The following is a 330,474-nucleotide window of genomic DNA, read 5'->3' as shown; positions in this document are numbered from 1 at the left end:
TTATAAGATAGAAGCAAAAAACAGCGAGTTAAAACATAGACATGGTTATGACGTTGCGTCATCATCAGGTCTTATTGGCATGGAAATGCAGGGGGCGATGGCAATATTTGCAGTGAACCTCAAACGAATCATGAAAGTGATGGGGGAAAAATAAAGGAATCCCTAGTTCAGAAAAAGGAATCATCCATAGAAAATGTACAAAAATCCACCAGAAAAATTTGAGTCTGGTGGATTTTGTGTTTTATTAATAAGGAAGGATTTAAAAACATATGTTTTTCAGTGCCCTCGGTTTCTCAGCATGGTGGACCCCCGGGGTTGTGGCATGCCGGACGTTATTGGCATAGATCATATAAAATGCATAAAGCAGCTGATCTTCTCACTGCAGCTTGTTTCTTCATTCTACTACATATATTTTTGGTTACAGGAAATTTATGTTTTCTTCATCATCTTGCGGTAGTCTCCGGCGCTCATCCCACAGGCTTTTCGGAAACTCTGGGCAAAATAACTCTGAGAAGAAAAACCGGACAGCTGGGCAATTTCAGCAATGCTGTGATCGGTAGCGGTAAGCAGTTCTTTGCTGGCCTGTATCCGTTTTTCGCTCAGATAATTAATAGGTGAAAGTCCGTAGGAATCCGTAAAAGCGTGAGCAAAATAATATTTATTCAGATGAGCCATCTCCGCCAGGGTATCCAGTGTAATGTTATCGGAAATGTTGGAGTCGATATAACGCTTAATACGGCTGCATTCCCTGCTTGCTTTCTGGGCAGGAGCGATTTCAAATGCAAAATCTGCATGGCGGATCAGGTTAATAATTAAAACTTCAAGGAGATCCGCACAAACCAGTTCGTAATTTTTTTGCTTCTGTTCAATCTCCTGAAGCATAGAGGTAAAATAGAACATCATGTTATGTTTGTTGTTCTGACAGTTAAAAACCGTATATTCCTGATTATCGCCGAAAGAAAAACTAAGTCCTTCGACCCCCAAGATTACATATTCAAGAGGTGTGGTGTCGAGGGATTTTTCAGTATGTTCCAAATGCGGGTTGATTATTACCAGATCATCTTTTATAATGGGAAAGGATTTATCTTCAACAATAAAATTGCCGGCACCCTTTCGTACATAGAATAGTTCCGTGAAATAGTGAGAATGTTTAATGCTCGGCCAGTCTCCTTCATAGCGGGCAGAAGTTACATACAGCAGTTTTACCGGCATTTTTTCATGTCCTGATTCTGTCAGTTGATAGCGTGTATTTCCCATATTTTCTCCCTTCCAATTCATATAGTTATGGGGATTTTTCTGTCGTTTTCTGTCGAATGTTAAAAAAATTTTCCTATAATATTAGTTATATTGCGCTAATGAAAAAAATCCAATTTAGATATAATGATTATATCAGATGTCTTTTGTTATTACAATAAAATAATAAAACCAGATAAAACAGAAAAAAATTGTGCAATATATTGGGTGAATTGAAACTTTAGAGAGATAAAGTATAAAAAGTCTTGTGTAAAATGTATTTTATTTATTTAGAAGTAAAAAGCAATAAATATAAAATATGGAGCAATATATGTATTGATAAATCCCGTAATTTCGATTATTCTTAATGTACAAAGTAATGATGCGGCAACGTATCAAACATTTAAATTATTAGGAGGAAAATGTTATGAAGGCAAAAAAGGTAAAAAAAGTACTTTGTATGACTATGGCAGCAGCTATGACGCTTGGTCTTACAGCGTGTGGAAGTGGTAGTTCATCTGACACATCAGCAGCAAAAGATACAACCGCTGCAACAGAAGCAAAATCTGAGGCAGGAACAGATGCGGCAACAGAAGCTAAATCTGAAGCAGCTGATACCGAGCAGGCAGCTGATACAGCGGCAGCCGGAGAAGAGCAGACTCTGAAAGTAGCAGCAGTAGAAACAGCTTATGGACAAGATATGTGGAAAGAAGTTTGTGCAGCTTTCGAAAAAGCAAATCCTGGCGTTACAGTTGAATTAACCATTGACAAGAAATTAGAAGATATCATTACACCAGCAATGAAATCCGGTGATTATCCGGATGTTATCATGCGTCCTGTAGGCGGAGAATCTGCGTTGACAGAAACTTTTATTAAAGACAACAATATTGTTGACTTAACAGATGTTTTATCAATGACAGTTCCTGGCGAAGACAAAACAGTAGGTGATAAGATTCTTCCAGGTTTCGTTGACAACTCCATAACAAATCCTTATGGTGATGGCAAAACTTATCTTATGCCTATGTTCTATGGTCCTTGCGGATTATTCTATAATGAAGGGCTGTTAGAAGAAAAAGGCTGGACAGTTCCTACAACATGGGATGAAATGTGGGAATTAGGCGACAAAGCAAAAGCAGAAGGCATTGCATTATTTACATACCCTACAGCAGGATATTTTGATGCATTCTTCTATTCACTGATGCATGAAGCAATGGGCAACGACAATTTCCAGAAAGCACTTCGTTATGAAGAAGGTATCTGGGATACACCGGAAGCAAAAGAAGTATTTGATATTGTTGCTAAACTGGCTACATACACAGAAAGCACAACACCGGCAAATGCAAATGACAATGACTTCCGTAAGAATCAGCAGATGATTCTGGATAACAAAGCATTATTTATGCCAAATGGTAACTGGGTTATCGGTGAAATGGCAGATGCACCTCGTGCAGATGGCTTCAAATGGGGATTCACAGCTCTTCCGGCTGTAAAAGACGGTGGAGAACGCGCTTCTTACACATTCTTTGAGCAGGTTTGGATGCCTAAGGGAGCAGAAAACCAGGATCTTGGAAAACAGTTTATTGCTTATCTGTATACAGATGAAGCAGCTGGAATCTTCGCAGAAAAAGGCGGAGCAGTTCAGCCAATCCAGGGTATGGCAGACAAATTAGACGGCGATGCTAAACTTTACTACTCAATCTACGATACAGGTGCTGTTGCTGTTATGGACGCATTTGCAACTACAGATCCAGTAGAAGGTGTCACAGTTCGTACTACATTCTTCGATCCGATCAACTCACTGGTAAGTGGTGATAAGACCGTTGATGAATGGGTAGAGCAGGTGAAAAAAGACAGCGATGCGCTGCGTGCAGCTTTAAAGTAACATTTATAAACGAAAAAACAGTCGGTGAATGAATGTTCACCGTCTGTTTTTTATCAGGCAGTATTACAGCTGCAAATTTAGAATTGGAGATGAAGCCATGAAAAATAGAAGAGGGAGAGGGAGATTCATATTCTTTTGTTTAGCTCCCGCCGTAATCCTGTTTATAATATTTATGATTATACCTACAATTGACGTATTCCGCATGTCTATGTTTAAATGGGGTGGATATACAGATGATAAAACTTTTGTGGGACTCCAGAATTTTCAAAAGCTGTTTCAGAGCGATAAGTTCTATCAGGCATTTCAAAATTCAGTATTATTAATTGTTCTTGTAACAATCGTTACTTTTTCACTGTCATTGATTTTTGCGGCTATGTTATCCCGTGAAAAGATTAAAGGACAAAATTTTTACAGAGTAATTTTCTACATACCGAACATTTTATCCGTAGTTGTTATCAGTGCTATTTTCTCAGCGATTTATGATCCGAATCTTGGTTTGTTAAATTCCTTTTTGAATCTGTTCAGAGGACAGGCAGGCGTTGATAATCCAACATTGTGGCTGGGAAATCAAAAAATCGTAATTTACAGTATTGTGATTGCAATGGTATGGCAGGCAATTGGTTACTACATGGTTATGTATATGGCCAGTATGGCAAACATACCGGAGAGCTTATATGAATCTGCCAGCCTGGAAGGAGCAGGACGCATAACACAGTTTTTCTCCATTACACTTCCGCTGATCTGGACGAATATTCGTACAACGCTTACGTTCTTTATCATCAGTACCATCAATATGAGTTTCCTGTTCGTAAGAGCAATGACAAATGGCGGTCCTGATGGAGCATCCAGCGTATTTTTGAGTTACATGTACCAGGAGGCATATACAAATTCATCTTATGGATATGGTATGGCAATCGGCGTTATGGTATTCTTATTCTCATTTGCCCTGGCTGCAATTCTGAATGGGGTAACAAAACGTGAAGAACTGGAATTTTAAGGAGGTGGATTGGAATGAAAAATGATCAGAAATCAAGTGGTTCAAAAGTTTATAAAGCGGTCATCTATATTGTATTAACAATATTAGCAATCGTAATTATCGTTCCGGTTGCCTGGGTATTTATTGCTTCTATTAAGCAAAATTCTGAGTTTTATGGAAATCCATGGTCCATACCGGAAGGTATACATCTGCAAAACTTTGTGGATGCCTGGCAGAAAGCCAACATGGGGTCTTACATGTTAAATTCAGCAATCGTTACCGTAGTTGCAATTGTTCTTTTGGTTGTGATTGCACTTCCGGCTGCATATGTTCTTGCCAGATTTAAATTTAAATCCAGCGCATTCTGGAATATTATATTTATGGCCGGTTTGTTTATCAATGTTAACTATATCGTAGTGCCGATTTTCTTAATGCTGAATAATGGAGATAAGATAGCCCGCGGAATCTTAGGACATCCGTTTTTCCTGAATAATCTGTTTATTTTATCAATCGTTTATGCAGCTACAGCACTTCCTTTTACCATTTACCTTCTGTCTGGATATTTTAAATCACTGGCAAAGGATTATGAAGAAGCTGCTTATGTGGATGGCGCCGGCTACTGCCGCACCATGGTACAGGTTATCATGCCCATGGCAAAACCAAGTGTTGTAACCGTCATCTTATTTAACTTCCTTGCATTCTGGAATGAATATATTATTTCTATGACATTGCTTACTAAGCCGGAGATCAAGACTCTGCCTGTGGGCCTTATGAACCTTATGGCGGCTCAGAAATCAGCAGTTGAGTATGGCCAGATGTATGCCGGACTTGTAATTGTTATGATTCCGACACTGGTTCTCTATATGTGCGTCCAGAAGAAGCTGACCCAGGGAATGACACTTGGCGGCCTGAAAGGATAAGGGGGATAATATTATGAATGAAACAACAAAAAAAGTAATCACTGGCATAATAGTCTTCATTATATTTGTAGTCTGCGTATCACTGATTGTGATCGGGCAGAAAAATGTAGGCGCACCATGGTTGTGTATGATGCTGGTGGGTCTGGCAGGGCTGGTTTTCTTACTTTGGCTTTATAACAGAAAATATAAATAAACGGGGCGCAGGCTCCGGATAATTTAGGAGGACTTTTTATATGAACCAAAAGCAAGGTCGTGTTACGATACCAACCGACATAGATGTAATTCCGGAAACTCTAAAAGTCATGAAACGCTGGGGAGCAGATGCGATCCGGGATTGTGACGGTACAGATTTCCCGGCAGAACTTCGTGATGTGGATGCTAAAATTTACTCTACTTATTATACGACCCGTAAAGATAATAGCTGGGCGATGGCAAATCCGGAAGAGATACAGCAGATGTATCTGATGACACCGTTTTATACAGCAAAAGAAAATCAATTATCCATTCATCTGATGAAAGGATTATATCCGGATATGCTGACACCCAATTGCAGGGATGATATCAAACGCTGGTGGGAAGTAATTGACCGAACTACTGGCGAAGCAGTTGCGACAGATGCCTGGAGCTATGATGAAGCAACTGGAGATGTGACACTTAAGGCAGTTCCGTTCCATGATTATACGGTTAGTTTTCTGGCTTATATCATGTGGGATCCGGTACATATGTATAATGCAGTAACGAATGACTGGAAGGATGTAGAACATCAGATTACTTTTGATGTAAGACAGCCAAAGACTCATGCCTATACTTTAGACAGACTTAAAAAGTTTATCGAGGACCATCCTTACGTAAATGTACTTCGATTCACTACATTTTTTCATCAGTTCACCTTAGTATTTGATGAACTTGCCAGAGAAAAATATGTAGACTGGTATGGCTATTCCGCATCGGTGAGTCCATATATTCTGGAACAGTTTGAAAAGGAAATGGGATACCCGTTCCGCCCGGAATATATTATCGATCAGGGTTATTATAATAACCAATACCGCATTCCCACAAAGGAATTCCAGGATTTCCAGGCATTCCAGAGAAGGGAAGTTGCCAAAATTGTAAAAGAAATGGTAGAACTTACCCATGAATGCGGGAAAGAAGCAATGATGTTCTTAGGAGACCACTGGATTGGAACAGAACCATTTATGGAAGAATTCAAGTCTTTGGGACTGGATGCGGTGGTAGGAAGTGTTGGAAATGGTTCTACCCTTCGCCTGATCAGTGATATTGAGGGTGTAAAATATACAGAAGGCAGACTTTTGCCATACTTCTTCCCGGACACTTTTTGTGAAGGAAAAGATCCTGTAAAGGAAGCAAAAGAAGGCTGGGTAACTGCAAGACGTGCTATTTTAAGAAAGCCTGTTGACCGTATCGGTTATGGCGGATATCTGAAACTGGCGCTGGAATTTCCGGAATTTGTCGATTATGTAGAGGATGTCTGCGAAGAATTCAGGACACTTTATGAAAATATCAAAGGCACAGTTCCTTATTGTATTAAAAAAGTTGCAGTCTTAAACTGCTGGGGTAAAATGAGAGCCTGGGGATGTCATATGGTTCATCATGCACTTTACTACAAACAGAATTATTCGTATGCCGGTGTAATCGAGGCATTGGCTGGTGCACCATTTGACGTAAAGTTCATTAGTTTCCAGGATATCAAAGAAAATCCCGGGATTCTCAATGATATTGATGTGATTCTGAACGTAGGCGATGCAGATACAGCACATACCGGCGGTGAATGGTGGTGCGATCCGGAAATTGCTGCCAGTATTAAAAAGTTTGTACACAATGGCGGCGGTATTATCGGTGTTGGCGAACCTACTGCCCATCAGGAAAATGGACGTTTCATTCAATTGGCAAATGTGTTCGGTGTAGAAGAAGAACGGGGATTCACCCTTGGCTATGATAAATATAACTGGGAAAACCACAAACATTTTATTATGGAAGATTCCGGAGAAGTGATTGATTTTGGCGAAGGCAAGAAAAATATGTTCGCACTGGAAGGAACTCAGGTACTTGTTCAGCGGGAAAAAGAAGTGCAGCTGGCAGTCAATGAATTCGGAAAGGGACGTGCCGTTTATATCAGCGGACTTCCTTACAGCTTTGAAAACAGCCGTATGCTCTACCGCTCAATCTTATGGAGTACCCATGATGAAGAAAATATCCATAATTGGTTTAGTACGAATTATAATGTTGAGGTTCATGCTTACATAAAAAATGGTAAATACTGCGTGGTCAACAACACATATGAACCACAGGAAACCGTTGTTTACCGTGGAGACGGAAGCAGCTTCAACCTTAGTATGGAAGCGAACGAAATAAAATGGTATAAGATTTAAGCACATAAAAAGAGCCCATTCAGGCTCTTTTTATGTATTTTCCACGACTATTGGCATGAAAACTGTAACAGATTCAACTTACCCATTTTCGAAAAATAATATGTTTATAGTTATCCAGCACGTTAAGTACAATAAGTCCCAGGACTGCACACGAGAGAATTTCTCCGATTCCCACTGTAAGCATCATCAGTGGAATTGGTAAATTGATGCCGTATCCATAATAAAGGACAAAAGGCACAACCAAAGTATTGGCAATAATCGGTGGAAGCACAACCAGATATTTTCTGCGTCGGAGCAAATAAGAACAGTATGCTGCAATTAGTGTTGCAAAGCTGCCGCACACAATATCGATGGGAATTGCACCGCTGATCAGATTACCAAATATACATCCAATAAATAATCCCGGAATTGCAGCCGGAGTAAAAAAAGGCAGGATTGTCAGCGCCTCTGATATCCGGACCTGGATGCTGGCAAATCCGAATGGGGCAAACAGGACTGTCAACACTACATAGATCGCAGCAATTATGGACGCCTGTGCCATAAATAATACTTTTTTGTTTCTCATAATTTTCTCCTTTAGTTTTGTTTTAAATGAGGAAGGTTTCGAACTCATTATGGTAAGTAGTAACTGAAGATACACGCTCTAGTATTATAACTCTTTTGAAGGTAAAATAAAAGTTAATTTTATTATGGAAAACTTAAGAATAAACCAGATGATAGTAAAAATTCACAAAATATGGTACAATAATGGACATCTGTAAGCAGACAGACCAGTTCGTGTCTGAAGTGCTTTAACAAGATGCAGGGATTCTAAATCTCGGATTGGAGGAGAAACGTGAAGAAAAAATTATTGAAAATGACAGTGGCGGCATTTTGCCTGTCTTGTCTGGTATCGATCACTGCCTTTGCAGACAGCAGTAAGGTGGTGACTCTTGGAGCGAATCTGTCTCAGGAACAAAAAGATACGATGTTTAAATACTTTGGAGTAGAGAAAAATGCGGTTGAGGTAATCGAAGTAAATAATACAGAAGAGCGCCAGTATCTGGAAGGGATTGCTTCCGAAGAGGTAATTGGGACAAGGACTTACAGCTGTGCTTATATTGAACCGACAACTTCCGGCGGAATACAGGTAAAAACAGCAAATCTGACCTGGGTTACCAGTAATATGATTGCATCTACTCTGACAACAGCCGGCGTTACAAATTGTAATGTGGTTGCGGCATGCCCCATCGAAGTATCGGGTACGGGAGCATTGACTGGAATTTTAAAAGCGTATGAAAAAGCTTCCGATGGCACATTAAGCGAAGAAAAAAAGCAGCTTGCCACGGATGAACTGATTCAGACCGGAGAGCTTGGTGATACGATCGGAAAAGATAAAGCTATCCAGTTGATCAATGGTGTAAAAATGGAAGTGATCAAAGGTGAAGTAACCAGTCCGGAGGAAATAAAAGGGATTGTTGAAAAGGCAGCAAGTGAAGCTTCTGTTACACTTACCGGAGAACAGGTTGCATCTCTTACTTCCCTGATGGAAAAAATCGGTGCACAGGATTATGACTATGAATCCCTAAAAGATACTTTAAACCGGGTAGAAAATAATGTAAAAGATGCCCTGGATAATGCATCGGAGGAACAAAAGAACTTCTTTTCAAAGTTATGGGATTCTATAAAGAATTTCTTTTCAAATTTGTTTGATAAAGAAGAAAATAATCAGGAATCCGAGACGCTTGCACCGGATAATATTCTAAACAACACCAATGATTCTATACTTGGAGATGTTGTAGGAGATGCCACAAATGATCAGGCAAATCCAACAACTGAAGGAGAAAATGAAACGAAAAAAACTGAATCAGGAGCGGTCTTGGAAACAGACTCAGCATCACAAAGAGAGACGGTAAATGCATCAGAAATTCAGACAAATAGTATGGAATCAAACATGGAAACTACAGAGAATAGTACAATAGAAAATCCGGCAGATTCTGAAAGTATGGATAGCCAGACCGGTACTGAAATTACTCCGGAAGAAAATGAATCAGGCAGTATAAATGCTGCGGATCAGACGGAATCTTCATCAGAATCAGATACTGCTGCAAAGGCAGAAAACTTAATTGATAAATTTATCAATTGGATAAAAGGATTGTTTCAATAATAATTAAATTTTAGGATCAGGGGCGTTTATTTATGAAAAAAAGAATCCATTTAGCTGTTACATTTATGATTGTTTTCTCAGCAGGAATGTATCAAAATTCAATGACTGTCTGGGCAAGTGACCTTCCATTTAATCTCCGGTTTGGAACAGGAATAGAATCAAAAGCGAATCTAGATTTAATAATAAAAAATACGATCATTATACCTCATGCATCTGCAAAACCAGTGGAAATATCAGAAAAAAGTCCAGATACTGATGAAGGCAGTCCACTTCCTTTTGATCTCAGTACGGAACTTGGTATTCAGACAAAAGAAGAGTTGGATGAAGCCATAAAAGAGGAAGGTCCCCAGTTAGTACTGCGTCAGGAAGATGAGGAAGAAAGTAAACAGACCGGCGATGCTGAAAATGCTGAAAACACCGAAGGAACGGGGAAAAAAGAGACAGCAGAGTCGGAATTTTCAAGAGATCAGCTTCAGGTATACGATAAGGTTATCATGGTTGGAGATTCCAGATTTGTAGGTATGAGTTCGGCTGCGAATCATCCTTTATGTCAGTGGATCTGCGAGGTCAGCATGGGTTATGACTGGCTGGTATCGGAAGCTGCACCGGTGATAGATGCCAGCATTGTACCAAATTGTGCGATCGTCATAAATCTTGGTGTAAATGATGTTTACCGGCCGGGTGATTATGCTGGATATTTAAATAGTAAAATTGACGGTTGGGTTGGCGCAGGAGCAGATGTGTATTTTATGTCTGTTAATCCGGTTGTGGATGGTTATGGCGGCAGTGTGACAAATGCCGCAGTAGAACAATTTAATAGTACGATGACAGCAACACTTTCACAAAAAATAGGATATATTGATACTTATAATTATTTAATTGAGAATGGATATGGAACAGCGGATGGCCTTCATTATGACGCATCTACCTACGCTGCTATTTTAAATTATTGTTTAAGACAGCTGCGGGTTCCCTGAATAAAATAAGTCTGCAATCTTTCTAATTATGTATCTGAGTCTGAGAAAAACCGACAGCAAATTTCAGTAGTTAAACTGATTTTTGCTGCCGGTTTTTTTGCTCATATTTCGTATAATTTAGCTGCAGATAATGCAAATTTAAAATACAAAATGAATAGAAAGAATTCTTGGAGACAGGTACGGGAAAAAGACAGATAATGAAGGGATTTAGCACAAAATTAGAGTTGGTAAAAATGTGCAATTAGTGCAAAAAAAGGAAACGAATATACAAATAAATATATACTATAGAAATGTTATAATAGTTTCAATGATAAAAACAGCTATATAAAACGCGCAATATCATTAAAAAATTGGCAATATGTATAGCATAAGTTTCGGTCAATTGTGAAAGCCGGCTGCGATTGATCTGATGCTTTTTATGTTATAAATCCATCAAAGGAGAAAGAGTTTATGAAGAGAAAAAACTTAACTAAGTCACTAAGTTTTATGCTATCCATGTCTATGGTTTTGAGCTCTGCATTACCTGCTACGGCATACGCGGAAGGCAATGGAACAGAATCACAAGACGTAAATATGGAAGCGGAAGTGGTACCGGGTGGTGCCAAAAATGCGGCTGATAATGGTGTTGAAACTGAGCCGTCAGAGGGAGAAAATGAGACGGGAGAAACGAATTTAACAGAAGCAAATGATGAGTCTGATTCTTCAGAAAATGATTCAAAAGTACAAGAATCACAGTCTGAAACAGAGACAGAAATCGTTACTGAATCCGAATCTGAAGCACTGGCAGAAACAGAAATGCCTCTTGATGCAAAGCAGGAAACTACTGAGGAAAACAACAAAGGCGCTCTGGAGGATGGTATTCATGATAGCTGGGCACAGGATACTTCCACGCAAAAAGGTGGAGAAATCTGTGAAGTGGCAGATGGATACCTTCATTTAAAATCCGGATCAGCTAATGGAAATAACCCAAGTGCAACTAATCCTCCTGCTATTTTTACAAATGGGAAAGAATATAATTTTAATGAAGCGGGATACTTTGAAGCAAATTTCAAGACAGAACAGGCAGGGAGCCTGAATCGTACCGGTATTTACATAGGATACAATAACCAGAACCACGGTATGTTCTTTGGTTACAATGCATCCGGCTGGTATTGGCAGAAATACGGGGAAGCAACTGACCCATGGAGTCCCAATGTTGGCACCGTACCTGCTGCAGGTTCTACCGTGAAGGTTAAAGTGGAATGGACTGCAGATAAAAAGGCTAATTTCTATGTAGATGGAACTGCTTTATTCAGTGATGTTGATTTTAGCAAAATTGTAGAACAGGGAAATCAAATAGGTATTAAGGCAGGGACATTTGGAACTGAACTCACAGACGTCTATTTGAAAGACATTCATTATACTGGTCAGGCCGAAGCAGAAACATTTGCCGTATCCGGTAAAGTAATGGAAAATGTGGATGGGAAAACACAGGCGGTAGAAGGTGCAACGGTAAAATTAAACGGCAAGACTGTTCAAACCGATAAAGATGGTAATTATAATTTTGCTGATGTGGCAGCTGGAAAGTATAAAGTTACCGTCACAAAAGAAGGATATCTTGTTGCTGAAAAGGAAATTACGGTAACTGAAGGTGCTGTTGCGGTTGAAAATATTGTACTGGAAAAAGCACCGGAAGTAGCCTATCGAACAATCTCCTCCGATCAAATGGATGTTGATGTGGCAGAGAAATTCCCAAGTGTTGTAAAATACACCATGAAAGGTGATTTAAAGGGAAAAGTATTCTACGGTCAGACCGAAGCTATCGATGTAATTAAAATCAATGGGACCGAAATTAAGGTAACGGAAGATAATCTGGATGTGAAGTTTGATAAGGATAAAGCTACCTATACGATGACTTTAAAAGGACAGAATATTGATGCTGTTCTGACTGCCATAATCGCAGTAAAAGATAATGAACTGTCATTTGACATTACGAAGGTTTTGAATAACCTGGATAATGATGTATATCCGGTTCAGACGATTGAAATACCCCATCACAGCCTGATTTCTGTAAGAAGCACCCAAAAGGGCGCAAACTTAAAGGCAGCTAAGGTATCCAGCAATACCTCCATCTCCGGTGACAGCTATGTGGATGTGAAAGACGGCATGACATTTTCCAAGGAAGATTTCATGTATGGTTTTGTATCCAATGATGAATTAAGTGCCGGATTGTGGAGTAATTCAGAGTATAACGGTACACATAAAGCAGCTTATGTTGGTTCCGGCGGATCCAGCAATACCAGAGTCTGGGCGGAAACAACGAATCTGGCTGCCGGCAAATCACTGGGGCTTTCCAGCACCTTATGGTATTATGACCGCAAGGTAGAACCTTCAGTCAATGAAGTGAAAAAAGCGTATGTAGTAGAACATGATAAAGATGTTATGCCAAGCGCAAAAGTAGTCATTACCGGTGATGAGAATGCGGATGATCAGATTGACTGGCAGGATGGTGCAATTGCATATCGTGCAATCATGAACAATCCGTTTAAATCAGAGGAAGTGCCTGACTTAGTATCACAGCGTATCGCAATGAATTTTGGAAGTGAGGCAGCCAACCCATTCCTTACAACATTAGATGGTGTGAAACGTGTTTATCTGAATACTGATGGACTGGGACAGAGCATCATTTTAAAAGGTTACGGTTCCGAAGGACATGATTCCGGACATCCCGATTATGGTAATATCGGTGAAAGAATCGGCGGTGCCAAGGATATGAACGAATTAATGACCGAAGGCGGGGCATTAGGCGCACGGTTTGGTATCCACATCAATGCAAGTGAAATGTATCCGGAAGCAAAAGCTTTCGATGATGATTTATCCAGACACAATTTTGGCTGGAACTGGTTAGATCAGGGAATCGGTATCAATGGTATGTATGATCTTGCAAGCGACAGGCGTGAAGGCAGGTTAGATGAACTAAAGGCAAAAGTTGGAAATAATCTGGACTTTATCTACCTGGATGTGTGGGGAAATAATACCAGTGGAAATGAGGATGCATGGGAATCCAGAAAGATTGCAAAACAGATGAATGACCATGGCTGGCGCTTTACCACAGAATGGGGTCCCACACAGGAATATGATTCTACTTTGCAGCACTGGGCAGCAGATCTGGGGTATGGCGGATATGCAGCAAAGGGACAGAACAGTGAAGTAATGAGATTCTTACGTAACCACCAGAAGGATTCCTGGGTTGCTGATTACCCAAGCTATAACGGCGCTGCACAGTCACCTCTGCTGGGTGGATTAAACATGACCGACTTTGAGGGCTGGAGTGGAAGAACCGATTACAGCAACTATATCAATACCACATTTACCCATAACGTACTGACCAAATTCCTGCAACATTATAAGGTAATGAAGTGGGTAGACGGAGAGCCGGTAACTATGAAGAACGGCGGCGGAACCTTCCAGTGGACACCGGAAATGGAAATCACACTGCAGGATGACGCAAAAGAGAATACCGTTGTTGTATCCAGAGATTCCAATGATTACGCAGGAAATCTTAAGGCTTACCGTTCCAGAACAATCACATTAAATGGAAAAGTAGTTTCCAAAGGTGCACCTACCGGCGGTGACGGATCTAATCCGGGAGATGAGACTTATCTGCTTCCATGGTATTGGGATACAAACGGCGAGATTGCATCAGAGGAAAAACTGTATCACTGGAATACCAAAGGCGGCGATACTACCTGGGAACTTCCAGGCGGATGGGAAGGCCTTGCAAATGTTGTTGTATATGAACTGACCGATGAGGGCAAACAGAATAAAACCGTAGTTCCGGTAGCCAATGGTCATGTAACCTTAGCAAATATGAAAGCAGAGACACCTTACGTTGTATACCAGGGCGAACAAGGACAGCTTCCGGTAGACTGGCAGTCCACACCATATATTTATGATGTTGGATTCAACAGCGGCAGTCTGGATTCTTACTGGACAAAAGCAGGAACCGGTCTGGCTGAAATCTTCCGTAACTCCAGCGAAAACCCGATGTTAAAATTAAGCGGCGACGTATCCGTAACCAGTAAGGCTTTAACAAATCTGGAAGCAGGAAAGAAATATGCACTGTATGTAGGAGTTGATAACAGAAGCAATGCGAAAGCATATATGACCGTAAATGCAGATGGCAAGGAAATTGCTTCTAATTATACGGGACGCTCTATTGTACAGAATATCGTTTCATCAAATCAACATCATACGGGAAGCGGAGCTACAACAGGCGGAACCAGCTATGTTCAGAATATGTATGTATTCTTTGAAGCACCGGCAGGCGGTGAAGTTACTTTGACTCTGAAACGGGATCAAGGTGACGGAGACACGTATTTTGATGATCTGCGTGTTGTGGAAACCGGTATGGATCTTGTAAAAGAAACAGACAAGAACGGTATGGTTACCATGTTCCAGCAGGATTTTGAAAATAATGCCCAGGGTATTTTCCCATTTGTAATTGCAGGTCCGGGCTCAGGTGCCGGCGCAGTTACCGACAACCGTATCCATCTCTCTGAGCTTCATGCACCGTATACCCAGGCTGGATATAACGCGAATGAACAGGGACAGAAGAAATTAGACGATGTATTAAATGGCGACTGGTCTGTTAAAATCAATGGACTTACCTCCAACAATTCCATGATCTACCAGACAATTCCGCAGAACTTCCATTTTGAGCCGGGTGTTACCTATAACGTCAAGTTCAAATATCAGATGGGAAGCAGGGACACCTATAAAGTAACGGTAGGCGAAGGAGAATTTGCAGGCAATACTCAGTTATACACCATGCCGGAAGCAATTGGTCAGACAAAGGAATATAGCTTCTCCTTAATCGGAGGAGAATCCGGACAGTCCTGGTTTGGTATTTATTCAACCAGTACAGCACCGGATCTGAAAGAATATGCCAGTGCAGGTGATGGAGCGAAAAACTTCAGCGGTTACAAAGATTTTATTCTGGATGACCTGGTAATTGAAGTGAGCGATATCCAAAAAGGAGATCTGCAAAGAGCAATTAACACAGCAAACACAAAATTCCAGCAGGATTACACAAATGAAACCTGGGGTGTATTTGCGGAAGCTTTAGCAGAAGCAGAAGAAGTTTTAAACAACCAGAATGCGACAAAAGAACAGGTTGAAACAGCAACTGATAAACTGACATCTGCAACTGAAAAGCTGGTTGCAATTATTGGTTCCGTCAGCGGAACAGTCAAAGATGCAGATGGAAAACCAATTGCAGACACACAGATTACACTTTCCTCCAATAACCTGGCTCCAATTGAAATCCGCACGGATGACAAGGGCAGCTACAAGTTAGAGAATATCTTTATCCGTAATTATTCTGCAAAGGTTGTAAAAGATGGTTATGCATCCCTTTACGCACAGCAGGTAACACCGGTGGCAGATTTGATGACCACCTTTGATTTCACACTTCAGGTGAAAGAGATTCCGGAATACTTCAATTACTTCGAAAATGGAGTAGACAGTATTCAAAATCTGGCAGGCAATCCATCCCAGGTTGAAATCGAATCCGTGCAGTATAATGGCAGCGGCGCGCTGAAAGCCTCATTTGGCTCCGACCGCCCAAGTATTATTGACACAGCAGCACCGAAATTTAAAGACGGAATCTTTGAAGCAGATGTAACGCCTCAGGCAAGCCCGCTTCGTTTCGGCTTTGTATTAAGAGCAAATAACCATAACCAGAGACTTTATGTGGGATATGGTGATTCTGAAGGCAAATGGTTCTGGGAATACTGGAATGGTACAGATAACAACTATTCCGGAATGTTCAGCGGACCGAATATGGAAATCGGAAAGACAAGCCACATTAAGACACAGTTAGTTGGAAACAAACTTTCCCTCTGGGTAGACGGACAGAAAGTCATGAACGAGGCAGTTGTGAGCGGATTATTTAATGAAGCAGGATCCGTAGGATTTAACAAACGCAACGGCGGCAGCATGATCTTTGACAACCTGGAAGTAACAAGCTTAGATGCAGTAGAAAATTCAAATGCAATTGAAGGTTCTATTACAGATGAAAATGATACACCAATTTATCAGGTAAATGTAGCATTAACAGACGCAGACGGCAATGAAATTGCTTCTACGATTACCAATCTGAACGGTATCTATAACTTTAGCAAAATTCCTTACGGAACTTATAAGCTGGCATTTACAAAAGCTGGTTACGAGGCAGGAGCAGCTGAAGTAGAAGTTAAGGCAGAGAGTTCTTCTGTTGTTGGAAAAGTGCAGATGGTAAAAGTACAGGAAACAACAAAGACAGAATTAAATGCTAAAATTGCTGAAGCCAAGGCAATTAAAAAAGGCGACTATACCGATGCATCCTTTAATGCATTAACTGCAGCTATCGCAGCAGCAGAAAAAGTAGCAGCCGATCCAAAAGCAACCCAGGCAGCAATCGATGCCCAGGTAAAAGCACTGGATGCAGCAATTAAGAACCTGCAAGTTGTAACACCACAGCCGTCTAAGACTGCATTAAACGCTAAGATTGCTGAAGCAAAGGCAATTAAAAAAGGCAACTATACCGATGCATCCTTTAATGCATTAACTGCAGCTATTGCAGCAGCAGAAAAAGTAGCGGCAGATCCAAAAGCAACCCAGGCAGCAATCGATGCCCAGACTGCAGCGCTGACAAAAGCAATTCAGGGATTAAAAGCAGACCCAGACAAAGAAGCAGCAGCGAAGGTGCAGGCATCTACCGTAACTGTAAAAGCGGCAAATCAGGCTTCCAGATACATTAAATTAAGCTGGAATAAAGTTGCTGATGCTGACGGATACGTAGTAATGAACGAGACCAGCAAGGGATGGAAAACAGTTAAAACAATCAAGAAAAACAGCACTACATCCTATGTATACAAAAAAGCTGAGCTTGGTAAGAAATACAAATTTGCAGTAAAGGCATATAAGAAAGCAGATGGTAAAACAGTTTACAGCAAGTATAAAAAAGTTTCCATTAAAGCAGTTCCCCAGAGCCCGGCTATAAGAGCCAAGGCATCAAAAGGAAGCGTAAAAGTAACATGGAAAAAAGTATCTTCTGTTGTAACCGGATACCGAATTTACAGGAAAACAGGCAAAACCTGGAGCCGTATTGGAATTGTAGACCGTGATACCACCATTTTTAAAGATAAGAAAGTGAAAAAAGGAAAAACTTATACTTACAGAGTACGTGCTTACAGGAAATCAAAAGGTAAGAATGTTTATGGTAAGTACAGCAACGAGATCAAATTGCAAGCAAAATAATCATTCGAAACGATGATCTGGATATGCCCGAAATAAAAAAGTAAGATGATAAAATAGGTCCTCATCTATAAGTTTTTATAGAAGAGGATCTATTTTTTCACTGTTTTTGCTTAAGAAATTCTATATTTTTCCTAATAAATTTGTATGGAGTATTATGGCCAAAAAATATATAATAACAACGAAAGATGAATATAAAACATGTACAAAATGTACAAAGAAAAGGGAGGACATTCCATGAGAAAGACAAAAAGATTTTTAGCACTAGGTTTAGCGGCATGTACATCAGTAGCTTTATTGGCAGGTTGTGGTTCTTCAACCACAGAATCAAATTCAACAACGAAAACCACAGAAGCAGGTACAACTGCTGAAACAAAAGAAGCTCAGGGAGACACTGCAAAGACAGATGAAGGAAGCGGAGATACAGCCGGGGTAAAGGAAGTAGGAGTATTTCTTTATAAATTTGATGATACTTATATCTCTACCGTTAGACAGAATCTGGAAAAGATTCAAAAAGAAAATCCGGACAAGGTTAACTTTACCTTCTATGACGGTAAGGGTGACCAGCCTACACAGAATGACAGTATTGATACCATTCTTCAAAAAGATGTGGATCTTCTAATGGTTAATTTAAATGATACCGGAGCGGCTCAGACCGTAGTGGATAAAATCAAAGCAGCGGACAAGCCGGTTGTATTCTTTAACAGAGAGCCAGTTGACCAGGCAGCAATTAAATCTTATGACAAAGCATGTTTTGTAGGTACCAATGCAAAAGATGCGGGGATTATCCAGGGCAAGATGATTGCAGACCTTTGGAGCTCAGATACAGCTAAATATGATAAAAACGGCGATGGCGTTCTGCAGTATGTAATGTTAAAAGGTGAGCCGGATAACCCGGAAGCAGTTGCAAGAACAGAATATTCTGTTAAGACAGTAGAAGAAGCAGGGATTAAAACAGAGCAGCTGGAAATTCAGGTTTGTAACTGGGATCAGTCTCTGGCACAGAATGCAACCGAAGCATGGCTTTCTAAATTAGGTGATAAGATTGAAGTAGTTATTGCAAATAACGATGGAATGGCACAGGGGGCTATCGCAGCGTTACAGGCACAGGGATATAACAATGGCGATGCAGAAAAATTTATACCGGTATATGGCGTAGATGCAACAGAAGCAGCACAGGATTTAATCAAACAGGGCTTTATGTCTGGAACAGTTCTTCAGGATGCACCTGCAATGGCAGAAGCGTTATTTACAACAGGCATGAACCTGGCTGAAGGCAAAAGTGCTATTGATGGAACAGAATATCAGTTTGATGATACCGGATATGCAATCCGTATCCCTTATCAGGAATTTACAGGCAAATAAATATGGAATAGGTAACTGCACAGTGTAGGTAATCTTCATTGTGCAGTTGCTAAGTAAAGGAAAAGTGGTGAATGGAATATGGCAGAAAAATATGTTTTGGAAATGATAGATATTGAAAAGCAGTTTCCAGGTGTAAAAGCCCTTGATCATGCACAGTTAAAATTAAGGCCTGGCACCGTCCATGCACTGATGGGTGAAAACGGCGCCGGAAAGTCTACCTTAATGAAATGTTTATTTGGTGTCTATGATGAAGATGGCGGAGAGATAATCGTAGAGGGAAAGAAGACTAAATTTTCCAATCCCAAACAGGCAATGGAAAATGGAGTTGCAATGGTACATCAGGAATTGAATCAGGTATTGCAAAGAGATGTTATGGATAATATCTGGCTGGGAAGATATCCAAGCAAAGGTGGGATTATCAGTCAGCGTTCTATGTATGAGGAAACAAAAAAAGTATTTGATAAATTAGAAATCGATGTAGATCCCAAATCAAAAATGGCGAAGCTGTCTGTATCCCAAAGACAGATGGTAGAAATCGCCAAAGCGGTATCTTACAATGCGAAGATTCTGGTATTAGATGAGCCGACCTCTTCTCTTACTCAGGAAGAAGTAGATCATCTGTTTCGCATTATTAACCGTTTAAGAGACCAGGGATGTGCAATTGTATACATATCTCATAAAATGGAAGAGATCTTGGAAATATCAGACGAAGTTACCATCATGCGTGACGGACAGTGGGTAGATACCAAATCTGCGGCAGAACTGACCACGGATAAGATCATTAAGCTGATGGTTGGACGTGATCTGACTAACCGTTTTCCGCCTAAGACCAATAAAATGGGAGAAGTCATTCTGGAGGTAAAACATTTAACCGGGAAATACCAGCCCTCCGTTATTGATGCATCTTTTGAACTTCATAAGGGAGAAATTCTTGGAATTGCAGGTCTGGTAGGATCCAGGAGAACAGAGTTAATCGAAACCATTTTCGGCATTGCCCATAAGAGCGAGGGTGAGATCCTGCTCCACGGAAAACCTGTCGATAATAAAGATTCCAGAACAGCAATTAAAAATGGATTTGCCCTTCTGACAGAAGAGCGTCGTGCGACAGGTATTTTTGGCGGTCTGAATATTCTTTTTAATAGCATAATCGCTAATATAGACCGTTATAGTAAAATGGGACTGTTAGATAACAGAAAAATGATAGAAGATACTAAATGGGTAATTGACAGTATGAATGTTAAAACCCCATCCCAAAAGACAGCAATACGAAGTTTATCCGGTGGAAATCAACAAAAGGTAATTATAGGAAGATGGTTATTAACAGAGCCGGAGATCTTACTTTTAGATGAACCAACAAGAGGAATTGATGTTGGTGCGAAGTATGAAATTTATCAGTTGATTATTGACCTGGCTGCAAAAGGAAAAGGAGTAATCATGGTTTCTTCTGAGATGCCCGAGCTGCTAGGCATCTGTGACCGTATACTAGTTATGTCAAATGGACATGTGTCGGGAATTACAAATACTGAAGAGCTGGATCAGGAGCGGATTATGGCTCAGGCAGCGAAATATGTTTAAGAACGGAAGGTGCAGATATGGAAAAATTAAAAACAGAAGGAAAGAAATTTAACGTTGGAGAATTTCTCATAAAATACGCGTTATATATTGTATTGATACTAATGATCGTTTTCTTTATCATAAAAGAACCAAGCTTTTTATCACTTGGTAATTTTACGAATATACTCAGCCAGGCTTCTACAAGAGCTATTCTGGCGTTAGGGGTTGCAGGGTTGATCGTACTACAGGGAACGGACCTTTCTGCCGGCCGTATCTTAGGTCTTACAGCGATCATTTCAGCATCTTTGCTGCAGTCAACTACATATGCAGCAAGAATGTATCCAAACCTTCCGGCATTACCGCTGTTTGTTCCTCTGCTGGGTGCAATTGCGGTAGGAGTTATATTTGGATTAATCAATGGGTTTGGTGTTGCTAAGTTGAAGGTACATGCATTTATAATTACTTTGGGCACTCAGTTAATAGCATATGGTGTATCTTGTCTTTATATTGATCGCCCGCCGCTTGGGGCACAGCCGGTTGCTAATCTTGATCAGCGATATATTCATTTTGTAACGGGCGGTTTTCAAATTACCAGTGAATTTAAGATTCCATATCTGGTATGTTATCTGGCAGTAATTGCAGTAATTATGTATATCATCTGGAATAAGACAAAGCTTGGAAAAAACATGTTTGCAATTGGCGGTAATCCGGAGGCAGCTGAAGTGTCTGGAGTTAATGTTGTAAAAAATATTATGATTATCTTCATGATTTCTGGTGTGCTGTATGGAATTGCAGGTTTCTTAGAGGCTGCTAGATCAGGATCGACAACCAGCAACACCGGATTAAATTATGAGCTGGACGCAATTTCAGCATGTGTAATTGGTGGGGTTTCCTTTACAGGGGGTGTGGGAACCATTCCAGGTGTATTGATTGGAGCAACTCTATTACAGGTTATCAACTATGGACTAATTTTTATCAGCGTAAGTCCATACTGGCAATATATCATTCGTGGTTTAATTATTATCGTTGCCGTATCATTGGATGTACGTAAATATCTTGCTAAGAAATAACAAAATGATACATTGAGGAAAAGGATTAGAACTTATGGAGGAGTAAACATAAAGATATGGAAGAACAAATAAATGATTTATCATCAGCAGAGCAGCAGGATGATATAGAGCAAAAGAAAACCGTGCGGGACTGTCTCTATGGCAGAATAAATGTTTCGCTAAAAACTATGGACAGGATTATATTCAGCCTGGTTCTGGCAATTATAGCGGCACTAATCTGTGGGATTATATTTTAACATACAAAGGAATTTATATTAGCATTTTCAATTATTAATATGCACGCGAAAAAGATGCGTAATGGAAAGAAAAAATTCCTTTACGCATCTTTTTATGTTATAATAACAAAATAATTTCGCGTTAATTTTTAAATAAAAAAATATATTTTTTAGGAGTGTATATGGACTTATATAAGGTGATTATAGCGGACGATGAAGCAGAAATCAGGGAGGGGATTATCCGTAAAATTGATTGGGCAAAGTATGGTTTCCAGGTGATTGGAAGTGCGGAAAACGGCAAGGAGGCTCTGGATCTGGCTGAAAAGCTTCAGCCGGATGTGATGATGACAGACATTATGATGCCCTTTATGGATGGACTTGAACTGGGAAAAGCTTTGCGCAAGAAAAATCCGTCTACGAAGCTGATTGTATTTTCCGGTTCTGACGATCTGGAATATGCCCACAAAGCAATTTCTATTAATGTAGTAGAGTATGTACTTAAACCTGTGAATGCAGAGGATATGGGAAAAATATTGACAAAGCTCAGGCTTTCTCTGGATGAACGGTATGAAAGTATGAGAAATCTGGAGAATCTCAGGCAGCATTATATGGACAGTCTTCCGGTTATCCGGGAGCAGTTTTTAGTCAGCCTTCTGGAAGGGAGGGTTACCCAGGAGCAATTTAACCGCAGTGCAGCCATGGCGGGAATTAATGTAGATGCCACAGGATTTATCGTCTGCCTGATTCAGATTGAAAAGGGGGTTTTGGAAGAGTCGGTAGAAAATATCTTTAAAAATCATGATGATGCTCTTATTCCTATCACGATCAAACATCTCGTAGATGAGGAAATTAGAAAATACTGTGATTTTACAAGTTTTTTCTATGGAGATATTATTGCAATTATCGTCAATGCCAGATGCAGAGAAGAAATCTATGATCTGATTTCCGGAATTGATGAGGTATGCAGGGAGTCCCAGAAAATTTACGGGCTTGTGATATCCGGTGGTATCAGCCTTATGTGCCATGAGCCACAGACCTTACGCTACGCCAGAAAAGAAGCGCAGTCTGCTTTGGATTACAGACTGGTTCTGGGGTCCGGAAGAGCTATTTATATCGGTGATGTGGAGCCGGATACTTCTGTGCTGCTGCAGTTTAAAGGTCAGGATGAACATGCGATAGTCACTGCTATAAAAATGGGAAAAAGAGAAGACATTATAGAAAAAATTGAAGAGGTATTTGCCAAGTTCGGTGATACGGTTTTGGAAATAGAGCAGTACCGGATTTATTTTATGGAAATTAAGATTTCCCTGCTGCGTCTCTGCCAGACTTATGGCTTAGATCTGGAAGAGGCATTAGGTGAAAACTTTAATAACGACAATCAATTGGAAAAACTGGGTTCCATGGACAACCTGCAAAGATGGGTACAGGAAATCAGCCTGCGGATCAGCAGTATGATAAAAAGTGAGCGTGTTCATACGTCCAGTTATATGGTGGATACGGCAGTACAATATGTACGGGACAATTATGCAGACAGTGAGCTGACTGTAGAAAGGCTCAGCGAACTCCTTCATGTCAGTCCTACTTATTTTTCTACGATTTTCAAAAAGGAAACCGGAAGCAGTTTTATCGGGTATTTGACAGAAACCAGGCTGGAAAAAGCAGTGGAACTTTTGAATACAACCAACGACAAGAGCTATCAGATTGCAGAAAAGGTAGGATATCTGGAACCAAACTATTTCAGTTATGTGTTTAAGAAAAAGTTTGGTGTGTCCCCATCCAGATACCGTAATACCTAATAGAGGTTGCTATGATTCCAATAATTAAAAAGTACATATCTAAAGCAAAAAAATGGTACCAGAAAAAAAGCATTCAGAACATGCTTTCCATTTATTTTACACTGCTTTCCGTAGTTGGAATGGTATTGATTGCTGTGCCCCTCTATCTGAATTTTACCAATACGGCAGAGCATATGGTGGAACAGGAAAACAAGCATGTCATTGACCAGACGAATCAATTTCTGGATACTTATTTGAGAAATATTATGAATGTCTCCAATTCTGTTTATTATCAGGTAATTAAAAATGCGGATCTTGCCAAAGACACCATCGTAGAGCAGCTGGACCTGCTTTACAACACCAACCGGGAACAGCTGGTGAGTATCGCTATTTTTAATCTGTTCGGAAAGGTTGAAGCTGCAGCTCCCTTGTCTAATCTCAAAGAAAATATTGATCCTAGGGATGAGGAATGGTTCAGAAATGCGGAAGCTCAGATTGAAAATCTGCATTTTTCAAAACCCCATGTACAAAATCTGTTTAATGACCCGGATAACCGATACCGCTGGGTAGTATCGATGAGTAATGATGTTGAAATCACGAAGAATGGCAAAAGGGAAAATGGCGTCTTGCTGGTAGATATGAATTTCAGCGGAATTGAGCGGGTGTGCCAAAGTGCAAATATCAGTGATTCCGGATATGTCTATCTCATGGATGCAGATGGAGAGATTATTTATCATCCAAAGCAGCAGTTATTATATTCGAAATTAGAGAAAGAATCCAATGTGGAAGCAGCAGGGTTAGATGATGGAAACCATACGGAGATCTTTCAGGGCGAAAAGCGTCTGGTAACCATAAAAACCGTAGGCTATACCGGGTGGAAACTGGTGGCAGTTACGCCCCTTACAGAAGTTGTGGCAAAATATTCCCAGATCCGGATCTTTGTTCTGTTTATCTTTTGTTTTGGATTATTCGTATTAATATTTGTCAGCCTTTTGGTATCCGCCAGAATTGCAAACCCCATTAAGCGCCTGGAAAAATCTGTTAAGAAGCTGGAAAAAGGAGATTTGAATGTAGAAATTACAGCCAGTGGTCCCTACGAGATTATGCATCTGGGCAAGACGGTGCGTTCTATGGTAGAACAGATGAAGAAATTAATGGATGACATTGTAGTGGAGCAGGAACAGAAACGTAAAAGTGAACTGGATGCGCTGCAAACCCAGATTAATCCCCACTTTTTGTACAACACGCTGGATTCTGTCATCTGGATGATTGAAAATGAACGTTATGAAGGAGCAATTACCATGGTTACCTCCCTTGCGAGACTGTTTCGGATAAGTATCAGTAAAGGGAAATCTATTATCACGGTTAAAGACGAGTTAGAACATGCCCGCAACTATCTCACCATACAGAGCATCCGTTATAAAAATAAGTTTACTTATGAGATTCAGGCGGAGGAAGAGACTTTGCAGCTGGCTACTATGAAGCTGATTATTCAGCCTATGGTGGAAAATGCCATCTATCACGGAATGGAATACATGTTAGAAGATGATGGGGGCAAGATTGTCATTAAGTCTTATATCAGGGATGAGGATCTCTTCATAGAGGTATGTGATAATGGTATCGGAATGGCACCGGATGTACTGGCAAGCCTGCTATCAAGGGAACAGCGGGTAAGGAGCAGAGGCTCCGGTATCGGAATGAATAACGTGCATGAAAGAATCTGTCTGTATTTTGGCAGGGATTACGGCGTACACGTAGAAAGTGAAGCGGATGAAGGGACAAGGGTGACGATTCATTTGCCAAGGATTCCGATAGAAGAGATCGGTCAGGAGGGAGGAGCATTTTGAAAAAGAAATATTATTTTCCTGTCTTCATATTAGGAGCAATTTTATTTTTCAGCCTCTATATCTTATCCCGGGAGACAAATGTAAAAGAGATTCCGGTGAAAAATATCTCCGTTATTACAAGAGGAAAGCTGAGTGAGAGCTGGGAGAATTTTAAACAGGGGGCAGAGCAGGCAGGAACAGATCTGAATGCAAATATCCGCATGATCAGTCTGGGGAATGAGGAAGCGAATAAACTGGAAGAACAAATCGAATTACTGGAACGGGAAGTGAATTCCGATGCAGACGCCATTGTTATCGCTCCTGTAGATCATGAGCATATGGCAGAATCTCTGGCTAAAATGAAAAGAAATATCCCGGTGGTTCTTGTGGAATCGAATGTGGATTCCAAGCTGCCTTATGAAGTTATTGCCTGTGACAATAAGAAGATGGGAACTGCATTGGCAGAAGAAGTGATGCGACATGGAAATTTCCGTAAAAAAGTGCTTCTGATTAACGGAGACATTTCCTGCAGCAGCGTTTTAGACCGGGAGGCAGCATTTCGGGATACCATGAAGATCAGTTATAATGAGATACTGGAATGGGAGCAGGCGGACTACAGCAGTGAAACCATCTTAAACTATCTGCGAACAAACAATGTGGATGTGATTGTGGCGTTCGATACGGAAATACTGGAAAATGCCGCAAAGGCTTTAAAGGAATATGAAGATCAGTATCCGCCGCAGCTTACAGAGCTGTATGGTGTGGGAAGCAGCAGCAAGGTTATCCGTTATCTGGAAAATGATAACATTGTCAGCATTGTTGTCCAGGATGATTACAGCATGGGGTATCTGGGAGTGAGGGATGCCATCAATGCAATCAACGGCAGGGAAGAAAAAGAAAGAACAGAAATTGCATTTAAAATTGTGGATCACGAACACATGTATTCAGAAGAGAATCAGAGGTTACTATTCCCTTTTGTAAGGTAAATCAGGAGAGAGATTATGAAGGTGAAAAAATTATTAATGGAAGCAGCTATGGTCATTCTTTGTCTGGCTGGATGCAGTACGCTGGCAACAGAACAGAAAAAGGAGCAATTGCCGGAATTGAAAATAGGTGTATCGGTCTATTATCAGGATGATGTGTTTATTGAATCGATTATCAGCCGATTGAAAGAATCGGTAAAGAAGATGGAAAAGGAAGAGGGTTACAACATTACTCTGAATATCGTAGACGGTCAGAACAGCCAGACTTTGCAAAATGAACAGGCTGATAAATTCATCTCTCAGGGATATGATGTGATCTGCATGAATCTTGCTGACCGGACTGCAGCAGCTACGATAATTGACAAGGTTAAGAATGCGGATATACCGGTTATATTCTTTAACCGGGAGCCGGTTAGCGCGGATATGAAGCGATGGGATAAAGTTTATTATGTAGGTTCCAGACCGGAGGAAGCCGGAACCATGCAGGGTGAAATCGTTTTAGAACAATATCTAAAAGACCCAGGAAGCGTAGACCGCAACCATGACGGCAGGATTCAATATGTTATTCTGGAGGGAGAACAGGGACATCAGGACAGCCTGATCCGTACTGAATACTGTCTGAAGCCATTGTTAGACAATAATATCGTGCTGGAGAAGCTTGCCAATGCCACTGCAAACTGGCAAAAATCCCAGGGGGAAGAAAAAATGGGAGGTTGGCTGGAAGAATACAAAGATAGGATAGAAGTAGTCTTCAGTAATAATGATGAAATGGCTCTAGGCGCAATATCTGCAATTAAAAAGGCAGGATATGAAGGGAAAATCCAGGTTGTGGGGGTAGATGGAACAGAGTCTGCAATCAAAGCGGTAGAAAATAAAGAGATGCTGGGAACGGTTATCAATGACGCAAGAAAACAGGCTGACAGTATCCTGAAACTGGCTTTTAATTCCGGTTCCGGTCAGGGGGTAGGGATGGTTAAAGAACTACAGCCGGATAACTGTGTACGTATTGGACATAAAGTGTTTGCACAATGGTCAGTGCAGCAGGATACAGAAGGAGAGTCAGTGGAATAACGTAATAATGTTTGGTAAAAAGAGGGAGCTATACACCGATGATATAATTATTACTGACCTGTAAAGGTTCAGTTTATCATTCAGTGAAATAGCTCCTTTAAATATGTAAAAGTTAAGTTGTTCCTTATAAATAGAAACGAAAATGCATGATTTAATGAATGAAACGGAAAACTCCAATTACTTTTCCCTGTATACAAAGTCCGTCATTTTCAACGATTATTGGCTCCATTGTATCATTTTCCGGCTGCAGGCGATAGTACCCATCTTCTTTATAATATGTTTTTACTGTAGCAGAGTCATCTATTAAGGCAACCACGATATCACCATTTTGTGCGGTGTTCTGCTTTTGTACGAGAATCTGATCACCATCGAAGATGCCGGCATTAATCATACTTTCACCTTTAACGGTAAGCATAAAGGTCTGTGCATTCGGCATAAACTCGGATGGGATAGGAAAGTAGCTTTCTACATTCTCCACTGCAAGGATAGGCTGGCCGGCAGCGATTCTTCCAACAATTGGAACATTCACAACCTCACGTCTGACCATATTAAAATTGTCATCGAGTATTTCAATCGCCCTTGGCTTCGTAGGGTCACGTCGGATATAACCGTTTTTCTCTAATGTTTCCAAGTGGGAATGAACAGAAGAGGTCGACTTTAAATGTACTGCCTCACAGATCTCCCGAACTGCTGGTGGAAAACCACGGTTTAAAATTTCATTTTTTATATATTCTAATATTTCAGCTTGTTTTTTAGAAATTTTGCCATATGCCATATTACACATACCTCCTAATACATCTATTTTCCTTATACTATCATATTTTTGTGCAAAATGCAAACAAATGTTTAGAATACTTGTTCGTAATTTTGTCGAAACAGTGTTGACAAACGTCTGTTCTTGTAATATAATGTCAGTAAATCGAACACTCGTTCGTAACAAATGTTCGAACAAGTTTTTTGTATAAAATAATCAAAAATGAATACAATCAAGTGTAGAAGGGGGATTTAGTTATTATGGGAACGAGAGAGAATATGCATTCTATGAAAAATGAAATGGTGAAGTTATTATTTGACCGCAGAGTGATTTTAAGTCTGGCTTCGTTAGTAATAGCAGCAATGATCTTAATTGCCTGCAATAGCTTTATTGTCAGCGCAAGCAGCAAGACAAAACCACAGACATACAAATACTATACAGAAGTCCGTATAGGACATAATGATACATTATGGGGTATAGCAAATGAATATATTACCGATGATTATGATTCTGTAAATAGCTATATAAACGAAGTATTGAATATTAATTCTATGTTAACAGAAGATGTGCATTATGGACAAAGGATAGTCGTACCTTATTACTCAACAGAATTAAAACAATAGAGGAATCAGTTCTTCCTAATAGAGATATTAGAACATAAAAGCATTATAGTAACAACGTAAAAGAGCCCCAGTTGGCCGTCGAGTATTTTTTCTCGGCGGTTTTTTTAAAAATTAATGTACCATATTGTGGTATACTGGTAGGAAAATAGGTAAATATTCATAGGAGTAAAGAAAAATGAAAAATAATATGGAGAAATCTTGTAATGACAGCAAAAACAGAACATATGTTCAGGTGGGTGAAAATATCGAATACCATTTTGAAAAAGTAACGAAATCAAATTTACAGGATATACTGAATTTGCATCTGCCAGAAGAACAGAAGCATTTCATAGAAACCCCGTTGGAATGCCTAAAAGAGGCGGAAGAATTGAATGATTGGCAGCCACGGGGAATTTACTATAGAGACCAGCTAATCGGGTTTACCATGTATGGAAAGATTTTATCGGAAAAACGTGTATGGATGGACCGATTATTAATCGATCACAAATTTCAGGGGCAAGGTCACGGAAAAAAAGCTTTGTCTAGCCTTATTGCGTATTTGTTCCGGAAATACTCATGCAGCGAAATTTATCTGAGTCTTTATCCGGATAATCAGCGGGCATTCACTTTATATGAAAATTTAGGTTTTATGCTTAACGGAGAGTTGGATACGAAGGGTGAACAGATTATGGTTTTGGAAAAAAGAACATGGCTGTATAATTTAGAAAACGAAAATAGACATTATTTATAGATATTCGGTAATATAGGAATTAACCGGATATTTTAAAAGCAGATGGGAGTTAGAATAGTTAAGCGGACAAATACAGTTTTTTCCGACTAACTAACACGGAAACACTGTATAACCGGCTATTTATATTATTTTGCCTGATCACCGTGGTTTTTAGTTTAAGTTAATATTTTGGTCCTTATGTTCATACTCATTTTATAATCTATTTATGTTATTTCATTGTATCTGTTTATGCTTGTCTTATCATTATACTTTAAAATGATATCATTATAGGTTTACGCTGCTAAATCTTTTTAGATATACCATAATAATCAATATATTTGCCAACCTTATTATGGTATATCTTTGTAAAACGTGTACTTCGGTAAAATAATTGACCAGCCCGCAACATCACATTACACCGTCTTGCAGTGTGTAAAATATCCTGCGTCTAAATTGTGAATTCAAACTTTATGGACTACTTGTTTCATAATTAGTAAATATCCGATTACTCGTCAGGATCTTCCATAGATAAATTTCTTGTATGTACTCTTCTGTCAATTTATACCTCTCAGAACATGTGTTTGGAAAAGTTTGCGATTTTAATTATTTATTATTTATCTACAGAATTAAAATTCCATCAATTAAAGAGTAATTCTGTCTAATTACTTATATGGTTCTTTAATTAACAGTGCTATGTGTCTGGTTTTCCGCTGATGCAAACTTTTCCACTTCATATTTTAATACCCAGTTACACATTTCTAATAACATTGGAAGCAGATCGTATCCCTTTTTGCTTAATGAATATTCTACTTTAGTAAGAATCTTTGAATTTTCTGTTCGGATGATAAGTGCATCTTCTTCCAGTTCTTTTAACTGTTTGGTCAACTTGTTGTGTGGAACATTTCCCAGTGCATTTTTTAATTCATCATAGGATAAAATTTTGTTTAAGCCAAGTATATAAAGTACACGCATCTTCCATTTACCGCCGATCATATTGACTACCTTTTCAAAGTATTCATAGCCCAGTTTTTGAACCGGACAGTCTTCTCTATCCATGGTTTCTCTCTCCTTATTACAATTTTAATAATTTTATTACACAAAACGAATTAAATCTACGATTCTTAAAAGGGGGTATATACAACTTATTATTTAGTTTCTTATAACATATTAAAGTTTGCAATATATTGTTGGACAGGCAGGATACATAGAAAACAAAATAGAATTGCTCCAATAATAATTGCTAGCCGGATGATTGGAATCCTCTTCCACTGCCATATTATAGTCATTAGAAATACTGTGGTCAGCCAAATCATAAAGACACTTGTCAGTATCCGCTTTACCGTAAGGCCGTACACAGAAATATATAAGAACATTTTACTCATTGCTGTTGCAATCAAAAGCAGGGTCAGAACGGAAAGGATAACATTTATCCATCGTAAAATCCTGTTATCGCACTTTTGTGTTTTGCTGAAAGCGTTTGCTCCGAGGATAATCAGTACATTGATGACTGCAATAATGCATAACTCGAAGAATCCCTGACGGGCATATTGGGCATAGGTAAAATATTCGGGGCGTATCCCGGCAAATGCTGAAAATAAATAACTGCTTTGTAATCCGATAAATAACCCATAGGATATACAAACTAATAGGACCGCTGTATCAATGGCAGTATCTGCGATACAGTGAGTCTTTATCATTATTTTACTGATGGAATCCATATGAAAATGATCCGTATTGCGGTGATAAAGGCATCCATATATAAGTCCAAACATATAAGCTGATATAGGTAATGATAACACAAAACGAAGAATATTTGCAAATAAATGTCGGTAAAAATAATCTCTTGTTTCAACTAATAATTGTCGGAAACCACTATCTGCACTTGAGAGTAACGGAAGCACGACAGCCAGAACCGGAATGGCAATACAAAGCCCTAAAGCTGCCGAAATCACCTTATTTCCTGACCTGGATTTTCGGAGTGCTGATTTTAGTACGCGAAACTGGCAAGTGAAGTTATAGAAGGGGATAATAATGAATGCATTCCATAAGTCGAGCATTACCCATTCACTGGATTTATTGTCCTTAAGTAGTATTCCGGTTACGGAAAGTGTCCAATACGCGGCAATCACGATTAGTGCCAGTATCTGAATGACTCTCATAACGCTCCAAAAACCATAGGGAATTCCCACACCCAGCAGAATAGCCAGCCAAAAGAAACTTTCCTTCGCAGGTCTTTGTTTGCGGGCAAAGACGTATGCCAGAACTCCGATAACATATGCTATCGTGAACAGTGCTATATTGCGGTTAAAATTAAGAAATGACGAAAAAACATATACAAGGCCATAGCCGAGTATCAGATAGGTTAACGCAAATCCTTTGTCTTTACCATCGGAAATAAGGGGCTTTGATTCGTTTACCGTTGATATTTGATCTAAAATAGGCGCACTTTCACAAGGCAGGCCGCTTTGGCTTACCATTTCTTGATTTTCCATATAAAATAAACCTCCTCTGTACGATTACGTACGGTTATTCTTCTTCCAGGAACTCCAGAATATCACCAGGCTGACATTGTAATGCTTTACAAATGGCTTCCAATGTCGAAAAACGGACTGCTTTTGCTTTTCCATTTTTTAAGATTGACAGGTTAGCCGGTGTGATCCCAACTTTTTCAGCAAGATCTCCGGAACTGATTTTACGACGTGCCATCATCACGTCAAGATTTACTATAATAGCCATACCGGCACATCCCTTCTATATGGTATAGTCATTTTCTTCTTTAAGTTCGGCAGCCTGGGCAAATACATTTTTAATCACCCTTAGAATCAGGCTCATGAATAAAGCCATAACAGCCAGTACCCAAAATGGTGCAAAGTAAAATCCACTTAAGAGATAAATCATACCTGCTGCCAGACAGCACCAGGAAAGGTGACGCAGGCATTTTACATTGCATTTTTCGAATACAATGTCTTTACGGATATTGTTTAACAGACAATGTAAATTGTACAGTGCAACTGCTACAAATACCGCAGATGTGTATACCGTGATTAAAAATAAAGTCAGTTTATTGTCTAAGTACGGCCCCACTGTCTTTATAAATATCCCAAACAGCCATGGAGCGCCAATGCAGCCTGCAATCAGGCAGAGAGAAAATAACAGTACACAGATTCTGGACAGCGCCAGACTCTTGTCTTTGTTCCAGTTCATTTGATTGCCTCCTTTTACAATATAATTAGATAAAATGATTTTATAAGTCATTGCTTCTTAAGCTGTTTGTATTATAGCATGGAAAATATTGATATTCAAGTATAATTTATCGTTTTTCGATATATTTATATTGCTATACATAAAAATACGCACTTGATTGCAGTTTGATTACTCACCTGTAAGACGAGATGCCACTTTGTAAAGTGAAAGGCCATCTTTGTAACTGACAATTAAATATTTGTAAACGAAATGCCACTTTTGTAATTGAAATACATGATTTGTAAACCAAAAGCCGTTTTTGTAACTGAAATGCAGTTTGATTTTTTGCTTTTATTGTCGTATGATAATAAAAATAAGTATGCCAAAAAGAGGTCGACTCCCTCTCGATTTTTTTGTAATCGGAGAATCCACCCCTAACTTGTCCCTTTCGTCTGTACTCTTCATATCAATTCATGGTTTACTCCTATTGCTCCCTTTAGGTAAAACAGCTGATTACATTAAAGAAGAACGTTTGCTATTGTTGTTGTGTTTGGGAAGAATTGTTAAAATCCCGGAGTCGCTGAGTGTAGCCAGGGTTATTTTTTTAAGATCCTGGTATCCCTGCCTATCCAGTTCTTCCATCAACCATACCTGGTCTTTACCATAAGGCGCCAGATTGTGCTTCATGATCTTTCCATCAATAATGATATTTGCCCGGAGGGAATCATCCTTAGCCGGAAAGGAAAAATCAGAGGATTTCGGTGGACGTGCAAAGTCTTTTGGCATTACAGAGATACTGCCTTCCGGCTCAAGAATGGCATATTGAACTTCACTGATATCAAAATAACCCTGAGTGCGAAGCTGGCTTAACAGTAAATTGATGTCAAATTTGGCCTGCTTTAACCCATCGTATTGTATGAGTCCATTTGCAATAAGAAAAATTGGCTTACCAACTAAGATCCTCCTCAGCGTAATGCTCTTTCTGGAATAGAAAGAAAGCAATATGGAATGAAGAAAAAAAATAAGGATAGAAAGAATACCGTAATAAATAGGTACCGTATGATTGATTGTAAGCTCTCCAGCAAGTGTTCCGACTACGATTCCTGCAATATAATCATAAAAGGTCATCTGCGCAATCTGTTTGGCGCCGCTGATCTTTGTCATAACTGATAAAATGATAATTGTCAGGACGCTTCTGAAAAGTAATTCCCAAATATCCATGATATCGCATCCTTTCGTTAAGTAGGTTTATTTACTGCACAAAAGTATTGTAACCGTTATACGGTATCGTATCCATGAGATTTCCGTTATAAAAAAGAACTGTTTGAGGTTTTCAAACAGTCTGTTTTTTATGTGTTACATATGTTTAGCTGTCCAGGCTAATATCTCTGCAATAATTTCATCTTTGCATGGTTCATTTAAAATTTCATGGCAAAGATTTGCATAGATTTTAAGGGTTTTGTCCTTAGAAGCAATATCTCCGAAGAAGTCACGGGAATCTTTTTCGCTTACCAGTCCGTCACAGCATCCATGGAGTATAAGAACAGGATCTGTAAAGGATGTTCCGTTTTGGGAAAGCCAGGTGACACCTTCACCCAGGCTGTTAAACAGTGCAACAGAAATTTCCTTTTCTACCAAAGGATCCTTATCATATGCTTCGATAACTTCCGGATCACTGCATACGCCGTCCCCAAGGTTATTCGGCAGATAGGTATCTTCCGGTATCGTCATAGGAAGATCGCCCGCTAGTTTATGGTTATATCTTGTCAAAGCACCGGACAAAATGATTCCCCTTGCATTGCCGGGATATCTGGTGGCGAAGGATGCCGTGGCATAGCCGCCCATGCTGTGACCAATTACAAATAAAGGAAGTCCGGTATTTTCTTTGGCTGCCATCTCTGTTACGGCATTCACATCATCACTGATCTGTGTGTACTTATTGTAATAAACTCTTCTGCCTTCCGATCTGCCATGTCCCCGATGATCAAAGCGGTACACACAAAATCCATGATCATTCAGTTTCTGTGTGACGTAATCATATCTTCCAAGATGCTCACACAGCCCGTGTACGATGACAAAGACACCTATTGGATGTTCAACTTCGTTCTTTACCATAAATAATTTTGTTCCGTCAAAAGAGATAAATTCCATTTCTTTTTTCATGTAGTGCCCTCCTTAAGTGCGGTACACAGCCGGAGTTACACCTACATACTTTTTAAAGGATTTTATAAAATAACCGGCTTCGCTGTAGCCCAGTTCATCACTGATTTCGGAAATGGGCGCATCCGATGATTCCAGCAGAGCTTTTGCCCATTCAATTTTTAACCTGGCCGTAAAAGAAGAATAACTTTCTCCCACTTCTTTTGTGAAAAGCCTGCTCAGATAGCTGGAACTGACATTGCAGTATGCAGCCATGTTTTTCAAAGAAGGCGATTCTCCTTTGTGGTGGTAGATGTAATCAAATGCTTTTATGATAATGCTGTTTGTGGAGACAGGAACATCACATCCGGCATTTTCTATATTTGAATTCAAAATTACATTAGATAGAGCTGCTTTCATTTTACGGGCGGATTCCATCGTATAATGAGCGCCAGGAGGCTCCTCCAGGATTTCCTGGTGTCTGTTGACTACAGTTTCATACATTTCTATAATCTGTTCTTTGTGAATTGCTTCTTTGACCATATAATTACAGAGAAAATAAAGCATCATAGCAATCATCTGCATACGCTCATAGGATAAAAATGGGATTTCGTTATAGAGTTGTCGGAAATTTTCTTTTGCTTCCTCGATAATTCTGGGGTTGGCGGGACTGAATATCTTCTCCATAAAGCTGTCATCTTTATGAATGGGCAGACGTACCTGTCCAGCCATTACAGCACCCAGGTATTTGTCATTCACAATAATGGGGATAGCAATATCAACTATAGAGAAATGGCATTGGTATATATAGGGCTCATTTATCCGTACCGCTTCCAATCCGCCTCTGGAATCACACTTTTGACAGAATTTGCCCAGTGTCGGATCGTTCCGTACCTTTTTACAAAATTCATGGCAGCAGCTATGTTCTGTTACCGGTACACCTTTGTAATCCACGGTAAGGATTGCCATGTTTGTCACCTCAGCCAGGGAGCGCTGCAGGTTCGTCCATTGTTCCATATCGAAGATCTGATCAATGGCAAGTAATTTATTCATAATACACGGTCCTCCTTTAAAATCATCTACCTGCACTATTTATGGTTTTTTCCAACCGGAATTAATACCTGGGGTGTTTTTACTTCTTTCTCCTGATCCAGCCAGATGCCTGCTTCCAGCATTCGGGCTACGACGGGGAGATATTTTTTCGGAAGTCCTTCTCCGGCACGGAACATTTTCGAGAAGGATTTTTCATAGATATAATTGGAGTAATTCTGATACAGGCGTCGTCCATGATCCGTTACCCGGATAATAATATTTTTCCGGTTGCCCTCCAGATAAAACTTTTCCAACAGATCCTTTTGCGTTAATTTATTTACCAGTTTTGTGAAAGCACTGGGACTGATTCCCAGCCTTCCTGCAATTTCAGACATGTTCAGATTGAGTTCCTCATTTTCCAGTAAATATTCCAATACCTGGATTTGTGAAAATGAAATCGGAATACTTGTTCCATAATAATCCTCTTTGTTATAAATTGAAGCATATACATTTGCATACTTAATCAATTTCTCCACAAATGACCGGTATTCTCCCATCCATTCCAGTTTCATAAAACCACCTCCCCCAAAATTAATTTTCATTCATAAATAAAATAATTTCCAAAGGAAACTATAATCTTTACGTTAAGAATAATATAATTTGGGAAAGAAAACAATAGTTACTTATTCACAGAAATGAGTCTGTAGAATTAGCCATATTTACAGCCTGTTTCTTATGAGTATGCCGATTTCCATGTAAAAAAACCTTGTTAAGAATGGTCCGCCTATTGCAGGGGAGTCTTCTTCACAAGGTTTTTGTATGGGATCATTTCATTGGAGTTTCTGGTTCATGTATGGGATCATTTCTTTGGAGTTTCTGGTTCATGTATTGGAATCGGTACTTCTGTTTACTGTAATTTATCTTTTAACCGGTTAATCGCATCTTCTTTGGTAAGTGTAAAAAAGATATCATTTTCACAATTACCTTCATAAATGAAATATTTTAATGGTTTACTTGTATATCTAGTAATCGATTCCATGCACTTTCATTGCTTCTGCTATATCCCGGTATATGACACCCAGCCCATAGGCTCCGGCATCCGGATATCCAAGACTCCGCTCTCCCACTGTTCCGGCTCTGCCCATGCGGGCAACGATTTTTTCTGTGGCCTTGGCACCGTCTTCTGCTGCCTTAGCGGCCCTTATAAGAGTGGTGGAAATATCCTCCCCGGCTTTAGCACAAAGGCTCCAGGTATTTGCACAGGGAAGAAAGGCATCAATCAGTGTTTTATCGCCTATTTCTGCACCTCTTCCAAACGACCTCTCTCCGGTTGCCTGAATCCCTTTTACTGATGCCTGCAGCATTTGTGCAAATTCAGAAATGGTCAGCTCCGTTTTTGCTTGCGCGTATTTTCCTGCTGCACGGAAGGCAGATCCCCAGATGGGACCGGAAGCTCCTCCACAGTGTTCCATGATAACCAGAGAACAAGCATCCAGGAAATTCCCGATGGTGTCTGTATGATGGGTGATGATCTCGTTCCATTCCATTTTAAGCCGGCGGAATCCTTTGGCAATACTCATACCGAAATCGCCGTCTCCTGCATGGGAATCAAGCTCACAGAAGGGTACTTCATTTCTTATTACGGATGCACTCATACAATCGATCATGTAAACCATATTCTGCAGGCTGATACAGTTATGATGAATGATTGCGTAATCCGGGCTTGTTTCGATCTCATAGCTGGCTTTAACTCCGGTACCAGACATGTTCCCGGCTGGGGTATAAGGAATACTTTGCTTCCAATCCTGAATCGTAAAAACCGGAGCACTGCAGGGGGCGCTCAGCAGGCCCTTTAATTCCTCATCCAGTTTCAGAATAGACAAAGATGCGCCTGCCATATCGATACTGGTCATGTAACTTCCTACCAAGGTTCGGGAAACTATAACCGGATGCTTTGCCAGTTCCTTATTTACTGAATTATTCAACAGGTATAATTCCTGGGCAGGGGTTGCACCAAAGCCATTTACCAGAAGGGCAATTTCCTGGTCCGTATCCGGCTTAAGCTCTTCTAAAAGTGCATCCACCATTTTCATCGCCAGTTCATCGGCGGTAATGAGTTTTTCACGCTTAATCCCCGGCTCACCATGAATTCCCACGCCATATTCCATCTCATCGTCACCAAGAACAAAAGTAGGCGTCCCCTTGGCTGGAACCGTACAGGAGGTAAAGGCAAAGCCGATGCTTTTTACATTAGCTACGGTTTTTTCAGCCAGGCGCTTCACTTGTGCTAAATCCATACCCCTCTCCGCTGCGGCACCTGCAATTTTATGTACAAACACGGTACCTGCAACGCCTCTTCTACCAACGGTATACAGGCTGTCTTTTACGGCGATATCGTCATCAACTTTTATATAATCAACAGATATGCCATCTTCTTTTGCCAGATATGCTGCATTTTTAAAGTTCATTATGTCACCGCTGTAATTCTTAATAATCAGCAGGGTGCCTTTGTCCCCGGCTGTTTCCCGGATTGCCTGATATACCTGAATCTGTGAGGGAGAAGCAAATACATCGCCGCATACGGCGGCATCCAGAAGTCCATCGCCTACAAAGCCGGCATGTGCAGGTTCATGCCCGCTGCCGCCTCCGCTGATCAGGATTACCTTCTCCTTATTTACGTCTCGCTTTTTGATAATTTTATATTTCGGTATGAGTTCCAGATCAGGATGTGCAAGGACAATGCCATTGCACATTTCCATAACAACATTTTGAGGATTATTTATTATTTTTTTCATTTGCCGCACCTGCTTTCCTCTTTGAAGTTTTTTCCGATACGGTCTGCTGTAATGATTGCAGCGGCCACTGATTGAGGTGTTACCGGGAAAGGCATGGCATGGATGGATTCTTCCGGAATACAAGCTTTATTTGCAGCTTCCATCAGTTCTTCCGTCGTAAATTGATCCACCCCGATATCTTCCAGGCAAACCGGAAGTCCAATTTTAAGGCAGAAGTCCAAAACTTCTTCAATTTCCTTTGAAGGAGCATTTTCCAGGACTAACTGCGCCAGTGTACCAAAGGCTACTTTTTCACCGTGGAAATATTTGTGGGTACCTTCAAAAATGGTAAGTCCGTCATGAATGGCATGAGCACCTCCAAGTCCGGCACTTTCAAATCCAAGCCCCGATAATAGAATATTGGTTTCAATAATATTTTCCAGTGCCGGAGTGACCTGATTACAGTCACAGGCTGTTTTGGCTTTCTCCCCATCTTCCATCAGAGTCTGATAGCACAGAGATGCCAGCGCCATTGCGGTATTAGTACCTTTGGCAGGACCGCAGTATCCTTCCCGAAACCCGCAGGGAAGTCCGGCATTTACATTTGAATAGGAGGCAGCAGTTGCCCTTGCTTCAAAATAAGTAGACAGGGCATCTCCCATTCCGGAAACCAGAAAACGGGAAGGTGCCTGGGCAATTACCGTGGTGTCAATTAAGATAACACTGGGACTCTGTTTGAAATATGCATAGTCATCAAATGCACCTTCCGGTGTGTAGAGAACTGCTGAGTGGCTGGTTGGGGCATCGGTAGCTGCAATCGTGGGAACAATGATCAAAGCTTCGCCTGCTGCAACGCATTTTGCGGTATCAATCGCCTTTCCGCCGCCAAGTCCAATGGTACAGTGGCAGCCTTTTTCTTTTGCCAGTTCCTGCAGGCGTGCTACTTCCTGTCTGGAACATTCGCCTTTAAATCCGCTTTCGACAAAAGAGATCTGATACTCCTTTGCAGTTATCAGCAGCTTTTCCTTAACTCGGCTGACATCATCCGGGTGGGCAATCAGTAATGCGGATGATCCGAATGTTTTTACGAAGTAACCCAGGTTTCGGATTTCATCTTCTCCCTGTACGTATTTGGTTGGACATATAAAAGCTTTTCTCATTTTAATACCTCCTGCTGTATTTGATGGTTTTATTTTAGCAGGAATGCATAACGGATACAGTGAGGAATGATGACCGGAAATAATGATTCTATATCGTAATTTCTTGTCATCAGATTCCGGAATGGTAATTTCATGCAGTGCCAATAGTATTTTTCAAACACGCTCCAGGGAAAATTTGACGCAGGCGCAATTCTATATTATGATAATGGAAAGTGTTATAAACCAAGGATAAAGCGGAGGCATGGTGCGCCTATGACAGATCAGATCTCAGAAAAATTAGAACATCTTCCGGAAGCCCCGGGAGTCTATAAAATGCTGGATGAAAAAGGAAAAATAATATATATTGGGAAAAGTAAATGCCTGAAGAAACGGGTGAAATCTTATTTTGTGGAAACTCCAAAATGGGATAAGGTAAATCGAATGGCACCTTTTATAAAAGATATCGACTATGTGGTTACCGATACCCATCTGGAAGCTATGCTTTTGGAATGTGAACTTATTAAACAAGTCCGCCCTTATTTTAACGTAATGATGAAATACGATGACCGGTACGTTTACCTGAAGGTAGGACAGACATTTCCGGACAGACTGCTTTCCATTGCTAACCGCAGGGAAGAAAACTGCTTTGGGCCTTTTCGCAGCAGAAGCACACTGTTGCAGATTATGGACTTTATGAAAAATGTGTATCCGATTGAGAAAGTGAAAAGAACATACCAGCTTACCTATCATATCTTTCCCAAACCGCTTACCCGGGATAACTGGGAGGATACACAGCGGGCGCTGATGGAATTTTGTAAGAAAGCTTCTATACGGGAACAGTTTATAAGAGAGATGCAAAAGAAAATGAGCAAAGCTGCACAAGAAGAAAAATACGAAACAGCGGCATTCTATCGGGATGCTGTTGAAAACCTGAAATACTTGAAAAAGGGGATAGATTCTTATGACCATTGGATGAAGGGGCATGTACTTTTGAATCTGGAAACTGACAGTGGCAGGAAGCTTTTTTACATTGTTAAAGGACGCGTTATACATAAGAAGGCGTTTCAACAGATTGTGCCGCCCGTAAAGGAGAATTTCAGAAAGGAAAGTCTGGAAATATTATTACATATTACCGAAGAACTGGATAATAAGGGAAATATAGATTACTGCGATATAATATATAGTGAAATGAGAGGTCAGCCAACAGAAAAAATAGAAATAGAATTTTTGTAAAAATGGATGCAGTCAACAGTAATATTGACTGCATCCATACCATCCTGCAATTTAGTTATTTTCACTTTTCCGGCTCTTTCGGGGCGGTAAAAGCGAGAACAGACCATGATTGCTGCAGCAGATGTAGAATTTCCCACTCCTTATTTTAGGGATGCGAAGTTCTGCATTTTGTTCGGGATATAATTTGATTAGCTGTAACCGGTCGCAGGTAACATATGCTGCAAAGGTAAGGTAGTGTTCCCGTGTCATTTCGTGATTTATGGTAATATAGGCTTCATCATCGATGTCTTCTACCGTTATCTGATGATCTGCATCCGCTGGCTTTTCTTCCAGGGGTTCTAATTTTCTGCCGCAGCAGGAAAGTTCTGCTTTTGCCGTACTTGTCAGGACATTGCCGCAAGTCGGGCACAGATAAAATTTTACTCTTTTCATATTGCCTCCGTCTGTATGGTTGGGGTCTAAATCCCCCTGCAGTATTTTTTCTATATTTACTCCTAATATTTGGGATAGTTCACTAAGCAGTGATACATCGGGACAGCCAAGTCCTCTCTCCCACTTGGAAATAGCCTTGTCACTGATATTCATGGCATCTGCAATTTCTTTTTGTGTCATATTCTTTTCTTTACGCAATTCCAATATCAGCAATCCCACTTTATTACAATCCATTACGTTCACCTCCAATTATCAGCATAAACCACCCGGGGGAACTTTGCAATCAACGCTCCGTAGAGTAGGTGTACAAGTTTCCCTTCTTTCCCGTTCTTTGAACAACTTCTAAGTTATATAGCACATTTAATGCCAGCTGTGCTTTGGAAAGAGACAGCTTAGAAGCAGTTTTAAAGTCTCTGGATGTAAAATCAGGCTTTAGCCCCGGGGGAATCAGCTTATGGTAATCTTCCCGGCTGTCTATGAGGATTTCATCCGTTAGGGCTATCGGGATCCGTTCGCAGCGGGAGGATCCTTTTTTCTTGTCACGGCTCCATCCATCCAGATAGCGGTACTCTTCTATCTCAATCATGGCAATGCTTAACTTAATTCTGGGATTTTTAAGAAGCTCCTTAATTCTGTACAGCTCATGGAAAATATCATAAGAGTTACCACGTCTCGGACTTTTTCTGGGTGAAGATATCTCACCGGTAGTTTTATCTACCCAGAGCAGCCATTTGGTACTGGCTATAGGGTAAACGATTCGAACGTCACTGACTTCCGTAAATACTTCCAGCTTTTTTCTGAGTTTGTTAAAATTCTGGGTCTGTATTTCAATGATCTCCTGGTCTGTCATGATATCTGCTACGTAAGAAGCTACCCGTATTTCCTGATGGTCAGCCCGTGGCTCATAATATTCTTTTAATACTGCATGGAGCGTCTTTTCTGACAGGGTTCCGATGCCATTGAAGTTTTTTTTGCCATATCGTATTTTGTGACAGGCATTTTGAAATCGTAATTGTTTCTTTTCCAGGTTATCCATAAGCTTATTTATCTGTCCTTAAAGTTTCTATTTGTATATCGGCTATACGCTATAAGCATACAACGGTGCAACGGGTATTGTAAATAGAAAATTTTCTTAAAAAAGATGTCACAACCGCAAGCCACAGTTGTCTAATTAAGTGTAACGAATTAAAAGCGCATATATTATGCAATCATCAAGGAGGACAAAGATGAACAACAAGGTAATTTTAGAGTTTTTAACAATGCTGCAGGAAAACAATTCTTTGGAATGGATGCAGGAAAATAAGAAACTGTATCAGGAAGCAAAGGAAAAATTTGAAGGCCTAATCCAGGAAACGATTGTACGGATTTCAGCGTTTGACGATTCCATCGCATGGCTGAAAGCAAAAGATCTGGTGTTTCGATTAAATAGGGATACCCGTTTCAGCAAGGACAAATCCCCATATAATCCCTCTTTTCGTGCACATATTTCATCCGCAGGACGTCTCCCTATTCCGGCAGGATATTTTATCTGCGTGAAACCCGGGGAATCCATACTTGGCGGCGGTGTCTTTGCCACGCAATTCCCGGATGCCACCACTTTAGTACGGGACTACCTGACCGGACATGGTGTGGAATTTTTGGATATTATAAACAATCAGGATTTTCGGGAGAATTTCCAGGTATTTGGCGAAAAGCTGAAAAATGTTCCAAGAGGTTATGATAAGAACCATCCCCTTGCAGAATTTCTGAAACATAAATCATGGGCTTTGGAATATGCAATCAGTGATGCACAGTTTGCTGACGTAGATGGATTTTTGGATCTGTCTGTTGATATCTTCCGTAAAATGAAGCCTTTTAATGATTATCTGAATCGGGCATTAGCTTCATTTACCATGCCGCAAAGACCATAAGCTCTGCTAATTTAAAAAATGTCCCGAAAGTAATTTGACAATAGAAATATTTTACTTTAAAATATTTCTATTGCAATACAAAATGAAACTGGTGTAATGACACTGAGAAAGCGTGAGAATATGGGACATATTACTTCAAAAGAAGCTTATAAAAATTTGGAAGAACGAATTAATTGGTTTACCCAGGGTGCTCCTGCTTCGCAAACACTATACAAAATCCTTGAGGTTTTATATTCGGAAAAAGAAGCAAAATGGATATCGCTGCTGCCGATACGGCCTTTTACGGCTAAAAAAGCGGCACAGATCTGGGGTACGACAGAATTAAAAGCAGAAAAGGTGCTGGATCACCTATGTGAAAAAGCATTACTGGTTGATTCTTTTCATAATGGACAACGAAAATTTGTGATGCCGCCGCCTATGGCCGGATTCTTTGAATTTGCCCTGATGAGGACCAGAGGGGACATTGATCAGAAGTATTTAAGCGAACTGTATTATCAGTACATGAATGTGGAGGAGGATTTTGTAAAAGATCTCTTTTATGCAACAGAAACAAGACTGGGGCGCGTTTTTGTACAGGAACCGGTATTGTCTACAGAAAATACACTCCATATACTGGATCATGAGCGTGCCAGCCACATTGTGGAAGATGCGCAGTATATCGGACTTGGCACCTGTTACTGCAGGCACAAGATGTTTCATGCGGGACATCCCTGTGAAATTGATGCTCCCCTGGATGTCTGTCTGACCTTTGGAAATGTGGCACGTTCTCTTGCAGAACACGGAGGCCATGCCAGGCTTATCTCCAAAGAAGAAGCTTACGATGCGCTGGAACGCTCTTATGCGTCCAATTTGGTACAGATAGGTGAGAATGTAAGGGAAGATCCAATGTTTATCTGCAATTGCTGTGGATGCTGCTGTGAGGCCTTACAGGCAGCAAGGAAGTTCAGCCCCATGCAGCCGGTTGCAACCACAAATTATATACCGGAGGTATCGAAAGAAAAATGTATTTCCTGCGGCAAGTGTGCAAAAGTCTGCCCAATCCTGGCAATTAAAATGGAGGACAAGAATGCCGTTATTGATACGGATATCTGCCTTGGCTGCGGTGTGTGTGCTGGAAACTGTCCCACAAAAGCCATTGAGCTGAAACGCCGGGCGGTTCAGATTATTACTCCGGTAAACAGTACCCACCGGTTTGTACTGCAGGCAATCGAAAAGGGAACGCTTCAGAACCTGATTTTTGATAATCATGCCTTTGCCAACCACAGAGCGATGGCAGCTGTATTCGGAACTATTTTAAAACTTCCACCGGTGAAGCAGATGCTGGCAAGCAGGCAGATGAAATCAATTTATCTGGATAAACTGCTGTCCATGAAAAAGAAGAAAACTGATTAATGTTTTTGCGTTTAGGTGAGAAAGGTGACGCTTTGAAAAATGATGTAGTGCTCGGAAAGAGAAGGGGGCGGACCATGGCAGAGAACGTATAAAACCTATAAAGCAGCTGGATCTTTTCAGCGTAGGACGTTTTCTTCATTCTACTATGGGAGTGTGCTCTAACATAAAACAAGGAGCATTTCGCGTAATATCAAAGCGAAATGCTCCTTGTTTGTAAAAGCTTTTATTTATACTTCCATAATGATTGGCAGTATCATAGGCGATCTTTTAATTTTCTTCCACAGAAAATCTCCAAGATCATCCCGGAGTGCGGATTTAATTTTACCCCAATCCGTTATTTTCTTCTTATTACAGCGTTCCAGCGTATCAGCGGCAAGGCTGCGCAGCTGGGACATTAATTCCTCGGATTCCCGGACATAAACAAATCCTCTGGAGATAATATCCGGTCCAGCCAGAACCTGGTTTGTATCTTTCTCCAGGGTAACGGTAACAACCATGATACCATTTTCAGACAGGCTCTGTCTGTCATGCATGACGATATTCCCCACATCACCGATGCCTAGTCCATCTACCATGACGCCTCTTGCAGGAACCTGTCCGATAACACTGGCTTTATCTTCGGAAAGTGCCAGTACATTGCCGGATTCAATCAGAAATGTATTTTCTTTTGGGATACCAAGTGACTGTGCCAGGTTTGCCTGAGCAGCACGGAAACGGTATTCTCCATGCATTGGCACAGCATATTTCGGATGAACCAGGGAATAGATCAGTTTGATCTCTTCCTGGCATGCATGTCCGGATACATGGGTATCCTGGAAAATAACATTGGCGCCCTTCATGGATAATTCATTTATAATTTTGGAAACGGCTTTTTCGTTTCCGGGAATTGGCGTTGAGCTTAATATAATAGCATCCCCCGGTTTTACGGAGACTTTTTTATGGGTGGAATCAGCCATACGGGACAAAGCTGCCATGGATTCTCCCTGACTTCCGGTTGTGATTAAAACCAGTTTTTCGTCGGGATAATTCTTCATAAGATCAATATCGATCAGGGTGTTCTTAGGTATTTTAACATAGCCCAGATCCGATGCAATCCGAATTACATTCAGCATACTGCGCCCCTGCAGAATAACTTTACGTCCAAACTTATATGCAGTGTTAATAATCTGCTGTACCCTGTCTATATTAGAAGCAAAGGTGGCAACAAATATCCGGTGTGATTTGTTTTCTTCAAACAGTGTGTCGAATGTCTTTGCAACCTTGATCTCTGATGGAGTAAAGCCGGGACGCAAAGCGTTGGTACTGTCACACATAAGAGCAAGTACACCTTTTTTACCAAGTGCGCCCAGACGCTGCAAGTCGATTGCATCACCGAACAGCGGTGTATAGTCGATCTTAAAGTCACCGGTATGCACGATAATACCAGCGGGTGAATAGATTGCCAGTGCGCTGGCATCCGCAATACTGTGATTGGTTTTGATAAATTCAATACGGAAGGAGCCCAGGGTAATGATACCGCCATGCTTCACTACTTTACGGCGGGTATTTTTCATCAGATGGGCTTCTTCTAATTTATGCTCGATTAATCCCATAGTCAGCTGGGTTGCATAGATCGGAATATTGATCTGGGGCAGGATGTATGGCAGAGCCCCGATATGGTCTTCGTGGCCATGGGTAATGACAAATCCTTTAACCCTATCCTTATTCTCGATTAAATAAGTGACATCCGGAATAACTTTATCGATTCCAAGCATATCTTCGTCCGGAAATGAAATCCCGCAGTCTACGACGATAATACTGTCTTCGTATTCAAATGCGGTAATATTCATACCTATTTTATCAAAGCCTCCCAACGGGATTATTTTCACGCTGCCTATATTTGTGTTCTTTTTCAATTGAAACCTCCTAGTGTTTTTCTGTTAATATTGTTTACAACCATTTGTTTAGAATATTCATAATTTGCGGTATGTCAGGCGGGTTTGCCAGCTGATCATTCATACCGGATTGTAATGCCATGTCTATGTCTTCTGCAAAAGTATTTGCACTCATGGCGATGATGGGTATCTTTTTTAGTATCGTTTCTGCATCTATGTGTGTCAATGCGGTATTTATTGCCTGTAACTCGTAAAGATATGATCTATAAATTCAGGTTTCATTCCGATTCCATTGTCTTCAAAAATAAATTCACTACATCTGTCAGATCTTTTAATGCATCTATAACATATATTGTGTCCGGATTTTCTAAAATATAAAACAAAGCCCGAAGTTTACGTAATATTGTTATGTAAACTTCGGGCTATCCTACAGCTTTGAAGTCAGGATTCTAAGATGATCGTAAAAGGTCCATCATTACATAACTCTACTTTCATGTCGGCACCAAAACTGCCTCTCTGGACATTTGGCACCTGCTTTTTACATTCTGCAATAATGTATTCATACAACTCTTCTGCCATCTTTGGTTCACCGGCTTCTATGAAACTTGGGCGGTTGCCCTTCTTACAGTTTGCGTAAAGCGTGAATTGGGAAATCAGCAGCAGGCTGCCATCCACATCCTTTAAGGACAGATTGGTCTTACCATTTTCATCTTCAAAGATGCGAAGCCCGGTCATTTTCTTTACCAGGGAATCCGCTGTTTCACGGTTATCTGTCTGGCTGATGCCAATCAGTACCAGAAACCCTTTTTCGATAGTGCCAATAATTTCGGAATCAACTCTAACGCTGGCATGTGTTACTCTTTGAATTACAAATTTCATCTTCGGTGCTTCCCTTTCTGACTTATGATCTGCTTTCTTTGATCTTAATAAAACTTAACAGTTCTTCAACGGTGCCGTCAACACCAAGAAAACCACTGTCTACACAAAGATGATATCCGGTTGCTTCCCCCCACTTTTTACTGGAAAAGTAATTGTAATAGCTGGCACGTTTTTTATCTGTTTTAATAATCAGATCTTTTGCTTTTGCATTCGTCAGGTCATATTTAGCGGCAATTCTGTTAATTTTATTTTCCATACTTGCATGGATAAAGACATTGATACAATCCGGAAAATCTGCTAACGCATAGTCTGCACAACGGCCGACGATTACGCATGGACCTTCTTTTGCGATATCTTTAATAGCATTGAACTGAGCCAAAAATACTTTGTGATTAATTGGCATATCTGAGAATGCTGCTGATGAATATCCCATGGAATATGTATCCATAACCAGTGAATATAAGAAACTGTTTGTCGGTTTCTCATCATGATTTTCAAATAATTCCTGACAGATGCCGCTGTCTTTTGCTGCTCTGTCGAGAAGTTCCTTATCATAGCACTTGATGCCTAAGGAGTCTGCCAGCTTCATACCAATTTCTTTACCGCCACTACCAAATTCTCTTCCGATTGTTATAATTGATTTACAAGCCATACAAAACACATCCTTTCTACCTTTGCTTTATGTTACTATTATAAAACAATTTTGGTACAATGTATACTAATTTCACTTAATTATTATAATTTATTCAGTAAATTTATAAAATACTCTGGCAGAGGTGCCGTAAATTCCATATAGCATTTTTTTCTGGGATGTATAAATCCAAGGAGCATAGCATGCAGTGTCTGCCCCTGCAGGTGATAAGGACACTTTATGGGACCGTAGACATCATCCCCTAAAATGGGATGTCCGATACTTTTCATATGGACACGTATCTGGTGGGTACGACCGGTTTCCAACTGGCATTCAATATACGTGAAATTGGAAAAACGCTGGCAGACATGGTAATGAGTGACCGCAGGTTTTCCATTTTTATAGTTTACTGCCATCTTCTTTCGGTCTGTGTGATGTCTGCCGATGGGGGCGTCCACAATACCGTCATCTTCTTTCAGGACGCCGTGGACGATAGCCCGGTATTTTCTCTGAATAGTATGTTCCTTTAACTGTTCCGCAATATGATTGTGTGTAAAATCATTTTTGCATACCAGCAAAGAGCCGGTGGTATTCATATCTATCCGGTGAACGATTCCGGGGCGCATAACGCCGTTGATACCGGATAATTCTTCACGGCAGTGGAACATAAGGGCATTAACCAGGGTTTGGCTGAAATGACCGGCACTGGGATGTACGACCATGCCTTTTGGTTTATTTACCACAATAAGGTCTTCATCTTCATATAAAATATCCAGTGGAATGTCTTCCGGCTGGATATTTACTTCTTCCGGTTCTGGTACGGTAACGCTTATCACATCACCGGAAGCCACCTTATAATTTGCCTTAACGGTTTTATCATTTACCTTCACATCTTCTGACTTGAGCAGTTTTTGAAGATAAGATCTGGACATCTCGCCCATATTATCCGACAGATATTTATCAATCCGCAGACTGTTATCTTCTGCGGATACGGTAAAATGTATGGTTTCCATCTAGTTCTCCTCTTTTGATGCAGTTTTATGCCTGAGGGACAGACAGGCGAAGTCCTCTTCCTTGTAGTAGAAAAAGATTAGGATAATCAGTAAGATCAGGGAGACAACCACATAGCAGTCAGCTACATTAAAGATCGGGAAGTCGATGAGGGAAAAGTAGAAGAAGTCAACTACAAATCCATTTACAACGCGATCAATCATATTCCCAACCGCACCTGCGCCAAGGAGAACACAGGTAATGCGAAGCCAAAGATAATGCTTTGTAACCGGGAATTTCTGATAGCAGTAGCCGATAAAAGCTAAAATAATCACTGCCATAATTAGAAACAGCCATCGCTGGTTCTGAAACATACCAAAAGCTGCACCGCGGTTCTCCAGGTATTGCAGTTCAAAGACGCCCGGGATCAGTACAAATGGCTCCTGCCCTGCCAGATTGGATACAGCCAGATGCTTTGTGAACTGATCCAGTCCTAGTAATAAAGCGAAAGCAATAATGCCCATTACCCAGCATATTAATTTTTTGTTATTTTTATTCATTTTCATCCTCTATTTCCGCATTTAAAAAGTCGACAGCAGCAAGTATTTCCTCATCCGTTACCGTTTTGTCAATGTAAGCACGGCCGATTCCTTTTAGTAAGATAAATTTGATTTGCCCGGCTTCCATCTTTTTATCCAGTTTGGTAGCATCCAGGATGTCTTTAGAATCCAGCCCTGAAAAAGATACAGGAAGATCAAATCCCACATTCATATCCCGGATTTCAAAGAACTCTTCGGTACTGAGCAGTTCCCGTTTCCAGGAAATGTGCGCTGCGGCAACATATCCCAGAGCAACGCACTGTCCATGAAGCAATTCGAAATTTTTCAGTTTTTCAATGGCATGGCCGATGGTATGCCCGAAGTTTAACAGTGCCCGGTCTCCTTTTTCATATGGATCCTGTTCTACGACCCGGCGTTTGATTTTACAGCTGATCTCAACCATGTCCAGTAGTGTCTGACTGTCCCGTTCGGTAATTTCACTCATCCGTTCGATTACCCATTCATAGTAACCGGCATCTTTGATTAAGCCATGTTTTAAAATTTCACCCATACCGCAGTAAAATTGTTCATCCGGAAGTGTCTTCAGTGCCGACATATTCATATATACCATTTTGGGCTGATGAAAAGCACCTACCATATTTTTGTAACGATCGAAATCGACTCCGGTTTTACCGCCGATACTGCTGTCCACCTGGGCTAAAAGAGAAGTGGGAACCTGTATAAAGGAAATGCCCCGCAGGTAGGTAGCTGCAGCATATCCGGTGAGGTCACCGACAACGCCGCCGCCTAAAGCTACCAGCATATCTTTTCGGTCAAAATGTTCTAAAATGAGATGTTCATATAAATTCCTGACGGTATCCAATGTTTTATTTTCTTCTCCTGCAGGAAAAGTGAATACAGTGACTCTGGCGCACACTTTTTCCAATATCCCGGTAAGTGTACCGGCATAAAGTGCGCCTACATTTGAATCGGTTACGATACAAAGTTTCTTAGTTTTTACATCCAGTTCGCTTAAATAAGATTCTAATTTTTCAAAATCATTCTCAAAATGAATCTGATAAATTTCTTTTCCTTCTTTATGTACCGGAAGGCTTTTGTGTTCTGCTGTATACTTCATAAGGTGGTTTCTCCTATATATATTTTTCGATTTCAACAAAGGTTCGCCCTTTTTTTGACTGAGAGAGTGCTGTAACATAACGAAAACGCCCATAGCCACGGGCTGATATTATGTCTCCCTCTTTCAAGGCATAACCATTGGAAGTAATTAACTTCCCATTTACAAAGATTTTTCCGGTTTCGATCAGAGATACCAGGCTGCTTCTGGAAGTTTTAAAAGCAAGCGCCAAAAGGGAATCCAGACGAATAGAAGCTACTGTCCCCTTGATGAGCTCTGTTTTGGGCGTATAAGCGAGCTCAGAAAAAGGAACTGCTTTACAGGATATTACCGTATGTTTGATACGTGTCAGTTCCTTGCAGATAAACTCAGACATTCCTTTACAACAAAAAAGATAGGCAGACTGATCCATCACCAGGATGTCCCCTATTTTACTTCGTTCAATTCCCAGATTTAGAATGGCGCCTAAGTAATCCCTGTGATTCAGTACATCTGCAAATTTCTGGTTTAATGGTGCGATCTGTATGCACGCTATAGGGAAATTCTCTATTATTTCTACTTCCGAACGCAAAGAAAAAGCATCAGGAATAAAGGCTGCCATCTGACGCTCTGCGAGTTCATAACCACCAAAAGTTTTCCAGCTGATATAGGAAAACTTTTGGGTAGAGCTATGAAAAATATTCAGTTCATTCAGATTCATAAAATCACTGTACAGCGTGATACCTTTCGATAAAGCCCGGTCAGCCAGATCAGCCAGCCGCTTTTGAAACAATTCTTCGTCTTTATTCATAATGAAACCTAGTAACCTGTGTGAATAGAGGGTACGTCAAACGCTCCGCTCAATATTTCCTGGAAATCACCGGAGACATCTACACCCGATGGAGTTATAATGAAAATGTAATTACTGATCTTTTGCAGATTTCCATTGATAGCATAGCAGGAACCAGAAGCAAAGTCTATGATTCTCTGGGCAATATCCAGATCTAATCCTTCCATGTTTAATACCACTGTGCAGCTTGCAAGAAGTGTCTCCGTAATTTCTCTCGCATCTTCCATGCTCCTTGGTTTAATTACACATACTTCCATACCAATCCCTGACTTTCTGGGACGCATAGGTGATACTTTACTGCTAGTGCTTTGCTGCTGATGAACAGGTTTCACCTTCTGCTGCCCTTTATTTTGACTCTTCATTTTTGGAACCTGAGCGGACCTGTTATCATAATCGTCATAGTCATCATAGTCATCTTCTTCTATTTTATTAAAGAAACGCTTTTTCGGACGTTCTTCCTCATAATCGTCGATTTCATCATCTAAAAAATCATCATCGTCGTAATCGTCGTCATTCAACTTCATTGCATTCAAGAACTTATCCAAAACACTCATTATAAATCTCCTATCTTCCTATCGTTTTATCATTTCACGTAATTTCTTTCACCAAAGATGCCTGTCCCAACGCGTACCAGAGTTGCACCTTCCTCAATGGCAATTTCGTAGTCACCTGTCATGCCCATACTCAAATTGCACATATTAACATTATCAATGTTTTTGCTTTTGATGTCAACATATAATTTTCTTAAATTTTCGAAATATACCCTGTTTCGTTCAGCTTTTTCGACAAAAGGTGCAATTGTCATCAGCCCTTCCACTCTGAGATTAGGGAGTTTCGCCGTCTTGCGTACCAATTCTTCGGTATCTTCCAGGGATACGCCAAATTTCGACTCTTCTTTGGCAATATTTACCTCAATCAGCACAGGCATGACCAGCCCCTGTTTTTCTGCCTCCTGCTGGATGGTTTCCGCCAGACGTAAACTGTCTACGGAATGGATCATACAGGCTTTATCTATAATATACTTCACTTTATTCCTCTGTAGGTGGCCAATCATATGCCATTTTAAGTTTTTTGGAAGAATTTCGTATTTATCCTTTAATTCCTGTGGTTTATTTTCACCGAAATCAACGACTCCCTCAGCCATGATTTCTTCGATCATAGTTACGGGTTTTGTCTTACTGACTGCAATAAGGGTGACTTCTGAGCTGTCCCGTCCGGCCCTTTTACAAGCGGCTTCTACCCGCTTTTGTATATCATATAGATTTTCTTTTAACATCATTGAATCCTCCTGTTAATAGACTATAGCTTTAGCTTTAATTGACTATATCAATATCTTTAATTAACTATCTTATTTGCTTTATAGACAATATCCTCATTCTTAATAGACAATATCCTCATTCTTAATAGACAATATCCTCATTCTTAATAGACAATATCCTCAGCTTTAATAAACAATATCTTCATCATTTACCGTATTTGCATTCAGAACAATACGGTCATATTGAGACAGGCCGTATGAAGAACCCGCTGATACAATACAGTATTCCTCATTTTCATCTATGATAGTAATTTCCCGGAATACGGCATATCCTTTATTTATATTATAAACACCCTGCAGGCTTCCAGTTTCTGAAATCTGGTACTTTTTGGAAGAATCTTTCTTCAATATATAGTCACCCACCTTAAAAAGCGTCGTACCCACATAATAATCCGTATCCGTTTTTTCATAAACAGTTGCAGTTATGTATTTCGTTACAGTTTTTCCGTCTTTTCCCACGCTCTCTTTCAGAATGCTGACTTCATTGTCATTTTCTTTGTTCTCTGTAACAAATTCTTTAGGGATTTTGAAGAACTGCTTTTCCGCGATTGCACTTTTTGGTATTTTGAGTCCGGTCTCTCTGTTTAACACCAGCTCAATATCTACAAAACGCTCTCCGGCGTACCGAATGACAGAATTACTAATATCCAGTTTTCCATAAGAATTTTCTCCATTCTGAATAATGGAGAAATCTGCGTTAAATGCAGTGCCATCCTTCAGGAAACGAAAACGTACTGTTGTTTTATCGGTCAGTTCCGTTAACAGTTTTTTATCCAGAGGAATAATCAGTGACCAGTTTTCATCGGTGACCAGTTTATATACCGCATCTCCTGTTTTTACCGATTTATTCAGACGGAGATTCTGCTTATGGTAATTTTTCTGATCAAAAGATTCCGGTTTTATATCCTCTATGGTCAGATTCTCATACTCATCTACCGCATATACTACTATTCCTTCCTGTGGAGCCTGATAGAGGCTGCCCAGAACAGAAAGCTGACCGTCAGAGTTTTCCAGATCGGACAACGCTTTTTCATTTGCCAGTTCTAAGACAGTGCTTTCGGTATCTGCTTTAAAATTGTAGACATTCTGAAAAGACATTTCGTTAAAACCGGAAGCAAAGTTTGCCATATTACTTCTTACCTTGGATAAGCTTTTACTGTCCAGATAATCAACTGCAGCTTCAGTTTCGGCTGGTACCTGGGTAGTTTCTGACTCGGTTCCGGATGAGGACTCTGACTGTCCTTCAGCATTGGTTTCTGATTCTTTTTTTTGGGTATCAGTTGTTGTAGCCGGCGTCGTGGCAGGTGTCGTTGTCTGAAGCGCTCCGCCAATAGAATAAACGTTATTTCCGGCGCCTACTTTTGAGCCTTCCCGGGCATAATAATTAATATTGCCGGATTGTTCGGCTGTTACTATTTTTTCGGACTTTAATGCCAAAGCACTGAATCGGTAGTTTCCGGACAGCGGGCCGGCTGTGACTTCATAGGCTGTTACATGAGTACTTGTCAGATATATCACTATGCAGATTATCATATATACAAAAACGATTCCAAACATCAGAGTACCGATATTAAAAAGTGGAAAACGCTTCATTTTCGTTATTTTTTTGTTTTTTTTCTTAATAGGCAACATTGTAGCCTCCCTTCCCGAACATTTTACCACGTTCATTTCGATTGGACAACCTAGATTTTTGTATAAAATTTAGTAAATTGGAAAAAATAGAAAATAACCACTATAAGGAGGTAAAAAGCAAATGAATTCTAAATGGTTAGATTATACTTCATTGACACTTGTGGTCATTGGTGCGATCAATTGGGGATTAATCGGATTCTTCAAATTCGACCTCGTAGCCTTTTTATTCGGCAATATGAGCTGGATTTCAAGAATTGTTTATGCTCTGGTTGGGCTTGCGGGATTATATATGATTAGTATCTATGGCCGCATCGGCCAGATGGGCAGAGATTAATTGTTACATGCCGCAAAAAAGGCTGGGTATCCACAAAAGGACCCAGCCTTATATTCGTTCTATGTATTACAGGGATATGATTACCTTTGATTTTGCAATTTCCGGCAGTTCATCAGCATCCACAGATACACTCAACACAAACGTGATGTTGTACTTCTCACCGACAGATTCCAGTTTTTGAAGAGTCGCTGTAATATCATCATTTTCCAATTTTGCTATCTTTAAGAAACTATCTAAATACATTTGTTCCAAATCGTTATCCTGAGAAATTATCCCATAAATAAATCCTACGAACTCATCACAATTAGTGATTGAAAAATCCGATGTATCAATTAAACGAACCTTATTGTTTAATTCATACATATGCTTAGCGCTTTTGTCTAAGTAGACAATATTACCATGTACGGACTTAATTTCGGCATTCACCTTGTCAAGTAATAGCTTTGTTTTGCCTTTTCCTTTTTTGCCTGCGATTATCTGTATCATTGTAATCTCCTCCTTCAGTTTCTTCATGCACGATTTTATATGTACAATTATACTGCATAAGTTTTGAAATTACAACCTCTATTTGTTAATTTTAGACAATAAATCATTCATTTCAATATATAGCTGATCTTTGGTCTCAGCACCCATGATAATTGAAATAAATGGGTTTCCATACGGGTCTTTACTCATCAGTGCCAGACATGCTCCTGCTTCATCCGTAGTACCTGTTTTTCCACCAAATACAGTAACTCCTTCCGGCGCCTGTGCCAGCTTCATAAAGTAATGGTTGGTAGCATCCCACACACGTTCCACTTCGGTGTCGTCAGCCAGTTTAAACTTGGCAACGTAACTTTTCTGATTGATAATATCACAAAAATCATCGTATTTGAGTGCTTCCTGGAACATCAGGTATACATCATAAATGGTAGTATAATGTTCTTCGTCCTGCAATCCGTGAGGATTTGTAAAGTGTGTGTTTGTAGCGCCGATATCATAAGCTTCCTGATTCATCATCTGCACAAACTCTTCCACACTGCCCCCTACGTGTTCTGCGATTGCTACGCTGGCATCGTTTCCTGATGCAATTAAAAGGCCGTAAAGCAGTTGTCTTAAGGTGTATTTATCTCCTAACTGCAGATAACAGACAGAAGATTCCGGATCGATGTCAAGAGCACTTTCATCAACAGTAATTACATCATCCAGATTCCCGTATTTCAACGCTACAAGGGCTGTCATGATTTTGGTCAGACTGGCCGGATAGAGACGTTCATGAACATCTTTGGAATATAATACTTCATGTTTGGTCAGATCAAACAATCCTGCACCTTTAGAGGTTAAATTCAGACCATCCATTGGAACATCTGCACCTGCTACACAGAGATCCTGGGTAAATGGTACAGCGTAGTTTGTCGTCTGAGCCTCATCTCTCTGCAAGCCAAGGGTTACCTGATTGCGGTCAAAAGGCATCACCAGTTCAGCATCCTTCTGGCCCTTTATTAAAAAGAAATATGCTAAAAAGCCAAGTATTACAAGTAAAACAACCAGTAAAACACAAAATGTGATTACGGTTTTCATAGTTTGCCTGTTCTGCTGCTGATGCCGTAATTCTCTTGGAGTTAATCGTTTATTACTTGTACATTTCACGCCACTCTAAATCTCCTCTGTCTAATGATTTAATCAATAGTTCCGCAGTTGCAAGATTGGTTGCAAGAGGTATGTTATGGGTATCACATAAGCGGAAAATATTTTTCACATCCGGCTCATGTTTTTTAGGTGACAGCGGATCTCTTAAAAAGATTACTAAGTCAATCTGATTATTTTCGATCTGTGCTCCCATCTGCTGCTCTCCACCCAGATGACCGGCAAGGTATTTGTGGATATTTAAAGATGTTACTTCTTCAATAAGCCTTCCGGTAGTTCCTGTTGCGTATAAATCATTTTTTAATAAAATCCCCCGATAGGCGATACAAAAATTCTGCATAAGTTTTTTCTTGGAATCATGTGCAATTAAGCCAATATTCATTCTCTCTTTACCTCCGTTAATATTTTCGAACCTGAAGTCCTATATTCAGAACAATTCCGATACCTATAAAAAGCGTAACCAGCGATGTCAGACCTGCACTTACAAATGGCAGCGGCAGACCGGTATTTGGCAATATCCTCGTTGTAACACAGATATTGATGAATGTCTGCAGGAATATCAGTGCTCCCATACCACAGCATACCAATGTTCCGGCTAAATCTCTTGCTTTTTTCCCAATACGGATACATTCTACCGCAATCAAAAGTTCCAGAATGATAATGATACAACATCCCAGAAATCCTAATTCCTCACCTGCAACGGCAAAGATAAAGTCTGTCTGGGGCTCTGCGATAAAGTTACCGTTTTTCACGGATGAAACAAGATTGGTATCCAGACCTTTGCCATACAGCTGGCCGGAGCCAATAGCAATGACAGAATTCATCTGCTGATATGCCAGCTCGGGATACTCTTCCGGTTTTAACCATGCCAGAATACGGCCTGCCTGGTAACCTTGCAGCAGCGTCTGGTTTGGCTGTAATATAATGCTGAAAAATAACACCGCTGCCGGAACAGCTACTACTATAATACCACCAATGATTTTATAACTCAACCCCGCAACGAACATCATTGTAGAAAAAATTAAAACAACCAGAATACTCGTTGAAAGATTAGGCTGGCGGTATATCAGATACCATGGAATGGCAAGCAGTACCAATGCCGGTAATATAATCTTAGGGCTATTCAGTTTTTCTTCATATTTAGAAAGAAATTTGGCGAAAAATACGATTAATATAATTTTTACAATATCGGAAGGCTGGAATTGAAGACCTCCGATTACGATCCAACGCTGTGCTCCGTTTACCTCCCTGCCCAATACAGGAAGCAATGCCATTAATATAACACCACCCAGATAGGCGATCCAGTAAAAATTCATAATCCAGGTATAGTCAATCAAGGAAATGATGACCATACAGACAAGTCCAAGAATCAGACCGATGATCTGCTTGGACATTAAATCCTCCTGTGCGCTTCCAACAACCATTACGCCCAGTATGGACAGTGCCGTAACCCATATAACTAATCTAAATTTATAATCCTTTAATTTGTATTGTTTTAACATTCCCTGCACCCTGTTCTATCTCATTTATCACGTCAATATGTATATCCATGCTTTCTTCATCAATGTCCATGTACTTTTGTATTACCTTGATCAGGTCTTTTTTCATAAGTGCCATATTTTCAGCAGAGCAATCCAGGCGCTCACTGGTGAGCAAAAGCTTTAACCGGTCTCTGGCTACATCTTTAGAACATGTTTTTCGAAATCCATGGAAATTTATCATGCCGGCTCCTCTCAATTTTTCTTGAAAATGTTGGAAAATCTTGAAAAGAACGTGGTTGTCTTAGTTAGATCCGTCATAGGAACAGTTTCCCCAGTAATACGACGGCTGATACTTAAAAATTCCTGTCCGGCACGGGTATCGTTTCCAGCCAGCGGTTCACCCTGATTGGTGGCAATAACTATGCTTTCTTCGTCTAAAATGGCTCCGATCAGATTCACGGCAAGGATATCGATTACATCTTCTACCGACATCATATCTCCTCTTTTAATCATGTCCATTCTCAGACGGTTTATTAATAAATCAATGTCTCGGATATCAGCGGCTTCTAAAAGCCCGATAATGCGGTCAGCATCCCGAATGGCGGATACTTCCGGTGTAGTTACTACAACGGCTCTGTCAGCGCCTGCAATGGCATTACGAAAGCCCTGTTCGATTCCGGCGGGACAATCCAGCAGGATATAATCAAAATGTTCTTTTAAATCTTCTGTGAGTTTTACCATTTGTTCCGGAGTGACTGCGGATTTATCCCGGGTCTGTGCTGATGGCAGCAAATACAGATTGGGATACCGTTTATCTTTGATCAGTGCCTGTTTTAAACGGCAGTTTCCTTCTATAACATCCACAAGATTGTAGACAATCCGGTTCTCCAGTCCCATGACAACATCCAGATTACGAAGCCCGATATCTGTGTCAACCAAAACGACTTTTTTATTTAATTTCGCCAAACCGGTACCGATATTGGCTGTAGCGGTTGTTTTACCAACGCCGCCCTTTCCGGACGTTATTACAATTACTTCACTCATGCTCTATCCTCCAAAATAACACTTATTTATTTTCGTTATCTGGTGTGTTTTCATTCTTTAATGCCCCATCAGCCTGACGGGGATTAGATTTCAATTGGTTGTTAAAGGGAGATGTCATTTAACGCATCCTGAGATATGTTTTTAACAAAGATATGATCATCTTTTATGTAAGCAATCTTGGGATCAATGGCATATTCCCCGGTATCTGCCTTTTTTGTGATTGCGCTTCGCGCTATTTTATCGGCAATGCGAATCTGGTTAGGTTTCATTACCAGTGCGGCAACAAAGCATTCCCGGTTGCCGCTGGCACCTGCATATACATTTCCACGGCAGGAACCAAGTACTACTATATTGCCTTTGGAAGTCACGATCCCCCCTGGATTTACATCCCCGAGAATAATAATGCTGGTTTCAACCTCTAATACCTGCCCTGCACGCAGTGTACCTTTATAGAACTGTCCGTCACGCCTGTCCAACTCTTCCATAGCAGCAGTGACGGCATTTTTATAGTACTCTTCATCGTCTTTTCTTTCGTCTACCACACATAGGATATGGATTCTTGAATTATTTACAATGGCAGAAACCATGTCTTTCTCCTGCTGTTTCGTAAGTACTCTCCCCCGAAAGGTAATCGCCATTTTAGCATCCTGGAAAAAATTTGTAGATTCCAGGAATTTATCTGCGACTGCCTGAAGCAATTCATCAAAGGGAAGTTTATCATCCAGTATTACAATAAGTCCATACTTATTGCTTTTAATAATGACGGAACTTTGATTCATAGTGATACCCATCGCATGTTGCAGGCCTGCCTGCAATGCTGCCACAAATAAAATAGGTTGAAAGAAGCACAGCGTGGCGTCCTTTCATTTCTCAATTTTCTTTCAACCCTGACATCGTTCAGTACCGCAGTAATTTGGGGTACCGCCTGTATCAGACAGTGTAAAGGGATTCCTTTACACGCTGCCTGACAGATGGATGTTAGTCGAATCTCTGAGTGTTTGCGTCTACCTGAATAGCATGTCCAGGTATAATTTCATCTGCTTCCTTGTTTTTAAATATATAGTTCACCATATCCCCTGCAACAGAAGCTGCATTGGTAGAGGTATAACCATTAGTAATTCGAACGGCGATGGCGATTTCCGGGTTATCGTAAGGTGCATACCCAACGAAAAGAGCATGACTGGGTACGCCTGTTTCCTGTGCCGTACCGGTTTTACCTGCCATATCTGTTTTGATATTTTTTAGAATATTATTTGATTTTACCATTTCATTCATACCTGTATGAATAGCAGTCCAGAGTTCAGGATCCAATTCAACATTATTATGAACTTTTGGTTTTTTCTCTTCCAGTACACGGTTATCGGAATCCGAAATTTTATCAAGCAGTGTCAGGTCGTAACAGGTTCCTCCATTTGCTATCGTTGCTACATATCTGGAGAGCTGTGAGGTTGTGAATGCATTGGTACCCTGTCCCATTGCGGATGGTGCCATACCATTGTCGGAAATATGAGGATCTGTTTCACCGATTTCAATTCCGGTAGGAGCATCGAAACCGAACATCTCAGCATATTTAGCAAGCTTTTCGATACCTACTTCATCTACGGCTTTGCCATCTTCTGCACCTACGTCACCTAACGTATAACCAATCGTGTTGAAATAGAAGTTACAGGAGTCACGTAGTGCAGTAACTAACGACTCGGCACCGTGTCCGAATTTGTTCCAGCAATTGATTGGCGGATCAACTAAGTCAAAAGTACCGGTACAATTAATTGTATCATAAATTCCAATAACACCTTCGGTAACACCTGCGGCAGCCGTCACCATCTTATAGGTAGAACCGGGAGCCGTAATTTCCTGAGTTGCCTTATTATAAAACGGGCTGGACAAGTCAGTAGCCAATTTTGCATAATACTCGGAATCCATATCATTTGCCAGCCTGTTATTATCATAACTCGGATAAGTCACACAGGCAAGTACTTCTCCAGTATTCGGGTCATTTATTACCAAAGATCCGGAACATGGATCAAGCGCTAACTGCGCAGGGGTAAGTTCCAGGCTGTAAATTTTGGCATGTACAAAGTCAAATGCAGTCAGACTGCCGGAGGCAAGGGAATTATAATCTTCCTCGTTCATTTTAATAACACCCTGGTCAAAGAGCATCAGACATACATCAGTAGCACTTAACGTATCGGATTCTATCATATATCGATAGATTTTTTTACTGAAATGCGTGTCCGTAGATAAATATTTCGCAATATAGTCGGAAAGCGCGCTGTATACTTCTTTGGAATCCAGATATTCCGTATCTACCGGTATTTTGGAGATGTCAACCCAGTTTTTTGAAATTGCATAAGTTAAATACTCCTGAAGGCTGATACTCCCGTCATTCGTCCATGCCAGATATGTTTCATCAGATTTATCAATAGCATCTTTCTGCAGAATACCGGTTCCTTCCATCAGCATATTATTAACCACATAGGTCATATAGGCCTGCATATCTTTACCCAAGTCTTTATAAGCCGCCGGTGAATCCGAGGTCAGTTCCGATTTGATAGCAGCAAAAACATTGGACTGTTCACTTAAAAACTGTTGGTATACCCGCTTTTCCGTTGTACTGGCATCTGCTGATGAAATATGGTTTACATCCAGAACGTTGTTTTCAAAAAGTGCGTAATATACGTCGTATACCGGAATTTTGATATCATCTGTGGTAGCATAATCTTCTATATTCACTTCTTTCGTATCGATAAGCATGGTGTAAACAATACCGGCTATATACTGTTCCAGAATCCGGTATGCAGCTATCTGGTAATCGGTATCAAGTGTCAGCTGAATGTTATTTCCGGCCTGGGGTTCCACACGGTTATCTTTTTTAAGAATTTTTCCAAGGTTGTTTACATATACTCTTTCAGAACCTTTTAATCCCTGAAGCTGGTTTTCATAAACCTGTTCCAGACCGATTTTACCTACAATGTCGTTTTGGTTATACACTTCACTGTCTTTGTTCAGCTCATTTAATTCTTCGGAAGAGATCTGACCGGTATAGCCGATAATCGGCGCAAAATAGATGCTGTTATCATAGACCCGGATTGTGTCATCCACTACATCCACACCTGGATATTTATCTTTGCTTTCCATAATTGTGGACATGGATTTATCACTGATATTGGTAGCCAGAGTTGCCGCTAAATATTTTTGGAAACTGTTTGCGGCTATTTTGCTTCGCATTATTACAATACTGAGAGTTTCTTCTTTTGTCAACGTTTCCGGAAGACCATATTTAGCCAGTTCTTCTTTTGTATTTTCTTTGGAAAGTACACCGTACCCTTTCTCTGCGCAAAGGTCATCCATCATCTGGGAGGCGGATGCATTGGTCTGCGCCTCGGTCAGGTTTTCAATATAAGCCTGTCCATAGATATCTGCTTTAAATCGCAGCAAGTTTGTTCCGCTGTAGACAAATTGATACTCTCCGGCACTGTTCAGGGTAATTCCAAAATTATCGGTTACTTTATCTCCATTTTTTTCGAGAATCTTCAGTATGCCATACATGCTGCCATTCAGGGCAAGATTTTTTTCATGCATGGTAAGGTTATCGTAAGCTCCGGTATCTTCAAATGAAACAGAATGGGCAAGCTTATTATAAGCCAGTAACTTTCCGTTTCGGTCCGTGATGATTCCCCGGGTACTTTTTAGAGTTCTCTCTTTTTCAATCTGCATGGTAAAGTCGTTCAGGTAACTCTCACCTTCTACAATCTGCAGTGTGAATAAGCGGTATACCAGTATAAATGCAAGTATCAGGAATACGACTACAAGTATTACCATACGCGACTTTGCTGCTTTTGAAATGGTATCTTTTACATACTTAAACAAAACTATTTACACTCCTCTGTTCTGACTTCTCCAGTTTACGGTTGATAAATAATAGTATACGGTAGCACAGAAATGTCAATACAATGGTATAGATGACCTCCGGCATGATAATCCGCCTCAGATAGAAGAAGAAGTCAACCCTTCCACGAAGCAGGAACTGGAATCCATAAACAATGATTCCATATACCAGGTCACTGGCAGCGGTTAAAACAACCGGCATTTTAATATCGTCATCATAAAATATGTGGTAGCAGAATCCGTTTAAATAACCAATATACATATAGATGATGGCATGGAATCCCATGGTATCACCAAAGAGAAGATCTGCCATGAGTCCACAGACAAAGCCAATCCACAGTCCGGAACGTTTACCTCTCATCAGCCCAAAGGATACGGTCACAATGATCAGTAAATTTGGTGTAATAGAAGCGATAGAAAGTGCCGGCAGCAATGTGCATTGTAGAATAACACATATTAACAGCACAAAAAAAAGTATCACCTTGCTTTTCATATCTTATCTCCTATCTGTATGTTACTCAACGGACTTAGGTGCTTCCGTTGACTGTGATTCCGTCTCAGATGATGTTTCACTTTCGGTATCACCGGTTTCGTCCAGACCTTTGGCTTCCGTCTGCTTTGGTTCCGTCTCTTTAGTTTCGATCTGCTGTTTTAAAGATTTGATTACCAGTACTTCCTGGATATCTCTAAAATCAACAGCCGGAGAAATATATCCGGATTTTGTCAGGTGGTTAGAATCGTCATTTATCTCGCTGATGTAACCAATCAATATGCCAGGCAAAAATTTACTGCTGACATTGGAAGTAACTACTTTATCTCCAACACTTACTTTATTGTCAGTATCCGTTAATTTAATCAGGTTTACCTTATCTTCATCGATTAACCTGAGATCACCGGCAATAATACATTGTTCATTCGTTGGGGAAACCATAGCGCCTACATTGCTGTAATCGTCTATAATGGAACGGACTGTAGACCAGTTCGGCCCGACTTCAGTAATGATTCCGGCAAGGCCTCCGCCTGCCAGGACATTCATATCTACTGCAAATCCGTCATTGCTGCCCTTGTCGATAGTAAACATATGGAACCAGTTTCCGCTTTGTTTTGCGATTACTCTGGCGCCGACTTTTTCGTAGTCTTCATACTGATGATCCAGTTCGTAGAGATCTCTAAGACGGTTTAATTCTTCCTGATCCTGAATAAGACGGGTATTTTCAATCGTCAGATCATCCACTTTTTTCTGCAGGGATTTATTTTCAGTAACCAGATCTGCAGAATTCTGGAAATAATCCCCTTTTCCAGCGATCCAGGTTCCAACCTGGTTAATACCGCTTTGCAGGGGGGTAATTACAAATTCGCCAACCTGCTTCAGCGGTCCGCTGCTCATATCTACTGTGAAAGACAGTACAATCATAACACCGCATACAGCTGAAATGATCAGTAAAATTGCTTTGCTTTTTATCGAATTCTTTTTCTTCATAACGATTCCTCTTTATATGGTATTTCCTGTTAGATCTTTTAATGAATAAGTACACGTTTCTAATTCTTTATGATTCATGATAGCAAGAAGTCCGCGAAGTGTACTGGTAACAGGTTCTCTGACAAGATATACGGGAACTTCCAGTTCTCTTCTCATATATTCCGCCAGGTTCGGTATCCCGGAGACACCGCCGCTTAGATAAATGCCGTTTTTCCGGATATCTGCCAGAAACTGCGGTGGTATGCGGTTCAGTGTACTTTTTATGTTCTGGATAATGCTGTCGATGGTTTCCATGATACAGACACTTACAGAAAGAGACGGTATCACAGCGCTTTTAGGCAATCCGGACACCGTACTGATACCATATACTTCAAGGGAAGCAGCCGGCCCATCAATGATGTAAGCCAGGGCATTTTTCAGTTTATCTGCCGTCCGCATACCAATGTTCAGCTGAAACATACGCCGTACCATGGTACAGATATCTTCATCTAACTTCCGGCCTCCATACTGGAGCATTTTACTGAGCAGTATCTGCCCGCCGGTTAATACGGAGATATCAGTGGTACCGGCTCCGATATTTACTACCATGTTTCCAATTGGTACATCGATGGGAAGTCCAATGCCTATGGCATCAGCGACTCCTTTATCAACCAGACAGATTTTTTTCGCTTTAATATTACCGCTTAACACATTGTAATATGCCCGCTTTTCCACTGCGGAAATGTCACTTGGAACGGCAATATAAATCGTTGGATGAACTGGTAAAAGGGAAGAACACCGCCGCAGAAGTCCCACGAGAAGCAGTTCCATATTTTTGGCATCAGCAATTGCACCATGCATCATAGGACAGGCGGCCTGTACATTCACAGGCGTCTTTTCATACATTTCGTATGCTTCGTCTCCGATGCCGATAACCTGGAGCTCGTCCCGGATTGCAATCATATTTTTTTCTGCAATCATTATTTTATTATTTTTATCACATATTTTTATCGTGTCTGTGCCAAGGTCAATTCCTAATAACATGGCTTCTTCTCTCCCTCATAGTTACAAAAGTCCTCGTTCTTTGAAGCTTAAATACTTTTTATCACCAATAATAATATGATCCAGCAGTTCAATGCCAATCATAAGACCTGCATCCCGGATCCGCTTGGTTAAAAGGATATCCTCTCTGCTTGGAGAGGGATCACCGCTTGGGTGATTATGCACAAGGATAATAAATACCGCATGATGATGTAGCGCTTCCAGATAAATTTCCCGGGGCGTAATCAGTGCTCCGTTTACCGTACCCTTTGAAATTATATGGTCACACAGGAGCCTGCTTTTGGTATTCAGCATTAATAAAAGCATCTGTTCCTGGGTACAGTGACGGAAATCTTCCATATAATAGTCTGCAATTGTTTCCGGTTTTGTAAAACATAGGCTGCCCTTTGCAGAAGATTTTGCAATTCTTCTGGACAATTCCACAATGCACTTGATCTGTATGGCTTTTACTTTTCCGATTCCCTTCATTTTCATAAGGTCGGAAATACTTAAGTGATGGAGACCCAAAAGGTTATGTTCTACTTTTGAACATTGCAAAACCTCCTGTGCCAGTTCCAGTGCCTGAATCCCCTGGGATCCGGTCCTTAAGATAACAGCCAGAAGTTCAGCGTCTGACAGCACCTGTGCTCCCATCGCAAGGCATTTTTCATAAGGCCTGTCATCTGTAGGTAATTCTTTCATTGTAATTGCTTCATTCATAGTATTCCCTTTCAAGCTCTCCCGGCAGGAAGCCTTGAATCAGGATTTATCCTGTCAAAACAAGACTATAAATAATCATCATTTTATCATAGATTTATGACAAAGTACACACTTATTAATCTTAAAATTTTGTGATGTCTTAAAAAGAATGGAATTTTTTGATAATAGCTTCCGCTACTTTTAAGCCGTCCATTGCCGCACTGGTGATCCCTCCTGCATAGCCGGCACCCTCCCCGCAGGGATACAAACCGCCTATGGTACTTTCAAAGAAATCATCTCTTGTAATACGCAAAGGAGATGACGTCCTGCTCTCGATTCCGGAAAGAATGGCATCTTTTCTTGCAAAACCCCGGATCATATGGTCAAAGCCCAGAATACCCTGTTCGATTGAGTCGCCCAGGAATTTTGGCAGACATTCTCTTAAATTCCCAAAGTCATATGCACCTTTTATTGCGGGAGCAAAATCTCCAAGCCCGCTGCTGCTGCGATGTTTTACAAAATCCTCAAACAGCTGTACCGGAACTTTGCCATTACACAGCTGATAAGCTTTCTGTTCCAGACTCTGCTGAAATCTGGCACCGCTCAATGGATCTGTCGCACCGTAATCTTCCGGTGTGATCGTTACGACGATGGCGCTGTTGGCATTCTTACCGTCTCGTTTCTGATAACTCATACCGTTTACTGCAGTCATGTTGTTTTCAGAAGAGGCATTTACCACATAGCCACCCGGGCACATACAGAAGGAATATACACCTCTGCCGTTATCCAGTTTTTTCGTAAGCTTATAATCAGCCGCAGGCAGCGTTTTCAGTTCGGTTCTTGCATATTGGGATTCGTTTATCATACTCTGTGGATGTTCGATACGAAGCCCTACAGCAAAAGATTTTGGCGACATAGCAAGCGGTTTCCTTGAAAGCATGGTAAAAGTATCTCTGGCGCTGTGACCGGTTGCCAGAACCACAATTTCCGTTTTTAAGATTTCACTGTCATTGATACAGATACTTTCAAGTTTCCCGTCCCGGATCTGAAGATCTGTCATCTGGCTTTTAAATCGTACTTCTCCGCCCAGACGCTGTATTTCTGTTCGCATATTTTTTACTACGCTGCGAAGGACATCCGTACCGATATGGGGCTTATTCAGGTATAAAATAGAACTGTCCGCACCGGCGTCCACAAATGTTTCCAGTACATAACGGCCGCGGCCTTTGGGATCTTTTACCATGGTGTTTAGTTTTCCATCAGAAAAAGTTCCTGCTCCGCCCTCTCCGAACTGGACATTGGAGGATAGATTCAGGGGATTTCCTTTCCAGAAGCGTTCCACTGTCTCCTGGCGTGCATCTACGTCTTCGCCCCGTTCCAGTATCAATGGACGGTAACCGCATTTTGCGAGAAGCAGGCCGCAGAACAATCCGGCAGGTCCCATTCCTACAATAACCGGACGGTTTTTTAATGCTTCTTCTCCACAAGGCGGTATTTGATAAGAAACCGGCGTGGATTTTACGATTTGGCTGTTTTTGCATTTTTTTAATATCAAATGCTCTTTTTCAACCTCCGCATCGATGGTATAGCTGTATTTGATATCCGGCTTTTTGCGTGCATCTATGGAACGTTTTATAATATGGAAACTTTTTAGTTCTGTTTCCTTTATTTTCAGCTCTTTGCAGATTGCCCTTGTCAAGTCTTCACTGGAATGTTCCGGCTGTAATTTTATCTGGGGAATCCTAATCATTCATATCCTCCTCTTTTTTATCTCATTTTATTCTGTCTATTTTATATGGCACTGTGAAATCCGGCTGCATAACCGCTGGACCATGCCCATTGCAGATTATAGCCGCCGCAGGCTCCGTCAACATCCAGAATTTCTCCCGTAAGGAAAAGCCCTGGGGCGATTCTGGATTCCAGGGTTATATTTTGTACTTCCTTTGTAGGAACACCGCCGGAACACACCTGAGCCTGGGAAAAATCACGGAAACCGCTGATTTGCACCAAACTGTTTTTAATACAGTCAGTAAGTTCTTTTATTTCTTTGGGAGATACGGAAGATGCCGGCTTCGTATTTTTGATTTTGGCTTTTTTCAGTATTACCGTAATTATTTTCTTATTTAAAAGACCAGTCAGAATCTCTTCTGCCGACCGTTTGGGATAATGAAGGCATCGGTTCTGCATTATTTTTACCAGATCTTCTGTTTGAATATCAGGCATCAGATCCACACTTACCATGACATGTTTATTGTGCTGTAAAGCCCGGACTGCATAACGGCTAAGCTGGAATACCACAATTCCTGAAATGCCGTAATCTGTCCACTGTAATTCACCTGTCTCAGTCAAAATGCAGTTCTGATCTGCATAAAGTGTCAGCCGGGCATGACTGCGTACCCCGGCAAGGCTTTTAAACCAGTCTCCTTTTGCTTTTAATGGCACAAGTGCAGGAAGAGGTTGAATAATCCGGTGTCCCACGCTCTCAGCCAGTTCATAGCCGCTGCCATCTGATCCGGTAACGGGGGCAGCCTTTGACCCGGTGCTTAAGATCACAGCATCTGCCGTATATGTCCAGCTGGCTGTTTGGATCTGCCATTTTCCCTGTGCATGATAAAGCTGTTTTACTTTTTCCATACATTTCAGCTTTATGGAAAGCCTTTTTACTTCCATTAAAAGCAGGTCTAAAACAGCCGATGCCTGTTCCACGTAAGGATAAATATAGCCGCTGCGGTCTTTGAGCAGCAGTCCCAGGTCTTCAAAAAACGCCAGTGTATCCGATACGCCAAATTGCTCCAGAATCTGTTTTACAAATTCCGGGTCACTGGATCGGAAGACATTTGGATCGGACATGGCAGTATTGGTGATATTGCATTTACCGTTGCCGGTTGTAAGAAGCTTTTTACCTGGCTTTTCCATGCCTTCCAATATGGTGACGGCGGCCCCGTTTCTGGCGGCTGTAATTGCAGCGAGCAGACCGGAAGCACCTGCTCCGATGACGAAAACATTTTTCATAATACACTCCTTATCTTCCGGTTAAGGAAGCTGTACTAAGTCCTTTTCTATCAGCCGCTGCAGAGATTTTAAAATTCCCAGCTTCGCATGCTGCCAGGTAAGCCCTCCCTGAAAATAAACAGCGTAAGGCGGTTTAATAGGACCATCTGCGCTCAACTCAATGGAGGAACCCTGAATGAACGCACCGGCAGCCATGATGACATCGCTGTCATATCCCGGCATTGCCCAGGGTTCTGGTGTAACATAACTGTCCACCGGTGCGGCAGCCTGAATGCCTTCGCAAAAAGCAATGACGCCTTCAGGGAAACCAAATTCTACTGCCTGTATGATATCGTGCCGGCTTTCCTGCCCGTTTGGAACTACTTTAAATCCCAGTTTCTCATAGATATTTGCAGCAAAAACAGCGCCTTTCAGTGCTCCGCCCACTACGGTCGGGGCAAGGAAAAGACCCTGGTAAAAGGACTGCATGATGCCCAATGTCGCGCCGACTTCTCTTCCCAGTCCCGGAGAGGTCAGACGGTAAGAAGCGTTTTCGATGCATTTCTCGGTACCTGCAATATATCCGCCGATGGGAGCCAGTCCCCCGCCCGGATTTTTAATCAGGGAGCCGACTACCATATCTGCGCCTACATCAGAAGGCTCTATGCATTCTACAAATTCACCATAACAGTTATCTACCATACAGATGATATCCGGATTTATGGATTTCACAAATGCAATTGCCTCGCCAATGGCTGTAACAGACAGTGTTGGACGGGTCTGATAGCCTTTGGAACGCTGGATCTCAATCATTTTTGTCTTTGGACTTAGTGTTTCCCTTATTTTTTCATAGTCAAAACTTCCGTCTGCTAAAAGGTCTACCTGTTTATAGGATACCCCATATTCTGCAAGGGAACCGTTGGAAGGACGGATACCTATGACTTCTTCTAATGTGTCATAAGGTTTTCCGGAAATAGAAATAAGTTCATCACCTGGTCTTAAATTTCCGGAAAGTGCTACTGCCAGAGCATGTGTGCCACAGGTTATCTGCGGGCGAACAAGGGCAGCTTCCGTATGAAAAACACTGGCATAAACAGCTTCCAGCGTTTCTCTACCGGCATCGTTGTATCCATAACCGGTACTGGAGGTGAAATGTTCTGCACATACACGGTTTTGCTGCAATGCGCGGATGACTTTTAACTGATTGAATTCTACGGTTTCATCTATTTTTTCAAAACGGTCTTTGAGTCCGCTTTCGATCTCTTTTCCATATGCAAACACTTTTTTATTAATCCCAAGTGTCTCATACATCTCGTCTATTTTGTAATTATTCATAATATCCTTTCAAAAGCATATGTCAGAGCCTATAGCGTGTCAGAAAGCAATTTTCAGACACGCTATAGAACGTGTTACATTATTTTTTTGTCTTTCAAAATGCTCAGCATAGCTTGGAGTATCTCCGTATTATTATAAGCAAAATGGTCTTTATCCATCCAGATAACATCTTTTTCCCTCTTAAACCAGGTAATCTGGCGCTTAGCAAAATGCCGGGTATCCCGTTTTAAGATATAAACGGCTTCTTCCAGGGTGCAGTTTCCTTCCAGATAATCCAGGATTTCTTTATAGCCAAGTCCCTGCATGGACACCATTTCTTTGGTATAACCTTTTTCTTTTAACTGCGCAACTTCCTTTAAAAGTCCTTCTTCCAGCATACGGTCTATTCTGATATTGATTCGATCATACAGGTTTGACCGCAAATCATTTAAAACAAAATATGCAAAATTATAAGGGGATTCTTTCTGGCGCTCCTGCTCATTGTGTTCGGAGATGGGCTGACCGGTGTCGTGGTAAAATTCCAGTGCCCGAATTACCCGCTTCACATTGTTTGGATGAATTTCAAAAGCTGATTTGGGGTCTGCTATGCGCAGTTTTTCATGCAGATATTCACTTCCTTTTATGGATGCCAGTTCTTCCAGTTCCTGCCGGTAAGCAATGTTGCCTGTGGTTTCCGTAAAGTCAATATCATATAAAACAGCTTGTATATAGAAACCGGTGCCGCCTGTTAAAATCGGGATTTTTCCTTTGTTCCAGATTTTCTGCATATATTTTTTCGCATATTCCTGGAATTTCACTACATGGAATTCCTCGTCCGGATCAAATTCATCTATAAGATAGTGCGGTATCCCATCCATTTCCGGGGGCTTTATTTTTGCAGAGCCAATATCCATTCCACGGTATACCTGCATTGAATCAGCAGAGATAATTTCGCCGTTTACTGCTTTCGCCAGGGCGATGGATAGCTCGGTTTTTCCAACGGCTGTGGGACCGGTTAATATAATGAGTGGTTTTTTCATAGGAACCTTTCCCTTCTTCAAATTAAACAATACGCTTGAATTTCTTTTCCATTTCATACTTTGTCATAGAAATAATCGTAGGTCTTCCATGAGGACAGTTGTATGGATTCTCTAATGTGAGAAGTTCGGCAATCAGGTTTTCTGCTTCCATGGCAGTCATTTTATGGTTGCCTTTTACAGCGGCTTTACAGGACATGGACGCAATTTTTTCGTTAATTACTTCTGCTTTCATACGCCCGGTCTGTTCACCCAGACTGTCCAGCATCTCGATAAACAGATCCTGCTGGGTAATCCCGAATAAATTATCGGGTACAGCGCGAATGGAATATTCCTTGCCTCCAAATGGTTCGATTTCAAAACCGATTTGGGTGAAGTTATCCATGTAACGATTTAACAGATCTTCTTCCTGCATACTGAGTGTCAAAATAATGGGCGGGCTTAAATACTGGGAAGTATAAGTGCGGTCATTGAGATTCTTCATGGTTCTTTCATATAAAACTTTTTCATGTGCCGCATGCTGATCAATGATATAAAGCTTTTCCTGGAATTCAACCAGCCAGTAAGTACCGAATACCTGTCCGATAATCCGGTGCTCGGATACACTTTCCTTCGAAAGCAGTTTTCCTTCAAAGAGGTCCAGCTGCTGGGAAGATTTTATCAATGCCTGGTCCGCCTGATCTGCAGCAGCATCTGAATCTGCTGTTTTCTTCAGGTCTGATTCTACCAGCGATTCTGAAGTCTTCTTTAGGTCTGCGGCAACGTCTTTATGCAAAGCTTTATGCAAAGTTCCCGCTGCATCCGTTTGTACAGATGTATCAGCCTGAGCGTCCGGAAGCATATTCCGTTCTGAATGGCTGGCAGGTGTATTTGCCGACGCAGGGGTAACGAATGATGCAGAGGATACGGGCTTACGTGGCGGAACTGGTGCATTTTCTGCAAAAGATCGGGAAGTATCTGATTTCGGTGCAAAAGGTTTTGCCGGCGAGGCCTGATAATTGCTTTTCTCACGCATCTGTTCCAGTCTTTTCTTTTCAAAAGGCTCCGGAATGGATTGCAGAACTTTTGCTTCTATTATTTTTTCTGTTTTATCTTCTTTGACGGTAACTTCCGGGATCAGTTCTTTCTGAGTCAGCCCCTGCTTAACAGAGTCATAAACCAGCTGGTACATTTTTTCATTATCTGCAAATCGCAGCTCCATCTTTGTGGGATGTACATTGATATCCAGTAAGTCTCCATCCATGGTAAAATGAATGGCGGTAAAGGGATATTTATGCTGCATCATAAATGTTTTATAGGCATCTTCGATTGCCCGGGCTATAATGCTGCTCTTAATATAACGCCCGTTTATAAAATAATTTTCGTAATTGCGGTTTCCTCTGGAAATAATCGGTTTACCGATATAGCCTTTCAGAGATACCTGTTCATTGGCATTCTCCAGGGTGATGAGATGGTTTGCGATGTCACGCCCATAGACGTTGTAGATGATATCCTTCAGGTTATCATTCCCGGAGGTATGCATTTTCGTCTGGTTATTGCTAATGAATTTAAAGGAAACATTGGGATGGGATAATGCCAGACGCTCCATCAGGTCATTGATGTAACCTGCTTCTGTCATACTGGATTTTAAAAACTTTTTTCTGGCGGGAGTATTGAAGAAAATGTTGCGCACAAGGAAAGTCGTACCCTCAGGAGCACCGATTTCTTCTATGGATTTTTCGATCCCGCCTTCAATAATATAACGGGTACCGGTAAGACTGCCTGCGGTTTTCGTAATTAATTCCACCTGGCAGACGGCAGCAATGCTGGAAAGCGCTTCTCCGCGAAATCCAAGGGAAGTAACCCCCAGCAAGTCTTCTACCCGTTTGATTTTACTGGTAGCGTGGCGTAGAAACGCCAGGGGAACCTGACCTTGAACTATCCCTTCTCCGTTATCCGTAATGCGGATCAGAGAAGTACCGCCATCCCGGATTTCAACGGTTACTGCATTTGCGCCTGCATCAATGGCATTTTCCACTAACTCTTTTACCACGGAAGCAGGGCGTTCAATCACTTCTCCTGCCGCTATCTTATCGATTGTCTGCTGATCTAAAACTTCGATCGTCTTCATGCGTATACCTCCTGCATACCGCAGATTAGTCTGCGGTACTGCACTAATAGAAAGTTTGAAATGATTTTTGTTTTCAAACTTATACCTCCTGCATACCGCAGATTAGTCTGCGGTACTGCGCTAATAGAAAGTTTGAAATGATTTTTGTTTCACACTTGTATCACCACCGATTCTTTAACTTATTCTGAAGACGGTAAATTGTGTTAAGTGCATCAATTGGAGTCAGTGTACTGATATCCATCTCCTTTAGTTCCTGAAGAATATCCTGGTCGCTGACCGTATCAAAAAGAGACATCTGCTCTAAATCTACCTGATCATATTTCTTTGTTTTGACTTTTGTTTTGTTGCCGGTGTCAGCCTGGATTTCCCTTGCCTTTGCCGTAATATCCGCATCACTCAGTTCTTCTACCAGCTGTTTGGCACGTTCAATAACGCTTTCCGGCACCCCGGCTAATTTTGCAACCTGGATACCATAGCTCTTGTCTGCACCGCCTTTGACTATTTTACGAAGGAAGACAATATCATCTCCTTTTTCCTTTACGGCAATACAGTAGTTATTGACACTGCTTAATTTGCCTTCCAGTTCCGTAAGTTCATGGTAGTGGGTGGCAAAAAGGGTTTTGGCACCTAAAAGTCTTGGATTGCTAATGTGTTCTACCACTGCCCAGGCGATACTCAGACCGTCAAAGGTACTGGTACCCCGTCCGATTTCATCTAAGATCAGCAGGCTGTTGGAGGTGGCATTTCTCAGTATGTTGGCAACCTCAGTCATTTCCACCATAAAGGTACTTTGCCCGGATGCCAGATCGTCAGAAGCACCCACACGGGTAAAGATTCGGTCTACGATGCCGATTTTTGCGTTTGCCGCCGGTACAAAGCAGCCAATCTGTGCCATTAATACAATCAGGGCACTTTGGCGCATATAAGTGGATTTACCCGCCATATTAGGACCTGTGATAATGGAGATACGGTTACTGCCATTGTCCAGATATGTATCGTTGGAAATAAACATATCATTGGATATCATTTTTTCCACTACGGGATGGCGGCCTTCTTTTATATCAATGACCCCTTTTTCGTTGATTATAGGGCGTACAAAGTTATTGCGTTCCGCTATCAGGGAAAGAGAGGCAAATACATCAATTTTAGCCACGGCTTTTGCCGTCGTCTGAATTCGAACAACTTCTGCAGCTATCCGGTCCCGCACATCGTTGAAGAGGTCATATTCTAAAGCAAACAGCTTGTCTTCTGCTCCCAGAATAATATCTTCCAGCTCTTTTAATTCCGGTGTAATATATCGTTCTGCGTTTGCCAGAGTCTGTTTACGTGTATAATAATCAGGAACCATGTTTTTATTGGAGTTGGTAACTTCCAGATAGTAACCAAAAACTTTGTTAAACTTAATTTTTAAGTTTTTGATCCCGGTTTTATCCCTCTCTTTGGCTTCTAATTCAGCCAGCCATGTCTTTCCTTCGGTTTTTGCATGGCGCAGCTTATCGATCTCTTCATTACATCCTTCTTTGATAATTCCACCTTCTTTTATGGTAATTGGCGGTTCATCCATAATAGAGCTGTCGATGAGATCACACAGGTCTTTAAGCTCGTCCATCTGCTCAAAGATATCCATAAGCAGTTCCTTTTTAAAGTCACCCAGCAGGTATTTAATGTGGGGGAGCATGGAAAGGGAACTTTTAAAAGCAATTAAATCTCTGGGATTGGCTGATTTATAACTGATTTTACTGATCAGCCGTTCCAGGTCATATACCGGATTTAAGTATTCCCGAATTTCTTCCCTGGAAATCGCATTTTGATTTAATTCTTCAATGGCATCCAGACGGGAATTGATTTCAGATTTGTCAATGAGCGGCTGTTCAATGAAGCTTCTCAGCATCCTGGCGCCCATGGCGGTCTTGGTCTTATCCAGAACCCACAGAAGGGAGCCGCGTTTTTGTTTCTCACGCAGGGTTTCACACAGTTCCAGATTTCGTCTGGTGGAACTGTCGATAATCATATATTTTCCTGTTACATAGGGAGTAAGGCTGGTCAGATTGGCAAGGGATGTCTTCTGGGTTTCCGTCAGATACTGAAGGATTGCTCCAGCAGCAATGACGCCACAGTCGTAGTCAGCCAGTCCAAGTCCTTCCAGACTGTTTAGTTTGAAATGATCCATCAGGCACCGTTTACACAAATCATCGTCAAAGTACCAGGATTCCAGTGAATATACGGTGATGCCAAGCCTGTTTTTCAGATCATCGATATCCATACCGCTGACATAAAAGGAATGATTGCAAATAATTTCTTTTGGAGAAAATTTGGTGATCTCATCCATTAATTTCCGGGCAGAATCCAGTTCAGTTACAAAATAATCGCCGGTTGTAATGTCAGAAATGGATACGCCGTATTTGTCGGCCATATAGACGATACACATCAGATAATTATTCCGGGTCTCATCCAGAGCCTGGGTATTTAAATTGGTACCGGGCGTTACGATACGCAAAACTTCCCTTTTTACAATTCCTTTTGCCAGTTTCGGGTCTTCTACCTGTTCACAAATCGCCACCTTGTAGCCTTTTGCTACCAGCTTTGTTAAATAGCCTTCTACAGCATGATGAGGAACGCCGCACATTGGCGCCCGCTCCTCCTGTCCACAATTTTTCCCTGTTAATGTAATTTCCAGTTCTCTTGATGCAGTTATGGCATCATCAAAAAACATTTCGTAAAAGTCACCAAGGCGGTAAAATAAAATACAATCTTTATACTGTTCCTTGGTAGCCATATATTGTTTCATCATTGGTGTTAGTTGTTCCACGCTTTTTGTTCCTCTCTATATTACAATTTCGCCCATATAGTAAAAGCCTTTGCATTCCTGCAGGTGTACATTTACAATTTTGCCAAGCAGTTGCGGTGTACCCGGAAAATGTACCAGCAGGTTATTGCTTAAACGTCCTGTCATGTAATTGTTATTGTGGTCGTTTACCTCTTCTACCAGCACTGGAAGAACGGCGCCGGTATATCTGGCTGACATCTCTCTGGAAATTTCCTGCACTTCTTTTAAAAGCCGGTCAAAGCGGTTTTTCACCTGATCTTCCGGCACCTGATCGTCTTTGGCTGCTGCGGGAGTTCCGGTACGTTTGGAATAAATAAAGGTAAACGCACTGTCAAAGCGGACTTCTCTCACTACTTCCAGCGTTTCCAGAAAGTCTTCTTCCGTCTCACCCGGAAAACCTACTATAATATCTGTGGTCAGGGAAATATCAGGTACAGCCGAGCGAAGCCTGTCCACAAGATCCAGATACTGCTCTTTCGAATAATGACGGTTCATTTCTTTTAAAATTCTGGAACTGCCGGACTGCAGGGGAAGATGCATGTGTCTGCAAATCTTTGACGAGTTCTTCATAGTTTCAATCAGTTCCTCTGACAGATCCTTTGGATGGGAGGTCATAAACCGAATTCGTTCAAGTCCTTCAATCTTTTCGATTTCTTTCAAAAGTCCGGCAAAGCTCATAGGCGTTTCCAGGTTCTTTCCATAGGAATTTACGTTCTGTCCTAAAAGCATGACTTCCACCACGCCATCTGCCACTAAACGTTCAATTTCCCGGACGATATCCTTAGGATTCCGGCTTCGCTCTCTTCCACGCACATAAGGTACGATACAGTAACTACAGAAATTGTTACACCCAAACATGATATTAATGCCTGATTTGAACGGATATTTCCGTTCGCTTGGAAGATCTTCCACGATTTTGTCTGTGTCTTTCCAGATATCAATCACCATACGGCCGGAATCGTAACGTGTGGCAATTAATTCAGCAAACTTATAGATATTATGAGTACCGAAAATCAGGTCTACAAAACGGTAACTTTGTTTTAATTTTTCAACAACTTTTGGTTCCTGCATCATGCAGCCGCATAAAGCAATCAGCATGTGGGGATTTTTCTTCTTGATGCTGTTTAAAGCACCCAGTCTGCCGTATACTCGCTGATTTGCATTTTCCCTTACGGTGCAGGTATTATAAATTACAAAATCTGCATGTTCATCTTCTATGATCTCGTATCCGATCTGCTCCAGGATACCGGTTAATTTTTCGGAGTCCCTGGCATTCATCTGACAGCCAAAGGTAACGGTGGATGCAGTTAACCTCCGGCCCAGATGTTCGCTTTGCTGGCGAACCATTTCACGGCACTTTTTTATAAAATAGTATTGACGAGAAGGTTCCGTTGCCGGGGGTTCTTTATTTAAATCTATTTTGTCTAATGCTTCTTCAAATTCTTTTTCCAGATTCATGTATCTTACTCCTTATCATTTCGCAATGCTGTACTTGTCAGGTACCTGTAATTTTCAGACATGCTCAAGGCATATGAAAATATTATAACAAAAACTGACAAAAAAAGCGATCATTATTTTTTAGAATATTTCTCAAGGAAAGAAAAAGGAATCTTTTTGATTTCTTCATAAGTATGGATCTGATATTCGGTATCCAGGGGAAATACGGCTTCGTCTGCGACGGTTTCCACTGTCAGAGCCAGCTTTTTGAATATCTCTGAGTAATAGTTTACGGAGTTTCCACCACTGCTTACATCCCCGAATTCTTCTGCACTGCTGCCAAGGTCATAATGGGCAAGTGACTGAAGGTGTTTTGCCATTCGTTCACTTTCCTTATTATAAGACGCTGGCATTGCGTTACGGAAGTAATAAATGATCTGTCCTCTGGAGTGAAAATCTATGTACCCAACTGAATTTGGAAATTGCCTGAATACTCCGATTAAAGCCTGTGTTTCATTCTCGCTTCCGGGATAAAGCATCCTCCCCTGCACCCGGAATGATTTGCATGGAAAATTACGGTTAATATCCACTCCCCGGCCATTGAATTTCCATTCCTCGTAGGGGATACCATCCATTAAAATTGTATGGCGGTAGATTGGATTGCGGATGGACTGATATCCGCATAAAGCGATTTCATATCCGTCCGGATTCATAAGCGGCAGAAAACAAAGACTGTATTCTTCCAACAGTTTACTCCCGGATTCCGGACAAATGCAGTAATCCTCAATTATTTTTAACATTAAGATCGGATTAATGCTTTCTCTGCCATGTATCCCGGCACTGCAAATCAGGCATTTCTCAGACGTTCCCATCTGAAGCATTGGTATTTTTCGCTCATCGTGGCTGTATCCTATGACGGACAATTTCAAAAGATCGGAAAATCGGCATTCCAGTTCATAGATACACTGCATGATTTCATCATATGTATAAGTTTGATTTAATTTTACCACATCTGCACACCCCTTCCTCTTATCAGTATATGAATTAAAATGTGCAAATATGACAAAACTCCAGATCAGCAATCACGATCGCCAATCTGGAATTTAAATTTTATTTACGGATCTGACCATTCCCGTAAATGATATATTTTGTTGTCGTCAGTGCAAGGAGACCCATTGGTCCTCTGGCATGAAGTTTCTGCGTACTGATTCCGATCTCAGCACCAAATCCAAACTCAAATCCGTCCGTAAAGCGGGTAGAGGCATTTACATAGACAGCGGCAGCATCAATTTCTTCCAGGAATTTCTGGGAATGGGAATAATCATTCGTTATGATTGCTTCTGAATGTCCTGTATTATACCGGTTGATATGAGAAATGGCTTCTTCTATGGATGTAACGGTTTTTATAGACAGGATGTAATCCAGATATTCACTGCCCCAGTCCTCTTCTACAGCAGGCAGAATACCCGAAACAGCATCCATTGCAGGCTGGTCGCCCCGAAGCTCCACATTTTTTTCATCCAGACGGTTTTTTAGTGCCGGAAGCAGATTATTTATTACATTCTTATGTACAACAATGGATTCACATGCATTGCATACGCCGATTCTCTGGGTTTTTGCATTGAAAATGATATCAATTGCCATATTAAGGTCTGCCGTTTCATCTACATAGACATGGCAGTTTCCAGTTCCCGTTTCAATTACCGGAATGGTGCTGTTATTGACAACTGCCTGAATTAAGCCGGCGCCCCCTCTGGGAATCAGTACATCCACATACTGATTTAATTTCATAAATGCAGTAGTCGTTTCCCGGTTACTGTCTTCAATCAGCTGAATTGCATCCCTGGTAATATTTAAATCAGCTAATGCATTCTGTATTACGGAAACGATTGCTTTATTGGAATGAATTGCATCGCTTCCGCCTTTTAAAATGACTGCATTTCCCGTTTTAAAACAGAGTCCGAAGGCATCTGCCGTAACATTGGGGCGGGATTCATAGATGATGCCAACTACTCCAAGGGGAACTCTTTTTTGTCCGATCATCAGTCCGTTGGGACGCTTCTTCATAGAAAGAACTTCTCCAATCGGGTCTTCTAAAGTAACCAGCTGTGTCAGACCTTCTGCCATTCCTTCAATTCGTGCGCGGGTCAGAAGAAGGCGGTCAACCAGTCCTTCTTTCATCTGATTTGCACGGGCAGCTTCGATGTCTTTTTCATTTTCTTTTAATATGGTGTCGCTTTCCTCTAAAAGGGCATTTGCTACTGCTTCCAGTGCGGCATTTTTCTTCAGGGTTTCTAAAGTCTGTAATGATGGCTTTGCCTTTTGGGCTTTCTGCCCGATTTCCTGTAATGTTTGCATCTTAATCCTCCTCACAATCATTTTATGGGTATCAGTGTTTCCGGTTATGCAAAATAGCTTGCAGTAGGTGTAATCAGCATCTGAGGCAGGATATCATGTGCATCAGATGGGACGCTGCCTACTAACTGAAAATCAAAAGCAATCGCAATTGTTCTGTGTTTTTTATGTATATTCAGATAGCGGTCATAAAATCCTTTGCCATAACCGCATCGGTGGCACGCAGTATCGAAAGCCACGCCGGGTACGATTAACAGGGCATTTTCTTCCAGCGCCTGGTCTGTGGTAACCGGTTCCGGAATATGAAAATATCCGGGAGCTACATCATCATAAGAATGAATATAATAATAAACCATATCCGCACCTGTTACCTTTGGTGCCGCTACACGTTTCTTTTGCCGCCAGGCCTCATCGATAAGTTCTCTGGTAGAAACTTCACCATTATAATCCATATAGACGTAGATGCACTCTGCTTTTTGAAAATCTTCTGAATCTATAATTTTGCGGCAGATTGCATAACTGTCTGAGCGGATTAGCTCTTCTGTAAGGTGTGCACGTTTTTGAAATATCAGTGTTCTAATTTCCTTTTTTTCCATACTTTTCACCTAAATTAATGATGGTGCCGTCTTCTTCCTGCATATCAATATTATTTAACTGGCTTCTAAGATTGCTGCGGATGGATTCAATGTATTCTCTTCGAAGATCTGCCTGTTCTTTTTTCTCTGATTCGGTAAGTCCTTCGGCCTTAGATTTCCTTGCCAGTTCATTGATTCGATCTAATTTTTCCTGATTCATAATGATTCCCATTGCATATTGCAGGCAAGCCTGCAATACTGCCACAATTAAACAGGTTGAAAGAATCACATCGTGGCGTCCTTTCTATATCATAATTTTCTTTCAACCTTAAACTACTTACTGTATTATATTACTGCATTTCTTCCAGGTAATCAATCAGGAAGAAATCTGCATCGGATTTTGCCAGGAACAGAGTTCCATGGTTACGTCCCTGGACTATTTTATGTAGAACATGAAAATCTTCCCCGTTGGCAATTACCATATCGGTACCTGCGGAAGTAGCTATTTTGGCTGCAACCAGTTTGGTTGCCATTCCGCCTGTTCCAACGCTGCTTTTGCTGCTGTCTTTTCCCATGCCCATTAAATGATCATCCAGAGTTTCTACGATATCTATAAACTTTGCATTGGGATTCTGATTAGGGTCGTCGGTAAACAGTCCGTCAATATCAGAAAGCAGAATCAGAAGGTCTGCCCCAACCAGGGCGGCTACAATGGCTGAAAGAGTATCATTGTCACCAAAGCGCATTTCATAGGTAGATACTGTATCATTTTCATTAACGATAGGAATTGCGCCAAGCTTTAATAATTCCTGAAAGGTATTCAATGCATTTTTTCTGCTTAAATTATCTACCATTGTGTTCTTTGTCATTAAAATCTGGGCAGCCATTTGTCCGTATTCCGAAAACAGCTTCTGGTAAATCATCATAAGCTTAGCCTGTCCAATTGCGGCACATGCCTGTTTTCTGGCTATTTCATCCGGTTTGGATTCCATACCTACTGCTTTTGTTCCAACCGCAATTGCACCGGAAGATACTAAAATAACATCTTTCCCCATATTGCGAAGATCACTTAATTCACGTACCAGAATTTCAAGTTTTGTCAGGTTCAATGCACCTGTTTCCTCATGTGTCAAAGATGAGGAACCGATTTTTACAACGATTCTTTTTTTATCTATTAGTTTTTCACGAATGTTCACTTTGTGCCTCCTTCACTATTTCCAAACTATCTTACACCATTTTTATGGAATCGTCTAGTGGTAGTTGGAGATTACTGATTGAGGACGCTTTGTGTAATCAACAAGGCCTGCCATTACCCACATTATCGTACAACCTCCTAATACAAAGCGTCTTTACTCAGAAAAACCTAACTATTCTCTCAAGTTGAATAGTTTTCCAAAAAATCATACAACTCACTAAAATCTTTTAAATACTTACCCTCTTCGATCTCCTCCTGTACACTTTCCGGGAGGCGGTTCATATTGATGTTCGTATACTCATAGAGGATATCCCCGTTCGTACGGTATACGGTTATTTTTCCATTTTCTTCTTTTAGATAGAATTTTCCTTTATCAGAAACATCGGATGCGGATACTTTTTTATCTTTGCTAAAAGATACGTCTTTTGCCTGCATATTCAATATATTATCTTGTCCGGGCTGCAGATCATAGCTTTGTGTCCAGCGGTAGCTGGCATAATAGGCGAAACACAATAAGCAGACACTAAATAAAACGCCGACACTATATTTCCATTTCATAAGATCACTCCTTTGGAAATAGTATCGGCATTCTTTGATTACTTATTCACGAATTTTGTCACTATTCAGTCAAAAATCCGCATTACGCGGAATTTGTGACCCTCGCGGCAGTCGCCAAATGGTTCCGCAAGCGCATCCGCTTGGCTCATTGTTCACGGCAATAGATATTTAAGATTTGGCTCTAAGAGAACTCCTTCTTTTACAGGATATCCGTTCTGATCACTGGACTGTATACATTTGCAGACAAACTGATGTGCTTCTTTAGCAGCAGCAGCCAAAGATAAACCTTTCATAAGTTTCCCCAGCAGTACGCTGGCAAACAAATCACCGGTACCGTGATAAGATCTTCCGGTGCTGGCTTTTGAAAGAATTTCTACTGTTTCACCTTCACACAATGCGATGGATTGTGGAAAATCCTGTAATGGAACACTTGTAATTACAGAACAGCGACAGCCTTTTCGCCTTAACTTTTCTGCTATCCGTGCGATCTGTTCTTCATTGCTGTATTCCAGACAGGACTCTCCCGTAAGCAGGCAGCTTTCTGTATAATTGGGTGTCACCAGTGTACTATAGGGAAGCAATTCCCACATTGCCTGATTATAAGATTCGTCAAAATTCATATAGAAGCTTCCATGGTCTCCCATAATAGGGTCAAATAAAACATCTGCATCCGGAAAGTACTTTAAAAACTGCAAAACTTCACGGACAACCTGGATATTGCCCAGATACCCTATAAATATATAGTCAAAAGAAATTTGATTATTTTTAAAATGTTTGGCCGCTTCTGTCACAAAAGATGGAAGCGGCATCATTACCGGTTTTCCAAAACCGCCGGTATGAGTGGAAAGTATCATAGTCGGTACCGGACAGGGTTCGATTCCCATAATGGAAAATACCGGTAGTATATTAGTCATAGCAGCTTTTCCCACACTGCACATATCATGGATTACAGCTACTCTTTTTATCGGTTTCATCGGTTGCCTTTCTATAAAATGCGGAATTTTTTTAATATTATTACCATCAGCCGGCCTTTTGGAAGATCCAGTATTTCCCGCTCTTTGATGCCTTTAAGCTTAATCAGGCAGACACTGTAAACGATTACACCGATTAAAATTGCAATAACCGTGGAAACTGTATTGCCCATAAGTTTATTTAAAAGCCATTGTACCCCAAATACGACAAGACCCATAACTGCTGATGACAGAAGCGGAATTAAAAAAGTTTTTTTCAGCTCCTGACGGTAATGCAGATGTTTCCGGATGGAAAGGGCATTTAGTATACAGATTACAAAGGCAAAGAATATATTTGCGTAGACAACACTGTAAATATTCAGAGATGCTTTTGTTAATAAAAACATTAATACAAATATATGTAGTACCAGGGCAATTGCTGCGTGAATTAATGGAGCCCTCAACTGGTTAAGGCCCTGAAGTATTCCCGTCGTCAGCGTTGACAGCGCAAACAGAACGATCATTAATGCACCGGTCTGCATGATTCCGGAAGTAAGGGCACGTCCGTCATTAAACAGGAGTTTCATGATGGGAGTAGCCAGTGCTGCCATTCCAACAGCGCAAGGAATGGTAAGTACCATGGTATACCGTATGGTGTTGCGCACCTTTAAAGAGGCATCTTTAAAATCATGATCGACCATCGCCTTAGTCAGACTGGGAACCACAGACGGTGCCAGGCAGGAAGCAAGTGCCAGGGGTACATTCATTAATACCCGGAATTTTCCCACATAGACGCCCCAGATGGTGGTATACTGCTTTTCCGAGAATCCCTGACCGGATAAAACAGCATTAAAAATACCCTGGTCCAATACAGTAATAATGTTGTAAATTACCGTACTTAAAACAACCGGAATGATTGTCCAGAGGATTGCTTTGTAGATCAGTGCATCTGGTTCCAGCCTTTTGGTTGGATCCTGCCGCATCTGTTTTTTAAAATTTCGCTGATAGGAGCTGAATATGGCTACCAGGAAAATAAGTGCCACAGCAACACTGACAACCGTACCCAGTGTACCGCCGGCAGCACCAAATGCCGGGGCGAGGGAACTGTTGCCTTTTTCCTTGACGAGACTCGCTCCATAATTAAATAATATGCCTGCTGCGGCAACGGATACCACAGCATTTACAATCTGTTCAATGACCTGGGACACTGCCGTAGGCACCATAGAACCATGCCCCTGATAGAAACCACGGAATACTCCTGCGATCGCAAATATAAATACTGCCGGAGCTAACACACGCAGTCCATAGGAAGCCATTTCTGTCTTCATAATGTCTTTTGAAATCACACCTGCCAGCAGGAAGGTTAAAACAGAGACGATTCCTCCTGCGATTACCGCAAATTTCAGGGAACACTTAAAAACTTTATATGCATTTTTTTTCTGTCCTAAATGTAACCGTTCAGATACCAGCTTGGATACTGCCAAAGGGAGACTGAAGGAGGATACCATCAACAGAATGGTGTAAATTTCATTTGCTGTTGAATAATAGCTGTTTCCTTCATCACCCAGAATATTTGTCAGCGGAATGCGGTAAATCATGCCTATAATCTTGGCAAGAATAGAAGCTACCGCAAGAATCGTACCCTGCACTAAAAACGAATTACTCTTCTTCTTCTTTCCCACGTCATACCTCGTTCATCTCATGTTTTATTCCCGCGAGCAGCGAGCCAAACGGGCGCCGATTGCGAACCATTTGGCAACTGCCGAGGGTTGCTGAACGTCCAGTGGACGTTCGTCTGGCAACGACCGGAGCGAAGCGCAGACCAAATATCCTGCCGCGGACGGCAGCATTTAACTACTGAATTACTACATTACTTTCATAATTTTTAGGTACAATGCAGACCCAGGTTTTGCCCTGATTTAATACGATCTCTTTCCCGGAGGCGTCATAGTATTTTGCAGGACCCCATTCATCATCTTTCTTCCAGGTTCCTTTCTGGTAAGTACCGTCTGAAAATACAATTGCATTTCCACCTGATTTTGTGTCTATGTTCAAATAACCGTTGTCGTCATAATTCTCTATCTGGGAATACTGGAAAATTACATTTTTATATGCCAGCTGCTCATCGGTAAGCTGATCAATCTGCTCTTTCTTGTACTGGGAACGGTAGTAAAGCTTGTCCTCTGTGTTGTAATCAAACCAGGGTTTGTTGATCTGGTAAGCCGGCTCTATATGCTGGGCGGAACCATCTGTATAGGTAACTTCTTCGCCGTCCTTGGCAAATTTATAATGTCCGGTATAATCATCCGCTAATTCTGTGCTGTAGCCTTTCTTTTCAATTGCTTTTTCGATTCCCTCGGCACTGATATATACATTGTGTGGGGAAGGCCTGTCTGAGGAGCGGTAGAAAATATCTTCTCCTGCGTAGCCTTTTAGTTTGCCGGCTTTCTCCTGGTATTCCAGTCCGCTGATGTTATTAACCCGGTCAGAATTTAACAGATCAAAAGCATAAACAGCCTGTCCAAAGTGTGTATAGATTGCATCAAATTCTAAGGCATACCGTACATAATAGTCACGGCAGCTTCTTACGGAACCGATTTTCTCCATATCCGTATAATCCTCGAAGATGCCCATAAGACGTGTCAGGCCGCCTTCCACCGGTGCTTCGTATACAATGCCTGCACGGGCAATACCTGCCTGTGGGCAGGCGTCTATGATATTATTCAGCATAATCGCAATCGGACGCTTATATGCAAGATTGACATCGGTTAATGCTCCTGTCAGATAGCTGTGCACCTGCCCCTGGGCGTTTGGTGTCTCACGTGTGGGATTCTGGTCATCCGTGTTATTGACGGTAAATGAACCGGTCTCCAGTTCTGAATCTGTTTCCAGATCAGCTGTGGTATCATTCTGTGCTGTCTGTGTTGCAGGTTCGGTCTCTCCTTTTTTCTGGCAGGCGGTAAAAGTAACTGCTGTCAAAGTCAATAATGCAAGTACTGTTAATTTTTTCATAGTTTTCGTCCTTCTTATCTGTTTATTTTCAGCGCATTTAAAATTTCTTCCTGCTTGGTTTCCATAACTTTCGCTTCCTCCGGCTCCATATGGTCATAGCCCATTAAATGAAGCATACTGTGCGCTATCAAAAAAGCAAATTCCCTTTCTGCAGAATGCCCATAAGCTTCTGCCTGTTCCAAAACCTTTTCTACGGAAATTACAATATCGCCTAATAATAATTCCCCGGATTCCGGATTAAAGCATTCCGCCCATACATCTTCCAAATACTCAAAATCGGCAGGTTCGTCATATTGCAGCATAGGAAAAGACAACACATCGGTTGCCCTGTCGATTTCGCGGTATTCATAATTCATGACTCTGATCTCTTCATTCGAAGTTAAAGTAAGGTTTATTTCGGCTTCGTAGGGACACTTCTCGTAGTCCAGAGCTTCCCGGATTACTTTTTCAGCCATTGCCCGGTAATCAAAAGAAAAGGGTATCCGGCATTCTTCTTCATACTGTATTGTCATATTGTGATGTCCTTTCTGTTTTTACTATATTTTCCACTTAAGTTCTCGTACGCCGGACTTTACCTGTGGACTCCCGGGACTTAGATCTCTTTTCGAAATCATCATATGCCTGTACAATTTTCTGTACCAACGGATGCCTTACAACATCCTTGCTGGTTAACATACAAAATGCAATATCTTCTACTTTCTTCAGAACCTGAACGGCAACATCCAGACCTGATTTTGCAGCAGCGGGAAGATCTTTCTGTGTTAAGTCCCCGGTAACAATAACTTTTGATCCAAAACCGATTCTGGTCAGGAACATTTTCATCTGTGCAGGCGTAGTATTCTGTGCCTCGTCCAGAATGATATAGGCATTATCCAGGGTTCGTCCCCTCATATATGCCAGTGGTGCAACTTCGATCAATCCTTTTTCCATATTCTTCTGAAAACTGTCCGGCCCCATAATCTGATACAGGGCATCGTACAGCGGACGCAGATACGGATCAACCTTACTCTGCAGGTCACCGGGCAGAAAGCCCAGCTTCTCTCCCGCTTCAATGGCAGGCCGGGTCAGAATAATGCGGCTTACTTCATCATTTTTAAATGCATTAATTGCCATTGCCATCGCAAGATAAGTTTTACCCGTACCGGCAGGCCCGATTCCAAATACAATCATCTTTTCACGGATGGCATCCACATATTTTTTCTGACCCAGTGTCTTTGGCTTGATTTGTTTACCGCTGATGGTATTGCAGATACAGTCCCTGTCGATTTCAACAATTGCAGATTCTTTATCTTCAAAAGATAAGGCAATCGTATAATCTACATTCTGTTCGCTGATTATATTGCCTTTTTTTGATAATTCCACCAGCTGTAAAATAATGTTCTTCGCCTTCAGGGCGGCGGCTTCGCTTCCAAGAATTTTTAAGGCGCCCTCCCTGGAGATTATCGTTACGTTCAGTGTTTTTTCAATTTTCTTAATGTGCTGGTCAAACTGCCCGAACACATTCTTCTCATGTTCCATGGGAACAGAGGTTATGATTTCAACGATGCTCATTCACTCATAGTTCCTTCCTGCGGAGAAGTAATGACTTCAGTAGGGACTCTTTTGCCTGCTTTCCCAATCAAAATTAATTCTCCTTCTGCTTTACAGGTTTTCTCACCTACGTCTATTTTAACATTATTTTCAAATATTTGAACCCCTTTTTCCTGAATTTTTTCAAGAAATTTATTAAGAGTTTCTGTAGCTTTCTTTTTTGCCTCATCTTTACTGTATTTTTTGTCCACAATCTGGTATTCTTTTACTACTGATTTGCCGAAGCTTAAAGGCAGATAAAAGTCTTCTGTCAGCATTGCCTGGTATTCCTGCGTTACGGTATCGGACTGCTCAAAATTCGAAGAAGGACGATTTATTCCAATGATATCCTGAAATACTTTCAGATAAAAGCCTTCCTTTTCCAGTCCGGTATATTGCTTCTTTTTGTAGGCAAGTGGAAATTCGTTTACATAGGGATAAGTGGTTTTCACGTAGATATCTGCATCAGAGGGGACATATCGCACGTTACTTACCTCTCCGCTGTCATTTAAAATATCCAGTTTCCCAAGTACTAATAAATCGCCTTCTTTGATCTCATCCCCCACTTTCACCTGGGGAGTACCGGCTCTCGTAATCATTTTTACGATGGTTCCGTTTACATTGGAAATAATATCACTGTCATCGTATTCTTTTTCTTCTGCCAGTTCCAGATCGGTATTTTCCTGTACATCAATAAAAAGGCGGGTACCTTTAATTTTCACCGATACCCAGATAAAGTCTGAAAACTGGCGCCGCAGTGCAGCGGCAAGTTCTTTACAGTCAATGCTGGATTTTTTAGCACCGTGTCCGGCACCGTTTTCGTTCAGGTATTCCAATATCACTTCCCTTGTTTCTGAGTAATTTCCTTCAATACGGATATCCCAGATAAAACAGGAAAGCAAAAACAACATTGCCAGGCAGACCAGAAAGCCTGCCAGAAATAACTTCCTTTTTTTGTGGCGGTGCAGAAAAAAGGGAAGCCCATAACGTTTTTTAATTGCAATTTTTGTCCCTGTCTTACGGACCAGAGGCCGGATCTGGCGAAAATCCTTAATTGTCATATTCACTTCGTAACAGGTATCGGTAGGTAGTAAATTCCATAAGTAAATATAGTGGTTGGCACAGAGGTTTAAAAACCGTTCATAGGAATTTCCCTGTACCCGGACTCTAACATAGCCCTTTATGAACTGCAACAGCCTTTTTATCAAACAGAGCCCCTCCTGGTTTATAAATAGTTTATCTGTTCGATATGTCCTCTCACTTTCAGTTCATCGCTGGTATAATACATAATTACCAGATGTTTTCCCAGAATTTCCAATTTACAGGTTTTAGTGGCTAACATAAGCCTGCTGTCCGTATATTCGATAATACCTCTATAATTTTCGATAAAGGCTTCCTCTTGTCCTGTAAGTGATACCAGTACTGCACCAAGAGTCAGGTCGTCTGGTATTTCCATTGCCTGGGTCATCTTATAATACAACGGCTTTTTCTTCGAACTCATATACTATTTTTGCCTTTTATTACACAATATATGAGAGAATTATTTACTTATACCTGTCAAAAAAAATCATTCCAAACCAGGTCACGGTAGTGCTGTCATAAAAGAAATCGATCTGACATTTTTCGGCGGATTCGGTTACCAGGATGCCATAACTTTCAATACAGGGAAACATTTTATCCGGGTGGCGGCAGGGAGCATCCGGATAAGTGCATTGTTCACAGATATGGCAGGATTCACTGGAAAGAGCCATGCAATCTTCATACATGCTGTTTTTGATATCCAGAAGCAACCCTCTGGTGACCTCCTCATGATCTTTACGGGTAGCCAGGGTCTCTTCCAGTAAAGCGGTATCGCTGACCTCAGCCAAAGTGGTAAATAAAAGTGCTTTTCGATAGTTCAGGCATTTTCTGCTGCATTTGTCCACACTGCCTACTGCCGGCGGACAGGACCAGGTTGTACCGTAGCACTCACATTCCTGTTGGCATATCTGCCTGACGTGATCTGAAAAAACCAGTTCTCTGGTGTCCAGAAAGCCGTATTGGCAGATGGGATAGGAAGCGATCAGCGCTTCCATTTTTTCTAAGTTACTGTTATCTTTCATGTATCTGATCTCCTGATTTATATTGTATATTTACATAGGGGGTGTATGAAAATGCAATCCGTCATCGGCACGCTCCCCTATGCGTTAGTCATTTGATTTCCCGTCAGAGGGGAATTTAACTTCTACAAGCCGTACATACTGCTGCAGGGAAAATCTCCCGTCATGGGTCATGCCCAGTTGTTTTGCGGACATTTCATCCCGGGTGTCCCTATCAGCACGATGAACTGGAAGCAGATGCTGCGGCTGCACTGGCAGCGGCTGCGGAAGCACAAAGTGCCGCCTGCTGTGCGATCACAAGTGATACCACTCCATTAAGTGCTGCCGTCTTCATAGGCTGTAACTCCGGCATGTAGTCACACATGGTCAGAATGCCTGCATACATCAAACGCTGCCTTGCGCCAATACCAAATGCACCGAACCCTTTTTGGGAATGAAGATAATCATCCACTTCCATGATATCCTGCGCCAGGGTTTTCACATCCGTATCTAACAGTGCCAAAACTCCAAGGGAAGCCAATTCGTAGCTTGTGCCGTATTTATGGCCGTGGGATTTCAGATATTCAAATAGTTCTATTGCCTTTGTGCACTTCTGCTCTGGAGATCCTTCACCCAGTGCAAGGATATGGCTTAAGGACTGTACGGCATTACCGGAATAGAAGTATGGCTTCAGAAGTGAGTAGCACCGTTCCATTTCCTGCTCTATATAGATATCATCTAGTTCGGAAAGGGCTAGCAGGGCAGCAAATGAGCTGTCTTCTCCCGATGTAAGAAAAGGATGTGCTTCTTTCATTCGATTATAAATCATTCTGGTTCTCTGGGTAATCTGTTCGTATTGCCGGGGCTCTGCCATATCCGATATAACAGATGCAGCTACGGTCAGGTATTCAGATCCCCAGAACACTTCCTTTAGCCTCCCGTAAATATCCAGTAATTGGTTCATTTTATACTCCGCGTTGGGAGAAAGGGAAAGCATGGTAACCGTTGCCATTTTCGATATGCCTCTGAAATTAGAGAGAAAACCAGTCTTCTCCCTCAGGAGATCCCGGCAGTCCTTCATAACTCCGGCATCTGCATGTATTCCTTTTATTGTATATAAGCTTGCACACAGTGGATAAATATAGGCACTTTCCCAACCGAATGCGTATTTTACAATATCTCTGTTTTCTATAAAAAGCTGACAGCGTTTCTGTAATTCATCTCTCATATTGTTTGCCTCCTGTATCAAAAATTGAATTGTTTTACATTCTACAGCTATTATACATTACCGTGTCAAGGAAGCCAATCAAAAAAAGCAGAAGTCTATCGTATACTGATAAACTTCTGTTTTTTTATGAATCAGACTGTTTAAATTTACATTGTTCTATCTGGTTTACCGCATGTCTGTGAATTTCCTTTTTCTTCAAACCATTTCGTTTAATCCCCTGTCTCCAGCCCATTTCTGCTGCAAATTTATAAGCAAATCGGGGAAATCCAGGAGATATATAAATATTATTTCTTGTTTTTCCGTATAAAATCATATCGGTAAAATGATCAAGTGAATGAATGATATTCTTCATAGGTCCATTATCTGCTGAAGATTTGCCCAGCATAGGAAGCATGCCGCCGCCGCCCACTCCAATGCCATATCCCCAGTCGGCACCTGCCTTTAGACACCAGCATTTTAAAATATCCAAAGCAATTTTGTTCTGGTTCCCTTCATAAAAACCACAGTTAGCGATTGCATATACCATTCGTTTTTTCTTTGGTATGTATCGTTTCAATACACTTTCCAGCTGAACCAGGCATCCGGTCATATGGGAAGGGAGTGCATCTATATAGAGTGGAAAAATGAATAACAGAGTATCACATTCACAAATATGGGTGATGGAATCTTCATCAAGTTCTTTTTTCCGCAGATGCATTTCTAGCAACTCTGCCTTCCCCGCAAAAAGAGTCAGAAGCTTTTGGTACAGGAATTCTGAGTTGCTGTCTTTGGTCTTGGGGCTACAATTTATCAGTGCAATTTTCATATCTCAGAGCCTCCTTTTATTTGATAAGGACTTTTTGAAAAAGTAACAGAGTTTAAGCTACAGTACAAATTAATGGAATTTGCTTTTAACAGTTCTTTAGCAATTTCCTTTTCCTGATCAGTGATATCTTCTCCGTAAAAATGCACGTTCAGCTCTAACTCTTTTTGATAGCGCTGTCTGTGATGCATTTCACCATTTTTAATTACAAAATCAGGATGGAGGTAAGGCAGACTCCGATCTAATACATTTTTGACAAAACAGCTAAAGCCTCCATAACAACACTTACTGATGAGGGTTATTTTTTCACATTGTGAAATCAGATAACCCATGTCACCGTAGGCATCGCTGCGTATCATACAGGTGCCAGGTGTTTTTAACCAGCAGCCAAAGCAGCCAATGCATGGATGGATACTCTGGTCATCCCCAATAATCAGGGTATCTTTTTTTATATCCGGCATAAGTTTATGAAATTCTTCTTTCTGCAGATCATGAATTATGAGTTTCATATGTTTAAGTCTCCTTTCTGGACTGGTCTAAAAATGCTCTAAATGCCGCATCCGTTAAACTCTGTACATCCTCATAGGGAATATCCGCGGCTCCTGTAGCGATCATGGAAGCAATGCCGTGAGTATAGAGCATCATGTTCAGGTAAATTTTTTTTGATTCTTCCCTATTCAAATCAAGGGAATTCATAATGGATTCCGTAACATCATCTCTGGTACACTGTCGGATAATATCTTCAAAATTAGCAGCATTCATATATTCAGACAGATACAGAAAACGAAATAGAAACTTCTCATCTTTGGCAAATCCGATATGGCATTTGCCAATGGACGCAAAGTAGCATTCCTGTGATGCATTTTTTTCAATATACTGGCTTAAAAACTGCTGGGTATGGTCAAATAAATCAAGCATAAGCTCAGACATATTCTCATAATAACTGTAAATTGGCTGGACGGAACAGCCTGTCGCTTTCGCTACACTGCGTGCATTCACCGCTTCATGACCGCTATAACGCAGTAATTCAAAAGCGGAATCCAGAATTTTTTGTTTGGTTATTTTTTGTTTAGGCATAACACTCCTTATAAATAACAATAGTTATATAACTATTGTTATTATAATGGGTGGATCTGATATTGTCAATAGAAATGGAAATTGCATAATAAAAAAGCAAAAGTCTTTTCATTTCTGAAAATAACTTTTGCTTTCTGATCTTCTTTGAGTAAAAAATTTTCATAATTACTTCGTTGTTGTTCTTATCATGTAATCCTCTGCTATAGCATAATCTAAGATTTCATTTTATAAATGATTTATTTGTGATAGGGTTCATTTTGTATAATTCGATAGGAACGATAAATCTGCTCCAATAAAATTACCCGCATGAGTTGGTGGGGAAAGGTCATGTCAGAAAAACTGATCAGGCGGTCAGCTCTTTTTAATACCCGCTCATCCAGTCCCAGAGAACCGCCGATGATAAACATCAGATGGCTGTCACCGCCGATGCCAAGACGGTTGATTGTGTCTGCGAAGTCTTCGGAAGACATTTTCTTTCCCTGAATTGCCAGAGCAAATACATAAGTACCCTCTTTGATGGCTTTTAGGATACGTTCGCCTTCTTTTGCTTTAATCTGCATCTCTTCTGCTTCACTTGCCCCATCCGGTGTCTTTTCATCAGCCAGTTCCAGAATCTCAAGCTTACAGTACCGGCTGAGGCGTTTGGCATATTCCTTAATTGCTTCTGTAAAATATTTTTCTTTTATTTTGCCTACGGTAATTAATGTTATTTTCATTGAGAATTAAAAGTCCAGGCAGGCACGGTTGCAGGTTACGCTTCTGACAAATTTACCGGCTTCTACATGTGCAGGATGAACGGTATAATTATTCAGTGCTTCTACGCTCTCATATTCTGCAATCAGGGCGATGTCACGGTTGCTGCTGTCAAGTTCATTCAGAACTACTTTTAATGAAATGACGCCTGGTATTACGTCTTTCAGAGGTTCCAGGACAGATTTCATTTTCAGCCCCGCTTCTTTTTTTTCATCTGCTGACATAGTTTCTATAAAATTCCAAAGTACAATGTGTTTTACCATAGCGATTGCTCCTTATGCTTTTTTGTGATTTTATATTTTCTAAAACTTTTATATTAGAAATGAGGGGGAAGGTACCACTTCCGCCCTCATTCTATACATAATGATAATTGATTTTACCAACTATCTGTTTTTTAAAAATTCATCAATTCCCTTTGCTGCGGCTTTTCCGGCACCCATAGCAAGGATAACGGTAGCTGCGCCTGTAACGGCATCTCCGCCTGCGTAAACACCGTCTTTGCTGGTCTTACCGGTTTCTTCATCAGCGATAATACATTTACGTTTATTAATATCCAGACCGATGGTTGTGGAAGAAATCAATGGGTTTGGAGAAGTTCCAAGTGACATGATTACCGTATCCAGTTCTAATTCAAACTCAGATCCCGGAATCTCCACCGGACGTCTTCTGCCGGATGCATCCGGCTCCCCAAGTTCCATGCGGATACATTTCATGCCTTTCACAGCATCGTTTTCATCCACCAGAATCTCAATCGGATTGGTTAATAAATCAAAGATGATGCCTTCTTCTTTTGCATGATGTACTTCTTCTACTCTGGCTGGAAGTTCAGCTTCACTTCTGCGGTAAACAATATGTACTTCTGCACCCAGACGCAGAGCTGTTCTTGCTGCATCCATTGCAACGTTTCCTCCGCCGACTACTGCTACTTTTTTCCCACGTGCGATTGGTGTGTCATAATCTTCCCGGAATGCTTTCATCAGGTTATTTCTGGTCAGATATTCATTTGCGGAGAATACTCCGTTTGCATTTTCGCCAGGAATGCCCATAAACATTGGAAGACCTGCGCCGGATCCGATAAATACCGCTTCAAATCCTTCGTCATTCATCAACTCATCAATGGTTGTGGATTTACCTATAATAACGTTTGTTTCCAGCTTTACGCCAAGAGATTTTACGTTTTCTACTTCTTTAGCAACAACATCTGATTTCGGAAGACGGAATTCCGGAATACCATATACTAATACTCCGCCCGGCTCATGAAGGGCTTCAAATATAGTAACATCATATCCCATTTTTGCAAGATCACCGGCACAGGTAAGTCCTGCAGGACCGGAACCGATCACAGCTACCTTATGTCCATTGGAGGATGCCGGTGCAGGTGGTTTAACATCATTATCTCTTGCCCAGTCAGCTACGAAACGTTCCAGTTTACCGATGGAAACAGGTTCACCTTTGATTCCGCGGATACATTTTCCTTCACACTGGCTCTCCTGAGGGCATACACGTCCGCAGATAGCCGGGAGGGAACTGGATTCGGAAATAACGTTATAAGCTTCTTTTATATTTCCTTCTTTCACTGCACTGATAAATCCCGGGATATTGATGGAAACAGGACAGCCGGTAATACATTTTGCATTTTTACAGTTGATGCAGCGTACTGCTTCTTCCATGGCTTCGTCCTGATTGTATCCAAGACATACTTCTTCAAAATTGGCGGCTCTGACTTTCGGAGCCTGTTCTCTTACCGGAACCTTTTTTAATACGTCACCCATTATTTGTCACCTCCGCAATTTCCACATCCGCCATGATGTGTATCTCCTTCTTGCAATTTCAAGATTGCACGGCCTTCATCTGTTTTATACATCAGCTGTCTTTTCATGGCCTCATCGAAATTAATTAAGTGTCCGTCGAATTCAGGTCCGTCTACACATGCAAATTTTACTTCGTCGCCTACAGTTAAACGACAGGCGCCGCACATTCCGGTACCATCTACCATTATCGGATTCATGCTGACAACAGTAGGAAGACCCAGCTTCTTTGTGGTCAGACATGTAAATTTCATCATAATCATCGGACCGATTGCGATTACAACATCATATTCTTTTCCTTCGTTCTGAACGAGGTCTTCAATGACTTTTGTAACCATACCGCTTCTGCCGTATGAACCATCATCAGTTGTGACATAAAGATTGCCTGCAACTGCTTCCATTTCTTTTTCCAGAATTAATAAATCTTTCGTTTTTGAACCCATAATAACGTCTGCTGCAATTCCCTGTTCATGCAGCCATTTTACCTGGGGATATACCGGAGCTGTACCAACACCACCCGCTACAAATAAGATTTTTTTCTTTTTTACTTCTTCCAGGTCTTCTGTGCAAAGTTCAGAAGGCTGTCCTAAAGGTCCTACAAAATCTCTGAAATAATCTCCCGTCTGCATTTTTGAGAATTTTTCTGTGGAAGCACCTACGATCTGGAATACGATGGTAATTGTTCCTTCTTCTGCATCATAATCACAGATGGTAAGTGGAATTCTCTCCCCTTTTTCATCCTCTTTTGCGATGACAAATTGTCCTGGCAGACAATGTTTGGCAATTCTTGGTGCATCAACTACCATGAGAAAAATCTTGTCCGCAAGTTTTTCTGCTTTACGTATTTTGTACATAATCATCCTCCTATTTTTAACAGAGTCTTATAGGCTCTATTTTTTACCTCATTACTACTATAAAGCAAACCTATCAAAAATTCAATATTAAATGTACTCGTCAATGTAATTTTCAAATTCTTCCATTGACATGATAACTTTTCTGGGCTTCGTGCCTTCTTCTTCGCCAACAACCCCTGCTTCAGCAAGCTGATCCATAATACGGGCTGCCCTGTTGAAACCGATTTTGAATACGCGCTGCAGCATCCCGATAGAAGCCTTATCTTTTTCAATGATGAATTTTCCTGCATCTGTAAAATAAGCATCTACTTCGCTGCCGCCGGAAGAACTGTCGTTAACAGCCTGCTGGACTTTACTGATCTGCTCTTCTACCTCTTTGTTATAATCACCGCTCATATTCGTCTGAGCGAGGAATTCTACCACATCACCAACTTCGGAATCAGAAACAAAAGCACCCTGAACTCGTGCAGGTTTTTGATATCCCTGTGGATAAAAGAGCATGTCACCTTTACCCAGCAGCTTTTCAGCCCCGTTCATATCGATAATCGTTCTGGAATCCACACCGGATGAAACGGAAAATGCTATTCTGGACGGCATATTCGCTTTAATCAGACCGGTGATTACATTGACCGAAGGACGCTGGGTCGCTATGATCAGATGAATTCCGGCAGCACGCGCCAGCTGTGCCAGACGGCAGATGGAATCTTCTACTTCTCCCGGTGCCACCATCATAAGATCTGCAAGCTCGTCTACAATGATAACGACCTGAGGTAGTTTTTCCGGCTTATTTTCATCCTCTATATCTGCAACGGATTCAATTTTTGCATTATATCCCTTCAGATCCCTCACGTTTAGATCCGCAAACTTTTTATATCGTTCGGTCATTTCAGCTACGCCCCAGTTCAGGGCTCCCGCTGCTTTTTTAGGGTCGGTTACAACAGGAATCATAAGATGAGGAATTCCATTATAAACACTTAACTCCACGACTTTAGGATCGATCATAATGAGTTTCACATCTTCTGGCTTCGCTTTGTATAAAATACTCATGATAATGGTATTGATACAGACGGATTTACCGGACCCGGTAGCCCCTGCGATCAAAAGATGGGGCATCTTTGCAATATCCGTTACAACTACTTTTCCGGCAATGTCTTTACCGGCAGCAAATGCCAGATTGGAGGGATGATTCTTAAAATCATCTGATTCCAGAAGTTCTCTTAACATAACAGCACTGTTTTCATGGTTTGGAACTTCAATACCAACAGCAGATTTGCCAGGTATCGGTGCTTCAATTCGAATATCAGCTGCAGCCAGATTTAATTTAATATCATCTGCAAGATTTACGATACGGCTGACTTTTACACCCTGCTGGGGGGTTAGTTCATATCTTGTTACAGAAGGCCCGCAGCTAACGTTGGTTACTGTTACGTCAACACCAAAGCTGTGAAGAGTAGTCTGTAGTTTAATTGCTGTTTCACGCAATTCTTTGTCTGTATCTCCATTCTTTCCTCGTTTTGGTTTTTTCAGCAAATCGATGGATGGGAATACATATTGGGGTTTTACAACCTGTGCGGTTATTTCCATTTCCTGCTCTACCGTTTGGATTCCCGCCTGTACTTCTGCAGGAGAAGATTTGGAGCTCCTGTTCACTTTGGCCGGAGGAGCTGCATCTGGAAATTTAAGTTTCGGAACCGTGATATCCGGCATTTTTTCCTCTTCTATAGGATCCATTACCGGTGACGTTTCAAAAACAGGTTCCGGGGTAGGAGCAGGTTCGTCTTTCACATCAAAAATAGACTCGTCTATTACCGGTTCCGTATCTGTTATATCGTCCGAATTATTGTTTGTAATCACAAAATCAATATCAGAAGATTCTTTTTCGATTTCTGTCTCCGGGTTGCCCGGTTCGGAATCCATGATCGTAATACCATCGCTGCTGTCATTAGCAGGCGCTGCTGTCTCACTGTCATTACGCTGTATTGTAAAGTCAATCTGTGCCATGGCCGGAGACGGGGGAACAGACGGTATTACCTCATGTATTTCATCAAAGGTATTGTCGCCGTTCTGCAGTGCCGTATCCATACTCACTCCTGATATCTTCTTACCCAGCCGTTTACTGGCTTTAGTACTTCGCTTCCCGGCGGCTGCTTCTTCCCGTGGTTTTACCACTACGCCCGCAGTCTCAGCACGGATTTGATCCAGTACTTCTTTTAACTCCTGCTGTTTCTGCTGATCTCTTTGCATATCCCGCTGTTGTCTTTTTGCAGCGGAGATTTCTTTTCTTCTGGAAGCATCTTTTCTTGCGTTTTCATAAACTCTGCTGGTTTTGTTTTTCATACCCGCAAATAAAGAACGCTCAGTGATTAAAACAATACAGATCAGCATCAGAATGATGATAAGCACATAGGCGCCTACGATGCCGATAGTTGGGCAAAATGCCTTGCAGAGCAATCCGCCGGCAAGACCGCCACCGGTCTTATACTTAGAACTGAATTGGTAAAATTCGAGAATTTTTTTCTCCGGATCGTAACTGTTTACGATTAATTCAAAAATAGAACACAGAGCAATTAAAAATGCGTATACAGCTGCCGTTTTTCTCCATGCGGCTGAATTTTGTTTGTTAGAAATGATGAATGCTGTTGTAAAAAATAAAATAAATGGAACGATATATGCCATAAAACCAAACACACCAAAAAAAAGGGAACTGATTTTCTGGCCAAGAGAACCCCCGAGATTGAAATTACTGATTAAGATAATTACGGAAACTGCCAATATCGCCCACAATATAATTTCATCCCGAAGTATGGCACCTGGTTTGTTATAAGACTGTTTCCTGGAAGTCTGTCTTTTGTTTTTGGTCTGTGGTTTTCTTCCGTTTGTCTTCTTCGCCGTACTGGTTTTTCTGGCGGTGCTTCCTTTCTTCGTTCCGTTACTGGTTCTTTGCGAATTCGCAGTCATGAATCTGTCTCTCCTTACTTAAAATACAAAATGCGCAACAATTGCAAATATACCTACTGCAAAGCAATAGAATGCAAATCCTTTAAATTTCTTCTTACGTACTACTACAAGCATAGTTTTCATACATACATAACCTACTACACCGGCAACAATAGCTCCAATCAGGTAAATACCAAACTGGGAAAAAGTAATTGTTTCTTTTCCAATATCTTTTAGTTCCAGAACTGCTGCCCCTAAAATAGCAGGGATTGACATAATAAATGAATATTTTACAGCAAATTTCCGGTCAAACCCGCTTAAAAGACATGCCGCAATTGTGGTTCCGGAACGGGACAGACCAGGTAGAGTAGCTATTCCCTGGCAGATACCGATAATAAAACCATTGGAGTAGGAAACTGTTTTTGGAATTTTATGACCGTCTTCTGAAATATCAGATACCAGCAAAAGAACTCCGGTCAGCAACAGACAAACACCCGGAATTACCAGTGTCATACTTGCTGCGGCAACCAGACTTTTGGCGGCATAGCCAATAATTCCGGTAGGAATCGTAGATACGATTACAAGCAAAACAAATTTACGATAATTGTTATGTACTACTTTCTTGTAGCGAAGTGCATCATCGTGTTTCCGATTGTGCAGAAAGGTTTTCCCATTTTGAAAAGAATCCATGCACATGCAGATTGCTTCCACAATCATTCTCAGGATATCTTTTCGATATACGATGAAAACTGCGACTAACGTACCTACGTGAAGCAAAATATCAAACAACATTCCTCCATCTGTTTTGATGTGGAATACGTTTTGTAGAATAGCTAGATGTCCCGAACTGCTGACTGGCAGAAATTCCGTAATCCCCTGTACCAGTCCCAGCAGGATAGACTCTAATATTGACATAACCATTTCTCCTCTTCGTCCATTTCCCCGCTACTGCAAAGAAGAACTGTATCTTATATTTTTTATATAGTGTAAACATTTTTATTATAGCGCTTAATTATAGCATATATTGAGAGAATTTACAATGAAGAAAATTTAGGGAGTGGGTTGCTGATAATAGACGCTTTGTATTAGATGTAGTGTTCGAAAAGAGAAGGGGGCGGACCATGGCAGGCGTTTGGAAGGCTTACCGCAGAACTGGCATTTTCTAACCTTCCCGGAGCGCTTTTTGGCGGCACGCGGGCATTCGCTCCGAAATCCTGATGCATTTCGCAGCTCACTGCCCCCTTCTCTTGACCTGCACCACCCCCATCTACAAAGCGTCCTTTTATCAACCCTATTTCGCTTTAATCAACTCATAAACTTTCTTCAGTGCATCCTTAATCCCGCCAACTTCATTAATGATGCCCTCATCCACTGCCTGCTTACCCACAAGAATGGTTCCCAGATCCTTGGTCAGCATTCCGGTGTCTAACATGAGTTCTTCCAGGCGGTCCCTGTTAGCATCACAGTGTGAGGCTATAAATCCAAGGATACGGTCCTGCATCTGTTTAAAGTAATCGTATGTCTGAGGTGCTCCGATTACGGTACCGCTCATTCGTACAGGATGGATAACCATGGTTCCTGTCTCTACTATGAAGGAATAATCGGTGGATACGGCGATAGGAACGCCTATGGAGTGGCTTCCGCCCAGAACCAGAGATACGGTGGGTTTGCTTAAGGAAGCAAGCATTTCAGAAATTGCCAGTCCTGCTTCCACATCCCCGCCTACGGTATTTAACAGAACCAGAACGCCTTCAATATCATTGCTGTCTTCAATTGCTGCCAATTGGGGAAGGACATGTTCGTATTTCGTAGTTTTGCTGTTTGAAGGAAGGCATTCGTGACCTTCAATTTCTCCGATTACAGTCAAAAGGTGAATCTTATGATCCAGGGTTATTTGTCCCATTTCCTTGATTTCTTCCTGCTGCTGCTCTTTCTTTTCATCTTTGCCGGATTTATCATCATTGTTTCCATTAGCCATTTTATAATTCCTCCTGTTTTTTATTCAAATATGCTAATCGTAGCATTCCCACTTAAGCAGAATCTGATGCATAAAAAAACAGAACAAAACCCTTTTGGCTTCTGTTCTGTTCATAACAGTTATCTGTTATAAAAATATTCTGTCTGCAAGTCCCTGACCATTTGTATATAAAGTTCCTTGCACTCTTCATTTTTATTGTCTTCAATCATCTGAATGCAGGGATGAAGGTATTTATCCCAGACACCCTGGTAAATAGACGACTTTTCCGGATTTTTATTAATGTGTTTCACAATGGTTGGAGCTACATCATAATATTCTTTGATGATTTCTTCTCCTTCCGGTTGATCCATCAGATAACCGTCACGGTAATTACGTAGAATGGTTAATTCATAACAATCATCCGGCTTTCCGAAAGTTTCACAGACGGCAGTAGTAATATAACAGAATTTCCGGTGAAATCCATGTTCAATATGCTCATAAGTTGCTGCCTGTATATTGGTCTTCGGAAAATGCTCTTTCCACCCAGCCAGTAATTTTTCAGTTAAAGGTTTGGAGGATTCACCATGGAATTCCAATATGGCAGGTAGTACGTAAACAGCCATATACAAATTATAATCCATTAATAATTTTTCCTGATTATTCTTTTTACCCTGAGCCTGAATCTTTTCATCTGCAGTTTCTACAAGGGCATTAGCCATATTTGACAGAAACTGATCTTTGTCTACTACATCCTGGTAACCGTTTTCGATAGCCTGGAAAGTAACCATATTTTTTTCAAAGTAATTTTTAAATGCTGCCGGATATAATTTCTTTCGAAAATTACCCAGTGGATCTTCGATCTCCAACAGAAGTCTTGGCATACCTTCAATGCCTACAGTATAATAATTCATGATTCATATCCTCCTTACCAAAGCAAATCAGAATGCTCCAGCTTTTTGTCTCGCTGCATTAATTCATTTACTGCTTCGGCAGCATTCTTTCCTTCAAATAAAACTTTATTCACCTGTTCGATAATCGGCAGTTCTACATCGTACTTTTTCGCAAGCCCCATAGCGGCTTTTGCAGAATAGACTCCTTCGACTACCATTTTAACTTCATCCATGGCTTCCTGCATGGTATAACCTTTACCAATCAGGTAACCTGCTTTCCGGTTACGGCTGTGAACGCTGGCACAGGTAACGATCAGATCCCCAATTCCTGTCAGACCATAGAAAGTTTCCGGTTTTCCACCCATTTTCATGCCAAGGCGGGAAATTTCTGCAATTCCTCTGGTAATAAGAGCAGCTTTTGTATTGTCGCCATAGCCCAGTCCGTCCGCGGTACCTGCAGCCAGTGCAATTACATTTTTCAATGCCCCACCCAACTCTATACCAAGCATATCCGGGCTTGTATAAACTCGAAATACAGGACTAATGAAAATGTTCTGCAGATATTCTGCGGTCTTTTTCGAATGTGCACCAACAACGCAGGTGGTTGGAAGGCCTCTTCCAACTTCTTCTGCATGGCTTGGACCGGATAAAACAGCCGCATCAACGCCAGGCAGCTCTTCTTCCATAATATCGGTCAGGGTAAACAGTGAATTCTCTTCGATTCCCTTTGCTACATTCATAACAATCTGACCAGGTTTTAAAAATTCTTTCATCATCTTACAGGTGCTTCTCGTAAAAGGAGAAGGAACGGCAAGAACCAGAATATCCTTATCGGTCATAGACTCTTTCAAATCGTTTGTAATTGTTATGTCCTCTGGAATTACCACACCCGGAAGTTTGGATTCATGCTGTCTTTTTTCACGCAGCATATCCACTTCTTCTTTTATAATAGACCAGATCGTAACTTCATGTCCGTTTTTATGCAACAATACCGCCAGAGCCGTACCCCAGCTGCCGGCTCCAATAACGCCTATCTTAACCATATGATTACCCCCATTGTGTTTTATGTAATGACTTATTTCTTACTTAAAAAGGTTTTGTTTTCCGTACCGCTTAGTAAACGCCCGATGTTTGCCCGATGCTTCCAGAATGCAAGAATCGCTAGAAAAGCACCAATAGCATACAGCTCATACAAATGCGGCTGGGTCATTTCAAAAAATCCGGTCTGACCGAGTACAATCAATTCGATCATGATTCCCACATAGACCAGAAGGGAACCAAGTGATACAAAGTGAGTTGTAAAGAAAGTCGTAAAAAAAGTAACAATGCCAAGGATTGCCATAATCCAGTTAAATGATAACACAAGTCCTGCAGTTGCGGCAATCCCTTTTCCACCTTTAAAGCCTAAATAAAAAGGATAATTATGCCCTAAAATCGTGCCTGCCGCACCGTAGAATACCAGCAGGGGCAGGATATCCTGATGTGACCTGCCAAACACCAGGCGGATGATTACTACCGCCAGGATACATTTGAGGCAGTCCCCTGCAAAAGTAATCAGTCCTGCTTTTTTTCCAAGAGTCCGCAGCATATTTGTACTTCCGGCATTGCCGCTTCCATGTTCACGAATATCGATGCCATGCATCCTGCCGTAAATATAGCTGGTCTGAAAAAGACCAAATACATATCCGATAACTAAGCAGATGATACGTTCCATAACCAATTATTTCTCCTTTTCCTTACGTTCACGAATAATAAATTTAAGCGATGTTCCTCTGAATCCAAAAGTATCCCGGATTTTGTTTTCCAGATATCTGGTGTAGGAAAAATGCATCAGCTCTTTGTCATTCACAAAAATGACGAAGGTAGGCGGCTTCACAGCTACCTGGGTAATATAATACAATTTCAGACGTTTTCCTTTGTCCGATGGTGGCTGCTGCAGAGCAACTGCTTCCGTCATAATCTCATTTAAGACACCGGTTGCGATACGCATGGACTGGTTTTCAATTACCATATCGATATTTTCGAAAAGCTTATTCAGTCTCTGCCCTGTCATTGCGGAAACAAACATAATTTCGGCATATGGCATATAGGAAAGTGTATCTTTTACTTTGTTTGTATATTTATAGATTGTTTTATCATCTTTTTCAATAGCATCCCATTTATTTACTACGATAATGACTCCCTTACCGCGTTCATGGGCAATGCCGGCAATTTTAGCGTCCTGTTCCGTTACGCCTTCTACTGCATCGATAACTACGACCACTACATCTGCACGGTCTACTGCGGTAACGGTACGAATAATACTGTATCTCTCCAGCTCTTCTTTGATTTTACTCTTTCTTCGAAGTCCTGCAGTATCAATAAATACATATTCCTGTCCGTTAAACGTAATTGCAGTATCGATGGCATCTCTTGTGGTTCCTGCAACATTGGAAACGATCACACGGTTTTCACCCAGAAGTTTATTTATAATAGAAGATTTTCCAACATTTGGCTTGCCTACTACGGCTACACGCGGTCTGTCATCTTCTTCATCCTCGGTATCATTTAATTGAAAGTGCTTTGTAACTTCATCCAGCATATCGCCAATTCCAAGCTTTGAAATAGCTGATATGGGAACGGGATCTCCAATTCCTAAATTATAGAATTCATATACATCGGACATTAAACGGTCAAAATTATCTACTTTATTCACGACCAGAATAACCGGTTTCTGGGAACGGCGAAGCATGTCTGCTACTTTGGCATCGGAATCTACCAGTCCCTGACGTACATCTGTTATAAATATAATAACATCTGCAGTGTCAATAGCGATTTGAGCCTGTTCTCTCATCTGCGCTAATATGATATCTTTGCTGTCCGGTTCAATACCGCCGGTATCTATTAATGTAAAATTGATATTCAGCCATTCTACATCAGCATAGATACGGTCTCTTGTAACACCCGGCGTATCTTTTACTATAGAAATATTTTCTCCTGCCAGAGCATTGAACAATGTGGACTTTCCAACGTTTGGCCTTCCTACGATTGCAACGATTGGTTTACTCATATATTTTCACCTCTTGTGTCTTTTATTCTTCCTTTTGTATCAGGGCTTCGACAAAAGCCCGACCGCTTGATTTTACAATACTTACCTTCGTTTGTAAAGCAATTTCCATTTCAGATACCGTTACATCGTCTAAAAAGACGTCTTCCCCGCTTCGTAAGACATTGTCAGAAAGCAGGAGGCGCTGCCCCAGATCTTTCCCTTTTAACTGTGAAATAATGTCATTTCCCGTTAAGAGCCCGGCAACGGTAATCCGCTCTCCAAAGAAATTATTTTTAATTTCATATACGTAGGCCTGAATGCCGGGATATTTTTGGCAGACTTTTTCGCTTAAGCTTTTTATATAAGGATAAGCTAAGACACCGGTAGCAATAGAAAGCTCTTGTTTTCGGTTGTTACCGATTAGTTTCTGACACTCCTCTTCTACTTCGTTTAACAGAAGCCTTGTCATTCCCACACCATTTTCTAACTGCAGGTATCCATCATAGGTCTCTTCCGCAGGCATTTCTTCTCCGGCAAGTATATACCATTCATCCCCGGCATGAATAAAGTGCGTACCGAATTCGGCAAATAATTTCTTCTGCCAGCGGTGTATACAGTCCAGTACTTCTATTGCATCTTCTTTTGTAAAAGGTTTCAGGGAGAATAAATCATCCCGGTACTGTGTCATTCCCACAGGAACCACAGATACGCTTTTTAAATGAGGAATGTATTTTGTAAGTTCCCCAATGGTATATTCCAGTTCTTTTTTGTCGTTGATATCTTTACATAGAACAATCTGACCGTTCATTTCTATCCCTGCTTCATACAGTCTGTCCACTTTCTTCAGTGCTTCTCCGGCAAAACGGTTGTTCAGCATCTGACAGCGCAGGGCAGGGTTCATTGTATGAAAGGATATATTGATGGGTGCCAGCTTGTAGGTGATAATCCGTTCGATATCATGGTCACTCATATTTGTGAGTGTAACGTAGTTCCCCTGCAGGAAAGACAGCCTGGAATCGTCATCTTTAAAATAGAGGGTTTCACGCATGTTTTTCGGCATCTGGTCAATAAAGCAGAATATACATTTATTGCGGCAGGAACGGTATTCGTCCATCAAACCATTTTCAAATTCAATGCCCAGATCTTCTTCGAATTCCTTTTCAATCTCCAGTTCCCATTCTTCACCATTGCTTTTTTCAACCAGTAACTCCAGGTATTCTTCGTTGATGAGATAATGATAATCAAATACGTCTTCTATTATTTTACCATTTATAGATACCAGAACATCGCCAGGTTCGATTTCCATTTCCTCTGCAATGCTTCCGGCAAGAACACGGCCGATGATATGTTTTGTTTTTTTCATAATCTGATCTTTACTCCTTTGTTTCCTATATAATACTAAATTCAAATCTAAAATGCAACGTCTGATTTTTAGATTGGTACAGATCTCTCTTATTTTTGTACAAAAATCTCTTGTTTTTTCTTTTATACGACAATTATCTTGACGGAGACAACTCAAAATGATATAAATAGAGTGGTATTTATAAAGATTTAATATAAGTATATGTAATAATTTCAATTATACGTATTTTTTGGAGGTTAATTTATGCCAAATTTAGAACCATTATGTAAATCACTGCCTGTGGCACCACTGAAAATAATTCCGCTGGAAGGCTGCCGCGATTTTGCAAAAGTCGTTGATCAGTATCTGGTAGAATTCCGCCACACTTCCCCTACCCATCAAAAGGACAGCATCGCTTTCCAGGGATACTGCCAGGACACGTATCTGGTTGACTGCGAATGCCCGAGATTTGGTACCGGAGAAGCAAAAGGGATGATTAAATCTTCCATTCGTGGAACCGACTTATTTATTATGGTTGATGTATGTAATTACAGCCTGACCTATTCTGTATGCGGGTATGAAAACCATATGTCCCCGGATGACCATTTTCAGGATTTAAAACGTATCATTTCTGCTGCTACCGGAAAAGCAAGACGAATCAATGTTGTAATGCCGTTTTTATACGAAGGAAGACAGCATAAACGTTCCAATCGCGAATCCTTGGACTGCGCTCTTGCTTTACAGGAGTTAATCAATATGGGAGTTACCAATATTCTCACCTTTGACGCCCATGATCCAAGAGTACAAAACGCTGTCCCATTAAGCGGATTTGACAGCTTCATGCCAACTTACCAGTTCTTAAAAGCAATGATTAAGTCCACACCGGATTTAAAAATTGACAATGACCATTTAATGATTATCAGCCCGGATGAAGGTGCTATGAGCAGAGCCGTATACTTCTCTAATATCCTGGGTGTGGATATGGGTATGTTCTACAAACGCCGTGACTACTCTACGATTATCAATGGTAAGAACCCGATCGTTGCCCATGAATTCCTGGGAGATTCCGTAAAAGGAAAAGACGTGATCGTAATCGACGATATGATTTCTTCCGGCGGAAGTATGCTGGATGTGGCAAAACAATTGAAAGAACGTCAGGCGAAAAGAGTATTCGTATGTACAACATTCGGCCTTTTCACAGATGGTCTGCAGGAATTTGATGAGTATTATGAAAAGGGATATATTGAAAAAGTAATTACAACGAACCTGAATTACCGCATGCCGGAACTTCTGGATCGCCCGTATTATGAAGAAGCTGATATGACAAAGTTTTTGGCAAGTATCATTGATTCCCTGAATCATGATGTTTCCATCAGCCGTGTACAGTCTCCTACGGATAAGATTCATGAATTGCTGGAGAAGTACAACAAAAGAAAATAAAGATATAAAAATAAAAATGGCTGTGAAAGGCCATTTTTATTTTTGCGTTTATATAATTATGACAGCGATCTTGTCAATATAATGACAGATAATGATCCTATATTCATTTTTTCATTGTATGAATATAAGGTCTGGTTTTAATAATTCATATGTATCAGTTGTCATCGTACAATTTTTTGATCAATCAGGTATAGCAGGATATGCAGAGCTTTTGATGCTACCCATAAAAATCCGATAAATCCAAATGTTGCACTTAACGCAGTGAGAAGAAAACTTTTCATTATAACCCTCCTTCTTTCTGTAAAAGTTTACGTGTTTTCCATTTAAGTCTATTATAAAAGAAGAAGGCGGCTGTTGCTATGGATTTACCTTACATTTTGGTTTTTAACCTTACATTTTTGTAACAATCAATAGGTTCGGGCAGTGTATGCTGTGCTTAAGGCTTTTTTATAGCTGCTTGGGTACAGTCTTAAGAGCCAGGAAAGCGGCAAGGTTTCCCCTCTTTCCCTGAGAAGCACGGTGTGAATACAGGATTTCCGGGTTACAGCAGGTGCAGATATCGGTTATGCTGATGTGTTCTTTTATGATTCCGGCTTCCAGAAATACAGATTCATTTGCTTTCCAGAGGTTTAGCTGGTACTTGCCGTTTGCTTTTTTATAGAACAAGGAATCCCATAAGGCCGGATCATAATTTTCCCTGAATTGCAGGATAACATCTTCGCTGACTTCATAGCAGTCCTGGCAAATGGAAGGACCGATTGCTGCAAATATGTCTTTTGGATCCGAACCATATTCAGCCGTCATTTTTTCAACGGTTACCCTGCCGATTTTACCTACGGTTCCTTTCCAGCCGGAATGAGACAGTCCGATTGCCTTTTTAACCGGATCCACGAAGAAAAGGGGAACACAATCGGCATAAAAAGTGGACAGAACCAGCCCCGGTACATTGGTAATCATACCGTCTATATCGCTGTAATCTCTTTGCTTCACAAATCCCTTTCCCCGGTCCTCTTCTGTGATGACTCTTACGTTAGTGGTATGGGTCTGATCGGAAAATACCAGATTTTCACAGGAAAAGCCGATGGATTCCCCTATACGGCGGAAATTTTCACGAACGTTCTCTTCCTTATCACCTCTGGAGAAGCTGAGATTCATACTTGTGAGATGATCCCTGCTGACTCCCCCAAGGCGGGTAGAGAAGCCATGTACGGTAACACCCGTATCTTCCAGCATGGGAAAAGAAAGAAATGGTACAGTAGTTTCGTTTTTAACCGTACAAATCACGTGGCCTCCGGTTCTTTTGATATTCATAATGTGATATCCTCCTTTTTGAGATGGAATTTACTGACTTCTGGTTCTGAAGTACGAACTTAAGTAAGCTGGAAAGGAAATGCATTTTTAATCAGTGTGATCTTATGGTTGTCGATGCCAACTACATCAAAACGGCAGGGTGTATCTTCCGCCTTGTGGTGTATCATAAGATAATGGCGGGCAACCTTGCAGATTACAGCCTGTTTTCGGTAATTGACGGCTTCCAGAGATGTACCTCTCCCGCTGTCTTTTCGATATTTTACTTCTACAAAAACAAGATAGGAACCATCGGCTGCGATGATATCTATCTCTCCTATCCTGCATCTGTAATTGCGTTCTAATAAAACAAAGCCCTGCGCTTGTAAATAGGCAGCGGCTTTGTCTTCCTCTATGGTACCAATAACACGTTTATTCAATCAAAATCTCCTGTCAGATAAAATTTTTGATAAAGGTAGCTCTATGTATTGCAGATGGACCATACTGTTTTATTGCTGCGATATGGGTGGCTGAACCATATCCTTTATGGGATGCAAAACCATATTCCGGCATAACAGCATCATATTCCTTCATGAGCCGGTCCCTGGTTACTTTGGCGATTACGCTTGCCGCAGCGATGGATAAGCTTTTGGCATCTCCTTTGATGATGGGTACCTGTGGTATCGTAATGCCCGGAATGGTAACCGCATCGTTAAGAAGAATCTGGGGAACAATGGACAGCTTTGATACTGCGGTTCTCATGGCTTCGTAGGTGGCCTGCAGTATATTGATTTCATCAATCCTTGCAGGGCCTGCCATTCCCACGCCAACTGCAAGAGCTTTCTCCATAATCTCATCAAATAATTCCTCACGCCGCTTTTCACTCAGCTGCTTAGAGTCGTTGAGATACATGATTCTGCAGTCCTGCGGCAGGATAACGGCACCGGCAACTACGGGACCTGCCAGAGGTCCTCTTCCGGCTTCGTCGATGCCGCAGGCATATCCGATGTATTCATATTCTTTCTCATATTCCATCATTTTTTCAAGACGCTGCTTTTCGGCTTCCAGAGCATCCATTTTTTTCTGATAGCGTTTGATCAGACTGATCACACCGGTCCTTGTATCAGGAGCATAGGTTTCCATTAATTGCAAAAGCTGCTCCTTTGATCCGGCATGCTCAAATTCTTCTTTTATCTCTGATATTTTTTTATTCATAAATACCTCTGTTTTCTATTGATGCTTCAAGAATCCGAATTTACTGAATGGCCAGATTCTAAGCCATGCCCTGCCGATAATATCCTTTCTGTGGATAAGCCCTACATTGGGATCACGGCTGTCAGAGCTGTTATTGCGGTTATCACCCATTACAAAATACTCATCGTCGCCAAGAGTGATCGGTTCTGCAGCCGTTCCGGGATCATCGATAGTCTCTCTGCCATAATGTTCATTTAAATCTTCACCATTGATGTAAACTTTTCCGTCTATGACCTGCACGGTGTCTCCCGGAAGTCCGATAATTCGTTTGATATAGTAGGTATGGTCTGCGTGCTGATAAGGAAATACAATGATATCGAATCTCTCCGGATCTTTGAAACGGTATGTAATCTTATCGGTTATCAGATTGTCCCGGTTTTCCAGTGTGGGATACATAGAGGATCCGTCCACCTGTGTACGCTGTCCTACAAAATGAACAATTAAAAATGTTACTACTAATACAATGGCTATATACAGTAACATACTTAAAAGCTCCCTTAACATGCTTCTCTCCTTGTTTTCCTCAGTATTTTTCTGACTCATGCTGTCCACCGCTTCCTTTACTTATTAGTATATATTAAATGAAGCCGGCAATGGCAGACTTTTACACCTGCTCATTTCCGGCTTATTCCAAACATTATGATTTTATTGGTGTTTCAGTACACCAAATTTGCTGAAAGGCCAGATTCTTACCCATGCGCGTCCGATAATATCGGAACGCTTTATATTGCCTACATGGGGATCCCTGCTGTCTTTACTTTGATTGCGGTTGTCCCCCATTACGAAATACTCATCATTGCCAAGAACAATTGGATCTTCGGCGATTCCGCTGTCCTGCATCACTTCTTTTCCGTAACTTTCTTCCAGTACTTCGCCATTGATATAGATGGTTCCGTTGTTAATCTGTACCGTTTCTCCGGGAAGTCCGATAATCCGTTTGATATAATACGTTTCCTCTTCATAATAATAAGGGAAGACGATAATATCAAAACGATTTGGATCCTGAAAACGGTAACTTAATTTATCAACAATCAGATTATCTTTATCTTCCAGAGCCGGAATCATGGAAGGACCGCTAACCTGGGTACGTTGTCCTATAAAATGTATTACTACAAATGCCAGCACGAGAACGATCACTATGTACATCAACATGCTTAAAAGTTCACGCACTACGCTCCTGGACGGCTCTTCACCGCCCGGTTCTTTATTTTCCCCTTTTGACATTCCGTCACCACTTTCTTTATACTCTTGTCCCTTTAATCTTAAACTTTTCTTTCCGGAAATTCAATAGTGATTTTCCCCAATCTTCCACTCCTGAAATCTTCAACTACTGTGGAAGCTGCTTTTGCATAATCTAAATCATTTCCCTTTAAGCGGCAGCCTCTGTTTACCGCGATTTGTTCCAATACTTCTACATCAGTACCGGACTCATCACATTCATATCTTTCTGTAAGCACTCCCTTATAGTGCTCTTTCAAAAAGTGAATCAACTGTATGCCTAATTCATCTACATTTAAAATTTCATCTTTAATGGATCCGACCATTGCCAGATGAAGGCCCACTGTCTGGTCTTCAAACTTTGGCCATAGAATTCCAGGAGTGTCCAGAAGTTCTACGTTTTTATTTAAACGGATCCATTGTTTTCCCTTTGTTACACCAGGTTTATTACCTGTTTTGGTACAGGCTTTACCTGCAAAGGTATTAATAAAAGTGGACTTTCCTACATTGGGAATCCCCACCACCATTGCTCTGACCGGACGGTTTTTAATGCCTCTTCGGCGGTCACGTTCTATCTTTTCCTGGCAAGCTTCCTGTATAACGCCATTAATAGCCTTGATACCGGTACCGTTTTTGGAATTGACTTTGACGACAAAAAAACCCTTCTCTTTAAAATATGCCGACCACAATTCATTTTGCTTCTCATTTGCCAGATCTGCTTTGTTTAAAAGAATCAGTCTGGCTTTGTTTTTTCCAAGTTCATCGATATCCGGATTCCTGCTGCTTAGTGGAATCCGGGCATCTACAAGCTCAATAACCAGATCAATTAATTTTATATCTTCCTGCATCATACGTCTGGCTTTTGTCATATGACCCGGATACCATTGATAATTCATAAATTTCTGCCCTTTCTACTTCACGAAACCAAACTCACTGGCTGGTGAGACACGAAGCCAGACTTTGCCTTCGATATCGTCAATATTGACGTTGCCAATATCTGCGTAGCGGCTGTCTTCGCTGTTGTTGCGGTTATCTCCCAAAACAAAATATTCAGAAGAACCCAAAACGATGGGCTGATCAGCCAGACCGGTATTGCTGATCGATGGATAGTCCGCATCTTCCAGATATACCTTGTCATTAATATAAATCATGCCTTCTTTAATCTGGATAGTTTCTCCAGGAAGTCCGATTACGCGTTTGATATAAGCGTGGCTGGTCTTGCTGCCATTTGGCTTAAATGATATAATGTCATTTCTGGAAGGCCCACCCAGTTTATACGCTAGGGTATTAATCAGGACTTTGTCTCCCCCGGACAGGGTCGTATCCATAGACTGACCGATGTTTGTCCGTACTTGTCCAAAGAAAAATACCAGGATATATGCAAATAAAATAACTACAATGATTTCGAATGTCCATCCTAAGATAGATTTTAGTGTATTCGTTTCTTTCTTTTCCCCTTGGCGATCCCCTCTGCTCCTTGCACGTTCTTTTCGCATAATGCACCTCACAATTGCCTCTAGTAGAAAATAGGGACAATTACCTAAGTATTTGTCCCTGGTTCATTTCATTATTTTACTAACTCTTTTACCTTGGCTCTCTTACCAACACGGTTTCTTAAGTAATTCAGTTTTGCACGTCTTACTTTACCTCTTCTGATTACTTCGACTCTTTCCACGCTTGGGGAATGAAGCGGCCAGGTTTTTTCCACACCAATGCCGTTAGAATTTTTTCTAACAGTAAATGTAGCTCTATTGCTTCCGCCCTGTTTCTTTAAAACAGTTCCTTCGAAAACCTGAATTCTTTCGCGGCTTCCTTCTTTGATCTTTGCATATACCTTTACGGTATCACCAACATTAAATTCTGGTGCGTCAGCTCTTAACTGAGCTGCTTCGATGTTCTTAATAATATCGTTCATTGTGTGCCTCCTTATTTATATCGGATGTTCTTAATACTGTCTGTAACAGAGGACCATCTCTTTTCTCACAACGCTATTTATTTTATCATGTTTGTTGGATTATGTCAAATAAAATTCTTTAATAAATCCTTAAGAAAATTCTTTAATAAATCCTAAAGAATAGGGACAATATTTACGCTTCCGGCTCTGATATTCTGCTGATTAATTCCAGTTCAGAATTTGTGAGCTGAGCCTTGTCCAACAGATCAGGACGGCGCAGGGCTGTGCGTATGACAGACTGCTCTCTCCGCCACTTTTCTATATTGGCATGGTGGCCGGACAGTAAAACCGGCGGAACTATTTTGCCATTCCATTCCTCGGGACGGCTATACTGGGGATACTCCAGCAAATTGTCCTGAAAAGACTCAAACTGTGCAGATTCATCGTTGTTTAAAACGCCGGGTACCAGTCTGGAAATGGCATCTATCATGACCATTGCGGGCAGTTCTCCGCCGGTAAGGACATAGTCACCAATGGAGAGATAGTCTGTGACGACTTCTTCTAATACCCGCTCATCAATTCCTTCATAATGTCCGCAGAGAAAGACCAGATCCTTTTCTTTTGCCAGATCTTCTGCAATAGTCTGGTTAAATACGCTGCCCTGAGGGGTTAGATAGATCACTCTGGGGCGGTATCCTATTTTCTCTGAAACGGCTTTGCAGGCACCATATACAGGCTCTGCCTGCATTACCATTCCAGCACCGCCTCCATATGGATAATCATCTACTTTATGGTGTTTATTGGTGGAATAGTCCCTTATATCGGTGGTTTGCAGGGAAATCAGTCCTTTTTCCATTGCGCGCCCGATGATACTGGTATTTAAACCGTCCTGAATCATTTCAGGAAATAAGGTCAATACGTGGTAATTCATAGGTTACACCAATCCTTCCATTAAGTGTACTTCCATTTTCCGTTCCTGGATATCAACGTTTAAGATACATTCTTTAATGGCTGGAAGGAGAATTTCTTTCCGGTCCGGAGTTTCTACCACATAGACATCATTTGCTCCGGTTTCCAATACGTCGGTAAGGATACCCAGTTCTTTTCCGTCATCGGTACATACCTGCATTCCGATCATATCAGCAATGAAGTATTCGTTTGGTTTAAGCTTTACGGCATTTTCCCGGGTTACAAATAACCCTTTTCCTTTAAATTTTTCCACCTCATTGATATCGTTGTATTCTTTGAATTTCAGGATTACAAACTGCTTAAAGAATTTTACCTGTTCGATCTGCAGATCCATTGTTTCTCTTCCGGTATCCAGAATGACAGATTTTAATTTTTTGAACCGGTTCGGGTCATCGGTAGTTGGAAATACCTTTACCTCGCCCCGTAAGCCATGCATGGAGGAAATGATGCCAACCTGTAATAAATCTTCCATTTTCTCTTCCTTTCATTTGTTAAAATTGGAGGGTTCTTCTCTATTAAAAATAATCTGTGAAACCGTACTTTTTTATAAAGTAAGAAAAGCCCCGTTTTCACGAGGCCTGACCGTTATGAAATCTTATAGCAAAAGCTACAGGATGTCCACAATCACTTTCTTATCATCCTTAGAAGCAGCAGCTTTGACTACAGAACGGATTGCTTTCGCAATACGTCCCTGTTTGCCGATAACTTTACCCATATCGGATGGAGCAACCTTTAATTCTACAACAATAGATTTGCCGGTTTCTTTTTCAGTTACTTCTACTTCTTCCGGATGTTCAACGAGAGACTTTGCAATTACTTCTACTAATTCTTTCATCACGTTCACCTCTGTTCTACTTTTCGATACCAGCTATTTTGAAGAGTTTACCAACTACTTCTGTTGGCTGAGCACCGTTAGCAAGCCACTTTTTAGCTAATTCTTCATTAACTTTGAATTCGCTAGGCTCGATGTTTGGATTGTAAGTACCGAGTTCTTCGATACATTTTCCATCTCTTGGTGATCTGGAATCAGCTACTACGATTCTATAGAAAGGAGCTTTTTTCTGTCCCATTCTTCTTAATCTAATCTTTACTGCCATTTGTCTTTCACCTCCTTGGTTTATTCTCAATATATGTTAAAAAGGAAGTTTGAACTTACCTCTTTTACCACCTTTGCCTCCCATCATGCCAGGGAACTGTTTCATCATTTTTCTTGCCTGGTCAAACTGTTTTACCAGTTTATTTACCTCACTGATATCTACTCCGGCACCAGCGGCAATTCGTTTTTTGCGGGATGGATTCAGGATATCCGGATTGGAACGTTCCTTCGGTGTCATGGAAAGAATCATTGCTTCTTTTCTTGCCATATCCTTTTCATCGATCATTCCTTCAATATCTTTGGCTTTGCTGCCGAATCCAGGCATCATACTTAATACACTGGATATTCCACCCATGTTTTTCATCTGATTCATACTTTCTAAGTAATCGTCAAATCCAAACTGTGCTTTTTTCAGCTTCTGTTCCATATCCCGGGCTTTTTCCTCATCGATATTGGCCTGTGCCTTCTCGATCAGTGACATCACATCACCCATGCCCAATATTCTGGAAGCCATACGCTCCGGATAAAATTGTTCCAGATCCGAGAGCTTTTCACCCATGCCGACGTATAAGATCGGTTTACCACAGGTTGCTTTTATAGATAATGCGGCACCACCACGGGTGTCACCATCTAACTTGGTTACAATGACGCCGTCAATACCAATCTTCTCATTAAACATTTCGGATACATTTACGGCATCCTGACCGGTCATGGCATCTACAACCAGAATTGTCTGGTCAACATGAATTGCTTCTTTGATATGAATCAGTTCATTCATCATGTCTTCATCAATATGAAGACGTCCTGCCGTATCCAGGATTACAACATTTAATCCTTTGCTTTTCGCATGTTCAATAGCGGCTTTTGCAATATTTACAGGATTCTGTTTGTCTCCCATAGAGAAGACTTCCACACCCTGCTTTTCACCATTTATCTGTAACTGCTGGATTGCTGCCGGGCGATAGATATCGCAGGCTGCCAGCAATGGCTTTCGGCCTTTTGACTTTAATTTACCGGCAATCTTTGCCGTTGTTGTGGTTTTACCGGCACCCTGAAGTCCGGCCATCATAATGACTGTAATTTCATTACCGGGTTTTAGTGCGATCTCCGTAGTTTCGGAACCCATTAACTTAACCAGTTCCTCATTTACAATCTTAATAACCATCTGTCCCGGATTCAAGCCGTTCATAACATCCTGTCCGACTGCTCTTTCCTGAACAGCCTTGATGAACTGCTTAACAACCTTGAAGCTTACATCTGCTTCTAATAAAGCCATCTTTACTTCTCTTAATGCAGTCTTTACATCTGCTTCTGTCAGCCGTCCCTTACTTCGTAAATTGCGGAAGACATTCTGCAGTTTATCTGATAAGCTTTCAAATGCCATAGATTACAACTCCTCTAATATCTCATTGGATATTCTTTCAATCTCCTCATGCCCCTGCTGTCCTTTTGAAAGCGCATGAATCTGCTCTACTTTTTCCTTCACAGACAAAAACTTTTCAACCAGATGTAATTTGTTCTCATAATCATCCAGAATCTTATTACACCTTTTTATCAAATCATGTACACCCTGCCGGCTTATATTCTGCTCCTCCGCGACTTCCGTATAGGACAGATCATTTAAAACCACATCTTCATAGACATTTCTCTGATGTTCCGTCAGGAGCTCACCGTAAAAATCATATAATAAAGTTTGTTCCACAAATTTTTCCATTTGTAATCACCTTGATTATCATATACGATAAAGTTATTCTTGTCAAGTATTTTTTCTTGACAAAATTAAATTTTACCGATACACTCTCCCATCTTAATGAAAGTCTCATATCCGTTCTCTGTATTTTCAAAAAATTCTGGTGCTATTTTAACTTTATCCGGTTCTACAAGCAGTATAATTGTAGAACCGCCGTATTCAAACTTCCCTTTTTCGTGTCCTTTTTTCACAAAGCCTTCCTGCTGGTAATTTTTAATGCGTCCAACCAGGAGCGCACCTACCTCCATCTGGAGAAGTGTACCGAAACAGCGGGTTTTAATCAGCGTATATTCCCGCTGGTTTTCTTTATAAACCGGTACGGTTTCACAGGCTGCCGGCTGTACCGTATGAAGTACTCCGGGAATGTAATAATTGGAGGATTTCAAACCATCCGAGGGGTAACAATAACGGTGATAATCGTCAACGCTTAGCCGAATGATAATCGCTGCTCCGTTTTTATAACGTTTTGCCAGCTTTTGGTTTTGTAATAATGAGGATATGGTGTAACAGGTGTTCTTGACGAAGAATCGATTGGTATTGCCCAAATGATAAGCACTGATTTTACCGTCAGCAGGACTTACCAGATGCGTCTCGTCATAATCAATCATCCGTTCTTCCGGTTTGATTTCACGGGTAAAGAAATCATTAAAAGAATGATATTCTCTGGGTTCATATGGTGACATATCGATGTTATTCTTTTGTATGAAAGGCTTAATAATGCATCTGGATGCCCCGGTATCCAGAAATTTTCCGGCTAATTCGGAAAATCCGGGACGGATCAGAGGTTTTAACAATAATCTTCCCCATAGGGAAGCATAAAGTTTACGCAGGATTTTATCCTGCGTTTCCTCGTTTTCATATAGTTTTCCTTTTCGGTCGATGTATTTCATTTTTACACCCATCGCATATTGCAGGCGTACCTGCAATACTGCCACAAATAAAACAGGTTGAAAGAATCACAGCGTGGCTTCCTTCCTACTTCATCATTTTCTTTCAACCTTACCACCTATTGCATATCTTTCTTAAAATGTTGTTCGGCAAGAGCGTGTTTAATAGAAGTGTAACAGCTTGCCAAGTATTATGACTCCCGCTACAATGATAACGATCATCATTTTATTTCCTGGTTTATAAACTTTTATTTTACTGACAAACAGAAATGCTACAAGCAGCATTACCCAGATCAGTATCCGCAGATATGTCTGCTGTCCAAAACTTGGACGCAAGAGATAAACCACCGGAAAAATAATTGCGATAGATGTTACGGGAAGACCCTGATAGTGTTTGCGGGCTTCTGTGGTCTCCTGCTGTCTCTTTTCTTCCATAACATTGAAAAATCCAAGGCGGATTACAGCTGCCAATACATAGAGACACATGGCCGTTGTTCCCCAGAACCCCCGAAGTCCCAGCCCATATCCCAGAAATGCAGGAAATGCACCAAAACAAATCAAATCACAAAGGGAATCAATCTGAATTCCAAATCTTTTCTCATCGTCCGTCCGTTCTCTGGTACGGGCAACTTTACCATCCAGCATATCGCAGATACCGGATATTACAAGACAGGCAATTGCCGTCGTAAAACGGCCATCCAATGCTTCTGTCATTCCGTATACAGAACTGATCAGTCCTAAATATGTTAAAATAACCGTATAATTATAAAATCCTATCCACATGGTATATTATCCTTCTCCCTCTTTGCCGCTTCTCTTTTCACGGCTGCTCTAGTAATGCTGATATGGGCATAAATGGTTACAAGTGCACTGATTATCAGCAGTGCATAGTAACTGATACCTCTGCTTAACAGCATTCCCGATAAAATTAATGCCGGACCAAAAATTGGTTTAAATATAGACATAAATAACGCTTCGCTTGCTCCAATACCACCCGGCAGCGGAAGCATGTCTACAGAAATAGAAATAGTTGCCTGTAAGGTGACGATCTCAAAAGCGCTGAATTCGTGAAGCCCGAATGCCCGGTATACAAAATAAGTTGAAAAGAACAGACAAAACCGCTGGAAGATGGAAATCAGAATCACATTGAAAACAACCAGCTTATGATCTCTGAAATAATAGGCGGAATCCCGGTACTTATCCATAGCGCTTGAAAGACGTTCTGTTCTTTCCGGTTTGTGTTTCAAAATACGGACCTTTTCTAAAATATGCAGACCTAAATGCATTAGCTTTTTTGTGAAATTTGGCAGAAATATTAAGATAAACATCAGTGCCACGCATCCTACATTTAATATCAGTCCCAGATATAAGAAAAATACTGTATCTTTCATGTAGTTATCCACCAGCGGACGAAATCCGATGATCAGTACCAGCCCGACTAATACTAATACGAATTTATAAGTAACGGTGACAATCATCAGTACAAGTGATGCAACTGGGATTTCCACCTTATCTTTGCTCATATAATAGATCTGAGCCGGCTGTCCGCCTGAAGCGGAAGGGGTAATACAGCTGAAGAAAAATCCGATAAAACTGTATTTTACACAATTTCGTAAAGGGATCTTCTTATTCAGCGAGTTCATCATATAGTGGATGATTACCGATTCACTGCAGACAAATACGATTACCAGGGCAATACCAAACCAGATATATCCCTTTTTTGCCATTTTTATGGTTTCCCATATGGCACCCAGTTCCTGTCCTTTAAACAATTCATAAAATGTAAAGCCCAAAAGAGCAAAAAGAAACAGGATCTGAAGTATGTTTTTTTTGTTTTTCTTTAAAAATTCCACGCATTTCCCTCTTTTCTAAATTATCCTCTGGATAATTATAGAATAAATTTATCAATATTCTATCAATATTTTGCGTATCTTACAATTTATTTTTCCAAAAACTTTCTTAAGAAACTCATAATATTTATATTTGCTGCTTAAATAATAAGCAATTTCAGCAAGGGCAACTGCGCCGAATATATCAATAATATAATGCTGCTTCGTATATTGCGTGGAAATCATGACTGCAATTGCAAACAGACATGAAAAAATACGGTACCATTTGGGGACTTGCTTATTACCCCGGATACCAATATAACAGAACCAGCTTACCAGGCAGTGTATGGAAGGAAAGAGGTTCATTGGAAGATCCATTTTATACACCCAGCCCAGCAGTTGTACGCTTAAACTGTCTCCGATCAGCTCAGGCCGCACGTTTGTGGTTGGCAGCAATACGAAGAACAGCATGCAGACAATACGGGAGGACATATCAGCAGTTACAAATTTATATAACGAATCCCTGCCCAGATGTCCTATTATGATATAATTCACAATCCAGAATAAATAACAGATCACGTAAATCCAAACCCAGCCCGGTTTAAATGGAAGCATCCGGTCGATTGACAGAGTAAAATCATAGTGATACCAGTCTTTGCACAAATGCTGTGTTCCAAAGTAAATAACACTGTTTAGGACAAAACAGGATACCAAGGGTATGATAGAATAGAGTTTTGCCCAGGGATCTACATATTTTTTAAGCCACCTATACATGTAATTCAAGCTCCTACAGGTTTGGACGGATAAGCTTAGGCTTATAACCGTTCTTTTTCAGTGCGTCTACGATGTTGTTTTTATGTTCCGTACCAAAAGCTTCCAGCGTAATTTTCAATTCCACGGCTGCATTGCGATTCGTACTTACAAACTGATTATGCTCCAGTTTAATGACATTACCCTGCTCTTCTGCAATTACAGTAGCAACGCGTACCAGTTCTCCCGGTTTGTCCGGAAGCAGTACGGATACGGTGAAGATACGGTCTCTCTGGATTAATCCCAGCTGTACGACAGAAGACATGGTAATAACATCCATATTACCGCCGCTTAAAATGGATACGATTTTCTTGCCTTTCACATCCATATGTTTTAAAGCAGCTACAGTGAGAAGGCCGGAGTTTTCTACAATCATTTTATGGTTTTCGACCATATCAAGGAATGCTACCACTAATTCATCATCATCTACGGTAATGATTCCATCCAGGTTTTTCTGAATATATGAGAATAATTGTTCACCCGGTGTTTTAACGGCTGTACCGTCTGCTATGGTATTAACATTGGGCATGGTAGTAACTTTCCCGATATCCAGGGAAGCCTGCATACAATTGGCACCGGCTGGTTCAACTCCGATTACTTTGATATTGGGATTTAAAAGTTTGGCAAGGGCAGATACTCCCGTTGCCAGTCCGCCTCCCCCGATCGGAACCAGGATATAATCTACCAGAGGAAGTTCCTGTACGATTTCCATAGCAATGGTTCCCTGCCCTGTGGCTACAGCCAGGTCATCAAACGGGTGGATAAAGGTATAGCCGTGCTCGCTGGCAAGTTCATATGCATGGGCACATGCTTCATCATATACGTCTCCGTATAATACAACTTCAGCACCATAACTTTTGGTTCGGTTTACCTTAATGAGCGGTGTGGTGGTTGGCATTACGATTACTGCTTTAGCACCAAATGCTTTTGCAGCATATGCCACACCCTGTGCATGGTTGCCTGCAGAGGCAGTAATAAGCCCTTTATTTCTTTCTTCGTCGGTTAATGTGCTGATTTTATAGTAAGCGCCGCGGATTTTATATGCTCCTGTACGCTGCATATTTTCAGGCTTAAAAAATACTTTGTTGCCGGTCTGTTCTGAATAGTACTGGCTGTAAACCAGTTTTGTCTCCTGTGTAACCTGCTTCACTGCCTCGGAAGCTTCCTCAAACTTATCTAACGTTAACATTTTATCGCCTTTCTCTAATTTGCCGGGGTTTGTACGTTGAATAATGCATTTACAAATTCATCTGCATTAAACTTCTGAAGATCATCAATACTTTCTCCCACACCAATGTATTTCACGGGTATACCAAGTTCAGAGTGGATTGCAACTGCAATGCCGCCCTTGGCTGTCCCATCCAGTTTTGTTAAAATAATACCAGTAATGTCCGCAATTTCACTGAACTCCCTTGCCTGTGCCAATGCGTTTTGTCCGGTGGTGCCATCCAGTACAACCAGTGTTTCACGGTAAGCTTCCGGATATTCCCTCTCAAGCACACGGTTAATCTTACCCAATTCATTCATCAGGTTTTTCTTGTTGTGAAGCCTGCCTGCCGTATCGCATAACAGCACATCCGCATGCCTTGCTTTCGCTGATGCCACAGCATCATATACAACAGCAGCCGGATCAGAACCTTCCTGTCCGCCGATAATATCCACACCTGCCCGGTTTGCCCATTCGGTTAACTGCTCTCCTGCTGCGGCGCGGAATGTATCTGCTGCGGCCAGAATTACCTTTTTTCCCTGATCTTTTAATTTACCGGCCAATTTTCCTACACTGGTGGTTTTTCCAACGCCGTTTACACCGATAACCAGCACCACTGACTGTTTGTTTTCGAATTCATATGCTGTTTCACCTACATCCATCTGCTCTTTGATGCTGTCAATCAGCAGCTGCTTGCATTCGGAAGGTTCTTTGATTTTCTGCTCTTTCACTTTTGCTTTTAAATCTTCGATAATAGCGGTAGTGGCATTAATACCCAGGTCACCCATGACTAAGATTTCTTCTATCTCTTCATAAAAATCGTCATCGATACTGGAAAAGCCACTGAAAATGGAGTCAATTCCAGCAACAATATTAGCCCTGGTTTTTGACAGCCCTTCCACAAGCCGTTTAAAAAACCCTTTCTTTTCTTCCATAATTATTCCCATTGCATATTACAGGCTTGCCTGCAATATTGCCACAATAAAACAGGTTGAAAGAATCACCGTGGCATCCTTTCTATATCATAATTTTCTTTCAACCTTATTCCCATTGCATATTACAGGCTTGCCTGCAATACTGCCACTCTCCTACTTATCTAGCTCATCTTCAATTAAATTAACGGATACCAGTGCGGATACACCCTTTTCCTGCATAGTGATACCATACAGTCTGTCCGCAACTTCCATTGTACCACGTCTATGTGTAATAATAATAAATTGTGTATTCGTTGTCAACTTATTAAGGTATTTTGCATATCTGGTAACATTTGACTCATCAAGCGCTGCCTCAATTTCATCCAGAAGACAGAAAGGTGATGGCTTCAGTTTCTGAATGGCAAAGAGAAGGGCAATTGCTGTCAATGCTTTCTCACCGCCGGACAGCTGCATCATATTCTGCAGCTTCTTACCTGGCGGCTGGGAAATAATGCGGATGCCCGCCTCCAGAATATCTTCATCTTCCACCAGTTCCAGGCTGCCTTTGCCGCCTCCGAACAGCTGTTTAAATGCCTTGTCAAATTCTGCCTGGATAATGGCAAAATTTTCTTTAAACTGGGCGCGCATTCCGCTGTCCAGTTCTTCTATGATGCCAAGCAGTATTTCTTCTGCCTTAATCAGGTCATCATGTTGTGTGCTGAGGAATTCATGGCGCTCAGACAATTCTTTAAAATCTTCAATGGCATTGACATTAACGGAACCAAGACCTTTGATATCAGATTTGAGGATTTGAATCGCCTTTTTCAGCTGCCCCTGGTTTTCATAAGAAACGTCTTTAAATTCATGAGCGGTGCTTACCGTCAGTTCGTATTCTTCCCACATATAATTGATTTGGGTTTCCTTACTCTCTTCCAGCTTCTCAAGCTGGCTTGCCAGACGGAAATTTTCTTTATCCAGCATTGCCATGCGTTCAGACAGCTCTTCCCGTTTGGCAAAGAAAGACTTGTGACTGGTATAAAGGCTGTCTTTTTTCTCCATCCACTCTTTTACCTGTCCGTTCGATTCGCCTTCGTGTTCCGAAGCTTTTGCAATGGATATTTCTATCTCCCGTATATCATGGGCTTTCTTTTGAATATCCTTTTCATTTTCCAGAATATCATTTTTAATAGATTCCCGCTCTTCCTGTAAGGATTTCATCTCATGGTTAATACGTGATATATTTTGATGTATAAATTCTTCTTTTTGTTTTAAATTAGCCAGATCAAGATGGATTCCTTCTGATTTGCTGTTATGTGCATCCTGCTCCTGTTTCTTGACTTCCAGTTCCTTCTGAAGTCCCAGGATCAGAGATTCTGTTTTCTTCTCCAGGGATACAGATTCTTCCAGTTCTTTTTGGATCTCCGATTCTTCTATCCGTATGTCTGCGATCTGTGCTTCAATTTCGGAAGATTCCCGTTTTAACTGGGCGTATCCGGATTTTGTTTCCGTGTTGCGGCTCTGCATCTGCTTAATCTTCATTTTCGCCGTATTCTGGACGATATACTCTTTTTGCAGGCTGTCTTTCAGCTCTACAATTTTATTACGCAGGATGCGCCGTTTATCCCGGTTCACGTCAATGGATTTCTGGAGCTCTTCCATATCATTCTTTAAAAGTGCAACACTTTCCGTTAATTCTTCAATTTCTCTTCTTCGTCCGAGAAGATTGCTGGAATTTTTAAATGCACCACCGGTCATAGATCCTCCGGGACTTAGGGATTCTCCGTCCAGTGTAACAATACGAAGGGTATGCTGATATTTTTTTGCTATGATAATTGCATTGTCAATATGGTCAACCACAACGGTTCTGCCCAACAGGTATTTTGCAAGCCCTTCATAGCAGCTTTCTACATCTACCAGAGAACTTGCCAGTCCAATGACTCCGGGTTCTTTTAAAGCTTTCTCATTAGTGAATCCATTTCGGTTGCCAATGCTTGTCAGAGGAAGGAAGGTAGCCCGTCCGTATTTGCCCCGTTTTAGAAAATCAATCATACGTTTTGCTGTATGTTCATCTTGGGTAACAATATTCTGGATACTTCCGCCCAGAGCGGTTTCGATTGCGGTTTCATAAGATTTCTGCACTTTAATAATATCTGCAACAACGCCCATGATTCCCGTTTCCCGGTTTTTTTGTTCCATAACGCGCCGTATGCTGTTGCCATATCCATCATATCGCTCGGTAATATTTTTTAAGGACTCCAAACGGGATGCTTCCCTATGGTAAGCGGTCTGCCCGGTTTCCATTTGTTCATTCTGCTGGGAAAGGATCTGCTGCAGTTCGGTTACTTCATTATCATACTTTGTACTTTCTTCACTTAAAGCATCAATACGGGCGGAAACTTCCATGTAATCCTTCTGATATGCAGCAAGAGATTCTTCCTGCTCAGATTCTTCACTTTTTAATTTTAGGATTTTCTGGCTCAGTTCTGCTTTTCGGATCTGGATCTGTTCAATCATTGTAGAATAGCGCTGCAGCTTGGCTTTTGTAGATGCTCTCTTATTCAATAAATCAATAATCTGGTTCTTGCCCTCTTCAATATGGCTTTCCAGAATACCGGTATCTTCCTGGAGCTTTAAGCCGACCGCTTTGTTTTTTACTTCTACAGCCTGGAATTTATCCAGCTGTTCTTTTAGAAGACCAAGCTCTGTCTGCTGCGAGTCTTTTTGCTGTGTTTTTCCATCCAATTCTTTTTGTATGCTCAGGATACGGTTTTGTAAATGTTCACCATTTAGCTTTGCCGTATTAATCTGCTCTTTTAAGACATTAATCTGTCCGGCTAACTGCTGTTTTAACAACTGGTTTTTATTGGAGCGTTCTTTTTCTTCCTCGATCTTAGCACTTAACTCTTCCATTTCTTTTTCTATCCGCTCGTACTCCACTTTTGCACTTTCATAATTGGCTTTTGTGGACTGCAGATCCTGATTGGAAATGGAGATCTTTTCTTCTATTTCCCGAAGCTGGGCTTTGATGCGGTTCATCTCCATTAAAAACATATTGGCATCTACCGTCTTTAATTCTTCTTTTTTCTTCAGATAGATTTTCGCGGTTTCAGCCTGTCTCTGAAGGGGCCCTAATTGTTTCGTTAATTCGGATAGTATATCGTTAACACGAACCAGATTTTGCTTCTCATCTTCCAGCTTTTTCTGGGCGGCCAGTTTCCGGCGTTTATATTTTACAATACCTACTGCTTCGTCAAAAAGTTCTCTGCGCTCTTCCGGTTTTCCACTTAAAATTTTATCAATCTGTCCCTGTCCGATAATGGAATATCCTTCTTTACCAATACCGGTATCGTAAAAAAGCTCATTGACATCTTTCAGACGGCAGGTGGTACCGTTGATTAGATACTCACTTTCGCCGGAACGGTATACGCGTCTGGTTACGGTTACTTCGTTATAATCAATGGGCAGCTGATGGTCTTCATTATCCAGCGTAATGGCAACGGATGCAAACCCCATAGGTTTCCTGTTTTCCGTTCCTGAAAAGATAACATCCTGCATACTGGCACCACGCAGCTGTTTTGCACGCTGCTCACCCAATACCCAGCGGACAGCATCGCCAACATTGCTCTTACCACTGCCATTTGGTCCCACGATACCGGTAATACCATTGTGAAACTTAAAGACAATTTTGTTGGCAAAAGATTTGAAGCCGTGGATTTCTATGCTTTTTAAGTACATATCTCTTTTGTCTTTCCTTTCAAGTCGATGATGGCGCGATAGGCCGCTTCCTGCTCAGCAGCTTTCTTGGTACGTCCAATTCCCTGGCTTGCATTTTTTTCACCGATATGCAGTTCTACAATGAATTTCTTATCATGGTCAGGGCCTTCTTCCCCTGTCAGGGTATACACGATCTCATCACCTTTAAAATCTCTTTGTACTATTTCCTGCAGGATAGTCTTGCTATCATAAAAGAGCTGCTTATTTTCAATATCTTTCATTATATACTTTAAAATAAACTCTTTTGCATTAGCAAAACCACCATCTAAATAAATGGCACCTATGAGGGCTTCCATGGCATCAGACACAATAGAATCACGATGACGGCCTCCGGTATGCTCTTCACCTTTACCAAGCTGTAAATAACTGCCCAGCTCAATTTCTTTCGTACACAGGGCAAGAGTGGGCTCACAGACGATACTTGCACGAAGCTTTGTCAGATCCCCTTCCGGCAGATCCGGATAATTGTGGAATAAAAACTCACTGCTGGTAACTTCCAACACTGCGTCACCTAAAAATTCAAGGCGTTCATTATCTTTCATCCTGGCGGCTTTATGCTCATTTGCATAAGAACTGTGAGTCATGGCCTGTACCAGAAGATCGAAATTGTGGAACTTATATCCGATCCTGCTCTCCAGTTCTGCTAATTTTCTGGTTGATTTCATAGTTATCCTCCTGTGCCGCATTTGCTGCGGCTGTAATAAAGCACATGTGAAGCATACTTCACATTATCCTCCTATGCCGCATTTACTGCGGCTGTAATAAATAAAACGTATTTATACAACAAAGGGTGCTGCTTTGCAACACCCTCATAAAAACCGTTTTAGTTGATTGCACTTTTGATTTGTTCTACCGCATCGCCTACTGAAACAATTTTTTCTGCTTCTTCATTTGGAATTTCAATATCGAATTCTTCTTCAATTCCCATGATAATCTGAAATACATCTAAGGAGTCAGCTCCTAAATCATCTACAAATGTAGTCTCCATTGTGATCTCATCTGCATCAACATTCAGTACCTCGGCAATAATTTTCTGTAACTTTTCGAATTCCATAATCATCAATCCTCTCTTTTACTAATCTACTTTAATTTTTTCTTTAATTTTTTCATTGATCTGCTGCTGCTTAAACTGCACGCATTGAACAATGGAGTTGGTAATCTCCGACGCATTAGAACTGCCGTGAGATTTTACCACAAGGCCATTCAACCCAAGTAAAGGTGCACCGCCATATTGGCTTGCATCAAAAGATTTAAGTGTTTCTTTTAATGCCGGTTTTACCAGTAAGGCGCCAATCTTACTGCGAAGGCTTGTCATCATGCCGGCCTTGACTTTTGAAATCAGGGTGGCACCCACACCTTCATACAACTTTAAAATTACATTTCCGACAAATGCTTCACAAACGATGACATCGCATACGCCTGCCGGAATGTCTCTGGCCTCCACACTTCCGATAAAATTAATGTCTTTACATTCCTTCAAGAGTGGAAATGTCTCTTTTACCAGAGCGTTGCCCTTTTCCTCTTCTGCACCGATATTAACGATACCGACTTTAGGATTTTTAATACCTACTACATTTTCCATGTAAATAGAACCTATTTTTGCAAACTGCACTAAATGAGATGGTCTTGCATCTACATTTGCGCCACAGTCAACCAGCAATGAAACACCGGTCTTAGTGGGTATCAGTGGTGCCAGAGGCGGCCGCTCAATTCCTTTGATGCGCCCAACTAAGAGCTGTCCGCCGACTAATACGGCTCCGGTACTGCCAGCTGAAACAAAAGCATCTGCTTCGCCTTTTTTTACCAGATTCAGCCCTACTACAATGGAAGAACTTTTTTTCTTTCGAATAGCCATAACCGGCGGTTCTGCTGTTTCAATAATTTCTTCAGCATGAACAACTTCCACTAGCTCATTTGGATAGGTGTACTTTGATAATTCTCTCTGCACATCTTCCGAGCGCCCTACCAGGAATACTTTAATATCTTTTCTCGCATTCACTGCGGTTACGGCTCCCTTAACAATCTCTGCCGGGGCATTATCACCACCCATAGCGTCGACTGCGACCCGAACTAATTCCTGCATATTATTTCCTCCTCGTATTTCTATTAACTAATATACTAAACATCATACAGAAAATCAATAGATATTTTCAGAGAATCTTACGAAGTACATAAGTTCTTTGAGTTTTCTGCGTAAAAGGGGTAAAAAACAGGAGAAAAGCACGTAAAAAAAGCATCTCCATCGAGATGCTTTATCATATCTTAAGCTTCTGTAGATATGATTTCTTTTTTATTGTATGTTCCGCAGTTCTTACATACTCTGTGAGACATCATAAGTTCGCCGCATTTAGCACATTTCACTAAATTTGGAGCAGACATTTTCCAGTTTGCTCTTCTCTTGTCTCTTCTTCCTTTGGAAGATTTATTTTTTGGACAGATTGACATGGTTTACACCTCCTTAAATTTGCTAAAGATATCACGGATTTTGGCCATTCTTGGATCTAAATCTGTATGATCACAGTTGCAAGTCCCAAGATTTAAATTGGCGCCACATTGATTACAGATTCCCTTGCAGTTTTCACTGCATAAAACCTTCATCGGCCAATTCAATAACATCTCGCCATAGACAAGCTTATCCACATCCAGGTTATATCCATCAATATAATTGTGTTCATCAAGTGCTTTCTGATGTTCTGCTTCATCTATATTCATATCAATTTCTTTGTCAATATGAACTTTAATTTCAGTTTTCACGTCTTCCAGACACCTGTCACAGGGAATCAAAACAGTTATCATCCCGCTCCCTGTTATGTGCAGTTTCCTGTCTCCTTTGTTCTGAATCTGTAAAGAAACGGGGGTACTGCTAATGATAGGAAAACTGCCAAGCTTCGAAACAAAGGTTTCCAGCTCCAGTCCTGCATCAGTCTGCATTACTAATTCGTCGTTTTTTAAAACACCGTTTAAGTCAATCAGCATTATGACCCTCCTATCCACACCTAAATTATTATACATATTCAATTTGTTTTTGTCAACATAATTTTACAATAAAGTGGGCTTTTGTGATTAATGACGCTTTGCAGATATAGGCAGTGCACAAAGCATCCTTAATCAGCACCCGCCGAATTATATAAATAAGGCGAAGACTTTCGCAGTCTCCGCCTTATTCCGGTATAGTTTTAAACTAAATCAGAGCTACTGTTTCTCTGCAGATTGCAAGTTCTTCATCGGTAGGAAGGAGAACAACTTTCACCTTAGAATCCGGTGTGGAAAGCAGAGTCTTTTTGCCTCTTGCTTTGTTTGCCTCATCATCTAAAGTAATGCCCAGGTATCCAAGATATGCGATGATATCACGGCGTACCAGAGAGTCATTTTCACCAAGTCCTGCTGTAAAGGCAATTGCATCAACACCATTGAGAGCAGCTACGTAAGAACCGATATATTTTGCAGCGCGGTAATTGAATACAGCTCTGGCACGGATTGCAGCTTCATTTCCTTCTTCAGCAGCATTTTCCAGGTCACGGAAATCGCTTGAGATTCCGGATAAACCATAAACACCTGATTTTTTATTTAACATGTTCATTAAATCATCAATGTCCATATTTTCTTTCTTGGACAGGAACTCTAAGATAGCAGGATCAATATCACCGGAACGTGTTCCCATTACCAGTCCTTCAAGAGGAGTCAATCCCATGGAGGTATCTATGGATTTGCCGTTTAATACAGCAGTAATGGATGCACCGTTACCTAAATGGCAAACAATAATTTTAGAATTATTGATATCAAGTCCTAAGAATTTTGCTGTTTCTTTGGATACGAAGTTGTGGGAAGTTCCGTGGAAACCATATCTTCTTACTTTATATTTTTCATAATATTCGTAAGGCAGACCATACATATATGCTTTTTCAGGCATTGTCTGATGGAATGCAGTATCGAATACACCAACCATCGGTACATCAGGCATCAATTCCTGGCACGCACGAATACCAATTAAGTTTGCAGGGTTGTGAAGAGGTGCAAGATCGTTACATTCTTCAACAGCATTTAACATTTCTTCTGTAATTACTGCAGAAGAAGCAAATTTCTCGCCGCCGTGTACGATTCTGTGACCGACTGCATTAACTTCTTTCAGACTCTTAATTACACCGGTCTTTTCATTTACCAATGCATCCAGTACCATTTTGATGGCTTCTTTGTGAGTTGGCATTGGGCTTTCTGTAAATTCTTTCTCGCCGCCCTTTGGCTGATATACAAGTCTGCTTCCTTCGATTCCAATTCTTTCGCAAAGCCCCTTTGCCAATACATCTTCTGTATCAGAGTTAATTAACTGATACTTAAGAGATGAACTTCCACAGTTGATAACTAATACGTTCATTAAAAAATACCTCCGTTGGTTTTCTTTTCATTTTATTATATTCTTTTAGAACTTCCGTATAATTATGTAGGTAAATTTTTCCTATTGTGCCTGGCACTGAACTGCTGTAATCGCTACAACCCCAACGATATCTTCAGCGCTGCATCCACGGGATAAATCATTTACCGGTTTTGCAATACCCTGTGTTACAGGTCCGTAAGCTTCTGCTTTTGCTAATCTCTGAACTAATTTGTATCCGATATTTCCAGCATCCAGGTCTGGGAACAGTAATACGTTTGCTTTACCTGCTACCGGGCTGTTTGGAGCTTTGGAAGCGCCTACGCTTGGTACTATTGCAGCATCTAACTGGAATTCACCGTCTAATTTCAGATTCGGATTCTGCTCTTTTGCAATTCTGGTTGCTTCTACTACTTTGTCAACATCTGCATGCTTTGCGCTTCCCATGGTAGAATGGGAAAGCATTGCCACGATCGGTTCCTCTTCTACTAATAACTGGAAGGATTCTGCAGAAGAAGCTGCAATTGCTGCCAATTCTTCCGGATTTGGGTTCTGGTTTAATCCTGCATCTGCGAAAATAAATGTTCCGTTTGCACCATATTCGCAGTTTGGCACTGCCATCAGGAAGAATGCAGATACTAATTTTGTTCCCGGTTTTGTCTTTAAGATCTGAAGGCATGGTCTTAAAGTATCAGCGGTAGAATGACATGCTCCGGATACCATACCGTCTGCATCGCCCATTTTAACCATCATAACACCATAGTACAGGTACTGGTTTAATAAAATATCTTTTGCCTGTTCCGGTGTCATGCCTTTTTTCTGTCTTAACTCTACAAGCTTGTCTATGTAGCCTGCTGTCTTATCTGAAGTTGCAGGATCTACAATGATAGCTCCTGTAATGTCTAATCCTTCGCTGCCTTTTTTAACTGCCTCTTCGCTACCTACAAGTACTACATTAGCAACGCCTTCTTTTAAGATCTGGGCGGTTGCTTCATATGTTCTGCGGTCTTCTGTTTCCGGCAGTACGATCGTTTTTTTGTTTGATTTCGCTCTTTCTTTGATTACGTCAATAAATCCCATGATTTCTGACTCCTTTCGTGTTTTAGGTCCCCAAACCGTCATAAAAATATTATACATGATACCATATTGGCATACAAGTTAATTAATATTTTAACAATGTTTAACAACCTTTCATTCTTTTTAATTATAGCCCTATAAATGGCTAATTTCAACCGTTATGGTGTATCTTTTTCCATACACCGGGGGTAAAATTGTATTTTTGGATAAAATTTTGATATCAGGAGTGGATTTTTGGATCGTCAGGCGGTATTTTGAGATCAAACGTTTTGATTTTTGATTATATTTTTTAAAATCAGGTTTTGTATTTTGTTGTTTATTTTTTGATTGTTTTGGTTTGATCGATTTGCGGGATGAAAAAGAAAGGTACCGGAGAAATTTTATAGGCACATAAGAGGAATGTACGAAGGGGATGGAGTGTGGTATAATCGATAGATGATTATGGGATTTTTGGATTTACAGAATGGAGGATTTTAACATTATATGAAGGTTGTTGGACTGATTACGGAATATAATCCGTTTCATAATGGACATGGATATCATTTAGAACAGGCAAAATTAAAAACAGGCGCTGATTTTGTGGTGGTTGTAATGAGCGGGAACTTTCTGCAGCGGGGAGAACCTGCGATCATTGACAAGTTTTCCAGGGCAGAAATGGCATTGGCATGCGGAGCGGATCTTGTATTGGAGATTCCTGCATATTTTGCATGTGCAAGTGCGGAATATTTTGCACTGGGTGCAGTCTCGCTTTTAAATTCACTTGGGATTGTAGATGCCATTTGTTTTGGCAGTGAGTGTGGTGATATTCAGGTTCTGAATGAAATTGCAGAAGTTCTGACAACAGAACCTGCGCAATACAAAAGTACGTTAAAAACCCTCCTTGCAGAAGGAATATCTTTTCCGGCAGCCAGAGAAGGGGCGCTGCTCTCCTATCTCAGGGAAATGCATATGAAGGAACGAGACGGAAATATATCTAAGTGGGAAGAGGTGCTGGATTCACCGAATAACATCCTGGGTATAGAGTATCTGAAAGCTTTAAAAAAGATAAATAGCAGCATGGTTCCGGTAACGATTGACCGTATTACCAGTGGTTATCACGACCAGTCGCTTCATGCCGGAATCAGTTCAGCAACTGCCATACGGCGTGTGATACAGGAAGTTCAGGCAGGAGCCGGCTGTTCGTACAGAGATCCGGACGCAGATCCATTAAAAGATCAGGTTCCGGATGCGGTTTATACTATTTTAAAGCGGGAATCAGCACAGTCGTTTCCGGTAAAAAGTGCAGATTTTTCACAATTACTGCACTATCGTTTACTGTCGGCAGCTAATCCAGAAGAACTTGCAGAATTTTTTGATGTTACTGACGAATTGGCAAAAAGAATGTGGAATCTGAGATTTTCCTATCAGGGGCTGGAAGCATTTGTTTCGCTCTTAAAAACCCGCCAGTTTACGGAAACCAGAATCCGCAGGGCATTAATGCATATTTTACTGGGGATAAAAGGAGATGCAGTCCTTAAGTCTGTAAGATCAGACAATGCGGCCTGTTACATCCGCGTTTTGGGATTTCGTAAAAAAGCTTCGGTGTTGTTGTCAGAAATTAAGAAAAAAAGTGATTTGCCCATCCTTACAAAAATGGCGGTTGCGCATACACTTTTAGAGGGCACGCGGGCTTGTAATACTGCAAAAATGATGCTGGACTGTGATATCTATTGCGCACAGGTATATCATAGTGCAGTAACCAATTTATATCAGGATCACAGATATAATGAAATTACAAGGCAGATTCTGGTAGAGCCATAGCAGGTTTAGGTAAGAAAGGGACGCTTTGTAGATGGAGATGGTGTACGGAAAGATGGGAGTGGGAAACTTGTATGGACGGAGGAAGCGTAGAGCAGAGCTGAGTATTTACTTACCTTTGCGGAGTGTTTTTTGGCGGATAGTATTCGACTGGCTCCCATCGGATACTAAGCGGGCACTGAACCGGGAAATGCATCAGGATTTCCCGGTGAATGCCCGCGTGCCGCCAAAAAGCGCTTCGGAAAGGTTAGAAAATACCAGTTCTGCGGCCAGCTGACGGAGTCCATACAAGTTTCCCACTCCCATCTTTCCGTACATTACCCAACATATACAAAGCGTCCCCTTCTCAACTAAACCCAAATTTGTTCGCTCTAGCTGGTGCGAACTTTACCTGTTTCATATAAAAAGGCGTGATGCTTATACAAAAGCATCGCGCCTGATTTTTAATTTTTAAAGCTATGAATTGGAGCCGGAATTCTTCCTTTCCGGTTTACAAAGGCATCACAGCCATATTTGTTGACCGGCATAATCGGTGCATAACCTAACAGTCCGCCGAATTGTACGATCTCTCCTACGCCTTTTCCAATAACCGGAATCAGACGTACTGCGGTTGTTTTCTGGTTTACCATACCGATTGCCATTTCGTCAGCAATAATACCTGCTATGGTAGTAGATTTGGTATCTCCCGGTATAGCGATCATATCCAGGCCTACGGAACATACACAGGTCATTGCTTCTAATTTTTCAATGGTCAGTGCATTTGCCTGAACTGCGTCAATCATACCCTGGTCTTCGCTGACCGGAATGAAAGCACCGCTTAATCCCCCTACATAGGAAGAAGCCATAACACCGCCTTTTTTCACCTGATCGTTTAAAAGTGCAAGTGCTGCAGTTGTTCCGGGTGCACCTGCATATTCCAGACCGATTTCACATAAGATATCAGCTACACTATCTCCGATGGCAGGAGTTGGCGCCAGAGACAAGTCAATAATTCCAAAAGGAATATTCAGACGGTTAGATGCTTCCTGGGCTACCAGCTGTCCTACACGTGTAACTTTAAATGCCGTTTTCTTAATGGTTTCGCATAATACTTCAAAACTTTCTCCGCGCACCTGCTCCAAAGCTGTTTTCACAACACCCGGACCGCTGACACCTACATTAATGATTGCATCTGCTTCTGTCACACCGTGGAAAGCACCTGCCATGAAAGGATTATCATCCGGAGCATTACAGAAAACAACCAGTTTTGCACATCCAAGAGAATCGTTCTCTTTGGTGTACTCTGCTGTTTCCAGAATCATATCGCCCATCAGACGCACCGCATCCATATTGATACCGCATTTGGTAGAACCCAGATTGATGGAACTGCATACGCGCTCAGTGCATGCAAGAGCCTTTGGAATCGAACGAATCAGATATTCATCACTTTTTGTCATTCCTTTGCTGACCAGAGCGGAATATCCGCCTATAAAGTTAACGCCGACTTCTTTGGCAGCTTTATCCAGTGTTTTTGCAATGGTTACAAAATCATCAGAAGATTTACATGCGCTTCCGCCAACTAAAGCAATTGGGGTTATGGAAATACGCTTATTTACGATGGGAATTCCATATTCTCTTTCAATATCTTTACCGGTAGAAACCAGGTCTTTTGCCAGAGTCGTGATTTTATCGTAGATTTTCTGATTTAGTTTTCCCAGATCAGAATCAATACAGTCTAACAGGCTGATACCCAGAGTAATGGTTCTTACATCCAGATTCTCCTGGGTAATCATTTTATTTGTTTCGCTTACTTCAAATAAATTTATCATAACAGATTATTACCTTTCTTCATATAGTGACAGATTGGCGCCCGCAGACGCGCTCTAGATACGATGCATCATGTTGAAGATTTCTTCATGCTGGCAGCGGATGCTTACGCCGATTTCGTCGCCGAGTTTTTCCAGTGCTTTTGCCAATTCTTCTGCAGACTTTGTAGAATTGTTTGCATCGGTAACCATCATCATATTGAAGAATCCCTGTACGATTGTCTGAGAGATGTCCAGAATGTTAACGTTGTTTTCTGCAAGGAAAGTACAAACCTTAGCGATGATTCCCACGGTATCTTTTCCTACGACTGTGATAATTGTTTTTTTCATTTCTTCTCCTTTCGGGGACCGGAGTCCTCTTTCACATTAATCTATATATGTAAGTCAATTCCGCACCAGATCGGCCTTAGCAAAGATCCGGTACGTTATGGCTTTATATCGCAAATAATTCACTTGGTTCATCCCTGTGAGCCACGCGGATTGGAAAATCTTTGGCTTTATAAGGATTTTCACCTAAAGTCACTTCTGAGCAGACCGTTTCATATGCAAGCTCCTCATAATTATTTTCTCTGCTGAGATGTCCAAGCATAATTGTTTTTAATCCATCATGAAGAATCCGGCAGAGCAGCCGTCCTGCATTTTCGTTAGACAGATGTCCCCTGTTTCCAAGGATACGCTGTTTCAGATAATAAGGATAACTCCCTACCTGAAGCATATTAATATCGTGATTCGCTTCCAGAAGTACGCCGTCAAGTCCCTGAAGATGGTCTACTATGTAATCGTTATAATGTCCGAGGTCGGTAATCACACCAACGGATTTATTTTCATGGTTAATGCGGTACGCTACCGGATCGGCCGCATCGTGGGAAATAGAAAATGGTGCTACTTCCAGATCCTTAATACAAAATGGCTCATCCGGATAGATCTCACAAAAAAGAGAATCATCTACTTTGCCAAGTGGTGTATAGGCTTTCATTGCCTCAATGGTTGCGCCGGTTGCATAGATTGGTATCTGATATTTTCTGGCGAGAACTCCCAGGCCTTTAATATGGTCAGAATGTTCATGTGTAATTAAAATGCCGTCCATTTCGGCCGTTTTACGGTCAATGGAGTTTAATCCGGCTTCAATTCTTTTGCCGCTTAAGCCTACGTCTACAAGAAGACTGGCATGTTCTGATCCTACGTAAATGCAGTTTCCGCTGCTTCCGCTTGTTATACTACAAAAATTCATGTTCTATCAATCCCCTGTCAATTTGTTCATATGTATTTTCTACAATATTGCTGCTGTTGTCAACTACAAATTGACAATGCTGGCGAAATACGTTGTCGCGCATCTGGTTTTTTATGATTTGTTTTACTTTTTCATCGGAATATCCACGTGCCTGTTTCAGTCTTTTTCTGCGTACATCATCGGATGTGTAGACATACCAGAATTCATCACAGATTGTTTCATAATGATCTTCAATCAAAAGAGCCGCTTCGATCACAACAAAAGGAACTTTTTTGGCAGTGCGTTCTTTTTTGATTTCATTTACAATATATTCTTTTACCGCAGGATGGACAATCTGATTTAGTTTCTGCAATTTCTCGTGATCCTGGAAAACTATATCAGCAAGCTTGCTGCGGTTGATATTCTGGTCGGCCTTTAGAATTCCGCTTCCAAATGTTTCTGTAATGCGGTAGTAACATACCTGGCCCGGGGACATCAGAAGATGTCCTACCTGGTCAGCCTGAATGACTCTCGCATGATACATTTTTGCAATATAGTCTAAAACGGTGCTTTTACCGGCGCCAACTCCGCCGGTGATTCCTAATACTTTCATTAGTAATCATATCTCCTATCTATTTAGCCTCATACCAGTTATTACCGGTATGCATATCGATCTCCATTTTTACAGCCAGATCAGCAGCGCCTGTCATTTCAGCCTCTAAAATCTGTTCTACCTGAGCAAGTTCATCCTGAGCTGCTTCAATTAAAAGCTCATCATGTACCTGAAGGATCAATCTGGATTTCAGTCCTTTTTCTTTCAGACTGTTATTTACCCGAATCATAGCTATTTTAATAATATCTGCAGCAGTTCCCTGTATCGGAGAGTTCATCGCTACACGCTCTCCAAAAGAACGCTGCATAAAATTACTGGAATTTAATTCCGGAACAGGGCGTCTTCTGCCAAACATGGTCGTTACATATCCCTCTTTTTTAGCAGCTTCTACGGTTTCATCCAGGAACTGCTTGATTCTGGGATAGGTGATGAAGTATTGCTCAATATATTCCGATGCCTCTTTTCTGGTGATGCTCAGATCCTGACTGAGCCCAAAAGAGCTGATGCCATAGACAATACCAAAGTTTACTGCTTTTGCATTACGTCTCTGCAGATCGGTAACCTCATCAAATGGTATGTGAAATACCTGGGATGCAGTAATCCGGTGAATATCCTGAGCTTCTCTATAGGCATTTATTAAAGTTTCATCTCCTGAGATATGTGCAAGAACACGTAATTCAATCTGGGAATAATCGGCATCTACAAATACACAGCCTTCCTTTGGAACAAAAACTTTACGTATAAGTCTGCCGAGTTCCATACGGATGGGAATATTCTGCAGGTTTGGTTCTGTGCTGCTGATTCTTCCAGTTGCCGCAATGGTCTGATTAAAGGTGCTGTGTATTCTGCCGTCAGAAGAGATATAATTCGCAAGTCCGTCTGCATAAGTGGATTTTAATTTTGTAAGCTGGCGGTATTCCAGTATATTGGTTACGATTGGGAAATCCGGAGCCAGTTTTTCCAGAACATCCGCGGCAGTAGAATACCCGGTTTTTGTTTTTTTGCCATTAGGACATTTTAACTTTTCAAATAAAATAACACCCAGCTGCTTTGGAGAATTGATATTAAACTGCTCTCCTGCCTGCTCGTAAATAGATTTCTCAAGTTCCGTAATACGGATCTGAAGCTGTTCCCCATAGATCTTCAGTGCGTCCGATTCTACGAGAATCCCTTCCTGCTCCATATCAAAGAGTGTATAAACAAGGGGCATCTCAATTTCATCAAAAAGATGATCCATCTTCATTTCCACAAGGCGTTCCCGGATTTTAGGTGTGGAAGCAAAAGCAACATAAGCTGCGTAGCAGGCATAAGTTATCAGTTCTGCTTCCTTATCTTCCGCTGCCGCTGTCAGAGAAATTTTACCCAACAGTTCTGCTTTGGAAGGAACCATCATTTCCAGATACTCTTTGGCAATATCTTCGTATGTGTATGTGTCCTTTAGCGGATTCACCAGATAAGCACCAATGGCTGCGTCAGCAAATTTCGGCTGCTGTTCTCTGGTTACTGCAAGATACCCTAACTGCTCTTTCAGATTAATGGTACTAATGCCCGGGACTGCCCGAATCATTTCATGAATTTTCCCTGTCAGGTAATCTTCGGATATGAATCCCTGAACCGGTATAAAATAAATATCTGCAGTTCCAAAACAGAGTGAACACCCGAAAAGCAAGTTTTTCTCTATAAAAAGCTGTAAGCCTACATGCTCTTTCTTACAGGCATTTGTAAATATCTCTTCTACTTTACCCAAGTCATCAGCTTTCGCAAATGAATCGGTCACTGTATTAGCCGGTGCTTCGCAGTCAAATTTTGAAAGCAGGTTTTTAAACTCCAGACGCTTAAACATTTCAAAAGCCTTCTGGGTATAGAGGTTATGAATTCTTGCACTTTCCAGAGAGAATTCAAGAGGGCTTTCTATGTTAATCGTAGCCAGTTCCTTACTCAGTACAGCCAAATCATAATGATTTTTCAGAGATTCTTTGGCTTTATTCGGTTTCACCTCATCCACATGAGCATGGGCATTTTCAATAGATCCGTATTCAACAATTAATTTTGTTGCCGTCTTTTCACCAACCCCCGGGATTCCCGGTATGTTGTCAGAAGCATCCCCCATCAGTGCTTTTAATTCAATAATCTGAGGGGGTGTAACCTGATATTTTTCTATTACATCTTTGGTATTGTAATCTTCTATTTCCGTACCGGTACGTTTCGTTTTGGGAATGCGGATTTTGATCTGGTCTGTTGCAAGCTGCAGCATGTCCCTGTCTCCGGAAACGATAGAAACCACCAGACCTTCTTTTTCCATTTTTTTTGCAACGGTGCCCAAAAGATCATCTGCTTCATATCCTTCCAGCTGCATCAGCGGAATATCCATAGACTGGAGAACTTCTTTCATCACCGGCACCTGTTGGCGCAGTTCATCCGGCATAGGCTTTCTGGTGCCTTTGTAATCCGCATACATTGTATGACGGAATGTAGGGGCTTTCAAGTCAAATGCCACTGCCAGATAATCCGCGTTTTCTTCGGATAATATTTTAAACATGATATTCAAAAATCCGTAAATCGCATTGGTATGAAGTCCTTCCGAATTAGTCAGGTCGGGAATTCCGTAATATGCTCTGTTTAAAATACTATGTCCATCTATTAAAACAATTTTTTTACTCATAGATATCTCCAATTACTTTTTTGTAGTCTGAATTTCAGTACTCTTATTTTTTGCATTCTTTTTCTTTGTATTCTTCTTTTTTTTATTTGTGGATTTTTCGCTGGCAGAATTGGCAGAACTTTCCGTCTCGGGAGTTTTTTTCACACTGCTCTTTTCACTGCCGGAAGCTTTCTCAGAATCCATAGTTTCAATCTGGTAGATCTGAGGTATATCTTTTAAATTTTCATCGATCTCGGATTTTGGATTGCCATAGACAAATTCATAGATTGTTGTCTGCTGAATCGTTTTATTACTTCCCCACATCTGAAACTGGGTAAAAAGAACGATTAACAGAGCCAGTTCCGCCACAGCCATAAAGCAATGCCGGTAAAAACGCATGATCTTTCTGCGGTGGACACGATGCTCAGAAGAATGCAGGTCATCAACCAGCAGCTTCTGGATATTATAGTTTATATGGCTTTCATCATCCAGACGTTCCAATGCAAAATAGATCGTAAAATAAATCTCAAGTTCTTCATGGCATTCCGGACATTCTTTGATATGCTCAATGAATTTTTCGAGTTCTTTATCATTTAATTTTCGCTGTATATAAGGCAAAATCATCTGCTGGGCAGTTTTACAATCCATATGCTTTCCTCCGAAAGGCAAAATTTAAACTAACATGATTCTAACACACCTTATTCAAAATTGCCATTACAAAATAAAAATGGCCTCTGTAATATCCCAGATAAAGGCGTCTGGCATATTACAGAGGCGTATTATGAAGCCGATTTGATTCTGTTCGTTTATTAAAAAAATTTCCGTACGTTATTATCGCTCATATATATTTATATACACGCGTTCCCCACTTCACGCAGTACTCCCTCAAACGATAACAGTAATCAAATCAGACAGCTTCCGAAAAAGGATAATGAGTTAATAATTGTCTGAACACCAATATATTAACTCATTTTGAAAAAATTACAATAGCTTTTGACTAACTGGATTAGATTCTTGTCTAGTTGGTAATTTTTGAATCCTATTTGGTACTTTTACCATTAGATTTTTTTAAAGCTTCTGGTTTAGATGGCTGGTAAATTCCATACCATGATGGCCAGTCACCACCTTCTAATGCTACAGCATGTCCAGCAGCTGCAACAACTTTTAACAGGTTTTTTTTAATACAGGTTTTCATTTAATCGCCTCCTTTTCAATATTTCTATAATTATTAATATGATAACGGTAACAAGAACAAACAAAACTAAAACAGCGAGTTCATTGAAACCGAATACCCATCCGCAAATGCCCACTACTTCACAAATAAGTACTCTCAATAAAACTTTTCTTTTTATAAGAGGAATTTCAGTAGTGTCTAAAGGGGATTTCAAGTTTTCAATTGGTGAAAACTGCCACATAAAAAGTGGAACATATATGTATGCCAGTACAAAAAAGGCGAAATTAATATCTGTAATTTTAAAAAAACGAACAGATGTCATGATAAATCCAAATACAATAATTAATGAAAAGTTACATCTGAAATAAGAACTTGCGTGGTATCCTCCACTTTGGGTCCGAATCCATGCAAAAATTAAAAACCCGAATAAAGCTAAAAAAATTCTTTGGTAAACAATACCAATTAATAATACCCAGAATATATTGACTGCAGTTGATATTATTAATTCAAAACCATACTGGTATACTTCTTTTTCAGTGCCTTGAATGATCATCTTCCGGACACATAAATCAGTCACCACATTAGCACACTTAGAAATCATAACTTCACCTAAATCCCTATATAAACTTCATAGAATTTTACATTTCTATTGGATTTTACCAATTAATTCTAAAAGTTTCAATACGAATTGACTAATTGGTCTGATTTATCGTCTAACTGGTAATTTGTTTATATTTTCATCATAATATGTGCTATAAATGTATTGTCTTTTTCGTAATATTCTACAATACCTCCGTTCTTGTTTACAGCATCCTCTACATTGAGATGTCCCAGCCCGTGCTTTCCAGAAGAACCTTTTGTAGATATCAACTTTGGATTTTTCTTTAAAACTGATTCCTTAATTGGATTTTTTACAAAAATATTGAAATACCGTTTTTCCTGATACATCTCCAGTGAAATCCATTTATTCTCATTATGCATATTTGCGTCAATTGCATTGTCCAGGAGATTGAATAAAACTATACTGGTATCAACTCCATCCAGCATGCTTGTATCTCCCGCTACTTTGATATCTAAAGGAATACCATATTTTTGACAAACATCCGATTTAGCGTGAAGAACGGCATTGATGGTGTGATTATTGCAGATTTCAGAAGCTGTTGACTGCTGAAGATAAAAGTCTGATACTTTCTTGGCATAATCTTTTACGGTATCATATTTTTCTTCCACTAAAAGTGTTTGTATACAAGCAAGGTGATTTTTATAATCATGACGCATTTTTGTTTCTCTATTTTCAGCATCTTTTATCTGGAACAGCTGTCTCTCCAACTCTTTACATTTCAATTCTGTCAGTTCCATATGCAAAATATCCTGATTTTCCTGACTTAAAGATAAAATGGAATGATAGATATAAATATCAATGATAATAATGCCTATGAGAATGATGAGAGCCTTAAAGTTCATAGCTTCATCTGTCGGATTATTTCTAACCATTAAATATAAGGTTGTATCGGTTATAAAAGATACCAGGAAAACGATTAGAAAGGTAATCCACTCCCGCTTTCTTAGGTTTAGCCTACTACGTTTCATTACGCGTAATATGACTTGTATAAATACGTACAGCAAAACTCTGGTAATGATAAATATCCAGATCATCATATAAGAATCTGATGTTAACAAAGCATCAATACTAATATTAAAAGACATTGCAACTAATTGATATGTAAGTGTATTGATCAATGTAATCATAATAAATGGTGTAAAACAACACAGCATTTGAAGCATTGCCCCGCCGTTTAGAGCCCATCTGCAATATGTCCACAGAACAAAAATTGCAACAATGGGGAGTATCACGTCACTTCTGTAGAATGTTCCTGTAAATTGTGCAATAAGCGTAACAAATATGACGGCTAGCACACCGCCTACTTTACTTGAAGTTGAATCATTTTTATAGTCCAGATATTTAACCAGAAAATATAAAATCAGAAAGTTTTCGATCGGACTGGCTAAGTATTTAGTTACTGTATAAAGTATATTCATTTATCGCCCCCTCATATATGTAATAAACCGCTGTTTTACATCTTTCTTACGGCTTCTGCTCATTGGAAGTTCCATTTCATTTTCCATAATAACAGTGTCGTTTTCGATACTTGAAACATACTTCAGATTCACCATAATGCCATTATGTATTCTGCACAGGCCATTCTTAGCATAGGTTGTTTCAAAATCACGCAGTGATGCCCAGACCTGGAAGGTTTTATCATTGTTGCAAATAATAGCAATTTTTCTGTCTATCTTTTCCATAAATATGATCTGTTTAATTGGAATGAGATGTATGCCGTCAGCATCTGTAATCTCAAGTACCTGATTCTCATCTGTGTTCAGATCAAGAAAGCCATTCAAGACTTCCGGCAGTTCTGTGTCCATATACTCTTTTCTTATAAATTGAAACGGGTGATACTTAAAAGTATCGAAAACCAGATTTGCATGACTGGTTACAAAGACAATGCGGTTGCTGATTCCTGACTGATAAAGCTGTGATGCAATTTCCATGCCTGAGATGTCCGGCATATCAATATCCAGAAAAATTAGATCTGCCTGATTTTCAGATACAAATGCAAGCAGATCATTTCCGTTATATTTTGCAGTTAATTGATAATCTTCATTAGTATCAGCCATCTGACTAACTATGATATTTTTAATTTTCTCGGCAATAATGGGTTGATCATCACATATGACGATATGAAGCATAAAATTTCTCCTTTGTTCCTTCTATTAATTTATTCTTATGTATATAGTTGGTTGTCCTCTTTGGACTACCAGCGCATGTTTTAAAAATAAACATACTCTAGCTTATCATACCTATTATTTTAGGGTTTGTCCACAATTATTTCAAGGTACGGGCACGGTCCCGCTGTATAAAATTATAAACGCAAAAAATAAGAATGCCGATCTGATTATGTGCCGTCTATAGAACATTAATCAAATGACATTCTTATTTCTACTACTAATTGCATAAATATTCGGCAACATGGACTAACAATTCATTGCAATCATCGCCATGGATCTGCATCTCAATATTAGTGGAATTACTCAGCGTAAATGCACTGACCAGGGATTTCGCGTCCACCACGTAGTGTCCACACTTTAAATCCACATCATAATCATAACTGCTTACAATATTTACAAATTTAATGATGTCCTCAGGACTCTGAAAATTAACGGGCATCTTTGTCATCAGTTTACCTCCTTTCCATCTTTTGTATGTTATCATTATATTACTCTTTCTTTTGGTTCCACAAGAGTAATATTTTATGATTTTTAGTACTTTTTTTATCACATTTGCCCATAAAATATGGTAGGGTTAATGGTAAAAATTAACATGTAAACATTGTATGAACATTTCTGTTTTTTGTAGAAAAATTTGTCGAATTTTGCTAAAATGTAATTATTAGAATTTTTGTGATAGGTGGGCAAATTATGGGAGAAATTGGAGTAGATGACAACAAAAAACTGTTACAATTATTTGGAAGTATGTTATTATACGTTTTTAGCCTCTTTTTGCTATTTCTGGCAAAAGAATACAAAGGATTTGCAGAATGGTATTCGGCAACGATTTATCCGGTCCTGGTCAACTGTATCGGGCGATTGGAATCCATATTCCCGTTTTCTTTGGTAGAAATATTTCTCTATATCGCTATCATCGTCTGTGTCATTAGTATTTTCATATTTATTTTGCAAGTAGTCCGCAAAAAGAAAAAATTATCGCATATTTACATAGGCCTTTTATATCTGGTTCATGGAGCGGCTATTCTATTTTTTTTATATACCATTAACTGCGGCATTAATTATCAGAGAGTTTCCTTTTCACAGCATAATGGTTTTGAGGTTGTTTCCTACACTTCTTCGGATCTGGCTATCCTGTGTGAGGACTTAACCGTAGAAGTAAATCTGTGGGCAGGAATGGTGAAACGCAATACGGAAGGTATCTGTATTGTTGACACAACCGTACAGAATCAGGCAGTAGAGGCTATGAAGATGGTCAGTAAAGACTATATCGGATTGTCGGATTATTATCCAAGACCTAAAAAATTGTGGGCATCCGGTATTTTATCCGTTCAGAATTTAAGCGGCATCTACTCGCCTTTTACGATTGAGGCAAACTACAATGGAGATATGCTTCCTTATAATATCCCATTTACTGCGTGCCATGAACTCTCCCACTTAAAAGGATTTATGCAGGAGGATGAAGCAAATTTTATAGCATATCTGGCATGTGAAAAATCGGATGTACCGGAATTTCGTTACAGCGGCAGCCTTACCGCCTGGATATCCAGCATGAATGTTTTAAGCAAGTCGGATAAAGAAGCCTACAAAAGAATCCGCAGACAGATTAACCCCATTGTAGAAGCAGACCTTACTGCCAATAATAGCTTTTGGAAACGCTATGATACAAAAGTGGCAAAGGCAGCTGTAAAAATGAATGATACTTATTTAAAAGCGAATGGTCAGTCGGACGGTGTGAAAAGTTATAACAGAATGGTAGATTTGATGGTAGGATATAAAGTGTTTTTTAAGTAATTTACATTGACTCTGTTGATAAATCCTTGTATACTTAAAATATTTAACGGGTATAGTTAATAGGAACGTACCATACTGAATATAGAGAGTGCAAGGAGGACAAAACATTGGAGGATAAGAACAGAGATCATAAAAATTCTTATTGGAAAGGCATTATAACAGGCGCCGCAGCGATGGGGATCATCTGTATAATGTCTTTATTGATTTATACGAACAGCAAGGCCTGGGATTCCAGATCTGTCGCGGGTGAAACCAATGGGGCACAGCAAACTGCCGCTAAAAGTGAGAACGGGACAGAATCCGGAAAAAAAGAAGAACTGGATGTGTCCCGTATATCAAATAAGATCAGCACTATTCAGAATTTAATCGACAAGTATTATTATTTTGATGAGAATAATGAACAGGTTGAGGACTGGATATACAAGGGGATGCTGTATGGGCTGGACGATGTCTATTCTGCTTATTACAATAAAGAGGATTTTGAATCAATGAAAAAATCTTCTTCCGGAAATTACTGTGGAATTGGAGTACTGGTTAACCAGCACTATATAACAAAACAAGCCAGTATTGCTAAGGTCTATGAAAATAGTCCGGCAGAAGGCGCTGGAATATTAGTAGATGACATTATTATTGGTGTAGACGATATAAATGTTTCAGGAACCGAGTTAAACAAGATCGTTGAAATGATATCCGGGGAGGAAGGAACCGATGTTAAGATTACGGTTTACCGTAAATCGACAGATGAAACCCTGGAATTAACCATGAAGCGTCAAAAAATAAAAGTAGACACCATTACTTATAAAATGCTTCCGGATAAAGTCGGGTATATTGCGATCAGTGAATTTGATGAAGTAACGGTTGAACAGTTTAAGAATGCAATTGATGATTTAGAGAAACAGGGAATGGAAAAAATTGTTTATGACCTTAGAAACTGTCCCGGCGGACTTCTTGACAGCGTGGTTTCCATGCTGGATTATATTCTGCCGGATGGATTGATCGTATATACGGAAGATAAACATGGCAGCCGCCTTGATGAAATATCCGGTCAGGACGGGCATGAAGTAAAACTTCCAACGGTCGTGTTAATGAATGGAAATTCAGCCAGTGCGGCAGAAGTATTTTCAAGTGCAATCCGGGATTATGAATGGGGTACATTAGCAGGAACTACTTCCTTTGGCAAAGGAATTGTACAAAATGTTATTCCTCTGGAAGATGGCACAGCCGTGAAACTTACCATTTCCAGCTATTTCACAAAAAGCGGCTATTCCATCCAGGGTAACGGACTGGAACCGGATGTGGTGATAGAAGCAGATGAGGAACAGGCAAAAGAAGCGAATGTTCCATTGAAAAAGGATAAACAGCTTCAGGAAGCATTGAAGATATTTGATAAATAACAGATAAGAAGCAGATAAAGCATCGGAAAACCAAATGCAAAAGCAGGACTAAATGGCATAAAGCCGTTTTACTCCTGCTTTTTTTGTGTCAATAATATTTAGTGTCTGTTAAATGCATGAATACCGGGATACACTGCTTCATTACCAAGTTCTTCTTCAATACGGAGCAGCTGATTATACTTGGCAACTCTCTCGCTTCTGCTTGGAGCTCCGGTTTTGATCTGACCGGTAGAGAGGGCGACTGCAAGGTCAGCAATAGTAGTATCTTCCGTTTCTCCAGAGCGATGGGAAGCAATTGCCGTATAACCTGCCTGCTGTGCCATTTTGATGGCTTCCAGTGTTTCCGACACCGTTCCAATCTGGTTTAGTTTAATTAAGATGGAATTTCCGCAGCCCAATTCAATACCCTTTTTCAGACGCTTGGTATTCGTTACAAACAGATCATCTCCCACTAACTGAACCTGGCTTCCCAGTTCTTTTGTAAGGAGCTGCCAGCCCTGCCAGTCTTCCTCGTCCAGCGCATCCTCAATGGAATAAATGGGGTATTTATCACAGAGCATTTTCCAATGCGCAATCAGTTCCTGGGAGGTGAATTTCTTTTTACACTTAGGAAGCAGATAAATTCCGCTGGTTTCACCTTTCCATTCACTGGCTGCTGCATCGATCGCCAGCACAAAATCTCTTCCGGGTTGGTATCCTGCCTCTTCTATTGCCATTAGAATATACTGAATAGCTTCTTCATCGCTGGCAAGATCCGGTGCAAATCCACCTTCATCCCCGACAGAAGTAGCAAGGCCTCTGGATTTTAATATGGATGCCAGTGTATGAAAAACTTCAGTACACCAGCGAAGCCCTTCCTTAAAACTGGAAGCGCCAACCGGCATGATCATAAATTCCTGCACATCTACCGTATTGGAAGCGTGTGCACCTCCATTTAAAATGTTCATCATAGGCACCGGCAGTTTATTTCCGGAGATGCCGCCAAGAAACTGATATAGAGGCATTTTAAGTGATAAAGAAGCAGCGCGTACACATGCTATGGAAACGGCAAGGATCGCGTTGGCGCCCAGCTTTGATTTATCTTCTGTCTGGTCTGCTGCAATCATTGCGCTGTCTATTTTATAAATGTCACCGGCATTCATATTTGAGAGGACCTGATTTATGATTTCATTGATATTCTGAACTGCTTTTTGAACCCCTTTTCCTTTAAAACGGGTCTTATCATTATCTCTAAGTTCCAGTGCTTCAAAGATTCCGGTTGAGGCTCCGCTTGGAGAAGCACCTCTTCCTATGGTTCCGTCTTTGAGATGAACTTCCGCTTCTACTGTTGGGTTCCCCCTGGAATCAATGATTTCCCTACCGATTACTTTTTCTATTTCTAATTGATTCATACCGCACCTCTTTCTGACCATAACTGATACAGTAATAACCTGCCAGGCATTACTGTATCAGTATATTAACTGTTTTCATCTATAAGACCAAGAATTTCCTCGATGCTCTTTTTCCCAAAATAAGCATGCTCCTGATTGATTATCATACAAGGCACGCTCATGATCTGATAATCTTCTTTGAGCTTCGGAAAATGATTCAGATCAAAAATATCACACTGGACATTAGCATTCTCAATGGCGATTCTGCCTGCAGCCATAACTAAGTCCGGACACATTGTGCAGGATAAGGAGATGGCAATATCTATTTTAACCGGTTCGGATATAGCCCGTATCTTTCCCAATAGCTGCTCATCAATCATCTGTCCCGGCCCTGCTGCATTATATAAAGTTACAATAAAAGAATTGAATTCGTGTCCGCCCGGGACACCATGAAACCGGAATCCAAGAGATAATCCGGAACTTTCATATAAGTCTATGGACGGTGTCAGTGGTATGTTTGCATCCTGTATGATTTCAGTTTCGATCCAGGAAGTCAATTCCGCCATTTCCTGTACAAATCCTTCTGCTTCCCGTGATATAGGAGTTTGATCCAAAAATGCTTTTAATCGGATCTGTCTGGTAAACTTTTCAAATAAAGGTTTCAGCTGACTTCTCATGGTAGCAGGAATAAATGCTCCATCGGAATGGGATTCTTCCTGTTCCGGATGGTTATTTGCTTCCCTTGACGCGCTATCACTCGTGTGGGCTTTTAACGGTATCGGAATCGGTGGTATATTTTTTCGCTCATGGACTTCCGAAACATACTTTTCCAGAGAAGTAGCGGCTTTGGCGCCGTCTGCAACGGCTGTCACTACCTGGCGTAAATTTTTTACGCAGATATCTCCTGCGCCGTAAACACCGTCTATACTTGTTTTATGGTTCATATCGGTGATCAGATAACCATGCTCATCTATATCAACAATATCTTTGAACAGGCTGTTTGCGGGGGCATACCCTGCAAATACAAAGATACCAAAAGAACTGCCGTCCTCCGGTTCAAACCGTGTGGTTTCCCCGGTCTGGCTGTTGTATAGCAATGCATATTGAAGTTTGTCTGTTCCGCCTGCTTCTTTAATTTCTGTATGAAACAATACCTTTATCTTTTCGTAATTCGCTAATTCATCTGAAACTGATTTGGCACAGGAAAAAGATTCCCCCCGTACCAGAATAAGCACCTGCCTTGCATATTTGGTTAGAAACATTGCTTCTTCTACTGCAGCAAAGCCTCCGCCTGCCACCAGAACATCTTTTCCGGTAAAAAATTCTCCATCGCAGGTAGCACAGTAAGCGACCCCTCGGCCCTGAAACTCCTGTTCGCCTGGGAAACCGATTTTTCTGGGAGATGCGCCGGTTGCAAGTATAATACCCAGGGCCCGTTTCTCTCCCCGGTCAGTTTTAACCCTTTTGATATCTTCATTCAAATCTAATTGTTCCACATTTGCCAGAAGAAATTCTGCACCAAATGCTTCTGCTTGTTTTCGCATTCCTTCGGTCAATTCACTGCCGCTGATACTGGGTATGCCGGGATAGTTCACTACTTCTGAAGTAATGGTTATCTGTCCGCCAAATTTTTCTTTTTCTATTATCAGTGTCCGGTATCTAGCGCGGGCCATATAGATAGCGGCAGAGAGGCCTGCCGGCCCTCCGCCTACTATAATTACATCATATAACTCTTCCATATTAAATCAGTCCTACAAGCTCCAGGCTTGGTTTCAGTGTTTCTGCACCTGGCTGCCATTTTGCAGGGCACACCTGATCGCCATGTTCTGCAACGAACTGGGAGGCCTGAACCCGGCGGAATAACTCATCGGCATTACGTCCTACGTTTCCTGCGATTACTTCATATGCAACGATTTTTCCTTCCGGATTTACAATGAAGCTGCCGCGTTCAGCCAGTCCATCTTCTTCAATCATGACATCAAAATCTCTGGTTAAAGTCCCAGTGGGATCAGCCAGCATAGGATACTGGATTTTTTGAATTGTTTTTGAAGCATCATGCCATGCCTTATGAACAAAATGGGTGTCACAGGATACTGAGTAGATTTCACAGTTGATATTTTTAAAATCCTGGTATTTATTAGCAAGATCTTCTAACTCTGTGGGGCACACAAAGGTAAAATCTGCAGGATAGAAAAAGAATACCGACCATTTTCCCATAATATTACTTTTACTTACTTCCTTAAATTCTCCTCCTACGTATGCCTGTACTTTAAAATCACTTACTTCTCTTCCGATTAATGACATAATTTGTTTCCTCCTTAGATTTTCATATTTAAAATTATTGTCAGCTTGTAGTATTCCAAAAATTGCTGATCTTATTAATTGTTATAGTTAGTTATTGCTAACTTAATTGCATTCTATCACAAGTTTGTATCTTAGTCAATGTATATTTTAATAATGATAATTATTATTGATATATTGGTAAATTTATGTATAAAAAATGAGGCTGAATTATTCAGCCCCAAATCTTTACGCTAATACTTTTCGGGAAGATTCTTCCTGAAATTGTTTACTGTAAAGGTCATGATAATATCCCTTCTGTTTTAGCAGTTCCAAATGTTTTCCCTGTTCAATAATTTTACCGTCTTTTACTACCAGAATCACATCCGCTTTGCGAATTGTAGACAGCCTGTGGGCTATTAAAAAAGAAGTTCTTCCGTTAAGCAGCTGCATTGTAGCATTTTGAATCAATTGTTCTGTCTGGGTATCAATGGAAGAAGTTGCTTCGTCCAATACAAAGATTCTGGGATCCGCCAATACTGCCCGGGCGAAAGAGATCAGTTGTTTTTCGCCAGTGGACAGGCGGTCACCGCCTTCTCCTACATCGCTTTGATATCCATTTTCCAGCTTATCCACCACAAGATCGGCCGATACAGCCTTTGCGGCAGCAATTACCTGCTCATCAGTTGCTTCTAAATTGCCATAGCGGATATTTTCCATGACGGTACCTGAGAACAAGTGGGGATTTTGCAGGACATATCCGATGTTGCTGTGCAGCCATAACTGGCTGCGTTCCCGGTAATCTTTCCCGTCTATCAGTATTTTTCCTTCGGTTGGTTCAAAGAAGCGGCACGCCAGATTCACCAGGGTACTTTTACCGGCACCGGTCTCTCCCACTATGGCAACGGTGGTTCCTTCCGGAATCTTCAGGTTAAAATGGCTTAGTACTTCTTCGTTACCATCCGGATAATGAAAGGAAACATCTTTAAATTCAATTTCTCCATGAAGTGTTTCCCAGTTTTCTTTTTTAGGATAGAAGGAATCCCCATATTTGTCTGTGATTTCTTTCGAATCAACGATCTGAGGTTCCTGATCTAATAAACCGGTAACCCGTTCAATATTTGCCTGTACCGAGATAATATCTGCAATATTTCTGGCGAGCTGCTGTATCGGTTCGAAGATTCCTACCGCATAGGATGTAAATGCAGACAGGGTTCCGATCATCAAAAGGTTTTTTAATACCATATTACCGCCTTTAGCCAGTACCATAGCGGTTGCCAGAGAGCTGAACAGCATGACCAGGGGAATATAAACAGCGCTTAATCTGGCTGCACGCACCCCGGAGGTTTTCATTTCTTCTGTAATCCCCTGAAAATCATCATAATTCTTATCTTCGATTACCAGGGTTTTCGATGTTTTTGCACCCATGATTCCTTCGTTATAGGCCCCGGTAATTTTGGAATTGATCTTACGGACCTTCCGGTTCCAGTTTAGAATCTTATTCTGAAAATATACGGTCAGCAGGGCAATTACAGGAACAATCAGTATAACCAGCAGGGCAAGCTGCCAGTTCAGAATCAACATGGCTATAAATACTCCGAATACATATGTGGATGCCCATAGAACATCAATCAGGTTCCAGGCTACCAGTCCGGCGATACGGTTAGTATCACTCATGACTCTTGCCAGAATATATCCAACCGGCGTTACGTTGTAATAAGAAAAAGATAATGTCTGCAGATGTACGAAGCAAGCCTTTTTTAAGTCTCTGCCCACTTTCATTTCTACTTTCATATTACCTCTGGTAAAGAATATAACACTCAGGGTCTGAAGCAGGATTACGATTGCGTAAACTACACCAAATCCTATAATACCGTCAACGGTTTTTTCTTCAATGAAATGATCAATGGCATAGCGCTGAAATAATGGCAGTGCAATATCTACCAGTGAGCAGAATACATTCAGTGCGATGATCATGATAAAAATCTTTTTATATGGTTTTAGAAACGGCAGGATCTTTTTCCAGATCTTTATATCAAATGATTTTGTAAATTCCTGCTCTTCGTAGCTCATATTGCCCCTCCTTCCAGTAACAGACGATCATCATTGTTCATCTGTATATCATAAATGTTTTTGTAAATACCTTCTTGTGCAATCAATTCCTCATGAGTTCCCATTTGTGCCACACTGCCGTCATCCAGTACCAGAATGCAGTCTGCCTGCATCAGTGTTGTTATACGATGTGATATTAAGATAACGGTAGCTTTTCCCATCTGGTCCTGTAATGCCTCCCGGATTTTGGCATCTGTCTCGGCATCGACGGCTGAAAGAGAGTCATCAAATACCATGATTGGTGCGTTCTGCATCAGCATACGAGCAATTGCAACCCTTTGTTTCTGTCCTCCGGACAACGTAACACCGCGCTCGCCTACAATGGTGTCATATCCTTTGTGAAAATGCTGGATTGCTTCATCTACACATGCAATCCGCGCTGCTTCCCGGATGGACTCATGACAGACATCTTCGTTGGCAATTGCGATATTCTCATGAATTGCCCTGGAGAATAAAAATGGTTCCTGCAAAACCATACCGATATTTTTGCGCAGGTACTCCCGGCTCATCTTGGCAATGTCCTTGCCCCCAATGGTAATCTTGCCGGATTCTTCCGGCAGGTCATAAAGCCTGTTCAACAGATGCATCAGAGTAGATTTGCCGCTTCCGGTTCCGCCCAGAATGGCAAAGGTAGTGCCTGCCGGTATAGTAAAATCAACATTTTTTAAAATAGGATAACCTGTACCGTAGGAAAAGTTAATCTGTTCAAAATGAATGTCTCTGTCCATAGGCCCGTTTTCTACGCTTGGGCTGTCCTGCTCCTCTTTGGCATCCAGTATATAAGCTACTCGCTCTATGGATACACCGGCTTTACTCATTTCGGATAGAATTCGTCCAAGTCCCCTTACCGGCCAGACCATGGTAGCATTATAAGAAACAAATGCCAGGAATTCTCCAAGTGTTATCTGACCGTTTACAGCCACTACAACTCCAACGCAGATTACAGTAAGAATTTGAAGTCCTGTGATCAAGTCTCCGATTCCCCAGTAAGCACTCATCAGGCGGCCCAGGCGGATCCACAGGCTGGAAAATGCCTCATTCTTTTGATCAAACCGGTCAATTTCAAATTTTTCTCGGCCAAATGCCCTTACTACCCGAACACCGGTGAGATTTTCCTGAACAACACTGGATAACTCTCCTTCCGCTTCATCAGCTTTTAGGAATCTTTTGGCGATCTTGGAATAGAAAAATCCGGAATATCCCATTATAACAGGGATAAAGCAAAGAGCCACCAGAGATATTTTCACATTCATAGAAAACATAATCCCCATAGATAAAATAATTAAAAAACTGGTACGAAACACTTCTACCATCTGGTTACAGACAAAGTTTCGTACAACGTCCACGTCAGAGGTGCATCGCTGAATAATTTCGCCTGTCTGATGCTTCACATGCCAGGAGAATGGCAGCTTTTGTATATGGGCATATAATTGGTCCCGGATACTTTTTACAAAAGACTCCGATCCTTTGGCAATGCCCATTTTGCTGAAGTAACTGCAAATACCGGACATCACTGCAGTTACCATAACGGCCGCAGCCGCAGCAAGTAAAGCCTTTCCTCCAGAGCTCTGCAGCTGTTTTAGATGCAGAAACTCTATCAGCCACCCCGGCAGCTGCCAGTCTGCGCCACCGATAACCGAGTCGACAGAGATTCGGACAATTTGAGGTGTTAATGAGTTAAAAACGGTATTCAGCATTGAAAATGCCAATGCAAATACAAACAGGTGCAGATTTCCTTTCAGGAATCGGGCGATCAGGCGCACTTTTCCTGTTTTATTCCTTTCCATAATTCTGTTTCCCCTCCATACTTTTCGTTGTTATGTAAATAGTTACTGTATTTTGTGCCGTTTCCGACACAGCAAAAAAGCGCCTCTGAATGACCAGAGGCGCTTTTTAACTGTCCTTATTCTATTCCTATCGTGCTTACGCAATGACATCTCAACAGGCATACTGCTCCATTAAGAAAACGATATTCATTGAAAAGGCAGGCAAAATGTCCGCTGATTATTCAACTTGTTATTGATAGCTATACGTTCATTTAATAACGTTTTAATAAATCTAAAGTTTCTCATTTTGCCTGCCTCCTTTCATTAATTTTTTTATTTTTTAAGCAAATTGTTTAATTAGTATAACTTACCATATTTTTAAAGTCAAGTATATTTTTGAAATATTTTTAATTAAAAATACAAAGCAACAAATTTTCCAGATCATAAGTCTCTTCTACAGAGAAAATATCTTCCAACCGGTTGAGATTTAAATCAGAATGTTCTATTTCCCGTGAGAATCTCTGCGCCGTTCGCGTAAAATCCTTAAAGCTTAGCTTTTCGTCCTGTTTTTGCCACAGAGCCTGAGCCAACTCCTGAATCAACAAGGTACTTACTACCGCTAATTTCATTTTGGAATAGGCTTCACGGTCATATACTGCACCGCAGAAATAGGTGAATATAAAATAAACCATTAATTGTTCGCACCAGTTCTCCCAGGTATTGTGTGTATTGCTTTTATATCCGGCGTTTTCCTGGAATTTGCTGCGGTTTTTTTGATAGGCAGAGGCACCATCATCAAAGAGACTGCTCAGACTGCTGCTTACAAATTCCGGCCAGTCTTTCCTTAATATTTCTAATTGATCAAATATGTGAAACATTTTTTTCATTTCGAAACAGCGTTTTTCTGCCCGGTTTTCATATTCTTTCTGTTTTTTTTGGAAAAAGCATATAGCTTTTTCACTCTGATATCGGGTGATCAGTTCATCCATAGAGAAAAGCTGGTCATGTTCTATACGGGTCTGCAAGTCGTGGCTAAAAGCCAGTACCATAGCCATTCGGATAGTACAGTCCAGATTACGGCTCTGCAGGATATGAACTATGGCATCTCTTGCATCCATTAACTTGGTAAACAGTAAAAAATCAAAATCCTCATATTCCTCAGAAATATTTTCTTTTTCTTTTGTTAGAAACCGTACCGGCTCTTTACAGCCAAGTATCAATTCAGCTGAAGGCGGACAGGAAAGGGACAGCGATATTTCTCGTAAGCCTTCATATTCTTCAATATGTCTGGGATAAGTACGGCAAGTTTTGCATAACATTGCAGGTCCTGCTTCTTTATAAATATCACACAAGTTATCTTCATTTAAAAATTCACAACGGTGCTGACACTGCTTAAAAACCGTGTTCTGCCAATCTATGGAATTGTGCAGGCGGTTACCGAAGGAACCTTTTGTCTTTTTATATTTCTTTACCGTTTTTTCATCGATGACAATTTCCCAGCCGGCACAACAGGTGTCCGGACATGCAGATGCAGTGCATTGAAATTTTTTGAAATAGTGTGGAATTGTATATTGCATATTTTTTCCTTTCTGTAACCTCTGGTAATACAGCGGACAATTTCTTGAATTTGTGTTTAGCTGAGTAATGACGCTTTGTAGATGATAGGTAGTGTACGGAAAGAGAAGGGAGCGAGCCAGGACATTGATTTGGAAAGCTTACCGCAGAACTGGTATTTTCTAACCTTCCCAGAGCGCTTTTTGGCGGCACGCGGGCATTCGCTCCGAAATCCTGATGCATTTCGCAGCTCACTGCCCGCTTACAATCTGAACTTATCACAGTGATTTGTTTCTTCATTCCAGAAAAAGTAGCAAACTTACATCTCCTTTTACGCTTAAATAGCCGAAATATACTACGCTACATCCAATAAAGAACCGCCTGCCACAGCCCAGGGGGTCCGACCATGCTGAGAAATTCAGCTTTGTGGCGGTAACATGAATCTCGGAAAGGTTAGAAAATACCAGTTCTGCGGCCAGCTGACGGAGTCCATACAAGTTTCCCACTCCCATCTTTCCGTACACTACCTACATCTACAAAGCGTCCCCTTCCTCAGCAAAACCCAAATTTAAGCTATAATTATCTGCTCTAATATACTATGTACAGGATCATGATTTCAAGCAAAAAAAAGACACCATATACAGGTGCTTTTCAAAAGTACTGATATTACTGCCGGCAATGGGACTTGAACCCATACGTGGTTGCCCACAACAGATTTTGAGTCTGCCTCGTCTGCCATTCCGACACGCCGGCTTAAGTTGATGTGTTCCTCTCAACGAAAATAATTCTAACATAAGATACCAAATTATGCAAGCATTTTTTGAATTTTTTTTATTTTTCCTAATTTATCGACAATAAGAACTTTTCTGAATGGAAACTGCCCCATAAGGGATCGGATGTATTAAAAACACACCAATCCTTTATGAGGCAGAATGCAATGAGATCAGGCAGCTGTGGCCAAATACTACTCTTCTACTAACTTGTTATACAGATCAAAACAATCAAATGTAGCAAAGTAATCTTGTGGAGTTTCCGCGCGGCGGATTAAAGCGGTGCTTCCATCTTCTTTTAAGAGTATCTCAGCAGATTTCAGTTTACCATTATAGTTATATCCCATGGAAAAACCATGTGCTCCAGTATCGTGAATTACCAGAAGGTCACCTTTTTCAATTTCAGGCAGCATTCTGTCAATTGCGAACTTATCATTATTTTCACACAGAGATCCTGTTATGTCATACTTGTGGTCACAAATCTTGTTTTCTTTGCCCATGACGGTAATATGATGATAAGCGCCGTACATTGCCGGACGCATCAGATTGACAGCGCATGCATCTACCCCGATATATTCTTTATGGGTATGTTTTTCATGAATCGCCCTGGTAACCAGACATCCGTAAGGTCCCATCATAAACCTTCCAAGCTCCGTATAAATGGCAATATCACCCATATTGGCAGGAATAAGCACTTCTTCATATACTTTTCGAACACCTTCTCCAATAGCACGGATATCATTTGATTCCTGATCCGGGCGGTAAGGTATTCCGATTCCTCCGGATAGATTGATAAATGTTACATGGGCACCGGTTTCTTTTTGAATCTCTACGGCTGTTTCGAATAATACTTTAGCAAGCATTGGATAATAATCGTTTGTTACCGTATTACTTGCAAGGAATGCATGGATTCCAAACTCCTCCACCCCTTTGCTCTTTAATATTTTAAAAGCCTCTTTGATCTGTTCTGTTGTCATGCCGTATTTGGCATCTCCGGGATTATCCATAATATCATTGCTGATTTTGAATAAACCGCCCGGATTATAGCGGCAGCTGATTTTCTTAGGCAGCGTTCCAATCGCTTTTTCCAGAAATTCGATATGTGTAATATCGTCCAGATTAATAATAGCATTCAGTTCATGTGCATATTGAAATTCTTCCATTGGCGTGTCGTTGGAAGAAAACATAATATCATCGCCGGTTGCGCCGATTGCTTTCGCCAACATAAGCTCTGTCTTGGAAGAACAGTCACAGCCGCAGCCATACTCCTGTAAGATATTGATCAGAAATGGATTTGGTGTTGCTTTTATGGCAAAATATTCTTTATAACCCTTATTCCAGGAAAAGGCTTCTTTCAAAGCTTTTACATTTTCCCGTATTCCTTTTTCATCATAGAGATGAAATGGTGTAGGATATTTATTTACTATTTCTTCCAGCTGTTCTTTTGTTACAAAAGTTTCTTTCTTCATAATGCTTCTCCTCTTATGCTTATTTGCTGATTTCGCATCAGATGTAGTCTTCGGGTCAACTATAATATGCACATTTTTATTTGTCAATACTTAACCGCCAAAAAAGTCATTCACACGGTTTTTATAATCACTTAGATGATTATATTGTAAAATAGAGTACTGGTTTAGCTGTTCTTTAAAAGAATCTTCGGAATACTGGTGATAGTTTCCATCTTTATCAATGTATACATTTGCAGTTATAACAGGTATTGTCTTTCGAAGATCTTCTAAATAAGATTGATAATCAGTTAAAGGCAGCCCGGCATTGGAAAGGAGTAATCCACTGAGATAGTTTGGACTTATCATAGGGATATCCTGATTCTCCAGCTTATAATTTGCCCACATAACCATAGGTACGATATAACCGTTCTGGTATTCTTCCACAGAAGCATCCTGATTGATATGATTCAGTTTCAGAATAGGTTTTGCCACATTATCAGCGGGCTGATGGTCTCCAAACATTACGATTATGGTAGGTTCCGATTCTTTTTTAAAGTAATCGGTGAGTTCTTGAAAAGCTTTATCCGATTCCTTAATTAATGTCAGATACTGTTCCGCCGCCCGCACATTATCGGATTTCTTCTTATCGGCATATTGTGATAGGGTAATGGTTGGTTCAAACCCCGGAAACTCTTTATCATAGCCACCATGATTTTGCATGGTTACTTCGAAGGTAAATATTCTTTCATCCTTTGCCTTGTTTTCATAGATTTCAATAATTTTCTGAAATGCTGACTCGTCACTGATATAGTCACGGATTTTCTTTGGTTTTTTGAAATCCGTTATTGAAAAATAAGTATCGAATCCAAAATAGGTATATACATTTTCCCGGTTCCACCCCTTTGAATTGTACGGATGAATGGCAGTTGTTTTATAGCCCAGACTTTTTAAATAGTTTGGCAGTGCGGGCATGGATTGGCGTACGAACTGTTGGTATGCCACACTTCCGCTGGGTAAAAATGCCATAGTGTCACTTGTCAGAAACTCATATTCTGTATTTGCGGTATTTCCACCTTTTACTGAAACAAACATATCAGATTTAATGGTATTTTCTGTCAGGGAGTGGATGAAAGGCATGTAGTCCTCATTGGTTTCAAATTTTCCACGGACAGACAGATCTGAAAAGGCTTCATTCATTATTACGATAATATTGGGCTTATCTTTTGAAGTTTTTTTATTTGTATTAGCTGCAGAAGCCACCTGCACCTTTGATTCAGACATAATTTCTTCTGCTTCTTTTGGGGTGTAATCTTCTGGCTTTTGTATATGTAAATATCGGAAGTTGGATATAAACGAGACCGCAAACCCGTTTCTGATATAAATTCGTTTTGCTGCAAATAAAGTGTGATATAGCTTAAAAAATTCTGTAGACTTTTCCGATTTTACGAAAGTGACATATCCTCCCATACAACAGATTGTAAGAAGAAGTGCAGCTACACGTATCCTAAGATTTTTTATTCTGATCTGAACTTTATCTGCAATAATCATTAAATACAAAAAACCCATAATTACGAGCAGGAATCTATAACTAAAGGTAAAGGAATAGTTATCCGTTATGGACAATGCTGTTCTTGCAGAAAGAAAATCCCATGGCATTAGTGGAGAGGAACGAAATTGAATAACAAAATAATGGATCGTACCCATAATCATTGGAATTGAGGTTGCAAGTATATATCCTAATCTGACAGAATTAACCAAAAAACTGAAAATTGCATATAAAAGAAAATAAAATACTAAATTCAAGAGAAAGACAGGCATTTTCAAATCAGTTACCCGATGGGTAAAAGCTTCAATTCCGGTAAAGGAAAGGATAGGAATGATCAACGTGACTAATATACCAGGCAGCCGGGGCAGCTTCAGGTCAATACTGATTAATATACCGGCTGCCAAAGATATCATAATACAAAGAACCAGCTTGACGGCATGCCCTTTACTGTGCATTGCCGCCAAACTGGAAAGTAATATAAGTGTACAGGTTACTAAAATGGATATACCTATTCTTATTTTTGATTTCGTAATTATATTTTTCATTTGTCATAACTCCCCGAAATATCTTCTGTATCCGAAACAGATAAATTCCCCGGTATTAACCTCCGAAAAATTTATCTACCCGGTTTTTATTATCACATAAGTGATTATATTGTAATATAGAATACTGGTTTAACTGATCTTTATAAGCTTCATCAGAATATTCATAAAACTGACCATCTTTGTCAATATAAATGTTTGCCGTAATAACAGGGAGTGTTTTACGCAGTGACTGCAAATAGGTCTGGTAGTCGGTCAGGGGAAGTCCTGCCTGTTCCATTAACAGTCCACTTAAGTAATTTACACTGATTTGATTAATATCCTGCTCCTCAATATCATAATTAGCCCACATAATCATTGGAACTTTATATCCATTCTGAAATTCTTCAATGGAGGATTCCTGGTCAGTATTATTCAGACGCAGGATCGCATTAGCGATATAATCAGATGGCTGATGATCGCCAAACATTACCACAATGGTATCTTCATCTACATTGCTGAAATAATTAATTAACTCTTCAAAAGCCTGATCTGTTTCTTTTACCAAAGTAAGGTAACGTTCCGTAGAGATAACACTTAAGGTCTTCTCCTCTTCCGGAATCTGTGTTAATTCTATAGATGGCTCAAATCCGGGATACTCTTTACTATAACCGCCATGGTTCTGCATAGTAACTTCGAAGGTAAACATTGGCTCTCCGGGGGTCTTATTTTCATAAGTTTCAATGATTTTATCAAATGCTGATTTGTCACTGACATAGCCACGGATTGTTTCCGGGTTTTCAAAATCATCCTGGGAATAGAATTGATCAAAACCAAAATAGTCATACACCTTATCTCTGCTCCATCCGGTTGCATAATAAGGATGGATAGCGGTGGTACCATACCCCATACCTTTCAGATAACTTGCCAGCGTTGGCATGGATCCTTTTACATATTGCTGGTATGCGACACTTCCGGTTGGAAGGAATGCCATAGAATCGCCTGTCAGAAATTCAAATTCGGTATTGGCGGTATTACCCCCCTTTACAGATACGAACATGTCCGCTTTGATGGTGTTTTCTTTCATGGAACGGATAAATGGCATATAATCTTCATTTGTCTCAAAATCACCGCGGTAAGCCAGGTCTGTAAATGCTTCATTCATGATCACGACGATATTCGGTTTCTTTTGCTTTTTTGTCTCGTTCGCAGAAGCATTGACAGAGGATGTCTTTTCCTTTTCGATTTCCTGCTCTACTTTTGTTACTTCTTCCGGTGAATAGCCTTCGGGCTTGTCTATATCCAGATAGCGCAGATTTGCCAGGAACGCCACCATAAAGCCATTGTTACGATACAATACATTGGGAGTAAATAAAATATCATCCAACCCGAACATATCTTTAACAGTGTCCGTTTTTACTTCAGTTACATAACCTGTCATAAGAATAACAGATAGAATCAGGGCTATTAAACGAACTTTTATATTTTTAACTGAAAAAACAGTCTTTTCGCCAATAATCATTAAATAGATAAAACCAATAAGTACAAATACCAAACGATAAGAAAAGGTAAAAGTATAATTATCTGTAATTGTTATCGCTGTGCCAAGCGACATGAAATCCCATGGTACGATGGGCGAAGAACGAAAGCTTACAACAAAGTAGTTGGCAACCCCGAAAAACATTGGTACTGCCGTAGCAAGTATATATCCCCATCTTGTGGAACCCAGTAAAAAAGTGCCGATTGCGTACAGCAGATAGTAAAACATAAGGTTCAGGATAAATATTAATACGGTCAGATCCCATGGTACATGGGTGTAAAATTCCATCGTACACAGAGCCAGAATGGGAATTAAAATAAGTGCTGCGATTCCCAAGGGTTTTGGCAGCTTAAATTTTAAAGCGATTAAAACACCCGCTGCAACAGATAAAAGCAGTGAAAGCACCAGTTTGCCGCTATGCATCCCATCGCCGTTCACTGCCAGTATAGTTAATATAATAAGAATAATTGTCACGGCAGAAGCCATGACAATTCGTAATTTTGATTCAGTAAATATTTTTTTCATTCTCAACAATCCAATCTATTTTGCTTGTAATACATGCATCATGTTCGTTATTGCACCCTCGCCGGTAACAACATTGGTAGCAGGATCACCTGCCGTAAATATTACCAGATCCCCTTTATTTACGAGATTCTTCTGACGTAATGTAACCATCGGGCTGGAAATAATATGCTCTGTCGTATTTTCATTATTTCCCTTCATCGGATAAACGCCCCAATACAGCTGCATTCTGCGTACGGTACATTCATTAGGTGAAATAGCATATATTGGCATTTCCGGTCTGAAATTAGAGATTAATCTCGCTGTCTGTCCGGAAATAGTCGGGATTACAATACAGGCTGCGTCCAGGTTACGTGCAGTAGATACGGTAGCAAATCCAACTGCGCTGGAAATATTTTTCTTTCTTCTGCTTTTACTGTTCTTAACAAGCATTTTATAATCCAGATGTAATTCCGTAGTTTCAGCAATTTTCACCATCATCTTCAATGCTTCTAAAGGATATTTGCCCATTGCTGTCTCTCCGGAAAGCATGATCGCATCGCTGCCGTCATATACTGCATTTGCCACATCTCCCGCTTCTGCTCTGGTTGGACGAGGGTTGCGGATCATAGAATCCAGCATCTGGGTTGCAGTAATAACCGGTTTGTAATGTTCATTACATTTGTTAATAATCTTTTTCTGAATGTATGGAACTTCATCAGCAGGTATTTCAACACCAAGATCACCTCTTGCTACCATGATTCCGTCAGCCACGTCAATGATTTCATCTATGTTTGCGATGCCTTCGGCATTTTCAATCTTAGCTATAACATTGATATGTTCGCCGTGATTATCTTTTAAAAGCTTTTTGATATCACGGATACACTGGGCATTACGTACAAACGATGCTGCAATAAAATCAAAGTCCTGCTCAATTCCAAATAAAATATCTTCTTTATCTTTATCTGTCACACCAGGAAGGTTTACGCTGACATTTGGTACATTGACTCCTTTACGCTCACCAAGTTCACCGCCGTTTACGACAACGCATTCAATTTCTCTTTCTGAGACTTTCTTAACAACGAGTTCAATTAAGCCGTCATCAATTAAAATAAAATCGCCTTTTTTAACATCCTTTGTAAGTTCCGGATAAGTAATGGAACATCTCTTATCATCGCCTTCGATTTCTTCCATTACCAGAGTAAACTCTTCGGCTTCTTTTAACTGTACTTTTTTATGGTCTTTTAATACTCCGGTACGGATTTCCGGACCTTTCGTATCTAAAAGCATAGCCACCGGAATTCCAAGTTCTGTACGGACATCTTTAACTAATTGGATTCTGCCCAGATGTTCTTCATGATCACCATGGGAAAAATTAAAACGTGCAACATCCATACCGTTATTTACCAGATCACTAAGCAATTCCCTGTTGTTTGTATTTGGTCCCATTGTACATATAATTTTCGTTTTTTTCATAATGCGCCTCCTGATGTTGTTTGAGATATATTCTTATTTTCATAGAAAACCTGAGTTCCAGAGCGTATTTTAAAATTCATTCCCGCCATCTGCACGCCCCACTTTACGGCATATTTGCCCCGAATTCAGGTTACGCAGTCTGCTGCGCGCCCTTCATTCGGGACAAATATCCCACAAACTGTGACGCGCGGCTGTCAGAAAGCAATTTTCAGACACGCTCTAGCGGTGGTGCTTTTTCACATGTTCATGTGTGAACAGATGATCCTGACAGTATTCATAATTGCCGTCACATTTGGAACAGAAACGAAATTCCAGATCTTCTCCGTCCAGTTCTGTCCTGCCGCATATTGCACATTTATGTTTTGTAAGACCGCCTGAAGACTGTCTTGTTTCCTGTTTAAACTTCTTTTTCCGCCTTATTTCACCCGGAGAAACTCTCCTGAAATCTCTTGTTCCAAGGAAGAAAATAATGAAGTTCATTAAGGAAGCAATAATTGCAACTTTAATCGGCCAAGAGGATTTAAAGAAGGAAAACAGGATAAATACTCCATATAAAATTCCCATCCACTTGATTTTAATCGGTATAACAAAATACAATAACACCTGCATATTGGGATAACATAAAGCAAATGCAAGGAAAATTGACATATTAATGTAATAAGTACTGAAAATAGGACCAAACAGTTTACCGCCGCCCAGTACAAAATACAGGATAAATGCTCCTATATCCGTAAATAGAAGACCGGCAAGAATATAGAGCGTATAACGGAAAGCACCCCAGGTATTTTCCAGAGAAGTACCCAAAGAGTAATAAAAGAACAACATGATAACCGTAAATATGCTAAGTGATTCCGGCGGCACTAATATCCAGGTAACTATACGCCAGATCTGACCTCTGAGAATGTAGTAAGGTTCCAGCGTTAAAAAACTCATGATATTCGGCTGAAAAACATTAAAAGTGTAACCCAGGATGTAGCAGATGATAAGGTATAAGGATAAATTACGGATACCGTACCTGCCAAATTTACGTTCCAGTTTATTTATAAAGTCCATTTATACTACCTTTCTTTAAAATAAATTCTTTTTTGAAAAAATCAAAGCTACAACAAGACTTAAAATTAATGAAAACAAAATAACCAGTGCGAAACCATAGGGACTGCCGGAAAATGGCATACCGCTGGAATTCACATTCATACCATAAGCACTGAAGATCATGGTCGGAATAGACATTACAATGGTCACTGTTGCTAAAAATTTCATTACAATATTCAGATTGTTGGAGATAACCGATGCAAATGCATCCATCATACCGCTTAAAATACCGCTGTAGATATTTGCCATTTCAATTGCCTGCTTATTCTCAATAATAACATCTTCCAGAAGTTCGGTATCTTCCGGATAATGTTTAATACCTTCGGTTTTCAGCAGTTTCTCAAGGACAACTTCATTCGACCTAAGTGAAGTTGTAAAATACACCAGACTCTTTTCCAGTTCCAGCAGTTCAATCAATTCCTGATTTTTCGTGGACAGATGAAGTTTTTTCTCCACGACTTCACTTTTCTTATCAATGATACGCAGATAATGCAGGAACATGGTAGCGTTCTTATACAGAATCTGTAATATGAATCGGGTTTTCTTGTAGGTAAAGAAATTCCGTACCCTGCCGTCCATAAAAGCGGAAAGCACCGGCGTATCCTCCAGGCATACGGTAAAAATGATTTCATCCGTTACGATAATAGACATTGGAATTGTTCCGTACCAGTCTTTGTCATTACGTTCCTCAATGACAGGGATATCCACCAGTATCATCGTATAGTTATCTTCTACTTCAATTCTGGACCGTTCTTCTTCATCCAGAGGTGCCCGCAGGTCATCTACCTCAATATTGTATTCATTTGCGATGTCTAATATTTCTGTTGCTGTTGGGTCTACCAGAGCAATCCAGCAACCCTCCTGTGCTTCATTTACCTGATGAATTGCACCATCAATTGTCCTAAAAATTTTGATCATGACTCCATAATCTCCTTTCAATTATCCATAGAACAGGATAATCTTCCGAAGGCCTGTCCTATGCGTATTTTTCTATATGAACTTCGCTATTATTTTCCCTAGGACTAGGACCACCCTCCATGGAATCACACTTCCTTTCTTTCTCCAAAATATCTTGCAACTAAAGGACATTATAAAGACTAAAAAACTATTTGTCAATCGAAGCCATCATTTTTTTCATCTCTTTACAATATTTTAACAATTAGGTATACTAGTAAGAGGCAATAAAGAATGGCTGAAGCATATTGTACAAGGAGGATATTATGGCAGGATCAACATTTGGCAATCAATTTAAAATAACGACCTGGGGAGAATCCCACGGAAAAGGCATCGGAGTTGTGGTAGACGGCTGTCCGGCAGGGCTGGCTCTTTGCGAGGAGGATATTCAAAAAAATCTGGACCGAAGAAAACCCGGACAAAGTAAATATTCTACTCCCCGTAAAGAAGACGATGCGGTAGAAATCCTCTCCGGTGTTTTTGAGGGAAAAACAACAGGGACTCCGATTTCCATGATTGTTTATAATAAAACACAGCGTTCTTCTGATTATGGAGAAATCGCTGATTACTACAGACCGGGGCATGCAGATCTGACTTATGACACGAAATATGGATTCCGGGACTACCGCGGAGGCGGACGTTCATCCGGAAGGGAAACCATCGGGCGTGTAGCCGGCGGTGCCATTGCAATTAAAATACTGGATCTTCTGGGTGTACAGCTTCTGACTTACACCAGATCCATCGGTCCTGTCAAAATAGATGATAATAATTTTGACCGTAGTATTATTTCCCAAAATCCACTATATATGCCAGATGCCGAAGCTGCTCAGCGTGCTGGGGCATTTTTAGAGGAATGTATGCAGCATGGAGATTCTTCCGGCGGCATGATTGAATGCATTGTAAAAAATATGATACCGGGCGTTGGCGATCCGGTTTTCGAAAAATTAAATGCGAACCTGGGAAAAGCGCTTCTATCCATAGGTGCCGTTAAATCTTTTGAAATTGGTGACGGCATTGCCGTATCACAGGCTCTTGGCAGCGAAAATAATGACCAGTATACACTTTCTTCAGAGGGGCATAAAGTAAAACTCACGAATCACTCCGGAGGAATAATGGGAGGAATCAGTGATGGCAGCGATATTCTCCTGCGGGTAGGCATTAAGCCTACACCATCTATTAAAAAGGAACAGTCTACCATAACAAAAGATGGCAGAAGCATACAGATCAAGGTAAAAGGAAGACATGATCCGGTGATCGTCCCCCGTGCTGTGGTTGTGGTGGAATCCATGACGGCTATCACGTTGCTGGATATGTTATTTGCCAGCATGACTTCCCAGATGGACCATCTGATCAGATTTTTTCACAGGTAACAAGAAAAGACAGCCGCACAAACCTGCGGCTGTCTTTAATGAATTTACTCTTCTACTTTTGAAATCAAAATGCAATTTGGCGTTTCAACTTTGACCGGTTTGCCCTTCATTATTAATAGTCCTTTTTCATAATCGATGGTAAAGAAGCGAATTTCATTGCTTTCATGGTTAAGGACAACTAATGTCTTTTCATCCGGGAACACATCGATATCTTTTGGATAATCCCCGCTGATTGGTAAAATGCAGACCTCTTCTAACATTCCGTTTTCCTGATTGATGCGGAATACTCCTGCACTATTGTCTCCTGCCGAAGAACAATACAGGTATTTTCCACTTGGAGCAATCTTCAGGCCCGAAGCTGCACAACCGCCTTCTTTCTGGTCCATTGGTGTGCGTACTGTCTGAATCAGCTCAAATTGAGGGGACTTACCTGCGCCGTCATAGGTATATACGTTAATTTCATTGCTGAGTTCACAGATAACATATGCATATTTTCCATCCTTGCTGAAACGTATAATCCTGGGACCTGACTCCAGCTCACATCTTAAGATATCATATAATTTTAATTTTCCGGAGGTGGGGTTCACGGTATAAAGCTTTATATGGTCAATTCCGTTGTCTACGACACAGAGATATTTTCCGTCCGGTGTTGGCATTACACAGCTGATATGGGGTCTGAAGTTACGTTCAGCAACACTTCCAAGGCCTTTATGGAAAATACCGTCCACTACACTGCCAAGACGGCCATCCTGGTGAATCCGTACAACGCTGACTTTACCGTCATGGTATCCGCCCACAAATAAAAACTTACCATCCAGATCCGTAGAAAGAAAACAGCCTCTCATCCCATCGATATCTACCTGGTTAATGGGCTCTAAATCTCCATTGGGGAATATTTTTAATACTTCAACACCTTCATCTGCTATGGAATACAGATATTGTCCGTTTGGAGATTTCGTAATATGGGAAGCGTTATTAACCGAAACCACATTCCGCTCACTCATTGTCCCCTCTTCAATATCTAAATCATAAATATGAATACCAACACTGCTTCCATGTGTATATGTACCTACATAAGCAACGTATTTACTCTTGCTCATTATCTTATCCTCCTTAGCTAAAAACTTATGTCTCATTAATTTCTTATATCTTACCATAAACTTATCTATTTGTTAATAGAAATCAGAAGAAAAATTTAGCAAATAGTGCGTGACATTCCGATCATTCTATGCTATATTGTTTCTGTTTACAATTGCTAAACTTTATGTTTATTTATACTATTAGTTGAGAGGTAGGAAAATGGTTATCGGACAAAAGCTAAAAGAACTGCGTATTGCCAAGGGTCTGACCCAGGAAGAACTGGCTGGCAGAGCTGAACTTTCCAAAGGTTTTATTTCCCAGCTGGAACGGGATCTGACTTCTCCGTCCATCGCCACTCTGGTGGATATACTCCAGTGTCTGGGAACCAATCTGAATGAATTTTTCTGTGAAACGACGGAAGAACAGGTCGTATTTCATGATACAGACTATTTTCAGAAGGTTGACTCTGAATTTTTCAATAAAATTGAATGGATCATTCCCAACGCGCAGAAAAACATTATGGAGCCTATCCGCCTGACTTTAGAACCCGGCGGAAGCACTTATCCGGACAATCCCCATGAAGGGGAAGAATTTGGATATATATTACAGGGGAATATTACACTGTATATTGGTAAACGTATTTATAAGGTAAAAAAGGGAGAATCTTTTTATTTTAATCCAAGCCAAAGACATTATATTAAAAATACAGGGAAAAGCAGCGCTGTCCTGATCTGGGTCAGCTCTCCGCCCAGCTTTTAAATCAGGAGGTACGACATGAGTAATAAATTAATCGACTTAACGCATATAACAAAATCCTATGATGGACAAAAAGTTTTGGATGACCTTAATCTCTATATACGGCAGAATGAATTTCTAACACTGCTTGGTCCAAGCGGCTGCGGCAAAACTACCACCCTTCGCATTCTGGGAGGATTTGAAAACCCTGACAGCGGCAATATAATTTTTGACGGTAAAGATATTACGAATTTTCCGGCAAATAAACGTCAGTTAAACACAGTATTTCAAAAATACGCACTTTTTACACATATGACTATTTCTGAAAATATAGCATTCGGATTGAAAATTAAGAATAAGAGTAAAAATTATATTAATGATAAAATAAAATATGCCTTAAAGCTGGTTAATCTGGAGGGATATGAAAACCGCTCTCCCGATTCCTTAAGCGGCGGCCAGCAGCAGCGAATTGCAATTGCTAGGGCAATTGTAAATGAGCCGAAAGTGCTTCTGCTGGACGAACCTCTGGGAGCCCTGGATTTGAAACTGCGTCAGGATATGCAATATGAATTAATCAGGCTAAAAAACGAATTGGGCATTACCTTTATCTATGTGACACATGACCAGGAAGAGGCCTTAACCATGTCTGATACGATTGTGGTCATGAATCAGGGATACATTCAGCAGATTGGTTCTCCAGAGGATATCTACAATGAGCCAGAAAATGCATTTGTGGCGGATTTTATCGGGGACAGCAATATTATTGCGGCAACCTTCATGGAAGATAAACTTGTTAAAATACTGGGTGTGCCCTTCCCTTGTGTAGATGTGGGATTTGGGCATAATACACCTGTGGATGTAGTGATCCGCCCGGAAGATATTGACCTTGTTAAACCAGAAGAAGGAACCATAACAGGTGTCGTAACCCATCTGATCTTCAAAGGCGTCCATTATGAAATGGAGGTACTGGCCAATAATCACGAATGGCTTGTACACAGCACGGATCTCTTCCCCGTGGGAACGGAAGTGGGCATTCATGTAGATCCTTTTGATATCCAGATTATGAACAAACCTATTTCAGAAGATGAGGAGGCGGTAAATATTGAAGAGTAAACGACTATTAGCCGGACCTTATCTCTTTTGGGCGGTTTCCTTTATAATTATTCCCCTTCTGATGATTGTATATTATGGTTTGACTGCAGAAGACGGATCTTTTACCCTGATGAATATTGCCAGGATTACAACAGCAGAAAACTTAAAAGCTTTAGGCCTGGCGATCCTGCTTGCCGTGATCAGTACCGTGATCTGCCTGGTGCTGGCATATCCATTGGCGATGATTTTAAGTTCCTCTAATATGAACCAGTCCAGTTTTATTGTTTTAATTTTTATTTTACCTATGTGGATGAACTTTTTACTGAGAACGATGGCATGGCAGAATCTCCTGGAGAAAAACGGTGTTTTGAATGATATTTTAACATTTTTTCATTTAGCACCGCTTGAGATTATTAATACACCCTATGCGATTGTATTAGGCATGGTTTATAATTTTCTTCCCTTCATGGTACTGCCCTTATATAATATACTTAGTAAAATAGATAAAGATGTGATTAATGCGGCAAAGGATTTAGGTGCCAATAATTTTCAGACTTTTGTAAAAATTACTTTTCCGCTGAGTCTTCCAGGCATTATCAGCGGAATTACCATGGTTTTTGTTCCGGCACTTACTACTTTTGTAATTTCCGACCTGCTGGGAGGCGGTAAGATTCTATTAATTGGTAACGTCATTGAGCAGACATTTAAGCAGGGAAGCAACTGGAATCTGGGCAGCGGGCTGTCTCTTGTGCTTATGGTATTCGTAATTGCAAGTATGGCTCTGGTTTCTAAGTACGATAAAGATGGAGAGGGGGCTACATTCTAATGAAAAAAGCGGCACAAAAAATTTACCTGATCTTAATTTTCATTTTACTGTATGCACCCATTGCAACCCTTATCGTACTTTCATTTAATGCTTCCAAGACCCGCGCTAAATGGGGCGGTTTTACTTTAAAATGGTATAAAGCTCTTTTCCAGAATGAGCAGATCATGAATGCTTTTTACACTACGCTGATCATAGCACTGCTCTCGGCACTGATTGCTACTTTGATCGGCACCATGGCTGCAATCGGCATTCAGAGTATGAAACGAAAATACCGTACCCTTTTTAACGGCCTTGCCAACATACCCATGGTAAATGCTGAAATCGTGACGGGTGTATCTCTGATGCTGCTTTTCATAGCGTTTCATGTAACACTGGGATTTAGTACAATCCTGATGGCGCACATTACGTTTAATATTCCATATGTTATGTTGAGTGTAGCTCCAAAACTAAAGCAAACCAAGCGCAGTACTTATGAAGCAGCGCTGGATCTTGGAGCTTCTCCCCTGTATGCTTTTTTTAAAGTTGTATTTCCGGATATTATGCCGGGTGTATTGTCCGGATTTTTGCTGGCATTTACCATGTCCCTGGACGATTTTGTAATTACCCACTTTACAAAGGGACCGGGGATTGACACCTTGTCAACAAAAATTTATACTGAAGTACGTAAGGGAATCAAACCGGAAATGTATGCGCTTTCCACTCTTCTGTTTGTTTCTGTGCTGGTATTGCTGATTATGGTAAACATGTCGCCAAAAGAACAGGTTCATGACAAAAGAACAACGGCAAAGAAGAAAACAAAGTTAACCGGTATCTTTAAAAAAGTTATTCCAGCACTTATGGCGTTCGTGATTGTGGTAGGAGGCTTTTACTATGGTTCCCAGGGCTCTCTTGCCGGCGATAACAAGGTGATTGTATATAACTGGGGTGAATATCTGGATCCGGAAGTAATTACCATGTTTGAGGCGGAAACCGGCATAGATGTAATCTATGAGGAATACGAAACAAACGAAATCATGTATCCTAAAATAAAATCAGGAGCAATTGCATATGATGTAGTCTGCCCCTCCGATTATATGATCCAGCGTTTGCGGGAAAATGACCTGCTGGCGGAAATAAACTTTGACAATGTTCCAAATATTAAAAATATCGGAAAAACTTATCTGGAGAAATCAAGGGAATTTGATCCTGAAAATCTCTATTCCGTGCCATATTGCTGGGGGACGGTAGGTATTCTATACAATAAGACCATGGTGGACGAACCGATTGACAGCTGGTCTGTACTGTGGGATCCGAAATACAAAGATAATATTTTAATGCAGGACAGCGTCAGGGATGCTTTTGCCGTAGCCCTGAAAGAACTTGGCTATTCCCTGAATTCATCCGACCTGGATGAACTGACCGAGGCTAAAGATCTTCTGATTAAGCAAAAACCATTGGTTCAGGCTTACGTCATTGACCAGGTGCGTGATAAGATGATCGGAAATGAGGCAGCCCTGGGCGTTATTTATTCCGGAGAAGCAATTTATACTAAGACGGAGAATCCGAACCTGGAATATGTAGTGCCAAAAGAAGGTTCTAATATGTGGATTGATTCCTGGGTAATTCCAAAGAATGCAGAACACAAAGAAAATGCGGAAGCTTTTATTAATTTCTTATGCCGTCCGGATATTGCATTGATGAATTTTAACTACATTACCTATTCTACACCGAATACAGAGGCGCGTAAAATGATAGAGGACGATGCAATCCGCAACAATCCGGTTGCTTTTCCGGATGATACCGTATTAAACCGCTGTGAAACCTTCCGCTATCTGGGAGATAAGGTAGACCAGACCTATAACGAATTATGGAACAAAGTAAAATCAAATTAGGAGGTATGTATCATGAGTTTTAAAGAAATCAAAGCAACAGAATTACAGAAAAATCCATTTCAGATGATTGGAAAAGAATGGCTGCTGGTAACAGCTAAAAATGGAGACAAATGCAACACGATGACAGCATCCTGGGGTGGTGTGGGCATAATGTGGGGAAAAAATGTAGCATATGTATTTATCCGTCCCCAGCGTTATACAAAAGAGTTTATAGACGCTTCCACCACATTTTCACTGTCTGTACTGGATGATTCCTACCGTAAAACATTAACTTACCTGGGAACTGTTTCCGGCAGAGATGAGGATAAAATCCAGAAATCAGGACTTACGGTTACACTGGAAGAGGATACCCCATACTTCGAAGAAGCCAATACCGTTATGGTATGCCGTAAACTCTATGCACAGGAATATGATCCCGCATGCTTTATTGATAAGAGCTGTGACGAAAAATGGTATCCCCAGAAGGATTACCACACGATGTATATTGTAGAGATTGAAAAAGTACTGGTGAAAGAATAGCATAAAAAGAACGGAACAATGTAATATAAAAGGCATGCCATGTTTTGATCACATGAGCATGCCTTTTGTGTTGGAAAATTTGCAATTAAAAGAATTTTACAACGTAGCCCTGAATAAAGATAGCCAATACAATAATCGGCAGAATCCAGGTCACATATACCCTTGCCCAATTGGGAAACTTTATTCCTTTACCCGCATTTGCTTCTGCAGTAAACTTCTTAAATCCCCATCCATAGCGGCTGGTACAGAATAAAAGATATACCAGACTGCCAAGAGGCAGTAAGTTATTGCTGACAATGAAATCCTCCAGATCCAATATATTTGATCCCGGTCCGAAAGGAGTAAATCCGCTTAACAGATTGAATCCTAATACACATGGCATCGAGAGAATAATAATTACGATCAGATTTACTGCAACTGCTTTTCCTCTGCTGCATCCGGTGAGATCCATTGCAAAAGAAATAATGTTTTCAAATACGGCAATGATTGTTGAAATAGCCGCAAAAGACATGAATAAGAAGAAAAGGCTTCCCCATACTCTTCCACCGCTCATTTCATTAAATACATTGGGTAATGTAATGAATATCAGGCTTGGACCGCTGTCCGGCTTAATGTTATAAGCAAAACAGGCCGGAAAAATAATTAAACCTGCCATAAGTGCAACAAAAGTATCCAAAATGGTAACACTTACTGCTTCTCCGGTCAATGATCGGTCTTTTCCAATATAACTTCCGAAAATTGCCAATGCACCAATACCCAGGCTTAAAGTAAAGAACGCCTGACCCATAGCTGCAAAAATACTTTCTGATATCCCGGATTCCACTAATTTACTAAAGTCCGGATATAAATAAAATTTAAGTCCGGTGAAACTGCCTTCTAACATTACGGAACGGATAGCAAGAATAATCATAAGTGCTAACAGGCTGACCATCATTATCTTTGTGATTTTTTCTACACCGTTTTTCAATCCTTTCGCGCAGATGCCAAAGCATACAATAACCACAGCGATCATACAAACGGTCATCAGTACCGGCTGTCCCATTAACTCTCCAAAAGCTCCTGAGACCTGCTCCGAATTCATGCCCTCGAACTGCCCGGCAGCCATTTTGAAGAAATAGAGAATCATCCATCCGCCGATTGTGGTATAAAACATCATCAGCAGATAATTTCCCGCAATTGCTCCAAATTTGTATAAATGCCATTTTGTTCCTTTGGGTTCCAATACGTCAAATGACAGTGCCGCACTCTTCTGGCTTCCACGCCCTACTGCAAATTCCATTACCACAATTGGTAATCCAAGAATCAGCAGGAAGAATAAATAAACTAAAACGAATGCCGCACCTCCATATTTTCCCGTAATATAGGGGAAACGCCATACATTTCCTAACCCGATTGCACATCCTGCCGATATCAGGATAAAGCCCAACCGGGAGGAAAACTTCTCTCTCTCCATATCTGTCTCCTTTTTAAGTTATTCTCTAACTATTTTACACGAATTTTGTATATATGAAAAGCAAAAAACACTTTTTTCAATAAATTTGGTAGAGATTTAAAGCGTTGATACTTTAAAACGTTGAGTTGTATAAGTATAGCATACCAAGATCAATCCATTGACAGTCTTAAGCCGGTACTGTAAACTAGAAAGGGCTTTACGATAGAACAAAAGGAAGGAAAGGTTTTGCCTGCGGTTATTTTTTAGCGGGCAATAAAGACGGAAACACGAATGAAAAGAATACTGACTTACCACATAGATTTACACAGCTCAGGCAAAAATATCACTGCTTTTCTGAAAGAAAAGGGCTATTCCAGACATATCCTTACCCATCTGAAACGTACAGAATATGGCATTTTAAAAAATGGGAAGTGGGCTTATACCTCAGAACAATTGCAGGAGGGGGATGAATTAACGGTACAGATCGTGGAAGAAGGATTTTCCAGTCAGATTGTACCTGTAAAAATGGAACTTGTAATTGTGTATGAGGATGAAGACATACTGATTCTGGACAAAGCTGCCGATACGCCCATACATCCTTCCATCAATAATTATGAAAATACGCTTGCCAATGGTATAGCAGATTACTTCGCCAATAAAGGAACGGCATTTACTTACCGCTGTATTAACCGCCTGGACAGAGACACCACAGGGCTTTTGATTATCGCAAAAAATATGCTGAGCGCTGCTATCTTGTCCGATATGGTAAAAAGCCGGAAAATTCACCGGGAATATCTGGCTGCTGCTATTGGGAAAACACCTGATTCCGGTAAAATTGATGCACCGATTGCCCGAAAAGAGGATTCTGCAATTGAACGCATTGTTGATTTTGAACGTGGAGAACGGGCGGTGACCTATTTCAGGCGCCTGTCATATAAAAATGGGTACTCCCTGGTTTCCTTAAAGCTGGAAACCGGGCGTACCCATCAGATCCGCGTGCATATGAAATATCTGGGACATCCCCTGCCGGGGGACTTCCTGTACAATCCGGAATATACCAGAATCAAACGTCAGGCACTCCATTCCCACAGACTGGAATTGGAACATCCGATTACAAAAGAAAAACTGGTTTTTACTTCCCCTTTGCCACCGGATATGCAGTTTGAGGAGTGGGAATAAGACTGCGCGAAACGCTTTCTGCTTCCCTTAAATATTGCCGCGTATTCTAGGGACTTCATCGATGTGCAGATACCGGCTGATACATTTTACAACAAGGTCATGATCGGATACGTGATCCAGGCCGGATACAATTACACCGCCGATGACACCGACTTCTTCCACACGAATCGGGAAACCGCCGCCGCAGGCTGCATAGTCTTTGGGATCCATGAAACGCTCCTCCAGGGTTTCTTCTGTTTTACGAAGCAGCATGTAAGCCCGCAGGCTGCTCTGCTCTAACCTGCGTACTGTATTGAACTTTCTTGCCATCCAACTTTCATTGTCCATGTTTGTCCGATTCGATGCGTATTGGAAAACCACATACCCATTATTCAAACGGATACTAACCGCTACCGGAAGGCTTCTTCTCTTTGCTTCCATTACAATCAGATTTCCAAGTTCCCATGCATCTTCATTTGTAAAATGAGAAAACTGAAGAATTTCTTCCTGCATCTCAAGCATAGCAATTAATTCGTCTACTGTCATAGTCATTCCTCCTAGTGTGAAAATGTTAATATAGTGTCATTATACTACTATTTCGGGGAAAAGAAAAGGGGATGTGAAAAACACCCGGATGCGAAATATTGATCGCAGAACCGAGTGTTTTAAAATGGGTTTTTCTTTATTTTTTACAGGTTTGCTTTAAAGAACGATTCCATTGCTTCGATTGCAGCAGCTTCATCATCTCCTTCAGCGGTTACGGTAACTTCAGCACCCTGTTTTACCCCAAGGCTCATAACAGCCATCAGTCTTCTGAGGTCTGCACTTTTTTCACCAGCTTTCAGGGTCAGCCTGGAGGTAAATGGCTTTGCCTCTTTTACCAAGAGTCCTGCCGGTCTTGCGTGAATTCCAATCTCGTCTGTAATTACATAATTAAATGATTTCATAAAATTTCCACCTTTCGTCTTTTATCTATTGTTATGGCAGTCCGGAAACAGTTTGGAATTATCCGAAATGTTGGTTTGCCGGACTGCACAAATAACCAATTTATTAATAAATCTTAAGCAATTGCTGCTTGCTCTGTATGTCACCGGTATTTACGACGGTAACTGTGTGATAGTCATCTGTATTGGAAACAATGACCGGTGTAACCGTTCTGTAACGTTCACTCTTTATGCCGTCCAGATCCACAACAGCCAGAAGGTCTCCGGTTTTTACACGATCTCCGTCTTTTACGTGAATATCGTAATATTTTCCATTTAGCTGAACGGTATCGATTCCCACATGGATCAGAAGCTCTATACCATTATCTGAGGTAAGTCCGATAGCATGTTTGGTGTCAAATACCATAGATACAACTCCATCAAAGGGGGCAGTTACCCTGCCGTCCGCTGGTTCAATCGCAGCACCGTCTCCCAACATTCTTTCCGAAAACACACCGTCATTGACTTCTTCTAACGGAATGGATTTACCGTTCATCGGGGCATAAACCGTGTAGCTTTTACCAGTTGAATTTTTCTCCTGCGTTTCAGCTTCTGCATGGGTACTGTTCATATTATTATACTCCCCGCTCGTTTCATCTGCAATCTCCGGTTGATTAAAAATCAGATCTTTATCGCTGTCGCTTGCAGGATTTGCCAGATAATCCTCCAGGTTTGATTTGATTACCGTTACTTTCGGTCCATAAATAACCTGGACTCCATTGCCCTTCATAATAACGCCGGCGGCGCCGCTGGCTTTTAATATGCCCTGATCTACTTTTTCTTTATCTGCTACCGTTATACGAAGTCTTGTGGCACAGCAGTCTACGTCGCTGATATTAAGTTTTCCTCCTAGTCCCCGTGTTATCATGGCTGATTGTTCGTCGATGATTTCACTGGCGCTGTTTTCCTGATTTTTTCCTTTTTTTGCATCAACGTCTGCCCTGCGGTAAAGTTTTACCTCTTCTTCCCCTTCTTCACGTCCCGGAGTCTTCAGATTGAATTTTCTTATTAAAAAAGTGAACAGGAAATAGTAAATAATAAAATATATAATACCTATCAGTACAATCCACAGCCAGCTTGTTTTCGTATTTCCCTGCATGATACCAAAAAGCGTCAGGTCAATAAGTCCGCCGGAAAAAGTCATGCCGACTCCTACTCCGAAAATATGCGTGAACATATATGCCAGTCCTGCCAGGACACAGTGAATTGCATACATTAATGGTGCAACAAACAGGAAGGTAAACTCCAGCGGTTCGGTAATACCGGTAATCATAGAAGTCAGGGCTGCTGAGATTAAAAGGCCGCCCACTATTTTCCTCTTTTCCGGCTTTGCACAGCGGTACATGGCAAGCGCCGCACCGGGAAGTCCAAATATCATAAAGACAAATTTACCCGACATAAAGCGGCATGCATTTACGCTAAAATGTGTGATACCAGGATCCGCTAACTGGGCAAAGAATATGTTTTGTGCACCTTCTACATAGGCACCTGCAACCGTTGCAGTACCGCCTACCGCTGTCTGCCAGAATGGCAGGTAAAACACGTGGTGAAGCCCGAAAGGTATCAATGCCCTTTCAATTAAACCGTATAACCAGGTACCAAAATATCCGGAATTCATAACGAATTGCCCCAGGCTGTTAATACCATTTTGTATAAATGGCCAGATATAAAACATCAAAATACCCACGATCATATAGACAGCTGCCGATATGATCGGTACGAATCTGGTTCCGCCAAAGAATGACAGTACCTGTGGAAGCTGAATTTTGTAAAAACGGTTATGGAGTGCTGCCACACCAAGCCCTACAATAATACCGCCGAATACACCCATCTGTAAGGAGGTGATACCAACAACGGAAGTTGTTGCACCTTCTAGCATACTATCCGGTCCGCCCTGTGCAGTAATCAACGCACCTATGGAAGCATGCATAACAAAAAATGCAATGGCACCGGACAATGCCGCAACTTCTTTTTCTTTTTTCGCCATACCGATGGCAACACCCATGGCAAAAATAATAGGCAGATTGCTGAATACAATACTTCCGGCTGCATTTAGTACGGTCAAAATCGTATAAATAAAAGTACCGGGCCCCATGATCTTCATTAAATGATAGGTCTCAAGCATTGTTTCATTGGTAAATGAACCGCCGACTCCAAGAAACAGTCCCGCGATGGGTAAAATAGCAATGGGCAGCATAAAAGATCTGCCTACACGCTGTAATATACCAAAAATTTTATCTTTCATTTCTCTGATTCCTCCTGAAAAAATATATATTATAATCTGATTCTGCACAAAAAAAGACCGTAACAGAAAACATGATAGTAGTATACCCCAGCTGTAGATATCTACTACCAAATCCTGTTCCGGTCTAGCCTGCATTACCAGTTACAATCCAGATTATACAGTATTTGATACTCTTCTTAAATGAATGGTGAGGAAAATCATCTCTTCCTCAGTGATTTCTTTCTTATATGTCTCCCGGATAAAGGTCCGGATCTCTTCTGCACATTTATAGTCATTTTTATAACGTTTCTTAACCATTTTCTGAAAAGTTACATCATCATCTTTCGTAATCCGGTCAGAAAATAACCGCTGTCCGAAAAATTTCAGGTGTGTTATAAAACGTTCATAGGCCAGAGAATGATCATCTAATTTCATCTGATAATATTTCTCTGCGATGTCCAGCACCTGCTGTATCATTTCCGTGATATTCACCATGTCGCACATATCCGTGTTTAATTCTGCATTCACAATATGTAAGGCTATAAAACCTGCCTCATCCCTGGATAATTCTACATCCAGCTTTTCTTTGATGATTTCCAGAGCTTTGCAGCCAATCTGGAATTCCTGTATATAAAAATTACGGATTTCCATCAGCAATGCATTCCGGTACTCCATGTTCTGACGCTTGCGTTCAATGGCGAAACTGATATGATCTGTCAAAGTAATATAAACATTTTCATTTAATCTTTTGCCTACGGTATTCCTGGCATAATCGATAATTTCCGTACAGGTCTCCACATATGACAGTGGAATTTCCGCCATTAATTCCTGTAATTTGCCGGATGCCTTGGGGCTTTCCATTTTATAAACTTTTTCAATTTTCTCCCCGGGGATTATATCATGAGGTTTTTGCTTAAATCCAATGCCAAGCCCCCTGACGATGATTTCCTGCCCATCTTCATCAACGGAACATACAATATTATTATTGATAATCTTCGTTATCTCATACATTCCTGTCTTATCTCCATTCCGTTTCCAAACATGTTTGATCAAATAATGTCATTTGTCAGAATTCAAAAAGTATAAACAGGATTTATGCAGTTTCAAACATAAAAAAAACCAACCCTGCAGAAAGTTATCATACTCGCTTCAAAGATGGTCTCGCCTGCATTACCAGTCACAATCCCGTATTTATCTTCAAAAAGGATATCATATAATGTAATTAGTGTCAAGTGGATTTGAAAGAATAATTGAATAATTTCATATCAGAGAACAGCCGGTACCGGATTGGCACAAGGCTGTTCTCTTTTTCTTTTAAACGGTTATTTTTTTATTTTCGCTTTTGAAGAAAGTCCCTTATTTTTTAAGAGTTTTTTATAGTATGTTAATTTTTTAGACGGAACCTGAATGACAGCTTTGGAATGAATTTTTTTCAAAGCATTTTTTCCTACCGTTTTTAACTTACTGCTCTCAATCTTAATGGTCTTGAGATTCTTTGCTCCATAGAATGCAGCATCACCGATTTTTGTAATATTCTTTGAAATGGTAATGGATTTTAACTTTGTATTTTTGTAAAATGCTTTGTTTTTAATTTCCGTAACTGTAAACTTATAACTGGAAATTGTAACCGTATTGGGGAGTTTAAGTTTTGAGGTTTTCTTGTTTTTAACGCCTTTCACACAAACCGTCCCATTGCCGGCAGAAGATTTCAGTATCTGATATTTTAATTTTCCTACGGTATAGGAAGCACCTTTCTTAGGGATTTTGTAAACAGAAAGGGTAAGTCTGGCGGCATAGAGTAAATTTTTCGCAGATTTTAATTTATCCAGGTTTGCCCTGCTGTCACTCAATATCTTTTCTGCTTCACTGAGGTTATCTTTTAAACGCCGGAAGCTTGCTAAAGTATAATGTTTCTGTCCTTTCTTTACGATTGCGCTGCATGCTGTAATTTCTGCCTGCAGCGCTTTTCTTGCATCTGACAGGGAAGTATCCGGCTTTAACTGCAGACCTGCCATTGCAGAATTTAGTTTATCCAGAGCTGCCTGTATTTCTTTAGCGGATGGTTCTGCTGAGAATAACACTTTTACTGCCCCGTCATACGCAGTTTTGAAAACTGCCCAGCTCGTATCGGTATAACTGCCCTGGCCTTTATCGAAGAGTGTCTTTGCTTTGTTTACTGCTTCTCTCAGTCTAAAGGTATCCTCTTTTTGGATCAGGGAAGCCATAGCATGATTTAATTGCTCTGCTGCAGCCAGTATCTCATCTGCTGAAGGATCTTCTATTTCTAATACAGCGGCCGCTTCTTCATATGCGGCGAGCAATTGTGCCCAGCTTGCATTTGTATAATTACCCTGGCCTTTTTGAATTAGATTTTGTGCAGTACTGACGGTATCTTCCAAGGTGGCTGTATCTCCTATGAGGATCAGTTCCCTGAGCGCATTTTCAAGTGCATCAGATGCCGCCTGGATCTCCTCTTTGGATGCCTCTTTGTTTAAATAGACACCATAAGACTCGACTATACGATCTGCTGCAGACTTCCTGCTGGTAAAGGTATAGTTTTTCATGGCATCCCCTTCAATCTGTTTCATTAAGCCGCCAAGTGATAAGAGAATCGGACTTTCCGTTAATGGCTCATTATCGCCGCCAGACACAGTTTCCACTCCATATTCAAAATAGTCCAAACCAAATTTTCCGGCAGGTACAAGTTTAACGGTATGTTCCCCGTCTTCCAGATAACCGGATGCATAGACTTCTTTGTATACATTAACATTCTCATTGTTATTAATATGTCCGACAGGTTCTCCATCGATATAAACATCGGCACCCTGCTGTCCGCCATCTGCTTTTGCACCTATTTTTATATAGTTTCCGTTAAATGTAAGGGCGATATAATCTCCATCTTTTACCGGATTGCCTTTGTCACCCAGGAAGGTCTCACTTCCGTTGTAAGCATCGGAAGATGGCCACAGCTGCCAGTCGCCTGTCTTTTCCAGCAGGCTGTCTTCACCATCAACTTTTGTCCAGGCAGTTTCCGTCTTTGATCCGGATTCCAGTTTATCCGGATCCGGATAGATCATGATTGTATTTGAAATTATTTCCAGTGTATTTTTATCCCACACACTGAGAATGGCTTCATATCCTTTTATATCAGAAGGCATATTGAGCGTCAGGGGAAGATCTTTTGCGGCGCCGGGATAGAATTCGTCGGAAGTCATTGTGAAGCCTGCCAGCATTCCATCCGGTCCATAGAGGGACAGTGAAGCACACAAAGGCTGTAAATCTTCCGAAGTATTTTTTAGGGATAATATCCCGGTGAAGTCTTCTCCTGCCTGTAAGCCTTCGGTAATTCCCACATAGGCGGTACGGATGCTTTTGCTTTTTTTGCTGATGTCCCGGATGGCTCCGTACAATTTTGCGTCCGCCCAGTCTGTGTGATCCTGGGATTCAGAACCGTTGGCGTCTGTCATAAGCTTCAGTTCCGAAACTCCGCTGACGCTTAAATTGAATTCATCGGCTTCCCCGCCAGAAAGTTCCTTTTCATAAATCAGGCTGTTGTCGGCATAGATCCTAAAGATTGCATTGCCTCCATCCACTTCATTATCAATGCCCGCCACTCCGGAAAAGCGCGTATACTTTTTGTCCAGGTTATGAATAATGGTGCTGTCAGCATGAAGACCGATTCCTTTTTTATAAACTTTATTCCCTACCTTTATCTGATTTCCCTGGCAGGTCTTGTCTTTTCCTTTTTCACCCCATCCAGTGGAGACTTTGTCGTAATCCACTACATCGGAGAGGTAAGCACTGTATTTGGTATATTGAGGTGTAATTGAGGAGGGGTTTCCATATACATTCAGTTCCGTGAGAAAGGCTTTTTCATTTTCCGGAACGTCCGTAAAGGTTATCTTAACATATCTGGCTTCCGGCCCGTCCAGGGATTCTTCTGCTTTCCTGGATGTAATGGTATCCTTTGTATATTCTGCAGCAATGGTCCATGGGCCATTCTTATCCATAGCTGTTTCGACTTTATATGGATAGGGAGATTTGTTAAATCCCAGTCCGATGTTATAGAGGTATAATGTAAATTCCAGATCTACCATAAAGTATTCCCCGCTGCCGGTATTATCTGCCTGCCAGGATGTCGCCATATTACCGTCTGCTGCCAGTGCACTGTCCTGATCATTGCTGCTAGGGAACAGGGGTCTTCCGGAAGCGGCATTGTTTTCACCATATATAATGGGATCTTCTATTTTAGCAGTTACACTGCCCCACTTATCTGCATTATAAAAATCTTCCGGTTCCGAACCGTCATCGGTTTCGGACATATTATCTGTATGTATTGTAATTGTGGATACCCCAAGACCTTCTGCCGTTGCGCTGATAATGCTGTCTCCCGAATAGTAACTGCGGAATTCGATGCTTGCTTTTCCATCCCGCATTGATTTGCCGGGGGTAAACTTATATGTTTTACCTCCTGGGAAAACACCGGGGCCGGATTCCACCTTCAGGGTTACCGCTTTAGTTTCATTTACCCAGTTGCCGTCTGCATCCTGTAAGGTAACAATCAGCTGGGTGTCTTTTGTACCGTTGTTCGTAATGGTTTCTTCAGAGGACGTAATGTCTATCTGAGATGCCGCACCGGATACGGAGGATTCCGGTTCTATACCCATATTCTGTTCCCGGTACCAGTACCAGCTGTTTAAAGGCAGGCGATAGTAGTCGATTATACCCATTTTAGCCAGCCCGTCACCGCCGATGGTACCGTGATGAAAGCCACACCAAAGAACCAGGCCTGCGCTACTTGGTTTTAGCTGATAATTATATTCGTCACTGCCCTGTATCTGATCATAAAATGGCCGGTATTCGCCTGGCCGGTCTGCAGTCTTTGAGCCGTATTCCGCAACTACATTGGGCATCCAGGTATTTTCAAATTTTCCTCCGTCTCCGTTGTATCCTGCAATATCACAGACCGCCAGATCGGCATACCCGCCTCTTTGCGCTCCGCCCATTCCTGCTTTTCTGGTAGGATCAAGCTGGTGTGACAGATTCCGCATTTTGTCTACAAGCGCAAGCGCTTTCGGCGCAGTTCCATTTGCAGAAGCATCATTTCCGTTATCCATGCCGCCATTTGTGAAAAACGCTTCATTTCCCATACTCCAGTTAATAATAGAGGGATGGTTGCGGTTTACGCGTATCATAGCTTCCAGGGAATCCAGGCAGCTCTGCTCAAAAGCTGCTTCATCTGCAGGATTCTGCGGGTATGCATCCTTAAACCAGTCCGCAGATGTGCCTATTGCCGGTTCGTCTTTTCCGGCGCATCCACCCATCCCCCAGAAATTGCACTCTGACCAGAACATAATTCCCTGATCATCACAGGCTTTTGCAAATGATGGATCATGGGGATAATGGGAGCCGCGGATAAAATTCATCCCGCACTCTTTGATCATGGATACGTCCCGCATGAATCCTTCGTTGGTAACTGCATCCGCAAAGCCTGCATGATCCTGATGTACATTTGCTCCATTTAATTCTACTTTTTTTCCGTTCAAATAGAACCCGTCGTTTTTATACTGCGCCCAGCGAAAGCCAAAAGAGGATTCATAGGTATCTGCCGGAACACCATTTCGGTATACGGTAGTATATAATTGGTACACATATGGATTTTCAGTATCCCATAACTGTATGTTTTTGATTTTTTCACTGACCGCAGTAATTTCTGCAGCAGATCCTGCAGAAATATTCTGTTCAGCCGATTCAAATACAGCCTGCACTATACCGTCTTTGTCCACCACTTCCTGTTTTACTTTTACCAAAGCCTCAGACAGCGAATCATTTTTTATTTCGGTACTGACGCTTACGTTAGATTGTTTCTGCGCAATATTATTCAGGATTTCTTCCTCACTGGCATAATTATCCGGAATATTCTTTGCAGAAGGGTCGAATCCGGGGTTAGACAAATCAGGAGTGGTGACGAAAGTTCCATACCAGGTTACATGAACCTCATCCGTAATATTGAGATAGACATCCCGGTAAATTCCTCCGGTAAACTGGTGGTCTCCTGCTCTTGGAGCAAGATCCGGCTGCCAGATATTATTGACGCGGACTGCAATCAGATTCTTCCCCGAATTCAGATAATCTGTAATGTCAAATACAAAGCCAGAGTAACCGCCGCGGTGTGTACCTGCCGGCTGCCCGTTTACATATATTTCGGCCTCCTGAAAAACACCCTCAAATTCCAATTCAATTATCTTTCCAACCATATTGTCCGATACTTCAAATTCCTTACGATACCATCCGTATCCCACGTAGAAAGATGCCTGCATTTCATAAGGGATGCTGAAATTATGAGGAATACCGATATCCACCCATTGGGAATCATCATAGTCCACGGATTCTGCTCCCGGGATATCATTACGGATAAATTTCCACTCCCTGTTAAAATTCACCTGCTCCCTGCCCGTCTGTTCACTTACATAAGTTTTCCCAACTTGTTCAGCCGCAAGTTTGTAAAGAGCCTCACTTTTTTCGATTGTGGAAGTACGGTTGTCCAATGGATTTTCCGTTTCCGTTTGGGATTCCGTTTCCACCTGATATGTTTCAGATTCTGTCAGAAGTTCTGTTTCAATCTCCTGATTTTCAACCGGGGTACTTTGGAGTGCCTCAGTTACCATTTCCGTTTCCGGCACCTGAGCCGCCGATACCGCCATTGATGGCAGAATCATGGAACAGCACAAAACGATTGCAATGATACTTTTCCATCTCTCTTTTTTTCTCATCTTAACCTTCTCCTTTTTCTCTCACTCTCATTTATCTATTTAAAAACTAAAGCATATTTTACCCTTTCCCCACATTATCTTCAGAATTTACATAAATAGATAAATTATCGTCATTATATTTAAGCTGAATCAAAATGTACATACTATTTTCTGTGGTTATTATTAGAATTTATTAATTACTATTGACTGATACCGGGAAAAGCAAAGAATTTTCTGAAAATAAAAAAAGAAGGGGATTATTTCCCCTTCCCAGACTGTACATAAACTATATTTTTTCCCTTATTCAATACCCCTATCTTGAAAATAATTTGGCAATTTCTTCTTTCTTATTTCTTCGGACTCTTTATCTTCTTCAAGTTCTTGAATCTGCGCATCACCTGTTCCCGAAAAAGCTTCAAGCATCTTGACTATCTCATTCTGGGCTATGGGACCTGAACCCAGGGACAGGCTCACCATTAGGGTGAGAAATAATTTATATATCTTTTCTTTCATTCATATTCCTCCAATTCAATCTCTGCTTTGCTTCACTCTCGTAATAAGTATTCGTTTATATCCGCTTATACCCGCTACCTATTTGCATACAAAAAAGAAGCCATTGTCTGATTCTAAAAATGACTTATAACCACCAACACACTTGCAATGATTTGAAAAGGATTTGATTCAATTGTCCAGACGTACCTTCTGATTAATTAATGACCATTCATCAGGCAATAATATAAATAAGGTCAAGAAGAAAAAAAGAAAAACTATAATAAGAAAAAGAAGCAGGCTGATTCCTTTTGGGATAGCTGCTATCATGAGTATTGAGCATATATTCTTGGTTCCAGGTTCATTATAAGAAGTATTTTTGTTCAAAAATGAAGCCTTAAAGCCGGTAGTATTATAACCGTCTTCATTGGTAACGATACTTTCTGAAATTGCCCACGTTTCAATTACAGTTGCCGTATCTAATAATTCATTAAGATTATAAGTACTGCAAAAAAACACATTCATAGTTAAGCACATAGCAAAAAGAAGCATAATGAAAGAGACTCTAATACGAGAGAAATGATTTTTCTTATTATTTATTTCCATTACAATCCCCTTCTTTGCTACTTGCTGCGACAAATGTGGCTACAGTCTGAGAAGGGGATTATTTCCCCTTCCTAATAACTTTATTTAATCCGATCCGGAAATCCTACCTTACGCTGTACCTTACGAAGAGTCTTCGTAGCGTAATAATTTGCCTTTTCAGCGTTTGTTTTGATTATACCGTCAATATAACCTTTGTCTTTGTTTAACTCGGCTACACGGTCCTGAACCGGTTTTAAAACGGAAATAACAGCCTCGCCAATGGCTTCTTTGAATGCGCCATAGCCCAGTCCGTCAAATTCCTTCACTGCTTCGTCCGGTGTCTTGCCCATACAGGCACAATAGATATCCAGAAGATTTTTAATTCCCGGCTGCTCATCACGATACAAAATAGTTGCTTCTGAATCCGTTACGGCACGTTTGCATTTTCGCATTATGGTGTCAGGATCATCCATCAGATAAATACTTCCGTTGGGATTTTCATCGGATTTTGACATCTTCTTCGCCGGATCCTGGAGACTCATAATTTTTGCACCGGTTTTTCCGATATAAGCTTCCGGAACGGTAAAAACATCTCCATATATTCCGTTAAAACGCTGTGCAATGTCACGGGTAAGCTCCAGATGCTGCATCTGGTCGATTCCTACCGGAACCAGGTCGGTCTGGAATAAAAGGATATCTGCTGCCATAAGTGTCGGATATGTAAAGAGTCCGGCATTGATATTATCTGCATGTTTGGCTGATTTATCTTTAAACTGTGTCATACGGCTGAGTTCGCCCATATAAGTATAGCAGTTTAAGATCCAGCTGAGTTCCGCATGTCCGGAAACATGTGACTGGTAATAGATGCAGTTTTTTTCGGGATCAAGTCCTGCTGCAATATATAAGGTCAGAAGCGCCCTGGCTCTCTTGCGAAGTGTAGCCGGATCCTGACGAACGGTGATGGAATGAAGATCTACAACACTATAGAAGCACTCATACTCATCACTTAAAGTAACCCAATTTTTTAAAGCGCCCAGATAATTGCCCAAAGTCAATGTACCGGTTGCCTGCATACCGCTGAATAAAACTTTTTTGTCATTAATCATGTCTAAATTTCCTCCATTTACTTTGGTTAAAGTTTATCACCTGAAACTATGAAAGTCAAGGTTGTATCCATACACAATCTCTGATAAAATAAAGGAGAAATACAGGGTGGCTGGTAATCAGTCTGTACCCGAAACAGAAAGGAGTGTACTATATGGAAAAAATAACAAGCTTCACCATAGACCATATCAAGCTGTTACCCGGGGTATACGTATCACGAAAAGATCATGTGGGCAGTGAAGTAATTACCACTTTTGACCTTCGCATGACAAAACCAAACGGAGAACCGGTCATGAATACCGCAGAGATGCATGCCATCGAACATCTGGCTGCAACCTGGCTTCGCAACAACGAAGAAATGGGGAATAAGGTCATTTATTTTGGTCCTATGGGCTGCCGCACCGGATTTTATCTTCTGTTACATGGGGATTTTGAATCGAAAGATATCGTCGAATTGATGATTGGATTATTTGAATTCATCAGAGACTTTAAAGATGAAGTCCCCGGCGCATCTGCCAGGGACTGTGGAAATTATCTGGATATGAATCTTGGAATGGCAAATTATCTCGCAGATAAATATTTAAATGAGGTGCTTTACCGCATCACACCGGACAGGCTTGTGTATCCGGTCTAAACCGCACCTTTTCTTCAGATATCTGTTTTTTACAAAATCAAATAACACATCTTCACCATGCTTATCCAGGACATGCAGCAGCTTTTCCAGCTGATCGGCTGTTTCTGGATGAAGCAGGTAGTGTGTCTTTCCGTTTTGGTAATAAGCCAGCGGGTCATGATCGGTATATTTACTTCCATTGTATACTTTCGAGGCTGCTATCCGGTCCATCAGCATTTCCGCCACATATTTTCTTGGCATTTTCACACCAACCAAGGCAGCGCCTTTCTGTTCCAGGCTATAGTCGGTCCAGTACTCAAAATGATGCTTGTTTCTGCCTTTATGATGGAGCCATGCAGCGGAATATCCTTTAACTTCACGTTCCGCATTATTGGGACTTCTTGTACCCTGATAATACTTGCATCCGATCAGAAATTCGGAAGGTAAATACTTAGACATGTCATGCAGCAGCCCCTGTTTATAAAGGCCGATCCGGAAACAATGCTTCATTACCAGAAATTTATGCTTCGTAATAGTTCTAAAATGCGCCAAAGCTTTCATGTCAACACCTCGTTGTTTTTTTGTCTTTCTCTTTTGCTCTTCCGATCAGGACAACGATTGTTCTTGGTAAAACCGTGAAGATATTCTGAACTTCTAAAAGAGGCTCGCTGCCCTCTTCGTATACACAGTTTCCATCGCTTTTCCCGGTATCAATTGCTGTATACCAGTCCAAATTTTCAGGAAGATGCGGCAGGGCAAATTCATGCTCCACCCAATGCATATTATATGCAGTATAGAGGAAAATGTCCTCACCGGCATAGAATCCGCAGTACATTACACCGACCTGGCGGTTCGTATGCTCAAATGCCCCATACCAGGCTCTGCTGCCATGATAAGATACATCCGGATAACCGCAGGAAACCGTATCCATCACTCTTAATTCATATGGCATATGTAAAATTTTATGTCGTTTCCGAAATGCAATAACATCCTTTACGAACTGTAATATTTCCTGGTTTTTCTTATTCAGATTCCAGTCAACCCAGGAAATTTCATTGTCCTGGCAGTAAGGATTGTTATTACCCTCCTGGGAATTACCGATTTCATCGCCTGCCAGAAGCATGGGTGTTCCCTGGCTCAGCAGCAGCAGGAGAAATGCATTTTTAATCTGTTTCATGCGAAGGTCCAGAATCTTTTTCTTTCTGCTTTTGCCCTCCACACCGCAGTTCCAGCTATAGTTGTAACTGGATCCGTCCCGGTTTTGTTCTCCATTTGCCTCATTGTGCTTTTCGTCATAGGAAACCAGATCCATCAGTGTAAATCCATCGTGGTTGGTGATATAATTTATGATTCCCCGCCCGGCAGGATTTCTGCGTATGCGGTATGTAAACTGGTTAAGCTGGTCTTCATCTCCCTTTAAAAATCTGCGGATATCAATCAGGAACCCATCATTACATTCAGCCAGATTTTCATATTCCGGAAATGGGGGTTCACTGTAAAACTCCTCGGTTGGAAAATAGACTGCCATGATTTTTGTCCTGGATAATAACGGATCTTTTGCCAGCATATTGCAAAGAACCTGATCTGCCAGTATATGGAATCCATCAATATGGTAATTGGTTACCCAGAATGTGAGACAGTCCATAATTAATCGGGGATTGATCTGATTTGGAAAGTAAAATTCCATAATCACTTCCATACCATTTGCGTGCATTGTACGCACAAGATCTTTGAATTCACGGATTACATCTTTTGATGCCCCATATGATTTCTTGGGCGCAAAGTAATTACCGGCTTCATATCCCCAATAATTCACCCGGGGCATCTCCTCCTGCCTCATCTCATAGGACATACTCATTTGTGCATGCAGTTTTTTGATTTCATCAAATTCATATGCCGGCATGAGCTTTACCTGATTTATGCCAAGCTCCCTGAGATAAGGTATTTTTTCCTGTAACCCCAGAAATGTTCCTTTGTGGCGGACCTTAGAACCATTATGTCTGGTAAAGCCCCGCACATGAAGCTGGTAAGAAATAATTTCCTGATATGGTATCTGCGGATTGGTATCTTCCATCCAGTCATATGTTTCAAAAGCAAAGCCACAGCGGATGGCGTCACCGTCTTCCAGTGATACCGCCTCACCAAAATGCTCACGGCCGACAATCAGCCGGGCATAAGGATCCTGAAAAATCTGTCCGTCAGACCAGTAATTGTATTCATATTCACTCCAGCGCAGACCACAAACTTTTATGGCTAAGATATCGCCAATCAGATGTTCTTTTGGAAATGGGATCTCCTGGGCAATGTGGGGAGATCCTTTTTTATAAAGCACTAATTTCACTTCATGGCTGCCCGCTACTGCCACGGCAAAGTTGATTCCATCTTCCTCTTTTGTAACACCTAACCTTAGATAATTTCCTTTTTTGACTACCAAATCAATCTCCAGCTTCTCTTCTTCCACAATTAATTACCTGCCCTTTCCTGTTCTATCCGTTCTGCCAAGTCATTCAGGTATTCCCAGCGCTGCATTTTTTCATCCAGTTTAACGGAAAGATCTTCCTTTTGCTGCATCAATTCGCCTAGTTTCCCATAATTACTGGCCGCTTCCAGCATTTCCTCTTCCAGATGTTTCAGCTGTTCCTCTAGATTTTCTATATCTTCATCAATTGTTTCAAAATCCTTTTGTTCCTGATAGGTAAACTTTAATTTCTTGTCTTTTATTTTAACATTTTTAGTTTCTTTTTGAATTCCGGAGGATTGATTATCTCCGGATGGATTCCGCAGTTCCCATGCAATAAGGTAATCAGAATATCCGCCTTCGTACTGCTGTATGACTCCATTTCCTTCAAATGCAAAAATCCTGCGCACTACCCTGTCCAGAAAATAACGGTCATGGGAAACCGTAATTACAATTCCGTCAAAACTGTCCAGATAATCTTCCAGAATCGTCAGAGTCTGTATATCCAGATCATTTGTGGGCTCATCCAGAATTAAAACATTTGGAGCCGTCATCAGAATTCTCAGAAGAAACAGACGCCGTTTCTCACCACCGGACAATTTGCCGATGAGATTCCACTGCATTGTCCCGTCAAATAGAAACCGCTCCAGCATCTGGGACGCAGTTATCGTGCCCTCCGTAGTCTGAACGTACTCGCCAGCCTCTCTGATGTAATCAATGACTTTCATAGAATCATCCATTGCTTCACTTTCCTGTGAAAAATAACCGATCTTCACAGTTTGTCCAATATCAATGGTTCCACAGTCCGGTTCTGTAATACCGTTTATAATCTTAAGCAAAGTACTTTTTCCACATCCATTTGGACCAATGATACCAATACGCTCGCCTTTTAAAAATATATATGAGTAGTCTCTGAACAGTACTTTTTCGCCATAAGACTTTGACAGTCCGGTTACTTCTATTGTTTTTCGTCCAAGCCTGGTGGAGATGGAGTTCATTTCAACAGACAGATCTTCTTGGGGACCTCTTCGTTCCTTCATTTCCTCAATTCTGGCAATATGGGCTTTTTGTTTAGTAGAACGTGCCCTGGCACCTCTGGCAAGCCATTCCAGCTCTGTTTTTAAGATACTCTGCCGCTTGCGCTCTGTTGCAACTTCCATATTCTGCCTGGCCTCTTTTAAACGGACAAATTCAGAATAATTTCCGGGGTAATTGTAAATCTGCCCTTTATCGATTTCAACAATACGGTTCGATACACGATCCAGAAAATAACGGTCATGAGTAACCATAATCAGTGCGCCCCGGAACTGGTTCAGATATTCCTCCAGCCATTCAGACATGGCATTGTCCAGATGGTTGGTAGGCTCATCAAGTATCAGAATTTCAGCTGTGGCAAGCAGTATATTCGCCAAAGCCACTCTCTTTTTCTGTCCGCCGGACAATTGGCTGATCTTCTGATTGAAATCTTCTATTTCCAGCTTATTCAGCATGGACTTTGCTTCACTCTCTAAAGACCATTCATTTAATTTTGTCTTATTTAGATGCATAACTGCTTCAAGAGCAGTCATATCCTCATTAAATTCAGGATTCTGGGACAAAAAACGTATGGTAACCTGATTTCCTTTGGTTACCTTGCCGGAATCGGGAATCTCAAGTCCCGCTGCTATTTTCAGCAGCGTAGACTTACCTGTTCCATTAATTCCGATCAGACCGACTTTATCACCTTCGTTAATACTAAAATCAGCCTGATCAAATAATTTCCGTTCTGTAAAAGCGTGTGTCAGATTTTCTATCGTCAATAAATTCATAAGTTCATTCCTATTCTACAAATCAATGTCTAATTCTACCGGGCAATGGTCGGAGCCGAATATTTCCGTATGGATCTTTGCATCTTCCAGCTTGTCCTTCAAAGAGTCGGAAACACAGAAATAGTCAATTCTCCACCCTGCATTCTTTTCTCTGGCTTTAAAACGGTAAGACCACCAGGAGTATATACCTTCCTGATCCGGATAAAAATGGCGGTAGGAATCGATAAAGCCGGAACGAACCACCTGTGTGAATTTTTCACGTTCTTCATCTGTAAATCCCGCATTTTTGCGGTTGGTTTTCGGATTCTTCAAATCAATTTCTTCATGAGCCACATTTAAGTCTCCACAGAAAATCACTGGTTTGCTCTCTTCCAGTTTCTTCAGATATTTAAGAAAATCATCTTCCCACTGCATCCGGTAAGGCAGTCTCGCTAATTCGTTCTGAGAATTAGGCGTATATACCGTTATCAGGTAAAAATCTTTGAATTCCAGAGTGATTACCCGGCCTTCCTGGTCGTGTTCTTCCATGCCGATACCATAACTGACACTGACAGGCTCCTCTTTCGTAAACACCGCAGTTCCGGAATATCCCTTCTTTACTGCATAATTCCAATACTGGTGATAACCTTCTAAATCCAGATCTATCTGCCCTGCCTGCAGCTTACTTTCCTGAATACAGAAAATATCAGCATCTATATCCCGAAAGAAATCTAAAAACCCTTTTTGGACGCAGGCACGCAGTCCATTTACATTCCATGATATTAATTTCATATTATTACCTTTGCATATTACAGGCTCACCTGCAATAAGCCCTTTCACTTTCGTCTATTCACATAGATAGATTGATTATAATATACCGAATCATAAAAGTAAAGGTCGTTTGTGCACAGAAACGCGGGCTGTGTGTGATTCAACGGCACTTTAATCATGTACTGAATAAAATCCAATCCCAATTCAGCCTTGCATTTTGTGTCTGGTTACACTAAACTAAAAGAAAGAGAAATTATATAAAGATTAGAGGTTGATTACATAATCATGAGAAGTAAATTCAAGATTCATCTGCGTTACTCTATGGATTTCACATTCATTTTCTTTAAGTGGGTTCTGTGTGCAATATTGATGGGGGTGATCTGCGGAGCAATTGGTACCGCATTTCATTTCAGTGTTCACTATGCATCGGATCTTTTGTCTGTTCATACCTGGCTGCTTTATCTGCTGCCGGTTTCCGGCCTGCTCATAGGATTTCTGTACAAAATCTGTAAAATGGAAAACGATAAGGGTACCAACAGTATCCTGCAATCCATTCGAACGTCCCAGGAAGCACCTGCCAGACTTGCGCCCCTGATATTTATCGGTACTGCGCTTACCCACCTGTGCGGCGGTTCTTCCGGCCGAGAAGGGGCAGCTCTTCAGATTGGGGGCAGTATCGGTACCTGGTTTGGTCATTTCATCCATTTAAATGAGAAAGACCGCCATCTGATTACGATGTGCGGTATGAGTGCTCTCTTCTCTGCCGTCTTTTCAACACCGATAACTGCGGCTTTCTTCTGCATGGAAGTCATCAGTGTGGGTATCATTCATTACAGCGCATTTGTGCCGTGTCTGATCTCTGCAATTATTGCCAACCATCTGGCTTCGTATCTGGGTGTAGAACCTACGACATTTTCCGTACCGCTTCAGCATGCATTCGGACTTGCGCTGGGTGGAAAAATTATTGTGCTGGCGGCTGTCTGCGCTCTGGTAAGCATGATTTTTTGCATTATCATGCATAAAGCAGGAGAACTTTACCAGAAATTCCTGAAGAATATGTATTTGCGGTTTTTTGTGGGCGGCTGCCTGGTGGTTGGATTAACGCTCCTTGTGGGAAGCCGTGATTATAATGGTACCGGTATGGAGTTAATCTATAAGGCGATGAACGGAGAAGCCAGACCGGAAGCATTTTTATTAAAAATGATCTTTACAGCAGTAACACTTGGTGCCGGTTTTAAAGGCGGCGAAATTGTTCCTTCTTTCTGCATTGGAGCTACTTTGGGAGCCACGGTCGGAAGTCTGCTTGGGATGGATCCGGGTCTTGCTGCGGCAATCGGTCTGGTATCTTTATTCTGCGGGGTCATTAATTGTCCGATTGCATCGATTCTCCTTAGTATCGAGCTTTTTGGCTCTTCCAATCTGCTGTTGTTCTGTATTGCCTGCGGGGTTAGTTATATGCTCTCCGGCTACTACGGTATCTACAGTGCCCAAAGAATCATGTATTCAAAACTGCATCCGCAATTTATTAACAAACAGACAAAATAAAGGCTTGCAATTCTATGGCACATCTGATAAAGTGATGGGGAGATACTAAATAATAACATTTAAAGCGAGGTACTTACTATGAGCGAACATGAACACGATTTAGACTGCAGTGGCGGCTGTGATTCCTGTGGATGCGGATGTGACCACGACCATGAAGAAGGTGCTACCGTAACTCTTACTATGGATAATGGCGACGTTGTCGAATGTGCGGTATTAACAATCTTCCCGGCTGGTGACAAAGAATATATTGCCCTTCTTCCATTAAATGAAGAGGGTGAAAACGAAGAGGGAGAAGTTTTCTTATATCGCTTCTCTGAAGAAAATGGAAATCCAATGTTAGAGAATATTGAAGACGATGATGAATATGAAGCTGCAGCTGATGCATTTGATGAGTTTCTGGATGGCCAGGAATATGATGAAATAGTAGATGCTGAAGAGGAAGAAGACGAAGAATAATCTTTGTCAGTAATGAATAATATTTTGGTATATCACAAATCCCCCACCGTTTAATTCCGGCAGGGGATTTTTTGATATTCATTAAGTAATCAACCGGCTGTTTTCACATCCTGCTTCAAATTTTCCAAAAACACAGAAGGCATCAGATTCTTCCCATAGCGTTCCCGTATGGAATACATATGGAGATGTTCTTTTGCTCTTGTCATACCCACATAGAACATACGTCGTTCTTCCTGCATGTCCACATCCAATATGGCTTTTCTGTGGGGAATAATCCCCTCATTTATATCAATAATAAACACATTTGCAAATTCCAGGCCTTTGGAGCTGTGCAGCGTGGTAAAGGTCACCGCGTTGGATACCCTATTCTGCTCTTTTGCCTGATCATTCAGAGCCTTTGTGTATTCTTCAATATGGGCAAACCAGGCTTCAAATGTCTTAAAGTCTTTTGCTCCCTCCTGCATTTCATTTAATACTTCATAGAGATCTTCTGCTTTTATCTTCCTGAAATCTGCATACTCATTCAAATATGCTTCATACCCGATTCCATGACGTATAAAATTAATCGCTGCATATGGGTTCATCCTTTTTAAAATATTCAGCTGATATTCCAATTGTTCGATCCGTTCGACTACCCAGTGCTTATCATCATAATATTTTTTGAGATTTTCCAATGATACTTGCGCTTCATCTACACATTCTCTTCCGATATACCGGTTTGGACGGTTCATAACCTGTAGAAATTCCCGGCGTTCACGGCTTCCAAGTGCCAGATGAATGTAGCTGATCACATTTTTTGCAATCCAGTGATCGTAGATATTTGGCATGCTGTCCCTCATTTTGAAAGGTATATTATATTCCATGAATTTCTCAGCTAAGAGCCGGGCATCGGTATTTGTCCGAAACAGGATGGCAATATCGCTGTATTGATAATCCTGTTTGATATACTCCTGCACTTTCTTAATAATATGAGCACATTCCTGAGGCTGATTTGCAAATGTGTGGAGTTCGATCTTATCACCAGATTCTTTTACCTCTTTCATATTCTTCTGAAAGCGCATCTGATTGTGCCGGATAACAAGTTCGGCTGCTTTTACAATATTACCGGTGCATCGGAAGTTTTGATCCAGCAGTATGGTCTTTGTATCTTTAAATTCTTTTGGAAAATTCAACATTATTTCCGGTTTCGCACCACGGAACCGGTATATTGACTGATCGTCATCGCCTACAATAAATATGTTATTTTCCGGAGCCGCCAGCATCTTGACGATCTCATACTGAATCGTATTGATATCCTGAAATTCATCCACCAATATGTAACGGTACCGGTTCTGCCAGCCCAGCAGGATATCCGGCCGTTCCTTTAACAGCTGGTAAGTATAAACCAGCATATCATCAAAGTCCAGGCGGTTTTCCCTTTCCAGGCGCTGCTGGTATTTTTGATAGATATCACGGAATGCATTTTCCGAACAGGTCGTCGAATAATAGTGTTCTAATGGGATCTGATCATTTTTTACGAGACTGATCTCAGAAATAATGCCTCCGATAAAATCCGCCTCATCTTCGATATCCAGATTCATCCGCCCTACAATGTCTTTTAGATATTGATGCTTCTGATCCTCGCGGAGTATATTTTCTCCGGTAAAATGATAGGCATGTTTTAATATTCCAAAAAATATTGCGTGAAAGGTTCCAAAAGTAACCTGGGTCTGTTCCTGTTCCATTAAACGTAAAAAACGCTGCCGCATTTCCTGTGCCGCCGCTTTTGTAAAAGTAATGACCAGTATTTCCATCGGGTTAATCCCGTAGTTCTGAATCAGATATTTTGTCCGCTCTGTGATAACGGTTGTCTTTCCGGAACCGGGTCCGGCGAGCACGATCATGGGACCATCTTTGTGGGTAATCGCCCGCGACTGAGCCTTAGTAAAACTCATTCGTATTTCCTCCAATCGCGCACTCAATGCGCCTAAAATCAGTTTTATAGCCCTTAATAGGGACGATGCATGGTTGCACCGCCCCCCACTGGGTGTATTTATGACCCTTACTTAGTTACCCAATTTTTCAATTGCAGCTTTGATGCGGGCAATTGATTCTTCTTTACCGATGATTTCCATAATCTCCGTAGCACCGGCAGGTGTCATCTGCTTTCCGGACACAGCAGTACGAACCGGCCACATAACATATCCGTTTTTACATCCTTTTTCGGATACATAAGTGGAAAGCAGGGCATATAAAGCATCATTACTATAGTCATCCTGGTTTTCCAAAAGAGGAAGAAGATCTTTTAAGACAGCCAAAGAAGTCTCTTCATTTGTCTTCATCTTTTTATGTGTATACATTGCACTGTCGTATTCCGGAACTGATTCAAAGAAATCAATTAAATCCGGAATTTCCGGAAAAACTTCAATTCTGCTCTTCACCATTTCTGCAATCTTTTTTAAATCCAGATCTTTGGTAAGCGCCTGTTTGATAAATGGCAATGCTTTTTCATAGAACACATCAAAATCCATGGCCTTCATATATTCGCCATTCATCCATTTTAACTTATTGACATCAAAAACGGCAGGTGACTTACTCATATGACGGTAATCGAACACTTCCACTAGTTCCGGAAGGGAGAAGATTTCACGGTTGTCCTGCGGGCACCAGCCAAGCAATGCTACATAGTTTACAATTGCTTCGCTTAAAAATCCCTGTTCCAGTAAATCTTCATAAGAGGAATGACCGCTTCTTTTACTTAACTTCTTATGTTCTTCGTTGGTAATCAGCGGGCAATGTACATATACCGGTACTTCCCAGCCAAATGCCTGATACAGGCGGTTATATTTCGGTGCGGAAGATAAATATTCATTTCCGCGAACTACATGTGTAATTCCCATTAAATGGTCATCCACAACATTGGCAAAGTTATAGGTAGGATATCCGTCTGATTTAATCAAAATCATATCATCCAGTTCTGAGTTTGGTACTTCGATTGTTCCATAGATCTCATCTTCAAACTTTGTAGTACCTTCTTTTGGCATATTCTGACGAATTACGTAAGGTATGCCTGCCGCTAATTTGGATTCAATCTCTTCTTTTGGGAGGTTCAGACAGTGTTTATCGTATACGATGATTTCCTTGCCTGCCACTTCCTGTCTTAAGGATTCCAGGCGTTCTTTATCACAGAAACAGTAATATGCTTCGCCTTTTTCAATTAACATTTTAGCATATTTCAGGTAGATTCCCTGTGCCTGTCGTTCACTCTGTACATAGGGACCTACTCCGCCATCTTTGTCCGGTCCTTCATCATGAACTAAACCTGTCTTTGCCAGGGTACGGTAAATAATATCCAGTGCGCCTTCCATAAAACGTTCCTGGTCAGTATCCTCTATTCTAAGCATAAAATCGCCGCCGTCATGCTTTGCGATTAAATATGCGTATAATGCGGTTCTTAAGTTGCCTACATGCATACGTCCGGTAGGGCTTGGTGCAAAACGTGTTCTAACCTTACTCATTTTAATTCTCCTCCTTCTTATATTAATGCTGATTTACAGCCTAAGTCACATTATATACCGAAAGTGGTTTTTATTACAACCATTATTTTCGATTAAATTATAAATTTTGACATTTTCTTTTGTCATCCCGGGTCTGAAAATGTTTATCTTAATATTTTTTGTATCTTATGAAACGCATACCGGATTTTGCGTAATCATGGTATCCCTGATATTTACCAGAACATAAAAGGGGACAGTGCCAATTAAGTCACTGTCCTCAGATTTTTATTTCGTTAATTCATCCATGATATCCTTCACATGTTCCAGTTTATCCGCCCGGTACGCATTATCACCGCAGAACAGCAATGCATCCTCAGTATTTCCTTTTGCTGCATTGATCAGCGCCCGGGTAATACAGTAAGGAATGGTTGCCGGATTGCATCTTTCCAGACATTGCAGACATTTTCCATTAATTCCGATGCCTGGCTTTGGATGTTCCATAAAGTCGTTGATAATTGCCCGTCCCGGCATGCCTACCGGGCTTTTTACGATTGCAATATCTTCCTTTGATGCATTCAGATAAGTCTGTTTGTATTCGTCACTGGCGTCACATTCGAAGGTTGTAACAAATCGGGTACCCATTTGTACACCATCGGCGCCAAGCTTTAGCGCATGATCGATATCCGCTCTGGTATAGATCCCTCCGGCAACCACAACCGGAATATGGGTTTCATATTTTTTAGCATATCCTTTTACGACCCCTATGATGCCCTTGATTTCTTCTTCATAGACTTCCGGTGTAAAGTTTTCCAGCTGATCCAGTGAGAACCCCAGATGTCCGCCGGCTCTTGGTCCTTCAATCACGACAAGATCCGGAAGTCGCCCTGATTTGCGTTCCCACATCTTCAGGATCACGCTGGCGGATTTGATGGTGGATACAATGGGTGCTATCTTTGTCTTACTATCCTTCACTAATTCCGGCAGCATGGTAGGCAGACCGGCACCGGAGATAATTAAATCCACCCCGGATTTAACCGCAGCTTTCACATACTCAGCATAACGCTTCGTAGCAACCATAATGTTGACACCCACAATCCCATCTTTTGCAATCTGGCGTGCCTTTTTAATTTCATTGGCAATTGCCCTTAAATTTGATTCAATCGGATTACTCTCAAATCCTTCTTCCCGATAGCCAATCTGTGCGGTAGAGATAATGCCAACGCCGCCGCAGGCAGCAACATTTCCAGCCAGCCTTGACAAGCTGACACCTACGCCCATTCCTCCCTGGATAATCGGTATTCTAGCTGTTAAATCCCCGATTTTTAACGGTTTTAATTCCATTCTTACCTCCTATGCATATCGCAGGCAAGCCTGCGATATGGTTGACTGTCTGCTACATATTTCGGAAGCGCTGGTACCTTTGACTGGCAAATTCCTCTATCTGTAATTTATTCTGGTCTTCCAGAAATCTGCAGATATTTTTCTTCATATAAACTGCTATTTCTGCTATATTTTCCACCATAGCAGGTTCCCGCTCCGGTATAATAAGCTCAATAATGCCAAGATCCTTCAGGTCTTCTGCTGTTATTTTCATAATTTCAGAGGCTTCTTTTGCACGTTTTCCGTCTTTCCACAGAATTGATGCAAAACCTTCCGGTGACAAAACCGAATAAGTGGCATTTTCCATCATCCACACTTCATTTGCTACCGCTAATCCAAGAGCACCTCCGCTCCCGCCTTCCCCGATCATAATACTCAGAACCGGAGTCTTTAAGGCCGACATCTCAAGCAGGTTACGGGCAATTGCTTCACCCTGTCCCCGCTCTTCTGCTTCAATTCCGCAGGCTGCTCCCGGCGTGTCTACAAAATTGATAATGGGACGGTGAAATTTCTCAGCCTGCTTCATCAGGCGAAGTGCTTTACGATAACCTTCCGGAGATACCATTCCAAAGTTCCGGGTAATATTGTCCTTTGTATTTTTCCCCTTTTGCTGACCAATCACCGTTACCGGCTGTCCGTTCAGGTAAGCAATACCGCCAACTACTGCGCCGTCATCCCTAAAACTTCTGTCCCCATGTAATTCGGTAAAATGTTCAAAGATCGCTTCAATATAATCCAGACTGGTTGGACGTTCTGCCATCCTGGAGATCTGAACTTTTTCCCAGGCCGATTTTTTATACCCATCACCAAATGATTCACCGGCAGACATATCCGTATCAAAATCAGATCCTTCGGATACCGCTTTGCCAACGGAAGATAGAATGGTATCGGGAGAGTCAGAAGCACCATATAAAAGTGTGCCAAGTTCTCCAGTTGTTTTTTCAAAAGAGGCATAGCCTTTTCTGCTCTCATGCATGTCAATGAGCATCGCTAAACGCAGTTTAAGATCGCTTCGTTCCACAATACCGTCTATAATACCTTTTTCCACCAGGAACTCTGCTCTTTGGAATCCCTCCGGAAGTTTCTGCCCGATGGTTTGTGCAATTACCCTTGGACCTGCAAATCCGATCAGGGCTCCCGGCTCGGCAAGGATGATATCTCCTAACATTGCAAAACTAGCAGTTACACCTCCTGTTGTGGGATCTGTCAGAACTGGAATATAAAGAAGTCCGGCATCGGAATGGCGTTTAATGGCAGCCGAAGTTTTCGCCATCTGCATCAGAGAAACAATTCCTTCCTGCATTCTGGCACCGCCGGAGCAGCAAAATAAGATAACAGGTAATTTTTCGTCAATTGCCTGTTCAAATGCGCGGGTTATTTTCTCCCCTACTACATATCCCATGCTGCTCATTAAAAAACGTGCATCACAGACACCGACTACGGCATCTTTTCCATAGATTTTGCCTTTGCCGATTGTAACTGCCTCGTGCAGATGTGTTTTCTCCCTTTGTGCTTCCAATTTTTCCTCATATCCCGGATAATCCAGGGGATTGCGCTGTGGCAGATCAGTATACCATGATTCATAAGTACCATGGTCCAGAACCATACGCAGTCTGGTCTTCGTCTTAATCCGAAAATAACCGCCGCATTTTGGACATACATAATGATTATCTACTACATCTTGCTTATACAGCAATTTACCGCATTTCGGACATTTTACCCAAAGCCCCTCCGGTACGCAGGGTGCTGCATCTTCTTCTACAGAAGGTTTTTCTTCCTTCTTAGGTTCATCCAAACGTCCGATTGGAATGTAGGAAGTTTTTTTAAACATATCCTTAAGCTTCGACATTTTATACTCTCCTTAATTTCTAACAGGATCACAGGCATGTTGTTTGAAATTCATTGCATCAATCTGTACGCTTCCAACCGGTTTCTTTTAGAAATGTTCTTCTATGAAATCGGTTGTGAAATCGCCTGCCTGAAAATCTTCATTATTCAGTATTTCATACTGAAAATCTACATTTGTTGTGACGCCGTCCAGAACCAGCTCACCTAAAGTACTTCTCATTTTATCAATTGCAGAAGCTCTCGTTTTGTCATGCACAATTACTTTTGCAATCATAGAGTCATAATAGGGTGGAATTTCGTATCCGCTGTATACGGCAGTATCAATTCTTACCCCATATCCACCCGGCAGATGTACTTCATTTATCTTTCCGGGACAGGGCATAAAATTCTTAGCCGGATTCTCCGCATTAATTCTGCATTCAATGGCATGACCGGTTAAGGTAATGTCTTCCTGTTTCACACTGAGTGGAAGTCCTGCTGCAATATAGATCTGCTCTTTGATTAAATCTACCCCGGAAACCATTTCGGTTACCGGATGTTCCACCTGAATACGGGTGTTCATTTCCATAAAATAATAATTTTTATTTTTATCTAAAAGGAATTCTATCGTTCCTGCATTTTCATATGAAGCTGCCCTAGCAGCATGAATGGCGGTATCGCCCATGGCTTTTCGCAATTCCGGTGTAAGAACGGCACTTGGAGATTCCTCAATTACTTTTTGATGATGTCTCTGAATAGAACAGTCTCGTTCACCCAGCTGTACCACATTGCCAAATTTATCTGCAATGATCTGGAATTCGATGTGCTTCGGATTTTGCACGTATTTTTCAATATACATAGTATCATCACCGAATCCTCTCACCGATTCCATCTGTGCGGTCTGGAAATTCTCCGTGAAATCTTCTGCAGATTCTGATATTCGCATCCCTTTTCCGCCGCCGCCGGAGGAAGCCTTGATCATAACCGGATAACCAATTTCTCCTGCTATCCGTTTGCCTTCCTCTGCTGTATAGACCGGTTCTTTGGTACCGGGAACAACCGGTACTCCCGCTTTCATCATGGTGGCACGGGCTTCTGATTTATTTCCCATACGGTTAATGACCTCCGCACTGGGACCGATAAACGTAATATTGCATTTCTGACACATTTCCACAAATTTACTGTTCTCTGACAGAAAACCAAAGCCAGGATGAATTGCATCTGCTTTTGCTGCTATCGTAGCACTTAAAATGCGTTCCATGTTTAAATAACTTTCCAGTGAAGATGCCGGTCCGATGCAGATTGCTTCGTCTGCCAGCTGTGTATGAAGGGCTTCCCGGTCTGCCTCTGAAAAAACGGCTACCGTTTTAATTCCAAGTTCACGGCATGCCCGAATAATACGAACTGCGATCTCTCCTCTGTTAGCAATTAATATTTTCTGAAACATATGATCTCCTATCCGATTGCAAAAGTCAATTCCGCTATGGCTACTACTTTACCGTCTACGGTCGCAGTTGCTTTTCCCACACCGATTGGACCTTTTACTTTAATCATTTCTACTTCCAGCATTAATACATCTCCAGGCAATACTTTTCCTTTGAATTTGGCAGAATTGATTGCTCCAAAATAAGCAACCTTGCCTTTATTCTCCGGTACACTTAAGATGATCACCGCTCCTACCTGAGCCAGTGCTTCAATGGTTAACACGCCCGGCATAACCGGTTCCTGCGGGAAATGTCCAGCAAAAAACGGCTCATTGTAGCTTACGCACTTTTTACCTACTGCACGTTTGCCGGGTTCTAATTCTTCAATAGTATCTATTAATAAAAACGGCTGTCTATGTGGAATGATCTCCATAATTTCTTTCGTTGATAATGCCATAATCGTACCTCCTGATTGGTGTGAAGTTTTATTATTTAATTACAAACAACGGCTGACCGTATTCCACCATCTGCTCATTCTCTATGAGAATCGCTTCCACCACACCGTCAAATTCGCTTTCAATTTCATTCATCAGTTTCATTGCTTCTATAATACCGAGGGTCTGCCCTTTTTTTACCACATCTCCAACTTTAACAAATGCCGGATTTTCGGGAGAAGCCGCATTGTAGAAAGTTCCCACTAACGGAGCTTTTACAGTATTTCCATCAGGTACAGAAACGCCATCCATGGTTTGCGAAGCAGCAGTCACAGGATTCTGTACAGACGACTGCTGTGTCAGCATTCCTTCTGAAACGCTTGTTACTATCACATCTTTTTGTTTCCGCTTCATGGAGATTTTAACATCTCCATTGTCAATGGAAAAATCGGTGAGATCGGTAGACGCTACTTTATCGATTAAAGTCAATAAATTTTCAAATTCCATGTGATTACTCCTCTCTATATTTCTTCACTAAAATACTGGAGTTGTGTCCGCCAAAGCCAAGTGAATTGCTGATTGCATATTCCAGCGGCTCTTCGATTGCTTTTCCTGCAACATAATTTAAATCCAGTTCTTCATCCGGTACTTTATAACCTACCGTAGGATGAATATAACCTTCTTCTATTTCTTTGATGCAAGTGATAAATTCAATGGATCCGGCTGCACCTAACATATGTCCCGTAATAGATTTTGTTGAGTTAACGCGGATATTATAAGCGTGATCACCAAAGGCTTTTTTGATGGCTCTGGTCTCAAATAAGTCATTATGATGTGTGCTGGTACCGTGTGCATTGATATAAGTAATATCTTCGGGTTTTAGTCCTGCTTCTTTTACTGCATTTAACATCGCTCTTGCAGCGCCTTCCCCATCTTCTGCCGGAGAAGTAATATGATAAGCATCGCTGGTTGCGCCATAGCCGCCAAGTTCGGCATAAATGCGGGCACCGCGTTTCTTCGCATGTTCCAGTTCTTCCAGAACAACCACAGCAGCTCCTTCTGCCATAATGAAACCGCTTCGTTCTTTGTCAAACGGAATGGAACATCTCTGTGGATCTGTTGCACCGGAAAGAGCAGTCAATGCTGCAAATCCGCTGACACCGATGGGGCAGATAGAAGCTTCCGTACCGCCTGCAACCATTACATCTGCATCTCCGAATTGAATTGTACGGAACGCTTCACCGATGGAGTGCGTACCCGTTGCACAGGCAGTTACCACATTAATACTTTTCCCTTTCAAACCAAACTGGATAGAAACATTACCGGCTGCCATATTGGAAATCATAAGCGGTACTAAGAGCGGATTTACACGGCTGGGACCTTTTTCTACCAGCCTGGTGTGTTCTCTTTCTGCTGCCTGAAGACTGCCGATTCCGGAACCTACGGAGCATCCTACCATATAAGGATCTTCTTTTGACATATCTAATCCCGAATCTTCGATTGCTTCTTTTGATGCAGCAACTGCATACTGGGAAAATAATTCCATACGCTTAGCTGCTTTAAAGTCCATAAAATCTTTTGCAACAAAATCTTTGATCTCTGCTGCCAGTTTTGCCCGATACTCCGTACAGTCAAATCTGGTAATCGGAGCAAATCCTGTTCTTTCCTTTTTTACACTATCCCAAAAGCTCTCTACATTTAAACCTACCGGTGTAATTGCGCCCATTCCTGTTACTACTACTCTTCTCATGCTGCTACCTCCGTTATATCTGCTCATTTGCAGGTGATTTTAAATTGCCATACCGCCGTCTACACTGATTACCTGACCTGTAATATAATCTGCTCGGTCAGAAGCCAGAAAGGCTGCCATTTCTGCCACATCTTCTACTTTTCCAAATCGTTTCAACGGGATCTGGGCAATGGCTTGTTCTTTTATAGCATCGGATAATACGTCGCTCATCTCAGTAGCAATAAATCCTGGTGCGATTGCATTTACAGTAATGCCTCTGCTCGCCAGTTCCCTGGCCATTGCTTTTGTAAGCCCGATAATGCCTGCTTTGGAAGCAGAATAATTTGCCTGCCCCATATTTCCAAGTACACCGGATACCGATGCGATATTGATGATTTTACCGCTTCTCTGTTTTAACATTTGTCTGGATAAATGGCGGATTGTGTTAAATGACCCTTTCAGATTTATATCGATTACGGAATCAAAGTCCGCTTCTTTCATTTTCACGATTAGATTATCTTTGGTAATTCCGGCGTTGTTCACTAAAATATCGATGTGCTGGTATTCTGCAATCAGCGCTTTCATCATTTTTTCTGTGCTTTCATAATCAGCCACATTACATTGGAAGGATACCGCATTGCCTCCGTTTTCTTTAATCTGTGCAACTACTTCTTCCGCTTTATCCTTGGAACCATTATAGTTTATAACCACGAATGCACCTTCTGCAGCAAGTTTCAATGCAATTGCTTTCCCGATTCCTCTGGATGATCCGGTTACTAATGCTACTTTATTTTCTAACATATATACTCCTTTATAATTAAACCTGCGGGTTCTTTACTTATGGTACATGCTTTTTTGGTACATGTCATTTCGCAGGCATGTTCTGCATCTTTACATTGACAAAGCGGATAATACTTTTTCTACATCTTCTACTTTCTCAACATTTAATGCTGTCATATCACGGTTGATTTTGCGTAAAAATCCGCTGAGGGTTTTGCCCGGTCCGATTTCAATAAAGGTGTCTACACCTTCTGCAATCATATTTTCAACGCTTTGCTGCCACTGTACAGATGAATAGATCTGCTTTTGCAGTAAATCCTTTACCTGATTCTTATCTGTTACGTATTCTGCGGTTACATTGGAAACGTAAGGGATTTTCACCTCATGAATTTCTACTTCATCTAATACTTTACCAAGCTTACTGCCGGCATCTGTCAACATAGCAGAGTGAAATGGTCCGCTTACCTTCAGGGGAACAATTCTTCTTGCACCGGCTTCTTTAAGTGTCTCACAGGCTTTCTGCACTGCTGCTTCTTCGCCTGTGATTGCAATCTGTCCCGGACAATTATAATTTGCCACACTGACAATACCATCTGTTTTTTCACAGACCTCTGCAATTTTTTCTCCATCCATGCCGATAACCGCCGCCATTGCGCCGCCGGACGGAACTGCTTCCTGCATGAAGATACCTCGCTGACGAACTACCTTAAATGCATCTTCCAGGGTTAATACACTGGAAGCAGCTAATGCACCATATTCTCCAAGGCTCAATCCTGCGTTTACACAAGACTTCAATCCTTGTTCTTCCAGAACTTTTAAGATCGCTGCCGATACAGCCAGCATACATACCTGTGTATATTCTGTTATATTTAATTTATCATTTTCTTCAAAACAAAGCGCAGGTATATCCAGTCCGGTTACTCCGGATGCCAGATCAAAGATCTCTTTGCAGGATTCATACTGCTCATAAAAATCCTTACCCATGCCTATGTACTGCGCACCCTGTCCCGGGAACACAAATGCTATTTTTTTCATACTTTACCTCCATGTATATCACAGACCTGTCTGTTAGTATTTAATAACTTCCCGGCTTCTGTCATTATTTCCTCTATCATTTCCAAGCAGCTTTGTTCCTTCTTTATCAAGCCGGCGATCTGGCCTGCCATCACAGTTCCAGTGATTACATCACCTTCCATTACTGCACTTCGCAGAGATCCCAGAGTTAAATATTCCAGCTCTTCAAAGGAAGCTCCTGATTTTTCCAATTTCACGTATTCTCTTGTCATTTTATTCCTCAGGGAACGGACCGGATGTCCTGTTGTAGTCCCTGTAACTTCTGAATCAATATCTTTTGCTTTTATGACCCTGTCTTTATAATTTTGATGAACAATGGACTCTTTTGCCACTACAAAACGGGTACCTATCTGCACAGCCTCAGCTCCAAGCATCATAGCTGCTGCAAATCCTCTTCCATCACCGATTCCTCCGGCTGCTATCACGGGAATATCTACCGCATCCACTACCTGGGGAACCAGCGTCATCGTTGTCTGTGATCCAATATGTCCGCCGGATTCCATACCTTCGGCTATGACTGCATCTGCACCGTATTTTGCCATTCTTCTTGCCAGGGCTACCGAAGCAACTACAGGTATTACTTTAATGCCTGCCGCTTTCCACAGTTCCATGTACTTTTCCGGATTACCCGCTCCGGTGGTTACTGCCTTAACACCTTCTTCGGCAACAACCTTAGCCACTTCATCTGCATGAGGACTTAAAAGCATTATATTGACCCCAAATGGTTTATCTGTCAGTTCTTTTGCTTTACGAATTTCTTCCCGTACCACTTCCGCCGGAGCGCTTGCCGCACCGATCAGGCCAAAACCTCCTGCATTTGAAACTGCAGCAGCAAGATGATGCTCAGCTACCCATGCCATACCGCCCTGGATAATGGGATATTCGATTCCTAAAAGTTCGGTTACTCTTGTCGTCATATTGGACCTCCATTCAAAACGAAACATATAGTAAAGCCGACGGATCCCGCCGACTTTTATTCTGTAGTATGACTGTCAGGTACAGCGTTTTGCTGCGCTGGCCATTTTACTTATTCTTCTACACCTTTTGCTTTTAAGTAATCAAGAACTTTTCCAACCGTAGTCAGTTCTTCCAGGTCTTCTGCAGGGATTTCAACAGAATACTCATCTTCCAAAGCCATTACCAGCTCAAACAAATCTAAAGAATCAGCTCCCAGATCTTCCTTGAATGAAGTCTCTAATGTAATATTCTCAGTTTCACAATTTAATTGCTCAGCGATAATGTCTTTCATTTTTTCTAACATGGTTTTTTCTCCTTTTAATTCAGAAATTAAGTTTTATTCATCAAATATTTTGATATTCAAAGTATATAAGAGCAGGTGTGTTTTGTCAAGAAATATTTTGTGAATTTATTTTGAACTACAAAATAAAAAGAATGTTTTTTTACATAAAAAAATCCAGGGAAGCTTTCACTTCTCTGGATTTTCTGTTTCGGTATTTACTTCCTTTTCCATAGCAGCAGTTTCTTTTTCGCTGTCAGGAACTGCATCCTTGTTAGCTGCGGAAGGCTCTGTCTGCAGATTTAATTTTACTTGCGTCAGATGAGGAATGTTTATGTCTATAGAGCCGGCATCAGACAGAAGTTCATTTTCATCAACCGGAATATTTACGATCTTCATTGTAAGGGTTTTTCCGGCGTATGACGATAAATCCATTTTAATACTGTTCTCTTCTGCTTCACCGTCTAATACATAATCCCCATTGTTAAAATTGATTTCCACATCCCCATCCATTAATATAAACCTATGGCCTTTTATTTTTCCTGAATCAATCGGGTTATTCTCCCATGAAAATACATAGGTCATATCCTTGAATTCTGCTTCCGTGCAATTATCACCAGCGGTTGCCCCATTACCCATTTGTACAAGAACTTCAAGGTTTTCCGGACTTTCAAGTTTCGTTTTTGGAACCGTAAATTGAAGAACCCCGGCTTCCGATGCAAGCGCTGTGATAGAATTTGATAGTTTTACAATACTTATGCTCAAAGTCTTTCCGGCGTACTGCGACAGATCTTTTGTAAGTGTGTAGCCTGCCTCTTCTGCCATGACTCCCGAATCGGTAATATCTAAATATTCTTTTCCATTCAGTGATATGAGGTTTCCTTCATCATCTATCAGCTTGATACGGCAGCCTTTGATCTTAGACAGTTCGTTTTTGTCGTTTTTCCAGCTGAATACATACTTCAGTGCCGGATATTCGTCTCTGCCGCATCCATCTTCCGGCGGTATTACCACACCATTTTCATGTTGGATTTCGCCCTTAAGTACCGGTTTTGTTAAGCGGTCTTTCGGCAGCACCATGGAAATTGATTTCCCAATAGAGGTAGAGGAAACATCCTGCACACCTAAGGCATACGCATAAACAAAATAATCATTTCCGATACTGGATGTATCAAATTTCAGTTCTGTTTTAACTGTATCCCAGCCGTCTACAACTGTTGTAATGGCGTTATCCATCTGCAGTTCACCAACCGGTAATATCGCAAATAAGTACCCGGAACAGTTTGTTTCATTAACCCCATCCGGTATCTTCCAGTCCAGGTTCACTTTTATCTTGGCAGAATCTTCCGCATCAATCTGAGGTTCTGAATGTGTCAGTGAAGCCACTGCTGACAGTGACTTTTTCACGGTTAACTTGCCGACAGAAACTGCCGAGTCCAGAGTCTGCCCGATAATTCCCACCTTTTTAACCGTCAGTTCGATATTATAATCGGCGTCTAATGCTTTGGGTAAATCAACCTGACAAGTAGTTCCGGTGGAATAATTAAGTGCTGCCTCCTTGGTTACGTCCTTACCTTCTGATGTTACCGTAAACATAAATTCATATTTAGTATTTGCTGAATATGATGGATCCTCCCATTTGAAATCTACAATATATGGATAATAAATAGCACTGGGAACCTCGCCTGTAATGGAGTTCACCTGATTTTCCATCAGCACAAGGGTAATGGAATCTGTGGCTGGCTCGGAATCTTTATAGAATACTTTGTCTTCCACATTGCTTCCGCTTAAAGCTGTAACAGACCAGTTTAGTGTATTATTTATCGTTTCTGGTTTTGGATAATCATCTCCCATCAATTCTTTAATATTTTCTGAGGTTAAATCATAACGCAGGGCCTCCGTTTTAAGCAGTTCTTTTTCAATCGATTTTCCTGTAGCCGGATTGGTTATCACTACTTTGTATCCTTTTACATTCTCTTTGCTTTCGTTGGGATTCTGCCAGGTTAAACTATATGCCGGTTCTGCGGTGGTACCGGTATAAGTCTTTTCCAGGCCTTTCGGTGGTGTCAGACTGGTAGTCGTACTTAATAAAAATCTCTTTTCTTCCGTATCGGAAGACAAATAACGATATTTAACCATATTATCCGAATACGTATCCGGGTTTAACGACGTTGAGTTCTGTTGGTCTGAGATACATATCTGTACTAAATACGCATGCCAGAACTTATTTTCATATTTTTCACCCGGCTGGCTATAGTCAATAGTTAAGGTGGCTTCTCCCGTTTCCCAGTTAATATTCATCTCATGCTCATTGGAATGCCATTGAAAATATGCATCATTTTCACTATTTAAGAAATAATCAATGACTTTGATCTTTGCCGTTCCGTTTTTATACATCTCATATAAATTATTTTCTAAGAGATGCCCCTGACTTAATTCCCGCAAACCATTGTAATCATTATAAGGACTATCTTTGTAATAATCGTTTAAATTTTTTATGGAGAGCGTTACCTTACTGCTCTTGGATTCCTGTTGTATATCCAATTGATCCGGAACTTCTACTGTCGGTAATGGCGGCATCATCACAAAGGACTGTACGATGGACGTTTTACTATCGGTGGTAATATCAATTTTATTTTCCCCTTCACCAACACTGTATCCTTTAGCCTGAATGGATAAATACAGTTTCTGTCCCATATATTTAGCTGCAATATTTTTAAGATTCAATGTCAGTCCTTCCAGATTATTACTGTCGTAATGACTGCTCCATATTGCTGCCCCATCACCTGTCTTAATCCCATCCACATATTTATAACTGGTATAGATAGATACTTCATAACCACTGGTTAAGCCGACTAATCCCTTCCATTTCATTTCGTAGGTTGTTCCTTTTACGCCGGTAACTTCCTTGGTATCCGGTATCGGCAGCTCATAAAAATAATTCTGCAGGATGTTATTTACATTTGTAAGTTCATCGTTTTTATCCCAGGTGAAATCATCTGTTTTTCCTATTGTATCAAGAAGCGCATCAAAACTTGCTTCATTCCAATAACCCTTTTCGCCGGCTGCATCCTTTACCGTATAGCTTTGACTGTCACCATTGTCGGTATTATATTTCGCAAACGGTTCATTACCAACCATCCATTGATGAAATTGTAAGGGGGTATTGCCGAGTTTTAAGTATGGCAGGGTGGAAGCTACTCTGTCACTGATAAAATAGCAGTCACGTATACTGGCTCCCGTACATGTTTTATCACGTAAGTCACTGCCGTTTCCTATATATCTGCGAGCACCTATAATTCCGCCAATGTAACCGCATACATCATCTTTAGAAGCCGCCTTTCCGTCAGTCCAGCCGATTTTGCCAAGGCTGTAGCAATTGATTACGATACCTTTATTCAGGGTGGAAGCATCATTTGCATACCCGACAATACCGCCCGCAGAATTTACATTGGACAGTTCACTTGCCGCCACACGTTTAACGGATACATTTCCGGTGTTGTAAACAGATAAAATAGCCGAACCTGCTAATTCTCCTACAATTCCCCCTGCTTCTTTATCCGCGGTCACATGAAATGTGTTATAAGTAGCCCTGAACTGTTTTGATTCATTCTCGGGATCAATTTTAATATCACTCATAACCTTTGTGGCAACGCCGCTGACATAACCCGCGATTCCTCCGACACGCTGGCCCCCTTGTATGAAAGGAACTGCTGACCCTGTCGGGATTCGGGTTGAACATGCTGTTATCGTTCCGCCAGAAAGAGCACCTACGATGCCGCCCACATTGACCGATGAATCGTTGGATATTACACTTGCATAATTTGTGCAGCCGTTTAGTGCAGTTCCTGCCGGTGAAGCCATGGATCCCGCAATTCCTCCCAGGGAATTAATCTGGATATCCGCCCTGTCAAAGACTAAGTCCTTTTTATTCGAACAATTTTTAAACGTACTGTTTGAATTTGCCGTACTGCCCAATGATCCTACGATACCGCCTACCCCTGTCACAGTCCTGGAACCTACCGACTCATCAACAGATACCACACCATCATTAATTAAATTTGTAAATAATTCTCCCGCATATGGCACAAAACCGACACATCCGCCTATACCGGAGGGAGTTGCATTTGCTTCCTTGTTCCATATGGCGGAAACATTGCCTTTATTTGTGCAGTTACTGTATTCTCCTGTATTAAAAGCACTGGAAGTTCCCTGGTATATACGCCCTAATATTCCGCCAACGTTTTGAATTCCGGAAATGGAACCACTATTTTCATTATTCTGAACTTTCAGGTACGCTCCATCTTCCTGTCTTCCGATGATACCTCCTACATCACCGCCGCCCTTTATGGTACTGGCTGCGTTATTGTTACAGCTTTCTATTAAACCTACTGAAACTGCATTGCTTTTACTTTTTATTACCCCTATGATGCCTCCGACCTGGGCATAATTATTGACATCTACTACTCCGGAATTGTTACAATCTTTAATATATACTTTTGTAGTTGCATAGCCGACAATTCCACCCATACCGCAATTCTGATAATTATAAATATCCAGTTTTTTATTGGAATTCATTTTTATTTTACCGTAATTGTTACAGGAATTAAGAATCAGATACAGGTCATTACCGGAAGCATTGCCCACGATCCCTCCAACAGCTCCGCATAAATCGCCATTCATAACTATATTCATATAATTGCTGCAGGAATCAAAGTTTTTTACCAGGGTATTTAGATCTTCCGCATTCTTTACGTCCTTTCCTGGTTTGGGACCTGCATAATTACCCACAATCCCTCCTGCATTACGGACATCACAGGTTAGGAAATCCAGGGTTTCACCAGCTGTACCATTCTTACAATTTATAAACGTAGATGTTGAGCCATTACCTGCAATACCACCTACATTTGTAATACCGGCAGGTTGATTATTTTCATCTGCATAACAGATTATTCCCATGTTTTTACAGTTGGAAATCGTAGTGCTGCCAGCATATCCTACGATACCGCCTAATTCGCTGGCATTCTCCTGCAAAGGATTAATCTGAGCTTCTGATGTATTCTCGCAATCCGTAATATTTGCTGAATTATTATGTGACCCGCTTATTCCTCCTATACGTGTTTTTCCACCTATAACCCCTTTATTTTTGCAGCTATCTATTGCAACACTGCTGTTGCCATAAATACCGCCTGCATTTAAAACACCTGTTACCGAGCTATAATTAACGATATAGCCTTTTTTTGCATTACCATTATTGGGTGTGTCACATAAAATGCTGCTGTCCTTATCTCCAATTCCCACAATTCCGCCTACATTTGTGCAGCCGTTAATGGAAGAAGGGGTATCGGGCGTTGTGTTAATACCATATTCATTACTATCTCCAATCTGGTTTAAATATATCGTTCCCGCATTGCGCCCGGTAATACCGCCTACACCTCCATCCGTCTTCAGGTTGCCCTTGTCGTCGAAATTTCTGTTTCCAAGTCCGCTGACAGTACCTCTGAATTCACAGTTTTTCACAATATGCCCTTTGTTATTATAGCCGATTATTCCGCCGGCATATAAGGTCTGTGCCATTTCACTAATTTGAATGGTTCCGCTGTAGATATAGTTTTCAATGCCTGGCGGATTCTGAGCCGTCACTTTTCTGTCGTCTTTTCCGATTATGCCGCCGATCAACGGGGTATTTCCGGAGGTACTGTTAACCGCAGCCTGATTTACATTGATATTAATGGAAACATTATTGTTTTCACCATTGTTCTTTTTCATTGTAACAGATCCCTGGTTCCAACCCACAATGCCGCCCACTATATTACTGCCTGTAACAGAGTTTGAATTTGTATCATTTAATTTTGATGTACAGTCCTTAATGTCACCTGCTGCTAAACCTTGGGAAGCACTGTTATTGATACCTGCAATTCCGCCAATAGCATTATTTTCTGTACCTGTGACAGCACCTGTTACACTCCCCAGGTTATGACTGGCCTGAATGACGCCGGAGTTGGTTCCTGTGATGCCTCCTGCCTGAGCATAATCACTTCTTATGGTTCCGAAACGATTGTAGCAGCTTTGTATCGAGCCTAAGTTCATGCCTACGATTCCGCCGGACTGACCGAAATTACTGGATACATTTCCATAATTTTGGCAATCGGTTATTTCTTTGCCCGATTCATTCACCCCGGTAATACCGCCTGCATAACCGGAACCAATTACATTATCCGATGAATCTTTTTTCTCTGATGTAATATTGCCATAGTTACTGCAGGATTTTATGGTCTTGGAATTATGGCTGCCTACGATACCGCCGACATAATTTTCCCCTGTAACATTTGCCCGGTTCACTAAATTTTCCAGAGTCGGCTGCACCCCCTGGGATGTTGTCTCGTTGTCAGAGCCGTCTTGTAAAAGGATTCCTTCGTTAACTCCGATCAATCCTCCAACATAGTTTCTGCCCACTACAGCAGGTATAATCCGCTCACTTCCGATTTCCGTACCAGATATACTTCCTTTGTTAAAACCGGTTATACCGCCTACTTTATCCCCGCCCGGCGCAGATACATTGGCATACGTAGTACAATTAACAATGGAAGCTTCATTTGTACCTACAAGACCTCCGGTATTACTGCCGCCAACGATGGAAGCATATTGATTGGCGCTGCATTTTTCAACCCGTGCCGGGTTTGATGGATCTGTGGTATGGTTTAATCCGACGATTCCTCCAACACTGCTCTTGCCTTCAATTTTAAAACTTTTTGCATCTCCTATGACGCAGTTTAGGATGATTCCCTCGTTTACTTCACACAGTCCGCCCAGATATTTGCTTGGGGATTTTACATTTCCTTCGTTGTAACATTGTTGAATTAAACCGGTCGATGTATTTCTGCCGGTAATTCCCCCGATAAAATAGGAAGTCCCTGTGATCTGATCCGATGTTGCCGCATCTTCTTCTATCTGAATGCCATTCGGGATTACAATTGATACATCGCCATAATTATTGCTTGAATTTACCGCTAAATTACTGCCCTTTTCATTACAGCCGATAATTCCGCCAACATAACGGGAACCGGTTACCGACGCAGTATTTCTGCAGCTTACAAAGTTCGTTATGATTTTCTGTGCTTCATTCTGTGTCTGCGAAGTATTCGCATCAAAGACACCATAAGGGTATGATGCAGTCAGACTTGCACATTGGATGGGAACATTATTCAAATTTTCAATACAGGAATGATAACCGATAACTCCTCCCACATAGGCTTCTCCTTTGATCGAAATATTGCCGGTTGTAGTTCCTGTGATCTGAACCTTTAACTGATCATTTTTCTCAACCGGAACAATATTACAGCCAATGATTCCGCCTACATAATTTTTACCGGTAATTTGTGAGTCCGTACCGCCATTGTAGGCTACCTCAACACCATTTATACCGCTTAAGTCAGAATTCATTCCCAGATATCCGCCCACATAATTGTTCCGGCCCCGTACAGACCCGGAGATACTGCGGTATCCACTAATGGAGGATACATTCCATCCAACAATCCCGCCAACAAAAGAATTGCCATATACATAGTTATTACTGTTTGAATTATTGGATCCATCACCTGTTATAGTTCCGAGATTTAATCCTGCTATCCCTCCTGCACAGTCTGCCGTTGTAAGAAAATCGTAGTTTGAATTAACCAGACCGTTTTCTTTTTCTTCAAAGCTGCTAATACATTTGTTTAATTCACCATAGTTTACTCCGGTAATACCTCCGCTGTATCGTTTAGCTGCATAAACAAATCCCATATTGGTGCAGTTGCTTATCTTATTTACATCGTTGATGTATTTTGCTGCTAATCCTCCCTGCATTAATTCAGAGTAATAATTACGCAAAGCATTTTCTATATTATTTCTCTCAGTATCATTCAGATCTTTCTGCATGAGTCTCTTATAATATTCATCGGTACCGGAAACGAGGTCATCCAGATTTCCAATCCAGTCAGCATCCAATAATTCCTGTATGCTGTTAAAATCTGCCCCATTCATACCCATAATGCCGCCGACCATAGATGCACCCAGAACATTTGAGGAATTAACATAATTAGAAATCTCTGTATTCTTTGCATCTGTATATCCAAAAATGCCGCCAACCATGTTGCCGCTTCCAATTACAAGACCACTGACATCCTCTTTTCGCCCTGTTAAATTTTCCAGTATGGAAGATATCAGTCCTTCGTTTGTAACACTTCCCATATTGATGCCGATGAGTCCGCCTACAAAATCCTTACCCAGAACGGCATTATTTACAAAGCAGTCAATGACTTCTGCTTTTTCACCAAAATTACCACCTGCAATACCGCCAACGCCCCTTCCTGAATAAGAGGGTAATGTTCCGTTTTCTTTATTTAAAGCATTTAAACAAGTCTCTAAAAGCTTATCGCATTCGGAAAAATATGTTTCGTCCAGTACATTTTCGCATTTTTTTAATTTACCTTCATTATAGCCTGCAATTCCGCCAATATATAGAGGTTCTTTGGTTGATGTACCGGAATCATCTTCCGCCGGTTCATTTTTGTTATTTAGACTAATGACACCTTTATTAACGCAAGACGATAATTTACCTGCATTCTCATTTTGTCCTGCTATTCCGCCAAAATTTTGTATTACTTCGTCACCATTGGTTACGATTCCCAAATTGTTATAATTTTTAAGGGAAGTTACTTTATCCGAATAGTTTAATCCAATCATACCACCGACATTATAGGTACCGGATACAATATTCTGTATTGCTTTCGATTCATTGTTAACGACTGGCAGTGTGGTAATATCCGACACTTCTCCTTTATTTAAACCAATAACACCGCCAATGTTTTTTCCAAAATCTGTAACTTCATTGGTATCACTTTCCTCACCGCTGCTATTTATAATTTCTGCCTGCACCGCTGCCTGTACCTGAACATCTGTAATTTTTCCGGAAACATTATTTGTGCCTGTGACGGCACCTACATTTGTAATTCCGGATACCGATGTATTAAGGAGACGCAGTCCTTTAATCTCACCGCTATTTACCGCAAAAAGTCCTACATTATTTCCGATTTTGGCATCTGCTTTGATATCGATGCCGGCTATTTTGAAATTTCTTTTATTATTGTCTTCATCTAATGTCTCTTCAACATCATATTTTCCTTTAAACTCTGTTACGATATTGGTAAGATCATTTTGATCCGCTTTTACTTCTTTTACAAACACAATTGGTTCAAAAAGTTTCTTACTTAACATCAAAGAATGGGAACTGTCATTGTTGTATTCCGGAATCTTCCAGTTAATATCACCTGTCTGCAGAAAATAAGATTCTGCAGTTACATTTCGCATATTGTTTAGATGGCGGGCATATTTAATGGTATAAGGATAATCTGAAGTGGAATTATTTTCTTCTAATCCGGTTTCCATTTTGCCGCTTCCGCCTGCATCCACCATTGCTCCATTATAATCAGCTTCTTTTTCTCCACCCCCAAAGCTGGCACTTTCATAATTGGAAACACCTTTTTCTTCTGAAACGGACATCCCCTCCAATTTCGGAGTTACTTCACAGTAAATATTATCGGTAGACAAAATCCCTTTATATTTTTCTAATATACTGTAATGGATACAATCCAAGCTCAAAGAGTACGTATTGGTACTGCTATCATAAATAAAAATTGGATTAGAAGAGGTACCTGCTTTTTCTTCAGCTGTTTTCCAATCAGTCGGGGTACCAATAACCGCTTTGATTTTTGGTATAGAAATACTAAAATCAGGTCTGTTTTTTGACTTTATTTTGACATCATAATATAGTTTCCCCGCAAGAGAAGAATCGGCGGAAAAAGCAGGGTTTCCTGCCTCTGCCCCTGCTCCTTCAAGTGGTAAATTTTTATCCTGCCATTCTAAGTATAGTCTGTCACTGTTCACTAATTTTACAGCCGGTTGATATACTTCCACCTTGCTGTTGGCATAGTTGGACATACTGATTCCATAGTAGCCCTGACGTTTTTCTTTCAGACTTTTGGTATCGCGTTTTACCACGTTATATTTTTCGCTGCTATTCAGTTCATATGGATAAATAGATGGTTTACGGCAAAAATCATCTATTTTTTCGGAATAAAAAACGCTAAGAACGATACCGGTTGCCTCATCATATTCCAGTAAAAAACAATGATCGGTAATGTTCTCATCCTTTATACTTGGTTCGATGATCTCTGTCCAGAAAGGATTATAAAAATACAGATCATTATCCTTTGATGACATGTCTTCTCTGTTTCCTAAATATCCCTTCTTACTATTAACAAATACGGAGACTATTTTACTGCTGTTATGGTTCTTCTCCCACTCCTCTTTAACACTGGGATCATCATCCGGAAAATAACCATTTAACTGCAATATGTCTTCCATTCTGGCAGTGTTTAGTCCGGTATCATATGTAGAAATGCGCTCATTAAATTGTTCTAATGCACCCATATCTTTTTGCTGTGTCAGATAATTCTGCGCAGCGTAAAAAACAGTTTCCGCTGTTTGATTTGCTTTGAGCATATATGCGGTTACCATATAGCCGTATACGGCTACTGTTACGATTGTACCTATGATAGCTACAACGGTGATTACGGAAATCATTTCTAATAATGTGAAGCCTTTTGTTTCTTTGAGTGTTTTTTTTATTTTGGCAAACATTATAAGTTCATCCTTTCTTGGGGTGATATTTTTGAGATAAAAATTAGGTATTATTCATATTAGTAAATGTAGTATTTTTTATTCTGCACTTAATAATAGGGATAATTTTATTTAAGGCAGGTTATTACCTGCCTTATATAAAGAACTTTTAAACGGAAGGATAGTTACCGGTTTTGTCATTTGCCTCCCATTTAACACTCTTTAAAATATTTCCAGTATCAATCATTACTGTTATAGTTACTCCTTTTAATTCTTTGGCATTAAAAAAATCTTTAAGATCGTCATCAACTAATACTACATTTGTAGAATCAGCTGTTGGTTTGGTTGTTATCGTAACTGTAGTACCATTGCCTTCTATTACATACGTCCCATCTTTAATTTGTATATTTTGAGTTTCCTTCTCTGTAAGCAATGTTTGAATTGAAGTATACGCCGTCTTAGCATTAGCATCTACAGATGTCTTTCTTGCCGTTGATAAAAACTTCACCAAATTAGGTGCGATCAAAGCGATCAGGATTGCAATAATAGCAATAACGATGATCAATTCGATTAGTGTAAAACCTTTCTTCTCTTTCGCTGATTTTCTCAGCTTCTGCATGAATGTCATAATTCATACCTCCTTAAATTTATGTTTTTGTATGTATAAACCCTTTGGGGATTTATCAAATTTATATCACATTGAGGATGCAAAAAAATTACGCGAAAAGCTTTTGCATTAACATGTTTTTGTCGATACCATAGTCAACCGCCATTTCCGGTTTTATGATATGGTTTTGTGCCAGTTCCAGTAAATGTCCATCCATGGACTGCATACCCAGCCTGCCGCCTGTTTGTAATACGGAAGTAATCTGGTGGCATTTATTTTCACGGATCATATTCGCAACGGCATCTGTTATCAATAATATTTCAAGGGCTGCTACCCTGCCATTTCCGTCTGCTGTGGGTATCAGCTGCTGGGATATTACCGCCTTTAAAACCGAAGCTAATTGTGTCCGGATCTGCTGCTGCTGATACGGAGGAAATACATCAATAATTCGGTCTATTGTCTGTGCTGCTCCTGTTGTATGCAGTGTAGAAAAAACAAGGTGGCCGGTTTCGGCTGCCGTTACTGCCGATGCTATGGTCTCCAGATCCCGCATTTCTCCAACCAGGATAATATCCGGATCTTCACGGAGTGCACTCCTTAGAGAAGCTGCAAAGCTGTTGGTATCTACTCCGACTTCTCTTTGGTTTACCATACAGTTTTTATGCTGGTGCACATACTCAACCGGATCTTCGATTGTAATAATATGTTCACTCCGGCATTGGTTGATATAGTCTAAAGAAGATGCCAATGTTGTGGATTTACCGCTTCCGGTAGGTCCGGTAACAAGTACCAGTCCCCGTTTCAGCATGGCAAGATCTTTTAATATTTTAGGTAATTTCAGTTCTTCCATGGTAGGAATATATGCGCTTAGCAATCGTATGGCGATTACCGTTTTTTTCTGCTGATAATAAATATTAACACGGTTTCTGCTTCCGTCTGCCGCTTCATAGCAGAAATCTATTTCTTCCAATGGATCCTGCGGTCTTTGAATCTGGCACTTAATCAGCATATCGTCAGCTGACACCTGAAGCTGCTGGGCATCCAAAACCTCATGCCCCTGCATTTTAATTAATTTCCCGTTCTTCCGCGCCATTGGCGGAAGTCCGAAGGTAAGATGGATATCGGAGCATCCAAGTGCTCTTCCCTGTTGGATTAAATCATCTATCTGGCCCATAAATCCCCCTTTTATTCGATGAAATTAGCTACTTTTATCATTTGTTCCATGGTAGTACGTCCCTGTTCAATCAGATCCATAAGATTTTCTTTCAGATCCGTAAATCCATATTCTTTTGCTTTCCTCTTAATATCCTGAGCAGAAGCATGCTTCATAATTAAGTTTCTAAGGTCCGGAGATACCATAATAACTTCATGTACTGCTGTTCTGCCCCGGTATCCAGTGTGATTGCAATTTTTACAGCCTGCGCCATGATAAAACTTTTCCGGCATTGGACGGTCGGCACTCCATTGCAGTAACTCCTCTTCGGTCGGGGTATATTCCGTTTTGCAATCCTCACAGATCACTTTAACCAGTCGCTGGGATACTACGCCGATTACAGAAGATGCTACAATGTAGGGCTCCACGCCCATGTCTATTAATCTCATAAATGCGGATGCCGCATCATTTGTATGGACGGTAGTCAGTACAAGGTGCCCTGTAATTGCTGCCTGTGCTGCAATCACAGCCGTCTCCTGATCCCGGACCTCACCTACCATGATAATATCAGGATCCTGACGCATGATAGAACGAAGCCCTGCGGCAAATGTTAATCCTGCCTTTGTATTGATATGAACCTGAGTTACATTTTTTATATATTTTTCTACCGGATCTTCAATTGTCACCACATTGACATCTGGTCGGGACAATTCATGAAGTGCAGAATAGATGGTTGTTGTCTTTCCGCTTCCGGTTGGTCCGGTAACCATTATAATTCCGTTTGGATTCGCAAGCAGACGTTCAAACTTCTGATAATTGCTTTCGCTCATACCCAATTCCCTTGCCTGCACAATATTTATCGCATTATCACCCAAAATACGGACTACGATTTTTTCACCGAAGACGGACGGAAGTGTAGAAATTCGGAAATTAATATTTTTATTTCCTACCGTTTGACTGAAACGTCCATCCTGAGGAACCCTGCGTTCTGCAATATCCAATCCGCCCATAATCTTAAAACGTGTTGTAATCGGAACCAGTACCGTGGTATTTAATACCATTGCTTCCATTAAATCCCCATCGATACGAAAACGGATACGGATGTTATTCTGGCAAGGTTCTATATGAATATCGGATGCTCGCATACTGCATGCCTGAATGACAATGGTATTTGCTAATTTTACCACGGGCGAACTGTCTACCCGGTCCATCATCTGCTGGAAAGATTCGGATACATTCACATCCGATTCTCCCGTATATTCTCTATGTACATCATCGATCGCGCTGATCATCGTCTTATTTACGTAATTGCGCTTAATGGCTTCTTCTACGTCTGCTTTAGAAGCCAGTGCCGGAACAACCTGCTTTCCGGTGAGCGTCTCTAATTCTTCAAACCCATAATAATTCAATGGATTATCGGTTGCCAGAACTAAATTATTCTGATCTACACGAAGCGGGATCACCATAAGGCGTTCAGCAGTTTCCCTGGGAACCAGTGAAATTGCTTCAATGGTTGATTTTAACTGTTCGAAATCCATGATGCGGACATTCATACGCGTAGACAATGCTTTTAACCGGTCTTCCTCTGTGATATATCCCAGTTCAACCAGTACATCTCCAAGCATTTTTTTCATACTGCTGTTTTTTTGGTATTCCAGGGCTTCTTCTAATTGCTGCTCTGTAATATATCCGGTTTCTATAAGAACCTGACCCAGTCGTAAGTTTTTTAACATACTATTCCCCTTTGATTCTATCTGTGTTATAATTCATCTGCAAAACAATACGAAGGAGAGAAAACAATGGAATATTTTTGGCTGACATACATTACTGTTATGGGATTCGTTATCGGGAGCTTTTTAAATGTCTGTATCTACCGAATTCCCCTGCACCTCAATATCGCAAAAGGACGTTCCTTTTGTCCTTCCTGTCATACGACCCTTAAGCCTTATGACATGGTTCCCATCTTCAGTTATCTCATATTGAGAGGCAAATGCCGCAAATGCAAGGCACCTATCTCTGTGCAATATCCGCTGGTAGAAGCATTAACAGGAATTCTCTTCCTTGCAGCATTTTTAGCTCATGGTTTTACCATTTACAGCGGTTTGCTTTGTTTGTTTTTCTGCTGTCTTATTGTTGTTTCAATCACTGATATCCAAACAATGACGATTCCTGATTCCCTGCAGGTTTTTATTTTCATTCTCGCTGTAATCAACATCATCGTAACACCCAATGAACTTATTGAAAAATTAATCGGGCTGGCAGTGATCAGCATTCCCATGCTTCTCATCGCTGCTATAACAGGCGGATTTGGCGGAGGCGATGTTAAACTCTGCGCTGTAAGCGGGCTTTTCCTTGGATGGAAATTAGTGTTGCTGGGTGCCTTTGCCGGTTGTATTCTCGCCTCTTGCTGGTCCATACTTTTAATTATCCGAAAAAAAGCAGATAAAAAAACTTTGATTCCCTTTGGACCCTTCTTATGTTTCGGTTTTCTGTTCGCCGCTCTTTTTGGTTCGCAGCTTATAACCTGGTATCTGTCTTTACTTGGTTTCTGATGATTCATTCCCTGACTGTTCTTTAGGCTTATTGATACCATAGAGAGATAAGCCTATTGTTGCATTCTGACTGGCATTTCCCGTTGCATCCCTGTTATTTTCTGAGAGTGAAATGCTATCTATCCTAAGACAAATACTTTTTGCATTCAAAGCCTTAACATAAGCTAAAATATTATCATAGGTACCTGATATGGAAATAGATACCTGACTTTTCAATAATTTTGCCTGGTTTTCTACCTTTGCTTCTATGACTTGATCAGCTGATGTTGTTTCCTCAGCAGACTCATCAATTGCTTCCGGTGTCTCTTCCGTCTCGATCACAAAATCGGAGGATGCATCTGTATATTCTCCGATTTGAAGACTTTGTACATATAACGAATTTTCTTTAGCAAGATCATTAACAATTTTATCAATATTATAACTGTTTAATACGGAATAAAAAAACTCATAATTCTCTTTAGAAATATTCTGCTGAACTAATAACTCATCTTCAAGTGTGGCTTTTTCTATTAATGCCTGCATTTGTTCCTGCTCTATTCTTGCTGCTTCTTCCCTTTCCCTTAGAACCTCTTTCTTTTCAAGTGCTGGTTTTAGAAAAAACATCCAAACCACAGCTAATAAAACTACACAGATCAAAATCTGCAGAAGTATTTTTTCGCTCTTTTTCATTCTGATACACCTCCCGATTGCGCCCATAAAGTGCAAACTAACTGGAAAGTATAATTTGCTGATCCATCTTCGCTGCTTCCGCTGCTGAATCCTGTATATTTTACATCCGTATATAACCCGGAATCAGATAAAATTTTAGCAAAAGCAGATGCCCCATCCTGATTTGTGGTATCACAGGAAATGGTAATCTCCCCATTACTGTAACCATAGCTTTTAATTGTTACATCCTCAGGCTTTTTGGCATCCAGTTCATTAAAATCATTTGATTCTAATCTCCGCGTATTCTTAATAACATCTATATACTGATTACATGTTTCATTATATTCAGCCAGCGATATGGTGTAGTCCTGTAATGCTTTTGCTTTCTGATATAATTTCTGATTCTCAGGATCGTTAATAAAATCCTGGCTCACCTGAACAGACGCTTCAACCGTCATATTACTCGAAGACTGCAGTGCATAAATTCCGGACAGAATCAAAATGAGCCCCATGCCTGCCGCTAACGGAATCAGATCTTTTTTTGTAGTCTTCTCCGCTTTCTTTTCTTTCATTAATGGAAAAAAATCAATATCCTTTTCTTCTGCAACTTCATACAAACCGCCTGCAGATGCCCCTATAGCATTTAAACAGGTCAGATCCCCCGGCCCCGCAAAGGTTACATGATCGGGAAAATCGCACTTTATTGTAGTGATGCCCGTTGCATTCTCAATACGGCTTAGGAATTGTGAATCCCTTGACAGATCTCCATACATTAATATCTGCCCGACTTTATTCTTCTTCCCTGTTTGAGAATGAAACTGTACCAGTTTAGAAACGTTTTCAACAATTTCTTCCAGTGCAATTGCAATCGGATCTACTTCCCTGTTCAGCGACTGTACGGCAGATACAATAAATGCATTTTCTTCAATCGTATCTTCTGCTTTAATTTGCGTGCTTCGGTATATCATTTTAGTACCTGCCCCTGTAAATAACAGACCTATCTGGTCTCTTTCCGCACAGCAAAGAATCGACATATCATCCCCATCGGCGACTTTCAGCAGGAATGCCAGTCGCTCCATGCTATTGCTGACTGTCTCAATTCGATAAGGAGTAAGCCCCGCCCTCCGCAAGGTAGTGAGATAATTATTTACCAAAGCTCTCGGCATTAAGTATACATCTACGTTTTGCATTGTTTCACTTTTTGCCTGATCTTTTTGGATATTCTTCTTAATAATATAGTCAAACAAGTAGTCTGATCTGAGCATTCCGGCCTTATTCAGCTCATTTTCAACCATTCCCCGGGTGTGTTTATTATTACCTGACGGAACCTGGAATTCTTTTCGTAAAATGTCTACACCACTTACGGTAACAATACTTTTTTTCGTATGAATACGGTGCTCTTTTACGGCAACCTGTATAGCAGCCGCTACGGCTGCAGTGTTAACAATCACTCCATTCAAATAAGAACCATCCGGCATAGGAATTTCTATAAAACGTTTTACAGTTATGGATTTGGCATTTACATCTTCTTCCACTATATGAATATGTTCTGCCGTAAATTCAATCGATAGTATCATTTTCGTCAGTTCCTTTCTAAATCGTCTGATACATACCATATATCGGTATTAAGACGCTTGCCACTACCGAACCCACGATTATTGCTATAATAATCAGCATCACCGGTTCCATAATCGCCATCATCTTTTGCGTTGCACTTTCTGATTCTTCCTCATAATATTCTGCAAGCTTCAAAAACATCGCATCTAAATTACCGGATTCTTCACCAATATGAACCATGGACCACACCATACTGTCATACAATCCCTGTTCTTCTAAAGCCTGGGACAGGGATGTTCCCTTTTCCACCTGTTCTGTGGCTCTCTGCATTTTGAATTCCAGATACGTATTGGATATTACCGTACTGCAAATATCCATACAGCGTATAATTGAAATACCACTTGAGTATAAAATGCTCATACCATTGGCGAATCTGGATATTAATATTTTCTCTAAAAGCTTACTGATTAAAGGAATTTTCAATTTACTTTTATCATATTCTAAACGAAATCCCGGATCTCTTTTCAAAAAATGTATCAGTAAAATGATGCCAATAATGATGCCTAATGGAATATACCATTGGTTCTTTAAAAATACACTAAGTTTCATATAAAATGAGGTAAGGGGATTGAGATCCTGCCCCTCAAACATTGTAAAAAACTGTGGAAGTACGACCGTAAATAAAAGAATTATTACAGCAACGGTTACCGACATCAATAGTATTGGATAGATCATAGCCGTTTGGATTTTCCCTTTTAAACGATAGTCCCGCTCATAATACTGCGCCATCTTTTCCATCACGATATCTAACGATCCACTGGCCTCTCCAGCCAAAACCATAGAAGAAAGAAGTGTCGGAAATGTTTTCCCCAGCTTCCTCATAGCATCATGCAAAGTCTCTCCTTTTTCTATCGCTTCTATCATGTGCATATAGCATTGTTTTTGTTTAGCTTTACGGCAGCGTTCATACAAAAGCTGAAGTGTAGTCAGCATATTCATTCCGGATGACAGCATAATAGCAAATTCCCGGCAAAATAATGCCACTTCCTTTGGTTTAAAGCGGTATTCCGACTGATTCTGTGCTTCGCGAAGCAGATCTGTTCTTGAAACGGATATACAATACCAATTCTGTTTATCTAAAAAAAGATAGAATTCATCATCCCCATTGGCTTCTATTTTGCCATTATGTATTTTTCCAGCCGCATCTTTTGCAGCGTAATTGTAAAGGATCATACCTGTCCCCCTAACTTTTTTCAGGTCCATAAAGTCTAATATAACGAACTTTTTCAATAACCGTTTTACCAGTATTTCTATTTATTAATGTTACCGTTAACTTACATACATTCTTTTCTGAAGGTGTAGCTGATTCTACAAAATCTTTTGCAATTTCTGCATGTATTTTCAACTTATTATTTATAAAATATTTATCATCATATACTAATCCTGGAATGACTTTGCAATCATCACCCAATACAATTTCCCGATATTCTCCCGTTTTGTACTGATAATAAATGCTGTCCGGACTGCCGGATTTTACTTTCACAGAACCTGAATAAGTGATCTGCTCATCGATGGCTGTAATAACGCTGTTCGCTATCTGGCTGGCATTACTTGCACTGATCACGTTCTGATAGGATTTAAACCATTGGGGGAGTATCGCTGCAACAGTTGTAAAGAAAACGGCAACTAATGTAACCGTTAAAATTACTTCTATTAGAGTAAACCCTTTCTTTCTATCTGATATTAAACACAAATTAATCTTCATGACCCATCACCACTTTCAGACTCTACAACCCGTTGAAACTTTGCAAGCGTTGAATCTATAGTACCTTCCGAATCACCACTTAATGGCTTTACTAATTTTACCTTTGTATTTACTTTTATCGGTTCCACACCAGTACTGCCATCCTTTGAAAGTATAAAAGTCATATCAATATCACTTTTAATTGTTGTCAGTTCATTTCCAAGTTCTAAATTATTTATCTGATGATTCAGGTTTTTCTGAATGGTATTATTTTTAATCAGAATACGATTCGCATTAGAAAATAAAACAGCAACTAAAACCATTGTCATTGCAAATAACGCCAAACTGGTTATTAACTCAATCATCGTTTCGCCCCGGTTATTTAAACATACATTTCTGAGGCGGGAGAAACTTTTCACCTTATGAATCAGATTATTCATTATCACTTGACACCACACCTTCACATTTTATTAAAGTGTATTTTGTTTGTTCAGGCAAACTTTTATCTTGCAGGTAAATTGATGTAATACAATAGTCTCTGGCTTTATAGTTTATAGTTATCTGCGCTTTGATACGATTTTTTTGAGTGACGCTTGCATTTGTATCCCTTGCAAACTTAATCGATACGTCTATTTTATTCCCATTACTATCTTCCAGATTATTAGTACCTAAAACGGCAGTCATACCGGACACTTCTGTCCCTTCTTCTTCCAGACAGGCATCCAGATTAAATTCTCCGCCTTGTATCATACCATCAACAATTTCATAAATAGAATTCACATATTGGATCGCCTGTTCATTCGCTAACTGCCCTCTGGAATTATATGTATTTGCAGATGCCGCGGCTAACACATTAAATCCAATAACAGCAAGTACCATGAAGATACAAATTGCCAGAAGCATAGATGCTCCTTTGTTTTTTGCAAGCGCTTTTCTCACTTCTGGATCATCCTCTCCACTAAGTTCTAATATTATAATTATAGCACAGACACAAATTTAATCAATCAAATTTAAGTTGAATTCCTACAATTTTATCTATATTTCGACCATAATAAACATTAATTACAGGAAATACCTGTTTTATAGAAATACTGAGAAAATATGGTAAAATATTTTACCAGTTATTTACAATTATCTAATCAAATTTTACTTTTCAGATATCCCCGGTCTCTTCCCATCCATTATACTGCAGCTATAACACCATTAATACATCATCAATTGACAGAATAAATCAAATATTCTAATATTCTGAACAAAAAGATGAAGCATCCCACGGCGCTTCATCTCCATTCTTTAAAATATCCGACTTCCAACCTGATATACCAGTACTGCCAGCCCCCAAGCCAGCAATAACTGGAATAATACCATCTGTAACGTAAACTTCCAGGAATTTGTCTCTTTTTTTATTGTTGCCACTGTAGCTGCACAAGGCGTATACAAGAGGCAGAAAATCATCAGAGCATAGGCATTTACCATGCCAAACCCCGCACTTCCAAGATTATCGATAATCTGTGCCATTCCCGCAGCAGAATTGGCATTTCCAACACCAAACAATACTGCAAAACTGGATACTACAACTTCTTTAGCAGATAAACCAGCTATCAGGGAAACCCCAATCTGCCACATACCTAATCCGGCAGGAGCTAAGACCGGCTCCATCCATTTGCCGATCATGGCACCAAAACTTAAGGAAACATCCTCGACCATACCGCTAAAGTTAAAGTTTAATATAAACCAGATCACAATGGATGCTATAAAAATAGTAGTTCCTGCTTTTGTAAGATAGTCCTTTACTTTTTCCCATACATATATAAATATTGTACGTGCATTGGGCAATTTATATTCCGGCAGTTCTATCAGCAAAGACTGACTTTTTCTCTTGTTCGAATCTAATTTATTCTTCACAAGGGCAATTAGAATACCAATTACCATTCCGATCACATACATGGAAAATGCAGCTGCCATCGCATATTTACCAAAAAACATATCTGCAAATAATACGTAAATAGGAAGTCTGGCTGAACATGACATAAAAGGGGTAATCAGAATCGTCTTTTTCCGGTCTTCTTCCCGCTCTAACGCTCTGGTCGCCATAATAGCAGGAACGCTGCATCCAAATCCAAGAATCATCGGTAAAAATGCCTTGCCCGATAAGCCCGCTTTTCCCATAAGTTTATCCATTACATATGCCACACGAGCCATGTAACCGCTGTCTTCCAGAATAGCTAACGCCAGGAAAAGAATAAAAATATTAGGTAAAAATGTAAGAATACCGCCTACACCTGCTATAATACCATCCACAACCAGAGAAATCAGCCAGTCTGCCGCTTTTATATTTAACAGAAGACTATGTACAGCATCCGAAAAAGCTCCCAAACCGATTTCAAATACACCTTTCAGTGCATCCCCCACAACAAAAGTCAGAAAAAAGACAAGTGCCATAATGCCAAGAAATATAGGAACACCCCATATGCGGTGTGTCAGTATTTCGTCAATCCGGTCAGTAGATGCTGCTTTTTCATTTCGATAAAACAAACACTCCTCCATGACCTCTTCTATATAGTCATATTTCTGATTAATAATTTCTTTTTCGTAACTGCGGTCCACCACACTATTTGTTTCTTCCATATACTGAACCATTAATTCTTCATCTTTTTCCAAAAGCTTGATTGCCATCCACCGTTCATTATGAATCTTCGGATGATTAACTTTCAGAATTTCCTGTATTTTTGCTATCTTTTCTTCAATATCATCAGAATAGTGAATCACCTGCTCATTTGGTCCTTCTTCATAGTGATGCTTTACCGCATGCATCAATACATCCAAACCGGTTCGTTTTCTTGCTGAAACGGGTACGACCGGAATCGCTCCCAGTAATTCGGGCAAACGATGCAGATCTATTTCCATGCCACGCTCTTCTACAATATCCATCATATTAAGAGCCAGAATTACAGGTTTACCAAGTTCCAGCAGCTGTGTGGTCAGATAGAGGTTCCGTTCCATCGCAGATGCATCCACAATATTCACGATTACATCGATATCTTCTTCCATGATACATTTTCTGGTTACTTTTTCTTCGATTGAATAGGATGTCAGGCTATAAATACCGGGTGTGTCTATGAGTTTGATATGCTGGCCTCTGTAGTTTGTTTGACCTTCCTTACGTTCCACCGTAACGCCCGGCCAGTTTGCCACTTTCAGATTCGCACCTGTATACGCATTAAACAACGTGGTCTTGCCACAATTCGGATTACCTACGAATGCCACATTAATTGTCTGTTTCATTTTGCCACTCCTCTGCCTCAATCCCTGATGCAAATTCTCTTCCCAGCGCCCATCTAGTGCCCCGCACTTTGATAATCACTGCTCCGTTCTTTTTCATGTTCATGATTTTTACTTTTGTGCCTTCGAATATACCCAGTGCTTCCAGTCTTCTAGTGATTCCCTCATCCAAGTGAAGTCCTGCCACTACATAAGTATCTCCTATTCTTCCATCGGATAATATCATTTGTTTAACCTCTCACCGTAAATTGATTCCCTTCTTTTGTTTCTTCTTCCTGCTCTTTAAACTTAATCTGCCTGGATACACTTAGTGCCAGTGCCATCTCTGCCATCAGGAACATGACAGAGGTACCTCCGTAACTAACAAAAGGAAGCGTAATACCTGTTGTTGGAATCAGATTAATTACAACCGCTATATTTAATACAACCTGTAATGCGATATGGGCAAATATTCCGGTTGCAATCAGAGATCCCAACAGGTCCGGTGCATTTTGCGCAATAAATAAAAGCCTGTACAACAGAAAAATAAACAAAATGGTAAGCATCGCTGCACCAAAAATACCAAGTTCTTCACATACAATTGAGAAAATCATATCATTCTGGGCTTCCGGCAGTGATCCTAATTTCTGAGCACTATTGCCCAGTCCCTTTCCAAAAAGACCTCCGGAACCAATGGCATACAATGCCTGCATAACCTGATAACCGCCCAGACTGGAATAGGTTTCCGGCTCTAACCAAACCAAAATACGATTAATACGGAAATTATCCGAATTCTGAACTGCCGATGCAAGATAAGCAACCAGTAATCCGATTAACGCTGCCATACTACAGCCGCCTATGACAAAGGGAAGGGTCTTCGGATGAGCAATAAAAATTAAAATCACCGTAATTCCAGCAATAATAATTGCCGTACTCAGGTTCTCCGTAAACACATATGTAAATAAAGAAGTTGCAGCACCGAATCCAATTACAATCATAGGTGCCTTCAATCCTTTCATATTCTTTCCGAGTTTCACTATTAAGAAGGGCAGAAACAATATAACTGCCAATTTGGCGAGCTCTGCCGGCTGGAAAGACAATGCACCCAGAAAGATCCAACGCCTCGCCCCATTAATGGTTCTACCTACAAACTTCGTAGCAATCAGCAAAATATTTGCAATAATGTAAATAAAAAGTGCAAACTTTGCATAAAAATGGTAATCGATCTGGGAAAACAGTAATACGATTATAAGACAGACCGCACTGATGATTGCCTGCTTTCCAAAATAATACATATCTGTACCAAATTCTATCTGTGCTTCATATGCACTTGTACTATATAACATAACCAATCCAAAACAGGTAAGCAGGATAACACTTGCCAAAAGGTTATAATCGTAATACCGAAAATCTCCCTGTAATCTTTTTCTTATTGATTTTCTTTTTTTTGCCGGTTGATTTGCTCGTCCTGCATTTCTCGTTTTCTGAACCATTTATAAACTCCTTAATTCCACTTATAACTGCATTTCATTTTGTCTATGGATTATAATACCACATTCCCCTGAAAATAGGAAGCTTGAATTCCTGTCAATTGAAAGGTTTTTAGCCATGGCTAACAATACCCTTTTATTCGTCAGGAACAGTCCAGCCAGGTATCTATTTTTTCTACATTATTTTTGAAACAAACGCGAAAAACGCTCCTCCATCCGTTTTTTACGCTGAACGGTCTCTTCCTCTAAAATAATATATTCCCCATTTTCATTTAATTCCAGACAACTGCCCTCTTTACAACCGGATGGCAGTTTCTCTATCGGAATATTGATCATTGTCTTATCTTCCATTTCACACACTGCGTATTTTTTTTCGATTCTGTCTATCACAAACATTTTTTCAACCTCTCTCCTATTTGGACATCCTGTCCGTCCAAATGCCGTTTTCTTTATTTTATCACATTTCATGATTATTACAAACTTTATCCGTAATATGACACGTTTTTAAAGGTATTTCATAAGATAATATTGAAATTAAGATTAATGAAAAAGGAGACTTTATGAATAATTGTACACCTTGTGATTATAAAACAACAAGACCTTGTACTTGCCTGGAAGATATGCCGGTAGCAATGGCTTACGTACCATGGCAAACATTTCAAGATAAGTTCGAACTGTGTAAGGCCCTTGAGGTTGGTACTATCTTCCCGGAACTTTGCAAACCATTTTGCGGAAAGAGAGGTTGCCGTTAATGAATAATTGGAGAAATGGAAATTTTAACAATATGAACCAGCGCCAGTCTTGCCAAAACATGTACAGACCGGACAACAGACCTCAGATGAGACCTGATTGCGGTTCTCAGCGTCCCTGCCAGCCACAGATGAAACCAGATTGTGGCTGCCAGCGCCCTGAAAGACCTCAGGTAAAACCGGACTGCGGCTGCCAGCGTCCCTGTGAACCAGTAAAACCGGACTGTGGATGCCATCGTCCTGAAAAACCTCAAATGAAACCAGACTGCGGCTGCCAGCGCCCTTGTGAACCAGTAAAACCGGACTGTGGATGCCATCGTCCTGAAAAACCTCAGATGAAACCGGACTGCGGCTGCCAGCGTCCATGTGAACCAATAAAACCGGACTGTGGATGCCATCGTCCTGAAAAACCTCAAATGAAACCAGACTGCGGCTGCCAGCGCCCCTGTGAACCAGTAAAACCGGACTGTGGATGCCATCGTCCTGAAAAACCTCAGATGAAACCGGACTGCGGCTGCCAGCGTCCCTGTGAACCAGTAAAACCGGACTGCGGATGCCAGCGTCCTGAAAAACCTCAGGTAAAACCGGAATGCAGACCAGAACCACCTTGCCCAAAAAAGTCAAGGGAAGAATTGATGTGCTATATAAATGAAGTAAGTTTCGCTGTAAATGATATGGTTCTGTATTTAGATACTCATCCATGTGATGAAAAAGCACTGGCTTTTTGTAAAGAACATGTTAAAAAACGTGACAAAGCATTAAGAGAATATGCTGCCCTTTACGGTCCGCTTACCATTGATACCACGGATGATGTAAAGAGTAAAACCTGGGAATGGGTAATGCAGCCTTGGCCATGGGAAAGGGGGAAATGTTAACCTATGTGGAATTATGAAAAACGATTACAATATCCTGTAAATATTAAGACTCCAAATGCTAAAATTGCCCAGATTATAATGAGTCAGTACGGTGGACCTGATGGTGAAATGGGCGCCTCCATGAGATATCTTTCCCAGCGTTTCACAATGCCCAACAGAAAAGCAATGGGCGTTTTAAACGATATCGGAACAGAAGAACTGGCACATTTAGAGATGGTGTCCACAATTGTTCATCAGTTGACCAAAAACCTGTCAATGGAAGAAATTGAATGTTCCGGTTTTGCACCTTATTACGTTGACCATACAGTTGGGATCTGGCCGCAGTCTGCAGGAGGAGTTCCTTTTAATGCATGTGAATTCCAGTCTAAAGGGGACCCGATCACTGACCTTCATGAAAACCTTGCTGCTGAACAAAAAGCAAGAACTACCTACGATAATATTCTCAGACTTGTAAAAGATCCGGATGTAATCGATCCAATCCGTTTCCTGCGTGCAAGAGAAGTCGTACACTATCAAAGATTCGGTGAAGCACTTCGTACGGTTCAGGATGAACTGGACTTTAAAAACTTCTATGCATTTAATCCGTCTTTTGATATGCCGACAAAATGCAGTTGTGATTCCTGCAAATAATTGATCTATAGGGGCGGTTCATCCGCCCCTATTTATCCCTAACGATCCTGATGATCTATTTATATTTTTAAATTATGGATTTCATACCGGATTGACGAAATTAATTCCCCAACATTCTATAACTTATGCCGGATTGAATAACTTTTTCAAATCTGTCTACACACTCCACGCTTCCTGGAAATATTCCCGTACTTGGATCAGGGAAGGGAATATTTTTAAACTTATTTTTATCATTTCGTCATTTGGCTTAATCAGATCAGGAACCATGATAGGTTTCATACCCGCACGATGGGCTGCACGCATTCCGTTTAAGGAGTCCTCCAGTACATAGCAATCTTCTGCACTCACTTGCAGCATTTCGCAGGCTTTCAGGAAAATGTCAGGTTCCGGTTTGCTTTTTTGAACCATATCTCCACCGGCTATCACCTGGAAATAATCCCGGATGCCTGCCATATTTGCTTCATCCTCTAAAATTTCAATTTTTGTAGATGAAGCAACTGCGATATTACAGTTATTTTCTTTTAGAAATTGTAACAGCTCTAACAACCCTTTTTTGAGCGGTATACCATCTTTATTTAATTTGTTATTAAAGTTAATCAGCATCTCTTTGTTGTATTCGTCATAGGGGAAATCCGCACCATATTTATCACAAAATATTTTGCGCGTTGCAAGATTTGTAGTGCCGATACAGCGATAGCATAGGTCTCGCAAATCACCTAAACCATGTTTTTCGCCAACTTCAATCCAGGATTGGAGTATTAAGGTTTCTGTGTCTGCAACTGTTCCGTCCCAATCAAATATTACTGTCTTTTCCATATATACTCTTTCCCTTCGTAGGTTTTTGTACCACCATTGCACTCATATGGGATATTTTTTACAAATTGAAATCCCAGCTTAGTCATTACATTCTTAGAAGCCGGGTTTTCTATTGCATGTCTTCCTACAATTTCTTTAATATTTAATTCTTCTGCTGCAAACCGGATAATTTCTTTCATTGCTTCTGTTGTGTATCCATTTCCCCAGGTTTTTTTACTAAGGTTATAACTGATTTCGTATTTATTGTATTCTTCTTCTAAATAGATCAATCCGGTTCCTATTAGTTCACCAGTGTCTTTTCTCACAAATGCCCAGCGATACCAGTCATCCGCATCCTCTTTCCCGGTTTCAAAGATCAGCCATTCTATCGTTTTTTTGATTTCATTATGGCTTGTCCAAAACATATATTTTGCAACATCCGGATCATTTTCCCATCCCTGGAATACAGCTTGTGCATCGTCCATGGAAAAAGATCTCAGTAGAAGTCTTTCGGTTTCTAATATTGGTGTTTTCATTTTTCTTTTCTCCATAGTCATTATTAATAGGTTACTTGTTTCCAGGTTTCTTCTTGGTTTTTGTACTCTTCATTTAACCAGTCCACTACCTGATCCAGACTTTGATCACTTGCTTCGAATTCTTTAAACTGCTTTTTCTCATCCGGAGTAACATCCGAGCAATAAGGCCCCGCCCAGATTGATACTATAAGAACTTTTCCAACGAGCTCAATTTTATATCTCATGCCCTGGTAACTTCCGGTACAGGCTTCTTTTTTTAAAAAATTTAAATTAACGATATCTTTTTTATCAATCATAATATGTAAACAAACTCCTTTTAAGCATATTTATATTTATCGCTATCTTTGCTTTGTAATCGGTTTGAACCCTTCTCCCAGCACCTGGTCTGCTTCCGTTACAATCATAAAAGCGTTTGGATCTTCATTATATACTATGGTTTTCAACTGGTGATATTCTTGAATACGTACCACACACAGCAAAACCAGGGAATCTTTCTGGCTGTATGCACCTTGTCCTTTAATAAAGGTGGCACTTCTCTCCAACTCTTCAATTACTCTGCCTGCAATAGCTTCATTTTTATCTGACATAATCACTACCTGTCTTCCCTTATCCAGACCATAGATCATTCCATCAATCACTTTTGTCTGACAAAACAGAGCTACCATTCCAAATAAGCCGGATTCAATATTTCCAAATACAATGATGGAGAGGCCAAGTATAATGCAGTCCACCAGCATCAGGGCGCTGCCGATCTGCACATGAGGAAATTTTCTTTCAATCAGACAGGATATAATATCAGTACCTGCAGTGGTAGATCCTCTGTAAAAAATAACACCCAGTCCGAATCCCATGCAAACTCCGCCAAAGATGGCACCCAGCATGCGGTCGCCTGCATACTGTGGGAAATATGGTGTTACTAAATAATCCAGAATTAAACTGCTGATAATCAGAGTACGAAGGGTTTTAAATGTAAATTTCTTACCCAGATACCGAAATGCCAGATAGATGATGGGAATATTAATAACCAGCGTCATGGTTCCGATTGGAAGTCCCCAGAGGTATTTTATGAGAATTGCAATGCCGGATACACCTCCCGGCGCAATATTGGCCTTTTCAGCAAAATAATATATACCAATCGCCAGCGCAAAAGAACCGATGATGTCAAATATAGTATCTATGATGATTTCCTTATAATTCTTTTTTAGCTTCATAGTTTACCTTCTCTCTTTTTCGTGATTCAAATATTAAAGTCCGGATATGTGATTCAGTATTCATAGTCTAACATAAAGAAATCCGGCTTTCAATGAAAAGAACTTGTAACAAAGCATATTTATCTTGAATATTTTAATTTAAGTACTATAATAAGGTTATGGGGACATAGCTCAGCTGGGAGAGCGTTCGCTTCGCATGTGAGAGGCCGCGGGTTCGAATCCCGTTGTCTCCATATTACCAACTCATCATATATATATCCAATGATATTCAAAACTTCTATAGCTTAACTTAAGCTATTCTTAAGACCTCATTCCAAATAATGGTGTATAATTAATATAATTTAGAAAGGGGGCTTTACACTTGCGAATTAGTCATTGTATTCCATTTTACAAACCAATCATTCCGGATAACATAAAGGATAAAATATGTTTTTCCGCGACTGAGTCTTTAACACGAGATGAAGCTATCTGGTATAGTTATGCTTTGATGATAGTTGCTGAACAATTGGAAAAAGAAGAAATTGATCTCAATTCACTCACTGCAGTTACTGTAATATTTACAATAAATGGTATTCTCTCTATCGATGGGGAGTGCTCTACAGGAGAAAGTGTTTATTTAGACCTTATCATCTATTCTATGAGACACATTCGATCCATTTCATCACGGAAACTGGTTCTTTTCAAATTTCTTGAAGGACTGATCAGACATTTTTGGCAATTGGAAGATGATTCTATGGTAAATAGCAAGGTAAGGCAGTTAATGCAATACATAGAAAAAGATTTTTCCTCAGGAGATTTACTACATAAATTTGAAGCAGCCGAACTTCAGGAGATGTACAGTTAAGCAAAGTTCCTTCTATCGGCTGCTGTAATCTTATTTTAATAGATAGAAAAAGAATATCCTGTTTTCATTGATACTTCCCGTTATGGAAAGGCATCAATAAAAACGGATATTCTTTTTATTTTGTTGTGCTTCCAAATCCGCCATTTCTGAGCTCGGTTGCATCATCGTCTACTGTTATCCCATATTCTACGAAAATCCCCTGCATAAAACCAGTTCCGGCATCTACCGTAATTGCCTTTCCCTCATTGCTGTCATTAGTTATTTTCGAAAATATATGGCCTTCATTGTCTGAATAAAAGTAGTCACTATCTATAATTCCTACTGTATTATTAAGCTGAAGACGGAATTTAAATCCCAATCCGCTTCTGGGATAACATTTTAATACCCAGTCTGCGTTCATTTCTACACGGATACCGGTTGGAATTTTGATTGTCTGACCGGGATTCAGTGTAAATGTAAAGGGACTGTAGAAATCATATCCGGCAGAACCTGTGGTTGCTCTCTTTGGTAGTTTAATTTCTTCATATATGCGTTTGACTTCTGACTCAGATGCTGACGGAAATCCATCTTTGTACCCTTCCTCAAACTGCTTATAACTTACTTTATGAAATTTCGCTATTCTCTGCATTTAATTCTCCTATACTGTGTTCCTATTGTTATGTAAATATGCTGCTGACTATTCGCAGTGCAGAACAGTTTTACCCAGTTTCAGTGATTTTTGAACATCAATTACCCGTTGGTTAGAACTGCCTCTCCAATGCAGCTGTTTCGATTTCTTATCACAATCAAATTCTCCATCAACCAGAACATCCAGATATTTCATTATAGAGGAATCTCTGATACTCTCCCAGGCCGATCCGGTATAGAGCCAGATTGTTTTTAAAGGAAATTTATTCCGTATTTCTTTTGCCAGCTCTTCTACGTCTTTTTTATTTTTTGAATGCAATGGATCTCCACCACTGAAAGTGATACCGGATATGTAAGTCTTCTCTAATTCAGCAAATAATTCTTTCTTAGCACTTTCGTCAAAAGTTACACCGCCATTTGGATCCCAGGTTATCGGATTGTGACAATCCTTACAGCAATGGGAACATCCGGATACCCAAAGTACTACCCGCAGTCCGTCTCCATTTAGCATATCGTCTTTTGTAATATTATGATACCTCACGTCTATCGTCCTTTCAGTAACAATATTTAGTAAAAATTTTATAATTGCACACCATATCGTGTTTTTACGCCAGTGATTATCTTACCATTTTCATTCCCTGACGTCAAGACTTAAATCCCTTGTTTGGATTCGGACGGATTGATTTCTGATTAAAAAATATAATTTAAATAGCAAGAAAACCGGAGAACAAAGCGCTTCCTGGTATCCGCACATTTCTCCGGTAAATTTTTAATTTCCACATTCGATACTGATCTCATTAAACAAATCCAGGATCTCTTCTACTTCTGTTGTTTCTTTTGCGTTCCCTTTTTTATCAAGAATTACATTTCCCTGATGCATCATAATCAGACGGTTGCCATACTCTACTGCGTATCTCAGATTGTGCGTTACCATGATTGTTGTGAGATTTTTTTCTTTTACAAGCTTCCCTGTTAATTCCATAATAATCTCAGCCGTCTTGGGATCCAGTGCAGCGGTATGTTCATCCAGGATTAAGAATTCGATAGGTGTCATGGTAGACATTAAAAGTGCCATAGCCTGGCGCTGTCCCCCGGAAAGAGCTCCTACCTTCACATCCAGTTTATCTTCCAGCCCCAGATTCAGCTGGCGCAGACTATCTCTGTAATGATCAATTCTTTTTTTATTGATGCCTGGCTTCAAGTTGTACTTTTTTCCTTTGTTGTCAGCCAGTGACATATTTTCAAGAATCGTCATAGTTGGGCAGGTACCCATAGACGGATTTTGAAAAACCCGGCCAATGCGCTGATGCCGTTTAAAATCCCTTGCACTGGTGATATCTTTCCCATTCATCAGTATGCTGCCCGAATCAATATCTATGCTGCCGCAGATAATGTTCAGCATGGAGGTTTTACCGGAACCGTTGCTGCCGACAACGGATACAAATTCTCCCTGTTTCACCTCAAAATTAAAATTTTCAAAAAGACACATTTCATTGATCGTACCGGGATTATAATATTTATTAATATTCTTTAATTCAAGCATGTGCCTTCACCTTCTTCTTCCTGTCCATACTGATCACTAATATTACAAAAAACAGTACCGCCGTGATTAATTTCATGTCATTTGCCCCAAAACCAAGCTGCATTGCAATTGCCACACACGCCCTGTATAAAATTGCTCCTACAATGACAGCCGTAGTATTATTCACTTTCGGGATAAATTTACAGAGATTTACTCCGATGATAACGCTGGCAAGACCAATCACCATGGTGCCGGTACCGATTGAAATGTCAAATACCCTCTGCCACTGTGTATAAACACAACCGCTAAGTGCCACAAGACCATTAGCAATAGCCAGACCCAGAATCTTAACCTTTCCGCTGTCTTTTGCCAGGACTGTCACCAATGCATGATTATCACCTGCTGCGCGGAGTAAAAAACCGGATTTCGTCTTCATATAGGCATCTAATAAAAGCTTTACCACCAATGCCACAATTACAATAATGATTAAAGTCTGATAAGGTACCAGGAATTCCGGTACAATTTTCGTTAAGAATGAATTATCAAACATATTGTCCATACTAAAGATCGGAACATTTGCTTTGCCTGCAATTTTAAGGTTAATGGTATATAACGCAGTCATCATGATGATTCCCGATAACAGATCGCGGACTTTAAATTTTACATGAATGATGCCCGTAAGCATACCAGCCAGTGCTCCGGCTGCAAATGCGATGGGAAGGGTCAGATAAGGATTTACCCCATTCACCATCAGAGTAACTGTTACCGCCGCCCCCAATGGAAAACTTCCGTCTACTGTCAAATCCGGAAAATCTAATATTTTGTAAGTAATGTAAATGCCTAAGGTCATGATGGCATATATGATTCCCTGTTCTAAAACACCTATTAGTATGGACATATCTTTACCTCTGTTATCCTACGATTTTTGATTATCTTCTATTGTGCTGTAATTTCTGTGAAAGTTTCTACTGCTCTTCCTTTTGTATCATCACTGATTGTAATTCCAAGATTCTCTGCTACTTTGGTATTCAGGTACAGACTGCTTTCTGTAATTGTTTCAAATTTCATATCATCAGCTTTTGCTTCGCCTCTTAACACTTTTGCAGCCATTCTTCCGGTCTGTTTACCAAGTTCAATATATTCAATTCCTTCTGATGCCATACAGCCAATTTTTACCTGCTCTATCTCACTTCCGAATACCGGGATGTTTTTCTTAGATGCCTTATCTAATATAGTAGGAAGTGCGCTTACAACGGTATTATCTGTCAAATTGTTCAGGCAGTCTACCTTCGCTAATAATGTATCCGCTGCAGACGGAACATCGGCGATTGTTGCTACTCCGGCTGTTTCCAGGGTAAAGCCGTATTTATCTACTAAGGATTCATATTCTTTGATACTGCTTTCTGAATTTACTTCACTGGTTGTATATAAAATACCGATGGTTTTCGCTTCGGGAAGCATTTCACGAATCATTTTCAGCTGTGCTTCCACAGGAAGTTTATCACTGGTACCTGTTACGTTTCCGGATGGCATCTGGTCCTCTTTGGCTAGCTCTGCTGCAACCGGATCCGTAACGGCAGTATAAATGGTAGGAATATCTGTTTTCATTGCCGCATTATAGCATGCCTGGGCACTAGGTGTGGCAATCGCGCACATCAGATCTACTTTATTTGCTACAAACCCCTGTGCGATAGTATTAGCATTTCCCATATCTGCTTCTGCATTCTGATAATCCACCTCAAGGTTTTTGCCCTCTACAAATCCTTCTTCTGCAAGGCCTTCTAAAAATCCTTCACGGCAGTTCTCAAGGGAACCATGCTGTGCAAATTGAGCAATTCCAATTTTAAAGGAACCCTCCACTAAATCACCCGAAACCGTCTCTGCTGCACCACTGTCAGCCATTTTGGCACTGTCTGCAACCGTGGTTTCCTTGCTTCCTGATCCCGTTTCCGTTTTATTAGATCCACCTGTTGATGTGGAATCTGTGCCGGCAGAACCGGTGCCGGCAGAACCGCATCCTGTTGTTATTGCTGCTGCCATTGCCACGCTTAAAATTGTAACTAAAATTTTCTTTTTCATAATAAATTCTCCTTATTTTCATTAATTTTGATTAATAGTATCAAACAATCACAAAACTAATGGGAACGTTAATCTGATTTCTTTGTGATATTTATAAATACACTAAAAAACCGCCCCAAGCCTTCGCTTGAGACGGTAATAATATCGTATTATTATCGCGGTACCACTCAAATTAACATAATGTCCACTTTCGCATGTACTATCATACACTCCTGATTGATAACGGGTTCGGTTCCCGACAGTGCCTACTCTTTTAATACCGGATCACTCCACTATCTCTATTTCAGACTGCCCTCGAAAGTCCATTCGGCAAATCACTCAATACTGCAATCACACCACCTGCAGCTCTCTGGAATTTTGTTGATAAGCTTACTACTCTTTCTCATCGGTTTTGCTTTTTGTTTTTTTCATTCTAATACTAATTGGTGGGTGTTGTCAAGTGCTTTTTATATTATTTTTGCAGTTTCAACTTAAATATTCAGTTTATTGGATCTTTTGCAAAATTTTCTAGAGCGTGTTTTTGATAAAATAATTTTTCGCAACACCATTCATCTTCTTGACATAATATAAATACCGCCGTATAATAACATTGTTATATAACAATGTTATTATACAAAAAGGAGAAAACTAAATCATGCCCCCTAAATCAAAGCTTACCCGCTCAGATATTGTAGAAAAAGCTTTTTCCCTTACCAGACTCATGGGTTATGAAAATATTACTGCACGCTTACTTGCTAAGGAATTACAATGTTCTACACAGCCAATCTTTCATATTTTTAAAAATATGGATGAATTGAAAAAAGCATTATACGAAAAAACAAGAAACTATTTTACTGAAGTAATGCTTACCCCTTCTTCGGATCCCAATACTCCTCTTTTTTTAAGTATGGGTTTGCATTACGTAGCGCTTGCGCAAAAAGAAAAACATCTTTTTCAGTTGCTGTGCATGTCAGATAGTTTCCAATTGAATAGTATTTATCAGCTTGCCGAAGGAGTACCTGCATCAGTTGGTGCCGAAGTGTTTACTAAAATGTGGATATTTACACATGGCATCGCTTCCATTGCAGCCACAAATACCACAGATCTTCCGGAAGATGAAATCCGCAATTTGCTAATTGAAGTATTTAAAGACTTTTATAAAGGGCAATGGAATGAAATAATATAGGTATAAACTCAATATGTTACAGCCAGGCTTGCTTCTGCTGAAATAAAAACCCCGCTGACACATTTCAACAAGCTCATAAAAGAAAGGGCAGATGATATGGAAAACAAAAATAATGAAATTCGAAAAGAACGTACCCACTTATTCTCTCCAAACATAAATATTGCTATTTCCTTTTGCATACGGGAAAACCTTTGTATAGACACATTAAAATCAGCTATTGATAAAGCGGTTCAAAACAATGAGATTTTTTCCTGCCGTCTGGGGTTTAAAAAAAACGGTCAGGTGTTTTATGAACATTCCGGAAGATGCATCTATACTTTTCAAGTTTTAGAAGTCGACTGGATGGATGTCGTAATGAAGCAGGCATCCATACCTTTTGATTTGCCAGGCGGGGAGCTGATCCGTTTTTTCGCTCTGCCGGACAAGAATGGAACCCGCCTGCTTATAATCGCACATCATCTAGCAGGAGACGGATTATCCATCGCTTATTTAGCAGAAGATATCATGAATGCCCTGGCTGCAGAAACTCTGATTTATAAACCACTTCTGCTGCCGGATCGTAAGCTGATCCTCAAAAACTGCAGTTTAAATCCCATTATGCAGTTAATGGTAAACTTATTAAACCGAAGATGGAGAAAAACAGGTAACCCCTTTTCTTATGACGAATATCTTAACATGTTTAGAAAATATTGGTCCTGCCATGAAACAATTGCCTATACTTCAGCAATTCCGCCATCTCTGCTGCTAGCATTAAGAAGCCAGTCAAAAAAATATGGGATTACAATAAACAGCATTTTAATCACTGCTTTTATCAAATCAGCTAATGAACTGTCAGATGTGGGAATAGCTGCAAGCATACGCCCGGAACAATTCACCGGAATGGGAAATTATGCAACCGGTATCTCCATCCGCTACCGGTATGACACCAAAAAGGATTTTTGGAAGAATGCCCAGGCAGTGCATCAGCTCATATACCGGAAACTGAACAACCCTTACAAAAAATTCTTTCTTTTAAAATTTATGGATAGTTTAGAACCGGGCCTGATAGACTCAGCCTATTTTTCTGCTTATGGAGGATATCAGAACAAAACTTCCGCCATAATTCAAAATATGTTCGGTTACAATCATAATCCGAAAAGCATTAGTGTTACAAATTTAGGAAAGCTTCCTATATCAGCACAATATGGGGATTATCATATTTCCGATTTTATTTTTCTTCCGCCCCTTGTTCCGAATGCAAAGCGCCTGTTTGGTATCGTTACTCTGGAGGATCAGATGTATATCACGATACATTTAGAAAAGAATGCGTCCCTGCCTGCAGAAAAAGTTTTCTTTGATAAGTCGGTGGAATACCTGCTTCAATTGACGGATAATAATACATAAGTATAATACTAAACCAATCATGTTTATTGTAACCGGGCGCAGCAGCCACTTCCCATTATCTGCTGCGCCGTCTCACTTCATTATTCACATCTTTTTCACTTCTATATTACCTGATTTCTAAAATAAACGAAAATACCCAAATATTTCAATTTTATCCTGGTGTGCTATTCCAATCTTTCACAATAATATTCCATTTACATGGAAAATATTGTGCTATTTCACTATTTCTCTTTTAAGATATCTAAATATAAACAAGCCATATCTTACTTCGAAACCAAAAACTGACGATTGGTCATTTTTGTATTGTATTGTGGATTCTTTCGTGCTAAAATATCCCTATCTTATTTAGAAAGGCAATGACGTTATATGGAAGACTTTAATCTTTTTTTAGATGAATTATTTCTGGATATGCCTGATACCAAAGAAACGAAAGCCGCTAAGCAAAATTTGCTTCTGTATTTACAATCTGATTATGAGCAGCGGATTCTTGAGGGAAAGACATCCAGACAGGCATTGATGGAATCTCTGATCTATTTTGGTGCCCGGGAAAATATTGATAAAGAAGTGGCACATCAGGAATTCATCGGTTCTTACAATCGCTTCCGTGAAAAATATCCGATGTTAATCCGGTGTGGATTTTTGGCTATTCTTATCATTCCGGCTGTTTTTTTAATACTTATGTTTAGCCTGGAATCAAAACTGAATTTTCTTACTGCCTGGATTGTTTCGATTATTCTTTCCTCCGGATATTTAATCTGTGTGGAATACATTGATTATCGTTATAAACAAAAACTCCACCTGAGTGAGCCGGAACCCGAGCTGGAAGGTGACGGCAGAGCGTATTTTAAAAATATCAGCAAATTATAATTGGAGGCTAAAATGAAAAAAATATTTAAAATTTATGTTCGGGATTTATCACGTCTAAGTAAAAATGTAATGGCAATGATTGTGGTAATCGGAGTCAGTATTATTCCTGCATTATATGCCTGGTTTAATATTGCAGCAAACTGGGATCCCTATGGAAGCACATCCGGCATCAAGGTTGCCGTTTCCAATGAAGATAGCGGATATAAAATGGATACGATGAATCTGGATGTAGGTTCACAGATTATCGATAATCTAAAAGCGAATGATCAGATCGGCTGGGAGTTTACAGATACGGCATCTGCCGTTGACGGAGTGAAATCCGGCAAATACTATGCTGCTGTAGTTATACCCAAGGATTTCAGCAGGAAAATATCCAGCATACTGTCAACGAATATTGAAAGCCCGAAGATACAATATTATATCAACGAAAAAAAGAATGCTATTGCGCCCAAGATCACGGATAAAGGTGTAGGCGTTATTCAGCAGCAGGTTAACAGTACCTTTATCAGCGTAGCTACCGAAACCATAGCAGGAATATTGAATACTACCACGGGGGATTTACAGGAAAACAGCAATACATTAATTGACCGTCTGATTAACGTACTACAGATTGTGGATTCGGATCTGAGCCAGTACAGTTCCACGATTGATGCCTTTTCAGAAACAATTGACGGTGTGACTACGCTGCTTTCCACAACAAAACTGACCTTGCCGGATATCAGTTCCACACTGGAAAACGGTACGCAGACAATTAACGATTCCCAGTCCGTGCTGGATACTTCTAAGTCCTCTTTAAACAGTGTAAACCAGTCATTCAGCAACGTATTGAATTCGGCGCAGGATATCTACGATTCCATTTCAAATACTGCCTCACAGGCCTTTGGTGATATTAATAATGATATCTCCGATGCTGCCCAGCAGCTTGCCCAGACAACCCAGCTTGCCCAGGCAATCATTGATATGAATACGAAAAATATTAATATACTGACAGACCTAAATGCCCAGCTGCCGGAACCCAAAGATGAAATCAACAATCTGATTGATAAACTTAATACATCCAGTCAGAACCAGCAGTCTATTATTGATAAAATAAATGCTACCAGTGAAAGTATAAAAAGTGCTTCTGACATCAGCAGTGAAACCCGTAATTCCATTTCTTCGGTAATTTCCGGCAGTAAAGATGACATTTCCGGTATCCGTACCTCTTATTTAAATTCGGTACAGCCGATGCTTGATAACCTGATGGATGAAATTACCAAAACTGGCAGTGACCTTTCCGGACTATTGCAGAGCACCAATGGCAGCCTCAGCAATCTGGACGGTATTTTTGACGGCATGAGCTCTTCCCTGACCTCAGGGCAAAAGGCTTTATCCAGCACAAAAGATGTGATCAGCAGTACACACGATAAAATACAGAATATAATTTCACAGTTAAATTCTGTGGGGAAAGATAAAAAGCTGCAGAAATTGATGGAGATTATACAAAATGACCCTGATCTTATGGGCAGTTTTATGTCATCTCCGGTACAGCTGGAAACTACTTCCTTTTATCCGATAGAAAATTATGGTTCGGCAATGGCACCTTTTTATACTACTTTAGCTATCTGGGTTGGCGGCATTGTTCTGGTTGCCATATTGAAAGTCCGGGTAGACGAAGATGAAAAACTAAAGAATTTACGCCCATCCCACTGTTATCTTGGAAGGTATCTGCTTTTCATGACATTGGGACTGATACAGGCATTTATTATCTGTATGGGGGATTTGTATTTCCTGGAGATACAATGCAGGAATCCGCTGCTGTTTGTGGCCGCAGGGCTGTTATCCAGCTTTGTATATACGAATATTATTTACACACTGACCGTTTCCTTTGGAGATATTGGCAAAGCACTGTGTGTCATTTTACTTGTTATTCAGATTGCCGGCGCGGGAGGAACCTTCCCCATTGAAGTGACCCCCCGGTTTTTCCAGAATGTATATCCATTCCTGCCATTTACTTATGGCATCAATGCAATGAGAGAGACGGTAGCCGGAATCTATGGCAGCAGCTATATCAAAGATCTGCTTCATCTTCTGGTATACGTTCCTCTTGCCCTGATGCTCGGTCTGATCTTACGCAAACCGCTGATCAGACTAAATGTATTCTTTGAAAAACGGCTTGAAGATACACATTTAATGTAAATATAAAAAATCAAATAAAGGGAGGATTTGTAATGAAGAAATTTAAAAAAAGGATGATGCTTTTTACCCTGGCTTTCTGCCTTGCTTATACAACGGGGCTGGTGGTATGTGCCGCCGAGAAGCCGGTCAACGGCGGGAGCAGTCCTAAATCTGCCGCTGTGTTAGAATACAATACCCGGTATATGGACCGCCTGGAAGGAACAATACCCCACAGCAAATGGTACCAGTTTACTACGAATAGCCAGGATGCATATTATAATATCACCTGTAAAAATTTAAGTATTCCTACTGGATTACTTGCGGTATCCCAACCCGATTTTGTACTTCGTACCGAAAACCTGATTGACCTCAAAAACAGCCGTATTCATCTGAAAGAAAATGAACAGGGTAATATCAATCTGAAATTAGAGAAAAATACAACCTACTATGTGTCGGTAAATCCGGGAATGAATCCCTCCAAAAATACCGGGCAGTACAGCATACAGATCAGCTGCCGTTACGACACTGTCAGCGATATTTCAAGCCAGGCATCGAATGCTGCACTTGGGCAAAAATACACCTCTTCCCTGGATGGCAACGGAGATATTGACTGGTATCAGTTTAAAGCTCCTTCAGACGGAACCTATCATATCAGTTTTACCAATCAAAATATTGAAACCAGTGCTTTAGATTCCCAGAAAGCTAATGTGTATCTTTGCACATCTTATGAAGAACAGCTCTATCAGCAGAGCGCGGGGAACGGGGAATCAAAGACATTCACCTGCAGCCTGTATGCCGGGGAAACTTATTTGCTAAAAATAACCATGGGAACGAATAAGCGTACCAATACCGGAGACTATTCCTTTAAGATCTGGAAAGATGTTCCAGTTTCTTCTGTAAATATAAAACAGGGAAAAACCATTACCCTGGTAAAAGGAAAAACAAAACAGCTCCAGGCAGTGGTTGTTCCCCTGTCAGCAACGAATAAATCAGTATCCTGGACTTCCAGGAACAAAAAAATAGCCACGGTCTCAAAATCAGGTAAGATTACCGCAAAAAATTTTGGAACTACGAAAATAACCTGTACATCAAAGCAGGAAAATAATAAAAAAGCAGTCTGTATGATAAAGGTTGTTCCGTCTAAAGGGAAAATATCCAGAATATCCAGTGTATCCGGTAAATCCCTGCATATCACATGGAAGAAGCAAACCGGAACCACTTCTTATCAATTATACCGCTCTGCCAATAAAAATAAAGGGTTTACCCGAATTGCAACCATAAAAAACAATTGCAGTTACACAGATAAAAAAGTAAAACCAAAGAAAGTCTACTATTATAAGATACGCGCCTGCAAAATCAAAGGAAATACAAAACTCTATGGTAAATTTTCTGATGTACGCTATGGTAGACTAAAATAAATAAAAAAGAAACAGCCAATTGATATCCCATAAGGGGAAGCTCAAATTTGACTGTTTCTTTTTAATTATATAAGAGAATAAAATTACTGCTCTGAATGCTTCTCAGCTTTCTTTTCTGCATATTCTTTATGCTCTTTGTTCTCTTTATTTTCTTTATTTTCTTTATCTACATCTTTCATACTGAAGCTGATTCTGCCCATTTTATCCTTGCCAAGACAAACTACTTTAACCATGTCTCCAAGAGTCAGAACGTCTTCTACGCGGTTAATTCTCTCTTTTGAAATTTTAGAAATGTGAACCATTCCTTCTTTGCCCGGAGCAAATTCGATAAATGCGCCAAATTCTTTGATACTTACTACTTTTCCAACAAAGAACTGTCCAGCCACAAAATCAGTTGTGATGATTTTGATCATATCGATTGCTTTATCCATGCTGTCTTTATCTACACCGCAGATAGATACTGCACCATCATCGGTGATATCAATCTTTACACCGGTCTGTTCGATAATTGCATTAATTGTTTTACCTCTCTGACCAACTACATCACCAATTTTGTCCGGATCAATTTTGATCTGCACTATCTTTGGTGCAAATTTGCCTACTTCACTGCGAGGTTCTGCAATTTCCTTATTCATAACTTCATCTAAGATAAAAGTTCTTGCTTCTTTTGTTCTTGCAATCGCTTCTTCAATAATTGGTCTTGTTAGGCCATGGATTTTAATATCCATCTGAATTGCTGTGATACCATCCTGGGTACCTGCTACCTTAAAGTCCATATCTCCAAAGAAATCTTCCAGTCCCTGGATATCTGTCAGTACAAGATAGTCATCATCTGTATCTCCTGTTACCAGTCCTGCTGAAATACCAGCTACCGCTTTCTTAATTGGAACACCCGCTGCCATCAAGGACATACTGGATGCACAGATACTAGCCTGAGAAGTAGAACCATTCGATTCAAAAGTCTCGGATACGGTTCTGATTGCATATGGGAATTCATCTGCTGAAGGCAATACCGGAATAAGTGCACGTTCAGCAAGAGCTCCATGTCCGATTTCACGACGTCCCGGTCCTCTGGATGGTTTTGTTTCCCCAACGGAATAGCTTGGGAAATTGTACTGATGCATGTATCTCTTAGAAGTCTCAGCTTCGTCTAAACCATCGATTCTCTGCGCTTCCGATAAAGGTGCCAGCGTGGTAATGGTACAGATCTGAGTTTGTCCGCGTGTAAACATTGCAGAACCATGAACTCTTGGAATTAAATCTGTTTCTGCTGCTAATGCCCTGATTTGGTTGATTGCTCTTCCATCCGGACGTTTGTGGTCTTTTAAGATCATCTTACGAACGGTCTTTTTCTGATACTGGTAAACGGCTTCATCTAATACTGCAAGCCATTCTTCGTTCTCAGCAAAGCTTTCCGTTAATTTATCTTTAATAATACGGATATTTCCTTCTCTTGTCTGCTTGTCATCTGTGAAGACAGCTTCTTCCATCTGCTCTGGCGTTACAATTTCCTTCATTGCTGCAAATAATTCTTCCGGAACGGCACAACTTGTATAAGTATGCTTCTCTTTTCCGCATTCAGCAACAATTGTATCGATAAATTTGATTACTTCCTGATTTAATTCATGTGCAGCGAAAATAGCTTCAATCATTCTTGCTTCCGTAACTTCGTTTGCACCTGCTTCGATCATAATGACTTTGTCTTTGGTAGAAGCAACGGTCAACTGAAGATCAGATACTGCTTTCTGAGCCGCATTTGGATTAAATACCAGTTCCCCGTCTACCAGCCCCACCTGAGTGGTAGAAGTAGATCCGTCGAATGGAATGTCAGAAATAGCAGTTGCAATAGCGGAACCCAGCATTGCTGTTAATTCCGGGCTGCAATCAGGATCTACTGACATAACCAGGTTATTTAATGTAACATCATTACGGTAATCTTTTGGGAATAATGGTCTCATTGGTCTGTCGATTACACGGGATGTCAGGATTGCATTTTCAGATGCCTTTCCTTCTCTTTTATTAAATCCTCCCGGAATCTTTCCAACAGCGTATAATTTTTCTTCATATTCAACACTTAAAGGGAAGAAATCAATTCCTTCTCTCGGCTTTTCTGAAGCAGTAGCTGTTGATAATACGGTGGTCTCACCATAGTGCATAAATGCTGCACCATTTGCCTGTGCTGCAACTCTTCCTACATCTACGGTAAGAGTTCTTCCAGCCAGTTCCATTGAAAAACTTTTGAACATATTTTGTCTCCTTTTAATTTGCTGCAGCATACTTTCCGAAACAACTGAAAAACAGACTTAACTGAAATCTGCTTTTCAGTGGTCTCGGCTTCTGTGATGCTACATGATTTGGTTAACGGTTTACGGGTTGCGAAACAAACTTAAGGGACGGATTCCTCCGCCCCCAACTTTGTCCGAATTATTTTCTGATTCCTAATTTTGCAATCAAAGTACGGTATCCTTCAATATCAGTTTTCTTTAAATATGCAAGTAAACCACGTCTCTGACCTACCATTTTAAGAAGACCTCTTCTTGAATGATGATCTTTCTGATGCTCTTTTAAATGCTCTGTAAGTTCCTGAATTCTTGCTGTTAAGATAGCGATCTGTACTTCAGGTGATCCTGTATCTCCAGCTTTTCTGCCATACTCGTTAATAATTGCTGTTTTCTTTTCTTTTGAAATCATTTTGATTTCCTCCTTATTATTTGATCGCCTGATACTAAGAACATGGTCGGAGTTGTCCAAAATTCTGAATATCGGCTGTATTGCCGTGTATAAGAGAACGTAAACTTACTTGTAAGCACGGCCTTACACACTTCGATAGTATATCACATCTGTATTCTTACGTCAACCTCTCGTTGCAAATAAAAGGAAGGTTATTCCACCTGCAATACAGAACAAAAACCCTATTAAATAAACAGCGGTCAACAGATATGATCTTGGATCTTTTTGCAGAATTTTAAAATGATATGGCTTTTCCAGATTATAACATATCTTTAATTGCTGTTTCATTCTGAATTCACTTGGATTACTTCCCTTTTCATAACGCTCCTTAAAAAGCAGCCCATTAGCATAATATGCAATTACCGGATAATAATAATGATGTATTCCGGCTCTCTCGCCTTCGTCGTCCGGTTTATCCATAACCAGATCTACAACCTGACCGTCAGCACGTCCCTGATAATCTTCTTTCCCCTGAAAGTAATACCGGAAGGCAGCTGTACCAATCACCAGAACTACTCCAATAAAAATGAATACCCCGCTTAAAATTAACATCTATTGCTCACCAAAATATTCCTTTCCAAACTCAATATCTCTGTGCATGCACTCTTTTAATTTTTCTAAGGAATCAAATTTCATTTCAGGGCGCTCAAACGTATAGAGCAGAATCTCAATCGTCTTGCCATAAAGATCCTGGTCAAAATCAAAAATATACGTCTCAACACCCCGAAATGATTCGCCGACTGTAGGCTTATAACCGATATTGGTAATGCCGGGATACATTTTCCCATCAATTACGGTCTTAGATGCATATACGCCGTTAGGCGGCAATAACTTTTCTTTCTCCGGGATCAGATTGGTAGTAGGCATTCCAAGTGTTCTGCCTATTTTCCTTCCATGAAGTACTTCTCCGATAATTCCATATGGCCGTCCCAGTAGTTCATTTACAACTCCCATGTTGCCTTTTTTTAATTCTTCTTTTACAAATGTACTGCTGATATCTTTTCCTTCGTACTTCTTTTTATGAATCACCTCGACCTGAAATCCATATTTAGTCTGCAGGGCCTGCAGAAGCCTGTAATCTCCTTTTCGTTGATATCCGAAATGAAAATCTGTCCCTACTACCAGATACTTTGCATGGAGGCGGCCTGCCAGGATCTCAGATACAAATGTTTCCGGCTCCATATGTGATATTTCCGGTACAAAGGGACACTCAATCAGGCAGGAAAGTCCCTGGTCTTCCAGAAGTGACCTGCGTTCTTCTCCGGTTAATAATACTTCAGACCTGTTGGAATTCAAAGTGAATACCACACCTTTCAATCCCTCTCGCTGAAGCTGTCTGACACGCCGTATTAACCTCTGATGCCCCCTGTGTAAACTGTCAAATTTACCTAAGGTAACTGCACAAGCTTCCTCACAGCTAAATTCTGTCGTTCCTACGATGTACTCCATACTCTTTTGTCCCTCCAGTGACCTTAAACGGCAAATATCTTGACCGGCTTAAATCTTTTTTCGGCTTTTTCGTAACCGTAAACAGCAAAAAATTGTCCCCCGGCATCGTAAACTCTTACGAGTCCATCCTGCATAGGAACCTGCCCTGCCGTATGGTTATCATAAAACATATTGCCATTGTATAATAATTTGTGGAACTCTTCTCTTATATCAACCCTCGGATACTCTAAAAACATTTCATCAATTGGCGTGATATGATCCATCAGGGTTCCATTATCCCGCAATTCTTCTATCTGACCCAGGGTAATACTGTCCTCAATCACAAAAGAACCAGCTTTTGTGCGAATCAGACTTTCCATGCAGCCTCCACAGCCAAGTTTATCACCAATATCATGACACAAAGTACGTATGTAAGTTCCTTTTGAGCAGGAAACAGTCATGGTGACACGCGGCAGTGCAGCCTCATCTATCCTAATTTCATGAATATGAACCAGTCTTGCCTTGCGTTCAATAACTTTACCTTCTCTAGCCAATTCATACAGCTTTTTACCATCTACTTTTAATGCAGAGTACATGGGGGGGATCTGTTCATAATCTCCGGTAAAGCTTCGTATCGCTTCCTGAACTTCTTCCTCAGTGGAAGTTACTTCTTTTTGAGCTAATACGGTTCCGCTGGTATCCTGTGTATCTGTAACGGTACCAAGCAGCAACACCGCCTGATAGGTCTTATCCCTGTCTGTGAGCATATCACAAAGTTTTGTACCTTTTCCCAGACATACAGGGAGAACTCCCGTGGCATCCGGATCCAATGTACCGGTATGACCGATTTTTTTCTGCTTTAGAATCCCGCGAAGCTTAGCTACCACATCATGAGAAGTAAACCCCTGCTCTTTGTAAACATTTATAATTCCATGAATCACGATTCTTTCTCCTGTAACAGCTGCTTTTCTATATGTTTTGTTAAATTATTAAGCACATCATGCATCGTTCCCTGCAGCGTACAGCCTGCAGCACGTACATGACCGCCACCACCGAAATATGCACCGATTTTACTTACATCTACAATACCATTAGAGCGCATACTCACCTTAAATTCCTGGCTGCCCGTCTCATAGATAAAGATTGCCACTTCAACACCTTTTGTATTGCGAAGCTGGCTTACGATACCATCCAGATCTTTTGGTTCCACTCCATAAAAAACCATATCTTTCTGATGGATAGCACTGATAATGCACTGTCCGTCCAGAACCATAATGCTCTCTAAGAGCGCTCTTCCGAGTATCTGATTCTGAACATATGATTTTTTATAATACGTATCATCTAAAATACCGGAAAAATCAATTCCTTTTTCCATCAGATCTGCAGCTGCCCGCATGGTTTTCGCTGAAGTACAGCTATACTGAAATACTCCCGTATCATGTGCAATTCCCATATAGAGTGCTTCTGCTATTTCTTTTGTAATCTTATCTTTGTCCAGCACATCATAAACCAGTTCTGAAGTGGAACTTGCTTCCGGGACAATATAATCCACATCTGCAAATCCTGAATTGCTGATATGGTGGTCAATGCACATCCTGCGTTTTGCTGTTTCAAAATATTTTGCAGCTTCGCCCAAACGTTCCTTATCTCCGCAGTCCAGGGAAATGAACAGATCATATTCCATTTCCTTATCACAAGTATGGTGAATCTCATCTGTTCCCTGAAGAAAGCGGTAAGAGTCAGGAATCTTTTCTAAATACACATCTACATCTGTAAGTTGCGGGAAGTTTTTCTTTAAATAGAGATACATTCCCATGCTGGAACCCACGCAGTCACCGTCCGGCCTGATGTGGCCGGCGATAGCTACCGTTTTCACATGATTCAGTTCAGATGCTATGTTATTCATTCTCATCATCCTTTTCTGTCTCTTTGATATCTTTGTTGACATCGTCAATAAGTTTCGACATATTCACACCGTATTCAATTGACTGGTCTAAGATAAAGCGAACCTCTGGCGTATTACGAAGATTAATCGTTCTGGCAAGCTGCCTGCGGATATAACCCTCTGCACTTTTTAATCCTGCCAGCGTATCTGCCTGGGATTTTTCATCACCCAGAACACTGATATACGCTTTACAGCTTTTTAAATCCGGTGCTACTTCTACGGCAACCACGGAAGTCAGCGGATTAATCCTGGGATCTTTTATTTCACCCCGGATTATATTAGACAGCTCGTGCTGGACTTCTGCATTGACACGTGTATTTTTAATACTGTTTTTTCTCATATATAAAACTCCGTTCTACTTAACGTGGAACCTCAACCATTGTGTATGCTTCAACCTGGTCAAACTCTTGCACGTCATTGAATTTTTCAAATACCAGACCACATTCATAACCTGATTTAACTTCTTTTACGTCATCTTTAAATCGTTTCAGTGATGCAAGCGGTCCTTCAAAAATCTGTTTTCCTTCTCTGGTAATACGCACGGAACAGCCTCTCTGGAATATACCGTCCAGAACATAAGAACCTGCTATTGTACCAATTCCGGATGCTTTGAATGTCTGGCGTACTTCTGCATGACCCAGTACCTTTTCTTCAAATACAGGATCTAACATTCCCTTCATTGCTGCTTCCACATCTGCGATTGCATCATAAATGACACGGTATAAATTTACATTTACCCCTTCGCGTTCTGCGGTAAGTTTTGCCGTTGCATCGGGACGGACATTAAATCCAATAATAATTGCGTTGGATGCAGAGGCCAGTATAACGTCAGATTCATTGATAGCACCAACTCCGCCGTGAATAATCTTAACGACTACTTCTTCATTGGAAAGTTTTAACAGACTCTGTTTTACCGCTTCTACACTACCCTGTACATCGGCCTTGACGATAATTCCGAATTCTTTCAGATTACCGGCTTTAATCTGTGTGAAGAGATCATCCAGGGACATTTTTGCTTTCGTATCTTCCAGCAGTTTTTCACGACCCTGGCTGATAAAGGTTTCTGCAAAGCTTCTTGCTTCCTTATCGCTGTCAGTTGCAACAAATATCTCGCCTGCGTTTGGTACGTCGCTTAAACCTAAAATTTCAACAGGAGTAGAAGGGCCTGCTTCTTTTACTCTTCTTCCCTTGTCATCCATCATAGCACGTACTTTACCATAACAGGAACCTGCTGCTATCGGATCACCTACTCTTAATGTTCCTTTTTGAACCAGAACTGTCGCTACCGGTCCTTTTCCCTTATCTAACTCTGCCTCGATCACAAGACCTCTGGCTTTTCTCTTTGGATTTGCTTTTAACTCTGCAACTTCTGCTGTTAAAATAATCATCTCGAGCAATTGCTCAATACCTTCCTGTGTGTGTGCTGAAACCGGTACAAATATCGTACTTCCGCCCCAGTCTTCCGGAATCAGTTCATATTCTGATAATTCCTGTTTTACTCTTTCAATATTGGCACTTGGCTTATCAATTTTATTGATGGCAACGATAATCTCAATTCCAGCGGCTTTCGCATGGTTGATTGCTTCAATTGTCTGCGGCATAACACCATCATCTGCAGCTACTACCAGAATGGCAATATCTGTAGAGTTCGCTCCACGCATACGCATAGCTGTAAACGCTTCATGTCCCGGTGTATCCAGGAATGTAATTTTCTGTCCATCAATATTTACCACATAAGCACCGATATGCTGTGTGATTCCACCGGCTTCTTTTGCAATAACATGTGTATTACGGATGGCATCCAAAAGGGATGTTTTACCATGGTCAACATGACCCATAACACATACTACCGGAGGTCTTGCTACTAATGTTGTATCATCATCGTCATCTTCTTTTAAGAGTTCTGCGATAACATCTACTTTTACTTCATGCTCTGCAATACAGTTGTATTCCAATGCAATCTCTTCTGCAGTATCATAATCGATTTCATGATTTACCGTAACCATTGTTCCCTGAAGGAATAATTTTTTAACAATAACAGCAGCCTGGATTTTCATCTTATCTGCAAGTTCTTTAATTGTCAAAATATCCGGTAAGATAATTGTCTTGATTTCATCTTCCTTCTTTTCTACTGGCTGAGACATCGGCTTAACTGGTTTAGCAGTCTTGCTAATAGCTTTCCCACCCTTGAAATTACTATTCTTCTGATTTGGACGGTTACCTTTGGTTTCTTTTACAAATTTATCTGTTTTGTTAAATTTATCTGCTCTGATTCTGGACTCTTTTGTAACCGGTTTAGCCAGATCTGATTTTGGAGCACTTGAAGCTGCACCATAAGATCCCTGTCCCTGTGAACGCTGTCCATTATTGTATGGTCTCTGGCCGCCCTGGTTATTATAAGGTCTCTGGCCGCCTTGACCGCCGTTGTTATTATAAGGTCTCTGGCCTCCCTGACCGCCGTTGTTATTATAAGGTCTCTGACCACCCTGACCGCCGTTGTTATTATAAGGTCTTTGGCCGCCTTGACCGCCCTGGCTATTATAAGGTCTCTGGCCGCCCTGACCGCCCTGGCTATTATAAGGTCTCTGGCCTCCCTGACCGCCGTTGTTATTATAAGGTCTTTGGCCGCCTTGACCGCCCTGACTATTATAAGGTCTCTGACCACCCTGACCGCCCTGGTTGTTATAAGGTCTCTGACCACCCTGACCGCCGTTGTTATTATAAGGTCTTTGGCCGCCTTGACTGCCCTGGCTGTTCTGGTTATTGTATGGTCTCTGGCCACCCTGACCGCCCTGGCTGTTCTGGTTATTGTATGGTCTCTGGCCACCCTGACCGCCCTGGCTGTTCTGGTTATTATAAGGTCTCTGGCCACCCTGGCTGTTCTGATTATTATAAGGTCTCTGACCACCCTGGCTGCCCTGATTATTATAGGTTCTCTGACCACCCTGACTGTTTTGATTATTATAAGGTCTCTGGCCGCCCTGGCTGTTTTGATTATTATAAGGTCTCTGGCCACCCTGATTGTTATAAGTTCTTTGTTCCGTTTCCTGTGGTCTGCTGTTTGGGGTAACCGGTGCCGCTGTCTGCGGTTCTTTTGCACTTGTATGCTGTACCGGAGCTGCCGTCGGCTGTACGGAAACAGGTTTTGCCTGTACATCACTTCCGGCTGCCGGCTGAACCTGTGGTTTTACCGGAGCTGCTGACTGCGCCCTAACTTCCGGGTTTTCCTGTGGCTTCACTGTCTGCTGGCTCTGTGGATGCTGTACTGCACCTGTATTTCCCTGAGGTCTTCTTGCCTGTCCCTGTGAACGCTGCTGACCCGGGCGCTGCTGCATTCCGGTACGGCTGTTCTGCGGACGGAATACCTGTGATATATTTTTTTTCTTTACCGGTTCTCCTGTGGATTGTTCTTTACTTTCCGGTTTTGTAGATGTGGATGCTTCCTGTGCCTTTACTTCCCCTGCTCCCGTTGCAGGTTTAGCAGTGCCTTTTCCGATATTTTTACGGATGTCATCCACCATACCTTCCTCTATTGTACTCATATGGCTCTTTACCGTTATTCCTTTCTCTGTAAGATAATTCATGACTTCTTTATTTTGTTTCCCTAATTCTTTTGCTAACTCATGCACTCTCAATTTTGACATATTACTACCTCCGTTAATTACTGTTACTAAGCTGCTTTTCTATGGCAGTAGATAACCCCTGGTCGGTCACTGCTAAAGATGCCCGAAACTCCTTTCCAATGGCGATACCCAGATCAATCTTCGTTCCATAAAAATAAATCGGCACTTCATAGTACGTACACATATTCTGAAATTTTTTTCTGGTATTATCGGAGGCTTCTTCGGAGATAATTACAAGACATGCCTGCCCTGTTTTTACTGCTTTCTCCGTCGAGAATTCGCCGCTTACAACTTTGCCGGCTTTCATTGCCAAACCAATGAGAGACAGAATTTTATTTTGTTTCAATATGCTCTATCTCCTTTTTTAAACCTTCATATACAGATGGGGGGATACTCATTTTTAATGAACGCTCCAGCCCTTTGCTTTTCACTGCCTTTTCAAAACATTCTTTTGAAAAGCACAGATATGCGCCTCTACCATTTTTTTTACCGGTCGTATCAATGACAAGTTCGTCTTCCGGTGTTTTGAGGACTCTCATCATTTCTTTTTTGTTTTTCATTTCCTGGCATCCGATGCATTTTCGCATAGGTGCTTTTTTAACCTGGCTCATACTGTACTCCTTCGATTACTTATCTTCCGGATCCGGACTGCCTTCCAGAGAAGCTTCTTCTTCAAGAATATCCTCATCAAAACCGTCTTCTTCCATCAGTTCATCTTCGTGAAATAATTCATCTTCTGTATATGCTTCCTGGTCTTCCATAATGTTCTGTGCAAATGATTCCTGCTCATCTGCCGTCTCATTATAATTTTCTTCTTCAAAGAATCCTTCTTCTGCTTCCTCTTCGAAAATATCTTCTTCATAAGGATCATCATAGAAGTCACCGGATTCTCTTGCCTGGGTTTCACTCTTGATATCTATCTTAAATCCAGTAAGCCTTGCTGCCAGTCTTGCGTTCTGTCCCTCTTTACCGATTGCCAGTGACAACTGATAATCTGGAACCACAACCTTAGCCGTTTTCTCATCATTATCTGCGATAACTGAGATTACTTTTGCAGGACTTAAGGCGTTTTCAATAAGTATTGCAGGATTCTCATCCCAGTTGATGATATCGATCTTCTCGCCTCTGAGTTCATTAACAATAGTGTTAACCCTTGCACCGTTTAAGCCGACACATGCGCCAACCGGATCTACATCAGAGTTGTTTGACCATACTGCTATCTTCGTTCTGCTTCCTGCTTCTCTTGCGATGCTTTTGATCTCTACTGTTCCATCCTTAACTTCGGTTACTTCAGATTCGAAAAGACGTTTCACCAGTTCCGGATGTGTTCTGGAAACCAGAATTTTTGGTCCCTTGGGTGTATCTTTTACTTCCAGTACATATACTTTAATACGTTCTGTAGGTTTGAAGATTTCACCTTTTACCATTTCATTTTCATTTAAGATTGCGTCTACCTTGCCCATATTGATACTTACATTCTTGCCAAGATATCTTTGAACAATACCGGTAACAACATCTTTTTCTTTGCCGTAGTACTGATTAAAGAGTACTTTACGCTCTTCTTCACGGATTTTCTGTAAAATAACGTTCTTCGCATTCTGTGTGGCAATACGTCCAAACTCTTTGGATTTCACTTCCACATTAACGATATCACCCACATCATACTTGGAATCGATCAGCATCGCATTAACAAGGCTGATCTCCATAACGCTGTCTTCTACTTTTTCCACCACTGTCTTTTCCATAAATACATGATATTCACAAGTATCCGGATTAATTGAGACTTTAACGTTGTCTGCTTTTCCAAAGTGATTCTTGCAAGCCTGAATCAGTGACTGTTCAATTGCCTCCAGCAATGTATCCTTGCTGATGTTCTTCTCCTTTTCCAGAATATTCAGCGCTTCTAACAATTCGTTATTCATGATTATACTTTTCCTCCTTGATTAGAAATCGAACGCCAGCCTGATCAGCGCAATATCCGATTTCTCAAACTTCATTTCTTCTTTGTCTTCTAATTCAATAGTTACGCTCTCTTTATCATAGGCACATAAGATTCCGACGAATTCTTTCTGTTTATTAAAAGCACGATAAGTACGGATTTCTACTTCTTCACCCATACTTCGTACGAAATCTTTCTCCTTCTTAAGCGGCCTTCCTAGTCCGGGAGAACTCACTTCCAGGATATAAGCATCTTCAATAAAATCCTTCTGGTCTAAAATTTCACTTAATGCGCGGCTCACTACTTCACAGTCATCAATTGCGATTCCGCCTTCTTTGTCGATATATGCACGCAGGTACCAGCTTCCACCCTCCTTCACATATTCCACATCAACCAGTTCAAATGCATGCTCCTTTACAATTGATAAGAGGATTTCTTCTGTTTTCTGCTCATAGATTTCTTTTTTCGTCATCTGCATCGCCTTTCTGTTCTACACAATAAAGATGAGTGGACTTTCGCCCACTCATACTCTAGTAATTTATTCATCATCTTGTTCATTATAGCACCGTGAATTGTAAATTGCAACCCCCAATTTGGGAGAAACTACCTGAAGCCCGGTTTCACTGAGGCTGTCCGCCTTTGCGTATTTACGGAGACTGCACGGACGGTTATTGGATTTTCACGGACTATACTCTGATTTTTGTTCCCTTGGTATCACGTTTGCCAAGGCGGAGTTTACTCAACTGTACTTCCTTATCTTTATATAGAATCGTAGTGTCATCCTGTGATGACAGATAGTAAACTTCCTGGATGAAATCATTTTCAGACAAACGGATCCCCCGCACGCCAACAGCGCCTTTTTTCTTCTGCGGAACTTCTTCTAATAAAAATCTCAGGAAAATGCCCTGATCTGTCTGCAGTACGATCTGCCCGCTGTCTCCAAGGCAGGTGACAGATACCACCTGGTCTTCTTCCGCCAGCTTCGTTGCGGCAATGGTTCTCTTTGCCACATCAAATTCTGTTCCTTCCACTTTTTTGATCATTCCTGTTTTCGTGGTAAATATCAGAACCGACATTTTCACCTTAGCCAGGGTTTCCACCAGTACGATCTGTTCTTCACTGCTGCTGTAGTTACAAAGATTGTCAATCGGCTTGCCCTTATCCCTAAACTTTCCGTAAGGCACATCCATTACTTTGATCAGATGCTGCTTCCCGGTATCTGTAAAAATACAGATCTTATCCGTATTCATACAGGAAAGGACATATTTATTTTCACTGTCCGCAGCTTCCTTATTCCGGTCATATGCAGTCACATCAATTGTTTTTGCATATCCGAACCGGTCCATAAGAAAGATCACTTCCATCTCTTCTATTTTCTTTTCTTCATAAACAGCTTCTGCAGCGTTTTCGATGGCTGTTCTTCGCGGTCTGGCATATTCTTTTTTGATGGCATCCAGTTCCTTAATTATCACTTTCGCCATGGATTTATAATTATTTAAAATATCCTCATAAGAAGCGATATTCTTAAGAGTTGCCTCGTGTTCTTTTTGCAGTGCTTCAATTTCAAGCCCTATCAGCTTATATAAACGCATCTCTAAAATGGCAGTTGCCTGGGCTTCCGTAAAATTCAAAGACGCGGCCGCCTTTTTGGAAGCTGCAGATTTGAATTTGATTCCTTCTGTCACACCATTAATCAGGCATTCTTTTACCTGCTTCTGGTTTTTGCTGCCTCTTAAGATTTCAATAATTAAATCAATAACATCACAGGCTTTGATTAATCCTTCCTGGATTTCTTTCTTATTTAATTCTTTTGCAAGAAGTGTTTTATATTTCCTGGTGGCAAGTTCAAACTGGAAATCAATGTGATATTCAATAATTGCTTTGATACCCAGAGTTTCCGGCTTACCTTGCGCCACCGAAAGCATATTTACACCAAAAGTATCTTCCAGACGTGTTTTTTTGTAAAGCATGTTCACAAGGTTTTCATGATCTGCATTTTTACGCAGTTCCAAAACAATACGGATACCGTCTTTGGATGACTGGTTGGATATATCCACGATGTCATTGGTTTTTTTTGTCTCCACCAGGGTTGCCACATCATTTAGGAACTTCCCGATATTGGCACCCATCATGGTATAGGGAATCTCGGTAATTACAAGACGGTCTTTTCCGTTTTTCCCAGGTTCAAACGCTACTTTTCCTCTGAGCTTAATCTTACCTGCACCAGTCTTATATATTTGAAGAAGATCATCTTTATTCACGACGATGCCGCCTGTTGGGAAATCCGGTCCCTGTACATACTGCATTAACTCTTCCGTTGTGATTTTATTATTTTTAATCGTTGCCTTTACCGCATCGATCACCTCTCCCAGATTGTGGGGCGGGATACTGGTTACCATACCTACCGCAATACCTTCCGCACCATTTACCAGAAGATTTGGCAGACGTACCGGCAATACAGCCGGCTCTTTTTCTGTACCATCGAAGTTTGGAATAAAATCCACGACATCTTTATCCAGATCATTTAAGTAAGCTTCCTGGGTAATTTTCTGCAGCCTTGCTTCCGTATAACGCATTGCCGCCGCTCCATCCCCTTCAATTGAACCAAAATTACCATGTCCGTCTACTAAAGGAAGGCCTTTTTTAAATTCCTGTGCCATTACCACCAGGGATTCATAAATAGAACTGTCACCATGCGGATGATATTTACCCATGGTATCCCCCACAATACGGGCACATTTACGATAAGGACGGTCATACTTAATTCCCAGTTCATACATATCATAAAGCGTTCTTCTCTGAACCGGCTTTAAGCCGTCCCTCACATCGGGAATCGCTCTGGCTATAATAACACTCATTGCATAATCGATGTAAGATTTCTGCATTACATCCGAATACTCTGTTCTAATTATCTGTTCCTGTATATTTTCCATTTAAATGCTCCTTCATCGTTATACCAATTAGCAGTTTGACAAACTTATACATCCAGTTCCGCATCTGAGGCATGCTCATAAATGAATGCCCTTCTTGGCGGTACTTCCGTCCCCATTAAAAGCTCCGTTACATTGGATGCCATTCTGGCATCTTCTATTTCCACAAGCTTCAAACGGCGCGTGGCCGGGTTCAGGGTAGTTTCCCAAAGCTGATCCGCATCCATTTCTCCAAGACCTTTGTATCGCTGCAGCGTAAAGGGTCCCTTATGGGCTCTGCGGTATTTTTCCAGTGCTTTATCATCATAGAGATATTCTTCCGTACCTCTGGATGGAACTGCCTTATACAATGGCGGCATTGCTATATACACGTGTCCTTCATAGATCAGATCCGGCATAAACCGGTAAAACAGGGTCAGTAGAAGTGTACTGATATGAGCACCGTCCACATCGGCATCTGCCATGATAATGATTTTATTATAACGCAGTTTCGATATGTCAAAATCGTTGCCATAGCCTTCAGAAAATCCGCAGCCGAAAGCATTGATCATTGTCTTAATCTCAGCATTCGCCAGTACTTTATCAATACTTGCCTTTTCAACATTCAGTATCTTACCACGGATAGGCAGGATTGCCTGGTAGTTACGGTCTCTTGCATTTTTGGCTGATCCGCCTGCGGAATCTCCCTCTACGATGAATATTTCACATTGCTCCGGTTTACGGCTTTCACAATTGGAGAGTTTTCCATTAGAATCAAAGGAATATTTTTGCCTTGTCAGCATATTCGTTTTTGCTTTTTCTTCAGATTTTCGAATTTTAGCAGCTTTTTCGGCACAGGAAAGTACACTTTTTAAAGTTTCCAGGTTACGGTCAAAGTAAAGGACAACCTCTTCTCCCGTCACCTTTCCGGAAGCTTTTGCCGCATCCTGATTATCCAGCTTAGTCTTTGTCTGGCCTTCAAAACGCGGAGCCGGATGCTTGATAGAAATTACGGCAGTCAGTCCGTTTCGGATATCGGCACCGGTAAAGTTGGCATCTTTTTCTTTTAAAATCCCTAATTCCCTTGCGTAATTATTCATGACGGTGGTAAAAGTTGTCTTAAATCCGGTCAAATGGGTTCCGCCCTCTGCATTATAAATATTATTACAAAAGCCCAATACATTTTCATGGAACTCATTGACATACTGAAATGCACATTCTACTGTTATGCCTTCCGCTTCTCCTTTAAAATAAATGGGCTCATGCAGGGATTCTTTATGCTGATTCAAATCCTTTACAAACCCAATAATTCCATCTGGTTCATGAAATTCAATATGTTCTGTCTCCGCTCCCCGCCTGTCTTCAAATACGATTGTAAGAGTCGGATTTAAATAAGCTGTTTCGTGGAGACGGCTTTTCACTTCCTCCGCCGCAAAATTAGTCTTTTCAAATATTTCCGGATCCGGCAGGAAGTTAATCAGTGTACCTGTCTTCCTGGACTTTCCAATTACCGGCAGCAGTCCGTTTTCCAAATCAATGACCGGAATTCCTCTTTCATAGCGGTCATGATGAATCGCACCTTCCCTGCTTACCTTAATATCCAGATACGTAGATAATGCATTTACGACAGAAGAACCTACACCATGCAGTCCGCCGCTTGTCTTGTATACCGAATCATCAAATTTTCCCCCGGCATGCAGTGTCGTAAATACCAGACGTTCTGCTGACATTCCCTTCTCGTGCATCCCCACCGGAATACCACGTCCATTGTCATTTACCGTACAGGAACCGTCTTTCTCCAGTGTTACCTCGATCCGGTCACAAAATCCAGCCAGATGCTCGTCCACTGCATTATCGACAATTTCATATATAAGATGATTGAGGCCTTTTCTGGAAACACTACCAATATACATACCTGGTCTCTTTCGAACTGCTTCCAGGCCTTCCAGTACAGAGATGCTGCTCGCATCATATGTCATCGTTTGCTTTGCCATTTTCATTATCCTTTCATAACTTATCATTTACCTAACCGCTATTATAACAACATCCGGATTAAAAATGCAAGTAAAAATCAAATTGCCTCTTCATCCGGTAACTTTTACAGGCATTAAAAAGGAACCCGCATATTGAAAAAGGGTTCCTTTTCTGATTCGTCTGATATTTAATTTACGGGCTGCATCTTTTGCAGGGATCATATCCTTTGGAAACTAAATCATCCCTGCTTCCATTATAATACTGCTTATTGGATTCGTTCATTTGTTTTACGGATGAACATCCGGGCTTATGAAATTTACCGGTATTCGTATTAATGATAAAATCCGTTCCTTTTGCCGGAGCCTCTGTTGCTGATTCCGTAGTTTGTTGTTCGCTCCGGCTATTTTTTATATCGCCTGATTTACCGGTTTTATCTTCTTTATTGGAAGTATATTTCCAGGTAATATCAGTCCCATCGCTGGATGCCACGATGGATCCCAGTTCATCTGTCCTATAATATTTAATCTTATTCTCAGATAACTTTTTAAGACTCTCTTCATCCGGAAGTCCGTAATCATTATCTTTCCCTACGCTGATAACCGCGTATGCAGGCTGTACAGCTTTTAGAAATGCATCCGTTGTGGACGTGCGGCTGCCATGATGGCTAAGTTTTAATACATCTGCCTTCAGATCGATCTTGGAATCCAGCATATCTTTCTCTGAATCTTTTTCAGCATCTCCGCACAGTACAAAGCTGTTCTTTCCATTTACCAATTTAATGCTTACCGACCAGTTATTATAATTATCGCCATAGTCCTTGCCCTTTTTGGGTGACAAAATGGTAAATTCAGAATCACCCAGCTTGTATTTCTTACCCGGTACAGGATCGGTAATACTAAGCTTCTTTTTTTCAATTGCAGCTACAACATCTTCAAATGTCTTCGTTGTGTGGGCTTTTGCCGGCATGATTAATGTCTGGATGTCATATGTATCAATTACAGTGTATAATGAACCGATATGATCTTCATGGGGATGTGTTCCGATTACATAATCCAGCTTTTTCACACCCTGTTTTTTCAAATAATCTAAAATTGTGTCTGCATCATCATTATTTCCTGCATCAACCAGCATATACTTTCCTGCTGACTCCACCAGAATACAGTCCGCCTGACCCACATCAATAAAATGTACATTCATCCCCTTATTTTGGGTGTCTTTACTTTTGGATATCTGTTGATCTGCAGCTGAAGCAGTTCCTGCCGCTGCTTCAGCTTTATTCATTCCGATTGTTCCAATTCCGCACAAAACAAAAACCATGGCAAATAACAGCCCTAATATTCTCTTTGTTTTAAATCCTCTCATCTCTTGTTCCTCCCTGGCATATATGGCAGCAGCCTAATGATACCTCTATATTAGTGCCAAATCATGGATTTGTCCAGTGCTTTGAAGGAAAATCAGTTCTTACCTGGTAACTTTTTTACTTATTACCTTGCCAGCTTTCCCGGTTATATTTGTTTTTCCAGATTTACGGTAAGCTCTTATTTTGTAGTAATAAGTTTTACCTTTTTTTAGTCCGCTATCGGTAAATGTAAAGGACTTTCGCTTAGTATTAGTAACTTTGATGGTTTTAATTTTTTTGAATGTCCCATTTTTACCGGCAGCACGATATATTTTATAGCCATCGGCACCATCTGTCTTCTTCCATTTGATGGATAAGGATTTCGTTTTTTTGTTGGAAACAGAAGCAATTTTAACTTCTCCCGGAACAACTTTGCAGCTTTTAATCGCAGAATAGCTTCCATATTTCTTCTTATTATTTATATATCCAAATGCTCGTATCTTATAGTAGTAGGTTTTTCCGGATTTACGCTTTTTGTCCGTATAGGAAGTCTGAGATCCTTTTTTTATGGAGGCAGCTACTTTATATTTTCCATTTTTCTTATCACTCCGGTAAATGATATAGCCCGAAGCATTTTTTGCCTTTTTCCAGGTGAGCTTCAGACTGTTATAGGAAGAAGCTGTTACTTTAAGAGCGGTGTTTCCAACGGTTACTTCAGGAGCAACGGGTTCTGACGGCTCATCCGGTTTGGGGGGCTGCGGTTTTGGCGGTTCTGGCCTGGACGGTTCCGGCTGCTTTTTCGTAGTATAGAATATATCTACATCTGACCGGGCAGTTCCCGTGTTATCATTAGTCACTTTGGCATACCATCCATATCCCGTTTCCGGCGAAAGCCCGCTATAGTTAAACTCTGCCTTGCCGTTAGAAACAGGTGCTCTTCCGATCAGCTCATCCGTGTATACTGCCGCAGCAAAACGGCTGGTTTCCAAAGATTTGGCTGAGGTATCAAAATCAACATCCAGTTCATAGATATCCTGATTAATTGCAATGGTTCCAGCGCCATAAGACTCCAGCTTTGGTGAATCAAAGTAGTTAAAATCTTCTTTCGCAGGCGAATAGGAATTCATATAAATCTTATCATTCTGAAGATCGAAATACAGGAATTTGATATACTCTGAACCACCTTCCGGATCTGACTGATAATCAGTACAGATCTGATATACCAGACGCTGTGTGCCATCCGCATTCTGGAATTCGTCTACCTGTATAGATGCACCATGGTAATGACCATTTAAAACTGCGATTACATTTTCATTTTTAGCTACTACATTTTCCTGAATCACCTTTCCGGCATAATCTAAGATGCTGTCATCTGTAATTTTAACATTTGCATATCTGTGGAAACACAAAATTGCTTTTCTATCTTTGTATTGCTCCAATACCTGATTCATCCAGTCAATCTCTTCCTGATAAATATCCCAGCTCATATATAGAATAATGAGATCCTGTCCATTTTCCGTCAGCAGATCATAATGTCCCAGATTATTCTTGTAGCTCTCTCCATAGTAATCCTTATCTGAGAACCGGTCTTCACCAAAATTATTCCAGTAATTATTGTAATACTCATTTCCTGCTGCTACATCATGGTTTCCGGCCAATACCCCATACGGCATATTGTTATCGTCAAATATTTTCATTGCCTGATCCGCACGCTGCCATTGATCCTGCATATCCCATTCGTCTACAATATCTCCTGTATGGATGGTGTAGCGAATCTTCCAATCCAGTGCATTGTTTACAATCCATTGATTCTGAGCTGAAAAATGGTCATGCCAGGTTTCTGCATAATATTGGGTATCTGTAATCCATGCCATGGAAAAGTCGTATTGCTCCGGTCTTAGCGTACCCTCCCAGCCAGAAAGTGCCGCACTTTTTGCTTTTCCCGGAGATACTTGTGGAGTACCTGCGCTTCTGCATTGAACCAAAAGATATGCCGTGTCCTGCACCACATGATTTTCTACCTGGAATACTGCCTTAATGCTTCCGGTATCATCTGCTTTTTTCAGCAGTTCCCATCGGTTTTCCTTTGTATTGTATACGTACATAGCGGTCGCATGTGTTTCGTCTGCATAACTTGCATTACCATCCCAGTTTGCGGCAATGCGGTCCGTACTTTTAACGGTCCCCGTCTTAACGGTAAAGATCTGATAAGGAAGATTGCCGGTAGGTGAGGTAACCTTCATTTCTTCATTTCCAGCAGCCAGTGTGATCTGGCTGCTCCCATCACTTTGTACCATGGTTACCGATCCATTTTCCAGGGTCAGGGCTCTTCCTTTATAAAATTCTGCTGTTCCGCTCTTCCCGTTTAATTGTGCAGCCTCCACTGTCAGTTTCGCCTGATCTGCTTTTGTTTCGCTGGTTTTTGCGGTAATTCCGGAAGGATTAACGGTATTTGTTGTGAATGTCACTTCATTTTCAGTTTTATTTCCGCAGATATCATATGCTGTTACCGTAAATGTGTGCTCTCCTGCCTCCATATCTTTTGAAGCAATTTTATATGGAAGTGAAATGGTATTTCCGTCCAGACGTGCCCAGGTCATCTGTTCCTGAATTCCATTTGCATCTGTGATTTCAGGATCAAACAGAATATCTCCTGTTAATACGTCATGATTCTGTATCCCCGGACGGATAACCGGTGCCGTATTATCTACGGTAACATTTGCTGTAGCTTTTTTCTCTTCTGAAACAGCTTTTACTTCATACACACCATCTATCAATTTTGAAGTATCCCAGTTTGTACCAACTGCGGTGAGTTTATCAGCAGGTATTGTAAAATGCAGTTCCAATGATGGCGCCATGGTACCATTTTTTGTGTCTCCGATCTTATATGTCCTGTCTATTTCCGGATTCTCCAGATCCAATTGGAATGAATCCCCTGAATAGGTATAATCCTGCATAGCGCGGTCGGGCCCGATTACTTCTCCATTTCCCAGCACTAATTTTACATTGTTCACCGTAAAATCTTCATGGTTTTCGGATGGCTGATAGATATCTTCAAACGGTGTTCCGGAATCACCTGCCCAAATAGTAAATGTAACAACGTAGTTTCCATTTTCATCTACTGCAAAGTATTTGTTATCTACCAAAAATGCGCGGTCTGCCAGATTTGTCCATTTTCCAAGATAGGATATGATCTCCCGGTTATTCTCCCCATATGGAGCTGTTACAACATTTTTGAAATAATTATCCTGACCTCCTGTTTCCAGCGAAAGAAAAGCACCATTTTCTAGTACTCCTGCTGTATCTTCTTTTTTATTATTAATTAATATCTTTGTATCTTTATTATTCTTGCCATTATTTGCAGTGATTGTCTTTACTCCATTTACAACGCTTGCGTCATTAACGTTCAGACGAATGCCCTCAAAATCATTTGCTCCATTGATTCCTACGGTGTAGGTTTTTGTCTTAGTACTGCGGTAAAGGTTGTATCCCTCAACATAAAATTCCAGGCTTTTATGTCCCAGGATTTCATTTGCCGGAATTCTGGCAAAAAAACGTCCATTTACCCGCTGCTTTGCTTCATAAACAGTGCGAAATGTCTCTTCATTATCAAAGCGGTACTTGATTGCCATGGAAGTCAATCCAATAGCATCGGTACAATCAAAAGCTGCAAATAATTCCTCTCCTTCACTAATGGATGCCGGCACCGGATTATCCGTACGTTCTTTCACAACCGGAGAAGCCCCTGTATCCGGATATTCCGGGTAACCCGGGAAATTTACCCGCTTATCTTCGGAAGGTACCTGCCATGTATGCGTATTTCCTGGTGATGGCTGCAGCTTATTTGATACCTTTATGCTTTCTTTATAATCGCCGCTTTTTGGATAAGTGTACTGAATGGCAGTATTCTCTCCAGGTTTACAATCAGCACCATTTTCATTGAAAGTAACACTTGCAATCACCTTATCAAAGGCACGTCCAATACTTAACTTTCGCCAGTCGCTGCCATGGAATCCAGCATAATCAATCCGAACAATATCCTTATTTTCAACCAGATCTGTTCCAAAATTTGTGTTAAACTGTTCTACGGTAGTTCCATTATTGCTCAACCACAAAACAACGCTTTTTCCGGGCTCCATATAGATATCCGGGGCATTTATTGTCCAGTTCTTAGATACTTTGCCTGCTTCTGCATCCGTCGGATACTGATAATAAAGGGTATAATAACCCAGATTTATCGTCTGGTTGGAATTGTTATATATTTCTGCATAGGTGTATTGTCCATTTTCATGAACTGGCAGCACTTCCGTAAAAATAAGGGGCGGCTCCTTTGTGTAGTCAAGATCGCCATGATTTACAGCCATCGTAATATTCTCTGTTAATTTTCCATCAGACGATTCCACGTGCCAGGTCACCTCATCCGACCAGAGAAGATCTTTCGACAGATCAACCGAGAACGTTGCTTCTGCACTTTTGTTTTTGGATTTCATCTGCACTTTTTCAGCCGGTAATCCTGCCTGCTGATAAGAAAGATATATATTTACCGCACCCAAAGCTCCGCTCACATCAACTGAAAACGATATCCTGTCTTCAAATTCTTCTGCCGCAGCATTGGTTAACAAGGTCTCTGCCGACAAATCCATCGGCTGGTCCGGCATCTGCCATGATGCTGTCATTCCAGGTGTTGGTTCTGCCTGAGTCGACACCTTATACCCCATATTTCCATCTTTTCGATAGGTAAACTGATCAGATACTTTTTTTGCAGGCGCCGGATTATCGCTTCCGCTGACACTGCATTCTGCAATAATATCATCCGTTGATTTTCCAATACGTACCGTCCGGTCCTGACTGGCATGAAAACCGCCATGCTTAATATGAATAACCTGGACATTCTGAGATATCCCATAATATTCCCTCATTGCAGTTTCTTTAGACTCACTATATACCGTTCCGCCCGGCCAGAAAATACAGCTTTCTCCCGGCTGTAAGATCACATCTTTATCTGATATATGGCCGCTTGGTACCTTGGAAGCCGTTGTGCTGTTATATCCATCCGTAAACCACTCCAGCCAGCTTCCGGTAGGATAAACGTAATAGAAAATATAATCTTTCAGATTGACTGCTTCATTTGCATTGTTATACACTTCAAACCAGGTATAGCCGGCACCCTTAGGGGACGCCTGCACAGCCTCTGTAATTAAAAGAGGCGACGCTTCATCGCTGTCAACCGAGCTAATGAGTACCGTATCTTCATCGCTGCTTTTTACCGACTGTTCGCCAAAAAATGCCTGGGTAAACCATTCAAGGCTGTCTGTATATAGCTCATCCCGCTCCAGAACTGCCTGATAGCTATCCGGATTATCCTGGCCAACAACTTGTGTCATTTCAACAGAAGTATATTCCTGATCCGGCAACTGGCGGTAAAACAGCCAGAGACTATCCGGTTTAGTCTCACCATCCACTGCTGCAGTTACTATTATATTTTCTCCCTTAATGTCATTTCCAGAAATTTCATTACGAATTGTATCCAAAAGTGAAGTTTTCAGATCAGAGTTATTCTCTGGCTTTAAATTATTATCGCTGCCTGCACTCGTGTCTGACTCATCAGTTTTAGGTTCTGACGATTCTTTATCATCCGATTGCCTTTGCTCTGTCTCCGGAAAATTTGTTTCTGCCTGGTATGTTTCCAGCGTATTTCTGCCATCCTCAGAAAAGTTCTGATGTTCTTCTACGCTTCCTGTCTGTTCAGATTCAGATTCAGATTCCGTATCTGTTATTTTACTTTGTGCTGCTTCGCTTTCATCGTTCTGACTCTGATAGACCTTGTCTTCTGCTATCGACGGAATCGTTTCCCCGGAAACAGCCATTGCATTTAGCGATGGAGTCATTACCATTGATATCGACATGGCAATTGTCACAATTAGTGCCGTAATGCGTTTCATTCTGTTTTTCATTTCTTACCTTCCCTTCAATTAATTAATAATTTACAGAAATCATCCTACTAAAATAGAAGTTTTTCCTCCACCTTTCTTTAGTAAAATAACTGTAAAGAACAAGTAATTAAATTCGGGAAATATAAAATATATTTTACAAATATCGGTCAATTTAACATTTCACCATACCTTTACTGATTAATAATTTCCGGGAAATCCACCCTGTAATTTAAAATTGTCGTAATTTGCAAAAAAATTAAAAAAAATCAAAAAAAGTACTTGCAAAATTTTCTAAAATGGTATATGATATGCAAGTACCAAGCGATGAGGTCCGTTGGTCAAGCGGTTAAGACGCCGCCCTCTCACGGCGGAAACAGGGGTTCGATTCCCCTACGGACTGCTCTCTTAATCGTGGAAAAGCCTTGTATTTACTGGGTTTTTCCGCTTTTTTTATGTCTTCATTTTTTGATTGCCCTTGATTGCCTAAATAATCATGTAAATATTTATGCTTTTAGTTTAAGTGCATTTTCCATCTGTTCTTCCGTTTGATTCCTCGTATATCTGTTGAAGCAATAATTTCTGAGTGTTGTTCTCTCATCTTCATGCCCCACCTGTTTTCTGATCTCGTTTATATTTATATTCCCATCAATCAACGCAGATATATAAGTCTTTCTTATTTTGTGCATACTCCTATTTGTTAAATTTAGTTTCTTACAGCACCTTAATAATGCAGTTGAAAACGAATGTGATTGGATTCTTTCTCCATTATCTCTTATGAATAAATACCCCTTTTCCCAAATTCCATTAGATATATTGGTTTTAATGATCTGCTTCACAAGTTTCCTTGCATCCTGCGGAACATATACGGTTCTATCTCCTGCACATGATTTCGTATAGTCAACTACCTTACGCTCTTTCACGTGGTACGATATGTTATCGTCTGTATCATACTCTAAAACTTCCATAGCATGAACGTGGACATAGGATAAGTCTTCGTTAAAATCAGTGATGCTTAATGCACTAAGCTCTCCAACCCTTAACCCTATCTTAAAAGCCAAAATAATCCCCAGGTGAACTGTAAATCCATTTTCATTAAAACGCTCTTTCTCAAAAGCAATAATCTGAGGCTCTTCTTTTATACTAAAGACTTGTGTTTCATCAGCCTTCTTTTCAGTCTTCCGAAGCATCTTTCTATTAATTACAACTTCCAAGAAGGGATTCTCACTTATAACACCCGTTCTGACAGCGTAATCCAGCCCCTGACGCAATATTATTGCCATGTTGTAGAATTGTTTGCTTGTTAATGAAAACTTCTTTATGGTCTTATGACACCAGTTATCCAAGAATAATACATCAAGGTCCTTAATTGGCATTACAGATATGTTCTCAGGCTCAAAAAACCTAAACCAATCATTACTTATACGTTTCATATAAGACGAAGAATTTGTGTGAAAGCACTTATATTCCATCCATTGTTGAAAAACTGTTTTTAAAGTAGCTGTGTTCCTTTTCTTCTCATCACTCTCCTGCTTTTGATAAAACTCGACAATCGCATCTTCAATGGCTTGATCAGGATTTTTTCCTTTACTCAACTTACGCTTTATTTGCCGTCTTCCGTTCTTCTTCGTTTCGTCAGGCAAATACGTGTAGCAATAACCATTTTCACTTTCCCATATCTCAAATGGATGCTTTCTTAAAATTTGTTCTCTCTTTGCCATATCTATTTTTTTCTGCACATCTTCAAAATTAATGATACCATTACTGATTGCATACTGCAATAACTCGTTGTTGCTTTTTACCATATATGTACATTCCTCCTCAAAAATAGCTGCCCATATTACAGAGCAGCCAATATCATTTATCTTATTTACTCCCTACGCAACCAAATTTAACCCTTTGGAATATTTCTCTTTCGCCAACTTTAACGCCATCTCACCAGCAGATTTATGGCTCCTCGTAAATTCATAGGCATTTATAAACTTCTCCATTACAAACTCTCTCACTTCCAGCAAATCCACGGTTGTCTGATCCTTGTACACCCTCAGTTCTTCCTTTTTTACTCTCTTTATACCCTGGTCGTATACACCTATCAGTTTAGCCATAATCATATTTACTTGCATATTTGCTATTTTGGGATCACCTTTAGCATTTGACAACCTGTCAATTTGTTCTCTCTGAGTTCCTTTGTCTTTTACTATAAATTTATGTACCTCTAGGGATACTAATATATCATCAACAAATTTCATGAATTTGTACCACTCATTTAGAGCTTCTACGCTTTTCCTACCTGTTGGTTTAAACTGTGTCAGTATTAGTGGCGTTATTTCTAATTTCAGACACTCTACATTTTCCAACTGTCCTTTCTTGACCGGAACGTCTACCGATGTTTGGTAGAGGTCTTTTTTGCCCAGTTCTTCAAGAAATTTTAACAATTTCTTTTTTTCATGCGTCCATCCACCATTAATTCGGACTCTCCCCAGTGCTGAGAACATATCCTTCAACACCATCCATTCATTCTCAATAACCCTTACATCCATGCCCATGAATTCTTTTACCTCTACATTTACTTTACCCATAATAATCTCCTATTCTTTTTTAATTTAATCTATTAAGACCCCTACCAAACTTTGGTGACTTGGATCTTAAACTCAATTTTCCTATTGTTAGTTCATCCCATAGATTTTACTAACTGTGCCCGGAACAACTTTGCACAATAAAATAAGGCTTCCCCACTACCCTTGAGTAGCAAGAAAACCGGAGTTTCATTTGATCAATATATGCGGCACTCTTCCACTGGTACGTCGTGTTCCGCGACCCACTTGCCTATGTAATCCTCGGGATCGCACAGGATCTCTTTCAACACCCGCAATTCATGTGGCTTTAGCGTCTCGTATTGACCTTTTGAATCATCATAGTTGAAGATCTCTTCATCTACTTCTTCCATCTGTAATTTTACGTCAATATTTGACAAGGTTAGCCACTCATGGATAAATACATCATTCAGGCAATCAGGAATAATCACATTACCAGCACTATCCGTAATCAGATTATTATTTTTGTCCTTTACCGCATATTGGTGCAGTAAACGTCTATATTCAGTGTTATAACGGATAGCAGCTTCTTCAAACTTCTGTCCAGCTTTATACATCGTCCAGTTTAATTTCTGTGGGTATTTCTTGTTTCCTAATAAAAATGGTAATAAATCCTCATAAATTTTTGTGATTGCCCAGTTTTTAATTGTGATTGTTTTCATATTCAAATCCTCCATGATTTTTAATTTTATATGTTCCTCTCGTAAAATCTGTACGAGTGGTTTGATTTTTGGCATAATAAAAGAGCCTACCTACTCGATAGACTCTCATACGGTTAACAAAACACCAAATAATTTATGATATCTGATGTCCTGACATCTTTTATTTAAACTGGAATTTATTCGATAGGTAAGTTGCGTTGTTTCAAGAATGATAGTTTATCCCAATATCCTCTTTGAAACAGAATTTTTCCATTAACAACATGAAAAAATCCACAGCCTCTTAAGCCTAATGGGTCTTTCCATTCTAAAATTGCCCATTGCCCATCTTCAAATATATTTTCTACAATGCAAGTCATATCTTCAATAGCAAATTCATCAGTGAACATTGCACGAATTGCTTCTATTCCAACTACAGGCTCATTGGCTACTTGATGATTTGTTGCATCTTCGTGATAAAGACTTGTAATTGCCTCTACATCGTGATTATTAAAGGCATCTACCCACTTACACACTACCTCTTTTGGTCTTAACATGATATCTTTTACCTCCACAAATTTCTAATTTACCTTACTATACTATTAAATTGACTTTGTCTACATAAATGATTCAATTGTTTTGCAGTCCCATTGGAAAAGTCTTGTAAAATCAGATGTTTTATATCAATAGATACTTAAAATACTGCAATTTACCATAAAGTCAGTCCATATTGATTTTTATGACATTTTTAATTGTTCTTAATCATATTCTGCAAAATAATCCTGATAAGCGCTTTCATAATTGCAATTTACTGAATCCATTATTTTCCGTGTTGCATTACTTATTTTCCATTTTCCCTTTACTTTTTTCAGGTTTAACGTAATTGTTTTAGTATTCGAATCTATTCCAAGATCATCAATATTGACCAGAACTCTTTCATATTGATATCTTCTAAGTCCTTCTGGCGTACATTGAGGATATAGTAAATTATAAGATATTACATCACCGCAAGCATAATATATATGTTTATATGCATTAGCATAAGTGCACCTTACTTTTACTGTGGCATTCTTTCCCTTAACTTTAGTGGAACGAATAGAATATTTAAGTTTTTTATTCTGTTTTCTACAAAATTTAGCCATTTCTTTATTTTCAATAAAAACTTTCATATCGCTTGGATTAACAAAACAACTCTTCATACGTGGTGCATTATAAACCTTTGCCGCATTATAAAACTTCTTTACCGTTGTCTGAACATTTTTAATCTCTTTTTTTGATGCAGCACTTGCACTTATAGGTGCTAAGCACAATGATATTACCAAAACCGTAGCCAATAATACTTTTACCTTTTTCATACGATCTTCTTCTCCCTTTATTTACTTACTTTAACCGTCTTACTCTGTCCCTTACCTTTAAATAGAGTTGTATATTTCTTTACTTTACTCTTAGGAACCTTTATCGTAGCCCGACTGTTTATCTTCTTCAGTGCAGAACTTCCAACCTTTCTCAGCGCAGTTCCTTTAACCGTAATCTTTTTCAGATTCTTACAGTTATAGAATGCCTTGCTTCCAAGTGTCTTAACACGTGACGGAAGAGTAATGCTCTTTAAACTGCTACATCCTGAGAAAGCTCCGTTACCAACAGAAGTTGTATTATTACTCAACGTCACTGTCGTCAGCTTCTTACAGCCGTAGAACAGTTCATCTTTAACTGTCGTAACTTTAGTCGGTAACTTCACCTTTTTCAGATTCGAGCAGCCACGGAATGCAGCTTTACCGATTTCGTTGACTCTATTGCCGAATTTTACACTTGTAAGCGCTGAGCAGTTGTAGAATGCTCTGTCTCCGATTGATGTAACGTATTTGCCTATATTGACAGTCTTAAGTTTCTTGTTGGATTTGAAAGCGTTCTTTGCGATGCTTGTGACCGTAAAGTTGTAGGTGTTGAGTTTTACGGTATCAGGAATCGTGAGCTTCGTTTTCTTGTTGTTGATTGGGGCGATTACTTGGACTGTACCGCCGTTTGATCCTGATGTCAGGACTTTGTATCTGAAACTGCCTGAAATATATTCCTGAGTTACAAATGGCACAGCATAACTACCGTTATCTTTGAAGCCTATTCCGTTGCTCTTCGCGTATGCTTGGACTCTGGAACCTTTTGATGCTGATAGTGTTACGGGGCACCCGTTGAAGACTCCTGAGCCGAGATTTGTGTTGCCATTACGAATCATTACGCTACGAAGCATCGTACATTGATTAAATGCGTAATCCCCTATGGATTGGATTGATGCTGGCAGTGTCATTGTCTGAAGACGTATACAACCATTAAAAGCGTTATCGTCGATGTTTCTAACACCTTCCTGCATTGTTACGTTGAAAAGTCTACGACATCCTGCAAATGCGTTGGCTCCGATAGTTTGCATTGAGCCGGGGATGTTGATGTCGGTTAATAAAATACAACCATTGAATGCATATCCGCCAATGGATTGAACACTATTTGGTAATATTATATTTTTTAATGCCTTACAATTATTAAATGCATTAGCTCCTATTGACTTTAAATTATTCCCTAAGCTGACAGAATTAACTTTTTCACAGTCACTAAATATTCCGTAAGGCAGATCCTTAATATTTGATTTTATTCCTGTCATCCGACAACCAGCAAAAGCATTCTCGCCTATTTTAGTTATACTTTGCGGTAGTTCAAGTGTTGGTCTGTAGAAATCTGACATAGTACCTAAAAAAGCATATTTACCAATTTCAGTTAAACCTTCAGGAAATCTAATGCCAGATAAGTCTGAACTTGCAAAAGCATAATCCCCTATACGTTTTAATGTAGTAGGTAGTTCTGCTTCATACACACGTGAACAATAAAAAGTATAATTTCCTATACTAGTTATACCTTCTTCAATTATTATAGATCCAGTGAATTTTGTAAGCCCCATGAAGGGGTTTTTCAATAGTCCACTGGATTCATAACCATCTAAATCATAATCATACATAGCTCCCGTTCCTGAAATAGTAGCTTTAAAATGATTTTCTGAATAATCAAATGTTACATATACATTGTCTCCCATCTTAACTTTGTTACCAGATGCTTCTATTGTAGTATTTAATGAAAAAAATACAATTAGAATAACTACAAAACTGCCAAGAATCTTCTTCATATCCCATATCCTCCCTTGATATATTTGATTTTATTATAGACGATATGGGATATATTTACAATTGTATTTGACTAAAATACATCAATAATTTTTTCAATTTTTTCCAATCGTTTAATTATTTCATCGTTTATACTTTTTAAATTATCATTTTCATTTCTTAACGACATAATCTGACTTTTAAGTTCAAATGTTTCAGCAATATTTTTTTGTATCATATGTATTTCTAAACCATGTAATTCACTATAGATTAAACCATAGCTCCAATTGCGACCATCTTCAGTTGGTTTCTCAAGATTATCCTTACAAACAGCTGCAAATAATTCTGGAGATAAACCGTTGGCATAAGTGGCGTCTTCAACATCTTGGGCTATTAACCCACAATGTCTCCTATCATGATGATCTTTATTTGTGAAGTTCTTCCAATTAAACATTTTTGGTTTTAAATCCATAAATAATTTTTCATATCTTTCGTCCAATGGCTCTATATTAGTTTTTTCATTTCTATCTGATGTACTGATTGTTCCTTGTACAGCCCATAGTCTTGTCCATTTGTAAGTAGAAGATCCTAAAGTAACCACATTATTTCCACGAACCTCTGCTGCTCTAAATATAGTTCCGCCATTTGAAGTTGTCACAACTGCTTTTCCGTCTTGATGTAATTGCCCGTGTTGGTGCGAGGATTCAGCTGCGCCTATTTGAGCTGCGCTATGGGAATGAGTTGCTGTAGCAGCCCCTACCTGTGCTGCTGTATGCGTGTGATTTGATGCAGAATAGCTTCCTTTTGCCTGATATTTATTGGATAAAGAAACCCCATACTCCATAATTGAGTTCATTATATTGAGTGGTGTATAACTACGAATCTGATCACTAGCCTTTAGAGTCAGATATGATGTATCACCACCAATCATTAAATCAGAATGTGCACCCTCGCTAGTCCTGTTAGGTATTTCTATTACACTGGTTAGTTTTTTTACACCTAAATCATTATAATATATAGACATTTTGTTTAGGATATTAATTATTTGAGCTTCAATTGTTCCATTAAAGCTTCCACTTGTAGCAGTAATTTTACCCCGTACATCCGCGTCCATAGCAGTCATCTTGCCATTCCATGCGATTGAAAATTTATCTTCCCAGGCACTGGCTGTTGTAGCTTTAGTCCTTAACATAAATGCCGCATAAGCATCAGTAGTTGTTCCTGTGTCAAAATATAGCCAATAATTTTTATTATTTGCGGTAAACTGTCGGTTCATAGATTCTGGGGTGATATTCCAACCACCAATGATTCCTGATTTGGCAGTAACAACACCCGCTTCTGTCAACTTAAAATTAATAGAATCGATGCTTAGTTTTTTTGCGTTCAAAACTCCACTTGCAAGATTCCAACTTATGTTGCCTAATGCGTCAGATATAGTGCCAGTAGTGATATTCTCACCATTAATAATAGTAGTTCCAGCTTGTTTAAATGCTCCAGGCTCTTTCCCCAAATCATCTACTTCCTCAATCTGGAAAGCATCAAACCAAACTGGGATATTTGAACTTCCGGTTGCTATCCTAAGAGAGATATACGGGTACGTAGAGGTTGCAGTATACTTGATAACAAGTCTTTTCCAACCATCAGTATTGGTTACAATATCGCTAAAGCTTGCTGTTGAAGTTGTAGCATTACTTGAAATTTCAGTGTGTCCGACTATGTTGAAGGTTACATTCGCTCTGGAGGTTGTCGTATGCCTTACATAACAGGATATGATGTATTTTTTACCTGCGGTTACAGGCACACATCCGAAATCATTAGTGGAATTTCCCAGACAGATATAGTTATTTGAGGTTGTGCCCAAAACCTTAATGGATTTTGTACCACAATAATACTGTGTTGAGTCCAAGGTGATTGTTGTTCCACTGGTGCTTAAATAGTTAGGAACCGTAGAATATTGCTCCATCGTATCCAGTCCGTATCTTACGAGGTTAGGATTCATACCGACAATCAAACGGTCAGCATCAATAGAATTAGCTTTGATATACTCACCGTTAATATAGAGTTTGCCACCTTCCATATAAATGCCTTGTAACGATCCATTATTTGTTAGCTTATCAAAAACATTTTTTTGCGTCATCCATGAGGTATCCAATTTACTACCCAACCCATTGTCCGTATAGGTTTTTGCAGCGTTTAAAGCATCTGTTTTAGCGTTGTTTGCTTTTGTAGAGGCATCGGAAGCTGCAGCTGAAATAGCTTCTGACTTAGCTGAGGAAGCATAGCCTTGAGCCTCAGATTGAGTGGCGGCAGCACTTCCAGTAATTCTAAGACTTTTAACATCTAAAGAAACATTTCCAGCATTATCAATTGCCAAGGTATTTTTTGAGCCATCGCTTACAGTCAGTCCTTTAACATTCATTTTATCCGCAGTTACAGATCCGTCAACGATCAGTTCTCCCGTAGACATTTTCGTCACCTGAACATTTCTGACAAATAATTCTCCTGTAAATGGAGCCCATCCTTCTATCTGAACAAACACAGCAAATTTCCTGATATTACTGTTTAATGTAACTGCACTGGAAATGGATTGCGTCTGATTAGTAACACGTTGTGCATAATATATAGAAATTGCGTTAGTATTACTATAGCAGTAGACACCAACAGTAACGCCTTTAAAGTCACTATCTGTTCCCCCATTTGTAGAAGAACCTTTTACTGTCGTTTTGATATCAGCTTTAATCCTAAAACTTTCTCCACCGTTACAAGGATACCATTCGCTAATAAAACAATCTCTGGTAATATTATTTCTTTTAAACCAAGGATTAGCACTTGCAGATGTCTCATCCACAGAAGTGAAGCCCCATTTAGACAAAGTATCAACATTTAATTGGGCATAATTTGTGAAATCGCCGATAGCTATTTTATCAGCGGTAATGGCTTTAGCAGCAATCTTAGGGGCTGTTATAGCTCCATCCACCAGCATATTGCCACTAACTTTAACATCGCCATTAAGATTTATATATTTAGCAACGACATTTAAAGCCTCCGGTGTCAACTCCATGCTGGCAGGATCTTTTCCCGATGCAACTAACCACTTAATTTTCCCGGCATTCTGAACAACTTCACTATAAGCAGAATTATTCTCAACTTTACTGTTAATAGCATCAGCCGTAACCTTGATTAAAGCACTCGCATTCAGCGACACCTGAGCATAGCAGTTCATGATCTTGCATTGAGATAATGTMGATAATTTACTACTGAATAACCAACCGTCATTGCTAGTTCCTTCATTATAAACAACCTCAAGAACATTCCAACCAGCTTGAAATGGTAAAGAAATATTTGTAGCCACGCTAGTTGTTGTAGATACTTTTTTAACACCATTGAGATAAACTACGCCCTCATCATCTGTYTTAATTGTTCCAGACCATGTATAGGCAGCATCAAAATAGAGATAAGTAAACGCATGTCCAATGTAGTAATCACCAGTATTAAGACTAGCACTCATCGCAGTATCCGCAACTTCAATAATCTTAGTCGGCACTTTCCCCCGAATATTCTCTATATCCGCAACTCTAGGATTTGGCATAGAAGAACTGGTCAGCTGATAAACCTCTAATATCCACTTATTTAAACCTTGGGTTATTTTATCTCCCTCGGTTTTACTTGTGTATGCTTTAGATACTCCAAGTTCAATGTCTGACTTTGTTTGGTTAATTAATGAGTTCATGTCAGTGGTCGTGGTATAATTAGTAAACTTTTCGTCGGTATCTTCTGGAGCTTCTGTATAATCGGTAGCCTTATTTCCCTCTTCTAATTTAAAACAGCATACATTGTAAGTCTGATTATTGGTAAGGTACCATATATATCCAGACCAAGTATATGTTTCTGCTGTCGTCGGAGTATCAAATGTTGCTGATACTTTTGTCCAGGTATTAGCTAAAACATTTGAAGGACTAAAACGACGATTTACCTCGCAGTGAATGTTTGAGCCATCTGATAATTGCATGTGCATAATTTTTATAGAGGATGGTACAAATGCCTCTGTTGCTTTAATATAAAAGCTCCATGTATATGTCTTACCTTTTAAAAGAGTTATTTTTTTAGAATTCATACCAGTTGCATTTGTTGTAACTAATTTTATACTTGTGTAACCATTATATTTATTGACAGAATCAAGGGTACCAGTTGCATATCCATTGATAGTCCATTGCTCCAAGTTACTGTATTTGTTCAAATTAGACTTGGTAAACAAATTCCTTCCACCAATGCTCAATTGATCAAATTCCGTTTTAGTAGTATAGGTATCCTTGACAGTCTGCTTAAATCCGCTAATATCTTGATAAGCCTGAGATACCTGATCCCTAAGACCTTTTGTAATATCATAGAGAGCTGAATCTTTTACAGTGATTCCAGTTAGTGTGTATGGTTTTACATAAGGGAATTGACCGACTCCAAAATTGATATAAGCAGTATTTGCCGGAATAGAAAGAGTACCTGCAAACAGATTACTGCTTGCTTCAACCGGTACTAATTTATTAGTATGTGCTTGGATTTCTGCATTTGCATCATTAAAACAACGGTAGTAAAGATAGACATTTTTAAGCTTATTTTCGTCTAAATCTGGACGATCAAAATATCCTGTGATAACTAATTCCCCAATATTGCTTGAATTGCGAGTAAGTGTAGAGACATCGATCTTACAACCAGGTACAGCCTGTGGATCTGATGTAACAGTTATTTTACCCGTCTTAGCATCAACTGTAGTTCCTGCAACAATTGTATTTAAACTGCCTGAAGCATACCGTTTAATAGCAGACAAATCCCAGAGATTAATTCCACCAACATTTAAATCTTTAATGCCAGTGAGGATGTCTGTTTTCCAAACCTTATCCGTAATACTCTTGGTGTTTTTATCAACGGTATGTTTGACATCATTAATTGTACTGGTTAGGGTAGCAGAAACTTGGGTTATTTTCTCGTCTGTATCTTCAGGGGCAGGTGTCCAGTCCAATGGCGGCTTAATTTCTCCTTCGTACATACACACCCAATTTATCGTTGCGTTTGTGGCTGTGGATGATGGATAATTAAACATAAACACCGTTGTAGAATTTAGTGTACCGGGGGTAGTTACCACTATATACTGCGTCTTTGCCACTGTAGTTGCTGGGAATGTTCCACCTCCATCATATCCGCTATTAAACCACACACCCAATTTATTTGGTGCATTGCTATATCCGTTCAAGACAACGGTATATTTCGTATTAGGTTTAAGCGAAGAGGTTCTATAGTTTACCACGTTGTACTCTGCTGACGTTATAACGCGTCCACTATCTAATAGAAGATTCCTTCCACCAATTACAACACCATCAACCGCATCATCCGCCTTCTTCTTCGCGATAGCATCAATAGCATCCTGATAAGCTTTCTGGTAATCTGCCAACTTCGTTTTATACGTCCCGAAAGCTGTATTCATATCTGTAACAGCCGTTTTCTTTTGAGAATCTGTTTTCGTGCTGTTAACTGAGCAGTAATCGATGGCAGTATTGATCTTAGAAATAAGCGTATTATATGCATTATTACACTCAGTATACTTAGCCTGGTGTGTTGACTTTGGTGTGCCAGTCAGCGAAGGATTAGAATCTACCTTATTAAATTGGTTCGTGACCTGAGTATGCATTGTTTCGGCAGCTTTACGGATGGCTTCCGCTTCATTTACGTTGATAATTCCATCGTAGAATCCGCCTTTGATTTCGTCATCTAAGTCGCCTAATGAAGAATTGGTATTTTTGATCTCTTCCTGAAGCTTGAAGTTTTCATAGAATGCCCGTGATTTTACTGCCATCGAAAAGTTTGTAGCTAAAGGATCTGTTGTATATATGTAATCTTTGTCTGAGTAAGACAAAAGATTGTTCAGGGCTTTTTGTGACGGATCGTCTAGGGGTTCCCAGGTTGGAGCCTTCAATTGAGCATAGAAAACGGGAGAATTCACCGTTAGATACGCAGTCAATCCGGCAGCATCTTTAGTTGTAAGAACTGATTCAGGTACCATAATATCGAATCGTGAGTTTCCACTATAATCCCAACCGCAGATAGCAAATGGTTTTTCTATAAAAAGACCACCGCTCGAAAGGTGTATGTTATTCCATGTATCAGCAGTATATTTCTCAGATAGGACACAAATCTCGTTGGGATCTCCACAAATAAAACTATTATTAACCCAACCTCTCCGAACACTTCCATTTCCAACTTTTGTAAATTCACTATGACCACCTGTTGGCGGAAATGTTATAGGATTAGTTGAAATATTCCTCGTAACTCCCCAAATCCCATCTTTACATTCCAGCACATCGTGTATTCCATTTGGAAGAGAACGAAGTGGAGATGTAAGGTTTACCGATGCGAGAGATAGCTTGTCTTCGTATTGTTTGAAGTTATTGGGGGTGATGTCTTCTGGGGCAGGTGACCAGTCGCTATATTCTTCACCTTCTTCTAATTTAAAGCTATGAATATACAATGTATCACCTATTGCAAAATTAGGATATATTACAAAGGCATTTAGACTTGAGGCAGTCATTTTATACGTGAAAGAATATTTCTTCCAAACAGAAGATATTGATAATGTAGTCATACCTCCAGATTCGTGTCCAATTGTGTTTATACTAGTAATGCTATCAGATTTTAGAAATAAGCTCCAAGTATATATTTTACCAACTGTCATTTTATCTATTGGCATCAATCCGCCCATATGATAAAATCCCGTACCCGCTCCCGTTACTGTTATCTTTACAGCCTTACCGTATGGAGACATGGGTTCATCTACTTCAGCTGCAGTACCTTTTGCAGTACCAAGCCAAGTTGGGTTTAGCATGAATTTTTCTGAATTTTCAAATAAATTCCTCCGCCCAACAGAACTCACCACATTCAATTTCCCGCTATCCCCAACACTGTTAATAACACTTGGATAATCTGGGCTGGGGCTGTTGGGGATGAATGGTTCGTAGGCTGTGGCTGTGGAACCTTCCTCTAATTGAATTTTAGATTTTTGCTCATTGGTTAAGCCTTGATACCAAAGTAACCGTACATAATAGTCCCCGTCAGAAGTATATCGATCATAGGAACTAATACTTTTAGCATAAGAACCATCTAAATTAAATAGGCGGTATCTCATGTCTTGTCCATTGTGACCAGATACTATATAGGTTTTACCAGAATATAAGCGAATTAAATCAGAGTAAACTGAACTTGGATTATCTGACTGAGGCGGAATGATTGCTCCGGTATTTATATTTATAAATCCATCATGGAATACCCCATTAAATAAATTCTTCCCCAGCGTACTCTGCACCTGCTCCGATTTCCCCTGTAATTCTGTAACCCTTACACATCCCTGATCCTGTGCGTGAGTACATTCGATGAGTCCGGTTGTGGTGTCGTGGGTACAGATGTCTTCGTAGGTTTGTTCTTCTATGTCTACAATAGTAAATTGATTACTTGCTTTAATTGACATTTTTATGATTCCTTTCTTTTATTTTATAATTTATCTTTTATGTACAATATTTAAGACAAAGATTTATTACTAGTCTTATATTACAATAGGGACTCCTCAATGAGAAGCCCCTGAATATGTTACCACCCCGCCTTGCGCAGGTCTTTTGCCATTGCAGTCAATGTATACTTGGCAATCTTGGGAGTTTGCTGATTAATAACTTTAATCATCTCTTCAGTTGTATTTCCTCCCTGAACATTAAGGCTACATTCAATCTGCTGGTTAATGGATGCTACTCGTGGCACTATTTTTGGTGTTTTAGGAGTAAACGAATCCGCAAACTGAGCATGAAAAGCTTTCATCGTAAATAAAGCTTCTGGCAGTATTTTCGTGAAATCCTGAGTCAAGATGGTTTCACCAGGATTTACAGAAGCAAGCAATGAGTCACCGTTTGAGCGAATTTTCTTTTCGATTATTCCGCCTTTAGCAGCACCACCAAGACCAGACCAGTCAAAGTTTCCAGGATCAACTCCAAAACTTTCAAGCATTTTCTGTATGGTTTCACCGACTTTTCCAAAAGAGGAAGTTACGATGTCGGTAGCGCCATTAATCAAATCAGTAATTTTGTCCAGATTTTGTGCAAGGTCTTTGATGTATTTATCGTAGTCCTCTTGCAATTCAGCCTTTAACTCGTCTAAACCATCCATCTGAATCTTGATTGTCTGCTCGTGAACGGTATCTTCAATTTCTTCTTCTTTCTCTTTGATCTGTGCATCCAGTCTTGCTTTTTGTGCCCGGCTTTCTGCATCCGTTACGCCATCCAGAGCAGCTGCTTGAGCTTTTAATTGCTGTAGCTCCTTACTGCTTTTCTTCATGTTCTTGTCGTAATTATAATAATCCTCAGTTTTTTGCAGTAATTTGTTCCGGGCATCGATTACTTTAAAGATAGCATCTAATTCAGCTTTGGACTGACTTTTCATGATACTTAAGATCGCTTCTCTTGCAGAGCCACCGTTTTTGATTGCTTCATTGAGTTCTTCTTGTGCATTCTTCAGGTCTTCCAGGTACTCTTTTTCAGAATAACCTTCCTGTCCCTTTAGTCCCTCAATCGTAGCAATTTTTTTCTGAATAGTTTGGATATCATCCATGTATGATTCGTATTCTTTAATACTTGTGGCAAGCTTGGTAATCCCAAAATCAGTCATTTTGCCATCATCGTCAAACATCATCTCATCAGTAATAAGCGAAGCTATTGTACTAAGAGAATTTCTTAAATGCTCTGTAACTTCAAGCATTCGTTCAAGATCACGGAAGTAAATGTCATTCCGCATGGAGTCCTTTAATTCTTCGTTATCAGCTTCCAGATTATTTATAGCAGTGTCAGCATCAAGTGCCTCCTGTGTATACTGTTTGAAGTACTCATTGTCAGGATCACCTGCATACTTTTTAGCATTTTCTTCGGCTGCACTTTTTATGGCTTTTTGTTTTTCAATTTCTTCCTTATTTTTATTAAGCTGTTTATCATAATCATCTTTGCTTAAGTCAGCACTTTGAGCTTTCTTCAGATTAATGATGCTTTCCAGATTTGACTTTTGAGCATCCAGTAATTCCAGTTCCTTCTTGAGTTTTTCGATAGGAAGGTTTTCTATTGTGTGATTCCATTCTTCTTGATTTTGCTGTGCAGCTCTTATTGCAGATTTATTTGCTTCCATCTTGGACTGTATTTCTTGATATTTCTCAGAGTTAATATCTAACCCTTTTTGCTGTGCCTCATATTCCTTATTCTGAGCGGCAAGGTTTGTTACCTGGGCTTCGCTGTTTGTTTTTAAAGTATTGTAGTCACCAGCAGTAGCGAGAATTCCCTTCTTTTCATTTAAAGAAATATCATCTTGTTTACTGTCTGCTTGGGCTTTCAGTCTGTCTAAAGAATAACCCATGTTTGTTACTTTGATATTTTTCTGACTGTCTAATAGATTTTGAATTTCTATTTCAGCGTCAGATGCAGCGTTTCCAATACCATCAATATCAGCTTGCCACTTATACCAATCCTCAGATCCTGCTTTGATTTTCCCTGACTTCACCAGTGAATTAAATTGATCCTGCATTGCTTTTTGCTGGGATACTAGATTTGTTTTCTCATTTCTCTTTCCAACAATTTCAGCTTCAAAATCATTTTCGGTTACAGCTTTTCCCTGAGCGACTTTTAATTCTCTGTTTTTAGAAGCCTTATTACTATTAGATGAGAGATATGTTCCTTTAGCTTCATAAAATGCTTTTATATTTTCCATCTGCTGATTGGCAACTTCCGCCATTTTAGAAGCCAGTTCTGCCTGAGCCTTGGCAGCATTATTAGCAGCTTTTGTTTGCGCATTTAAAGCCAGGTTATTTTTCTTGACAGCTTCATTATAAGCTTTCGCTTTCTTTAAATCGTCACCTTTCAAGCCTTTTGTGCTTATGGTTTTACCCGCTTTAATAGCAGCTTCTTGCTTTTGTATATTTTTGTTTTTAGACTTAAGTAGACTATTACCTTTACTTTTTACGGTCTTTTTTGTTGATTTAACATTCTTGTCTGCTTCTTTGTCTGCTTTCTTATAGGTGTTATACTGACTTTTTTGATTGGTAACTTCTTCATCCAATATCGCATTTTGTTCTTTATAAGTTTCCTGAGCATCATTTCTATTGAGGTTTCGAAGTTCTTTTTCTGTGCGGGCTACTTTATTATTGGCTTTATCCGAAACCTTCTTAGCTGATTTATATGACTTTTTGGCAGATGATCTCTTAGAAACAGATTGGTCATATGCTTCAACCGCTTTTAGCTTCTTGCCTGAAAATCCTTTTGTGCTGATTTTCTTACCTGCATTGATCTGCTTTTTGAGCCGGTTCTTCTTAGTCCGAGAGAGTCCGCTCTTATTAACAGCTTTGATTGCAGCATCAGCGCTGTCCTCCATTCTTTCATCAGCAGCATTAAATTCTTTCTTTGCCTTCCGTGTGATTTTGTTCTTAGACTTTGCAGTTTTCTTCTGTGGTTCCAGTTTTTCTTTTAACTGAATCCTTTTCTGGATAGTTGCAGAGCTTCCAGAACTCGCTGCATCATAATTTGCTTCCAGGAGATCTAACTTATCATTAAGCTTTTCAATTTTCTTTTCTGCTTTTTCGGTTGGAATGTTCATTAATTCATCGAATAGCTTTGTCTGCTCCCTCCGGAGTTCAGCAACAGCATCTTTGCAGTCCAGAGCTTTGTCATACCATTTCTGATAATTATCGATATTTTCTTTCAGTTTTTTGCCGTCATCTGTGGAGGTATCGATTGTATCTATGGAGAAGTCCCCATCGCGCACCTTTTGTTTCCAGTCCTCAGAAAGTTCAATACTGTTAGCTTTATTTAAATAACCTTCATAACTCCGCTGATTTGCAGAGATGCGTGTATCATTTAGTTTTGACTGTGCTTTTATTTTTGCAGATTTGAAAGCAAAAGAAACATATTCTGTTATTGAATCTGTAATGTTTTTTGCTTGACGTTCCAACCAACTTAAACGGGTAGCAAAGTTATCTATTTCCGCTTTCGACTCTTTGGTTTTCTTGGTGTTATCTTCTTGCGCCTGAGTATTTGAGTTTACTGCGGCTGTGTTTTGATTTGTGGCAGACTGATTATTCTTATTTGAACCTGTTGCAGCACCACCTTGGAAGAAACCTCCTCCACCGCCAATTCCAGCCCGGGCATTTCCATTCGCTAAAGCCCCGCCTTTTAAGGTTCCACGACCAGCAACAAAGCCTCGTCTTAATAATTTTTCGGATTGTAGGTGATTAAATACGATAGCATTTTTAGGTAAACGGGCAAATTCGGCTCCGTTATCTCCGTATGTTTCCCATTCCCCGGCATTAGGATCAACAACAATTTCTCTTCCCAGTTCCCCTATAAGTACTTGTCCAACTGGGTTTGCATTGCCATTGGCATAAGCGGTACCTAATACCCCGGCATTAAAACGAGCAGACTTTATCATAGGTGTGCCATTTGCGTATGCATTTCCCTGTGCGTATGCACCACCCTGTGCGCTGGCTTCTCTCTTAATAATGTTTACGATTTGGTTTTTTACTGGTGGATCTCCAATATCCCATGAAGCAGTGTAATTAACTGTCCCATCTTTTAGCGGTGCTGAAGCTGAAACGACTTGTGAAAAATCAGGATTGAATTTCACCTTTGAATCTTTTTCTTCCGGTTTATAAGCATTTATGGCAGCCGGGTTAACCTTAGCATCAATTAATACCTCTTTCGTCATGTTTTGTATGGATGCTTGGATGGTAGCTACCGAATCTGTTTTTAAATTAAGAGAAGCAGATATTTCTGGATTTTGATCTGATAGCGTTTGTATTTCGGATACAAGATTGTCTACCTGTCCCTGGGCTTCTTGTAACTGCGAAGCGTCAACGGTTAATCCTGCTTCTTGCATCCCATTTAACGAATCAAGTTGAACTTTAGCAGTTTCAAACTCCTGCAGTTTCGTAATAATACTCCCTACTGAGCTATCTACCTGGCTAGTGTCCACCTGCATAACTACAGCTGAATTAAGCTGATCTTTTTGAAAAACAAGTTGTGCTAATTCACTCTGAAGGGCTTGTAATTTTTCTGCCTTTACTTCTGGTGTTAAAACTAAACTGTCATTGACATGCTCAATTTCTGATTTAACAGCTTCTATAGAGTTATCTAAAGTATTATTGGAGGTATTAAGCTCTGTTTCAAATTGAATTGATATATGATATTCTTGCGCTAAAGCATCGATTTGATCCTGAATCATTGCGGCAACGCTGTCTTTATTTTCATTATCTGATTCTAAAACCTGTTTCTTTTGAGCTTGCAACTGTTCAATTGTATTCTTAGCAGCCGATACCTGTTGATCCCGCTCTTCACTTGACTGTTTAACCAGCTGATCCATAAATCCAAGCGTTTCTTGAATGCTACCTTTTAGTTCATCTATTTTTGATTTTGTTTGGTCAATAGCTGTTTGATTACCAAGTGATTTAGTTACGTTGCCGTTCTCATCTGTTGTTTCATAATCACCAGGCTTTTGCAACTCTTTTAACTTTGCTTCTTCTTTCGCTAATTCTCCATATAAGGAAGCAACATGTCTTGTTCCATCTTCAACAGAGGCAACCATATTATTAGAGAAACCATAAGCTTGAAGTCTGCCGAACATAGCCATAAATGGCTCAAATCCCATACCCGTTTCCTGGGCGGCTTTTTGGAGATCATCAATATTATATTTCCACTTCTCAATGGATTTTCCACTTTCATCTACTTCGGTGGTTAAGTCTGCGAATCCTTTTGATTTAAGATCTTCCAGAAAATTTTGCACACCAGACGATTCCTCAGTATTAAAATATCGCTCAAATTTACCGTAGTTCTCCATGAAGTTAGTCGGATCATCCATGCCTGTTGGAGAGATTAACGCAGCATACTTTTTGAAGTCATCGGTTCCGACAAGCCCCTTATCATATAGCTCCTTGGCTTTCTTGAGTCCTTCTGCCATTTTGACGTATTTATCGCCATCATTTTCTGATCCTGAGGCTTCCTCCCATTCGTCAAATTTAGGAGTAGCGTTGACATCCAGAGGAACCTTCTCAGCAGCTTCCATGCGCTTTAATAATTGCCCATAATTAAGGTCATAATCCGTATTAGAGATAATGGTAAATGCCCGTTCTAATTTATCTAACGATAATTTGTCAACATCATTCCCTATTGAGTCCTTAACCCGGTTATAATGCGTCTCAAAATTCTGCATCGCATCCGTGAACCCGCTGGCACTGGATAACTGGCTTTTTGATAACCCGGTAACATCTTTGGTGATATCATTCATTAAGGAATTTGCTTTCTGTGAGTATTCCTTAAAAGTCATATCTGATTTATCATCATTTAATAAAAACAGTTCCGATATTTTATCCTGAATACCTTCTTTTTGCAGGTCTGTTGTCACTTGGTCAGCCCAGGCATTAATCATAGAACTATCCAGATTATTATCTTTATTAAAGAAATGGCTGCTGGCAAACTCATAATCAATGGAATTTACCAATGCACTAATCGTTGTTTTGGCATCCTCCGTCAAATTTTTAAAGTTTGACGTTTCTCCAAGATAAGATTCTATGATCGGATGTGCTTCCTGAACCGCACTTTCCTGCTGTAATTTCAGCTGGTTTCCATATTCTTTTACGGCATCCAGATTTTCTTTGATCGCATCTTTATCAACGCCTAACCAAACACTTGAAAAATCGTAACCGAGATCTTTACCAATCTGTTTTATGGTATTGTTATCAATTCCAATAGATTCCGTCATCGACACGCCATCACGATTCGCTGATACAAAATTTCCCGCCAGATAGTCATCGATATGCTCTATCATTTCAATTTTTTGTTTTAGACCTGCTTCATCCGCAAATTTTATTAATGGCTCCTTATCATTTTTTGCGTTAAATGCTTTCATATAATCAGAAGCGTTGCTAATATTTTCTTTGTTGAGTACGCTTTGTTGTTCTTTCAATGCCTCTGTAAGCTGTTTTACATTTTCTTTCGCCGTAATAATGGGGGTTCCTAAATCCGTAAATCCATTTGCCAGATTAGGGAGTGTATCTCCCAGCGCACTGGCAATCTGATTATACTCAGCAAATTCCTCCGAAGATAAAGAAATATTTTCGCCAAAGGCATTGACCCCTTTTCCTAATTCGATAAAACGATCACCGGAAGCCTCAATTAATTGTCCTGCTGATGCAAGGGAAGACTGCTGCTGTTGAAATTCATTAAGCGTATCCTGTCCTTTTTGAATAGCCCTTTCCTGTTCCTGGGCATAATCCTGGATCTTTCTAATGGCTAATTCTATCCCGGCACCAATCAGCATATTGGTTCCTAAGTTTAGTGAGAATGCGCCCAGCTTTTTCAACCCGGCACCAAGCCCTGTTGCAACTTTTGTTGTACGATTAAGAGTTTGTGTAAACCCGCTGCTTGACAATTCTGCTTTATCCGTTGTTGCAATATATTGAGCAAGTGAAGCGCCTACCTGATTCTGAGTTTTTAAGAAATCAGATGCACTCAGATTTGATTCCTTATATGACTTAATAATACCGGAAGACATATTCATATCCAGGATATCATCCGGGGTTTTACTCTGTTTATTTACATTATGAAGCAGGTTCCCTAAAAAACCCCCTGCTTCTATTCTATCGCTCTCTTTGTTATATTTTGATACCCCTTTTCCTCTAAATGCGGAAAAAGTGGCAATACCTGCGATCATTGTCTTTAAGGTTCCGAACTTATCGATCATGTGATCCAAAGAGGTAACTCCTGTGGTGCCAAACTCAACAATACCTTTTAAGAAATCGGAATCGACCAATGTACTGGACAAAGACTCTTTTGCGGCAGTAAACTGGCTGATTTTCGCCTGAAGAGATGTCATCCACCTGTCTTGCTCTGCCTGTGCAGAACCTTCAGAATTGATGGATGCATTCAATGCTTTTTGCGTCTGACCGCTCTGGAAAGACTTAATGAGTGCTGCTATAGAGTTTCCTCTCTGTTTCCCGGCTACAATCTCGAGTAAGTCTGCCTGATCCGTTTCTGAAATCCTGTCCCAGACATCTGCTATACCCTGCATGATCTCATAGGTTGATTTGAACTTTGTAGGATCTAAATCATCCATAATGTCAACAGCACCTTGGGTTCTATTCAAAATCTGTGTTTGTATTTTGCTTACGGGCAAAACATCCGAGGCGTCCTCTTCCATTTCCTCCAGTTTGCCTTTCATACCACGAAGACGCATACTTAATACCTTCAATGCATTACCAGATTCACTGGCATTCTGGTTTATTTCAGTCATTCCTGTTATCATCGCGAGGGATTCGTTGAGGTCATTTCCTGCTAATGACAAGGCTGATGCTGAGTTCTTGATACCCGTTCCAAGCGCTGCACTGTCAGTAGCAAATTCATTCCCGAGTTTATTGAGCTTATCCGCAATCTGCATACTTTCATTAGAAGCAATTCCAAAAGACTTCATAGTGGTGACAAGATCGGCAACCGCTGTATTATCATCTACTTCTCCAACGTTCGCATAAATGGAACTAGTCTCCGCTAATTTAGATGACTCGTCCAGATTATACCCGAGCTTCGCCCATTTCGAAGTTTGTTCTATTACGCTTGTCATACTGCGTCCGAGTTTCGTTGCCTTTTGTGTGGCACTGTCCAAAAATTTATCATAGGTATCGGATGTCTCGTTTGTAACCTTGTATAAACTGGTCATTGCAGTATCAATATCGTATACGTCCTGAAACGTCTGTTTTATGCCCCTTACTGCTCCATTAATTACAGCAAATGAACTTAAAAACACCCCGTATTTTTCTAAACTGCCTTTCATATCTCCAAGCCAGTCTTTACCGAGCAATCCCTTGGTAGCTGCCTGTCCCTGAACCAGCTTAATCTGACCTTGTATCTTGTCAAAATCTGCAACATTATTAACGGAAGCCAACTGACTGCGTAAGGCTTTCAGTGTATCCCCATATTGCTTTGTTGATTTAGTATTTTTCGCCATCCATTCATCCAGCGATTTTAAGCCAGTAGCAACCCGGTTTGGGCTTATGGATGTATCAATTGTAGCTCCCAGACTTTTCATGGATGCTTTGAATTCATTTGCCTGGCTTTTTGCGAAAGACAGTTCCTTTCCTATGCCTGATTTTATGGCTTTGTCAAACGACTGGTTAATACGTAAAACATCCCCGGAAACATCGCCCGATTTTGAATTTAATCCTCTTGAAAAGGTATTAAAATATATTTTTGACGCTTTGGCATTGTTTGCTACTGTTTGCGAAAAAGCCTGGGAATATTGTTTTCCCGCTTTTGCTCCTGCACTCCCAAACGATGAATCAGCCACCGCTTTTCGGAATTCGGATGCATCTACATTAATTTTTATTGGTTGTTCTAATTTAGCCTTTGTTGCAGCCCACTTTGCTTCTACTTCTCCGGTATCCAGTTGGGCTTTAACTTTTATTAAAAATTCATCTGCCACTAATTCCACTCCTTTTTTTGTAATAAAAAAACACCCGCAAGGATGTTATTTTTAATTGATTATTTCCTTATTTAATATGGCATTCAAGACATATACCAAATACTCTTGATTATAAAGCAATTCGAGTAAGTCCGTCTTTTCGCCTTCGCTAAAACAACTCCATTTTTCAAGTACTATATTTACGATATCCCTTTCACTATAATCGTTTTTATATGTAACATTATGATTCTCCATAATATTCTGAAATCTATCGCTAAACATCTCACAGTTGAATATTTTCATATTGAATATTTCATTCTCTGATATTTTAGCACTGCTATCGTCTGTATAAGATATGTAGTAATAGGCAGTTGGTTTATTCTCATGAATTTCAATCCCGATCTCTTTAAGAACTCCAAATACAGCACCCTCAACCTGGTCTTTTCCAGTTTCTATCATAAGTAAATCACCGATCTTTGCATTATTTTTTGTATACTTCATCTTATAATCTCCTTCATTAAATTTAGTTATAAATAAATAGGACTGCTAATCTAGTTCACCGTTTAAATAGCTATTGAGTACTTCAAGGCTCGACTCCCATAAATCCAAACCTCTTTTAAAATTGCTTAATACAGTTGAAGGTATTCCGGTTACTTCCGATATATAGATTTGTTTCTCTCTAATTAACCGCTGAATATACCTCTCTCTTACCTCTTCCTGTGATAACTTAACCATGATGATTACTCCTCTCAAATTTTATTTTTTATCATAATTTAACAGCCCAATACACTCCGCAAATCAATGCACTGGGCTGTTTTTATTGGACATCTCCGGGGAAAGCTACTCCCTGAGTCCTACATACATATGGCACTTTTTTACACAAATCCTTAATTTTCTGCGTCAATGCTATGATTTTTTGTGCAGATTTCACGAACATGCTTTTCTAAAATAATCCCGTATCTTCGTTCCTGCCTTATTATAGTCATGATCGCTGATCCATACATCTCCTTCATAATATTGGAATAAGACTTTGATCCCCAGACTTCCATCTGGATATACTTTTGTTTGCAATATTTTTTGTTCTTCCAGCAATTTTATAGTTGTCTCCATATATTTATGATTCACTCCACTTAATTTTTCTAACGCCAGATAAGTAAGCTGATTTGGAGTATTATTATATTTTTTGAACCAATGGGAATTACGGGTTTCTACTATTTTTTTTATATTCTTACCGTTTCCATCTTTAATCATTTTACCGTTCTCATCCCGTACAACAATTGCTTTTCTACCATGCCCCTCGCATTTTCTGCTTAAAAAAATAAGTATGGTTAATATCCGTTTCAACTTATAACAATTTTCTCTTCTGGTTACTTTACTCGTTTTGTAATATTTATCGATGATTTTATTGATGTGGGATCGGTCATTTTTTGTAATGATAACAGAACGGTCACCAAATAGCCTGTCAAAATAGTGTAGTTCTACTCTGTTTTTATTGTACATTTCTCTTTGTTTCTTCTTTACAAATGCTACGTTTTTACGATGTCTTTCTTCTAATTTACCTGTATCTATTTTTTTTAATTCAAGCTTTGAACATCTCTTTACCATCTCCCAGGGAAAAGCATTCCAAAGAATATCCCTTTGCAGAAAAAGAAATTTGTTTCCATTGTGCTTGTCACCATAGTATATTACAATCAACATATCTAATAATCTATCTATATCCTGCTCTATAAACATAAGCTCCGTTCTCGTCTCTGCATAAAACCAGCGAAAATTTTCACGGGCTTCTTTACGATGTCTCTCCGACTTTAAATTTTCCTGCCTATACTTCGCAGACAGTACTTGATATTTATTGTGGCACTCAACAAGCTTGCGGTATACCTTCCTATTTATAATCGGCACACTTTTTAATAACGTTCTGTGATCAAAAATTTCGGCAGCACAGCTTGGAGACATCTCTAAATCCATATTTAATATCTGTTGCTCTGCATAATGACACAAGCGGTTCATATTACAATCATAGTTCTGGAATTTCTTTAGTTTATTGATTGTTACCGGAGGTTTTTTGAGATTACGTGCCACTGATAACGATTTTTCTTCATTCTTAGCAATGCTTTCATTTTTATGCAGATACCTCATCCAGTAACCTTTCCCCTTTCCTCCTAGAAAATTGATAATTTCCCTTGGTAAAACGGCATTTTCTCCTGTTTTAGCAAAATCAATCGTTTCTGCCCCCACAATTGTCCCTATTTTAATAAAATCCCTTACTCTATTTTCATTTGTATCAATCAGAGTCCAAAGATTAGTAATTTTATCAATGACAGTCCCGATGGAATTTTTGAATGACAACGCATTGACTTGCATTAATGCAGCCCTATCTGTAATACTTACACCATTACAAGCAGTTTCCTTATTTATTTTATCATCCTTAAATACTAATCTGCCATGACCAGCTTCTATCTCCCGCTTAACAGAACTGAGCAAGGACTTGTTATCTGTTGTACAAACGGTATCTCCGTCGAAATCTGCACCATTCAGAGCTAATGCCAGAGTATCATACATGCTGGTTACAATACCTGTTGTCAGATATTTATACCAATATTGAATGGCATCTTCATTCTGAATATATCCGATGCGGTGCTCCATGCCTATGGCGGGGTTCCTTATAATATCTACCTCTTTTATCCCTTTTTGATTCCACCAATTTGAATATACATAAAAAGGCTTATGTAACAGCCCTTTAGGGTCTAAGCCAAAAGCATACTCAGCAAGACCATAAACATCTGGCATGAACACCTGGTAGTTACCCCTTACAATCTGTTTTCCAGATAAGAGATTGTTTTTTAACTTTTTAAGGTCTGCATCAATTTTTGATTTGACATATGTATCGTTATATAAGCTTTTGTCTTTCAGCAATGCCACATAGTAAGGCGGAGTGTGTCTGTCTATCGTTATTTCAACCTCATCGTTATCAGCATCTTTTATCAACCGTCTGTATTTCAGAAACTCTTCCGGGTTGGAAGTGACCTTATCATACAGATCTAATCCTTTTGTGCTGATTTCCTCAATTTCTTCGTTGGAAAAACGAACGGATTGTAACGGTTGATAACTCAGCATAGTGTCCTCTTTTAAGTCTCCTGGATGTTCTGCGTAGGAAACCACATTGAAAGTTCTTTTGTATCCGTGATATTGTTTATCAAATTCATTCCGCCACAGCCAATAATCAAATTTTCCATCTGTCATAAACTGCTTATGAAATTTAAACTGGGACTTTGTGAGAATAACGTCTATATGATCTTTAAAGATATCCCACTCTCTCCCTCCCAGGTCTGTAATTTTGGATACTTTACGCTTCTTTGCAAAATCTTTAAGGTCAAAGACCATGAGTTCACCTTTTATTCCCGGTATTGCCCGAAATTGAAAACAGGAAGGCAGATATCCGGGGTGAACCCCCTTCTCATTTTTCTTTTTTGTCCTGCACCCTAACTCTATAGCCCAACGTGCAGCACACTGGGGCGTAACCAGCCCGCTGCCATCAAACGGCATGATATTAATATTTTCTGTTCTGGGCTCTACAACCTTATATCTTTTTTTATCGTTGTCTTCCAGAACTTCAACAATATCTACGGTATCCGTAACATTTTTTTCAAAATCATCGATTACTACAATATTAGGCATATAACTTACAGGCGTGCTGTCCGTTGTCACCATTGCGTAGTATGCATTCCATTTAGAAGGGCGGTCATAGATCAGATCTTTTGGCATACCACATAGCAGGATGTCGTTCATTTTATCGATGATATGTGTTTCAACAAACAAATTCTTCTGGGTTCGTGAATGTCCTGCTCCGCAAAAGGTAGAAGCATATTCTTTCGTTATCTGCTTTATTTTACCGCTCTCTTCTAATTCTTCTATAATAAGGTCTACTTTACCCTGATTATTTATCAGACTTTGATAACGTTTCTTATCTTTTCCAACATCTAAGGTAAACAAGTAGGGTACTCTCTCGTACCCGCTCTTGTTGTATTTGTGTTTCCCTGATAAGTGAATAAGTATTCTATGCAGTTCACTTTCGCTGGACAGATTTCTTGTGAATGTATCATCAGCAGCTGAAAGTTTAATTTTATTTTCAATTTTACCAGCTTCTGTTTTGATCATTTTGTTGATTCTAATCGTTTGTGTCTCTACTTCTCGGCTTATAATTGAGTCCCCCTTTAATTGATATTATTTATTGTTGGTTAGCAATATTAATTTCTATCAGCTTTCAATGGTGTGTCTTCATTAACGTATTTGAATGTAAATCCATTGTGTTGTTTTTGTATCCCCTTACATACTCGTCCTATAGAACCCTCGTTAAATTTGATGTCAAACCTTTGAGAAAGTTTTCTTTTGGCTGCCTGATACGAATCATACGTTTCCACATAATTGCCCTCATCATTAAATACTTCGATTTTTCTTTTTATAACGCGGTTCCCAATCTCATCAATATCACAACCTATTACAGCCTCTACATTTTTTCTCTCCTCTTGGGTTAATTTTTCCGGATTGTTTTTAATGGTTTTGGTGATGTAATAATATAATGATGAATATTCCCCGTCACTTTTTACCTTTACTTCTTTATTCGCTAGTAATCCTATTAGTTCCAGTCTTTCATTCCATAGTGAATCTGTATGACCTTCTAATTTAAGCCCCAATTTTTTGAGTTTCATTAGTCTATCGTCTGGTATTTTTCCATGCTTGTATTTTTGTTTCCAGTATCTTAGCATTTGCCCTATTTTATATTCCCCCCAATTCTCTTCCCACTTTATATTCAAATTACCATTCTCACTTTTATACCCGACTAATAAGTCATAGAAGGTCTTGAAGCTTTCAAGTTCCCACGTAAACCCCTCAATTGATTCCAATAATTTAATTTTCCACTGAGGGTAGCCCTTTCCTTTTTTCTTCTTTTCATTTTTCTGGGTTGCGAGAAACGCACCAAGTTTCCTCTCATAATCGTCTTTGGAGCAAGAGCTTGGGAGCTTCTTACGTTTTTCAGCGAAACATATCACTTGTGCTATCCGTTCTTTAAACCTGATATCTTGAACACTCCAACAAAATCCTCTATTTTCCAATTCCTTAGTCTTCTGAGTAGATAATAGTTTATTTTTGTGCTCTTTTCTTTTATTGGCAGTCCAGTTTCCCAGAGCAAATCCATCAGAGCATACATATTCCCTTGGGACTAATGCATCCCCATGTTCCTTTATATATTCACTAAGTCTCTTTAAACCATACTCAAATCCACCTATCAGCCGACCTTCGATATCCTTAAACTGATTAACAGCATCAATTACTTCATCGAGTATAAAAAAACTATCCAGGTTAAAATCATTTATAAAGTCCTTATTATCTGACTGTTCTCGCTTTATTCTCTCAGCCAGATCGCTCTTTAAATTACATTCCTCTAACGACTGTGCGTTAGCGACCAGATCAAAGATAATCGGAGTCAATTGCCCATCGCATGATAATGCCCTGCCGATTTGCTGATAATATAAATTGGGTGATATGGTGTTTCTTAATAAAATTACACCGTCAATATCATGTATACCTTCGTTAAGCATACCCACGGCAAGACATAATCGAATGCAATCGCTGTTGTCTTCTTTAAATGTCTTAAAGTCCTTGTCTTTGCTATGATTCTTAGAATGTACGGCATATATTTTAGTATCACTAAATCCAGCATCTAAAAACCATTGTTTTACAACTGATCTCATTTCCTCCAAGTGATTTATATCTCTACAAAACACAATGAACTTTCCACTAATACCTGTTAGATATTTCCTCAAAATAACCGACACACCACTAGCCATATCCAAACGTTTTTTTAGTTCCGCAACCTGATCAAGCAATTTTGCTTTATCTTCTTCCGAGTTGTGGCTCTGAGCGATTTTCGTGCTAGTTTTGGCAACTTCATTATCGAATGTGTATAGAGCACTGATATACCGGGGTAAAGGTAAAATTCTACGTATAATAGAGCCTGATAAGCTCATATCACAAGCCATATTCCCGTCAAACAACTCTTCTGCCATATTCCTGCTGCCATCCAAATACCTAATAGGGGTAGCCGATAATCCCAGAGTTTTAGCATTTGGATATGTATTAAGCAATTTCTTTACACCTGTCTGCCATTTCTTCGCACCCGCACGATGCATCTCATCAATAAGAATAAGATCTGGTTTAATACTTTCAATTTCTTGATTATCTAAATTAGAAAGCTTGCTATAAGTTAAAAACTGGACATCAATTTTTTCCATCTCCCACGGCATAGAGCTTTTAAATTGTTCTATGATATATCTCTGTGGCTGAATGATCAATGTCTTTTTATCAGAATAATCCTCTAACAGCTTCAGCATAAGATAGCTTTTCCCGCTGCCTGTTGGCTGAACGACACATGCTCTGTTTTTTGTTTTGAATATTTGCTGTATTTCCTGATACGTTTCTTGATTATGTTGCAATAGTTCTACCATGTCTAATCCCTCCCTCGAATATATGTTCTTGATAAAGGTAAAAAATAAAAAGCGTCTTCTATATTAAATTTTAAGTTGATCTATTCATCGGGTTCTATAATTCTTAAACTACTTTTCTCTATTGGAATAATTTCACCCGTCACGTTGTTGACCATAAAATCGTCGTTCATTGAAAATGTAGTCAATCCGGCATCTTCAAAAAATCCAGCCAGTCCTTTTTTTCCGTTACATTTGCACAAATCATCTACAACGGTCATCCAGTTCAACTGAAATTTGAATAAATCGTACTGCTTGTAATCCCACAATAGGTTTTTCACATTCTCTTTTCCTAATAACTGATCAGCATCGTATTTATTTACCTCTGACATCGTAGTGAAATAATCTTTCTCAAAATATTTCGCTCCATCATATACCTTATCTGGCGGAAATAGCTGTACAATATCTCCAGGAGTCATCAACCCCAAAAGATAGATAATACCGTCAATAAATTCATATTCTGCTTCTGTTCTTTCTTTGTCAAGATACCTCTTAGTACCTATTTTCTCAGGATTTTCATCATGATAATAATTTATGTATTTTACTCCATAAAAAACCATCTTTTTAATATAGTCGTTAAAATCGCTCATAGTTCTTACCGTCTTTTTGTATTCCTTTAAACTGTTTAACAATTTCATGTATGCGCTTAAATATAGATCACTTTTATTGCTAAACACTTTATCATTATTAATTTTCTCCTGTGATTGATTTGTGCTGTTATCCCCGTGAATCTTGAATCTTTTTCCCATATTTTTTCCTCCTCTAGCATGCTGCTAATTTTTTGTTTTTTCCCTTTTTTATAATTACATTCGTTTTTCCATCAATTGCATCTTCATTTATAATCGCTTTTGCATCATTCAGGTTATCCATATCAGGTATTCTATACATAATCTTCTGCATGGATTTCTCTAATATTGAACGCAAACCTCTAGCCCCGGTGTTTTTTATGATTGCCAGTTCCGCAATTCTGTTCAATGCACTTTCCGTAAACTCTAAATTCACTCCATCCATTGACATCAATGTCTGATATTGTTTGATCAATGCATTTTTAGGCTCTATTAATATCCGTTTCAAATCATCTTTGGTAAGTGGCTTCAATGTCGTGATTATCGGAAGCCTACCCACAAATTCAGGACTCATGCCAAACTTTATAACATCTGATGGTTCAATAGTATTCATGCTTTCCTTAATGTCAACCTCTATATCTTGAGTATTGAACCCGATAGCTTTTTTCGGTTCTGGTTTGGCGGTTGTTTCAGATAATCCCTCAAATGCCCCACCGCAAATAAACAAGATATTGCTAGTATCAATCTTAATGCATTCGACACCAGAAAATTTCCCACTTCCCATAGGAACATCCACTACTGAGCCTTCTATGATTTTCAGCAGTGCCTGTTGTACCCCCTCACCAGAAACATCTCTTGTTGTAGAAGTATTCTCGCCCACACGTTTTAATTTGTCTATTTCGTCTATATAGATAATGCCTTGTTCCGCCTTTTTTACATCATACGATGCATTTTCTAGCAATCTGAATAAAATATTCTCGGGATTATCTCCAACGTATCCTGCTTGAGTCAGTGAAGTTGCATCAGCTATCGCAAATGGCACACCAATAAATTTAGCAATAGTCTGGGCAATATAGGTTTTTCCACTTCCTGTAGAACCAATCATAAGAATATTGCTCTTCTGTAACTCGACATCAGTTTCATTTCGTAATCTCTTATAGTGGTTGTAAACAGCCACTGACAACGTTTCTTTTGCATCATCCTGAGCAATCACATATGAGTCTAAGTGTTTCTTTATCATAGAGGGTTTTACCGTCTGTATATTTATCATATCTTTCTCTTGTTGGCTCTTTTCCAATAATTGATCATGAGCGTTCTGTATGCAGGTTTCACATATGAATACATAAGATGTATCTCCCTCTATTAATTTATTCTCTTTTTCAGAGTTTCCACAAAATGAGCATTTCTTTTCTCTCGCCATAAAATAATATTCCTCCGTTCTGATTTAAATCATCAAATAATTTACATTTACTTAACTTATCTTTTAACAGAATTTTGTCAGGTTCGAAAGGACCTCGCAAATAATACCGTATACGGTGAGGCAAAATTTTGCACTACCAACATGAAATATCACTTTCAAAGTATGTCATCATCCTGACTGGTAAACTATTTATTTCCAATATTCGCTATTTCCATATGCTTTTCTTAATAGAATCGCAAGCTTTTTCATAAATGCTTTATCTGTTTGCCACAGTATGGACACAAATCTTCGGTATACTAATAGCATCAAATGAAGAACAGCGGTTTCACAGAATCACTCAAGCGAACTATCGCCTCAGTAATACATCAAGTGGACTGCCGTTGTGCTTCAACTAACAAATCCCAACAATATTGGATTACATAGATTTTCTCTTTTTCATAACTCAGCCCTGTACGTAAAGTATGGGGTCTCTCTCCGTCCAGGTATATTTCAGCAGGTGGAAAATTTTCCACTAGCAAACTTCATGAAACCATATTCTTCAACGACTATGCTACTAATAGAGCGTAAAATTGCGCTGTACCACATGGTTGGTAAGCTGGTTACTGACAACCTAACACTTGCATTATTTTCTCTTTTTATGCTTCTGTTTCTTTTTACTCGCCTCCCATTCCCTACAGGCTCTTTTACAGTCGTTCGCATTATCGAATATGTACCGGAATTCTCTTGAGAACGGATCGCCTTTTTTCGTCTTAACCAAAACACTGTTATTGCTTATCTTAACCACAGTTACCTGAATCGCTCCACCATAATTAGGTGTAAAATATTTCTCATTTAATTTTATCTCTTCTATTTTCGCTGGTACTGGTTTAATATATGTCATTTTGTTTCTCCTTTTCTATGTGTTTCAAAACTATTTCATGTTCAAAATCATAAGTTTCTATGTGACCGTCCTCAAATCTCTTTAAATATACCTGTAATACATTTAATCTGTGCTGATACACCATACACGCACACAGCCCAATATCATCATAAACGTCAAACCTCAAGGTTGTTTTCAAATATATGATCTCAATCTTACATCCGGTGAAATGCTCTAAAACTAATCTCATTCCATCACATAATCGTTTTATCGTTGGAACTTTATACTGCCGAACTCTAATTCTTTCTGTTACCCTGCTGCCACAATAGAAATTTCCTTTCTCAAACAGCTTAACTCATCGTATACATCATTCATTTTTGTTCTCCTATGCTTATTCTGTTGAAATTACACCACCGACACATAATAGAGCTTCACAGCTATTGCTACTTACAGTTTCAAATCCACCTTTATGTAGCTGGGGAGCAGGATCACAGCTTGCCTGTGGTCTTATGTTATAACAGCTATTTTTTGTGGGGTATTCTCTTATATATTTTGTATTAGAGTTTACCCCATAAAAGTAATTAACTAATTTTGTAATAGCCCTTTTTATCTGTCTTCATCTGATTAAACATTTTTTTGATTGCTGGTTTCTTATATCTTATTTTTTCTAATTGCTTATGTGTTAATCCGGTTTCTTTTAACAATTCAGTCATCTTAAAAACTTTTTCTTTCGGTTGCCTATTACACCACTCAAGTATTCTCTGTGGATTTGTCATCACATCATCGTTGTTAGGCTTTCGGCTCATTATTTTCTCCAGCGGAGTTCTCTTAATATACTCACACCAATTGCACTCATCTATGTAAAATGTTAATTCGCCTGTAAATTTATTTGAAACGTTGTATTTAGGCTTGTATCTATTAATAAAATATAAAGCGAATACCTCCATATCTGCCTCGGATGTAAATTTGATATATTCAATTTTATTCTTTTCTTCCAATAGCGCTTTTTTGCACCATGCGGATTGCGTCTGAATACATTGAAATAAATTAGTAGTTCTGCCAATATACAAAATTTCACCATCTTCATTCAAGAACCTATAAACATAATAATTCACCTATCTTATCCTCCTTATAATGAATGTCGCAGAATCAAGATTCTACTCTTTCGTCCACCAGCTTTAGGAGCTGATGAACGATCTATTTTATTTATAGACCCCAAATCTCTATTAATTTTTTATATTAGAGGATAGGGGACCTTTATAGTGCTTTTTTGTAATAGCCTCTTTTTTCTGTTTTCATTGATTCAAACATTGCTTTAATAACTGGTGACTTATACTTTATCTTTTTGTATTGTATTTGTGTTAATCCCGTTTCTTCTAACATATTTGATATTTTGAAAATCTTACCTATAGGTTGTTCTTCACACCATTTAATAATTTTTTGTGGATTTGTTATATCTTTACCACTCTTTGGCTTTCTTACTTTAACCCTTGCCACAGATATTTCAGGTGGCTCTTCTTCATATTCGAATTGTACACCTAAGTGTAAATATCGCATTCTCATAATCGCTGACAGTGCAGAAAATTGTCTTCCATTATCTTCGTTGTTATAAAAAGCCCATACATGCACTGGTTCTTTGCTGTTCATATTTCTTATGGCTAATCTGAAGATGTTTTGTTCAAAGTCTGCCAGAATAGATGTGTACATGATGTCATTAAGTATTGCTGAATCCCTAAAAAGATTGTCAAAGTACTGCAAGCTTTGATCCTGGGTCTTTTTCTTCACGTCTTCCATGATTTTAGGTTCTGAAGAACAGTACATAAAGAAATATGCAAGCTGGGAAAAACGGTTTAAACCTATGTGTGCCATTTCCTGCAAGTCCTTATAATCATTAAAACCTTTCGTATTTCCGAGGTGCGCAATGAAAATAAAATCTTCTTTGAATCTGTTGATAATTTCTGAGTAAGACAAAACTAGCATATTGCGATAGTCATCTGCTGTTCTTTTTAAATATTGGGCAATGGCATCTGTATATGACTTGGATTTCTGGCTTTTATTGCACAACGCATTTTTCGATGTTGTAACATTGCAATTGGTAATTGTCAGGTTTAACGGTACACTGAACTGCTCACAGTGAATAAGTTTGACGTAATCCAGTTCATAGCATGGATCTATGTTACATGTGGCATCCAGTACAAACATTTTAATGTCACCACTTAAGAAGAATTTCTCTTTATGGTCAACCGAGATCACAAATTTCTTATCATAACTGCCATTTCTTTTCTTGCTACAGGTGAAAATACCTCCATCCTGCGCTAACTGTTGGAATCCTAGCAAGTCAACACAGGCACTGTTATATTTTTCTATGACCTTGTCCTTATTATCATTGATGATCTGGAAAAACAATTCATCATTACTGGTCATCGACTTCGTTCTGGTGTCACTCCAGTACAAGAAAAATTGAGTATCCCGCTTTTTCTCCATCTGTATCATTTCATCCTGAATACGCTGGCTGAAAATATTAAACTCACGAATAATCCAGTCTTTATCTGCTACGGTATCGTCAAGCCCCATTTTCAGTGCTGTATCAATGTCATTCAAATTCTTCACGCTAAGTTCTAACTGTTGGCTGAAATATGGTTTCTCATCAAAAATGATCCTGCTGCGTAAATGTCTCTCTCCATTCATATAGAAATGATGGAACGTTTGAAGCGTTTTCGTATCCAGCATGAAATATCTCTGGGTACTCATAAGCAATACAGGTTTATTGCTCTGCTGAATTACCTGTTCTTTGAAATCCTTGCCAGACTTTAAAATGGCTATGTTCTTTTTATTTCTGAGGTAAAACTGTTCCATTTCCTTTTCGTCATCGGTCACGATCTGCCTTGCATTGGACACATAACCTTCCAGCCGGGAAATTGAATCTGTCACAATAATCAGTCCGATTGGTTCATTCTGATCCTGGCTTTTATTCTGAATACATTGCTGGATAAGCACCTGTAAAAATGAACTTTTCCCAATACCGCATCTTGCTGGCAAACAGGACACGTAGTCAGTGCAATTCTCAGTCTGAAGTACTTCAAAAAAGAAGCGGAAGAAATCAAGCTGTTTCTGGTGAAACTTAATATTAGGAAAGATCTGTTCCCTGATATCCTCAAATGTATGATAATCTAGTTGTTCAAAATGATTTATTGTGTGGTTTTCGATATGTAAATCCTCCTCTGTTCTTGCATTTATCTGTTACAGTGCTAATTTAATTTGTTTCTACATTTGTTTGCCTTGATTACCAAAATAGATTTGAATACAATGTCTTATCTTGTCCGACTCCATGAAGTAAAACACATTCTTATTTTTATACTTTTCATTCTCAGCCATCCCCATCAGCACAAAGCCCTGCATCATTAAAAAACCAGCAAGTTTTTGATTATATATCGGAAATGCAGTTTTCTCCTTTAGATTTCCTTGTTTCTTATTTTCCATTACTACCTCCTTAAGATCTAAAAATTTCTCGTATTCAAAACATATGTTCTTCACTGGATAAAAAATAATAAGTGTCTAAAACGAATATGCTTGTAGGAGCAACCTTGTGCAAAATTTTGCACTATGTTAATCTAATAAGTGTTCCTCTAAGGGTGTCACAGATTTGTGCACCCCTAGAACCTCTACTATTCGCAATGAGTGTTAATGCTGTTTATTTTTTCTGCCACAATTTCCAACATGCTTTGGTAAGCACCTATTGCTTTCTTTACTGTTTCCTGTGATTTCTTTAATACCTCTGCCATTTTTTCTGATTCCTGCTGCAGCTTCCAGTTTTCCACAAGAAGATCATCTATAATTTCCACTGCTCGGCGTTCCTCACAATTTATATCTAACCTATCCAATCCAGTTAAATCATAGTCAGTAAACAGACAATGAATGCCGTCATCGATACTCATTTCAATTATCGAATTCTCATTATCCGCTTTCCACTTTTTTAGAAACTCTTCTTCAGATAAACTCTGATCGGCAAATTCTTTCTTGATCATGTCGTACATAATCGGGCTGACAAATATCCCAGTCCTGTCGATAAACTGTGATCTCTCAATAAATGTTCCTGCTGTTCTACTTTTCATTTTTCTTTTTCCTTTCGTTGTGAGGTGTGAATGTTCTTTTGTTTTCGGGATTATATTCCCGGGCTACATTGACTGCGTAAACCGGATGCTTGTTTGATGATGCAAATTCAAATGTGACTTTGTGTCCTTTTTGGATGTTGTTGTATCTTTGTACGGTATCATTAGCATGGAAGAAAAACTTTTCCTTTTCCTTGGTTCTTATGTATCCATACCCTTTCCCAGGATCATACCAGAGTATCTTACCTTTTTGCGTTTTCTGCTTATTACTTTGCACTACTTCCATTTTGTTATCCTCCTTTGACTTTTCCTAAACTAAGATGCATGTTTAAATCATTGTTAAGTATCAATTCTGACTAATTATCCTTTAGCAATACTTAGTTGATCCATTTACATTAGGCGAGACTTCAATTAGCACGTTCACAGCCCGGTCTGGTTTTCCCGATTCTGGATAGGGATAAAAAACACACGGGTTTCCTGCTGCTGCTTTTCTTGCCCCATGCTGTCTGATTATGTCGCTTCGATGGAAGAAATAGCTTTGCCCTGAATTTGATTGTATGAATCCATAATTCCGTATATTGCAGAACCATTTCACTGTACCTTTTTGCATTTTACTGCTATTTTTTTGCACTCTTCTCAAATTGATCTCCTTTTCTTACTTCATATTCTATTTTCAAAGTTCATTTTTGGTATAAAAATTACACCTGCCTAAACTGATTGGAATATTTTGGGTTGATTACCCGTTGACCTAAAAAGAATTTTGTGCTATAGTTTTTGTGAAAGATTTTGTATAGCGCTGTTTCTTTTTAGGTCAGTGCATTCTAAATTACTTTGAGTGTTGGTAGCGCTCAACTAAAAAGCTGATGTTCTGGTGTTGGTAGCACCTACATTGGCTTTTTTTATGTAATTTGATGAATTTTTCTCGAACATTTGTTTGTTTTTTGTTCGTATTTTATAATATTACCTCTCATTTTTCTGTTTGTCAATACTGAATTGTCGAATTTCTTGCATTTCTTCAAATAAAAAAGCCACCTCAACGTATTACACGTATCAGCAGCTAACCTGAGCATGGTATGAATATACTTAATAAAGGGAAAACTCTCCCTGTATTATGCATTCACTTCACCATATTCATTTATCAAGGTACGTTAGCTGCACGTAGAATATTTATTATCCTCTATGCGTGTCTTTCTATATATTTTTTAATTCTAGCATGAACTGCACTCGGCTGTCAAGAATTTTTCTTTGCCTGACCATTTTGCTTGTCAATAAATCAAATAGCTTTTCTGCCGTTGACAATTCAATGCTGTTTCCTGCTGCATCCTGGAACATAAAACAATCCTTTTTCCGTCCAAAATCCGCCTGATACACAAAGTAGCTGATTAACTCCTCTTCATCTGCTGATCCCCATAAGATATGTAGCAAGTTTAAAACCGTGTTCGTACAGTCCGGGTAATAATCTTCTTCATTTTGCAAACTTTGATTGACGCTATTCAGCTTTATCTGAAAATCTTGCGTTTCCTGAACATGACTCAAATACTCAACGAATAACTCTTTTGAAATAACTGGTTGCATTGGTATTTCCTCCATATTTATATAATGATATGCTTATGACGGTGAACGATTCGTTCAACGTTTATTCCTTTAATTATCAATTCTACGCTGAATTCTATATGAAATTGTCAATGTGCATCGAACAGCCATAGATACCACTATCCGTAATCAACCTTTTTTATAAGAAGTGATCTAACCATTCTCTTCTCCTTTCTGGGGTGTCAAGCGAAAGCTGTCTTCATTGCATACTCAATGATGTCATCATCTATCTGATTTCCTTTTTCCTCATTGCATTTACGGCATACACCCTGTAGATTATCCATTGAACTGATACCTCCCCGTGACAGTGGGAAGATATGATCAAGTGTCATATAGGTTGCTTTATCTCCATCCGGATCTATATGTAGTTGCTTTCCGCAGCAGGCGCATAGTCCGCCCTGTCTTGTGTATAATACCCTACGCTTGTAATCTTTGTTGTGTATGCGTTTATTCTTCCCAAAACGGCGGCTGACCACCTCTGTGTTGATCGTACACTCGACAGAATCCATTCCCATTTCACATGCTAATAGATAATTGATAAATCCATCTGTCAACAGACCTCGCTGTGTTATAGTAACAGGTTTCTGGAAACAGCCATGCTCATTAAAATACTGCATGTGCTCTTCTATCTTTACCTGTCTTGGTGGCTTTCTATAAAAAATTTCCGGTATTCTAATGCTACTTATTTTAATCAACATGACTGTTTCCTCCTTTACTTTCTATCGCTTTTGTAGGTATCAGGGAACCATTTTATTCCGCCCCCTGATTTGTTTTGAGTTGCGGGTGTATTCAGAACAGATTTGCCTATACAACTTATTTCTCCTCGGTTTACTGTTTCTGCAAAAATAACTGTTTCCTTTTTCATTGCTTATCCCTTCCTAGAAAAATTGGTCTATAACCTCTTTTAAAAACATTTTCTTTAACTCTGCATCATACGTTGATAAATTTACAGGTAGACTGACTGTTGACTCTCGACATCTTTTGCCATTATCATAAAAATCAGCAACTATCTGATATGTAATTTTCTTGTTCTTCATTTCAATTGAAAGGAACATTATTTCAATACTGATCCCCTCATCACTCCATTCACCGATCCTATTAATGATTTCCTGATCATATTTGTTCTTTTGCGCTTCTGCTGCTACTAATATTTTGCTCATTAGTTCCTCTGATACTTCCTTAATTACTAGGAAAATTGATATACGCTGATTATCTAATTCCAATTCATTCAAATTGATTTCCCCTAAGTTTAATGTTCCGATCTCTGTTTTCATCTTCATGATAATTCCCTCCCTAGAAAAATTTGTCAATCATTGCTTTAATCATGCTTTTTTTCAGTTCATTTTCGTATTCAGACAAATCAACCGACACAAAAACCTCTGTCTCACGTATCCTGTCATCCTGATCAAAGAAATTGACCATCATTTCATACTGAAGTTTCTTCTTGTATGTGCGGATCATCAGGAACATGGAGTCTATAACAACTTCTCTATCACTCCAATCTCCAAATTTTCCTCTTACTTCCTTGGTAAATTCCTTTTTCCTTATCTCAATTGCTTCCTGTATTTTTTGCATCAGGTCTGTAGATACTCGCTGTACCTCAAAAAATGTCATTACACTTTCTTCGCCTGTCTCAATTTGTAAGTCATTCAGATCTATTTCTCCTAAACTCATGGTTCCGTATGCTGTTTTAAAATTCATTATGTAATCCTCCTTAATATGTTTGTTGTCATCCTGCCAGAAACGCAATAGCGCTGAATTGTGCTAACCGCTCCTTGCAAGCCTGATATATTTGCTTATACTCTGTCTGCTTGCTGATTCCGTCAATGATACACCGTTCTATGATATTCTCCGCCATGCACAGGGTATTAAGCTGTTCAAGTGTGGCGCTGTCTCTCTGTCCATTCATAATGCCTGACGTTTTATCCGCAAGCCTTGTTAATATGGTATAATACCGTTCAGAGTGGGTACTTCCGCTTGCTTTGGCATAGTCAATGAATGATTTGATGGTATCTGTTTCTTTCTTCCTAATCTGTTTAGATAATGATCTCGTGTCTTGCCAGATGGGTGTCTGCTTCTGTAAAAGCAGCTGTCTCATGATATAAAACTGTTTTACAAGTTCCATTTTAAATTTAACGACAATCGGACTGTTGCCAAATAGCGTCATCAAGAAAGTTGCTTGTGTTTCGTTCAAGCTGCATACTGATGTCTGACTATTTCTTGAATTATCAGACCACTTCAAGTGGTATGTCAATTCGCCAAATTCAGTGAAATATTCTGAATGTTTATTGATCAGTTTAAGAACACTTCGATGTGCATTCCCAGTACCATCTGCAATCACCAAACTATCTGTGAAAACATCACATCCGTTTACGATTACTAAATCTCCCATACCTAAGAATCCTCCTTTATGTTAATGATTTTATGTCCTGTCAGTTTGGCTCCACCTTTTCGTGGATCGAAAACACCTATTTGATTCTGATACAATCTCATGCTGTTTGCTGAAATTTTGAAGGGTTCTAATAGAACCTTTTAAAAACCTTATTTAAGTCCCTCCTTTGATTTTATTTATAAAGTACGGCGGAAAACTGAATTTCCCACGGCTATACCGTCACCGCCTGTCTTTCAGATGCCTGTTAGCGTCTCACTCGCCCATATTGCAAGACTCTGTATTCTGTCGCTTGCCATCCCCCATGTCCCTACCAACTGATTACAGTAGTCCTCCAGCTTGTCAAAAGCTTCCATGGCTTCCACGTCTGACAGTTGTGCATTTGCGTATCTCGCACGCTTTACCAGTCTTCCCGCTTCTACGATATCTTTATTGAATTGTTCTATTGTCATGGTCATTCCCTACCTTTCATAATTGGTCAGTTAGCATGATTTTCTGTAATTTGGCTACCAGATTCTCAAATTCATCTGATTCAATGTGCGTAATTCTCATACGGGTTTCTTTCCCGCTATCGCTGTTTGCTTCAATCACTTGTTCCGTATAATTCACTGTCATAAAGATCATATATATTCCCCCTTAACAACTCATTTTTTGATGTAAATCCCTATCAAATCAATAGCTACTTGTTCAAAAAATTAATTTTCTTTAGCAAACACTAACGCTTTTAGCTTTGCTATTGCTTCTTTTGTGGGTAAGCACTCCCCGCATATATCATAGCTATTGCCTATTCTTCTCTCTATTAGCGCAGTACCATTAAAATCTACTACTCTATAAAAACCTCCTAATGGTATTACTCTAAAGGCTACAATTTTCATTATTACCCCTCTTTCTGTCATGGTTCTCCGATTGCGTATCAAATTTATATAGTGACTTATTTCCCGGTATACCTATAAATATCCAATTCAGTGTATCTTCGATTTGTAAAAGTTTCATTCAGATTGTAACTAAATTCTCCCGGTGTTTCCCGACTGGGTGCGGTGGTCAGAAGATTCATTTTATTTCTTCTGCATCATATCAATCCATGTTTTTAATTCTTTCAATGTTTTAGAACAATTACACACATTGTCATCTTCGTCTACCGCCATGTATGTTACTGTTTGTGTGCATAAACCATAGTTGTCAATTACCTTAAGGATTTTGTATCCTCTGTAGTCTTTTAACTCATTCTCAACTGTATATCCTAGCTGTTTATTCATATCTTTTCCTCCACAAATCAATTATTGTAGTTCTACTACTGCAATATCTTAGCCCTTATAATGGAATATCTATACACACATTTGTGTAGTCATCGTATGTAATTGTGATAAATATACATGATATTTTCTTAATCAGATCCAGCATTCCATCAGGTATTACGTGAATGCATCTGATGTGATCAAGTGCAATCGATAGTGTTTCGCCTTTTCTCTGTATCAGTACTTCATTATTTCCCATTTCAACGTTATAGTTGTCCATGTTGATCTGTCTATTGCCAGGAACCGTCTTGTATTGCAAGGTTCCCCGTTTATTCATGCTTAACAGGTGAACCAACTCAATTGCTGAAATCATACAGCCAAAAGAACCACTAGACCTATGTTCAAGCTCACTGAGAAGGTCATTCATGAATATAACCATGCGGTAGGAAGAATCTGTTTTTTCTATTGATACCACATTTACGTTTTGCAGTTCCGTGTTTTTGAAAGTGGAATATGTGATTCTGTCATCTGGCTTTACATGGTCTTGCAATGCCTGTGCATACTCTTCTTTCGGGAAAACTTTATACTTGACGCTGAAATCGTTAAGCGGTATTATTTTCATCCGCTTGATATTGTTTATGCTACAAAACAGTTTTGAACTCTTGATTTCGAAACTCATTGTGAATCCTCCTTAATTTTGGGTGCACTTAATACACCTACTGAAATATGATTTTTCAGCAGCCAGATTATACAAGTTTTCTAAAGTCAATTGAGTTGACATTAGAAATAAATTTTGCTATCTGGGGGATACCGCCTGTTATCAGATCGTAACAAGCGGTTATGTGATTCATACACTTGCGATTTTGATTGTAATTAATTCTACGGGTGTTTCTTTCTTGTACTTCTCATAAAGTTTCTGACCATCCTCTTCATTTTCGATGAATGCCTTATGATCAAAAAATGGTTTCATGTATGGAGAATAACGTACATTATAAGTAGAAACATTAATTTCACTTTTCCGTCGTTTCTTCATATAGGAAGCAGTCTCTTTTTTTAAGGCTTTAATCTTTGCATCCAATGCATTGACTTCTTTTTTCTTGCTTGCTTTTTTTTGCTCTAAATTGTAAAGCGTTTCTGCTATGCTTGAAAATTCTTTCATGCTTTTACACATATGACAATTCACTCCTTTTCTTATATCCATTGGTTTTCCTAATATGTCGATTAATAAAAAAAGCATACCGCCCGATTTTGTATTCAGACTTTATGCTTTATATATGATATAATACATGCAATTGTGTGGTTGCTAACTATGATATTTTCTGTAATTTTTCGCTATGTTCCGTTACTACCTTTTTAAGTAGCGATACATCAGATTCAAGGGCTTCAATTTTATCAGACTCACTATCAAACCGTTTGGCTGCTGGTAAATAATTTTCTGCTAACATTTTAATATCACGCTTGATATCATTCTCAATTATAATATTTATACGGGTTTGCTCTTGCTTAATTTCCTCAATATCTTTTTTTAAAGGCTCGATCTTTTTGTCTATGATATTGGAAATTGCTAATAACAACTCATTATCTGTCATATCTTTTTACCATCCTTTACATCTGTGGTGTATGTATTATACCATATGTAAAGCATAAAGTCTATTCGATTATCAAGGTGCTTTTTTCAAGTTAGCAAGTCAACCCTCTCTCAGTAATCTTCCTGACTATTGATTCCGTAGTCGTTCACTCACAGGTATATTGACTGTTGATTTCACAAGGCTTTCGGCTCTTGTAAGTGTTGTGTCTTGCTTAACTTGTAAGACCATTGTACACTAAAACGAACTTAATTGCAATACGTAATAGTACACAAAAACGAACTTAATATTTTGTGATATGTACACAAGAACGACATATATTATAGTGTAATCGACAACATAGACCATAATTAGATTATTATATTGATTTTAAATGTTCGCTATAGTATACTAACTTTATAGATTAAGAAAGGAAGTGATCAAATGCCAAAAGAGAGATATCTACCCGGTAAAATATCATATGATAAACTTTTTAAGCAAATGGAAAAAAAGGACGTAAAAAAAATAAACCTCAGACGTGATTTTGGCATACATCCAACAACCATACAAAAAATAGTTGCTGGTGAGACTATAAATACAGATACCATTATTATTCTTTGTTCGGCGTTAGATTGTCAACCCGGTGATCTTATGGAATATATTCCTGAATCAGACATATCAGAGTAATACTGCATTATATAGAAGAAACATAAAATATAGGGGTGAGCGTATGATAAGTTATGAGAAGTTGGATGAGAAAGAATTAGAGATAACAGTAACACCAGACGAATGGAATCTAAGAATGATTGATCAAGCGACAAAAGAGAATTACGGGAACACAATTTCTTTTGATGAAATATGCCATCAACTGAATATTAAAGAGGTGTAATAAATGGATGCTGAGAAAAAACCATATATTGTAAACGGTGAGCGTGTAACCTTAGAAGAATACAGAAAAACAAAGTATGAAGACTTGAGGGTACGTGTGCCGAAAGGTAAAAAAGAAGAAATCAAGAAATTCGTTGCCACTACTGATGAGAGCCTAAACAGTTTTATTAATAAAGCTATTGATGAAAAGATTGAACGTGATAAACTTAATATATAGTGTTGTGTGGTACCCATAAAAATATATAAATTATGGGTACCATTTTTGTATATTATTCCGTCTTGAAATATGGGTACCCATAGTATATAATTATCATATCAACAGACAACAAAGTACCTTGATAATTGAATAGACTTTGCACCGCATATATGGTACAATCATTACATATGATAATCATATAAGGAGTGGATAAAATGGATAACGATCTTAAAGAGATATTGATTGCAATTCAATCTGGGATTATTAATCTGCAAAATGAAATGACAGAAGTAAAGACAAGCTTGAAAAAGATTGAATTAACCATAGAACTTGAAACAAACAAGAAAATAGATGCTCTCTTTGATGGAAGAGTTGACGAGATGCGTCATCGTAAAGAGAATATAGAAGCAAATGCAAAAGTAGCTGACTTAGAAATGAGAGTCGATAATTTGGAAAAAGCGTTTAAGGCATCATAACACGTACTGACCATATACAAGTGTAAAGTCTATTGAATTATCAAGGGCTTTGCACTTTTTTTATGGAGGTACATATTATGACAAGCTATTTTGACCGTATTACTACCCTACAGGAATTGAGAAGCCAATACAAGGCACTACTCAAAAAATATCATCCTGACAACGCTGACGGCTCTCTGGAAGTCACAAAAGTAATCAATCTGGAATACGAAAAGCTTTTTCAGCAATTGAAAAATGCTCATACCGCTAAAGGGAAAACTACAGCATACAATGAGATGCAATATGACTTCTCAGAGGATGAAAAGTTGCGGGAAGTCCTGAATAAAGTTGTTACCCTTGCAGGACTGAATATTGAGATTATAGGTAATTGGATCTGGCTTGATGGTCTGACATACCCGCATAGGAAATACTTAGGTGAAATAGGCTTTAAATGGGCTGGAGAGAAAAAGAAATGGTACTTCCATACGGAAATATTCAGGAAGAAAAGCCGTAAGAAATTGAGTCTTGATGACATCCGCCAGTATTACGGAAGTACAAGCGTGCGTCAAGAAACAAGTCCTCTGCTACAGGCATAAAATTAAGGGGTAGCCTACAACTACCCCATTAATCGCAATATGCCGTCAAGCGCGTTTAAACGGTCATACAGGCTGTTTTGCCGTTCGTGTAGACAATTTTACCCTCAACGAATCAGGACGTCAATTTGCGTCATATATTGCCTTGACATGGCTCTTGCATACTCCCCGGGGGTACTTTACATTCTGACGCATGGGTCAGGTGTCCGGTAGCTGCACATGTGTTCCATCCACACGTCACGGGAAAATTTCATTTATTATAAACTGGTTGATAATAAATTTTCTGAATTTTCACTCATATAATTAAACATTTCTAACTTTTGGTAAATATATTGTCCATATAATAATCCAGATATTTCATCATATATTTCATAATCAGGATCAAATAATATTTTTTCGATTCCAATATCCTTACCACATTCATCTTTAACCAAATCGTCAATTACATAGTTTGCCATTTGCAAAATAATAACAATGCCCTCTATCCCCTCATAAAACTTGAATTTTTCTGAAATTTTTTTACTCTCTTCCTCCTGCGTAATTTTATATTGTTTATCTAAAATAGAATTATACATCTCTATCTTTTTATATTTCATGATCATAAAGTAAATATAATTAAAATGAGATGTCACCAATAAATAATCCTTCAAGAACACGTCATACATTATCATATAGGTTTTTAAAACTGTATCAAGATCTCTTAACGTCAATATAAAATGAGCTTGCATGTGAGAAAAAAACATCTTTATTTTATCTTTAAATTTATCATCATTCCTATGTTTATTATTCCATTTTACGATATTTAACCTATTCAAAATTATATCGCTACTGTCCGTTTTTGGTATTTTACTAATATAATCAAAGAACCGACATAAGTACCCAGTTGAATCCATGTCTTGTCCATAGACCGTTTTTATTGAGCAGCTTAACTGCGATATGTCTACAGCAAAGACAAATACCATATCTTTTACATCAAAAAGATGCTTAACAATTTCCAATGTTTGAATTGCAAAATTAGGCTTGCATCTATCCAGCTCATCCACGATTATCACAAGCTTTCTCTTAGAATTATCCATATATGTAGTCATAATCTCTTTCATTTCAGATATATTTTTCCGAAATAATTTATATTCTCCAAAAAAACTATTTTCTCCCTTTAGATAACCCTTAAATGCTTCTAATGTATCCAGATCCGCTGGAATATCTATATTAAAATGTTTTTCCATCTTTGTTCTTACAAATCCATACCCTATATTTTGGGCAGCTATTAGTATTTTTCCGCCTAAATTTGCAGCATTATCATTGTCTATTTGCAATTGAAAGATACCATCCTCTAATATTGTATTCATAAATGGATCAAAGGGATTATCCCAAAAATCATTTTCCCATGCATTGTAATAGATAACTTTTAGATCGTCTATATCTTCACAATAATTCATGAACATATTAAAAAAATACGACTTACCAGTTCCCCACGGTGAATCTACTGCTATTGTATAAGCATTGGTCAATAAATCTCGTTTATACTGGTCAGAGTTCAGAATAATTGTTTTTAGAAATTTAGCATATTCCAATCGCCCCAGTTTATCATCTGTCTCAAAAGATAATTTTCTCATAACTCTCTCCTATTCTTTAATTCCATAATCATCAAGATAGCTTAACGCCATTGATGCCTTTGCTATTTTTAATCCTTCTCTTTAACTCACCTGATCTTGCATCACAGCAAAACTTTATAAATTTATTTACCTTTTCCCGCTCATAATCTTTTAACTTGTACATACTTCACTACCTCCCATAATATTCCATATTATACCATATCACAAGTAATAATTTAAGCTAAATTATGTTGTATTAATAGTTCAAACAACACACTCCCGGCACGACTTTGGTTCAAATATACCAATCATCCATCACCACACCTCTTCTACCATTTCTACGCTTATAACAACATAAGCACAGAATATTTTCTCCCATCTAAGGTAAAAGATATAGCCTACAGACCTTTTCTTTAAAATCATATTAACAATAACAGGTTACAACGGCAGATATCATATTTGCGCTAATCTGGAATATCCGCTACCAGTTCTTTACTGTGTCTCCAGGCTACTCACACATTCTCTGCACCCTGGCTACACTTATAACAACATAAGCACAGAATATCTAATTGCATTCAAGGTAAAAGATATAGCCTAACACCCATTCCTTTAAAAATCAAATTAACTTTAGCTCATCTTGTAATCTGGTGTCTCTGCCACGTCAGATAATGGTTTCCACCTCTTTGCTAATTCTTTGTAATTTATAACTGACCCGTACTCATTGGGTGAGTTTTTATTTTTCTCCAATATCCTTTGCTACAAATAATGGCTAGTCATCAATTCCGAATAAGTCTAATTCAGACTTTTTCAAAACATATTGTTTTACATATTTGCTGTAACACGAGTTACAACCGGCATCAGTACATGATTCCCCATACAGCCCTACACTCAGGCACATCACATGCCCTCTTTACTCTGCTATCCTTATAACAACATAAGCACAGAATATTTGATTGTATTCAATGTAAAAGATATCACCTTAACAACATGTTCTGTAAATTCTAATTAACTATAACAGATTTTTCCAACGTGCTTATCCCGAAAGGCACCATTCAAATGTGCTAGATTGTTCGTATAGACCCTTGACAAGTTTTGGTCAAGGGTTAATCTGGGTGACAGACTGCTTCGCATAGACCAGATTTTGAAGTAATTCCAACGTGCCCGTCTGGTAAGCACGTTGTTCTTCAGACGCGTGGCTCTCGCCCACACGTTGATGCTCCCGACCTTTATTACATACCAGGTAAAATACTGTTTCACATAGTTGAGATTTTGAGGTAATTCCAACGTGGTAATCTCGTCACTACGTTGATATTGATTTGGTACATGGCAATGTCATAAGCACGTCTGGCTCTCGCCCATACGTTGATCTTCAGACGTGTCGTTCAGAACGGCACGTTGACAAATCCTGCTGCATGTCCGACAATTTGTCAGGTATGAAATAGATCAGAACGTCTTTACCTGATAAAGAGGTTGTGCGCCTGATGCACAACAATTGTTATCGTCCTGAACGATCACTCTGAAATCACCGTTTCATTGGCTGCCACATCATAAACAAATTACTCCCCTTTGAAGCCACCACAATGCCCTTTCTAGCCAGTAATCCTTATAACAACATAAGCACAGAAAATTCTATGTACTTCTTTGATAAAAGTATCGGATATGAATATAAGTTTTGAAATCATATATAATTAATACAATATCCCTTTGAAGTGAAGTCGCAAAATGGGGCATGGTTGATCTGTACTGGCGATTTGCCGGGTCAGCTAATTAAATAATGGAATCCTACATACGGACTGCATCCTTATCCTTTGCTGCTATTGATGAGGTGGCATTTTGGAACCCCATAGTTTGAAGTTACACTGAATCTACATGATACCTTTCTTGATCATAATCTAAGGATGTCCATTGGCTGAACTTCCCTATATTCATCGGTGGTGGAAAATTTTCCACCACCATAACTTCTTTTCTTATTGTGTAGGGGACATTATGTCCCATTCAAACTGATTTATTATTAAATCGTTATTCTGTAATACTTCTTTGATCGCCCATCAAGTTAGAAGGTAACAAGTCCATAATAACAATCGCAGACAGAATACTGATAACTTTTATGATGTTACCTTTAAGATTTTATAATATGGGGGTGTGGAAATATTTCCACAGGGTTAAGTTTGGGGGGGTGTGCAAAATTTTGCACAGGGTAGAGTTTGACATCGTGCAAAAGTTTGCACAATGTTCATGTGATACTCCCGGTGATTTACGCTTAAGTACCATTTTACAGTGGCTTCTTACACTTCTATATGTTATATTTAGATTAACTACGAATTTTGTGAGGACAGATAATGAATGAATTGATTGAGAATATTGACAAACTACATACCACAGAAATGGGGTTAGAACGTATAAAAAGGAATTTGTCACTTGAAGTTAGTGATGTCGTGCAATGGTGTAGAATGGGTATATTGGACAAATATGCCATTATCAAAAGAAAAGGGAAGAACTGGTATATTGCTATAAACAATTGTGAAATAACTGTAAATGCCCATAGCTATACTATTATCACAGCTCATAAAGCTAAATAAAAATTTAAATAGAATCCTCGATGATATATTAATCCTTAAAGCTCTGTCGCCAAATCGGGCGATACTGATTTTACTTAGGTTTTTCTTGCCACATCAGTACACTTCACATGAGTTTTTGCACATGGAAATCTTAAAGTGGTATTCCAAAAACATGACTTAATCATGCCAAAGTGTCTTTTATGATCAAAAAATGTCACAAAATCAATGAAAAGGTATGGGGCAAATACTTATGCCATAGTAGTAAAACTAATAAACCTAAATATGGATTATGGAGGTCAGAACATGTTTATTAATTTTAATGAAATTGCAGAACGTAAAATAACTGGAATGAATGGTGGTAAGGGGGAAATGTCAGCTAAGATGTTTATGAGCGAAAATGGGAAAATTATACCATGCCGTATCCATGCTGGAGGTTCCATTGGCATACATAGCCATCAAACAAGTGATGATATTAACTATATTTTATCCGGTACTGGAAAAGCTATCTGTGATGGCAAAGAAGAAATTCTTATGTCTGGAGTCTGTCACATTTGCCAAAAAGGATCTGATCATAGCATTATCAATACTGGTAACGAAGATTTAGTTATGTTGACAATTGTTGTAGAACGATAACATATCGTGTTGGAAATCAATTACATGTTACTAGGATTCCACCAAATAGAAATATTATAAAAGAATGTAGCAGCACATTAGAATACCCATTGTAGCCAGAAATCATTATAACAACATAAGAACAGAATATTTCATACTTGCCAATGATAAAAATACAAGGTACATACATAAATCTTAGAATTATAATGTTAACGTTGGAATATTCAGCAACTATAAATGCTGACTGTGATGTATCATGGCAGAATCTACAGTGTCCCCGATGGGAAACTGTAAAATCTATTGCAGTACACTAATCACGACAGTACACTTCGCAGGGGTAAAGTCCTGTTTTTGAATCACATGTTTAGAACACAAACAGGGGTATACCCCTTCCAAGTGTACAGAATAGATATAGACTTAATTAATAGATATAGATAACTAATACTTATAAATAAGTATTAGTTTAGCGCTCGGGGATAAATCCCCTCCCACTGCCATGGATCTCCTTCACAATTAAAGTATGGACAGTCAACACTTTTTTAGACAACTTTGTAAGGTTATTTTCCCAGTACTTCATTGATGTCATATAATCCATTGATGAATAATTTCAACAACAATTTGGTTTCATCAAACAGATGATTTTTCTTATGTTCTGCCTCGTCAAAAGGAGAGAGTTCATCCAATACCGAACTCATTAAATCCATATAATACCTTTTCACTAATTCCATGTCTTTGTAGCAAGCTGTTCTGCAATTTCCTGTGTTTCGGATAGCTTATCTGTATTAAGAACTTTTGTCAAATCAAATATACGAGTTCCCATAGGTGCGTTCGGTGTTATCTTCTTAAAATCCGTCAAGTAGAATTTTTCCACAAAAAAATACCGTTGCTTAATCGTTTTTAAATCATAACCATACTTATCACCATCTACGATAGCCTTGAGAATTTTTTCTTTTCTTTCATCAGTCAACTCTCCAAATTCAGCGTCATATTGTATACCGTTTCCGTTTTCAATTGCTGTAATTCGAGCACAGACTTTACCAACTGCACGTACACTCTTATCTTTATATAAGCCCAAATAATCATGTGCTCTAAAACCATGCTCAGCTTTATCGTAATAAACATCTTCTTTAAAATTAAAATCAAGTGTTTTACTTGCAAGCTGCATTCTCATGAATTTCCATGAATCAGCTATTGCAATAAGCGCATCGTTATAGCAATAATTTAGGTAGTCATCAAGTACTTCTTGCATGTTATAATCCTTATCATCGATAACTTCTTGAATGGCATTTGCTATACCTTCAAAGGTAGTGTTTATGTGGATGACTGGATGGTCTTGTTTAGCATTAAATTCTTTGAGTTGCTTTTCAAAGGTCACTTTTTTGTCATTTTTCATCAGTGCTGGTGCTAGCGTAATCATTACCTTATACTTTTCCCCTCCAAAGGAGCTCAGATGCCTCATAAGCTGATTAGAATCGAACAAGTCAGACATTTTTGTTTCAACTACAATCTTGAAACTCTCCTGAGTAATGGTTGCATCAGGTATACTATCAACACTTTTCTCTTGTAGGTTAAATGCAATTTCAGGTTCAAAGGAATCAGAGAAGAATTCCGTTTTCAAAAGCCGAAAAAACTTATCAGAAGAATATTGATATAAACGAGATAACAGCAGCATCGTATTTGCTGTTGCAACATTTTCTTTCGCATGGTATCTCTGGAAATAATGAATCTTCATAACTGCTTATCCCCTCTCTTTTTTATTTCATAATTCTTAGGGAAGTAATCCTTCCCTAGCAACCAAACAAACTGGTCGATTTGTTTCAGGTTATATTTGTCTAATCTATAGAAAGCACGAAAATCAATCAGAATACCTTTGAATTTAATATAGTCCTTTAAGTCACCATCCTGAAAATCTGAGAATCCATCCCGATTTCTAAAATAACGAAGTACCTCATCCACATAACTATCATAAATGGGATAGTCGAGAGGATTGTGATGGCTACAATATTTTGAGGCAAAAGAGTAAAAATTCTTCTCTGTATTACCGATAGTTACATACTGGATATCTCTTACCAGAGTCACATCTCCAGCCTTAAGTCTTAAATCAATATCCAGGGTGCAAATGTGCTTAGCTACTGGATAGATTGAGAAAATTTTCGTACTATAAAAATCATTAAGCGTTGATGCCTTTAAAAGCACATCAATAACATCTACATTTTTCGGGCATAAATCAGAGAACAGTTTATTAAGTGCGTCCTCCTGCAAGTGATAGTTTTCCAGGCTATCCCACTTAACAAGATAACACTCAACCTGCTCTATTGATGGATCAGGAACTTCAACATCCATTTTCTTCTTCCGAGTACATGTGCGAATAGCAGTATTCTCTCGCTTGGGCGTTGGTGGCTCAGCAGTTTCATCAGAATCTAAGAATAAACGGAACCTTCTCAGATGAGACAAGTAACTATTAACGTTTGATTTAACATTACCGGTCGAGTTCTCAGAAAGAGCCTTGATTAATGTCTCTTTTGCCACATTTTCAAAATCAGTAGCAGTCACCCTGTTCCAGAACAGATCTTTACTTTCCTTCCTCCAAATGTAAAAAGTGTCCGCATAAGCGGTATTGATTGTTTTTTCTGAAATATCCTGGCTATGTAAAAATTTTCTATATTCGGCACGCAACTCATCATATGATAAAGATTTCATTTTGTTTAAATCCACTTCTACCTCCCCTTTATTCAATACAATTTAGTCTTTCAAGCCACTTCAATATACAGCCACTCTAAAAGGAACTATCATTACACATGTTTATTTACAGTAAAAAGATAATTAATTATATCCCAAATTTTTCTAAATATCAATCCTAACTTATTGAATATATGTAAATGAATTGCTTGCTACTACCATCTCTTGACTCCCCCGATATGCAAAATTTTGCAAGTCGGTGTATGCACAACATTATCAGCGTATCATTATTAACATTGTGGAAAATTTTCCACGAAGTCAGTTCTATTGAATTGTGGCTTCGACTTATATTTGGCTAATTTGGGTGAAATCTCATTGTGCAAAAATACACAGTGAAAAATGTTAGATTATACTGTATTATTTAAATCACAGGGACGTTTAGGTGTCCCTCTGTTTAGGTAAAAAACATCAATCACAGGGACGCTCAGCGTCGACATATGGACATTCCTTATTTAAACAGACATATATAATTAAACAGACTAAATACTTTTATTCACTACGTTCATAAAAGTATTTTCTTCGCTTACGCTCAATCTCCTGTATCAGAAAAGATTACAGAGTATTATTTGTTGGCAGAATCTACAGTGTGCTATCTTTCTTTTCTGATTTGGAAATCTCTGTTGTGTTTTACTGGACATCCAATGAATAACAGCTATAAATTTTCTTTGTTGAGATGGTTGCTTTTCCTGGACAATTTGTAATCCGGTGATACGAAAATGTAAATCCGGTACTATGCTGCACTATTTCTCTGGTCTGGGTGATTATCTGATTTAACTGTTATGCGATATTCCAAGTTGGAAAATTAATTGAGAGATACCTACTCCTGCTCGCTTATCTTCTGCTCAAAAATGAGCTAAAGTTTACGGATTGGTGTAGAATAAGATAGGGCATATAAGTATTGATGATGGATATGGTATATTAATAAACCGTTTTTATTAAGTCTATTCTGTTGGAATTGTGGACTGATTATGGGGTGTGGATTATGTAAAGTAGTTTTGTGAAATAGTTTTATAAACAACTTTTATAAAAGTCTTTATCTAAGTATTGTCTCATTTCCCCTCGAACACTTTCGTATTCCATTTTACCACAAATTCTTGCTATATGGAATACCTTTCAATAAAAATAAACACTACTTACTCTACTCACAGTTATAATTATTGTTGCAAAAAATTGCTTGTAAACACAAAGTTTTTTCATATATATTCTAATAATCAGTAACATATATACTTATAGTTATATTTATAGTAATATTGCACAAAAGAATGCCAAGTTTTTTCGATAATAAGTTCGGCAGATATTTTTTTAGTTAGTATTTACATGGTGAAATCGGCTATACAAAGTGCACAATGAAAATAATGCTATAATTTATAGTAGTGTAATATATAGTAAACCTTGTATCTAATCATATATTATCGAACACGAGAGATTTTTCAACCACCCTATTCCCTAATATAAAATAAAAGAGAATTGGGGAGGGTAAATTACTCATGTTTGATTTTCTTTTTGATGTAGTATATAGTCCAAACAATTATTGCAATGATAATACTGAAAAGAGCCTGCCCAGGAATTAGCACATAGAGGGCAAATATAGTCGTATGGTCATAATTATTTGTCAAAATATCAGACAGCAAAAAACTACTCCCAATAAAAAGTAATATATTGCTAAGAACAATACTAATAAGAGGAGAATATTTAATACATTTGGGTTTTACATGGAGCATTCCAAATGATGCAATCAATGGTACACCAATTAGATAAAATAATAAGGATAGTTCAAATTTATCCATCACATTCTCCTTCCAAAATACTATCCCCCTATCTCCAATATTATGGTTCAACTAAATTAATTTGTCAGCTTTTATAACAATACAAGGTTGATGCAGTATCTTTATGTCTTCAGATAATCCTGACCAGAGTAATAAAGAAGAAATAATTGAATAGGTATTTTCTGTCTTTACAGCATTACATTCTTCAAGGTTCTTCATTGATTTTAAGAATGTCTGTGCCGCAACTCTTGCATCTGCCATATGTGATTCTTTGTTGGGTCTACTCTTTGGTTTTCCATTTGGGCTAGAGATAAAAGCCTCCCATAAAAACAAATCAAACTCTTCTTTATTGAATCTGCTCCAATCAGTGGTAGCTTTTATTTTGCACTCAGAATCTTTTAAATATTCAAAAATCCATGCAATTTCTGACATACCAGTTGCCAGTGCACTTGCTCCTGCTCCTGCACTCCATGGTCTTCCATTCTCTCCATCTCTTTGAGCTGTAAGCAATTTTTCATCTTTTCGAATACTAATTGTAACTGGGCATTCAAAACCCAGGGTGACTTTTTTTGAAGTTGTCAAATCACAAACTAATGTATCAACAAGCTTATTAATATCTGTATTACATCTGATAGACTCTCCTTCTATTCTACACCAACCAAAGTTTTTTTTCTTAATTGATCCAATGTCAACTGCATAAATAACCATTTTTTCTTATCTCCAATTGTATTTTAATCTCATAACTACATATATTATATGCTAATACTTAATCAGATTCAATCGTTTTGCTTAATATTTGAGTGCGTCAATTTTACTTTACCAGTGTTTTCTTAAAGTTCTCAAATGCTTCTTTATAAAGTTCAATATCTCTGTCTGTGGTAGTTTCCCCAGCTTCATTTATAAGTTCATCAAATAAGAAATCAATGTCAGCCAGTTCTTCTTTTCTGGCTTTCAGATTTCGTTCATATACCTCTCTCGCTTCCTCCAATGTTTCAAAACAATCTACGCACTGATCAAAATCAATAATCCGTATATCATCTTTGTCTTGATCCGAACCAACGATTTCTACCCGCATCATCTCAGCTCTTTTCTTGAGCACTCTCAGATGTTGAAAATAATAGTATTCAAAAACATAGTAAAAGCATTCCCCTGGTTCTAAACTACTAATATTGTACATTCCAACCACATCCTTTCAAGACAATTATATCCCTCTCCCTTCCGGTTGTGGATGGTAATATATGGTAATTAACCAGCATGTACTATATCATCTTGATAGGAATTATCGCCAAACGGTTTGACATCCACTTTTAGCAAGGCATCATATACATGCTTTGGTATCTTATTCTTGTACCTGTCTGCCATATTAATAATG

The 330,474-nt window shown here is 40.0% G+C and carries 290 protein-coding genes, 3 tRNA genes, 1 pseudogene and 1 other annotated feature (1 of these 295 running past the window's edge); of the genes and pseudogenes, 57 read left to right on the top strand and 237 right to left on the bottom strand.

All coding sequences use genetic code 11. The annotated features are described in order from the left end of the window. Nucleotides 1-154: pseudogene (locus tag QR40_RS31425) on the top strand (IS5/IS1182 family transposase); the annotation flags it as partial. Nucleotides 155-429: 275 nt separating this feature from the next. Here QR40_RS31425 and QR40_RS16870 read toward each other — a convergent pair. Beyond that, a complete protein-coding gene (locus tag QR40_RS16870; protein ID WP_242849091.1) occupies nucleotides 430-1,278 on the bottom strand; it encodes an AraC family transcriptional regulator in 849 nt (282 codons plus the stop codon). 382 nt (nucleotides 1,279-1,660) lie between these two features. On the opposite strand from QR40_RS16870, the gene QR40_RS16865 reads away from it, so the two are divergent. The 5 genes from QR40_RS16865 to gnpA all read left to right on the top strand — a co-directional run bounded on the left by QR40_RS16865 (nucleotide 1,661) and on the right by gnpA (nucleotide 7,401). Beyond that, nucleotides 1,661-3,115 (top strand): carbohydrate ABC transporter substrate-binding protein, encoded by a 1,455-nt coding sequence (locus QR40_RS16865; protein ID WP_044289362.1) that lies wholly within the window; start codon nucleotides 1,661-1,663, stop codon nucleotides 3,113-3,115. Between the two features lie 97 nt (nucleotides 3,116-3,212). Further along, on the top strand, nucleotides 3,213-4,112 hold the full coding sequence (locus QR40_RS16860) for a carbohydrate ABC transporter permease (protein ID WP_027294045.1): 900 nt from the start codon (nucleotides 3,213-3,215) through the stop codon (nucleotides 4,110-4,112). 14 nt (nucleotides 4,113-4,126) lie between these two features. Beyond that, the gene (locus QR40_RS16855; RefSeq protein ID WP_027294046.1) at nucleotides 4,127-5,011 is read left to right on the top strand and encodes a carbohydrate ABC transporter permease; all 885 of its coding nucleotides are present in this window, start codon (nucleotides 4,127-4,129) and stop codon (nucleotides 5,009-5,011) included. Nucleotides 5,012-5,024: 13 nt separating this feature from the next. Next, nucleotides 5,025-5,204, top strand: coding sequence for a DUF6903 family protein (locus tag QR40_RS16850; protein ID WP_027294047.1), 180 nt, complete (start codon nucleotides 5,025-5,027; stop codon nucleotides 5,202-5,204). A gap of 40 nt (nucleotides 5,205-5,244) precedes the next feature. Further along, nucleotides 5,245-7,401 carry a 1,3-beta-galactosyl-N-acetylhexosamine phosphorylase gene (gnpA, locus tag QR40_RS16845; RefSeq protein WP_044296047.1) on the top strand — a complete coding sequence of 719 codons (2,157 nt, stop codon included), beginning with the start codon at nucleotides 5,245-5,247 and terminating at the stop codon, nucleotides 7,399-7,401. Nucleotides 7,402-7,474: 73 nt separating this feature from the next. Here gnpA and QR40_RS16840 read toward each other — a convergent pair whose 3' ends face one another. After that, entirely contained in the window at nucleotides 7,475-7,966 is a 492-nt protein-coding gene (locus QR40_RS16840) for a QueT transporter family protein (protein ID WP_044296045.1), read from the bottom strand. 270 nt (nucleotides 7,967-8,236) lie between these two features. Here QR40_RS16840 and QR40_RS16835 point away from each other — a divergent pair, with 270 nt between their 5' ends. From QR40_RS16835 to QR40_RS16785, 11 genes are all read left to right on the top strand, one after another. Continuing rightward, a complete protein-coding gene (locus tag QR40_RS16835; RefSeq protein WP_052430896.1) occupies nucleotides 8,237-9,547 on the top strand; it encodes a DUF1002 domain-containing protein in 1,311 nt (436 codons plus the stop codon). A 32-nt stretch (nucleotides 9,548-9,579) separates the two neighbouring features. Next, nucleotides 9,580-10,524: an SGNH/GDSL hydrolase family protein gene (locus QR40_RS29955; protein WP_052430895.1), complete on the top strand. Its 945-nt coding sequence runs from the start codon at nucleotides 9,580-9,582 to the stop codon at nucleotides 10,522-10,524. Between the two features lie 450 nt (nucleotides 10,525-10,974). Continuing rightward, nucleotides 10,975-17,805, top strand: a complete 6,831-nt coding sequence (locus QR40_RS29950) for an endo-alpha-N-acetylgalactosaminidase family protein (RefSeq protein ID WP_052430894.1) — start codon at nucleotides 10,975-10,977, stop codon at nucleotides 17,803-17,805. A gap of 234 nt (nucleotides 17,806-18,039) precedes the next feature. Then, nucleotides 18,040-19,167: a galactose ABC transporter substrate-binding protein gene (locus tag QR40_RS16820; RefSeq protein ID WP_027294050.1), complete on the top strand. Its 1,128-nt coding sequence runs from the start codon at nucleotides 18,040-18,042 to the stop codon at nucleotides 19,165-19,167. 78 nt (nucleotides 19,168-19,245) lie between these two features. Next, entirely contained in the window at nucleotides 19,246-20,742 is a 1,497-nt protein-coding gene (gene mglA, locus QR40_RS16815; RefSeq protein WP_027294051.1) for a galactose/methyl galactoside ABC transporter ATP-binding protein MglA, read from the top strand. 17 nt (nucleotides 20,743-20,759) lie between these two features. After that, complete coding sequence (gene mglC / locus QR40_RS16810) at nucleotides 20,760-21,791, top strand: galactose/methyl galactoside ABC transporter permease MglC (protein ID WP_027294052.1); 1,032 nt, start codon at nucleotides 20,760-20,762, stop codon at nucleotides 21,789-21,791. 56 nt (nucleotides 21,792-21,847) lie between these two features. Continuing rightward, nucleotides 21,848-22,027 carry a hypothetical protein gene (locus tag QR40_RS16805; protein WP_027294053.1) on the top strand — a complete coding sequence of 60 codons (180 nt, stop codon included), beginning with the start codon at nucleotides 21,848-21,850 and terminating at the stop codon, nucleotides 22,025-22,027. Between the two features lie 161 nt (nucleotides 22,028-22,188). Beyond that, nucleotides 22,189-23,802 carry a response regulator transcription factor gene (locus QR40_RS16800; protein ID WP_027294054.1) on the top strand — a complete coding sequence of 538 codons (1,614 nt, stop codon included), beginning with the start codon at nucleotides 22,189-22,191 and terminating at the stop codon, nucleotides 23,800-23,802. 11 nt (nucleotides 23,803-23,813) lie between these two features. Further along, nucleotides 23,814-25,628, top strand: coding sequence for a sensor histidine kinase (locus QR40_RS16795; protein ID WP_027294055.1), 1,815 nt, complete (start codon nucleotides 23,814-23,816; stop codon nucleotides 25,626-25,628). Then, nucleotides 25,625-26,593 carry a substrate-binding domain-containing protein gene (locus tag QR40_RS16790; RefSeq protein WP_052430893.1) on the top strand — a complete coding sequence of 323 codons (969 nt, stop codon included), beginning with the start codon at nucleotides 25,625-25,627 and terminating at the stop codon, nucleotides 26,591-26,593. The genes QR40_RS16795 and QR40_RS16790 overlap by 4 nt, the downstream gene beginning before the upstream one ends. A gap of 15 nt (nucleotides 26,594-26,608) precedes the next feature. Then, a complete protein-coding gene (locus QR40_RS16785; protein WP_052377791.1) occupies nucleotides 26,609-27,661 on the top strand; it encodes a galactose ABC transporter substrate-binding protein in 1,053 nt (350 codons plus the stop codon). A 151-nt stretch (nucleotides 27,662-27,812) separates the two neighbouring features. On the opposite strand, the gene lexA is transcribed toward QR40_RS16785, so the two are convergent. Then, on the bottom strand, nucleotides 27,813-28,436 hold the full coding sequence (lexA, locus tag QR40_RS16780) for a transcriptional repressor LexA (RefSeq protein WP_027294057.1): 624 nt from the start codon (nucleotides 28,434-28,436) through the stop codon (nucleotides 27,813-27,815). Between the two features lie 239 nt (nucleotides 28,437-28,675). On the opposite strand from lexA, the gene QR40_RS16775 reads away from it, so the two are divergent. Both QR40_RS16775 and QR40_RS16770 read left to right on the top strand, forming a co-directional pair. Continuing rightward, nucleotides 28,676-29,038 (top strand): LysM peptidoglycan-binding domain-containing protein, encoded by a 363-nt coding sequence (locus QR40_RS16775; RefSeq protein WP_052430892.1) that lies wholly within the window; start codon nucleotides 28,676-28,678, stop codon nucleotides 29,036-29,038. A gap of 175 nt (nucleotides 29,039-29,213) precedes the next feature. After that, nucleotides 29,214-29,768: a GNAT family N-acetyltransferase gene (locus QR40_RS16770; RefSeq protein WP_052430891.1), complete on the top strand. Its 555-nt coding sequence runs from the start codon at nucleotides 29,214-29,216 to the stop codon at nucleotides 29,766-29,768. Nucleotides 29,769-30,425: 657 nt separating this feature from the next. On the opposite strand, the gene QR40_RS16765 is transcribed toward QR40_RS16770, so the two are convergent. The 11 genes from QR40_RS16765 to QR40_RS16720 all read right to left on the bottom strand — a co-directional run bounded on the left by QR40_RS16765 (nucleotide 30,426) and on the right by QR40_RS16720 (nucleotide 40,035). Beyond that, entirely contained in the window at nucleotides 30,426-30,803 is a 378-nt protein-coding gene (locus QR40_RS16765; protein WP_044289364.1) for a winged helix-turn-helix transcriptional regulator, read from the bottom strand. A 101-nt stretch (nucleotides 30,804-30,904) separates the two neighbouring features. Further along, on the bottom strand, nucleotides 30,905-32,239 hold the full coding sequence (locus tag QR40_RS16760; protein WP_044296043.1) for a DUF4153 domain-containing protein: 1,335 nt from the start codon (nucleotides 32,237-32,239) through the stop codon (nucleotides 30,905-30,907). Between the two features lie 34 nt (nucleotides 32,240-32,273). Then, nucleotides 32,274-32,483, bottom strand: coding sequence for a helix-turn-helix domain-containing protein (locus QR40_RS16755; RefSeq protein WP_044296041.1), 210 nt, complete (start codon nucleotides 32,481-32,483; stop codon nucleotides 32,274-32,276). 15 nt (nucleotides 32,484-32,498) lie between these two features. Then, entirely contained in the window at nucleotides 32,499-32,951 is a 453-nt protein-coding gene (locus QR40_RS16750) for a DUF2975 domain-containing protein (protein WP_027294060.1), read from the bottom strand. 492 nt (nucleotides 32,952-33,443) lie between these two features. Beyond that, a complete protein-coding gene (locus QR40_RS16745) occupies nucleotides 33,444-34,151 on the bottom strand; it encodes a DUF421 domain-containing protein (protein ID WP_044296039.1) in 708 nt (235 codons plus the stop codon). A 135-nt stretch (nucleotides 34,152-34,286) separates the two neighbouring features. Then, entirely contained in the window at nucleotides 34,287-35,093 is an 807-nt protein-coding gene (locus tag QR40_RS16740) for an alpha/beta hydrolase (RefSeq protein WP_044296037.1), read from the bottom strand. Between the two features lie 12 nt (nucleotides 35,094-35,105). Continuing rightward, nucleotides 35,106-36,122 (bottom strand): PocR ligand-binding domain-containing protein, encoded by a 1,017-nt coding sequence (locus QR40_RS16735; RefSeq protein ID WP_330373798.1) that lies wholly within the window; start codon nucleotides 36,120-36,122, stop codon nucleotides 35,106-35,108. Nucleotides 36,123-36,157: 35 nt separating this feature from the next. Continuing rightward, nucleotides 36,158-36,673, bottom strand: coding sequence for a MarR family winged helix-turn-helix transcriptional regulator (locus QR40_RS16730; protein ID WP_027294063.1), 516 nt, complete (start codon nucleotides 36,671-36,673; stop codon nucleotides 36,158-36,160). Nucleotides 36,674-37,008: 335 nt separating this feature from the next. Continuing rightward, nucleotides 37,009-37,140 (bottom strand): DUF4180 domain-containing protein, encoded by a 132-nt coding sequence (locus QR40_RS32310; protein WP_242858547.1) that lies wholly within the window; start codon nucleotides 37,138-37,140, stop codon nucleotides 37,009-37,011. Then, a complete protein-coding gene (gene dhaK / locus QR40_RS30570) occupies nucleotides 37,124-38,896 on the bottom strand; it encodes a dihydroxyacetone kinase subunit DhaK (protein ID WP_063837582.1) in 1,773 nt (590 codons plus the stop codon). The genes QR40_RS32310 and dhaK overlap by 17 nt, the downstream gene beginning before the upstream one ends. Next, nucleotides 38,893-40,035: a glycerol dehydrogenase gene (locus tag QR40_RS16720; protein WP_027294064.1), complete on the bottom strand. Its 1,143-nt coding sequence runs from the start codon at nucleotides 40,033-40,035 to the stop codon at nucleotides 38,893-38,895. The genes dhaK and QR40_RS16720 overlap by 4 nt, the downstream gene beginning before the upstream one ends. Nucleotides 40,036-40,287: 252 nt before the next feature. Between QR40_RS16720 and QR40_RS16715 the strand changes: the two genes are divergently transcribed. Next, complete coding sequence (locus QR40_RS16715) at nucleotides 40,288-41,247, top strand: GIY-YIG nuclease family protein (RefSeq protein ID WP_027294065.1); 960 nt, start codon at nucleotides 40,288-40,290, stop codon at nucleotides 41,245-41,247. A gap of 51 nt (nucleotides 41,248-41,298) precedes the next feature. Here the strand turns inward: QR40_RS16715 and QR40_RS16710 are convergent, their stop codons facing one another. Then, on the bottom strand, nucleotides 41,299-41,913 hold the full coding sequence (locus QR40_RS16710; RefSeq protein ID WP_027294066.1) for a helix-turn-helix domain-containing protein: 615 nt from the start codon (nucleotides 41,911-41,913) through the stop codon (nucleotides 41,299-41,301). Nucleotides 41,914-41,962: 49 nt separating this feature from the next. Continuing rightward, nucleotides 41,963-42,715, bottom strand: a complete 753-nt coding sequence (locus tag QR40_RS16705; protein WP_044289366.1) for a DUF8091 domain-containing protein — start codon at nucleotides 42,713-42,715, stop codon at nucleotides 41,963-41,965. A gap of 190 nt (nucleotides 42,716-42,905) precedes the next feature. Here QR40_RS16705 and QR40_RS16700 point away from each other — a divergent pair, with 190 nt between their 5' ends. Both QR40_RS16700 and QR40_RS16695 read left to right on the top strand, forming a co-directional pair. Continuing rightward, a complete protein-coding gene (locus QR40_RS16700) occupies nucleotides 42,906-43,589 on the top strand; it encodes a DUF2461 domain-containing protein (RefSeq protein ID WP_044296035.1) in 684 nt (227 codons plus the stop codon). Nucleotides 43,590-43,709: 120 nt separating this feature from the next. Continuing rightward, nucleotides 43,710-44,981, top strand: a complete 1,272-nt coding sequence (locus QR40_RS16695; RefSeq protein ID WP_027294069.1) for a 4Fe-4S binding protein — start codon at nucleotides 43,710-43,712, stop codon at nucleotides 44,979-44,981. Nucleotides 44,982-45,208: 227 nt separating this feature from the next. On the opposite strand, the gene QR40_RS16690 is transcribed toward QR40_RS16695, so the two are convergent. The 10 genes from QR40_RS16690 to QR40_RS16645 form a co-directional block, all read right to left on the bottom strand. Next, complete coding sequence (locus QR40_RS16690; RefSeq protein WP_027294070.1) at nucleotides 45,209-46,876, bottom strand: ribonuclease J; 1,668 nt, start codon at nucleotides 46,874-46,876, stop codon at nucleotides 45,209-45,211. Nucleotides 46,877-47,296: 420 nt separating this feature from the next. After that, nucleotides 47,297-47,734 (bottom strand): D-aminoacyl-tRNA deacylase, encoded by a 438-nt coding sequence (gene dtd / locus QR40_RS16685; protein ID WP_044296033.1) that lies wholly within the window; start codon nucleotides 47,732-47,734, stop codon nucleotides 47,297-47,299. A 22-nt stretch (nucleotides 47,735-47,756) separates the two neighbouring features. Then, nucleotides 47,757-48,386, bottom strand: coding sequence for a cytidylate kinase-like family protein (locus tag QR40_RS16680; RefSeq protein ID WP_027294072.1), 630 nt, complete (start codon nucleotides 48,384-48,386; stop codon nucleotides 47,757-47,759). A gap of 83 nt (nucleotides 48,387-48,469) precedes the next feature. Beyond that, nucleotides 48,470-49,378, bottom strand: a complete 909-nt coding sequence (locus tag QR40_RS16675; RefSeq protein ID WP_027294073.1) for an RluA family pseudouridine synthase — start codon at nucleotides 49,376-49,378, stop codon at nucleotides 48,470-48,472. Then, the gene (gene lspA / locus QR40_RS16670) at nucleotides 49,379-49,915 is read right to left on the bottom strand and encodes a signal peptidase II (protein ID WP_027294074.1); all 537 of its coding nucleotides are present in this window, start codon (nucleotides 49,913-49,915) and stop codon (nucleotides 49,379-49,381) included. It lies immediately after the preceding gene. Further along, nucleotides 49,908-51,032 (bottom strand): 3-dehydroquinate synthase, encoded by a 1,125-nt coding sequence (gene aroB, locus QR40_RS16665; RefSeq protein WP_027294075.1) that lies wholly within the window; start codon nucleotides 51,030-51,032, stop codon nucleotides 49,908-49,910. Before aroB ends, lspA begins: the two co-directional genes overlap by 8 nt. A gap of 13 nt (nucleotides 51,033-51,045) precedes the next feature. After that, nucleotides 51,046-51,819 carry a YlmH family RNA-binding protein gene (locus QR40_RS16660; RefSeq protein WP_027294076.1) on the bottom strand — a complete coding sequence of 258 codons (774 nt, stop codon included), beginning with the start codon at nucleotides 51,817-51,819 and terminating at the stop codon, nucleotides 51,046-51,048. Between the two features lie 8 nt (nucleotides 51,820-51,827). Further along, nucleotides 51,828-52,412: a cell division protein SepF gene (locus tag QR40_RS16655; RefSeq protein WP_027294077.1), complete on the bottom strand. Its 585-nt coding sequence runs from the start codon at nucleotides 52,410-52,412 to the stop codon at nucleotides 51,828-51,830. Nucleotides 52,413-52,441: 29 nt separating this feature from the next. Then, a complete protein-coding gene (locus QR40_RS16650) occupies nucleotides 52,442-53,134 on the bottom strand; it encodes a YggS family pyridoxal phosphate-dependent enzyme (protein ID WP_044296031.1) in 693 nt (230 codons plus the stop codon). Nucleotides 53,135-53,302: 168 nt separating this feature from the next. After that, nucleotides 53,303-54,808 (bottom strand): biotin/lipoyl attachment domain-containing protein, encoded by a 1,506-nt coding sequence (locus QR40_RS16645; RefSeq protein ID WP_044296029.1) that lies wholly within the window; start codon nucleotides 54,806-54,808, stop codon nucleotides 53,303-53,305. A 121-nt stretch (nucleotides 54,809-54,929) separates the two neighbouring features. Between QR40_RS16645 and QR40_RS16640 the strand changes: the two genes are divergently transcribed. Continuing rightward, nucleotides 54,930-55,142 (top strand): DUF378 domain-containing protein, encoded by a 213-nt coding sequence (locus QR40_RS16640; RefSeq protein ID WP_027294080.1) that lies wholly within the window; start codon nucleotides 54,930-54,932, stop codon nucleotides 55,140-55,142. 66 nt (nucleotides 55,143-55,208) lie between these two features. On the opposite strand, the gene QR40_RS16635 is transcribed toward QR40_RS16640, so the two are convergent. From QR40_RS16635 to QR40_RS16390, 49 genes are all read right to left on the bottom strand, one after another. Beyond that, complete coding sequence (locus QR40_RS16635; protein WP_027294081.1) at nucleotides 55,209-55,628, bottom strand: twitching motility protein PilT; 420 nt, start codon at nucleotides 55,626-55,628, stop codon at nucleotides 55,209-55,211. 78 nt (nucleotides 55,629-55,706) lie between these two features. Then, nucleotides 55,707-56,771, bottom strand: coding sequence for a D-alanyl-D-alanine carboxypeptidase family protein (locus QR40_RS16630; protein WP_027294082.1), 1,065 nt, complete (start codon nucleotides 56,769-56,771; stop codon nucleotides 55,707-55,709). Next, nucleotides 56,755-57,150 carry a methylglyoxal synthase gene (mgsA, locus tag QR40_RS16625; RefSeq protein ID WP_027294083.1) on the bottom strand — a complete coding sequence of 132 codons (396 nt, stop codon included), beginning with the start codon at nucleotides 57,148-57,150 and terminating at the stop codon, nucleotides 56,755-56,757. The genes QR40_RS16630 and mgsA overlap by 17 nt, the downstream gene beginning before the upstream one ends. 16 nt (nucleotides 57,151-57,166) lie before the next feature. Then, nucleotides 57,167-58,270, bottom strand: coding sequence for an FtsW/RodA/SpoVE family cell cycle protein (locus QR40_RS16620; protein ID WP_027294084.1), 1,104 nt, complete (start codon nucleotides 58,268-58,270; stop codon nucleotides 57,167-57,169). After that, entirely contained in the window at nucleotides 58,239-58,490 is a 252-nt protein-coding gene (gene minE / locus QR40_RS16615) for a cell division topological specificity factor MinE (RefSeq protein ID WP_027294085.1), read from the bottom strand. The genes QR40_RS16620 and minE overlap by 32 nt, the downstream gene beginning before the upstream one ends. Before the next feature lie 11 nt (nucleotides 58,491-58,501). Then, entirely contained in the window at nucleotides 58,502-59,293 is a 792-nt protein-coding gene (gene minD / locus QR40_RS16610; RefSeq protein WP_027294086.1) for a septum site-determining protein MinD, read from the bottom strand. A 101-nt stretch (nucleotides 59,294-59,394) separates the two neighbouring features. Next, the gene (locus QR40_RS16605; protein ID WP_152614224.1) at nucleotides 59,395-60,117 is read right to left on the bottom strand and encodes a septum site-determining protein MinC; all 723 of its coding nucleotides are present in this window, start codon (nucleotides 60,115-60,117) and stop codon (nucleotides 59,395-59,397) included. A gap of 154 nt (nucleotides 60,118-60,271) precedes the next feature. Further along, nucleotides 60,272-63,163: a penicillin-binding transpeptidase domain-containing protein gene (locus QR40_RS16600; protein WP_044289367.1), complete on the bottom strand. Its 2,892-nt coding sequence runs from the start codon at nucleotides 63,161-63,163 to the stop codon at nucleotides 60,272-60,274. After that, nucleotides 63,156-63,674 (bottom strand): rod shape-determining protein MreD, encoded by a 519-nt coding sequence (gene mreD / locus QR40_RS16595; protein WP_027294089.1) that lies wholly within the window; start codon nucleotides 63,672-63,674, stop codon nucleotides 63,156-63,158. Before mreD ends, QR40_RS16600 begins: the two co-directional genes overlap by 8 nt. Before the next feature lie 21 nt (nucleotides 63,675-63,695). Next, nucleotides 63,696-64,661: a rod shape-determining protein MreC gene (gene mreC / locus QR40_RS16590; RefSeq protein WP_063837247.1), complete on the bottom strand. Its 966-nt coding sequence runs from the start codon at nucleotides 64,659-64,661 to the stop codon at nucleotides 63,696-63,698. Nucleotides 64,662-64,673: 12 nt separating this feature from the next. Beyond that, on the bottom strand, nucleotides 64,674-65,684 hold the full coding sequence (locus QR40_RS16585) for a rod shape-determining protein (protein ID WP_027294090.1): 1,011 nt from the start codon (nucleotides 65,682-65,684) through the stop codon (nucleotides 64,674-64,676). Nucleotides 65,685-65,705: 21 nt separating this feature from the next. Then, nucleotides 65,706-66,401, bottom strand: a complete 696-nt coding sequence (radC, locus tag QR40_RS16580; RefSeq protein ID WP_027294091.1) for a RadC family protein — start codon at nucleotides 66,399-66,401, stop codon at nucleotides 65,706-65,708. Between the two features lie 139 nt (nucleotides 66,402-66,540). Next, entirely contained in the window at nucleotides 66,541-68,130 is a 1,590-nt protein-coding gene (locus QR40_RS16575; RefSeq protein ID WP_027294092.1) for an NAD(P)/FAD-dependent oxidoreductase, read from the bottom strand. 41 nt (nucleotides 68,131-68,171) lie between these two features. Next, nucleotides 68,172-69,392 (bottom strand): BaiN/RdsA family NAD(P)/FAD-dependent oxidoreductase, encoded by a 1,221-nt coding sequence (locus QR40_RS16570; RefSeq protein ID WP_044296026.1) that lies wholly within the window; start codon nucleotides 69,390-69,392, stop codon nucleotides 68,172-68,174. A gap of 21 nt (nucleotides 69,393-69,413) precedes the next feature. After that, a complete protein-coding gene (locus QR40_RS16565) occupies nucleotides 69,414-70,706 on the bottom strand; it encodes a methionine gamma-lyase family protein (protein ID WP_044296024.1) in 1,293 nt (430 codons plus the stop codon). 74 nt (nucleotides 70,707-70,780) lie between these two features. Next, complete coding sequence (gene miaA / locus QR40_RS16560; protein WP_044296073.1) at nucleotides 70,781-71,725, bottom strand: tRNA (adenosine(37)-N6)-dimethylallyltransferase MiaA; 945 nt, start codon at nucleotides 71,723-71,725, stop codon at nucleotides 70,781-70,783. A 22-nt stretch (nucleotides 71,726-71,747) separates the two neighbouring features. Continuing rightward, complete coding sequence (gene mutL / locus QR40_RS16555; RefSeq protein ID WP_044296022.1) at nucleotides 71,748-73,832, bottom strand: DNA mismatch repair endonuclease MutL; 2,085 nt, start codon at nucleotides 73,830-73,832, stop codon at nucleotides 71,748-71,750. A 160-nt stretch (nucleotides 73,833-73,992) separates the two neighbouring features. Further along, nucleotides 73,993-76,641 (bottom strand): DNA mismatch repair protein MutS, encoded by a 2,649-nt coding sequence (mutS, locus tag QR40_RS16550; protein WP_081998943.1) that lies wholly within the window; start codon nucleotides 76,639-76,641, stop codon nucleotides 73,993-73,995. Nucleotides 76,642-76,656: 15 nt separating this feature from the next. Beyond that, nucleotides 76,657-78,117 (bottom strand): tRNA (N6-isopentenyl adenosine(37)-C2)-methylthiotransferase MiaB, encoded by a 1,461-nt coding sequence (gene miaB / locus QR40_RS16545; protein ID WP_044296019.1) that lies wholly within the window; start codon nucleotides 78,115-78,117, stop codon nucleotides 76,657-76,659. Between the two features lie 113 nt (nucleotides 78,118-78,230). After that, the gene (locus QR40_RS16540; RefSeq protein ID WP_138001643.1) at nucleotides 78,231-79,106 is read right to left on the bottom strand and encodes a M14 family zinc carboxypeptidase; all 876 of its coding nucleotides are present in this window, start codon (nucleotides 79,104-79,106) and stop codon (nucleotides 78,231-78,233) included. 100 nt (nucleotides 79,107-79,206) lie between these two features. Then, nucleotides 79,207-80,475 (bottom strand): glutamate-5-semialdehyde dehydrogenase, encoded by a 1,269-nt coding sequence (locus QR40_RS16535; protein ID WP_276325442.1) that lies wholly within the window; start codon nucleotides 80,473-80,475, stop codon nucleotides 79,207-79,209. 23 nt (nucleotides 80,476-80,498) lie between these two features. Further along, nucleotides 80,499-81,047 (bottom strand): 5-formyltetrahydrofolate cyclo-ligase, encoded by a 549-nt coding sequence (locus tag QR40_RS16530; RefSeq protein WP_044296015.1) that lies wholly within the window; start codon nucleotides 81,045-81,047, stop codon nucleotides 80,499-80,501. Further along, on the bottom strand, nucleotides 81,028-81,246 hold the full coding sequence (locus QR40_RS16525; RefSeq protein ID WP_027294102.1) for a DUF896 domain-containing protein: 219 nt from the start codon (nucleotides 81,244-81,246) through the stop codon (nucleotides 81,028-81,030). Before QR40_RS16525 ends, QR40_RS16530 begins: the two co-directional genes overlap by 20 nt. 130 nt (nucleotides 81,247-81,376) lie before the next feature. Then, nucleotides 81,377-82,222 carry a glutamate 5-kinase gene (proB, locus tag QR40_RS16520; RefSeq protein ID WP_027294103.1) on the bottom strand — a complete coding sequence of 282 codons (846 nt, stop codon included), beginning with the start codon at nucleotides 82,220-82,222 and terminating at the stop codon, nucleotides 81,377-81,379. 179 nt (nucleotides 82,223-82,401) lie between these two features. Further along, nucleotides 82,402-82,779: a hypothetical protein gene (locus QR40_RS16515; protein WP_052430890.1), complete on the bottom strand. Its 378-nt coding sequence runs from the start codon at nucleotides 82,777-82,779 to the stop codon at nucleotides 82,402-82,404. A gap of 152 nt (nucleotides 82,780-82,931) precedes the next feature. Beyond that, nucleotides 82,932-83,753, bottom strand: coding sequence for a pyridoxamine kinase (locus QR40_RS16510; protein ID WP_027294104.1), 822 nt, complete (start codon nucleotides 83,751-83,753; stop codon nucleotides 82,932-82,934). An 11-nt stretch (nucleotides 83,754-83,764) separates the two neighbouring features. Next, nucleotides 83,765-85,411: a putative polysaccharide biosynthesis protein gene (locus QR40_RS16505; protein ID WP_027294105.1), complete on the bottom strand. Its 1,647-nt coding sequence runs from the start codon at nucleotides 85,409-85,411 to the stop codon at nucleotides 83,765-83,767. 172 nt (nucleotides 85,412-85,583) lie between these two features. Further along, nucleotides 85,584-86,741 (bottom strand): DUF3048 domain-containing protein, encoded by a 1,158-nt coding sequence (locus tag QR40_RS16500; protein ID WP_044289371.1) that lies wholly within the window; start codon nucleotides 86,739-86,741, stop codon nucleotides 85,584-85,586. Nucleotides 86,742-86,755: 14 nt separating this feature from the next. Next, a complete protein-coding gene (gene ybeY / locus QR40_RS16495; protein WP_027294106.1) occupies nucleotides 86,756-87,253 on the bottom strand; it encodes an rRNA maturation RNase YbeY in 498 nt (165 codons plus the stop codon). A 37-nt stretch (nucleotides 87,254-87,290) separates the two neighbouring features. Further along, complete coding sequence (locus QR40_RS16490) at nucleotides 87,291-88,292, bottom strand: PhoH family protein (protein ID WP_027294107.1); 1,002 nt, start codon at nucleotides 88,290-88,292, stop codon at nucleotides 87,291-87,293. After that, a complete protein-coding gene (gene yqfD, locus QR40_RS16485; protein WP_044296013.1) occupies nucleotides 88,289-89,518 on the bottom strand; it encodes a sporulation protein YqfD in 1,230 nt (409 codons plus the stop codon). The genes QR40_RS16490 and yqfD overlap by 4 nt, the downstream gene beginning before the upstream one ends. Before the next feature lie 17 nt (nucleotides 89,519-89,535). Continuing rightward, nucleotides 89,536-89,811, bottom strand: coding sequence for a YabP/YqfC family sporulation protein (locus QR40_RS16480; protein ID WP_027294109.1), 276 nt, complete (start codon nucleotides 89,809-89,811; stop codon nucleotides 89,536-89,538). A gap of 43 nt (nucleotides 89,812-89,854) precedes the next feature. Beyond that, entirely contained in the window at nucleotides 89,855-90,412 is a 558-nt protein-coding gene (locus QR40_RS16475; protein WP_044296010.1) for a DUF2284 domain-containing protein, read from the bottom strand. 211 nt (nucleotides 90,413-90,623) lie between these two features. Next, entirely contained in the window at nucleotides 90,624-91,616 is a 993-nt protein-coding gene (locus QR40_RS16470) for a DUF4003 family protein (RefSeq protein ID WP_027294111.1), read from the bottom strand. 124 nt (nucleotides 91,617-91,740) lie between these two features. Beyond that, entirely contained in the window at nucleotides 91,741-92,421 is a 681-nt protein-coding gene (locus QR40_RS16465; protein WP_044296008.1) for a hypothetical protein, read from the bottom strand. After that, a complete protein-coding gene (locus QR40_RS16460) occupies nucleotides 92,418-92,927 on the bottom strand; it encodes a flavodoxin family protein (protein WP_044296006.1) in 510 nt (169 codons plus the stop codon). The genes QR40_RS16465 and QR40_RS16460 overlap by 4 nt, the downstream gene beginning before the upstream one ends. Before the next feature lie 4 nt (nucleotides 92,928-92,931). After that, the gene (locus QR40_RS16455; protein WP_027294113.1) at nucleotides 92,932-93,495 is read right to left on the bottom strand and encodes a TetR/AcrR family transcriptional regulator; all 564 of its coding nucleotides are present in this window, start codon (nucleotides 93,493-93,495) and stop codon (nucleotides 92,932-92,934) included. Nucleotides 93,496-93,731: 236 nt separating this feature from the next. Continuing rightward, entirely contained in the window at nucleotides 93,732-94,211 is a 480-nt protein-coding gene (rlmH, locus tag QR40_RS16450) for a 23S rRNA (pseudouridine(1915)-N(3))-methyltransferase RlmH (RefSeq protein ID WP_044296004.1), read from the bottom strand. 6 nt (nucleotides 94,212-94,217) lie between these two features. Continuing rightward, nucleotides 94,218-94,511, bottom strand: a complete 294-nt coding sequence (locus QR40_RS16445; protein ID WP_027294115.1) for a Dabb family protein — start codon at nucleotides 94,509-94,511, stop codon at nucleotides 94,218-94,220. A 120-nt stretch (nucleotides 94,512-94,631) separates the two neighbouring features. Further along, entirely contained in the window at nucleotides 94,632-96,020 is a 1,389-nt protein-coding gene (gltA, locus tag QR40_RS16440; RefSeq protein WP_027294116.1) for an NADPH-dependent glutamate synthase, read from the bottom strand. Continuing rightward, complete coding sequence (locus QR40_RS16435; protein ID WP_027294117.1) at nucleotides 96,020-96,910, bottom strand: sulfide/dihydroorotate dehydrogenase-like FAD/NAD-binding protein; 891 nt, start codon at nucleotides 96,908-96,910, stop codon at nucleotides 96,020-96,022. Before QR40_RS16435 ends, gltA begins: the two co-directional genes overlap by 1 nt. Nucleotides 96,911-96,997: 87 nt before the next feature. Further along, nucleotides 96,998-99,868 carry an FtsK/SpoIIIE family DNA translocase gene (locus tag QR40_RS16430; RefSeq protein WP_044296003.1) on the bottom strand — a complete coding sequence of 957 codons (2,871 nt, stop codon included), beginning with the start codon at nucleotides 99,866-99,868 and terminating at the stop codon, nucleotides 96,998-97,000. An 18-nt stretch (nucleotides 99,869-99,886) separates the two neighbouring features. Beyond that, complete coding sequence (locus tag QR40_RS16425) at nucleotides 99,887-100,762, bottom strand: undecaprenyl-diphosphate phosphatase (protein ID WP_027294119.1); 876 nt, start codon at nucleotides 100,760-100,762, stop codon at nucleotides 99,887-99,889. 376 nt (nucleotides 100,763-101,138) lie between these two features. Beyond that, complete coding sequence (locus tag QR40_RS16415; RefSeq protein ID WP_027294120.1) at nucleotides 101,139-101,825, bottom strand: ClpP family protease; 687 nt, start codon at nucleotides 101,823-101,825, stop codon at nucleotides 101,139-101,141. Nucleotides 101,826-101,944: 119 nt separating this feature from the next. Then, nucleotides 101,945-102,715: a CFI-box-CTERM domain-containing protein gene (locus tag QR40_RS16410; protein WP_052377796.1), complete on the bottom strand. Its 771-nt coding sequence runs from the start codon at nucleotides 102,713-102,715 to the stop codon at nucleotides 101,945-101,947. Between the two features lie 14 nt (nucleotides 102,716-102,729). Continuing rightward, the gene (locus QR40_RS16405; protein WP_044296001.1) at nucleotides 102,730-103,737 is read right to left on the bottom strand and encodes an NAD(P)H-dependent glycerol-3-phosphate dehydrogenase; all 1,008 of its coding nucleotides are present in this window, start codon (nucleotides 103,735-103,737) and stop codon (nucleotides 102,730-102,732) included. A gap of 32 nt (nucleotides 103,738-103,769) precedes the next feature. Beyond that, nucleotides 103,770-104,408 carry a glycerol-3-phosphate 1-O-acyltransferase PlsY gene (gene plsY, locus QR40_RS16400; RefSeq protein ID WP_044296072.1) on the bottom strand — a complete coding sequence of 213 codons (639 nt, stop codon included), beginning with the start codon at nucleotides 104,406-104,408 and terminating at the stop codon, nucleotides 103,770-103,772. A 6-nt stretch (nucleotides 104,409-104,414) separates the two neighbouring features. Further along, nucleotides 104,415-105,743, bottom strand: coding sequence for a ribosome biogenesis GTPase Der (gene der / locus QR40_RS16395; protein ID WP_044296000.1), 1,329 nt, complete (start codon nucleotides 105,741-105,743; stop codon nucleotides 104,415-104,417). A gap of 22 nt (nucleotides 105,744-105,765) precedes the next feature. Then, entirely contained in the window at nucleotides 105,766-107,085 is a 1,320-nt protein-coding gene (locus tag QR40_RS16390) for a radical SAM protein (RefSeq protein WP_044295999.1), read from the bottom strand. Between the two features lie 243 nt (nucleotides 107,086-107,328). Here QR40_RS16390 and QR40_RS16385 point away from each other — a divergent pair, with 243 nt between their 5' ends. Next, nucleotides 107,329-108,504 carry a ribose-phosphate pyrophosphokinase gene (locus QR40_RS16385; RefSeq protein WP_027294125.1) on the top strand — a complete coding sequence of 392 codons (1,176 nt, stop codon included), beginning with the start codon at nucleotides 107,329-107,331 and terminating at the stop codon, nucleotides 108,502-108,504. A 447-nt stretch (nucleotides 108,505-108,951) separates the two neighbouring features. Here the strand turns inward: QR40_RS16385 and pgeF are convergent, their stop codons facing one another. The 28 genes from pgeF to pta all read right to left on the bottom strand — a co-directional run bounded on the left by pgeF (nucleotide 108,952) and on the right by pta (nucleotide 132,842). Further along, nucleotides 108,952-109,815: a peptidoglycan editing factor PgeF gene (gene pgeF / locus QR40_RS16380; RefSeq protein WP_044295998.1), complete on the bottom strand. Its 864-nt coding sequence runs from the start codon at nucleotides 109,813-109,815 to the stop codon at nucleotides 108,952-108,954. Between the two features lie 59 nt (nucleotides 109,816-109,874). Beyond that, nucleotides 109,875-110,231 (bottom strand): YraN family protein, encoded by a 357-nt coding sequence (locus QR40_RS16375; protein WP_044295997.1) that lies wholly within the window; start codon nucleotides 110,229-110,231, stop codon nucleotides 109,875-109,877. Between the two features lie 13 nt (nucleotides 110,232-110,244). Further along, nucleotides 110,245-111,006 carry a ribonuclease HII gene (locus tag QR40_RS16370; RefSeq protein ID WP_044295995.1) on the bottom strand — a complete coding sequence of 254 codons (762 nt, stop codon included), beginning with the start codon at nucleotides 111,004-111,006 and terminating at the stop codon, nucleotides 110,245-110,247. Nucleotides 111,007-111,021: 15 nt separating this feature from the next. Next, nucleotides 111,022-111,588, bottom strand: coding sequence for a signal peptidase I (gene lepB, locus QR40_RS16365; protein ID WP_027294129.1), 567 nt, complete (start codon nucleotides 111,586-111,588; stop codon nucleotides 111,022-111,024). A gap of 102 nt (nucleotides 111,589-111,690) precedes the next feature. After that, nucleotides 111,691-112,269 (bottom strand): signal peptidase I, encoded by a 579-nt coding sequence (lepB, locus tag QR40_RS16360; RefSeq protein ID WP_027294130.1) that lies wholly within the window; start codon nucleotides 112,267-112,269, stop codon nucleotides 111,691-111,693. A 38-nt stretch (nucleotides 112,270-112,307) separates the two neighbouring features. Continuing rightward, complete coding sequence (gene ylqF, locus QR40_RS16355) at nucleotides 112,308-113,159, bottom strand: ribosome biogenesis GTPase YlqF (protein ID WP_044295993.1); 852 nt, start codon at nucleotides 113,157-113,159, stop codon at nucleotides 112,308-112,310. Between the two features lie 15 nt (nucleotides 113,160-113,174). Continuing rightward, nucleotides 113,175-113,759 (bottom strand): signal peptidase I, encoded by a 585-nt coding sequence (gene lepB, locus QR40_RS16350; protein ID WP_044289375.1) that lies wholly within the window; start codon nucleotides 113,757-113,759, stop codon nucleotides 113,175-113,177. Nucleotides 113,760-113,830: 71 nt separating this feature from the next. Beyond that, nucleotides 113,831-114,178: a 50S ribosomal protein L19 gene (rplS, locus tag QR40_RS16345; RefSeq protein ID WP_027294133.1), complete on the bottom strand. Its 348-nt coding sequence runs from the start codon at nucleotides 114,176-114,178 to the stop codon at nucleotides 113,831-113,833. A gap of 172 nt (nucleotides 114,179-114,350) precedes the next feature. Next, on the bottom strand, nucleotides 114,351-115,088 hold the full coding sequence (gene trmD / locus QR40_RS16340) for a tRNA (guanosine(37)-N1)-methyltransferase TrmD (RefSeq protein ID WP_027294134.1): 738 nt from the start codon (nucleotides 115,086-115,088) through the stop codon (nucleotides 114,351-114,353). Nucleotides 115,089-115,091: 3 nt separating this feature from the next. Then, the gene (rimM, locus tag QR40_RS16335; protein WP_044295991.1) at nucleotides 115,092-115,598 is read right to left on the bottom strand and encodes a ribosome maturation factor RimM; all 507 of its coding nucleotides are present in this window, start codon (nucleotides 115,596-115,598) and stop codon (nucleotides 115,092-115,094) included. 135 nt (nucleotides 115,599-115,733) lie between these two features. Beyond that, complete coding sequence (locus tag QR40_RS16330; protein ID WP_027294136.1) at nucleotides 115,734-115,961, bottom strand: KH domain-containing protein; 228 nt, start codon at nucleotides 115,959-115,961, stop codon at nucleotides 115,734-115,736. Between the two features lie 16 nt (nucleotides 115,962-115,977). Continuing rightward, on the bottom strand, nucleotides 115,978-116,223 hold the full coding sequence (gene rpsP / locus QR40_RS16325; protein ID WP_027294137.1) for a 30S ribosomal protein S16: 246 nt from the start codon (nucleotides 116,221-116,223) through the stop codon (nucleotides 115,978-115,980). 36 nt (nucleotides 116,224-116,259) lie between these two features. After that, the gene (ffh, locus tag QR40_RS16320; protein WP_027294138.1) at nucleotides 116,260-117,606 is read right to left on the bottom strand and encodes a signal recognition particle protein; all 1,347 of its coding nucleotides are present in this window, start codon (nucleotides 117,604-117,606) and stop codon (nucleotides 116,260-116,262) included. A gap of 3 nt (nucleotides 117,607-117,609) precedes the next feature. Then, entirely contained in the window at nucleotides 117,610-117,936 is a 327-nt protein-coding gene (gene ylxM / locus QR40_RS16315) for a YlxM family DNA-binding protein (protein WP_027294139.1), read from the bottom strand. A 65-nt stretch (nucleotides 117,937-118,001) separates the two neighbouring features. Continuing rightward, the gene (locus QR40_RS16310) at nucleotides 118,002-118,907 is read right to left on the bottom strand and encodes a phosphatidylserine decarboxylase (protein WP_330373793.1); all 906 of its coding nucleotides are present in this window, start codon (nucleotides 118,905-118,907) and stop codon (nucleotides 118,002-118,004) included. 114 nt (nucleotides 118,908-119,021) lie between these two features. Next, entirely contained in the window at nucleotides 119,022-119,642 is a 621-nt protein-coding gene (locus QR40_RS16305) for a CDP-alcohol phosphatidyltransferase family protein (RefSeq protein ID WP_044295990.1), read from the bottom strand. After that, the gene (locus QR40_RS16300; RefSeq protein WP_044295989.1) at nucleotides 119,633-120,712 is read right to left on the bottom strand and encodes a lysylphosphatidylglycerol synthase transmembrane domain-containing protein; all 1,080 of its coding nucleotides are present in this window, start codon (nucleotides 120,710-120,712) and stop codon (nucleotides 119,633-119,635) included. Before QR40_RS16300 ends, QR40_RS16305 begins: the two co-directional genes overlap by 10 nt. Before the next feature lie 51 nt (nucleotides 120,713-120,763). Next, complete coding sequence (locus QR40_RS16295) at nucleotides 120,764-121,462, bottom strand: phosphatase PAP2 family protein (RefSeq protein WP_027294143.1); 699 nt, start codon at nucleotides 121,460-121,462, stop codon at nucleotides 120,764-120,766. 13 nt (nucleotides 121,463-121,475) lie between these two features. After that, nucleotides 121,476-122,687: a threonine ammonia-lyase gene (gene ilvA / locus QR40_RS16290; RefSeq protein WP_027294144.1), complete on the bottom strand. Its 1,212-nt coding sequence runs from the start codon at nucleotides 122,685-122,687 to the stop codon at nucleotides 121,476-121,478. Between the two features lie 14 nt (nucleotides 122,688-122,701). Beyond that, a complete protein-coding gene (gene ftsY, locus QR40_RS16285) occupies nucleotides 122,702-123,640 on the bottom strand; it encodes a signal recognition particle-docking protein FtsY (RefSeq protein ID WP_330373792.1) in 939 nt (312 codons plus the stop codon). Between the two features lie 153 nt (nucleotides 123,641-123,793). Then, the gene (smc, locus tag QR40_RS16280; protein WP_044295988.1) at nucleotides 123,794-127,354 is read right to left on the bottom strand and encodes a chromosome segregation protein SMC; all 3,561 of its coding nucleotides are present in this window, start codon (nucleotides 127,352-127,354) and stop codon (nucleotides 123,794-123,796) included. Beyond that, on the bottom strand, nucleotides 127,345-128,058 hold the full coding sequence (gene rnc / locus QR40_RS16275) for a ribonuclease III (RefSeq protein ID WP_027294147.1): 714 nt from the start codon (nucleotides 128,056-128,058) through the stop codon (nucleotides 127,345-127,347). Before rnc ends, smc begins: the two co-directional genes overlap by 10 nt. A 158-nt stretch (nucleotides 128,059-128,216) precedes the next feature. Further along, nucleotides 128,217-128,447 (bottom strand): acyl carrier protein, encoded by a 231-nt coding sequence (gene acpP, locus QR40_RS16270; RefSeq protein WP_044289983.1) that lies wholly within the window; start codon nucleotides 128,445-128,447, stop codon nucleotides 128,217-128,219. A gap of 21 nt (nucleotides 128,448-128,468) precedes the next feature. Next, nucleotides 128,469-129,476 (bottom strand): phosphate acyltransferase PlsX, encoded by a 1,008-nt coding sequence (plsX, locus tag QR40_RS16265; protein ID WP_027294149.1) that lies wholly within the window; start codon nucleotides 129,474-129,476, stop codon nucleotides 128,469-128,471. A 179-nt stretch (nucleotides 129,477-129,655) separates the two neighbouring features. Next, nucleotides 129,656-129,838: a 50S ribosomal protein L32 gene (gene rpmF, locus QR40_RS16260; protein ID WP_027294150.1), complete on the bottom strand. Its 183-nt coding sequence runs from the start codon at nucleotides 129,836-129,838 to the stop codon at nucleotides 129,656-129,658. 3 nt (nucleotides 129,839-129,841) lie between these two features. Then, nucleotides 129,842-130,369, bottom strand: coding sequence for a YceD family protein (locus QR40_RS16255; protein ID WP_044295987.1), 528 nt, complete (start codon nucleotides 130,367-130,369; stop codon nucleotides 129,842-129,844). Between the two features lie 205 nt (nucleotides 130,370-130,574). Further along, entirely contained in the window at nucleotides 130,575-131,765 is a 1,191-nt protein-coding gene (locus tag QR40_RS16250) for an acetate kinase (protein ID WP_027294152.1), read from the bottom strand. A gap of 81 nt (nucleotides 131,766-131,846) precedes the next feature. Then, nucleotides 131,847-132,842 (bottom strand): phosphate acetyltransferase, encoded by a 996-nt coding sequence (gene pta, locus QR40_RS16245; protein WP_027294153.1) that lies wholly within the window; start codon nucleotides 132,840-132,842, stop codon nucleotides 131,847-131,849. A gap of 480 nt (nucleotides 132,843-133,322) precedes the next feature. On the opposite strand from pta, the gene QR40_RS16240 reads away from it, so the two are divergent. Then, complete coding sequence (locus QR40_RS16240) at nucleotides 133,323-134,639, top strand: nucleotidyltransferase (protein ID WP_044295985.1); 1,317 nt, start codon at nucleotides 133,323-133,325, stop codon at nucleotides 134,637-134,639. Between the two features lie 192 nt (nucleotides 134,640-134,831). Here QR40_RS16240 and QR40_RS32630 read toward each other — a convergent pair whose 3' ends face one another. The 12 genes from QR40_RS32630 to QR40_RS16185 all read right to left on the bottom strand — a co-directional run bounded on the left by QR40_RS32630 (nucleotide 134,832) and on the right by QR40_RS16185 (nucleotide 145,317). Continuing rightward, a complete protein-coding gene (locus QR40_RS32630) occupies nucleotides 134,832-134,954 on the bottom strand; it encodes a hypothetical protein (protein WP_255348087.1) in 123 nt (40 codons plus the stop codon). 125 nt (nucleotides 134,955-135,079) lie between these two features. Then, nucleotides 135,080-136,444, bottom strand: coding sequence for a PFL family protein (locus tag QR40_RS16230; protein ID WP_044295983.1), 1,365 nt, complete (start codon nucleotides 136,442-136,444; stop codon nucleotides 135,080-135,082). Between the two features lie 54 nt (nucleotides 136,445-136,498). After that, the gene (locus QR40_RS16225; protein WP_027294157.1) at nucleotides 136,499-136,771 is read right to left on the bottom strand and encodes an ACT domain-containing protein; all 273 of its coding nucleotides are present in this window, start codon (nucleotides 136,769-136,771) and stop codon (nucleotides 136,499-136,501) included. 103 nt (nucleotides 136,772-136,874) lie between these two features. Beyond that, entirely contained in the window at nucleotides 136,875-137,672 is a 798-nt protein-coding gene (locus QR40_RS16220; protein ID WP_027294158.1) for an MBL fold metallo-hydrolase, read from the bottom strand. Next, nucleotides 137,659-138,264: a dephospho-CoA kinase gene (gene coaE / locus QR40_RS16215; RefSeq protein ID WP_044295982.1), complete on the bottom strand. Its 606-nt coding sequence runs from the start codon at nucleotides 138,262-138,264 to the stop codon at nucleotides 137,659-137,661. Before coaE ends, QR40_RS16220 begins: the two co-directional genes overlap by 14 nt. A 19-nt stretch (nucleotides 138,265-138,283) precedes the next feature. Continuing rightward, on the bottom strand, nucleotides 138,284-140,926 hold the full coding sequence (polA, locus tag QR40_RS16210; RefSeq protein ID WP_044295980.1) for a DNA polymerase I: 2,643 nt from the start codon (nucleotides 140,924-140,926) through the stop codon (nucleotides 138,284-138,286). A 12-nt stretch (nucleotides 140,927-140,938) separates the two neighbouring features. After that, entirely contained in the window at nucleotides 140,939-141,553 is a 615-nt protein-coding gene (locus tag QR40_RS29945) for a zf-HC2 domain-containing protein (protein WP_052377798.1), read from the bottom strand. A 391-nt stretch (nucleotides 141,554-141,944) separates the two neighbouring features. Next, on the bottom strand, nucleotides 141,945-142,100 hold the full coding sequence (locus QR40_RS31420; RefSeq protein WP_141728589.1) for an AgrD family cyclic lactone autoinducer peptide: 156 nt from the start codon (nucleotides 142,098-142,100) through the stop codon (nucleotides 141,945-141,947). Then, the gene (locus QR40_RS16200) at nucleotides 142,084-142,656 is read right to left on the bottom strand and encodes an accessory gene regulator B family protein (protein ID WP_160295823.1); all 573 of its coding nucleotides are present in this window, start codon (nucleotides 142,654-142,656) and stop codon (nucleotides 142,084-142,086) included. The genes QR40_RS31420 and QR40_RS16200 overlap by 17 nt, the downstream gene beginning before the upstream one ends. Before the next feature lie 152 nt (nucleotides 142,657-142,808). Further along, complete coding sequence (locus QR40_RS16195; protein ID WP_044295978.1) at nucleotides 142,809-144,119, bottom strand: sensor histidine kinase; 1,311 nt, start codon at nucleotides 144,117-144,119, stop codon at nucleotides 142,809-142,811. Beyond that, nucleotides 144,120-144,830, bottom strand: a complete 711-nt coding sequence (locus tag QR40_RS16190) for a LytR/AlgR family response regulator transcription factor (RefSeq protein WP_044295977.1) — start codon at nucleotides 144,828-144,830, stop codon at nucleotides 144,120-144,122. 256 nt (nucleotides 144,831-145,086) lie between these two features. After that, nucleotides 145,087-145,317: an HPr family phosphocarrier protein gene (locus QR40_RS16185; protein WP_027294164.1), complete on the bottom strand. Its 231-nt coding sequence runs from the start codon at nucleotides 145,315-145,317 to the stop codon at nucleotides 145,087-145,089. A 242-nt stretch (nucleotides 145,318-145,559) separates the two neighbouring features. Here QR40_RS16185 and QR40_RS16180 point away from each other — a divergent pair, with 242 nt between their 5' ends. Together QR40_RS16180 and QR40_RS16175 are read left to right on the top strand one after the other, a co-directional pair. Continuing rightward, nucleotides 145,560-146,660: a DUF3810 domain-containing protein gene (locus QR40_RS16180; RefSeq protein WP_044295976.1), complete on the top strand. Its 1,101-nt coding sequence runs from the start codon at nucleotides 145,560-145,562 to the stop codon at nucleotides 146,658-146,660. 107 nt (nucleotides 146,661-146,767) lie between these two features. Beyond that, on the top strand, nucleotides 146,768-148,054 hold the full coding sequence (locus tag QR40_RS16175) for a S41 family peptidase (RefSeq protein WP_081998941.1): 1,287 nt from the start codon (nucleotides 146,768-146,770) through the stop codon (nucleotides 148,052-148,054). Between the two features lie 98 nt (nucleotides 148,055-148,152). On the opposite strand, the gene eno is transcribed toward QR40_RS16175, so the two are convergent. The 13 genes from eno to QR40_RS33760 form a co-directional block, all read right to left on the bottom strand. Then, nucleotides 148,153-149,445 carry a phosphopyruvate hydratase gene (gene eno / locus QR40_RS16170; RefSeq protein ID WP_044295974.1) on the bottom strand — a complete coding sequence of 431 codons (1,293 nt, stop codon included), beginning with the start codon at nucleotides 149,443-149,445 and terminating at the stop codon, nucleotides 148,153-148,155. A gap of 65 nt (nucleotides 149,446-149,510) precedes the next feature. Beyond that, nucleotides 149,511-151,163 carry an FAD-dependent oxidoreductase gene (locus QR40_RS16165; protein WP_044295973.1) on the bottom strand — a complete coding sequence of 551 codons (1,653 nt, stop codon included), beginning with the start codon at nucleotides 151,161-151,163 and terminating at the stop codon, nucleotides 149,511-149,513. Nucleotide 151,164: 1 nt separating this feature from the next. Beyond that, nucleotides 151,165-151,728 carry an alkyl hydroperoxide reductase subunit C gene (ahpC, locus tag QR40_RS16160; RefSeq protein WP_027294169.1) on the bottom strand — a complete coding sequence of 188 codons (564 nt, stop codon included), beginning with the start codon at nucleotides 151,726-151,728 and terminating at the stop codon, nucleotides 151,165-151,167. A gap of 225 nt (nucleotides 151,729-151,953) precedes the next feature. Beyond that, nucleotides 151,954-153,777, bottom strand: a complete 1,824-nt coding sequence (locus QR40_RS16155; protein WP_044295972.1) for an ABC transporter ATP-binding protein — start codon at nucleotides 153,775-153,777, stop codon at nucleotides 151,954-151,956. Beyond that, nucleotides 153,774-155,603, bottom strand: a complete 1,830-nt coding sequence (locus QR40_RS16150) for an ABC transporter ATP-binding protein (protein WP_027294171.1) — start codon at nucleotides 155,601-155,603, stop codon at nucleotides 153,774-153,776. Before QR40_RS16150 ends, QR40_RS16155 begins: the two co-directional genes overlap by 4 nt. 386 nt (nucleotides 155,604-155,989) lie before the next feature. Further along, a complete protein-coding gene (gene fliB, locus QR40_RS16145) occupies nucleotides 155,990-157,159 on the bottom strand; it encodes a flagellin lysine-N-methylase (protein ID WP_044295971.1) in 1,170 nt (389 codons plus the stop codon). A gap of 273 nt (nucleotides 157,160-157,432) precedes the next feature. Continuing rightward, the gene (locus QR40_RS16140; protein ID WP_152614223.1) at nucleotides 157,433-157,660 is read right to left on the bottom strand and encodes a hypothetical protein; all 228 of its coding nucleotides are present in this window, start codon (nucleotides 157,658-157,660) and stop codon (nucleotides 157,433-157,435) included. A gap of 146 nt (nucleotides 157,661-157,806) precedes the next feature. Then, nucleotides 157,807-157,889: transfer RNA gene (locus tag QR40_RS16135), tRNA-Leu, on the bottom strand. Between the two features lie 211 nt (nucleotides 157,890-158,100). Beyond that, entirely contained in the window at nucleotides 158,101-159,375 is a 1,275-nt protein-coding gene (locus tag QR40_RS16130) for a diaminopimelate decarboxylase (RefSeq protein WP_027294174.1), read from the bottom strand. Between the two features lie 90 nt (nucleotides 159,376-159,465). Next, nucleotides 159,466-161,445 (bottom strand): LTA synthase family protein, encoded by a 1,980-nt coding sequence (locus QR40_RS16125; protein ID WP_052430888.1) that lies wholly within the window; start codon nucleotides 161,443-161,445, stop codon nucleotides 159,466-159,468. A 55-nt stretch (nucleotides 161,446-161,500) separates the two neighbouring features. After that, nucleotides 161,501-163,486 (bottom strand): LTA synthase family protein, encoded by a 1,986-nt coding sequence (locus QR40_RS33980; protein ID WP_052430887.1) that lies wholly within the window; start codon nucleotides 163,484-163,486, stop codon nucleotides 161,501-161,503. A gap of 15 nt (nucleotides 163,487-163,501) precedes the next feature. Next, complete coding sequence (pyk, locus tag QR40_RS16115) at nucleotides 163,502-164,938, bottom strand: pyruvate kinase (RefSeq protein WP_027294175.1); 1,437 nt, start codon at nucleotides 164,936-164,938, stop codon at nucleotides 163,502-163,504. Further along, a complete protein-coding gene (locus QR40_RS33760) occupies nucleotides 164,935-165,033 on the bottom strand; it encodes a hypothetical protein (RefSeq protein WP_416389850.1) in 99 nt (32 codons plus the stop codon). The genes pyk and QR40_RS33760 overlap by 4 nt, the downstream gene beginning before the upstream one ends. On the opposite strand from QR40_RS33760, the gene QR40_RS33255 reads away from it, so the two are divergent. Beyond that, nucleotides 164,989-165,192, top strand: coding sequence for a DUF6783 domain-containing protein (locus QR40_RS33255; RefSeq protein ID WP_081998950.1), 204 nt, complete (start codon nucleotides 164,989-164,991; stop codon nucleotides 165,190-165,192). The genes QR40_RS33760 and QR40_RS33255 overlap by 45 nt on opposite strands. Here QR40_RS33255 and QR40_RS16110 read toward each other — a convergent pair. Beyond that, complete coding sequence (locus tag QR40_RS16110; RefSeq protein ID WP_027294176.1) at nucleotides 165,158-165,991, bottom strand: hypothetical protein; 834 nt, start codon at nucleotides 165,989-165,991, stop codon at nucleotides 165,158-165,160. The two genes, QR40_RS33255 and QR40_RS16110, sit on opposite strands and share 35 nt — an antisense overlap. A gap of 15 nt (nucleotides 165,992-166,006) precedes the next feature. Further along, nucleotides 166,007-166,948: a magnesium transporter CorA family protein gene (locus QR40_RS16105; RefSeq protein ID WP_027294177.1), complete on the bottom strand. Its 942-nt coding sequence runs from the start codon at nucleotides 166,946-166,948 to the stop codon at nucleotides 166,007-166,009. A 302-nt stretch (nucleotides 166,949-167,250) separates the two neighbouring features. Here QR40_RS16105 and aroC point away from each other — a divergent pair, with 302 nt between their 5' ends. Continuing rightward, nucleotides 167,251-168,354 carry a chorismate synthase gene (gene aroC, locus QR40_RS16100; RefSeq protein WP_044295969.1) on the top strand — a complete coding sequence of 368 codons (1,104 nt, stop codon included), beginning with the start codon at nucleotides 167,251-167,253 and terminating at the stop codon, nucleotides 168,352-168,354. Between the two features lie 44 nt (nucleotides 168,355-168,398). On the opposite strand, the gene QR40_RS16095 is transcribed toward aroC, so the two are convergent. After that, nucleotides 168,399-169,454, bottom strand: a complete 1,056-nt coding sequence (locus tag QR40_RS16095; RefSeq protein WP_027294179.1) for a lactonase family protein — start codon at nucleotides 169,452-169,454, stop codon at nucleotides 168,399-168,401. 199 nt (nucleotides 169,455-169,653) lie between these two features. Between QR40_RS16095 and QR40_RS16090 the strand changes: the two genes are divergently transcribed. Genes QR40_RS16090 through QR40_RS16070 form a run of 5 tightly spaced genes read left to right on the top strand, consistent with a single transcriptional unit; the run spans nucleotide 169,654 to nucleotide 174,477 of the window. Continuing rightward, on the top strand, nucleotides 169,654-170,193 hold the full coding sequence (locus QR40_RS16090; RefSeq protein WP_027294180.1) for a helix-turn-helix domain-containing protein: 540 nt from the start codon (nucleotides 169,654-169,656) through the stop codon (nucleotides 170,191-170,193). A gap of 15 nt (nucleotides 170,194-170,208) precedes the next feature. After that, nucleotides 170,209-171,282, top strand: a complete 1,074-nt coding sequence (locus QR40_RS16085; RefSeq protein WP_044295968.1) for an ABC transporter ATP-binding protein — start codon at nucleotides 170,209-170,211, stop codon at nucleotides 171,280-171,282. Further along, on the top strand, nucleotides 171,272-172,087 hold the full coding sequence (locus QR40_RS16080; RefSeq protein WP_027294182.1) for an ABC transporter permease: 816 nt from the start codon (nucleotides 171,272-171,274) through the stop codon (nucleotides 172,085-172,087). The genes QR40_RS16085 and QR40_RS16080 overlap by 11 nt, the downstream gene beginning before the upstream one ends. Then, the gene (locus QR40_RS16075; RefSeq protein ID WP_044295967.1) at nucleotides 172,087-173,958 is read left to right on the top strand and encodes an extracellular solute-binding protein; all 1,872 of its coding nucleotides are present in this window, start codon (nucleotides 172,087-172,089) and stop codon (nucleotides 173,956-173,958) included. Before QR40_RS16080 ends, QR40_RS16075 begins: the two co-directional genes overlap by 1 nt. A gap of 12 nt (nucleotides 173,959-173,970) precedes the next feature. Continuing rightward, the gene (locus tag QR40_RS16070; RefSeq protein ID WP_044289379.1) at nucleotides 173,971-174,477 is read left to right on the top strand and encodes a flavin reductase family protein; all 507 of its coding nucleotides are present in this window, start codon (nucleotides 173,971-173,973) and stop codon (nucleotides 174,475-174,477) included. Nucleotides 174,478-174,562: 85 nt separating this feature from the next. On the opposite strand, the gene QR40_RS16065 is transcribed toward QR40_RS16070, so the two are convergent. Next, nucleotides 174,563-175,930 (bottom strand): sodium-dependent transporter, encoded by a 1,368-nt coding sequence (locus tag QR40_RS16065; protein ID WP_044295966.1) that lies wholly within the window; start codon nucleotides 175,928-175,930, stop codon nucleotides 174,563-174,565. 270 nt (nucleotides 175,931-176,200) lie between these two features. Between QR40_RS16065 and QR40_RS16060 the strand changes: the two genes are divergently transcribed. Further along, entirely contained in the window at nucleotides 176,201-177,088 is an 888-nt protein-coding gene (locus QR40_RS16060; protein ID WP_044295965.1) for an RluA family pseudouridine synthase, read from the top strand. A gap of 27 nt (nucleotides 177,089-177,115) precedes the next feature. On the opposite strand, the gene QR40_RS16055 is transcribed toward QR40_RS16060, so the two are convergent. From QR40_RS16055 to trpS, 8 genes are all read right to left on the bottom strand, one after another. Beyond that, nucleotides 177,116-177,613 (bottom strand): heme-degrading domain-containing protein, encoded by a 498-nt coding sequence (locus QR40_RS16055; RefSeq protein WP_027294187.1) that lies wholly within the window; start codon nucleotides 177,611-177,613, stop codon nucleotides 177,116-177,118. Between the two features lie 143 nt (nucleotides 177,614-177,756). Then, on the bottom strand, nucleotides 177,757-178,014 hold the full coding sequence (locus QR40_RS16050; RefSeq protein ID WP_027294188.1) for an HPr family phosphocarrier protein: 258 nt from the start codon (nucleotides 178,012-178,014) through the stop codon (nucleotides 177,757-177,759). A 103-nt stretch (nucleotides 178,015-178,117) separates the two neighbouring features. After that, on the bottom strand, nucleotides 178,118-180,295 hold the full coding sequence (locus tag QR40_RS16045) for a PTS sugar transporter subunit IIABC (protein ID WP_044295964.1): 2,178 nt from the start codon (nucleotides 180,293-180,295) through the stop codon (nucleotides 178,118-178,120). Nucleotides 180,296-180,448: 153 nt separating this feature from the next. After that, nucleotides 180,449-181,285: a BglG family transcription antiterminator LicT gene (gene licT, locus QR40_RS16040; RefSeq protein ID WP_044289381.1), complete on the bottom strand. Its 837-nt coding sequence runs from the start codon at nucleotides 181,283-181,285 to the stop codon at nucleotides 180,449-180,451. A gap of 311 nt (nucleotides 181,286-181,596) precedes the next feature. After that, nucleotides 181,597-187,047: a glycoside hydrolase family 2 gene (locus tag QR40_RS29940; RefSeq protein ID WP_052430886.1), complete on the bottom strand. Its 5,451-nt coding sequence runs from the start codon at nucleotides 187,045-187,047 to the stop codon at nucleotides 181,597-181,599. 279 nt (nucleotides 187,048-187,326) lie between these two features. Further along, a complete protein-coding gene (locus QR40_RS16030) occupies nucleotides 187,327-187,539 on the bottom strand; it encodes a hypothetical protein (protein WP_027294191.1) in 213 nt (70 codons plus the stop codon). Nucleotides 187,540-187,707: 168 nt separating this feature from the next. Further along, on the bottom strand, nucleotides 187,708-188,121 hold the full coding sequence (locus tag QR40_RS16025; RefSeq protein WP_044295963.1) for a hypothetical protein: 414 nt from the start codon (nucleotides 188,119-188,121) through the stop codon (nucleotides 187,708-187,710). 80 nt (nucleotides 188,122-188,201) lie between these two features. Continuing rightward, a complete protein-coding gene (gene trpS, locus QR40_RS16020) occupies nucleotides 188,202-189,206 on the bottom strand; it encodes a tryptophan--tRNA ligase (protein ID WP_027294193.1) in 1,005 nt (334 codons plus the stop codon). A 152-nt stretch (nucleotides 189,207-189,358) separates the two neighbouring features. On the opposite strand from trpS, the gene QR40_RS16015 reads away from it, so the two are divergent. Continuing rightward, nucleotides 189,359-189,838 (top strand): S-ribosylhomocysteine lyase, encoded by a 480-nt coding sequence (locus QR40_RS16015; RefSeq protein WP_044295962.1) that lies wholly within the window; start codon nucleotides 189,359-189,361, stop codon nucleotides 189,836-189,838. Here the strand turns inward: QR40_RS16015 and QR40_RS16010 are convergent. The 4 genes from QR40_RS16010 to xth are packed head-to-tail and all read right to left on the bottom strand — an operon-like array spanning nucleotide 189,785 to nucleotide 194,854. Next, entirely contained in the window at nucleotides 189,785-190,378 is a 594-nt protein-coding gene (locus QR40_RS16010; protein ID WP_044295961.1) for a DUF5662 family protein, read from the bottom strand. The two genes, QR40_RS16015 and QR40_RS16010, sit on opposite strands and share 54 nt — an antisense overlap. Before the next feature lies 1 nt (nucleotide 190,379). Further along, on the bottom strand, nucleotides 190,380-192,278 hold the full coding sequence (locus QR40_RS16005; protein WP_052430885.1) for an alpha-amylase family glycosyl hydrolase: 1,899 nt from the start codon (nucleotides 192,276-192,278) through the stop codon (nucleotides 190,380-190,382). Between the two features lie 2 nt (nucleotides 192,279-192,280). Further along, entirely contained in the window at nucleotides 192,281-194,083 is a 1,803-nt protein-coding gene (locus tag QR40_RS16000; protein ID WP_044295960.1) for an ABC-F family ATP-binding cassette domain-containing protein, read from the bottom strand. Nucleotides 194,084-194,098: 15 nt separating this feature from the next. Then, entirely contained in the window at nucleotides 194,099-194,854 is a 756-nt protein-coding gene (gene xth, locus QR40_RS15995; protein ID WP_027294196.1) for an exodeoxyribonuclease III, read from the bottom strand. 264 nt (nucleotides 194,855-195,118) lie between these two features. Between xth and QR40_RS15990 the strand changes: the two genes are divergently transcribed. Then, the gene (locus QR40_RS15990) at nucleotides 195,119-196,378 is read left to right on the top strand and encodes a chloride channel protein (protein ID WP_027294197.1); all 1,260 of its coding nucleotides are present in this window, start codon (nucleotides 195,119-195,121) and stop codon (nucleotides 196,376-196,378) included. A gap of 78 nt (nucleotides 196,379-196,456) precedes the next feature. Further along, entirely contained in the window at nucleotides 196,457-196,834 is a 378-nt protein-coding gene (locus QR40_RS15985; protein ID WP_027294198.1) for a DUF1292 domain-containing protein, read from the top strand. Nucleotides 196,835-196,923: 89 nt separating this feature from the next. On the opposite strand, the gene QR40_RS15980 is transcribed toward QR40_RS15985, so the two are convergent. The 16 genes from QR40_RS15980 to QR40_RS15905 all read right to left on the bottom strand — a co-directional run bounded on the left by QR40_RS15980 (nucleotide 196,924) and on the right by QR40_RS15905 (nucleotide 224,350). Continuing rightward, nucleotides 196,924-198,768, bottom strand: a complete 1,845-nt coding sequence (locus QR40_RS15980) for an ATP-dependent helicase (protein WP_044295959.1) — start codon at nucleotides 198,766-198,768, stop codon at nucleotides 196,924-196,926. Between the two features lie 111 nt (nucleotides 198,769-198,879). Beyond that, nucleotides 198,880-200,331, bottom strand: coding sequence for a glutamate--tRNA ligase (gene gltX / locus QR40_RS15975; RefSeq protein WP_044295958.1), 1,452 nt, complete (start codon nucleotides 200,329-200,331; stop codon nucleotides 198,880-198,882). A 264-nt stretch (nucleotides 200,332-200,595) separates the two neighbouring features. Then, entirely contained in the window at nucleotides 200,596-201,651 is a 1,056-nt protein-coding gene (locus tag QR40_RS15970) for an NAD(P)H-dependent flavin oxidoreductase (protein WP_027294201.1), read from the bottom strand. Nucleotides 201,652-201,703: 52 nt separating this feature from the next. After that, on the bottom strand, nucleotides 201,704-203,539 hold the full coding sequence (locus QR40_RS15965; RefSeq protein ID WP_044289383.1) for an acetyl-CoA carboxylase carboxyl transferase subunit: 1,836 nt from the start codon (nucleotides 203,537-203,539) through the stop codon (nucleotides 201,704-201,706). Between the two features lie 87 nt (nucleotides 203,540-203,626). Beyond that, nucleotides 203,627-204,964 carry an acetyl-CoA carboxylase biotin carboxylase subunit gene (locus tag QR40_RS15960; RefSeq protein ID WP_044295957.1) on the bottom strand — a complete coding sequence of 446 codons (1,338 nt, stop codon included), beginning with the start codon at nucleotides 204,962-204,964 and terminating at the stop codon, nucleotides 203,627-203,629. A gap of 8 nt (nucleotides 204,965-204,972) precedes the next feature. Then, entirely contained in the window at nucleotides 204,973-205,398 is a 426-nt protein-coding gene (fabZ, locus tag QR40_RS15955; protein WP_044295956.1) for a 3-hydroxyacyl-ACP dehydratase FabZ, read from the bottom strand. Nucleotides 205,399-205,429: 31 nt separating this feature from the next. Continuing rightward, nucleotides 205,430-205,882: an acetyl-CoA carboxylase biotin carboxyl carrier protein gene (gene accB, locus QR40_RS15950; protein ID WP_027294205.1), complete on the bottom strand. Its 453-nt coding sequence runs from the start codon at nucleotides 205,880-205,882 to the stop codon at nucleotides 205,430-205,432. A gap of 4 nt (nucleotides 205,883-205,886) precedes the next feature. Beyond that, the gene (fabF, locus tag QR40_RS15945) at nucleotides 205,887-207,125 is read right to left on the bottom strand and encodes a beta-ketoacyl-ACP synthase II (RefSeq protein WP_027294206.1); all 1,239 of its coding nucleotides are present in this window, start codon (nucleotides 207,123-207,125) and stop codon (nucleotides 205,887-205,889) included. A gap of 39 nt (nucleotides 207,126-207,164) precedes the next feature. Further along, complete coding sequence (gene fabG, locus QR40_RS15940; protein WP_027294207.1) at nucleotides 207,165-207,905, bottom strand: 3-oxoacyl-[acyl-carrier-protein] reductase; 741 nt, start codon at nucleotides 207,903-207,905, stop codon at nucleotides 207,165-207,167. A gap of 90 nt (nucleotides 207,906-207,995) precedes the next feature. After that, nucleotides 207,996-208,919: an ACP S-malonyltransferase gene (gene fabD, locus QR40_RS15935; RefSeq protein ID WP_044295955.1), complete on the bottom strand. Its 924-nt coding sequence runs from the start codon at nucleotides 208,917-208,919 to the stop codon at nucleotides 207,996-207,998. Then, nucleotides 208,916-209,875, bottom strand: coding sequence for an enoyl-[acyl-carrier-protein] reductase FabK (gene fabK / locus QR40_RS15930; RefSeq protein WP_027294209.1), 960 nt, complete (start codon nucleotides 209,873-209,875; stop codon nucleotides 208,916-208,918). Before fabK ends, fabD begins: the two co-directional genes overlap by 4 nt. A gap of 110 nt (nucleotides 209,876-209,985) precedes the next feature. Then, complete coding sequence (acpP, locus tag QR40_RS15925) at nucleotides 209,986-210,219, bottom strand: acyl carrier protein (RefSeq protein ID WP_027294210.1); 234 nt, start codon at nucleotides 210,217-210,219, stop codon at nucleotides 209,986-209,988. A 165-nt stretch (nucleotides 210,220-210,384) separates the two neighbouring features. After that, nucleotides 210,385-220,878, bottom strand: coding sequence for a type II secretion system protein (locus tag QR40_RS15920; protein WP_044295954.1), 10,494 nt, complete (start codon nucleotides 220,876-220,878; stop codon nucleotides 210,385-210,387). Nucleotides 220,879-221,026: 148 nt separating this feature from the next. After that, complete coding sequence (locus QR40_RS29935) at nucleotides 221,027-221,485, bottom strand: prepilin-type N-terminal cleavage/methylation domain-containing protein (protein WP_052430884.1); 459 nt, start codon at nucleotides 221,483-221,485, stop codon at nucleotides 221,027-221,029. An 88-nt stretch (nucleotides 221,486-221,573) separates the two neighbouring features. After that, the gene (locus tag QR40_RS15910; RefSeq protein WP_027294212.1) at nucleotides 221,574-222,638 is read right to left on the bottom strand and encodes a type IV pilus twitching motility protein PilT; all 1,065 of its coding nucleotides are present in this window, start codon (nucleotides 222,636-222,638) and stop codon (nucleotides 221,574-221,576) included. Between the two features lie 11 nt (nucleotides 222,639-222,649). After that, the gene (locus tag QR40_RS15905) at nucleotides 222,650-224,350 is read right to left on the bottom strand and encodes a GspE/PulE family protein (RefSeq protein WP_044295953.1); all 1,701 of its coding nucleotides are present in this window, start codon (nucleotides 224,348-224,350) and stop codon (nucleotides 222,650-222,652) included. Between the two features lie 66 nt (nucleotides 224,351-224,416). Between QR40_RS15905 and QR40_RS15900 the strand changes: the two genes are divergently transcribed. Then, the gene (locus QR40_RS15900) at nucleotides 224,417-225,169 is read left to right on the top strand and encodes a prepilin peptidase (RefSeq protein WP_044295952.1); all 753 of its coding nucleotides are present in this window, start codon (nucleotides 224,417-224,419) and stop codon (nucleotides 225,167-225,169) included. Here QR40_RS15900 and QR40_RS15895 read toward each other — a convergent pair. The 10 genes from QR40_RS15895 to QR40_RS15850 form a co-directional block, all read right to left on the bottom strand. After that, entirely contained in the window at nucleotides 225,155-225,838 is a 684-nt protein-coding gene (locus tag QR40_RS15895) for a hypothetical protein (RefSeq protein WP_044295951.1), read from the bottom strand. The two genes, QR40_RS15900 and QR40_RS15895, sit on opposite strands and share 15 nt — an antisense overlap. Further along, nucleotides 225,835-227,394, bottom strand: a complete 1,560-nt coding sequence (locus QR40_RS15890; RefSeq protein WP_044295950.1) for a PilN domain-containing protein — start codon at nucleotides 227,392-227,394, stop codon at nucleotides 225,835-225,837. The genes QR40_RS15895 and QR40_RS15890 overlap by 4 nt, the downstream gene beginning before the upstream one ends. 16 nt (nucleotides 227,395-227,410) lie before the next feature. Further along, on the bottom strand, nucleotides 227,411-228,607 hold the full coding sequence (locus tag QR40_RS15885) for a type II secretion system F family protein (protein WP_027294217.1): 1,197 nt from the start codon (nucleotides 228,605-228,607) through the stop codon (nucleotides 227,411-227,413). 10 nt (nucleotides 228,608-228,617) lie between these two features. Next, nucleotides 228,618-229,139 (bottom strand): type II secretion system protein, encoded by a 522-nt coding sequence (locus QR40_RS15880; protein ID WP_044295949.1) that lies wholly within the window; start codon nucleotides 229,137-229,139, stop codon nucleotides 228,618-228,620. Then, nucleotides 229,136-229,558, bottom strand: a complete 423-nt coding sequence (locus QR40_RS15875) for a hypothetical protein (RefSeq protein ID WP_027294219.1) — start codon at nucleotides 229,556-229,558, stop codon at nucleotides 229,136-229,138. Before QR40_RS15875 ends, QR40_RS15880 begins: the two co-directional genes overlap by 4 nt. Beyond that, nucleotides 229,551-230,057 (bottom strand): hypothetical protein, encoded by a 507-nt coding sequence (locus tag QR40_RS15870; protein WP_027294220.1) that lies wholly within the window; start codon nucleotides 230,055-230,057, stop codon nucleotides 229,551-229,553. Before QR40_RS15870 ends, QR40_RS15875 begins: the two co-directional genes overlap by 8 nt. 354 nt (nucleotides 230,058-230,411) lie before the next feature. Beyond that, a complete protein-coding gene (gene feoB / locus QR40_RS15865; protein ID WP_044295948.1) occupies nucleotides 230,412-232,403 on the bottom strand; it encodes a ferrous iron transport protein B in 1,992 nt (663 codons plus the stop codon). Then, the gene (locus QR40_RS15860; protein WP_027294222.1) at nucleotides 232,387-232,626 is read right to left on the bottom strand and encodes a FeoA family protein; all 240 of its coding nucleotides are present in this window, start codon (nucleotides 232,624-232,626) and stop codon (nucleotides 232,387-232,389) included. The genes feoB and QR40_RS15860 overlap by 17 nt, the downstream gene beginning before the upstream one ends. A gap of 4 nt (nucleotides 232,627-232,630) precedes the next feature. Next, the gene (locus QR40_RS15855; protein WP_044295947.1) at nucleotides 232,631-233,872 is read right to left on the bottom strand and encodes an FtsW/RodA/SpoVE family cell cycle protein; all 1,242 of its coding nucleotides are present in this window, start codon (nucleotides 233,870-233,872) and stop codon (nucleotides 232,631-232,633) included. Nucleotides 233,873-234,049: 177 nt separating this feature from the next. Next, nucleotides 234,050-234,259, bottom strand: a complete 210-nt coding sequence (locus tag QR40_RS15850; protein WP_242858546.1) for a DUF3006 domain-containing protein — start codon at nucleotides 234,257-234,259, stop codon at nucleotides 234,050-234,052. 170 nt (nucleotides 234,260-234,429) lie between these two features. On the opposite strand from QR40_RS15850, the gene QR40_RS15845 reads away from it, so the two are divergent. Genes QR40_RS15845 through QR40_RS15835 form a run of 3 tightly spaced genes read left to right on the top strand, consistent with a single transcriptional unit; the run spans nucleotide 234,430 to nucleotide 236,123 of the window. Further along, nucleotides 234,430-234,621, top strand: a complete 192-nt coding sequence (locus tag QR40_RS15845) for a spore coat associated protein CotJA (protein WP_044289386.1) — start codon at nucleotides 234,430-234,432, stop codon at nucleotides 234,619-234,621. Then, nucleotides 234,621-235,493, top strand: a complete 873-nt coding sequence (locus QR40_RS32865; protein ID WP_330373788.1) for a spore coat protein CotJB — start codon at nucleotides 234,621-234,623, stop codon at nucleotides 235,491-235,493. Before QR40_RS15845 ends, QR40_RS32865 begins: the two co-directional genes overlap by 1 nt. Before the next feature lie 3 nt (nucleotides 235,494-235,496). Beyond that, nucleotides 235,497-236,123, top strand: a complete 627-nt coding sequence (locus QR40_RS15835) for a manganese catalase family protein (RefSeq protein WP_044295945.1) — start codon at nucleotides 235,497-235,499, stop codon at nucleotides 236,121-236,123. 156 nt (nucleotides 236,124-236,279) lie between these two features. Here QR40_RS15835 and QR40_RS15830 read toward each other — a convergent pair whose 3' ends face one another. Genes QR40_RS15830 through QR40_RS15815 form a run of 4 tightly spaced genes read right to left on the bottom strand, consistent with a single transcriptional unit; the run spans nucleotide 236,280 to nucleotide 238,665 of the window. Then, nucleotides 236,280-236,939, bottom strand: coding sequence for an HAD family hydrolase (locus tag QR40_RS15830; RefSeq protein ID WP_044295944.1), 660 nt, complete (start codon nucleotides 236,937-236,939; stop codon nucleotides 236,280-236,282). Then, entirely contained in the window at nucleotides 236,924-237,469 is a 546-nt protein-coding gene (locus tag QR40_RS15825; RefSeq protein WP_242858544.1) for a GNAT family N-acetyltransferase, read from the bottom strand. Before QR40_RS15825 ends, QR40_RS15830 begins: the two co-directional genes overlap by 16 nt. Before the next feature lie 8 nt (nucleotides 237,470-237,477). After that, a complete protein-coding gene (locus QR40_RS15820; protein ID WP_027294228.1) occupies nucleotides 237,478-237,750 on the bottom strand; it encodes a hypothetical protein in 273 nt (90 codons plus the stop codon). A gap of 42 nt (nucleotides 237,751-237,792) precedes the next feature. Beyond that, nucleotides 237,793-238,665, bottom strand: coding sequence for a YitT family protein (locus QR40_RS15815; RefSeq protein ID WP_044295942.1), 873 nt, complete (start codon nucleotides 238,663-238,665; stop codon nucleotides 237,793-237,795). Nucleotides 238,666-238,825: 160 nt separating this feature from the next. On the opposite strand from QR40_RS15815, the gene QR40_RS15810 reads away from it, so the two are divergent. Beyond that, a tRNA-Ala gene (locus QR40_RS15810) sits at nucleotides 238,826-238,898 on the top strand. 128 nt (nucleotides 238,899-239,026) lie between these two features. Continuing rightward, the gene (locus QR40_RS15805) at nucleotides 239,027-239,509 is read left to right on the top strand and encodes a hypothetical protein (RefSeq protein WP_027294230.1); all 483 of its coding nucleotides are present in this window, start codon (nucleotides 239,027-239,029) and stop codon (nucleotides 239,507-239,509) included. 115 nt (nucleotides 239,510-239,624) lie between these two features. Here the strand turns inward: QR40_RS15805 and QR40_RS15800 are convergent, their stop codons facing one another. From QR40_RS15800 to QR40_RS15780, 5 genes are all read right to left on the bottom strand, one after another. Beyond that, the gene (locus QR40_RS15800; RefSeq protein WP_027294231.1) at nucleotides 239,625-240,137 is read right to left on the bottom strand and encodes a dCTP deaminase/dUTPase family protein; all 513 of its coding nucleotides are present in this window, start codon (nucleotides 240,135-240,137) and stop codon (nucleotides 239,625-239,627) included. A gap of 48 nt (nucleotides 240,138-240,185) precedes the next feature. Further along, nucleotides 240,186-240,677 (bottom strand): anaerobic ribonucleoside-triphosphate reductase activating protein, encoded by a 492-nt coding sequence (gene nrdG, locus QR40_RS15795; protein ID WP_044295941.1) that lies wholly within the window; start codon nucleotides 240,675-240,677, stop codon nucleotides 240,186-240,188. A 228-nt stretch (nucleotides 240,678-240,905) separates the two neighbouring features. Further along, nucleotides 240,906-241,679 carry an ABC transporter ATP-binding protein gene (locus tag QR40_RS15790; RefSeq protein WP_044295940.1) on the bottom strand — a complete coding sequence of 258 codons (774 nt, stop codon included), beginning with the start codon at nucleotides 241,677-241,679 and terminating at the stop codon, nucleotides 240,906-240,908. After that, nucleotides 241,672-242,556, bottom strand: a complete 885-nt coding sequence (locus QR40_RS15785; protein WP_027294234.1) for an ABC transporter permease — start codon at nucleotides 242,554-242,556, stop codon at nucleotides 241,672-241,674. The genes QR40_RS15790 and QR40_RS15785 overlap by 8 nt, the downstream gene beginning before the upstream one ends. Nucleotides 242,557-242,594: 38 nt before the next feature. Beyond that, nucleotides 242,595-243,737: an ABC transporter substrate-binding protein gene (locus tag QR40_RS15780; protein WP_044295939.1), complete on the bottom strand. Its 1,143-nt coding sequence runs from the start codon at nucleotides 243,735-243,737 to the stop codon at nucleotides 242,595-242,597. A 125-nt stretch (nucleotides 243,738-243,862) separates the two neighbouring features. Next, nucleotides 243,863-244,132: a binding site (T-box leader), on the bottom strand. Between the two features lie 239 nt (nucleotides 244,133-244,371). Between QR40_RS15780 and QR40_RS15775 the strand changes: the two genes are divergently transcribed. From QR40_RS15775 to QR40_RS29930, 5 genes are all read left to right on the top strand, one after another. Further along, on the top strand, nucleotides 244,372-244,902 hold the full coding sequence (locus QR40_RS15775) for a TetR/AcrR family transcriptional regulator (protein WP_044295938.1): 531 nt from the start codon (nucleotides 244,372-244,374) through the stop codon (nucleotides 244,900-244,902). Nucleotides 244,903-244,998: 96 nt separating this feature from the next. Continuing rightward, nucleotides 244,999-246,285 (top strand): condensation domain-containing protein, encoded by a 1,287-nt coding sequence (locus tag QR40_RS15770; protein ID WP_044295937.1) that lies wholly within the window; start codon nucleotides 244,999-245,001, stop codon nucleotides 246,283-246,285. Between the two features lie 366 nt (nucleotides 246,286-246,651). Further along, nucleotides 246,652-247,152 (top strand): hypothetical protein, encoded by a 501-nt coding sequence (locus tag QR40_RS15765; RefSeq protein ID WP_027294238.1) that lies wholly within the window; start codon nucleotides 246,652-246,654, stop codon nucleotides 247,150-247,152. A 12-nt stretch (nucleotides 247,153-247,164) separates the two neighbouring features. Continuing rightward, nucleotides 247,165-249,330, top strand: a complete 2,166-nt coding sequence (locus tag QR40_RS15760; RefSeq protein WP_027294239.1) for a YhgE/Pip domain-containing protein — start codon at nucleotides 247,165-247,167, stop codon at nucleotides 249,328-249,330. 32 nt (nucleotides 249,331-249,362) lie between these two features. After that, entirely contained in the window at nucleotides 249,363-250,727 is a 1,365-nt protein-coding gene (locus QR40_RS29930) for an Ig-like domain-containing protein (RefSeq protein ID WP_052430883.1), read from the top strand. 83 nt (nucleotides 250,728-250,810) lie between these two features. Here the strand turns inward: QR40_RS29930 and QR40_RS15750 are convergent, their stop codons facing one another. From QR40_RS15750 to QR40_RS15675, 16 genes are all read right to left on the bottom strand, one after another. Next, nucleotides 250,811-252,973 (bottom strand): polyribonucleotide nucleotidyltransferase, encoded by a 2,163-nt coding sequence (locus QR40_RS15750; RefSeq protein ID WP_044295936.1) that lies wholly within the window; start codon nucleotides 252,971-252,973, stop codon nucleotides 250,811-250,813. Nucleotides 252,974-253,151: 178 nt separating this feature from the next. Further along, complete coding sequence (gene rpsO / locus QR40_RS15745; RefSeq protein ID WP_027294240.1) at nucleotides 253,152-253,418, bottom strand: 30S ribosomal protein S15; 267 nt, start codon at nucleotides 253,416-253,418, stop codon at nucleotides 253,152-253,154. A 162-nt stretch (nucleotides 253,419-253,580) separates the two neighbouring features. Then, the gene (locus QR40_RS15740) at nucleotides 253,581-254,009 is read right to left on the bottom strand and encodes a DUF3592 domain-containing protein (protein ID WP_044295935.1); all 429 of its coding nucleotides are present in this window, start codon (nucleotides 254,007-254,009) and stop codon (nucleotides 253,581-253,583) included. After that, nucleotides 254,010-254,906: a bifunctional riboflavin kinase/FAD synthetase gene (locus QR40_RS15735; RefSeq protein WP_044295934.1), complete on the bottom strand. Its 897-nt coding sequence runs from the start codon at nucleotides 254,904-254,906 to the stop codon at nucleotides 254,010-254,012. It lies immediately after the preceding gene. A gap of 23 nt (nucleotides 254,907-254,929) precedes the next feature. Beyond that, nucleotides 254,930-255,826 (bottom strand): tRNA pseudouridine(55) synthase TruB, encoded by an 897-nt coding sequence (truB, locus tag QR40_RS15730; protein ID WP_027294243.1) that lies wholly within the window; start codon nucleotides 255,824-255,826, stop codon nucleotides 254,930-254,932. Further along, entirely contained in the window at nucleotides 255,823-256,791 is a 969-nt protein-coding gene (locus QR40_RS15725; RefSeq protein WP_027294244.1) for a DHH family phosphoesterase, read from the bottom strand. The genes truB and QR40_RS15725 overlap by 4 nt, the downstream gene beginning before the upstream one ends. Then, entirely contained in the window at nucleotides 256,784-257,170 is a 387-nt protein-coding gene (rbfA, locus tag QR40_RS15720) for a 30S ribosome-binding factor RbfA (RefSeq protein ID WP_027294245.1), read from the bottom strand. Before rbfA ends, QR40_RS15725 begins: the two co-directional genes overlap by 8 nt. A gap of 19 nt (nucleotides 257,171-257,189) precedes the next feature. Next, nucleotides 257,190-260,474 (bottom strand): translation initiation factor IF-2, encoded by a 3,285-nt coding sequence (infB, locus tag QR40_RS30960; protein WP_152614222.1) that lies wholly within the window; start codon nucleotides 260,472-260,474, stop codon nucleotides 257,190-257,192. Between the two features lie 13 nt (nucleotides 260,475-260,487). Further along, complete coding sequence (locus QR40_RS15710; protein ID WP_027294247.1) at nucleotides 260,488-260,799, bottom strand: L7Ae/L30e/S12e/Gadd45 family ribosomal protein; 312 nt, start codon at nucleotides 260,797-260,799, stop codon at nucleotides 260,488-260,490. Then, nucleotides 260,786-261,064: an RNase P modulator RnpM gene (gene rnpM / locus QR40_RS15705; protein ID WP_027294248.1), complete on the bottom strand. Its 279-nt coding sequence runs from the start codon at nucleotides 261,062-261,064 to the stop codon at nucleotides 260,786-260,788. The genes QR40_RS15710 and rnpM overlap by 14 nt, the downstream gene beginning before the upstream one ends. 15 nt (nucleotides 261,065-261,079) lie before the next feature. After that, on the bottom strand, nucleotides 261,080-262,375 hold the full coding sequence (gene nusA / locus QR40_RS15700; protein ID WP_044289389.1) for a transcription termination factor NusA: 1,296 nt from the start codon (nucleotides 262,373-262,375) through the stop codon (nucleotides 261,080-261,082). A gap of 21 nt (nucleotides 262,376-262,396) precedes the next feature. Further along, nucleotides 262,397-262,864, bottom strand: coding sequence for a ribosome maturation factor RimP (gene rimP, locus QR40_RS15695; protein ID WP_027294249.1), 468 nt, complete (start codon nucleotides 262,862-262,864; stop codon nucleotides 262,397-262,399). Between the two features lie 214 nt (nucleotides 262,865-263,078). Then, nucleotides 263,079-265,325: a DNA gyrase/topoisomerase IV subunit A gene (locus QR40_RS15690; protein ID WP_044295933.1), complete on the bottom strand. Its 2,247-nt coding sequence runs from the start codon at nucleotides 265,323-265,325 to the stop codon at nucleotides 263,079-263,081. A 44-nt stretch (nucleotides 265,326-265,369) separates the two neighbouring features. Then, the gene (locus QR40_RS15685) at nucleotides 265,370-267,295 is read right to left on the bottom strand and encodes a DNA gyrase/topoisomerase IV subunit B (RefSeq protein WP_027294251.1); all 1,926 of its coding nucleotides are present in this window, start codon (nucleotides 267,293-267,295) and stop codon (nucleotides 265,370-265,372) included. Between the two features lie 172 nt (nucleotides 267,296-267,467). Further along, nucleotides 267,468-268,637, bottom strand: coding sequence for a ComEC/Rec2 family competence protein (locus QR40_RS15680; protein WP_044295932.1), 1,170 nt, complete (start codon nucleotides 268,635-268,637; stop codon nucleotides 267,468-267,470). 99 nt (nucleotides 268,638-268,736) lie between these two features. Next, entirely contained in the window at nucleotides 268,737-274,568 is a 5,832-nt protein-coding gene (locus tag QR40_RS15675; RefSeq protein WP_044295931.1) for a metallophosphoesterase, read from the bottom strand. A gap of 307 nt (nucleotides 274,569-274,875) precedes the next feature. Between QR40_RS15675 and QR40_RS15670 the strand changes: the two genes are divergently transcribed. Beyond that, a tRNA-Glu gene (locus QR40_RS15670) sits at nucleotides 274,876-274,947 on the top strand. Nucleotides 274,948-275,050: 103 nt separating this feature from the next. Here QR40_RS15670 and QR40_RS15665 read toward each other — a convergent pair. The 33 genes from QR40_RS15665 to QR40_RS15510 all read right to left on the bottom strand — a co-directional run bounded on the left by QR40_RS15665 (nucleotide 275,051) and on the right by QR40_RS15510 (nucleotide 317,724). Then, nucleotides 275,051-276,349: a tyrosine-type recombinase/integrase gene (locus QR40_RS15665; protein ID WP_027294254.1), complete on the bottom strand. Its 1,299-nt coding sequence runs from the start codon at nucleotides 276,347-276,349 to the stop codon at nucleotides 275,051-275,053. Between the two features lie 72 nt (nucleotides 276,350-276,421). Further along, a complete protein-coding gene (locus QR40_RS15660) occupies nucleotides 276,422-277,123 on the bottom strand; it encodes a hypothetical protein (RefSeq protein ID WP_027294255.1) in 702 nt (233 codons plus the stop codon). Nucleotides 277,124-277,317: 194 nt separating this feature from the next. Further along, a complete protein-coding gene (locus QR40_RS15655; protein ID WP_027294256.1) occupies nucleotides 277,318-277,800 on the bottom strand; it encodes a hypothetical protein in 483 nt (160 codons plus the stop codon). 176 nt (nucleotides 277,801-277,976) lie between these two features. Further along, nucleotides 277,977-278,333 (bottom strand): nuclear transport factor 2 family protein, encoded by a 357-nt coding sequence (locus QR40_RS15650; protein WP_027294257.1) that lies wholly within the window; start codon nucleotides 278,331-278,333, stop codon nucleotides 277,977-277,979. 201 nt (nucleotides 278,334-278,534) lie between these two features. Then, complete coding sequence (locus tag QR40_RS15645; protein ID WP_027294258.1) at nucleotides 278,535-279,131, bottom strand: hypothetical protein; 597 nt, start codon at nucleotides 279,129-279,131, stop codon at nucleotides 278,535-278,537. 17 nt (nucleotides 279,132-279,148) lie between these two features. Next, nucleotides 279,149-280,942, bottom strand: coding sequence for a leucine-rich repeat domain-containing protein (locus QR40_RS15640; protein ID WP_027294259.1), 1,794 nt, complete (start codon nucleotides 280,940-280,942; stop codon nucleotides 279,149-279,151). Between the two features lie 71 nt (nucleotides 280,943-281,013). Next, complete coding sequence (locus tag QR40_RS15635) at nucleotides 281,014-288,429, bottom strand: carbohydrate binding domain-containing protein (protein ID WP_044295930.1); 7,416 nt, start codon at nucleotides 288,427-288,429, stop codon at nucleotides 281,014-281,016. Nucleotides 288,430-288,548: 119 nt separating this feature from the next. After that, on the bottom strand, nucleotides 288,549-297,446 hold the full coding sequence (locus tag QR40_RS15630; RefSeq protein ID WP_044295929.1) for a phage tail tape measure protein: 8,898 nt from the start codon (nucleotides 297,444-297,446) through the stop codon (nucleotides 288,549-288,551). A gap of 51 nt (nucleotides 297,447-297,497) precedes the next feature. After that, nucleotides 297,498-297,926: a hypothetical protein gene (locus QR40_RS15625; protein WP_027294263.1), complete on the bottom strand. Its 429-nt coding sequence runs from the start codon at nucleotides 297,924-297,926 to the stop codon at nucleotides 297,498-297,500. Between the two features lie 426 nt (nucleotides 297,927-298,352). Beyond that, nucleotides 298,353-301,580, bottom strand: a complete 3,228-nt coding sequence (locus tag QR40_RS15615; protein WP_044295928.1) for a hypothetical protein — start codon at nucleotides 301,578-301,580, stop codon at nucleotides 298,353-298,355. An 89-nt stretch (nucleotides 301,581-301,669) separates the two neighbouring features. Continuing rightward, nucleotides 301,670-303,928 carry a Helicase associated domain protein gene (locus tag QR40_RS15610; protein ID WP_044295927.1) on the bottom strand — a complete coding sequence of 753 codons (2,259 nt, stop codon included), beginning with the start codon at nucleotides 303,926-303,928 and terminating at the stop codon, nucleotides 301,670-301,672. 80 nt (nucleotides 303,929-304,008) lie between these two features. After that, nucleotides 304,009-304,713 carry a hypothetical protein gene (locus QR40_RS15605; RefSeq protein WP_027294267.1) on the bottom strand — a complete coding sequence of 235 codons (705 nt, stop codon included), beginning with the start codon at nucleotides 304,711-304,713 and terminating at the stop codon, nucleotides 304,009-304,011. A gap of 13 nt (nucleotides 304,714-304,726) precedes the next feature. Continuing rightward, nucleotides 304,727-305,950: an ATP-dependent Clp protease ATP-binding subunit ClpX gene (gene clpX / locus QR40_RS15600; RefSeq protein WP_027294268.1), complete on the bottom strand. Its 1,224-nt coding sequence runs from the start codon at nucleotides 305,948-305,950 to the stop codon at nucleotides 304,727-304,729. A gap of 622 nt (nucleotides 305,951-306,572) precedes the next feature. Continuing rightward, nucleotides 306,573-306,830, bottom strand: a complete 258-nt coding sequence (locus tag QR40_RS15595; protein WP_027294269.1) for a hypothetical protein — start codon at nucleotides 306,828-306,830, stop codon at nucleotides 306,573-306,575. Nucleotides 306,831-307,390: 560 nt separating this feature from the next. Next, nucleotides 307,391-307,924, bottom strand: coding sequence for a GIY-YIG nuclease family protein (locus QR40_RS15585; protein ID WP_027294271.1), 534 nt, complete (start codon nucleotides 307,922-307,924; stop codon nucleotides 307,391-307,393). A 142-nt stretch (nucleotides 307,925-308,066) separates the two neighbouring features. Next, on the bottom strand, nucleotides 308,067-309,806 hold the full coding sequence (locus QR40_RS15580; RefSeq protein ID WP_027294272.1) for a hypothetical protein: 1,740 nt from the start codon (nucleotides 309,804-309,806) through the stop codon (nucleotides 308,067-308,069). 267 nt (nucleotides 309,807-310,073) lie between these two features. Continuing rightward, complete coding sequence (locus tag QR40_RS15575) at nucleotides 310,074-310,289, bottom strand: DUF5659 domain-containing protein (RefSeq protein ID WP_044289393.1); 216 nt, start codon at nucleotides 310,287-310,289, stop codon at nucleotides 310,074-310,076. Between the two features lie 185 nt (nucleotides 310,290-310,474). Then, nucleotides 310,475-310,921, bottom strand: coding sequence for a hypothetical protein (locus QR40_RS15570; RefSeq protein WP_027294273.1), 447 nt, complete (start codon nucleotides 310,919-310,921; stop codon nucleotides 310,475-310,477). After that, nucleotides 310,911-311,204 (bottom strand): cold-shock protein, encoded by a 294-nt coding sequence (locus QR40_RS15565; protein ID WP_044295925.1) that lies wholly within the window; start codon nucleotides 311,202-311,204, stop codon nucleotides 310,911-310,913. The genes QR40_RS15570 and QR40_RS15565 overlap by 11 nt, the downstream gene beginning before the upstream one ends. Before the next feature lie 81 nt (nucleotides 311,205-311,285). Further along, entirely contained in the window at nucleotides 311,286-311,528 is a 243-nt protein-coding gene (locus tag QR40_RS33755) for a cold shock domain-containing protein (RefSeq protein WP_416389851.1), read from the bottom strand. A 581-nt stretch (nucleotides 311,529-312,109) separates the two neighbouring features. Next, the gene (locus QR40_RS15560; protein ID WP_027294275.1) at nucleotides 312,110-312,493 is read right to left on the bottom strand and encodes a hypothetical protein; all 384 of its coding nucleotides are present in this window, start codon (nucleotides 312,491-312,493) and stop codon (nucleotides 312,110-312,112) included. A 200-nt stretch (nucleotides 312,494-312,693) separates the two neighbouring features. After that, a complete protein-coding gene (locus QR40_RS15555) occupies nucleotides 312,694-313,209 on the bottom strand; it encodes an HNH endonuclease (RefSeq protein WP_044289396.1) in 516 nt (171 codons plus the stop codon). Nucleotides 313,210-313,223: 14 nt separating this feature from the next. Next, a complete protein-coding gene (locus tag QR40_RS31830) occupies nucleotides 313,224-313,376 on the bottom strand; it encodes a hypothetical protein (protein WP_156042901.1) in 153 nt (50 codons plus the stop codon). A gap of 13 nt (nucleotides 313,377-313,389) precedes the next feature. After that, nucleotides 313,390-313,791, bottom strand: a complete 402-nt coding sequence (locus QR40_RS15550; RefSeq protein WP_027294276.1) for a hypothetical protein — start codon at nucleotides 313,789-313,791, stop codon at nucleotides 313,390-313,392. Between the two features lie 13 nt (nucleotides 313,792-313,804). Next, nucleotides 313,805-314,212, bottom strand: a complete 408-nt coding sequence (locus QR40_RS15545) for a hypothetical protein (RefSeq protein ID WP_027294277.1) — start codon at nucleotides 314,210-314,212, stop codon at nucleotides 313,805-313,807. Nucleotides 314,213-314,240: 28 nt separating this feature from the next. Beyond that, on the bottom strand, nucleotides 314,241-314,903 hold the full coding sequence (locus QR40_RS15540) for a Rha family transcriptional regulator (protein ID WP_052377806.1): 663 nt from the start codon (nucleotides 314,901-314,903) through the stop codon (nucleotides 314,241-314,243). Nucleotides 314,904-315,136: 233 nt separating this feature from the next. Beyond that, nucleotides 315,137-315,358 (bottom strand): hypothetical protein, encoded by a 222-nt coding sequence (locus QR40_RS15535; protein ID WP_152614221.1) that lies wholly within the window; start codon nucleotides 315,356-315,358, stop codon nucleotides 315,137-315,139. A 10-nt stretch (nucleotides 315,359-315,368) separates the two neighbouring features. Beyond that, nucleotides 315,369-315,524 carry a hypothetical protein gene (locus QR40_RS31825; protein ID WP_156042903.1) on the bottom strand — a complete coding sequence of 52 codons (156 nt, stop codon included), beginning with the start codon at nucleotides 315,522-315,524 and terminating at the stop codon, nucleotides 315,369-315,371. A 71-nt stretch (nucleotides 315,525-315,595) separates the two neighbouring features. Beyond that, nucleotides 315,596-315,775: a hypothetical protein gene (locus tag QR40_RS15530; RefSeq protein WP_027294279.1), complete on the bottom strand. Its 180-nt coding sequence runs from the start codon at nucleotides 315,773-315,775 to the stop codon at nucleotides 315,596-315,598. A 180-nt stretch (nucleotides 315,776-315,955) separates the two neighbouring features. Continuing rightward, nucleotides 315,956-316,156 carry a hypothetical protein gene (locus QR40_RS15525; protein WP_027294280.1) on the bottom strand — a complete coding sequence of 67 codons (201 nt, stop codon included), beginning with the start codon at nucleotides 316,154-316,156 and terminating at the stop codon, nucleotides 315,956-315,958. 55 nt (nucleotides 316,157-316,211) lie between these two features. Then, nucleotides 316,212-316,814, bottom strand: a complete 603-nt coding sequence (locus QR40_RS15520; RefSeq protein WP_027294281.1) for a hypothetical protein — start codon at nucleotides 316,812-316,814, stop codon at nucleotides 316,212-316,214. Nucleotides 316,815-316,982: 168 nt separating this feature from the next. Continuing rightward, complete coding sequence (locus QR40_RS15515; protein WP_156042904.1) at nucleotides 316,983-317,294, bottom strand: hypothetical protein; 312 nt, start codon at nucleotides 317,292-317,294, stop codon at nucleotides 316,983-316,985. 148 nt (nucleotides 317,295-317,442) lie between these two features. After that, nucleotides 317,443-317,724: a hypothetical protein gene (locus QR40_RS15510; RefSeq protein ID WP_027294283.1), complete on the bottom strand. Its 282-nt coding sequence runs from the start codon at nucleotides 317,722-317,724 to the stop codon at nucleotides 317,443-317,445. Between the two features lie 420 nt (nucleotides 317,725-318,144). Here QR40_RS15510 and QR40_RS15505 point away from each other — a divergent pair, with 420 nt between their 5' ends. From QR40_RS15505 to QR40_RS15490, 5 genes are all read left to right on the top strand, one after another. Beyond that, nucleotides 318,145-318,387 (top strand): helix-turn-helix domain-containing protein, encoded by a 243-nt coding sequence (locus QR40_RS15505; protein WP_027294284.1) that lies wholly within the window; start codon nucleotides 318,145-318,147, stop codon nucleotides 318,385-318,387. Nucleotides 318,388-318,430: 43 nt separating this feature from the next. Next, a complete protein-coding gene (locus QR40_RS31820) occupies nucleotides 318,431-318,589 on the top strand; it encodes a hypothetical protein (RefSeq protein ID WP_156042906.1) in 159 nt (52 codons plus the stop codon). Between the two features lie 3 nt (nucleotides 318,590-318,592). Beyond that, on the top strand, nucleotides 318,593-318,805 hold the full coding sequence (locus tag QR40_RS15500) for a hypothetical protein (RefSeq protein ID WP_027294285.1): 213 nt from the start codon (nucleotides 318,593-318,595) through the stop codon (nucleotides 318,803-318,805). A 194-nt stretch (nucleotides 318,806-318,999) separates the two neighbouring features. Next, complete coding sequence (locus tag QR40_RS15495; RefSeq protein ID WP_052377807.1) at nucleotides 319,000-319,260, top strand: hypothetical protein; 261 nt, start codon at nucleotides 319,000-319,002, stop codon at nucleotides 319,258-319,260. A 77-nt stretch (nucleotides 319,261-319,337) separates the two neighbouring features. Further along, nucleotides 319,338-319,835, top strand: coding sequence for a J domain-containing protein (locus tag QR40_RS15490; protein ID WP_027294286.1), 498 nt, complete (start codon nucleotides 319,338-319,340; stop codon nucleotides 319,833-319,835). A 254-nt stretch (nucleotides 319,836-320,089) separates the two neighbouring features. Here the strand turns inward: QR40_RS15490 and QR40_RS15485 are convergent, their stop codons facing one another. Further along, nucleotides 320,090-321,448 carry a KAP family P-loop NTPase fold protein gene (locus QR40_RS15485; protein ID WP_027294287.1) on the bottom strand — a complete coding sequence of 453 codons (1,359 nt, stop codon included), beginning with the start codon at nucleotides 321,446-321,448 and terminating at the stop codon, nucleotides 320,090-320,092. 31 nt (nucleotides 321,449-321,479) lie between these two features. Further along, on the bottom strand, nucleotides 321,480-321,611 hold the full coding sequence (locus QR40_RS32625; protein ID WP_255348089.1) for a hypothetical protein: 132 nt from the start codon (nucleotides 321,609-321,611) through the stop codon (nucleotides 321,480-321,482). A 2,155-nt stretch (nucleotides 321,612-323,766) separates the two neighbouring features. Here QR40_RS32625 and QR40_RS15480 point away from each other — a divergent pair. Together QR40_RS15480 and QR40_RS15475 are read left to right on the top strand one after the other, a co-directional pair. After that, on the top strand, nucleotides 323,767-324,006 hold the full coding sequence (locus QR40_RS15480; protein ID WP_081998938.1) for a DUF3781 domain-containing protein: 240 nt from the start codon (nucleotides 323,767-323,769) through the stop codon (nucleotides 324,004-324,006). A 282-nt stretch (nucleotides 324,007-324,288) separates the two neighbouring features. After that, complete coding sequence (locus QR40_RS15475; RefSeq protein ID WP_044295923.1) at nucleotides 324,289-324,618, top strand: cupin domain-containing protein; 330 nt, start codon at nucleotides 324,289-324,291, stop codon at nucleotides 324,616-324,618. A gap of 536 nt (nucleotides 324,619-325,154) precedes the next feature. Here the strand turns inward: QR40_RS15475 and QR40_RS31815 are convergent. The 7 genes from QR40_RS31815 to QR40_RS15445 form a co-directional block, all read right to left on the bottom strand. Next, entirely contained in the window at nucleotides 325,155-325,325 is a 171-nt protein-coding gene (locus QR40_RS31815; RefSeq protein ID WP_156042908.1) for a hypothetical protein, read from the bottom strand. Beyond that, entirely contained in the window at nucleotides 325,316-326,329 is a 1,014-nt protein-coding gene (locus QR40_RS15470) for a hypothetical protein (RefSeq protein ID WP_027294289.1), read from the bottom strand. Before QR40_RS15470 ends, QR40_RS31815 begins: the two co-directional genes overlap by 10 nt. Then, a complete protein-coding gene (locus QR40_RS30950; RefSeq protein WP_081820247.1) occupies nucleotides 326,326-327,312 on the bottom strand; it encodes a PD-(D/E)XK nuclease family protein in 987 nt (328 codons plus the stop codon). Before QR40_RS30950 ends, QR40_RS15470 begins: the two co-directional genes overlap by 4 nt. A 1,505-nt stretch (nucleotides 327,313-328,817) precedes the next feature. Next, complete coding sequence (locus QR40_RS15460) at nucleotides 328,818-329,123, bottom strand: hypothetical protein (protein ID WP_027294291.1); 306 nt, start codon at nucleotides 329,121-329,123, stop codon at nucleotides 328,818-328,820. Between the two features lie 51 nt (nucleotides 329,124-329,174). Beyond that, nucleotides 329,175-329,810 carry a hypothetical protein gene (locus QR40_RS15455; protein WP_027294292.1) on the bottom strand — a complete coding sequence of 212 codons (636 nt, stop codon included), beginning with the start codon at nucleotides 329,808-329,810 and terminating at the stop codon, nucleotides 329,175-329,177. A 103-nt stretch (nucleotides 329,811-329,913) separates the two neighbouring features. Beyond that, the gene (locus tag QR40_RS15450) at nucleotides 329,914-330,279 is read right to left on the bottom strand and encodes a hypothetical protein (RefSeq protein WP_027294293.1); all 366 of its coding nucleotides are present in this window, start codon (nucleotides 330,277-330,279) and stop codon (nucleotides 329,914-329,916) included. Between the two features lie 68 nt (nucleotides 330,280-330,347). Further along, nucleotides 330,348-330,474, bottom strand: the 3' portion of a protein-coding gene (locus tag QR40_RS15445; protein WP_027294294.1) for a hypothetical protein. The gene runs 944 nt beyond the window's last position; 127 of the gene's 1,071 nt are visible here — the last part of the coding sequence; the start codon falls outside the window, past its right edge; the stop codon is at nucleotides 330,348-330,350.

Origin of the sequence: Robinsoniella peoriensis (assembly GCF_000797495.1) — a bacterium.
GTDB lineage: Bacteria > Bacillota > Clostridia > Lachnospirales > Lachnospiraceae > Robinsoniella > Robinsoniella peoriensis.
This window is presented reverse-complemented; position numbering and strand designations above follow the sequence as displayed.

What these genes read in the sequence shown, in the direction of transcription:
- QR40_RS16870 (WP_242849091.1), bottom strand. Translation starts at nt 1,278, where the DNA reads ATGAATTGGAAGGGAGAAAATATGGGAAATACACGCTATCAACTGACA.
- QR40_RS16865 (WP_044289362.1), top strand. Translation starts at nt 1,661, where the DNA reads ATGAAGGCAAAAAAGGTAAAAAAAGTACTTTGTATGACTATGGCAGCA.
- QR40_RS16860 (WP_027294045.1), top strand. Translation starts at nt 3,213, where the DNA reads ATGAAAAATAGAAGAGGGAGAGGGAGATTCATATTCTTTTGTTTAGCT.
- QR40_RS16855 (WP_027294046.1), top strand. Translation starts at nt 4,127, where the DNA reads ATGAAAAATGATCAGAAATCAAGTGGTTCAAAAGTTTATAAAGCGGTC.
- QR40_RS16850 (WP_027294047.1), top strand. Translation starts at nt 5,025, where the DNA reads ATGAATGAAACAACAAAAAAAGTAATCACTGGCATAATAGTCTTCATT.
- gnpA (WP_044296047.1), top strand. Translation starts at nt 5,245, where the DNA reads ATGAACCAAAAGCAAGGTCGTGTTACGATACCAACCGACATAGATGTA.
- QR40_RS16840 (WP_044296045.1), bottom strand. Translation starts at nt 7,966, where the DNA reads ATGAGAAACAAAAAAGTATTATTTATGGCACAGGCGTCCATAATTGCT.
- QR40_RS29955 (WP_052430895.1), top strand. Translation starts at nt 9,580, where the DNA reads ATGAAAAAAAGAATCCATTTAGCTGTTACATTTATGATTGTTTTCTCA.
- QR40_RS29950 (WP_052430894.1), top strand. Translation starts at nt 10,975, where the DNA reads ATGAAGAGAAAAAACTTAACTAAGTCACTAAGTTTTATGCTATCCATG.
- QR40_RS16820 (WP_027294050.1), top strand. Translation starts at nt 18,040, where the DNA reads ATGAGAAAGACAAAAAGATTTTTAGCACTAGGTTTAGCGGCATGTACA.
- mglA (WP_027294051.1), top strand. Translation starts at nt 19,246, where the DNA reads ATGGCAGAAAAATATGTTTTGGAAATGATAGATATTGAAAAGCAGTTT.
- mglC (WP_027294052.1), top strand. Translation starts at nt 20,760, where the DNA reads ATGGAAAAATTAAAAACAGAAGGAAAGAAATTTAACGTTGGAGAATTT.
- QR40_RS16805 (WP_027294053.1), top strand. Translation starts at nt 21,848, where the DNA reads ATGGAAGAACAAATAAATGATTTATCATCAGCAGAGCAGCAGGATGAT.
- QR40_RS16800 (WP_027294054.1), top strand. Translation starts at nt 22,189, where the DNA reads ATGGACTTATATAAGGTGATTATAGCGGACGATGAAGCAGAAATCAGG.
- QR40_RS16795 (WP_027294055.1), top strand. Translation starts at nt 23,814, where the DNA reads ATGATTCCAATAATTAAAAAGTACATATCTAAAGCAAAAAAATGGTAC.
- QR40_RS16785 (WP_052377791.1), top strand. Translation starts at nt 26,609, where the DNA reads ATGAAGGTGAAAAAATTATTAATGGAAGCAGCTATGGTCATTCTTTGT.
- lexA (WP_027294057.1), bottom strand. Translation starts at nt 28,436, where the DNA reads ATGGCATATGGCAAAATTTCTAAAAAACAAGCTGAAATATTAGAATAT.
- QR40_RS16775 (WP_052430892.1), top strand. Translation starts at nt 28,676, where the DNA reads ATGGGAACGAGAGAGAATATGCATTCTATGAAAAATGAAATGGTGAAG.
- QR40_RS16770 (WP_052430891.1), top strand. Translation starts at nt 29,214, where the DNA reads ATGAAAAATAATATGGAGAAATCTTGTAATGACAGCAAAAACAGAACA.
- QR40_RS16765 (WP_044289364.1), bottom strand. Translation starts at nt 30,803, where the DNA reads ATGGATAGAGAAGACTGTCCGGTTCAAAAACTGGGCTATGAATACTTT.
- QR40_RS16760 (WP_044296043.1), bottom strand. Translation starts at nt 32,239, where the DNA reads ATGGAAAATCAAGAAATGGTAAGCCAAAGCGGCCTGCCTTGTGAAAGT.
- QR40_RS16755 (WP_044296041.1), bottom strand. Translation starts at nt 32,483, where the DNA reads ATGGCTATTATAGTAAATCTTGACGTGATGATGGCACGTCGTAAAATC.
- QR40_RS16750 (WP_027294060.1), bottom strand. Translation starts at nt 32,951, where the DNA reads ATGAACTGGAACAAAGACAAGAGTCTGGCGCTGTCCAGAATCTGTGTA.
- QR40_RS16745 (WP_044296039.1), bottom strand. Translation starts at nt 34,151, where the DNA reads ATGGATATTTGGGAATTACTTTTCAGAAGCGTCCTGACAATTATCATT.
- QR40_RS16740 (WP_044296037.1), bottom strand. Translation starts at nt 35,093, where the DNA reads ATGAAAAAAGAAATGGAATTTATCTCTTTTGACGGAACAAAATTATTT.
- QR40_RS16735 (WP_330373798.1), bottom strand. Translation starts at nt 36,122, where the DNA reads ATGAATAAATTACTTGCCATTGATCAGATCTTCGATATGGAACAATGG.
- QR40_RS16730 (WP_027294063.1), bottom strand. Translation starts at nt 36,673, where the DNA reads ATGAAACTGGAATGGATGGGAGAATACCGGTCATTTGTGGAGAAATTG.
- QR40_RS32310 (WP_242858547.1), bottom strand. Translation starts at nt 37,140, where the DNA reads ATGGAATCGATTACTAGATATACAAGTAAACCATTAAAATATTTCATT.
- dhaK (WP_063837582.1), bottom strand. Translation starts at nt 38,896, where the DNA reads ATGAAAAAAATAATAAATAATCCTCAAAATGTTGTTATGGAAATGTGC.
- QR40_RS16720 (WP_027294064.1), bottom strand. Translation starts at nt 40,035, where the DNA reads ATGAGAAAAGCTTTTATATGTCCAACCAAATACGTACAGGGAGAAGAT.
- QR40_RS16715 (WP_027294065.1), top strand. Translation starts at nt 40,288, where the DNA reads ATGACAGATCAGATCTCAGAAAAATTAGAACATCTTCCGGAAGCCCCG.
- QR40_RS16710 (WP_027294066.1), bottom strand. Translation starts at nt 41,913, where the DNA reads ATGGATTGTAATAAAGTGGGATTGCTGATATTGGAATTGCGTAAAGAA.
- QR40_RS16705 (WP_044289366.1), bottom strand. Translation starts at nt 42,715, where the DNA reads ATGGATAACCTGGAAAAGAAACAATTACGATTTCAAAATGCCTGTCAC.
- QR40_RS16700 (WP_044296035.1), top strand. Translation starts at nt 42,906, where the DNA reads ATGAACAACAAGGTAATTTTAGAGTTTTTAACAATGCTGCAGGAAAAC.
- QR40_RS16695 (WP_027294069.1), top strand. Translation starts at nt 43,710, where the DNA reads ATGGGACATATTACTTCAAAAGAAGCTTATAAAAATTTGGAAGAACGA.
- dtd (WP_044296033.1), bottom strand. Translation starts at nt 47,734, where the DNA reads ATGAAATTTGTAATTCAAAGAGTAACACATGCCAGCGTTAGAGTTGAT.
- QR40_RS16680 (WP_027294072.1), bottom strand. Translation starts at nt 48,386, where the DNA reads ATGGCTTGTAAATCAATTATAACAATCGGAAGAGAATTTGGTAGTGGC.
- QR40_RS16675 (WP_027294073.1), bottom strand. Translation starts at nt 49,378, where the DNA reads ATGGAAACCATACATTTTACCGTATCCGCAGAAGATAACAGTCTGCGG.
- lspA (WP_027294074.1), bottom strand. Translation starts at nt 49,915, where the DNA reads ATGAATAAAAATAACAAAAAATTAATATGCTGGGTAATGGGCATTATT.
- aroB (WP_027294075.1), bottom strand. Translation starts at nt 51,032, where the DNA reads ATGAAGTATACAGCAGAACACAAAAGCCTTCCGGTACATAAAGAAGGA.
- QR40_RS16660 (WP_027294076.1), bottom strand. Translation starts at nt 51,819, where the DNA reads ATGAATAAAGACGAAGAATTGTTTCAAAAGCGGCTGGCTGATCTGGCT.
- QR40_RS16655 (WP_027294077.1), bottom strand. Translation starts at nt 52,412, where the DNA reads ATGAGTGTTTTGGATAAGTTCTTGAATGCAATGAAGTTGAATGACGAC.
- QR40_RS16650 (WP_044296031.1), bottom strand. Translation starts at nt 53,134, where the DNA reads ATGTTAAAAGAAAATCTATATGATATACAAAAGCGGGTAGAAGCCGCT.
- QR40_RS16645 (WP_044296029.1), bottom strand. Translation starts at nt 54,808, where the DNA reads ATGTTGCCTATTAAGAAAAAAAACAAAAAAATAACGAAAATGAAGCGT.
- QR40_RS16640 (WP_027294080.1), top strand. Translation starts at nt 54,930, where the DNA reads ATGAATTCTAAATGGTTAGATTATACTTCATTGACACTTGTGGTCATT.
- QR40_RS16635 (WP_027294081.1), bottom strand. Translation starts at nt 55,628, where the DNA reads ATGATACAGATAATCGCAGGCAAAAAAGGAAAAGGCAAAACAAAGCTA.
- mgsA (WP_027294083.1), bottom strand. Translation starts at nt 57,150, where the DNA reads ATGAATATTGGCTTAATTGCACATGATTCCAAGAAAAAACTTATGCAG.
- QR40_RS16620 (WP_027294084.1), bottom strand. Translation starts at nt 58,270, where the DNA reads ATGTTAAAACAATACAAATTAAAGGATTATAAATTTAGATTAGTTATA.
- minE (WP_027294085.1), bottom strand. Translation starts at nt 58,490, where the DNA reads ATGATAAATTTCCATGGATTTCGAAAAACATGTTCTAAAGATGTAGCC.
- minD (WP_027294086.1), bottom strand. Translation starts at nt 59,293, where the DNA reads ATGAGTGAAGTAATTGTAATAACGTCCGGAAAGGGCGGCGTTGGTAAA.
- mreD (WP_027294089.1), bottom strand. Translation starts at nt 63,674, where the DNA reads ATGAAAAGCAAGGTGATACTTTTTTTTGTGCTGTTAATATGTGTTATT.
- mreC (WP_063837247.1), bottom strand. Translation starts at nt 64,661, where the DNA reads ATGAAGAAAAAGAATTCGATAAAAAGCAAAGCAATTTTACTGATCATT.
- QR40_RS16585 (WP_027294090.1), bottom strand. Translation starts at nt 65,684, where the DNA reads ATGTTATTAGGAATTGACCTTGGCACAGACACGATAAAAATATGTGAT.
- radC (WP_027294091.1), bottom strand. Translation starts at nt 66,401, where the DNA reads ATGAATGAAGCAATTACAATGAAAGAATTACCTACAGATGACAGGCCT.
- QR40_RS16575 (WP_027294092.1), bottom strand. Translation starts at nt 68,130, where the DNA reads ATGATTAGGATTCCCCAGATAAAATTACAGCCGGAACATTCCAGTGAA.
- QR40_RS16570 (WP_044296026.1), bottom strand. Translation starts at nt 69,392, where the DNA reads ATGAAAAATGTTTTCGTCATCGGAGCAGGTGCTTCCGGTCTGCTCGCT.
- QR40_RS16565 (WP_044296024.1), bottom strand. Translation starts at nt 70,706, where the DNA reads ATGAATAATTACAAAATAGACGAGATGTATGAGACACTTGGGATTAAT.
- miaA (WP_044296073.1), bottom strand. Translation starts at nt 71,725, where the DNA reads ATGAAAAAACCACTCATTATATTAACCGGTCCCACAGCCGTTGGAAAA.
- mutL (WP_044296022.1), bottom strand. Translation starts at nt 73,832, where the DNA reads ATGAAGACGATCGAAGTTTTAGATCAGCAGACAATCGATAAGATAGCG.
- miaB (WP_044296019.1), bottom strand. Translation starts at nt 78,117, where the DNA reads ATGAATCTGGAAAAAGAATTTGAAGAAGCATTAGACAAAATAGATTTA.
- QR40_RS16535 (WP_276325442.1), bottom strand. Translation starts at nt 80,475, where the DNA reads ATGATTGTGAGGAGGATTAAGATGCAAACATTACAGGAAATCGGGCAG.
- QR40_RS16530 (WP_044296015.1), bottom strand. Translation starts at nt 81,047, where the DNA reads ATGGAAAAAAAGGAAATTAGAACACTGATATTTCAAAAACGTGCACAC.
- QR40_RS16525 (WP_027294102.1), bottom strand. Translation starts at nt 81,246, where the DNA reads ATGAATCAGGAAAAATTAGATCGAATCAATGAACTGGCAAGGAAATCT.
- QR40_RS16515 (WP_052430890.1), bottom strand. Translation starts at nt 82,779, where the DNA reads ATGAAATGGAAATATAGTGTCGGCGTTTTATTTAGTGTCTGCTTATTG.
- QR40_RS16510 (WP_027294104.1), bottom strand. Translation starts at nt 83,753, where the DNA reads ATGAAACCGATAAAAAGAGTAGCTGTAATCCATGATATGTGCAGTGTG.
- QR40_RS16500 (WP_044289371.1), bottom strand. Translation starts at nt 86,741, where the DNA reads ATGAAAAAATTAACAGTACTTGCATTATTGACTTTGACAGCAGTTACT.
- ybeY (WP_027294106.1), bottom strand. Translation starts at nt 87,253, where the DNA reads ATGACAATACAGTATGAAGAAGAATGCCGGATACCCTTTTCTTTTGAT.
- QR40_RS16490 (WP_027294107.1), bottom strand. Translation starts at nt 88,292, where the DNA reads ATGAGCATCGTTGAAATCATAACCTCTGTTCCCATGGAACATGAGAAG.
- QR40_RS16480 (WP_027294109.1), bottom strand. Translation starts at nt 89,811, where the DNA reads ATGAGTTCGAAGAAAAAGCCGTTGTATTATAAGATGACCCAGGCAATG.
- QR40_RS16475 (WP_044296010.1), bottom strand. Translation starts at nt 90,412, where the DNA reads ATGAAAGATAACAGTAACTTAGAAAAAATGGAAGCGCTGATCGCTTCC.
- QR40_RS16470 (WP_027294111.1), bottom strand. Translation starts at nt 91,616, where the DNA reads ATGAGAGATGAATTACAGAAACGCTGTCAGCTTTTTATAGAAAACAGA.
- QR40_RS16465 (WP_044296008.1), bottom strand. Translation starts at nt 92,421, where the DNA reads ATGAAAATTGCACTGATAAATTGTAGCCCCAAGACCAAAGACAGCAAC.
- QR40_RS16460 (WP_044296006.1), bottom strand. Translation starts at nt 92,927, where the DNA reads ATGAAACTCATAATTCATGATCTGCAGAAAGAAGAATTTCATAAACTT.
- QR40_RS16455 (WP_027294113.1), bottom strand. Translation starts at nt 93,495, where the DNA reads ATGCCTAAACAAAAAATAACCAAACAAAAAATTCTGGATTCCGCTTTT.
- rlmH (WP_044296004.1), bottom strand. Translation starts at nt 94,211, where the DNA reads ATGAAAATAACATTAATTACCGTAGGCAAAATAAAAGAAAAATATTTT.
- QR40_RS16445 (WP_027294115.1), bottom strand. Translation starts at nt 94,511, where the DNA reads ATGGTAAAACACATTGTACTTTGGAATTTTATAGAAACTATGTCAGCA.
- gltA (WP_027294116.1), bottom strand. Translation starts at nt 96,020, where the DNA reads ATGGGTGACGTATTAAAAAAGGTTCCGGTAAGAGAACAGGCTCCGAAA.
- QR40_RS16435 (WP_027294117.1), bottom strand. Translation starts at nt 96,910, where the DNA reads ATGTACAAAATACGTAAAGCAGAAAAACTTGCGGACAAGATTTTTCTC.
- QR40_RS16430 (WP_044296003.1), bottom strand. Translation starts at nt 99,868, where the DNA reads ATGACTGCGAATTCGCAAAGAACCAGTAACGGAACGAAGAAAGGAAGC.
- QR40_RS16425 (WP_027294119.1), bottom strand. Translation starts at nt 100,762, where the DNA reads ATGTCAATATTAGAGTCTATCCTGCTGGGACTGGTACAGGGGATTACG.
- QR40_RS16415 (WP_027294120.1), bottom strand. Translation starts at nt 101,825, where the DNA reads ATGGCTAATGGAAACAATGATGATAAATCCGGCAAAGATGAAAAGAAA.
- QR40_RS16410 (WP_052377796.1), bottom strand. Translation starts at nt 102,715, where the DNA reads ATGAATTATTATACTGTAGGCATTGAAGGTATGCCAAGACTTCTGTTG.
- QR40_RS16405 (WP_044296001.1), bottom strand. Translation starts at nt 103,737, where the DNA reads ATGGTTAAGATAGGCGTTATTGGAGCCGGCAGCTGGGGTACGGCTCTG.
- plsY (WP_044296072.1), bottom strand. Translation starts at nt 104,408, where the DNA reads ATGGAACGTATCATCTGCTTAGTTATCGGATATGTATTTGGTCTTTTT.
- der (WP_044296000.1), bottom strand. Translation starts at nt 105,743, where the DNA reads ATGAGTAAACCAATCGTTGCAATCGTAGGAAGGCCAAACGTTGGAAAG.
- QR40_RS16390 (WP_044295999.1), bottom strand. Translation starts at nt 107,085, where the DNA reads ATGAAAAAAACAAAACATATCATCGGCCGTGTTCTTGCCGGAAGCATT.
- QR40_RS16385 (WP_027294125.1), top strand. Translation starts at nt 107,329, where the DNA reads ATGCCAAATTTAGAACCATTATGTAAATCACTGCCTGTGGCACCACTG.
- pgeF (WP_044295998.1), bottom strand. Translation starts at nt 109,815, where the DNA reads ATGAATATCAAAAGAACCGGAGGCCACGTGATTTGTACGGTTAAAAAC.
- QR40_RS16370 (WP_044295995.1), bottom strand. Translation starts at nt 111,006, where the DNA reads ATGAATAAAAAAATATCAGAGATAAAAGAAGAATTTGAGCATGCCGGA.
- lepB (WP_027294129.1), bottom strand. Translation starts at nt 111,588, where the DNA reads ATGAGTCAGAAAAATACTGAGGAAAACAAGGAGAGAAGCATGTTAAGG.
- lepB (WP_027294130.1), bottom strand. Translation starts at nt 112,269, where the DNA reads ATGTCAAAAGGGGAAAATAAAGAACCGGGCGGTGAAGAGCCGTCCAGG.
- ylqF (WP_044295993.1), bottom strand. Translation starts at nt 113,159, where the DNA reads ATGAATTATCAATGGTATCCGGGTCATATGACAAAAGCCAGACGTATG.
- lepB (WP_044289375.1), bottom strand. Translation starts at nt 113,759, where the DNA reads ATGCGAAAAGAACGTGCAAGGAGCAGAGGGGATCGCCAAGGGGAAAAG.
- rplS (WP_027294133.1), bottom strand. Translation starts at nt 114,178, where the DNA reads ATGAACGATATTATTAAGAACATCGAAGCAGCTCAGTTAAGAGCTGAC.
- trmD (WP_027294134.1), bottom strand. Translation starts at nt 115,088, where the DNA reads ATGAATTACCACGTATTGACCTTATTTCCTGAAATGATTCAGGACGGT.
- rimM (WP_044295991.1), bottom strand. Translation starts at nt 115,598, where the DNA reads ATGGAAGATTTATTACAGGTTGGCATCATTTCCTCCATGCATGGCTTA.
- QR40_RS16330 (WP_027294136.1), bottom strand. Translation starts at nt 115,961, where the DNA reads ATGAAAGAATTAGTAGAAGTAATTGCAAAGTCTCTCGTTGAACATCCG.
- rpsP (WP_027294137.1), bottom strand. Translation starts at nt 116,223, where the DNA reads ATGGCAGTAAAGATTAGATTAAGAAGAATGGGACAGAAAAAAGCTCCT.
- ffh (WP_027294138.1), bottom strand. Translation starts at nt 117,606, where the DNA reads ATGGCATTTGAAAGCTTATCAGATAAACTGCAGAATGTCTTCCGCAAT.
- ylxM (WP_027294139.1), bottom strand. Translation starts at nt 117,936, where the DNA reads ATGGAAAAATTTGTGGAACAAACTTTATTATATGATTTTTACGGTGAG.
- QR40_RS16305 (WP_044295990.1), bottom strand. Translation starts at nt 119,642, where the DNA reads ATGTGGATAGGATTTTATAATTATACGGTTATTTTAACATATTTAGGA.
- QR40_RS16295 (WP_027294143.1), bottom strand. Translation starts at nt 121,462, where the DNA reads ATGTATAGGTGGCTTAAAAAATATGTAGATCCCTGGGCAAAACTCTAT.
- ilvA (WP_027294144.1), bottom strand. Translation starts at nt 122,687, where the DNA reads ATGTTAACGTTAGATAAGTTTGAGGAAGCTTCCGAGGCAGTGAAGCAG.
- ftsY (WP_330373792.1), bottom strand. Translation starts at nt 123,640, where the DNA reads ATGGAAGAAAAGAAAGGGTTTTTTAAACGGCTTGTGGAAGGGCTGTCA.
- smc (WP_044295988.1), bottom strand. Translation starts at nt 127,354, where the DNA reads ATGTACTTAAAAAGCATAGAAATCCACGGCTTCAAATCTTTTGCCAAC.
- rnc (WP_027294147.1), bottom strand. Translation starts at nt 128,058, where the DNA reads ATGAAATCAACCAGAAAATTAGCAGAACTGGAGAGCAGGATCGGATAT.
- acpP (WP_044289983.1), bottom strand. Translation starts at nt 128,447, where the DNA reads ATGGAATTCGAAAAGTTACAGAAAATTATTGCCGAGGTACTGAATGTT.
- plsX (WP_027294149.1), bottom strand. Translation starts at nt 129,476, where the DNA reads ATGCAGGAATTAGTTCGGGTCGCAGTCGACGCTATGGGTGGTGATAAT.
- rpmF (WP_027294150.1), bottom strand. Translation starts at nt 129,838, where the DNA reads ATGTCAATCTGTCCAAAAAATAAATCTTCCAAAGGAAGAAGAGACAAG.
- QR40_RS16255 (WP_044295987.1), bottom strand. Translation starts at nt 130,369, where the DNA reads ATGCTGATTGACTTAAACGGTGTTTTAAAAAACGACGAATTAGTAATG.
- QR40_RS16250 (WP_027294152.1), bottom strand. Translation starts at nt 131,765, where the DNA reads ATGAACGTATTAGTTATCAACTGTGGAAGTTCATCTCTTAAGTATCAG.
- pta (WP_027294153.1), bottom strand. Translation starts at nt 132,842, where the DNA reads ATGGGATTTATTGACGTAATCAAAGAAAGAGCGAAATCAAACAAAAAA.
- QR40_RS16240 (WP_044295985.1), top strand. Translation starts at nt 133,323, where the DNA reads ATGAAGGTTGTTGGACTGATTACGGAATATAATCCGTTTCATAATGGA.
- QR40_RS32630 (WP_255348087.1), bottom strand. Translation starts at nt 134,954, where the DNA reads ATGTACGGAAAGATGGGAGTGGGAAACTTGTATGGACTCCGTCAGCTG.
- QR40_RS16230 (WP_044295983.1), bottom strand. Translation starts at nt 136,444, where the DNA reads ATGATAAATTTATTTGAAGTAAGCGAAACAAATAAAATGATTACCCAG.
- QR40_RS16225 (WP_027294157.1), bottom strand. Translation starts at nt 136,771, where the DNA reads ATGAAAAAAACAATTATCACAGTCGTAGGAAAAGATACCGTGGGAATC.
- QR40_RS16220 (WP_027294158.1), bottom strand. Translation starts at nt 137,672, where the DNA reads ATGAATTTTTGTAGTATAACAAGCGGAAGCAGCGGAAACTGCATTTAC.
- coaE (WP_044295982.1), bottom strand. Translation starts at nt 138,264, where the DNA reads ATGAAAGTATTAGGAATCACCGGCGGAGTTGGCGCCGGTAAAAGCACC.
- polA (WP_044295980.1), bottom strand. Translation starts at nt 140,926, where the DNA reads ATGAGTAAAAAAATTGTTTTAATAGATGGACATAGTATTTTAAACAGA.
- QR40_RS29945 (WP_052377798.1), bottom strand. Translation starts at nt 141,553, where the DNA reads ATGGATTGTAAAACTGCCCAGCAGATGATTTTGCCTTATATACAGCGA.
- QR40_RS31420 (WP_141728589.1), bottom strand. Translation starts at nt 142,100, where the DNA reads ATGAAAACCTGTATTAAAAAAAACCTGTTAAAAGTTGTTGCAGCTGCT.
- QR40_RS16195 (WP_044295978.1), bottom strand. Translation starts at nt 144,119, where the DNA reads ATGAATATACTTTATACAGTAACTAAATACTTAGCCAGTCCGATCGAA.
- QR40_RS16190 (WP_044295977.1), bottom strand. Translation starts at nt 144,830, where the DNA reads ATGCTTCATATCGTCATATGTGATGATCAACCCATTATTGCCGAGAAA.
- QR40_RS16185 (WP_027294164.1), bottom strand. Translation starts at nt 145,317, where the DNA reads ATGACAAAGATGCCCGTTAATTTTCAGAGTCCTGAGGACATCATTAAA.
- QR40_RS16180 (WP_044295976.1), top strand. Translation starts at nt 145,560, where the DNA reads ATGGGAGAAATTGGAGTAGATGACAACAAAAAACTGTTACAATTATTT.
- eno (WP_044295974.1), bottom strand. Translation starts at nt 149,445, where the DNA reads ATGAATCAATTAGAAATAGAAAAAGTAATCGGTAGGGAAATCATTGAT.
- QR40_RS16165 (WP_044295973.1), bottom strand. Translation starts at nt 151,163, where the DNA reads ATGGAAGAGTTATATGATGTAATTATAGTAGGCGGAGGGCCGGCAGGC.
- ahpC (WP_027294169.1), bottom strand. Translation starts at nt 151,728, where the DNA reads ATGTCATTAATCGGAAGAGAAGTAAGTGATTTTAAAGTACAGGCATAC.
- QR40_RS16155 (WP_044295972.1), bottom strand. Translation starts at nt 153,777, where the DNA reads ATGAGCTACGAAGAGCAGGAATTTACAAAATCATTTGATATAAAGATC.
- QR40_RS16150 (WP_027294171.1), bottom strand. Translation starts at nt 155,603, where the DNA reads ATGGAAAGGAATAAAACAGGAAAAGTGCGCCTGATCGCCCGATTCCTG.
- fliB (WP_044295971.1), bottom strand. Translation starts at nt 157,159, where the DNA reads ATGCAATATACAATTCCACACTATTTCAAAAAATTTCAATGCACTGCA.
- QR40_RS16130 (WP_027294174.1), bottom strand. Translation starts at nt 159,375, where the DNA reads ATGAAGAAAGAAACTTTTGTAACAAAAGAACAGCTGGAAGAAATAGTA.
- QR40_RS16125 (WP_052430888.1), bottom strand. Translation starts at nt 161,445, where the DNA reads ATGAAAAATATAATTACGAAATCAAAAATAAGAATAGGTATATCCATT.
- QR40_RS33980 (WP_052430887.1), bottom strand. Translation starts at nt 163,486, where the DNA reads ATGAAAAAAATATTTACTGAATCAAAATTACGAATTGTCATGGCTTCT.
- pyk (WP_027294175.1), bottom strand. Translation starts at nt 164,938, where the DNA reads ATGAAAAAAACGAAAATTATATGTACAATGGGACCAAATACAAACAAC.
- QR40_RS16110 (WP_027294176.1), bottom strand. Translation starts at nt 165,991, where the DNA reads ATGGACTTTATAAATAAACTGGAACGTAAATTTGGCAGGTACGGTATC.
- QR40_RS16105 (WP_027294177.1), bottom strand. Translation starts at nt 166,948, where the DNA reads ATGATCAAAATTTTTAGGACAATTGATGGTGCAATTCATCAGGTAAAT.
- aroC (WP_044295969.1), top strand. Translation starts at nt 167,251, where the DNA reads ATGGCAGGATCAACATTTGGCAATCAATTTAAAATAACGACCTGGGGA.
- QR40_RS16095 (WP_027294179.1), bottom strand. Translation starts at nt 169,454, where the DNA reads ATGAGCAAGAGTAAATACGTTGCTTATGTAGGTACATATACACATGGA.
- QR40_RS16090 (WP_027294180.1), top strand. Translation starts at nt 169,654, where the DNA reads ATGGTTATCGGACAAAAGCTAAAAGAACTGCGTATTGCCAAGGGTCTG.
- QR40_RS16085 (WP_044295968.1), top strand. Translation starts at nt 170,209, where the DNA reads ATGAGTAATAAATTAATCGACTTAACGCATATAACAAAATCCTATGAT.
- QR40_RS16075 (WP_044295967.1), top strand. Translation starts at nt 172,087, where the DNA reads ATGAAAAAAGCGGCACAAAAAATTTACCTGATCTTAATTTTCATTTTA.
- QR40_RS16070 (WP_044289379.1), top strand. Translation starts at nt 173,971, where the DNA reads ATGAGTTTTAAAGAAATCAAAGCAACAGAATTACAGAAAAATCCATTT.
- QR40_RS16065 (WP_044295966.1), bottom strand. Translation starts at nt 175,930, where the DNA reads ATGGAGAGAGAGAAGTTTTCCTCCCGGTTGGGCTTTATCCTGATATCG.
- QR40_RS16060 (WP_044295965.1), top strand. Translation starts at nt 176,201, where the DNA reads ATGAAAAGAATACTGACTTACCACATAGATTTACACAGCTCAGGCAAA.
- QR40_RS16055 (WP_027294187.1), bottom strand. Translation starts at nt 177,613, where the DNA reads ATGACAGTAGACGAATTAATTGCTATGCTTGAGATGCAGGAAGAAATT.
- QR40_RS16050 (WP_027294188.1), bottom strand. Translation starts at nt 178,014, where the DNA reads ATGAAATCATTTAATTATGTAATTACAGACGAGATTGGAATTCACGCA.
- QR40_RS16045 (WP_044295964.1), bottom strand. Translation starts at nt 180,295, where the DNA reads ATGAAAGATAAAATTTTTGGTATATTACAGCGTGTAGGCAGATCTTTT.
- licT (WP_044289381.1), bottom strand. Translation starts at nt 181,285, where the DNA reads ATGTATGAGATAACGAAGATTATCAATAATAATATTGTATGTTCCGTT.
- QR40_RS29940 (WP_052430886.1), bottom strand. Translation starts at nt 187,047, where the DNA reads ATGAGAAAAAAAGAGAGATGGAAAAGTATCATTGCAATCGTTTTGTGC.
- QR40_RS16030 (WP_027294191.1), bottom strand. Translation starts at nt 187,539, where the DNA reads ATGAAAGAAAAGATATATAAATTATTTCTCACCCTAATGGTGAGCCTG.
- QR40_RS16025 (WP_044295963.1), bottom strand. Translation starts at nt 188,121, where the DNA reads ATGGAAATAAATAATAAGAAAAATCATTTCTCTCGTATTAGAGTCTCT.
- trpS (WP_027294193.1), bottom strand. Translation starts at nt 189,206, where the DNA reads ATGATTAATGACAAAAAAGTTTTATTCAGCGGTATGCAGGCAACCGGT.
- QR40_RS16015 (WP_044295962.1), top strand. Translation starts at nt 189,359, where the DNA reads ATGGAAAAAATAACAAGCTTCACCATAGACCATATCAAGCTGTTACCC.
- QR40_RS16010 (WP_044295961.1), bottom strand. Translation starts at nt 190,378, where the DNA reads ATGAAAGCTTTGGCGCATTTTAGAACTATTACGAAGCATAAATTTCTG.
- QR40_RS16000 (WP_044295960.1), bottom strand. Translation starts at nt 194,083, where the DNA reads ATGAATTTATTGACGATAGAAAATCTGACACACGCTTTTACAGAACGG.
- xth (WP_027294196.1), bottom strand. Translation starts at nt 194,854, where the DNA reads ATGAAATTAATATCATGGAATGTAAATGGACTGCGTGCCTGCGTCCAA.
- QR40_RS15990 (WP_027294197.1), top strand. Translation starts at nt 195,119, where the DNA reads ATGAGAAGTAAATTCAAGATTCATCTGCGTTACTCTATGGATTTCACA.
- QR40_RS15985 (WP_027294198.1), top strand. Translation starts at nt 196,457, where the DNA reads ATGAGCGAACATGAACACGATTTAGACTGCAGTGGCGGCTGTGATTCC.
- QR40_RS15980 (WP_044295959.1), bottom strand. Translation starts at nt 198,768, where the DNA reads ATGAGTTTTACTAAGGCTCAGTCGCGGGCGATTACCCACAAAGATGGT.
- gltX (WP_044295958.1), bottom strand. Translation starts at nt 200,331, where the DNA reads ATGAGTAAGGTTAGAACACGTTTTGCACCAAGCCCTACCGGACGTATG.
- QR40_RS15970 (WP_027294201.1), bottom strand. Translation starts at nt 201,651, where the DNA reads ATGGAATTAAAACCGTTAAAAATCGGGGATTTAACAGCTAGAATACCG.
- QR40_RS15965 (WP_044289383.1), bottom strand. Translation starts at nt 203,539, where the DNA reads ATGTCGAAGCTTAAGGATATGTTTAAAAAAACTTCCTACATTCCAATC.
- QR40_RS15960 (WP_044295957.1), bottom strand. Translation starts at nt 204,964, where the DNA reads ATGTTTCAGAAAATATTAATTGCTAACAGAGGAGAGATCGCAGTTCGT.
- fabZ (WP_044295956.1), bottom strand. Translation starts at nt 205,398, where the DNA reads ATGGCATTATCAACGAAAGAAATTATGGAGATCATTCCACATAGACAG.
- accB (WP_027294205.1), bottom strand. Translation starts at nt 205,882, where the DNA reads ATGGAATTTGAAAATTTATTGACTTTAATCGATAAAGTAGCGTCTACC.
- fabF (WP_027294206.1), bottom strand. Translation starts at nt 207,125, where the DNA reads ATGAGAAGAGTAGTAGTAACAGGAATGGGCGCAATTACACCGGTAGGT.
- fabG (WP_027294207.1), bottom strand. Translation starts at nt 207,905, where the DNA reads ATGTTAGAAAATAAAGTAGCATTAGTAACCGGATCATCCAGAGGAATC.
- fabD (WP_044295955.1), bottom strand. Translation starts at nt 208,919, where the DNA reads ATGAAAAAAATAGCATTTGTGTTCCCGGGACAGGGTGCGCAGTACATA.
- fabK (WP_027294209.1), bottom strand. Translation starts at nt 209,875, where the DNA reads ATGACGACAAGAGTAACCGAACTTTTAGGAATCGAATATCCCATTATC.
- acpP (WP_027294210.1), bottom strand. Translation starts at nt 210,219, where the DNA reads ATGTTAGAAAAAATGAAAGACATTATCGCTGAGCAATTAAATTGTGAA.
- QR40_RS15920 (WP_044295954.1), bottom strand. Translation starts at nt 220,878, where the DNA reads ATGTTTGCCAAAATAAAAAAAACACTCAAAGAAACAAAAGGCTTCACA.
- QR40_RS29935 (WP_052430884.1), bottom strand. Translation starts at nt 221,485, where the DNA reads ATGACATTCATGCAGAAGCTGAGAAAATCAGCGAAAGAGAAGAAAGGT.
- QR40_RS15910 (WP_027294212.1), bottom strand. Translation starts at nt 222,638, where the DNA reads ATGGGCCAGATAGATGATTTAATCCAACAGGGAAGAGCACTTGGATGC.
- QR40_RS15905 (WP_044295953.1), bottom strand. Translation starts at nt 224,350, where the DNA reads ATGTTAAAAAACTTACGACTGGGTCAGGTTCTTATAGAAACCGGATAT.
- QR40_RS15900 (WP_044295952.1), top strand. Translation starts at nt 224,417, where the DNA reads ATGGAATATTTTTGGCTGACATACATTACTGTTATGGGATTCGTTATC.
- QR40_RS15895 (WP_044295951.1), bottom strand. Translation starts at nt 225,838, where the DNA reads ATGAAAAAGAGCGAAAAAATACTTCTGCAGATTTTGATCTGTGTAGTT.
- QR40_RS15890 (WP_044295950.1), bottom strand. Translation starts at nt 227,394, where the DNA reads ATGATACTATCGATTGAATTTACGGCAGAACATATTCATATAGTGGAA.
- QR40_RS15885 (WP_027294217.1), bottom strand. Translation starts at nt 228,607, where the DNA reads ATGATCCTTTACAATTACGCTGCAAAAGATGCGGCTGGAAAAATACAT.
- QR40_RS15880 (WP_044295949.1), bottom strand. Translation starts at nt 229,139, where the DNA reads ATGAAGATTAATTTGTGTTTAATATCAGATAGAAAGAAAGGGTTTACT.
- QR40_RS15875 (WP_027294219.1), bottom strand. Translation starts at nt 229,558, where the DNA reads ATGAATAATCTGATTCATAAGGTGAAAAGTTTCTCCCGCCTCAGAAAT.
- feoB (WP_044295948.1), bottom strand. Translation starts at nt 232,403, where the DNA reads ATGAAACAGACAATTAATGTGGCATTCGTAGGTAATCCGAATTGTGGC.
- QR40_RS15860 (WP_027294222.1), bottom strand. Translation starts at nt 232,626, where the DNA reads ATGATATTATCCGATGGAAGAATAGGAGATACTTATGTAGTGGCAGGA.
- QR40_RS15855 (WP_044295947.1), bottom strand. Translation starts at nt 233,872, where the DNA reads ATGGTTCAGAAAACGAGAAATGCAGGACGAGCAAATCAACCGGCAAAA.
- QR40_RS15845 (WP_044289386.1), top strand. Translation starts at nt 234,430, where the DNA reads ATGAATAATTGTACACCTTGTGATTATAAAACAACAAGACCTTGTACT.
- QR40_RS32865 (WP_330373788.1), top strand. Translation starts at nt 234,621, where the DNA reads ATGAATAATTGGAGAAATGGAAATTTTAACAATATGAACCAGCGCCAG.
- QR40_RS15835 (WP_044295945.1), top strand. Translation starts at nt 235,497, where the DNA reads ATGTGGAATTATGAAAAACGATTACAATATCCTGTAAATATTAAGACT.
- QR40_RS15830 (WP_044295944.1), bottom strand. Translation starts at nt 236,939, where the DNA reads ATGGAAAAGACAGTAATATTTGATTGGGACGGAACAGTTGCAGACACA.
- QR40_RS15825 (WP_242858544.1), bottom strand. Translation starts at nt 237,469, where the DNA reads ATGGAGAAAAGAAAAATGAAAACACCAATATTAGAAACCGAAAGACTT.
- QR40_RS15820 (WP_027294228.1), bottom strand. Translation starts at nt 237,750, where the DNA reads ATGATTGATAAAAAAGATATCGTTAATTTAAATTTTTTAAAAAAAGAA.
- QR40_RS15815 (WP_044295942.1), bottom strand. Translation starts at nt 238,665, where the DNA reads ATGAAGCTAAAAAAGAATTATAAGGAAATCATCATAGATACTATATTT.
- QR40_RS15800 (WP_027294231.1), bottom strand. Translation starts at nt 240,137, where the DNA reads ATGCAGAGAATAGCGAAATTTCATAAAGTAAGTTATAAGCAGTTTGAG.
- QR40_RS15790 (WP_044295940.1), bottom strand. Translation starts at nt 241,679, where the DNA reads ATGCTTGAATTAAAGAATATTAATAAATATTATAATCCCGGTACGATC.
- QR40_RS15785 (WP_027294234.1), bottom strand. Translation starts at nt 242,556, where the DNA reads ATGTCCATACTAATAGGTGTTTTAGAACAGGGAATCATATATGCCATC.
- QR40_RS15780 (WP_044295939.1), bottom strand. Translation starts at nt 243,737, where the DNA reads ATGAAAAAGAAAATTTTAGTTACAATTTTAAGCGTGGCAATGGCAGCA.
- QR40_RS15775 (WP_044295938.1), top strand. Translation starts at nt 244,372, where the DNA reads ATGCCCCCTAAATCAAAGCTTACCCGCTCAGATATTGTAGAAAAAGCT.
- QR40_RS15770 (WP_044295937.1), top strand. Translation starts at nt 244,999, where the DNA reads ATGGAAAACAAAAATAATGAAATTCGAAAAGAACGTACCCACTTATTC.
- QR40_RS15765 (WP_027294238.1), top strand. Translation starts at nt 246,652, where the DNA reads ATGGAAGACTTTAATCTTTTTTTAGATGAATTATTTCTGGATATGCCT.
- QR40_RS15760 (WP_027294239.1), top strand. Translation starts at nt 247,165, where the DNA reads ATGAAAAAAATATTTAAAATTTATGTTCGGGATTTATCACGTCTAAGT.
- QR40_RS29930 (WP_052430883.1), top strand. Translation starts at nt 249,363, where the DNA reads ATGAAGAAATTTAAAAAAAGGATGATGCTTTTTACCCTGGCTTTCTGC.
- QR40_RS15750 (WP_044295936.1), bottom strand. Translation starts at nt 252,973, where the DNA reads ATGTTCAAAAGTTTTTCAATGGAACTGGCTGGAAGAACTCTTACCGTA.
- rpsO (WP_027294240.1), bottom strand. Translation starts at nt 253,418, where the DNA reads ATGATTTCAAAAGAAAAGAAAACAGCAATTATTAACGAGTATGGCAGA.
- QR40_RS15740 (WP_044295935.1), bottom strand. Translation starts at nt 254,009, where the DNA reads ATGTTAATTTTAAGCGGGGTATTCATTTTTATTGGAGTAGTTCTGGTG.
- QR40_RS15735 (WP_044295934.1), bottom strand. Translation starts at nt 254,906, where the DNA reads ATGGAGTACATCGTAGGAACGACAGAATTTAGCTGTGAGGAAGCTTGT.
- QR40_RS15725 (WP_027294244.1), bottom strand. Translation starts at nt 256,791, where the DNA reads ATGAATAACATAGCATCTGAACTGAATCATGTGAAAACGGTAGCTATC.
- rbfA (WP_027294245.1), bottom strand. Translation starts at nt 257,170, where the DNA reads ATGAGAAAAAACAGTATTAAAAATACACGTGTCAATGCAGAAGTCCAG.
- infB (WP_152614222.1), bottom strand. Translation starts at nt 260,474, where the DNA reads ATGTCAAAATTGAGAGTGCATGAGTTAGCAAAAGAATTAGGGAAACAA.
- rnpM (WP_027294248.1), bottom strand. Translation starts at nt 261,064, where the DNA reads ATGAGCCAGGTTAAAAAAGCACCTATGCGAAAATGCATCGGATGCCAG.
- nusA (WP_044289389.1), bottom strand. Translation starts at nt 262,375, where the DNA reads ATGAATAACGAATTGTTAGAAGCGCTGAATATTCTGGAAAAGGAGAAG.
- rimP (WP_027294249.1), bottom strand. Translation starts at nt 262,864, where the DNA reads ATGACGAAAAAAGAAATCTATGAGCAGAAAACAGAAGAAATCCTCTTA.
- QR40_RS15690 (WP_044295933.1), bottom strand. Translation starts at nt 265,325, where the DNA reads ATGGAAAATATACAGGAACAGATAATTAGAACAGAGTATTCGGATGTA.
- QR40_RS15685 (WP_027294251.1), bottom strand. Translation starts at nt 267,295, where the DNA reads ATGGCAAAGCAAACGATGACATATGATGCGAGCAGCATCTCTGTACTG.
- QR40_RS15680 (WP_044295932.1), bottom strand. Translation starts at nt 268,637, where the DNA reads ATGAGAGGATTTAAAACAAAGAGAATATTAGGGCTGTTATTTGCCATG.
- QR40_RS15675 (WP_044295931.1), bottom strand. Translation starts at nt 274,568, where the DNA reads ATGAAAAACAGAATGAAACGCATTACGGCACTAATTGTGACAATTGCC.
- QR40_RS15665 (WP_027294254.1), bottom strand. Translation starts at nt 276,349, where the DNA reads ATGGTAAAAAGCAACAACGAGTTATTGCAGTATGCAATCAGTAATGGT.
- QR40_RS15660 (WP_027294255.1), bottom strand. Translation starts at nt 277,123, where the DNA reads ATGGGTAAAGTAAATGTAGAGGTAAAAGAATTCATGGGCATGGATGTA.
- QR40_RS15655 (WP_027294256.1), bottom strand. Translation starts at nt 277,800, where the DNA reads ATGAAAACAATCACAATTAAAAACTGGGCAATCACAAAAATTTATGAG.
- QR40_RS15650 (WP_027294257.1), bottom strand. Translation starts at nt 278,333, where the DNA reads ATGTTAAGACCAAAAGAGGTAGTGTGTAAGTGGGTAGATGCCTTTAAT.
- QR40_RS15645 (WP_027294258.1), bottom strand. Translation starts at nt 279,131, where the DNA reads ATGAAAAAGGTAAAAGTATTATTGGCTACGGTTTTGGTAATATCATTG.
- QR40_RS15640 (WP_027294259.1), bottom strand. Translation starts at nt 280,942, where the DNA reads ATGAAGAAGATTCTTGGCAGTTTTGTAGTTATTCTAATTGTATTTTTT.
- QR40_RS15625 (WP_027294263.1), bottom strand. Translation starts at nt 297,926, where the DNA reads ATGAAGTATACAAAAAATAATGCAAAGATCGGTGATTTACTTATGATA.
- QR40_RS15615 (WP_044295928.1), bottom strand. Translation starts at nt 301,580, where the DNA reads ATGATCAAAACAGAAGCTGGTAAAATTGAAAATAAAATTAAACTTTCA.
- QR40_RS15610 (WP_044295927.1), bottom strand. Translation starts at nt 303,928, where the DNA reads ATGGTAGAACTATTGCAACATAATCAAGAAACGTATCAGGAAATACAG.
- QR40_RS15605 (WP_027294267.1), bottom strand. Translation starts at nt 304,713, where the DNA reads ATGGGAAAAAGATTCAAGATTCACGGGGATAACAGCACAAATCAATCA.
- clpX (WP_027294268.1), bottom strand. Translation starts at nt 305,950, where the DNA reads ATGGCGAGAGAAAAGAAATGCTCATTTTGTGGAAACTCTGAAAAAGAG.
- QR40_RS15595 (WP_027294269.1), bottom strand. Translation starts at nt 306,830, where the DNA reads ATGACATATATTAAACCAGTACCAGCGAAAATAGAAGAGATAAAATTA.
- QR40_RS15575 (WP_044289393.1), bottom strand. Translation starts at nt 310,289, where the DNA reads ATGGAAAATAAGAAACAAGGAAATCTAAAGGAGAAAACTGCATTTCCG.
- QR40_RS15570 (WP_027294273.1), bottom strand. Translation starts at nt 310,921, where the DNA reads ATGAAAAGTAGAACAGCAGGAACATTTATTGAGAGATCACAGTTTATC.
- QR40_RS15565 (WP_044295925.1), bottom strand. Translation starts at nt 311,204, where the DNA reads ATGGAAGTAGTGCAAAGTAATAAGCAGAAAACGCAAAAAGGTAAGATA.
- QR40_RS33755 (WP_416389851.1), bottom strand. Translation starts at nt 311,528, where the DNA reads ATGCAAAAAGGTACAGTGAAATGGTTCTGCAATATACGGAATTATGGA.
- QR40_RS15560 (WP_027294275.1), bottom strand. Translation starts at nt 312,493, where the DNA reads ATGCAACCAGTTATTTCAAAAGAGTTATTCGTTGAGTATTTGAGTCAT.
- QR40_RS15555 (WP_044289396.1), bottom strand. Translation starts at nt 313,209, where the DNA reads ATGTTGATTAAAATAAGTAGCATTAGAATACCGGAAATTTTTTATAGA.
- QR40_RS31830 (WP_156042901.1), bottom strand. Translation starts at nt 313,376, where the DNA reads ATGAAAAAGGAAACAGTTATTTTTGCAGAAACAGTAAACCGAGGAGAA.
- QR40_RS15550 (WP_027294276.1), bottom strand. Translation starts at nt 313,791, where the DNA reads ATGAAGATGAAAACAGAGATCGGAACATTAAACTTAGGGGAAATCAAT.
- QR40_RS15545 (WP_027294277.1), bottom strand. Translation starts at nt 314,212, where the DNA reads ATGAATTTTAAAACAGCATACGGAACCATGAGTTTAGGAGAAATAGAT.
- QR40_RS15540 (WP_052377806.1), bottom strand. Translation starts at nt 314,903, where the DNA reads ATGGGAGATTTAGTAATCGTAAACGGATGTGATGTTTTCACAGATAGT.
- QR40_RS15535 (WP_152614221.1), bottom strand. Translation starts at nt 315,358, where the DNA reads ATGACCATGACAATAGAACAATTCAATAAAGATATCGTAGAAGCGGGA.
- QR40_RS31825 (WP_156042903.1), bottom strand. Translation starts at nt 315,524, where the DNA reads ATGATCTTTATGACAGTGAATTATACGGAACAAGTGATTGAAGCAAAC.
- QR40_RS15530 (WP_027294279.1), bottom strand. Translation starts at nt 315,775, where the DNA reads ATGAAAATTGTAGCCTTTAGAGTAATACCATTAGGAGGTTTTTATAGA.
- QR40_RS15525 (WP_027294280.1), bottom strand. Translation starts at nt 316,156, where the DNA reads ATGAATAAACAGCTAGGATATACAGTTGAGAATGAGTTAAAAGACTAC.
- QR40_RS15520 (WP_027294281.1), bottom strand. Translation starts at nt 316,814, where the DNA reads ATGAGTTTCGAAATCAAGAGTTCAAAACTGTTTTGTAGCATAAACAAT.
- QR40_RS15515 (WP_156042904.1), bottom strand. Translation starts at nt 317,294, where the DNA reads ATGAAAGAATTTTCAAGCATAGCAGAAACGCTTTACAATTTAGAGCAA.
- QR40_RS15510 (WP_027294283.1), bottom strand. Translation starts at nt 317,724, where the DNA reads ATGACAGATAATGAGTTGTTATTAGCAATTTCCAATATCATAGACAAA.
- QR40_RS15505 (WP_027294284.1), top strand. Translation starts at nt 318,145, where the DNA reads ATGCCAAAAGAGAGATATCTACCCGGTAAAATATCATATGATAAACTT.
- QR40_RS31820 (WP_156042906.1), top strand. Translation starts at nt 318,431, where the DNA reads ATGATAAGTTATGAGAAGTTGGATGAGAAAGAATTAGAGATAACAGTA.
- QR40_RS15500 (WP_027294285.1), top strand. Translation starts at nt 318,593, where the DNA reads ATGGATGCTGAGAAAAAACCATATATTGTAAACGGTGAGCGTGTAACC.
- QR40_RS15495 (WP_052377807.1), top strand. Translation starts at nt 319,000, where the DNA reads ATGGATAACGATCTTAAAGAGATATTGATTGCAATTCAATCTGGGATT.
- QR40_RS15490 (WP_027294286.1), top strand. Translation starts at nt 319,338, where the DNA reads ATGACAAGCTATTTTGACCGTATTACTACCCTACAGGAATTGAGAAGC.
- QR40_RS15485 (WP_027294287.1), bottom strand. Translation starts at nt 321,448, where the DNA reads ATGAGAAAATTATCTTTTGAGACAGATGATAAACTGGGGCGATTGGAA.
- QR40_RS32625 (WP_255348089.1), bottom strand. Translation starts at nt 321,611, where the DNA reads ATGTACAAGTTAAAAGATTATGAGCGGGAAAAGGTAAATAAATTTATA.
- QR40_RS15480 (WP_081998938.1), top strand. Translation starts at nt 323,767, where the DNA reads ATGAATGAATTGATTGAGAATATTGACAAACTACATACCACAGAAATG.
- QR40_RS15475 (WP_044295923.1), top strand. Translation starts at nt 324,289, where the DNA reads ATGTTTATTAATTTTAATGAAATTGCAGAACGTAAAATAACTGGAATG.
- QR40_RS31815 (WP_156042908.1), bottom strand. Translation starts at nt 325,325, where the DNA reads ATGGAATTAGTGAAAAGGTATTATATGGATTTAATGAGTTCGGTATTG.
- QR40_RS15470 (WP_027294289.1), bottom strand. Translation starts at nt 326,329, where the DNA reads ATGAAGATTCATTATTTCCAGAGATACCATGCGAAAGAAAATGTTGCA.
- QR40_RS15460 (WP_027294291.1), bottom strand. Translation starts at nt 329,123, where the DNA reads ATGGATAAATTTGAACTATCCTTATTATTTTATCTAATTGGTGTACCA.
- QR40_RS15455 (WP_027294292.1), bottom strand. Translation starts at nt 329,810, where the DNA reads ATGGTTATTTATGCAGTTGACATTGGATCAATTAAGAAAAAAAACTTT.
- QR40_RS15450 (WP_027294293.1), bottom strand. Translation starts at nt 330,279, where the DNA reads ATGTACAATATTAGTAGTTTAGAACCAGGGGAATGCTTTTACTATGTT.